General features: G+C 40.9%; 343 protein-coding genes, 7 tRNA genes and 3 pseudogenes (2 of these 353 cut by a window edge). 180 read left to right on the forward strand and 173 right to left on the reverse strand.

Going from position 1 to position 461,373, the window contains the following annotated elements:
• On the forward strand, positions 1-1,478 hold the 3' portion of the coding sequence (locus tag AQ505_RS06920; protein ID WP_062547507.1) for a UbiD family decarboxylase. It extends 349 nt beyond the left edge of the window; the window shows 1,478 of its 1,827 coding nt (coding positions 350-1,827); the start codon falls outside the window, past its left edge; it ends in the stop codon at positions 1,476-1,478.
• Positions 1,479-1,592: 114 nt separating this feature from the next.
• On the opposite strand, the gene AQ505_RS06925 is transcribed toward AQ505_RS06920, so the two are convergent.
• Together AQ505_RS06925 and AQ505_RS06930 are read right to left on the reverse strand one after the other, a co-directional pair.
• Positions 1,593-3,104, reverse strand: coding sequence for an OmpP1/FadL family transporter (locus AQ505_RS06925; protein ID WP_062547508.1), 1,512 nt, complete (start codon positions 3,102-3,104; stop codon positions 1,593-1,595).
• Between the two features lie 33 nt (positions 3,105-3,137).
• On the reverse strand, positions 3,138-4,037 hold the full coding sequence (locus tag AQ505_RS06930; RefSeq protein ID WP_157262235.1) for a hypothetical protein: 900 nt from the start codon (positions 4,035-4,037) through the stop codon (positions 3,138-3,140).
• A 107-nt stretch (positions 4,038-4,144) separates the two neighbouring features.
• Between AQ505_RS06930 and proS the strand changes: the two genes are divergently transcribed.
• From proS to AQ505_RS06955, 5 genes are read left to right on the forward strand one after another with little or no spacing between them, the layout of a single operon-like run.
• Positions 4,145-5,617, forward strand: coding sequence for a proline--tRNA ligase (gene proS, locus AQ505_RS06935; RefSeq protein ID WP_062547510.1), 1,473 nt, complete (start codon positions 4,145-4,147; stop codon positions 5,615-5,617).
• Positions 5,618-5,660: 43 nt separating this feature from the next.
• Complete coding sequence (locus AQ505_RS06940; RefSeq protein ID WP_062547511.1) at positions 5,661-6,356, forward strand: hypothetical protein; 696 nt, start codon at positions 5,661-5,663, stop codon at positions 6,354-6,356.
• Positions 6,353-7,492, forward strand: a complete 1,140-nt coding sequence (locus AQ505_RS06945) for a cystathionine gamma-synthase (protein WP_062547512.1) — start codon at positions 6,353-6,355, stop codon at positions 7,490-7,492. The genes AQ505_RS06940 and AQ505_RS06945 overlap by 4 nt, the downstream gene beginning before the upstream one ends.
• Positions 7,493-7,508: 16 nt before the next feature.
• Positions 7,509-8,381, forward strand: a complete 873-nt coding sequence (locus tag AQ505_RS06950) for a TIGR02757 family protein (RefSeq protein WP_062547513.1) — start codon at positions 7,509-7,511, stop codon at positions 8,379-8,381.
• 53 nt (positions 8,382-8,434) lie between these two features.
• Entirely contained in the window at positions 8,435-8,947 is a 513-nt protein-coding gene (locus AQ505_RS06955; RefSeq protein WP_062547514.1) for a YdeI/OmpD-associated family protein, read from the forward strand.
• Positions 8,948-8,951: 4 nt separating this feature from the next.
• Here the strand turns inward: AQ505_RS06955 and AQ505_RS06960 are convergent, their stop codons facing one another.
• The 7 genes from AQ505_RS06960 to AQ505_RS06990 form a co-directional block, all read right to left on the reverse strand.
• Positions 8,952-9,680 (reverse strand): polyprenol monophosphomannose synthase, encoded by a 729-nt coding sequence (locus AQ505_RS06960; protein WP_062547515.1) that lies wholly within the window; start codon positions 9,678-9,680, stop codon positions 8,952-8,954.
• A 102-nt stretch (positions 9,681-9,782) separates the two neighbouring features.
• Positions 9,783-11,336 (reverse strand): peptide MFS transporter, encoded by a 1,554-nt coding sequence (locus AQ505_RS06965; RefSeq protein WP_062547516.1) that lies wholly within the window; start codon positions 11,334-11,336, stop codon positions 9,783-9,785.
• Between the two features lie 64 nt (positions 11,337-11,400).
• Entirely contained in the window at positions 11,401-13,170 is a 1,770-nt protein-coding gene (locus tag AQ505_RS06970) for a peptide MFS transporter (protein ID WP_062547517.1), read from the reverse strand.
• A gap of 182 nt (positions 13,171-13,352) precedes the next feature.
• Complete coding sequence (locus AQ505_RS06975) at positions 13,353-14,273, reverse strand: hypothetical protein (protein ID WP_062547518.1); 921 nt, start codon at positions 14,271-14,273, stop codon at positions 13,353-13,355.
• On the reverse strand, positions 14,274-15,452 hold the full coding sequence (locus AQ505_RS06980; RefSeq protein ID WP_062547519.1) for an acetyl-CoA C-acyltransferase: 1,179 nt from the start codon (positions 15,450-15,452) through the stop codon (positions 14,274-14,276).
• A gap of 72 nt (positions 15,453-15,524) precedes the next feature.
• Positions 15,525-15,710, reverse strand: coding sequence for a hypothetical protein (locus tag AQ505_RS06985; RefSeq protein WP_062547520.1), 186 nt, complete (start codon positions 15,708-15,710; stop codon positions 15,525-15,527).
• A 12-nt stretch (positions 15,711-15,722) separates the two neighbouring features.
• Complete coding sequence (locus AQ505_RS06990; protein ID WP_062547521.1) at positions 15,723-16,580, reverse strand: SPFH domain-containing protein; 858 nt, start codon at positions 16,578-16,580, stop codon at positions 15,723-15,725.
• Positions 16,581-16,735: 155 nt separating this feature from the next.
• Here AQ505_RS06990 and AQ505_RS06995 point away from each other — a divergent pair, with 155 nt between their 5' ends.
• The 5 genes from AQ505_RS06995 to AQ505_RS07015 all read left to right on the forward strand — a co-directional run bounded on the left by AQ505_RS06995 (position 16,736) and on the right by AQ505_RS07015 (position 19,417).
• Entirely contained in the window at positions 16,736-18,814 is a 2,079-nt protein-coding gene (locus tag AQ505_RS06995; protein ID WP_062547522.1) for an HD family phosphohydrolase, read from the forward strand.
• Positions 18,815-18,905: 91 nt separating this feature from the next.
• Positions 18,906-18,992: transfer RNA gene (locus AQ505_RS07000), tRNA-Ser, on the forward strand.
• Positions 18,993-19,080: 88 nt separating this feature from the next.
• Positions 19,081-19,154 (forward strand) — tRNA-Pro (locus tag AQ505_RS07005).
• 57 nt (positions 19,155-19,211) lie between these two features.
• Positions 19,212-19,285, forward strand: a tRNA-Pro gene (locus AQ505_RS07010).
• 58 nt (positions 19,286-19,343) lie between these two features.
• Positions 19,344-19,417: transfer RNA gene (locus AQ505_RS07015), tRNA-Pro, on the forward strand.
• A gap of 185 nt (positions 19,418-19,602) precedes the next feature.
• Here AQ505_RS07015 and AQ505_RS07020 read toward each other — a convergent pair.
• Positions 19,603-19,875, reverse strand: coding sequence for a hypothetical protein (locus AQ505_RS07020; RefSeq protein ID WP_062547523.1), 273 nt, complete (start codon positions 19,873-19,875; stop codon positions 19,603-19,605).
• Positions 19,876-20,260: 385 nt separating this feature from the next.
• Here AQ505_RS07020 and AQ505_RS07025 point away from each other — a divergent pair, with 385 nt between their 5' ends.
• Positions 20,261-20,851 carry a hypothetical protein gene (locus AQ505_RS07025; protein WP_062547524.1) on the forward strand — a complete coding sequence of 197 codons (591 nt, stop codon included), beginning with the start codon at positions 20,261-20,263 and terminating at the stop codon, positions 20,849-20,851.
• 399 nt (positions 20,852-21,250) lie between these two features.
• Positions 21,251-21,433, forward strand: coding sequence for a hypothetical protein (locus AQ505_RS07030; RefSeq protein ID WP_062547525.1), 183 nt, complete (start codon positions 21,251-21,253; stop codon positions 21,431-21,433).
• Positions 21,434-21,917: 484 nt separating this feature from the next.
• On the opposite strand, the gene AQ505_RS07040 is transcribed toward AQ505_RS07030, so the two are convergent.
• The 4 genes from AQ505_RS07040 to AQ505_RS26610 form a co-directional block, all read right to left on the reverse strand.
• The gene (locus AQ505_RS07040; protein WP_062547527.1) at positions 21,918-24,086 is read right to left on the reverse strand and encodes a hypothetical protein; all 2,169 of its coding nucleotides are present in this window, start codon (positions 24,084-24,086) and stop codon (positions 21,918-21,920) included.
• Between the two features lie 293 nt (positions 24,087-24,379).
• Positions 24,380-24,787 carry a hydroxyisourate hydrolase gene (uraH, locus tag AQ505_RS07045; RefSeq protein ID WP_062547528.1) on the reverse strand — a complete coding sequence of 136 codons (408 nt, stop codon included), beginning with the start codon at positions 24,785-24,787 and terminating at the stop codon, positions 24,380-24,382.
• A gap of 24 nt (positions 24,788-24,811) precedes the next feature.
• Positions 24,812-25,327 carry a heme-binding protein gene (locus AQ505_RS07050; RefSeq protein ID WP_062547529.1) on the reverse strand — a complete coding sequence of 172 codons (516 nt, stop codon included), beginning with the start codon at positions 25,325-25,327 and terminating at the stop codon, positions 24,812-24,814.
• 285 nt (positions 25,328-25,612) lie between these two features.
• Entirely contained in the window at positions 25,613-25,801 is a 189-nt protein-coding gene (locus tag AQ505_RS26610) for a hypothetical protein (protein WP_197286319.1), read from the reverse strand.
• 596 nt (positions 25,802-26,397) lie between these two features.
• Between AQ505_RS26610 and AQ505_RS07060 the strand changes: the two genes are divergently transcribed.
• Positions 26,398-28,287, forward strand: coding sequence for a DUF3472 domain-containing protein (locus AQ505_RS07060; RefSeq protein WP_231635034.1), 1,890 nt, complete (start codon positions 26,398-26,400; stop codon positions 28,285-28,287).
• 42 nt (positions 28,288-28,329) lie between these two features.
• Here AQ505_RS07060 and AQ505_RS07065 read toward each other — a convergent pair whose 3' ends face one another.
• Positions 28,330-28,695: a DUF1801 domain-containing protein gene (locus AQ505_RS07065; RefSeq protein WP_062547530.1), complete on the reverse strand. Its 366-nt coding sequence runs from the start codon at positions 28,693-28,695 to the stop codon at positions 28,330-28,332.
• 227 nt (positions 28,696-28,922) lie between these two features.
• Here AQ505_RS07065 and AQ505_RS07070 point away from each other — a divergent pair, with 227 nt between their 5' ends.
• Positions 28,923-32,126 (forward strand): TonB-dependent receptor, encoded by a 3,204-nt coding sequence (locus AQ505_RS07070; RefSeq protein WP_082461438.1) that lies wholly within the window; start codon positions 28,923-28,925, stop codon positions 32,124-32,126.
• Positions 32,127-32,280: 154 nt separating this feature from the next.
• Here the strand turns inward: AQ505_RS07070 and AQ505_RS07075 are convergent, their stop codons facing one another.
• Entirely contained in the window at positions 32,281-33,060 is a 780-nt protein-coding gene (locus AQ505_RS07075) for a DUF4846 domain-containing protein (protein WP_062547532.1), read from the reverse strand.
• Between the two features lie 180 nt (positions 33,061-33,240).
• Between AQ505_RS07075 and AQ505_RS07080 the strand changes: the two genes are divergently transcribed.
• Positions 33,241-33,714, forward strand: a complete 474-nt coding sequence (locus AQ505_RS07080; protein WP_062547533.1) for a 3'-5' exonuclease — start codon at positions 33,241-33,243, stop codon at positions 33,712-33,714.
• A gap of 13 nt (positions 33,715-33,727) precedes the next feature.
• On the opposite strand, the gene AQ505_RS07085 is transcribed toward AQ505_RS07080, so the two are convergent.
• The 3 genes from AQ505_RS07085 to AQ505_RS07095 all read right to left on the reverse strand — a co-directional run bounded on the left by AQ505_RS07085 (position 33,728) and on the right by AQ505_RS07095 (position 42,022).
• Positions 33,728-35,086: a hypothetical protein gene (locus AQ505_RS07085; protein WP_062547534.1), complete on the reverse strand. Its 1,359-nt coding sequence runs from the start codon at positions 35,084-35,086 to the stop codon at positions 33,728-33,730.
• 147 nt (positions 35,087-35,233) lie between these two features.
• Positions 35,234-39,100, reverse strand: a complete 3,867-nt coding sequence (locus tag AQ505_RS07090) for a TIM-barrel domain-containing protein (protein WP_062547535.1) — start codon at positions 39,098-39,100, stop codon at positions 35,234-35,236.
• Positions 39,101-39,562: 462 nt separating this feature from the next.
• Positions 39,563-42,022, reverse strand: coding sequence for a YfhO family protein (locus tag AQ505_RS07095; RefSeq protein WP_062547536.1), 2,460 nt, complete (start codon positions 42,020-42,022; stop codon positions 39,563-39,565).
• Between the two features lie 139 nt (positions 42,023-42,161).
• Between AQ505_RS07095 and AQ505_RS07100 the strand changes: the two genes are divergently transcribed.
• The 5 genes from AQ505_RS07100 (at position 42,162) to AQ505_RS07120 (ending at position 47,935) form a co-directional block, all read left to right on the forward strand.
• Complete coding sequence (locus tag AQ505_RS07100) at positions 42,162-42,527, forward strand: BlaI/MecI/CopY family transcriptional regulator (RefSeq protein ID WP_062547537.1); 366 nt, start codon at positions 42,162-42,164, stop codon at positions 42,525-42,527.
• A complete protein-coding gene (locus AQ505_RS07105) occupies positions 42,527-43,990 on the forward strand; it encodes an N-acetylmuramoyl-L-alanine amidase (RefSeq protein ID WP_062547538.1) in 1,464 nt (487 codons plus the stop codon). The genes AQ505_RS07100 and AQ505_RS07105 overlap by 1 nt, the downstream gene beginning before the upstream one ends.
• A 7-nt stretch (positions 43,991-43,997) precedes the next feature.
• Positions 43,998-46,376 (forward strand): outer membrane beta-barrel family protein, encoded by a 2,379-nt coding sequence (locus tag AQ505_RS07110; RefSeq protein ID WP_062547539.1) that lies wholly within the window; start codon positions 43,998-44,000, stop codon positions 46,374-46,376.
• Between the two features lie 119 nt (positions 46,377-46,495).
• Entirely contained in the window at positions 46,496-47,050 is a 555-nt protein-coding gene (locus tag AQ505_RS07115) for an NADPH-dependent FMN reductase (protein WP_062547540.1), read from the forward strand.
• A gap of 12 nt (positions 47,051-47,062) precedes the next feature.
• Positions 47,063-47,935, forward strand: a complete 873-nt coding sequence (locus AQ505_RS07120) for a pirin family protein (protein WP_062547541.1) — start codon at positions 47,063-47,065, stop codon at positions 47,933-47,935.
• Here AQ505_RS07120 and AQ505_RS07125 read toward each other — a convergent pair whose 3' ends face one another.
• Positions 47,936-48,661, reverse strand: coding sequence for a DUF92 domain-containing protein (locus tag AQ505_RS07125; protein WP_062547542.1), 726 nt, complete (start codon positions 48,659-48,661; stop codon positions 47,936-47,938).
• Positions 48,662-48,666: 5 nt separating this feature from the next.
• Positions 48,667-49,548, reverse strand: coding sequence for a helix-turn-helix domain-containing protein (locus tag AQ505_RS07130; RefSeq protein ID WP_231635035.1), 882 nt, complete (start codon positions 49,546-49,548; stop codon positions 48,667-48,669).
• A gap of 178 nt (positions 49,549-49,726) precedes the next feature.
• Between AQ505_RS07130 and hxlB the strand changes: the two genes are divergently transcribed.
• From hxlB to AQ505_RS07145, 3 genes are all read left to right on the forward strand, one after another.
• Positions 49,727-50,317: a 6-phospho-3-hexuloisomerase gene (gene hxlB / locus AQ505_RS07135; protein ID WP_062547543.1), complete on the forward strand. Its 591-nt coding sequence runs from the start codon at positions 49,727-49,729 to the stop codon at positions 50,315-50,317.
• 87 nt (positions 50,318-50,404) lie between these two features.
• A complete protein-coding gene (hxlA, locus tag AQ505_RS07140) occupies positions 50,405-51,037 on the forward strand; it encodes a 3-hexulose-6-phosphate synthase (RefSeq protein ID WP_062547544.1) in 633 nt (210 codons plus the stop codon).
• A 158-nt stretch (positions 51,038-51,195) separates the two neighbouring features.
• The gene (locus AQ505_RS07145) at positions 51,196-53,445 is read left to right on the forward strand and encodes a S41 family peptidase (protein ID WP_082461440.1); all 2,250 of its coding nucleotides are present in this window, start codon (positions 51,196-51,198) and stop codon (positions 53,443-53,445) included.
• A 117-nt stretch (positions 53,446-53,562) separates the two neighbouring features.
• Here AQ505_RS07145 and AQ505_RS07150 read toward each other — a convergent pair whose 3' ends face one another.
• The 6 genes from AQ505_RS07150 to AQ505_RS07175 all read right to left on the reverse strand — a co-directional run bounded on the left by AQ505_RS07150 (position 53,563) and on the right by AQ505_RS07175 (position 62,450).
• On the reverse strand, positions 53,563-54,909 hold the full coding sequence (locus tag AQ505_RS07150; protein WP_062547546.1) for an anaerobic C4-dicarboxylate transporter family protein: 1,347 nt from the start codon (positions 54,907-54,909) through the stop codon (positions 53,563-53,565).
• Entirely contained in the window at positions 54,906-56,315 is a 1,410-nt protein-coding gene (aspA, locus tag AQ505_RS07155; RefSeq protein ID WP_062547547.1) for an aspartate ammonia-lyase, read from the reverse strand. The genes AQ505_RS07150 and aspA overlap by 4 nt, the downstream gene beginning before the upstream one ends.
• Positions 56,316-56,431: 116 nt before the next feature.
• Complete coding sequence (locus AQ505_RS07160) at positions 56,432-57,478, reverse strand: type II asparaginase (protein ID WP_062547548.1); 1,047 nt, start codon at positions 57,476-57,478, stop codon at positions 56,432-56,434.
• 35 nt (positions 57,479-57,513) lie between these two features.
• Positions 57,514-58,779: a hypothetical protein gene (locus tag AQ505_RS07165; protein ID WP_062547549.1), complete on the reverse strand. Its 1,266-nt coding sequence runs from the start codon at positions 58,777-58,779 to the stop codon at positions 57,514-57,516.
• 680 nt (positions 58,780-59,459) lie between these two features.
• Complete coding sequence (locus tag AQ505_RS07170) at positions 59,460-61,580, reverse strand: DNA/RNA non-specific endonuclease (RefSeq protein WP_062547550.1); 2,121 nt, start codon at positions 61,578-61,580, stop codon at positions 59,460-59,462.
• 15 nt (positions 61,581-61,595) lie between these two features.
• The gene (locus AQ505_RS07175) at positions 61,596-62,450 is read right to left on the reverse strand and encodes a DUF6266 family protein (protein WP_062547551.1); all 855 of its coding nucleotides are present in this window, start codon (positions 62,448-62,450) and stop codon (positions 61,596-61,598) included.
• 374 nt (positions 62,451-62,824) lie between these two features.
• On the opposite strand from AQ505_RS07175, the gene AQ505_RS07180 reads away from it, so the two are divergent.
• Positions 62,825-63,589: a methyltransferase domain-containing protein gene (locus AQ505_RS07180; RefSeq protein WP_062547552.1), complete on the forward strand. Its 765-nt coding sequence runs from the start codon at positions 62,825-62,827 to the stop codon at positions 63,587-63,589.
• A gap of 1 nt (position 63,590) precedes the next feature.
• Here the strand turns inward: AQ505_RS07180 and AQ505_RS07185 are convergent, their stop codons facing one another.
• The gene (locus AQ505_RS07185) at positions 63,591-63,881 is read right to left on the reverse strand and encodes a putative quinol monooxygenase (RefSeq protein WP_082461442.1); all 291 of its coding nucleotides are present in this window, start codon (positions 63,879-63,881) and stop codon (positions 63,591-63,593) included.
• Positions 63,882-64,231: 350 nt separating this feature from the next.
• On the opposite strand from AQ505_RS07185, the gene AQ505_RS07190 reads away from it, so the two are divergent.
• From AQ505_RS07190 to AQ505_RS07200, 3 genes are all read left to right on the forward strand, one after another.
• A complete protein-coding gene (locus AQ505_RS07190) occupies positions 64,232-65,578 on the forward strand; it encodes a glycosyl hydrolase family 95 catalytic domain-containing protein (protein ID WP_197286320.1) in 1,347 nt (448 codons plus the stop codon).
• A gap of 56 nt (positions 65,579-65,634) precedes the next feature.
• On the forward strand, positions 65,635-66,408 hold the full coding sequence (locus tag AQ505_RS07195) for a glycoside hydrolase family 95-like protein (protein WP_442952122.1): 774 nt from the start codon (positions 65,635-65,637) through the stop codon (positions 66,406-66,408).
• A gap of 179 nt (positions 66,409-66,587) precedes the next feature.
• Positions 66,588-67,838: a hypothetical protein gene (locus tag AQ505_RS07200; RefSeq protein WP_062547555.1), complete on the forward strand. Its 1,251-nt coding sequence runs from the start codon at positions 66,588-66,590 to the stop codon at positions 67,836-67,838.
• Positions 67,839-67,936: 98 nt separating this feature from the next.
• Here AQ505_RS07200 and AQ505_RS07205 read toward each other — a convergent pair.
• Positions 67,937-68,693, reverse strand: a pseudogene (locus AQ505_RS07205) (Rpn family recombination-promoting nuclease/putative transposase).
• Positions 68,694-69,009: 316 nt separating this feature from the next.
• On the opposite strand from AQ505_RS07205, the gene AQ505_RS07215 reads away from it, so the two are divergent.
• The 24 genes from AQ505_RS07215 to AQ505_RS07330 all read left to right on the forward strand — a co-directional run bounded on the left by AQ505_RS07215 (position 69,010) and on the right by AQ505_RS07330 (position 113,546).
• Positions 69,010-71,466 carry a glycosyl hydrolase family 95 catalytic domain-containing protein gene (locus AQ505_RS07215; RefSeq protein WP_082461445.1) on the forward strand — a complete coding sequence of 819 codons (2,457 nt, stop codon included), beginning with the start codon at positions 69,010-69,012 and terminating at the stop codon, positions 71,464-71,466.
• A 228-nt stretch (positions 71,467-71,694) separates the two neighbouring features.
• On the forward strand, positions 71,695-73,128 hold the full coding sequence (locus AQ505_RS07220; RefSeq protein ID WP_062547558.1) for a Gfo/Idh/MocA family protein: 1,434 nt from the start codon (positions 71,695-71,697) through the stop codon (positions 73,126-73,128).
• A gap of 102 nt (positions 73,129-73,230) precedes the next feature.
• The gene (locus AQ505_RS07225; protein ID WP_062547559.1) at positions 73,231-74,847 is read left to right on the forward strand and encodes a histidine kinase; all 1,617 of its coding nucleotides are present in this window, start codon (positions 73,231-73,233) and stop codon (positions 74,845-74,847) included.
• Positions 74,848-75,001: 154 nt separating this feature from the next.
• On the forward strand, positions 75,002-77,602 hold the full coding sequence (locus AQ505_RS07230) for a zinc-dependent metalloprotease (RefSeq protein WP_231635036.1): 2,601 nt from the start codon (positions 75,002-75,004) through the stop codon (positions 77,600-77,602).
• Positions 77,603-77,638: 36 nt separating this feature from the next.
• Positions 77,639-80,998 (forward strand): SusC/RagA family TonB-linked outer membrane protein, encoded by a 3,360-nt coding sequence (locus AQ505_RS07235; RefSeq protein WP_062547560.1) that lies wholly within the window; start codon positions 77,639-77,641, stop codon positions 80,996-80,998.
• Between the two features lie 11 nt (positions 80,999-81,009).
• On the forward strand, positions 81,010-82,335 hold the full coding sequence (locus tag AQ505_RS07240; protein ID WP_062547561.1) for a RagB/SusD family nutrient uptake outer membrane protein: 1,326 nt from the start codon (positions 81,010-81,012) through the stop codon (positions 82,333-82,335).
• A gap of 97 nt (positions 82,336-82,432) precedes the next feature.
• A complete protein-coding gene (locus tag AQ505_RS07245) occupies positions 82,433-83,188 on the forward strand; it encodes a LytR/AlgR family response regulator transcription factor (protein ID WP_062547562.1) in 756 nt (251 codons plus the stop codon).
• 347 nt (positions 83,189-83,535) lie between these two features.
• On the forward strand, positions 83,536-83,793 hold the full coding sequence (locus tag AQ505_RS26615) for a MarR family transcriptional regulator (protein ID WP_082461769.1): 258 nt from the start codon (positions 83,536-83,538) through the stop codon (positions 83,791-83,793).
• Between the two features lie 126 nt (positions 83,794-83,919).
• A complete protein-coding gene (locus AQ505_RS07255) occupies positions 83,920-87,993 on the forward strand; it encodes a hybrid sensor histidine kinase/response regulator (protein WP_062547564.1) in 4,074 nt (1,357 codons plus the stop codon).
• 297 nt (positions 87,994-88,290) lie between these two features.
• Positions 88,291-89,172, forward strand: coding sequence for an AraC family transcriptional regulator (locus AQ505_RS07260; protein ID WP_062547565.1), 882 nt, complete (start codon positions 88,291-88,293; stop codon positions 89,170-89,172).
• A gap of 239 nt (positions 89,173-89,411) precedes the next feature.
• Complete coding sequence (locus tag AQ505_RS07265) at positions 89,412-92,546, forward strand: SusC/RagA family TonB-linked outer membrane protein (RefSeq protein ID WP_062547566.1); 3,135 nt, start codon at positions 89,412-89,414, stop codon at positions 92,544-92,546.
• A 4-nt stretch (positions 92,547-92,550) separates the two neighbouring features.
• Entirely contained in the window at positions 92,551-94,104 is a 1,554-nt protein-coding gene (locus AQ505_RS07270) for a RagB/SusD family nutrient uptake outer membrane protein (RefSeq protein WP_231635037.1), read from the forward strand.
• 10 nt (positions 94,105-94,114) lie between these two features.
• The gene (locus AQ505_RS07275; protein ID WP_157262237.1) at positions 94,115-94,864 is read left to right on the forward strand and encodes a hypothetical protein; all 750 of its coding nucleotides are present in this window, start codon (positions 94,115-94,117) and stop codon (positions 94,862-94,864) included.
• Between the two features lie 5 nt (positions 94,865-94,869).
• Positions 94,870-97,329 (forward strand): glycoside hydrolase family 2 TIM barrel-domain containing protein, encoded by a 2,460-nt coding sequence (locus AQ505_RS07280; RefSeq protein ID WP_062547568.1) that lies wholly within the window; start codon positions 94,870-94,872, stop codon positions 97,327-97,329.
• A 3-nt stretch (positions 97,330-97,332) separates the two neighbouring features.
• Complete coding sequence (locus AQ505_RS07285) at positions 97,333-99,912, forward strand: glycoside hydrolase family 95 protein (RefSeq protein WP_062547569.1); 2,580 nt, start codon at positions 97,333-97,335, stop codon at positions 99,910-99,912.
• Positions 99,913-99,926: 14 nt separating this feature from the next.
• Positions 99,927-102,068 (forward strand): glycoside hydrolase family 31 protein, encoded by a 2,142-nt coding sequence (locus tag AQ505_RS07290; protein WP_062547570.1) that lies wholly within the window; start codon positions 99,927-99,929, stop codon positions 102,066-102,068.
• A 10-nt stretch (positions 102,069-102,078) separates the two neighbouring features.
• Entirely contained in the window at positions 102,079-103,344 is a 1,266-nt protein-coding gene (locus tag AQ505_RS07295) for an alginate lyase family protein (protein ID WP_335337994.1), read from the forward strand.
• Between the two features lie 134 nt (positions 103,345-103,478).
• Positions 103,479-105,359 (forward strand): alpha-L-fucosidase, encoded by a 1,881-nt coding sequence (locus tag AQ505_RS07300; RefSeq protein ID WP_231635038.1) that lies wholly within the window; start codon positions 103,479-103,481, stop codon positions 105,357-105,359.
• 65 nt (positions 105,360-105,424) lie between these two features.
• Positions 105,425-106,609, forward strand: coding sequence for a glycoside hydrolase family 88 protein (locus AQ505_RS07305; RefSeq protein ID WP_062547572.1), 1,185 nt, complete (start codon positions 105,425-105,427; stop codon positions 106,607-106,609).
• Positions 106,610-106,732: 123 nt separating this feature from the next.
• Positions 106,733-107,524 (forward strand): heparin lyase I family protein, encoded by a 792-nt coding sequence (locus tag AQ505_RS07310; protein ID WP_062547573.1) that lies wholly within the window; start codon positions 106,733-106,735, stop codon positions 107,522-107,524.
• A gap of 225 nt (positions 107,525-107,749) precedes the next feature.
• Positions 107,750-109,189 (forward strand): alpha-L-fucosidase, encoded by a 1,440-nt coding sequence (locus tag AQ505_RS07315; protein ID WP_197286322.1) that lies wholly within the window; start codon positions 107,750-107,752, stop codon positions 109,187-109,189.
• Positions 109,190-109,193: 4 nt separating this feature from the next.
• Positions 109,194-110,513 (forward strand): polysaccharide lyase 6 family protein, encoded by a 1,320-nt coding sequence (locus AQ505_RS07320; protein ID WP_062547574.1) that lies wholly within the window; start codon positions 109,194-109,196, stop codon positions 110,511-110,513.
• Positions 110,514-110,581: 68 nt separating this feature from the next.
• Entirely contained in the window at positions 110,582-112,117 is a 1,536-nt protein-coding gene (locus AQ505_RS07325; RefSeq protein ID WP_062547575.1) for a DUF4955 domain-containing protein, read from the forward strand.
• A 4-nt stretch (positions 112,118-112,121) separates the two neighbouring features.
• Entirely contained in the window at positions 112,122-113,546 is a 1,425-nt protein-coding gene (locus AQ505_RS07330) for a GDSL-type esterase/lipase family protein (RefSeq protein ID WP_062547576.1), read from the forward strand.
• Here the strand turns inward: AQ505_RS07330 and AQ505_RS07335 are convergent.
• The 15 genes from AQ505_RS07335 to AQ505_RS07405 form a co-directional block, all read right to left on the reverse strand.
• The gene (locus AQ505_RS07335) at positions 113,533-115,101 is read right to left on the reverse strand and encodes a glycoside hydrolase family 55 protein (RefSeq protein ID WP_231635039.1); all 1,569 of its coding nucleotides are present in this window, start codon (positions 115,099-115,101) and stop codon (positions 113,533-113,535) included. The genes AQ505_RS07330 and AQ505_RS07335 overlap by 14 nt on opposite strands.
• 117 nt (positions 115,102-115,218) lie before the next feature.
• Positions 115,219-117,252, reverse strand: coding sequence for a heavy metal translocating P-type ATPase (locus AQ505_RS07340; protein ID WP_082461448.1), 2,034 nt, complete (start codon positions 117,250-117,252; stop codon positions 115,219-115,221).
• 155 nt (positions 117,253-117,407) lie between these two features.
• Complete coding sequence (locus AQ505_RS07345; protein ID WP_062547577.1) at positions 117,408-117,827, reverse strand: Fur family transcriptional regulator; 420 nt, start codon at positions 117,825-117,827, stop codon at positions 117,408-117,410.
• A 78-nt stretch (positions 117,828-117,905) separates the two neighbouring features.
• Entirely contained in the window at positions 117,906-119,189 is a 1,284-nt protein-coding gene (locus AQ505_RS07350; protein ID WP_062547578.1) for an efflux RND transporter periplasmic adaptor subunit, read from the reverse strand.
• A 4-nt stretch (positions 119,190-119,193) separates the two neighbouring features.
• Complete coding sequence (locus AQ505_RS07355) at positions 119,194-123,579, reverse strand: CusA/CzcA family heavy metal efflux RND transporter (RefSeq protein ID WP_062547579.1); 4,386 nt, start codon at positions 123,577-123,579, stop codon at positions 119,194-119,196.
• Between the two features lie 114 nt (positions 123,580-123,693).
• Positions 123,694-123,978, reverse strand: a complete 285-nt coding sequence (locus tag AQ505_RS07360; RefSeq protein ID WP_062547580.1) for a hypothetical protein — start codon at positions 123,976-123,978, stop codon at positions 123,694-123,696.
• A gap of 436 nt (positions 123,979-124,414) precedes the next feature.
• Positions 124,415-125,485, reverse strand: a complete 1,071-nt coding sequence (arsB, locus tag AQ505_RS07365; RefSeq protein ID WP_062547581.1) for an ACR3 family arsenite efflux transporter — start codon at positions 125,483-125,485, stop codon at positions 124,415-124,417.
• A gap of 6 nt (positions 125,486-125,491) precedes the next feature.
• On the reverse strand, positions 125,492-125,905 hold the full coding sequence (locus AQ505_RS07370; RefSeq protein ID WP_062547582.1) for an arsenate reductase ArsC: 414 nt from the start codon (positions 125,903-125,905) through the stop codon (positions 125,492-125,494).
• Between the two features lie 10 nt (positions 125,906-125,915).
• Positions 125,916-126,503 (reverse strand): DUF6428 family protein, encoded by a 588-nt coding sequence (locus tag AQ505_RS07375; protein WP_062547583.1) that lies wholly within the window; start codon positions 126,501-126,503, stop codon positions 125,916-125,918.
• 35 nt (positions 126,504-126,538) lie between these two features.
• Positions 126,539-126,868 (reverse strand): ArsR/SmtB family transcription factor, encoded by a 330-nt coding sequence (locus AQ505_RS07380; protein WP_062547584.1) that lies wholly within the window; start codon positions 126,866-126,868, stop codon positions 126,539-126,541.
• 119 nt (positions 126,869-126,987) lie between these two features.
• Positions 126,988-128,553: a SulP family inorganic anion transporter gene (locus AQ505_RS07385; RefSeq protein WP_062547585.1), complete on the reverse strand. Its 1,566-nt coding sequence runs from the start codon at positions 128,551-128,553 to the stop codon at positions 126,988-126,990.
• 168 nt (positions 128,554-128,721) lie between these two features.
• On the reverse strand, positions 128,722-129,030 hold the full coding sequence (locus AQ505_RS07390) for an SOS response-associated peptidase (protein ID WP_062547586.1): 309 nt from the start codon (positions 129,028-129,030) through the stop codon (positions 128,722-128,724).
• 70 nt (positions 129,031-129,100) lie between these two features.
• Positions 129,101-129,283 (reverse strand): hypothetical protein, encoded by a 183-nt coding sequence (locus tag AQ505_RS07395; RefSeq protein WP_062547587.1) that lies wholly within the window; start codon positions 129,281-129,283, stop codon positions 129,101-129,103.
• 34 nt (positions 129,284-129,317) lie between these two features.
• On the reverse strand, positions 129,318-129,605 hold the full coding sequence (locus AQ505_RS07400) for a chaperone modulator CbpM (protein WP_062547588.1): 288 nt from the start codon (positions 129,603-129,605) through the stop codon (positions 129,318-129,320).
• Positions 129,606-129,616: 11 nt separating this feature from the next.
• On the reverse strand, positions 129,617-130,522 hold the full coding sequence (locus AQ505_RS07405) for a DnaJ C-terminal domain-containing protein (protein ID WP_062547589.1): 906 nt from the start codon (positions 130,520-130,522) through the stop codon (positions 129,617-129,619).
• A 280-nt stretch (positions 130,523-130,802) separates the two neighbouring features.
• On the opposite strand from AQ505_RS07405, the gene AQ505_RS07410 reads away from it, so the two are divergent.
• The 8 genes from AQ505_RS07410 to AQ505_RS07445 all read left to right on the forward strand — a co-directional run bounded on the left by AQ505_RS07410 (position 130,803) and on the right by AQ505_RS07445 (position 143,083).
• A complete protein-coding gene (locus AQ505_RS07410) occupies positions 130,803-132,074 on the forward strand; it encodes a Gfo/Idh/MocA family oxidoreductase (RefSeq protein ID WP_062547590.1) in 1,272 nt (423 codons plus the stop codon).
• 37 nt (positions 132,075-132,111) lie between these two features.
• The gene (locus tag AQ505_RS07415) at positions 132,112-135,537 is read left to right on the forward strand and encodes a DUF1080 domain-containing protein (RefSeq protein ID WP_062547591.1); all 3,426 of its coding nucleotides are present in this window, start codon (positions 132,112-132,114) and stop codon (positions 135,535-135,537) included.
• A 37-nt stretch (positions 135,538-135,574) separates the two neighbouring features.
• On the forward strand, positions 135,575-137,032 hold the full coding sequence (locus AQ505_RS07420) for a Gfo/Idh/MocA family protein (RefSeq protein ID WP_062547592.1): 1,458 nt from the start codon (positions 135,575-135,577) through the stop codon (positions 137,030-137,032).
• Between the two features lie 13 nt (positions 137,033-137,045).
• Entirely contained in the window at positions 137,046-138,131 is a 1,086-nt protein-coding gene (locus AQ505_RS07425; protein ID WP_062547593.1) for a Gfo/Idh/MocA family protein, read from the forward strand.
• 393 nt (positions 138,132-138,524) lie between these two features.
• Positions 138,525-139,388 (forward strand): sigma-70 family RNA polymerase sigma factor, encoded by an 864-nt coding sequence (locus AQ505_RS07430; protein WP_062547594.1) that lies wholly within the window; start codon positions 138,525-138,527, stop codon positions 139,386-139,388.
• Between the two features lie 213 nt (positions 139,389-139,601).
• Positions 139,602-139,778, forward strand: coding sequence for a hypothetical protein (locus AQ505_RS07435; RefSeq protein WP_062547595.1), 177 nt, complete (start codon positions 139,602-139,604; stop codon positions 139,776-139,778).
• A 97-nt stretch (positions 139,779-139,875) separates the two neighbouring features.
• On the forward strand, positions 139,876-140,973 hold the full coding sequence (gene dinB / locus AQ505_RS07440) for a DNA polymerase IV (RefSeq protein WP_062547596.1): 1,098 nt from the start codon (positions 139,876-139,878) through the stop codon (positions 140,971-140,973).
• Positions 140,974-141,112: 139 nt separating this feature from the next.
• Positions 141,113-143,083 carry a response regulator gene (locus AQ505_RS07445; protein ID WP_062547597.1) on the forward strand — a complete coding sequence of 657 codons (1,971 nt, stop codon included), beginning with the start codon at positions 141,113-141,115 and terminating at the stop codon, positions 143,081-143,083.
• Positions 143,084-143,141: 58 nt separating this feature from the next.
• Here the strand turns inward: AQ505_RS07445 and AQ505_RS07450 are convergent, their stop codons facing one another.
• Together AQ505_RS07450 and AQ505_RS07455 are read right to left on the reverse strand one after the other, a co-directional pair.
• On the reverse strand, positions 143,142-147,119 hold the full coding sequence (locus tag AQ505_RS07450) for a Pls/PosA family non-ribosomal peptide synthetase (protein WP_062547598.1): 3,978 nt from the start codon (positions 147,117-147,119) through the stop codon (positions 143,142-143,144).
• 117 nt (positions 147,120-147,236) lie between these two features.
• Positions 147,237-148,736: an acyl-CoA dehydrogenase family protein gene (locus AQ505_RS07455; protein ID WP_062547599.1), complete on the reverse strand. Its 1,500-nt coding sequence runs from the start codon at positions 148,734-148,736 to the stop codon at positions 147,237-147,239.
• Positions 148,737-149,274: 538 nt separating this feature from the next.
• Here AQ505_RS07455 and AQ505_RS07460 point away from each other — a divergent pair.
• Positions 149,275-149,877, forward strand: coding sequence for a GNAT family N-acetyltransferase (locus AQ505_RS07460; protein ID WP_062547600.1), 603 nt, complete (start codon positions 149,275-149,277; stop codon positions 149,875-149,877).
• 129 nt (positions 149,878-150,006) lie between these two features.
• A complete protein-coding gene (locus tag AQ505_RS07465) occupies positions 150,007-150,312 on the forward strand; it encodes a hypothetical protein (protein ID WP_062547601.1) in 306 nt (101 codons plus the stop codon).
• Between the two features lie 186 nt (positions 150,313-150,498).
• On the opposite strand, the gene AQ505_RS07470 is transcribed toward AQ505_RS07465, so the two are convergent.
• Positions 150,499-150,572: transfer RNA gene (locus AQ505_RS07470), tRNA-Arg, on the reverse strand.
• Positions 150,573-150,746: 174 nt separating this feature from the next.
• Here AQ505_RS07470 and AQ505_RS07475 point away from each other — a divergent pair.
• Complete coding sequence (locus AQ505_RS07475) at positions 150,747-151,217, forward strand: YciI family protein (protein WP_062547602.1); 471 nt, start codon at positions 150,747-150,749, stop codon at positions 151,215-151,217.
• On the opposite strand, the gene AQ505_RS07480 is transcribed toward AQ505_RS07475, so the two are convergent.
• Together AQ505_RS07480 and AQ505_RS07485 are read right to left on the reverse strand one after the other, a co-directional pair.
• Positions 151,214-152,584 (reverse strand): exonuclease domain-containing protein, encoded by a 1,371-nt coding sequence (locus AQ505_RS07480; protein WP_062547603.1) that lies wholly within the window; start codon positions 152,582-152,584, stop codon positions 151,214-151,216. The genes AQ505_RS07475 and AQ505_RS07480 overlap by 4 nt on opposite strands.
• Positions 152,585-152,684: 100 nt before the next feature.
• Positions 152,685-153,089 carry an OsmC family protein gene (locus AQ505_RS07485; protein ID WP_062547604.1) on the reverse strand — a complete coding sequence of 135 codons (405 nt, stop codon included), beginning with the start codon at positions 153,087-153,089 and terminating at the stop codon, positions 152,685-152,687.
• 176 nt (positions 153,090-153,265) lie between these two features.
• On the opposite strand from AQ505_RS07485, the gene AQ505_RS07490 reads away from it, so the two are divergent.
• The 3 genes from AQ505_RS07490 (at position 153,266) to AQ505_RS07500 (ending at position 158,310) form a co-directional block, all read left to right on the forward strand.
• The gene (locus AQ505_RS07490) at positions 153,266-153,502 is read left to right on the forward strand and encodes a hypothetical protein (protein WP_062547605.1); all 237 of its coding nucleotides are present in this window, start codon (positions 153,266-153,268) and stop codon (positions 153,500-153,502) included.
• A gap of 133 nt (positions 153,503-153,635) precedes the next feature.
• Positions 153,636-156,860 (forward strand): SusC/RagA family TonB-linked outer membrane protein, encoded by a 3,225-nt coding sequence (locus tag AQ505_RS07495; protein ID WP_062547606.1) that lies wholly within the window; start codon positions 153,636-153,638, stop codon positions 156,858-156,860.
• A gap of 10 nt (positions 156,861-156,870) precedes the next feature.
• Complete coding sequence (locus AQ505_RS07500) at positions 156,871-158,310, forward strand: SusD/RagB family nutrient-binding outer membrane lipoprotein (protein ID WP_157262239.1); 1,440 nt, start codon at positions 156,871-156,873, stop codon at positions 158,308-158,310.
• Between the two features lie 75 nt (positions 158,311-158,385).
• Here the strand turns inward: AQ505_RS07500 and AQ505_RS07505 are convergent, their stop codons facing one another.
• The 6 genes from AQ505_RS07505 to AQ505_RS07530 form a co-directional block, all read right to left on the reverse strand.
• Entirely contained in the window at positions 158,386-159,657 is a 1,272-nt protein-coding gene (locus AQ505_RS07505; protein ID WP_062547607.1) for a nucleoside recognition domain-containing protein, read from the reverse strand.
• Between the two features lie 195 nt (positions 159,658-159,852).
• Complete coding sequence (locus tag AQ505_RS07510; RefSeq protein WP_231635040.1) at positions 159,853-162,699, reverse strand: S9 family peptidase; 2,847 nt, start codon at positions 162,697-162,699, stop codon at positions 159,853-159,855.
• 151 nt (positions 162,700-162,850) lie between these two features.
• Complete coding sequence (gene yidC, locus AQ505_RS07515) at positions 162,851-164,650, reverse strand: membrane protein insertase YidC (protein WP_062547608.1); 1,800 nt, start codon at positions 164,648-164,650, stop codon at positions 162,851-162,853.
• Between the two features lie 20 nt (positions 164,651-164,670).
• Positions 164,671-166,287, reverse strand: coding sequence for a CTP synthase (locus tag AQ505_RS07520; protein WP_062547609.1), 1,617 nt, complete (start codon positions 166,285-166,287; stop codon positions 164,671-164,673).
• Positions 166,288-166,445: 158 nt separating this feature from the next.
• On the reverse strand, positions 166,446-167,192 hold the full coding sequence (locus AQ505_RS07525) for a GLPGLI family protein (protein WP_231635041.1): 747 nt from the start codon (positions 167,190-167,192) through the stop codon (positions 166,446-166,448).
• A gap of 6 nt (positions 167,193-167,198) precedes the next feature.
• Positions 167,199-169,979, reverse strand: a complete 2,781-nt coding sequence (locus tag AQ505_RS07530; protein ID WP_062547611.1) for an outer membrane beta-barrel protein — start codon at positions 169,977-169,979, stop codon at positions 167,199-167,201.
• A gap of 681 nt (positions 169,980-170,660) precedes the next feature.
• Here AQ505_RS07530 and AQ505_RS07535 point away from each other — a divergent pair.
• Positions 170,661-172,220, forward strand: coding sequence for a hypothetical protein (locus AQ505_RS07535; RefSeq protein WP_062547612.1), 1,560 nt, complete (start codon positions 170,661-170,663; stop codon positions 172,218-172,220).
• A 384-nt stretch (positions 172,221-172,604) separates the two neighbouring features.
• On the opposite strand, the gene AQ505_RS07540 is transcribed toward AQ505_RS07535, so the two are convergent.
• From AQ505_RS07540 to trpS, 4 genes are read right to left on the reverse strand one after another with little or no spacing between them, the layout of a single operon-like run.
• On the reverse strand, positions 172,605-173,153 hold the full coding sequence (locus tag AQ505_RS07540) for a hypothetical protein (RefSeq protein ID WP_062547613.1): 549 nt from the start codon (positions 173,151-173,153) through the stop codon (positions 172,605-172,607).
• A gap of 16 nt (positions 173,154-173,169) precedes the next feature.
• On the reverse strand, positions 173,170-173,901 hold the full coding sequence (kdsB, locus tag AQ505_RS07545) for a 3-deoxy-manno-octulosonate cytidylyltransferase (RefSeq protein WP_062547614.1): 732 nt from the start codon (positions 173,899-173,901) through the stop codon (positions 173,170-173,172).
• Between the two features lies 1 nt (position 173,902).
• The gene (locus tag AQ505_RS07550; protein ID WP_062547615.1) at positions 173,903-174,517 is read right to left on the reverse strand and encodes a deoxynucleoside kinase; all 615 of its coding nucleotides are present in this window, start codon (positions 174,515-174,517) and stop codon (positions 173,903-173,905) included.
• 50 nt (positions 174,518-174,567) lie between these two features.
• Positions 174,568-175,566, reverse strand: coding sequence for a tryptophan--tRNA ligase (gene trpS, locus AQ505_RS07555; RefSeq protein WP_062547616.1), 999 nt, complete (start codon positions 175,564-175,566; stop codon positions 174,568-174,570).
• Between the two features lie 140 nt (positions 175,567-175,706).
• Between trpS and AQ505_RS07560 the strand changes: the two genes are divergently transcribed.
• The 6 genes from AQ505_RS07560 (at position 175,707) to AQ505_RS26300 (ending at position 178,736) form a co-directional block, all read left to right on the forward strand.
• On the forward strand, positions 175,707-176,441 hold the full coding sequence (locus AQ505_RS07560) for a lysophospholipid acyltransferase family protein (RefSeq protein WP_062547617.1): 735 nt from the start codon (positions 175,707-175,709) through the stop codon (positions 176,439-176,441).
• Complete coding sequence (gatC, locus tag AQ505_RS07565) at positions 176,438-176,728, forward strand: Asp-tRNA(Asn)/Glu-tRNA(Gln) amidotransferase subunit GatC (RefSeq protein ID WP_062547618.1); 291 nt, start codon at positions 176,438-176,440, stop codon at positions 176,726-176,728. Before AQ505_RS07560 ends, gatC begins: the two co-directional genes overlap by 4 nt.
• A gap of 65 nt (positions 176,729-176,793) precedes the next feature.
• Entirely contained in the window at positions 176,794-177,552 is a 759-nt protein-coding gene (locus AQ505_RS07570) for an ABC transporter ATP-binding protein (protein ID WP_062547619.1), read from the forward strand.
• Between the two features lie 9 nt (positions 177,553-177,561).
• Entirely contained in the window at positions 177,562-178,110 is a 549-nt protein-coding gene (locus AQ505_RS07575) for a cob(I)yrinic acid a,c-diamide adenosyltransferase (protein ID WP_062547620.1), read from the forward strand.
• An 86-nt stretch (positions 178,111-178,196) separates the two neighbouring features.
• The gene (locus AQ505_RS07580; protein WP_008240955.1) at positions 178,197-178,418 is read left to right on the forward strand and encodes a DUF2795 domain-containing protein; all 222 of its coding nucleotides are present in this window, start codon (positions 178,197-178,199) and stop codon (positions 178,416-178,418) included.
• Positions 178,419-178,574: 156 nt separating this feature from the next.
• Entirely contained in the window at positions 178,575-178,736 is a 162-nt protein-coding gene (locus tag AQ505_RS26300) for a lmo0937 family membrane protein (RefSeq protein WP_157262241.1), read from the forward strand.
• 43 nt (positions 178,737-178,779) lie between these two features.
• Here AQ505_RS26300 and AQ505_RS07585 read toward each other — a convergent pair whose 3' ends face one another.
• Complete coding sequence (locus AQ505_RS07585) at positions 178,780-179,454, reverse strand: 2-C-methyl-D-erythritol 4-phosphate cytidylyltransferase (RefSeq protein WP_062547621.1); 675 nt, start codon at positions 179,452-179,454, stop codon at positions 178,780-178,782.
• Between the two features lie 87 nt (positions 179,455-179,541).
• The gene (gene queA, locus AQ505_RS07590) at positions 179,542-180,591 is read right to left on the reverse strand and encodes a tRNA preQ1(34) S-adenosylmethionine ribosyltransferase-isomerase QueA (RefSeq protein ID WP_062547622.1); all 1,050 of its coding nucleotides are present in this window, start codon (positions 180,589-180,591) and stop codon (positions 179,542-179,544) included.
• A 195-nt stretch (positions 180,592-180,786) separates the two neighbouring features.
• On the opposite strand from queA, the gene AQ505_RS07595 reads away from it, so the two are divergent.
• Positions 180,787-182,028, forward strand: a complete 1,242-nt coding sequence (locus AQ505_RS07595; RefSeq protein ID WP_082461449.1) for an ABC transporter permease — start codon at positions 180,787-180,789, stop codon at positions 182,026-182,028.
• A gap of 448 nt (positions 182,029-182,476) precedes the next feature.
• Here AQ505_RS07595 and AQ505_RS07600 read toward each other — a convergent pair whose 3' ends face one another.
• Positions 182,477-183,670, reverse strand: a complete 1,194-nt coding sequence (locus AQ505_RS07600; protein ID WP_197286323.1) for a pyridoxal phosphate-dependent aminotransferase — start codon at positions 183,668-183,670, stop codon at positions 182,477-182,479.
• Between the two features lie 189 nt (positions 183,671-183,859).
• On the opposite strand from AQ505_RS07600, the gene AQ505_RS07605 reads away from it, so the two are divergent.
• The 3 genes from AQ505_RS07605 to bioA are packed head-to-tail and all read left to right on the forward strand — an operon-like array spanning position 183,860 to position 186,488.
• Positions 183,860-184,783 carry a cation diffusion facilitator family transporter gene (locus AQ505_RS07605; RefSeq protein WP_062550920.1) on the forward strand — a complete coding sequence of 308 codons (924 nt, stop codon included), beginning with the start codon at positions 183,860-183,862 and terminating at the stop codon, positions 184,781-184,783.
• Complete coding sequence (locus AQ505_RS07610; RefSeq protein WP_062547624.1) at positions 184,780-185,217, forward strand: NUDIX domain-containing protein; 438 nt, start codon at positions 184,780-184,782, stop codon at positions 185,215-185,217. Before AQ505_RS07605 ends, AQ505_RS07610 begins: the two co-directional genes overlap by 4 nt.
• 2 nt (positions 185,218-185,219) lie before the next feature.
• Positions 185,220-186,488: an adenosylmethionine--8-amino-7-oxononanoate transaminase gene (gene bioA / locus AQ505_RS07615; protein ID WP_062547625.1), complete on the forward strand. Its 1,269-nt coding sequence runs from the start codon at positions 185,220-185,222 to the stop codon at positions 186,486-186,488.
• 36 nt (positions 186,489-186,524) lie between these two features.
• Here bioA and pdeM read toward each other — a convergent pair whose 3' ends face one another.
• From pdeM to AQ505_RS07635, 4 genes are read right to left on the reverse strand one after another with little or no spacing between them, the layout of a single operon-like run.
• On the reverse strand, positions 186,525-187,160 hold the full coding sequence (gene pdeM / locus AQ505_RS07620) for a ligase-associated DNA damage response endonuclease PdeM (RefSeq protein ID WP_062547626.1): 636 nt from the start codon (positions 187,158-187,160) through the stop codon (positions 186,525-186,527).
• Between the two features lie 2 nt (positions 187,161-187,162).
• The gene (locus AQ505_RS07625; protein WP_062547627.1) at positions 187,163-189,694 is read right to left on the reverse strand and encodes a ligase-associated DNA damage response DEXH box helicase; all 2,532 of its coding nucleotides are present in this window, start codon (positions 189,692-189,694) and stop codon (positions 187,163-187,165) included.
• 5 nt (positions 189,695-189,699) lie between these two features.
• On the reverse strand, positions 189,700-191,295 hold the full coding sequence (locus tag AQ505_RS07630; protein WP_062547628.1) for an ATP-dependent DNA ligase: 1,596 nt from the start codon (positions 191,293-191,295) through the stop codon (positions 189,700-189,702).
• Positions 191,292-192,338: a ligase-associated DNA damage response exonuclease gene (locus AQ505_RS07635; protein WP_231635042.1), complete on the reverse strand. Its 1,047-nt coding sequence runs from the start codon at positions 192,336-192,338 to the stop codon at positions 191,292-191,294. The genes AQ505_RS07630 and AQ505_RS07635 overlap by 4 nt, the downstream gene beginning before the upstream one ends.
• 94 nt (positions 192,339-192,432) lie before the next feature.
• On the opposite strand from AQ505_RS07635, the gene AQ505_RS07640 reads away from it, so the two are divergent.
• From AQ505_RS07640 to AQ505_RS07655, 4 genes are all read left to right on the forward strand, one after another.
• On the forward strand, positions 192,433-194,763 hold the full coding sequence (locus AQ505_RS07640; RefSeq protein ID WP_062547629.1) for a TonB-dependent receptor: 2,331 nt from the start codon (positions 192,433-192,435) through the stop codon (positions 194,761-194,763).
• Between the two features lie 12 nt (positions 194,764-194,775).
• Positions 194,776-195,573 carry a DUF4249 domain-containing protein gene (locus tag AQ505_RS07645; RefSeq protein WP_231635043.1) on the forward strand — a complete coding sequence of 266 codons (798 nt, stop codon included), beginning with the start codon at positions 194,776-194,778 and terminating at the stop codon, positions 195,571-195,573.
• Between the two features lie 134 nt (positions 195,574-195,707).
• Complete coding sequence (locus AQ505_RS07650; protein ID WP_062547630.1) at positions 195,708-196,616, forward strand: NAD(P)/FAD-dependent oxidoreductase; 909 nt, start codon at positions 195,708-195,710, stop codon at positions 196,614-196,616.
• 172 nt (positions 196,617-196,788) lie between these two features.
• Positions 196,789-197,985: a GAF domain-containing sensor histidine kinase gene (locus AQ505_RS07655; RefSeq protein ID WP_062547631.1), complete on the forward strand. Its 1,197-nt coding sequence runs from the start codon at positions 196,789-196,791 to the stop codon at positions 197,983-197,985.
• A 2-nt stretch (positions 197,986-197,987) separates the two neighbouring features.
• On the opposite strand, the gene AQ505_RS07660 is transcribed toward AQ505_RS07655, so the two are convergent.
• Positions 197,988-198,857 (reverse strand): aldose 1-epimerase family protein, encoded by an 870-nt coding sequence (locus AQ505_RS07660; protein WP_082461452.1) that lies wholly within the window; start codon positions 198,855-198,857, stop codon positions 197,988-197,990.
• Between the two features lie 50 nt (positions 198,858-198,907).
• Here AQ505_RS07660 and AQ505_RS07665 point away from each other — a divergent pair, with 50 nt between their 5' ends.
• Positions 198,908-201,265 (forward strand): sensor histidine kinase, encoded by a 2,358-nt coding sequence (locus tag AQ505_RS07665; RefSeq protein WP_062547632.1) that lies wholly within the window; start codon positions 198,908-198,910, stop codon positions 201,263-201,265.
• Positions 201,266-201,357: 92 nt separating this feature from the next.
• Here AQ505_RS07665 and AQ505_RS07670 read toward each other — a convergent pair whose 3' ends face one another.
• From AQ505_RS07670 to AQ505_RS07745, 16 genes are all read right to left on the reverse strand, one after another.
• The gene (locus AQ505_RS07670) at positions 201,358-202,776 is read right to left on the reverse strand and encodes an efflux transporter outer membrane subunit (protein ID WP_062547633.1); all 1,419 of its coding nucleotides are present in this window, start codon (positions 202,774-202,776) and stop codon (positions 201,358-201,360) included.
• A gap of 2 nt (positions 202,777-202,778) precedes the next feature.
• Positions 202,779-205,934 (reverse strand): efflux RND transporter permease subunit, encoded by a 3,156-nt coding sequence (locus AQ505_RS07675; protein WP_062547634.1) that lies wholly within the window; start codon positions 205,932-205,934, stop codon positions 202,779-202,781.
• Positions 205,935-205,959: 25 nt separating this feature from the next.
• Positions 205,960-207,144 (reverse strand): efflux RND transporter periplasmic adaptor subunit, encoded by a 1,185-nt coding sequence (locus tag AQ505_RS07680; protein ID WP_062547635.1) that lies wholly within the window; start codon positions 207,142-207,144, stop codon positions 205,960-205,962.
• A gap of 124 nt (positions 207,145-207,268) precedes the next feature.
• Positions 207,269-208,027 (reverse strand): LytR/AlgR family response regulator transcription factor, encoded by a 759-nt coding sequence (locus AQ505_RS07685; RefSeq protein ID WP_062547636.1) that lies wholly within the window; start codon positions 208,025-208,027, stop codon positions 207,269-207,271.
• 10 nt (positions 208,028-208,037) lie between these two features.
• On the reverse strand, positions 208,038-209,132 hold the full coding sequence (locus AQ505_RS07690) for a sensor histidine kinase (protein ID WP_062547637.1): 1,095 nt from the start codon (positions 209,130-209,132) through the stop codon (positions 208,038-208,040).
• Between the two features lie 246 nt (positions 209,133-209,378).
• Positions 209,379-209,576 (reverse strand): YtxH domain-containing protein, encoded by a 198-nt coding sequence (locus tag AQ505_RS07695; protein ID WP_062547638.1) that lies wholly within the window; start codon positions 209,574-209,576, stop codon positions 209,379-209,381.
• 161 nt (positions 209,577-209,737) lie between these two features.
• Positions 209,738-210,733, reverse strand: a complete 996-nt coding sequence (locus AQ505_RS07700) for an MlaD family protein (RefSeq protein WP_062547639.1) — start codon at positions 210,731-210,733, stop codon at positions 209,738-209,740.
• Positions 210,734-210,737: 4 nt separating this feature from the next.
• Complete coding sequence (locus AQ505_RS07705) at positions 210,738-211,511, reverse strand: ABC transporter ATP-binding protein (RefSeq protein WP_062547640.1); 774 nt, start codon at positions 211,509-211,511, stop codon at positions 210,738-210,740.
• A gap of 11 nt (positions 211,512-211,522) precedes the next feature.
• Positions 211,523-212,332 carry an MlaE family ABC transporter permease gene (locus tag AQ505_RS07710; RefSeq protein ID WP_062547641.1) on the reverse strand — a complete coding sequence of 270 codons (810 nt, stop codon included), beginning with the start codon at positions 212,330-212,332 and terminating at the stop codon, positions 211,523-211,525.
• A 155-nt stretch (positions 212,333-212,487) separates the two neighbouring features.
• On the reverse strand, positions 212,488-214,662 hold the full coding sequence (locus AQ505_RS07715) for a S9 family peptidase (protein ID WP_062547642.1): 2,175 nt from the start codon (positions 214,660-214,662) through the stop codon (positions 212,488-212,490).
• Positions 214,663-214,665: 3 nt separating this feature from the next.
• Complete coding sequence (locus tag AQ505_RS07720) at positions 214,666-216,426, reverse strand: LTA synthase family protein (RefSeq protein ID WP_231635044.1); 1,761 nt, start codon at positions 216,424-216,426, stop codon at positions 214,666-214,668.
• 116 nt (positions 216,427-216,542) lie between these two features.
• Positions 216,543-217,115 carry a DUF4412 domain-containing protein gene (locus AQ505_RS07725; RefSeq protein WP_062547644.1) on the reverse strand — a complete coding sequence of 191 codons (573 nt, stop codon included), beginning with the start codon at positions 217,113-217,115 and terminating at the stop codon, positions 216,543-216,545.
• A 164-nt stretch (positions 217,116-217,279) separates the two neighbouring features.
• On the reverse strand, positions 217,280-218,059 hold the full coding sequence (locus AQ505_RS07730; protein WP_062547645.1) for an enoyl-CoA hydratase/isomerase family protein: 780 nt from the start codon (positions 218,057-218,059) through the stop codon (positions 217,280-217,282).
• A gap of 138 nt (positions 218,060-218,197) precedes the next feature.
• Positions 218,198-220,054 (reverse strand): ComEC/Rec2 family competence protein, encoded by a 1,857-nt coding sequence (locus tag AQ505_RS07735; RefSeq protein WP_062547646.1) that lies wholly within the window; start codon positions 220,052-220,054, stop codon positions 218,198-218,200.
• 3 nt (positions 220,055-220,057) lie between these two features.
• The gene (locus AQ505_RS07740) at positions 220,058-222,097 is read right to left on the reverse strand and encodes a hypothetical protein (protein ID WP_062547647.1); all 2,040 of its coding nucleotides are present in this window, start codon (positions 222,095-222,097) and stop codon (positions 220,058-220,060) included.
• 53 nt (positions 222,098-222,150) lie between these two features.
• A complete protein-coding gene (locus AQ505_RS07745) occupies positions 222,151-222,486 on the reverse strand; it encodes a MerR family transcriptional regulator (protein WP_062547648.1) in 336 nt (111 codons plus the stop codon).
• Between the two features lie 118 nt (positions 222,487-222,604).
• Between AQ505_RS07745 and alaS the strand changes: the two genes are divergently transcribed.
• Positions 222,605-225,307 (forward strand): alanine--tRNA ligase, encoded by a 2,703-nt coding sequence (gene alaS / locus AQ505_RS07750; RefSeq protein WP_062547649.1) that lies wholly within the window; start codon positions 222,605-222,607, stop codon positions 225,305-225,307.
• A 439-nt stretch (positions 225,308-225,746) separates the two neighbouring features.
• Here alaS and AQ505_RS07755 read toward each other — a convergent pair whose 3' ends face one another.
• Together AQ505_RS07755 and AQ505_RS07760 are read right to left on the reverse strand one after the other, a co-directional pair.
• Positions 225,747-225,992: a hypothetical protein gene (locus AQ505_RS07755; protein ID WP_062547650.1), complete on the reverse strand. Its 246-nt coding sequence runs from the start codon at positions 225,990-225,992 to the stop codon at positions 225,747-225,749.
• A 78-nt stretch (positions 225,993-226,070) separates the two neighbouring features.
• Complete coding sequence (locus tag AQ505_RS07760) at positions 226,071-226,502, reverse strand: VOC family protein (protein WP_082461453.1); 432 nt, start codon at positions 226,500-226,502, stop codon at positions 226,071-226,073.
• A 146-nt stretch (positions 226,503-226,648) separates the two neighbouring features.
• Between AQ505_RS07760 and AQ505_RS07765 the strand changes: the two genes are divergently transcribed.
• Positions 226,649-227,305: a VOC family protein gene (locus AQ505_RS07765; RefSeq protein WP_062547652.1), complete on the forward strand. Its 657-nt coding sequence runs from the start codon at positions 226,649-226,651 to the stop codon at positions 227,303-227,305.
• Here AQ505_RS07765 and AQ505_RS07770 read toward each other — a convergent pair whose 3' ends face one another.
• Positions 227,306-228,622: a sensor histidine kinase gene (locus AQ505_RS07770; protein ID WP_062547653.1), complete on the reverse strand. Its 1,317-nt coding sequence runs from the start codon at positions 228,620-228,622 to the stop codon at positions 227,306-227,308.
• A gap of 120 nt (positions 228,623-228,742) precedes the next feature.
• Between AQ505_RS07770 and AQ505_RS07775 the strand changes: the two genes are divergently transcribed.
• Complete coding sequence (locus tag AQ505_RS07775) at positions 228,743-230,260, forward strand: PAS domain-containing sensor histidine kinase (RefSeq protein ID WP_062547654.1); 1,518 nt, start codon at positions 228,743-228,745, stop codon at positions 230,258-230,260.
• Between the two features lie 123 nt (positions 230,261-230,383).
• Here AQ505_RS07775 and AQ505_RS07780 read toward each other — a convergent pair whose 3' ends face one another.
• Entirely contained in the window at positions 230,384-231,772 is a 1,389-nt protein-coding gene (locus tag AQ505_RS07780; RefSeq protein WP_062547655.1) for an MFS transporter, read from the reverse strand.
• A gap of 131 nt (positions 231,773-231,903) precedes the next feature.
• Between AQ505_RS07780 and AQ505_RS07785 the strand changes: the two genes are divergently transcribed.
• Complete coding sequence (locus tag AQ505_RS07785; RefSeq protein WP_062547656.1) at positions 231,904-232,395, forward strand: Lrp/AsnC family transcriptional regulator; 492 nt, start codon at positions 231,904-231,906, stop codon at positions 232,393-232,395.
• Positions 232,396-232,403: 8 nt separating this feature from the next.
• On the opposite strand, the gene AQ505_RS07790 is transcribed toward AQ505_RS07785, so the two are convergent.
• Genes AQ505_RS07790 through AQ505_RS07805 form a run of 4 tightly spaced genes read right to left on the reverse strand, consistent with a single transcriptional unit; the run spans position 232,404 to position 236,975 of the window.
• Complete coding sequence (locus AQ505_RS07790) at positions 232,404-233,621, reverse strand: ABC transporter permease (protein WP_062547657.1); 1,218 nt, start codon at positions 233,619-233,621, stop codon at positions 232,404-232,406.
• Positions 233,622-233,632: 11 nt separating this feature from the next.
• Positions 233,633-234,382, reverse strand: coding sequence for an ABC transporter ATP-binding protein (locus AQ505_RS07795; RefSeq protein ID WP_062547658.1), 750 nt, complete (start codon positions 234,380-234,382; stop codon positions 233,633-233,635).
• Positions 234,379-235,620 carry an efflux RND transporter periplasmic adaptor subunit gene (locus AQ505_RS07800; protein ID WP_062547659.1) on the reverse strand — a complete coding sequence of 414 codons (1,242 nt, stop codon included), beginning with the start codon at positions 235,618-235,620 and terminating at the stop codon, positions 234,379-234,381. The genes AQ505_RS07795 and AQ505_RS07800 overlap by 4 nt, the downstream gene beginning before the upstream one ends.
• Before the next feature lie 2 nt (positions 235,621-235,622).
• A complete protein-coding gene (locus AQ505_RS07805) occupies positions 235,623-236,975 on the reverse strand; it encodes a TolC family protein (protein ID WP_062547660.1) in 1,353 nt (450 codons plus the stop codon).
• A 184-nt stretch (positions 236,976-237,159) separates the two neighbouring features.
• Here AQ505_RS07805 and AQ505_RS07810 point away from each other — a divergent pair, with 184 nt between their 5' ends.
• The 12 genes from AQ505_RS07810 to AQ505_RS07865 all read left to right on the forward strand — a co-directional run bounded on the left by AQ505_RS07810 (position 237,160) and on the right by AQ505_RS07865 (position 253,711).
• Complete coding sequence (locus tag AQ505_RS07810) at positions 237,160-238,251, forward strand: sensor histidine kinase (RefSeq protein ID WP_062547661.1); 1,092 nt, start codon at positions 237,160-237,162, stop codon at positions 238,249-238,251.
• The gene (locus AQ505_RS07815) at positions 238,226-238,954 is read left to right on the forward strand and encodes a LytR/AlgR family response regulator transcription factor (RefSeq protein WP_062547662.1); all 729 of its coding nucleotides are present in this window, start codon (positions 238,226-238,228) and stop codon (positions 238,952-238,954) included. The genes AQ505_RS07810 and AQ505_RS07815 overlap by 26 nt, the downstream gene beginning before the upstream one ends.
• A 154-nt stretch (positions 238,955-239,108) precedes the next feature.
• Positions 239,109-239,546: a MarR family winged helix-turn-helix transcriptional regulator gene (locus tag AQ505_RS07820; protein WP_062547663.1), complete on the forward strand. Its 438-nt coding sequence runs from the start codon at positions 239,109-239,111 to the stop codon at positions 239,544-239,546.
• A 13-nt stretch (positions 239,547-239,559) separates the two neighbouring features.
• Positions 239,560-240,561, forward strand: coding sequence for an NADP-dependent oxidoreductase (locus AQ505_RS07825; RefSeq protein WP_335337995.1), 1,002 nt, complete (start codon positions 239,560-239,562; stop codon positions 240,559-240,561).
• Positions 240,562-240,657: 96 nt separating this feature from the next.
• Positions 240,658-241,818, forward strand: a complete 1,161-nt coding sequence (locus AQ505_RS07830; protein ID WP_062547664.1) for an iron-containing alcohol dehydrogenase — start codon at positions 240,658-240,660, stop codon at positions 241,816-241,818.
• Positions 241,819-241,991: 173 nt separating this feature from the next.
• On the forward strand, positions 241,992-242,675 hold the full coding sequence (locus AQ505_RS07835) for a response regulator transcription factor (RefSeq protein ID WP_062547665.1): 684 nt from the start codon (positions 241,992-241,994) through the stop codon (positions 242,673-242,675).
• A 38-nt stretch (positions 242,676-242,713) separates the two neighbouring features.
• Positions 242,714-244,081 (forward strand): HAMP domain-containing sensor histidine kinase, encoded by a 1,368-nt coding sequence (locus AQ505_RS07840; RefSeq protein WP_062547666.1) that lies wholly within the window; start codon positions 242,714-242,716, stop codon positions 244,079-244,081.
• 276 nt (positions 244,082-244,357) lie between these two features.
• The gene (locus AQ505_RS07845; protein ID WP_062547667.1) at positions 244,358-245,068 is read left to right on the forward strand and encodes an MgtC/SapB family protein; all 711 of its coding nucleotides are present in this window, start codon (positions 244,358-244,360) and stop codon (positions 245,066-245,068) included.
• The gene (mgtA, locus tag AQ505_RS07850; protein WP_082461455.1) at positions 245,065-247,749 is read left to right on the forward strand and encodes a magnesium-translocating P-type ATPase; all 2,685 of its coding nucleotides are present in this window, start codon (positions 245,065-245,067) and stop codon (positions 247,747-247,749) included. The genes AQ505_RS07845 and mgtA overlap by 4 nt, the downstream gene beginning before the upstream one ends.
• Positions 247,750-247,985: 236 nt before the next feature.
• The gene (locus tag AQ505_RS07855) at positions 247,986-248,972 is read left to right on the forward strand and encodes an efflux RND transporter periplasmic adaptor subunit (protein WP_062547668.1); all 987 of its coding nucleotides are present in this window, start codon (positions 247,986-247,988) and stop codon (positions 248,970-248,972) included.
• Positions 248,973-248,997: 25 nt separating this feature from the next.
• Positions 248,998-253,380 (forward strand): CusA/CzcA family heavy metal efflux RND transporter, encoded by a 4,383-nt coding sequence (locus AQ505_RS07860; protein WP_082461457.1) that lies wholly within the window; start codon positions 248,998-249,000, stop codon positions 253,378-253,380.
• 37 nt (positions 253,381-253,417) lie between these two features.
• On the forward strand, positions 253,418-253,711 hold the full coding sequence (locus AQ505_RS07865) for a DUF6122 family protein (protein ID WP_062547669.1): 294 nt from the start codon (positions 253,418-253,420) through the stop codon (positions 253,709-253,711).
• A gap of 63 nt (positions 253,712-253,774) precedes the next feature.
• Here the strand turns inward: AQ505_RS07865 and cls are convergent, their stop codons facing one another.
• Both cls and AQ505_RS07875 read right to left on the reverse strand, forming a co-directional pair.
• The gene (cls, locus tag AQ505_RS07870; RefSeq protein WP_062547670.1) at positions 253,775-255,226 is read right to left on the reverse strand and encodes a cardiolipin synthase; all 1,452 of its coding nucleotides are present in this window, start codon (positions 255,224-255,226) and stop codon (positions 253,775-253,777) included.
• 90 nt (positions 255,227-255,316) lie between these two features.
• Positions 255,317-256,918 (reverse strand): Na+/H+ antiporter, encoded by a 1,602-nt coding sequence (locus tag AQ505_RS07875; protein WP_062547671.1) that lies wholly within the window; start codon positions 256,916-256,918, stop codon positions 255,317-255,319.
• A 271-nt stretch (positions 256,919-257,189) separates the two neighbouring features.
• Between AQ505_RS07875 and AQ505_RS07880 the strand changes: the two genes are divergently transcribed.
• Positions 257,190-257,693, forward strand: a complete 504-nt coding sequence (locus AQ505_RS07880) for a DUF892 family protein (RefSeq protein ID WP_197286325.1) — start codon at positions 257,190-257,192, stop codon at positions 257,691-257,693.
• A gap of 196 nt (positions 257,694-257,889) precedes the next feature.
• Positions 257,890-259,308, forward strand: coding sequence for a L,D-transpeptidase family protein (locus AQ505_RS07885; RefSeq protein ID WP_197286326.1), 1,419 nt, complete (start codon positions 257,890-257,892; stop codon positions 259,306-259,308).
• Positions 259,309-259,381: 73 nt separating this feature from the next.
• Here AQ505_RS07885 and AQ505_RS07890 read toward each other — a convergent pair whose 3' ends face one another.
• A complete protein-coding gene (locus AQ505_RS07890) occupies positions 259,382-259,954 on the reverse strand; it encodes a DUF4142 domain-containing protein (protein ID WP_062547674.1) in 573 nt (190 codons plus the stop codon).
• Positions 259,955-260,114: 160 nt separating this feature from the next.
• Between AQ505_RS07890 and AQ505_RS07895 the strand changes: the two genes are divergently transcribed.
• The 3 genes from AQ505_RS07895 to AQ505_RS07905 all read left to right on the forward strand — a co-directional run bounded on the left by AQ505_RS07895 (position 260,115) and on the right by AQ505_RS07905 (position 263,134).
• Positions 260,115-260,621, forward strand: a complete 507-nt coding sequence (locus AQ505_RS07895; protein WP_062547675.1) for a low affinity iron permease family protein — start codon at positions 260,115-260,117, stop codon at positions 260,619-260,621.
• 137 nt (positions 260,622-260,758) lie between these two features.
• Positions 260,759-262,495: a GMC family oxidoreductase gene (locus AQ505_RS07900; RefSeq protein ID WP_062547676.1), complete on the forward strand. Its 1,737-nt coding sequence runs from the start codon at positions 260,759-260,761 to the stop codon at positions 262,493-262,495.
• 24 nt (positions 262,496-262,519) lie between these two features.
• Complete coding sequence (locus AQ505_RS07905) at positions 262,520-263,134, forward strand: gluconate 2-dehydrogenase subunit 3 family protein (protein WP_062547677.1); 615 nt, start codon at positions 262,520-262,522, stop codon at positions 263,132-263,134.
• 55 nt (positions 263,135-263,189) lie between these two features.
• On the opposite strand, the gene cobC is transcribed toward AQ505_RS07905, so the two are convergent.
• From cobC to cobT, 3 genes are read right to left on the reverse strand one after another with little or no spacing between them, the layout of a single operon-like run.
• The gene (cobC, locus tag AQ505_RS07910) at positions 263,190-263,756 is read right to left on the reverse strand and encodes an alpha-ribazole phosphatase (RefSeq protein ID WP_062547678.1); all 567 of its coding nucleotides are present in this window, start codon (positions 263,754-263,756) and stop codon (positions 263,190-263,192) included.
• Positions 263,741-264,523 carry an adenosylcobinamide-GDP ribazoletransferase gene (locus AQ505_RS07915; RefSeq protein ID WP_062547679.1) on the reverse strand — a complete coding sequence of 261 codons (783 nt, stop codon included), beginning with the start codon at positions 264,521-264,523 and terminating at the stop codon, positions 263,741-263,743. The genes cobC and AQ505_RS07915 overlap by 16 nt, the downstream gene beginning before the upstream one ends.
• Complete coding sequence (gene cobT, locus AQ505_RS07920) at positions 264,524-265,528, reverse strand: nicotinate-nucleotide--dimethylbenzimidazole phosphoribosyltransferase (protein ID WP_062547680.1); 1,005 nt, start codon at positions 265,526-265,528, stop codon at positions 264,524-264,526. It lies immediately after the preceding gene.
• A gap of 242 nt (positions 265,529-265,770) precedes the next feature.
• Here cobT and AQ505_RS07925 point away from each other — a divergent pair, with 242 nt between their 5' ends.
• Positions 265,771-266,865, forward strand: a complete 1,095-nt coding sequence (locus AQ505_RS07925; RefSeq protein WP_062547681.1) for a hypothetical protein — start codon at positions 265,771-265,773, stop codon at positions 266,863-266,865.
• Positions 266,866-266,935: 70 nt separating this feature from the next.
• Here AQ505_RS07925 and AQ505_RS07930 read toward each other — a convergent pair whose 3' ends face one another.
• Positions 266,936-268,333 carry a hypothetical protein gene (locus AQ505_RS07930; RefSeq protein ID WP_197286327.1) on the reverse strand — a complete coding sequence of 466 codons (1,398 nt, stop codon included), beginning with the start codon at positions 268,331-268,333 and terminating at the stop codon, positions 266,936-266,938.
• A gap of 238 nt (positions 268,334-268,571) precedes the next feature.
• On the opposite strand from AQ505_RS07930, the gene AQ505_RS07935 reads away from it, so the two are divergent.
• Positions 268,572-269,867: an OmpA family protein gene (locus AQ505_RS07935; RefSeq protein ID WP_062547682.1), complete on the forward strand. Its 1,296-nt coding sequence runs from the start codon at positions 268,572-268,574 to the stop codon at positions 269,865-269,867.
• A gap of 60 nt (positions 269,868-269,927) precedes the next feature.
• On the opposite strand, the gene AQ505_RS07940 is transcribed toward AQ505_RS07935, so the two are convergent.
• Positions 269,928-271,043: a serine hydrolase domain-containing protein gene (locus AQ505_RS07940; protein ID WP_082461459.1), complete on the reverse strand. Its 1,116-nt coding sequence runs from the start codon at positions 271,041-271,043 to the stop codon at positions 269,928-269,930.
• Between the two features lie 374 nt (positions 271,044-271,417).
• Here AQ505_RS07940 and AQ505_RS07945 point away from each other — a divergent pair, with 374 nt between their 5' ends.
• The 3 genes from AQ505_RS07945 to AQ505_RS07955 are packed head-to-tail and all read left to right on the forward strand — an operon-like array spanning position 271,418 to position 276,808.
• The gene (locus AQ505_RS07945; RefSeq protein WP_062547684.1) at positions 271,418-274,477 is read left to right on the forward strand and encodes a SusC/RagA family TonB-linked outer membrane protein; all 3,060 of its coding nucleotides are present in this window, start codon (positions 271,418-271,420) and stop codon (positions 274,475-274,477) included.
• A gap of 18 nt (positions 274,478-274,495) precedes the next feature.
• On the forward strand, positions 274,496-275,881 hold the full coding sequence (locus AQ505_RS07950) for a RagB/SusD family nutrient uptake outer membrane protein (protein WP_197286328.1): 1,386 nt from the start codon (positions 274,496-274,498) through the stop codon (positions 275,879-275,881).
• A 24-nt stretch (positions 275,882-275,905) separates the two neighbouring features.
• Positions 275,906-276,808, forward strand: a complete 903-nt coding sequence (locus tag AQ505_RS07955; RefSeq protein WP_062547686.1) for a hypothetical protein — start codon at positions 275,906-275,908, stop codon at positions 276,806-276,808.
• A gap of 68 nt (positions 276,809-276,876) precedes the next feature.
• On the opposite strand, the gene AQ505_RS07960 is transcribed toward AQ505_RS07955, so the two are convergent.
• From AQ505_RS07960 to AQ505_RS07980, 5 genes are all read right to left on the reverse strand, one after another.
• Positions 276,877-278,172 carry a serine hydrolase gene (locus AQ505_RS07960; protein ID WP_197286329.1) on the reverse strand — a complete coding sequence of 432 codons (1,296 nt, stop codon included), beginning with the start codon at positions 278,170-278,172 and terminating at the stop codon, positions 276,877-276,879.
• Between the two features lie 92 nt (positions 278,173-278,264).
• Entirely contained in the window at positions 278,265-278,519 is a 255-nt protein-coding gene (locus AQ505_RS07965) for a hypothetical protein (protein ID WP_157262245.1), read from the reverse strand.
• 330 nt (positions 278,520-278,849) lie between these two features.
• Positions 278,850-279,425: a hypothetical protein gene (locus tag AQ505_RS07970; RefSeq protein WP_062547689.1), complete on the reverse strand. Its 576-nt coding sequence runs from the start codon at positions 279,423-279,425 to the stop codon at positions 278,850-278,852.
• Between the two features lie 180 nt (positions 279,426-279,605).
• On the reverse strand, positions 279,606-281,951 hold the full coding sequence (locus tag AQ505_RS07975) for an outer membrane beta-barrel family protein (RefSeq protein WP_062547690.1): 2,346 nt from the start codon (positions 281,949-281,951) through the stop codon (positions 279,606-279,608).
• 29 nt (positions 281,952-281,980) lie between these two features.
• The gene (locus tag AQ505_RS07980) at positions 281,981-282,364 is read right to left on the reverse strand and encodes a hypothetical protein (protein ID WP_062547691.1); all 384 of its coding nucleotides are present in this window, start codon (positions 282,362-282,364) and stop codon (positions 281,981-281,983) included.
• Positions 282,365-282,491: 127 nt separating this feature from the next.
• Between AQ505_RS07980 and AQ505_RS07985 the strand changes: the two genes are divergently transcribed.
• Both AQ505_RS07985 and AQ505_RS07990 read left to right on the forward strand, forming a co-directional pair.
• Entirely contained in the window at positions 282,492-283,868 is a 1,377-nt protein-coding gene (locus AQ505_RS07985) for a sensor histidine kinase (protein ID WP_062547692.1), read from the forward strand.
• Entirely contained in the window at positions 283,861-284,550 is a 690-nt protein-coding gene (locus AQ505_RS07990; protein WP_062547693.1) for a response regulator transcription factor, read from the forward strand. Before AQ505_RS07985 ends, AQ505_RS07990 begins: the two co-directional genes overlap by 8 nt.
• A gap of 14 nt (positions 284,551-284,564) precedes the next feature.
• Here the strand turns inward: AQ505_RS07990 and AQ505_RS26305 are convergent, their stop codons facing one another.
• From AQ505_RS26305 to AQ505_RS08045, 13 genes are all read right to left on the reverse strand, one after another.
• A complete protein-coding gene (locus AQ505_RS26305) occupies positions 284,565-284,729 on the reverse strand; it encodes a hypothetical protein (RefSeq protein ID WP_157262247.1) in 165 nt (54 codons plus the stop codon).
• A complete protein-coding gene (locus AQ505_RS07995) occupies positions 284,730-286,934 on the reverse strand; it encodes a peptidase domain-containing ABC transporter (protein WP_062547694.1) in 2,205 nt (734 codons plus the stop codon).
• On the reverse strand, positions 286,927-288,225 hold the full coding sequence (locus AQ505_RS08000; protein ID WP_062547695.1) for a radical SAM/SPASM domain-containing protein: 1,299 nt from the start codon (positions 288,223-288,225) through the stop codon (positions 286,927-286,929). Before AQ505_RS08000 ends, AQ505_RS07995 begins: the two co-directional genes overlap by 8 nt.
• A gap of 105 nt (positions 288,226-288,330) precedes the next feature.
• The gene (locus tag AQ505_RS08005) at positions 288,331-288,531 is read right to left on the reverse strand and encodes a hypothetical protein (RefSeq protein WP_062547696.1); all 201 of its coding nucleotides are present in this window, start codon (positions 288,529-288,531) and stop codon (positions 288,331-288,333) included.
• Between the two features lie 371 nt (positions 288,532-288,902).
• Positions 288,903-290,456, reverse strand: coding sequence for a serine/threonine protein kinase (locus AQ505_RS08010; RefSeq protein WP_062547697.1), 1,554 nt, complete (start codon positions 290,454-290,456; stop codon positions 288,903-288,905).
• On the reverse strand, positions 290,456-291,259 hold the full coding sequence (locus AQ505_RS08015) for an FHA domain-containing protein (protein ID WP_062547698.1): 804 nt from the start codon (positions 291,257-291,259) through the stop codon (positions 290,456-290,458). Before AQ505_RS08015 ends, AQ505_RS08010 begins: the two co-directional genes overlap by 1 nt.
• Positions 291,260-291,270: 11 nt before the next feature.
• Positions 291,271-295,254, reverse strand: a complete 3,984-nt coding sequence (locus tag AQ505_RS08020; RefSeq protein ID WP_062547699.1) for an FtsW/RodA/SpoVE family cell cycle protein — start codon at positions 295,252-295,254, stop codon at positions 291,271-291,273.
• A gap of 49 nt (positions 295,255-295,303) precedes the next feature.
• Positions 295,304-296,728: a PP2C family protein-serine/threonine phosphatase gene (locus AQ505_RS08025; protein WP_062547700.1), complete on the reverse strand. Its 1,425-nt coding sequence runs from the start codon at positions 296,726-296,728 to the stop codon at positions 295,304-295,306.
• A gap of 101 nt (positions 296,729-296,829) precedes the next feature.
• Complete coding sequence (locus AQ505_RS08030; protein WP_062547701.1) at positions 296,830-297,780, reverse strand: hypothetical protein; 951 nt, start codon at positions 297,778-297,780, stop codon at positions 296,830-296,832.
• A 126-nt stretch (positions 297,781-297,906) separates the two neighbouring features.
• Positions 297,907-300,459, reverse strand: a complete 2,553-nt coding sequence (locus AQ505_RS08035; protein ID WP_062547702.1) for an SEL1-like repeat protein — start codon at positions 300,457-300,459, stop codon at positions 297,907-297,909.
• A gap of 190 nt (positions 300,460-300,649) precedes the next feature.
• A complete protein-coding gene (locus AQ505_RS08040; RefSeq protein WP_062547703.1) occupies positions 300,650-301,057 on the reverse strand; it encodes a hypothetical protein in 408 nt (135 codons plus the stop codon).
• Positions 301,017-301,220: a hypothetical protein gene (locus AQ505_RS26310; RefSeq protein WP_157262251.1), complete on the reverse strand. Its 204-nt coding sequence runs from the start codon at positions 301,218-301,220 to the stop codon at positions 301,017-301,019. The genes AQ505_RS08040 and AQ505_RS26310 overlap by 41 nt, the downstream gene beginning before the upstream one ends.
• A gap of 301 nt (positions 301,221-301,521) precedes the next feature.
• On the reverse strand, positions 301,522-301,710 hold the full coding sequence (locus AQ505_RS08045) for a hypothetical protein (protein ID WP_062547704.1): 189 nt from the start codon (positions 301,708-301,710) through the stop codon (positions 301,522-301,524).
• Between the two features lie 764 nt (positions 301,711-302,474).
• Here AQ505_RS08045 and AQ505_RS08050 point away from each other — a divergent pair.
• The 12 genes from AQ505_RS08050 to istB (AQ505_RS08100) all read left to right on the forward strand — a co-directional run bounded on the left by AQ505_RS08050 (position 302,475) and on the right by istB (AQ505_RS08100) (position 314,556).
• Positions 302,475-303,749, forward strand: a complete 1,275-nt coding sequence (locus tag AQ505_RS08050) for a M20 metallopeptidase family protein (RefSeq protein WP_062547705.1) — start codon at positions 302,475-302,477, stop codon at positions 303,747-303,749.
• Between the two features lie 224 nt (positions 303,750-303,973).
• A complete protein-coding gene (locus tag AQ505_RS27210; RefSeq protein ID WP_335338000.1) occupies positions 303,974-304,156 on the forward strand; it encodes an SDR family NAD(P)-dependent oxidoreductase in 183 nt (60 codons plus the stop codon).
• 45 nt (positions 304,157-304,201) lie between these two features.
• Positions 304,202-304,384 (forward strand): hypothetical protein, encoded by a 183-nt coding sequence (locus tag AQ505_RS27215; RefSeq protein ID WP_335338001.1) that lies wholly within the window; start codon positions 304,202-304,204, stop codon positions 304,382-304,384.
• 154 nt (positions 304,385-304,538) lie between these two features.
• Complete coding sequence (istA, locus tag AQ505_RS08060) at positions 304,539-306,071, forward strand: IS21 family transposase (RefSeq protein ID WP_231635096.1); 1,533 nt, start codon at positions 304,539-304,541, stop codon at positions 306,069-306,071.
• Positions 306,072-306,092: 21 nt separating this feature from the next.
• The gene (gene istB, locus AQ505_RS08065; RefSeq protein WP_062547708.1) at positions 306,093-306,830 is read left to right on the forward strand and encodes an IS21-like element helper ATPase IstB; all 738 of its coding nucleotides are present in this window, start codon (positions 306,093-306,095) and stop codon (positions 306,828-306,830) included.
• A 474-nt stretch (positions 306,831-307,304) separates the two neighbouring features.
• Positions 307,305-307,571 carry an SDR family NAD(P)-dependent oxidoreductase gene (locus tag AQ505_RS08070; protein WP_062547709.1) on the forward strand — a complete coding sequence of 89 codons (267 nt, stop codon included), beginning with the start codon at positions 307,305-307,307 and terminating at the stop codon, positions 307,569-307,571.
• A gap of 166 nt (positions 307,572-307,737) precedes the next feature.
• On the forward strand, positions 307,738-308,388 hold the full coding sequence (locus AQ505_RS27335; protein WP_062547710.1) for a CPBP family intramembrane glutamic endopeptidase: 651 nt from the start codon (positions 307,738-307,740) through the stop codon (positions 308,386-308,388).
• A gap of 543 nt (positions 308,389-308,931) precedes the next feature.
• Positions 308,932-309,267, forward strand: a complete 336-nt coding sequence (locus tag AQ505_RS26620; protein WP_197286330.1) for a hypothetical protein — start codon at positions 308,932-308,934, stop codon at positions 309,265-309,267.
• Positions 309,268-309,307: 40 nt separating this feature from the next.
• Positions 309,308-309,616, forward strand: a complete 309-nt coding sequence (locus AQ505_RS26625) for a helix-turn-helix domain-containing protein (protein ID WP_197286331.1) — start codon at positions 309,308-309,310, stop codon at positions 309,614-309,616.
• A gap of 98 nt (positions 309,617-309,714) precedes the next feature.
• The gene (locus AQ505_RS08085) at positions 309,715-311,226 is read left to right on the forward strand and encodes a PQQ-dependent sugar dehydrogenase (protein WP_062547711.1); all 1,512 of its coding nucleotides are present in this window, start codon (positions 309,715-309,717) and stop codon (positions 311,224-311,226) included.
• A gap of 1,044 nt (positions 311,227-312,270) precedes the next feature.
• Complete coding sequence (gene istA / locus AQ505_RS08095; protein WP_062547713.1) at positions 312,271-313,836, forward strand: IS21 family transposase; 1,566 nt, start codon at positions 312,271-312,273, stop codon at positions 313,834-313,836.
• Between the two features lie 3 nt (positions 313,837-313,839).
• The gene (gene istB, locus AQ505_RS08100) at positions 313,840-314,556 is read left to right on the forward strand and encodes an IS21-like element helper ATPase IstB (protein ID WP_062547714.1); all 717 of its coding nucleotides are present in this window, start codon (positions 313,840-313,842) and stop codon (positions 314,554-314,556) included.
• Between the two features lie 5 nt (positions 314,557-314,561).
• Here the strand turns inward: istB (AQ505_RS08100) and AQ505_RS08105 are convergent, their stop codons facing one another.
• Both AQ505_RS08105 and AQ505_RS08110 read right to left on the reverse strand, forming a co-directional pair.
• Positions 314,562-315,692: a hypothetical protein gene (locus AQ505_RS08105; protein WP_062547715.1), complete on the reverse strand. Its 1,131-nt coding sequence runs from the start codon at positions 315,690-315,692 to the stop codon at positions 314,562-314,564.
• A gap of 62 nt (positions 315,693-315,754) precedes the next feature.
• Positions 315,755-317,479: a hypothetical protein gene (locus AQ505_RS08110; protein ID WP_062547716.1), complete on the reverse strand. Its 1,725-nt coding sequence runs from the start codon at positions 317,477-317,479 to the stop codon at positions 315,755-315,757.
• Between the two features lie 1,075 nt (positions 317,480-318,554).
• Between AQ505_RS08110 and AQ505_RS08120 the strand changes: the two genes are divergently transcribed.
• The 7 genes from AQ505_RS08120 to AQ505_RS08155 all read left to right on the forward strand — a co-directional run bounded on the left by AQ505_RS08120 (position 318,555) and on the right by AQ505_RS08155 (position 324,830).
• Complete coding sequence (locus AQ505_RS08120; protein WP_062547718.1) at positions 318,555-319,793, forward strand: SIR2 family protein; 1,239 nt, start codon at positions 318,555-318,557, stop codon at positions 319,791-319,793.
• On the forward strand, positions 319,780-321,561 hold the full coding sequence (locus AQ505_RS08125) for an ATP-binding protein (protein WP_062547719.1): 1,782 nt from the start codon (positions 319,780-319,782) through the stop codon (positions 321,559-321,561). The genes AQ505_RS08120 and AQ505_RS08125 overlap by 14 nt, the downstream gene beginning before the upstream one ends.
• A complete protein-coding gene (locus AQ505_RS08130) occupies positions 321,558-321,779 on the forward strand; it encodes a KTSC domain-containing protein (RefSeq protein WP_062547720.1) in 222 nt (73 codons plus the stop codon). The genes AQ505_RS08125 and AQ505_RS08130 overlap by 4 nt, the downstream gene beginning before the upstream one ends.
• A 216-nt stretch (positions 321,780-321,995) precedes the next feature.
• A complete protein-coding gene (locus AQ505_RS08135) occupies positions 321,996-322,961 on the forward strand; it encodes a hypothetical protein (RefSeq protein ID WP_062547721.1) in 966 nt (321 codons plus the stop codon).
• Positions 322,962-323,059: 98 nt separating this feature from the next.
• On the forward strand, positions 323,060-324,055 hold the full coding sequence (locus AQ505_RS08140; protein ID WP_062547722.1) for a hypothetical protein: 996 nt from the start codon (positions 323,060-323,062) through the stop codon (positions 324,053-324,055).
• 57 nt (positions 324,056-324,112) lie between these two features.
• Positions 324,113-324,415 carry a hypothetical protein gene (locus AQ505_RS08145; protein ID WP_062547723.1) on the forward strand — a complete coding sequence of 101 codons (303 nt, stop codon included), beginning with the start codon at positions 324,113-324,115 and terminating at the stop codon, positions 324,413-324,415.
• Positions 324,416-324,671: 256 nt separating this feature from the next.
• Positions 324,672-324,830 (forward strand): helix-turn-helix domain-containing protein, encoded by a 159-nt coding sequence (locus AQ505_RS08155; RefSeq protein WP_197286332.1) that lies wholly within the window; start codon positions 324,672-324,674, stop codon positions 324,828-324,830.
• 161 nt (positions 324,831-324,991) lie between these two features.
• Here AQ505_RS08155 and AQ505_RS08160 read toward each other — a convergent pair.
• The 6 genes and pseudogenes from AQ505_RS08160 to istA (AQ505_RS08185) all read right to left on the reverse strand — a co-directional run.
• Positions 324,992-325,309, reverse strand: a pseudogene (locus AQ505_RS08160) (ATP-binding protein); the annotation flags it as partial.
• Positions 325,310-325,370: 61 nt separating this feature from the next.
• Complete coding sequence (gene istB, locus AQ505_RS08165) at positions 325,371-326,144, reverse strand: IS21-like element helper ATPase IstB (protein WP_062547726.1); 774 nt, start codon at positions 326,142-326,144, stop codon at positions 325,371-325,373.
• A 2-nt stretch (positions 326,145-326,146) separates the two neighbouring features.
• Entirely contained in the window at positions 326,147-326,350 is a 204-nt protein-coding gene (locus tag AQ505_RS08170) for a hypothetical protein (RefSeq protein WP_062547727.1), read from the reverse strand.
• Between the two features lie 20 nt (positions 326,351-326,370).
• Positions 326,371-327,672 (reverse strand): IS21 family transposase, encoded by a 1,302-nt coding sequence (gene istA, locus AQ505_RS08175; RefSeq protein WP_062547728.1) that lies wholly within the window; start codon positions 327,670-327,672, stop codon positions 326,371-326,373.
• 76 nt (positions 327,673-327,748) lie between these two features.
• The gene (locus AQ505_RS08180; RefSeq protein WP_231635045.1) at positions 327,749-328,243 is read right to left on the reverse strand and encodes an ATP-binding protein; all 495 of its coding nucleotides are present in this window, start codon (positions 328,241-328,243) and stop codon (positions 327,749-327,751) included.
• Between the two features lie 21 nt (positions 328,244-328,264).
• Complete coding sequence (istA, locus tag AQ505_RS08185) at positions 328,265-329,818, reverse strand: IS21 family transposase (protein WP_062547729.1); 1,554 nt, start codon at positions 329,816-329,818, stop codon at positions 328,265-328,267.
• 203 nt (positions 329,819-330,021) lie between these two features.
• Here istA (AQ505_RS08185) and istA (AQ505_RS08190) point away from each other — a divergent pair, with 203 nt between their 5' ends.
• The gene (gene istA / locus AQ505_RS08190; RefSeq protein ID WP_335338002.1) at positions 330,022-331,194 is read left to right on the forward strand and encodes an IS21 family transposase; all 1,173 of its coding nucleotides are present in this window, start codon (positions 330,022-330,024) and stop codon (positions 331,192-331,194) included.
• Positions 331,195-331,217: 23 nt separating this feature from the next.
• Positions 331,218-331,964, forward strand: coding sequence for an IS21-like element helper ATPase IstB (gene istB / locus AQ505_RS08195; protein ID WP_062547731.1), 747 nt, complete (start codon positions 331,218-331,220; stop codon positions 331,962-331,964).
• A gap of 99 nt (positions 331,965-332,063) precedes the next feature.
• Here istB (AQ505_RS08195) and AQ505_RS08200 read toward each other — a convergent pair whose 3' ends face one another.
• Positions 332,064-332,573, reverse strand: coding sequence for a hypothetical protein (locus tag AQ505_RS08200; RefSeq protein WP_062547732.1), 510 nt, complete (start codon positions 332,571-332,573; stop codon positions 332,064-332,066).
• A 399-nt stretch (positions 332,574-332,972) separates the two neighbouring features.
• On the opposite strand from AQ505_RS08200, the gene AQ505_RS08205 reads away from it, so the two are divergent.
• Together AQ505_RS08205 and AQ505_RS08210 are read left to right on the forward strand one after the other, a co-directional pair.
• On the forward strand, positions 332,973-333,338 hold the full coding sequence (locus AQ505_RS08205; RefSeq protein ID WP_062547733.1) for a hypothetical protein: 366 nt from the start codon (positions 332,973-332,975) through the stop codon (positions 333,336-333,338).
• Positions 333,339-333,355: 17 nt separating this feature from the next.
• Positions 333,356-333,700 (forward strand): hypothetical protein, encoded by a 345-nt coding sequence (locus tag AQ505_RS08210; RefSeq protein ID WP_062547734.1) that lies wholly within the window; start codon positions 333,356-333,358, stop codon positions 333,698-333,700.
• A 243-nt stretch (positions 333,701-333,943) separates the two neighbouring features.
• On the opposite strand, the gene AQ505_RS08215 is transcribed toward AQ505_RS08210, so the two are convergent.
• Both AQ505_RS08215 and AQ505_RS08220 read right to left on the reverse strand, forming a co-directional pair.
• A complete protein-coding gene (locus AQ505_RS08215) occupies positions 333,944-335,161 on the reverse strand; it encodes a site-specific integrase (protein ID WP_062547735.1) in 1,218 nt (405 codons plus the stop codon).
• A 251-nt stretch (positions 335,162-335,412) separates the two neighbouring features.
• A tRNA-Ser gene (locus AQ505_RS08220) sits at positions 335,413-335,499 on the reverse strand.
• A 455-nt stretch (positions 335,500-335,954) separates the two neighbouring features.
• On the opposite strand from AQ505_RS08220, the gene AQ505_RS08225 reads away from it, so the two are divergent.
• Together AQ505_RS08225 and AQ505_RS08230 are read left to right on the forward strand one after the other, a co-directional pair.
• Positions 335,955-336,350 (forward strand): VOC family protein, encoded by a 396-nt coding sequence (locus AQ505_RS08225; protein ID WP_231635046.1) that lies wholly within the window; start codon positions 335,955-335,957, stop codon positions 336,348-336,350.
• Positions 336,351-336,445: 95 nt separating this feature from the next.
• Positions 336,446-336,823, forward strand: coding sequence for a DoxX family protein (locus AQ505_RS08230; RefSeq protein ID WP_062547736.1), 378 nt, complete (start codon positions 336,446-336,448; stop codon positions 336,821-336,823).
• 102 nt (positions 336,824-336,925) lie between these two features.
• Here the strand turns inward: AQ505_RS08230 and AQ505_RS08235 are convergent, their stop codons facing one another.
• From AQ505_RS08235 to AQ505_RS08250, 4 genes are all read right to left on the reverse strand, one after another.
• The gene (locus AQ505_RS08235; RefSeq protein WP_062547737.1) at positions 336,926-337,171 is read right to left on the reverse strand and encodes a hypothetical protein; all 246 of its coding nucleotides are present in this window, start codon (positions 337,169-337,171) and stop codon (positions 336,926-336,928) included.
• Positions 337,172-337,360: 189 nt separating this feature from the next.
• The gene (locus AQ505_RS08240) at positions 337,361-338,194 is read right to left on the reverse strand and encodes a DUF6266 family protein (protein WP_062547738.1); all 834 of its coding nucleotides are present in this window, start codon (positions 338,192-338,194) and stop codon (positions 337,361-337,363) included.
• Positions 338,195-338,657: 463 nt separating this feature from the next.
• Positions 338,658-338,840, reverse strand: coding sequence for a hypothetical protein (locus AQ505_RS08245; protein WP_062547739.1), 183 nt, complete (start codon positions 338,838-338,840; stop codon positions 338,658-338,660).
• 107 nt (positions 338,841-338,947) lie between these two features.
• Positions 338,948-339,319 (reverse strand): DUF1622 domain-containing protein, encoded by a 372-nt coding sequence (locus AQ505_RS08250; protein WP_062547740.1) that lies wholly within the window; start codon positions 339,317-339,319, stop codon positions 338,948-338,950.
• 388 nt (positions 339,320-339,707) lie between these two features.
• On the opposite strand from AQ505_RS08250, the gene AQ505_RS08255 reads away from it, so the two are divergent.
• The 5 genes from AQ505_RS08255 to AQ505_RS08275 all read left to right on the forward strand — a co-directional run bounded on the left by AQ505_RS08255 (position 339,708) and on the right by AQ505_RS08275 (position 347,195).
• Positions 339,708-341,801: a glycoside hydrolase family 2 protein gene (locus tag AQ505_RS08255; RefSeq protein ID WP_062547741.1), complete on the forward strand. Its 2,094-nt coding sequence runs from the start codon at positions 339,708-339,710 to the stop codon at positions 341,799-341,801.
• An 11-nt stretch (positions 341,802-341,812) separates the two neighbouring features.
• Positions 341,813-342,289 carry a hypothetical protein gene (locus tag AQ505_RS08260; RefSeq protein ID WP_062547742.1) on the forward strand — a complete coding sequence of 159 codons (477 nt, stop codon included), beginning with the start codon at positions 341,813-341,815 and terminating at the stop codon, positions 342,287-342,289.
• Complete coding sequence (locus tag AQ505_RS08265; protein ID WP_062547743.1) at positions 342,255-342,707, forward strand: hypothetical protein; 453 nt, start codon at positions 342,255-342,257, stop codon at positions 342,705-342,707. Before AQ505_RS08260 ends, AQ505_RS08265 begins: the two co-directional genes overlap by 35 nt.
• Positions 342,708-342,884: 177 nt before the next feature.
• Positions 342,885-346,190 (forward strand): glycoside hydrolase family 2, encoded by a 3,306-nt coding sequence (locus AQ505_RS08270; RefSeq protein WP_062547744.1) that lies wholly within the window; start codon positions 342,885-342,887, stop codon positions 346,188-346,190.
• A 162-nt stretch (positions 346,191-346,352) separates the two neighbouring features.
• On the forward strand, positions 346,353-347,195 hold the full coding sequence (locus tag AQ505_RS08275; RefSeq protein ID WP_157262255.1) for an OmpA/MotB family protein: 843 nt from the start codon (positions 346,353-346,355) through the stop codon (positions 347,193-347,195).
• A gap of 76 nt (positions 347,196-347,271) precedes the next feature.
• On the opposite strand, the gene AQ505_RS08280 is transcribed toward AQ505_RS08275, so the two are convergent.
• The 10 genes from AQ505_RS08280 to AQ505_RS08325 form a co-directional block, all read right to left on the reverse strand.
• Entirely contained in the window at positions 347,272-348,114 is an 843-nt protein-coding gene (locus AQ505_RS08280; RefSeq protein WP_062547746.1) for a VOC family protein, read from the reverse strand.
• 209 nt (positions 348,115-348,323) lie between these two features.
• Positions 348,324-349,616, reverse strand: coding sequence for a C4-dicarboxylate transporter DctA (gene dctA / locus AQ505_RS08285; protein ID WP_197286333.1), 1,293 nt, complete (start codon positions 349,614-349,616; stop codon positions 348,324-348,326).
• Positions 349,617-349,703: 87 nt separating this feature from the next.
• Positions 349,704-352,196, reverse strand: coding sequence for a PIG-L family deacetylase (locus AQ505_RS08290; RefSeq protein ID WP_062547747.1), 2,493 nt, complete (start codon positions 352,194-352,196; stop codon positions 349,704-349,706).
• Positions 352,197-352,263: 67 nt separating this feature from the next.
• Complete coding sequence (locus tag AQ505_RS08295) at positions 352,264-353,637, reverse strand: RagB/SusD family nutrient uptake outer membrane protein (protein WP_062547748.1); 1,374 nt, start codon at positions 353,635-353,637, stop codon at positions 352,264-352,266.
• A 27-nt stretch (positions 353,638-353,664) separates the two neighbouring features.
• A complete protein-coding gene (locus AQ505_RS08300) occupies positions 353,665-357,261 on the reverse strand; it encodes a SusC/RagA family TonB-linked outer membrane protein (protein ID WP_062547749.1) in 3,597 nt (1,198 codons plus the stop codon).
• Positions 357,262-357,299: 38 nt separating this feature from the next.
• Positions 357,300-358,151 (reverse strand): FecR family protein, encoded by an 852-nt coding sequence (locus tag AQ505_RS08305; protein WP_062547750.1) that lies wholly within the window; start codon positions 358,149-358,151, stop codon positions 357,300-357,302.
• 70 nt (positions 358,152-358,221) lie between these two features.
• A complete protein-coding gene (locus AQ505_RS08310; protein WP_197286334.1) occupies positions 358,222-360,867 on the reverse strand; it encodes an exo-rhamnogalacturonan lyase family protein in 2,646 nt (881 codons plus the stop codon).
• A 355-nt stretch (positions 360,868-361,222) separates the two neighbouring features.
• Positions 361,223-362,065, reverse strand: coding sequence for an ROK family protein (locus AQ505_RS08315; protein WP_062547751.1), 843 nt, complete (start codon positions 362,063-362,065; stop codon positions 361,223-361,225).
• Complete coding sequence (locus tag AQ505_RS08320) at positions 362,055-363,323, reverse strand: MFS transporter (RefSeq protein ID WP_062547752.1); 1,269 nt, start codon at positions 363,321-363,323, stop codon at positions 362,055-362,057. Before AQ505_RS08320 ends, AQ505_RS08315 begins: the two co-directional genes overlap by 11 nt.
• Positions 363,324-363,402: 79 nt before the next feature.
• Entirely contained in the window at positions 363,403-363,957 is a 555-nt protein-coding gene (locus AQ505_RS08325; protein ID WP_062547753.1) for an RNA polymerase sigma factor, read from the reverse strand.
• A gap of 398 nt (positions 363,958-364,355) precedes the next feature.
• Between AQ505_RS08325 and AQ505_RS08330 the strand changes: the two genes are divergently transcribed.
• The 8 genes from AQ505_RS08330 to AQ505_RS08365 all read left to right on the forward strand — a co-directional run bounded on the left by AQ505_RS08330 (position 364,356) and on the right by AQ505_RS08365 (position 382,960).
• A complete protein-coding gene (locus AQ505_RS08330; RefSeq protein ID WP_062547754.1) occupies positions 364,356-368,540 on the forward strand; it encodes a hybrid sensor histidine kinase/response regulator transcription factor in 4,185 nt (1,394 codons plus the stop codon).
• 116 nt (positions 368,541-368,656) lie between these two features.
• Entirely contained in the window at positions 368,657-371,710 is a 3,054-nt protein-coding gene (locus AQ505_RS08335) for a chondroitinase family polysaccharide lyase (protein WP_062550928.1), read from the forward strand.
• A gap of 13 nt (positions 371,711-371,723) precedes the next feature.
• Positions 371,724-373,124, forward strand: coding sequence for a sulfatase-like hydrolase/transferase (locus AQ505_RS08340; RefSeq protein WP_062547755.1), 1,401 nt, complete (start codon positions 371,724-371,726; stop codon positions 373,122-373,124).
• Positions 373,125-373,155: 31 nt separating this feature from the next.
• The gene (gene cslA, locus AQ505_RS08345) at positions 373,156-375,264 is read left to right on the forward strand and encodes a chondroitinase-AC (RefSeq protein WP_062547756.1); all 2,109 of its coding nucleotides are present in this window, start codon (positions 373,156-373,158) and stop codon (positions 375,262-375,264) included.
• Between the two features lie 126 nt (positions 375,265-375,390).
• Positions 375,391-378,543 carry a SusC/RagA family TonB-linked outer membrane protein gene (locus AQ505_RS08350; RefSeq protein WP_062547757.1) on the forward strand — a complete coding sequence of 1,051 codons (3,153 nt, stop codon included), beginning with the start codon at positions 375,391-375,393 and terminating at the stop codon, positions 378,541-378,543.
• An 18-nt stretch (positions 378,544-378,561) separates the two neighbouring features.
• On the forward strand, positions 378,562-380,565 hold the full coding sequence (locus AQ505_RS08355; protein ID WP_062547758.1) for a RagB/SusD family nutrient uptake outer membrane protein: 2,004 nt from the start codon (positions 378,562-378,564) through the stop codon (positions 380,563-380,565).
• A 19-nt stretch (positions 380,566-380,584) separates the two neighbouring features.
• A complete protein-coding gene (locus AQ505_RS08360; RefSeq protein WP_062547759.1) occupies positions 380,585-381,613 on the forward strand; it encodes a DUF5017 domain-containing protein in 1,029 nt (342 codons plus the stop codon).
• 75 nt (positions 381,614-381,688) lie between these two features.
• Complete coding sequence (locus AQ505_RS08365; RefSeq protein WP_062547760.1) at positions 381,689-382,960, forward strand: glycoside hydrolase family 88 protein; 1,272 nt, start codon at positions 381,689-381,691, stop codon at positions 382,958-382,960.
• A 60-nt stretch (positions 382,961-383,020) separates the two neighbouring features.
• On the opposite strand, the gene AQ505_RS08370 is transcribed toward AQ505_RS08365, so the two are convergent.
• The 4 genes and pseudogenes from AQ505_RS08370 to AQ505_RS08385 all read right to left on the reverse strand — a co-directional run bounded on the left by AQ505_RS08370 (position 383,021) and on the right by AQ505_RS08385 (position 390,914).
• A complete protein-coding gene (locus AQ505_RS08370; RefSeq protein WP_062547761.1) occupies positions 383,021-385,465 on the reverse strand; it encodes a phosphocholine-specific phospholipase C in 2,445 nt (814 codons plus the stop codon).
• Positions 385,466-385,543: 78 nt separating this feature from the next.
• Complete coding sequence (locus AQ505_RS08375) at positions 385,544-387,031, reverse strand: SusD/RagB family nutrient-binding outer membrane lipoprotein (protein ID WP_062547762.1); 1,488 nt, start codon at positions 387,029-387,031, stop codon at positions 385,544-385,546.
• 26 nt (positions 387,032-387,057) lie between these two features.
• Positions 387,058-390,201, reverse strand: coding sequence for a SusC/RagA family TonB-linked outer membrane protein (locus AQ505_RS08380; RefSeq protein WP_062547763.1), 3,144 nt, complete (start codon positions 390,199-390,201; stop codon positions 387,058-387,060).
• 339 nt (positions 390,202-390,540) lie between these two features.
• Positions 390,541-390,914, reverse strand: a pseudogene (locus tag AQ505_RS08385) (winged helix-turn-helix transcriptional regulator).
• Positions 390,915-391,012: 98 nt separating this feature from the next.
• Between AQ505_RS08385 and AQ505_RS08390 the strand changes: the two are divergent.
• Together AQ505_RS08390 and AQ505_RS08395 are read left to right on the forward strand one after the other, a co-directional pair.
• Complete coding sequence (locus AQ505_RS08390) at positions 391,013-392,440, forward strand: MFS transporter (protein WP_082461463.1); 1,428 nt, start codon at positions 391,013-391,015, stop codon at positions 392,438-392,440.
• Between the two features lie 62 nt (positions 392,441-392,502).
• On the forward strand, positions 392,503-392,889 hold the full coding sequence (locus tag AQ505_RS08395; RefSeq protein WP_062547764.1) for a hypothetical protein: 387 nt from the start codon (positions 392,503-392,505) through the stop codon (positions 392,887-392,889).
• A 138-nt stretch (positions 392,890-393,027) separates the two neighbouring features.
• Here the strand turns inward: AQ505_RS08395 and AQ505_RS08400 are convergent, their stop codons facing one another.
• The gene (locus AQ505_RS08400) at positions 393,028-393,960 is read right to left on the reverse strand and encodes a hypothetical protein (protein ID WP_062547765.1); all 933 of its coding nucleotides are present in this window, start codon (positions 393,958-393,960) and stop codon (positions 393,028-393,030) included.
• Positions 393,961-394,320: 360 nt separating this feature from the next.
• On the opposite strand from AQ505_RS08400, the gene AQ505_RS26315 reads away from it, so the two are divergent.
• The 14 genes from AQ505_RS26315 (at position 394,321) to AQ505_RS08465 (ending at position 409,967) form a co-directional block, all read left to right on the forward strand.
• Positions 394,321-394,488: a hypothetical protein gene (locus AQ505_RS26315; protein ID WP_157262257.1), complete on the forward strand. Its 168-nt coding sequence runs from the start codon at positions 394,321-394,323 to the stop codon at positions 394,486-394,488.
• Positions 394,489-394,537: 49 nt separating this feature from the next.
• Entirely contained in the window at positions 394,538-396,205 is a 1,668-nt protein-coding gene (locus AQ505_RS08405) for a tetratricopeptide repeat-containing sensor histidine kinase (RefSeq protein WP_157262259.1), read from the forward strand.
• Between the two features lie 8 nt (positions 396,206-396,213).
• A complete protein-coding gene (locus AQ505_RS08410; protein ID WP_335337996.1) occupies positions 396,214-396,882 on the forward strand; it encodes a response regulator in 669 nt (222 codons plus the stop codon).
• A gap of 421 nt (positions 396,883-397,303) precedes the next feature.
• Positions 397,304-397,537, forward strand: coding sequence for a hypothetical protein (locus AQ505_RS08415; protein ID WP_062547767.1), 234 nt, complete (start codon positions 397,304-397,306; stop codon positions 397,535-397,537).
• A gap of 2 nt (positions 397,538-397,539) precedes the next feature.
• A complete protein-coding gene (gene yidD, locus AQ505_RS27340) occupies positions 397,540-397,842 on the forward strand; it encodes a membrane protein insertion efficiency factor YidD (RefSeq protein WP_082461464.1) in 303 nt (100 codons plus the stop codon).
• Positions 397,843-398,112: 270 nt separating this feature from the next.
• A complete protein-coding gene (locus AQ505_RS08425) occupies positions 398,113-399,195 on the forward strand; it encodes a type I restriction endonuclease (protein ID WP_062547769.1) in 1,083 nt (360 codons plus the stop codon).
• A 36-nt stretch (positions 399,196-399,231) separates the two neighbouring features.
• On the forward strand, positions 399,232-400,761 hold the full coding sequence (locus tag AQ505_RS08430; RefSeq protein WP_062547770.1) for a hypothetical protein: 1,530 nt from the start codon (positions 399,232-399,234) through the stop codon (positions 400,759-400,761).
• A gap of 21 nt (positions 400,762-400,782) precedes the next feature.
• Positions 400,783-401,121 carry a hypothetical protein gene (locus AQ505_RS08435; protein ID WP_062547771.1) on the forward strand — a complete coding sequence of 113 codons (339 nt, stop codon included), beginning with the start codon at positions 400,783-400,785 and terminating at the stop codon, positions 401,119-401,121.
• 18 nt (positions 401,122-401,139) lie between these two features.
• Positions 401,140-402,783, forward strand: a complete 1,644-nt coding sequence (locus AQ505_RS08440; protein WP_062547772.1) for a hypothetical protein — start codon at positions 401,140-401,142, stop codon at positions 402,781-402,783.
• A gap of 6 nt (positions 402,784-402,789) precedes the next feature.
• Positions 402,790-406,701, forward strand: coding sequence for a hypothetical protein (locus AQ505_RS08445; RefSeq protein ID WP_062547773.1), 3,912 nt, complete (start codon positions 402,790-402,792; stop codon positions 406,699-406,701).
• 16 nt (positions 406,702-406,717) lie between these two features.
• Positions 406,718-408,001, forward strand: coding sequence for a hypothetical protein (locus AQ505_RS08450; RefSeq protein WP_157262261.1), 1,284 nt, complete (start codon positions 406,718-406,720; stop codon positions 407,999-408,001).
• Positions 408,002-408,028: 27 nt separating this feature from the next.
• Positions 408,029-408,595, forward strand: coding sequence for a TerD family protein (locus AQ505_RS08455; protein WP_062547775.1), 567 nt, complete (start codon positions 408,029-408,031; stop codon positions 408,593-408,595).
• A 13-nt stretch (positions 408,596-408,608) separates the two neighbouring features.
• Positions 408,609-409,262: a TerD family protein gene (locus AQ505_RS08460; RefSeq protein WP_062547776.1), complete on the forward strand. Its 654-nt coding sequence runs from the start codon at positions 408,609-408,611 to the stop codon at positions 409,260-409,262.
• 12 nt (positions 409,263-409,274) lie between these two features.
• Complete coding sequence (locus tag AQ505_RS08465; RefSeq protein ID WP_062547777.1) at positions 409,275-409,967, forward strand: OmpA family protein; 693 nt, start codon at positions 409,275-409,277, stop codon at positions 409,965-409,967.
• Between the two features lie 520 nt (positions 409,968-410,487).
• On the opposite strand, the gene AQ505_RS08470 is transcribed toward AQ505_RS08465, so the two are convergent.
• The 7 genes from AQ505_RS08470 to AQ505_RS08500 all read right to left on the reverse strand — a co-directional run bounded on the left by AQ505_RS08470 (position 410,488) and on the right by AQ505_RS08500 (position 417,805).
• A complete protein-coding gene (locus tag AQ505_RS08470; protein ID WP_062550931.1) occupies positions 410,488-410,898 on the reverse strand; it encodes a RidA family protein in 411 nt (136 codons plus the stop codon).
• A gap of 112 nt (positions 410,899-411,010) precedes the next feature.
• Positions 411,011-411,808, reverse strand: coding sequence for an alpha/beta hydrolase (locus tag AQ505_RS08475; RefSeq protein ID WP_062547778.1), 798 nt, complete (start codon positions 411,806-411,808; stop codon positions 411,011-411,013).
• A 143-nt stretch (positions 411,809-411,951) separates the two neighbouring features.
• Positions 411,952-414,531, reverse strand: coding sequence for a TonB-dependent receptor (locus tag AQ505_RS08480; protein ID WP_062550932.1), 2,580 nt, complete (start codon positions 414,529-414,531; stop codon positions 411,952-411,954).
• Between the two features lie 566 nt (positions 414,532-415,097).
• On the reverse strand, positions 415,098-416,081 hold the full coding sequence (locus AQ505_RS08485) for an ISAon1 family transposase (RefSeq protein ID WP_062546817.1): 984 nt from the start codon (positions 416,079-416,081) through the stop codon (positions 415,098-415,100).
• Complete coding sequence (locus tag AQ505_RS08490) at positions 416,062-416,427, reverse strand: ISAon1 family transposase N-terminal region protein (RefSeq protein ID WP_062546818.1); 366 nt, start codon at positions 416,425-416,427, stop codon at positions 416,062-416,064. Before AQ505_RS08490 ends, AQ505_RS08485 begins: the two co-directional genes overlap by 20 nt.
• 462 nt (positions 416,428-416,889) lie before the next feature.
• Positions 416,890-416,979 (reverse strand) — tRNA-Ser (locus AQ505_RS08495).
• A gap of 112 nt (positions 416,980-417,091) precedes the next feature.
• Positions 417,092-417,805: an SOS response-associated peptidase gene (locus AQ505_RS08500; protein WP_062547779.1), complete on the reverse strand. Its 714-nt coding sequence runs from the start codon at positions 417,803-417,805 to the stop codon at positions 417,092-417,094.
• Between the two features lie 243 nt (positions 417,806-418,048).
• Here AQ505_RS08500 and AQ505_RS08505 point away from each other — a divergent pair, with 243 nt between their 5' ends.
• Positions 418,049-420,385, forward strand: a complete 2,337-nt coding sequence (locus AQ505_RS08505) for a hypothetical protein (RefSeq protein WP_062547780.1) — start codon at positions 418,049-418,051, stop codon at positions 420,383-420,385.
• 15 nt (positions 420,386-420,400) lie between these two features.
• On the opposite strand, the gene AQ505_RS08510 is transcribed toward AQ505_RS08505, so the two are convergent.
• From AQ505_RS08510 to AQ505_RS08530, 5 genes are all read right to left on the reverse strand, one after another.
• Positions 420,401-421,492 carry a glycoside hydrolase family 130 protein gene (locus AQ505_RS08510; RefSeq protein ID WP_231635049.1) on the reverse strand — a complete coding sequence of 364 codons (1,092 nt, stop codon included), beginning with the start codon at positions 421,490-421,492 and terminating at the stop codon, positions 420,401-420,403.
• Positions 421,479-422,255, reverse strand: a complete 777-nt coding sequence (locus tag AQ505_RS08515) for an HAD-IIB family hydrolase (protein WP_062547781.1) — start codon at positions 422,253-422,255, stop codon at positions 421,479-421,481. The genes AQ505_RS08510 and AQ505_RS08515 overlap by 14 nt, the downstream gene beginning before the upstream one ends.
• Complete coding sequence (locus tag AQ505_RS08520; protein WP_062547782.1) at positions 422,252-423,280, reverse strand: class I fructose-bisphosphate aldolase; 1,029 nt, start codon at positions 423,278-423,280, stop codon at positions 422,252-422,254. The genes AQ505_RS08515 and AQ505_RS08520 overlap by 4 nt, the downstream gene beginning before the upstream one ends.
• A 5-nt stretch (positions 423,281-423,285) precedes the next feature.
• Entirely contained in the window at positions 423,286-423,909 is a 624-nt protein-coding gene (locus AQ505_RS08525; protein WP_062547783.1) for an HAD family hydrolase, read from the reverse strand.
• Between the two features lie 72 nt (positions 423,910-423,981).
• A complete protein-coding gene (locus AQ505_RS08530; protein ID WP_062547784.1) occupies positions 423,982-424,347 on the reverse strand; it encodes a hypothetical protein in 366 nt (121 codons plus the stop codon).
• A 212-nt stretch (positions 424,348-424,559) separates the two neighbouring features.
• Here AQ505_RS08530 and AQ505_RS08535 point away from each other — a divergent pair, with 212 nt between their 5' ends.
• Positions 424,560-426,665 carry a penicillin acylase family protein gene (locus AQ505_RS08535; RefSeq protein WP_062547785.1) on the forward strand — a complete coding sequence of 702 codons (2,106 nt, stop codon included), beginning with the start codon at positions 424,560-424,562 and terminating at the stop codon, positions 426,663-426,665.
• Positions 426,666-426,756: 91 nt separating this feature from the next.
• Here AQ505_RS08535 and AQ505_RS08540 read toward each other — a convergent pair whose 3' ends face one another.
• Both AQ505_RS08540 and AQ505_RS08545 read right to left on the reverse strand, forming a co-directional pair.
• On the reverse strand, positions 426,757-427,695 hold the full coding sequence (locus AQ505_RS08540; RefSeq protein ID WP_062547786.1) for an NADP-dependent oxidoreductase: 939 nt from the start codon (positions 427,693-427,695) through the stop codon (positions 426,757-426,759).
• Between the two features lie 118 nt (positions 427,696-427,813).
• Positions 427,814-429,895 (reverse strand): M48 family metalloprotease, encoded by a 2,082-nt coding sequence (locus tag AQ505_RS08545; RefSeq protein ID WP_082461467.1) that lies wholly within the window; start codon positions 429,893-429,895, stop codon positions 427,814-427,816.
• Between the two features lie 230 nt (positions 429,896-430,125).
• Here AQ505_RS08545 and AQ505_RS08550 point away from each other — a divergent pair, with 230 nt between their 5' ends.
• The 5 genes from AQ505_RS08550 to AQ505_RS08570 all read left to right on the forward strand — a co-directional run bounded on the left by AQ505_RS08550 (position 430,126) and on the right by AQ505_RS08570 (position 435,240).
• On the forward strand, positions 430,126-430,998 hold the full coding sequence (locus tag AQ505_RS08550; protein WP_062547788.1) for a hypothetical protein: 873 nt from the start codon (positions 430,126-430,128) through the stop codon (positions 430,996-430,998).
• Between the two features lie 105 nt (positions 430,999-431,103).
• Positions 431,104-431,874 carry a hypothetical protein gene (locus tag AQ505_RS08555; protein WP_062547789.1) on the forward strand — a complete coding sequence of 257 codons (771 nt, stop codon included), beginning with the start codon at positions 431,104-431,106 and terminating at the stop codon, positions 431,872-431,874.
• The gene (locus AQ505_RS08560; protein ID WP_062547790.1) at positions 431,858-432,703 is read left to right on the forward strand and encodes an SUMF1/EgtB/PvdO family nonheme iron enzyme; all 846 of its coding nucleotides are present in this window, start codon (positions 431,858-431,860) and stop codon (positions 432,701-432,703) included. Before AQ505_RS08555 ends, AQ505_RS08560 begins: the two co-directional genes overlap by 17 nt.
• Positions 432,704-432,782: 79 nt before the next feature.
• Positions 432,783-433,652, forward strand: coding sequence for an ABC transporter ATP-binding protein (locus AQ505_RS08565; RefSeq protein ID WP_062547791.1), 870 nt, complete (start codon positions 432,783-432,785; stop codon positions 433,650-433,652).
• Positions 433,653-433,656: 4 nt separating this feature from the next.
• Positions 433,657-435,240 (forward strand): hypothetical protein, encoded by a 1,584-nt coding sequence (locus AQ505_RS08570; protein WP_157262263.1) that lies wholly within the window; start codon positions 433,657-433,659, stop codon positions 435,238-435,240.
• Positions 435,241-435,282: 42 nt separating this feature from the next.
• Here AQ505_RS08570 and AQ505_RS08575 read toward each other — a convergent pair whose 3' ends face one another.
• Positions 435,283-435,972: a DUF4142 domain-containing protein gene (locus AQ505_RS08575; protein WP_062547793.1), complete on the reverse strand. Its 690-nt coding sequence runs from the start codon at positions 435,970-435,972 to the stop codon at positions 435,283-435,285.
• 209 nt (positions 435,973-436,181) lie between these two features.
• Between AQ505_RS08575 and AQ505_RS08580 the strand changes: the two genes are divergently transcribed.
• The 4 genes from AQ505_RS08580 (at position 436,182) to AQ505_RS08595 (ending at position 438,903) form a co-directional block, all read left to right on the forward strand.
• Positions 436,182-436,730 carry an RNA polymerase sigma factor gene (locus AQ505_RS08580; protein WP_062547794.1) on the forward strand — a complete coding sequence of 183 codons (549 nt, stop codon included), beginning with the start codon at positions 436,182-436,184 and terminating at the stop codon, positions 436,728-436,730.
• The gene (locus tag AQ505_RS08585) at positions 436,711-436,980 is read left to right on the forward strand and encodes a hypothetical protein (RefSeq protein ID WP_062547795.1); all 270 of its coding nucleotides are present in this window, start codon (positions 436,711-436,713) and stop codon (positions 436,978-436,980) included. Before AQ505_RS08580 ends, AQ505_RS08585 begins: the two co-directional genes overlap by 20 nt.
• A gap of 88 nt (positions 436,981-437,068) precedes the next feature.
• Entirely contained in the window at positions 437,069-437,746 is a 678-nt protein-coding gene (locus AQ505_RS08590; RefSeq protein WP_062547796.1) for an ATP-dependent Clp protease proteolytic subunit, read from the forward strand.
• Positions 437,747-437,841: 95 nt separating this feature from the next.
• The gene (locus tag AQ505_RS08595; RefSeq protein ID WP_062547797.1) at positions 437,842-438,903 is read left to right on the forward strand and encodes an NAD(P)H-dependent flavin oxidoreductase; all 1,062 of its coding nucleotides are present in this window, start codon (positions 437,842-437,844) and stop codon (positions 438,901-438,903) included.
• Between the two features lie 30 nt (positions 438,904-438,933).
• Here AQ505_RS08595 and AQ505_RS08600 read toward each other — a convergent pair whose 3' ends face one another.
• The gene (locus tag AQ505_RS08600) at positions 438,934-441,324 is read right to left on the reverse strand and encodes an ABC transporter permease (RefSeq protein WP_062547798.1); all 2,391 of its coding nucleotides are present in this window, start codon (positions 441,322-441,324) and stop codon (positions 438,934-438,936) included.
• Positions 441,325-441,591: 267 nt separating this feature from the next.
• Here AQ505_RS08600 and AQ505_RS08605 point away from each other — a divergent pair, with 267 nt between their 5' ends.
• Positions 441,592-442,392, forward strand: coding sequence for a GNAT family N-acetyltransferase (locus tag AQ505_RS08605; protein WP_062547799.1), 801 nt, complete (start codon positions 441,592-441,594; stop codon positions 442,390-442,392).
• A 16-nt stretch (positions 442,393-442,408) separates the two neighbouring features.
• Here the strand turns inward: AQ505_RS08605 and AQ505_RS08610 are convergent, their stop codons facing one another.
• From AQ505_RS08610 to AQ505_RS08625, 5 genes are all read right to left on the reverse strand, one after another.
• Complete coding sequence (locus tag AQ505_RS08610; protein ID WP_062547800.1) at positions 442,409-444,799, reverse strand: ABC transporter permease; 2,391 nt, start codon at positions 444,797-444,799, stop codon at positions 442,409-442,411.
• A 147-nt stretch (positions 444,800-444,946) separates the two neighbouring features.
• On the reverse strand, positions 444,947-445,075 hold the full coding sequence (locus tag AQ505_RS27345; protein ID WP_082461468.1) for a helix-turn-helix domain-containing protein: 129 nt from the start codon (positions 445,073-445,075) through the stop codon (positions 444,947-444,949).
• 439 nt (positions 445,076-445,514) lie between these two features.
• Positions 445,515-445,913 carry a hypothetical protein gene (locus AQ505_RS08615; RefSeq protein WP_062547801.1) on the reverse strand — a complete coding sequence of 133 codons (399 nt, stop codon included), beginning with the start codon at positions 445,911-445,913 and terminating at the stop codon, positions 445,515-445,517.
• 121 nt (positions 445,914-446,034) lie between these two features.
• Positions 446,035-446,373, reverse strand: coding sequence for a cupin domain-containing protein (locus AQ505_RS08620; protein WP_062547802.1), 339 nt, complete (start codon positions 446,371-446,373; stop codon positions 446,035-446,037).
• Between the two features lie 148 nt (positions 446,374-446,521).
• The gene (locus AQ505_RS08625; protein WP_062547803.1) at positions 446,522-447,235 is read right to left on the reverse strand and encodes a CPBP family intramembrane glutamic endopeptidase; all 714 of its coding nucleotides are present in this window, start codon (positions 447,233-447,235) and stop codon (positions 446,522-446,524) included.
• 86 nt (positions 447,236-447,321) lie between these two features.
• Between AQ505_RS08625 and AQ505_RS08630 the strand changes: the two genes are divergently transcribed.
• The 4 genes from AQ505_RS08630 (at position 447,322) to AQ505_RS08645 (ending at position 450,021) form a co-directional block, all read left to right on the forward strand.
• Positions 447,322-447,768: a helix-turn-helix domain-containing protein gene (locus tag AQ505_RS08630; RefSeq protein ID WP_062547804.1), complete on the forward strand. Its 447-nt coding sequence runs from the start codon at positions 447,322-447,324 to the stop codon at positions 447,766-447,768.
• A 108-nt stretch (positions 447,769-447,876) separates the two neighbouring features.
• Positions 447,877-448,266, forward strand: a complete 390-nt coding sequence (locus AQ505_RS08635; protein WP_231635050.1) for a putative quinol monooxygenase — start codon at positions 447,877-447,879, stop codon at positions 448,264-448,266.
• A gap of 42 nt (positions 448,267-448,308) precedes the next feature.
• Complete coding sequence (locus tag AQ505_RS08640) at positions 448,309-449,328, forward strand: LLM class flavin-dependent oxidoreductase (protein ID WP_062547805.1); 1,020 nt, start codon at positions 448,309-448,311, stop codon at positions 449,326-449,328.
• Positions 449,329-449,412: 84 nt separating this feature from the next.
• Positions 449,413-450,021, forward strand: a complete 609-nt coding sequence (locus AQ505_RS08645) for a hypothetical protein (protein WP_062547806.1) — start codon at positions 449,413-449,415, stop codon at positions 450,019-450,021.
• An 82-nt stretch (positions 450,022-450,103) separates the two neighbouring features.
• On the opposite strand, the gene AQ505_RS08650 is transcribed toward AQ505_RS08645, so the two are convergent.
• The 5 genes in view from AQ505_RS08650 to AQ505_RS08670 are tightly spaced (at most 20 nt apart) and all read right to left on the reverse strand, a layout consistent with a single transcriptional unit that may run on beyond the window.
• A complete protein-coding gene (locus AQ505_RS08650; protein ID WP_062547807.1) occupies positions 450,104-452,647 on the reverse strand; it encodes a YncE family protein in 2,544 nt (847 codons plus the stop codon).
• Between the two features lie 10 nt (positions 452,648-452,657).
• Positions 452,658-457,652: a hypothetical protein gene (locus tag AQ505_RS26630; protein WP_062547808.1), complete on the reverse strand. Its 4,995-nt coding sequence runs from the start codon at positions 457,650-457,652 to the stop codon at positions 452,658-452,660.
• 5 nt (positions 457,653-457,657) lie between these two features.
• Positions 457,658-458,632 carry a hypothetical protein gene (locus tag AQ505_RS08660; protein ID WP_062547809.1) on the reverse strand — a complete coding sequence of 325 codons (975 nt, stop codon included), beginning with the start codon at positions 458,630-458,632 and terminating at the stop codon, positions 457,658-457,660.
• A gap of 3 nt (positions 458,633-458,635) precedes the next feature.
• Positions 458,636-460,315 carry a hypothetical protein gene (locus AQ505_RS08665; protein WP_062547810.1) on the reverse strand — a complete coding sequence of 560 codons (1,680 nt, stop codon included), beginning with the start codon at positions 460,313-460,315 and terminating at the stop codon, positions 458,636-458,638.
• A gap of 20 nt (positions 460,316-460,335) precedes the next feature.
• Positions 460,336-461,373: the 3' end of a DUF6603 domain-containing protein gene (locus tag AQ505_RS08670; RefSeq protein ID WP_062547811.1), read on the reverse strand. 3,615 nt of this gene lie beyond the right edge of the window; only the last 1,038 of its 4,653 coding nucleotides appear in the window; its start codon lies off the right edge, out of view — the gene reads right to left on this strand; it ends in the stop codon at positions 460,336-460,338.

Here is a 461,373-nt window from a genome sequence, read left to right on the forward strand (position 1 = left end):
CTTTTAAATCTACATTCAGTAAGACCACCATTAGTGCTTTGCCGCAGATTGTGAACTGGCCAATGGATGGCGGCCCTTTTGTGACTATGCCACAGGTTTATACAGAAGACATAGATAAGCCAGGTATTATGAATGCCAATCTGGGTATGTACCGGATTCAGCTTGCCGGTAATGATTATATTCAGGATAAAGAAATAGGTTTACATTACCAGATACATCGGGGAATTGGTGTACACCAGTCGAAAGCCAATGCAAAAGGCCAGCCTTTAAAGGTGAGTATCTTTGTAGGCGGTCCGCCGGCACATGCATTGGCAGCCGTAATGCCTTTGCCTGAGGGTCTTTCGGAGATGACTTTTGCAGGTGCCCTGGGCAACCGAAGGTTCAGGTATTTTTATGATGAAGAAGGATTCTGCATTTCTGCAGATGCTGATTTTGTGATCACTGGTACTGTGTATCCGCAGGAAAACAAGCCTGAAGGTCCTTTTGGTGATCATTTAGGTTATTATAGCTTAACCCATCCATTTCCTTTAATGAAAGTGCACAATGTGTACCACCGTAAAGACGCAATCTGGTCTTTCACTGTAGTGGGCAGACCACCACAGGAGGATACCAGTTTTGGCGCCTTGATTCATGAGATAGCCGGATCGGCCCTGCCTAAAGAAATCCATGGTTTAAAAGAATTGAATGCAGTAGATGCGGCAGGGGTTCACCCATTATTGTTCGCGATAGGAAGTGAACGTTATACGCCATTTCTTAACGAACGCAGGCCTCAGGAAATACTGACTATTGCCAATCATATTTTAGGTAAGAATCAGCTGAGTCTGGCTAAATACCTGTTTATTGCGGCCAGAGAAGATGATGAGACTTTAGATACGCATGATCTTTCCCATTTTATGCAGCATGTATTGTCCAGAATGGATTTTAGAACAGATTTACATTTCCATACCAATACCACGATTGATACCCTGGACTACAGTGGAGATGGCTTAAATAGCGGTTCCAAAGTAGTATTTGCAGCTGCGGGTTCCGTACGCAGAAGATTGTCGAAAGTGCTTCCTACAGGCTTTACTTTGCCGGAAGGGTTCCATACTGCTCAACTGGCGATTCCAGGAGTACTTGCAGTTCAGGCTGCTTCTTATGGGAGTCATGCTGCTGCAATAGAAGAGATCGCTGTTTTGAATGCAGCGTTGAAAGATCAGGATCTGGAAGAAATTGCCTTAATGGTTTTATGCGATGACAGCGTCTTCACTGCCGAAAATATCAACAATCTGGTATGGATTACCTTTACAAGAAGTAATCCTGCGGTAGATATTCATGGAATCGGAGCTTTTACGACGAATAAACATTGGGGCTGTACAGGTCCTGTGATTATTGATGCGCGTAAGAAGCCTCATCATGCACCGGAATTGATTAAGGATGCTCAGGTGGAAAAGAACATTGAAAGATTTGCAGGCCTTTTTAAGGAAGGTGGGTTTTAATCACATGTAAGACAGGTAGATTTTATGGAATTCTAAATTGAGATATAAAAAAAGGGAAGCTGAACAGCTTCCCTTTTTTTATATCTCTTATATGAGAGATCGTTTGTGTGGAGATTAGAACCTCACACCGAACGTTAAAAATACATTGTCTCTGCTTGTTTTGATGTTAGCAACAGGCTCTTGGAAATTGTTTAAGATGTAGCTGTCTAAGTCTACATTACCTTCAATACGTTGGTAAGCAAGGTCTAAAGAGTAGTTACCTACACGGTACCCAAGGCCACCTGAGTATACATTAGTCGCAAAATATGACTTCGTGTCATTTTTTGAGTAGCTGCCGTTATTGGCATAACCAGCCCTTAAGCTAATGGCATTGTCTACTTTATATTCTGCACCAAATCTATAATTTACTGTGCTCTGGTAATTGTCTTTGATACTTTGGTTTGCTGACATGATTGCGCCCTGGTTGTTATCCTGGTCAAGTGAATACTTGATTGTAGTGTAGTCGATATAATCGATGTCTGCAGAAATCAAAGCTCTTCCAGCAATCACATAACTCGCACCCAGCGATCCTTTTAATGGAGTACGCAATTGGTAGGTCAAGCCTGAAACACCTGGCGTATTGCTGAAAATACCTGGCTTTCCGCCAGCAGCATAATTAGTAGTTAAAGTATGCGCCTGAACATCATCGAAATACATCCATGTTGGTGTTTGGAAAGTTGCACCTACACGTAGGTTTGCATCTGGTCTAACGATAATACCTAAACGTGCATTGAAACCTGAACCTTTAACATCAGAGTTAAGCTGATAATTTGAAGTGTAGTTACTGTTGATTTCAGGGTTGTTATTGTATCCGGATTCCGTAAATAAGCGTTCGCTTACATATCTCGTGCTCACAAAATTCAAACTACCACCAATATATACCTTGTTAGAAATGTTCAGTGCACCAGCTACGTTCATTTCTGAGGTAGATCCGGTTCTGATTTCCGATTGGCTCTGACGGTATGGACCAGTAGTGGTCGGTGTATAATAATCACTTTGTGTACCAGATGCAGGTACATAACTAATTAAATAATTGTCATAAGCCATTTTCTCAATGCTGTAGTTATCCAAAGTTGTTGGATCTCCAGGAGCATAACGGTTGGCTTCTTCTGCAAAATAATTGTTAATGGAACTCTGGTTATTGGTACCATTAAATTTGAAGTTTGCGGTAAAGTCATTGTTACGGCTATAGCCTACTCCAAATACAGTACTCACTACGCCTTTACTTGGATCTGTTCCTTTAGGTTTGAACGTTGGGTTAAAAAACACAGCACCCACATTGTTCAGGTTTAGTCTGTTTTTAGAAGAGTTGGTTTGTTCTCCAAGAAATTCTGCTTTTCCCTTCATCATATTGAATTCAGGAGTAAAGCTAAATTCTGATTTGGTGAATAAACCAAGACCTGCAGGGTTGCCACCTAATGAACTCATGTCGCCACCTACACCAATCTGTGCACCACCCATACTTTTAAACCTGGCGGTACTGCCATAATTGGTTTGAGAGAATCTCAGGGCATCAGGGGCGTATTGAGCATATAAAGAACCTGTAGTGGTTACTATAACCACTAAGGAGGATAGAATTTTTTTCATGTTTGTTTTCTGAATGATAATTATTGTAACTGATTAGCCTCTTCCACCTCTAGAAGATCTACCGCCACCACCGCCGACACTGCCGCCGCCAGAAGATCTGCCACCTGCATCTCCACCACGTGATGGGGTATAAGTAGGCACATTTTGCTGTGGTCTATAGCTTTCTCTTGCAGGTCTGACCTGTTGATCAATTGACTGTACACGTCCTGGTCTGATAGAACCTGGTGCCTGTCCAACGCCCTGTGTTCTGTTAGGAATGTAAGAATCGGCTCTGCTTCCTCGTGAAATTACGTTTCCGTTTCTGTCGCTTCTCATATTTCCAGAACCTCTTGAAGAACTGCCATTGGCATAATTTCTATCATTGAAAGTTCTTGATGGTCTTGGTGCGTTCTTATACCTGTTGCCGCCACCAATGATGATGCCGCCACCCCAGCCTGGATAGAAACCGCCTCCCCATCCTGGATAGAAGCCACCGCCCCATCCTGGATAAAAACCGCCGCCCCATCCTGGGTACCATGGGTTGTAACCGAAGCCACCGCCCCATCCGTAATATGGATTGCCCCATGCAGAGCCAAAGCTAAGACCTAAAGAAAGTCCGCCGCCATAACCATATCCGCCGTAACCGAAGCCACCATCAAAATAAGGATCGTAGTAAGATCTCCATGGACTTGCGTAAGAAAATCTATTGATACGGGAAGAGTAATCCATGTCATAATAAGGATCACTTGTACCGTAATACTCATCATTTGAATCGTAATACTCTTGTTGTTGTGCCACTACTCTTGGTTGTGGGGTATAAATCTGTGCTTTAACATTAGAGTTGTACACATCATCCGCTTGGGCACCTTGCTGCGCGTACCTTGGCGCAGAGCAGGAAGCGACAACTATCGTTGTCACAGCCAGCATACTGGTGAATAAATGTCTAGGTTTCATAACTATATGTGTTGTTTGTGTGTCACACGCTTTTTTGTCGGCTATAAATTTATAAATTTGTAGTCTACATTTCAAGCAAAGTTACACAAAAAACATTCCAAATAGTTATGAGCAAAGGTATTACAAGTAAAAATGAAGATTATTCGCAGTGGTATAACGACATTGTTATGAAAGCCGATCTGGCAGAGCACTCCTCTGTTAAAGGATGTATGGTGATAAAACCCTACGGATACTCCATTTGGGAGAAAATACAGGCGGTTTTAGACAAAAAGTTTAAAGATACAGGACATAGTAACGCTTATTTTCCTTTATTCATTCCTAAGTCATATTTTTCTAAGGAAGCGTCACATGTGGAAGGTTTTGCTACTGAATGTGCCGTAGTGACACATTATCGTCTTAAGAATGACGGAAACGGAAACATTATCGTTGATGAAACGGCGAAACTGGAAGAGGAATTAATTGTAAGACCAACTTCAGAAACCATCATCTGGAATACTTACAGAGGCTGGATTCAGTCCTACCGTGATCTTCCTTTGCTGATCAACCAATGGGCAAATGTGGTGCGCTGGGAAATGCGTACGCGTCTGTTCCTGCGTACTACTGAATTTTTATGGCAGGAAGGGCATACTGCACATGCGACTGCACAGGAAGCGGTAGAAGAAACAGAGAAAATGCTGGATGTATATGCTGATTTTGCAGAAACCTGGATGGCGATGCCAGTGGTTAAAGGGATGAAAACGCCAAATGAGCGTTTTGCAGGTGCATTAGAAACTTATTGTATTGAGGCATTAATGCAGGATGGTAAAGCTTTACAAGCAGGTACTTCCCATTTCCTCGGACAAAATTTCGCAAAAGCATTTGATGTGAAATTCACGAACAAAGAAGGTAAAATCGAGCATGTATGGGCGAGCTCATGGGGGGTTTCTACCCGTTTAATGGGCGCTTTGATCATGGCACATAGTGACGATGCCGGTTTGGTATTGCCACCAAAATTAGCACCAATTCAAGTGGTGATCATTCCGATTCACAAAAATGAAGAAGACCTGAAAAACATCACCAGCTTCGTAGATGAATTATCTGCTAAATTGAAAAGTCTAGGTGTTTCGGTGAAATATGACGATCGTGAAGCACAGCGTCCAGGATTCAAATTCGCAGAATATGAATTGAAAGGCGTACCAATCCGCTTAGCAATTGGTGGACGTGATTTAGAAAATGGTACCGTTGAACTTGCACGTAGAGACACTAGAGAGAAACAAACGGTAGCTCAGGAAGGTCTTGATATTTTCATCGTTCAGTTATTGGATGAAATTCAGGCAAATATCTATAACAAAGCATTCCAGTACCGTGAAGAGCATACTACTGAAGCGAATTCTTATGATGAGCTGAAAGAACTGTTAGATGGTAAAGCAGGATTCGTATCTGCGCATTGGGATGGTACTCCAGAAACAGAACAGAAAATTAAGGAGGAGACAAAAGCAACCATCAGGTGTATTCCTTTAAACAATAAGCAGGAAGATGGTGTTTGTATCTATTCAGGTAAACCATCTAAACAAAGGGTATTATTTGCCCGCGCCTACTAATTAAGTTCATCATTTGCGCTTTAGAGGAAACAAAATTTAAACAATGGATACAGAAAACTACGCGAAAATACTGACTGAATTTAAAAATAAGGCCTCTTTAAAACAGGCCATTTACAGAAATACAACGGAAGTCTTTGAGCTGCTCAAGAAGCAGCTCATTAAGACGGCCAGCAAATTGAAAAGCGATTATCAAGCTAAAGATCCTTCGGTAGAGATCGATTATAAAGAAAACAATAAGTTTGAAGTACAGCTGAAGTTTTCCGGTGATATGATGGTGGTGTCAATGCACAGCAATGTGTTTAACTTTGGTACTGGTCATTCTGTTTTTCAAACGAATTATGTGAAGGAAGATCCTTCAAGAAGTTATTGCGGTATTATTTATATCCATAACTTCCTGGCTGATTCTATTAAGTATAATCGTTTGGCAGACGAAGGTTCCCTCATTGCCAGGCTGCTCATCAATAAAGAAAAACACTTTTTAGTAGAAGGAGAAGGAGCATTGGATTTCCTGTATCAGGACTTTTCCGCTAACCTGGTGACAGAAGAAGCACTTACAGATATCATTGAAAGGTCAATTTTGTTCTGTCTGGCTTCGGATTTGATAATTCCGCCTTATGCGCAAATAAAAGAAGTAACTTTAAATCAGAAACAATCCATGTTGGCCGCAAGCGGTTACCCGACAGGAAAACACCTGGGGTATCAGTTTAAGGCTGAAACAGAACAAAATAATAACCTATGAAGTTCGCAACAAAAGCTATACATGCAGGTCAGGAACCTGACCCATCTACAGGAGCCGTAATGACTCCAATTTATCAAACTTCTACCTACTGGCAAAAATCTCCTGGTGATCACCAGGGTTTTGAATATTCAAGAGGTACCAACCCTACCCGTAAGGCATTAGAAGATTGTCTTGCTGCTTTGGAAAATGCTAAATATGGTTTGGCTTTTTCAAGTGGAATGGGTGCAACAGATACGGTTTTAAGACTGTTACAGCCAGGTGATGAAGTGATCACCGGAAACGACCTTTATGGTGGTTCTTACCGTATCTTCACTAAAGTATATGCGAAATATGGTATTAAATTCCATTTCCTGGACTTGTCTAAGCCAGAAAATATGCTGCCATATATCAATGACAAAACGAAATTGGTATGGATTGAAACTCCTACAAACCCAACGATGCAGATCATCGACATTGAGGGTGTTGCCAAAATCACTAAAGAGAAAAACCTGATTTTAACGGTAGACAATACTTTTGCTTCTCCTTATCTTCAGAATCCTATTGATCTGGGCGCAGATATCGTGATGCATTCGGTAACCAAATATATCGGTGGTCACTCTGATGTAGTCATGGGAGCGCTACTAGTGAACGATGAGCAATTGTATAAAGACCTTTGGTTTATTTACAATGCCTGTGGTGCTACACCAGGACCTCAGGATGCGTTTTTAGTATTGAGAGGAATTAAGACCCTTCATTTACGTATGAAAGCACACTGTGAGAACGGTGAAAAAGTAGCACGTTTCCTTAAAACCCATCCTAAAGTAGATAAAATCTACTGGCCAGGTTTTGAAGATCATCCTAACCATGACATCGCGAAAAAACAAATGCGTGGTTTTGGTGGTATGGTGTCGATCACTTTAAAAGGTGCTGACCTTCAGGAGACTTTCAGAATCGCTTCTTCTTTCAAAGTTTTTACCCTTGCAGAATCACTAGGTGGTGTAGAATCCTTGATCAACCACCCGGTAAGTATGACGCATGGTTCTATTCCGAAAGAAGAACGTGAAAAAGTAGGTGTAACTGATAACCTTTTGCGCCTAAGTGTAGGAGTAGAAGATATCGACGATTTAATCGCCGATTTAGAACAAGCATTGAGTTAATTTAACACAAGAAATATTGGAATTCCTGGAACTGAAAGACTTTTTGGACTATAAAGTGGAGCAATACAACAAGCCGAACTTTATCACCAATGATCCGATTTGCATTCCTCACCGTTTTTCTAAAAAACAAGACGTTGAAATTGCCGCATTTTTTGCGGCAATTTTAGCTTGGGGGCAACGCAAAACCATCATCAATAAATGTACAGAGTTGTTTGAACGCATGGACAATGCGCCTTACGACTTCATGCTGCAGCATAGTGATAATGACCTTAAAGGTTTGCTGGGCTTTAAGCACCGTACCTTTAACGATACCGATCTGCTGTATTTCGTATCCTTCTTTAAGTTCCATTATGAACAATCCGATAGCTTGGAAACGGCGTTTCTGGCGCCTTTGAAACCTACATTGAGGCAAGAATACCTGGAAGAAATTCCGGTTGCTGCTGCTGGCAAAACTTCCAAAAAATATGCTTCTTCGGCCTGTATGCTGGAGGATTTAAATCGTACACCGCAGACGGAACAAGCTTTAAATTATTTCAGGTCTTACTTTTTTAGTCTGCCGGATTTCCCAAGAAGAACGATTAAACATGTTTCTTCACCCCTTCAGAAGTCTACCTGTAAACGCCTCAATATGTTTTTACGATGGATGGTGAGAAAGGACAATAAAGGCGTTGATTTTGGACTTTGGAATACCGTACAGCCAGCAGGTTTAATCTGTCCATGTGATGTTCATGTGGATCGGGTGGCGCGTAAATTAGGAATGATCAGCAGAAAACAAACGGATTGGCAGACTGCAGTAGAATTGACTAAAAAGCTTGCTGAATTTGATCCTGCAGATCCTGTGAAATACGATTTTGCCTTATTTGGACTGGGGGTTGAAGAAAAGTTTTAAAGGATTTACACTCCAGGTTTTTGTAAGTAGAAAGGCTTTCTTAATTTTAAGGTATGGTGACTTTTAAAGCAGAAATCGAACGTTTTGCCGAAATGGCTGAAAAAACAGGTTGGACCTACGTTTTCATCCCTTCTGCTATTGCCAATGAAATCAAAGCAGATTGCCGGAAAAGTTACCGCGTAAAAGGAATGCTGGATCAGGTGGCTGTTGCCGGGATAGCACTCGTACCTATGGGCGAAGGTGATTTCATCATCGCACTGAATGCGCCATTGCGCAAAAAGCTTAAAAAAGATAAAGGAGCAGTACTGGAAATCCATCTGGAAGAAGATCTTGACTTTAAAATCCTGATGCCGGACGACCTGGAAGTTTGCCTTTCTGATGAGCCGCAATGGCTGGAAAGCTTTTTAAAGCTTCCAAAATCCCACCAAAACTATTACATCAACTGGTTGAATTCCGCAAAAACGGAAGCCACAAGAACGAAAAGACTGGTCAAAATCGTTACTGCAATGGATAGAAACTGGGATTTCGGAACAATGATGCGGGATGGAAAACCCCGCGAAGCATAAGGAATTATCGGTTGTAAGTTCTGAACCAGCTCCAAACCTTCATTTGAATTACCCCAAGAAAAGCTTCCCTGAAAATACGGGTGCTCATTTTGGAAGTCCCCTCTGTACGGTCAGTAAAGATGATCGGAACCTCCACTACTTTAAAGCCATATTTGATCGCTGTGAACTTCATCTCAATCTGGAAGGCATAACCTACAAATTTGATCTTATCCATAGGGATGGTCTCTAAAACGCGTCTGGTGTAACATTTAAATCCTGCAGTTGCATCCTGAATGTTAATCCTGGTAATTATGCGTACATACATGGAAGCAAAGTACGACATCAATACCCTGTTCATTGGCCAGTTCACTACATTTACCCCATTTACATAACGGGAGCCGATGGCGAGGTCCGCACCATTTATACAGGCTTCACGAAGCCTGATCAAATCATCTGGATTGTGAGAGAAATCTGCATCCATTTCAAATATATACTGGTATTGCGGACGGGCTAGTGCCCAGCGGAAACCATGAATATAGGCCGTACCTAAGCCCAGTTTTCCTGTTCTTTCTTCGATATGAAGGCCAGGGAATTCTTGCTGTAACCCTTTCACAATGCCGGCCGTTCCATCAGGAGAACCATCATCAATAATTAGGACTTCAAAAGAATAAGGCAAGGAGAAAACCTTTCTAATGATTTTCTCAATATTTTCTTTCTCGTTGTAGGTAGGGATTATAATTAGACTGTCTGACACGTAATATAAATTTAGGAGCGAAATTATGGATTCTTAACGAAAAAACCCTCAGGATATTCTATATACTGAGGGTTAATGATGTTAAATCACAAATAAATGAGATTATTTGACGTCTCCCATTAGTTTTTTCACCAATGGTGATAGGATAATCAATAATATTCCAGCAATTAAGGCGTAAATAGCCAGCTGTTTGTAGCCCTCTGTGAAGGTCATTAATTTTTGAGCTGTGGTGTCATTGTCTCCACCCTGTGCCATGTGTGCACCTAAAATACCGGCTACATACTGACCATAAGCACTGGCCAGGAACCACATGCCCATCATTACACCCTGTAATTTAACCGGGGATAATTTGGTCATAATAGATAAACCGATGGGAGAGAGGCAAAGTTCACCGAAGGTAATCACCAGGTACGACAATGTAAAGGCGTCTAAAGAAGCAATACCTTGTGCATTGGCAAAGAAACGGGTGCTGTACAGGATAAAGAAACCACCTGCCAGGAATAAAAAGCCCAATCCGAATTTCACTACAGTATTTGGTTCGATTTTTTTCTTCGCCAATCCAATCCATACCAGACTGAAGACAAAGGCAAAAATGATCACAAAGAAAGAGTTCGCAGAGTTGTTGACGCCGTTTGGATCGAGGGTGATGACGCCTAGGAGTTTATCATCCAGGTTTCTGGCTGCGAATAGCGCCATAGAGCCACCGCTTTGTTCGTAAATCCCCCAGAATACAATAGAGAACAAGATGAAAATGATCGCTGCAATTAGTTTTTTACGCTCTTCCCATCCATATTTACTCATTTCATAAATGATATAAACTAAGGTAGCAGGGCCTATGATGTACATAAACCAGTCGGTATATTGTGTTTTGGCTACCATGGTCATGATCACAGGAATGATCGCCAATGATCCCGCATATACGGCATAATCGTACCATTTTCTGTTGATCGCTTTGGTTTTGATCACCGCTGGTTCAGCAGGCAATTTTCCATCCAGGCTTTCTGGTAAGATCACCGTTACTTCTTCGTCTTTAAAAGGAGATAATCCAATCGGACCCAGGGTCTTTTTTGTGAAGATGAAAGTCAGTAAACTGATGGTCATTACGATTCCGGCAAGGCCGAATGCCAAGTGCCAGGAATAGGTTTTTCCGAGGTAAATACAGGCGTAGCCACCCAATAGTCCACCAATGTTAATCCCAGCATAAAACAAAGAGAAACCGGCATCACGACGTGGGTCATTCCCTTTATAAAGGGAGCCTACCATCGTTGAAATGTTGGGTTTAAAGAAACCCGTACCGACTACGGTGAAACTGATCCCGAGGAAGAAGAACTGATGCGGGTCATAAGAGAGGATTGCACTACCGATAATCATCAGGATACCGCCCCAGAAAAGGGATTTCCGGAAGCCCAAGATTTTATCTGCAAAGAGCCCTCCAATAAAGGTGAAGGCATAAACGAAAGCCTGAGTGGCGCCGTATTGAAGATTGGCATCGCCGTCTTTCATCATCAACTGCGTAACCATGAAATAGGTCAGCATTCCCCGCATTCCGTAGAAACAGAAACGTTCCCACATTTCTGAGAAGAACAGGTACCAAAGTTGTTTTGGATACTTGCCCTTAAAATTCTGAATTTGTTCTAAAGTAAGATTTTCAGCCATATCTTAATCGTAATTGTTCTGTTAGTAAAAAAAGCCTTTGGAGAGTTCCAAAGGCTTGATTTTTTTATTTTACACCGTGCATCAGGCGTTTCATTAATGGAGTCAGCATCATGATGATTAAACCTAGTCCAATAGGGATAAAGGTGAAGATCAGGAAGAAGGTCGTCATGGAATATTTTGAAGTGATCTCATCGATCATACCACCCATAGTACCCGCAACTTTGTTACCGATAGCAATGGCTAAATACCAGATACCAAACATAATAGCGATCATTCTTCCAGGAACAAGCTTACTTACATAAGATAAACCTACCGGAGAGATGAACAATTCGCCCATGGTATGGAAGAAGTAAGCCAATACCAGCCAGATCATACTTACTGAAGCTACAGCAGCACCCTGAGGGATGGTACTTGCACCGTAAGCAAGAACGGCGAAACCGATTCCTAGAAGAATCATGCCGAATCCGTTTTTAAACGTAGCTGAAGGATTGTATTTACTTTCCCATAGTTTAGATACGATTGGTGCACAGCTGATGATGAACAGCGAGTTCAGGATACCAAACCAGGTGGCTGGAACTTCTGATTTTACTTCGCTGTATTGGTTTTTAAGCATATAGATTACAATCACCCAGATGATGATGAATCCTGAAGCTAAAACAAGGTTACCGATAGAATATTTACCGAAAGTTTTAGAGAACAGCTTTAGCAATACATAAGAGATGATGACTAGAGGAATCACTGTAATCATGGTATTGACTACATTGAAAATCACCTTAGAATCACCGGTTAGAATACGTTGGGTGTAATCCTTTGCAAAGATGGTCATTGAACCACCTGCTTGTTCAAAAGAAGCCCAGAAGAAAATAGTAATGAAGGCCAGAACAATTACAGCGATCATTTTATCGCGCAATACTGGTGTATATTGACTGATCCTTTTCACTAAAATAAAGATGAAAAGTACCAATGCAGTGATGATCATGAAATTACTGCCATCCATGCTGCCCACATTAAACGCGAACAAGTTCATGCTGGTGATTTTGGAAACCGGATCGTTGATGATCCATGATAAGCCAATTACAGCAATCACACCGATCAGCAATAAGTCGAATTTAGAGAATGGGTTTCTTGTGCTTTCTTCAAGATTATCAGAAACTTCTTCTACTTCGTTTTTAAGCGGTTTTAAACCGATATTGCCGAAAATTCCTTGAGTGAAATAGAACTGAACCATACCGATAAACATAAAGATACCGGCTAATCCGAATCCATAAGCCCATCCCCAGTCTTTGCTTTCTCCGATATATCCGCACAATAACATCCCTAAAAATGCACCAGCGTTTACGCCCATATAGAAAATGGTATAGGCACCATCTTTTTTCTCCGGGTGTTTTTTGTACATCTGTGCAATGATAGAAGTCATGTTTGGTTTGAAGAAACCATTACCTACTACCAATAGACATAAGCCCAGGTACATGAAGAAATGGTCGATTTCAATGGCCATAGACAAATGGCCTAAAGTCATTAATAAGGCACCTACAATTACTGCCCAGCGGTAGCCAATGATCCTGTCGGCAATATACCCCCCTAAGATTGGGGTTAAGTAAGCTAAACCTGTATAGGAACCATAAATTGCTAGTGCATGAGCTCTTGGCCATCCCCATCCTGGATTGTCTCCGATAATGGAAGAAGTCAGAAAAAGCACAAGCAATGCGCGCATCCCATAGTAGGAGAATCTTTCCCACATCTCCGTAAAGAATAGAACAAACAGACCTGCTGGATGTCCTAGTACCTTACTCTCAAAAAAGTTATTTGGAGTGTCCAAATTTTGTGCATTCATGTGTTGGTTTTTTTGTGTAATAATTTATTGAAAGGTTCAGTTAGTTCTTATAAATAAATAATGGAGAGGGCTCTGTTTTGGTAAGGTTTTTGTTTGATATTAAAATAAACCATCGCGCAAGATAGGCACCCAGAGTCAAACTCACAAATTTTTAAAGTAGTTTAAGACAGTGCAATCATCCTTTAGAGCTTCTTGATGGGTTGAATCTTTTTGTCTTTAGGGTCGATGTAGAGCTCGTCCATTTCATTTGGATCATTCTTTAGTTCCACATTCTCAACGAGTTTAAGTTTGCCGCCGGTCACTTTATACGCATCAAAACTAAGGTCGGAAGCATAATATTCAAAATTTCCTATCATTTCTTCGCTAAATGGAGCAAGGTGATCAAAAACGATCATGTTTACGCTTTTGTCCATAGTTAGGGTCATCGAGTTGAGTTTGTTGTACTCAAAGATGACGCGGTTGATACCTGGGTTTTTCGGCTGTACGAAGATGGCTTTTCCGAAGCTCGGTTCGCCATTTTCAAAGGACAATATTTCGATTACTTTTTTGGAGGTTTTACTGTTGTTTCCTTTCCAGCCCAGTAAAGCATAGACAGGCGATTTGCCTGCTCCACTGACCGGAACCATCTGATAGTAGTAAGCACCATACCAGCTTTTATTGCCGGTGATGGCATTTGGGTTTTTCAGCTGTTCTGTATTGTCGATTAAGGGGAATAATTTTAGTTTCCCATCTTTACTGGCTACTTGTATGGCGCCGAAATAACGGTAAGTACCATCATCTACCGGGAGGTACCAGCTGAAAATGCGGAAGGATTTATCCGGGGCACTCAGCGTAGAGATCGTTTTTAGGGAATCAAAGGGATAGTTAAAGGATCCTGGAGTTTTCAATGACTCTACCAGTGTTTTTATAAAATGCGCATTCGCTTCGAAACGAGACTGGTTGTTCTGGGCATCCTTTACCCGAGTGCTAATACGGATTAAAGAGTCCTGGAACCGGACCATTGCCGGGTTATTCGTGAGCGGAAAGCTATGCTGCGCATGAACCATCGTCATTGCGCAGCATAATATCATCACCAAGAGGATCGATTTTAAAGCTTTAAACATTTAGCTTAACTTTTCAATAACAATTGCGCTGGCACCACCACCACCATTACAAATTCCGGCTACGCCGATTTTTCCGTTGTTTTGGGCCAATACTGTGAGTAAGGTCACTACGATTCTGGCACCAGAGGCACCCAGTGGATGTCCAATGGCTACGGCGCCACCATTTACGTTTACTTTTTCTGCATTTAATTCCAACAATTTGTTGTTTGCTAAAGAAACTACAGAGAAGGCTTCGTTGATTTCAAAATAATCTACGTCGCTGATATTTTTACCTGCTTTTTTTAAGGCAAGAGGAATTGCTTTTGCTGGCGCAGTAGTAAACCATTCCGGTGCCTGCTGTGCATCTGCATAGGCCAGGATTTTTGCCAATGGATTTAATCCAAGTTCCTTTGCTTTATCAGCACTCATCAGTACCAATGCAGCCGCACCATCATTTAAGGTGGAAGCGTTTGCTGCGGTTACCGTTCCATCTTTCTTGAATACTGGTTTTAAGCCAGGGATTTTATCGAATTTAACAGCGAATGGCTCTTCGTCTTTCGAAATCAGGGTCACTTCGCCTTTGCGGTCTTTTACAGGTACAGGAAAAATTTCTGCATCGAATTTGCCTTCATTTTGCGCTGCCTGGGCTTTTTGATAAGAACTGATGGCAAAAGCATCCTGGTCTTCGCGGCTAATTTCGCATTCTGCAGCACAGAGCTCTGCGGCAGAACCCATGTGGTAATCATTATATACATCCCAGAGGCCGTCCTTTACTAAGCCGTCGGTCAGCTGACCATGGCCTAAACGGTATCCGTTTCTTGCTTTATCTAAATAATAAGGAACATTGCTCATGCTTTCCATGCCGCCGGCAACGATAATGTCGTTTTGGCCAAGGGCGATGCTTTGTGCGGCCAGCATGATGGCTTTGGTTCCTGAAGCACATACTTTATTGATGGTGGTAGCAGGAAGATCCGGTAAACCGGCAAATTTTGCAGCTTGCGTAGCTGGAGCCTGGCCAATATTTGCAGACAATACATTGCCCATATATACTTCCTGAACGTCAGCAAGGCTGATGCCTGCTTTTTCTACAGCAGCCTTAATGGCTATGCCGCCCAGTTGAGGAGCTGAAAAACTTGATAATGAACCACCAAAACTTCCTATCGGGGTTCTAACTGCAGATACTATAACTACTTCTCTCATTGGTGCTTTTTAATTTTGGTTGAAAGCAAAGTTAAGTAATTAGTAGTATCTGCTGGTTAAACTCCATCGTTTTTAACGAGGCTCATCTGTATCATTTTTGTTTATCCGTCGTTTTCTTTTCGATTTCACCGCTTCATTCAACAGGTACTCTATTTGCCCGTTGATGCTCCTGAATTCATCAGTGGCCCAGCTTTCAATCTCTTTGAGCAGGGCAGGATTGATCCTCAGTGCAAAAGCTTTTTTATCTTTCTCAGACATGTTTTATAAGTATTAATTGTATAGCGTACCGGTATTCAGGATAGGCTGTACATTCCTTTCGCCGCAAAGGACCACCAATAGGTTACTCACCATGGAGGCTTTACGTTCTTCATCAAGCTCTACGATGTTTTTTTCTGAAAGTCTGTCCAATGCCATTTCTACCATACTCACTGCGCCTTCTACGATTAATTTCCGGGCAGCGATTACTGCCGTAGCCTGTTGGCGCTGCAGCATCGCACTGGCAATTTCCTGTGCATAGGCTAAGTGTGAAATTCGGGCTTCAATGACTTCAATTCCTGCTCTCGACAAGCGTTCGCTCAACTCTGCTTCTAAAAGGGAGCTTACTTTTTCTGCGCCATCTTTTAGCGTGATGGTGGCTTCTTCATCTTCAAAGTTGTCGTAAGGGAAGATATTGGCTAAATGTCTGACTGCCGCTTCACTTTGAATCGCTACATATTGCAGGTAATCTTCCACTGCAAACATCGCCTTTGCCGTTTCCTGAATTTGCCAGACTACTACAGCTGCAATTTCAATCGGGTTTCCTAGTTTGTCATTTACCTTGATCTGGTGACCATTCAGGTTTCTCGCTTTTAAAGAAACACTCTTTTTAATCGTTAATGGGTTTACCCAGAAAAACCCGTCTGTTTTTACGGTGCCTACATACTTTCCAAAAAGGGTAAGTACTTTTGATTCATTTGGATTGTTGATGATCAGCCCTGGTAAAACCAGAATGAAGTTGATGGCAAGGGCGATCGCGCCAACCGCATATTGTTTACTGGCTAATGCATAGATTCCGCCGCCTAAGAGCGCCAGAAAGAGGACAAATGTAAGGTAGCCCGATGGGGGAGTAATGATTTTTTCCTGATACATAATGATATTGATTTGATATCATAAATTGACGAATTTTTTTTCATAAAAGCAAGGATTTTCATTGTAAATCAGATCCCTTCGCAGGATTACCTGTCTCAAAAGCCGATATGAGGAAAAATTGTATTATTTTTGAATGAAATCAATTTTATATCATTTTGGCAAAAATCAAAAAGAATTCCCACAGGGTGCTTTATCGTAAGTATTCATCAAACATCAAATATGTGATGATGGTACTGTCTGTATTGATCATAACGGTGTTTTTACCTAAACAACCCAGGTTCAGATATGAATTTGAAAAGGGGGAGATCTGGAAAAATAAAGACCTGGTTTCTCCATTCAGCTTTGCGATCTTGAAAACAATCCCTCAGGTGACGACGGATAAAAAGGATGCTTTGAACAATGTGCTGCCTATCTATAAGATGAATACGGAGCTGATTCACAATGTGGAGGAAGCTTATTCCAATGAATTTGATGTAAAATGGAAGACCAATGCTTTTCCTGAAGAAGATAAGGCTGCTTATAAAGCTTCTTCTTTGAAACTGCTGGAATCGATTTACAACAGAGGCATCATTGCGATGAATGTAAAACATCAGAAAGGGAATAAATACTATGATTTTGCGCTGTTAAACAATAATATCAGTAAAAACCTGAGTACCCAGGATGTTTTTACTGTACAATCTGCGTTAGAATACTTTGAGAAAAATTATACTTCAGTGAACCTGAAAGTTAAAGAGATGATTGTCGGGTTGGTAGAAGATCATTTGCAGCCCAATATTATTTTCGATGAAAAGCTGACTAATATTGTCCAGGAAAATACGATCAACAGTCTTTCTACTACCCGTGGGATGGTACAGAAAGGGGAGCTGATCATTGCGAAAGACAATGTGGTGGATGACGAAATCTATCAAAAGTTACTCTCTTTTAAAGAGGCTTATGAAGCACAAACGAAAACTATTGGCGACAGTAAACTCGTTTACCTCGGACAAATTTTACTGGTAGGCTTTATTGTAAGTCTGCTGATGTTCTTTTTAAAGCTGTTCAGGAAGGATATTTTTGCGGACAACCGTCAGCTGTCTTTATTACTATTGGTGATCACCACGATGCTGCTGTGCTTGACCTGGGCGATTAAACTGAACCTGCCTAGCATCTATTACATTCCCTTCTGTATTGTACCAATCATCATTCGGATTTTGTTTGATACGCGTTTAGCATTATACCTGCATTTGCTGGTGATCCTGATTGCCGGTTTCTTTGTGCCGAACAGTTTTGAGTTCGTCTTTTACCAGATTACTTCAGGGATGGTGGCGATTTATAGTATCAGAAACCTGATAAAAAGAGAGCAATTGCTGCTTTCTGCCTTATTCATACTTTCGGCTTATTTTGTTTCCTTCCTAGGGATTGGATTATTGAGAGAAGGATCATTCTCTGAGATTGAGTGGCTTAACTTTGTGCCTTTCATTATCAGTGTACTATTGTCGCTCCTGGCTTATCCATTAATTTATGCTTTTGAAAGGCTGTTCGGCATCACTTCAGATGTGGCCTTGATTGAATTGACGAATACGAATAATAAATTATTGAGAGAGCTGGCGTTTAAAGCGCCTGGTACCTTCCAGCATTCTTTACAGGTAGCGAATCTCGCAGAAGCTGCAATATTTAAAATAGGAGGGAACTCGCTATTGGTAAGAGCTGGTGCATTGTATCACGATATCGGTAAAATTGAGAATCCTCAATACTTTATAGAGAATCAGAATACAGCGCTCAGTCCGCATGATAAGCTGCCTTATGAGCAAAGTGCACAGATCATCATTAAACATGTTCATAAAGGCATAGAAATTACTCGCAGACATCAATTACCGGAAAGTGTGATCGATTTTATCAGAACGCACCATGGAAATACCAGGGTAGATTATTTCTATCAGTCGTTTTTGAAGAACTCTCCGGAGAAATTTGTGGACGAAAACATCTTCCGTTACCCTGGTCCGATCCCTTTTTCTAAGGAAACTGGGGTATTAATGCTGGCAGATTCAGTGGAAGCAGCCTCAAGAAGTCTTAAAAATCCGGACGCGCAAAGTATAAATGACCTGGTCGAAAGGATCATTAACTATAAATTAGAACAAAATCAGTTAGATAATTGCGATATTACTTTAAAAGATTTAGAAACTATAAAGTTGATATTCAAGACTATGCTGATGAGCATCTATCATGTGCGTATAGATTACCTACAAAATGTTTAAATTTTTTTTGGAACTACCAATCATCTTCCTATATTTGCAATCCCGAAAAACAGCAACGGTTTTTGTTTAAAGCGGGAAAGTTAATTGAAAAGGAGAGGTGCCTGAGTGGCCGAAAGGAACAGTTTGCTAAACTGTCGTACTGGCAACGGTACCGCGGGTTCGAATCCCGCCCTCTCCGCATAATGAAAGACAACGATAATTAGGTCTTACCAAAATAATCAGTGTTTTTACAGCCCTCCGAAAGAGGGAGAAAGATGATACCAGTTCGGGGTGTAGCGTAGCCCGGTATCGCGCCTGCTTTGGGAGCAGGAGGTCGTAGGTTCGAATCCTGCCACCCCGACACAAATTACTTGGAAGAGTAATTAATAATGACCAGTAAAAAAGATTGATACCAGTTCGGGGTGTAGCGTAGCCCGGTATCGCGCCTGCTTTGGGAGCAGGAGGTCGTAGGTTCGAATCCTGCCACCCCGACACAAATTACTTGGAAGAGTAATTTTATAATGACCAGTAAAAAAGATTGATACCAGTTCGGGGTGTAGCGTAGCCCGGTATCGCGCCTGCTTTGGGAGCAGGAGGTCGTAGGTTCGAATCCTGCCACCCCGACACAACATAGAAATCAAATTCTATTAAAACCCCTCTAACCTTTACAGTTTAGAGGGTTTTTTCGTTTCTATCAAATCAACAGACAGCAGGTTATATTGGATCAATCTTGTGATTTCAGAACGAGACAATGGATTTAATTACACAGCTACATAACAGCAATGCGATCAGGTCTAAACAATGATAAGCTATTTAGTTTGCCTCCATTTTTTATCCATAAAATTGCCTAAAATAATTGTAGCAATAAGTACTACAAAATCTGCAAATAAGTATAGAGGTCGAAAACTAGGTGCGGGCATTACAGTAGGATCGGAAAGTTTACCGCCGTTAAATACATAAAAAATAAAGGGGAAGCCAAATTGTGTACGCCCATCAGCCGCTGAGTTGTCCTCAGAGGTAAATGCTATGAGCAAAGCAAAAATCACCAAAATGATGATTGTTGGGACGAATTTTATTTTCATATTAATTTAGATTTAGGTTAGCTTTTTAGCACACTTCACAAGATCTGAATTTTACCTCATTTACAAAAGTTGGATCAATCGGATACTGAATTTAGTTACAGATCGAATAATAAATAACTCCTGAACATTACTGAACCTATGATATTGGCTATAATTCCGTTTAATTTTATTATCTCCATTGCTGTTTGTTGTATGTTTTCGTATTGTTTTTATAAACAGAGTATAGTAAGAATTAATCTAAAATTGGACGAAACCCCTTCCTTTCGGAAGTGTTTGAAAAATTACACCAATTTTATTTAAAGTTTATTTTGGAGGATGACATCCTACCAATCCGACACAACATAGAAATCAAATTCTATTTTACTATAGTTATCTTAGTAAGATTATGACTAATATTCATTTAAAAAACAAGCTTATACTTTGTATATCGTTGACCATATTTTCTTCATGTAAGCATGAAAAAGTATATCAAGCTGCACTTTTTGATGTAAAAGTTAATTTAAATGAACTCCCCAATAATAAAAAACCAATATTTTCACAGCGGCATCTAAAAAGTAAGCAACAAAAATGGGTAGGGGGCCTATTCGGATCTAACCAATTCGAGGAGTGGAATGAAGTACTTTACAACAATACCGTCATCAGGATAGATCCGCAGGTGGCTTCCCCTTATAATTCCGAATCCTCAGCTTACCCTTCTGGGGAGCGTTCACAATACGACTTTTATGACGTTACCTATATTAATCCTGCTAAAACAAGTTTTATTGCGCGCATTTCCGGTCCATATAGTGTAGGAAATAGATTTTATTTAATCACTGCACAAAAATCAGGGTTAAAAGTGTACAGTATAGATAGACCTACAGTTATTGAGGGCGACGGACAATGGCAAAACCGAGATATGCTAAAGATTGGACCTAATTTGTTAATGGTGGATAATGACTATGTTTTTAACCAGGGGACTGGTAAGCTTATGAAATAACCCGGTCAGGAAAAGGCAGAATCCGGGGAGAATTTTCAGCATTGTCACCAGATCAGCAAACCATAACCTTTATAACGGATCAGCATTTATACCAGTGCCACTATCCAAGTGGTAAAGTCCATGTCGAACCAATAGACGAACTGCAACTGTCTAAAATGGTTAATCATAAAACAAAAGAATGGCCATACAATTATTTCAGCTGGATAACTTTGGATGGTAAAATGTTTCTGCATCCAATTCTTTAATAGCATAATTTTCTTTGATGCCTGCCAAAATAAGGGCTTAACAGGATGATGTCCTTATTTTGCGTATTTAAAAAGTTGATTATGCTTATTTGCAAGGCCTGAACAAGCTTTATCATCTGCATACCTATCTTTGAAAGTAATAGAAACTGAAATTATGAACAACCTGAATCACTTACCATCTGCTGCAGCTAATGCCAATCCGAAAGAGGAAAATGTTAATGAACAACCGGATGGTCATATGGGGATGTCGCCTTTAATTGAAAATTTCTCCCTCTCCAACTATGAAGATGATGATGACGATTCTGGTTTCTCCTGTCCTTGCTGCTTACCGCGGTAATATCTCAACTTATTAAAGAAATCTCTTGTGAAGGACTCCTCACGCTTAAGAGAGAAAAATAATAGCTGAGGGTTGGATGCTTGAATTTAATGACGGTTATCACTATGAAAAGGACCATGCGAACGGAAACTTTAAACTGAATAGGAAATAAATTTTACTCAAATTAATCTACATTTGAAGAAAAGCGATGCGCTGATTAAAATTTAAATGCCAAATTCTATTCTTAGGAGAACATTTATATCTCTTATCGTATTATTCATCACGACCAGTTTGATCACAGTCAGAGCCCAAACTGTTCAGCCTTATTTGGCTATCATTAAAACCAATAATAATGTTACTGGAGAAGGGGAACGTATTTCATACTCATCGGAAAATTATGATGATCATAGTGGTTTTGTAGGGGCTCACTTAGATTTGTGGTTATAGTAGGATATGAAAAGAGGCCAGGAATTTTCCTGGCCTCTTTTTTATGAATTCTATTTTCTTATTTATCCATCAAAATATACTCGGGATAGGATTCGTGATCAGGCAACTCAAATTCTTCGTCGAAAGGTTGCGTTCCAAGGCCATTGTTGTATAAGGCCACACGTTTCACACCTGTTGCGGTGCTGCCACCAATACCATTGATCACCTCTAAGATATTACCTGTACCTGCAAAACGAGTGGTACACATTTTCTCTAGTTTCACATTCGGACTATTCGGAATTTCAAAACCATTTTTCTTATTCACATGGCCGTCAGTTCCTGTTAAAACTGCGTAAGAACCCATTCCAATGCTATAGTGTTCTTTCACTGTATTCGCTACTTTGAATGCGGCATAACCATCCACTCTGCCTCCCTGGCTGCTCCAGCTGGTCTGATTTGGGGCATCGTAAGGTGGCTCATTTTGGAAGAAATAAGTTCTGCCTCGTTCTCCCAGCCATAGTACTTCATATTCCTGATAGTGCTCTGCAAACAAGGCGTAAAGGGTTACATCATCACCAGTCACGATCAATCCGTTTTTACACCTGTCTCTTATCCAGCGTTCATTTCCACCGCGCTGAGATCCATGATCAGCACGCCACAGCCAGAAGTGGTCGCCTACCACATTATTACTGTTGATTTCCATAGCAGTATGGATCTGAATATTTTTTGATTGAACGCCACCTACTCTGCAAGTGATATCTGTCAGCAGGATAGGATTTACAGCATGGTCCGCATTTGCGCCTTCTGCACCAATTCTAACTTGATAAGTAGTACTGTTGAAGGAATCCATCAGTAATCCTGCGATGATAACTCCATCTTTATCGTCCGCATAGATACATCCCCAGGTGTTTTTCTCAGTAGGCTCTAGTGTAACAGAAGCGATACCTGCACCCAGTAATATCGCATCTTTTCTATTCACTTGAATTGGGGCATTTAAGGCGTAATGTCCTGGTGTGAAAAATATGTTTTTACCAGCCTTTAGCGCGGCATTGATCTCCAGATCAGTGTCGCCTTCTTTGGCAACATACCAGTCGCTGACCAGATCCTGAAACTTACCTTTACCCATATCTGTAGAAGACCAGGAAACGCCAACTCTATCCTTTTGCCATGCTGGAACGAATACTTTGTATTCTCCATCATTGTCTATAAAAAGGAAAGGTTTTTCTCTGATAATAGGGGTAGTAGGAATGGGAGCGTTAGTATCGTCCGCTTTTGGAGGATTGATGCATCCTTGCCAAACCATATTATAAGAACCACCCATGGCTCCTGAACCTGCAGGGAAAGTTGCATTTCTAGTGTACCATTGTTGCTGTCCGCCCCAGTTTGGTCTGGATGAGGTGTAATGTGTGTCAGCAATAAAACCGCCACTGCCCCAAAAGTTGTTTTCTCCAACATCTGAAATATATTTCGAACTGCTTTCAATCAACATTCTTCTTGCACTAGTGGATTGAGATACGGTCCAGGCAAAATCTCTCATGACTGCTACATTTTCCACAGAACGCCAAAATGTACAGGTTGCATTTGCGCCACCAGATAGGTGAGGTCTGGTAAATATAGACCCCAATTTAACATCACCTGGTACTTTACCCAGGCCTCCAATGTGCGAATAGAATCCTAACTCTATCGATTTGGCTTCAGCCAATGAGGCAGAACCGGAGCCACCGGGATCGTAAGTTTGCCCCTCAACATTAGCTTTAAAATAATAGGCCTGACGTTTGGTAGTCCATTCGCCATTTGCTCCGCCCAGACCAATAGTCCCAAACTGCGAATTAATTTCGTTTCTTGCAGATTCTGCTTTTTCATATTTTCTATCGTAGAAATACATATTGCTGCCAAAAATCTGGGCTTCTAATGAAACAATTATAGTGATGGCGTTACGGGTAATTTTATAATAGTTTTCGTACTTATCAGCATTTGGTTTAAGATCTGTAAATGTCAGTTTAGAGGTCGAACCCTTTGATACAAACTTTGATGCCAATCGACTGCCACCTCTTGTGATCACATAATTTCCAGAAGTGCCAAATGCCGGCCATGATAACGTAATGCTGTGTTTCTGCTTGTTGTAAGCAATCTTTCCCTCTATTTTACGCTCCTGTTTTTTTTCTTCTGATGAATACGAGGTAACAAAGCTGCCTAATACCAAGATAAACGTCAATGCTGTAAATACGGGGATTATTTTTTTAGTCATAAGCATAGTTTTTTTATGATTTCTATTGCTGGCATAAAATACCAGTGGGCAATCTAATAAAAATGTTATAAAGTTCTTTACAGGGATGAAAGTGTCAGATTACCTAAAAAAAATAGCCGAGTGATCAGGATTACACTGTAACGATTGTTTAGTCAGCTGGATTTTCGTGTGGATTTTAAAGATTATTGTAATTTGTAGCCAATTCAGATTTTAAGACCTTCTTTAAAAACAAAAACCGGCAATTTTTAACATTGCCGGTTTTTGTTTTATAAATGCTAGGTGGAGCACTGCTTTTAATTACCTCTATAAGTGCTGTAACCATAGGGCGACAAGGTGATTGGCACATGGTAGTGTTTGCTGTCTTTTATTTGAAATACCACTTGAATAAAGGGATAAAAGCTATCAGTATTTTTATGTTTAAAATAATCAGCTGTTAGAAATGTTAGTTTGTATATTCCTTTTTGAGAATGCTTTTCTTCCAGAAAGTTTTTAATTCTTCCATTTTCATCCGTGCTCTTTTGATCGATTAAAGTCCACAATTTCGTCTGTTCATTTAATTGCTCCAGTTTTACAGGAACACCAGGTGCCGGAAGTCCTGTAGATATATCGAGGATGTGACTGGACAATAGATAGGATGGATCTTGTGCATGAGTTGTGCGGCTTAATAAAATAAGCAGGACACCTAAAATTAATTTTTTCATATTTTCGTTTTTAAAGGTTAAATACTATTGAGCAATAATATCAGCGGCTATGATTCTAGCTGATTTCCCTATCAGATCGTCATTATTTGGACTGCCGCCTCCAGCTATACCGATTGCCCCAATTACTTTCCCATTGTGGTAAATAGGAACTCCTCCACCTAGCAGTAAAAGTTCTGGTAAACTGGCTAAATTTTCTGTATCTGGATTTGATCGCGCATTTCTTGATAGTGTGAGTGTAGTTGTTTTTGTAGACACTGCTGTAAATGCTTTGCGCCTGGCGGCTTCTGTATTGTGAAAACCTACTCCGTCACCTCTGCTGATCATGATGATCTGTCCTCCCGAATCCAATATCGCAATAGCCACCTCTTTTTTTAAAGCAGCTGCTTTCGTCCTTGCTAAATCAGTAAGGTGAAGCGCAGTCTGAAGTGTCAGTTGATCCGATTTTATAAGAAGTCCTGCTGCAAGTTGGCTATTGTTAGTTTGCCCATATGCAGTGATGGGTAAAAAAAAGGATAAAATTATAGATCTACCTAATCGCATGTTTTTTTACAAACCTAAATGGAACTTTTATTAAAAACGTTGATATAGGTCAACGTTTTTAAAGTTTAATCTTGATTCTGCTTAGCGTAGAAGGAGAAATTCCAAGGTAGGAAGCTGTCATTTTATTAGAAATTCTTAGTAAAATACCAGTATAATAACTATTTATCCACTTCACTTTTTCCATTGCGTTCAATCCTTGAAAACGATATATACTTTTTTGTGCGGTGATGAATTCCAATTCCAGAATATTACGATAGATCTTTGCAAATTGTGGTAAATGATCCACTAAATCATAGAAATCAGCTCTTGTAATGCATAATAATTCTGATCAATCGTTTGTAAATATTCAAGTGCAGGTTGCTGGTCGATCAGACTGGGTAATGCAGTTCCAAACCCACCTTCTAAAGCAAAAAATCTTGTACTCTCCAAACCTGCAGAATTTACCGTATAAAGTCTGATACAGCCTTTACTCACAAAATAATGATGTTTACAAACGTCATTGTAATCAAGGTGTATCTGATTTCTTTTTGTCTTAATAAGTTTGAACTTGCCAAAGATCAGCCTTAGATTTTCATCATCGAATTCGGCATGTTGTATGAGGTGTTCTCTAATAATTTAAACATTATGCTTGTTGTTGATGATTTCCAAAATAAACATTTAATAATTAGCTACACCCAAATCATACACCAAGCTCGCTATAGGAATTCAGGATGGATAAGATCATGACATCCGCTTAGCCCCCTGAAAGATAAGGCAAAATTACTGTGTCACTATAAATACGAAGAGTCTGGTTGTTTTGCTACCAAATTTATAATTTAAAAATCCGCTAAAGCTGATAGGATAAAATTTACCTGTAAGTATTTCAGCACTAGTGATTAGTGTTTATTTTTGGTTGTGTGAATCTATATTTCTCAAAATAGCCCTTTATTTGTTGGTGGTAATCCTAGATTTGGCTGTTAGTCAATCGTTTGCGCAGTGTTATTTTCAATATGGCGCAACTTTGTCGATAAATTAGGTTAAGAGGATGAAAGTCCTAATTCATCATTTAATCAAACCTAAAAAACCAACCAATGAACAAAAAAAAATGCGCCTCTAACTTCATCATCGCCTTAGCGATTGTGGCCTTTGGATTTTCATTATCATCCTGTACGAAAGCAACCCTGCCTCCAGATGAAAAATCTAAACTTTCCGTTAACAAATCTGCGGTCAGCACCGTGCCGGCAGATGCAATGACCTTCGTGATCCCTGCAAACAAAGCCTACGCGGAACCATTTGAACAAAATGATAATGCGGTAGGAGTTTCTGTTCCGGTAGGCTATCCCGAAAATTTTGGGGTAGTATCAAACTGGACCAATCAATCCCGTAGTGTCGTATATTACCTTTATCAAATTGCCGGGGAGTATAATTTTTCTATTGAGAACACCGTTACTAACGGAGTAAGTTTAAATTATGAAGTAAAGATCTCACCATGTTATGCTGGACTGGCCATAACACCAAGCTCAGCATCTATTACTTTAAATGGTACAGGAGCCGTTAACCTGAGCACCGCTTTCAAAGTGGTGGCATCAACAACTGGTTATTATCGTTATGAGTTGAAGCCTTTGTCTGCTCCTAATAATTCCGTTACCATTCATAACCTAATATTTAAAGCGTTACAGACCAACTCAAAAGTAAATCAAACCGATTATCAAAGTTCTCCATCGGTACATCTCAGCTTTAGCTCTACCGCAAGCACCGTTAAATCTTACAACTGGCTTTATCAGGATGTAATGGTCCCGGCAGGTAAAGATCCTCTATATACTTTCTATATGTCCATAGGTTTCTATAGGGGATACCTGGGAATCCAGACCAATTCGCCAACAGAGCGCAGGGTATTGTTTTCGGTGTGGGACAGTGCAGATGCGCAAAACGATCCGAATCATACTGCCGCAGATAATGTGAGTCTTGTAGCCAAAGGTTCGAATGTGACCAGTAATGGATTTGGAGGAGAAGGCACCGGTGGGCAGACGTATATTAATGCAAACTGGCAGACCAATCAAGTGGTTTCTTTCCTCATGAATGTGAGACCAGAAAGCAACAATTCTGTCTTGCTATCGGCCTGGTTTAAGCTGGAAGGACAAACTACCTGGAATTATATCGCCACCTGGCGTGCCCCAAAAGATCAGCGGTATTTTGATGGGTTCTATTCTTTTCTGGAGAACTTCGGACATAGAAACGGACAGGTCCGCAGAGAAGCAGAATATTTTAATTCCTGGGCTAAAGAAAGTGCTTCCGGCAATTGGGTAAACCTGAATAAGGTTTCTTATAGTAATACCGATGGTGCTGTGGGACAAAGAGTTGATTTTGAACAAGGGATCTCTCCATTAAATTCGGTCAGATTCTATATGTCCAGCGGTGGTTACACCCCAACCATCAAGACGGTTTCGAATGCCCTGCCACTTTTATCTATACCTCCTACAGTTATATTATCTACTTTGTCTGACCGGGTGGATCAGGCACTAGCCGATTATTTTGAACTTACCAATGGTGGGATTTATAAAATAGTTTCCGCAGTAAATAATACCAGTGTTATAGATGTGAATAGCTATGCTCCGGTAAATGAAACACCGGTTACTTTATGGTCAAATAATAACCCAACTTCTAACAATCAAAAGTTCATGGCTAGAAAAGTGGGCAGCGCTTATGTATTCAAATCTGTAGCAGACACGACAAAGGTATTGGATGTATATACGGGTTCAAGTGCGGACGGAACTAAGGTGCAGGTGTATACTTTCAATAATGGGAATTCTCAGAAATGGACTATTGAAAGTGCAGGCGGAGGTTATTTGAATATAAAATCACTAGTCGGTACCAATAAGTCTCTGGATGTGAACGGAGGATCAACCGCAAACGGAACAAAAATACAGATCAACACTTCCAACACTTCGAATGCTCAGAAATTTAAGCTAATAGCGCAATAACTTCAAAATTCTTTAATATTTAGCTGGCAGCCTGGAGATACTTCAGGCTGTTATAGTTCCATTTCGATACAAATCCAAAGCATTTTGTAAAATGCTTTGGATTGTTTTGATAGGTAGATCTTTGATTGGATTAACCCGGAAAATCTTCATCCGGGAACGCTCACCTTTTTCCAGTTTAGGGTGGTTCAGGTGTTTCCCTTCTACCATCAGAATATAGGGTTCTTCCGTTTTTTTATCCGTCCACAAATAGCAAAACATCTTCTTTTTATAGCAGAAGCAAGGCATTCCATATTTGCGTGTTTCAGTAATTTCATTATCCTGTTCAAGAATAATGCTTCGTAAAGCCAGCAGACAACTTTTGTTAGGCTCTTTTTTATCCAGGTAGTAGTTTTGAAGTTCATGTACCATAAGCGTATGGAATTAAAGGGTTTATTATGAGGTAATTTACGACAATAAGAGCAGGCAATCAGGAATTTTTTATCATCGTATTTTTATTTACGGTTTAATTCCGGAGTAGTTCTTATTTTAACATTGGCTTATAAAATCCACATTTCATAATCATTTATTGATTTAGAATCAAAGTTCAATTAATACGCTAGCAACATCTTCGTACCATAAAAAATCTCAAATTAATTATGGTAAGAAAACTACTATTTTCAGTATTGCTGCTATGTTTTTGTGCTCAATATTCCCTTTTTGCACAAACAACCCAAGCCTCTATTTTTGGTACTGTTACGGATCAATTGAAGAAGCCAATTCCAGGTGCTTCGGTTCAGGTGAAGAATACCTCCACAGGTTTCAGCAGCCGAACTTCTACTAATGCTAAAGGAGAATATACTTTCCAGGAGCTTCCTTTAGGTGGCCCATATTCAATTACATCGACTTTTATGGGGTTTGCAGAGCAAACCAGAACACTTGCCTCACTAAACTTTGGTGATGCAGCAAGAGTGTCTATAGAAATGCATGAAGCCTCACAGGATTTGAAGGGTGTAGAAGTAGTGGCTTCAGGTCTAAAAAATAAGGTTCAGAACTTTGGAGCATCGACGGAAATATCTGCTAAAACGATGAACCAATTGCCTGTAAACGGTCGTAACTTCTCCAACTTAATGGACTTATCTCCTTTAAGTCGTGGTAACGGGATTGCTGGACAGTTGGCTTCTTCTACCAATTTTACAATTGACGGGATGACTGCTAAAAATCCAACCTCATCAGGAAGTACCACCAGTCGTAGTGGCGCACCTTACTCCATCTCTATTGAAGCAGTTCGTGAATTTAAGGTAGTGACTAATCAGTATGATGTCACTTTAGGCAGAGCTGGTGGTGGTACCGTTACAGCGGTAACCAAATCAGGTACCAATACCGTTTCCGGCAGCGCATTCATGTATGGAAGAGCAGACTGGCTATCTAGTCCTTATGACATTAGAGGGGTGAAACGTAACAACGACTTCTCTACTTATCAGTATGGCTTTACTTTAGGTGGACCAATTATTAAAGATAAACTGCACTATTTTGTAGGATTGGATCATCAGAAAGATTCCCGTCCATTAATTATTGCTGACATTAATGGCCCTGCTGATGAAGCGAGATTTAGAATTACCGATGCTACTCTGGAGAATTTCTTGAGCATCGCGCGTTCAAAATATGGCGTAGCGAATACACCACAGTATGGTACATTCGACAGAACACGTGGTTCTGATGCTGCATTTGCCCGTATCGATTGGCAGATCAATGATAAAAACCTATTAACTGTTCGTGATAACTATACCAACGACAGAAATCCATTAGGTTTAGGTGACAATACCGCGATTAACTTTTATGAAAGTTATGGTAATGATAAAAATGTAGACAATAGCTTATTGGCTACTTTACGTTCTACCATCAGCAGCAAGCTGACCAACGAGTTGAAAGTACAGCATTTGTATACTTACCAGGCAAGTACACAAAACGATGAACTTGGCTTTGCTATTCCAAGGGCAGTGGTGGGTAATATCCCTTCTAAATTGTCTGATGGGACAAGTGCAAGTACAGCTATACAAATTGGTGGTCACCGTTTTGGACAAGAGGGCTTTACCAATAATGTTTTCCAATTGGTAGATAACTTGTACTACAATACGGAAAAAGTTAAATATACATTTGGCGTTGACATCATGTACACCCATGCAAAATCGCTTTATGGAAGTGAAGTGAATGGAAGATTTGAATATACCAATAATGACGCTGGTACCTCACTTGAAAATTTTGCGAACCTGCTTCCAAACAGATATTATCGTGAAGTACCATTAGTGGCAGACCCAACAGTGAAAGCCGGAATCTGGAATACCGCAGTATATGGACAGATGCAAACAAAATTAGCCCGAGGTCTCGATTTTGTTGGTGGTTTACGTTTAGATTACAGTGCTTATCCAACATCACCATTGAACCAAACTTTATTGAATGAAGTAGGGGTAAGGACTGATCATAAACTGAAACAATTCTTAATTCAGCCTAGAGTTCAATTTAACTGGGATATCAATGAAAATAGAACTGATTTTCTTCGTTTTGGGGCAGGGATCTTCGGGTCTGATGTCAATAATTATGTTACCATTAATAACTTGACCTTTGATGGAACGCATTTAGCAACAGTAGATGTCATCAATAACAATGTTCCACAGCCTAATTTTATTGGTTACAGAAATGGTACCGCTACTGCACCAACATTAGAATCATTGCAGCTGCCAACTATTAATACCTATGGACCAGATGCTAAAATACCTGTGGTCTATAAAGCCAATTTGTCCTATAGTAAATTGATCAGCGACAGGTTAAAAGTTGGAATTACTGGTTATGCAAGTTTAGGGCGCAACAACTATATGTATGTAGATAGAAACATGGTTGCAAAACCATTCTTTACTTTGCCGAATGAAGATAATCGTGGTGTGTTTGTACCTGAAATGCCGAGCAATGGTTCACCAGATTGGAAACAAGGTCGTATCAGCAATAAATTTGGCCGCGTTCTGGAGTTAAATAGTGAAGGTAAAGTAAACCAGTTTGCAGTAGTGCTTGATGCAACCTGGAGATACTTTAAAGATGGTGAAATCTCTGCTAGTTTTACATGGAATGATGCAAAAGACAATACTTCTTACAATGGTAATGTGGCAAACTCTGCGACCCTATCATTGCCTGTGAAAGATGATCCAAGAGATTTAAGCCACATGACTTATTCCGATGGTCAGTTTAGAAATAAAGTAGTGATCTACGGTACACTTCCAACTTTTTATGGAGTAACTGTTGGTGTTCGCTATTCTGGAATCGGTGGTACTCGTTACAGCTTGCTATCAGGTGTGAACAACAATGGCGATTTTGTAGCTAGTAATGATTTGGCTTATGTTTTCGACAGAAATAACCAAGCTGTTCCTCAGAATGTTCGCACAGGTCTGCAAGCAATATTAGACAACCCACTTGCCAGCCAAAGTTTGAAAGATTATATCATGGAATACTCAGGTAAAATTGCTCAGCGTAATGGTGGTGTCAATGAATTCTTTGGTGTGGTAGATGTTAGAGTAAGCAAGAAGTTTAAAGTCTATAAGTCACATGCGATAGATGTTTCCTGCGATATCTTCAACTTTGCCAACTTATTGAAGAAAAAATGGGGTGTAAATGAGTCGATGGGTAATCAGTCATTGTATGCTTTAAATGGAAAGGCAGAGGTAAAAGCTACACCTACTACTCCAGCAATTCCTGCAATTCCAAATTACGATTCGGCAACAAGATCATTCAATTATAAAGTGAATAATTCGGGTATTGTGAATCCTTCAGGTAATCCATACCAATTTCAAATCGGTTTGAGATACGGATTTTAATCAGGGATTGGCTATGCCAAAATTGAAAAAGAAATAGGTGGAATCATTAAAAATCCCCTTAAATATAAAAAGGGTCCAGAATTAATTCTGGACCCTTTTTATATTTAAAAAAATTATCTGGTATTGGATCAAATGAATACTGGTTAATGAAGTTTTAAGGCCAGCGATATAGCGTACCAGCCTGAAAAACCCATTCTGGTGTCACCAGCTCCGTCCGGAATTTATTGCTATACCAAGGGGCAATGGATCTCGGATTTTTGAGGATGTGAATATTTTGTGCAGGCATATAACTTTGCGCTAGTAGAAAACGCCGTTCACCGGCAGTATTTATTGCTAAATCCATTACAATGACCGCATGACCAGGCGATCCTCCTTGCAGAAATACATCCCCTGGAAGAATATCATCTGGAGAAGCTACCCGCTTTAGTTGTTTGCTTAAGGATAAGGTACCTGCGTAGGTAAATACGGTTTGCAGGTAGTCCTCAAAATCAGTTCGCTGCTCAGAAATACCCCTGGATTTTACCTTCTTCAATTTTTCCCCTTGCAGTGTAAATCGATAACCCTTTCGCCAGGAAGCATAGTCCATAGGCGTTCCATCAGTAGCCAGGAACATGATTTTTGAGTATTGTTTTTTTGAATATTGCCATTCTGCGTAAAGGCGGATCACCGCATCGGCACATTGCTGTAAATCCTTTGTCCCAATACTGATGTCTATTACCGCATACTGTGCCTGCTGATTCCGTTTTTTCTGACCATTGTAAAGATATACAGTAGGGTCTTTCTTAAGCTTTTGGTGTTGCAGCCAGTAGGAAAATGATCCAGATTCAGATTTCAAGCGCTTGAAATTTGCCGGACCGGCGATATTTCGTACTTGCTGAGCAAAGACGGGTATCAATAGAAAAGTTAAGATCGTACAAAGCGCTGGTATCTTCATTCTTTTATAAAATCGCTGATGAGTTGATAAAGATCGAAAACCCAATTTGAAATACAGGAAGTTAAGTTTTTTTGTTGAAAACGATAAGACCCTGGGAAAATGGCTAAATATTGAACCTATATTTGGGGAGAAATCTTTTAAGATCAGCAATACTTGATCTGATCACTAAGACCGCAAATTATGGAACACAATTTTACAGCAATTGATTTTGAAACTGCTCATGGTAAACGCTGGAGTATTTGTCAGGTAGGTCTGGTACGCGTTGAAAATGGAATCGTTAAAGAAACGATTAATAGGTTAGTTTGTCCGCCAGATAACATCTATTTCTACAGGAATATTGAAGTACATGGGATCACTCCTGAACGTACACGCAGATCTCCGAATTTTTCAGCAGTATGGAGGGAGATTTCTTCATTTATTGACGGACAAACGGTGGTGGCGCATAATGGTGCTTTTGATTTCAGCTGCCTGGCGCAGACCCTGGATTATTACCAGATCGCACAGCCGGTATATGATAAACAGTGCACCTATAAAATTTACAAACAAAAGTTAGCGGCTTTGTGTCAGGAATATCGGATTCCATTGAACCATCATGATGCGTTGAGCGATGCATTGGCCTGTGCCGAATTGTATAAAATGCATTTAAACAAATAAGCTCCTGAGGTTTTTATACTCCAGAAGATAATTCCATCAGCATGAGGTATTCTAGAAAGAATGCGGATAGGAAAGCGAATAACAAAACATACCAAAGTATATCGATTTTCATTCTTAATTTAATCCAGAAAATGATCAGTAGAAAAAGCGGAAGCGTATACAGGTAAATGAGGATGAAGTTAATGACAAAGCTAAGCGGTATCGAATAATGATTGGTAATGAAAACTGAAATCCCCATCTGTACCAGCCAAACTGAAATGGGAAGTGTAAAGCATAAAACCCATTTCCAAACCAGTTTCATCTGCAGTGTTTCCGGATAAGTTTTACGGTAATTCTTTACAACCAGTACGATCATCAAAACGATCATCAACACCAATATCACCAGCTGAACATATTTTATGGTGATCACATCTCCACGCGTATCAGGCTTCCTGGTATCGATCAGCTTACCAGCTTTGAACTGCTGAATTTGGGTAGTTTCTCCCTTAACAAAAGTCTTTTTAGTGAGGAGCTTTTTCTTAGCATCCTGATAAGTCCAAACAGAATCTTCAATTCCACTCTTATAATAGCCTTCAATTAATACCTGCTGGCCATTTAGCCTGATAAATTTACCATCCAATCGCCCACCTTTAAACCTTAAGAAGTCTATATAATGTGATGTTTTAATACGGAGGTAGCTGATCCTTCCGGGGGGCATCAGGCCTTCAATACCCTGTATGCTATTGCGAACGGTCTCTTCCAACTGGTTTATAACGATGTTCTTATGGTGATCGTCTGCTACTATCGGTCTTCTGGTCGTCAGTAATTCTTTCACCTCCACCACCAATAAGGAGTCGAAATGGTAAACTGCAAAATCCCCATCATAATACATGGAATCCGGTAATTTACTGGATTTAAAAAGCACATACTGTGGCTGATTGAAACTTTGATGATATCTGGGCACGCTGCTCGCACAAAATGCAAAAAATGCCAGCAATGATATAAAGGAAGGGCTAAGCTTAAAGCTCCATTTAGATCGGTTTAAACTGTACCAAGCCAGTGGCAGCACGATCAAAGCGATAATGTCAGTATGATCAACGACGCGCTGAATGGGAAAGCAATAAGCACTGAAAAATTCGATGAAGGAAGTCGAATATTCGCTTTTCCAAACCATAAATAATAGTCCGGTCAGTAGAAATATAGCGAGTTTACGTTTAGGAAAAAAGACCGACCAGAAAATTGGGAAGATAAACAAGCCACAGAAATCAGATAACTTACCTGTCAGCGTATTATGAAAAGCTCCTTTTAGGTAAAAATCATTAATTAAAAGCAGCAACAGGCAAAAGAGAAAGGGTAAGGTGGTGAGTGGCTTAAATTGATCGGAGCGCAGCATAATGATGGTCTTTTCAATTTATACGGAATTACAGATTAGGTAACCCATATTATAAAATTCTTGATACATAAAAAAGGCCCCAGAACTTTGATGAGTAGTCAAAATTCTAGGGCCTGATTCATAAAGGTTGCTTATGAATTTATAAGCTTAAAAAGTAACGCTGTTCAAGTTTTTATCAACCAAAATACCATCAATGGCTTTAATGTCAAATTTCACTTTACGTTTGGCTTTCAGCTTGATGATAAACAGCTCTGTCGTGCCATTTAAAGCATCTTTCTGACCTAAGTTTACAAAGGTCGGATAAAGGGCTTTTTTACCGTTTGTATGCAGCCTGTCGTAAGTCATGTTTTCCATTTGCTTCACATTTGTTGGTTGAATACTTACAAACTCATAATCAGCTGCATCGTATGGCAAGGCAAAACTTAAAGCATTTACAGATTTAAGGTTCGTACCTTTCACTTTGACCTCAATGATTTCATCTTTATTATAGCTTGGTTTAGCAGTGCTGATGCTCAGCTTACCAGCAAGCTTATCAATTTTACTGTCATTCACCCCACCGTCAATTCTGGTCGCTACCAATGAGATGTCATAAGAGTCGATCAAGCCATTTTTGTTGATGTCACCATTGCTGATATAACCTTCGAAATCACCATCACCTTGTCTCAAACCAGTGTAGTTCATATACGAAGTCAAATCATTTCTATCCACCAAACGGTCGTTGTTGATGTCTCCAGGTAAGTAACTCTCTGTTCCAGCAACTTTGAATACATACAATTCTCTACCAGAACCAAAACCACCAACACCTTCTGTCACCGCCATTTTGAGGTAACGTGCAGATGGATGCGTAGGGAAGTTAAAGACCTTCACTTCATCTGTGTTCGCCCATGTAAAATCACCTGCCGGAGTCCAGTTTTCTTTGTCATTGCTGAAGAACACCTGGCCTTTCAGGATGATGCCATTTCCTCTTCCTGAACGAGGTAAGTAATGGAATTTATCCAGTTGATTGATGGTTTTTAAGTCCATCACCATTTCAAATGGCAACGCATTTACGCCCCATTTCGTATGCCAGGTATTACCTTCATCAAAATCGAATAACTGCTCGATTTCAGATCCTTCCTGATCTGCGGCTGTTGATTTAGCAACAATACCTTGGATTGCAAATTCCAGTGGGTTAGATTTGGTAGTGGCGCTAAATTCTGTCCAGGCAGATTGCCCATCTTTATTTACCGCACGCAATTTAAAAGCATAAGGAGTTTCAGCAGTTAAACCATCAAATAACAATGAAGTGTCTTTGATCGTCGTGTAATGCATGTCATTGAAATCAATTTCATAGTAATCTGCATGATTCACTTTCGACCAGGTTGGCTTCAAGGTATAAGCTTCCTTATTTTTATCGGTCACTACAGCATTTACCGGAGCAGTTAAAGCACCTGTAGAGATGCGCAATTGATCTGCCGGCTCATATTTGAAGCCTTCAACCGTTGCCACAACCAGATTTTCCGTAATGTCTGTAGCACTTACTTTAATCAGTACCTGTGGGTTTTTTGTGATCGCTACCTGTTCAAAATCAGTTCCTTTAGTCGCAAATTTATTCAAGTTTGGAGCTGCATCGTAGAAATATACATTCTCTTTACTTAAGAATTCAGCCATCGAATTTACTTCAGTTAACTTGATTTTATTCTGGCCAACTTTTACCAATACCTTTTTAGGTTTTTGAGAAACGTTGATTCTAAGTTCTGTCGTTTTCGTTTTTACAAAACCATCGAAATCACCTTTTGTGGGGTGGATCGTTACGGTTGCACGGTTCTTTTTATCTACTTCCGACTCGATTAAGCTGGATGCACCTTTACCCAGTTTATATTGTTCGGTAGTTCCGTCATCGTCATATTCTGTGAATGCACTTTTTCCAGCAGGATAGAGCTCATAAATTCGATTTCCTTTGTTGATCTCTGTGACATTGTTGTTTGGATTGGTCAATGGAATAATGGCCCCATTTTTAATGAATACCGGCAATTTCCAAATCGGAGCCTCAAAGCTGTTGATGATACTATTTCCTGCATATTTTTCTCCAGAAAAATAATCAATCCAGGAACCTTCAGGTAGGTAAATGCCATTACGAATGTCATTGCCTTTCTCATCAGATTTTGTAGCCTGATAAATAGGGGCGATTAAGAAATTCGGACCATATAAAAACTGGTATTGCGTGGCCTTACCTTGAGTATAAGCATTCGGATATTCCAGGAACATCGCTCTGATCATCGGTAAGCCTGAAACTGCTGCTCTGGCAATGCTGTAAGCATAAGGCATCAATTCCGATTTCAGCTTTAAATAGTTGCGGTTAATCGAAGTAGCTGGTTCACCTAAGGCATGCGGATATTTTTCATTTGATCCCCATCCATCCATGTTCAATTGCATTGGCGTAAACGTTTTCCATTGGAAGTCCCTGATATTAACGGCCATGTTTTTACCGCCAAAAATACCATCCACATCGGAAGTAATGTTTGGCTGTCCTGACAATCCAGAACCTAAATAAGTAGGGATATGGAAACGAATGTATTCCCAAACTCCACCAGTCTGATCACCAGACCAAATGCCCGCATAACGCTGCGTACCTGCCCAGCCATCTAAAGAGATGATGAACGGTCTGGCATCATTGCCGTATTTGCTCATGATCTGAGCAACATCAGCCACACCATTTAGTCCGAAGGAATAACCGGCACCTACCCAAGCTACGTCTGTTTTCAGTACGCGAACACCCGCTTCTTTTACTTCCTTTAAAATATCTCTTTGTAGTAAAGCGCTCACTTCTGGTTTAGGATGAAGGTCTGATTGTGTCCATAAACCGATCTCTACACCATTTTTGCGGGCGTAGTCGCCTAAGCTTTTCAGGTTTTGAATGTTCCCGTCTAAAGTTTCTGTCTGGCCATATCCAGCACCATAACCATCATTTGGAAGCAGCCAGCCAAAAGGCATGTCGTTCTTTTTGTAACGATCGATCACGGCACGTGCAGAAAACTGGTAGTTGTTTTTCTCCCCGTTCAAGGATTCCTTGATACCGCCATTGTCTTTCTGACTCTCTTTATAGTGTTTGCCATCTTCAAACAGCATCCCTCTTTCATCTGCTTTCCAGAAATCGCGGTTATAGGCATTTAAATGCCCCTGGTAAAAACCGAATTTCGGTAACAATACTGGATTTCCAGTCAGCTGATAGAAGTCGTTTAAAAGCGGAACTGCGCCATCGCCTGCCATCAAAAACACATCCAGGTAATCGGTATCATGTGATAACTTTATTGTACCTTTTTCTTTGGCACCGAAGTCATATTTGCCTTTTTTGAAGGTATGCCATAAAAGGCCATAACCGTTCGAAGACCAGTAATAAGGTGTAGGAGAGGCTACTCCGCCATCCGTCCAGCTGTTCTGGTTTTCTATAGCAATCGCTTTTCCTTTATGAGAAAAACGACCGTTCTGTACCCCACCACCGTAGAAATACTCTTTTGGGGCTTCCTTAAAGGTCAGCACCACTTCATTCTTATCAAAACGAACAGGGGCTGCTTCTTCCAGAACCACCGCATTGGTACTCAGGTTGACAATTTTTAACAGGGTCGTGTTTTTATCTATCTGCACCGAAATTTTGTCGGTAGCAATCGTAATCAGGTTGTTTTCATCTTTTAGGTCTAGTTTTGCAACTGGCCTTCTTGGATTTTCTACCAGAATTTTTGCCTCAGGCTTGGCTACCGGATCTCTCATCACGCCACCAGCATTGTCCTGGAAAAGCCTGAAAATCTGATCCCCGTAGAAATCTAAAGTCAAACGCTGGTTGTCAGAAAATAAGACCTCAATCATTGTCGGACTAACCTTCCGTGCGCTGATGATTTTATGTTCTTTCTGTACAACCTGTTGAAAGGTATTGGTTTGTGGTACTGCCCCGGCATGAAGTTGGGAAATCAGTAATGGGAAAGCTAAGGCGAGCAAAGCTGTGTTTTGAGGTTTAGAACTCCAAAATGTTTTCTTCATAATGTGTGTTATAAATCTTCCCGGACAGGTGCTAAGAACAAAACCTAAATTGTTCAGTCAGGCATTCTCCCGGAAGTTTTAGTTGAAGCCGCCAATATAGAAATTATCTATTGGTTTTTGCTTTTGAAAAATTGTATTATTTATAAGTGTAAATTAGGAAATTGGCAATGGGAAGGCGGTTTTTCGAATAGAAAGGCGAGGGATGTTACGCAATTTTAGCGAAATGATTTATAGTAAAACGTTTTTTTGGCGCTGCTGAATAGCAGAATGGGAATAGGTTGACCTGGAATGAAATTTAACAAGAAATGTGCAATCACAGAAGGGAAGCTTTGAATATAAATGAAATATCAAAGCGTAATTCGATTAGTGTGCCTGGAAATTAAGGCACACTAATCGAAAAGAAGGTCTAGTTTTCAAATGAAGGTATAACTGTCGAAAAGAAGTACACCCATAGAAAAGTAATTAAATGGCGTTGCGGTCTTTATAACCAAAATATCCTGCAAACAGCAGGCCCGCGATTAATAGGATCGAAGCGATCAGTGAAATCAGCTCCCCGGTGTAATAAGAGTTCGGGTGAAATACAAAGGCAATCTGATGTTTTCCTGCCGGAATATGTGCAGCCCTTAACAGGTAATTCGCACGGAAATATGGTTGCTCCACCTCATCAATGAACATTTTCCAGCCTTTGTTATAATAGATTTCTGAAAATACAGCGAGGTTAGCTTGCGTGGAATTACTTTTATACACCATGCGGTCTGGAAAATAACTAGTCAGTTTTATCGTCCCTGATGCTGCGGAATTACCCAGCTGCTGCGCTTTAACCAGTGCTTTGTATTGATCATCGATCACCACAGTTTCTTTAGGTGCAAAAGTACCGATCACTTCCATTTCCTGATCTGCATTACGTACATACTGGATCTTATTGACAAACCAGGCATGACCACAGGCATTCGGATTCAATTCCGCAATTAGCTTTGGAGAATTCGGATCGGTATGGATCAGGTATTTTGTATTCATCATTCCCAGGATATTCAGGTTGATGTTATTCTTGAAATGACTTTCAATCACTTCATCAAATCGCTTCAAACGAACTGCCGAATAACCACCAATTGACTTGTGGAAATAGGGGGTAGTGGCATCATTCATAATGCTCTGCGTCAAATCCAATACTTTGAAATTAGGATCTTTATCCTGGTCAATAAACCGGTCTACTTCCCTAAGCTGAGGTTTTTCTGTATCCTGTTTTGCCATAAAGCTCTCGGTATTTAGGTACCTTTTGTCAACACCCCATAGATCAAATAACACTAAAAATAGGAAAGCAATAGAGAGTAAATTGGCGTTTAGCTTGTCTTTTAAATAAGCCCAGATTCCTACAAATGCAGTCAAAATCAACAAACAAGACCTCATGGCGTCCGACTGTGCCGCCGCTTTTCTGTCCGCTACAATCGCATTACCAATGGAATTTGCAGTGGCCTGATCTAATTTAAGCGCTGCAGTAAACTGTGCAACCACCACTTCATGGTCACTGCTTTTGAAGGAAAGTAATAAATCAGGGAGCACCGCTATTACTAACGAAAGTCCGAAACTGAGGTAAAAGGCCAGCTTTAATTGCTTAATAAGCTCCGGCTTGTCTGTGCGGACAAATAATTCGTTTACCGCCAGTACCCCCAGTATCGGGAAGCACAATCCCGCTACTGCAAGGATGGATTCAACCGCTCTAAATTTGTTGTAGAAGGGTACATAGTAAAAGAACAGATCGGAAATTAAAGGCAGGTTTTTTCCAAAGGACAGAAACATGGTCAGGATCACTACGCCTAATAACCACCACTTGATCCTGTGTTTGACAATCAGTAAACCCAGTATAAATAGAAAACAAATGACCGCACCAAAATAAAAGGAACCTTCCGTAAAAGGCTTTTCTCCCCAATAAAAAGGCATTAATGATTTGGAAAGGTAATCTGCCTCCTCAGGATTAGCTCCAATGTCCGTTAACGCTTTTAGCACATGGGTATGCTGTACGGCATTCCCTCTGGAACTGCCGCCAAAAGCATTTGGGACTAGAAAAGTAATACATTCTTCTACACCCTGACTCCATTGGTAGGCATATTCTCTGGATAATCCTGTACTGGTTTTCGCCGTTTTCTGAGTCAGGTTGGCATGTCCTCTGATGGTTTCCGCACTGTATTCATAAGTACTCCATAATGAGGAAGTATTGACAGCAATTGCCAGTAGTCCCGCAATAAGCGCAAAGCCTGAGGCCTTAAAAAAGTCTTTGGTCTGTTTTGTTTTTATAGCATGATATGCTTCTACACCAACAAAAATCAGGATGGCCAGAAACAGGTAATAAGTCATCTGGAGGTGATTGGCACGGATTTCTAAAGCCAGAAATAATGCGGTTATCGCAGCACCATAAATATATTTACCCCTGAAAACGAGTATGATTCCCGCAAGAACAGGCGCAAAGAAAGAGATGGCAGCAACCTGATTCGCATGTCCGGCACCAAATAAAATGATGTTATAAGAAGAAAAAGTGAAAGCAACAGCACCCGCTGCGGCAAGCCAGGGATTCAGTTTAAGGACGCAAAAGAGAAAGTAACTGCCTAGCAATAAAACCATAACGGTACCTGCTGGCTGTGGAAGGGAATAGTTCACTACTTTTATCAGCCAGGTGGTGATGTTGTTGGGGTAGGGTGCCCAGATCTGGAAAGTAGGCATCCCTCCATGAATCTGATTGGTCCATAAAATCGTTTCCCCCTTTTCACGGTAATGGTTGATTTCTGTAGTCGTAGATTGTGCCCTGGTCACATCATTTTGTCCAAGCGTTTTTCCAAAGAATACGGGATTAAAATATAAAAAGGTGATTCCAAAGAAAAGTACAATGACCATCAGATGCTGGCCATTTCGCTTAAACCAATTATTCATAGCTGTTAAAAATTTCCCTAAATATATAAAAACTAGGCGCGATGAAGGCTAAGGCTTTGAATTGACAGCTGTAAACTATCTTTTAGTTATATAACTAAAAGATAGTTGTATAACTGAATTATAAGTTGTAGCTTTGGTTATGGAAGAATTAACCAAAAGCGAAGAAAAGGTAATGCAAGTGCTTTGGAAATTGCAAAGTGCATTTGTGAAGGATATTATTGAGCAACTGGACGACGATCCTAAACCTCCATACAATACCATTTCCTCCACGGTTAGGCTGCTGGAGAAAAAAGGGTATGTATCCTACAAAGCTTATGGGAAAACCTATGAATACTACCCTGCGATCAGCAAAAAACAATATACCAAAACCACCTTTTCAAAGATGTTTGCGGGATATTTCGACAATTCACCAGCCTCACTGTTATCTTTTATGGTGAAAGAAGAAAAACTAACAGAGGAGGATATCAATGAGCTCAAAGCCCTCATCAAGAAAAAATCTTCTTAATGGAATGGCTATACTATCTGCTGAAAGTTAGCAGTTGTCTGCTGCTCTTTCTGGGAAGTTATGCACTGTTCCTAAAAAAACTAAGTTTTTTTAAAGCCAATCGGATCTACCTGATGGGGACCTTGTTTCTCAGTTTTATCATTCCATTGCTGAAATTTGAATGGAGCCAGCAGCTGGAAACGACCAGGTTCTTTGGCGGATATGATCCTGTAGAACAGATCAGCAGCAAATCGCTGGCACCAATACTCCTAAACCAGGAGCTCAATTCCTTTAATATTGCCGACTGGCTTTTTTACAGTTACCTCCTGATCATGGCAATAGTTCTAGGAAGAGGCTTTTTTAAAGTATATCAGTTAATCAGGCATACGCGTGCTGAGTTCAGCCGAATTAATGATTTAAAGGTGATTGACAAGAAAACAGGTTTCGCCAATTGCTCCTTTTTTAATTATGTTTTTATCGATTCCAGTAATCTGACCACTGAGGAAACGCAGATTTTGTTAAAACACGAGCAGGTTCATGCCAGACAATTCCACAGCCTTGATAAATTGATTTTATTGTTATTTAAAGCTGTGCTCTGGTTCAATCCGCTCATATATTGGTATGAAAAAGCAGTAGAAGAAGTACATGAGTTTGAAGCCGACGCGCTGACTGCAAATGAATTTTCGGCTGATTTATATGCGAATCTTCTCCTGAAAATGGCTACTAAAACCCAGTTAAACCCTATCCTGCATAGTTTTAGTCAGCATCCTTTGAAAGATAGAATAGGGATGCTTTTTACCAGTTCCTCTAAAACTGGAAGAAAGTGGAGTTATTTAATCATGATCCCATTGCTGATCTGCCTGAGCTGGTTATTCGCTTTCAAAGTACCAGAGCTCTCCACAGAAAGAAGCGCTGGCGACCGCAATTTTGTGTTGATCCTGGATGCCGGACATGGAGGTAAGGACCATGGGACAGAAGATCAGGGACTTTTTGAAAAAGACCTGACCTTGTTAATGCAGCAAAAGCTGAGCAGGATGGCGAAAGACAGAAACCTTAAAGTGATCACCACAAGGGATATGGATCAATACTTATCTCTAAAGGACAGGGTCGAGCCCAAAGGTGACCTGCTGATTTCCCTTCATGTGAATCAAAATCAGGATGCTGCAATAAATGGCATTGAGCTCTTGAGAGGAAATGCAAGTGCCGATACAGGCAAGGCCGAAAAATTAAATCAACTGAGTTATCAGCTGTATAAAAACCTCAGCAAATTAAAAGGGATTGCCATAAATAATACTCCGAAAGAAGTTAAAGGACTATATATTTTAGACAAAAGCATCTCTCCATCGATGATCCTTGAACTGGGCTATTTAACGCATCAGCAGGATCGGGATTATTTAACAAACCCCGATAAACAAGAAGAATTAGTCCATGCAATCCTCAATTCGATTTTAGATTACCAAGAAACCTTACACAAGGATAAATAGTATTAACATGTTTAAAATCGCAAACTTTCTTTTGTTTGCCAGTCTATTTTTACTGGTGAACGGTTCCTTCGCGCAATATAAAATACAAGGAAATATCGCTGTGGAAACACCTTTGTCCATTTCGGTAAGAATTAAGGATAGCCTAAACTTTTCGCAAGTCACACAAACAGATCAACAGGGTAAATTCAACTTTAGCAACCTAAAGAAAGGAAAGTATCTGCTGATTCTTTCTGGCCTCAATTTTAAAACAATACAATCTTCAATTATATTAAACGCAGATACGATCATCAGCTTCAACTCAGCAAAAAATACCATTGATTTGAAGGATGTTGAAATCAACCTTAAGAAGAATTTAATAGAGAAAAAACTGGATCGTACCGTATTTAATGTGGCAGGAAGTGTTGTGGCAATGGGTACAGATGCACTCGAACTGATGGCTAAAGTTCCCGGAATTCGTGTGGTCAATGATAGAGTTTCTTTAGTGGGAAAAGGAGGGGTCAGCATCATGATCAATGATAAACTGACACCGCTGAGCGAAGAGGACCTGGCCAACTATTTACGGTCCATTTCTTCCGATCAAATCGCTAAAATTGAGGTCATCACCAACCCTTCTGCTAAATATGATGCCCAGGGGAATAATGGACTGATCAATATTGTGCTAAAAAAGGATATCGCGGAGGGATTTAAAGGAACGGCGAATCTAGGTTTTACACAAGCCATTTATCCTACAGCATCTGCAGGAGGGAATCTGAGTTTCAGAAAAAATAAGATGACGTTGTTCAGTAATTTTAATATTCGGAAAGGTTCCAGTGTTCCTTTCGAACAGAGCAAAGTTTTTTATCCGACGCAAACCTGGAATGTGGTCAATAAAGACCGAAACTTCCGCACAGTGCCGAGCGGGCAATTGGGAATCGATTATCAGGCCTCTAAAAACATTGTAATGGGGCTGTCTTTTAATGGCGGTCTGACTAATTTCCACTCCGAGGAAAACATAAAAACCAGGGTATTGAACAAAACACAAAACCTGGATTCCCTTTTGAATTCTGATGCCAATGCCAAGTTCAAGTCACATTATAATTCCGCAAATTTTTACCTGAAGCAGATCCTCGATACACTAGGGAAACAATTCATGATTAACGCAGATTGGTTTAAATATGATGATGATAAACAACGTTTTTTTGACAATACAAGTTATGATCCTCATGGGCAAATCATCCCCAATTCCTTTGCTCAATATCTATCTGCAAGTCAGCAGAAAATTGATTTATATACTATAAAAGCTGATGTAGACTTGCCATACGCTATTTTTAACCTTTCCATCGGTACAAAACTGAGTTTTATCCGAAACCAAAGCGATGTCGCTTTTTATAAAATGAAGGACAGCTTTTATGAAATTGACCAGGGCCAAAGTAATCAGTTTAGCTATACGGAAAACACACAGGCACTATACCTGAATCTAAATAAAACAACAAAGAAATGGGATTTTCAGGCGGGACTAAGAGCAGAATATACGCAAACCGCAGGTATCTCCATCAACTCCAGCACCGGAAAAGATTACCTAAAACTCTTTCCTACCCTTTTTATCGTTTATCGATCAAATGAAAAAAGCCAGTTTTCTTTAAATTATGGACGAAGGATCAATAGGCCAGGTTATAAGAAACTCAACCCTTTCCGTTGGTATAGCAACCAATATTCATACACGGAAGGTAATCCGTTTTTGCAGCCTTCCTATAACAACAACATGGAATTGTCTCATACTTATGCCAGGGTTTTAACCAGTACATTGTCTTTTAGTAATACCAATAATGGCTATAATGAGGTCAATTTTACGGATGTAAATACCAATACCCAAATTTTAAGGCCAGTTAATTTAATTACCGCTTATCATTATCAGTTGAGTAATTCCATCACTTTTAATCCGTTTGATTGGTTCGGAAGTACCAACCAATTGGATGTCTTTTATACCCGTTCCAATTCTTCTATTGCAGCAACCATCCCAGACTTAAATGGTTTTGGTGCTTACTTTTCTACTTTAAACCAATTGGTTTTGAATAAATCGAAAACAATAATGGGCGATTTGAATTTCTGGTACCAGTTTCGGGGAACTAGTGATTTAAACAAAATGAAAAGTCAGTATAGCCTGGATATCGGCTTAAAAAAACTGATGCTGGACAAAAAATTACAGTTAGCATTGAATGCAACGGATGTTTTAAAAAGCAGCAGGCAGCGTTACAGCAGTGTAGTCAATCACATCAGACAGGAATATAACAATTATTACGATTCGCAATACCTGCGATTCACCATCAGGTATAATTTCGGAAATGAAAAGCTGAAACAGCAGGACAGAAAGCCCGGTAACGAAGAGGAAAGGCGGCGCAGTAATTAATGATAACCTGATCAATTCAGTATCAGGAAATTTTCCTGAACCTGGCTCTTTTCTTATCTTATGGTATTTTTTTCGATCCAATTAGCCGGTAAGTTTGTTGTAGAGTAAAAGAGAAAATTATGTATCAGCTTAAAGTGATTGTAGCCAGCACCAGGCCGGGAAGAAAAGGGCCAGCTATTGCCAAATGGTTTATGGATTTACTCCAGGAACAGTCCGATTTTGAAGTCGAACTGATCGATCTTAAAGAGGTAAATCTGCCTTTTATGGATGAACCGGAACATCCCAGACTACAGAAATACCAACATGAACATACTAAAGCATGGAGCAAGAAGATTGCAGCAGCCGATGCTTTTGTTTTCGTGACGCCGGAATACAATTTCGGATACCCTGCAACGCTAAAAAACGCACTGGATTTTCTATATCAGGAATGGACCTATAAACCGGTCGGTTTTGTAAGTTATGGCGGTATTGCTGGTGGTACCAGGTCTGTTCAAATGCTGAAACAAGTCGTCACAGCGTTAAAAATGGTTCCAATCGTAGAAGCTGTCCATGTTCCTTTTTTTACGAAATTCATTGATGATCAAGAGCAGTTTGTTGGCAATGAAGGACACCTGCGTATGGTACAGGGACTATTGAAGGAACTGGTATGGTGGACAAATAAGCTGAAAAGCTAAATCACATAAGTTATGATGAAAAAAATAGCAGGTGTTTACAGTAGCACCTATAAACATGCAGTGGGCGATGGGTTTAAAGTGATCAATATCTTTCCAAATGGAAACAACCTTGGAGATAAAATGAGCCCATTTTATATGATAGATTATCAGCCGGAAACTTATTATGAACCTAGTGATAAAAAACGAGGCGTAAATGTACACCCGCATCGCGGAATAGAGCCGGTTACCCTGGTTTATCAAGGCGCCGTAGCACATGCCGATAGCGCTGGTCATCAGGGAATCGTTGGACCTGGCGACGTACAATGGATGACCGCCGGAAAAGGAATTCTACATAAAGAATATTTCGAAGAAGAGTTTTCCCGTAAAGGAGGAAATCTGCAAATGATGCAGGTCTGGACCATATTACCAAAAGCAAATAAATATGTGGAACCAAGCTATCAAACCCTGCTCAAAGAGGATATTAAAAAAGTAACACTGGAAGATGGAGAAGTTAGGGTAATCGCAGGAAGCTACCAGGACGTAGCAAGTCCGGTAAGAACGTATAGCCCGATGAACTTATTAGATGTGACTTTGAATAAAGGGGGAGGTATGAAAATCGACTGCCCGGCAGATTATAATATGGGTATTTTCATTCTCGATGGTGCACTTCAACTAAATGGAACAGCAGCCGGTAAAGAGCAGTTTGTTTTATTTGAAAATGAAGGAGAAGTGGTAGAGATTTTAGCCGCTTCGCAGGCTAAGTTTGTAATTTTGAACGGGAAGCCATTGAATGAACCGGCAGTACATAAAGGGCCATTTGTAATGAATACTCAGGAAGAAATAGAACAAGCTTATGCAGATGCAGCCGCCGGTAAATTTGGGTTCCTGGAAAATGAAACCGTATAATTAATGAAAGACTAAATACAGCAACAACCCGGTAACTGCCGCAAATAGGGTATTAAGAAAATTAACACCATTGTTGCCGATTAAGTTTTTGCGTTCCAGCATAGCACCCAGCAGGGAGTCTGTAAAGTTGCCTATCATCCCTGCAATCGCTACAATGATTGCCGCCTGCCCAAATCCCGCATAGATCAAAGCGATAATTCCAGCGCCAAGAGCGCCGATTAAGGTACCCTCAAAACTGATCACACCATCCAGGCCTTTTGCTTCTTTTTTCAAACTGAGGATATTGAAAAACCGGCTGCCATAAACTGTTCCAAGTTCAGAAGACAGGGTGTCGGCAAGGGCAGAAGCCAGACTTGCGGCCATCATTAACAGGTAATAATTACTGTTTTCAGGATTCAGCAGACATAGTACAGCAGTAATGCCGGCAACACCACCATTCGCAAGTACCTGCCAGGTATCTCTGCCTGTTTTTTCTCCTTCAGCAGGCTGGATCTTGAGCTTTTCCGCCTTTTTATGTGAAGTAGCCAGAACGCTTAGAACAAAAAATGCCGTTAGCATTAATATTCCCTTTAAGCCTGAGGCTAAGGCCACTAGAAAACCTAATATAGTAGCAGCTACAGCAGCAAATAAGGTCAATTTTCTGATTTTTACGCAAACTACCATAAGTACCGTTAATAGGAGCAGTACGATTTGCAGTAAAGGATCATTAAGGAGAGGCGTCATCATCTGTGTTATACCAGCGTGTTGAATTTAACTTTAATGTGTTCTTTTGCTTGTTTCTGAAACTCTTCTGGCGTCTGCCCGGTTTGTTTCTTAAAGAAACGACTGAAGTATGGCCTATCTGAAAAGCCCAGTTCGTACGCGATCTCTTTGATCGTAATTTCGCTGTGAATGATACTTCTTTTAGCTTCCAGAATGATCCGGTCATGGATCAGCTGCATTCCTGTTTTATCCAGTTTCTCTTTTAAAATCTGGTTTAAGCGCTTGGAACTGATGCCCAGTTTACCCGCATAAAAGTCAGTATTCCTCACTTGCTGAAAATTGCTTTCCAGCAGCATCAAAAACTCGTACACCCGCTTTTGATGAATATCCTGACTGGTGAAATCATGTTCTTTTACCTGAATCAATTTCAATAGAAAAACCTTAAGCAAGGCTTTTACCATGGTCATGCTTTGGTTTGCATATTCCTTTTCCAGCAAACTAAAGATCCCGGAAAGCTCAGCAGCAGCAGCTTCATTTAACCGCAGACAAGAGAATTCGCCCTGCACATTGAAAATTTTAAAGAGATCTAAAAGAAACTCTTTGTCCTCTTCTTCCAGCATATCCCTCTTAAAAGAGATCAATTCCCCGTTCTTTCCAGCTTTATTTAATTGATGCACACGGTATGGAGGAATCAGGTAAATCCAATCTCCTTTAGCATCCAGATCCGTATCCTTCAAGGCATGTAAAGCATCTTCATTCTTTAACCATACAATCTCAAAAAAGTCTTTCCGTCCAGGATCATTTAGATAACTAGGTGGACAATTGCCCAGATTACGAATATAAATCAATGATTTCTCCAAGCCCGCCGGTAATGCAACATTCATCATGGTATAAAGATAAGGACTCTTCATTCAGGAGATTGGACGATTTGGAAATTATGGTGGACTATTCGGAAATAACTTAATTTTTGTGGCTTAGCGATGACTTTTTAAGTCCAATGTTTCCTGATTGTCCCATATAATGCGCTGATAGTGTAACCGGAAGCGAAAAAACCAGACCTACCTTTACAGCAGATTAAAAACAGGAGCAATGGAATTCGGTACAACAACAGATAAACAACTGGCAAAAGAGGTTCGCAATAACCTGGAAATGATACTCATGGAAAATACCTGGTTGTTAAAACAGATAGATTTTAATGAAGTAGCAGTTTTAGCGAATGCTATTAAAACCGCAAACAGTGTCTTTATTATTGCTGCCGGACGTTCTGGTTTTGCCATGAGATCTGCAGCAATGCGCTTAATGCACCTGGGACTAAATGCCTATTTTGTTGGAGAAACCACTACTCCGGCCATCAAACAAGGTGATTTATTGATCGCAGCATCTGGATCTGGTACCACCAGCTCGATTGTAAAAGCTGCTGAAAAAGCAAAATCTGTAGGATCAAGGGTGGTGGCACTTTCTACGCAATCACAATCTTTACTGGCCAATATCGCTGATCAATTGATCCTGATTCCAGCTGCGGAAAAAGAAGACCATGAAGGCAGTCGCTCCAGACAATATGCAGGAAGCTTATTTGAGCAGTTCCTGTTACTACTAACAGATGCAATTTTCCAGTCTTTATGGAAGCTGGATGATACACCAAATGCAGAATTATGGACCAGACATGCAAACCTGGAATAACCAGCAGAAATTGCTGAACAACCCAATAACCCTGATCAATACTTCGGGGAATCACACGAATTAAATCATTTTTTATATCACATCATTATGGCAAAATTACAAGTAGCAATCGATTTATTAACGACAGAAGAAGCATTAGCATTGGCAGCAAAAGTTGCCCCTTATGTAGATATTATTGAACTGGGAACTCCACTGATTAAAAACATGGGCGCAGCAGTAATCACTGCAATGAAAAACGCACATCCAGATAAATTGGTTTTCGCAGATATGAAAACAGCAGATGCTGGTGAATTAGAAGCAGAAATTGCATTTAAAGCAGGTGCCGATTTAGTTACTGTAATGGGTGCTGTTGGTGATGCCACGATTATCGGTGCAGTGAAAGCAGCAAAAGCACATGGAAAAGGGATCGTAGTAGATACTATTGGTTGCCCTGACCGAGTTAGACGTGCACAGGAAGTCACTAAATTAGGTGTGGAATTCGTAGAACTTCATGCAGGATTAGATGAGCAATGGACGTCAGGATATTCTATCCAGGTATTGATCGACGAAACTGCAAGAGTAGGCGTACCAGTTTCTGTAGCAGGTGGTGTGAATCTTGACAATGTTGCGGCAGTAGTGAAAGCTGGTGCAGCAGTAATCGTTGCAGGTGCAGCAATCTATGGTGCAGAAGATCCAGCTGCAGCAGCAAAAGCAATGCGTACAGCAATTGACGCAGCTTAATATCTTTTAGTAGTATTTGACTTACGATGGCCTTGGGAAACTAAGGCCATTTTTGTACCTTCTGTAATTACACTCTATTTTTTACAAAGCTGAAAGAAATAGAACAGTATGTAACTTTTAATGATATTGTCTATCTGAATTAGTCAATGTGATTAATTATGAAGTCTTTGTTAACGCTCTTCTTGTTCTGTTCTATAGGGATTTTTTCTTGTAATCGGCAGGGAGTTTATAATATCGATGCAGAAGTCATCGATTTGAAAACTAATATGCCCAAGGATTGGATCATGTCAATAGATTCACAGCAAATCCTGGCTTATGCGGTGAAATTAGACACTTCAGTCAAACAAACAGGTCATCATTCCTTATCAATTGAAAAAACTGGGGATCAAGCTCGATATGGGCTGATTTCTTATGCTATACCCAATACTTTTCAGGGGGAAACCATTGAGCTAAGGGGCGATATCAAAATGAAGCAGGTAAACTCCGGTTATGCGGCGTTATTCCTTCGTGTACTTGGAAAAAATGAAATCCCTATTGAGTTTGACAACATGGAGAAGGAGCAGCTAAAGGGCACAGCAGAATGGAAATCTTATAAAATTACACTGCCTTATAATACTGAAGCCGCAAAGAGCATTGTTTTTGGGGTGCTATTAGTTGGAAATGGTAAAGCATGGTTTGATAACCTTCAACTTTTCATTGATGGAAAAGCTATTGAAAAGGTACCATTAAAAGAAGGGATCATTGTAAAGGCCGAACTCGACACCGCATTTAGCAAATCTTCTGGAATTTCCGCTTTTAAGCCCAATGCAAGAATCATAAATAACCTGGTTATAGCCGGACAGTATTGGGGATTCTTAAAATACCATCACCCGGCCATCGGTAAAGGAGAGTACAATTGGGATGCAGAATTATTCCGTTTCTTGCCACAGGTGATTGCAGCAAAAGACAACCAGGACCTGAGTCGGGTGTTAGAGGGTAGTTTGGATAAGCTGGGGGTTCCTGTACCAAATAAAAATAAAGTAGATGCTATTGCTGCTGGAAACATAGTTCTAAAACCAGACTATGGGCAATTGTTTAACGGAAATGTATTGTCAGCATCATTGCGGGATAAACTCATTAGTGTCAAGGAAAGTAAAAGAAGTCATTCCAGTTATTATATCTCCCCCGCACCGGTTGGTAATCCTGTATTTGAAAATGAAAAACTATATACTGAAATGTACTATCCAGATACCGGGTACAGGATTCTTAGCCTGTATAGATATTGGACGATGGTCAATTATTTCTTTCCCTACAGAAATTTAATTCCTTCAGATTGGAACGAGAATCTTGCCCTAGCATTACCTGATTTTATTAATGCAAAAGATACGCAGGCTTATCTGGTAGCTACCCTAAAAATCATTGCTAAAGTAATGGATACCCACGCTAATATTCAGAGCTACCATCTAGCATTGGATATATTCAGAGGAAAGTATAAACTTCCGTTCAAAGCGGAATTTATAGAAAATAAACTGGTAGTCACTGGTTATCATAAGGATACTTTAGGGCTAAAACAGAAGTTTCTGATTGGGGATGTACTAACGCACATTAACGGCAAACCTGTAGATCAGCTGATCAGGGAGTTTTTACCTTATACGCCAGCTTCTAATTATGATACGCAGCTGAGAGAACTTCCAAATTCATTCTTACTTCGAGGGAATACGGCAATCTTTAATGTTGAATTACAAAGAGGTGGAAAGACCATCAGCCAGCAAACGGAAGGGCTTGACGTTTGGTATGTTTCAAAGTCGGCAAGTACTGAACCGAAAGAAGGATTCAAATTGCTCAGTAAAGACATAGGGTACGTTTTTCCAGGAAAGTATAAGGACAGTCAGCTTCCAGAAATAAAAACGCTTTTTAAAAATACGAAAGGAATGATTATAGATTTACGCTGCTATCCGTCAGAATTTATGCCCTATACTTTTGGTAATTATATTAAACCAATATTGACTCCTTTTGTAAAAATAACCAGAATGGATTTGTCTCATCCTGGAACAGTTTTTAATATGGGCTTTGGACACAATGGAGTTTTAACTGGCGAGACGTATACAGGGAAAATAGTGGTCATCGTAAATTCAATTACACAAAGTCAGGCAGAATTTACAACCATGGCCTTTCAAAGTTCTCCAAATGTTAAAGTGTTGGGTAGTACTACAGCAGGGGCAGATGGAGACTTTTCCACTATCCGTTTACCTGGTGGGATATCCACAGGGATTTCAGGTGCAGGTATATATTATCCGGACGGAACACCTACACAGCAGGTTGGAGTTAAAATTGACTATCGGATAAAACCTACCATCAAAGGTACGATTGCAGGAAAAGATGAGCTACTGGATAAAGCCAAGGAAATATTAGCAGGAATGATCAAATAATGGAACAGAATTAATCTATAAATTTAAATTGCTGATGTAATAAAAAGTCTCGTATTTTTTGAATACGAGACTTTTTATTTGCTGATCTTACGACCCGCTGTATCTAACACAGCTTTTTTAAAATAAAATCCCCGTCAGCACAAAGCCGACTATAATAGCTGTAGATAAGGCTACAAGTCCTGGTACCATAAAACTATGGTTCAGTACATATTTTCCAATCTTCGTACTTCCCGTTCGGTCAAAATCTATGGCCGCAACAAGGGTAGGGTAACCTGGAAGTAAGAAATCGCCATTAACGGCAGGAAACATCGCAATCAAATGCGGGTTCACAATTCCTAAGGCAAGCCCCATCGGCATAATCGTTCTGGTGGTTGCCGCCTGACTAAAGGTCAAAGCACCCATAATGAACAAGGCAAAAGCGAAAGTCCATGGGTAAACAGAAACAATGTCTTTGAAAGTATGCTCTATAATGGCCTCATTTGCCGCCATAAAAGTAGCGCTCATCCACACCACACCCAATACAGAAACCACTGCAGTAGCCATGGAAGTAAACAAACTCATTTTTACCACTTTTGCTGCTGAGGTTTTAGTAATCAGCATGATCATTGCAGAAGCAGTTAAAGTGATCATAATGATCAAACTGGTCAGGCTGATCGAACCATCCGCATTGACGCTGAAACTCTTTGCACCGCCAACATGGGGAACCAAAGCAGGGAAAGCACCAAATAAAATGATCAGCAGAATCGCCAGTCCAAATATTCCAACAGCAATTTTAGCACCTGGAGCAGCTGTGTAGTGGTTTTCTCCGCCACTGGTATCTGTAGGATCCATGGAATGTGCAAATTCAGGGTCTTTCATTTTCTCGAGGAAAATCGGATCCTGATCTAATTCCAAACCCTTTTTACGCACTACTAAAATGCTCACAAGTATTCCAATAATAGAAGCAGGAATACAAATTTTCATGATGTCTATCGATGCCGAAGAATAGGCAAGTATAGCTACTAATGATGCAGTTGCTGCACTCATAGGGCTCCCAGTAATCGCCAGGTGAGAGGCTATTACAGAAACCGATAATGGTCTTTCCGGTCTGATTCTTTGCTTGGCAGCCACCTCAGCAATGATCGGTAAAAGAGAGTACACGATATGTGCAGTTCCCGCAAACAGACAAAGGAAATAGGTGGTGAATGGCGCAATAAAAGTAATCTGACTAGGGTTTTTCCTAATGATTTTCTCGGCAATACTGACCAGATAGTCTAAACCACCAGCCGCCTGTAGTGTGGCAGCGGTGGTTACAATGGCAAGAATAATCAGTAACACGGCAACAGGAGGTTCGGCCGGTGTCATTTTAAACACCAGTACGAAAATCATTAAACCTGCCATTCCCATCACCCCGAGCCCAATACCTTTCATTTGTGACCCGATCAGGATCATGGCTAGTAATATGCCGAGCTGTACGAATATCATTGTGAGATGAATTTAGGATTGATCAGGTTATCAATGGAATAAACCTCATCCCATTTTGCCTGGGTAATCAGTTTTCTCTCGGTCACCACAATCTCGTAAATAGATTTACCGGTTTTAAGCGCCTCTTTAGCAATAGAAGCACATTCTTCATAGCCTAGAATTGGATTCAGCTGAGTGACAATACCAATACTCTGCATCACCATATTTTTACAGTGTTCTTCATTCGCAGTAATGCCCAGCACACATTTATTTTTTAACGTCAGACAAGCCTTTGTCAGGTATTGCAATGAAGTGAATAATGCCATTCCAATTACTGGTTCCATTACATTTAATTGCAGCTGACCTGCTTCAGCAGCCATAGTAACCGTCAAATCGGCACCAATTACATAGAAACAAGTCTGGTTCATCAACTCAGGAATCACCGGATTTACTTTTCCTGGCATAATAGACGAACCTGGTTGCATTGGAGGAAGGTTGATCTCATTCAAACCACATCTTGGTCCGCTGCTCAATAACCTTAAATCATTACAAATCTTGCTCAATTTGATGGCATTACGTTTTAACGTACCGCTCAATTGTACTAAAGCGCCAGTATCATAAGTTGCCTCAATTAAATCTGCGGCAAGCACCACCGGAACTTTACTGATTTCCGCTAAGTATTTTACGCATAAAGCAGAGTAACCTTCTGGTGCATTTACACCGGTACCAATAGCCGTAGCGCCCATATTTACTTCGGTAATCAGCAATGCCGCTTCTTTAATACGCAGTACATCTTCTCCTAAAGTAGTAGCAAAGGCATTGAACTCCTGTCCTAAGGTCATCGGAACTGCATCCTGCAACTGGGTTCTTCCCATTTTGAGGACATCCTTGAACTCTTTCCCCTTGAAGAAAAATGCTTCCTGTAATTCTTCTAAAGCCAATGCGAAAGAGTTGATCTTTAGATAAACTGCGATTCTAAAAGCCGTTGGATAGGCATCATTGGTGCTTTGAGAAAGATTCACATCATTATTTGGATGTAAATGAAGGTACTCTCCTTTTTTATGTCCTAAATACTCCAGACCAAGGTTTGCAATCACCTCATTCGCATTCATATTGGTAGAGGTCCCCGCACCGCCCTGAATCAAATCACTGATAAATTGATCGGTAAACTCACCGGCAATTAAACGGTCGCAGGCATAAACAATGGCTTCTGCTTTTTTAGGATCTAAAATTCCAAGATCTCTATTGGCCAATGCAGCCGCTTTTTTAACGTGACCAAAAGCCTGGATAAAAAGAGGTTCACTGCCAATAGGAATTCCAGTGATGTCGAAATTCTCTTTTGCGCGCATCGTTTGAACGCCATAATAACAGTCGTTGCTGATTTCTTTTTCCCCTAAAAAGTCGTGTTCAATTCGAAAAGTTGCCATAATAGTATAAAATTAAATAGTATGTTTTGAATGTTAAATCGTTGTTTATTTTTTCATTGCTGCTGTTCTTATGAAATGTAAATCATATCCACCTGGATGAACAGCCATATCCCAAATTAGTACTGCAAAAAGTATTTTTGAAGCTCGGCAGTTTTATGGGTTTTTGTTAAGCCAAGCATCAATAATATCCTTGCTTTTTGAGGGTTTAGATCGTCAGAAACAATGGTTCCCAATTCCTTGTCGTCCACTTCTCCATCTTCTACCACGCGACCAGAGACGCATCTGCTCCCCCGACAAACGGCAATACCATCGCCCACTGCTTTTTTGACCGCTGCAGTGAAGGCTTTAGAGAAATTTCCGTTACCCACACCGGCAATTACAATTCCCGCTACTTTATCTTTGATCATCACATCAAGGATGGCAGGAGAGGCATCAGTGTACATATAAGCGATCTCCACTTTAGGGAAAACCGTGTTTTTATCAATAGAAAAAGGGGCAATATGTGGTGTACGGCGATCTGAAGTTTTATAGAACTCTACTTTTCCATCAAATACCTGTCCGATTGGCCCGCTGTTCGGAGAACCAAAAGCATTCACTTTAGTGGTACTCAATTTGGTCACATCTCTGGAGCTAAAAACTGACTCGTTGAAGGAAACCAATACCCCACGGTTCCTGCTCTTTGGGCTTGCAGCAAGGGTAATGGCATCAAAAAGATTCTTAGGGCCGTCTGCACTGATCGCTGTTGAAGCACGCATGGCACCGGTTAATACCACCGGATTGTCAGAGGAAATGACTAAATCAAGGAAATAAGCCGTCTCTTCCTGCGTATCTGTACCATGGGTAATCACTACACCTTCCGCCTCTTTTTTACTGAAGATCTCATTGATTCTGATCGCTAATTTTTTCCAGATCTCCAGACTCATATCCTGACTTCCTACCGAAGAAATTTGTTCACCACTCACATCAGCAACTTCTTTGATGGAAGGAATAGAGCCAATTAATGCCGAGACGGGGATTTTACCAGCAGTATATCCTGCACGATCTGCGGAAGCGCCCTCTCCGGCAATGGTTCCTCCGGTAGCCAGTATGATGATTCTTGGTTTTTGGCCATAAGCTATTTGCAGCAATAGGACCATTACTAAAAGGGAGAGTAGTTTTTTCATAATTGTAGATTTATAAGTAGTGTAGATTTATGCTTTTAAAAATTGTATAACATACCAAAGTTGATACGGACTGCATCCTTTCCTTTTTTCATACCCTGGTCAAGATGAAGTTCTTTATAGCCGATTTGGGGCTCAAAACCTACCATTAAATTGTCAAGTATGTTGTAGGAAAGGTTGAGTGTGAAGTGGTAATTGGTCATTTCATTCCATGGACTTGCAGTAGCCTCAGCTCCAGAAAAATGGTTGTAAGAAGCAATCACCATTGTATGGAATTTTGGTGTCCAGAAACGTTGATAAGAGATGAAACCAGAGTGCACATTCAAAAGATCTAATTCTCCCAATTTGTTCTCATTGGCAAAACCATCTAATCCAGAACCTCCAACTGCCAGGAAATAATCTGAAATGCCTTTTCCAACATTAAATTGTGCCTGTAAGTTGTTCACCAAGCCAGATTTCTTATTGAAAAAGATACTGGCCATCGCAGTTACTCCATAGCCATTTGCCGATTTGAATCTGTAATCCTTAGTGTCGTCCAAACCATCGACCACGTTTTTTGAATCGTATCCGATGTTTCTATAGATTCCGGCAACTTTTAAAAAGCCTCCATTGTCGTAATCGTATCTTAGGGCACCAATCGCGTCCGGCATCCTTCTTGGCGCATAATCCACACCGAGGTTTTCGCTGGTTGTATAGTCGAACAAACGGCGGGGTTCCATCTGTTCTACGGCAACTTCATAACCAGCTCTGCCTTTTTCACTGAATTTGTTTCTATAGTTCAGCTGGATTCTTCTGCTCAATACCATTCCGGTAGGGCCATCCCAATCCAATAAACTTGCCGGCCATAAATCAGGATCGCCAAAAGTCGACCAATTCTGTCCTAAGGTGAAATTGTTGTATTTAATCCAGGCATGACGCAAGCGGAATAAGGAAGTACGGTTTGGTCCGCCTTCAAAATCACCTTCCAGCATGGAACTGATTTCTTTTCCGTTTTTCAATTGAGTAGTAGTCTTGAAACGAAGCTGACTTTGCCGCATATCCACCCAGAATGCAGGTTTATTTTTACCATAAACATCATTTTCATGGATCAGAAAAGAGCTGTTTCCATGGAGATTGCCGGTGATGTCGTAAATGCCATTTAGCTTTAACCTGCCGATCAGCGCAGAGCTGACTCTGGGTTTACCATTCAGTGAGTCTTTACTTTCATATTTAATTAGCTGCGCATGCGCTTGATTCGTGAAAAAGGAACAGCCAGCAAGCAGCAACCCAACAGTAATTTTGACTTTTGTAGAGGTTGTATTCATAGGAATGATTTAGCAGGAAAATGGATAACATGAGTTTCCCTCAAGAAAAAAAGTCCTTTTAAATCGCTAGGAATAGCAATTACAAGCGTACGGAGTAATTTTTTCATAAAGAGGTAGCAGAATGAAGGAAATACTTTTGTTTCTTGAACAACCCTTTTAGTCGATAAATGTTTGAAATATATTGTAATAGTTTAATGATTGTTTTTACTAATTGATTTTCATGCAGTTAGCTTTTTTGGTTAACTTCTTTGTGGTTTTTAGCCTAATATTTGAAAATCTTAACACCTTATGAGCAGTTTTTTTTTATGGAAATTATGCTGATTCAATAATCAACGATTAACCTTTGCTTAATTGCAGTAAAATATTCGTAATCCGATAGAGTAAATTAACAGGAGCACCGTTGCATTTTTTGAGATGGACACGGTTTTTTATCCTAATTTCTTTTGATGTTGGATCTAAATGGTCCATATTTAAGTACTGTTTTAAGGGGATGATTGCGTTTTATATAAATACGGTTAAACGACTACATGAAGTTGCTGACTTTAAGTAGAAGTAAATTAAGTGAATTTAATAACTTAAAAGAAATTATGTGTCGATAAAGGGAGGTGTATCTAGAAGAGTTCAATGTGAGCAAGGAAGTCCGGGCCAAAGGCCCAAACCTCTCTCGCTTAGTACAAATATTATCTGCTCATCGCATTAATCTCATTTGATAACTCAGATTCCTTATCATCAATTTCTACCGGATTTGTATTCCCTGAACTAAATGTATCAAAAGAGAAAAATCCGGAAAAATCTAATCCTGTTTCTTCCTGTAGTGATTTCAACCCGATCCTGTATTTTTTGAATACCAGATTCTCATCAATATTCAACTGCTCAAAATCAATGTCTTCTACTAAATTTTCTTGCGATAGCTTAAAACCTGTAGCCTTTAAAATCCCTGCATCCGTCAACCAGAAAATCACCTTGTAAAATGATAAAGGAACTTGTACTCCACGAAACACAGGATCCGATTCTTTAAATATCGGGCCGTTAAAGACCGTGATTTTGTTCGTATGAGTACCTTCCTTTGTAGCGCCATTTTCCAGGACCACCTTTTCCAGTTCTCCCCAAAGCCCTTTTTTCTTGCTTTGGTTTAATGCCGCTACCTGCGGACAAGCATTCGTATACATACAAGTCCGGTCGGCATTTCTTTTCGCAATTTCTGGAGTATCTCCCCAGTTCGCATCTTCCCGCCGACTCATGTGCCCCCGGTCAAAATTGCTGTTTTTGTAGTACTGGTCATTTAACTGAATGCTGTAGTCTATCCGGTTGTCTCGCAGCCAATTGTCCTTTCTTTCAGATTTATCCTGTCTCTTTTGCAAATCCCCATCTACATTAACCGCACTAATCACTGGCATCCCTCTTACCGAATGAAATACCACACTGTAATGGTCGTACTTTAACTCAGTATCCTTCTTATTGCTGTTCAATACCGCGATGAATTTTTGTAAAGATTTTAAAGGCTGTGGCAATGGAATCCGCTGACCAAGAAAATCATCCACATATCCTCTGCAACCCGAAAAATCCATCTGATCTTCCAACTTTTTCAACTCATTGAAATCATTTAAGTCGGTTAAAGTTTTCATTTCCGGCAGGGCAGGGGCTGCTTTACTTCCTTTGCTGATTTTAACACTGATTTCTTCATTTGATTCCAGTAAACTGGAAGGAAAAGATACATTTATCATATTCGTATTTTCCATTTGATTAGAGTTTGCAGGAGTCATTGAAATTGTTTCTTCTTTTCGATCAGGTTCAGTCCCAATAACCTGAGATTGATCTTTTATTTTTAGTCCGTTTACCAAAGCATGATCTGGATAAATCTCGAAAATATCATTTAAAATAACACTAACCCGTATTCCCTCATTGGCAATCCAGTCAATCTTCCGTTCATCAATTTTTCCATTGATTTTCGGGATGATCTGGCCATCTTTATCCAGGTAATCACCAGCCTCATTTTTATTTCCGATCCCCATGTGGTGTAGAGCAACTACTTGCCATTGGTCATTAAAAACCGGGCTTCCACTGCTTCCAGGCGCCGTATCCGTTTCATACCAGATTGATGTGGGCGTAATCTTAACAAATAGATTCTGACGGATCGATAACTGCTTGTAGTCTCCATCTGGATGATGAATAATGTTAAGCCTTTCTTCCTGTTCCGCCCCTAGTTTTCCTTGTTTGGGTTCAAGAAATAAGCTGCCAATAGATTTGAGCATCACTTTACCTGTTAAATCAATAGCTTTAACGGCAACCAGGCAATAATCCAGCGCCTGATTCGCATAGAAAAAATCTGCGACGCTGAAAGAAAAAGAAACAGGTTCAATTTCTTTTCCGTTGATGTCATATTCGTAGAAAAACTGGACCTCCGCATCTGCGACACTGTCTATTTGCTGAAATACATGCCAATTGGTTAATAACAACTGCTCAGAAACCATAAATCCAGTAGCATAGCCTAAAATTCTACTTCCATTTCTACAAACAATTCTGCCTACTTTCCTTTTGCTGGAGAGAATGAGCTCAATGAAATTACTGTACACAGAATCATTGTTCCCAATTGCCCTTTCGAATGCAAAATTCAAAGGTTCTTTTGTCTCAGTCGCCAGCATTGCTACCCGCTGTTTCAGGTCTGTGGGGCTTGCATCTGTTGCTTGTACTTCAACAATTCCCCTGTCGATAGGCATAGGAGTAGCCTTCGCTGAATCTTGCTGGGCGATTTTTGAGAACCTGTGTTCAGATTCTTCTAATTGTGATAGCGAGAGTAACATAAAAAAAATGATAAATTAAGAAAATGATAGGGGCAGCTTAGCTAGGCTTTCCTGGCAAGTGTTCGAGTTTGTCTTTGAGTACCTTATATTTTTTTTCAGGTATTTAAAGGCCTTTGTGTTCAATGGCATGCCGTAGTTTTCATTCGATTGATTCAAATAACTGCTGGCCACCCGATCAAACCTTATTTTTACCTGCTGATATCGCTGCATTGTTTTCTTTTCTTCTAGATTTTCACCAACACCATTCAAATTGCCCAGGTAAACGCTGTCGGAGAGCATTGCTCCATCCGCTGAAATAAAGAAAATGTAAGGCTCTATTTGCTGGGTTAATTCTTTGTCAGCTAGTGGAATAAAGCATTTTCCTTCAGATCTCCGTGCGATATTCAGATACTGACGGCCTCTTTCGGTTTCCGGAAAGCAAATCATCAGCATGAAACTGTCGTTACTGGCTAATTCCTCTTCCTGTTGTGTATTCCAGCTGATTTCCAAACCGTTTTCCACTTTAATGATTTTTAAACCTTTAGTTTCCGGCATGTTGCCCTGACTCGGCATTACCTTACTGTAATCTATTTGGAGATCAGGGTATTCACCCTTTAAAGCATGTTTTTTATGGTAGGAGGTAGCTTGGTTATGGGCATTATGAACGGTACCTCTGGCCTGTAAACCAATACCGAGCTTAATAAAATTACCCATGGTTCTGAGCAGCTTGGTAGTCACCGCCATTGCCTGATAATTGGCCAGTTGGAGCGTGCTAGGTTTTCCTTTTTTGCCGATTAGACGTACTACCGGCTGCCCATTGAGCATATAAAAAACAAGGTTGGCGACTTTTCCATTTAAATGGCCCTGAGGGCCGTTTGGAGCGATTGCCATATTAGAGAGGTTAATGGTTTGGTAATGAGAGAACTATTGCATGGTTTACTTAAGTTGAAGATACGTATAATGTTCGGGTTATTGCCGTATTGAAGCTTTATTTCTTTAGACCTCAAACCTGATTTATGAGCATATTACTTGGAGGTTAATAGGGCTACAGGTGTTATTAGGCCCTATTAACCTCCAAGTAATATGCTCATAAAATCCTGACAAATAAAGCTTCAATATAGACGAAGTATTAGCCTGCAATAGTTATAGGAGAATGCTTAATCCTATTTCGTTCAAATGAACCCTTTTTTATGGCAAACCATCTGCCCATTTTTGCTGTTAAATAAAGAGGTGTTTATATAAAAATCCGCTTAAAATACAATACAATGGCATGGAATCCAGGTACCTATAATAAATTTAAAGAGGAGCGCTACGCGCCGTTTTACGATTTGCTGAAACTGATCAACAAAAGAGAAAATCTGAAAGTCATAGATCTTGGCTGTGGAACAGGGGAGCTGAGCCTTAAACTCCAGCAGGAGTTACCAGGGTCGAAGGTCTTGGGGATCGATGCCTCCAAGGAAATGTTACAGGAAGCCGCAACTTATGAAAATGAAAATCTGCATTTTGAACAGCTGGACATTAAATCGAAAATCGAATCTGGAGAACAGTACGACCTGATCTTTTCTAATGCAGCATTGCAATGGCTGGATCAGCACGAGCAGCTTTGGCCAGAAATAATCAAAACCCTAAAACCCGGCGGACAATTACTGGTACAGATTCCCTCAAACCATGATCATTTTACCCATCAAACACTGAAAGCAATCGCCAGGGAAAATCCTTTTAAACCAGCATTAAAAAGATGGGAGAGAAGTACAGCAGTGTTGGATATTGGTGCTTATGCGCAACTCTTATTTAAAAATGGCGCCAAAGAAATGACAATTTACGAGAAGGTCTATCCCCATATCCTGGCGGATGCAAATGCCATCTTTGAATGGACTTCTGGTACAGCAATGATCCCTTATTTGGAGCATCTTCCCGAAGACCTTAAACCCCAGTTTGCAAATGAATATAAAAACAGGCTCCAGCAGCAATACCCGGAAAAACCTGTTTTTTATCCATTTAAAAGGATCCTGATGTCAGGTCTATTTTAAATTAAGCAACTTTCTCCGTTTTATGTATAGCTGCCGGACCGTCGATAATACTTGCTGAATCGGTAACAAAACGTGCAATATGAGGTTGTGAATTGTGTAAATCTAGTCCTGCCTGACTTTCCCAGATCTCATGAAATATAAATACGTTTTTATTTTCCTGATCCTGATGCAAATCGTATTGAATACATGCCGCTTCTTTTCTGGAATCAGCAAGTAATTGTAGCAACAAGACTTTCATCGCCTCTGAATTTCCTTCTGTACTTTTTATAATCGCTGTTAAATTGATATTCATCTTTTTGTGGTTTTGATAAAGAACAAAAGTAATCAGCTTTAAGTTATTATGAAAATAACAGAAATCATAAGGAGCTATTATAATTCTGAGGACTTGAATAGGTAAGCTAAATATGGCTTTAATTAATTTAAGGATTTCGTTATAGTATTCAGTGATTTTGGCAAATAACGGAGATTTAAATTAAATCTGACTAGGTTTAGTTAACACACTCTTCTGTAGGTAGCTGAGTGGCTGAAATTTTCACACACATGAAATCTCGTTTTTCTTTTTTCCTCATTTTGTTAGCTGCGTTTACGACGAGCGTGTTTGCACAGCTAAAAAAGTCCGATGAAATCAATTGGACAGAATTTATGAAGCGACAAACCTTGCGCTGGGATACGATCGGTACCAGCTATTATGGCGGTATCCTATTAGGGAATGGACTGCTAGGTACCAATATTTACAAAGAAGATGAGCAAACCATCCGGTTTGATATTGGGCGGACAGATGTAACTGATCAGCGTCCGCATCAGGGCAGCGGTCTTTCAGAACCATTGATTTCCAGACCTAGGTTACCTATTGGCCGCATGACCATCAAAACCTTAGGAAAGATTACTGGAGCTAAAATGAGCCTTGATATTTACAATGCAACCGCAGAAGGAACGATTTATACCAGCAAGGGAACACTGAAATTCAGCTCATTTGTGCCTGCAAATACCAATGTGATCTATATCTCGGCAAAAGGAACACAGTCAGAAAAAAATATCAATTGGGAGTTCATTGCCGAAAAAAGCAAAAGTCCACGGATGAATCAGCAGAATGCTGGAAATCCAGCTGTATATCCAGAAAATCCAATACCTCAGCTTTCAAAAATTGGAGAATTTGAGTATTGCAGACAAACTTTATTAAATGATGGAGGTTATGCTACCGTATGGACGAAAAAGAAAACAGCTGATGAAAGTACAATGCTGATTTCCGTTGGGTATGATCCCAATGGGAAAGCAGATGAGGTAAAAGAAGCCACACAAGCTATTCAGGATTTTAGAAAAGTAAAATTGCCAGCGGCTCTGGCAGCACACCAAAAATGGTGGCACCAATTTTATCAGCAAAGTTTTATTTCTATTCCGGATCAGCGGATGGAAAGTTTTTACTGGATCCAGTTGTATAAACTCGCATCAGCTACCAGAGCAAATCTCCCTATGATTGATCTTATGGGGCCATGGTTCAATAGTAAAACGCCTTGGCCAGGAGTATGGTGGAACCTCAATACCCAACTTACCTACTCGCCAATATTTACAGCCAACCATTTGGAATTAGGTAAATCATTGTTTAATACAATAAACAGCAATCTTCAAAACCTGATCAATAATGTGCCGGAACCCTGGAGGAAAGACGCTGCAGCCATCGGCAGGATTTCTGGTTATGATTTAGTTGCGCCATTAGTAGAAAGCAATAAGGAAAACGGGCAGTTTGAACTCGGGAATTTAACCTGGGCCATGTTCTATTATTATCAATATTATGCTTATTCAAAAGATAAGGGGGAATTAAAGCAGCATATTTATCCACTCTTGAAACGATCAGTGAACCATCTTTTGTATCATCTGAAAAAGGATGAACAGGGAATCCTGCATCTGCCTTCCTCTTTTTCGCCGGAATATAAGTATGCGGAAGATGCAATTATGCGCTTTCTAGCCTGCGCTGGGGCTTATTCACCTTAATCGACCTCAATAAAAAAGAAGGGTTTCAAGATGCTGATATAAATAAATGGGAAGAGGTGATGAAAAATCTGGTGCCTTACCCTGTCAATGAAACTGGATTGATGATCGGTAAGGATGTCAGTTTAACGAGCTCTCATCGACATTATTCTCATTTAATGATGATCTACCCTTATCATTTGATGACGCCTGTTAATGTCAGCAATCAGGCTTTAATTGAAAAGTCTTTGAACCACTGGCTTTCATTGAAAGGCGCTTTGCAAGGCTATACTTTTACCGGTGCTGCATCTATCAATGCAATGATGGGAAAAGGTGACCGAGCTTACGATTTGCTGAACCAGCTTTTTGATCATTACATACAGCCAAATACGCTGTACCAGGAGTCCGGCCCCGTAATTGAAACCCCATTGTCTGCTGCAACTTCTATTCAGGAATTGCTTATTCAGAGCTGGGGAAATAAAATCAGAATATTTCCAGCAATCCCTGAAATTTGGAGCAATGTTTCTTTTGATCAGCTGCGTACTGAAGGTGGCTTCCTGATTTCTGCCAGTAGAGTAAACGGAAAAACTCAGTTCATTAAGGTTTATAGCACAAAAGGGGATACCTGCAGAGTGGAAACCGATATGAAAGTAAGTCTCGTAAACTCTGATAAAAGAAAAGAACTTGCTTTCTCCGTTGTCCAAAATGATGGAAAAATGAATATCAGTTTCTCAACGTTACCAGGTGAGACCATTTTTCTTTCTGAAGGTAATGATCAGCATCAATTTAAGGTACTTCCCGTTAGGGCAAACATTAAAGAAAACTGGAGCTGGGGCTTGAAAACAAAACCTTAACCTTTTTAAGCAAATAGGCCTTAATCATAAATTTGAAATAACCATTTAAAGTGTAATTTGTTGTGAAGTAATTAATTTTAATTATTGAATGCTTTGGTAAAAGTGACAATTGAGGGTAAACTAAAAGTTTGTATACTTGTCTTGGTGCTGGTTAACTGCCAATACCAAATAAAGCTAAGATGGACAGAAAGAAAAAGAAGCAGGCGGCAATTAAGTCGGCAGCTAATGTTGAACAGCAGCGTAAAGCATTAAAAGCGCGCTTTTTGGAGCGCTCAAAGGAGATCATTACATTAATGGGAGCTAGTGTACTCCTGGAAAAGTTCAATAGTCTTTTTTTAGATAAACTTTATGAACTCCGTTATCCGGTGTTAAAAGCCAAAGCTGCTCCGGGATCTGAAATCAATAAGACCAAGGTGGTACAATTCAATAAACTGCTGCAGCAGTTTATGCTGGATGTAGAAATTCCGCTGGCCAATGACATTAAAATTCCAATTGCATGGTATTTATCAGAAGGGATGACTTTAAGAGACAGCATCGGAGAACTGGATACACAGGGGAATCCTGATCTAGAGAAGGTTAAAGTACTTTTTTCCTACTATTCACATGAGGGGGAATTTCATCGTCACCTGCAAGAGCTGTTGATTACTTTGGTCACCGATGTCTGTACGACGCTGAGCGATTTTGATGAGTATATTTATAGAACTGATCTTTCGATGACCCCATATTTTGCGGAGTATAATCCAGATAATGACATCATGATCCATGCTTTTAAACCAAAGAAAGAAAAGGTAGAGACCAAGAAAGGGATGCGAAATGCAATCCGTTTAGGCTGGCCATCTGATGAATTTAAATGGCTGCATAAAAATGTCAAACCCTCATTGCTGGGCTTCAACAGCAATGGCTTAGATGTCCCATTAGCGCTTTATATCAGTACACATACTTTGGATAGGTTGAGGGAAAGACTCAATATTACCCCTGGTATCATGCACCAGATTCTGTTGCTCAGCTTCCTGGAACCAAAGATAAATCACCGCTGGAATGGAGATAAAAGCCATGTTGAATTTAGATTGGCGGGAGAGAAAGTGGGCTACCTTGTAGTAGAGCTGCATGGCAGTATTTTAATGATTCATACCTTTTTGTTTCTCACCAATAATGGTACTTACGAAGGTGAAAAACTTGGACGTCTATTAAGTGTCGTTAAAGAAGATAAGAAGTATCTGGAAATTGATACGCTTCCTGCTTTTAATGCTTACCATATAGACCAAAATGAGAAATTAAGTAAATTGTTTATAGCGGCAGGCTGCGGCTCTTTATTGAAACTTGGGAACCTTAAAGAATTTACCATGAATCAAGTGGCAGATAAAGATTCGGAATCTATTTTGCATTATTTGGCCAATGCCGCCTATTTCAGAAAGCAGGAAAATAACTGAGTCAATAGGACAACTGAATAAATTGTCAGTTAGGATACGCTGATCCTTTAGCGCAGTTTATACAGTTGAAACCATTATTGTAGCAATGAAATTGAATCCTACTCATGTAGTTTTTCAATTTCTGGAATTGGCAATCCAGTTACTTTTGAAATAATCTCCATCGAGACTCGCTCTTTCTTTAGTTTTTTTGCAGTAATTATGCCGTTTTTCCTTCTTTCTTCTGTCTTTCCCTCAACTTTGCCTTTTGCGATTCCTACCGGTACTTGTGTTAATTTGCCCATGTTTTTAAGAATATATAACCATTTATCTAAATCTGTTTCCAATTCTGCTTCTGTTTTATTGAAACAGGGTAATTCAATGAATTTAAAACCAAGCTTATTATAAAATAGCTTGGCAGTGTCTTTGTTCATTAAGGCGATGTCCTGCAGATAAGATCCCGCTTCGCTGTCTGCGAGTTTGAAATCCATCAATGCAATCACATATACACCCTCTAAAGGTTCCTTCCAACGTCCTCCGGCAGCAATTTGTTTCTGGATCGATCTTGATAAGTAAAAAATACATCGATCCCTGAAATGCTGTTGTTTCTCCCGCTGCATTTTAATAATGAGATGCTCACCATTATCTGTTGTACAGGCAATGTCAAAGTATACTTTTTTAAAGGTCTCTTCATCTCCTGTAAGCGCTGTTGGCCGATAAGTAACATCCACAATCTTCCTTTCTCACTTTAAAAAGCGCATTTAGAAAAGAAATCAATAAGTCTTTATTCGCATCCGTACCAAACAGGTGCTTAAAGCCGAAATCGGTTAAAGGATTAAGGAAGGGATATACAACAGGAACAGCATCAACAGTAATCATATACAAAAGTTTCTAGATTAACATCTGTATTTAAAACCAGAACAACCACTTAAAGTATAATTATTTATTAATAAATTAATTTGCTTACCAGATAGCAGCGATTCCTATAAATAATAGGTGCTGGAATCCTATAAATCTGGAACTGGAAAGAGCTTAGGCAGACATGAGGTAAATTAAATTCAGCTGAACTGATAAAATATAGCCTGGTCATGGGAGAGGAGGAAGCCAAAATTCCTTAATCATTTGACAGAAAAACTCAGCTTATTTTCAGCAAATCTGACGTCCTTTGGATAACACACTTGAAACCATAATAATAATGAAGCTTTACCGGAACATTTTCCTGCTTACCCTGAGCAACTCTTTTCTCCTTGCGTTCAGCAGCGGAGCTTTCGCTCAATCTTCTGATGTGACTGTTTTCTTTAAAAAGCCAGCACTCTCATTTCAGGAAGCTTTACCCTTAGGGAATGGCCGGATTGGTGCTTTGATTGCTGGAAATCCAAACAAAGATAAAATTACCCTGAATGAGATCACTTTATGGTCTGGTGGAGTACAGGATGCGGATAGAGAAAATGCCCATCAATATTTGAAGCCTATTCAGGATTACCTGTTAAAAGGACAGAATAAAGAGGCTCAGGAACTACTTCAACAGCAATTTGTCGCAAAAGGAGCGGGATCTGGAAACGGAAATGGTAAAAATGCACCTTATGGTGCTTACCAGACCATGGGAAATCTGTTGATCAGTTGGAAAGACACAACAGCCGCTTATACTGATTACAGCAGGGTACTGAATTTAGAAAAAGCGATGGCGACGACCAAATGGAAGCGCAATGGTGTTAATTATAGTCAGCAAGCCCTGGTGAGTATTCCTGGAAATGTGATGATGATCAAAATCAGCGCTTCCGAAAAAGGAAAGATCAGTTTCAGCACCAGCATCAATAGGAAAGAAAATACGACTGTCAAAGTGGAGGGGCAGACCTTGATGATGAACGGTCAGCTGCCAAATGGAAAAGTTGCCGGACTGCGGTTCGCTGCAGGCTTACAAGTGCAGACAAGAGGTGGACAAAAGGTAATTAAAGGGAATGAAATTACAGTCAATAATGCAGATGAGGTGATTTTAATCTGGACTGCTGCAACGGATTATAACGTTGCAGATTATAACAAACGCGGAGCAGATCCAACAGCAACAGTAAAAAATAACCTGATGGCTGCGGGAAAATTAACTCCGCTGCAAATAGAAAAAGCACATTTAACTGCATTTGGCGGATTTTTTAATAGAAATAGGTTTTCTTTAAAAGGAGCAAGCCCGGAGGTTTCTCCATTGAGTACACCGGAACGTATGGAGCGCTATGCCAAACAATTACCAGATCCCCAGTTTCCGGTATTGTACTATAATTTCGGCCGTTACCTGTTAATTTCTTCTTCCCAGCCAGGGAGCTTACCTGCCAATTTACAAGGGCTTTGGGCAGAAGAATACCAAACGCCATGGAACGGAGATTATCATTTGAACATTAATATTCAGATGAATTACTGGCTGGCTGAACCTACCGGATTAGGTGATCTTGCCACTCCTTTACATCAATTTATCGCCGGTCTGGTGAAGCCAGGATCAAAAACGGCAAAAGCATATTATAATGCCCCAGGATGGGTAGCACACGTTATCGCGAATCCATGGGGATACACTTCTCCTGGAGAAGGCGCGGATTGGGGCTCTACTTTAACCGGTGGTGCCTGGTTGTGCGAACACCTTTGGGAGCATTATAAATTCACAAACGATAAAGCATTCTTAGCAAAATATTACCCCGTATTTAAAGAAGCAGCTACCTTTTTATCGGCCATTCTAATCGAAGAACCGGAACATAAATGGCTAGTGACCGCTCCTTCTAACTCGCCTGAAAACACTTATATCATGCCAAATGGTTTCAAAGGGCAAACGGCAATGGGCCCAACGATGGACATGCAGATTTGTAGGGAGATTTTTGGCTACAGTATTGAAGCCGCAAAGATTTTGGGTAAAGATCAGGAATGGGCCACGGAATTAGCGGGTATCAGGAAACGTTTGGCGCCCAATCAGATCGGTGCGGCAGGTGATGTTAATGAATGGCTGAGCGATTGGAAAGATGCTGAACCTACTCACCGTCACGTATCCCAGCTTTATGGCTTACATCCTTATGAAGAAATTACTCCATGGGATAGTCCGGAATTGGCGAAAGCTGCACGCGAAAGTCTGATTCAAAGAGGAGATGGTGGTACGGGATGGTCTAAAGCATGGAAAATCAACCATTGGGCAAGATTAGGCGATGGAGACCATGCGCTGAAATTGTTCAGACAGCTGGTCACCTTAGTAGATCCTGCAAGAAAACTAAATATGCATTCTGGTGGAACTTATCCAAATTTATTCTGTGCACATCCTCCCTTCCAGATTGACGGTAATTTTGGTGGTACTTCCGGGATTGCAGAAATGCTGATGCAAAGTCACGGAAGCGACAATGTAATCCGTTTGCTGCCTGCCTTGCCTTCCGATAAGGATTGGAAAGATGGAACTGTGAAAGGAATGCGCGCAAGAAATGCTTTTGTAGTGGATTTCGACTGGGAAAATGGTGTCTTAAAGAAAGGAAATATCCTGGCTTTAAACGGCGGTACGTGTAATGTTGAACTGCCTGATAATATGCTGGTTAAAGATAGACAAGGAAAAGTTATTGCCAAAACAGACAAACAAGGCATTCTTAGCTTTAAAGCCCTTAAAGGTGCAAATTACACCTTCGAAAAGGCATAGTACTCCCTCAATATCGTATTTAGTTACTCCGGAATAATCCCCCTCCCCCCACCGGAGTAACAAAAATACGTCCTGAATTTGTTGTTACGCAAGCGTTTGCGCAAGATTCGCTGGACTAAGTCAGCAACACAATCATTATATTCGTTTAGTAAGGTAGGAGGTCATTTCTGCCCGGAATCAACCTAAACCAAATAACCAAACCAAACCACATCACCAAAACCAACACAAATGAAACCTAATCGTAGAAAGTTTTTACAACAACTGGCTATTGGCTCCAGCGCGGTAGCGATGGGCCTTCCTGCTTTTTCAAAATCTCCTGCATCAGCTGAAACTTTATCAAATGAAGCGCCTTTACTTTATCCAAATACCAGTGGCGCAAGATTTAATATGTCAGGTTATGCTGCACCGAAAATCGATAAAGTAAAGATCGGTTTTATTGGTCTGGGGATGCGTGGACCAGGAGCTGTAAGCAGGATGTCTTTTATTGAAGGTGTCGAAATTAAAGCACTTTGCGATAAACTTCCGGAAAGAGCTACAGCAGCACAGAAATACCTGGAGAAAAAAGGTCTGCCTAAAGCAAAAGAATATTCCGGCGAAAACGGCTGGAAGGACATGATCAATAACGAAGATCTTGACCTGATTTATATCTGTACCCCATGGCATTTACATACGCCAATGGCTGTTTATGCAATGGAACATGGTAAACATGCTGCCACAGAGGTTCCTGCAGCTTTAACCTTAGAGGAATGCTGGCAATTGGTAGAAACATCAGAGCGTAACCGTAAGCATTGCATGATGCTGGAAAATTGCTGTTATGATTTCTTCGAAATGCTGACCCTTAACATGGTGCGTCAAGGTTTATTTGGTGAATTGATCCATGCAGAAGGTGCTTATATCCATGATCTTTTAGGATTGAACTTTGATAAGAAGGGTTATGAAAACATGTGGAGATTAAAAGAAAATATTGACTTCAATGGAAATATTTACCCGACACATGGTTTGGGCCCGATTGCACAATGTATGAATATCAACAGAGGTGATAAAATGGACTATTTAGTGTCTATGTCTTCCAATGATTTCATGATGGCTGCAGAGGCGAAGAAAAAAGCGGAAAAAGACGCTTTCTTCAACCAGTTTGTAGGAAAGAACTTTAGAGGCAACATGAATACCACCACCATCAGAACCAATAAAGGGAAAACGATGATGCTGCAGCATGATGTAACTTCTCCACGTCCATACTCCAGAATTCATTTGTTGAGCGGTACGAAAGGTTTTGCCAGTAAATGGCCGGAACCAGAACGTATTGCTTTTGGAGAAGAATGGATAAAAGAAGCGGAAATGAAAAAATTATATGATGATTATACTCCTCCATTGATCAAACATGTAGGAGAGATCGCCAAGAAAGTAGGGGGACATGGTGGAATGGACTTCATGATGGACTGGAGATTAATCGATTGCCTGCGCAACGGTTTACCATTGGATCAGAATGTATATGACGCTGCATCATGGAGCTGTATTGTTCCTTTGAGTAAGAAATCAGTAGCGAAAAGATCAACCAGTATTGATATTCCTGATTTTACCAGAGGGAACTGGACTACCAATAAACCAGTTGATCTTACCTTAGACGGTGGTGGCAATACCAAAGTTAGAGCAACCAAGTAAACCCATCCCTAATCGTCATTACGATATCATAATGAATAGGCTGGGTTAGCGCAAACGTTTGTGTTAACCCAGTTTCATTTCTCTTTTCCTATCTTTGCAGCAATGAAGCTTGCGTTGCAAACCCCAAAATATCTGATAGTTATCGGTCTGGCAGTCTTTCTGTGCATTACCGGCGTTACCTTTTTTACCGGACGTTTTCTGGAATATCGAATTAAAAGCATCGCTGATTTTGCGGGACGTAACGTGTACCGTCAGAAGGTATTGGTTTATCAATATGAATTTGGCAATATTTTAAAGGGCACAGAAGTGGCCGCCACGCTGTTTCCAGAACTTAGGAGTGATATCAGCGAGGAGAGCTTAATGCAGACCCTTGGTACGGTGTTAATGGCTGATGGTAAGGTGAATAAGGCCTACTATGCGCTCATCAAAGGAAAAGATACTTCTTTTGTCTACCTGATTCGAAACGCTGCTTCCTTTCAGAAAGTATCCATGCCTAAGTATGTAAAGGCCTGGGCAAAGCAGCAATTTTTGGCCAATGATACTAGTAATGCAAGAGGGCAGCAGACTAAATTGACCCCTGCTGTGCATTTGCTTACGGCCAGCAGTACTGTAGAATCGGCTGGAGGTCGCTTGCTCACCGGCTTAGATATTGACCTGGCCGAATTACAGCGTGCTTTCGTTTCTGTAGATACTAAAGGGCAATCCTATGCGATTGTGGTAGATGAAAATGGTTTCTGCATCACCAGTCCGGATGAAAAACAAGTAGGACAGCAGCTATTTAATCCTAAGCAGGATACTTTATTTAATTCGGTGCATCCTTTTGGAAAAGTTCATCAGGAAATAGTTGAATCAGATTATCTAGGTGTCCCAGTTACCCGTTATTATCTTCCAAATCAAATCAATGGTCTGAACTGGACCATTATTGTCGATATTCCAAATCTCGTGTTGGATGAGGATGTGGCGCAGATTAGAAAATACTCCATTGACATGGGATTGATAGCGGTCGCCATTATTGTTGGACTGATCTGGTTCTATCAGCGGAAATGGCAAAAGGAATTCTTGCTGCGTAGGGAAGTTGAAATCAACCGTCAGGAATTACTGATGGAAAAACAGGCCTTGAAGCTCCTTGCGGAAACACATGAAAAAGAGAATGCCATGCTGCAGTTGAGTAAATTAAAAGAAAAGGTAAATCCCCATTTTCTTTTCAACTCCCTCAGCTCCTTAAATGCGCTGATTGCAGAGGATACGGAGCTTGCTAAGTCATTTGTAGTGAAACTATCGAGAGTATACCGGTATGTGCTGGAATCTTACCCCAGCGGGCTGGCTCCAGTAGCCGAAGAGCTGCGCTTTATGAAGGAGTATTTCTTCCTGCTAAAGATCCGTTTTGGCGATGCACTGGCACCTTTGGACCTCCAGATTGAAGAAAGATTATTTGAAGGTGAAATCCCTTTTATGAGCCTGCAGACACTGATCGAAAATGCGGTTAAACATAACATTCTTTCCAAAGAAAAACCACTAAAAATCACTATTTCCAGTGAGAAAAACACCATAATCGTGAGCAATAACCTCCAATTGCGCACAGATGTCAAAGATTCCGGGAAGCAGGGGCTGAACTACCTGCAAAGTATCTATTCTTATTTTGGAAATCAAGGCTTTAACTACGGTGTCGAATACGAATACTTCAAATGTTATTTACCTGTTTTACATTTAACTGAATAGTAATCAGGACACAATATTAAGTTAACAATAAAAATTTCACTCCTTAAAACTGCGCTTTCACTAAGTATATTGTACGAGTTCACTCCCGAAAATTTCATTATGTGCCAATTATCCCCCACTTTGGAACATGATTTTGAATAAGACTTCATTTTTTTTGGCTGTTTTAGCAGGCTTGTTTACTACACAAGTAAACGCACAAACTACTAAAAAATTTCCAACTAAAACCACTAAGAAAGTAGTAGCGGATACGCTAAAAAAGAAAAATGCTGCTGACACCACCAAAGGTAAGGAGCTGAAAAGTTATGCCGAATTGCTAAAGAAAGCAACTACGGTAAATGGACTGTTTAAAGTCCACCAGGTAGAAACTGATTATTACTTTGAGATCCCCCTGAAGTATATGGGTAAGGACTTTTTAGTAGTCAACAAAATATCATCCGTACCATTAGCACTCAATGAATCCGGATTAAACAAAGGGATGAACTTTGACAACAAAGTGATTCGCTTTTCACAAAATAAACTGGCAAAAACCATCTGGGTAAAAACCATTGTTCCTCAGGTAGAATCACCAGAGGGAGATGCCATCACCCGTTCCGTAAAAGACAACTTTATCGGTTCTGTAATTGAATCTTTTAAGATTGAAGCCTATAGCCCGGATTCATCCGCAGTAGTGGTTAAAATGAACAGGGTTTTTGACGGTACCGATAAAAGCTTTAATGATGTTTTTACCGATATTGGTTTAGGTACAGCGCCGAAAAGTTCATTGTCAGCTATTGAGCAGATTAAAAGCTTTCCTCAAAATGTAGTGGTACGCGCACTATTGAGTACCAGAGTATCAGAGGGGCAAAGCAGTATTCCAATCAGTGTAGCGGTAACGACTAACGTGCTTTTATTACCTGAAAAACCGATGAAACCACGTTATGCAGACGATAGAGTAGGGTTTTTTACCACACCAAGATGGTACTTCTCTGATACGCAGCATAAAATGGAAAAAAGGGAACTGTTAACCAGATGGAGAATGGAACCTAAAGCGGAAGACCGTGCCCGTTACCTTGCAGGAGAACTGGTAGAACCGGAAAAACCAATCATCTTTTATATCGACCCATCTACGCCTCCACAATGGAGACAGCAGATCATTGCTGGTGTGGTAGACTGGCAGAAAGCTTTTGAAGCTGCAGGTTTCAAAAACGCGATTCAGGCAAGAGAAGTAAAAGACATTGCTGATTATGATGGTGATGACATTCGTTATTCGGAGATCACTTATGCAGCTTCACCGAAATCTAATGCAATGGGCCCGGCAGTAATCGATCCGCGTTCAGGAGAAATCCTGGAATCAGATGTGATCTGGTGGCACAATGTAATGACTTCACTGCAGTCCTGGATGAGGGTTCAAACAGGAGTGATTGATGAAGGTGCAAGAGGAAATAAGTTTACAGATGCACGTATGGCACATGCCATCCGATTTGTATCTTCTCATGAAGTGGGCCATACTTTAGGTTTGAAACACAACATGGGCGCTTCCTTCTCTTTCCCGGTAGATTCTTTACGCTCGCCTTCCTTTACGGATCGCATGGGCGGAACAGCTTCTTCGATCATGGATTATGCACGTTTTAACTACGTAGCACAACCAGAAGATAAAGTAACGAGCATTACGCCAAAAATTGGTGTATATGATAAATATGCAATCGCATGGGGATACCGTTGGTTAGATACCAAAGATCCACATGAGGAAATTCCAGTATTAGCGAAATGGATCAAAGACCATGAAAATGATCCTTTGTATTTCTATGGTGAGCAGCAAAGTTTAGTAGTAGATCCAAGATCTCAATCTGAAGATTTAGGTGATGATGCCGTTAAAGCAAGTCGTTATGGTTTGTTAAACTTAAAGCGTCTGATTCCTCAGATCACGACCTGGGCAGCAAATCCTGGAGAAGATTATTATCAGGCAGGAAAGCTATACATGGCTGCCATTTTCCAATGGCTGACTTATGCAGAACATGTGACTGCAAATATCGGTGGTTACTATTTAGAGAAACCAGTAGCAGGCGATAAAAAGAATGCTTACACACCGGTTCCAAAAGCAATGCAGATCAAAGCACTTGATTATTTGAAACAAGAGGTGATGGAAGTACCGGATTGGTTGTTCAATAAAGAATTATTGATGAAAACATTTCCGATCAAGGATTCTCCGGTAGGACCTTATGAGTATGGACCATATAATGTAAGACGTGAATTCCAATACGGCATTTTATACAGCCTGGTGAGTCAGGAGCGTCTGTTGAGAATGATGGAGATGGAAGTATTGCTAGGCAAAGACAGCGTATACACCGCTAATGAATTGCTAAAAGAAGTAAGAGAAACTGTCTTCGCAAAAACTCAGCGTGGTAAAACACTTTCCATTACCGACCGCATGTTACAGCAAAACTACGTAGATGTATTATTGGTGAGCACCGACAAAATGTTGGAGAAAATCACTAAAACAGCTTTACAAGACAATAAATTAAAAATGCAGCATCAATTGCAAGTGTGTGATTTCAGTAATGATGGTAAATCAGTTGTAGGGGCTGAGGAGACGTCATTGAGAAATATTCAGGTGAGTTCTATGAGCAGAACCTCTGATGTGGCAGCTGCGAAACGCAGTGAGTTACTTCAGATTCTTACGATCCTTGAAAAAAACAAAGGCAGGGGAGATGATGCAACCAAAGGTCATTATATGGACTTAATCCTTCGGATTCGTCAAAGTCTTAGAATGAACTAATCACAACCAACAACTATCATATTTAAAAAGGGGACAATGAACAAACAATTAATGCTAATACTAATCTTGCTGGGCTTTGGCTTTGCAGGTTTTAGTCAGACAACCACCACCATCACCGGACAGGTGCTGGATGAAAAAGATGGTTTGCCGATACCTGGAGCTTCGGTATTTGTAGACAAGGCCATGATTGGCGAACAAACAGGTGTTCCTGGAGTGATTCAGAATTCGGTAGTGGGAACCGTAACTGATGGCGATGGTAAATTCACATTGAAAGTACCAGAAGGAACAAAAGCTTTAAGAGTTACTTACCTTGGATACGAGTCTGCTCAAATCAATATCATCAACAAAACACACGTCAATGTGACTTTAAAGAACGCTGACAATACCTTGGGGGAGGTAGTGGTGAATGGTTATACTGATATTGCAAAACGTAAAAATACAACGGCGACGGTAAAGCTGGACTATGACAAAGTGCGTCAGACTGGTGTTGCCGGTATCGACCAGATGTTAGAAGGACAGGTTGCTGGTGTTTCTGTTGGAAACATTACAGGTGGTCCTGGTGCTGCTCCGCAGATCAGAATCCGTGGTACGGTTTCTTTAAACGGTTCACAAGATCCACTATGGGTATTGGACGGTTTACCTTTAGATGGTACCAATTTGCCTAATACCATTGGAAAAGATGATATCGATCAATTGCGTAACCTCCCAATTGCAGGATTAAACCCTGATGATATCGCCGACATTACGATCCTTAAAGATGCTGCCGCTACCGCTATTTATGGTGCAAGAGCAGCAAACGGAGTCATCGTGATCACGACTAAAAAAGGTAAAGTAGGCCCAATGGCGATCAACTTCTCTGCGAATTCATTCGTTTCACAGCGTCCGGATCTGGGCAGACTGGATCTGATGAATGCAACAGAGAAAGTAGATTTTGAATTGGGCATGGCTTCCAGATCAGATTTAACTTATAGAGATACACAAGGTGGCGTAGCCAGAATTTTAAACAAAAACGGTGAATTGAATAAATTCAGAACTGGTGGTTTTTCTGCTTTATCTGCAAGCACTCAGGATGCGATCAATGGCTTAAGGGTACAAGGTACAGATTGGGGTAAAGAATTATACCAAAATGCCTTAAATCAGCAGTACACTTTAGGTTTGTCTGGTGGTTCTGAGCAAGCCACGTATTACTTCTCCGGAGGTTATTACAATGAGCAGGGTGCAACGAAGCAAACCGGATTAGAGCGTTACAACATGACCTTGAAAACCGATTATAAGATCTCACAAAAACTGAAAGCAGGCGTGGCGTTTTTTGGTTCCAAATCAAAACGTACCAATTACTTTGCAGATAAAGATGCTTTTACCAATGTTAGTACGTATACCAGAAATGTAAATCCTTACCAAACGGTTAGAGATGCTGCAGGTAATTTCAATTATGATCCTGATATTTTTGGAAATGTTGGCGGTGATGTATATGTTCCATTTAACATCATTGAAGAACGCGAGAATACCCGCTATACATTAAACAATAAAAGTGTGAAGACGATTATGGACCTGAGCTATCAGATCAATAAGAATCTGAACATCCGTACAGAATTAGGGCTACAGTTTGAAGATACAGGAGTAGAAAAGTATGCTGGTCAGCAGTCTTATAACTTACGTAAGGTGAGAGAAAGCACTAGCTTTTATAACTCTACCACCAAGAAAACAGATTATTATCTGCCAGTAGGCGGGATGATCTCTAATCAGAATAATTCTAGCTTCCAATACAATTGGAAGTCAATTTTGGAATACAAAAAGGTATTTGCTGAAAAGCATGAAATTGAAGCATTGGCTGGTTCAGAGTTGAGAAGAACACTCAACGAAGGGATATTGACCAGAGGTTTTGGGTATGACGACCGTACTTTAACCAGTCAGGCGATTTTATTTAGAAATTCGGGTGATGCACAAAGAAAGGATTTAAGTTCTTACCAAAAATCACAGGTAGAAAATAAATATGCCTCTTTCTATGGCACTTTGTCTTATACTTACGATAGAAAATATACCCTATACGGGAGTATTCGTTATGATGGATCTGATTTATTTGGGGTAGATCCTAAATACAGATTCTTGCCGATCTATTCCCTTTCAGGCGCGTGGAATGCAAGCGAAGAGAAATTTATCAAAGATATTTCATGGATCTCTAACCTTCGTGTCCGTACTTCTTATGGTTTACAAGGTAATATTGATAAGAATACGACTCCTTATGTGGTAGGTGCCTACGAACAAGCTGGTATTCTTCCAGGAGGAAATCAATCTACAATTGTAGTAACCAGTCCACCAAACAATAAATTGAGATGGGAAAAAACTTCTACTTTTAACGCGGGTCTAGACTTTGGAATTTTGAACAATGCAGTTCAGGTGACTTTTGATTATTACAATCGTTTCAGTAAAGACTTAATTGGAACAGAAGAGCTGCAACAAGAGAATGGTTTTAATTATACCAGTTCAAATTTCTCACAAATTAGAAACAAAGGATTGGAGCTGACGATTTCTACAAGAAATATGAGCACCAATAATTTCCAATGGTATACTGATTTCAATATTGCACACAACAAGAGCAAAGTAGTCAGAGAAAAAGTGCGTGCCAATCAGCTGAAACCATCTAAAGAAGGTTATCCTGTAAACGGATTGTTCGTCATTAAAACTGCTGGATTAGATAAAGATGGCATTCCTCAGTTCAAAAATAAAGAAGGAAACATCGTTTCTTTGGAAGAGTTTTACAAATTGTATGACCCTTATGCAGATGTAGAATGGTTAGCAGGTTATTATACCAATAGTGCTTTGAGCGGTAAAGATTTCCAGGATTTATATACTTATGCTGGTAATGGAGATGCAGAATATACTGGTGGTATCACTAACCGTTTCCGCTATGGAAACTTTGATTTATCGGTGTCTGCACTTTTCAATATCAATAAATTGGTAAGAGAGCAGGCACTTTATAATCCTGCGCAGGTAGACCGTGGTAGAAACTACCCAAGAGCGATTCTTGATGCCTGGAGCCCAACAAATACGGGCAGTACTTTACCAGGAATCTATGGTTCATCTACCAACCCAGACCGTTGGATGGCTTATACCTGGCAGAGTGGAAATGACCCGGCTGATACTTACAGAGACCTTGATATTTACGTAAGAAACATGAGCTATGTACGTATCAATAGTATCCGCTTAGGTTATACTGTACCTTCAAAAATTGCAGGAAAAGTAAAAGCAAATAGTTTAAGAGTGAGTGTGGAAGCAAGAAATCCTTTCGTGATCAGTACGAATTACAAAGGTTACTTCGATCCGGAAACTTATGGTAACATTTATTCACAACCGATCACTAGGAGTCTTTCTATTGGTCTTAATGCTAGTTTTTAATTCATAAGAAGATGAATAAGATCATAAAATTAAGCGCAGTTTTGTTGTTGATGGTATCGGCAAGCAGCTGTAAAAAATACCTGGATGTACAACCGGTGGGAAAGGTGATCCCTACTACTGTTGAAGACTTCAGAGCCCTGTTGAACTCTGGTTACACTCAGTTTCCAACCCATAAATCAATGTTGGCTTTTCGTACAGATGAGTTATTGGTGAATGAGCAGGAACCGAGTTCGTCAATTTTTCGCGACCAGTACAAATGGAACGATCAGAACCCGGATCCAAATTCAAGGGAAATGCCTTATGGAGGGTTTTATACTTCTATTTTCTATGCCAATTCTGTAATTGGGGAAATAGAAGCTAAAGCAGGTAAATCCGCAGCAACCGATCAGATTAAAGGAGAAGCTTACTTGCTTCGCGCTTATAACTATTTTGAGTTGCTGAATGTATATGCGAAATCTTTTAATCCAGCTACGGCAGGAACAGATCGTGGTGTGCCGATTTCCTTGGCCATTGATCTTGAAGCAAATTACAAGCCTTCAACCATAGAAGTAGTCTATAACCAGATTTTTTCTGACATCGCTGCCGGACAGGCTTTAATGAATACAGATAACTTTGCAGCAGGATTGAACTACCGTTTCACTAAACGTGCAGCCTTGGCTTTAACAGCAAGAGTTCATGAATTCAGAGGAGAGTGGGCTAGCGCGCTTAAAGCGAGTCAGGATGCTTTGGCGATGAACAGCCAGTTGGAAGATTTGAATATCGCAGGAGCGGTATCACCAAACAACTACCTGTCTAAAGAAAACATCATGTCGATGGAAGAGGCTTTCAATCCAGATGTGACCAGAAGTGCGATCATGTCTCCACATTTGATTGGGATTTATGATCAGGCTAACGACAAAAGGTTTGCTTTGTATTTTGGTAAATCTGATGGAGAATACGTTTCCGTCAAAGGAAACAGCAATGCCTTCAAAACCTCTTTCCATAACTCGGAGCTATATCTGATTCAGGCAGAGGCAGCCTTGCAATTGAAGAATATTTCTTTAGCACAGGAAAGTTTGCTGGCACTCAAAGCGAAACGTTATACGCCAGTTTATTTCGCCACAGAAAAAACACGCGTGATGGCATTGAACAATGATGATTTGATGTTGGATATCTTAAAAGAAAGAGAAAAAGAATTCGCATTGGAAGGTCAGCGCTGGTATGATTTGAAACGTTACGGTCAGCCGGAATTGAAACATACCTTAAACGGTGAAGTATTCACCTTGTTGAAAAATGATCCAAGGTATACCATTCGCTTCCCTCAGTCGGCAGTGAGAGCAAATCCGAACCTTCAATAGCATTAATAATATAAAGAACGATATGTGCGGGTGATTAACTCCGGTCTGTTTTACAGACCGGAGTTTTTTTTTACTTTTGCATCCAAGCAAGAAGAGGATGAAAGTAGCAATTATTGAGGATGAGGAGTTGGCAGCAGTTACCTTACGGAAGATACTGGTCCAGTTAAATCCGGAGATTGAAGTAATGGCGACTTTAGCTACCGTCGAAGCTGCGGTAGAATGGCTCAGTAACCATACTCCAGATCTCTTGTTTATGGACATCCACTTGGGTGATGGCGAAAGCTTCCAGATCTTTGAACAGGTAGAAGTAGACTGCCCGGTGATCTTCACCACGGCCTATGATCAATATACCCTGAAAGCTTTTAAAAATCAAGGCATCGATTACCTGCTCAAACCTTTTGATGAAGAAGACGTAGCCGCAGGCCTGGCTAAACTCAAAGGGATTCGCAAGATTTCCGAAGTCGGCCTTCCACAAATCAGTTACCAGACCTTAGGTCCAGCACCGAAAATCCGCAACCGATTCATGGTCAAATTAGGAAAGCTGATCAAGACGGTTCAATCTGAGGATGTGGCTTATTTTATGGCAGAAGGAAAATACCTGTTTCTGGTGACCAACGACAAGCAGAATTACATCATCGAAGAAACCATTGGCAGTCTGGAACCCCAACTGGACAGCTCCGACTTTTTCCGCATTAACCGCAAATTTATCATCAACATCAAAGCAGTAAGGGAGATGTACAAGTTATCCAGGAATCGGGTAAGAATTGTATTGGAGCCTGCACCGGTAGAAGGACTGGAAGTGGTGGTAAGTGAAGAAAGAGCAGAAGCCTTTAAAAACTGGCTGAATCAATAAGGTTTATTCTTATCATTCTAGTGTTTTCAAGAATCGTAGGTTAGCTATCTGATCTTTATTTTTATTTTTTGAATATATCTATCTTTATAGTTGTTTAATTTAGCTTTTTTTGTTATTTTATGTGGTATTTTTGCTTATTAATTTATTCATGAGCTTATATTGTTTTTTTTGGCTTGTTAGTTTCTTTTAAGTGTATTTTAGTCATAATCTCTCTGTACCTAGAAATAAAGAAATCATGCGTATATATAAAGACTTAGATCTAGTAGCACAGTTAGGTTCAGGTATCCTACGTATTTTGGAAAGTTATGCAAAGGAGTGTTTCCAATTTTTCCGATAATTTTTTGCTAATGTCTTTTCCTATAAATAGCAAAGTAATTAAAGTTGGTGTAATGAGTGAAATAGGTGGTCCAATATCTAATTTAAGCCTAAGACAAAATGAAATACTTCTTTTGTTTAAGGATAATAATAAAATAACGAAGCGTGATTTAGTTAAACTGTTGGGCATTAATATTTCAGCAGCTCAAATGCATATAGATCGTCTTAAAGAGAAGGGATATATCACTCATATTGGTGGTACGAGAGGTCATTGGCAAGTTTTAATGTGAAAACTGGCTGAATCAATAAAAACGGAACATTTTAGGTCGGTAAGGTATTTTTTATATACTTTTACCCCCGACCAAATACTACAATATCTTGCTGTAAGCAGCAGTATATTGTGAGATAACCATAAAATGAACCACTTTAAACTCCTGCTTCTGGGCTTGCTGTTTTCCTGCATCGGGGTTACTGCGCAACAAAAAAGCATTAGCTTTAATCACCTGACAGTGGAAAATGGATTGTCGCAAAGCAGTGTGTTATCTATTACTCAGGATAGTCTTGGCTTTATGTGGTTTGGCACTAAAGACGGACTAAATAAGTTCAATACTCAGAATTTCGAGATTTATAAATACCATAAAAACGACAGTAGTTCTTTAACGAGCAGCATGAACATCAATGCGCTGCTCACAGATAGCAAAGGAAATGTCTGGGTAGGAACGCAAAAAGGACTCAATCTGTATCTGCCAAAAACTAATTCTTTTAAGCGCTTTCAGCACCATAACAAACAAAAAAACAGCATTAGTCATAACATCATCAGGAGCATTTACGAAGACCGACAAGGTTTTATTTGGGTAGCTACGGATAGTGGTTTGAATAAACTAGTCGCTCCGGATAAGTTTGAGCGCTTCATGACTTCCAGTGATCCGCAAAAAGGTCCGGTGCACCATCTGGTTAAATCTGTTTATCAGGATCACAACAATGTGATGTGGGTGGGCACACTTCAGGGGCTGATTAGTATGGTTTTAAAAAACGGTAAATATGTTTGCCGTGCCTATGTACACGATAGGACCAAACCGGAAAGTTTGAGTGATAACGACATCAGTTCTATTCTGGAAGACCATCGGCACAACTTATGGATTGGGACGCATAGCGGCGGGCTGGAGTTAATGGATCGCAGCACTGGTACTTTTAAGCATTTCCGTTTTAAGAACGGGCAGCCCAATAGCATCAGCAGTAATGTGATCCGTAAAATGATGCTGGCAAAAGACGGAAAATTATGGGTATCTACCTTAAATGGCATCAATATCATCGACGTAGATAATTATGCGATTAAGGTTTTGAACCACCTTCCAGATGACCCTTCCAGTTTAAATCAGAATTCCATTTACGACCTGATGCAGGATGCCGCCGGTTCCATCTGGGTGGGAACTTATTACGGCGGTGTTAATGTGTACCATGTCAATTCTACCCCTTTCCGCGAATATAAATCTAAGATTGGAGAGAATGGGCTCAGCAGTAATGTAGTCAGTTCGATAGTAGAAGACTCGAAGCATAATCTTTGGATTGGAACAGAAGCGGAGGGCCTCAATTATTACGATCGGGCTTCGGGCAAGTTTACGAGTTTCAGACATGACCCTGAAAATCCTTCTTCGCTCAGCTCTACACTGGTCAAAGCTGTTTCTATCGACCATAAGGGAAAAGTCTGGGTGGGTACTTACGAAGGAGGGCTAGAACTGTACTTGCCGGAAACGAAAAATTTCCGCCATTATGAGCCAAATCCTACAGACCCAACCGCTTTAAATTCCAATCGGATTGTAGCCTTATTACACGATCGTCAGCAGCGTTTCTGGATCGGAACCCGTGCCAATGGACTCTTTCTCTACAATGAAAAAACAGATAACTTTTCTCCCTTTTCGGGGATCAATGACAAACATGATTTAAAAGTAGTACGGTACTTATTTCAGGATTCAAAAAATAATGTCTGGATCTGCTGTAATTCTGGAACCTATATTCTGGAGCCAAATTCCACTAAGGTGAGGAAGTTTAAAAATAGTGAGGAACGGATGCTGTTCAACGATATTAACTTTGTACAAGAGGATTCCCGTGGTTATATCTGGCTGGGAGGTTATGAGTCCGGCCTGATTCGTTACCTGCCTAAAAATAAAACGATCCGTTCGTTTAAAAAGGAAGATGGTTTGCCGAGTAATGTAGTGCTGGGGATGCTGGAAGATGATAAAGGGAATCTTTGGATCAGTACTGACAATGGCTTGTCGAAATTTGACCGCAAGACTTTTAAAACTTATACCGTAAGGGATGGCCTTCCAGGGAATGTATTCAATTATAATTCTTTCTTTAAAGACAGTAAAGGAGAGTTTTTCTTCGGTGGATTTAATGGCATGGTCAGCTTTTTCCCGGATCAGATTAAAGACAATAACCGCGTGCCGAAAGTGGTGTTTACACGTCTGAAACTTTTCAATAAGCCCATCACGATCAATGATGAGACGCAGTTGCTGAAAGAAAATATCAGCCTCACCAAAGAGCTTACCTTTTCTTACCATCAAAATATTTTCACGGTAGACTTTGCCGTGCTCAATTATATCAAGTCGGAGAAGAACAGATATGCTTATAAACTGGAAGGTTTTGAAAAGGACTGGAATTATGTGAGCAGTCCTTCCGCCACCTTTACCAATTTACCTTCGGGCACTTACACTTTATTGATCCGTGGCTCTAATAATGATGGGGTCTGGAATCCGGTGCCTACTAAACTGCTCATTCATGTGAATCCGCCATTCTGGAAAACCTGGTGGGCCTACCTGATTTATATGTCCGCTTTCCTGGGGATGCTATTTTTGTTCTCCAGGTTCCTTTGGATCAGGGCGCTCCTGAAAAGAGAACAAGATGTGTATCAAATGAAACTAGATTTCTTTACCAATGTTTCCCATGAAATCAGGACACCACTGACCTTGATTGAAGGGCCTTTAGAAACGCTGATCCATGAAACTCAGGAATCACCGGTATTAAATAGAAAATTATTGACGGTAAGGAGAAATGCTGGACGCCTCACCAGGCTGGTGAATGAACTGCTGGATTTTAGAAAGGCAGAATCCGGAAAGTTGAGCCTTAACATTTCGCCGGGGAATATTGTCAGTTTTGCCAAGGAAATCTATCTTTCTTTTACGGATCTGGCGATTAAACAACATATCGATTATCAGTTTTTATCCGATGAAGCCGAAATTGAGGTTTATTTTGACAATGAACAGCTGGAGAAAGTGCTGTACAACCTCTTATCAAATGCCTTTAAATGTACGCCAGAAGGAGGGATGATCCGATTATCCGTTTTAAAAACACCAGATGGTTTTGTAGAAATTCGTACCTGTGACAATGGGAAAGGGATTCCAGAAGAAAGCAGGGATAAGCTGTTTACCAATTTCTATCAGGTAAAAGATCCGCTTTCCAGAAACAGCGGTACGGGAATAGGCCTTGCCCTTTCTAAAAAGATAGCAGAACTGCACCATGGCAGCCTATTTTTAGCGGAACAAAAAGACATTCCGGAAGCGGGTATCCGTACTTGTTTCTGCTTGAAACTGAAATTAGGACAGGCACATTTTTCAAAAGAAGAATTAGTACAGGACTTCCTGAATAGCGAAAACCCGGCACATTATCTGGCAGCCGACACATCAGCACTAGAGCAAAGCCCCTACCTGCCAGCAGCGGAAAATGGAGATCCAGAAGAGCAGGTGACGATTTTGATTGTAGAAGACAACCATGAGGTGAGAGACTTTATCGTACAATTCTTACGACCGTTTTATATCGTTTTAGAAGCAGAGCAGGGTGCAATAGGACTGCAAATCGCGATTGATAAAATCCCTGACCTGATCGTCAGTGATGTGATGATGCCGGTGATGGACGGATTGGAACTATGCCGGACGCTGAAAACCGATGTCAGAACCAGCCATATTCCAGTTATCCTGTTAACTGCAAGAACTGGAAATATCCATGAAGTGAATGGCTTGAAAACCGGGGCAGAGGCTTACCTCACCAAACCTTTCAGCATCAGCAGCCTGCAGCTGACCATCTCGAACCTGCTCATGCTGCAGGCCAATATGAGGCGAAAGTTTAGTCAGCAGATTACCCTGCAGCCTGCCAATATTTTAATTGAGTCCTCAGATGAAGAATTCCTGAATAAAGTAATGACACTGATTGAAAATAACTTTACGATATCGGAGTTTAGCGTCAACACCCTGGCCTCAGATTTAGGGATGAGTACACCCATCCTTTATAAAAAGATTAAAGTGCTGACCGGCCTCACCGTTAATAATTTCATTAAATCTGTCCGGCTGAAAAGAGCAGCCCAACTGCTCCGTCAAAAGGTATACACCGTTTATGAAGTGGCCTACCTCGTAGGTTTTAGTGACCCCAAATATTTCAGTAAAGAGTTTGTGAAACAGTTTGGCAGAACCCCTTCTGATTATGCATTAGAGGAATAATCACTGCTTATTTAAGAATTTCCCCCTTTATAATTAAGAATTTCCCCCCTCAGAGATGCGCAGGAGCGCTACATTAGCAAAACCAAGTATAATTTATCTGTAAGACCAATTGATCTGATGAACGAGTATTCTATGATTTCTTGTCCTGTATTTTCCGCTTTTGGAAACATTTACCAGGATTCCTCATCGCTGTTATGTACTTGCATTTGCAAGGTTCATGAGGCGATTGTATTCCCCCGTATTTCAAATAAATGTGCTGGTAGCGCCTCTAGGATTCTAACTAAATAACTATTGATTATGAAAGCACAATTACTAAAAGTATCGATGGCTCCTGCTCAATCATTTAGTGTCAGACAGGATGTCGAACCATTTGTCAACAATAAATGGCATTACCACCAGGAGCTGGAATTGATTTATTTTAATGAAGGTAAGGGAATGCAGTTTATCGGGGATAACATTCAATCTTTTGATTCGGGAGACATCATTCTGGTAGGTGCGCATTTGCCGCATTACTGGAGATTTGAAGATGCCTATTTTGAAGGTGGCGAAAAGAGCGGTACTGCAGATGTAAAGGTCGCTCATTTTAGCGAAGACCTTTGGGGAGATTTCTTCTTGAACCTGCCGGAAAATAAAGCCTTAAAAGATGTGATGGAGAAATCCAAAAGAGGCGTGAAGGTGACCGGCAAAAATAAAGAAATAGTAGCGGCATTACTTACGCGCATGCTGGAAGCTGAAGGAACGGAAAGAATCATCATGCTGATGCAGGCTTTACTGGAAATCGCTAAATGCAGTGAGTTGGAAACGCTGGCTTCCGTTGGTTTTCAGTACGACCTGGAACAGGTAGAGAAAGATCGCATCAGTGACATCTATGAATATACTTATGCCAATTTCAGGAATAAGATCTGTCTGGAGGAAATTGCCGATGTAGCCAAGATCAGCCCTAATTCTTTCTGCCGTTATTTTAAATCGCGCACGCGAAAAACATATTCTCAATTTCTAACAGAGATCAAAGTAGGGCAGGCCTGCAAGCTTTTGATTGAAGCTCACCTCAACCTTAAACAAATCTGCTACAACAGTGGCTTTAATAATTTTGCCAGTTTCCATAAGTGTTTTAAAAAGGTAACCGGGAAAAGCCCCCTCTGTTACCAACGGGAATTTGTAACTGAATATATCAACTAAAACAGCAAGCCAATTCTGTTGACAACTACGCCAAACCAACCGACTGATTCCTAAAAAATAATCCGTCCCTTAGATTAACCAAAATAAACTTAAACGAATAATAATGAAAATGACCACCACTACTACAAAGCGCCATAGGAGATATATGGCTTTGCGCTCCTGACCAGCACGATGACCGGATTCCCGGAATAATTAGCTGAAGATCAATTAAAGTATTTACTCATTTTTAAAACTGAAGTATGAAGGAAATTTATACTATGAACCTCTATTTGTCTAACAAATGGAAAGTGTGCACGATCAGGAAGGTTGGCGTCATCATTTTACTAGCCATCGGGATGTTATTTTCCCCCTCCGCGTATGCACAAACAATTAAAGTAAAAGGCGTAGTGAAGGATGATAAAGGGGTGCCGCTTCCAGGGGTGGGCGTCAAAATTAAAGGGACATCAACGGGTACTTCTACCAATGGCGATGGCCTCTACAGCATTACCGTACCTAGTACATCAGCGGTATTGGTATTTAGCTATATCGGCTTTATGCCTCAGGAAGCCACAGTAGGCACTAAAACTACGTTAAACATCAGCCTGAAAGAAGATTTCTCTGATCTGGAAGAGATTGTCGTAACCGGTTATGGCGGGGTAGCCAGAAAGAAAGACCTTACCGGTGCCAGTTCCTCTGTGAATGAAAAGGCAATTAAAGAACGTCAGCCAATTAACCTTTTTGATGCTTTGCAAGGCCAGGCAGCAGGGGTTTTAATTGTGAATGATGGTGGTGGTGCTCCAGGTGCTACAGGTTCTATCCAGATTCGCGGTACTTCTACTTTGAATGGTGGAAATGGACCTTTATATGTAGTAGATGGGGTGATCGACGAGAACGGTGCGAATATCAATCCTGCCGATATGGCCAATATAGAAGTATTGAAAGATGCGGCATCAGCTTCCATCTATGGTTCACGTGCGGCTAACGGTGTAATTTTAATTACCACCAAAAGAGGACAGGAAGGAAAACCTTCCATCGACGTGACCTATAACCATGTATTTGGTCGTTTGGCACATAGCATTCCCATCAGTAATTCTGCGGAAGTACGTGCATTCAGAGCGATTCAAGGCAGAACGAATGCCACAGACTCCCTGAATCCAAGTTTCAATGCAGATAATGATTTGCAGGATATCTTATTAGGTAACCTGGCTCAAAAGAAAGAAGTTAAACTGGGAATTAGTGGTGCCCAAAAAGGATTGAACTATTATACCAGTTTAAATTACCTGGATGATCAATCTATCATTAAGAACAGCTGGGCAAAACGTCTGCAGTCGAGGATAAACATCGGCTATCAGATCTCCCCAAAATTAAAGTATTCGAATAATGTATCCTTCGGCTGGTCGAAAGGAAATGCAATTCCAGTGGGAAATACAATAAAGGTTGTCGTAGACCGACCTGCTTATTCCTTACTTTACTATCCTGACGGAACTTTAACCAGTTATATTGCTTCAAAAAGGAATCCAATTGCCCAGGCTTTATATGAGCGGGATGAAGAAGAAGTGTATTCTGCACAATTGAACAATCAGCTGGATTATTCCTTCACGAAAGATCTGAAATTTACGACTTTATTTAACGCAAAACTCGATAATGCGCAGAGTATGTATTTCTCCCCAAGGATCATCTCCGCAAATAAAGATCAGAACTCTGGTAAAAATGAGATGAATAAAACGTTCAGATATGAATATCAGGCTTTTGTGAATTACAACAGAACCGTGGCGACTGACCATGCTTTTTCTGCTTTGCTGGGTTTTAGTGCCGACAGAAGGAAGTTTGACCGCATCCATACAGAGTATCAAAACAGTGTAAATGAAGCAGTTTTTGTAACGCTTCCTGATTACCTGACGGCTTCTAAAAGTTATACAGACGGAACGGCAAATTCTACGGCTTCTATTTTTAGTAGATTAGGCTACAACTATAAAGGGCGCTATATTTTACAGGGAACCTATCGTAGAGATGGATCTTCCAGATTCGGATCAGAAAATCGCTGGGGTGATTTCTTTTCTGCCTCTGCAGCATGGCGTTTCTCTGATGAGAAATTCATGAACTTCGCAAAACCTTACTTGGAAGACGCAAAGCTTCGTTACAGTTTTGGTCAGCTAGGAAATGATAAAATCGGAGATTACGAGTCTTATACCAAATTCGGATTTGCAGGAAACTATAACGGTATTGGTGCTGCGGTACCGGTTTCAAACTTCGGTAATCCTTATATCAAATGGGAAACCACTACACAGAACAATATTGGAATGGACCTGAGTTTCTTCAAGGGAAGGTTAGGCATCACCGCTGATTATTACGTGAAGGAAACCAGTAACCTATTGTACCCAAGAGAACTTTCTAAAGAAACAGGATACAGTACGGTGCTGGTAAATGTTGGCACCATACAGTCAAAAGGTTTTGAGTTTGTGGCCACCGGAACACCAGTAGTTACAAAGAATTTTGAATGGAGCATCATGGGTAACATCACCTTTGAGCGCGGAACAATAAAGAAACTCGCAGGTGGTATTCCATTCTTTGTGGGTAATAAATGGTATGTAGAAGAGGGTGGTAAAATTGGTAACTTCTATGGTTGGAAAAACCTGGGTGTATACCAATGGAATGAATCGAATGCTTATGATGAAAACTGGAAAAAACTAACCTTAGTGTTAGAGAATGGACAGCCTAAAATTGAGAATGGTAAACCCGTTTATACTTCAAACGGACAGCCATATACTGGAAATGTGTTGAGTAAAAGGGCACCGGATGGTAAGCTTAAAGGTGGTGATGCAGAGTGGGAAGAGGTAAAAGCGGATGGGGTAATTGACGATGAAGATCGTCAGATTCTGGGCAATGCTACTCCTGATTTTTATCTGGGTGTGACGAACAATTTCCGTTATAAAAATATATCATTGTCCTTTACTTTCAATGGTTCATTTGGTGGCGAGGTATACAATACCCTTTTACAAACACAGAATAACCCTTCCAATACTGGTGCCGGATCTCCGGATATGGTTTACAATTCCTGGAGAAAACCTGGTGATATTGCCAAATACCCTTATTACATCGAGAAGAATAACCGTGGAAATCTGAAAACTAATCAGAACAGTTTGTATGTAGAAGATGCTTCTTTCTTTAGGTTATCGAGCGCACGCTTGTCGTACCAGCTCAATGAAAAATGGTCAAAAACCGTTGGCATGAGAAGGATCAGTACCTATGTATATGGTACCAATTTATTAACCTGGACCAATTACCGCGGTTATGATCCTGAGTTTAGCACCAACAACCCTTTAACCCCGGGTGATGACGTTGGTAAATATCCAAGAAGAAGAGAGTTTGGTTTAGGTATCAATGTTAATTTCTAATAAGATGATGATGAAAAAGATAATCGCGATGTCTGCTTTAGGCGCAGCGTTGTTACTGGGTGGCTGTAAAAAGTTTTTAGATGAAAGACCTTTCAATCAGGTACCCTTAGCGGATTTTTATAAAAACAGATATGATGTGGAAGCTGCAGTTGCAGGGATGTATTCTGGCTTTCAGCAGGAAATGGTGGGCAAGGACCAGTACACAGAAAAATATATGTATTGGGGAGAATACCGTTCTGACAATTTCGACAGGTTTCTGATCTATACTAAAGATTTTGTGGATGAGGTGGTGCTGAATAGTTTAACGCCTACCAATCAATTTTCGGATTGGACCGGGCTATATTCAGTCATCGGCAGAGCCAATAATAATATTAAATATATTCCGCTGACCGCAAATCTGGACCCACTGCTTACGCCAGCGATGGTGAACAGCTACCTTTCCCAAACTTATGCCATGCGTGCCATGAGTTATTTTTACCTGGTTAGGGTTTGGGGCGATGCAGTGATCAGACTGGAACCTTTTGAAAGTCTGGATGCTGTTTCCGAAGAACCCCGGGTTGCTAAAGATAGGGTGATCAATGAAGTGATCATTCCTGATCTCCAGAAAGCCTATGACCTGGTCAAAAAAGGCGACAAACCTGTAGTGTTCAATATTGGTGAAGCAGCGATCTGCGCTACTATGGCTGATGTGTACATGTGGAAGAAAGATTATCCAAATGCCATCAAATGGATCAAACTTTTATTTGCAGCTAAAGGGCCTACCGGAGCAGTATATACTGGCGCCAGTGAGTTGAATTTACAGCCTTCTGCGACATGGAAAAATATATTTACCGCACCTGCAAGCAGCATGGAATCCATCTGGAGCATCCACTGGGATTACCAGAAAAACGGCTGTGCCTGTATGCAGACCTCCTGGACTTCTAATAACAAACAGATTTCTATTGATGAGGGCATTTATGCCACCTGGTTTCAGCCACAAGTATCAGCCACAACCAGAACTACAGATATCAGACCAAGACAGACAGCAGATGTATTTTTTGGAGGGACGAAACCAAACAGGGATCGTTTTGTGAAATGGTACCCAACGGCTGCCAATCCTATTGCTGCAGATCCATGGCCAGCCAGCAACCAATTGCTGCCAGTTTATCTGACCATGTATCGCCTGAGTGATATTTATCTATTGTATGCGGAAGCACTGAATGCAACTGGTGATTTACCAAATGCGTTAAAATACTTAAATTATGTTCGTAAGCGTGCAGTGGTTCCGGAGTACCTGTCTACAGATCCTTTAGTATCCAATCAGGTGGCAATGGAGAATGCCATCCTGAACGAAAGACAGCTTGAGTTATTTGGCGAAGGTAAAAGATGGTTCGACCTGGTTCGTACCAATCATGTCAAAACAGTGATGGATCCGATTCTTAAGCGAAGACAAACGGCTGCCGGAAATATAGATGCCCCAGGGTTTTTGAATCCTGAAAATAAAGTCTACTGGCCATTGCATAGAAATGTGCTGAACTCTAATTCTAAATTAAACCAAAATCCTGGTTACACCGATTAATCAACAGACAATGAATAAGATCAATAGATTACTGAAAAGGTACGCCTTCTTATTGCTGCTTCCATTAACAGGATGCACGTTGTTCGATATGGAACTACAAAAGAAATATGATTATAATCCTCAAACACTGGATCCGAACATTCATATCTCGGCTAGGAAGTTCTTAGAAGACCGTTCTTATGAAAGTCCGACTAACCTGAACGATACGGTTTTTAAATGGATGAGAAAGGGTTTGGAATATGCAGAGATCGACCTTGCCGCTTATGAAAAACAGGGCATGACTTTCATGTTTCTTCACAATGATGCCATCCGTGTTTGGGATGCCAAAACGAATAAGGTGACTGGAGGAATGTGGTTTAATTTTCCTATTATCACTTTGGTTCCAGGTACAGAGTCGATTGCAACAAGTCGGCCAGCCACAAAATGGTCAGATTATCCTAAGGCTGATGTGAAGAATTATTTTCTATACCTGATGCTGCAAGGGACTTATAATTTCAATAACCTTCGTTTAACACCTGTGGATGCACAAACCATGCTGCCTCCGGGAACATTGGCTACCAAATCTTCTTTGCTGGGTCTTGTGAACGGAGCAAAAGGATTTGATCAGGAGGGTAAGATGAGTTTATCCATTCTGAACAACGATGACCTTGCGCCATTGGTGATCAATAAATTAACGAGAAACAGATCCGGTGGTTATGTGACCACAAATGCCATTGTTCATGTATATGGCGCCACAGTTTTCCCTTACCGACCAGAATAAAATTTATGAGAAGCCTAACTTTAGTCCTTTTTTGCACGATCCTGTTTAATAATGTATTCGCACAGCAAAGTCAGCGTTTAACCCAAAACTGGGAATTTCTGAAAGGAGATCTTGGTGGTATTTATGAAGCCATCAGGCCGGTGAAAGCCGGAAATCCTGAAAGTGTCCCGGTATGGGAGCCAGTCCTTCTTCCGCATTGTTTCAATGCGAAGGATGCCGTTACTCCCGATCTAAACTATTACCAGGGGCCGGGTTGGTACCGGACGCAGCTGACGATCAGCAATCCTTATAAAAATGGGCGCACACTCCTTCATTTTGAAGGGGCGGGGCAGAAGACTAAAGTTTATATCTATGATGTTTTAGTAGCCGAGCATGTTGGCGGTTACGATGAATGGACGGCCGATATCACCGATGCGGTAGCGGCTTTCCGTAAAAACCCTTTATTTGAAAAACAGTTTAAAGGAAAGATCCCGGTAGAAATCCGCTCGGACAACTCCCGGGATCTTGAAATGATCCCTTCGGATCTTTCAGATTTTAATGTATATGGCGGTTTGTACCGTTACCTGAACCTTGTTTATGTTCCTCAGGTATCCGCAGAAAAGGTTTTTGCTGAGGCAAGTGTGGATGCAAAAGGTAGTTTGGGCCAACTGAAGATCAGTTCCCGATTGCTAAATCCTGATGGAATAGATACGATATTAGTGAAATTCCAGGTTAAAGATCCTCAGGGGAAATTAGTGGTTTCTTTTAATAAACGATGGAAGGCATTTTATGGTAAAAAAGAGCTTTGGGAAACTTCGCTGAAGAAACCACAATTATGGTCTACGGAGCATCCAAATCTGTATACTGTAGAAATGAGCATTACTGCGAATGGACTGACCTCAGTTCATTCCGAAAAAATAGGATTCAGAAACTTTGAGTTTGTTAAAAAAGGGCCTTTTATGCTGAATGGCAAAAGGCTTTTATTAAGAGGTACGCACCGTCATGAAGACCATGCGGGTGTTGCCGCGGCCATGACAGAAGATCAGATCCGTGAGGAAATGGTGCTGATGAAAAGCATGGGCGTTAATTTTATCCGCCTCGGTCATTACCAGCAATCCAGAATTGTACTGGATTTATGTGACAGTTTAGGGATTCTAGTATGGGAAGAGATTCCTTGGTGTCGTGGCGGTTTAGGTGGCGAAAGCTATAAAAAACAGGCACGTACCATGCTCCGCAATATGGTGGAGCAGCATTATAACCACCCTTCGATTATCATCTGGGGAATGGGGAATGAAAATGACTGGCCGGGAGATTTCTCGGAGTTTGATCAGCATAAGATCAGGGAGTTCATGAAAGAACTGAACGACCTTTCACACGTACTGGATCCTTCCAGAAAAACAGCGATCAGAAGATGTGATTTCTGTAAAGACATTGTAGATGTTTACTCGCCTTCGATCTGGGCAGGTTGGTATCGTGGGATTTACACAGAATATAAAGAAGTATCTAATCAGGAATTTGATAAAGTAGATAACTTCCTTCATGTGGAATGGGGAGGGGATAGCCATGCAGGTCGACATTCGGAAAGTCCGGATAATGCTTTGAGTTTGGTGACTAAAGGTAAGGGTGCCGATGAGCGTGCAGGTGATGCCTCGTTATTTGGCGGCAGTGCCCGTGTTTCTAAAGATGGCGACTGGAGCGAAAGTTATATTGTAAACCTGATCGACTGGCATTTGAAAGAGCAGGAAACCATGCCTTGGCTGACTGGTACTGCCTACTGGCCATTTAAAGATTTTTCTACGCCTGTTCGTCCGGATAATCCCGTTCCTTATATGAACCAAAAGGGGGTAGTTGAGCGTGATTTCACTAAAAAAGAATCGTTTTATGTGTTCCAGTCGTACTGGACAACAGCGCCGATGATTCATATTTATGGCCATTCCTGGCCAGTAAGATGGGGTGATGCTGCAGAAGAGAAAATGGTGAAAGTATATGCAAACCTGGATGAGGTGGAACTCTTCCTGAACGGTAAAAGCATAGGCAAGAGAAAAAGAAATAGCCAGGACTTTCCTGCTGCTGGGTTGAGGTGGATGGTCACCTTTAAGGAAGGCCAGAATACGATAAAGGCGGTTGGTAAGAAAGATGGAAAGGTGTTTACAGATGAAATCACACAAGAATATCAAACGGCAAAATGGGATAAGCCCGTAAAAATGATACTGGAAAAGGTCTCTGAAAAGGATGGGGTAGCGACGATTCGGGTTAAAGTGTTAGACAAGAACAATATCTTGTGTTTGGATGCGCAAAACTATGTCAGCTTTGGCATCACCGGCGACGGTACTTTGATCGATGATTTGGGGACTGCCCGCGGCTCCAGAAAAGTACAGCTTGGAAACGGCCGTGCAGCGATCAGCATCAAAATGAATAAAGGAAAGAGTGTAGCGAGCGTAAAGGCTGATGGATTGCCTTCCGCATTTGTGGAAATAAACGAATAGAACATGAAGAAACTGTATGTATGCTTAGGAGCCCTGTCCATTTCGATAAATGCCATTGCACAGCAGCCTTTAAAATTATGGTATGACCACCCAGCTAAAGTTTGGGAGGAAGCCCTGCCACTCGGAAACGGGAAGACAGGTGCTATGGTGTATGGTCGTGTAAATCGGGAAAGAATCCCTTTAAATGATAATACATTGTGGTCTGGCTATCCGGATCCCGGAAATAATCCGGCAGGGCCGAAAGTATTGCCAGAGGTACGTAAAGCAATAGAAGAAGGTAAATATGAGGAAGCCACGCAACTATGGCGCAAAATGCAGGGGCCTTATTCCGCCAGGTATCTTCCTTTAGGAGATTTGTATCTGCAGTTTAATCAAAAAGATAGTATTCCTACTCAATACAACAGAGCGCTGAGTCTGGACAATGCCATTGCTACCGTGAAATATTCATTGAATGGTGTGGACTATAAAAGAGAAGTTTTTACCAGTTTTCCTGGGAAGGTATTAATGATGCGTATTACGGCAAGTAAGCCGGGCTCCATCAGTTTCAATACCGGCTTGATCAGTAAACTGCGTTTTAAGACTGCGGCGACAGGTGATCAGGAGTTGATCTTGAAAGGGAAGGCGCCAAAGTTTGTCGCAAACAGGGATTACGAGCCGAAGCAGGTGGAATACGATGAGAAAGAAGGGATGACTTTTGAGATCCGCATGAGGATCAAAAATGAGGAGGGAACCTTAAAAGCAGCTGGAGATCAATTGGTCGTTCAAAATGCAAATGCGGTGACAATTTATTTAACGGAAGCCACCAGTTTTAACGGTTTTGATCAATCTCCGGGACTTGCTGGTAAAGATCCTGCGATAGCCAGTCTGGCCGCTATGAATGGGGTTTTTGGACAAAGCTATGCCGTATTGAAAGCACAGCATATTAAAGATTATCAGCAGCTTTTTAACCGCGTGAAATTTGAACTGAAAGGCAATGCACTTGCTGAAAAGCTAAGTACAGACGAACGTCTAAAACAATATGCAAGTACTAAAAATGACCAGGGCCTGCAGGCTTTATATTACCAGTTTGGACGTTATCTGATGATTGCCTGTTCCCGTCCAGGATCCCGTCCATCGAACCTTCAGGGGATTTGGAACGACCATGTGCAACCGCCATGGGGGAGTAATTACACCACCAATATCAATACGGAAATGAATTACTGGCTGGCAGAAAATGCCAACCTTTCGGAATGCCACCAGCCATTGTTCGACTTTATGAAGGAATTGGCAGTGAATGGGGCAAAAACCGCGAAAGTAAATTACAATATAGACAAAGGATGGGTAGCCCATCACAATTCTGACCTTTGGGCAAAAACATCTCCTCCGGGAGGTTACGACTGGGATCCTAAAGGGGCACCAAGATGGACGGCATGGCCGATGAGCGGCGCCTGGTTCAGTACACATTTGTTCGAACATTACCAGTTTACCGGCGACAAGGTGTTTTTAAGCAAAACTGCTTATCCTTTGATGAAGGGCGCTGCGGAGTTTATGCTGCAATGGCTGATCAAAGATGATCAGAGTGGTTACCTGGTGACCAGTCCATCTACTTCGCCAGAAAATACAGTTAAAATTCAAGGTAAAGAATACCAGCTTTCGAAAGCTTCAACTATGGATATGTCGATCCTCAGGGAGTTATTTACGGACATCATCCGTACTACTGAGGCCTTAAATATAGATGCGCCTTTCAGAAATGAATTGATCCATGCGCGTGAAAAGTTATATCCTTTCCATATCGGGCAATACGGTCAGGTGCAGGAATGGTTTCAGGATTGGGATGATCCAAAAGATCAGCACCGTCACATTTCTCATCTGTTCAGCCTGTTTCCTGGCAACCAGATTTCTGTTTTTGAAACACCTGACTTGGCCGCTGCAGCAAAACAAAGTCTGGTCTTTAGAGGTGATGTGAGCACAGGATGGTCTATGGCCTGGAAAATCAACTGGTGGGCAAGACTGCAGGATGGCAATCATGCCTACAAAATACTCGAAGATGCTTTTACTTATATCGATCCGACACTTACTAAAGCACAGATGAGTGGAGGAGGAACCTATCCGAACCTTTTTGATGCACATCCTCCTTTCCAGATTGATGGAAATTTTGGGGCAACTGCAGGGATTACTGAAATGCTATTGCAGAGTCAGGATGGGATGATCAGTTTATTGCCGGCATTGCCGGATGCCTGGTCTTCCGGCAGTATTCAGGGGATCAAAGCCAGAGGGAATTTTGTGATTGGGATGAACTGGAAAGATGGAAAGTTAAGCGAGGCAACGATCAGGTCTGAAAATGGAGGAAATTGCCGGTTAAGGACTTTACAGCCGGTGAGAATTGTAGCGGTAGATGCTGCTGGTACTCCTTTAAGTGGTGCTAAGACCTTAAATGTGAGGCCTGCAACCGGAGAAAATACGAACCTATTAACGAAAAAACCTTACGTACCTGCTCATAAGAATGTTTCAAAGGCAGTGTTGAAAAAATTAGCAATCACTGAGGGCTACGTTTTTGATTTTCAGACTGAAAAAAATAAGATTTACAAAGTATACACCCTATAAAACAGTTAAAGATTATGTTTAAAAGCATTTTGATTTGTACTGCATTTTTACTGAGTTGTCTTTGTTTAAATGCACAAACTATCGCCTGGGAATTGGTTGCTCCAGGTGTTTGGAAAGGGACGGTTGGCCGTCCTGAAAGTTATAATTTATTGACGGCTTCTGGCGTCAAACCTTATGCCGCCGGTTTGGCGCAAATGGGCTCAGCAGCATTCCCTATGGTGCAGCAGCAGGTAGTAGCCCAGTTAAAAGATGGTAAAACGTATTTAAGTTTCCCCCTGAAAAAGGAGGAGCAGCTGTTTGGTTTCGGTTTGAACTTTCAAACTGTTCATCAGCGAGGAAAGATTCTTGAGTTGCATGTGGATCATTTTGCTGGGAAAGATAATGGCCGGACGCATTCGCCAACCCCTTTTTATGTGTCTTCAGATGGTTATGGGGTTTTTGTAAATTCTGCCCGTTACCTGAAAGTTTATGCAGGAACCGGGGTTCGGAGAGACAGTGAAAATGCGCCTCCTGCCAAAGACCGGAATACCGATAAAAGCTGGGCTTCCCGCCCGTATTCCGATGCGGTAGAGTTTCTGGTGCCTGCAGAAGGTGTGGAGTTTTATGTATTTGCAGGCCCGACACCATTAAAAGCAGTGAGCCGGTACAATTTATTTAATGGCGGCGGTCCTTTACCTCCGCGCTGGGGATTGGGCTTTACACAGCGTGTGAAAACACTTTTTACCGCTGAAGAGGTAGAAAAGGAAGCCGATACTTTTGCCGAAAAAGGCTTCCCTTTAGATTTTATTGGCTTAGAGCCAGGCTGGCAAAGTAAATCTTATCCTTGTTCATTTGAATGGGATAAGGGCAGATTTCCTAATCCTGCTGGATTTGTGGGCGATATGCTCAAAAAAGGAATCAGATTGAATTTATGGACCAATCCTTACGTTTCACCGGAATCTCCGATTTATAAAGCAATCAAGCCTTTTACTGCAGACCATACCGTTTGGTTAGGTGCAATACCTGACCTGACGATGCCAGAGGCACAGCAACTGTTGTTTGGTCAGTTGAAAAAGGATCAGGTGGCTATTGGTGTCAGCGGTTATAAATTTGATGAAGTGGATGGTTACGACCATTATTTATGGCCGGATGTGACCACATTTCCCTCTGGGAAATCTGCAGAGCAAATGCGCCAGACTTATGGTTTGCTGACTCAGCGTTACAGCACCGACCTTTTCCGTGAGCGCAATCAGCGTACTTATGGCCTGGTTCGTGGTTCCAACGGTGGCGGAACTTCTTTTCCTTATGTGATTTATAATGATTATTACAACCATGAAGACTTTATCACCGCTTTAATCAATAGCAGTTTTGCCGGGGTGTTGTGGACGCCAGAAGTAAGGGCTTCTAAAACTGCTGAAGAATGGCTGCGTAGAATGCAGTCTGTCGTGTTCTCGCCAATGGCGATGATCAATGCCTGGTCTAGCGGTACAAAACCATGGTCTTACCCGGAAGTAGAAAAACAGGTAAAAGACATGGCAATTTTACGCATGCAAATGATGCCTTACTGGTATAGTGAGTTTGCGAAATATCATTTTCAAGGGATTCCCCCTTTCCGTGCAATGAACCTGGAACCTGGTTTTAACTCCAGAATTGATAAAGAAGTGAGAAATACGGATTTGGAAGAAAACCCTTATGTAGATGCGGTAGCTAAAGAAGTAAAAGATCAATACATGGCAGGGGAGTACTTATTGGTGGCTCCAATGTTTGCCGGAAAAACAACACGTACTGTGATCCTTCCGCGTGGAAAGTGGTTTGATTTCTATACTGGGGATTTCGTGGGTGATGGTACGGTCATTACCGTTACACCAGGATTAGACCGCATTCCCGTATATGTGAAAGATGGTGGGATTATTCCAATGGGCCCCGGTTTGATGCATGCCCCGAAACCTATGGATAAGATTAATCTGGAGATCAGGTATTATGGTTCGAAACCAGGTACGTATCAGTTGTACGATGATGATGGGGAGAGTTTTGATTATGAAAAAGGTGCTTATAGCTTCCGTGAGATTAAAATGGAACGTGGAAAAGATGGGAAATTGAAAAGTTCTATCAGCAGCGCTGTGAAAGGGAAACCGAATACACTGAATAAGATCAGTTTTAAAGCAATGACAAAGTAAAACACTGAATATGAATAAAGGAATCCTGAGGGTTTGTATGGGAGTTTTTCTACTGGTTGGCCTGCAAAGGCCAGCCATTGGAAAGGCATTGAATGAGGACGAAGCGAGGCCACAGGCTGATGAAGCGAAGCTGAAAGCTGACAATAGCAGGTTACAGCCTGAGGAAATGATAGTACGTACAGACGAAATCAGGAAGCAGGTAGAACTGACTTTAAAAAAGCAGGTGTTGGCTAAGGCAAAATGGGCGATGCAGCAAAAACCAGTCACTGTAACGGCAGCAAGGTCCACAAGAAGTGCTGGCGGTACACATGATTTCTTTTCCGAAGGAGATTACTGGTGGCCGGATCCTCAAAATCCGGATGGTCCTTATATACAAAGAGATGGGATGACTAATCCTGAAAACTTTGTGGCGCATCGTTTAGCGATGATCCGCTTTAGTGAAATTATCGGCGCATTGGCTTCGGCTTATCGCCTCACAGGAGAAGAAAAATATGCTAAACAGGCGATGCTGCATTTGAAAGCCTGGTTTATCAATGAAGGTACGCTCATGAATCCTCACCTGAAATTCGCGCAGGCGATAAAAGGTCGATTTACTGGTCGTGGGATCGGCATTATCGACACCATTCAGTTGATGGAAGTTGCGCAGGGGGTAATGGTCATGTCTGCTGATTTGGATAAAACGCTACTGCAAGGGGTAAAGGGCTGGTTTTCTGAGTATCTGGAATGGCTGATGACGCATCCTTATGGTAAAGATGAGATGAAAGCAGAGAATAACCATGGTACTTGTTTTACGATGCAGGTGGCTTCTTTTGCTAAACTTACTGGAAATGGGGAGCTGATGAAGTTTTGCAGCGATCGCTATAAAACTGTGCTGCTTCCTAATCAGATGGCTGCAGACGGCAGTTTTCCAAGAGAATTGTCGCGCACAAAACCTTACGGTTATTCGGTTTTTAACCTGGATGCCATGACTACACTTTGCCAGATTCTTTCAACGCCTCAGGATAACCTCTGGACTTTTGAAACCGCAGATGGCAGGTCTATCAAAAAAGGAGTAGCGTATTTCTATCCTTTTGTAAAAGATAAAAGTAAGTGGCCTTTAAAACCGGATGTCATGTATTGGGAATACTGGCCGGTAGCCCAGCCTTTCCTAATATTTGCGGCAGATGCTTTTCAGCAGGAAGAATGGCTGAAAACCTGGCAGCAGCTGGATCATCAACCAAAAGTGGAAGAGGTGATTCGCAATCTGCCAGTTAGAAATCCGCTGATCTGGCTGTAATGTGTATCAGAAATTAACAGGGCCTGCGACTTTATTGCAAGGGAGCAGCAGGAAGTTTTAGCGCTGATTTTAATGACTAAGAGGTGGGTTTAATGATAAAGAGGTGTTTTTACTGATAAATGAAATGATGTTAAATGAGAATGAATTGTAAGTCGGCTTTTTTATTATTGTCCTTATCGTTGAGCGCGGGTTATAGCTATAGCCAGGTGGCCGGTGATGAAGATAAAGACATGTTTAACCAGGCGAAAGCGCGTGATGAGCGGGCAATTGAAGCCGCTAAAAATGGCTGGTGGACGGCTTCAATGAAAAATCATGAGGAGCGGATTCAATGGTGGAGGGATGCGAAGTTTGGCATGTTCATCCATTGGGGGCTCTATTCTATTCCTGAGGGAGAATGGAAAGGGAAAATTGTAGATGGTTATGCAGAACATTTGATGCGTAAAGAAAAGATCAGCAGGGCTGCTTATCTGGATCTTGCTCATCAATTCAATCCTTTGAAATTTAACGCAGAGGAATGGATTATGGATGCGAAAAAGGCCGGCATGAATTATTTCATAGTTACCGCGAAACACCATGATGGTTTTGCCATGTTTGATTCTAAAGTTTCGGATTTTGATGTGATAGATCAGACGCCCTTTAAGCGGGATCCGATGGCAGAATTGGCTGCTGCAGCTAAGAAACATGGCATGAAGTTCGGCTTTTACTACTCTCATGCTTTTGATTGGGAAGATCCTAATGCCCCTGGCAACGATTGGGAGTATAAAAATCCAGGAGGTGATCAATTGATCGGTGGTGCAAACTGGTTTGACAACCATCCGGAATGGTTGCCTAAAGCACAGAAATATGTAAATGAGAAGGCAATTCCTCAGATTAAGGAATTGATCAATACCTATCATCCAGATATTTTATGGTTTGATACGCCACATAAATTACCATTTTCCGAAAACCTGAGGATATTGCAGGCGATTCGGGAAACTGATCCTAATATTGTAGTAAATGGCCGTTTGGCGAGAAGTGCTACTGGAAATTTTGGTGATTATCTAAATACAGGAGATCGTCCGGCAGAATTTCGTACTGTAGCCGGAGATTGGGAGGCGATTCCTACCACAAATGAATCTTACGGTTATTCAAAACATGACCACAGTCATAAGCCGGCTAGTTTTTTTATTCGCCTGCTGGCAAATGCAAGCTCACGCGGCGGTAATTTATTGATGAATATTGGCCCTAAAGGCGATGGAAGTTTCGACCAGAAAGACCAGCGCATTTTAGATAGTATCGGCCCCTGGCTACATAAAAACTCGGTTTCGATTTTTGGAACCCAGCGTTCTGGCTTGCCAATCCCGGCATGGGGGGTAAGCACACAAAAAGACAGGCAGGTTTATTTGCACGTTTTTGAATGGCCAAAAGATGGGAAATTATTGCTGGCAGGATTAAAAACGGATGTTAAACTGGCTTATCTATTGAATGATCCGGCAAAAAAGAAATTAGGAGTAAAGCGTTTAAGTCCGGTAGATCTGAGTATTTCTGTCCCTGAACAAAGTCCGGATGCTGTGGACGCGGTAGTGGTATTGGAACTGAACGCGCCTTTAGCAGTAGACACACTGCGACTGCTGGCAGATAAAGATTTGACGAACAGGCTGCTTTCTTTTGATGCTGCATTGCATGGAAAAGGTTTTGGCTTTGGGGATGGAAAGACCAACCGCTATTTCGTAGATGGCTTAAAAGAGAAAGGACAGTATTTCTCCTGGGATGTTAAAACCCTGGCCCCTGCAAGGTATAAGGTGTTGGTGAAATATCTTGGAGGAGTAGATCCGAAAGGGACTTATCGCATTCAGCTGGGTGCTATGAATCAAGAAATGCCTGCCTTTGTGCAGAAATCAGGTGTAGTAACCCAGGAAATAGGACAGGTATCTCTGAGTAAAGGACAGTGTCAGTTAAAACTTAGTGCAGAAAATGCACACGGGATGGAGCTGATGAAACTCCTGGAAGTCCAGTTAATTCCTATAGCGCTTTAGTGTCCTGTAACTCTTTAATAGTTGGTTTTTTAAAATAAGTAATTACCCATATAATATTTAGAATAATGAAAAGATACCTCTTTACTGTACTAGCCCTTTCTTTGCTGCATACCAGTACTTTTGCCCAGAAACCGAACGTTAAAAAGGCGTTTAAGCTGGCTGCTAAACAAACAGAGTTCATGTTGAAGGAGGTGGAACAGGCAAAGCTGCATTCCAAGAATCCAGCATTAGTTTCGCCAAGGACTATCGAAGATGGAAAGCTGAAATTGGTGGCTTCAAGAGACTGGACGAGTGGCTTTTTTCCTGGTGTGCTTTGGTTTTTATATGAATACAACCATCAGCAGCCCTGGATGAAAGAAGCCAGGAAGTTTTCTGCAGCTATTGAAAAGGAAAAGCTGAATGGCACTACGCATGATATGGGCTTTAAAGTGTATTGCAGTATTGGTACGGGCTATCGCATTACGAAAGATGCCCATTACAAAGAAGTGATTCTGGAGTCGGCAAAAAAACTGGCCACTCGCTTTAACCCTAAAACAGGGGTGATTTTATCCTGGGATCATAGCCGGGATAAATGGGTGAATCCAGTGATTATCGACAATATGATGAACCTGGAGCTGTTGTTTGAAGCGACTAGATTAAGTGGTGATTCTTCTTTTTATAAGATTGCGCTGAGCCATGCCAATGTAACCATGAAAAATCATTTCCGACCGGATTACAGCTCATATCATGTGATTGATTATGATCCTCAAACTGGTGCGGTATTGAAAAAACAAACCCATCAGGGCTATAGCCATGAATCTGCATGGTCCAGGGGACAGGGATGGGCATTATACGGATATGCCATGTGTTATAGATTCACTAAAAATCCTGTTTATTTGAAACAAGCAGAAAATATCGCCGCATATATCCTGAATCATCCAAATATGCCAAAAGACCTGGTTCCTTACTGGGATTTTAATGCGCCAAATATTCCTAATGAACCAAGAGACGTATCCGCCGCTGCGGTGATCGCTTCAGCATTATATGAACTGAGTAATTATAGTCAGCAAAAGACACTTTATATAGAAAAAGCGAATGTGATGATGAACAGTATGGCCAATAAATATACAGCTCCGCTGGGTACTAATAAAGGCTTTATCCTGATCAGCAGCACCGGCTCTAAACCTTCAAACTCTGAGGTGGATGTGCCGCTTTCTTATGCAGACTACTACTATTTGGAAGCTTTATTAAGGGCAGATCAGTTGAAGTAAGCGCTTGTTGGCCTCAGCGGTTTTCGCTTTGGCTATAAGGTCCGCATATGAAATGCCGGATATTTTTATTCCATAACTGGACAATAACAAGAATCAATTAAACATTAACCATATATAAACTTTATGAAAAAGAATCAATTAATGATTGCTGCATTGATGAGTGGGGGTTTGTTATTGTCCAGTTGTGAAAAGGAAGGATCAGCAGAGGCGGTTCTTAGTCCGAATCCAAAAACTAAAGATGTGGTGACGACGACTGATGATCCTGTTGCTGCTTCGGTACTGTTTAACGGTGATGCGAGTAATGGCGCCGATAATCTCTGGAAAGCCATCAATATTGAGGGAACGGGGGCATTATCTACGGTGACAGATGAAACGGGTGTATTGACCTGGAAATTTTTGAAACCACTGGGGAGCCACCGCACCGAGGTACGTGGGGCCAAGAATTTTCAGTCAGCCGAAGGTGATGAGATTTATATTGGATTTACCAGTAAATTGCTCATCCCTTCTAATCTAAAAACGGAGGCAATTTTCCAATGGAAATCTTATCCAACCGATGGCTCCCTGCAAAATCATCCTTTGATGCTGAGAACAAAATCAGGGAAATTGGAATTGCAGCATTTTGACGATAACCATGTGGCTACAGTGCCATGGTCGATTAATTTGCCGGTGAGTACCTGGATGAGTTTTGTGATTCGTATGAAAGTTTCCCGTAATCCAGCTATCGGATTTGTTGAATTCTGGTATAACGGAGTGAAACAAACATTGTCGAATGGCACACAGCGACTGATGTGCAGGACGCTTGATGTGCAGGATTGTGATCCTAAATGGGGCGTATATGGTGGAGATGAAGCGGCGGTAACGCATTATGTGAAAAAGATCAGAATCGGGACTACTTATGCCGATGTCGCGCAATAATTGAGGTTTTTACGGATGTTAGGCCGAAAGCAATGGACGTTTGGTGAATTGGAATAAAGGCTGGGCTGGAATAACGCGAAGGGCTGGAAAAAGGACATCCAATAGAATGATGGCCTATAGCATGGAAGGGGAGCACTCAGGGTAATATTGCTGAAACATCAGCCAATTACAGAGTGTTCCCCTTGCTAAATATGCAGTACATTAGGACACCTAACCAATATAACCATGATGCGTAAAATATCATTATCACTAATCATAACACTATCTTTTTTTATTCAGTTTGCCCATGGCCAGCGCGCGCTTACCAAAGATGAGCGGATGGCCTGGTGGCGTGAAGCCAAGTTTGGCATGTTCATCCATTGGGGTGTTTATGCGCAGTTTGCTGGCGTATATAAAGGACATGAACAGCTTCGCGGTGGCGCAGAATGGATCATGAACCGCTCTAAGATTCCAGTTGCAGAATATCAGGAAATGGCTAAAAGCTTCAATCCGACGAAGTATGATGCTGATGCATGGGTGAAAATGGCCAAGGATGCGGGAATGAAATACCTGATCATTACGGCGAAACACCACGATGGTTTCGCTTTATTCAACTCTAAAGCCAGTAAATGGGACATCACCGATGCCACTCCTTATGGTAAAGATCTGTTGAAACCTTTGGCAGAAGCCTGTAAGAAATATGGACTGAAACTAGGTTTTTATTATTCTCAGGCACAGGATTGGAATAATCCCGGTGGATCAGCTGCACGAAAAGAAATGAGAGAAGGCTGGGCGAACCCGGATTCAACAAAGATTGACGCTTATACGCTGGCCAATAAAGGACATTGGGATCCTGCGCAGCAGACCAAAACTTTCGACCAGTATATCGATGAGGTAGCTGTCCCACAAGTAAAAGAATTGATGACCAATTACGGTGATATCGCCGTGCTTTGGTGGGATACGCCAACAAATATGACGGATGAAGCCGCTTTAAAACTTCAAAATGCGCTAAAAACACAGCCTCAAATCATTACCAATGATCGTTTAAAAAGACCTAATTTCCCTGGGGACACTAAAACTCCAGAGCAAAAAATCCCTAATCAGGCAGAACTGGATGGGATGGACTGGGAAACCTGCATGACCATGAATGGTACCTGGGGATTCCGTACGGCTGATCATAAATGGAAATCAAGTGAAACATTGATCCGTAATTTAGTAGATATCGCTTCTAAAGGTGGAAACTACCTGCTGAATGTGGGTCCGAAACCAGATGGTACTTTTCCAGAAGAAAGTGTACAAAGGCTGAGCGATATTGGAAAATGGATGAAGGTAAATAGTGAAGCGATTTATGGCACAAAAGCCAGCCCTCTAGCCCCATTGGATTGGGGACGCTGCACAAGAAAAGAAACTAAAAAAGGAACTGTCCTTTATTTATCTGTGTTCAACTGGCCTAAAGATGGCGTTCTGGTTGTTCCGGGCTTGAAAAATAAGGTGTTATCGGCATCGCTTTTAGCGAAAAAGAGCAAGCTGAGCACGCAAAGAAAAGGAGATGATCTGTTGATTACAGTACCTCAGAATGCTCCTGATGCAGTGGCATCCGTGATCCGTCTGGAGCTGGAAGGTACTGTTGAGCACCATGTCACTAATCAGCCTAAAAAAGAAATGAAAACTGGTGCATTAGATTAATCAAATGAAAACGATACTTTTTACTGTGGTGCTGCTATGGATTGCTGCTATTGGGCAGGCAAAAGATTACCGAATTCGCTCTGCTAAGGAATTGGAAGCCTTGGTTTTAGTGCCTGGAGATCGGGTGATACTGGAAGCAGGTGAATGGAAAGATCAGAAAATTGTATTTAAAGGCAATGGGAGCAAATCGCGTCCCATTGTTTTATTGGCTGCAAATCCAGGTAAAACGGTTTTGACCGGGAGTTCCTCACTGGAGATCGATGGAACCTGGCTGCTGGTAGATGGATTGTCTTTTAGCAATGGTTTTTTACAGGCTGGGGATGTGATTAATTTTTCTGAAAGCTCCTCTTTTTGCAGGTTAACAAATACCGCGGTGGTCGATTATAACCATCCGGATGAAAAAGTAGATTACAGATGGGTTTCTTTAAGAGGAGCCCATAATCGGGTAGACCATTGTTTTTTTAAAGGGAAACGCCATCAAGGGGTGACGCTGGTAGTCTGGCTTTCAGAGAAACCAAATTACCACCAGATCGATCATAATTATTTTGGGTCACGTCCGGAATTGGGAAGAAATGGCGGCGAAACCATTAGAATAGGAACCAGTACCTGGTCTTTTCATGATTCGTTTACGATAGTAGAAGAAAATATTTTTGAACACTGTAATGGGGAGTTAGAAGCTGTTTCTAATAAATCATGCCGGAATATCATTAGAAATAACCTGTTTTATGAGTGCAAGGCTACGCTGACCTTAAGGCATGGGAACCATTCGGAAGTTTCAGGAAATTTCTTTATTGGCAACGGTAAACCTGGAACCGGTGGGGTTCGCATCATTGGGGAAGATCATTTGGTGCATGACAATTACTTTCAGGATTTAACAGGAACGAGCGTGAGTGCGGCGATTTCTGTGATGGCAGGGCTACCAAATCCGATATTAACAAGCCATTGGCAAGTGAAAAATGCCCTGATCAAGGATAACCTGATTCTCAATTGCAAAGAACCTTTTGCGATAGCTGCGGGCTATAATCCTGGTCGGTATTTACCCGCTTTAAACACAGTTTTTGTAGAGAATATCATTGTGGCAGATCAATCTCCATTAAAATGGTACGATGAAAAGGTGCAGGTTGATTTTAAGGATAACCAGATCTTGAGTCCATCTTATTCAGGAACTCCTGAAAAAGGTTTTACATTGAAAAATGAAGTCCTTAAAAAGATGAATAATGGTTTGTACTTAAAACCAGGGCAGTCGCCATTTGAGCCCTTTTGGGAAAATAGGAAGATCGGACCGGATTGGGCTAAGTTGAATACTTCTTTTCCGGTACTGTAATCCCGATTTCTTATATTTCGAGTCATAAATTGATTCCTATTATTTTTTCTTTAAATATATTTCCTTCAATGAAGCGATCAATTCTTGTTTTTCCTTTACTATGCATGGTTATCGTTGGAAAAGCACAGCAAATATCCCCCTTATGGCTTGATTTTGTAAAGGCTAAACAGCAGGGGACCATAGCTATACTTCCAGATTTTTCTTATGCCGGTTACCATTGGTCGGAAAAAGAGCTTCCTTCATTGGCAGGGAAAAAGGTGTTTAAAGTAGATGATTATGGTGCAGTACCCAATGATGACCTGTTTGATGATGCTGCTATTCAAAAAGCCGTGGATGCCGCGGAGGCCAATCCGGGTGGAGGAATTGTGTTCTTCTCTCCGGGAAAGTACCTGATCGCCCCTGATGGGGATGCTAAAAAGCAGATCCGGATTTCTAAATCTGGGATCATTTTGAAGGGTTCTGGAAGCGGAGCAGGAGGTACTGAGATTTATCAGGCTAACATGCGGATTCATGGGCGTCAGTTTTTGTTTCAGTCTGGAGCAAGTAATGGTAAAAAATTGAGTAGTATCACTGCAGATGCAGGAAGGGAAACTTTTGCAGTACAGGTACAGGATGCCTCGAAATTAAAGTTGGGTCAGGATGTAGTGATCCGACACAAAACGGAAGAATTTACCAGATTGTATTTTGCTCCACTGGATTTAAAACCACAATGGTCGAGATTGTTCGGTGATAAAGGAGGAATGCAAATTTATGAGATCCATACGATCGTAAAAATCAGCGGAAATCAGGTCGTTTTTAAGAACCCAATTCACCTGGATATCAAGCTGGTGAAGAGTGGCAGCTGGGACATAGAAAGTTATCATTCTATTTCGGAATGTGGCATCGAAGACCTGAGATTCTCCAGCAACTGGAAGAATTATCCGGAAGAATTTATCCACCATAAAAATGACATCCATGATTATGCCTATGAAGCTGTCGGGATGGAATATGTGAAGGACAGCTGGATCAGGAATTGTGAGTTCCATGACCTCAATGAAGGTATTTTTATCCGATCAGGTTATCGGATGACCATAGAAAATACCCATTTTAGGGGAAAGAAAGGCCATGCTTCTGTACATGCACGTACGGGATATGGTGTATTGGTAAAGAATTGTACCTTCAACGGAGCGCAGCATCATGGTGCCGGAACCGGTTACAGTGCCGTAGGAACGGTGATTACCAATTGCAGTTTGGGGATTGATCAGAACTTTGATATTCACTCCGGACAACCGTATGCGACGCTCTATGACCATGTAGAGGGCGGTGTATTTTATAATTTAGGCGGTCCTGAACCAGGATATCCGCACCATGGTAAGGAATTGGTGCTTTGGAACTTTAATCATAGATCTGCAAAAGATCAGCATTATGATTTTTGGGACAGCAGCAGAAGAAGGAATTATACGATTGCTTTGCCGATCCTGGTTGGCTTTACTTCCGATAAAGCAGTTACTTTTGCCCATACCGGGATCAATGAATCACAAGGTAAACCCGTACTCCCGGTTTCTTTATTTGAGGCGCAGCTTCAGTGGAGACTAAAAGTGATTGACTTGTCTAAAGCTAAATAGAAAAATGAGAAGAATATTTAAAGTGCTGTTGATATTGTTGGTTTTTATCACTGCTGAGGAAGGGTATGCACAGTCAAAAACACGGATTGTTTGTGTGGGCAATAGCATCACTTTTGGTTCTGGATTAAAAGACAGGGCCAGGGAATCTTATCCTGCACAGCTGCAAACGTTGCTTGGCCCTGATTTTGAAGTTATGAACCTTGGTGTCAGCGGGGCTACGATGCTAAAAAAGGGAAACAAACCTTATTGGAAAACGAAGGAATATCAGCAGGTATTGTCGAGCGCTCCGAACCTGGTTTTTATCAAATTGGGAACGAATGATAGTAAACAAATCAACCGTGCGGAGATGGTTTCTTTTGTCGCGGATTATAAAGATATGGTACATAGTTTTCAGGGATTGGCATCTAAACCGAAGGTGGTTTTACTATTGCCCTTAAAAGCTTTTTCTGAAACGCAGTTTGGCATTTCGAGTGCTTATTTAAAGGATAGTCTGATTCCTATGGTACAAAAAGTGGCTTATGAAGAACGCCTGGAATTACTGGATCTTTATTCTTTATTTGGAGATAAAGAGTCTTTACTGGCAGATAAAGTCCATCCGAATGCTGTAGGCGATGGCTTTATTGCGGAACGCTTAAAGGCTTATGTACTGCAAAAAAATAAACCAGGAAAAGACCTTTCCACTAAGATCAAAGTGCCTTTGAAAAGAAGGTCTTTTTACGGTTATGAGGAACTGGACTTTTCATTTAAAGGGCGTGATGCCCGGATCGTGAGTCCGAAGCAAGTGGCGAAAGGCATGCCATGGGTATGGAGAGCGCGGTTCTTTGGGCATGAGCCGCAAGCAGATATCGCTTTGCTGGAACGTGGTTTCCATATCGTGTATTGCGATGTGGCAGAGTTGTTCGGGAATCAGGAGGCTATTGGCATCTGGAATGACTTTTACCGTTCGCTTCAAAAGATGGGCTTTGCAAAGAAGGCGGTGATGGAAGGGATGAGTAGAGGTGGCGTGTATGTCTATAACTGGGCAGCGGTCAATCCGGATAAAGTGGCTTGTGTGTATGCGGATAACCCGGTGCTGGATTTAAAAAGCTGGCCGGGTGGCAAAGGCACAGGACCAGGCAGTAAGGACAGTTGGGCGATTTTTTTAAAGGATTACGGCTATGCAAATGATGCGGAAGCCGAGGCTTTTAAAGGTAGTCCAATAGATAAAATAGGTGCGATTGTAAAAGGAAAGTATCCGATGTTACATGTTTGCGGGGATATGGATGAGGTGGTGCCGATGACCGAGAACAGCCTTCCCTTTGCGGAGAAGATTAAAGCTGCGGGTGGTGAGATTCAGCTGATCCATAAGCCTGAAGGCAAACATCATCCGCATAGTCTGCCCAATCCGCAACCTATTGTTGATTTTATTCTGAAAGCTACCGGATATTGATTCCGGCTGCTTTAGCTTGTGCGAGGAATAAAGATGCTGGCTGCAGGTTTTTTTGATTCTGACCTTCCCATTCTCCATCAGGTTTTCCTGGTAAACGTCCGGCTACCTTTTTTCCTTTAATACCTATCGCATAGTTTTTACCGGATGCCCATGGATTTTGGACGGCTGCGGATGCTACGGTACAGTTCCAAATCACCTGTGTCACACCCGCCCAGCCATGACCACTGCCCCAGTTTCCACGGTCTTGTACATTAATTTGTCCATCCGTATCGATATTGTCGTATAGCGTTCCGCTTGCCCATCGGTGGTGCGGTCCAATATCGGCATGGGTATTTCTGGATTTACAGTTGTAGAACACGTTAGGACCTGCTGTTTTGGCTCCGGTTACGTAATCATGGCGACCTTCTGTAGTTTCCAGGTTCATGAAGAGATTTTGCTGTCCGTTGTTGTTGAAAGAATATCTTCTGCCACCAGTAATCACTGATTTTGCATCCAGACATTTGGAGTCTTTAACCGTGATGTTTTTTGCACCAGTATTCAGACTAACAGCAGCATAAATGAAAAAACGGGCGGTGATGCCACTTACCCAGCCATTTTCGATATGGTCAAAGTTAATGGCAATGTTCCCATGATCTTCATCAATATCACTCGCATATTCAGATTCAAAAAGTATGTCTTCTACACCAACTTCCTGTAAGCGGCCTTGGTAGCTGTATTTGTAAATTGCTCCGGTGCTGTATTTCTGGTCGATCGCCATCACCACTGGATTGTCAATAAAGACCGTATTCCCAACAATTTTTGTGATTTCTCTTTCATAACTCAGGTTATAATCTTCGGCAGTCCATTGTTTGGTGCCATCTCTGGCTACTATTTGATCCATTTGTATATCCTTGATCCAATTGCTGCTTCCTGGCCTGAAAAGAATGATCTTATCTCCGGTTTTGAAGGCTTTAGCATCCGTTACGTTGAAAGATTTTGCTCCGGTAGGGACATAAGCATTGGTTATATTTACTCTGCTGCCAGGAATTTCTGTGGTTTTTCCGGTACCACTGATTTCCAGTAGGGAGCGGGAACCTTTTCCGGTTGCAATGAGTTTAGTCCCATTGGCTGTATTTCCTGCTCCTTTCAGCACAATGCCGTCGGCTTTGAGGTGTATGGTGCCCGAAATAGGATAAGTTCCTTTAGTTAAGAGAATGGTTCCTCTATGGCCATTTTTATCTGCAGGTTGTTTTGAAAGTTCATCGATTGCTTGCTGAATCATGTTTCCCGCATCGCCTGTGCCGGGATGGAGAGTTTTAACTATTTTAAGTTTAGGGATGGGTTTTAGGCCATGGTGGTAACCGACCAGGCTAAAATCCGGAATTGTATTTCCTTGTTCGTCGGGATGGTAAGTGATGGCTCCGTTTTTACTAATGTTGAGGTACTTCGATTCCCAGGGATTTTTTTTGGTATGGTGGCTATGTCCTGTGATGGCAGGGTCATGCTCCTTGATAAAGGAAAAAAGAAAGGTGCTGGTCAGAACGGCCAGCACACTCCATGTAAATTTGTGTTTCATTTTATGGTCGGTATTGGTTTATGACCATGCAATAGCGTTATAATATTCTAAATTTTAATCGCCCATTTTGGCAGGTTAGTCAAGATATTTGGCAATTCCTCCATAATTTTGACGATTTTAAACTTTCATTCTTTGAATGCGGACGGCGTTTAGAATGGCAAGCAGGGCCACACCTACATCTGCAATTACCGCTTCCCAAAGGTTGGCGACGCCACCTGCACCAAGAATCAATACAATTACTTTTACGCCCATGGCAAGGATAATGTTCTGCCAAACGATATTTCTGGTGAGCTTACCAATCTTAATGGCCGCGACTATTTTGGAAGGCTGATCGTTTTGGATCACAATATCGGCGGTTTCAATGGTCGCATCACTGCCCAGTCCACCCATTGCAATTCCTGCATCTGCCAATGCCACTACTGGTGCATCATTTACGCCGTCTCCAACAAATGCCAGCGTTCTTCCTGTTGATTTAAGGTTTTCTACCTGTGTCACTTTGTTTTCAGGAAGCAGGTCGCCAAAGGCCTGATCGATGCCTAAAAATGCAGCTACTTTATCCACTACACTTTGTTTATCGCCACTGAGCATTACTGTTTTTATATTCAAAGCGTGCAGGTCTGCAATGGCTTGTTTTGCATCTGCTTTGACTTCGTCCGCAATGGTTACATAACCTGCAAATTTCTGGTCAATTGCCACTACCACCACTGAGTCTACGATCGCATCTATATCTTCAGGATAAGCAATGCTGAACTTTTTAAGGAGCTTAGCATTCCCAGCAAGGACTTCTTTGCCATCGATCAGGCCCTTTAAACCGTGTCCGGCGATTTCTTCTACATGGCCGATCTGGTCCTGATTCGGAGCAGCTCCTGCATATTCAGCAATTGCAGCTGCAATTGGGTGTGTAGATTTACTTTCGATCGCCGCGAGCAGCTGAATGAATCCTTTTTCTTCAATACCGGCTACTGTGCTCACTTTCTGCACCTGGAAAACACCTTTAGTCAGCGTGCCGGTTTTGTCCATCACCACGGTATCAATTTTAGTCATGATGTCCAGGAAGTTTGATCCTTTAAACAGGATTCCATTTCTCGAGGCCAGCCCGATTCCTCCAAAATAACCAAGTGGAATAGAGACCACTAAGGCACATGGGCAGCTGATCACTAAAAACACCAATCCACGATAAAACCATTCCTGGAACACGTAATTCGCTACAAAGAAATAGGGAAGGGTGATGAGTAGAACCGCCAGCAGGAATACAATTGGCGTATATACTTTAGCAAATCTGGAGATGAAAAGCTGGGTCTGTGATTTTCTGGCTGTGGCATCCTGCACCATTTCCAGAATTTTGCTGAGCTTACTGTCTTTGAACAGAGATTTCACCTGCACTTGTGCCAGCTGATTCAGATTGATCATTCCTGCCAGCACCTGATCTCCTTTATTCTTGGAGTCTGGTTTGCTTTCTCCGGTCAGGGCTGCAGTATTGAAGGTTGCTTTTTCGGAATATAATACGCCATCCAGGGCTACTTTTTCTCCAGGTTTTACTTGAATAATCTCTTCTATGGCTACTTCTGCCGGGGCAATCGTAGTCACTTTCCCGTCCCGGATCACATCTACAGTATCGGGTCTGATGTCTAAAAGGGCTTTAATGCTTCTTTTTGCTTTATTTACGGCACTATCCTGGAACCATTCGCCGATAGAATAGAAGACCATAACGGCCACACCTTCACTGTAAGAACCGATGGCAAATGCACCAATGGTCGCTACACTCATCAGAAAAAACTCATTGAAGAAATCTAATCTCATGGCTTTTCTGAAGGCGAGATCCAATACATTGTAGCCCGCCAAAAGATAAGCAGGAACAAAAATGATCAGTTGAGTAAGCTGGTTAAAGGTAATGTTAAACCCGTATTCCAGGGTTAGCATCACGATGACAACAGTCAGGGCGGTCAGCAGGGGCCAGTGACTGGTCCATGATTCGGGTTCTCCGGATCCATGGTTGTGTCCGTCATCTTCATCGTGGCTTTCTCCAGCATGCTGGTGTCCGTCATCGTGCTGATGCCCAGGTTTTGAATGGTCATGAAGGCCATTTTGGGAGTTTTTTTCCTGGTTTTTTATAGTTGTAGTTGCGGTTTCTGTATTGCAGCAATCTTTCATAATTATTTGCCTCGTCTTTAAAATTAATATACAAATTTACCAGCAATAATGATGCAATGCTATTGCAATGTTCATTGCAGCAAGAGGAAGATGGTACATCAGAAGGAAGATTTAAGGAGTATTCAGGTTCCTGAAAATACAGCATTTAGTGCTGGTTAATCCGGGTTGCAAAGGTCGCACACTCCTTTAATTACTAGATTCATTTCTTCAGCGCGGAATTTCTCAGGAAGTGTGATTTCCGGATTTTTAGTGTTTGGCAGACAGAAAGTCTCTTTACAGTTATTGCAGTAAAAATGTACATGGAGGTCATGATGGTGGTCGCCATCACATTCCTCCATGCACAAAGCATATTTTGTAGTTCCTGTTCCATCATCAATATGATGAACCAGTCCTTTTTCTTCAAAAGTTTTCAGGGTACGGTATAGGGTAATCCTGTCGGATGGCCCCATGCCTTTCTCCAGATCATTCAGACTAATGGCGGTATTTTGCTGCATCAAAAAGTCCAATACCAGCAATCGCATGGCAGTAGGGTTGATGTTTTTATTTTTAAGCCTTTGTTCGATGTCTTTTGTCATTTCCTGATCTTTATATTTTCACTGACTTGATTTTCTAAGGTTGGTACATTCGCATCCAGGATACAAAAATACCGTTTTTTAATGGGAGTGAGCAGTTGGTGCTGTAGATTTAGATTGAAGGTAGAATGCGCCTTTTACCACTAATTTCGTGTCTTTAGGGAGTTTTTGCAGTGGAGCAATACTGATGTATCCCAGTTCTGAAACTCCGGTTACTACTTCTATTTTCTTAAAATGAGTACCATGTTCATGTTCCGCTTCTTCTTCTTTAGTGTTTTCTTTTTTAGAAGTTTCAGGAGATTTAGCTGCCGCTGTTTTTTCATGTTCATCCGTTTTTACTTCTTCTTCCAGGATGAAAATATATTCTTTCCCTTCTGCCTTTACGACTGCATCAATGGGTACTGCTGTTGATTTTTCGGTGCCTACACTGATCAATCCAGTTACATACATTCCAGGAATCAGATTTGGCAGCGGTTTGGTGATCACAGCATGAACAATTACGCCTTTGGTATCGTCTTCAAATGATTTGTTGATCCCGATTAATACTCCTTCAATTTGTTGGTTGTCCTGATTGGTGAGTCTGAAACTCACTTTTTGTCCAACCTGTACTTTGAAAAGGTCTTTCTCATATACGAGTAAGTCGGCATGGATTTTTGAATTATCTACGATGTCCATTAGAGAAGTTCCTGGCTGTACGAAAGCACCGGTAGTCACCTGAATAGTTCCTATAGTTCCAGAAATAGGCGCTGTGACCGTGGTCTGTGCAGTGATATTTCCTGCAGAAACGCTTCTTGGAGAAATGCCCAGCTGCTGTAGCTGACGTTCCAGTGCTTTGATTTTTGAAAGTTCCGTATGGTAATTTGCTTCTGCCAGCTGGAAAGATTTCCCCGTTCCGGCATCTGCTGCTTTCAATTGCTGCTGACGTTTATATTCGGCATCTACGAAGGCAAATCCATTTTTCGACGACAGGTAATCCTGCTGCAGTTTAATCATTTCCTGATTTTCTACTACTGCCAGGGCTTGCCCTTTCTTTACCTGCTGTCCTTCGAGGACATTGATTTTACGAATGATCCCACCAGAAAGCAGGTTTACTTTAGCTTCATTTTGAGGTGGTACAGCCAGTTGGCCGCTTGCTTTTACTACAGCGGTCAGGTTTTTCTCCTGGATTGTGCCGATCTCTATGCCTACTGCTTTCATTTGCTGATCGCTCAGCTCAATTTCATCACTAACTGCGGCTTCTTCTTGTACTTCCGTCGCTTCTTTTTCTGTGTTTTTTTGGTTGGTACCGTTACAAGAGAGGAGCGTGCTGCTCAGCAGTAATGCGATCATTAGGGCAAACGGTAAGTTGTTTTTATATAAGTTCATCTGATTATTCTCCTTTGATAAATGCCAATTGAATGGTGGTTTGATTGAGCTGATTTAGTGTTTCCAGGTAGGTGATATTGCTTTGAATGGCCAGGGAAATGTTCTGTACATATTCCATGTAGCCGATTTCTCCCAGATCAAATGATACTTGTGCGATGCGCAGCTGCTCTTTTGACTGCTTTAAGCCCACTGAAGTGTAGTAATCCAGGATCTGTTTATTTTTCAGATACTCCTGAAATATTTGTTCATACTGAATTTCAAACTCACGAGCTGTATTCTGGTAATCAGTTTCGGCCATTTGAACGGCAATTTTCTCCGCTTTCACTTTTGCGCGGCCGGCACCATTAAATAGGGGAACGGCAATGCCAACCTGCATTCCTGCAATGCGGGTTCCTGGGGTATAACTCCGATCGATGTTTGCCGGATTGAAAGATTTGATCACCATTTGCTGACTATAACCAAGGCTGAAATCTGGCATCGCTTTAGACTTCTGCAATGCGATTTTCGCGTTGGCAATCGCTACCTGCTGCTCCTGATAACTGAGCATCGGATTTAAGATTTTTCCTGCTGAATCCAGTTTAAGGGCAGTTAGCAATGGTAAGTCGGTAGAAGCCAAAACAATCGGGGACCTGGTATTCAGCAATTGCTGGAGGTTAAGTTCCTGAATTTTCAACTCCGCTGCTGCGGCATTTTTTAAGGCCTGTACCTCCTGATACTTATTTCTGGCGGTCATCAGTTCCAGGTTAGAAGTTTCCCCAGATTTATGTCTGATTTCGGCCTTTTTGATGAAGTTCTGATAGATACTATCCTGGAAGTTCAACACTTTTAGTGTCTGGAGGTAGTACAGGTAGTTGTAATAAGCACTCTTTGTATCCTTTACAATCTCTGCACGGGAATAATTGAAAGCTTTTTCTGTGAGTGCAGTTTCCATCTTGAGCACTTTGTGCTGGTTTTTATACAATCCTGGCCAGGAGAAAGTCTGCGTAACATTAATGGAATTGTCGTTACCACCACCACTTGTAGGGTCTTGTGCTAAGGCGAATTCTGTTTTTGCAGGGTCGAAACCTGATTTTTGCAAGGCTTTTGACTGTGCTATGCCCAGTTTGGCAGATTTCAACTTTAAGTTGTTATTTACGGCCATTGCGATAATGCTGTCTAAACTGAGTGGTTTACTTTGAGCTGCAGCGGTATTGATGCTGCTAAAGCTGGTTAAACCAATTAGTCCAATAATGAACAAGCTTTTAACCATTGGATAGGAATTTGATTTTTCATTTTCTTCTCTTTTTCGGGAGAACAATAAATATAAACAAGGGAGTACAAAGAGGGTGAGCAGGGTAGCGGAAAGCAATCCGCCGATCACTACTGTGGCTAAAGGTTTTTGTACTTCTGCTCCTGCGCTGCCAGAAAGTGCCATTGGCAGAAAGCCTAATGAAGCTACAGCAGCAGTCATGATCACTGGTCGTAACCTTACTTTTGTCCCTTCAATTACACGTTGATAAATATCGGTCATGCCTTCTTCTTTCAATTGATTGAAATAGCCAATCAACACGATTCCATTCAGCACGGCCACACCAAAAAGTGCAATAAAACCTACACCGGCAGAAATACTGAAAGGCATATCTCTCAGGATTAAGGCGAAAACACCTCCAATAGCGGAAAGTGGGATGGCTGTAAAGATGAGTATAGTCTGACTAAAGGATTTGAAAGTCATGTATAGTAAGCCCATGATCAAAATCAGTGCGATTGGAACAGCGATAGATAACCTGTTTTTCGCTTTCGTCAGGTTTTCAAACTGCCCGCCATAAGTCAGGTAATATCCGGAAGGAAGCTTTAACTTTTCATTTAAGATGCTTTGAATTTCCGATACGGTACGTTCTACATCTCGGCCTTTTACATTAAAACCGACATATATTCTTCGTTTTCCATCTTCTCTGGATATTTGTGCCGGTGCGTTTTTTAAGGTAATACTGGCTACCTGATTCAGCGGTACTTTATTTCCTGAAGGCAGTGGAATGTATAGGTTTTCAATGCTTGAAATGTTTTCACGTAAGTCTCTTTGTAAGCGGACTACCATTTCAAACCTTTTTTCTCCTTCGAAGATGACACCTGCCGTATTCCCGGCAAAAGCGGTTTTCAGCAAAGTATTGACTTCAGCAATGCTAAGACCATATTGAGCAATTTTATCACGGTCGTACTCCACTACGATTTGTGGAAGTCCGGTCACCTGTTCTACAAAGGGCTCGTTAACGCCAGGAACGGGGGTAATGAGTTTGGCAATCTTATTGGCCTGCTGTGTGAGTACATCCAGGTCTTCTCCATAGATTTTTATGGCCACATCCTGTCTGACACCAGTCATCAGCTCATTGAAACGCATTTGCATCGGCTGTGTGATTTCTATGTTGACACCGGGCAGGATGGACAATGCGGCTTCCATTTTCTCCGACATTTCTTCTTTTGTTTTTGCGGAAGTCCATTGTTCTTTAGGTTTCATCGCCACCATCATATCACCTCGTTCTACTGGCATGGGATCTGTAGGGATTTCGGCGCTTCCGATACGGGTCACCACCTGTTTAACCTCTGGAAATTGCTCTTTCAGGATTTTCTCCGCTTTACCAAAAGTTTCTACGACTTGCGTTAAAGAGGTTCCCTGCGACATAGAGATTTCTACTGCGAGGTCACCTTCTTCTAATTGGGGAAGAAATTCTCCTCCCATATTATTGAATACCCATAGGGTGATCGCGAACATTAAAATTGCTGCGGCTACGGTGAGTTTCTTGAATTTCAATACTGCTTTTAATGCTGGTTGATAAATGCGCAGCATCGCATCCATGATTTTATCGGAGATGTTGCGTTTATGCTGGGTGTTCTTACTCAGGAAAAGCGCGGCCATCATGGGTACGTAGGTCATGGATAAAATGAAAGCACCTACAATAGCGAAGACGACGGTCTGCGCCATTGGTTTAAACATTTTACCTTCAATTCCAACCAATGTCAGCAAGGGCAGGTAAACGATTAGGATGATGATTTCGCCGAAAGCAGCACTATTTCTAATTTTTGAGGAGGCAGTATATACCTCTTCATCCATTTGCTGATTGGTTAATGGAATGCTGTCTGTACCTTGATTTCTGGTGCTAAGTCTGAAGATGATGGCTTCTACAATAATCACTGCGCCATCTACAATCAGCCCGAAATCTATTGCCCCAAGGCTCATTAAGTTCCCGGATACCCCAAAAAGACGCATCATGGAGAAAGCAAATAACATGGATAGTGGAATGACTGAGGCGACGATCAGGCCTGCTCTCCAGTTACCCAACAACAGTAGCAATACAAATATGACGATCAGTGCACCTTCAATCAGGTTTTTCTGTACGGTACTGATCGATCTGCCGACCAATTCAGTACGGTCAATGAAAGGTTCAATGACTACTCCTTCAGGCAATGATTTTTGGATCTGTTCAATGCGTCCTTTCACATTTTTGATCACCTCATTGAAGTTTTCACCTTTGAGCATGAGTGTGATTCCGGCTACTACTTCACCTTCGCCATCGCGGGTGACAGCACCATATCTGGTGGCAGATCCAAATTGTACGGTAGCCACATCACGGATGAGAATGGGTACACCACCCATATTTTTTACGACAATCTTTTCAATGTCTGCCAGGCTTTTTACCTGACCTACACCGCGGATGGTATAGGAATTACTTTGCTGTTCAATATAGGAACCACCAGTATTTTCGTTGTTGTTCTCTAATGCTTTATAAATATCTGCAATGGTAATATTGAGGGAATTAAGCTTATCATTGTCGAGGGCTATTTCATATTGTTTCACATAGCCACCCCAGCCACTCACCTCAGCAACGCCTTTAGTCCCTGCAAGCTGTGTTCTAACTACCCAGTCCTGTAAAGTTCTAAGATCTGTAGCATTGTATTTATTTTCATAGCCTTTTTTGGTATGCAATACATATTGATAAATCTCTCCTAATCCAGTGGTAATCGGGGCTAGAGTAGGTTCTGCCAAGCCTTTTGGAATATTTGATTCTGCCTCTTTCAGCTGGGCACTCACTTGTTGCCTTGCCCAGTAAATATCAGTATCGTCTTCAAAAACGATGGTAATCACTGAAATTCCTGACCTGGAGATGGAACGTTTTTCCAGTACTTCCGGGATATTGGCCATGGCCAGTTCGATGGGTGCTGTGATGAACTGTTCAACTTCCTGAGCACCTAAACTTGGTGCTTGGGTTATAATTTGTACCTGGTTGTTGGTGATGTCGGGTACCGCATCTATGGGCAATCTGGTTAATGAATAAATGCCCCAGATCACCAGGGAAAGCGTCATTAAACCAATGGCCAGTTTATTCTTTATGGAGAATAAAATAATCTTATCAAACATAAGGATTTGTATTATAGCTAAAAATAATCAATACGAGGATTCATCAAAAACTGATGAATGTTTCATCGCTGCCAAACAATTATTCATTGTTTTTAAGGAAGAAATGGTGTTGAATTATCCTAACTGAGGCGGTTGCCAGATGTCACCGGCGAATATGACCAGTGGAGCGGCAGGAAGTTCAGGGTAGCTGACTTCTTTTTTAGAAAACACGGTAGTGTTGATCAATTGGCTTGGGCTAGGAATAGCAAAAGCCTGGCAAGTGCTGCAATGGAAGAAAGGGGAGCAGGTATGTGGACCTGAGTCCTGATCACAAGGGATCTCCTGTACTTCGCTGATGTGCGTTTGCTGTGTACTGATTTTAGCTTCATCATCACAGCATGGCCATACTGATAGGGCCATGATGACAATTGTAAATATATAAGCTAAGTACCTCACGCCGCAAACTTATATATTTTTTTAAACTACTGGTGATCTTTTTGACTTTTTTTTACTTTGGGGAGATGTTTGTTTCTAAAAACAGGGTGATTTTAAGGGGTTCTTATTTTTCCGATAGAAATGGATTGGTTTGGCCTGTTTTTTCTGCGTTCTGGATGGGGGTAAAATGCGCTATGGTTGTGGTCGGGAAGAGACTTGTTTTTCTAGGGGGTTCGGAAGGGGTTGCGATAGGGTTGCTATAGTAAACAATGCAGTCACCCTATGGCAACCCCTTCCGAACCCCTTCCAGCTCCTACAATAAGGGCGATCTCTTCCCGAACACTACCCGACCACTATCGCGTTTTTTCTTGCAGAAAAGCAAATTAGTTTTCAAAGGCAAATCTCTCCATTTTTTGTTAGATCAGGCATTCCGAAGGAAGTACTTTTTTCTAAACCAAAAGGAAAGATTGACGAGGGCAATGAGGGCTGGTACTTCTACCAATGGACCGATTACTCCTGCGAAGGCTTGTGCGGAGTTGATTCCAAATACACCAATTGCCACCGCAATAGCCAGTTCAAAATTGTTTCCGGTTGCGGTGAAGGCGATCGCAGTGCTTTTACTGTAATCTGCACCGAAATACTTGCCAGCAAAGAAGCTCAAAAAGAACATCAATGCAAAATAAATGGCTAATGGAATGGCGATACGGACCACATCGAATGGAATATGAACGATGAGTTCCCCTTTCAAACTGAACATGACAACAATGGTAAATAATAGTGCTATCAAGGTAATTGGTGAGATGAGGGGTACAAACTTTTCCTGAAACCAGAGCTCACCTTTTAATTTAATCAGGCTGTACCTGCTGATGATGCCCATGGCAAAAGGAATGCCCAGATAGATGGCTACACTTTCCGCAATCTGACCGATGCTGATGGAAACTTCCAGCCCTTTTAATCCGAATAATGGCGGGAGCACAGTAATGAAAACATAGGCATAAATGCTGTACAATAAGACCTGAAAGATGCTGTTGAGGGCAATTAGTCCAGCAGCATATTCCCGGTTTCCCTCTGCCAGTTCATTCCAAACCACTACCATCGCGATACATCGGGCTAAACCGATCAGGATCAATCCGATCATATATTCCGGGTAATCCCTTAAAAATGTAATGGCCAATAGGAACATTAACACCGGACCAATGATCCAGTTGAGTACCAATGAGGTGCTCAGGACTTTGGTGTCTTTAAAAACTTCTCCCATGTTTTCATATTTCACTTTGGCCAGAGGAGGGTACATCATCAGGATCAGACCAATAGCCAGTGGAATGTTTGTGGTTCCACTGGAAAATGAATTGATGATTCCAGCAGCAGCAGGGACAAAATATCCTATGCTTACTCCAATAGCCATGGCTAAAAAGATCCATAAAGTTAGATAGCGGTCTAAAAAGCTTAATTTTTTTCGCGCAACTACTGGGGTACAATGATTTGCAGACATTCTAAATTACAGGTTTTTGTGAACAAAATTTTGGCAGTATTCCTTGATTATATCCCTGACTTGGGCAAATTGCGCCTGGATTTCTGCTTCAGTTCCTCTGGCCTTTGCGGGGTCTGGGAAGTTGTAATGAAACTTGATGGCTTGAGTTGGGAAAAATGGGCAGCTTTCTTTCGCGTTGTCACATACGGTGATCAGGAAATCAAAATCAAGGGCCATATATTCTTCGATATGGTTAGAGGAATGAGCTGAAATATCTATACCATCTTGCTTCATCGTTTCAATGGCCCTTGGATTTACCCCATGGGTCTCTATTCCTGCGCTGTAGATCAGCGCCTTATTGCCTGCAAAATGTCTTAAATAACCTTCTGCAATCTGACTGCGACAGCTATTACCTGTGCAGAGTATGAGTATTTTTTTCATCGATTAAAATTTAGCAGCAGCCAGATCCAGGAGTACAGCTTTCAGCGTCCGGAGCGAAATTGATCAATTGTATTTTTGGTTTTTCTGTGGATACAGCTGCCGTTGCTGCTGTTGTTGGGCTGCAGCATTCTTCGCCTGCGTCATTGGTGCCACAGTTGCCTCCGCGATTGATCGCTTTACATTGTGTGGCATCAGGAATGAGGTTTACAATTAAGTTTTCTCCATCGATGGTTATTGCTTTAGGATACATCTGTCGGGTATCAAACTGAGAATTTCCAAACTCAATTTTCACGATTCCTACAGGATTCAGTGCTAATGATTTTTCTACCAATTCCACAATAGATAAGGCTTTCTTCACTTGCATAGCCCTTTCACTGTCTTTTTCTGAAGGTTCCCAAAGTTGTAGGATGATCTCCGTCCAGGAATTCATCACACCACCACAATCCACGGATACGATAGGCGCCTGTTTGATTTCGGTGATGTGGTAGGAGGCATCTACCCATTGATTTGCTGCATATTGAAATTGCAGTGTTTGCTCAGGATGAGCTTGTAACTTCGATTTGAAGCTTTCCCAGTTCATTAATGTTGTAGTATTCATATATTGCAATTTTACGATTGATATAGATAATTTTTTTAACAGCAGGGGATTTCACCTTTATAAGAACCCAGGAATGCACCCAATTTACTTTCCATCATTTTCCATGTTTTTGGATCGATGTAATAGCATACACTAACACCTTCAATGGTTCCTTGAATGAGACCTGCATTTTTTAGCTCTTTTAAATGTTGTGAAATGGTGGCTTGTGCCAAACCCAATTCTTCCACAAGATCACCACAAATACAGGTGTTGGAAGCCAGGATTCGCTGCAAAATGGCAATTCTTGCCGGATGCGCCATTGCCTTTAATAATTGAGACAATTGGTTTTGCTCGTCGGTAAATATTTCTGATTTGGTCAGTCCCATGTCTTGTTCAATTAATACATTGCAATAATACGATTGATAGTTGTGTCTTCCAAATAAGCGGGGTCCAAAATACCAAAATATGACATTTGACTGAGCCCGAATAGTGGTGGATAAATGCTTTAGGAAACAGCAGGATCTTTTTCGGTGGCCACCCTATAGGTAGGATCTTCCTGGATATTAACAACAATAATGGCTGCTGCATCTTTTAATAGTTTCCTGCAATCTTCACTCAAATGAGTTAGATGAAGCGTTTTTCCTATTTTTCGATAACGTTCGGTTAATTTATTGATGGCGTCTATACCAGACATATCTGCAATCCTACTGTCTTTAAAATTAATAAAAACGACCTCCGGATCCTCGGCAGGTTCAAACTTTTCCAGGAAATTATGGGTAGAACCAAAAAATAACGGGCCATAGATCTCGTAGTGTTTGGCTCCATTTTCATCGATGTATTTCTTTGCACGGATTCTTTTGGCACTTTCCCAGGCGAACATTAATGCGGAAAGGATCACACCAATCAATACAGCGAGTGCCAGATTGTGGAGCCATACGGTAATCCCTGCGACTAGCATCCCTACGAAAATATCTTTACCAGGCATTTTATTGATCACTTTGAAGCTCATCCATTCAAATGTCCCAATCGCGACCATGATCATTACACCTGTCAAGGCAGCCATTGGCACTTTTTCAATCAGTGGGGCACCAAAAAGAATGATCACTAATATCGTAATCGCGGCAATGATCCCAGACAGCCTGGCTCTGGCACCTGCCGAAAGGTTAACCAGTGTTTGTGCAATCATTGGGCAGCCTCCCATACCGAAGAAAAAGCCATTTAGTATATTTGCAGACCCTTGGGCAATACATTCCCGGTTGCTATCACCTTTGCTTTCTGTGATTTCATCGACCAGATTTAAGGTGAGTAATCCTTCAGTTAAACCCACAGCGCCCATGATCAACGCATAAGGCAGGATGATTTGTAAGGTTTCCAGGGTAAAGGGTACCTGAGGAATATGGAAAGGAGGAAATCCACCACTCACTGCTGCGATATCTCCAACATTTTTTGTATCAATATGAAAGCCTAAAACAATCAGGAACACCACAATAATAGCGACCAATGAAGCGGGGATGGCTTTCGTGAATTTTGGTAAGACCAGTACAATAGCGATGGTTAAGGCAACGAGGCCGGCCATCAGGTACAGTGCAGTACCGCTGAGCCAGACCATTTCTCCGTTAATTACGGTTTTAAACTGTTCTAGCTGCGCCATAAAGATGATAATGGCCAATCCGTTGACGAAGCCAAACATCACTGGCTGAGGTACCAGGCGTACAAATTTGCCCAGTTTAAATAAGCCAACACTGATTTGAAAAACACCGGCAAGTATGACGGCTGCAAACACATAATCCAGGCCATGCGATCTCATTAAGGCAATCAATACAATTACGGTTGCACCTGCTCCACCAGAGATTAAGCCTGGTCTGCCTCCAAATACTGCCGTTACTAATCCCATAATGAAGGCGGCATACAGCCCTGTTAGTGGTGGGAAGCCTGCCAGTATAGCAAAGGATAAAGATTCCGGCATCATCGTCATGGCTACGGTTAGCCCTGCAAGGATTTCAGTTTTATAATTGATCTTTTTTGAAAAGTCGAAAAGCTGGATAAAAGGTTTCTGGAGGTAAGGCTTCATTTGCCTGTAAAGTTACGTTGGATTTATCAGGCTTTAATCTACGGAAGCTGAAAAATTTAGATGGGCAGAGATAATTGTTGGTCGGTTTAATCAGACTCGAGTCGTTGGGACTGCGATCTGCGATGTCTTTGGTGACTTGAAACCTGGTCATCAATTCCGGGGGATAGCTCATACAGAGTGCAAGGAGGCTTCTTCTTCAATGGTTTTACTGAGCCAGACTTTCTCCGTTTCCGGCGGTAAAATGACTGGCATAGATTTGCTGATGCCACTAATGAGCTCATTACCGGGAATGGTGATGATGCAAAAGGATTCATATCTTTCTTTTGTGATGGGGTCAATCCAGGCAGACCAGATTCCGGCCATCGAGAATACCTTCCTGTCTTTTAATGTGAAGCGAAAGGGATATTTTTCTGCTCCAAACCTTTTCCAGAGATAAAAGCCATCAGCCAGCAGCAGACAGCGTTTATGGGTTACCATAAGCTTTCTAAACAGTTGCTTAGAAAGAATTTGGGAATGCCCAACGGTACACCTGATCGATTTCCGCTCTTTAAAAAAAAGGGAACCATGAGTAGTACATTTTTTTCATTAAATGAGGTTCATCAGCCCTGATCACCATACCCGGCATGTAGATGCCGATGTTATAGGTAGGCGTATAGGCTGCTTCTAATTCATACGGATAGTATTGCTGTATCACTGGAAGCGCTTCTGTAAGAGAAAACGATAAACTCATAGTGTGGAAATTAGTTTTTTCCGTTAATGTAATATTACTTATGGATTTGGAGTTCGTGCTGTAATTCCTTAATCTCTTCCTGCATATCATGTAGGCGCTGCAGTAAATGCCTGATGGCATCGATCCCTTCTATATTGATTTGAAGGTCATAGTGCAAATGAACATATTTATCCAATTCTGCGAGCTGATCTGTATGGATACATTTTTCTTTTTCAACAACCGGGAAGCGGACAATTTCTGATTCTTCCAGTGAGACCATAAAAGAAGGGTCTATGTGATAATTGATACAATATTCAGTGATGGTGATGAATTCTGTTTCCATAGCTGTAGGGATTAACTCAGGTTTTGTAGTTCTCTAAACAGTTCTTGTTGTTTTTCAGTCAGGTTTTCAGGAAGTTTAACATTATAAGTAATAAAAAGGTTCCCAAATTCTCCATCTTTTTTGTAAAGCGGGAAGCCTTTATTTTTCAATCTGACTTTAGTGCCATTTTGTGTTCCTGCTGGGATTTTAAGTTTTACTTTTCCATCCAGGGTTTCCACCATAACTTCGCCACCCAAAACAGCCGTGTATAGATCAATATCCTGTGTCAGGTATAGGTCATTGTGCAGTCTTTTGAAGATGGGATCTTCTTCCACATTAATGGTCAGGTATAAATCACCTGCCGGGCCACCGTTTACTCCGGGAGCACCCATACCCTTTAATTTAATGACCTGATCGTCGGCAATACCTGCAGGAATGGTGATCCTGATTTTTTTATCATTGATGGTCAGTGTTTGTTTATGCGTGGTATAAGCATCTCTAAGAGAAATGCTAAAGCTTGCATTGTAATCCTGTCCTTTGAATTTGGCGCTGCTTCTTCCGGATGATCTTCCGCCGCCGCCAAACATAGATTCAAAAAAGTCTGAGAAATCGCCGCCGCCAAAATCGCTAGCACCTTGTCCGCCTCTACCACCACCAAAAGGATTTCCTCCACTATGCCTGGATTGTGATCGGGCCTGCTCAAACTGGTCTGAATTTTTCCAGTGTTCTCCGTACTCATCATATTTTTTTCGCTTTTCCGGATCACTCAGTGCCTCATTTGCTTCATTGATTTCCTGGAATCTCTTGTTCGCTTCTTTATCGTTGGGATTTAAATCCGGATGATATTTCCTCGCCAGTTTCCTGTATGCTTTTTTTATATCCTCCTGTGAAGCTTTTTTGTCAACGCCCAGAATCTTATAATAGTCGATAAATGCCATATCAATAATTGGTCTATCCTCAAATTTAAGCTATTATTTTTATCATTCCTTAATTTTTAGCCATTAGTATTAAGTAAGTGTTACAATTACACCGATTTTCTCAATAATAATAATAAATTTGAGAATCAATGGCTTGTGGCTGACCACCTAAGCTATAAACCAAATGTAAACTGTTCCAGTAGGAGTCCATCTTTCATCAAGATGAGTACCTCCATGTGTCGTTTCGGATCGGTTTATATGACGTTTGATTTTGCTCGAATACATTAATGCACAAACGAATATGAAACCAAATCAACCAAACTCAAGAAGAGATTTTATTAAAAAGACAGCGGTAGGTGTTGCTGCTTTCAGCATTGTCCCCAGGTATGTACTTGGCGGAACCGGATTTATTGCACCCAGTGATCGGCTAACTAAAGCTGTAATCGGAGTTGGCAGTATGGGAAGAGGTCATTTTGGATACGATGGAACACAGGTCGTAGCCATTTGTGATGTAGATACCAGACATTTGGATCTTGCAAAACCGATGCTCGATAAAGGTGTCAAAACATTTAGTGATTACCGGGAATTGATCAAATTACCGGAAGTAGATATTGTGCACATTGCCACACCGCCGCATTGGCATGGGATTATGGCAGTTGATGCCGCAAATGCAGGAAAAGACATTTGGTGTGAGAAGCCAATGACGCATACCATCGGAGAAGGTAAGCGTGTGATGGAAGCCGTTCAAAAACATGGCAGGATGTTCCGTTTAAATACCTGGTTCCGTTTCAAAGATAATTTCTATGGGATGGGTACTACAGTGAAACCAATCAAAAAACTAGTAGACAGCGGCTTATTAGGCTGGCCATTAAAGGTAACGGTGAGTAAACATACTGGTTTCGACTGGAAGTTTTACTGGGTAGGAAAAGATAATTTACCTGTTGAGCCTGTTCCGAAGGAACTGGACTATGATGCCTGGTTAGGTCCGGCACCATTTAAACCTTATAGCACGCATCGGGTTCACCAAACTTTCAGAGGATACTGGGATTATGATGGCGGGGGCTTAAGTGATATGGGGCAGCATTATCTGGATCCTATTCAATATTTCCTGGGGAAAGATGATACGAGTCCTGTTTCTGTAGAAGTTGATGCTCCACAGCAGCATACTGATGCAGTGGGCATCTGGCGTAGAATTACTTATACGTATGCGGATGGTTGCCAGATCATTCTGGATGGTGAGGGAAAAGATGAGAAAGCGGCTTATATTGAAGGCCCTAAAGGCAAGCTTTATGCCGGATTTAAATCTGATATTCCTGATTTGGAGCGTAAGCTAGCGGCATTCCCCGATCCGGCACCGCAAATGACGGATTTTATCACCTCTGTGAAAACCAGAAGTCAGTTTGCTTTAAATGAAGAAAATGGACATCGTTCCTGCAATATCATCAACATCGGATTGGCGGCATTACGTTTAGGACGTTCGCTGAAGTTTGATCCGGTAAAACAGGAGTTTATTGACGATGAAGGTGCAAACAGGCTGATTAACCCGGTAATGCGCGCTCCTTACACCATTTAAAATCAATTCATTCGAACCCATTCTCAAAATATTTATAATGATGAAAAAGATATTCTTTATCCTTTTGGCTACCCTTGCATTCCAGGGGCTGGCTATTGCACAGGATAAAAAAGACCAGCGCACGCAGACTACGCGTATTGCTGATTTGCTGGCGCAGATGCCGGCAAAAGATGCGGCCCAGGCGGCCATCAATGCAAATGATATTGCCGGACTTGGTGAAGCAGGTTACCTGGAACTCATCAGGATGCTTGCTCCAGTAGGAAAAGGCAATAATACTTTAATTGAGTATGCAATTGGTGGATTTACCGCAGCTTCCACAAAGACAGGAAAAGAAAACTGGAGAAAAATGTGTGTGGCAGCTTATAGCAAAGCCTTACAGAAACTAAGCGATCCACAAAATAAAGCCTTCATCATGAGTCAGCTGGATGGCGTAGCGCAGGACGATGCCATTCCCGCGCTCCTTCCTTTTTTGAAGGATGCGCAGCTTTCAGACCCTGCAGTAAGGGCATTGGTGAAAATCAATACTCCAGCATCGAAAGTAGCTTTGTTGAATGCTTTGGCCTCAACCGATGGAAAGAGCCGTCTATCTGTTATCGAAGGACTAGGTGATAGCCGCGTTAAAACAGCTGCAGGCCCAATTGCTGCATTTGCAAATGATACTGATCAGAATCTAACAAAAATGAGCCTATATGCTTTAGCAAAAATTGCTGATCCTTCTTCTGAGGAACTGATGGCTGCTTCGGCAGCAAAAAGTAATTTTAAATATGAAAATACAAATGCTGTAGCCGCTTATCTGGACTATGCAGCGCGCCTTTTAGCAGATGGTAATGCTGTTTTAGCACATAAAATTGCACTTCAGCTATTGGACAAAGCAGCTGCTCCGGATTTGGTATCCGTTCGTACCGGCGCTTTAAAAATCCTTTCTGATGAAACTAAAGGTCAGGATATCTCTGTGCTGTTAGCGGCAGTAAAAGATCCTGCTATTGCTTATAGAGCAGCAGCTTTGAAATTTGCTTTGCCTTATTTAAATCCAGCAACCACAGCTTTATGGATTAAGGAATTAAACAAAGTAAAGCCTGAGGTACAGGCTGAAATGGTCACTATGCTTGGCGATGGACAGGCGTCGACTGCGCTTCCGGCAGTATTGAAATTGATCAATCATAAAAATCAGGATTTGAAGTTTGCCGCAATTGAGGCAGCAGCAAAAATTGGCGGGATAGAGGCATTTCATGACTTGCTGAAAACCATGGACAAAGGTGATGACGCGACCGTGCAAAAGGTGGCAGATGTGATGTTGAGGATGAAAGGTCCTGGTTTGACAGAAAATATCGCAAAGACATTGCCTGTGATGAAACCGAATGTACAGGTGGCTTTAATTCAAGTGCTTGCAGCGCGTTCCGCTCATGAGCAGATCAATAGTGTATATGTTTTGCAGAAGAGTAAAAATCCAGCGGTAAGAAAAGCGGCATTTGCAGCTTTAGCAAATTTAGTGACTAAGGCCGATCTTCCAGAGCTATTTGCATTATTGAATCAAAAAGAGACAACTGAGGAGGAATCTTTGATGGTACAATCTGCACTGATATCGGCATTAAAAGTGGGAGCAACACCGAGCTATACTGAAATTGTTTTGCAGCAAATGGCTGATGCCCATCCTGATAAGAAAAAGTTCTTTTACAAGGTGCTGGCTAGTCTTGGCGATGATAAAGCCTTAACAGCAGTAAATAATGCCTTTAAAACCGGGGATGAGCAAACACAAAAACTAGCATTGGAAGCCCTTTCTTCCTGGGCAAATCCGAGTTCGATGGAGAGTTTACTGAACATAGCAAGGACGGCCAGTAATTCAACCTTCCAGGAGCAGGCATTGCAAGGATATTTGCGATTGGTTCGTTTATCGACAGCTCCCGCTCCACAAAAGTTACTGATGCTGCGTGAAGCAATGAATGTAGCTAAAACGACTGGGCAAAAGCAACAGATTTTAACAGACCTGGAGCAGGCTAAAACTTTTAATGCAGTGGTGTTTGCCGGGAAGTATATAGATGATCCTGCTTTGCAGCAAGCTGCAGCAAGAGCAGTGATGACCATTGTGCTTTCCGATAAATCTTATGAAGGTGCAGCGGTCAAAAGCCTGTTAAATAAAACCATTCAAGTGCTCAGCGGAGGTGATAGTGAATATGAGAAACAGGCCATTCGGAAATACCTGGCGGAAATGACCGGTGGTCCCGGCTTCATTCCAATGTTCAATGGCAAAGACCTGACAGGTTGGAAAGGCCTGGTTGCTGATCCGCTGAAAAGAGCGAAGATGGACGAGAAAACTTTAGCCGCTGCACAGGAAAAAGCAAATGCGGAAGCTTTAAAAAGCTGGGTAATAGAGAACGGTGATTTATTGTTTACCGGAAAAGGAGATAACCTGGCTTCTTTAAAAAAATACGGGGATTTTGAAATGCTGGTAGATTGGAAAATCTATGATGATGGCAATAAAAAAGGCGATGCAGGTATTTATTTACGTGGCAGTCCACAGGTGCAGATCTGGGATACTTCCAGAGTAGATGATGGTGCTCAGGTGGGTTCTGGTGGTTTGTATAACAATCAGGTAAATGAAAACAAGCCTTTAAAAGTGGCGGATAATAAATTGGGAGAATGGAATAATTTCCACATCATCATGAAGGGGGATCGCGTCACCGTGTACCTGAATGGTGTGTTGGTTACTGAAGATGTGATCCTTGAAAATTATTGGGACCGTAAGCTTCCGATTTTTGCAGAAGAGCAGATTGAACTACAAGCGCATGGATCCAGAGTTGCTTATCGGGATATTTATGTGAAAGAACTGGAGCGTCCGGTTCCTTTTGAGCTGAGTGCTGCAGAGAAAAAAGAAGGCTATAAAGTACTGTTTGATGGTACAAATATGCACGAGTGGACAGGAAATACCAGCGCGTATACTATTGCAAATGGAAATATGGAAATCAATCCAAAACCAGGAAAAGGTTCCGGTGGAAATTTGTTCAGTAAAGATGATTACAGTGATTTTGTGTTTCGTTTTGAATTTCAGCTGACTCCAGGCGCAAATAATGGCTTGGGAATTCGTGCTCCTTTAACTGGTGATGCCGCTTATGAAGGAATGGAATTGCAAATCCTGGACAATGATGCCGACATTTATAAAGACCTGCATGTGTATCAATACCATGGTTCTATTTATGGTGTTCAGGCAGCGAAAAGAGGTTTTTTAAAGCCACTCGGAGAATGGAATTACCAGGAAGTTACGGTAAAAGGTCCTAAGATTAAAGTGGTGTTAAATGGAAATGTGATTCTGGATGGTGATATCACAGAAGCCCGTAAGAAGGGAACAGTTGATGGTCAAAGCCATCCAGGTTTACAGCGCGATAAAGGTCGTGTTGGTTTCCTTGGTCACGGATCGGTAGTTCGTTTTAAAAATATCAGAATTAAAGACCTAAGCGTCTCAAAATAGAATGGGTTAGGTAGTATTGAATTAAATAGAATAAAATATGACTGAAGATAATAAGCATTCAGCAGGAGATAGTTCAAGAAGAAGTTTTCTGAAGACGACAGCGCTTGCTGCTGCAGGATTTATGATTGTGCCCAGACATGTATTGGGTGGTAAAGGATTTTTAGCACCCAGCGACCGTTTGATCGTTGCCGGTGTGGGGGTAGGCGGAAAAGGCCAGAGTAATTTAAGTAACATCTATAAAGGAGGAAAAGCAGATATTGCTTTCCTATGTGACGTGGACGACCGTAGGGCCGCCAATTCTGTAAAAAACTTCCCATCTGCCAAATACTATAAGGACTACAGGGAGATGCTGGATAAAGAAGGGAAGCATATCGATGGTGTGGTCGTTTCTACACCAGATCATAACCATGCCATGATCGCCATGGCTGCGATGCAGCTCGGCAAACATGTTTACGTGGAGAAACCCCTTTCCCATGATATTTTTGAAGCCAGAAAATTGACTGAAGCTGCCAACAAATATCAGGTAGTTACCCAAATGGGGAACCAGGGGTCATCAGGAGATGGTGTAAGGCAGCTGCAGGATTGGGTAGATGCCGGTGTGATTGGAAAAGTAGAACGGGTATATTGCTGGACAGACAGGCCTTCCTGGCCACAGGGGATTACCTGGCCAGCTGTAAACGGCTCAATTCCTAAAGAGCTCGATTGGGATCTTTGGTTAGGTAGCGCGCCTTATAAACCTTTTGTCGATAAATTAGTTCCCTTTAACTGGCGTGGTTGGTGGGATTATGGAACCGGTGCAATAGGGGATATGGGCTGCCATCTGGTAGAACCACCTTTCCGGATTCTTGGTTTGGATACGCCGATAGATGTGCAGTGCAGTGTGGGCAGTATTTATGTGGATGAATTTAAACGGGGATATTTCCCGGATAGCTGTCCACCTTCAAGCCATGTCATTATGACCTTTAAGAAGACTAAAAAGACAAAAGATGACCTTCAGATCCATTGGATGGATGGTGGGATTAAACCCGGCAGGCCGATAGAACTAGGTGCGAATGAGCCTTTCGGTGCGAATGGCGTTTTGTTTGAAGGCACCAAAGGAAAGATGATGTGTGATGTTTATGGTGCGAATCCGAGGTTATTGCCTTTGTCGCGCAATCAGGAAGTGCATGTGAAACCAGGTGTGGAACGCGTGATTGGTGGAGTGGATGGACATTACTGGGATTGGGCGGAAGCTTGTATCGCCGGTTACGGAAAGAAAAAACTGAGTTCTCCGTTTGAAATTGCCGGTCCGCTGACAGAGACTTTGCTCATTGCAAATCTGGCCATCAGAGGTACAGATATCCAAAAGCCGAGACAAAATGGCAACGGATTTGACTACCCAGGCCGCGATATCAAGCTGATTTGGGATAAGGAAAACCTTAGGGTGACTAACTTTGATGAGGTGAATCAGTTTGTGCGTAGAGAATACCGTCAGGGCTGGAGTTTAGGAGGATAATTTTTTGATAAGAATGAGTTTAGAAACGAATAATATTAGAGTTTTAGTAGTAGGCTGTGGTAATATGGGAACTTCCCATGCCATGGCCTATCATCAGTTAACAGGTTTTAAAATCTGTGGAATTGTATCCAGAGGAGATAGTAAGGTGATTTTGAATGAAAAATTAGGTGGTGGTTATCCTTTATTCCATGATTTTGAAACTGCCTTGAGCGAGACTAGGCCTGATGCAGTTTGTATTTCAACCTATCCCGATACCCATGAATCTTTTGCGGTAAAGGCGATGGAGCAGGGTTGTCATGTGTTTATAGAAAAGCCTTTGGCAGATTCTTTGGAAGCGGCACAGCGCGTGGCAGATGCGGCGAAAAGGTATGGAAAGAAGCTGTTGGTCGGTTATATTCTAAGGTATCATCCATCCTGGACACGTTTTATCGAACTGTCTCAGGAAATGGGTAAACCACTGGTGATGCGCATGAACCTCAATCAGCAAAGTCAGGGGGCAAAATGGAATGTTCATCAGAATTTAATGAAAAGCCTGAGTCCGATTGTGGATTGTGGCGTGCATTATATTGATGTGATGTGTCAGATGACACGCTCCAGACCTGTTCAGGTCAGCGCAATTGGTGCAAGGCTGACCAATGATATTCCAGAAGACAATTATAATTACGGGCAGTTACAGATCCGTTTTGAGGATGGATCTGTGGGCTGGTATGAGTCGGGATGGGGCCCAATGATGAGTGAGACCGCATTTTTTATAAAGGATGTAGTTGGACCAAAAGGGGCAGTGTCTATTCTGGCAAAGGAAGCTTCGGCTGCGGGTAAATCCGATGTGATTGATGCGCATACGAAGACGGAATCTATTAAAGTGCATTATGCCGATCTGGATCAGGATGGAAAATTTTCCCGGTCGGATGAATGGATTGACCTGCATGATGAACCAGATCATTTAGAGTTGTGTAAAAGAGAACAGCGACATTTTCTTAGGGCAATTCTGGAAGATTTGGACCTTACAGCGCCTACTCAGGATGCATTAAATAGTTTAAAAGTAGCATTTGCTAGTGATGAATCGGTTCGGACAGGGAACGTCGTTAAATTGATCTAATAATTTTATAAAAATGAATTTTTAAGGGTCTGCTATCAGCAGGCCTTTTTTGTTTTACAAATAATTTTAAGTTTTATCATTGTTTTTACTTAGTGTATTATTATTTGTGTAAATACAAATCTTAATTGGTGTTAAATATTTGTTTTTTCGGCTTTTATCGGCAAAAAATATTTTTATATTTTACACTTAGTGTATATTATTTTGATATTTTTGTTGCGGGAGTTTAGTTGTTGTCGCAGTAAGGCAATGCTCCTGAACTTTATTTACGGGGTTAATTTAAGATGGATTACGCGCTTAAAATGTAAGCTGTCTAATTGATTGGTGAAGCGGGATTTTTCAGTTTGAATCGCAGGTCAGTTTAAATCTATTATCAGTTCAAATTTGTCCATTTTTATGAGAGCTTTAAAGATATCACAGAGTATTACCAATAGAAAGAGCGATTCCCTTGAGAAGTATTTGAATGAACTTGGGAAATATGAATTACTAAAAATAGAAGATGAGATCCAGTTGGCCATGCGCATTGCAGAAGGAGATGAGGTGGCATTGGAGAAATTAGTGAATGCAAACCTTCGATTTGTGATTTCTGTTTCCAAGAAATACCAGGACAAAGGGGTTCGGCTTTCTGATTTGATTAGTGAGGGGAATATTGGCTTGATTAAAGCGGCCAAGAGGTATGACCATACTAAGGGCTTTAAATTTATATCTTTCGCGGTGTGGTGGATTCGTCAGGCAATTTTAACGGCCATTTCTGATCAGCAAAGGATTGTCCGCCTGCCGGGAAATCAGGTAGTGGGAAATAGCATGATTAATAAAGCCACTTTAAAACTGGAGCAGCAACTAGAGCGTCGCCCTACTGCTGATGAAATTGCGGAAGAAATAGGTTTCAAAGTAGATAAGGTGATAGACCATCAGCTCAGTTCTGCGATTTCTATTTCGCTGGATACCCCAGTGAATGTAGAGAACGATTTTTGTTTAATGGATATGATCCCTTCCAAAAGTGTGGAGCCTGTAGATGACCTGCTCATGAGACAATCCTTGACTGAGGACTTGAAAAGATGTCTGGTAATATTACCTGAGCGGGAGCAAAGGATTTTAATACTTTATTATGGTTTGTATGGTTATGAAGAGACGACACTGGACGACATGGTTTATATTTTTGGCCTGAGTAAGGAACGGATCCGGCAGCTAAAGGATAAGGCTTTGAAAACTTTGCGCAATAGCCCAAAATCACAATTGATCAAGGAATACCTCGATTAATAGGCGTTTTTTTGAACTGCCTTCCGCTCAATTTGTTTAAATAGGAGCCTGTTTATTTAAACGAAATAGCCATTTAGAAGGTTTTTTTTAAGAAAAGTGCCCTAATATTCAAAAAAAGAGTGCTATCCTTAAATATTCATTTGGTGGAAATCCAATAATTATTAACTTTAAAGCGTTATATCATATATTTAAAATCTTAAACGAAAGAAAAACATGGAAAAATTCTCGAAACTTAAAGAACTTATTGCAAGCGTTGAAGCTGATGCAGACAAATTTTATAATTCAGGTAACGGTGCAGCTGGTACAAGAGTACGTAAAGCAATGCAAGATTTAAAAGGCCTTGCTCAGGACATCCGTACTGAAGTGACTGAAAAGAAAAACACGAAGTAATCTACTTTGAATGTCATGAGAAAGGCCCGCTTAATGCGGGCCTTTCTCATTTATAGCTATTGAGGTTTTTATTTTTTAATTTTAGGGCCTTAGCCTTATGAATCCCTCAGAACAGCCATCCACACGTAAGATTATTCATATTGATATGGATTCCTTTTATGCTTCAGTAGAGCAAAGGGATGACCCTACACTGGAAGGTAAGGCTGTGGCTGTTGGTGGATCCCCTGATGGGCGGGGGGGAGTAGTGGCGACTGCTAATTATGAAGCAAGGCGCTTTGGTGTACATTCCGCCATGTCTTCCAAGAAAGCACAGCGCTTATGTCCGCATCTGATCTTTCTGTATCCCAGATTTGCAATCTATAAAGAGATTTCCCAGCAAATTCGGGAAATATTTAGCCGATATACAGATTTGATTGAACCCTTATCCCTTGATGAAGCTTATTTAGATGTAACTGAAGATAAATTAGGAATTGGATCGGCCATTGATATTGCCAAAGAAATTAAGGCAGCTATAAAAACGGAGCTGAATTTAACCGCTTCTGCAGGCGTTTCTGTCAATAAGTTTGTGGCAAAAGTTGCTTCCAATATGAATAAACCAGATGGCCTGACCTTCATCGGTCCATCAAAAGTTGAGCGTTTTATTGCGGCATTACCTGTGGAGAAGTTTCATGGTGTAGGAAAGGTGACGGCTGAAAAGATGAAAATCAGAGGTTTACATAAAGGAGCCGACTTAAAAAAACTGACCGAAGCGGAGCTAGTCTATCTGTTTGGGAAGAGCGGACATTTTTTTTATAAAATAGTTCGTGGAATTGACCACCGTAAGGTAGAACCCAATCAGGAAACAAAGTCTATCGGTGCTGAGGATACTTTTTCTTATGACCTGGTTGAAATGGAAGAAATGAATTCGGAATTGGCCCGTATTTCCGGAATTGTATTTAAGAGGATGAGCCTTTACCAATTGTTTGGCCGGACGTTAACAATCAAAATTAAGTTCAGTGATTTTAGGCAGATTACCAGAAGCAGGTCATTCCCGGCAGCGTTTACAGAATTGGCAATGATCATAGATGTTGCTCAGTCTTTGCTGGATGCTGCGGAATTAGAGGGCGAGAAAGTAAGGTTGCTAGGGGTATCTATCTCGAATTTTAAAAGTAGTAAAGATCAGGGAGAATGGTATCAACCCAGACTCTTCCCTTAATTCCAAATAGGGGCTGGTGTGTGATTAGGTAAATAATATTTCCTATGGGTTAGGGGATGTCAAATATACAGCGGAACAAGAGTTGATTTTGGGTTATTTATGTAAATTGATCCAGCATCCTAATGTAAAAAATAGCCCTATGGAATCCTTGTCAAATTTTTTTGATCCTGATTTACATCAACCTGACCTGATTTTTCTGAATAAATTATTTGAATTCCAACAAGCTTATTATTCGGGTGATGCAAAGATTCAAGTATTGGAAGCATTGCTTCATGAATTATGTATTGCTACACAAAGTTTGGCTGCAGGACTAATTGATTTGGATGGAGCAGCGGATGTTGAGGTAAACCTTTCTTCCAATTATGATATAAAGCAGGCCAAAGGATATGAACGTTTATTTTGTCCGATTGGCAATGGTTCTGGAAAAGAAAGCAAACTATACCTGATTAGAACTGCGCATGCCTATACGCAGGCAGATGATCATTTGATCAGGCCAGCCCTCTCTATCCTGAATGGGATGGTTGTCCACTTAACTGCAATGGCCGAAATTACCAGGAAAGAGCGTCAAGGGGGACACCTGCAATCACTCATTACCTCATTGGACGATATTATAATTGAGTTGGATGAATACCTGGTGATCAAAAAAGTCTGGGTAAAAGACCCGGAAAAATTGTTCATGCCCAGGGAGTTCTTTGTTGACAAAACAATCGTAGAGGTGATGGGGGCTTTTGCCAATATTTTCATAGAAAGTATCAATAAGCTACTGAAAAGCGGGGAGCGGCAGGAGTGCGTCTACCCAGATTTTAATCCGGATAAAAAGGCCTGGTATAGTGCTAAGTTTCAGAAAATCGACCCGGTTTATGCTGGGGACAAAATTCGATTGATCTGTGTTATAGAGGATATTACCTCTAAAAAACAGATGAGTGATCAGCTGCAGCACCAAACTTTAGAACTGATTGCGGCGAAAAACCTTGCAGAGCAGGTGGCCAGGAAAAGAACAGAGATTCTTTCCATTATGAGTCATGAAATTCGTACTCCCTTAAATGGAATCATAGGGATTTGTAATCTCCTGGATCAGGATATTGATCAGGACGCTTTTATTAGGGAATATGTTGATCACCTGAATTTTTCTTCTAACCATCTTTTGAATTTAGTAAATGATATTCTGGATCTGGAGAAGATTGAAAATAAGAAAATGGAACTGGTGGAAACGGAAGTTAGACTGGTGACTTTCGTTGGAAATATTCAAAAGCAATTTCAATCTTTGGCGAAGAGCAAAGGCTTAGCGCTCAGGTTCTATCATGATGAACAGATTCCGGAATTAGTGAGTGTAGATGACCTGCGGTTAGGTAGAATTCTAAATAATCTGATTGGAAATGCCATTAAATTCACCAATACAGGCCATGTTTCTATTTATTTAATATTGGTAAAACGGTCTGCAGAAGAGGTCAGAATTTGTTTTAAAATTGAAGATACAGGGATCGGTATCCCTGAGCATCTCCATAGTTTGATTTTTGATAAATTTCATCAGGTTCAGCAAGCTAGTCACCGCCAGCAACAGGGAACCGGACTTGGTTTGAGCATCACTAAAGGACTGGTGGATTTATTTAAGAGTGAAATCATTATAAAAAGTAAGGCTGATGGAGGGACAATTTTTGAGTTTGAGATCGATTTTAAGATCAGTATTCCATCAGACAATAAGGTAAGTGCAGCTCATGAAGTTGCATTATCGCTTGTTTTACCTGAATTGAGTTTATTGATCGTAGATGATAATCCAGTGAATTTATTGGTTGCTAAACGTCAACTGAGCATATTCGGACTCCATGCGGAGCAGGCAGATAATGGGCATAGTGCATTGGAAATTTTAAAAGAAAAAACCTTTGATATCATTTTAATAGACCTTCACATGCCCGAGATGGATGGTTATCAACTGGCAAAAAAAGTGCAGGAGCTGTATGCTGAGTTGAAGGTGATCATATTTACCGCAGATATTTTAGAGGAAGTAAGAACGAGATTATGGGAGATGGGAATTAAGTATGTTTTGTCAAAACCTTTCAATCCAGAGGAGATGCATCAGTTGTTGTTAGAGGTGGTGAGTGTTAATGATTAATTCCTGAACACCTGATAATTCCGATAGCAGCTACCCTGCAGTAGCTGCTATCGTGATTTTAGCTTAATCGGATTGGACTTCCCGTCCATGCTGTTCCATTGGCTAGTTTTTCACCTTTCATCACCAATGAAAGCGGTTCTAGTTTCACATCATCTCCAATCTCACTATCGTATAGAATGATTGATCTGGAGCCGATAGTACATCTTGCACCTATTTTTACGGAGCCAACCTTCATGACTCTGTCTTCAAAAAGGTGGGTTTGAGGCCCGCAGTCTTCGTTTAAGGCGGTATCGTCGCCGATGCTCACCATATCATGTTCCGTGATGTCGGTGGTGTTTAGCCAGACTCTTTTTCCGAATTTCACACCAAAAAGACTGAGCACCATAGGTAAAAACGGAGTACCCTTCATGAATTCCAGTAGAAAAGGAACGGCTAAGGCCTCATAAGTGGTGGTATTCGCTTCACTGCGCCATACTTTATGCGTCCACATTGGGTGCTGTTCTGCTTTAAATTTACCGATAGTGGTCCATTTGAGCAGCAGTGTCACCAATAATGCGGGGGCTCCCATATAGAAGAGGTAGTAAAAAGGAACTTTCGGTGCTTCTTTTAAGATTTGCCAAAGTGTTCTGTCTTTCACTAAATCATGGCAATAGGCAATGAATAAAACGCTGCAGCAGATAATTACAGTTTCTGGCAGGATAATTCTTATTCCTTCAATAATATGACGGGCCGTTTTTCTTCCCCAGGTAGGATTAGTGGTTAATTCAGCGGGGAAATTTCCACTGTCCTGTCTTTTCGGTAGGGCAATTGCAGGCGATCCAAACCAATCTTTTGAATCTGATTGCTGCAGCTGTTCTATAGTTGGGGGCGTAGAAAGTACGCCAATCAGCATGTCATCTGCGAGTTCATAGCCCTGAGGGATCAAGGCACTGTTTCCTACAAAACTTCTATTGCCAACACGTGTTTTATCGAGGATCAGCTGTTGGCCGCGGATGTCTTCTTCGCCTAAAGTAACGGCATCAGCGATAAAGGATTCATCACCAATTTCCAATAAGGTATGGGTGACATTACTGGCCGTAGATATCTCTGTGTTTTTTCCGATTTTAGCACCTAGCATCCTAAAAAAAGAAGATATATATACGGTAGCATACATTGGATGTAATACAATAAGCGAAGTAGAAATCAGTTGATCTGACAGCCATTTTCGAACATAAATCCATCCATAAACCGGATAGGTGCCAGGTTTCATTTTATACAGGAGTAACCTGGATAGTAATACGGTTTCAAATGCATATAAAACCAGATATAAGACCGTAAGCATCGGAATATGTATGAAATAATTGAAGTTATAATCAGGTGCCTGACTGTCCAGGTAACTTAATATTTCGATAATTGGTAATAAAGGCAGTATGATGACAATAGGAAATAGGATGAGTAAGATCGTATAAAGAAGGCCGAAGCATTTTCTTTTAAAGCCAGAAACGATTAAGGGCTGAGGAAGTTCTTCCGGCAGTTTTTTGTCGATCGGCTCAGCAGGACTACCTTTCCAGACTTCTCCTGCCAGGATATGTTTGCCGGGCTGCAGGTGGCTAAGGTCTTGTAATTCTCCCCATTCCTCTATGGTGGTATCTCCAGAAATCACTGCTCCACTACCAATGTAGGCATGATCGGCAATTTTGATCTTTCTTAATTTCAGTAGTCCATTTTCTACAATTACATTGTTGAGTACCACTCCAGAGCTGATACTAACATCGCTGCCTATTTCCAATAAGTCTTCCATGCCTACGGTAATGGAACTGATCTGGGAATCTGGTGCCATTTTCATCCCCATCATCCTTAAATAAAAGGGATAAAGCGGAGTGCCGTTCATAAACTGAAGCGGTACCAGGCGCTGCATAGATTTAATCAGCCAGTATCGGAAATAGTAGGCACCCCAAAGCGGATAATCCCCTTCTTTTGTTTTACCAAGGAGCAGCCATTTCATCACAATACTCAATAGGGAGAACAGTGGGGCAATGAAGCAAAATAAGACTAGTGCTGTAATAATGGCCCAAAAAGTATCTCCTTTATCAGTTTCACTTTTCGCCAGCTGATAGTAATAACCCAGATAGGGCACAAAAATCTGCGCAGCAAAAAGACCGTAAATGATCAGCAATGAAAAGCCTTGAGCGATCCCGCAGATCCAATACCGTAGAGAAGAGATCTTATGGAAAGGCTCCTGTTCTTTAGGGGTATTTAACTTTTCTTTTTCAGCAGCGATGGTCCAGGTTTGGATCAGTTTACTAATGGGACGGTTGGTGTAAATGTCTTTTAGAGAAGCTTGGGGGATATTTGCTTCTTTTCTCAACCAGGAAGAAAAAGAGGCGGCCAGCAAAGAATGACCTCCTAAATCCATGAAGAAATCATTTTCAGCACTGATGGTTCTTCCAGGGAAAAGATGCTTTAGTCCTGCTATAACCCTTGTTTCTACATCATCATCAGGATGAAGGAGGCTTTCTTCTTCCGGCTTAACCTCCAGTAAAACCTGAGGTACGGGTAATTCTTTCCTATTGATTTTACCACTTGGAAGGCGTGGCATTTTATCCATTACAACGAGCACCAGAGGTACCATATATGGCGGTAAAACTTTTGCGAGTTCCATTCTGGCCTGATGGTCATTAAATGCAACATTTGCCTTGAGCGTTACATATCCAATCAGCTGATCCTGTTGGTTTGCGTCTTTTTTAAGCGCTACCGCAGCTGCGGAAACTGCTTCCAGTTCATTCAGTTTGACCTCAATCTCGCCAAGTTCTATGCGGTATCCGCGCAATTTTACCTGATCGTCCAGGCGGCCTCGAAAATCTACACTGCCATCAGCTTGCATGATCACGGCATCGCCGCTCAGGTAAATCCGGTCTCCGGGAAGCTCTTGCAGGGAATCAGGTTTGCTTAGGAATTTTTCGGCAGTCAGGTCCGGACGGTTTACATAGCCATCACAGACTCCTGGGCCAGAAATGATCAGTTGTCCCTGCTCACCGAAAGGTAAAAACTCAAACTGCTCATTGACTACGGCAAGGTTATAATTGGGTAATGGGTTGCCAATGGTAATCGGATCACCGGGTCTTAGAGGGATCATGGTAGCCGTAACCGTGGTTTCCGTTGGCCCATAACTGTTGTAAAATATATTGTAACCAGGCTTGCTCCAGCGGTTTAACACCTGACTGGTGCAGGCTTCTCCACCTGCATTGATGAGGCGAAGCGAAGGGATGGCATCATCTATTACGGCAAGTAGGCTAGGTACAGCATGAAGAATCGTGATCTTTTGGGCCCTGAAAATATCGCTGAGTTCATCGATAGACTTAGCTGTTGTAGCATCAGCGACCCATATAGTTGCTCCTGCAGCTAAACTGATCCATGTTTCTTCGCACCACATGTCGAATGAGACAGAGAAGCCTTGATACACACGGTCTTCTGGAAGAATCTGAAGCACACTTTGTTCAGAGCGGATCAGATGGCAAATCTGACGGTGACTGATAGGAATTCCTTTGGGCTTCCCCGTACTTCCGGAGGTATATAATACGTAGGCACGGTCGTCTGGAAGGGCGGTTATTTGGTAGCTGCTACTATCGGCGTTGAAATCCGGACAAGCTGGAATGCGGAATACAGGACATGATCCTTCATCCAGCGCATCGCTGAAACAGGCTGATGCGCCGACTTCCTGCATGACAGTATGGACACGATCGGCAGGCATTTCTCTGTCTAGTGGCACATAGGCGGCGCCGGACTTGGCTATTCCTAAAATGGCAACTGGTAATTCCATGCTTCTTGGCCACCATAGGCCAACACTATGGCCTCTGCCAATTCCTTGTTCGGTTAAAAAAGCTGCGATGGCATCACTCCAAAGATCTAGTTGCTGATAGCTTAAAGTTTGCTGATTAAAAATGAAGGCTGTTTTATGTTGATGAACTGCGACGGCAGTTCTAATGATATCCCCGATAGTCTCGTCTCTAGTGAATTCGGGACGTATATTGCCGATAACAATGCTTTTTGAATTCATGAGCACGCTGAAATTTATTTAATCGAAATAACCGAAATTTTTTGATAAAACCATTAAAAACAAAAAAGACATTCATTTTTTAATGAATGTCTTTTTTATATAGGAGGATTAATTTGCCTAAGCGAAATCTAACCATGAGCTGCCGTTCGAATAATCATCGATTGCAGTTACATTGTTTTCGTATTGAAGAGAGGCAATGAGTGCTGAAACTTCCTGTTTAACCATCGTGATACAGTTTTGTACCAGGTCTTTTCTATATCCTTTTTCTTCTAATTTCAGGACATAGCCTACGCAGATTACTCTGGCTAATATTTTGCCAAGGTCAACCATTTTACGCTGAGAAAGATTTTCCGATAGTTGGAAAGACAATTCCTTTTTAAAATAAGCAACTGGTTGAGAAGTGATCTTAAATTCAGCAAGGAAATCAAAAAGGTTGGATTGTTTTTGTTTCTTCATGGAACGCGTAATCATTTCTGCAGTCTGATTGTACAGCATTTCATTTGATCCTTCAAAAATCTGGAAAGGTCTGCTGTCCATAATACCACGACCACCGATATGGCTAGTTCTGTAACCTTTTGCACCTGAAAGCTGAACCAATAACTGTGCAGACTCCTGCATTAAATCTGTGACTACGGCTTTCATGGTATTAGCTTCCAGACCTTCCATTGCAAGATTGTGCTCAATACCACTAATTTCACTACTGTGTGCACACATCGCAGAACAGATCGTATAAGCAGATTGAATTCTGGAAAGTTGGAATTGAACATTATCAATAGCCATTAGATTGCCAGCGCCCACGATTCGGGTGCGACAATGCTGCATAGCTTCATCCAACATTCTCTTAATGAATCCCATACCCATTCCAGGAAACTGCATTCTGCTTCTGTGAAGAATATCCAACATCATTTTGATGCCGGTAGTTTCCGGTTTTAATCTGAAATTTTGAGGAACTACAAGGTCCAGTTGATTTAATCCGTAAGGAATCATGTACAAACCAGGATTATCGTAAAGTTCTTCTACTACGATTTGCTGTTTCGGTTTAGTAATATCACAAAGGAAGAAATCGATATCTCTGCCTAAATCGCCATTTTCATTTGCATTTCTTGCGGCGATGATCCAGTAATCGGCCATGCCGGTAAGACCTTGCCAATGTTTGGTTCCTTTAATCTGGTAGCCTTCTGGCACTACTTTACTCGTCGTTTTCATGTTTAGGGCATCACTGCCATAATCCGGCTCAGTGATCATCAGACCACCCATGTTTCCTTTTTCCAGGAAGTTGTCGAAGATGTCTTTTTTAACAGATTCATCTGCGTATTTTGAAACAGGCTCTAGGAAAAGCGCAATATTGATTCCAAAAGTTAAGGATAGGGGCAGTGATTCATAAGAAGCCGCGGCTAAAAGGCCAAGGCATTCTTTAACGATACTTCCACGTCCACCGTATTCAGTAGGAATTGCTACGGAAAGTGGTTTTTGGTCCATAATTCCTTTAAGGATTTCAGGAGGTAAGCCTCTTTCCAGGCTCAGTTGATCAATGTCGGCCTGCACATGAAATAAGTGTTTCAATGTTTGCTCGAAGTCTCTGATGTAATCAGAAAACTTGATGTCGGTTAATGTCATATATAGAATACAAGTATTTTAAAAAGATCGTTAAGCAAATAAGTGAATATTTATCTAGAATCTTTATAAATAATAAACAATTTTTGCTGAACATCGAATTCAAAATAATGACAATCCCGCGAACTATAAAATGATCGTGGTCACATCAATTGGATTTATCATAGATGCGAAGGTTTCTATTCCCTCTTACACAGCTGTTTAATCTAATCTTAGCAGGAATAAAAACGAAGTTTCGTTCCATTGTGCTCAGGATAGTACCGAAATATACGGTTTATGCCTATTTAATAGGTTAAAAATAAAAAAAAATCCCTTAGCTGGCGAATCCGCTAAAGAAGGTCGTCGGTTTTAAATGAAAAATATTTAGGTATAATGTAATTTTTTTATATTTTATTAGTGGTAAAATAGATGAAAAATGAGTAAGGTGTTAATTTAAAATTATCCTGCAATTGGTTTTTTTTCTTTAGAAAGCCGGGTAATCCGGATGTTTAACTAAGCACATACCTGAGTTTTCCGTAGCTTTATAGAACATTTATTGACTATGCTATATATTTTTGACCCCGAAACAGATTATATCCTGGAAGACGAGCATGCATTGCTGCGTCCATTACTGCTGTCGGATACTGAACATTTGAATACTTTCGCTAATAATGAACCTGATTTATGGACTTATTCTTTGCAGAATGCTGGCTCTGAAAGTGCAATGAAGCAGTATATTGAAAAGGCATTGTTGGCGAGAGAACAGGGAAAGGGCTATCCATATATCGTTTTTGATAAGGTCAAACAGCAGTATGCAGGAACAACACGGTTGTACGATATTGATCTTTCTAACAAGTGTTTGTCCTTAGGTTATACCTGGTATGGTAAGGACTTTCAAGGCACTGGATTGAACAAACACTGCAAATATTTATTATTTGAATTTGTATTTGAGCAAATGGGTTTTGAGCGGATTGAGTTTCGTTTAGACGGTTTGAATGCCCGAAGCATGAATGCTATTAAAGGGCTGGGCTGTACTTTAGAAGGAGTATTGAGAAGTAATAGTTATCGCCCGGATGGCAGCAGAAGAGATTCGGCAGTGCTGAGCATATTAAAAGAAGAATGGTTTGATGGAAAAAAAGAACTGCTGAAAAGCAAATTGACTTAGCTGCCAATGTGTTTTTGTCAGGTTAACGTAAGATGAGAACTGATCGAGATTCGTATTTTCTTTTAGAGAGCCTTGCTATGGAATAGAATCTGTAAATTGGCGGTAATAGATCATACTTATCCATCAGTAATGCAAAATATAGAACAGACCGGACTGCAGTTAGAAGTCGATCCAAATAAACTGGATTCTAAGATTAAAAGTTTTGAATACAATGGCAACCATTACCTTTATGTATGCCATATTGATAAGTATTCTGATAAAGCGGGTGGTCACCCTGATGATCATCCAGATCTGGTAAAATTGCTGGTGAAAAGCTTTTACGGCAAGTATCTGAATTTGGATGTGCCCTTGAAAGAGCTGAATACTCCGGCTTTTAATGATCAATTGATCAAGTCTATCAATCAAAATTTGCTTTCTACAGAGCCGAGTTACTAAAGGATCGTTGTCTAGGAAAACCTGCGGCCGGCTTCGGATCAAGGTAGGGGTTGATGAGTAGATTTATAGGCAGTGTCAGGCTCGATTCGCTCTGATCAGCTTCGCCGAGGAGCTGGCAAAAAACTTTTTAAATAAAAAAAGACGACGTCTGGAGCAACGTCGCCTTTAATTAAGAAATAAATCTTGTACACCCAATAGGATTCGAACCTATGACCTACGGTTTAGAAAACCGTTGCTCTATCCAGCTGAGCTATGGATGCATTTACCTTGTTGGTGCGACAAATGTAGGAGTAAAAATGAACAACTACAAATCTATTTTTCATTTTTAGCCGCTCTAAAGCGCATTTGCCTGCTTTTAAGCACGATACAATTGAGAAAAAATGTAAATTAGTAAAACGTAAATACAGCGGATATAACTGCTGGTTTCGGTTAATATGAAAATCAAAATGTTTGCAGGCGTCTTAATTTGCTGCACTACAGGTTTTTATGCCAATGTTGCAGCGCAGGAAATCAATAAAAACTATGATGAGAAGCTAGCTAAAGAACTGCATGCGGATGCGTATGGGATGAAGACTTATGTACTCGCTATCTTAAAAACAGGAACTGAAAAAGGATTCTCTAAAGCAAAACAAGATAGTGTGTTTTCTGGTCACATGCTAAATATTGGCAAATTGGTCAAAGATGGCAAGCTGGTGGTTGCTGGTCCAATGAGTAAAAACACTAATAATTATCGTGGGATTTTTATTCTTGATGTGCCAACGATTTCAGAAGCCGAGGAATTGGTACGGACTGACCCTGCCATACAAGCCAAATTACTGGATGTTGAGCTGTATATATGGTATGGTTCAGCGGCCTTAAAAGAAACCTTGAAAATCCATAGTAAGATAGAAAAACAAAGCCATTAGATTGGAATTCGTTTCTGCGGATACAGTTCAGTATGGTTCAGGATCAAGTGCATAATGTAGTCATTGGAAGGGAAAGGCTGCAAAGCTGATTTTAGCATTCCGGGTTCATTTACATCGGTATATGGCGAAATATAGCCCATTCCGTATAACTTTCCTTGTTCCACGAGAATACAGCTTTGTTCTTCTTCTGTTCTTCCAGTATCTAAAATAGCAAAGCTCGGCAGCATGGTTTTCAGTTGTTCTATTGCATATTTTACGCGAACATTATAAGCTGGTGCTGATTCTTTTCCCAGGCAGGCACCACTGCAATTTCCTTCTTCATGACCTGTACAAGCTAATCTTTTACTTTGAATATAACACAGTTTCTCACATAGAAAATGGTCTTTGATGAGAATTCTCAGTACATGATGTCCTTCCAGAATGGTGTTGAAGCTATACAAAACCGGCATGTTTTTCTTGAAAGTATCCAGCCCTAACCTCAGGTATCCTTTTTGATCTTCAAAAGCATAGAGTGCATATTTCTGCTCATAGCGTTTCATAGCACGATTGTTTTCCGGCCATAGTCTTTTGATCTCCGTTGCTTCCAGGATAAAGGCCATCAGTTCTGTGCCGCAAACCTCAAAATCTACCGTATATATGTCTTTTAGAAAGTTCTGACGTTGCTTTGCTGTGCTGTTTCCCGTGAAATGGGAACAGACTCTTTTCTTCAGACTTTTAGCTTTTCCGATATAGATGACTTTTCCTTTTTGATCTTTAAAGTAATAGACACCAGGACATAAAGGAAGTCGATCTATCTGGGATTTAGGGAGGTTAGGAGGGAGTGCCTGTTCTTTAGAACCGATTTTTAAGGAGGCTGGGATGACTCCTTCCGAGTCATTGGCCAGTAAAAGGCTTAATAATTCTGCAGTAGCTGCAGCATCGCCTCCTGCTCTGTGGCGGTTATTCAGCGAAATTTTTAATGCAGCACACAATTTTCCAAGGCTATAAGAGGCATGTCCAGGGATGATTTTACGGCTCAATCTTACCGTACATAACTTTTTACATTGCAGGTCATATCCGGCAACAGAGAGGTTATGCCTGATAAAAGAAAAGTCAAAATTCACATTGTGGGCCACAAATATTTTATTCTGAAGCAGGTTGTAAATCTGCTCAGCTACTTCATGAAACATCGGAGAATTTTCAACCATATCGTTACTAATGCCGGTTAAGGCTTCAATATGAGCTGGGATAAATTGTCCAGGATTGATCAGTGTTTCATACGAATCTACCACAGAAACGCCGTCATGCACCAGGATTGAAATTTCTGTAATTCCATTTCCTGAAGCATGACCACCAGTGGTTTCTATATCTACAACAGCGTACAGCATAGTTTCTTTAAAAGAGTAATTTTAATCCGTAAATATGCTAATAATTTTAGTATATTATCAAATAATTCAAATAAATGACTCGATCAGAAGAAATTGCCGTTTAAAAGCTGGTTTCGATTTTGATCGGATTACTAAGAATCTTATGAATCGGACATTTATCTGCAATTTGCATCAGCCTTTCATGCTCTTGAGCAGATAAAGTCCCGCTGAAAGTTATTTTTCTACTGATCGTAGTTTCCTTACTCATTTCCTCTTCATTGCAAATTGCCAATTCCACTTTGATACTTTCTAAATTCATCTTTTTGCGGTCGGCATACATCCGGATCGTAATGGCGGTACAACTGCCTAAACTTGCTAGTAATAAAGCACCAGGTGCCATCCCTTCATTTGTTCCTCCTACTTCTTCCGGCTCATCTGCATAGATGAAATGTCCATCGGAATATATTTTTGTTTTGTAATGTGACTGGTCTAATTCTGTAATTGCAGTGATTTTGTTTGCTGACATATTGGATGGATAAAGTATAAATATAGGATATATGTATATTGCAACAACTCAATGTTTAAAACGTTTGTGATGCTGCCATAAATAGTGCGTAGTTTTTACAATATCATATCAATTACTTAAGATTAGCTAAACATTTCAAAGTTAGATTTGTTATAAGTCACCTAACCACTATAAATATGCTAAGCAATTATCTCAACTTTCAGTTTGATGTTCAGGGCAAGTCTGTGAATGGTTTTTGCATGCAGATACAAGACGATTTTCATGAAACTTATGCAGTCGTACTGGATGGATATCATTCCTTTTGCGTATGGTTAGATTCTACCAGCACCTGGAGATCTTCCAGACATACCAGCGTTGAACCAAGAATTCTGGAGCAAATTATTAACCGGTTAACCATCAGTAAGCTAGGTTAAATTTCTATAAATATTTTTTCTTTTCCTTTATTCTTAACAACAAGGCATTAAATATGATAATGCCTTGTCAAGATATTGAGTTTCTTGTCGTTTTTTTAGTATTTTCCTGTACCAAACCTAAAATACTAACCTCATGAACAAAAGATTAACCCTCATTTGTTCCTGTTTCCTTTTATTCGCTTTCAGTGGTTTTGCCCAGCAAATTGTTCGGGGAAAAATCAGCGATGCCAGTAATGGAACAGGAATTCCAGGAGCAAGCATCCTTGTTAAAGGCAGCAGCTCAGGAACCTCCTCACAGCCAGATGGCAGTTACAGCCTCAGTTTACCCGCGAATGCAACGACACTCGTTGTAAAATACCTTGGATATCTGACGCAGGAAGTCCCCATTAACAATCGAAGCAGCATAGATGTCGCTTTGGTACAGGACGCGCAGTCGCTGGGAGAAGTGGTGGTGACCGCCCTTGGCATTAAGCGTAATGAAAAATCTATCGGCTATGCCACCCAAACCTTAAAAGGAGATAAATTAACGCTGACCAAAGAACAAAATGTGTTGGGTTCTCTTGCCGGAAAAATTGCGGGTGTACAAGTGGTGGGCTCTTCCGGCGCCAGTATGGGGGGCACTCAGAAGATCAAAATCAGGGGAGTGAATTCCCTGAATGGAGATGGAGCACCGCTGATTGTCGTGGATGGAACACCGATCTCTGATGCTAATTTCAGCACTGCTTCAGGAAACGGGGTGGATCTCGGTAACATTTCCCAGGACATTAATCCGGAAGATATTGAATCTATAAATGTGTTAAAAGGACCTACTGCTTCCGCATTATATGGTATCCGCGGACAGAATGGCGTCATCATGATTACCACAAAAAAAGGGAAGAAAGGGCCGAAATCTGTCGAAGTCAGGTTCAATTCTGGTCTCTCCCTGGAAAAGGTGAGCAATTTTATTCCCTTGCAAAATACCTACGGAGTAGGGAACAATCAAACTTTCCTCACTTTAGCCAATGGCGAGAAGTACGTAAATGGAAATGATGAAAGCTGGGGCCCTAGAATGGATGGAACGCCAGTAAGGATGTTTTATAGCTTTTACCCCCAAGATCCTGATTTTGGGAAAGCATCCCCATTCGTACCGCAGCCGGATAATATTAAAGACTTTTATGAGACAGGAATAAATATCAATAACAGCTTGTCCATCAGTGGAGGAAATGAAAATTCTTCCTTCCGTTTAAGTTATAACAATGCGTATATCAATGGAACTATCCCAAATACATGGTTAAAACGCAATAATTTGAGTTTAAGTTCAGACTTAAAGTTAACGGATAAATTAACGGTGGGTGTGAATGGAAATTATGCAAATAATAGTGGTCAGCGGCCAGTGCAGGGCTATCAAGGTTCTTTTACGGGAGGTTCGCAATGGTTCCAAAGAAATATTGATCTGAGCAGACTGCGAAATTACAGTTATCCAGATGGAACGATCCTGAACTGGAATGTGAATCCAAATACGACTACTGGAATCATCAATAGCGACAATAATAAGCCAAGCGATTGGAACAACCCATTTTTTGATGCTTATAAAAGCTTAAATAATGACAATCGCGACCGTCTTTTTGGGGATGTGAATTTGAACTATCAGGTATTGCCGGAATTGAAATTAAGCGCTTTCGTCCGTACCGATCGTTACATTCAGAACATTAGCCATAAAGAAGCGCTTGGAGGGCGTTTAGACGATGGTTATTCTGTAGGGAAGTACCAGGGGATCGATAATAATTACGAATTCCTGGCACAATACAATAAACAGTTTGGCGAGTTCTCGATCAACGGAAACTTTGGTGCAAACCTTTATACGGAGAAATTTACAAGTACTTTTCAGGCTACAGTAGGTGGGTTGTCCAGTCCGGATTATTACAGTATTGCAGGCTCCATAGACCGGCCAGACAGTAGGTCTTATGAACGAAGGAAAGAGATCAGAAGTGCTTATGCTATGGCTTCATTGGGTTATAAAGACACCTATTTTCTGGATATTTCGATTAGAAATGACAATTCATCGGCCTTGCCAAAAAGCAACAATTCCTATTGGTATCCATCGGTTTCAGGAAGCTTTGTATTTAGTCAGCTGACCAACTGGGAGGCGCTTTCTTTTGGTAAATTAAGAGCAAGTTATGCGGTTGCAGGTTCAGACCTGAAGCCTTATCAAACCGCCTATACCTATTCGCCAGGCAGTGTTTATAAGAATACCACCACGAATATCAATACGCTGTATGTGCCTGATAAATTGAATAACCCATTTGCAAAACCAGCTTTTGCCCATTCCTTTGAAATTGGTACGGACCTGAAGTTTCTAAAGAATAGAATAGGATTCGACTTCAGTTATTACAATCAAAAGAATAAAAATCAGATCATAGATTTATCTGTTTCCGGGGCTAGTGGTTACACCTCAAATGTGGTAAATGCAGGGATGATTCAAAATCATGGAATTGAATTCTCTTTAACAGGAACACCGGTTCAGTCGAAGTTTTTTAGCTGGGATGCCACCCTGAATTTCAACAGGAATAAAAGTGTAATTAAAGCGCTTTATCAAGATTTGACCGTTTATCAGTTGGATGTAAACACTTATTCCAGCGTGAATATTTACCTGAATGCTACACTGAATAAAGGCTTTGGAAGTTTAGTCGGACAAGCATACCAGCGGGATCCGCAGACAGGTAAAATCCTGTTGGGCGCGGATAATATGCCGCTTGTAGAAACCAATCATGATTTCGGCAGCGTATTGCCAAAGTTTACAGGAGGTTTTATGAATACTTTCCAGATCGGGAAATTTGATCTTTCAGCGATGATTGACTTTCAAAGCGGCGGCCAATTCTTTAGCTGGTCAAAAATGCTGGCCGTTAAATCCGGTCAAGCCGCAGAAACAGCGGTATTAAATGATAAAGGCTCGAATGTTCGTGACCCATTGGCCAGTGGTGGCGGGGTAAAATTGAATGGGATTTATGCGCCAGGAACCATGATTGCCGGTCAGAATGTAGGCGGACAAGAATTTAATGGTTACGTAGATGCCAGGACCTATTTCAGAAATAACATCGGAACTAAAATCTATGAGGAATGGCTGTATGATGCCTCTTATATCAAATTAAGAGAAGTTAGTCTGGGCTATAACTTTTCAGGAGACTTATTGAAAAAGACGCCCTTTAAATCGGCAAAGGTGGCTATTGTGGCCAGAAATCCAGTGATGATCTGGCAAAAAGCGCCGAAAGGGTTAGACCCTTCTGAGCTGTCTACCGGAAGTGCTTCTATCAGCTGGCTGGAAAAAGGAGAGCTGCAAACGGTAAGATCTTACGGCATTAACCTGAACCTCACATTTTAACCTTACGGAAATGAAACAAATAAACAAATCTATATACCTGATCTTCTTGCTCGCCGCACTGACCAGCAGCTGCAATAAATTTGATGATGCGATCAATACCGATCCGAACAATCCGGTAAAGGCTGCAGCCACACAACTAATTGCCAATGCTCAATTAAGTCTGGCAGATATTGGGACTACTTTCGATAAGACGGCCTCTATTTATGGGGAGCATTACCCTCAATACCTTTCCAACACTTCTTTTACAGAGAATAGCCGTTACAATACGGTTAACTTTAACTTTTATCCGATTTATGCCGGTCCATTAATGAATCTGGAAAAGGCAATAGAGATTGCAAATAATCCTAATGAAGGCCCAATTGTGAATCAGATAGCTGTCGCCAAAATCTTGAAAGCCTATTTCTTATGGCACATTACAGATCGTTGGGGGGCAATTCCTTTTCAGCAAGCCTTAAAAGGCTCAGGTAATTTTACACCTGTCTACGATTCGCAGCAGGTGGTGTATGATGGGCTTTTCAAACTGCTCGATGAAGCGAATGCGGCATTTGTACCTGGTAATATTAAAAATGACATCATTTATGGTGGTGATGTTGTCAGGTGGAAAAAACTAGGCAATACGATCCATCTGCTGATGGCTTTAAGGCTTTCTAAAGTAGATCCTGGTAAAGGAAAAGCAGAATTCCAGAAGGCATTGGCAAATGGGGTCATGGATAAAAACGAGGATAACCTGACTTATGTTCACCTGGCGGATAAGGTCAATGAAAATTATTGGTACACCTCTTTTACTCGTTTGAAAAGAAACTGGTTTGCTGTGAGTAAGCCTATCGTGGATTATATGCTGCCTTTAAATGACCCAAGGTTGCCTGTTTTTGCGGATAAGAATGTAGCAGGAAATTATGTAGGTCTGGATTATGGACTGCCGGGTGCGGTTTCCGTAGTGATCAATAATTTTTCATTATTAGGTAGCGCATTGCGTCAGCAGAATTCTCCAGTTTACCTGGTCACCTATGCACAAGCTTTATTTGCGAAAGCTGAAGCAGCAAAAATAGACTGGATTCCAGGCAGTGATGGCGTAGCAAAGACCAATTATGATTTGGCTATTCAGCAATCTATTTTGCAATGGAATAATAATAACGCGGCAGGATTGTCTGCATTTATGGCACAAGTGCCAGTAGCTTATAATCCAGCCACTGCTTTACGTCAGATTGGAGAACAGCGATGGGTACATCTTTTTCTTCATGGATATGAAGGATGGGCAGAATGGAGAAGAACTGGCTTCCCCCTGTTAAGTCCAGCACCTAACAACAACAATGTGCCAATTCCGAGAAGAGAAGGGTATCCGACACAGGAAATCACAAACAATGGCGCTAATTATAGTGCTGCTGTGGGTTCATTCCCTTATGGTGGGGCGGATAATCTGAATTCCAGAGTGTGGTGGGATAAACCTTGATGATAAAAGAAGCCATTATAATCTAATTATGGTGGCTTCTTTTATAGGTAAACAATAATATTTTAGGTGCTGATCTTATCCAAAGAACATATAGCATAAGCCGATCGCAGTACATACGCCTACTAAATCTGCCAGTAACATTGCCCCGATTGCATACCGCGTATTGGTTACGCTAACCGATCCAAAATAAACGGCGATTACGTAAAATGTAGTGTCTGAAGAACCTTGCAGAATACTGGATAATCTACCCGCAAAAGAGTCTGGTCCATGAGCAGTCATGGTATCTATCATCATCCCTCTGGCACCACTTCCACTCAGCGGTCTGATGAGTGCTGTAGGAATGCCGTCAATAAAACGGGAATCCATGCCTAAAGCTGTGCAAACGTGTTTTAATCCGTTGATGACCATGTCAAATGTACCGCTGGTACGTAATAAACTGATGGCCACCAACATCCCCACTAAATAAGGAATAATCCGGATCGCAGTGTCAAAACCGCCTTTAGCACCTTCTACAAAGGCATCATAAATGTTGATATTTTTATACAAACCACCCAATACGATCAATAAAAAGATCAATAATAATAATCCATTGCTCAGGATTCCTGAAAACTCCTGTAATCCGGCAGTAGTTAAACTGGTTAAGTAAAGCACTAATAACCCGATAATGGAAGACAGTCCCAGTACCCAGGCCATGATCACCGGCTGAAAAATATTGATCTTTTGCTTAAACGAAACGATAAACATGGCCGCCATGGTCGCTACAAAAGTGGCAATCATGCAGGGGATAAATATGTCTGTTGGATTTGCCGAGTTTAAAGAAGCACGTACCGCGATAATGCTGACCGGGATTAAGGTTAATCCGGAAGCATGTAAACAAAGAAACATGATCTGTGCGTTGGAAGCCGTGTCTTTATTGGGATTCAGTTCCTGCAGACTTTCCATTGTTTTCAGTCCGAAAGGGGTAGCTGCATTGTCTAGCCCCAATAAGTTTGCGGAAAAGTTCATCACCATGTGGCCTGTTGCCGGGTGACCTTTAGGAACATCCGGGAAAAGTTTCGAGAAGAAAGGACTGATGATTCTTGACAATAAACGGATGCCTCCGGCTTTTTCTGCAATGCTCATAAAGCCCATAAATAAGGCCATAATTCCAATCAGCTTTAAGCAGATATTGACTGCAGTCCAGCAGGTCTCGATGATGCCATCTACCTTCAATACATTACCCGCATCACTGGCTTTTCCAATGATCATGAGGTTGAAAATTTCTGTTTCTCCAAGAAAGAAACACTTAAAACTGGCTACTGCAATCGCGATGATAATGAATGCAGACCAGATCCTACTTAGGGCCATTAAAATAAAATTAGTTGAAGCGTTAAATTTATAGTTTTGATTCTAATAATCCGTGTTAAGGAACAATAATTATCAAGTAGGAAGGATAAAAATGTTGAGGATGAAATCTGCGGGTAAAATAAACCAAAACGGCCGCATCCACAATGAAGGGATACGGCCGTTTCGGTACTAAAATTAATTGATGATCCTCAATTGTTAAGGCTTATCATCTGTGAGCTCAAAGCCCCATGTTTTTCCTTTTTCTGTAGCTGGGATTCCTGAGGTCATCCATGCTGGTGCTTTAGCGCCTTTCAGATAATAATCGAAAAACTGCTGTTCTCTGATCTGAATGTCTTTTCTGTTCTGACGCTGCACCAGGTTGTGTGCTTCACCATTGTAGTTTAGCATCCATACTGGCTTTCCAAGGCGTCTCAAGCCACTAAATAGCTCAATTCCCTGGTACCATGGTACGGCACCATCGGCATCATTTGCCATGATCACTAAAGGTGTATTCACCTTTGGTAAGAAAAATAAAGGAGAGTTCTCGATATACAAATCTGGTTTCTCCCAAAGGGTAGCACCGATTCTACTTTGTGTTTTTTCATATTGGAACTGTCTGTTCATGCCGCTTTCCCAGCGCATACCCCCGTAAGCAGAAGTCATGTTGGCAACCGGAGCGCCAGCCCATGCAGCTGCATACATATTGGTACGTGTAATCAGGTGTGCCACCTGATAACCGCCCCAGCTTTGTCCCTGGATACCGATTTTACTGCCATCTACCCATGCGTTTTTCTTCAGGGCTTCTACACCGGAATTGATATATTCTTCTGCAGATTTTCCAGGATAACCAGTTTCATAAGAGATGTCTGGTGCAAATACCAGGTAGCCATTACTCACGAAGAAAGGAATGTTTAACCTAGATGGGGTAGGAGCAGGCGGCTGATAAGCATAAAGTCCATCAGAAAGTTTCTCATAGAAATACACGATCATTGGATACTTTTTAGTCGGATCAAAGTTTTCCGGTTTATATAAAATACCTTCTGATTTAAAGCCTTTAGGGGTATCCCATTTTACCAATTCAGCAGTTCCCCAGTTGTAGTTTTGCTGCTGAGGATTGGTGTTACTCAGTTTTATCTCTGTTTTCAGGTCTTTTGAAACATAGACATTCGGAGAAACGATATAGCTTCCTTTGTCGTAGATGTACATTTCTGCGTCCTTAGCTTTTGCTAAATCAGAGTACTTGTATTTGTCCATCACGATCAGTTCCGGATTTTTCTGATCGCCTACATTCGTTTTATAGAAACCATTTTCTTTGGTGGTATTGTTGAAAGCATCCATTAAAATGTGTTGCTTTTTTCCAAGGAAACGACTTTCCGGATCTAGCTTCTGGTAACGGAAAGTCAGCTTATTCTGTCTTCCAAAACCATTCGTTAAATTTCTTGCAGGGGTTTTTCCTTCAGGAGAGAACTCCCAGATGTCATATCTGTCGTAGATTAAAACGGTCTTGTCATCTTCCGTCCAGGCGGCTACACCATAAGCAGAAGGGTTGTCGGGAACATCATTTTCCTCATCTACCAGTTTAACGGCCAAACCATTGTTCAATGGAGTTACTTTTCCCGTAGCCACTTGATAAGTACAATAAATGCCGGTTTTCTTATCAAAGAAAAGCACATATTTCCCTCCTGGAGAAACCATTGCAGAACCAGAAAGTGCTTCCATAATCTTTTTTCTGGCGCCGGTTTTTACGTCTACCAGGTAATAATCTTTAATGGTACTTGCCGTCCATTGCTGCTGTACTCTATTGCCATAGTCGGTAGAGGCCAATGCGAATGGCGCATTTCCTTCATCCATGACTACTGCATCTGGTAACTTAACATCCGTTAATGGAACAATTTTCGGGTCGCTGTTGAAGATTTCAATGGCAGAGAGGTAAGCTCTTTTAGATTCTTTATCTGCATTTTTCAGCTGCATTGGCTGCAGATAATCGTCTTTATAACCCCAGATATCTAATTTTGCATTTTCAAAATCTACCAGTGTCGTATCTTTTGCTGTTTTCACAGGAGCGATGCCGAAGAACAATTTTGTACCATCCTTACTAAAGTTAACGCGGGAATCACCGCTTACTGACCATTTTTTAGGCATACCAGGAATGGCATTGTCTACCAGAATCTGCGCAGTATCTAAAGAAAGCGAGTTGTAGTATACATTGAACTCTTTAATTTCCATTTTCTCCGGACTTTGCTCTCCTAAGAAAGCTAAATAGGCGCCATCTTCATCAAAAGCAAAGTTTTTAAAAGTACCTTTTCCTTTTACTAATGTTTTCAAAGTTCCTTTTTCTGTATTCAAAACAAATACACCTACCGGAGCCGTCTTGTCTTTTTTAGCACCTGTACAGGCAAAGATAAACTGCTTTCCATTTTTGCTGAAGGCGTACTCGCTCACATATTTAAAGGTACGTTCTACACCCGTATTGAGGTTTTTAAAAACCAAGTCTGTGCCTTCATTTTTACCAGCCGCCGCGGCATCGTCTTCGGCAAAAAAGTCTTCGTTGTCTTTTTTCTTGTCCGTAGCAGCAGGAGCAGGTGTTTTCTTGGCGGTATCAATAGGTTTTTCCAGTTGATAAGCTAAAAAGCCAGCCGCTTTCTCTGGCATTTTAAATGACTTCACACGGGCAACTTTTATGATGGCCATACTGGTTAGATTGGCGATCCCTAAACTGTCTTTAGGCTGGTCATCTGCTTTTTTCTTTTTAATTTTTGCCTGACGGATGTCCTTTTGAAAAGGCTTGATGGCAAATACTGCATATTTTGAATCTGCACTAAACTGTGCATTGGTACCACGATTGACTTTTAATTTGGCCAAGTTGACCAGGTTATTCAGATATAGATTGGCATCACCCTCTTGTTGGTTGATCCCATACATGGCCCAAGCGCCATTGTTACTGAGTTGTTTCGATCCCACAGATTCCCAGGTATCATAAACACTATGATCCAATGGTTTTTTCTGCGCGTATGCTGCGCTGGCCATTAACAAGAACATTAGTGTAAGTTTTTTATGCATCATAAAGACTGTTTTTACTTGTTTATTTCTTCAGCTTTAAATTTCTGCTTTTTTCGTCCTATATCCGCAATTTGCACCAAATTATTACAAAAAAAACCGCCTTAAATGCAAAAAGCACCCCGAAAGGTGCTTTTTAAATGTCTTTAAAAAAAGACTATTTTTTCTTTGCCTGTGCTGCCGCTTGTTGTTGCGAACGCATATAGTCATCTAATCTCGTTTGGAATTTAGATTTCTTTTTATTTTCTACAGGTTTTGTTTTGTTCTCTTGTAAAGTACGGTGAATCTTCTCATCATCAACCATAGATTTGATCATGAACTGCTGTGCAAATGTCAGCATATTCGCTAGGAAGTAGTAATAGTTTAATCCTGATGGATAGCTATTCAAGACGCCTAAGAAAATGATTGGCATGATGTAACCAATATACTTCATCTGACCTGTTGCACCAGAAATCTGGTTATTGAAATAAGTATAGATCAAGGTTGAAATCGTCATCAACACACACATTAAACTCAAGTGATCTCCGATAAATGGAATAGTGAAACCAAATTTGATGAAATCATCATAAGTGGAAAGATCTTTCATCCATAAGAAGCTTTCTCCTCTTAACTCAAATAAGTTAGGGAAGAAGAAGAAGAAGGCCATTACAAAAGGCAATTGCAGTAACATTGGTAAACAGCCACCCAGTGGATTTACGCCTACCTGCTTATACAATTTTAAGTATTCTTGTTGTAAAAGTGTTGGGTTATCTTCGCCTACTTTAGCTTTAATCACATCCATTTCTGGTTTAAGAATTCTCATCTTAGCCATAGAGATGTATGATTTATACGTCAGCGGAGACATGGCAACTTTAAGAAGGATGGTCAGGATCAGGATGATCAAGCCATAGTTCCATCCAAAAGCTTCCAGGAATTTAAATACTGGAAGTACCACAAACCTGTTGATATATTTTAAAGGCCAGTAACCCATATCTACTAATTTCTCAATTTCGTGCCCTTGTGCTTTTAGCGTAGAGAACTTATTGGTACCGAAGTAGAAATCCATCGCATAGTTTTGTGAGGCTGACTGACTGAAATGTAATTTCATGTCTGCATCATAACGTTTGATTTCACCTGGTTTGGTAGAATCTGTGATGGCAAGTTTACCGCTTTCAAAACCGTCTTTAGAGATCAGGACTGCTGAGAAAAACTGTTGTTTGAAGGAGAACCATTCGATTTTTCCTTTTTTCAACTCTTCAGTCTGGTCTTTAGCAACGCTCAAATGATCTGGGCTTGCATTCGTATATTTGTAGAAAGGAGCAGAGTGTTCTTTTTCTTTCTTCGCAGATTTCTCCTGCTCTAATAACGTTGCAGACCAGTTCAAAGAGATAGAATCCGTTTGGATCACCTGATTTAAACCATTAAGATTAATGTTAAAAGCAACATTGTTCGACTTAGGTTTTAAGTCGTAAGTATATTCAATGTATTGATCACCTTGATAAGTGGCACGCATGCTCACTTTATTGTCTGTTACTGTTGGTGTAAAATAAAGATCATCAGTATTTAATACTTTACCGTTGATGTTCATTTTTAAGCCGAACTTATTCTGGTCGCCGTCAAATAAAATAACCGGTTTTCCATTGTAAGTTTTCTGATCTTTCACCTGTACAGATAAGATCTTACCACCTTTATTGGTTAACGTTAATTTTAAGTTCTCATTCTCTAAAACAGTAGTCTGAGGAGTACCTGCGATGCTGCCACCAAATGGTCCTGATAATGTTGCTGAATCTACAGCTGGTGTTGCCGCTGCAATTGCAGGAGCAGTAGTTTTTGTGGCTGCATTAGCTTTTTTCAAAGAATCTGCGGCAATTCTTTCCTTTTCTTTGGTGATTTCAGTCTGACTTGGACCAAAAAAGTAAAAAGAACCGGCCAAAACGATCATGATCAGGAACAGGCCTGTAAACGTATTTCTATCCATTATTGTTATTTAAACTCGTATTATTTGATTTTCTTCTTCGCAAATTCCATCGCGGCGGCGACAAATTTAACAAAAAGTGGGTGAGGATTAGCAACTGTTGATTTTAATTCTGGATGAAATTGTCCACCAACGAAGAAAGGATGGTTTTTGAGCTCCACAATTTCTACTAAATGACTGTCAGGATTTAAGCCTGAAGCAATCATTCCTGCTGCTTCATACTGCTCCAGGTACGCATTGTTGAACTCATAACGATGTCTGTGACGCTCAGTGATGTGTACTTTTCCATAAGCTGCATAAGCTTTTGTTCCCTTTTTAAGGTCACATGGATAAGAACCTAAACGCATCGTTCCTCCTTTATTGGTGATCGTTTTTTGGTCTTCCATCATGTTAATGACAGGATTTTCCGTGTTCTCGTCGATTTCAACAGTATTTGCATTGGTTAATCCCAATACATTTCTACCGAATTCAATCACTGCACACTGCATACCTAAACAGATACCGAAGAAAGGAACATCATTTTCACGAACATATTTAATCGCATCGATTTTTCCTTCAATACCACGGCTTCCGAAACCAGGAGCAACCAATACACCGTCTAAGTGTGCTAATTTTTCTTTGGCATTGTCTGCATAGACACCTTCAGAATGGATATATTCTACTTTTACTTTACACTCATTTTTAGCACCTGCATGTACAAAAGATTCAATAATCGATTTGTAAGCATCAGGAAGCTCTACATATTTACCAATTAGTCCGATTTTAACTTCTGAAGTCGGGTTTTTCAAACGACCAAGGAAATCTTTCCAGCTTTCCATATCCGGTTCATTTTTCTGCGCCAGCTTCAATTTGCTCAATACCGTTTTGTCCAATTGCTCTTTCATCATCAGCAAAGGCACATCATAAATCGTTGAAGCATCAATAGATTCCACAACTGCATTGATGTTTACATTACAGAACAACGCGATTTTCTTACGAATATCCATATTGATATGGTGTTCCGTACGACATACCAAAATGTCTGGCTGGATACCATATTCCAATAATGCTTTTACTGAGTGCTGTGTTGGTTTTGTTTTCAATTCTCCTGCAGCAGCAAGGAAAGGAATCAAAGTCAGGTGAATTACAATCGCATTGTTTGCACCTTCTTCCCATTTAAACTGACGTACCGCTTCAATGAAAGGTAAAGATTCAATATCACCAACAGTACCACCAAGTTCTGTGATCACGATGTCATACTTACCAGTATCACCCAAGATGCGCATGTTGCGTTTGATCTCATCAGTGATGTGTGGAACTACCTGAACCGTTTTTCCAAGATACTCACCTTGTCTTTCTTTGTTGATTACATTTTGATAAATCCTTCCAGTCGTGATGTTGTTCGCCTGTGAGGTTGGAATGTTTAAGAAACGCTCATAATGACCAAGGTCAAGATCTGTTTCCGCACCATCTTCCGTTACAAAGCATTCGCCATGTTCATAAGGATTTAACGTTCCCGGATCAATGTTGATATACGGATCAAATTTTTGAATGGCTACACTGTAACCTCTTGCTTGTAATAATTTGGCTAATGAAGCGGAGATGATGCCCTTACCTAATGAGGAAGTAACACCGCCCGTAACAAAAATATACTTAGTCATGTTTGTGATTTTCTGAAAATAAAGGCAGCTTTAAGGGCTACTTTTATTGTTTTTGTACGGGATACAAAGTTAGCAAATAAAACGGAAGCTAAAGGGCTAAATGTGGAAATATTGTTGATCTTACAAATTCAGGACCTAAGCGCTTATGGCTGATAATGTTAAAGGGTGAAACCGTAGAACCGCTTTTTTACCAGTTCCGGTTTTTGTTTTAGCAGCTCATCATGTCTGGAATATATCTCGATTAATTTGTTTAAATCTTTCTCAGTTTCTATCTTTTTACCTTTTCCAGGTGGCGTAATGGCTAAAGATTGCTCAGCATAGGGTGTTACTTTTGTCGCAAACCAGGTACTGAAATAACGGGGGATGGCCAGTCCGAGAATCATTCCCGGCAATCCGCTAAAACCTTCCGGTCCACCTTTCAATAGAATGTCATCTGTGTAAAAGGCAACCACATACACGGAGTCATTCATCACTCCAATGGCTTTTCTGCAATTATACCCGGCAATATTCCGCATTTCGTGCATGATTTTCCATTCCAATTTAGGAATAGTATCGGTTAAGAGATAGTCCTCTCCAAGAATCCTCTTTTTAATTACGCGTTTGTCCTGATGATAGTTGGTATAAAGCTCATTTTCTGAACTCTCATTCAATCCAAAAAGAGAAAACTCCTGCTCATCATCCTGTTTTTTTACCGGATGAAAGCGTGACTTTGAATTGTCGAATGATAGTTCCCATAAGCTGGTTTTGTATTTTTTCATCCGTTCGGAAATTGCCGAATTCTCCATCAGGCGCTGTAAATTTACCTTTTTTTCAAATATAATGCTGCCATTTGGTACAAAAAGCTGCTGCGCCTTTACCAGCGTAAAAGAAATAGATAAAAGTAACAGACAAGCCAATTGTTTCATGATCATTTATGGATTAGCCGCGGCTTTAGTAAAGTTACCACTTAAATTCCAGTTTATGCCAATCAGTACATAACGTGGAATATAGCTGAATGTATTTTCAGAGATCAGGTTTCCACCTACAAACCGATTGTAACCAATTTTTTGATTGAGGATGTCTGTGGCAGTCAGTTTCAGCTCAAAGGCTTCACTTTTTCCTAATTTCGTAGCCAGATAGCTGTTCAGAATAACTACGTTCAGGTCTGTTTCAAAAGAAGAATTGGCCGGACGTAAGGAGATGGAAAGTGTAGTGTTGAATTCTGAACGGTAAGGCAATTGTACGGTTCCAGAAAATTCATGATTATGGGTGATGCTCTTTCCATCATTGAAGCCCCCAATGGAGGAGGTACCATACATGATTGAAGCGGAAGGAGAATAGGAGAGGTCTACTTTGGAAGTGTAATAATTGAAAGAACCTTTCGCATTGTACTGCGTATTAATGGTAGTATTGCGTACACCATTGATTTTCGCCACATTTCCAGAGCGGTAAAAGCTCAGATCCAGGCCCATACGGAAATGAAGTTTTGAAAAGCCTTTTGAGTAATACATATTTCCACTCCAGGAATTGTTGCCGTTTAAATTGATAAAGCTGGTCACACGTTTTGCAAATTCATCTATGATTTCTGAATTTACAATGGCATTATTGGTAAATCCATAATTTAAGGAACCAGAAATAAACTGGTCAGTGTTCATCATGAAGCTACTGTAGGAAACGGAAAAATTATTGGTAAATGAAGGTCTTAAACCTGAATTTCCAATCACCTGGAACAAAGGGTTGTTAATTTGTGTCACAGGCTGGATCTGTTCAATACTAGGCTGCTGTGTGAAACCATTATAATTTAGCGCCATACTCGTATTATTGCTGATCCTATAATAGATATTGGTTCGCGGAGAGAGGTTCAGGTAGCTTCTCTTGAAATTACTGGCTTTATCTAAATCTTTCAGTTCAAAATTGGTTTGGGTAGCTTCCAGACCACTCGAAACAGATAGATCCTTCACTTTATACTGAAAAATCAACTTCCCTATATTGGAGAAATTAATGAATTTAAAGTTGTTACTCAGGGAGTCGATTTTTTTATTTTCACCGGTTACAGCATCAAAAACTAAACGGTCACTGCTGGAAGCAATGGTTTTAAAGGTATATCCAGCTTCCATAGACCAGCGTTTTGTCAATAATTCCGCATAGCTGATTCGGGTTCCAATGGAATTTTGTTTGCCGGAATTGTCTTTAATCAGGTTGATGTCTTCACTATTTTTCCAGTTTCCCAGGGCATCGTAATACTCGGTATGGTTTAAGCTGGTTTCCAGTCCTGAACTGTTTTGGCTCTCCGGTTGAATATCTATGGACAATACCCTACCTTTTTTCTTGAATTTTGTGGACCAGTTGATGTTTCCGTTGAAAAGGTCGGCCGCCCCATTTCCAATGTTAGATTGTGAATTCTGACTGATCGGTAATCCCTGATCATTGTTACTCCCATTAAAACTTTTGGATTCATTATAGCTTCTGTTCTTTTTTAGGCCGAATGATACCTTTAGGATGGATAAAGAATCGGTATGATAGGTATAAGTCCCGCGGATATTTTCACCGGTTACATTAGAATGGTCATCTGTAGTACCTGTACTGACTAGTTTTTGCCCAGAGGGAAGCAATTCCTGGGAGTTGGAAGTTTTATGGTTGGTATTCTGGTTATTGAATACTTTGAAATTCATCTTTAAACCCATCTTATTTTTGTAGAATTTATCAGAATAATGGGCGCCAAGGTTGATGTTGCTGGGCAGACCTCCGGTAGAAGAATAGTAATCATCGTCGTCATCCCCACCAGAAGAATACATAATGGAACTGCCATCGTCTCCGATCTCAATCTGATCATAATCTTCTCCTTTGAGCTTACGCATAGAATTGTTGATCTTAGAGTCATTGTCGAGGGTAGAATAGGTGCCAAAAATGGCCATTTTCAATTTACTCTTAAATGCACCAATCATCCCTCCATAATCCTGAAAAGCATCACTCCCCATATTGGCATCCAAGGTGGTCAGATAACCATTCTTAGCGTTGTCTTTCAGCTTGATATTGATCGTCTTCTGCTTAATCCCGTCGTCAATTCCAGTAAGTTCTGCCGTCTTGCTTTTCCGGTCATACACCTGAACTTCATCTACGGCATTCGCTTTTAAATACTTGGTGGCCAGTAGGGGATCATCGCCAAAAAATTCATCGCCATCTACAAGTACGGTTTTGACTTCTTTTCCCTGTGATTTTATCGCACCATTTTTATCTACTTCAATTCCCGGCAGCCTTTTGAGTAATTCCTGAACATTGGCATTGTTGCGTACTGCAAAACTATCCGCCTGAAAAACCAAGGTGTCTCCACGCATTCTGATGGCTTTTTTGGTGGCTGCAATGACTACTTCATCCAATAATTTGGATTTTAACTCCATATTCACCTGTCCAAGGTTTAAAATACTATCTGGACCAATGCTGATGTTACGGAGGTAATCCGCCATTTTTGGATAGCTGATCAGGAGGAGATAATTGCCAGCTTTAATATTTCCCCATTCGAAATGACCATTTATATCCGTACGTGCTGTTTTTACCAATATAGAATCCGTAGCCCTGATCAACAGGACTGCAGTATTCTCAAGTACCTTTTTTTCTAAAGTATCAGCAACTAAACCTTTAATCACAGATTTTTGTGCAAAAGCGGTAAATGAAAATAAAGTGAAAAGTATATAAGTGAAAAGTTTTTTCAGCATAATTTACCAGCGATCTCCTCATGGTGATTTCCTAAATCTAACAACATTTTTTTTGTCTCTATTAAAATTTAATCATATTCTTTTAAGTATTTTGAATCTCTAAGCTTTAAGAATTAATCTTTTAAAAGATGAGCTGCTGCTAAACGCATCAGTGTTTGATATTTAGAAGTACACTTTCTCCTAATCCTTTCCTCTTTACGATTTTGCTGTTCCTGACATCGTCTTCAGCAGATATAACCTTATTTTTTTATCCTTGAAACAGTGTTGATAGGTCCTTTCTAAGTCTAATGGACCTATCAACACTGTTTCAAGGATGTAATAACTATGTGTAAAACCTGAGCACATACCGATACCTTCTTACTATTTTAAGCCCTTCATTCGACCTCCTCACCGTTTCGCTTACTGTGTAGTTTATTGACAAGTAGTTGTTTGTGGTATTTTTTGCAATTGGTGGTTATATAAAAGTTCCAGGTTTTGCTACTTAAAGAAATAATCATCCCAAAAACAAACATCAATTACTTTCAGTATTTAATTATTCAGTAATGTCATATCATTTTAAGGCATTAAATGGTTTTTTTTTACATTTAAATGACTTTATTTAATTATTGTGTTATTTAATTTTCAATTAAGTCCATATATTGTGTTTAATTAACTAAACCTCAAATACTTATTTTAATATCTATGAAGCGATTTCCATTTATTTTTCTTTTTTTAGTATTATCTTTAATTGTTTCTAGTTGTAAAAAAAATACCACAGAAGTTGGTAAGGATGATCCCAAGCTCCTGAGCAACCGAGTAACAAAGGTGTCTAACATCACAGACCCTAATGACCCCAATCTAGATATGAATTGGCAATGGTGGAATTACAATACTCATAAATTGTATTTTTCTCCAACAGGTTCAATCACAAATATTCAGGTTGTTGATGCATTCCTGCCTTTCTATACTCAAGGTAATATTCTAAATACGGGCCCAGAATTAGATATGTATCCCGAAGATGGATGGGTATTGGCTTTTAGAGATTTTGGGACACCAGCAAGACCAATAGATTTTCCATTTTTCGCACTCTATAATAAGTATAGAGGCACATTCAGAGTAATGCTCTATAATGCTCAACAAACCCAGTCCTCTTATCTTAAAGGAGAGTTGAGTTTTGTAAATCCGAGCTATGCGGGGGGACTGATGACATTCAATGCTGAAGGAACTCAAGCCTTTTTGGATTCCTATGATCATTCTGTTAAAGATCATCAGATCACGACTTCAAACCAATTTTCAGATTGGGTAGTGTTTGATTTTAATCTATCGGGCTATGATCCTAATTATTCTCCAAATGCAGCACTAAAACTGCAAATACATCGTATTAATGAAACAAATATCACCTTGAACTCAACGGCATTCACTTTAGAAGAAGCTGTAAAAAAGTCTACTCCAGGAGGACAGGGTTCTGATTTCGCAAACGCTATCAATACAGGGTATACGATCGCAGACCAGGCGACCCAGCTTAAGAAGGTACTACTTGAGAGCCCCGGAGGAAAAGCCACTGGTGGGATTCTTAATAAGATTTTAACTTCCAGTTATGCTGAAGCTGTGCCTATCATCGGACAAGCGTTAGGTGTTATTCGAGCATTTATTGGTGGCACAACGAAGCCAGCCCCACGACAACCATTGAAGTTTCAGGGAACGCTTAATTTTAACGGCCTTGCTACATCAGGAACCACACTTTACAGTAGAACGTTTTCATTGAGTAGCAGTAGTACTGTTCTTTCAGATTATAAGCCAGTGCAGCCAATCACTTGGGGGATATTTAATTTGGGAACAATTCCAAAAATGAATATTTCAGTTGTTGAGGGGTATGGTTCTGATTGTAATTGGTACGTTGATGCTACAATTGATCTATCTAGCCCTACTGAGCTGCTCTCGAACCATGTAGCCAATGGGATGATACTTAAGAAAATAAAGATGGGGATTATAACGGATCCGAATGATGCAAGTAAGCCTATAGGTTTTTTAGAAAATGGTCCTATCCGCACAACGAGACGTTTAAAATATGGTGAGACTGTTCAGAATCTTTTCTATGGTAAAGAACTGGCACTTGCTCTTACTTATGAAATCATTAGTCCTACAAGATACCTGGATAAACAAATTACAATTTATAAAGCGTATTCGTTTCAATTTGAAGATCTGGGGAAAGTCAGAATAGATGATTGTCCCACTGCCGGTCCTGGTGGTATTGAATGGTAAGTTTAATTACCACAAACAAGGGGAAATAAACAATCATAGCCGGGAGAAATTCCGGCCATTTTTTTATATTTTGAAAAAGAACATTCAGGCTAAAAAGGGTTGGAAGATTTATCTTCCAACTTTAACTGGGATGGCGGCTGGCTGAAATTTTAGGCATAAAAAAGGCCCGAATAAAATCCGGGCACTTTTGTTAAAGTATATTTGGTTAGAATATGCGGTTTTGGGTTGTTATTTCTTTATTAGGTATGCTTTGATTATTTAAATATAATGCAAATTATAATTTAATCACAATATAATTTTCAACTTTTTTCATAAAGCAAATGAAAATATCTGATTTTCTTGCTTTGTGGCCTTTTTAAGGAGGATATGAGCGCTGGTTTAATTTTACTTGCAGCAGCTATAATAAGGTGAAACTTGCTTTTTCTGCGTCGACCAGGCGATATAAACTTCCGTTTCATTAGATAAACGGTACTTAAATCCATTCAGTCCGCTGCGTTTTAGTTCATTATAGAAGTCTTTATCGGGCGTATTCGCATCCGCATTCTCATTTTCGGTCACTGCAGGTTCCAGAAAATTCTCTTCATCGAGAAATAATTTCAGCTCCTGCTGCATAAATTCCAGCTGTTTCGTTTGTTTTTTAAGGTCGAGCGTAGAAGCATAATTCTTTAACAGTTCCGTCGCTTTAAAATCCTTCTGGTAAATCTTTGCCCCATCATGAGCTGTGATGCTAAAATTCATGATCATATCGGCAGGTTTCTGCCCTTTTAAGACCACTTTGAAGGTATCCAGTAATAAGGTGTCACTGAAAGCTTTTAAGACCGTATGGCCCTTCAGGTTCTTTTTTAAATCGTCCTCAGAAACTTTTGTCTTATTGCCTTTACAGGCAGCGAAGACGGCAAGAATTAACAATAGGTAGGTAAAATGTTTCTTCATAAGGGGGAATTAATGGTTAAGCGCCCAATATCTTTTTCAGGTCATCAGGAGTATCAATGGCAATCGTTTCAATGTCGGTTACCCGGGTTTGAATCGCATAGCCATTTTCTATCCAACGCAGCTGCTCCAAACTTTCTGCAATTTCCAGGGAAGAAGGAGGGAGTGCGGTAATCTCCTGTAATACACTGGCAGTATAGCCATAAATGCCAATGTGTTTATAGAACAAATGTGCCTGCAACCAGTTTTCTTTTTCTGCATTTCGCAGGTAAGGAATGGTTTGTCGACTAAAATACACCGCTTCTTTGCGGGCATTCAGCACCACCTTTGGCAAGTTATGGTTAAACAGTTCTGTTTCAGTATGAATTTCCTTGATGAGGGTAGCCAGCTGTACGTTCGGGTCTGCAAAGCAGGAAACCAATAAGTCTATCTGTGCCGGATCTATAAAAGGCTCATCACCCTGTATGTTGAGGAGTACCTCAAAACCTGGCAATTGCCTGGCCACTTCAGCACAGCGGTCCGTGCCGCTTTGGTGCTGAGTGCCGGTCATGATGTACTCGCCACCAAAACTTTTCAGTTCTTCGGCGATGCGTTCATCATCTGTGGCCACAACCACGTGGTCGAGCCCCTTTGCTTTAAGTGCCTGCTCATATACCCTACGGATCATGCTTTTCCCTTGAATGTCCACTAAAGGCTTTCCGGGGAAACGTGTAGAAGCAAAGCGGGCTGGAATTACTCCAAGTACCTTCATCTTAAAATAAACCGTTTATTTCTGCATCAATAGACCGGATAATACTGCCAAGATCTTCTGGATTATTCGTGAAATCAAGCTTGTTTTTATCAAGTATCAGTAATTTCCCCATATTGTAATCTTTAATCCAGGTTTCATATTTTTCATTCAGCTTCGATAAATAGTCAATACGAATACTGGCTTCATACTCACGGCCACGACGCTGGATGTTATTCACCAGCGTTGGGACAGATGCACGCAGGTAAACCAGTAAGTCTGGTGGTTTAATAAATGAGGTAATGTTCTCAAATATCGCCCGGTAATTGTGGTGATCTCTGGTGGTCATTAAGCCCATTTCATGAAGATTTTCAGCAAAAATATGCGCATCCTCATAAATGGTTCTATCTTGAATCACATTGCGTTTGTTGTTCTCAATGTCTACAATCTGCTGGAAACGATTGTTTAAAAAGTAAATCTGTAAATTAAAGCTCCATCTTTTCATGTCGCTGTAAAAATCTTCCAGGTATGGATTGTCGTCTACTTCTTCGTATAAAGCTTCCCAGCCATAATGTTTGGCAAGTAATCCTGTTAAGGTGGTTTTACCGGCACCAATATTTCCAACTATAGCTATATGCATATTCTAATAATTTATCTAGCTTCCGTAGCTATATGATCTAATTGTATCGACTAAAAGGATTTGAATCCGATGAGTTCTCTTGCTTCTTTAATGGTTTTTTGTGCGCTTTCTCTGGCTTTTAAAGCACCATGTTTCGCTACCTGACGTAAATAAGATGTGTCTTTAGAAAGTTCTTCAATTTTTTCACGAATCGGTGTATTGAATACGATCATGTCTTCTGCCAGCTGCTTTTTGAAATCACCGTAACGAATCTCACATTTGTTATATAAACCATCGAAATGCGCCATAGTATCTGCCGGAGAAACGATTTTCATCAGGTCAAATAAGTTTTGGATCGCTTCAGGTTTTGGCTGGTTGTCTTCCGTTGGTCCGCCATCTGTTACCGCACGTGAAACCTTTTTACGGATCACCTCCGGACTGTCAGATAGGTAAATACAACTTCCGTCACCAGATGATTTACTCATCTTTCCTTTTCCATCTAATCCTGGAACTTTTACTAAGTTCTCTGAATAGTTGAAAGCAAAAGATTCAGGGAAAAGGTCTGTTTTGTACATTCTATTGAAGCGATTTCCGAAGGTACGGGTCATTTCCAGGTGTTGTTCCTGATCTTTTCCTACTGGAACTTTAGTCGCTTTGTGGATCAGAATATCGGCAGCCATCAAGGTTGGGTAGGTCAATAAACCTGCGTTCACATTGTCAGACTGTGATCTGATTTTATCTTTAAAAGAAGCACTGCGCTCCAATTCGCCCATGTAGGCATTCATATTCAAGTATAAATACAACTCTGCAACTTCAGGAACGTCAGACTGGATATAGATGGTAGTTTCTTCCGGATCAATTCCGCAAGCAAGATATTCTACTAATACATGTTTTACATAACCATGAAGATCGTCAGGAGTTGGATGTGTGGTTAAAGAATGAAGATCGGCAATGAAAAAGTAGCAATTGTAATCATATTGCATCTTCACAAAGTTTTTAACCGCACCAAAATAATTTCCCAGGTGTAATTTTCCTGTAGGACGTATCCCGCTAACTACCGTTTCTTTCATGCAACGAAATTAAGAAAAAACAGGTATTGGGGAGGCGTATAATTTCATTTTTATCTTTTATAAATCGGATGACCGATGAATTTACATTGCAATGAGCATATTAGCGGTCTGCTCTTTAAAAAAATAGTAGTTTTGAATCCATGATCCGCCTCTTAAAACATAGCCATCGCCTCTATTCCATATTTGTTATTTTGTCGCTTTCGGTGGTGTTCTATCCTTTTTATTTCGCTGCGGCACAGTCTCCGAAAGGTTATCTGACACTGAACAAGCTGAGAAAAGTCAATAGTTTCCTCAGCAGCTGGCTCACTGGCATCTTTTTTCGCTTTACTTTTGAACAGCCTTTAGACAAAAATCAGACTTACATTTATTGCGCCAACCATACTTCCAACCTGGATATTATGATTTTTTGTATCCTCGCTCAAGGGAAATTTCATTTTATGGGAAAGGATGCCTTGCTGAAAAATCCAGTATTGAAAATCTTTTTTAAGACGATTGATATCCCGGTAAACCGCGACAGTAAGATTTCTGCTTTCAGAGCTTTTAAAAAAGCGGGAGAGCGATTAGAAGCGGGTTGGAGCCTGATTATCTTTCCAGAAGGTGGGATTGATGGCTTGCATTATCCGCCTGTTCTGCAATCCTTTAAAAACGGACCATTCCGCTTAGCTATAGAGAAAAACCTGGCCATTGTGCCCGTAAGTTTATCCGATGTATGGAAAAAAATGTGGGATGATGGATCAAAATATGGTAGTACGCCGGGAATTTGTGATATTTACATCCACCAGCCGGTAACGACTCATAATTTAACCCTAACAGATGCCGATCAGTTGAAAGAACGCATCTTTAATTTAATAAATAGTAAACTGCTTAACGCATGACCATAGATAAAGAAACTATATATAAAGTAGCCGATCTGGCCAGAATCGCCATAGAAGAGAAAGAAGTAGATAGCCTGATGGGGGATATGAATAAGATCCTTACCTTTATGGAACAGCTCAATGAGTTGGATACCAAAGGTGTAGCGCCATTGGTGTATATGAATGAAGAAGAAAATGTTTGGCGGGAAGATGTAGTGAAACAAGAGATTTCTGTGGTCGATGGATTGAAAAATGCAGCGAAACACAATGAAAACTTCTTTATGGTGCCTAAAATCCTAGAAAAATAAAGCCGGATGTAACATTCCGAGGTACTTTGCCGTCTAAAACAAAAACCCGAATAATTTAGCTACCAATGGAAAAAGCGTTAATCAACATCAAAGATATAGGCCGTAAATACGTGATCGGATCAGAAGTGATCCATGCTTTAAAATCAGTTTCATTGGATATCCAAAAAGGTGAATTTGTAGCATTAATGGGGCCTTCTGGTTCCGGGAAATCTACGCTCATGAATATTTTAGGCTGTTTGGATACCCCAAGCAAAGGTACTTATGTATTGAATGGGATTAACGTCAGTCAGATGACCGAGAATGAACTTGCAGAGGTCCGCAACAAGGAAATCGGCTTTGTATTCCAGACTTTTAACCTGTTGCCTCGCTCTACTTCCCTGGATAATGTGGCTTTGCCATTGATTTATTCAGGTGCAAATAAGAAGGAACGTGATGCAAGAGCACATAAAGCATTGGAAAATGTAGGCCTGGGAAACCGGGTAACGCATAAACCAAATGAGCTTTCCGGTGGTCAGCGACAAAGGGTGGCTGTTGCCAGAGCTTTGATCAATAATCCTTCGATTATTCTTGCCGATGAGCCTACAGGTAATTTAGATACCAAAACATCAGTTGAAATTATGGGCCTGCTGGAAGAGATTCACAGTAAGGGAAATACCATTATTCTCGTTACCCATGAGGAAGATATCGCACAGCATGCCCACCGTATTGTGAGGATGCGCGATGGTTTAATTGAAAATGACTACCTGAATACCGATATCAAAACGGTTTCTCCACGACTAGTGAAATTAGAGGAAAGTGGTGATGACTTCGAAAAAATTGGTTAATTTTCCAATATGAAGATATATACCAAAACCGGTGATAAGGGCTTGACTTCCTTAATTGGTGGAACCCGCGTGCCTAAGTTCCATTTACGCATCGAATGCTATGGAACGGTAGATGAGCTGAACTCTTATATCGGACTCATCATGTGCCAGGATATTGACCCTCATCACCAAAAAGTGCTGAAGGAAATCCAGGATAGATTATTCACAGTAGGCGCGGCACTAGCTGCTGATCCTGAAAAATCGAGGATGAAAATCCCGGATCTCCACGATACCGACATTACTTTACTGGAAGAGGAAATGGACAATATGCACAAAGTATTGCCAGAATTGAAACATTTTGTGCTGCCTGGCGGAACAACTGTAGTTTCCTATTGCCACTTAGCGCGTTGTGTATGCAGACGTGCTGAACGTTTGACTGTACATTTAGCTTCAGAAAGCTTTGTTGACGAAAAAATGACGATATATTTAAACCGTTTAAGCGATTATTTATTTGTTTTGGCACGAAAACTGAATTTAGATGCAAAAGCAACGGAAAACATCTGGATTCCAAGGCTCTAAAAATGGTTGAAAAAAAGTTTGTTTTGCTCAGGTTTTTTAATATACTTTTGCGAAACGAATAGAATAACTTAATTAGGATAGGAAATATGTATTGGACACTAGAACTCGCATCGCATTTGGAAGACGCTCCATGGCCTGCAACAAAAGACGAATTAATTGATTACGGGATAAGATCAGGCGCACCAGTAGAGGTGATTGAAAATTTACAAGCCTTGGAAGATGATGGGGAACCATACGAAACCATCGAAGAAATTTGGCCAGATTATCCTACTAAAGATGACTTCTTCTTCAACGAAGACGAATACTAGTCTTTAACGTTTTTTTACTGTAAAGGTCCTGTAAACTCGGGGCCTTTTTTTGTGCCAGAACCTTTTTGGAATGATGATTGTTTATGTAATGTCATGGATGCGTAAATCATCCGCATTAATTTCATCTAAAAAACACACATCTTAAAATTAAAAGTTATGGGAAATTTACTTTATTTAGTAGCAGTAGTATTAGTGATATTATGGATAATTGGGTTCTTTTTTCAAGGATTTGGTCCGAATGTAGGTGGTTTAATCCACGTTCTTTTAGTGATTGCAGTGATCGCTATCATTTTGAAAATCATTAACAGAGCCGCATAATCCTTCTTATTTCTTTTATATAATTTAGAGGCCTCTGAGATGATCAGAGGCCTTTCTTTATAAAAATAGCCGCGATCTCCAGGTCTTCAGGATAGGTGATCTTGATGTTTTCACGATTGCCTTCAATGACATGGATAGGGTACCCGGAATGTTCTACTACCGAAGCATCATCTGTAAATTCATTTCTGAAAGGCTGCTGGTACGCTTTCCTTAAGAGCTCTACTACAAAGGTTTGCGGGGTTTGGATCATCAGCAGGTTTTCCCTGTTCAATGCCTCCGTCTTTCCTTCGATATTGATGCTGCGCACAGAGTCTGTAGCTTTAACAGCTGCCACTGCATTGCCATTCACTTCTGCAGCATGAAAAGAACGTAAAATAAGGTCGGCAGAGACTAAAGGGCGTACTGCATCATGGATGGCTACGATTCCTTTGCCTTTAATGGCCTTTAAACCGTTTTTAACGGAGTGAAAGCGCTGATCCCCACCCTTGATTACCGAATGCTTAACGGTGAAGCTGTGGCGTCTGCAGAGTTCTTCCCAGTACTGATGCTGGTGGATGTTTAAAACAAGTAATAATTCTGGCTGCAATTCAGTGTTCGCAAAAGCCTCCAGGGTATGCATCAGGATCGGTTTGCCATTCAGCAGCAAAAACTGCTTCGCGATATCGCTCTGCATTCTCGATCCGGAACCTCCTGCGACTATAATTGCGTAATATTTCATGTGTTTGGAAAATTTGCTGCTAAACAAAAATAGGAGATCCAAACCGTAATGGTTCAAAATCTCCTATTTTAATCACTGTATTTTTTATTAGATGATCAACATCGCATCTCCATAACTGTAGAAACGATATTTTTCTTTTAAAGCTACTTCATAAGCATTTCTTACGTAATCGTAACCACCAAAGGCACTTACCATCATCAATAGGGTAGATTCAGGGGTGTGGAAGTTGGTGATCATTGAATTTGCAATGCTGAAATCATAAGGAGGGAAGATGAATTTACTCGTCCAGTCGTTTGCTGGTTTTAACATTCTTCCTGAAGAAACAGCAGATTCAATCGCACGCATAGAAGTAGTTCCTACCGCACAGATTCTTCTTTTTTCTTCAATCGCCTTGTTCACGATGTCCGCATCCTTCTGCTCAATGATGAATTGCTCAGAATCCATTTTGTGTTTCGTTAAGTCTTCCACTTCTACCGATCTGAAAGTACCTAAACCTACGTGTAAAGTTACTTCCGCAAAGTTGATGCCTTTCAATTCCAGACGTTTCATCAACTCTCTGCTGAAGTGTAATCCCGCTGTTGGAGCTGCAACCGCACCTTCATGCTTAGCGAAGATCGTTTGGTAACGCTCTTTATCCTGAGCAGTAGCTTTACGCTTGATGTATTTTGGAAGTGGAGTTTCTCCTAGAATTTCAATGTTTTTTCTGAACTCTTCGTCAGTACCGTCAAATAAGAAACGAATAGTACGTCCGCGGGAAGTGGTATTGTCTACTACTTCAGCAACTAATAAGTCGTCATCACCGAAATATAACTTGTTTCCAACACGAATTTTACGTGCAGGATCTACTAAAACGTCCCATAAACGCAATTCTTTATTCAGTTCGCGTAGTAAAAACACTTCAATCGTTGCACCAGTCTTTTCTTTATTGCCATATAAACGCGCAGGAAAAACTTTAGTGTTATTTAAAATCATGACATCCTGATCGTCAAAATAACTTAAAACATCCTTGAATATTTTATGTTCAATTTTGCCACTATCTTTATGCAAAACCATTAAACGGGCTTCGTCCCTATGCTCTGAAGGATTATTGGCAACTAATGATTCAGGTAGATTAAACTTAAATTGAGATAACTTCATATTTTTTCGATGTGATAATTAAGGGCGCAAATTTACGAAATATAATTTTCTTTTCCACAAATAATCATCATAGTATGTTCTTGAATTGTTAAATCTACCACCAGAGGGAATGTTTTTAAGGGAAGCTGTGTATTTTTTATATTATATAGGATTTCCCTGTAACCTTTTTGGGTACTTTTGGTCTAAACCCTAATTATGATTATTCTCAGACTAATAGGCGAAAGTTTTCGGTTTGCACTAGATGCGCTACGCCAAAATAAAACGCGTACCATGCTTTCCTTATTGGGGATTACCATCGGTATCTTCACCATTATCTTCGTCTTCTCCGCAGTAGATACCCTTAGAGGTAAGTTACAAGCCAGTATCGATAAATTAGGATCCAGTACGGTATTCGTACAAAAATGGCCATGGGGTGGATTCGGCGATTATCCATGGTGGAAATATGTGAACAGACCAGAACCCTCATTGAGAGATTATGAAGGATTGAGAGATCGTCTGGAGTATGTAGAAGGAGTCTCCTATGAGATTTCTGCCAATGCCAGAACGATAAAATATAGAAGTAACTCCGTAGAAGGTGGTTCCATCAGAGCCGCATCGCAGGATTTTAATAAAACATGGAATCTCGATTTTCAAGAGGGAAGGTACTTTACCGAAAATGAAGGTAAATCTGGTGCGCCAGTCGTAATTATTGGTGCCGATATTGCCGATGGACTCTTCAATGGAGATCAGGCCGTAGGGAAAGCAATTTCTGTCATGGGAAGAAGGCTAACCGTAGTTGGCGTATTTAAGAAAGAAGGAGAGGATATGATGGGCATGTCGCAGGATAAAAATGTACTGATGCCCCTCAATTTTGCCAAAGGGATTATGGATGTCGAAAGTGATAGGTATGATCCAACCATTACCGTAAGAGGGAAATCTTATGTGGCACTGGACGAAGTGGAAAGTGAAATCAGAGGTGCCTTAAGAGCAATCCGTAGGACGAAACCAGGTGCAGAAGATGATTTTGCACTGAACAAAAGTACCATAGCATCTAATCAGTTAGATCAGATGTTCGGTGTAGTCGATATCGCTGGCTGGGTAATCGGTGGCTTCTCGATTCTAGTAGGAGGCTTCGGTATCGCTAACATTATGTTCGTCTCCGTTAAAGAAAGAACCAATATTATCGGTATTCAGAAGTCGCTGGGCGCAAAGAATTACTTTATTCTGCTGCAGTTCCTGTTTGAAGCGATCGCATTGTGTTTGCTGGGAGGAGCGTTTGGACTGTTGCTGGTCTATTTGCTGACCGTAGGATTGACCGCAGGCGGTTTTGAAATGACGTTGTTTATGAAGAATATCGTGTTAGGATTTACGATTTCGGTGGTGATTGGGGTGATTTCTGGATTTTGGCCGGCGTATTCGGCGTCGAGATTGGACCCTGTTGAAGCAATTCGCTCCTAAATAGGACTTGTGCGCGCTGCAGTTCAGAAGGACACTCCTCAAAGGCTGAAACCTTTTCCGCTGAAGGGCGGAAAACTTTCTAGGCCTTCTCCGAGGTCACTCCAGAACTGCAGCCATGTTACTTCGAAATATTTACTCGCTCCACTAAATAGCATGATGTATAGGAGACAGCATGAGGCAAGGAGATAGCATGACAGATGAGATGCGATAAGGGTGAGATTCGGGACAGATAGCATCATGTAAACCTGAAAATAGGATACGCTTTGAGGATAGCACTAGATTTAGATCGTGGTTAGCTCTGAAGGCATTCGAAGGTTTGCTCTTCAGCAAAGATTCTGGGATAAAAAGCGGATGGGTATTTTCTGACTTACTTAATTACTCTTTTTATAAATCATAAAAAAAGCCGGTTTCCTACGCAGAAACCGGCTTTTTTATTCAAATGAGTATCTTAGCTTAATTTTTCTAAAGCAGTTTTAATTCTCGATACAGCATCTCTCAATTTATCTTCTGCAGCAGCATAAGAAATTCTGATACAATCTTCGTTACCGAAAGCTTCACCCGTTACTGTGGATACATGAGCTTCATTTAATAGGTAAAGACAAAGGTCTTCTGCATTCGTGATTTTGTAATCGCCAGTGCTGGTACCGAAATAAGCTTTAACTTCTGGGAAGAAGTAAAATGCACCATCAGGAAGGTTTACTTTGAGGTTTGGAATTTCTTTCAATAGCGCATAAACAATGTCTCTACGGCTTCTGAATTCATCAACCATCGCACTTACAGATTCTAAACCACCTTGGTAAGCATGTAAAGCGGCACGTTGTGCGATAGAAGAAGTTCCTGAAGTCACTTGACCTTGCATTTTATCACAGGCATTAGCAATCTCTTTGTTCGCAGCCATATAGCCTACGCGCCATCCAGTCATGGCATAAGATTTTGAGAAACCATTGATTAGGATTACTCTGTCTTTGATCGAGTCAAACTCAGCAATCGAAGCATGTTTTCCTACAAAGTTGATGTGCTCATAGATCTCATCAGAGATGATATAGATATTTGGGTGTTTCTCAAATACAGCAACCAGGTCGGCCAGTTCTTCTTTCGAGTAAACAGATCCTGTTGGATTACATGGAGAAGAGAACATGAACAATTTAGTTTTTGGCGTGATGGCCGCTTCCAATTGTGCACCAGTAATTTTGAAGTTGTTTTCTACGGTAGCATTGATAAATACGGTTTCGCCTTCCGCAAGTTTGATCATTTCTGAGTAAGATACCCAGTAAGGAGTAGGTACAATTACCTCTTCTCCAGGGTTCACCAGACACATGACAGCATTGGCCAAAGATTGTTTTGCGCCAGTAGATACTACGATCTGATCAAAACCGTAGTTTAGTCCATTTTCTCTCAATAACTTATCAGCAATCGCCTTACGTAATTCAGGATAACCTGATACAGGAGTGTAGTAAGAGTAGTTTTCGTCCACAGCGATCTTCGCTGCATCCTTCACAAACTCTGGAGTAAAGAAGTCGGGCTCACCGAAGCTCAGGTTGATTACATCTATTCCTTTTGAGGATAGTTCTCTACCTAACTTTGCCATTTTAATGGTCTGAGACTCTGAAAGGTTATTGATTCTGTTGGATAAAAATGTCATAATATTTTGTGCGCAAGCAAATATAATTTTGTGAGAAGGCAAATATATAAACCTAACGGAATTTTAAACTAAAAAAAATACTTTTTAATGTAATTCGCAGGTTAAAATGTACTTTTGACGGCTAAACTCTGCCAATTGTTACCTCAGAAAAAAGCAATACTCGTTTCTTTATGTATCAGCATCCTGCTGATGCTGGCTAAGTTTGTGGCCTACTTTATTACACATTCGAATGCCATCCTTACGGATGCAGCAGAAAGTATTGTCAATGTGCTGGCGAGTTCTTTTGCTTTTTACAGTATTTATCTCGCCACTTTACCGAAAGATGAAAACCACCCCTATGGGCACGGGAAAGTAGAATTCTTCTCTGCTTTTGTAGAGGGAATCCTAATCGCTATTGCCGGTGTCATCATCGTTTTTAAATCTAGTTATGATTTGGTTTTTCCTAAGGAAATCACTCAGCTATATGAAGGTGCAGCTATTATAGGCCTGACCGGAGTGCTGAATCTGCTGGTAGGGCTTTACCTGATCAACACGGGTAAAAAACACCGTTCTATTACTTTGGAGGCCGACGGTAAGCACCTGATGACCGACGCGATTACCAGTGCGGGGCTGGTGATTGGAATTATTCTGATACAGATTACCCAGATATTTTGGCTGGATAGCGCGATCTCTATTGCACTGGGCTGCTATATTGTTTATAATGGCTATAAGCTCACTAGAAGGTCGGTAGGAGGCTTGATGGATGAGAGTAATGTAGAATTGGTGAAAGATATTGTCGCCATTTTACAGAATAATAGAGAAGAAACCTGGATTGATGTCCATAATTTAAGGGCGCAGCAATATGGTGCCGATCTGCACATCGATTGTCACATTACTTTACCATACTATTTTGACCTGAACCAGGTACATCATGAAATATCTGCCATTGATCAGTTGATCAATGTGAAAGCAGAACATACTACAGAACTTTTTATTCATGCAGACCCTTGTCTACCGGCATGTTGCAATTATTGCAAGATGAGTAATTGTAACGTCAGGAAGGAAGCTTTTCAAAAGGAGATTCCATGGACGGTGGAAAATGCAACAAAAAACCAAAAACATTTCGATCAATGAGTTATTTTAACGTAAGGGTATACGGCCTGCTTATCAATGCCGACAATCAAGTTTTGATTAGTGATGAGCAGTCTGGAGGGAAGATTTTTACTAAATTTCCTGGTGGTGGACTGGAGCTGGGTGAAGGCCTGATCGACGCCCTCAAAAGAGAGTTCATGGAAGAGTGTAACGCGGAGGTGGAAGTACTCGATCATATTTATACCACCGATTTCTATGAGAAATCATCTTTTAACGACAGCCAGATTTTAAGTATTTATTATATGGTAAAAGAGGTACATCCCCTGGAACTAAATTTTAAAACTATCCCATTTGATTTTGATGGAGATAGTCTGCAATCGTTCAGATGGATGGATTTAAAAGACCTTAAAGTAACGGATGTGACTTTCAAAACAGATCAAAAAGTAGTCGAACTACTCCTACATAAAAATATTTAAACATGACTTTAGCAGAGAGAGATCAGAAGGTCATCTGGCACCCTTATACCCAGATGAAGAACGCCTTGCCGCATATACCTATTGTAAGTGGATCAGGTGCGTATCTTTTCGATGAGGATGGAAAGAAATATATTGATGCAGTTTCCAGCTGGTGGGTGAACATTCACGGACATTCACATCCCCATATTGCCAAAAAAGTATCCGAGCAATTGAGTGTATTAGAGCATGCGATTTTCGCAGGATTTACCCATGAACCGGCCGTACTATTGGCGGAAAGGCTTTTGGAAATCCTCCCTGCAGGTCAGGAAAAGGTGTTTTATACCGATAATGGCTCTACGGCTGTAGAAGTGGCCCTTAAAATGTGTCTGCAGTTCTGGTCTAATACTGGAAGTACGGCACGTACTAAGATCATCGCTTTTAAAGATGCCTATCATGGGGATACTTTTGGAGCAATGTCTGTAAGTGGTAGAAGTATTTTTACCGGACCTTTCAGCTCCATGCTCTTTGATGTGGAATTTATTGAGCTTCCTAATGCGGAGAATATCGCGCAGATCAAGTCGAAAATCAATTATCTGAGTAATGAAGTGGCTTGTTTCATCTTTGAACCGATGGTGCTTGGCGCCGGAGGGATGCTGATGTATGAAGCAGAATACCTGGATCAGCTGATAGAAACATGTCAGAAACATGGTATTTTAACAATTGCAGATGAAGTGATGACCGGATTCGGTCGTACAGGTACTTTGTTTGCCTGTGAGTCATTAACGACCACTCCGGATATTTTCTGCCTTTCGAAAGGCCTTACCGGTGGTACCATGCCTTTAGGCGTAACGACTTGTAATGAAAAGGTGTTTGAAGCTTTTATGAGTGAAGATAAACTGAAAACCCTGTACCATGGACATTCCTTTACCGCGAATCCAGTGGCTTGTGCAGCTTCTTTAGCCAGTATGGACATCCTGATGAGTCCGGAGACTTTGCCAAACATTCAAAGAGTACAAGCCAAACATGAAGCTTTTGCCGCGCAGATAAAAGACCATCCTAAGCTTAAAGACGTACGCCAAAAGGGCACTATTCTGGTCATGGAATGGGAAACAGGAACCGATACCTCTTATTTAAGCGGATTGAGAAATCAATTGTATTCCTATTTTCTGGAAAGAGGGATTATTTTAAGACCATTAGGAAATATCATTTACATTTTGCCTCCATATATCATCAGCGATGAGGACCTGGACTATATTTATAAAACCATTACTCAGGCTTTAAACGATATTTAAAAACCTGATTTTTATTGTGATCGTCATCAAATCGGCTTAAACTTCCACAATATGACTGGGTGTGATCGCATAAAAGCGGTCACCTTCCTCTGGTTTTATCCTACTTAAACCGGTAAAAGCGCTAAAAGCAGGTAAAACTGCGTACGATGTTCCAAAATAAAAGCAAGGCAGACTTAACCTTTGTCTTGCTTTTCCATATATGGTGACTCCTGGATGGATGTGTCCGGAAATTGTGTAATATTCATCCTCAGCTTTCGGACGATCATGGATAAATCGGAATGGCCAGCAGGTCAATTCTTTTTCATAAACTTCAATCCCTAAATCCTTGTAATCTTTAGTCAGCAGTCTATCGTGATTTCCTTTGATCAGCAGAAATTTCAGGTCTGTAAATTCAGCTCTCCATTGAGAAAATACGGTGATGTCACTATTGAGCTGGTGGTGAAATAAATCTCCGGTGATCAGTAATGTCTTTGGATGATACTGTTCGGTGAGCCCTTTAAGGCGTGTCAGATCCTGGTCGCCGATGGTAGAAGGAACTTGAATGCCATGTTTTCTAAAATGCGCCGGCTTGCCAATATGGAGGTCACTGATGATCAGCATTTCCTGTGCGGGCCAATAAATAGCCCTTTCTTTGTTTAATATTAATATTTCTCCCCGACAGGTAATTTGCATGGTTAAGCTCTATTTTTTTTGTTCTTTTTGTCCGCCTCCAGGGTCATTCTTTCAATCCTTTGTCCCAGTTCTTCTGTGCTCATGTTTTCCCTTAGACTGTCTACTTTGATTGGGAAACAGAGTGGCGTATAACTTTCTGGCCGTTTCAGGATAATGGTGCTTTGCTGGATGCGCTGTAAGGCTGCCAGTAACCTGGGTTCTTCAATTTGCTGGTAAAAAGCTTCTTCATAAGCCTGACGCAATAATAAGTTCCTCGGGTCGTAATCCGTAAAAACATTGAAAAATAAAGAAGCCGAAGATTGTAAATGTTTATTGGCGGTATATTTTCCAGGGAATCCCTGGAAAACCAGTCCGGAGATACAGGCGATATCTCTAAATTTCCTTCTGGCCATTTCCGTAGCATTGATACTGCTCACGATGTCTTCTCCTAGTTGTGCAGGACTGAATAAAGTCCGGATTTCTGCTTCATCCAAAGGAATTGGATGTTCGGACAGCAATTCAAATCCATAGTCATTCATGGCGATCGAAAAACTGATCGGGGTATGGCGACTCAGGCGGTAGGCGATTAATGCGGCTAAAGCCTCATGTACCATACGGCCTTCAAATGGGTAAGCAAAAATATGGTAGCCGTCTTTCGTATGAATCAATTCTACCAGAAACTCGTCGCTTTTTGGAACATGGGATACGGCGGCCTGTCTTTCAAAAAGAGGAAAGACGATGTCCAGCTCTTCATCTTCATGTGTTTTATCCAGCGTTTCATTGTATTTTTTCCTTAAGATGCTGCCCAGATTGGCACTTAATGAGATCCGACCACCCATCCAGCTCGGACTAATCGCCTTTTTCGCCTTGCTGCGCCTCACTAAGGCTGTCATTTCTTTGACCATAATAAATTCTAACACCCTTCCTGCAAGCGTAAAGCTATTTCCTGCTTTTAATTTAGAGAGGAAAGATTCTTCCACCATCCCTATATATCCACCACCAAGATATTTTACTTTGATCATGGCATCGCTGACGATCGTACCGATATGAAGGCGGTGGCGCATAGCGATTTGCCTGCTTTCCACTTTCCATAGCCCATCCTCGCTTTTAACCACTTTTTTAAATTCATTATAGGCCGTCAGACTGTCGCCGCCAGTGGTGATAAACTGCATCATCCATCCCCATTCTGAAGGCAGCAATTCCTGGAAAGCATGGGTTTCTTTTACTTCCTGATGGATTTGATCTTCCTTGAAACCATCGCCTACTGCAAGTGTAACCAGATATTGGATGAGTGTGTCAAAAGCCATCACTACTGGCTCCCGACTTTCTATCTGCTGTGTTTTTGCAGCTTCCTTAATGGCTGCGGCTTCTACGAGTTCCAGGGCATGGGTAGGAAGGAAGTAGATCTTTGAAGTCTCATTTGGAGAATGTCCACTTCTTCCGGCGCGCTGTAAAAACCGGGCAACTCCTTTCGGGGAGCCAATTTGAACCACCGTGTCTACCGGCTTAAAATCGACACCCAGATCAAGGGAAGAAGTACTGATGACTGCTTTTAATACCCCTGAATGCAATGCATCTTCAATCCAATTGCGCAATTCATAATCTATAGAACCATGATGAATGGCCAATACGCCTGCCAGGCTTTCATCTAGCGCCAGCAGGTTTTGGTACCATAATTCTGCCTGTCCTCTGGTATTCGTGAAAATCAGGGTAGTCTTGCTCTTATGGATAATGGGTAACAGTTTATGCGCCAGTTTATGACCTAAATGCCCTGCCCATGGCAGCATATCGATATGGTCAGGCAGGATAGACTTGATCAGGATCTTCTTTTTTACCTCAGCCCTGACAATTATTTTCAGCAGATCAGGGTAGGGAACCAGCACTTCCATCGCCTGTTCCAGGTTTCCTATAGTGGCCGAAATTCCCCATATTCTAAGCAGCCGCTCCGGATGTTTTTCTTTTAAAATACCTTTAATCCTGGAAATTGCCAGCTCTGCCATCACGCCCCTTTTACTTCCGATCAATTCATGCCATTCATCGGCAACAATACATCGCAGCGGATAAAAATGGGCAGAATTATTCTTCTGAGCCAGCAATAAATGCATGCTTTCAGGTGTAATGATCAATACCTCTGGCATTTGTTTCTTTTGTTTCAGCTTTTCTGAGGCGGTCGTATCTCCATTTCTAACGGAAACTTGCCAGTCCAACTCTAGTTCTGCACAAACTTCCCGCATGGCGCGGGCAAGGTCCTTTGCTAAGGAACGTAGGGGCGTAATCCAGATCAACTTTAAACCCTTGCTCGCTTTTACAGGTTTCTTCAATCCCTTTTTTCGAGGCAATTTCGAATTGTTCTCAGCTTGTTCATTCAGTTCTTCAATGACCACGGCCAGAAAAAGAGAGAATGTTTTTCCAAAACCTGTGGGCGCATTGATCAATCCACTGTATCCTTCCGCGTAATATTGCCAGGCATCACTTTGAAATTGGAAAGGTTTTCTTTTCCCAGATTTCAGCCATTTTATGACCTGCCGATAGCCACTGCTCTTTTCTATGCCCATATTTACTATGCTAATGTAGAATTTAACAATTGCCTTAAATCGGCTAAAGTATTGATCTCTTCCGCTTTTTTATCCTTTCTCCACCTGGCGATCCTGGGGAAGCGCAGGGCGAGACCGGCTTTGTGTCTTTTACTTTCGGCAATACCTTCAAAAGCAATTTCAAATACCAATTCTGGTTTAACGGTACGTACGGGGCCAAATTTCTCTATGGAATTTTTCTTTACAAAAGCATCAACCTGTTTGATTTCTGCATCTGTTAATCCGGAATAAGCCTTGGCAATGGTAATCAGCTGTTCGCCATCGCGAACAGCAAAAGTATAATCTGTGAAAAAGCCGGCTCTTCTGCCGCTTCCTTTTTGTGCATAAATCATGACCGCATCAACGGTATAAGGGTTGATTTTCCATTTCCACCAATCGCCTCTTTTTCGGCCGCTATGGTATAGAGAATCTAGTTTTTTGAGCATCAATCCCTCACTGTTCATCGCCCTGGAGTCCATTCTTATTTCCGCAAGTTCAGCCCAGGATTTCGCTTCCACCACTGGAGAAAGTAAGAGGTTTTCCTGTGCTGGAATTTTAGAAATGAGTAGTTCCAGTTTTTTCCTTCTGTTTTTTAGGGGCTCCCCACGCTGATCTGCTCCCTGGTATTCGAGCAGGTCGTAACAGTAAAAACCTATAGGTGCGTTTTCCAATTGGTTTTTAGCAATGGTTTTCCGGTTTAATCGCTGCTGCAATATGGCAAATGGCAATACTTTACCCGATTTGACTGCAAGAATCTCTCCATCCAGAACAGTTCCATCCGGTAATTCCGCAGCTAAGAAATGAAGCTCCGGAAATTGATCTGTGACCAGTTCTTCTCCTCTTGACCAGATGAAAAGTTCTCCGCCACGCTTTACAATTTGTCCGCGGATGCCATCCCATTTCCATTCTGCCTGCCATTCTTGTATTGCTCCCAAAGCTTCCGGTGCTTGCTCCAGCGCGTAGGCCAGGCAAAATGGATAAGGCCAGGAATGGTCTGTATTCACATGCGCACCCGCAATCAACTCAGGGTAAGTAATTTCTTCCGGCTTCCATTTGCCCATGATGCTGTGCATGATCTGATTGGCAGGAATATTACTTTGTTTGGCTAAAGCGTTGACCAGCATTTTTCCAGAGACCCCAATCCTGAAGTTTCCTGAAATCAGTTTATTGAAAATAAAGCGTTCAGGAGTGTTCAGACGGTCCCAGGAATCAGTGATGAAACTTTTTTTAGCCGCATCATCCTTTCCATTGAGGGCTGCCAAAGCCTTGATCCACTCGCTCAGCTTCAGATCACTGGCTTGCGATGGAGGAGGTAAAATCAGGGCAATTGTTTCGCTCAGGTCTCCTACGTTATGGTAGCTTTCGGCAAAAAGCCAGGCGGGAATCCCACTCTTTTCAATGGCCCATTCCTTAAGCAGTGCGGTGCTGACCGGACGCTTTGGTTTTTTGCCCGTAAACATGGCGATCACGTAAGGCTTGTCCTGCTCTTCTGCCTCATTAAAATAGGACACCAATGCGGCCATCTTATCATTGGTTTTATTGCTGCTTTCCAGCTGGGCGATCAATTCTGTGAAGCGTTTCAATGGATTACCTCCTCCTCATCTTCTACACCGTATTGTGTTTTCACCTCTTCAGAATCAATGCCGATTTCATTTAAATACTTAGAGAAGGTGGCGGTATAGCCATGTGTTACATATACTTTTTCTGCGGATGTGGCTTTAATGGCGGATAGCAAGCCTGGCCAATCGGCATGGTCGCTGAGGGCAAATCCTGCATCCGAACTTCTCCACCTGCGCCCGGCGCGTACCTGCATCCAGCCGGAACAAACCCCAGTTGCCGGATGGACTAAGGTTTTAATCCAGCGACCATCAGCTACTGCGGGTGGAACAATCACAATCCCTTCCTGAAGTTCGGATTTGCTGATTTCAGGACTGATTCTGATCGTTTCCGGAAGTTCAACTCCAGCTTTGATAAAGGCTTCATTCAAGTTTGCTATAGCGGAGTGGACATATATTTTTTGCTGGAGAGTACTCAGGCCTTTGACCAGTCTTTGAGCCTTACCGAGGCTATAAGCGGTTAATACGCTGGTTTTTTGCTGCTGCTGATTGTTACTGTGCCAATGGCTGATCTGGTCGAAAATCTCTTGCTGAGGCAACCAATTGTAGATTGGCAGCCCAAAAGTACTTTCTGAAACAAAAGTATGGCATTTTACAGGTTCAAAGGCGGTACTGATGCCATCATACTCCACCTTATAATCACCGGAAACCACACAAACTTCCCCTTTATACTCCAGTCTTATTTGGGCAGAGCCAATCACATGACCTGCGGGAAATAAGCTCAGCTGGACACCATTGATCAGCAGGCTTTCCCCATAAGCAAGGGTTTGTATCTTTAAATCAGCCCCCAAACGATGGAGGAGGATAGGTTTGGTCAGCTCATGACATAAATAAGCATCATTGCCTGATTTTACATGGTCGGCATGGCCATGGGTAGTTACCGCAAGCCGTACAGGTTTCCAGGGATCAATGTAAAAATCACCTTTGGGGCAGTATATGCCTTTGTTTGTAAATTTGATTAAAGCCATCTCATTCAGAACAATTGCAAAGAAGATAAAGTTTGCTGGCATTATTTCCGTGGAAAATACTTAGCATTCAGTATATTTAGCCATTCGTGTTTGTATTTAAAGCATGATTTAAGGAATATTATACCCTATTTTTTATATGCCTAATACCTTTAGACTAGTACTGATACTTTTATTGAGTATAACATTCCAGTATTCCATAGCCCAAACTAAAAGAACCATTAGTGGGAATGTGACTGACGCAAAAACAGGGGAAACGCTGATTGGCGCCAGTATTAAAGTCAGTGGTGAGCATAATGCTTCCAGCCTGACAAATGCTTACGGCTTTTATTCCCTCATTATCCCTGTAGGGAAATATGAAGTAGCAGTTAGTTTTATTGGTTATAAAACCACGGTCAGACAAGTGGAAGTATCCTCAAAAGATCTGCGCCTCAATGTGGCTTTAGAGGAAGACAATCAATTGAATGAAGTCGTCATTTCAGCAACTAAAAAGAACGAAAACGTAAGCAGTCCACAAATGGGATTACAGAAGCTGAGTGTTCGGGAAATCAATGATGTCCCGGTGCTGCTTGGCGAACGCGATGTACTGAAAACCTTGCAGCTCCTGCCGGGAATTAAATCCGCAGGAGAAGGAAATAGCGGCTTTTATGTTAGGGGAGGGGCTACAGATCAGAATTTGATCCTCCTAGATGAAGCACCAGTCTATAATGCTTCCCATTTATTGGGTTTTTTCTCCACCTTCAATTCCGACGCCATTAAAGATGTGAGTGTCTATAAAGGAGGGATGCCTGCACAATATGGCGGACGATTGGCCTCGGTGCTTGACCTTAAAATGAACGACGGAAACCGCAAAGAATTTACTGCGGAAGGGGGCATCGGCCTGATCTCTTCCAGACTTAAAGTAGAGGGACCGATCGTAAAAGACAAAGGTTCTTTTATGGTCAGTGCAAGAAGAACCTATATGGATCTTTTCTTTAAGCTTTCACCGGATAGCTCAATCAACAACAATACCTTATATTTTTATGATTTAAATGCCAAGGCAAATTACCAGCTGGACGATAAAAATACCTTGTATATATCCGGTTATTTTGGCCGCGATAAGCTCGGCCTTGCCGACACATTTGGCTTCAATTGGGGCAATGCCACAGTTACCTTGCGTTGGAACCACTTGTACAGCAGTAAATTGTTCTCCAATACTTCCCTGATCTACAGCAATTACAATTATGTGATTCAGAATATGATGGAAGACAATAACTTTAAAGTGAATTCTTCTATTAAAGATTTTAACCTGAAGCAGGATTTTGATTATCGCTTGAGCAACAACCATAGTCTGAAGTTTGGGCTCAATGTGATCCACCACACGATCGCGCCGGGTAAGCTTAGTGCTGACGAGAGTTCCAGCGTAAACCCAACCACTTATGAGAACAGAAAAGGCCTCGAATCTGCCATGTATGTGTCTGACGAATGGGCCGTTAATGAGCGTTTTAATCTGGTATATGGATTGAGACTGAGTAATTTTTCTTTACTGGGGCCGGGAAATTTCAAGACCTATGATGAAGAAGGAAATACACTTTCTAGTACCTACTATAGCTCCGGAGCACTGGTTAAAACTTATTTCAATCTGGAACCGAGAGTGTCTGCCAGTTACCAGCTGAACCCTTCCAGCGCTATAAAAGCTGCTTATACCAGGAATGTTCAAAACATTCACCTGATGTCTAATTCTACCTCAACTTCGCCGACAGACCTGTACATTATGAATAGCAATAATGTGAAACCGGAAATTGCGGATCAGGTAGCAACCGGTTATTTCAGGAACTTTAACGATGATAAATACGAGTTCTCAGCAGAGATTTACTACAAATGGATGCAAAACCAAATCGAGTACCGAAGTGGGACAGATTTGAGAGGAAACAGCAATGTGGAAGCCGATTTATTATATGGTGATGGCCGTGCTTATGGAATAGAATTGTTCTTAAAGAAAAGGTTTGGCAAGTTCAATGGCTGGATTGGCTATACTTATTCCAGAACTGAACGCCAGTTTGATGCGATCAATGAAGGAAAATGGTTTTATGCGAAACAAGACAGAACGCATGACATTTCGTTGGTAGGGATTTATAAAGCGAGTACACGCTGGACCTTCTCTTCTGTTTTTGTTTACAATACCGGAAATGCAGTGACTTATCCAAGTGGTAAATATGAAATCAATGGTAAAACTGCTTTTTATTATAAAGAGAAGAATGCTTATCGGACACCGGCCTATCACCGTTTAGATGTGGCGGCTACATTGGAAGGAAAACCAGGTAAGAAATTACAGTCCAGCTGGTCTTTTGGAATTTACAATGTATACAACCGACAAAATGCTTTTGCAATTGATTTTAAGGATAATGAGAATGACCCTAGTCGGACAGAAGTGGTCAGAACGACCTTGTTTGGCATTATTCCTTCGGTTACCTGGAACTTCAAATTTTAACCTAAAAGCGTCATGAAGAAAATGAAATTATATAGAGGATGGAGTTTAGGATTGCTGATCATTTGTCTTTTCTCCGCCTGTGAAAAGGTGATAGAACTCAAACTAGACGATGCTCCGGCAGTAGTCGTGATAGATGGCGGTGTGAGCGATCAGAACGAGGTGCAGCGCATTAAGATTTCCAAAACTTACAGCTTTACCGAGCCGAACAAATTTAATGGACTGAGTGGTGCAAAAGTAGTACTCGCAGTGGATGGTACCGGTGCTATCGCTTTTAATGAAGTGTCTCCAGGGGTATACCAGAGCATAAAGTTTAAGGGGAAATCGGGTTCCAAATACGATATTTCAGTAACGGTGGAGGGGCAGACCTATAAAGCCAGTTCCACCATGCCGGCTCGTGTGCCTATGGATTCGCTTACCTTTAAGAGCTTTACGTTTTTTGGAGAAACGAAGAATTACGTGGCTGTGAACTTTAGAGATCCTGCAGGAGTAGCCAATCAGTACCGCTATATCCTGAAGTTTAAAGGGGTGGTAGAAAAAGATGTGGTTTCCGAAGACCGCTTTGATGATGGCAGTAAAGTAACCAATGTGATCTTTTATGAGTTGAATGACCTGATTAAAGGAGATAGTGTTCAGGTAGAAATTCAATGTATTGATCGAAATGTGTACCGGTATTTCTACAGCCTGGGTCAGAATACAGGAGGAAGCGGGCCACCGGTTTCCCCGGCTAATCCACCCTCTAACTTTAGTAATGGTGCTTTAGGGGTGTTCAGTGCGCATACTTCCAGTATTAGAACGGCATTGATTAAGTAAAGCAACGTTGTGTCATCTTTCTGTTTTATTGTTGCAATTATGTTGCATTACTTCTGCGGGTTTCTAACTTTGTTTTCAACTGGTAGTCAGTGTGGGAATTCCTTTGTACTGTCTTGCCCTAAATTTTAAACCAAATGGAAAAAGAAACGATACAAGAAGTGATCATTATTGGAGGAAGTTATGCAGGTCTTTCTGCGGCAATGACCTTAGGCAGGGCAGGACGAAAAGTGCTGGTAGTAGATAGCGGGAAGCCCTGTAATGCGCAGACGCCACATGCTCATAACTTCCTGACACAGGATGGCGAAACACCGGCCGCAATTGCCGAAAAAGGATGGGCAGATGCTTTAAAATATCCTACCGTAACACATTTAAATGATTTCGTGACTGCTGCCGTAAAAGTCAATGGCTATTTTGAGCTGAAGACGGCAACCGGTAAATCTTTGAAAGCGAAAAAGCTATTGTTTGCCACAGGTGTTAAAGACCTGATGCCAGAGATCAAGGGCTTTGCCGAATGCTGGGGGATTTCTGTAATCCATTGTCCGTATTGTCATGGTTATGAAGTAGCGGGTCAAAAAACAGCATTACTAGCCAATGGAGAAATTGCATTTCATTTTATTCAGGTGCTGAGCCAGTGGAGCAAAGATTTGGTTTTATATACCAATGGTCCGGTACATCTGAGCGAAGAGCAGCTTTTACAGCTCAAAAATCATGACATACCAGTCAATGAAGTCCCTCTAAAAGAACTTTCGCAGGAAAATGGACAGCTAAAAAGCTTGCTGCTGGAAGATGGACAGGAGCATTTCTTCAAAGTGATGTATGGGAAATTTGGTTTTGAACAGCATTCTTCAGTTCCTGAAAGCCTGGGCTGTGAAATTAATGAGCAGGGTTATCTGGTGATTGACGACAAAAAGGAAACCAGCATTTCCGGGGTGTATGCGGCCGGTGATAATACAACTATGGCCAGGTCCGTTTCCATGGCTGTGGCATCAGGCACATTATCAGGGGTTTCGATTAATTCTGCATTGATTTCTGAAAGCTGGTGAAACTAAATTTTTTCTCCACAAGGAAATATTTTTAGGCAAAACAGATCTTTTTTAGAATAGCTATTTAAAGGCGTAAAACTTTATCTTGTGTCCTATTGTTTATATATAAATGATCGTAATTTGTTTTCTGCTAGAAACATTGCTAACTTTATAATTCTTAATGGTAATCTCAATGGCGACTCAAATAGATCTGGATACTGCAACATTAGAAGAAGAAAGAATAAAAGCTTTAAAAAGGTACAGTATTCTTGATACACCACCAGATGGTTCATTTGACAAGCTGACCAAGCTTGCCGCCAGCCTTTTAAAAGTACCGATTGCGATTGTGAGTCTCGTGGATACCGATCGCATCTGGTTTAAATCGAAATACGGAATTGATTCCCAGCAAATTGACAGAGATGAAGGCCTTTGTGCTTCTGTGATTTTTTCTGAGGACCTGTATCTTGTAGAAGACGCAGCCATAGATCCCAGAACGCTGTCAAATCCATTGGTAGCAGGTAGTTTTGGATTGAGGTTTTATGCTGCTGTACCACTTCGTACCCGTGATGGCTTCAATCTGGGGACTTTTTGTGTGATCGATAAGGCGCCAAGATCATTAAACGAAGAAGAGGAGCAGATCCTTAAAGATTTAAGAGACATTGTGATGGATCAGATCGAACTGCGTCTGGCCTCCAGAGTGAGTATGGCTCAGCACAACCAGATCTTAAATACAACGGCCCATGACCTTAAGAATCCATTGACCACAATTCCTGTGCGTGCGGATCTGATCAAGATGAAGAAAAACAATCCTGAAATGGTGGATACTCTTTGTGATCAGATAAAAATCGCCAGTCTCAATATGGTGCGCATCATTGATGAACTCCTACAGGTTGGGAGTATGGAGGCAGGAAAGATCCATTTGATGTTAATCAAAGTAAATGTCTCCTTTTTGGTGAGTAATGTGGTCTCTATGAACCAGCCATTGGCAGAAAGGAAAAACCAGACCCTGCATTTTAGCTATGAAAAAGACCTGTATGTCAATGCCGATGAAGGGAAGCTGACGGAAATTATAGACAACCTGATCAATAATGCGATTAAATATTCCCCGGTAGATAAACAGATCTTTATTCGTGTAAAGGAACGATCAGGAATGGTAATGATTGAAGTAGAAGACCAGGGATTAGGGCTTACCCTGGAAGATAAAAGTAAATTATACCAGCGGTTTACGCGCTTAAGTGCGCAGCCAACCGCTGGAGAAAACTCAACCGGCCTGGGGCTGTCCATTGTAAAAGTATTGGTAGAAGCACATCATGGAGCCATTCGCGCCGAAAGCGAGGGCAAAGATAAAGGCTGTAAATTTATTGTGGAGTTGCCGGGCAGGAATGGCTAGCTTTAAAAACAGGTAACTTCCCAATATCTGGACCAATCTTTTCCAGGCGCCAGCTGAACAATCCCTTCTTTCTTGCTGAACTCCTGATCATGATCAACGCCATCAGCGATGCCGCACCAAGGCTCCAGACAGACAAAGTCAGCATCTTTAGCTGCCCAGATGCCGAAAAATGGGAAACCATGGAAATGGAAATCCAGTCCATGTTTGTCTTTTATGCTTTTTAAACTGATCTTATTACTTTTCAGGTCTTTCAATACCAGGGCATCCTGATAGAACAAATGATGTGTTAAAGGCAGTTTTCCTCCCTCTAAATGAATAGGCTGAGTTTCTTCTTCAATCAGGTTATCCGTTACCTGATGTACATTTAATTGCGTATCCTCATTAAATTCCAGGTAATAATCGTCATAATTTAAGCCAGATTGAAGTGGCAAACGGAAGGCTGGGTGACCGCCAATAGAAAACCACAAATCTTTATTTCCGCTGTTGAACACCTCGTAACTACAGCTCAGTGTATTTCCAGTCAATCGGTAACGCAGGCCCAGCTGATATTTAAAAGGATATACTTTTAAGCTTTCCTGATCTTCTTTTAGCAGGAATAACACTTCCTCGGAGCTAATTTGATGGGCCTCAAATTCCCGGTCTCTGGCAAAACCATGCCTGGGCAGCTGATAGGATGCTCCCTCAAAAAAGTAAGTGTCTTCTTTTAATCCCCCAACAATGGGAAATAAAATCGGGCTAAACTTCCCCCAGAAATTGGCATCTCCAGTCCATAAATATTCCAAGGCAGTTTCCTTGTTTTCTAAACGTTGTAATTCTCCACCTTTAGTGGAGAAAGTAGCAGAAATTTGTGCGTTTTCCAGAGAAATGATCATAGATAAAAGTAAAAATTAAATATTACATTTAGGCTCCGCTTGGCAACAAAATGAACTTAGAGAAAAAACTATCTTCCAGTACCAATATTTTATTTAAAAAACCCAAAATTACCGGCGCGGTAATTTCCTTATTACTCATCTCTCTGATCCTTTATGTCTCTAATCAGCGCTATCGGATGGTTAAAGACGACCAGCGGATGGAAATGAACCGCGTTCTGGAAGTGGTGCGGTACAATGTGGACCAGTCGCTCAAAAACAGCTATACTGCAACTTTGACGCTGGGTTTAACGATCAATACAGATGGAGTACCTAAAAATTTCGATGCTGTTGCTGCACAGCTGATGAGTTCTAATCCCAATTTACAGGCAGTAGAGATGGTGCCGGACGGGGTAATTAAATATATCTATCCTTTAAAAGGGAATGAAGCAGCGTTAAATCTGAATATTTTTAAACTCTCTAAAGAAATCAGTGAAGAAGCCAAGAAATCTGTGACAGATCGAAAGATGTATTTTGCTGGCCCTTTAAAGCTCAAACAGGGAGGATTAGGGATTGTTGGACGGATGCCTTTGTTTTTTAACAACAAATTTTGGGGCTTTTCAGCTGTTGTGATTAAGCTGGATACCTTTTTAAAGGAGGCAGGAGTAAAAGGAGCAGCTGATAATCGCTATGCCTTTCAGCTGTCGAAGGTTAATCCTGCAACTGGTAAGGAAGAGTTTTTTCTGCCGAAAATTAAAACTACAGCTGATGCAGTGGAGGAAAGTGTCACTTTTTCTGATGGCAATTGGAAATTGTATATGATGAGCATTCCAAGCTACAAACCTTACCTGAAAATTATATTCCCTACGATATTCGCTATTTTTCTTGCTGGACTAAGTGGTTTTCTGGTCTCCATGGTATTTAAAAGGCCTGCTGAATTGGAGCAACTGGTGCATGATCAGGCTGATAAGTTATTGGAAAATGAGCTTAAATTCAAAACGATATTCGATCAGGCAGCGATTGGGATCATGGAGGTGGATTCTAATACCGGAGCCTTACTTCATGTCAATTCAAGGCTCTGTAAAATCCTTGGGTATTCAGCTGAAGAATTATTCATGAAGCATTTTCATACACTGAGCCATCCTGATGATCTGGATAGCGGCCTCAACTATTTTGAGCGAATGGAGAGCGGTGAAATTTCTGAGTTCGAACTCCTGAAAAGGTATTTACATAAAGATGGAACAGTGGTTTGGGCAAACCTGATGATCACGCCATTGTGGTTGCCCGGAACAAAACCAACCAGTCATATCGCTATTGTAGAGGATGTGACGGCAAGAATGGAGGCAGAGCGCATTGCCGTTGAGTACAGTCAACGCATCGAGTCGCTGATCAATACCATTGATGGAATTGTTTGGGAAGCCAACCCTTTCACCTTTGAATTTGCTTTTATCAGTGGAAAATCGAAAGATATTCTGGGCTATACGAGTGAAGAATGGCTGGCTTCGCCCACATTCTGGGTAGACCATATCCATCCAGACGACAGGCAATACCGTCTCCATTATTGTTATTCCTTTGCGGATAAGCTGGAACAGCATGATTTTGAATACCGTATGATCTCCAAAGATGGCAGTGTGGTCTGGTTGAGAGACATTGTGAACGTGGTGGTGGTCGATGGAAAGGTGGTGATGCTGAGAGGAATTATGATTGATATCACCAAGAATAAACAGGCGGAGAGAGATTTAAACCACTCTTTTGACCTGGTCAATGAGCAAAATAAAAGGTTGCTGAATTTCTCTTATATTGTGTCTCATAACCTCCGTTCTCATACCAGCAACATTCAATCTATTTCTGCCTTGATTGAATCAGCTACTTCTAATGAAGAGAGAAATGAAATGGTAGCCCTATTGAAAACAGTGTCGAATTCTTTGAATGAAACATTACTGAATTTAAATAAGGTGGTCAATATCCAAACAAACATCAATGTAATTGTAGAACCGTTAGTGCTTTATGAATATATCAATAGGACGCTGAGTGTACTGCATGACCAGATTGTGCTGAAAAAAGCCTGTATCCTGAATAAAGTGCCGCAAACGGTATTGGTGAATTATAACCCTGCTTATCTGGAAAGTATTTTGCTCAATTTCATCTTTAATGCCATTCGATATAGTCACCCGGAACGACCACCGCTAATCGAACTGACTTGTCAGCAGGAAGGACAAGTGGTACTGAAAATCAAGGATAATGGCATTGGAATGGACCTGGAGAAGCACGGTGCAGAGTTGTTTGGGATGTATAAAACCTTTAATGGAAATGCAGATTCAAGAGGAGTGGGGTTGTTTATCTCTAAAAACCAGATCGATGCCATGGGAGGAAAGGTGACGGTAAGCAGTGAATTTGGTACGGGAACGACCTTTGAAATTTACTTCAAATAGGATTTTTGATAGCCATAAAAAACTGCGACGCTTTAAGGGCATCGCAGTCAGGTTATTCAATTTTTGTTTGGTAAACGATGGCTAGGGTTAACCTAGGGGTTGATTCCACCACCTAATGCGGTGTAAAGTTCCACATCCGCAGCCAGTCGCTGGCGTTTCAGATCGCTCAGTTCCAATTCGCTTTGCAGCAGGCTTCCCTGGGCAAGAATCACTTCCAAATAAGTAGCCATACCGCTTTTATACAGCATGTCCGCATTTTTGATGGCCGAACGTAAGGTGTTTACGCGACGCTCTGCCAATATCAGCTGTTCTTTTAATCGGGTCGATTTGGTTAAAGCATCAGACACTTCAGTCACTGCTAAAAGCAGGGTTTGTCTGAACTGTAATACCGATTTCTCTCTTTCTACTTTAGCAATTTCGAACCTGGTTTTTAACAGTCGGCGCTGAAACAAGGGTTGGGTAACTGATCCGGCAAGTGTGCCAAACAGCGAACCCGGAATGTTAAACCAGTTGCTGGATTTAAAGGAATTCACGCCACCCTGTGCGGTAATATTTAATGCCGGATACATGCTGGCTTGTGCAATGCCAACTGATTCATTGGCGGCACGCAGGGCATATTCGCTGGCTTTTACATCTGCACGATTGTTCAGTAATGCCACTGGATAACCAGCAGGGATTTGGACTGCCGGGCTAATTTCATTCAGTTTTTTTACGCGGTAAACTGATGCTGGAAGTGTCCCTGTCAGCTGACTTAACGCGTTTTCCTGAATACTGATTCCTTGCTGCAAGGTAGGTACCAGTTGCTCTGAACTGAGTTTTTGTGCTTCTGCCTGCTGAACAGCGAGGATGGTGGTTAAACCAGCATCCCATTGCAGTTTTGTCATTTGTAAGGTGCTGTCATTTAAAGCAACCGTACGGTTGGCAATGCGCAGTTGTTCATCTAACATCAGCAGGTTATAATAACCTGTAGCCACACTAGCAACCAGTTTGCTGCGGATCAGTTTGGAGGCTTCCTGAGTTTGAAGGTATTCAGCGAGTGCTTTGCCTTTCATGCGGTTCAGTTTTCCCCATAAGCCAATTTCCCAGGACAGATTTAAAGCTGCATTGTAATCCTGAATGGTGCTGGAACTAAAAAACTGCCCCATACTCAAGCCATTCAAACTGTTTTTAGAGGGTCTGTTGGTGTTGGCCTGGATGTTTAAACCCAGTTCCGGTAAGAAATTGACTTTTGCTTCCCGCAAACTTTGGTTGGCACTCTCGATGTTTTTCATCGCGATCAGCAGGTCATAATTCTTAGTGTTGGCACTGTCAATCAGCTGCTGTAGCGCATCGTCGTTAAAGAAGGCTTTTGTACTCAATGTGGCTACGCTACTGGAGTCCGCAGATTGCTGTACCGCAGAATATTCTGTCGGTAATCCGGTAGCCGGGCGCACATATTCTTTGCCCACCTTGCATCCTGTAATCAGGATGGCAAGGGCGGCGCAGGTATATAATTTATGAGGGTAATTCATGATTAATGAGATTTGACCTGTGGGTCGGTTTCTATTCCCGGTTTCCCGGTTATTTTTTCCTGTAGAGATTGGAATACCACAAAGAGTACTGGAATGATAAACAGTCCCAGGACTACCCCTGCAAGCATCCCACCAGCAGCACCAGTACTGATAGAGCGGTTCCCCATTGCTGATCCACCAGTAGCAATCATCAATGGGATCATACCCGCAATGAAGGCCAGGGAAGTCATCAGGATCGGTCTCAAACGTAGTCTTGATCCTTCTAATGCAGCAGGGATCAGGTCCATACCTTCTTTTCGGCGCTGTAAAGCAAACTCAATGATCAGAATCGCATTTTTAGCCAATAAACCTATCAGCATAATCAATCCGATCTGTACATAAATGTTGTTGTCGATACCGGCAATCTTAATGGCAATAAATACACCCAGTAGACCAGTAGGGATGGATAACATCACTGCTAATGGTAGGATATAACTCTCATATTGAGCTGCCAGCAAGAAGTATACAAACAATAAGCTCAAGGCAAGGATAAATACGGTTTGCGATCCAGAAGATTTCTCTTCTCTGGAAAGTCCGTTCCACTCATAGCTATAGCCGTTTGGTAGTTTTTCTGCTAGTAATTTCTCTACTTCATCCATGATCTTTCCATTGCTCACTCCAGGTTTGGCGATCGCATTGATGGTGATGGAATTGAACAGGTTGTAACGGTCTACAGATTCCGGACCGTATACTTTTCTCACGGATACCAGCTCACTTGCAGGCACCATATCACCTTTGGCATTCTTTACAAACACCATATTCAGTGATTCTTTATCCGTTCTGTAAATGCCGTCTGCTTTCACATTGACACGGTAGTATTTACCGAAACGGTTGAAATCTGAAGCTTGAGAGCCACCATAATATACTTGTATCGTGCTCAGTAAACCTCTTACGCTCACGCCCAGCTGCTTGGCTTTTTGGTCGTTTACTTCCAGTTCAAATTGCGGGTAATCCGCTTTAAAGGTGGTAAATGCGACAGCAACGCCATCCACACCAAATAATTCGCCGACAATCTTGTTGGCTACCTGGCTGAATTTCTGCAGATCGCCGCCTGTACGGTCCTGCAATACGAATTCTACACCACCAATGGCACCGTATCCGGCAACTGGAGGCATGCGGAACACACTCACTGTTCCTTCTTTCAGGGTGGCCATTTTTGCATTAACCATCCCTAATACCGCGTCCATATTCTGTACTTCACCTCTTTCTTTTGGTGCTTTCAGTTTCACAAAACCCAGTCCATAAGCAGGACTTGCAGAGTTGCTCATGATGTTAAATCCAGATACACTGGTGGTAGTTTTTACCGATTCAAAGCTTTTGAAGGTAGAGTCTACCTTTTTAATGAACTTGGTGGTACGGTCTAAACCAGTACCGGAAGGCATTGTTAAGGAGTAAATCATGAAACTATCGTCCTCCATGGGTACAAATCCTTTAGGCGTTGTATTCAGCATCCAAAGGGTAATTCCGGTTACTACTGCCAAACCGCCTAAACTTACCCATTTGAACCTGATCAGCCATTTTAGGCTGCCAATGTACTTTGCCGTCATTCGGTCAAATGAAGTGTTGAAAGCCTGGAAAAAACGTTGAGAAAAACCTGTTTTCTTACCTTCTTTTTCCGCATGCGGATTCTTTAAGAACAGTGCACACAATGCCGGACTTAAAGTCAGGGCGTTTACCGCAGAAATCAGAATCGCAATGGCCAGTGTAAAGGCAAATTGTTTATAGAAAATCCCTGAAGAACCTTCCATGAAGCCAATTGGCAGGAATACTGCCGCCATGACCAGGGTAATCGATACAATCGCTCCCGTAATTTCACTCATAGCGGAATAGGTTGCTTCGCGGGCAGTTAAATCGGAGCCTTCCATTTTCGCATGAACGGCCTCCACCACTACAATCGCATCATCGACTACAATACCGATGGCCAGTACCAATGCAAATAAGGTCAGTACGTTCACAGTAAAACCGATCAGCTGCAAAAAGAAAAATGTACCAATAATCGCTACCGGAACGGCAATCGCCGGGATCAGGGTAGACCTGAAATCCTGCAGGAAAATGAATACCACAATAAACACCAGGATAAAGGCCTCAATCAAGGTCGTTTTTACCTGGCTGATGGATTCGTCTAATCTTTCTTTTGTACTTTGAATGATTTCATACTTGATACCTTTAGGGAAATCTTTCGCTGCTTTAATCAAAGACTTACGAACTGCAATTTCAATTTCATTGGCATTGGAACCACTGGCTTGTAAAATCCCTAATGTGACGGCATCCATGCCATCCATTTTGGTGTCACTGGAATAACTGGCGGCACCAAATTCGATCCTCGCAACGTCTTTTAAGCGGAGTACACCACCATCGGCAGTAGATTTGATGATCAGATCCTCATATTGCTCCGGTAAGTTTAACTTTCCTTTGTATTTTACGACATATTCAATTGCTTCTTTGGATTCTTCTCCGAATTTTCCCGGAGCAGTCTCTAAACTCTGATCTGAAATCGCTTCCGTAACTTCTCTCGGCGTTAAATTGTTGGCCGCCATTTTCTGCGGATTTAACCAAACGCGCATCGAGTAATCTTTGGAGCCGAACATCTGTACCTGACCTACACCCTGAATCCTTTTTAGCTCAGGAACAAGGTTGATCTTGATGTAATTTTGCAGGAATTTCTCATCATATTTTGCGCGGTCTTCACTATAAACGTTGAAGTACATCACATTACTGTTTTGCTGTTTGGAGGTACTGATCCCTGCCTGCAGTACTTCTGGTGGCATCTGACTGTTGATCTGGGCTACGCGGTTTTGTACGTTTACTGCCGCCTGATCTGGGTCTGTACCTTGCTTAAACACAATGGATACTGAAAAGGAACCGTCATTACTGGCGGAAGATTTCATGTAGTCCATGTTTTCTACCCCATTGATGGATTCTTCCAGCGGGGTGATGACAGAACGGATGACCGCCTCAGAGTTTCCTCCAGGGTATACACCGGATACGAAAATGGTAGGCGGGGCAATGTCGGGAAACTGGGTAATCGGCAAACGGGTAAGGCCTACTATCCCCAGGAGTACCAGGAGGACAGAGATCACCGTTGCCAATACCGGCCTTCTTATAATAGATTGTAACATGTGGTTTTTATATTAATATGGTAAATTATTGAGCGCGGTAAACGCTATCGGCATTTAATGGTTTTGGCTTAATTTCAGCCTCTTCCGTTAAACCATCCAGGCCTGAATACACAATGGTTTCTCCTTTTTTAAGGCCATCTTTAACCAGGTAATTGTTGCCGCTTTTGCCAGAAATAAGGATTGCTCTACGTTCTAACTTATTTCCTTTTCCGACCAGGTAGACGAAAATCTTATCCTGAACATCCATTGTAGCAGCTTTAGGGACCATCACTACTTGTTCATGCTGCTCTTCCAAACGGATTTTTCCGGTGTTTCCAGAACGTAGTAATCCCTGAGGATTCGGGAACATTGCCCTAAGACTGATCGATCCGGTGTTTTTGTCGAACTGACCATCTACCAGTTGAATTCTTCCTTTTTGAGGATAAGTAGTTCCATCGGCAAGCAGCAGGGTTACCGGAGGAAGTTTTTTCAGCTTCTCCGTCATGTTTGCACCTTTAATTTGTGCATTGAACTGAAGAAAAGCAGGTTCACTCATGGAGAAATAAGCATACACATCTTTCGTGTCGGAAAGGGTAGTCATGGGTTCCTGATCGCCTTTGCTGATCAGGTTGCCCACTCTTTTTGGAATTTTACCAATAAAGCCAGAGATCGGGGCTTTAATCAATGTGAAACCGATATTGATCTTTGCCGAGGCAATGGTTGATTTTGCTTGTGATACCGCAGCCTGTGCCTGATTGTAATTTGCTTCTGCGGTACTCAACTGTACCTCCGAAACCACTTTGTTTTGCACTAAAGGTTTGATTTTATTCACTTCAATCTGAGCAGTACGCAAGGTCGCTTTTGCGGCTTCCATAGCTGCGTTGGCAGTATTCAGCTGTTCCTGATACACACGATCGTTGATTTTGAACAAAGGCTGACCAGCTTTTACGTAGGCACCTTCATCCACAAAGATTTTGTCCAGGTAACCATCTACCTGCGGGCGAATGTCTACATTTACCCTGCCTTCAATGGCAGCACTATATTCATTAAAGGTAACCGCAGCTTGTTCCAGCACAGCGATCACCGGGATTTCCGGTGCTGGAGGCGGAGTTCCGCCGGCTTGTTCCTGTCCGGCTTTCGATCCGCAGCTGCTTAAAAACAATGCAGGGAAAAGCAGGGACAATAGCAAGAAATATCGGGTATTGTTTCTAAGATTTTGGGGGAAAAACATCTCTTTTATAATTTATGTTTATTTAAAATGTCTGCAAACATAAAATGTATCCCGCGCGAAAATGCCATTACTTGACCGAAATGGATATATTAGTCGCTGAAACGTAGAAAATCAATAACCGAAATTATCGGTCGAGCCAGGCCTTAAACTGCCCGGACTTTTCTTTGCTGATGATGATTTCACCGGAAAGCGGGTTTTTCAGAATGACTTTCAGTTTGCCATTGAAATAGTTATGGATGGAGTAGATGCTGTTGATGTGAATCATGTGCTGACGGTTGGCGCGGAAAAAGCAAACGGGGTCTAACTGATCTTCCAGTTCATCCATCGTGAAGGGGACAATCAGATCTGTCTGGTCGTCCAATACCAGGTGTGTGATTTTGTGTTCAGAATAAATGTAATCAATGGAAGAAACGAGAATGGTTTTGTAGCCATCTTTATAAGGTAAAAGAAACCTGGAGCGGTATATTACTGATTTTGATTTGATGTAATCTACCAATTGATCCAAAGCTTTATTGGGATTTGTTTCCTGTATAATATGATCGTACATACTCAAAGCTTCCTTTAATTCGGCCTTTTCTACGGGCTTAAGCAAGTAGGCAAGGCTGTAAATTTTAAAGGCACGAAGTGCATATTCGTCATAGGCTGTGGTGAAAATTACCGGGCAGTGGAGCTCTACTTTCGGGAAGATTTCGAAGCATAAACCATCTCCCAATCTGATGTCCATCAGAATTAAATCTGGATGCGGATGCTGGGTCAGGAAGTTCACGCTTTCTTCTACACTGCCCAATACGCCCATAATATGCACGTCTTCTCTCAATTCCGCCAGTAATTTAATCAGTCTGTTGGCATTGGGCTTTTCGTCTTCGATGATTAGAATATTCATATTTCAGGGACTACAATGGAAGTAAAGGTAAATAAACGGCAAAAGACTCTTCATTTTCTAGAATGTAAGGCAGGTCTTCCGACAATAAGGCATACCTGCTTCGTATATTTTGTAAGCCGATACGGGCAGAAGGAATGGAAAGTTTAATTCTCTGCAGGTTATTACTCACCACAATATGGGAATCGGTATTGTAAATTTCTATGAGTAAAGGGTTGCTTTTAGTGGCTGCATTGTGTTTGATCGCATTTTCAATCAGCAGCTGTAAGGTGATGGGCGGGATACCGCGGTCGTCATCATTGTTAATGTCTACGGAGACAATCACATTTTCTCCATAGCGGATCCTGATGAGGTATAAATAGGCATCTACAAATTTGAGTTCTTCTTCCAGGGAAACGATGTCTTTTTTAAGATTGGCAATCATGTATCGATACACCCTTGATAAGTTTCTCAGGAAAACCTCTGCTTTTAACTGATCTTCAGAAATCAGTTCCGAAAGTGTACTGAAGTTATTGAACATGAAATGTGGATCGAGCTGCAGCTTTAGGGATTGAAGCTCTGCCTGCATGGCAATTTCTTTGAATTCTGCCGTTTTTAATTTCAATTCTGTAGCTTCCATCATGGTGGCGGTCCACTTTTGTAAAAGGAAGTTTCCAGTAGTTACAGCACTGATCAGGATTCCCATAATCACACATACGTAGACGAATTGAATGCTGTTCAGCTCCTCTTCGAAGGTAGGTTTTTCTTTATACGTATACACCAATGATCCGATATAATATAACAGGACCATCAAAATGATGACAAATACAATTTGGGTGAGCAGCTGGATGCTGAAACGCATAAACGGACGCTCTGTCCAGGGAATTACTTTATCTAGCATGGAAGAATTAAACACACTCAGCTCAAAAATCAGCACGCAGAAAAGCAGCGTTAAACTTGCGTCTGTAATGATTTCCAGGGCAGGTCTTTCAAAATAGAGTTGGTAATAAGGGCTGTAGGGATTGAGGAAATAAGACAATAAGTTCAGCACCACAAAGATCAAAGGAATCGTAATGAAACGAAGGTGTCTGTTTAGGGGTTTAGAAAGAATTGTACGGGGTTTCAGCATATTTCACATTGGTGATTTTAATCGGCAAACTTACATAAAATGCGCTTTATAATAGAGGAGGGGCTCGGTTGCTTGCTTGGTTTTGGAACAAAAATAATAAATACACTGGGAGGTATATGCTGAATTTTACCCAAGCTGACCAAATAGGCAACTCAAGCGGAGAAATGAATTCCCCAACTGCCGGAAAAAGCAAAATCCACTAGTGTTAAAGTAGTGGATTCCGTTGATTTTTAGAGTTAAGGCTGTTTATTCCTGATAAGGATCTGTAGTTTGACGGTATTGCTGTTTCAGGTCATTTCCAAATTCTTTCGCCTTATCCAGCCATTCCGGAGCCTGTTCTGTCAATTCGTCGACAAGAGATTTTCCGTTGGTACCTTTTTTTGTGGCATATTTTACAGCGCCATAAACTGCTGCACCGATAAGTAGAGATTTGAGTAGGCCCATAATGGTATGTAATTTAGGATTAATTGCTTCCCTATAAAAACAATACAATCGTCCAATAGTTTTGGCTTTTACAAAACAATAGATTTATCGATTACAGAAAAGGCCTGTTCTAGCTGTTTGAAAACAACAGAAACAGGCCTTTTTATTTTTAGGAACCTGATTTAAGGTTGTACTGGCGTTTTTGCGGCCTCAGCTTCTGCTTTCGCTTTTTTCTTGAAGAAACCTCTCAACAAAAAGTTATGCTGTAAAGCTTCCATGTTTTGATCCAGTTTCTTGCTGCTTCCTTCCAGATTTTGCATGATCACTCTGATTTGATCTGCTGCTTTCTGGTCGTTTAATAACAGGCCAGCGGCATTGTCACTCTGGTTTAATTTCGAGCTGGCTTTATTCAGGTTATCTGTTAAAGCTGCGGCAGAACTTGCTGTTTTCTTCAACTCATTAACTGAAGCCTGTAACTGTGAGAAAACCATAGTATCGGTCAGCATCTTATCTGCTAATCCGCCTTTAGTATTCATCTTTCTGGTGAAAGTGTTCAGGTCTAAGGCCATTTTATTGGCTGCTTCTGTCGTCACTTTTAAATTCTGTACAATCGCTTTAAAGTTATCAGCAATCTGCTGATCTGCTAGTAAAGCACCTGCAGCACCTTTTCCTTCTACCAGATTTTTAGCAAGAATTTTAAAGTCTGAAGTTACATCTACCAGGTTTTTATTGTTCACCTGGAAAGTTTTCATAATGTCATCCGTAGAAAGTGCATTGCTGGCTTTTAAGCGGTCTCCTTCTTCCACGAATGGAAATTTTGGCGTACCACCGGTCACAACAATGATTTTATTACCAATCAAACCGTCAGAACTGATGGTTGCGGTGGCATCTTTATGGATGTATTTATGTGCTTCTTCTTCAATACTTAAAAATACCTGTACCTGTGAAGTGCCAAAGAACTGGATCTTTTTGATGGTTCCGACTTTTACGCCTGAAAACCAAACATTGTTTCCTGCCTTTAATCCCTGGATATCATTAAAAACAACATCAACAGTAAAGCTTTTTACAAATGTCTTTTTCTGGCCTCCCAACGTAAAAACTCCTAATACAAAAATGAGTAGTCCAAGGAATACGAATACTCCTACTGTTACTTTGCGACGCGTGTCTGTTACCTGCATATTGTTATTGTATAAAATTATAATCGTAAAATGGTTTTACCCGTTCATCATTGGTATTGAATACCTCATCAAAAGTTCCCTGACGTTCAAATTTGCCATCAAGTAACATGGCCACCCGGTTTCCTACTGCTTTTGCGCAGGTAAGGTCGTGGGTGATAACGATAGAACTGGTATGGAATCTTTCCTGTACTTCATTGATCAGGTTATTGATCTCTAAACAGGTAATTGGGTCTAGTCCTGCGGTAGGTTCATCATATAACATCACTTCCGGTTGAAGAATCAATGTTCTGGCAATGCCCACCCTTTTTCTTTGTCCACCGGAAAGTTCTGATGGCATTTGATTGATGGTTTGAAGCAAACCTACGGCATCAAGCACACGCTCAACCGCAATATTCACTTCTCCTTTGGTCAGGTTTCGCTGGTTCCTCACTAAAGGGAATTCCAGGTTTTGCCTCACGGTCATACTGTCGTACAGCGCGCTGTTTTGAAAAGAGAAACCAACTTTCAGCCTTAAGGCCAACAGTTCTTTGTAACTAATTTCATCCACCATCTGGCCGAGCACCTTTACTGCACCCTGATCTGGTGTCAGCAGGCCGACAATAATCTTAATCAATACTGATTTTCCTGTTCCTGATTTCCCAAGAACGACTAAGTTTTCTCCTCTGTACAAATCCAGGTCGACGCCTTTAAGGACGTCATAGGTGCCAAAAGACTTGTATAGTCCTTTGATCTCTATTACCTTTTCCAGATCCATATTTGTGGGTTTCTTTTGTTCCATTATTTATAAGATCAAGACCTGAATAAACCAAAAAATTGTACCGAAATTACCTCTTCAATAAAGATGAGGAACATCCCGATCACTACTGCGGAGTTGGCCGCTTTACCTACGCCCTCTGTTCCTTTGGAAGAATTATAGCCCTGGTAACAGCCGACAATTCCAATAGTAAAACCAAAAAGAATGGCTTTAACGGTGGATGCGGTAATGTCTAAAAAGGTAATCTGTTCTAAAGAAGCCTGGAAAAATGCTCTTGCACTGGTATCCTCGAATAAGGAAACGTTGAGCAGGGCACCTAACATACCTACCATTGCGGTATAAAAAGTAAGAATAGGAATGGTAATTGTAGAGGCGAGGACTCTGGTTGTGACTAAAAATTTAAAAGGGTTGGTGGCCGATACTTCCATGGCGTCTATTTGTTCCGTAACACGCATAGATCCCAGCTCTGCACCAATACTGGAGCCTACTTTTCCCGCTGCAATGAGCGAGGTCAGGAGGGGAGCAAGGGTTCTGAGTAAGGCAATTCCGACTAAGGAAGGCAGCCATGAAGTGGCACCAAATTCTGCCAGTGAGGGTCTCGACTGCTTTGTAAATACAATTCCTGTGATAAATCCGGTTAGGGAGATTAAAGCCAGGGAACGATATCCGATGTCGTAACATTGGCGCATCAGTTCTTTTCCTTCATAAGGAGGAAGAAATCCTTCTCTGAAAAACCGCGTGACGAACTGACATACGTCATAAAGTGTCAGGAACATCCTGGTGATCTTTCCAGGTGGCTTGGCTTGTTTTTGTAAAATGGCTGGATTTTCAGCTTTGTTATCCATTAATGTGTATCGATGTGTTCAGATAATAGGTGTTATAACAGAGATGTGCAACGCTTATCAAAATTTGCGCCATATTAACGATATTATCCCGATTATGGTGTTTTAGTAAAAAAAAATGGCCTGTAAATTACAGACCATCCTTTAGATTATATGAATTATTTTCCTCCTGGAGGACAGTTTTTCTTTAGAAAGTCGGTGTAAGTCAGTGATAAATGCTGGAAAGTTCCATCTCCTTCACTAATGCTGTGCGTACGGTTAGGGTAAGACATCATTTGAAAAATTTTACCATATCTGATCAGCTCATTGACTAGCATTTCGGCATTCTGGTAATGCACATTGTCATCTCCTGTACCATGAATGTACAATAAGTTGCCTTTGAGATTTTTTGCATAGCTGATCGGTGAACCTTTTACGTAGGCTTCTGTAGTTTTCAAAGGAGAACCCATATAACGCTCCTGGTATACATTGTCATAAGTCAGCTGATTGGCTACTGCTGCAATGGCAATTCCTGTTTTGTAAATCTCAGGATATTGGAAAAGCAGGTTTAAGGTGGATGATCCACCACCACTCCATCCCCAAACGGCAACCCTGTCTTTGTCGACAAAATTCCATTCCAGGATTTTCTTAGCTGCCATAGCCTGATCACGGATGTTTAATGTACCAATAGATTTATAAATGCTTTTACGCCATTCTCTGCCTTTTGGAGCAGGTGCACCACGGTTTTCTACAGAAATATAGATATAACCGTCTTTTGCCATATCTCCATTGTACAAGAAATTGCGTCCTGCACCATAAGTGTCTGTTACGGTTTGTGAAGCAGGTTCGCCATAAACATAAAATACTACCGGGTATTTTTTTGTACGGTCGAAGTTGTCTGGTTTTTTCATCCAGCCATCCATCGTCACGCCATCTTCAGTCGTTACTTTAAAGAATTCTACTGGATTTTTCTGCGCCCTGATTCTACCCAGCTGGTTGGTGATGCTGCCTTCCATTGTGAAAGGATTTAAAGTAGTCAGTTTCATCCATTCCGTAATGGTAGGTACGGTTGCACTTCCATAACTGTGGCGTGCAAACATTCCATTCGGAGAGATTTCATAATTGTGTGTTCCTGGAAGGATAGATGGAGTTACCATTTCTGCCTTGCCGCCACCACTTAATTTGGTTTTATATAAATACTTCTGAGTGGCATTATCCGGAGAAGCCATGTAATAATACCAATTGTTTTTCTCATCCACCACAGCAGTTTCGATCACATCAAAATTGCCTTTTGTGATCAGCGTTTCTTTTTTACCATCTTTACTGATGCGGTATTGATGTCTCCAGCCGTCTTTTTCACTCGACCACAGGAATTCCTTTCCATCATTTACCCAATTCCATCCCTGACCAACGTCGATCCAGGCTTTATCAGTTTCGGTATAAATGTTTTTTACTGCTCCAGATTGTGCATTGGCAACAAATAGTTTACTTTCATTTTGTTCTCTATTCAGTTGCTGAAGAATCACCTCATTGGTATTAGGAATCCAGTCCATTCTAGGGATGTAATTTTGAACCTCAGAACCTGGAATGCTCAGCCATTTGGTAGCTGCGGTATTAATATCTACGATACCAACTTTACAAGCTGATGGATTTTGTCCTACTTTAGGGTATTCTATTGGTACATTGAACGAATAAATGGAATCTGTATTATTGATCATCAAAAAGTTCCTGATGTCGCGGGCATCTAACTGCCAATACGCAATTGTAGTACCGTCAGGGCTCCATCTGAATCCATCTCTGCAGTCAAACTCTTCTTCATACACCCAGTCGAATGTACCATTAATGATGCGGGCTGTACCATCAGTAGTCAGTGCTTTTGTGCTGCGGGTAGCCAAATCATCTACGTAGATGTTGTGCTTGCTGACATAAGCCACTTTATTTCCATCTGGTGAGAATTTCGCAAACATCAGAGAAGATGCAGGCTGGTCCTTACCGATTTTAATCATTTCTTTTGTTTTCAGATCAGCTACGAAATAATCACCGCGGGTTTCATATCTCCATACTTTTTTGCTATTCGTATACAATAGGATTTTAGTCCCATCGGCAGAAATCTCAAAATCTTTAATGGCGCCTAAACCTTTATTGGCATTGGCATATAAGAAACTCGGATCCAGGATGAGTTTTTCCTCATTTTTAGGAAGGGTAATGGCTACAATACCCGATTCCTTGATCTGGTAATAGGAATTGCCATCTTTGGCCCATCTAATGTCCGATAGTTTTTGTGCATAGCTTTGTCCGAAACTTCCCAGAACAAGGAGGACTGCCAGTTTAAAAAAGAGGTTTTTTAGGTTCATTTTTTATAGTGCTATAAATTGCTGATATACTTTTTGAAGGTAAGCTTTCGCCAGGTCTAACCGTTTCTCGGTACCTTCCTTGTCCTTGTCGTTACTGTTGAATAAGGTCATCTTTCCTACATTATCAAAGGTAACACATTGTTCATTGTCAATAAAGCCCATGCCATTGTCCCAGCTAAAATAAGCGAAAGGTTTGGCATAAGGGTTCAATAGGTTTTTACTCCAGTTGAATTCTTTAGCGGGAATGTTTAATTGTGCGAGTAAAGTGGCGGCAATATCTACCTGTGAGCCAACGTTACTGTATTTCTTTCCCTGGAATTCTTTTTTGATGACCTCCCCAAAAAACAAGAGTGGAATGTGGTAACGGCCAGGTGTAGAAATATCATGACTTTGCTTAGGCAATAAATGGCCATGATCCGCCACAAATACAAATAAGGTATTGCTATACCAAGGCTGTTTTTTAGCATTGTTTATAAAGGCATTGATACAGGAATCTGTGTAATAAGCGGTACTTTTAAACTGCTCCACATTATTGGCACTGCCAAATTTTGATTTCCCGGGTAAAGTATAAGGTTCGTGATTGGTCAGCGTCAGCATGGTAGAATAGAAAGGTTGTTTTTCTTTATTCAGATCTTGCAGTTGCCTGTCAAAAACGGCTTCATCATATTGTCCCCAGAAGGATTTAGGGGCATTCCCTGTAAAATTATTTTTATCGATGAGCTTTTGATAATCATGACTGAGGATAAAAGCTTTGTAATTGTCGAATTCGGACTCCCCTCCATAATAGAAAGAAGTATGGTAACCATTTTTGGCAAGCGAGCTGGAAATAGCAGGGAGTTTCTGCAATTTCTCCGGCCATTTTACAATGCTGCCTGCAGCAAGGGTAGGGAAACCCGCCAGACTGGCAATAAGGCCTTTATCGGTGCGGCTTCCAGAAGCAAATAAATTGTCAAATAATACCCCTTTATTTATTAAAGAATCGAAATGAGGGGTAATGCCGGGTTCATTGCCGAGTGTTTGTGTAAGATCAGCAGTGAAACTTTCAATAATCACCATGACTACATTGGGCCTTTTGGTGGTTAAAATAGCCGTAGTACTGTCTTTTTCTACCGTATACAGGTTTTGAATCAGCTCATCTGCTTTTTTAGGATCCAGGTATAAATAAGGGTTATGACTGGCCATTTTTTCAGAAAGTGCACTTCTAAGCAAGTTCCATTCTGTATTTACAGCAGCATGGTTGAGCAGTTGCTCTTTTGAAAAGTACGCCATACTCTGTGTAATCGGTGAGCCTCTAAAGCCCCCTCGAATAAACATAAAAGTAAGTGTAAGAATCAATACTGAAATTAGGCTGCGCAGCCAGATCGGGGATTTCTGAAAAGAAAGTTGTCTGGGAATCAATTGCTTTTGTAAGAAATATCCGCCTCCGATGAGCAGTATCAATATAAATAATGATAAGGCAATAGGGGAGGAAGCGCCAGAAGCCATAGCCTCTCCGGGCGAAGAAAAAGCAAAACCAACAGCTTTGGCATTCACTTTAGTTCCCCATTCGCGATAAATGTTAAAATTGACAATAGAAAGGATGCTGAATATCACCAGCAATACTAAATTATAAACAGAAATCCATTTGATGTTTACGGATTTCCAACCACTAAACAGCAATACGATATAGCCTAAAAGCGGAATGACAGCCAGGTATGCCGTCATCGATAGGTCTAATAGTAGGGCGTGGTAGAAAGTAGCCATGGTTTCCGATAAAGGAACCATGGCTAGCTTTTTATGATAAATTAGAAGAAATATCAACCGGTCTGTAAAGAAAAATAACAACCAGAAAATATAAAATCTGAGAAAAAAAATAAGGCTTCTAAACATTTTTGCGAATGCTATTGACCCCCACCTTGCATTTGCAGGATTTCTTCCATAGTTTTCACTTCATATCCTTTAGGAACATCTAAGCTGAAAGGACCTGTTTTTTCTTCTACCAGACTTTTTAAAGTAGCGGTAGATTTTACGCCTCTATTGAAGCTGGTAAATTTAACTGGAGTACCTTTAACACCGACGAAATCACGACCTACTAAACCTGCAGGAAGTTCAATGTCGTTGGTTGACCATAATTCATAGGTATTACCTTTGTCATCTTTGTAAGTATATTTCTCGGTATTGTAGTTTAAGATCATTTTCTTCTCACCAGTAGCTTTGAAGTCACTGAACTTAGGGTTGTTTTCTTTCTCTTTTTCGTAATCTGCTTTAGTGCCCTTTACAGCAAATTGCATTTGTGCAACCGGAACATCAATCAGTACCAGAGAATTTAGGTCTACAACATTGGCTAATACTGTAATAGTAGCTGGACCTTGCTGCATTTCCATTCTGGATATGTTGCCACTGAACTTGATTTTAGATTCCGTAGGAAGCATGGCCGCCATAGGCTCCTGTTCTGGAGTAAGTGCATACTCCATTCCGAAAGTAACAGTTCCTTCGGTGATTTTCTTTGAGCGTTTGCGAAGATAGCTGAACTTACAAGAATTGCAGCTAAAACTCCGGTTTTGATAGATTTTAACATATAATAGTTTTTAGTGTTTGTACTGATTTGATACGTGTTCTGATGAATTGAATGATTTGATTACCATTGTATTTTCTCTTTGCTGATAAAGGCAGCAATACCTTTTTTGAAATCTTCACTGTCTCTCACCCTGGCATTGATCTGAACCGCCAGCGACAGACAGCTCTCTAATTGAGGATTAGTGGTCTGACCAATCAGTTGCTTCGTTACCATTAACGAATTGGCGGAAGTTTCCGTACACAAACTTAGTGCAAATTCTTTTACCTTCTGATGAATGTTCTCTTTGTTTGTTACAAAAGTGATCAATCCATAGTCCAGTGCCTGTTGTGCACTGAACAATTCTCCTGTTAACAGGATTCTTTTGGCAATTGTTTCAGAAGTTTTTCTAAGTAAAAAACAGGAGACAATTGCAGGTACAAATCCAAGTTTTACTTCCGTATAACCGAAATTGGCTTCCGGTACTGCGAAAGTAATGTCGCATACGGTAGCCAGCCCGCATCCACCGGCAATGGCATGTCCCTCTACCTGGGCAATCACTACCTTGGGCAAGTAATAGATGGTAGTGAATAAGCGCTTTAAATTTTCAGAGTCGGCCAGGTTTTCTTCATAACTGTTTTGCTGGAGCTGCTGTAGATAAGTGAGATCGGCCCCTGCACTAAAGGTATTCCCGTTTGCTTTTAAAATGATGACTTTTACCTCATCGTCTTCTGAAGCCTCGATTAAGGTTTCCCTAAGCAGCGTTACCAATTCCGGATTTAAAGCATTTCGCTTTTCCGGGCGATTAATCGAAATGGTAGCAATGCGTTGCTCAACAGAATATAAAACTAATGGCGCTGTCATAGGTCTAGGGGTAAGTTTCTTTTGCTTTTCTAATCAAAAGTAAATAAAAAGCAAATCATTGTGGTTAAAACGGGTGGAAATGAATGAAGAACTAAGGTGGAAGTGGAATGAAGAAGCAAGGAGAGAGCGAATGAAAGACTAAGGTGGGAGCGGAATGATTTTTAAAAACCGGATTTGATGGTACGCCAATACAGGCTGAATGAAATACTGAAAAGCATCATCTTCTTGTTTTAAATGTGTGTAAACGGTAGCTTGCTGCGCAAAAATATAAGCGATGGCTTTCTGTTTTGGAATCTCAAAACGGATGATTTCCTGCTGATGATATCGTATGACTGCCGTCCTGCTCAACGAAAACTGCAGGGCTAAGAGAAAGGAAAAAGCGGTCATCAATAATCTCCAGCTGCTATTTACAATGGCCATAGTACCTAAAGTTAAAAAAATAGATAACAGCAGTAACTCTACTTTATTGATCCAAATCCCTGACAAAACCGAATAAGGAATTGCCGCAATAAATTTCAATCCAGTATTGTTGACCTGAATTACCCAGCTGAGCACAGGAGCCAGAAAATCCAGACCTGGAATCAGCAGTAAAATCCCAAAGTACATGATCAAAGTGACGGGAATCAAAATAAACAGGTTGCCCAGCAGGAATAAAAAGGGAAATTGATGGAAGTAATAAATAGACAGCGGGAAGGTGAACAGCTGTGCAGCTAATGACATAGAAATGATTCCCCATAATTTTCGGGCCCATTTATTTTGTATAGGCCAGCAGTTCTGGAGCTTGGGCTGCAAATATAAGAGACCAAAAACAGCTAGAAAGGAAAGCTGAAATCCGACATCCCAGATTAAAAAAGGATCATACAGGAGCATAGCAAAAGCAGCAAAGGATAAGATGTTATATTTATTTGCAGGCCTGGAGTATGTTTTTCCAACTAAGAATATAGAGATCATGATGACTGAGCGTAATACGGAAGGACTGCAACCTGTTAATAAGGCATAAAACCACAATAAGCCAAGAATGAGGAATAGCTTTATATATTGCGAATTCCTTTTTTGGTTAAGGAATGCCAGGGCGTAGTTTAAAATGAAATAAATCAAACCTACATGCATTCCAGAAACTGATAAAGCATGTATGGTTCCCGTTTTGGAATAAATGGCCAGTGTCTCCTTATTAAGATCTGCCCGATAACCAAGGATTAGTGTAGAGGCCATGGCCACAGCATCATTGTCCTGTAGCAAGGTTTGGTAACGCTCCACTTGTTTGGTTCTGAGGGCAATTGCAAATTTAAATAATTCATTTCCAGATTGCAGACCGAGTTTTAATACCTGATTTTGACGTAAGAAACTTTGGTGTCTAATATTTTGTGCGGCCAGCCAGGCCTGATAATCAAATTCTGCAGGATGAAAAGAGGACTTGATTGGGGTGTAACTGGCTGGAATCAGCAGCTCTTCCCCATAGTTGATGGCTAAAGGTTGCCTGGGATCTAGTTTAACAGCGACGATTATTTTTCCAGATGCCGTTTTGGCCCGTAGCTTTTGAGAAGGGGAAACTTTACCTATGTGCTTTCCTCGCTGTTCTTGTTGTCGTTGCTTTTCTTGCTGTTCGGTAAAATAAACCGACTGGATCTGTCCTTTGAATCTAAGTATCCCTGCTCTTTGGTAGGGTTCGTTCATCACCTGGATCCTTAAATAAAGGTTTGATGATTTAGAGAAATCATCTGATTTTAAATCATTTTGATGGTGGTAGCACAATAAGCCACCGAAAAAGAAGAAAAACAATTGAAAAAGCAAGCCGGTTCCCGATTTGAAGCGATAGACTTTAATAATGATATAATAATTGTTCAGGAGCAGCAGCAGGCTGAGTAAGCTTAGATTGATTCCGATCAATAAAGGTAGGAAGCCGGGATATTTAAAATGATAGAAAACTACAATTCCTAAGGTGTAGGGTAGGAGAATTCTGGGGAATACCTGTTCCGGCTGCGCTGAAATATCCATGTCTTAAAATTGATGACGGATTAATAATTTAACCGCAGATTTCATGTTTCCATTAATTTCATCCAGCCCGGAACCGATAAATGCCTGATGCGGGTAATAATAGAGGTCATAACGGCTCCAGAGGTCTAATTTTCTCCATAAACGGTACCTGAGGTTTAAAAAAGTGCGGATACCCTGGCCATAATATCCTCCGGAGCCAGAGCCATATAAAACATCAGCTTCGTAGGCATAAATTCTGGACTGATAAGAAGTGGTATTGAAATAGGCCAGACGGATGTTCCCTGATATTTTTGAATGCATGGGCGTATAATAAATGTCCTGATAAATCAGGTATCCGAATTCTTTAAGCAGCTTTCCTTTTTGATATTGAATCAGTTCTATCCTTTGTGCTGTGCTGAATTTTTTATGGAATTTCCAGTTACAGTCTAGTCTGAAACTAGTATTTAGGAGGTTTTCTAAGGAGCGAACTGTATGTCCTGCTGCTGGATTTTGCTGTTTCCTTTCAGTTTTAAAGCGGGCCGTTAGTTTAAACTGTTTAATCGGGCTATAAACCAATTGTGCCAGCGTTTCATAGCCTCCGGAAGCCGTATCTACCCGGTACTTCTTTTCTGGGAATTTAAAATAATCCAGATAGAGGGCGAATTTCCAATGAGGATGCGGCTGGTAATTGATACCGAGGTAAAGCCCTTTTTCATTGCTGCTTGTGGTGTTTTCTCCAATTGCCTGGCTAAAGAAATTTACATAATCTTTGTCGTATTTTCGATAAAGCAGCACCATGGAAATCGATCTGGAAAGGTTGGTCATTGCCCCTTGTAATACTGCCCATCCACCGGGAAAGCTTTTCGCCAGTTCTCCATAAAAGTAAATATTTTGAAAAGCTACATTATAGTGGAGGCCGAAGTTGCCTAGCTTTCTTCCTTCAAAGCCATATTTTTGGTAACTGCTGCTGTCTCTGCTGAAAGTCTGATCAAAGCGGGTGTGATTAGCAGAAATGCCTATGTTTAAGAAATTACTGAGGTATTGCAAAGTAGCTCCATATACCTCCTGAGCAAGGCGCTTCCTGTTTCTGATCTCAGCAGTATTACGGTGCAATCCGCTTTCTGAAATACTGCTTAAGGTATACTGGCCGTCCTGATCGGTTTTTAAACTTGCATCGCGTTTTCTGAAAGAATAGAAAGGGCTAAAGTAAAGGTGTTTGGGTAATCTAAAGGTACTGGCAATGCCCCGAAAAAAGGTGCTTTCATTAGAGGAGGTATAAGGTTTTAAGCCCAGGTCTTTACTGGCCAGGCTAGTTACATCAGGACCTTTTCCTAATGAAAATCCAGACCAAAGCGTCAGTCCTTGTCCGAATTGTAAGGTGTAATCTCCTATGACCAGCTTTTCAATACTTCGATAATTAAACAGGGCGAAATTTCCGGAAACAAAATCAATGGGTACCGGCTTTGTCCCGATGGTTTCACCGGCATCTTTTTTCATTAACAGCGAAAATGCACCAATTTTAGGATACTGGTATTTATAACTCAGCAGCAGTTTATCGGCGGAGCCCAGGTACCTGCTGCCCGGTAAATCCCGGAAGCCTTTTTGCCGTTCAAGCGTTCTTCCATATCGAAATAGCAGTTGCTGTTCCGCTTGCTGGTAAAGGTCTTTAAATTTCAAAGAAGCAAAGCGATTTACTGGGATAAGGGTAACAAATGGAAGCATCTTTTCAATTGTGATCAGATCGAAACCAGTAATTGCTTGTAGTTCCAGCAGATCCAATAATTTCCCATTGAGCAGTAGGTGCTCAAAAAAATTGCTGACCTGCAAAGGAGATAGCCAGAATAGTTTTTTCAACTCTTCTGCATTCGTATGATTTAAGTCTATCGGATGTTTCCTGAAAAAATCAAGCTGTTCTTGAAAGGCAGAAAGATCTTCCTCTTCCTTTCCGTTTTCAGCCAGGTTTTCCCTAAGCTCCATCACTTGTTCTTCTTCCTGTGCCTGGACAGGTAGCCATGGATAGCTGAGTAAGAGGAGTAAATAGAAGAATAGTGAGTAGGACATCATGATGCCTAATCACTATATTATTTATTTAATAAAAGAATTAGTTAATACTTAAATTATATTTCTTCGTTTAACTTTAACAAGAAGTCCTTTAACTTCTCCAGAGATGCAATGATCTTTTGGTTTTCTTTTACTTCAGAAGTGTTGTTTTTTAAGTGCTCTTTAGCGCCTTTAAGGGTGAATCCTTTATCATCTACCAGGTGGAAAATGATCTTTAGATTTTCAATGTCTTCAGGAGTGAATAAACGATTCCCTTTTTTGTTTTTCTTAGGCTGCAGTACATCAAATTCTTTCTCATAAAAGCGGATCTGAGATGCATTTACGTTAAACATTTCGGTCACTTCGCCCATCGTATAATACATTTTATTAATTTCCCGTTCTTTGTAAGGCATAGTTTGATCTTGATTATTAGTGGTTTACGGCATTTATATAAAGTGTTCAAATGTAAAGGGATTTTAGTAGAATACCGCAATAAAATTTTAATTTTGTTCACCACTAATAAGGAGAAGGATGACAGCTAAGGAAATCAGACAGGCATACTTAAATTTTTTTGAATCAAAACAACATCATATTGTTCCATCTGCACCAATTGTAGTAAAGAACGATCCTACTTTGATGTTCACCAATGCGGGAATGAACCAGTTTAAGGATTTGTTTCTGGGTGAAGCACCGATTAAATATCCACGTGTAACAGATACACAACGTTGTTTACGTGTTTCTGGTAAACATAACGACCTGGAAGAAGTAGGTATTGATACCTATCACCATACCATGTTTGAGATGTTAGGGAACTGGAGCTTTGGAGATTACTTTAAGAAAGAAGCCATTTCCTGGAGCTGGGAGCTTTTAACCGAAGTATACAAAATCCCTAAGGATAAGTTATATGTATCCATCTTTGAAGGAGACGAAAAAGAAGGACTGCCAAGAGATACTGAAGCTTACGAGCTTTGGAAACAATTTGTTCCGGAAGACCGCATCATATTAGGAAATAAAAAAGACAACTTCTGGGAAATGGGAGATATGGGACCTTGCGGTCCATGTTCAGAGATTCATGTGGATTGTCGTTCAGCAGAAGAACGTGAGGCAGTAAGCGGAAAAGATCTTGTAAATGCCGATCACCCTCAGGTGATTGAAATCTGGAACAATGTATTTATGCAGTTTAATCGTCTTAAAGATGGTTCATTGCAGCCTTTACCGGCGCAGCACGTAGATACAGGAATGGGCTTTGAGCGTTTGGTTCGTGTATTACAGGAGAAATCTTCTAACTATGATACCGATGTTTTCCAGCCAATGATTCAGGTGATCGCTAGACATTCTGGTGTGGTATATGGTACAGAAGAGAAAACCGACATCGCCATGCGCGTAATGGCAGATCATATCCGTGCGATATCTTTTGTAATTGCGGATGGTCAGCTGCCTTCAAATAATAAGGCTGGTTATGTGATTCGCCGAATTCTTCGTCGTGCAGTTCGATATGCTTATACTTTCTTAAACCTGAAAGAACCATTTCTAAACCAATTGGTACCAGTTCTGGCCGAGCAGTTTAAAGGTGTATTTGATGAGCTTTATTTGCAGCAGGATTTTGTGCAGAAAGTAGTATTGGAGGAAGAAGTTTCCTTCCTGAGAACTTTAGCCACAGGAATTCAGCGCTTTGAAAACTTTACGAAAAAACAAGGAGAGCTGTTGATGTCTGAAAATGCCATTGAATCTGAGAAATCATTCGATGACAATTGGGTATACAGCATCTTAAAAGACCAGATGGTCATTCCTGGAGAATTTGCTTTCGAACTGAATGATACTTATGGCTTCCCAATCGACTTAACCGAATTGATGGCCAGAGAGAAACGTTGGTTGGTGGATATGGAAGGGTATAATAAGGCCTTAACCTTACAGAAAGAAAGATCAAGAGCGGCAACTGCAGTAGATACCGGCGACTGGATCATGGTGAATTCCGATCTGGAAACGGATTTTGTAGGTTATGACGATTTCGAAGTAGAAACGAAAATTATAAAATACCGTAAAGTGAATGCGAAAGGAAAAGATCAATACCAGATTGTATTGAGCAAAACACCTTTCTATGCAGAAAGCGGCGGACAAGTTGGTGATACCGGCAGATTAGAAGACCATAGCAGATTGTTCTTTGTTGAAGTAACTGATACTAAGAAAGAGAATGGCGTGATCGTTCATTATACCGATACTTTACCAGAAGATTTAGACGGTTTATTCTGGGCAGTGATAGACGAAGACAAGCGTTTATTATCTCAGGACAATCATACGGCAACTCACTTACTGCATGCAGCTTTGAAAAAAGTGCTGGGCAGTCATGTGAATCAAAAAGGTTCCCTGGTTAATCCTGATTACTTACGCTTTGACTTTTCTCATTTCGCGAAGATCAGCGAAGAAGATCTGGCGCAGATAGAACATCTGGTAAATCAAAAGATCAGAGAGAATATTCCTTTGAAAGAACAAAGAGATGTGCCTTATGAACAAGCCATTTCAAGTGGGGTAACCGCTTTGTTTGGAGAGAAATATGGCGATTTCGTTCGTGTAATTACTTTTGATGACCATTATTCTAAAGAACTTTGCGGTGGTACACACGTAAAGGCTACCGGGCAGATTGGTTATTTCAAGATCATTTCTGAGAGTGCTGTAGCAGCTGGTGTGAGACGTATCGAAGCCATTACAGCGGATAAAGCCGAAGCCTTTATTTTAGAACAAAATAGAGAGCTGAACGAACTTAGGGCCTTGTTAAAAGGGAATAAAGACCTTAAAGCTGCGGTATCTTCTTTATTGGAAGAGAATGCCAAGCTGAAAAAAGAAGCGGAAAAAGCAGTAGGAGAGCAAAGTGCTAATTTGAAACATGAAATTGTTCATCACCTAAAAACCATTAATGGTGTAAATGTGATTGCGACTCATGTAGATCTTCCGAATGCAGATGCAGTGAAAAATCTGGCTTTCTCTGTGAAAGATCTGGTAGATGATTTGTTATTGGTGTTCACCACTTTAATTGATGATAAACCTGGTATTACAGTGATGCTTTCGGAGAACCTGATTAAGAGCAAAGGTTTAAATGCCTCTAACATCGTGAGAGAACTGGCTAAAGATATCCAGGGTGGCGGCGGTGGCCAGCCATTTTATGCAACTGCAGGCGGTAAGAACAAGGATGGCTTAGCTACAGTGTTAACTAAGGTAGAAGCGCTGATTCCAGCATAAATTATTTTTGCCGCAAGGCGAAAAATATACTAAAGGAGGAGCTGTCTGAAAAGATAGCTCCTTTTTTATTTTAGAAAGAAATGATGCTATATAAAAAAGTTTATTGCTGTGTTGATTTTGATTGATGATGAGGAATGGTCATTAAATATGCTGACCTAAACTGAAAAAAACATTTGATTAGGCCTCTTTCTCCAATGCTTTAACTTGTGTTGAGTGGCCTATCTGTTTTGCTATTGTTTTGCTGTTTTTTTGCTATTGTTTTGCTCAGCGCTTGCTCCAGCAAAAGAAAAGAAATAGCGTAGTAAAATGATGACAAACGTATTTTTGAAGAAAATAAAGTCTGAGTCAGACCTTATTAATAGTTAAGGAGCTCAGCCTTTACATAAAAAAACTCCTTGTACAGTAAGGACTGTACAAGGAGTAGTATGGATTGATGCTTTTACTTAGGATCTTTTTTTGGGGCAATCCCCTTATCTACATCCAGTGTAAAAGATGCTTCTGAAGCATCAAATGCTTGTTTGAGTAAATCAATTGGCGGTTGTTCAATCTCCTGCTCTGTGGGTTGATCAAAATTTTCATCAAAACCATTGGAGTGAATGTCTTTCTGACTTTGTTGATCATCTACTTCCGAATTTAGCGCATCATCTAGAGGAACATTGTCTTCTGGGTTTTCTGGGATAGCCATAGTTTAATATTTAAGTATATAGGCATAACAGTATATCTTTCTGCTTGTTTCACCAATTGAGGCAAAATTTAAGAAAGATTAGGCTTCCGGCCAGTGAAATACCAGGGGGAATCCATCAGGATCTCTGACATATAATGCCTTATAACCATAAGAAGTACTGGATGGTACGGTTACATCTACACCATTAGACTGGAGATATTGGTAAACATGCTCTAATTCTGAACAGCCAAAATGGATAGACATGTCATGACGCTCCAGCCAATCATGAGCTGTGGCAGGTTTAGGACAGGTTTTTTCTCCACGGGGTTCTAGCAGCAGTTCGGTTCCATTTAAGCCCAATCGTGCCCATTTGAAATTATCTGGCTTTTCGGGAGCTTCAGAAGTTTCTATGAGGTCAAAACCGAGTAAATCCCGGTAAAAACGTACGGATGCAGGCATATTGAAAACCGAAAGCAGAGGTGTAAATCCCTGGATTTTTATCGGTTTTACTGAAGTCGTATCATTTGACATAAAATTCTCCTTTTTTGCTGGTTAACAGATCATTCCATTAAGATAATAGAATATTTGGAATCGAACAATGATATATGAATTATTTATTGTGCTATATTTCCTAACCATTAAGCCTTAGCTTTGTTTTGTACAAAAAGCTACGTGTTATGGAGATTAGAGAATTACAGCTCATTACAAATCAGTTAGAAGAAACGGAAACGTTTTACAATCAAATATTAAACATCCCTACTCAAGATAAAAACGAAAATGAGCGGTCTTTTCTCATTGGAAAAACCAAATTGTCATTTGTATTGGGATCGGAAGATCATCCGGTTTATCACCTTGCCTTTGATATTCCTAAAAATCAGCTGATGGAAGCTTATCAATGGTTAAAACAAAGGACCTCAATCATTCCGGTAACGCCGGAAACAGACTTTTCTAATTTCGAATTGTGGAATTCAAAATCCTTTTATTTCCATGATAACAATGAGAACCTTTTGGAACTGATTTGCCGTTACGATCTTGATAATGAAGCAACGAAACCATTTGATGGTGCTGCTATATTATCTGTTTCTGAAATCGGATTGGTATCTGAGGATGTTCCATTTTTGGCGGAGACTTTAATGAGCAAATACAGCCTGGATATCTATGAAAAACAACCTGCACAAGATAATTTTACTGTACTGGGCGATGAGCAGGGCTTATTGATCCTGGTCAATGAAGATAGAAACTGGTATCCTACCGAGCAAAAAGCAAAACCTTTTCCGCTAAAAGTGATTTTAAACAATGGGACTGGAGAGGATCTGGAGCTGAGCTTTTCTTAATTAAGTACCGATATAAAGGGGGAGGGATACATAAAAAACAGTTCCCTCGCCTTTTTGGCTTTCGAACCATATCTTTCCTCCCTGTGCATGTGTATATTCTTTACAAAGAAATAGCCCCAGACCAATGCCTTTTTCATTGTCTGTACCATAAGTAGACTGGGCTTTCAGCGAAAATATTTCCGGCTTGTTTTCATCAGGAATGCCGTTTCCAGTGTCACGAACCGCAATCAGGCAATCTTGTCCATACCGGCTGGCATTCAGTTCTATCAATCCCTCAGAAGGCGTGAACTTGATGGCATTGCCAATAATGTTCCTGACAATCAATTGCAGCATGTGTACGTTTGAAAATAATTCCAGAGAAGTATCTATGTCTGCAGTAAAAGTGATTTTTTTTTCTTTAGAGGCGGCTTTTTGAGTGATAATTACCGAATCCAGGGCTTCATGTAATTTGTTGATTTCCATCGCCGTTTTTCCATTGTTGAGTTCTGCACGAGACCAGGAAAGCATATTGTCCAACATTTCCTGAGTTCCACTCAAGGCATTGGTCAGCTTTTTATCCATCATTTCTTTCTCTTCAGTACTGAGAATATCCATGCGGAAAAGATCCATATAACTTTGTATTGAGGCTAGTGGAGCGCGAAGATCATGGGCGATAATGGAAAAGAATTTCGTTTTCTCGTGGTTCATCCGTTCTAAGACGGCAGTTTTCGCAGCAGCATCTTGTTTTTCTTTAAAATAAGCAGTTTTAAGGTAAAATAACCCAAGGAAAGTCACCAGAATGGTGATGATATAGGTGGAAGCAATGTCTGCGAAAACAGCTGCTCTGTCCTGATAAGCATCCTTAATGTATCCTGGGTTTTTGTATTCAAAAAAGAGCAAACCTAATCCTGTAGTCAAACAAAGTATGGACCATAGCCAGTACTGACCTCTTGGCGATATGATCATGATCATAAAGAAAGCAATAGATAGAGAGAGCAGGGAAGGGCCTTTTATGCCATTATTGAAGAAATAAATACTCCCTAATGCTAATAATACCATTAGGGAAGAGAGAATGATGCTGTATTTAAACTGTTTTTTGAATCTGGAAAGATAGTATGTAAAACACAATACAACTAATAAGAAGGCAAACAGAACGGAAATGGTTTGCATGCCGTTGTAGTAATTAAAAGGGACATCATACCCTATAATGAGGATAGCAATGAGGCTAATGCCATTAAAAACCTGATTTTCAAGGTTAAAATGGGCACTTGGTCCAACCAATTTGTAGACCAGTTTTTTTAGGCCGTCAACGACGTGGGAGATCCTTTCTGGTATCATTACCTAAAAATAAGCAAAGTATTTGATGATGTGGAAAATATTAGCGCAATTGGGAATGATTTTGAAATATAGGCTAGCTGCTATTCGTGGTATGAGTCTTGTACGGATTAATATTAGATTATGGAACAATTAGTTGAACTGCCTGCTGCCCTTTTAAAAACTTATGAAAGCCTGCCTGGTCTTTATTTAGTACTGTCTCCAGAATTGGTGGTACTTACTGCCAGTGATGATTATTTAGCAGCACAGGCGCTGACAAGGGAGGATCTGAAGGGTAAAGATGTATTTGAACCTGGTCTTTTGCCGGTACTTCATCATATTATAGAGACATCTAAGTCCTATCAATTGCCCATTTTGAGAACAGAGCTGCCGGATCCTAATCTTAAAGACCATATCGTTTCAAGATATTGGGATACTACATATACGCCATTTTTCGATGAAAATGGCATCATGCAGTACATTATTCAGTACAGTTATGATGTGACCAATTTTGTTTCTGCAGGGAAAAAGGTAGAACAGCATGAAAAAGAGATTGGTGCCAGTGAAAAACACCTGGAATATTTGCTGAATTCTATGCCCCAACAGGTCTGGACTGCTACTGCAACGGGAATCATCAGTTATGTGAATGAGATTTGCTGCCGGGATTTTGGAAAAACAAAAGAAGAATTGAGAGGAGAAGGATGGCAATCATTTGTACACCCAGACGATCTTCCGATTTGTATCAGAGCCTGGAGTTATGCCTTGAGTCAAAATTCTGAATACAGTGTGCAATTTCGGCTTAGAATGGCCGATGGGCAATATAAATGGCATTTGGGAAAAGCCATTCCATTGATAGAAAGTGGTGAATTGAAAATGTGGATGGGAACCAATACAAATATTGACATTCAGAAATCAAATGAGCAGCGTAAGGATGAGTTTCTGGCAATTGCCAGTCATGAGTTAAAAACTCCATTAACTTCTATAAAGGCCTTTAATCAGTTGATGAAAAGGTCTAAGGACCCTGAAAAACTACAGGGATTTGTAGAGAAGTCAGCCAGTCAGATCATTCGTTTGGAGCAGTTGATTACTGATTTATTAGATGTAACGAAGATCAATTCTGGAAACATGGTCTTTGAGAAAGACGCGTTCCAGTTTAGTGAAATTATAGCAACAGCAGTTCAAACTGTTCAGGCAATGTCGCCAGATCATGAATTGCTATTGGAAAACAGCATAGATGTTTCCTATCATGGAGATCGGTTGAGGATTGAACAGGTTTTAATGAACTTTTTAACCAATGCGGTGAAGTACTCGCCAAATGGAGGAAAAGTGATCATTAGTGTTGAAATTCAGTCAGACAATATTGTCGTTTCCGTGCAGGATTTTGGGATAGGTATTGCCGAATTCGAAATGCAGCGGTTATTTGAACGGTACTACCGTGTGGATAATGAGGATTTACGTTATGAAGGACTGGGCTTAGGTCTTTTCATTTGTTCAGAAATCTTGAAAGCCCATCATGGTAGCTTTTGGTTGGAAAGTAAGCTAGAGGTCGGTTCTACTTTTTATTTCAGGCTTCCTCTAAAACAGCATGCAGCAGTACCACATGGTGATGATGGCTATGTTAAAAGCCAATGGATGTACGATGATCTTAAACAACAACCTTGAGGTATTGGGCACCTGGTCCGATGCTTTAGAATGGGTAGGTAAAAGATATGGCAATTGGAGATGTAGTGCTGCAGTTTTTTTCAGAGATCCAGTCTGCGGAAGACTGGATCAAGAATCAATAATTTATTGTCCGGCTAAGGAAGGCCTAGGCACTGAAACGTGTCTTTTTGTATAAGAGGCCAGCCAAACCAGTGCAGCAATCGCATAAGCACACAGTACCAGGATCGAGATGGTGCTCACTGAATTTCCACTTTGATGACTGCTGATGAATAAGGAAAGGATGGATAGTCCGATTCCACCACCCAGAAAATAGGAGGTTGAAGCCAGGCTGGATGCCAATCCATAATGCTGTGGCGGTATGCCCTGCACAGAAATCACCGATAAACTGGTATAGCAGATGGTCATGCCCAATCCAGATACACAGCATGCAGAACATAATAATAAGATCAGGTTATGGTCCATCAATACAGAAGCCAGTAAAAATCCTGCACCCCCTACCATTAAAGACATCCCAAAAACACCGGTTTGCCATACATTCAGTCTTCTCATTAATGGAGGAAGTACAAATTTCGCAAATAAGGCAGAGATGATACTGAATGGAACCAGGGTAACCCCGGCTTTGGCTGCACTGAAATTCATGTCTTTTTGAATCAGTAAAGACAGCAGGAACATATATCCGGTAAAATAAGCGCCTAGTAAAAAGAATACGCCAATACCGGTAGTGGTGGCTTTAGAACGGAATAAGGACATGTCTATTAAAGGCTCTTTCTGAACTTTCAAACGGTGCTGAATGAGTTTAAAACCAGCAATTACAGCGATAGTGAGGCCGATTAACATCAGGTAATGTTCGCGGATTCTGCCCAGTTCATGTACGCCATAGCTCAACATTAACAGCACCAATACCAATAATACACCAGATAATAAATCCGGTCTGGATTTCGATTTCGTCAATTCATCAGGAGCAAGGTAATACCAGGCAAGGCCAATAATGACAAATAAAACAGGTACATTAACGAAGAAAATCCAGTGCCATCCCCAATAAGTGGTAATAATCCCACCTAAGGCCAGGCCGCTGCCAGAGCCGATGGCTGCAAATGAACTGAAAATACCGATGGCTTTTGCACGTTCCCGGGTTTCTGTAAAAGTATGAGTTACAATAGAAAAAGCGGAAGGCATAATTAAGGCGGCACCAATTCCCTGTGCGGCACGGAAAAAGGCCAGCATCTCAAAAGAGCTGGAAAGACCTGCGCCCAGAGAGGTCAGCAGAAAAATTGCAGAACCGGCCATGAAAATATTTTTCTTTCCTACAAGGTCTGATAATTTACCCCCGATGATCAAAAATCCCCCGTATAACAACACATAGAGTGTTTGCAACCATTGTACTTTGTCGCTGCTTAGCCCGTAATCAGATTGAATAGATGGGATGGCAAGGTTGACAATGGCTATGTCCAATGCTTCTATAAAAATACCAATAGAAGCAATGGCGAGGATCAGGTTTTTTCTTTGAGTCATAAATGTATTTGGGGAAATTTTCCTTACAAAGGTAGCTTTAGTAACACAGACTAAAAATAAGTTCTGCTTATTTAGAACAAATGATTAATATTTACTAATTTGACAGAACAAATGCATTATTGATCTTAAATATGCCTACTCAAACAGAACAAGTCCGTCAGAACCCTTTGGTTTTAGATGATAAAGATTATGAAATCATGAGATTATTGCAGGAAAATGCAAAGCTCACGATCCGGGAAATCGCGTCTCAAGTACACCTGAGCCCAACTCCAACCCACGAAAGGATCAAAAGAATGGAAAGGGAGGGCGTAATCAGGAAATATGTGGCTTTGCTGGATAACCGGAAAATCAATAAGGGCATCATCGTGATTGTACAGATCTCGTTAAAAGTTCACAATAAGAAAGCAGCACAGGAATTTATAGATGCAGTATTGAACTTCAAAGAAGTGACTGAATGTTACAATATATCTGGTGATTTTGACTTTATGCTCAAGATAGTGACGGAAAGTATGGAAAGTTTTCATTCTTTCTCCATGAACAAGCTTAGTGAAATTCCGGGGATTGCACAAACGAAGAGTATTTTTGTGATGGATACCATTAAAGATACCCATCACTTGTTGTAAAAATACTTTTATTCGTAGTGCAGGGCTTCAATCGGATCTAACCTGGAGGCTTTTAGTGCTGGATAATAACCGAAAAATATGCCGGTTAAAGCGCAGACCAGGAAGGAAATGACGATAGAAGATTGCGAAATGACGGTTGGCCAATTGAGCATAGAAGGGATCACAATGGCTGCGGTAACGCCGAGTAATACGCCAATGATGCCACCGGTGATACTGATCATAACGGCTTCTATTAAAAATTGAAGCAAAATATCCACGCCTCGTGCACCAATAGACATTCTTAGTCCGATTTCACGGGTGCGTTCTGTTACGGATACATACATGATGTTCATAATGCCAATCCCACCAATTAGTAGGGAAATACTGGCAACAGCAGTCAGTAGGGCGGTAAGCATGCTGCTGGTGGAATTCATCATGGTCATTAACTCTGCCTGGGTACGTACCTGAAAATCATTGTCCTGATTGTCGCGAAGGTGATGCGTTTCCCTTAATATTTGGGTGATTTCATCTACAGCCGCATCTGAAGCATCTTCCCTGATCGCGGATGCGTAAATACTTCCAAAATAAATAGTAGATAATATCCTTTTTTGTACAGTCGTATACGGCGCAATGATAATATCGTCCTGATCTTGTCCAAAATTACTGGTTCCTTTAGGCACCAGTACCCCAATGACCTGAAAAGGGATTTTACCGAATCTGATGATTTTTCCAATCGGATCATCCCCGTTAGGAAATAGGTTGTCGACTACCGTTTTACCTAATAAACATACTTTTGCAGAGGCCCTTACATCCTGTTCGGAAAACAGGATGCCGTCTTTAACCTCCACTTTTCTGATTTCCAGGTAATCCGGACTAACGCCCTGTATGCTGGTTGGCCAGTTGTTTGCACCATTGATTGCTTGTCCACTGGAAGAGGCCAATGGAGAAATTAAAGCAATATCCGGTGCTTTTTTTAAAGCTTCTACATCTTTAATGGTCAGGGTTTTAAGGCTGCTGCCCATCATTCTTGCACCTCCAGGTTCGTTGCTGTAGGGTTGTATAGTGATCATATTTGAGCCCATACTGGCCAATGAAGCGTTGATACTTTGTTTGGAGCCCTCGCCGATAGACATCATGGTGATAACAGAAGCTACGCCTATAATGATACCCAGCATGGTGAGCAGCGCGCGTAATTTATTGCGTTGTAATGCCCTTATGGCTAGTTTGATCAGATTTAAGATTTTCATCGGCTTATCATTTAATAATCATCGGAAACTGGCAATTCGCTTAAAGCTGTTTTTGCAGAACGCGGGTTGGGATTGAGGGTGTCTTTTTGTACCCTGCCATCTTTTAACATCACCGTTCGACTGGTAAATGCAGCGATATCTGGCTCGTGCGTTACAAAAATAATGGTTTTGCCATTCTGATTGAGCTCCTGCATCAGCGACATGATTTCATAGGAAGTCCGGGTATCCAGGTTTCCTGTGGCCTCATCGGCCAAAATCATTACAGGTTCATTCACGAGTGCTCTTGCAATCGCCACCCTTTGCTGCTGTCCACCGGAAAGCTGATTGGGTGTATGGTCAAAACGACCATCTAATTTTACCGCCTGCAAGGCTGCAATCGCCCTTTCTTTACGCTCTTTGGTCGAAATAGTTGGATTATATAATAATGGGAGTTCTACATTTTCCAGGGCAGTTGTTCTCGGCAAGAGGTTATAAGCCTGAAAGACGAAACCAATTTTAGTGTTTCTCATCTTGGCCAGTTCATCTCTGCTCAGTTCCTTAACATTTACACCATCTAATATATAGCTGCCTTCTGTCGGTTTATCCAGGCAGCCCAGCATATTGAGTAAAGTGGTTTTTCCAGATCCACTGCTGCCCATGATAGTCAGAAATTCGCCTTTATTCACGTCAAAAGAAACACCTTTTAAGGCACGAACGATTTGATCACCCATAATAAACTCCCGTTTTACGTTCTGGATTTCCAGGATTTTTTGTCCGGTCATCTTTTACCTCCTCTTTTTGGCATAAATGGACTACTGGCTGCGGCAGTAGGGGTACCCGCTGAAGGGCCTGAGGCGCTGGTTACGACTACTTCGTTTTCTGAGAGTCCCGATAATACCTGTACATGCGTATTGTCATTCAAGCCGGTTTTTATTTTCTTTTGAAGGAGTTTATTCCCTGCTAATACCCATACATAAGCAGTAGGATTGGCTACTACATCTCCATCGATCGGTTTTTTAGCTTGGTTTTTTTGATTTCCTTTTCCCTCATTACCATTTCCTTTTTTATGTCCCGGAGCGGGAACAATTTCATATTTTTTGGAAAGTGAAGAGTCTGGATGGAACTTCAAAGCCTGTGCAGAAACAAGTAAAGCATTATTAACTTCTTTCGTGTAGATGATAATATTAGCGGTCATTCCCGGTTTTAACTTTTTATCATCGTTAGGTGCATCGATTAAAGTGGCATAAGTGACCACATTGGCAGAAATGGAAGGCTGCAAGCGGATTTCCTTAACGGTACCATTAAAGGTATCATCAATAAAAGCATCTACAGTAAAGGTGGATCTTTGTCCGGTCCGCACATTCCCTATATCTGCTTCATCTACTTTGGCCTGTACCTGCATTTTCGTGATGTCTTTGGCGATGGTGAAGAGGGTAGGCGTACTAAAACTGGCTGCTACTGTTTGCCCGATGCTCACACTTCTGCTCAATACTACGCCATCAATTGGGGAATAGATCTGTGTGAAGGAAAGGTTTCTTTCGGCTGCCCTTAATTGTGCTTTTACATTATTTACATTGGCTTTTGCTACCTGTAAGGTATTTAAAGCAAGGTCATAATCCGCTTTACTGATAGACCCGGTTTGGAATAATTGCTGCTGCCGGTTGAAATTAGCCTCCTGATAAGTTTGGTTACTCTGTGCCTGTATCAGGTTTGCCTTTGCTTGATCTACAGTAGATTGAATCAATACTTTATCCAGTTCTGCCAGTAGTTCACCCTTTTTAACGGTAGAATTGAAATCAGCATATAATGCGGAAATTGTTCCTGAAACTTGTGTACCTACCGTTACCGTATCCACTGGCTGTACCGTGCCGGTTGCAGTGACACTAGTAGAAATCGGCCCAATAACCGGTTTTTCCGTCGTCAGGTTGATGACTTGCTCTTTAGTCCTTAGAAAGAAATACCAGATACCGAATAACACGATGACAGCGGCAAGGATGAGGAAGATTTTTTTCGGTTTCATGGTTATAGTTTTATAGGTGTTCCAAGGTAGAATTCGTAGATTTTTGCGGCCAGTAAAGCATTGTATTTGGCTTGTATATAAGCTTGCATGGCCTGTACATATAGATTTCTTTGCTGATAAAAGTCGACTATGTTAGCAGCGCCAATCTTTAGTTCCTGATTCGCAATGCGATAAATTTCTGTATTGTACTTTAACTGCTCCGTAGCAGAAAGAAGTTGGTTTTTACTGTTTTGTGCAGAGATGAGTGCTTTTTCCGTCGTTAATGCCAAAGTAGTTCTGGTGTTTTCCAGGCTTAGCCTAGATTGTTCCAGATTGATCCTGGCCTTAGCCACATTGGTTTTATTGAGCCTATTGGTGAAAATGGGTACGGAAAGTGTTAATCCAGCTTGTTGGTTGAAATTGTTATCCAGCTGTTTAAATACATTGTAGTTTGGATCATTGGCGTAATTAGAGCCAATCCCAGCACCTAAGGTCAGAGTAGGTAAGTATCCTGATTTGGCTTTACTCAGATTGAGATCTGAAATTTGGATCCCTAATTCTGCATTTTTTACTTCCGGACGGTTCTTCAGTGCATATTGCTGTACGGTTTCCAAATCAGGGATATTGCTTTCAGCGATCAGCGTATCAGGTTTTACAATATCGAAATCCCTGCTATCCGGAAGTTGAAGCAATTGTTTTAAGGTGATTTTGTCCTGGCGTTCTGCATTTTGTGAGGCGGTCAGGTTGTAATTGTCGGTGGCAAGCTGCGCTTCGAACTGCACCACTTCTTTTTGAGCCGCAGAACCAACTTTAAAGCGATTTCTTGATTGTGCGAGTTGTGCTTCAGAGGTTTTAACCAGGTCTTGATTGTAGACAATACTTTCTTTATCCACCAGAATACTAAGGTAGGCTTGTGTAATTTGTAAAGTAATATCGTTCTCTGTTTCTAAAACGGTTAGTCCGGCAGACTGTACAGAAAGCTCTTTTTGCTTGATGTCTGTCTTTAAATATCCTCCTTTATATAAGGTCCAGGAAGAATTTAACCCATAAGAGCCTGAAGTATTGATCGCATTGCTTCCTGTGGTCTGTGTGACATTATAGTGGTTGAAGGATTGAGAAGCAGTGCTATAAAGATTTGGCAGCAAGGCGGATTTAGCTTGCAGCTGATCTTCTATGGCATTTTTTTTATCAAGGATCAGTCCTCTGATCTGTAGGTTGTTGATTTTTGCGTATTGTAAACAACTGGCGAGGTCCCATACCGGAGGGATCACTTTTAATGCGGAATCCTGGAGGCTGTTTCGATCTTGTCCAAATCCCTTTATACTGGAAATGCCAAGCGCGGAGAAGAGCAGGATTTTTAAAGTAAGTCGTAACATTATGATGCGTTTAAACTGCTAATAACATTCAAATCAACGCTTCTTTATGCGGTTAAAAAAACAGAATAGACGGGGAGGGCAAACACGCCGACGAATGGGTCGAATTCGTCGACGGTAAGATTTGGACTTTCTTTTAGCCTTTAAGTACCTTGGACTATCCAATTTGTACCTAATTCTAAACCAAATGGTTTCTTTAAAAAGCCGTTCCTATATTACCGTGCTATTGCATTTCCTGCTTTGGGGGTTGTTTGCTTTCATTTTGCTTTTTTATCACCCTTTGTCCTGGAATATCCGCCTGCCTTTACAGTTTTGGATTAAACAAGGACTCGTATTGGTGATTCTGATGCTGGTGTTTTACCTAAATAGTGGTGTGCTGGTGCCGCGATTGTTGCTGAAAAATAAGAATATCTTATTCATCGTTATTGTGCTGGCGATTGCTGTGCTTGCCGGCCCTTTGGTGAAAGGCCTTGAAAACATATTAGACCTGCCATTTCTGATGGAAAAGGCTGCTCAAAAGATTGGTATTCCACGTTTGCCAAGAAGAGACGATGGAATAGACCTTTTCTTAGTCATGATGATTTTGCTCATTGTTGGCATCAGCACCAGCCTAACCTTAATTCAGAAATGGCAAACCGATAAGCAATTAAGAGAACTATTAGAAAAGGAAAAGATCAGCTCAGAGCTCTCCTTTTTAAAGGCACAGATCAATCCACATTTCTTTTTCAATACTTTAAACAATATATATGCACTTACCCATGTGGATGTGGAAGCTTCTCGGAAAGCACTCCATAAGTTGTCAAGGATGATGCGCTACCTGCTGTATGAAACACAGCAAGGCAGTACGCCGCTGAGTAAAGAACTTTCCTTTATCAGTGACTATATTGAATTGATGCGCCTTCGTTTGAGTGATAATGTGAAAATATCTTTTGAAAAGTCGGGCCTGCAGGAGGAGCTGATGCTGGCTCCCATGCTCTTTCTTCCTTACATTGAAAACGCATTTAAACATGGGATAAGCATGCTTTCTCCTTCAGAGATTCGCATCACCATGAAAATGAATGGGCCAGTATTAGAGATGATGGTGGAGAACTCCATTTTTAAAGAGCAGCACACCTTGCCGGATGTTTATGGTGGAATTGGATTAACCAACACAAAACGACGTTTGGATTTGTTGTATCCAGGAAAATACACCTTTTCGGCTGCAAAGACTGAATCCGGCAATGCGTTTATCGTTCACTTAACACTAATTCTTGATGGTACTGAAATGTATAGCAGTTGATGATGAACCTCTGGCCCTCGGACTGGTTTGCAGTTTTGTGGAACAAACACCTTTTTTAGAGCTTAAAGGGTGTTTCTCCAGTGGGTTGAAGGCATTGGAAATGGTAAGGGAAGAGGAAATTGACCTCATCTTTCTGGATATTCAGATGCCTGATCTAAATGGAATTCAGGTGGCACGCTTGTTAGATCATCAGCCAGGTGGTTCAGGACCCAGGGTGATTTTTACCACTGCTTTTAATAATTTTGCAATAGATGGCTATAAGGTAGATGCACTCGACTATCTTCTGAAACCTTTTGATTATGAAGAGTTTTTAACCGCAGCAAATAAGGCCAGGAATTATGCGGAAATGAAAACTTCTGTTAAGCACCATGTAGAGCCTGCTGATGCATTTATCTTTCTGAAAGTAGAATACCAGTTGCTGAAGGTCGCAATTAAGGACATTCTCTATATTGAAGGTTTGAAAGATTATGTAAAAATATATCTGGAAAATAATGATAAACCAATACTCAGTTTAACCAGTCTTAAAGATCTGGAGGTTAAGCTTTCTCCTTCCACTTTTATGCGCGTTCACCGTTCCTATATTGTTTCACTGGATAAGATTACTGCGGTCACAAAAAGCACATTATATATCGGAGAACGTATGATCTCACTTTCTGAGCAACATAAGGAAGCCTTCAACTCTTACCTCAAAAAATGGCTTTAAATGTCTATAAAAGTGTTTTCTGGGGCTGTGTTACGTTTGTGTAGTTTTAAAATGACATTCTGAAAGCAATTTACTATTTGTATTCCTTGGAATTATAATCCATGGATGATATTTTTGTGTCTGCCTTTTATGAGGCTGAAATAAATTAAGAAACATGAAGATAGAAGAAGAGTTAAAACATCAATTTCTGACACCCCAGCAGCGGGCTGCCACGAATATCATTTTCACTTCTAACTGGATCCTGAACAAGATTGCAGTTGCGTTAAAACCAACCGGTTTATCGCTGCAACAGTTTAATGTGCTGAGTATTTTACATGGACAGGAGGGACAAACCGCCACTGTCAATCTGATCAAAGATCGTTTGATAGACCGGATGCCCAATGTTTCCAGGTTGCTCAATAAGTTGATGGATAAGGGCTTGATTGTTAAAGAGCGCAACTTGTCGGATCAACGTGTGGTGTATGTGACGCTGAGCCCTGAAGGGCTAAAGCTAAAAATGGCAGCCAGAGCGATTATCGATCAGGGGGTGCTCGACCTCAATAGTGAAGATGCTGATCTGCTGAATGACTTATTGGAAAAATTAAGAAAATAAAATTGTAAAGAAAATGGCTATGAACAAAGTAATTCTTTTGAACGCAAGACCGGTAGGAAAACCAGTCATGAGTGATTTTAAATTTATAGAAGAAGCGATGCCTGTGGCCAGTGATGGGCAGCTGCTGTTGAAAACCAAATATGTTTCTGTAGATCCGTATTTAAGGGGCAGAATGAATGACTCGGAATCTTATGTTCCACCATTTGAGCTAAATAAACCGATATCATCAGGCATAGTTGCAGAAGTAATAGAAAGTAAATTGACAGGTTTTGAAAATGGAGACTTTGTTTCCGGAAACCTGGAATGGAAAGAATATCAAAGCCATACTGGCCAGGGATTGATCAAAGTTGATCCTAAAGCAGCAGATCTAAGTGCTTATTTAGGGGTCCTTGGAATGACTGGTTTGACGGCTTATTGTGGTTTGTTAGAAATAGGAAAACCAAAAGCAGGGGAAACTATCGTTGTTTCGGGCGCTGCCGGTGCTGTTGGAACGGTGGTTGGTCAAATTGGTAAGATTTTAGGCTGTAGGGTAGTAGGAATTGCAGGTACCGATGAAAAGGTTGCCATGCTGAAATCTAAGTTGCATTTTGATGAAGCCATCAATTATAAAACCACTACAGACATGACTGCAGCTGTAAAAGCCGCTTGCCCGAATGGAGTAGATGTATATTTTGATAATGTTGGTGGGGCAATCTCTGACGCAGTATTGGCAAATCTGAACAGGTATGCCCGTATCCCGGTTTGTGGTGCCATATCACTGTATAATAATACGACAAAAGATGTTGGTCCTCGTATCCAAACCACGATGGTGATCAAAAGTGCTTTGATGCAGGGCTTTATCGTATCTGTATTTGCGGATAAATTCCCGGAAGCGATCGCGCAGATGAGTAGCTGGCTGAAAGAAGGTAAATTGACTTACACAGAAACAATAGTGGAAGGCTTTGACCAGATTCCTCAAGCTTTTATGGACCTTTTTGAAGGTAAGAATGAAGGTAAAATGATCGTTAAGATTTAATCTGATGATCTGTTATAATTAAAAGAATACTGTATTAGAGGAGCACTGATTTGAAGGCTCTGGTTAATAGTTTAATGATAAAATAATCAAATTGAGATGTTAAATTTTGAATTCAAAAACCCAACCAAAATCATTTTTGGAAAAGGAGAGATAAAAAAGATAAGTAAAGAAATTCCTACAGGTGCTAAAGTATTGGTGCTTTATGGCGGAGGAAGTATCAAAACCAATGGCGTATACGATCAGGTGATCGATGCACTAAAAGGCTTTGAAGTATTGGAGTTCTCAGGAATTCCAGCAAATCCAGAGTATGAGGTTTTGATGCAGGCACTAAAAGTGATCAAAGATGAAAAGATTACTTATATGCTGGCAGTAGGTGGTGGTTCTGTAATAGATGGTGTAAAATTCCTTTCAGCAGCAGCGTTATACGATGGTGATATGCCATGGGATATCCTGACGCAAAATATCAGAACAGAGAAAGGTTTGCCTTTTGCTTCGGTATTGACTTTACCAGCTACAGGATCAGAAATGAACTCTGGTGCAGTAATTACACGTAAGGAAACTCAGGAAAAACTAGCTATGGGCGGCCCTGGTTTATTTCCGGAATTTTCAATTCTTGATCCTGAAGTGATCAAATCTATTCCTAAACGCCAATTGGTAAATGGAGTAACTGATGCTTTTACGCATGTTTTAGAGCAGTATATGACCTATCCTGCAGGTGCACATCTACAGGATCGCTTTGCAGAAAGTATTTTGCAAACCTTGATTGAAGTAGGTCCAAAGGTGATTGAGAATCCGGAAGACTATGAATCTGCAGCCAACTTTATGTGGAGCTGTACGATGGCCTTAAACGGATTGATTCAAAAAGGTGTGCCCACCGATTGGGCTGTCCATGCAATGGGGCATGAGCTGACTGCCTTATTCGGTATTGATCATGCGAGAACACTGGCGATCATTGCGCCAAGTCATTACCGTTATAATTTCGAAGCTAAGAAAGAAAAACTGGCGCAATATGGTCAGCGTGTTTGGGGAATTACCACTGGTAGTATCGATGATATCGCCAACGCAGCCATAGCCAGAACTGAAGACTTCTTCCATTCCATGGAGATTGAAACGACACTTTCTGAGTATACGGATGATTTCGAAGGAACCGCACAAAAGATTTCGAAACGTTTTACAGAAAGAGGTTGGTTAGGATTGGGTGAACATAAAACCCTTTCTCCATCTGATGTAGAGAAGATCGTAGAAATGAGTTATTAAATCGTAACTCAGTATGATATTGTAGCCCCGGTTCTATCCGGGGCTTTTTTTATGCAAGAAATTTGGCAATTCATCTTTCTAAAAAAGCTTTAAATGCGGGATTCAGAAATAATTCAGGATATTTGCCAGCAGCCTTTTTCTGAAGATTTCCAGGAAAATAAAAAAGCATAAATATGAATCTGTTATTAGTTGAGGATGATCTTCGTGTTTCTGAGCTTGTCAAAAGAGGTTTGGAAGAGCATGGGTATCAGGTAACGCTGGCTTATGATGGCCTGATGGGCAAAAAATTAATGATTGCCAATCATTACGACCTGATCATTACTGATATTGTGCTTCCACAGCTAAATGGTATAGAGCTTTGCAGGGAAATTCGGCTGGTATGGTCAGAACTCCCTATCATCATGTTAACGGCCCTGGGAACTACAGAGGATAAACTGGATGGATTTGATGCCGGTGCAAATGACTACCTGGTGAAGCCTTTTGATTTTCGGGAACTTCATGCCCGTATTAAAGTACTGCTGAGCCGCAATGTTGGCGTTTTGCAGGCCCCAATAATCAAATTACTAAAATATGCAGATCTGGAAATGAACCTGCAAACGAATGTCGTGTGCCGGATGGGAGAGGAAATTAACCTGACACCTAAAGAGTTCAAGCTTTTGGAATATATGCTGCGCAATAAAGAAAGAATTCTGACCCGTACAGAGATCGCCGAAAAGGTTTGGGATACCCATTTTGATACCGGAACCAATTTTATTGATGTCTATATGAACTACCTGAGGAAAAAAATTGATAAGAACTTTGAAAATAAACTGATTCATACCAAAACCGGAATGGGCTTTATTTTTAAAGAAATTTAAATTTTTGGTTTATTAAACTGCTTTAATCAGCTGCTATTGTGAAAATCCGCTATAAACTGACACTTCTTTTTACATTGCTTTTTACACTGCTCATCTGTGCATTTGCTTTTTTTACCTATTATTCTTCGGCAGAAAATAGAGAAGATGAGTATTACAAACGATTAAAACAGCTAGCGATTACCAAAAGTAACCTGTTATTAGATGCTAAAGTAGCACCAGATGTTTTACAGCTGATCTATAAAAATGCGCCAAATAACCTGTTTCAGGAGGAAGTAGCAGTTTATGATACTTCTTTTCACCTATTGTACCATGATGCGGTAAATATTGACAAAATCAAGGAAACCAAAAGCATGATCGCCGAGATCGTGGCTAAAGGAGAGATTCAATTTAACCAGGGACAATTACAGGCGGTTGGCTTTCTTTATCCTTATAAAGGAAGAAATTATGTGGTGACTGCCGCCGCAAAGGACGAATATGGCCTTGCAAAGTTGCGTCAGCTGCGGTTTATACTGCTGATTTCTGTGTTGGGCAGCGTGGTGCTGACTGTTTTTGCAGGGTATCTTTTTGCCAGGCATGCTTTAAAACATGTGGCAGAAATGGTAGATGAAATCGAAGAGATGACCGCAAATAACCTCGATCAGCGTTTAAAAGTGGAAAATGCTAAGGACGAGATTGGTGAACTGGCGATCACCTTTAACCGGATGCTGGATCGTATTGAGCATTCTTTTGATGCACAAAAAGAGTTTGTTTCTCATATTTCTCATGAATTAAGAACACCTCTGGCCACTGTAATTGCTGAATTGGAGATCTCTCAAAATAAAGAGAGAACACCTTTGGAATACCAAAACGCGATAGGGCTGGCTTTAAAAGATGCGAGGAAGCTGGCCCGGCTGTCGACCAGTTTATTAGATCTGGCCAATGCCAATTACGACCAAACGGAGATTAGCTTCAAAGAACTTCGCCTCGATGAAGTGTTATTAGATGCTCGGATAGAGGTATTGCAGCACCAGCCAGAATATAAAGTAAACCTCATTTTTGATCAGGAAGCAGAAGATGACGATTTTATTTCTATCTATGGAAATGAGCATTTATTGAAAATCGCTTTCCTCAATTTGATGGAGAACAACTGTAAGTTCTCTGAAGATAAACAATCCAATGTTGCAATTTCCTATTATCAGGACAAAACGATGCTCCGTTTTTCTGATCAGGGTATTGGCATCTCGGAACAAGACCGTCTGCATTTATTCGACCCGTTTTATCGAGGGGATAACCAGTATTACGCAGAGGGAAATGGCATCGGCCTGGCGCTCACAAAAAAGATCATCACATTGCATAATGGTGAGATTTCTGTTATTTCTGAAAAAGGAGAAGGAACCACTTTTATCGTTACACTGACTCATGTTTAAGGCGTATTTATGCTTTCATTAAGGACCTGCTTGAGGGGGTTCTTAAGGAGGATGCTTCAGCTTTTTTATAGAGGTGACTCTTCCTTTCTAATCACTTTCTAATGATTTTCTAATCATGCCCTAACGGCCCTTTCCAAGGGCTAGAGGTACTTTTGTGTCATCAAAAAAACAAAACGTATGGACAAGCCTCCGTGTTATAAGCCATTAATTATTTACCCTCCCTATTCAGTGTAGTATTTCCGATACTTTCCTGAAAGGGAATGATATCGAAAAGCAATGTTAAGTACACTAGACTTCAGCAGCCGTTTATTATTAGCCCTCAGTTTGGGCGCTGCGATTGGCATAGAACGCCAATGGCATCAACGTATCGCAGGATTACGCACCAATACCCTGGTCTCTTTGGGTGCCGCAATATTCATTACCCTGGCGGTAAAAATCGGGGGCGATGCCAGTGGCAGGGTCGCTTCTTATATCGTGAGTGGTATTGGTTTTCTCGGTGCCGGAGTGATCATGAAGGATGGAATGAATGTAAGGGGACTCAACACTGCAGCCACACTCTGGTGTTCTGCAGCGATTGGCGCACTCTCTGGAATGGGCTTTTACCCTGAAGCAGCAATTGCTACAAGTTTCATCGTACTCGCACACCTTATTTTACGCCCTATAGGTCTTAAACTAGGCAAAAACTCATTTCATCCCAAAAGTGAAACTGCTCAAACTGAGTATTTGATTTCCATCAAATGCAAAGAGCGGGTAGAAAATCACATCCGTGTTTTACTGCTCCAGCACCTTGGGAATCATGAAAAGCTCATGCTCAGGGCACTGACCAGCAGCGATAACGGTGATCCTGCGAATGCAATCATTACTGCGGAGTTAGTTGCTGTAGGAAATCAGGATGAATTAATGGAAAAAATGGTGAGCAGGCTGACGATTGAAGCAGAAGTAATGCGGGTAAGCTGGGAATTAACAGGACAACAATCAGAGTTATGAAAAGACTAAAAATGAAACATCAAAAAACAGCTGCTGGTTTTGAGGAGGCAGGAGCAACAAAGTTGAAAAATGTGGCGAGAATAGCAGCAGATTTCTTCTATCCCATGCTCAATAGCGACAAGGAAGGTTTGACAGCAGCTGCTGTAGCAGAAAAGAGAAAGTTGTTTGGCTGGAATGAAATTGAGCATGAGCGAGCTTTACCTTGGTACGTTCAGCTATTTCAAGCCTTTTTAAACCCTTTTATTGCCGTGTTGTTAATATTGGCTATTGTCTCGTTTATTGTCGATGTGGGACTCGCTGAGGAGGCTGAGCGGGATTATAAAACGGTTATTGTAGTTGGGCTGATGGTAGTGCTGAGTTCTCTGCTTCGTTTTTGGCAGGAATTCGGCAGTAACCGGGCGGCGGAAGCACTAAAAAGTATGGTGAAAACCACTGCTACCGTTTTGCGTAAAGAAAATGGAAAAGAAGAAGTTGAGCTGAAAGCTTTAGTACCTGGTGACCTGGTGTTTTTGAGTGCCGGTGATATGGTGCCTGCAGATCTACGCCTCATCCAGTCTAAAGATCTTTTTGTGAGTCAGGCTATGCTGACAGGTGAATCTCATCCATTGGAAAAAAGTGCCGAAGTGGTTTCCAATGCAGATCATAAATCACCATTGGAACTGGATAACATCTGTTTCATGGGGACTAATGTATTGAGCGGCACAGCTACTGCAGTGGTGGTCAATACGGGGAATCTGACTTATTTCGGTGCTGTAGGTACTGCCATCAGCGGAAAACGTTCAGAAACCAGTTTTGATAAAGGGGTGAATAAGGTGAGCTGGTTACTGATCCGATTTATGCTGGTGATGGTTCCTTTGACTTTTGTGATCAATGGTTTAACTAAAGGAGATTGGTTTGAAGCGTTGCTTTTCGGCATTGCGATGGCAGTGGGCTTAACACCAGAGATGCTGCCCATGATTGTGACTGCCAACCTGGCCAAGGGGGCGAAGAATATGAGTCAGCATAAAGTGATTGTGAAAAGATTAAATGCCATCCAGAATATTGGGGCCATGGATATTCTTTGTACCGATAAAACCGGGACACTCACCATGGATAAGATCATTTTAGAGCGGCATTTGAATGTTTATGGAGAAGACGATGATGAAGTGCTGAAATGGGCTTATTTAAATAGTTTTCATCAAACTGGGCTAAAAAACCTCCTTGATCTGGCAGTGCTGGAACATTTGGAACTTCATGATTACCTGAATGTTGCGGAAGGTTATCATAAAGTAGATGAGATTCCTTTTGATTTTCAGCGACGAAGAATGAGTGTGATTTTGGAGCAGCAGCATGGAAAACAGCTGCTGATCTGTAAAGGCGCAGTGGAAGAAATGCTCGACCTATGTTCTCATGCGTTTGAGCCTGGTGAAAATCACCAGTTGCACCTGGAAAAGGATGCCGTGGTAGTGATGGATGAGTGCATGCGCAATACCGTGCTGCTAACTTCCAGAAAGCTTAATGAAGATGGGCTGAGGGTATTATTGGTGGCTATAAAGGAATATGACCCGCGTCCTTCAAACTATGGGGTCAAGGAGGAGGATAAAATGATTTTAACTGGATTCATTGGCTTTTTAGATCCCGCTAAACCTTCTGCAAGGCCTGCAATTGAAGGGCTGCAGGAACTGGGGATTACAGTTAAAGTACTGACTGGTGATAATGATGTGGTGACCAGAAAGATCTGTAAAGAAGTGGGAATTCCCTTTCAGCAGGTTTTATTGGGACATGAACTGGACCAGATGGGGGAGGAGGAGCTTGCTGCTAAGCTTCAGGATACCAGTATTTTTGCAAAATTAAGCCCTGTTCAAAAGTCCAGGATTGTCAGGTTGTTACAATCGAAAGGGCATACTGTAGGTTTTATGGGAGATGGGATCAATGATGCGGCAGCATTAAGAGTTGCTGACGTAGGCATTTCTGTAGACACTGCGGTAGACATCGCAAAAGAAAGCGCCGACATTATCCTGCTGGAAAAAGACCTGATGGTACTTCGCAAAGGGGTGATCTATGGACGGCGAACTTTTGGGAACATTATTAAATACATCAAAATGACGGCCAGCAGTAATTTTGGCAATATGTTCAGTATGTTAGGTGCAAGTGCTTTTCTGCCTTTCTTACCGATGCTGCCCATCCATCTGCTGATTCAAAACCTGTTGTATGACCTTTCCCAGATTTCTATTCCATGGGACCGTATGGATGAGGAATTTTTGAAGAAACCACAGAACTGGGATGCTGGAGGGATCAGCAAGTTTATGGTCTTTATCGGACCAATTAGTTCAATTTTTGACTATGCCACTTTTGCGGTCATGTTTTATGTGTTTAAGGCGAATAGTCCGGCACACCAAACGCTGTTTCAAACCGGTTGGTTTGTAGAAGGATTATTGTCGCAAACGCTGATTGTTCACATGATCAGAACCCGTAAGATTCCATTTATTCAAAGCTGGGCAACAGCTCCGGTGATTGCGCTGACAACGTTGATTATGCTGGTTGGAATCGCGATTCCTTTTACACCTTTTGCAGGGGTTTTGAAGCTAACGCCCTTGCCAATAGCCTATTTTCCGTGGCTGTTAGGGATCCTTTTGAGCTATTGTCTTTTAACGCAGTATGTAAAAACTTTGTTTATCAAAAAGTTTAACCAATGGCTGTAAGTGTTTGATTATGTATTAACTAAAAAATTCAATATTTTACTGTTTAGTCATTGTAAACAGTAGATTTTCCATTTTATGTGTTGAAAATCTTCCCGAAATAAATATTAAAAAAAGAACATGAAACATTTGATTTTAAGCGGCAGTTTACTGTTGCTCCTGGCTTCCTGTGCCCAAAAAAAGAGGTCGAGCCGATCGAAAATTATCAATTACAGGGAGATACATTAGTCCTTCCCGCAGTGTCAAAACTAAATGGCCTTTTACGTTTGGCCACGGCAGCTGAAGCTCCTTTTCAAATGGAAATTACCAGTGTGGGCAAGGTAAAAGCCATCCCCAATTTCTATGCAGAAACTGCCAGCCCTTTTTCCGGACGTTTGCTTCGGGTTTTCATAAAATTAGGCATGAAAGTGAGCCCTGGAACGCCACTTTTTGAATTGGCATCACCCGATTTTATTGAACTTCAGCAGCGTTTTTTCAGTATAAAAGCGCAGTTGAAAAAGGCAGGTCTGGATTTGAAACGCCAGAAGGATCTTTTTAAAAATGAAGTGTCATCAGTTAAAGATCTGGAAGAGATTAGTCAGGCTTATGATTTGATTTTAAGTGAGTATAAAAATTTGGTAGAAGGATTTAAAGTGTATCATGTTGCTGCGGATCAATTAAAAATCGGACAGCCATTTATACTTCGTTCTCCAATAAAAGGGGAGGTGATTCAGAATGATCTGGTGACAGGGGGTTACCTGAATACGGAAGCTGCAGCACTAGTTAAAATAGCGGAGTTGAGCCGGGTGTATGTCGCCGCCCAGGTGAAAGAAAAGGACATCCGCTTTATCCATAAGGGGGACGAGGTCAGGCTGGAAGTCACTGCTGACCCTGGCAGAAAAATTAAAGGAAAGGTGGGACATATCGCAGAGATCCTGGATGAGGAAAGCAGAAGCATTCAGGTGCTCATCGAATGTGAAAACCCTGATGGCGCCTTAAAACCAGAAATGTATGCAAAGATCAGTTTCAAAGGGAGGCCAGTAAATGCGCTTTTTGTGCCTGAAAAGGCAGTTTTTCAGCAAAATGACAGCAGTTTCGTTTTTCTGCAAACAGGGAAAGGGCGTTTTGTGCGGAGAAAGGTAGAAACAGGAGGCCTGCATCAGGGGAAAGTGATGATCACCAGGGGCTTAAATGTTGGAGATGTACTGGTTGCTGCAGGTGCTTTTTACCTTCTGGAAGCGAAATAAATGAGGGAAACGTGATTAAAAAAATATGATGAAAAATATGCTACTGATTTCTATACAAAAACGCTGGCTGATGCTGGCTCTTTTCATGATGCTGAGCTTGCTTGGCTATTATTCCTGGACAAAACTGGCGCTGGAGGCTTATCCTGATATTGCCGATGTGACTTCTCAGGTAGTGACTCAAGTACCAGGACTTGCTGCAGAAGAAGTGGAACAGCAGGTTACCATTCCCATAGAACGGGCTTTAAATGGGATGCCAGGCATGGAAGTGATGCGCAGCAAAAGCACCTTTGGCCTTTCTATGGTGACCATTGTTTTTAAAGATGGGACGAATGATTATTTCGCGAGAAATCGCATTGAAGAACGTTTAAAAGAACTTTCTTTGCCTTATGGGGCGGCACCCGGCCTGGACCCGCTGACTTCTCCAACCGGAGAAATCTATCGGTATATCATTGAGGGCAAGCCGCAGGACCTTCGGAAACTGACCGATTTGCAGAACTGGGTCATCATTCCTAAGCTAAAACAGGTTGCTGGTGTGGCGGATGTGACCAATTTTGGCGGAATTACTACGCAATACCAGGTAGAACTCGACCCTGCGAAGCTTGATCAGTATCATTTGAGTACCCTGGATGTAGAAGAGGCGATTCAAAAAAACAATGCCAATGCAGGCGGAAGTACTTTAAATGTCGGGGAACAAGGCTATGTAGTTCGTGGGATCGGCCTGATTCAGAACCTGGTAGATATTGGCCGGATTGTGATTAAAACGGAAAAGGGCGTACCTATTCTAGTGAGTGATCTCGGGGAATTGAAATATGGTAATTTAGAGCGGAAAGGGATTTTGGGTTATACCGATCACCACAGAAATTACAGTGAAAGTCTGGAAGGAATTGTGCTGCTTTTAAAAGGAGAAAACCCTTCTGAAGTGCTCAAAGGAGTGCATAAAGCGGTGGATGAGCTCAATAATGGCCTTTTGCCGGAAGGAGTAGTGATTCATCCTTTTTTGGACCGTACAGACTTAGTGAATACCACTTTAAGCACCGTTTCGCATACCTTAATTGAGGGAATGGTTTTAGTGGTGGTGATTTTGATCGCATTCCTTGGCAGCTGGAGGGGCGCTTTATTGGTGGCCATTACTATTCCCATTTCCCTGCTGATTGCTTTTATTCTAATGAAGCTCACTGATATTCCCGCCAATTTATTGTCGCTGGGTGCAATCGATTTTGGGATTCTGGTGGATGGTGCCATTGTGATGATGGAAACAATTTTGAAAAAGAGAGAATCTGATCCGGAAGCGGTACTGGAAGAAAAATCAATCGCTAAAAGAGCAATTGAAGTAGCAAAACCGATCATTTTCTCTACCCTGATTATCATTACGGCTTACCTGCCTTTATTTGCTTTTGAGCGGGTAGAAAAGAAATTGTTTACGCCTATGGCTTTCACCGTGGCCTATGCTTTACTCGCTGCTTTGGCTGTTGCCCTGTTCTTAATTCCTGGCCTGGCCTACCTGACTTATCGCAAGCCACAAAAGCTATATCATAATAAATGGCTGGAAAAATTGACCGGTCAGTATGAACGGACAATCAGCCGGATCATGACAGCTCCTAAGCGCGTTTTCTTGCCTTTAATATTGATTTTATGTGCCGGAATAGCTTTAAGTGTGACTGTAGGCAAGGATTTTCTGCCAGTTTTAGATGAGGGTTCTATCTGGTTACAGGTTCAGCTTCCTCCGGGAATAACGCTGGACAAGGCCAGAGAAATGAGTGATACCCTGAGAAGTCGTACAATGCAGCATCCGGAGCTGAGTTATATGATGGTTCAGGCGGGAAGAAATGACGATGGAACAGATCCTTTTACCGCCTCCCATTTTGAATGTTCTATAGGTTTAAGGCCCTATAACCAATGGCCAGCTGGAAAAACAAAAGAGGACCTGATTTCAGAACTGTCCCAAACCTATGCATCGATGCCAGGCTATACTGTTGGTTTTGCACAGCCCATGATTGATGGTGTCATGGATAAAATTTCCGGTGCACATAGTGAATTGGTTGTTAAAATCTATGGGTCAGATTTTAAAGAAAGCAGACGGATTGCGGAAGATGTGGTGCGGATCTTGAAAAGCGTGAAAGGAGCCGTGGATGTGGCCATAGACCAGGAACCTGCACTGCCGCAGCTGCAGATCATTGCTGATCGGGAAAAGATGGCGCAGTACGGAATAAATACTGCGGAACTGAGCACCCTGATCGCCGTCGCTATCGGTGGAAAAGCGATCTCAGCCGTGTTTATTGGTGATCGTGTATTTGAAGTGGTATGCCGTTATAAGGCCGATAGCCGGGATAGCCGGGAGAAGATTGGAAATCTAATGCTCAGCAATGCGCAGGGCGCTAAAATTCCACTTTCTCAAGTTGCAGATGTTAAATTGAGTACTGGTGAAAGTACGATTACAAGAGAAGAAAATCAGCGGCACCTGACCGTAAAACTAAATGTGAGGGACATGGATTTAGGGACTTTATTGAAGAATGCCCATTCTAAAATTGATAAAGAATTGAAGTATGATGAAAGTAAGTTCAGAATGGAATGGGGCGGACAATTTGAAAACCAGAGCCGTGCTTATTCCAGGCTGGCCATTATTGTGCCGCTGGCATTAACCTTGATGTTTCTGCTGCTGTATGCTGCTTTTGGTAAGTTTCATCAGGCGGCGTTGATTCTGGCAATGGTTCCATTGGCGCTGTTTGGGGGGATGCTGGCCCTGAATGTTCGGGGAATGACGCTTAATGTTTCGTCGGCAGTAGGCTTTATCGCCCTGTTTGGTCTGGCGATACAGAATGGCGTACTCATGATGACACACATCAACCAGCTTCGTGAAAAAGGTGCCGCACTAAAAGTAGCCGTTATGGAAGGGGCAAAACATCGTTTCAGGCCAATCTTAATGACCGCTACAGTGGCCATCCTCGGACTGTTGCCCGCTTCTCTTGCTACAGGGATTGGTTCGGATGTACAGCGTCCTTTGGCAACAGTGATCGTTTACGGCCTGCTTTTTTCTACCGGAATCACGCTTTTCGCACTCCCTGCCCTTTATTATCTACTGGAACGCAGTGGAGAAATCCGGACTCAGCTGATTAAATCCAGCCCTAGAGGTTCCGTCATCCTGCTGTTGGTTTTTGTTTTTGTGGGATTCAGCGGAAAAACAAATGCCCAGGTGGATACTACTTTTAATCAGCATAAAATCGCCTATCCGGCTTTTTTGAAAATGCTGAGCCAACACAATCTAGCCTATGCGGCAGAGCGGTTTAATGTCAGTATTGCCACTGCGGATGCGCTGAGTGCAAAGGTGTTTCCAGATCCGGAATTTAATTTAAGTGCCGGCGACCAACGGGAAGGCGGATTTAGAAAGGGGTACGAACTCATTTCTGGTCTCAGCTATCAGCTGGAACTTGGCGGAAAGCGTAAAGCCAGAATGGAGCTCGCCAATGGAGAACGCAGGCTTTCGGAGCTCTCGCTGAACGATTATTTCAGGCAGCTGAGGATGGAAGCTACGGTAGCGTATCTGAAAGCCATGAAGGAGCAGCGCTTATTGCAGGTGAAAATCAATGGGTATCAAATGATGAAACAGTTGAGCAAGGCAGACAGCCTTCGGTTAAAATCCGGTGCCATTCCAGGTTTGGATGTGCGGCAGTCTCGTCTGGAAGCCAGGTCTCAATTGAACGAAGTTTACCAGCAGGAAGCAGATTGGAAAATGAGCCTTGCCGCACTGGATCAGTTGTTGGGAATGAAAACGGAAGCCCTGATTTTCCAGCCTACAGGAGACTTTTTGAAGTTCGAAAGAGAATTTCAATTGTCTGCGCTGATTGTAAGCGCTCAGCAGCATCGTTCTGATGCGCTGGTGGCGATGCAGGAGCTGAATCAAACTCATAACTCCTTTCGTTTAGCAAAGTCGCTCAGAACGCCTGATTTAGGTTTGTCTTTAAATGTAACGGCCAATACTGTCGCTTCGAATCCGGTAGATCCCGGCCTTCCTTCTGGTACGATCGCCTTTGGAATGAGCCTTCCCTTGAAATTTTCTAACCAGAATAAAGGAGCCTTGCGCAGTGCGGATTATAAAGTACAGCAGGCAGAGTTGAAATATCAGCAGGTAGAATTGCAGATCCAGACCGAGGTCACTCAGGCTTATCATCAATATATGAGCAGTAGGAAACAAGTTTTACAATACAGCTCAGGGATGCTGAATGACGCGCAAAAGGTGCTTGAAGGCCGTGTTTATAGTTACAAAAGAGGAGAAAGCAGTTTCGTAGAGGTATTGGTATCCCAGCGGACTTTCAACGAGGTTCAGCAAAGTTACCTGGAGATCCTTTACGTAAATGCCATCGCATTGCTGGAATTGGAGCAGGCGGCAGGGATTTGGGATATTGATTTTTAAATGTAATTACTGATGGGATAGCGGTATATTTGAAGCCATGTTTCATATATTTCTACACTTTCTGGTACCTGCAATTGTGGCTTTTCTTTTTTACAGGAAAACCCTGATAAAATCCTGGCTGATTATGATGGCTACTATGGCAGTAGATTTGGATCATTTATTGGCAGTGCCGATTTACGATCCAAATCGCTGTAGTATTGGGTATCACCCTTTGCATTCTTACTATGCGATTGGCCTTTACTTTATCCTCCTTTTCTTTCCAAAAACGAGAATCGTAGGTGTAGGTCTGGTGATCCACATGATCCTTGATTACCTGGATTGCTTCATGTAATTAAGGTCTAGTCCAGACTGATCAGCTCAAGCTGATGGGGTATTGTGAAAAGCATTAGCTTCCTTATAAAAGTGGAGAGAGCAAACGCGCTATTTTTTCCGGCAGCTGTACCCAGGCAGATCTGGCAGTCCAGACATTCGCATCAATGAGTTTTGAAACCTGCAGGTCTTCCTCAAAAGCAGCTTTCAGCTGCTTTGCAATTCCATCGTCGTACACCACAGTATTCACTTCGAAATTAAGCTCAAAGCTGCGTTCATCCATATTTGCTGTGCCAATAAAAGAAAGCTGCTCATCGATCACCATAGTTTTCGCATGGATAAAGCCTTTTTGATATTGATAAATTTCTACCCCAACATCCAGTAATTCCTGATAATAAGATCTTGCTGCGGCAGCTACCCAAACAGAATCTGATTGGAAAGGAACGAGCAGTTTGATATTTACCCCACTCAATGCCGCCACATAAAGTGCATCCAGTAAACTGATTCCAGGAATGAAATAAGGGCTGGTGATCAAAATCTCCTGATCTGCCATTCCGATGGCCTGAATCAGGTTCAATAATATTGTGGGATGGTCTGAATCGGGACCACTGGCTGCAATTTGTAAGTCTACCTTTCCGGAAGGATGGTTCTTGAAATCGAAAAACTCTGGCTGTATTTCTAAATCTTCTTCGGCACAAAAGTTCCAGTCCGAGATGAAAAGGTGCTGCAGGTAGTGTACGCCGGTTCCTTTAATTTTTAAATGGGTATCCCTCCAGAATAATTTGTCATTATACTTAGGATCATTGATGTAGCGGTCGCTGATATTGATCCCTCCGGTAAATGCAATGTTTCCGTCGATGATAATGATCTTTCTGTGGTTCCTGTAATTGAGGCGGTTGGCCAGGGCAATAAAGATCACTTTATAAAAGGGAAAGGCTTGTACGCCTGCTTTTTTAAGTTCTGGGACTAGTTTTTTCCGTATGGATCGACTCCCAAAATCATCATAAATAAAGCGAACCTGAACACCAGATAATGCTTTTTCAATTAAGATGTCTTTGATTTCATTGCCAATCTTTTCATCTTCAAAAATGTAGTATTCTAAATGGATGTGGTGTTTTGCCTCCCTTAAAGCCTGTAATACTTCCGGAAACTTCTGCTCACCATTGATCAGCAGTTTCACCTCATTGTTGCCCGTTAAGCCGCTTGTATTGCTATTCAATAGCAGCTGAGCCATCTTTTTAAACTTTTGAAGGGGAGGGCTCATTTCTCCAATGGTTTTTTCGGAGCTCTTCATGATGCTGGAGGTCACCCTTTGCAGCTGGATTTCATCGGAAATGATCTTCTTGTTGTAGATCTTCCTGACCCGGTAATTGATGCCAAAAGAAAAGTAAATGATGACACCTATGAGGGGTAAGAAAACCGCCAGGAGCAGGTAAGCAAGGGTTTTACTAACCGATCTAGTATCATAGATGATGCGAAGACATACTGCAATGATGAAGAGCACATAAGCAATTTCAAAAACAAGAATCCATTTCATAAAAGAGGACAATTTACATTACAGACCCAAAAACGGCCATTTTGTTTGATTGATACTAAAATTTGTTTGTTCTGGATCAGGTAAAAATGACTAAAGGATTTTGGCTTCATCTAAATCCAGCTGGTTTTCCTGTTTCCGAATCTGGTCGTCACTAAATGTTTTCTCCTTTCGCAGCTGGTATAATTCTTTGCGTTGAATGCTGTACAGGTCCATTAATACAGCATTGTACCGGGCAATTTCCTGTATTTCGGTAGTGTCACATTCCAGCGATTCCAATTGCTGATTGGTGATGGAAATATCGCTTTCCAGCTGTTTCTTTAAAAATCCAATCAGTTCATTTTCTTTCATATCAATAGCAAACTTTTCATTTAACCGCTTTAAGGCCACCTGCATGAGCCTTAACCGAATCCCAGCTTCCTGCTCTCCTTCAGGAGGGAAATCCTCAATATCTTTGATTCCGATCCATTTAATGACCAGCGGTAAGGTCAGCCCTTGAAAAACCAGGGTCACCAGGATCACGATAAAAGTAATAAACAGGATAAGACTGCGGTGTGGAAAGGCCTCGCCATTGCTCAATAACAAAGGAATCGAAAGTGCAGAAGCTAAGGATACCACCCCCCTCATGCCCGCCCAGCCTACAATGACAGCGCCTTTCCATAATGGATTGACAGGGTCTGCCCGTTTCGTGTTTCCTAGCCAGGCAGGGATATAAGTAATGAGCAGCGTATATAACAGGCGGATAATGATGATCGTAATGCTGATGATCAGCCCATAATTAATGGCTTGGGTTATGGAATAATTACCCAGATTTTCCATGATCACCGGAAGTTCCAACCCGATGAGGATAAACACCAGTCCATTTAACACAAAGGCCAATGTAGCCCATACGCTGATGGCCTGAATTCTGGAAGCGCTATGGGACAGGATTTCATGCGAGCGGTAAGAGAGGAATAATCCACCGGCAACCACGGCCATGACCCCTGAAAAATGGAAATGTTCTGCAGCCATGTACATAAAATATGGCGTCATTAGCGTTAATGCAGCATCAATACTAGGCGTTGTAGGCAGAAAACGATGTACTACATAGACGATATGGGCAATGACAAGACCTACAATTACGCCCATTCCTGCAGCCAGAAAAAACTGTCCGATGGCTTGTTCCATAGAGAAATACCCGGATAAGATGGCGGCAAGGGCGAAACGGAATACAATTAAACTGGAGGCGTCATTGATTAAACTTTCACCTTCCAGAACGGTGGTCAGCCTTTTTGGAATTTTAATATGCTTTAAAACGGAGTTTGCAGCAAGGGCATCAGGAGGAGAGATGATGCCGCCCAATAGAAAACCCATAGCCAAAGTAAAACCGGGAATCATGGCAGTGGAAACAAAAGCGACAATAATTGAAGTGAAAAATACGAGACCAAATGCCAGCATCGCTATTGGTGTTCGCCATTTCCAGAAATCATTCCAGGAAGTATACCAGGCGGATTCATAAAGCAGCGGCGGCAAAAAAATGAGGAACACCAGCTCGGGCTCGATCTCAATTTTAGGAATTCCTGGAATAAAACTAATACCCAAGCCGGCAATCACCAGGAATATAGGGTAGGAGATTTTTAGCTTTTGAGCAAGCATAGTTAGCATAAACACCGCAAAAAGCAATGCCAATACCAGGAGCAGGGTTTCAGTAAACATAATAGATCGTTATTGTTCAGATGTATAGTCCGAATCTGACCTCAATATAATAAAAATCTAAATCGTAACCTCCTTCATTTCTTGTATGCTCTTTTCCACATTTCGTCGGCTCTTTTTGAAAATTTAGCCATGATCTGAAAATTATTGTGATGACTTATAAAAACAATCCAGCAAATAATCGGTTTTTCTAAGTGTAGGGTTTGTCAGTATTTGGTTTTAATTCAAGGCTTTACTTGTCTTTTATTGAATATTTGACGAAATTTAAATGGTCATGAAAGAGCTAGGGAAAAGAATTGGTCTGGAAGATTTCTTCCTCGACGGACTGGAAGATATTTATGATGCAGAAAGAAAATTTATGAAGTGTTTTGCTGCATTGGGTATTGCAGCAGGACATGATATATTAAAAGAAATATTGGTATTTAATATCAATATTACAGAAAAGCACCTCGGGCATTTAAAAGCCATACTCGCGCGGTTCAATCGGGACGGCAATAATGGGAAATGTGAAATTGTAGGGTGTTTAACGGAAAAAGCTTCCGCAATGATCAGAGATATGGAGACAGGATCGCCATTAAGGGATGTTGCGCTGATTTGCCTGGTCCAGATCATTCAGCATTATAAGATTGCTTCCTATGGGAACCTCATGTCATTGGCGACTGAAATGAACCATCAGAAAGTTAAAATATTGATCGAAGAGTGTCTCCAGGATGAAAAACGAACAGATTTGTACCTCACAGAAGTCGCCAGAAATTTTATAAATCCATCAGCAAAATAACACACTTTTTATTTTTCTACGTTTTTCACTAAAGATTAGAAACAATAGAAATGATCTTGTGTTAAATATTTACATCTATCTCTCTATGTTAAAGTGGGTTGTATTTGTTGTTAAGGAAAAGGTAAGACTTTTTTTGTTTATGCTGGGAATAGCTTTATTGTCTGCATGTGCCATAAAACGTCCTAAGGGATCAACTATGTTAGAAAAATATGGTCAGGATCAAAAGGAAACTCTCGATTCCGATCTTCAGGAAAGGCGGCGGCAGCAGGGAATTTTGAAACGTCAGAACGATTCCGCTCTGGTCTTTAAGCAACAGTTAAAAGCCAATAGCAGCCTAACGGAACATCCCGAATGGTTAGATAGTATATATCAGGATCATCTTTATAAACTGTTCCTGATTGCTCAGGGAGGTAAAACTCCTTTTAAAATAGTGGAGTACCTGCGGAAATCAACGCTTCATGGCCTGGACACCAATTATTTTTACCTGAATGCAATTGGGCCTTTACTGAGGGATATGGAGCAGCACCAGCTGGAATCATCATCTTTGAAATATCGGGAACAACTGAAACTGGAAATGCTGATGGCCTCTGCTTTACTCCGATACAGCGAGGCAATGCAATATGGGCTGATCCGTCCCGATAGCCTGGATAAAAACTATTTCATCAAAACACAGGCCCCAGACCGATCAAAAATAACAGCAGTATTTAGCGCTCCCGATCTATTGGCTTTTCTAGACAGTATACAGCCCTCATCTGCAGCCTATCTTGCCCTGCAAAAAGCTTTAAAGTCAGGAAAAGGTGCCCTCAACAGGAATAAAGAAGATGCTGAACAGACGATTAAATTAAATTTAGAACGGCTGCGATGGAAGAATCAACCTGATGCGCAGAAATATGTATGGGTCAATATTCCTGATTTTACGTTGAAAGTTATAGAAAAAGGAAGCGCTATACTCGAAATGAAAGTCTGCGTGGGAGAGGGGCGAACGGATACAGATCCGGGTACCAAAGAAACCCCTCAGTTAAACAGCATGATTTACAGCGTTCAGGTTAACCCAATATGGAACATTCCTGCCAGTATTGCCCGAAAGGAAATTTCCAGGTATGCGAGTAATGATCCTTATTACCTCAGCAATAATGATATTGATGTCTACAAAGCTGGAAAACGGGTTAATTCTCCGGAAGGGATAGATTGGCTGAGTACCGACATTTCACAATATACCTTCAAACAGCGTCCGGGAGAACAGAATTCTTTAGGGAAAATTAAGTTTATCTTCAATAATAACAGCAGCGTTTACCTTCATGATACGCCTGCCAGGTCTGCTTTTAAGAAAAAGGCAAGAGCCATCAGTCATGGTTGTGTGCGGGTAGAAAAACCGATGGAACTGGCATTTGCGCTATTTGGTCCTGGAAAAACCTATGACCAGATTAAAACCGCTATGGAACGTTCTTATCCAAGAGCCAAGTATATTGGTTTGCCAGCAAAAGTGCCGGTTTACCTGACTTATATCACCGCCTGGGTCGATGAGCAGCGCCTCCTGCAAATTAGAAACGACATTTACGGGTTAGATGACTTGTTGTATAAGGAAATGAAAGCCCGGGAGATGATTGCAGAATAAAAAAATCCTTTCTACAGCCTGTTCCTAGAGAAATAGGGCTACAGAAAGGATTTATAGACGCAGTTTTTATGATCTAATATCCTGCATTTCCATTGATTTCACCTGCACGTTTAAAATGACGTTCCGACATTCTTAAAGCTTTGGTTGCAAAACTCCTGATTTTAGCGTCACCGGTTACGCTGGCCGCTTTATAAAGATCCATTGCCGCAGCGTTGTCCTTGATCATCATGCCTATATAATGTTTTTCAAAGGCAGCTACATCCATGTTTTTTAGTTCTTCTATATGTTTTAAATCTGCTGCTGGCAGTGCAGTGGGCAAGGCAATACTTTTGCTGGCCGCCAGTGCTTTTAAATCTGTTACTGTTTTAGTCTGATCTTTTACAATGACTTCAGCAAATCTTTTGATCAGTTTATTGGTAGATTTCTGTGCTGCCAGTTTCCCTAATTCCATCTGCATCATGCCATCAATTACTGCTTCCTGCATAAAAGCAGAGATATCACCACCTCTATTGACCGTTGCCGTATCCGGAATGGTCTGAGCAATGGTAGAATCCGTAGTGGAGGCGTTGATGTTTTCGGTGTTCCGGCAGGCGGATAAGGAAATCACCCCCAGTGTAAAAATCGCAATTAGATGTTTGTTTTTCATGGGTTTTGATTTATCGTTTAAGGTTAATGTAATTACAAATTTGGAACTGAAATGTTTTGAGTAAATGAGTTTTTTGGCTTGTGCTGCCTCCCCGAGCTGAAACTTTTTAATTCTTCTAATGTTATAGCTACAAAATCACCGATAACTTAATCATACACTGATGAAAAACAATAAAGCGAACTTTTTTGAAAGGGCCTCTACAAAGATTACCAACTGGACGGGGAGCCCGGTGGCTTTTTGCGTCGCTTTTCTCGTAGTGATTATATGGGTGCTTTCTGGGCCTATCTTTAATTATTCAGATACCTGGCAATTGGTGATCAATACAGGAACTACAATTATTACTTTTTTAATGGTATTCCTGATTCAGAAAAGTCAAAATAAAGACTCTAAGGCTATCCAGTTGAAATTAAATGAATTGATTGCGGCAAGCAGGCAGGCAAGTAACCGGATGGTCGATATCGAAGACCTGACAGAATCTGAATTAGATGTATTGCACAAATACTATCAGAAGTTATCAGATATCGCAGAAGCTGATTGCGATATTCATCGCTCCCATTCCATTGATGAGGCCGTGAAAAATCATAAACTGAAAGCAAGTCCTGGACCAGCAAAGCAAACGGTTAAAAAAGTAGCTCACAGGAAACAGGCCAGTGATCCTAATCCATAGGCCTAATCTTGAATTTCCTTGTATTTTTTTGTTTACATTTTGATGATCTAGCTTATTAAGATTCATTCTTGATTCAGCTATTTGCATATTTAGTGATATTTTAATAATATTAGATCATCAACCATTCAACCAAATATATGAGTGAATTTCAAATCAAAAAATCGTCTGAGGTCTACGATGTAGTTATCGTAGGGTCTGGAGCAGGCGGAGGTATGGCCGGATATGTATTGGCCCATGCGGGTCAAAAAGTACTGATGTTAGAAGCTGGTGCTTATTTCGACCCAAGAATCGACGCACAACAGTTAAAATGGCCATGGGAATCCCCAAGACGCGGCGCAGGAACAACAAGACCTTTTGGCGATTTTGACGCCTCTTATGGCGGTTGGGAATTAGATGGCGAACCGTATACACAGAAATCTGGAACCGAATTTGCCTGGTTCAGGTCTAGAATGCTTGGTGGAAGAACCAATCACTGGGGAAGAATTTCCTTAAGAATGGGGCCACTGGATTTTAAATGTAAGGATGGACTGACCGACGACTGGCCTATTACGTATGAAGAGCTAAAACCTTTTTATGACCGAATAGACCGCCTTCTTGGAATCTATGGCTCGGTAGAAGGAATCGAAAATGAACCAGATGGAATCTTCATGGCTCCTCCAAAACCAAGGCTAAATGAACTGTTCATTAAAAAAGCAGGAGAAAAAACCGGGGTAACCGTAATTCCAGGTAGGGGATCTGTTTTAACAGAAGCCTTGCCAGGTAATAAAGATCGTGCACCTTGTTTCTACTGCGGACAATGCGGACGCAGCTGTAAAGTATATGGTGACTTCTCTTCTTCTTCTTGTCTGGTTATCCCAGCTGTAAAGACTGGAAACTTAACCGTGATCACAAATGCAATGGTTAGAGAAGTGCTGACGGATAAAAACGGATTGGCTACCGGTGTTTCTTACGTCAATAAAAAAGACGGTCTGGAATATCAGGTAAATGCTAAAACAGTGATTCTTGGTGCGAGTGCCTGTGAGTCTGCACGTATCCTATTGAACTCTAAATCTGTGGCTCACCCAGGTGGATTGGCCAATGGAAGCGGTGTAGTAGGTAAATACCTGCATGATTCGACTGGTGCCAGCTTAAGTGGTTTCTTACCACAGCTGATGGACCGCAAGCGTTACAATGAAGATGGTGTAGGTAGTGTGCACATTTACTCACCTTGGTGGTTAGACAATAAAAAACTGGATTTCCCTCGTGGTTATCATATTGAATATTGGGGTGGTATGGGCATGCCAGCTTATGGATTTGGTGGCGGTACCGCTACATTAAACGGTATGGTGCCGGGCAGAGACGGTAAAATGAAAGAAGCAGGCGGTTACGGTGCTTCGTTAAAAGATGATTACAGACGCTTTTACGGTGCTTCAGTAGGTATGGCCGGTAGAGGAACTGCTATCGCCAGAGAATCTAACTACTGCGAAATAGATCCTAAAGTGGTTGATAAATATGGTATTCCAGTACTGAGATTCAACTATAAATGGGCAGATGAAGAGGTGAAACAAGCGAAACACATGCAGGAGACCTTCCAGTCGATGATGCATGCCATGGGCGCAATCATTACTTCTGGTATTCCTGGTCCGGAAACCAATTACGGTTTAGAGGCTCCAGGAAAGATCATCCATGAGGTAGGAACGATCAGAATGGGTGATGATCCTAAGAAATCAGCCTTGAATAAATGGTGCCAGGCACATGAATGTAAAAACTTATTCGTGGTAGATGCAGCGCCTTTTGTTCAGCAAGGAGATAAAAATGCAACCTGGACCATTCTTGCACTTTCTATGAGAACTGCGGAATATATCCTGGATCAAAAGAAAAAACAAAATATTTAATCTGTTTAAAGCGAGATAAAAATTATGAACAGACGTGATTCGTTAAAAGTCTTAGGACTAACCGCCATAAGTTCGGCAGTACTGCTGGATGCCTGTAAACCAGGTGAACCTAAAGTAGCCGGAGTTCCTGAAGAAGGTGCTCCCGCAGGAAGAGAAGAATGGGAAGTACTCAGAGATAAAACGCTGATGGAGGAGAAGTTCTTTTCCGCGCATGAGATGGCTACTATCGCAGTGCTTTCTGACATCATCATCCCTAAAGATGATAAGTCTGGAAGCGCTACCGATGCTAAAGTGCCAGACTTTATCGAGTTTATTGTAAAAGATATGCCGGAGCATAAAACACCAATGAGAGGTGGACTGAGGTGGTTGGATCTCCAATGTTTAAACCGTTGGGAGAAACCATTTAAAGACGCTTCTGCCGCGCAGCAAATTGAAATGGTGGATCAGATTGCTTACCCTAAGAAAGCAAAACCAGGAATGGAGCAGGGGGTAGCCTTCTTTAACCTGATGAGAAGTTTAACCGCTTCCGGATTTTATACCACTGAAATGGGCGTGAAAGATATCGGGTATGTAGGAAACGTTCCTAATAAATGGGAAGGTGTGCCTGCAGACGTATTAAAGCAATATGGATTTGCCTAATAGGCAGATCGTTTAGAAAATCCCTTAGCCATCAAGCTAAGGGATTTTTTTATGTTTAGATACGGGTCTTTTTTAGCTGATCAAATGCTGGATCTGTATTCAGGCTAAAGACCAGGCCATCCCCGTAATCTACAGGAATTTTGAATATGTTTTGAAGAGGAATTTCCAATAGGTAAGCCCAGATGCATCTGATCACTCCAGCATGAGTAACAATGGCGACCTTTTTGAAATCCTGTTTTCTGAGCAGGTTCATGAATTCCTGTACTCTTTTGAAAAGTATGGCCAGACTTTCTCCATTTGGTGCTTTGGTATGTACAAAATCAGCCATCCAGATGCCCAAAACCTCTTGATCCATTTCGTTCCAATGCTGCTGTTCCCAATCTCCGAAGTTCATTTCCATTAATGCTTTATCGAATTCCAGTTCTACACCAGTAATCTGGCCGGCCAATTGCTGGCAGCGACTGGAGGGACTACTGTAGATTTTATCAAAATCCTGTGGGAGTTTCATGGTTAAAGTTTGAATGTCCTGTTCCGCAGATGCCGCCAAGGGGACGTCTGCTTGCCCATAACATACCCCTTTAGGTACGCCTACAGCGGTATGTCTGATTACATAAACTTCCATATCACCAAAAATGTTAACAGCGTAATCACTTCTGCAAATTGTTCTACGGCACCTAGGCAATCACCGGTATAACCATCCAGCCATTTGTTAAAGTACCGCTGACTGATCAGATAAAGCAAGATTAGCGGGACCAATACCCCAATGAGCGGCCAATGAATGGTGGTCAGTACGGCTAGCGGAGCGAGTCCGAATACATAAGCACCAATTACCTCTTTATAAGAATAGGATTTAGCGATAGGCTTGGATTTACTGCTTTCATCCTCACGGGAGTATTTTGAAGTAAAAGTTAGCTGAATGGCAGTGAGTCGGGCAAGAGCATGATAAGTGATGAAAATGAGGAGTAGAAGGTAGGGAGACTGTAAATTGCCCGCTACCTTTTGCAGTGCCAGATATTTGATGCCGAACAAAAAGATCAAAGAAACCACGCCATACGTGCCCAGGCGACTGTCTTTCATGATATCCAGAATTTTTGACTTGGTCCAGCCTCCGCCAAATCCATCAAATACATCCGCAAAACCATCTTCATGGAAGGAGCCGGTAATATAGACCCCAGCAGCCAGGGATAAAATGACGGCGATCTCCAAACCAAATAAGAAATTACTCAGCCAGAATACAAGGAAGGAAAGTCCTCCAACAAGCCATCCTATCAAAGGAAAGTATCTGGTGGATTTGTTCATGTACTCCGGATTATGGTCTACCCATTTCGGACAAGGCAATTGCGTATAAAACATCATTGCCGTAAAAAATATGCGAAGTTCTTCTTTCATTTAGGCCTCTTTTGAGGAAACACCGGAACTTTCAAAGCTGGCCATTTCATTTAAAAAAAGTACGGCACTTTGAATCAGGGGATAAGCTACTGCACATCCAGTACCTTCCCCAAGTCTCATATTTAGGCTCAATATTGGATCTGCCTGTAAGTATTTCAGCAGTTGGAGGTGACCGGTTTCGTCGGATAAGTGGCAGAAGATGGCATTATTTTGTAATAATGGATTGATCATCACTGCAGCCAGGTAAGCGGCGGTAGCAATAAATCCATCAACCATGATCAGCATGTTATTTTCATAAGCGGCCAGCATTGCACCGGTGATGTGAGCAATCTCAAAGCCACCATAAGTCTGTAATACAGCTACCGGATCGGCCGAACGGCCATGTCGCAATTCACATTGCTTTAAGATGCTGATTTTATGTGCAAATTGTTCGTCGTTTAATGCCGTCCCTCTTCCTACGCAGCTTTCAATGGGTAGCCCGCAAAGGTTACTCATCATCATGGTCGCAGCAGAAGTGTTGCCAATCCCCATTTCGCCAAATCCGATGATGTTACAGCCAGCGGTATGGAGGTCATTCACGATCTTTTCTGCCTGACTGAGGCAGCTTTCCAATTCCTGAATGTTCATCGCTTTTTCTTCCAGGAAGTTTTTGGTGCCTTTTTCTACTTTTGCCTGGATCAGTTTTTTATGCGGCTCGAATTTGAACTTTACACCCGTGTCTACTACTAAAAGGTCAATCTGATGTTGCTTGCAAAACACATTTATAGCTGCACCTTCGTTTAAGAAATTCAATACCATTTGATAGGTCACTTCTTGAGGATAAGCACTCACACCGGCATTTGCGATGCCATGATCACCGGCGAATACCACAATAGTGGGTTTAGTCAATTCCGGGCTCAGTGTGTTTTGTACAGTTCCTATTTGTTGAGCAAGCTTTTCTAACTTTCCTAATGCCCCCTGCGGTTTAGTCTTTAAATCTATTTTTTGTTGAAGTTCTTCCTTCATATCCTGATCTCAGCTTATTTTGATAATAAATGTAAGCCAGACCTGTAAGGATCTGGCTTATAAAGGCTGAAATTAATCATATTACTTGTTAAAATTGATAAAACAGGTAGGGATAAATCAACAAAACTCATATTGTGCTGGAAGCCTATTAGATAGTATTTAAACAGGGGTTATTGGCAATATGTATGACATAAGACGAAATAATTAACTATAATTGGGCCAAATAATATTTAATCCCTATTATGAAATATCAATTACTAATTTTTTCGCTTGTTATCGTTCTTTTCTCTTGTAAAAAAGCTGAAAAAGAATCCATTGAAACTGTTGTTCCTACCAAAATTGTAAACTTTAAAACCATCACAGGGCTGGAGAATTTGCTGGTTGATACGGAGCCTACCGCCCTGATGGTGACGCGAAGCATCACTTTACGTGATCCGCTTAAAGTTGAACTCAGTGGCACAGCTGAAATAAAGCTGATCAATTTCACTTTGAAAACCATCAAAAATGTACATGTTTTTTTGAAATTGGCGGGCAATGAAGAAAGAGTTGAGCTGTTAAAAATCGACTCAATTACACCATTAGTGGCTTTCAAATTACCTTTGTCGATTGCTGAAAAGGAAGAACAGCTGTATACTGAAAGTGGTAAATTAGTAACCATTGCCAAACAGACTGATCTTTCAAAAGCAGCGTTTACGGTAGTGGTAGATGATCCGTTTTACAAGACATTGAACAGCATTAAAATCCCATGGAAGCTCAGCTTCCGTAAGTCGCAGGAAGATGCAGGAAATTGGTACCGGATGAACCCTTTACATGCCAGAGAAAGTCTGGTGATGTTTACCAATTTAGCTTATTTGTTTTCAAAGCCTTCTACACAAACTGCTTTTATGGCTTATGAAGGCCTGACTGCTAATGATGGATCCTTACTGAGCATAGAAAAGAAAGAGGCGGTATACCGAGACATCTTAACCAGAGCAAATATCGAAACCGGATTGGTCAGAAATGTAAGTGGCTTAGGCGGTGGAAATCTGGTTGCTGGTGCAGAATACGTCTTGATGCGCCATTATAACAAGAATGCAGAAGAAGTGATTGTTCATGAATTGGGGCATGCACTTGGTTTTAGCCATAGCAGTAATATGACGTATGCTTCGAATAGTAAAGCTTTTCATTTGGCAATGAGGCCTTTGATTAATCAGCTGCTGACAGATCGCGAGTATCCTTATTGGGACTATAGAATGTTGAATACTTATAACAAGTATATCGATATGACTGGTGATTACCTTCGTGAAGGAAAGAATCCAGATGGCAGCAGACATAACGCGACCAAGTACGAGTACTAAGCCTGTTACATCAGGTATCATATTTTATAATGAAAGCGCAGGCAATTGCCGGCGCTTTCATTGAATCTATTTACTGTTCTACAATATCTCCTTTACCGCCTTTAGCTTTGAGCGCTGTTCGGTCGGTGACGATTCCTTTTTCAATTAAAACAGCAATTCCCAGCTTTGAAATCGCATGAACTCCATTCAACGACGTTTTTCCATTTTGTGTAACAGATACCGCCACTGAATTTTTTCCTTCCGCAATGACCTCCCCTTTGATAGACAATTCTTTGACTATACCACCTTCTACATTGAAAGTCTGCACCCCATTGCCATGGGTAATGAGGCTTCCAAAGATGTTTAACTGCTTTATTTCTCCTCCGGCTTTCACACTGATTCCATCTGCCGGTAAGGATACGAGTACCCCTTTAACCAGAGTTTGGCCAACAGCTCCATGGGTGATTAGGTCATTTTTTACGGTGATGCTGCCCACCGGTTTACTCACCTGAATGCCAACAGAACCATTGCCATGAGTTTGAATTCCATGAAATACAGCCTGATTTACGGTGCCATCATATTGGTTAAAACCCCTGGAGCCAAGGCCAAAAGTTTCTATTTTATCTTTTGCTTCGAAATAATCGACCACACCGAAGTTGACAAAGCCAATGCCGCTCGGTCCATAAGAGGTAATTGGCTGTTCGGCTACCCAGCGATCTACCTGGCCCCAGGTATCCAGCACCATATCATTTACGCCATAGGTGGTCACACAACCTTTATTGGTTAGTTTTTTAATTTTAGCGCCATTCAGAATAAACACAGCTGCGGTGATCATATTCGGCTGGCCATAAGGAATCATGCCATTGCTATAAATATCGCCGGTACTGATCTGATCTGCAAGTACCCAACCACCATTGTCGCCAAAGCCGCCAACAAATAAGCCTGTGCCAATTACAGGAGCACCCTTTCTTCCTAAAGTAATATTGGTCAGCCTGGCTTGAATTACGCTCTCCGGGTTACTATTGTAGTTGTAAACTGTAAAGGCACCCTGGTAAACGTTCACACCATATTTTTGTGGCTGTTCAGCATATCTGCGGGCATCACAGCTCACAATATCGATGTTTTCCGCAATCAATCGGGCTTTAAGAGAGCCGGAACGGATTAATATTTGAACCTGTCCGGTGATCGTTAAGTTGCTGAGCGTAAAGCTGCCAAGGTCCTCCTGGTGACTTAACAGGTAGATCGCACGATTACCCGGGTTCGTTTGAATGTTGAGGTTGTTAATCTCATTGTTGGCCGTTAAGCCAACCCCATCACTGTTATTGAAACTAATGATGGTTTTTTCCTGATCTACGGAGCTTAGGCTAAATCCAACGGGCAGCACAATTGCAAAAGGACAAAGAATGGAAGTCTGGAGTTCTAAATTTAATGGAGAATCCTGGTCCAAAGCGGCCATGAGTTCTTCAAAAGAGTTGATTTTTGCTTTCATAGAAGATGTTTTTCAAAATAAAAATACGCAAATTTTTAGGTTTGATATAGGGTTCACAAAGAAGGAGTACAATGGAATCTTCTGATTTTTTTACAGTTAAGTGCTTTATTAGATGTTAATTACAAGATATTTCTTATTTTTATATAGTGTAGGCATTGGATTGAATGCCGAATGAAATTATTGCGGGTGTATAGTGTTTGTTTGAATTATAATATTTCTAACCTATAAAACTATAAGCATGAATTTAATTGAAATGTTAAAGAATGAGGTAAGCGGTAACATGATCTCTTCTTTAAGCCAGAAAGCTGGTGTAACTGAGGACCAGGTGAAAGCAGGTTTTTCTGCCGGTATCCCTGCGGTTTTAGCGGGAATCCTCAAAAATGGCGCCGGAGGAGGCTTTCTGGATAGCATCCTACCTGGGGTAACCGGTTCTACGGCTGCCAATTCTACCGATGATTTAGTAAATGGTCCTGAGGATAGCCTATTGGAAAAGGGAAAATCCATGCTGGGCAGTTTATTTGGAAATGATTCCGGAGCAGTAAGTACTGCTGTAGCTACTGCTACAGGACTTCCTGAAGGCAAATCGGCCGGTTTACTGGCGATGATCGTTCCCTTAATAACAGGCTTAATTACCAAGCTAATGGCCTCAAAAGGCTGGGGTGTATCTGATTTATTAGGGAAAATCTTTGAAAGTAAAAATGAAATCGCTGCCGCACTTCCTGCCAGCTTAGGTACTTCTTTAGGCATAGGCAATATCCATCCTCCAAAATTAGATGTTCCTGATCTTCCTAAAGTGGCAGCACAGCGCACAAGTCATGTCACGCCGGTAAATGTGCCGGATAAAAATACAGGTGGTGGTTTTATCAAATGGCTGCTTCCGCTGATCATCGTGATCGTGGCCTTATGGTGGTTATTGGGCAGACAAGGCTGCAACCAAACGGCAGTAACAAGCACTGTGGACTCTGTTTCCGCTAATATCGATACTGCAGGAGCAAAAATGGGCGGTGTGGTAGATGCAACGGTGGTTGCAGTGGAAGGGAAATTGAATGAAGCCGGAGATTTTGTGAAGGTGCTGGGGGTTAAGATGACCAAGAAACTCCCTAATGGAAAAGAGATCAGCATTGCTGAAAACTCGGTAGAGAATAAGCTGATTGGATTCATTGAAGATAAAAATAAACCAGTAGATAAGACCACCTGGTTTACTTTCGACAGGTTGTATTTTGAACCGGGAAAAAGCACACTGAAACCAGAGTCGCAGGAACAGTTAAACAATATTGCCGCGATTTTAGTGGCCTATCCAGTCGTGAACCTGAAATTAGGTGGTTATACCGATAGCACAGGTAATGCAGATGTCAACAAGAAAATCTCTAATGAGCGTGCATATGCAGCCAAAAACGAATTGGTGAAATTAGGTATTGATCAAAAACGATTAGCGGCAGAAGGTTATGGTCCTGAGCATCCGGTTGCGAGCAATGCTACCGCGGAAGGAAGGGCGCAAAATCGACGCATAGATATCCGTGTAACAGAAAAATAAAGATTTAAATCACAAAAACCGTTAGGAGAAATACATCCTAACGGCTTTTTTTATGCGAAGTTATTTGATCAGCTTTGCCCCAATGTTTTTATTGAAATTAACCCCCTGATCACAGTTGGTAAAAAATACATAGCCATTATGATTGGCTTTATTAATCTTGAATCCCGATTGAGCATCACCATTATTGCCCCCATGTTCGTATAGAACACCATAGTCAACAGGTTTTATAGCAATGCCTAATCCCCAGGCCGTATCGCCATTATAAAGGTAATGTGGACTTTTCTTATCCAGCAGCACTTGTTCTTTAAACAGCTCTGCGTTCATTTCTTTTGATAAACCCCGACCATCCATTAAGGCAATCAAAAACCGGGAAAAACTCAAAGCTTCCGTATGTAATCCTCCTGCAGCCTCAAACCAGGTAGAATCCTGTTCAGGAAAAGAGGTTGGCCATGCTTTGTCAAATGGTTTTCCATTGACATGGCCTTTAACTTTATGCAATGTGATGTACTTGTCGCTGCTAAACCAGGCTTTTTGGAGATGAAGAGGCTTGTTGACCTGCTGTTGAAACAAGGGGTCCAAGGTTTGTATCGTTAGATTGTTCAGCTTAGCGATCACCTTTGAAAGGTAAAAGTACCCTTCTCCAGAATAAGAGAATGCTGAGCCCGGATTAAATTTCAAGTATAATTCCCCATATTTATACAACTGCTCATCGCGTTTATCATAATATCTCCAGTTAGGGAAGCCAGTGGTGTGGGAGAGTACCATACGTGCTGTAATGAGTTTGTAACGCTCATCTTTGGCAATATCCGAGTAAGGTAAGTATCGGTACAAGGGGGTATCCAGGTTTAATTTATGCTGATCCACCTGTTTCAATACAAAATAAGCAAACAGTGTTTTCGATAGCGATGCTGCTTCAAAGATGGAGTTCGCATCAACTTTTTCTTTGCTCTCGATATTTGAAATACCTAAAGATCGGTGGTAAACTACTTTCCCATTGTTAATCAAGGCAAATGATAAGCCTGGCAGACCGAGGGAATCCATTTGATGCTTTATGAATTTGTCTAAATCAGCAGCCTTGATTTTAGCCCCGCTTAGGGTTTGTAATTGTGCCCGACTTTGGAAGGCAGAAATAGCGCACAGAAGGTAGGTAAGGAGGGGAAGTACGAATCTTTTCATAAAATGCAGGATGGGCTTTAGTCTGGTCTGTTGTATAGACCCGAAAGAAAGAGAAGTGTTACAAAATAAGGGTGTAGTTGTAAGCCGGTATAAAACAGGGTGGTAGGGCTTTTGTATCCACTGGGTAATGCTGCAAAATAGATAATCTCAGTTTTTTGAATAAAGTATACTAAAAAGGTAGACTATATTTATATATTTGCTTCATCAATTTATATTCAACCTCAAAACCAAACCAACCACTGCCTATGAAATGCTAAGTATACTATAAAAATAAAGGGTGGCCTTTCAGCACACCCTTCAGGATCTATAAATAAACCAGGTTTCAATTTGGACGTTGCACCTGATTTTTTACGTTAAAAACCCATTGTAAAAATATGAAAAATATTGATAGGGCACAACCTGCCCTACATGGCCATGGATTATGGCCAGGCTTAGTCTTTTTCCTGTTCCTGACTTTCTTCTTTTTTCTGAAGACCAGTGCACAGGAAAACAAGCCACTGATCAACTCTACCTTAAAAGGAACCATTTCTGATGCCATTACCGGCGAAAAACTAATCGGTGCCTCCATCCTCATTCAGGGAACTACACATACTGCCTCATCGGATCGGGAGGGTACATTCAATTTTGTAACCGGCCAGAAATTCCCTTATACGCTAGTCATTAAATACATCGGTTACAAAACCAAAACACTGGTCGCAGACGGCAGCCCGGTCAACATAAAACTGGAACCGGAAGCCAATCAACTTCAGGATTTAATCGTAGTGGGTTATGGCGCACAAGACCGTAAAACGCTGACCAGCTCTGTCGCCACCATTTCCGGAAAACAGATAGAAGATATCCCTGTTGCAGGTGTAGATCAAATGCTGCAAGGTCAGGCTTCTGGCGTATTGGTTTCCTCAAATACCTCTGTTCCTGGTTCCGGTATTTTTATCCGGGTAAGGGGTTCTTCCTCCATAAATGCCAGTAATGACCCTTTATATGTGGTAGATGGCGTATTCTTAAACAACAGAACCCTGCAAAGTATATCTACCGGCGGACAGCAGACTTCGCCCATTGCTGATTTAAACCCCGGTGATATTGAATCTATCGAGATCCTTAAAGATGCCAATGCCACCGCAATTTATGGTTCCAGAGGAGCCAACGGTGTGGTCTTGATCAGCACCAAACGCGGAAAATTGAACCGCAAGGCGAAAGTCGACATTGGTTATTACAAAGGAATCTCGCAGGCCATTAAATTCTGGCCAACCATTAGCGGAACAGGAGAAGGAATTCTACAGAATGAAACCTGGCTAAATGACGGTGGTGCTTATGAAAAACGCCTTTTCAGGCCCAAATCGGAAGGTGGACTTGGTTTACCTGAAGAACAACCGACCATTGATCGGGTAGGACTGATCTTTCAAAATGCGCCAACAGACAATGTGGACGTAACGGTAGCCGGCGGCGATGCAAAAACTACTTATTACCTGGGTGGGAATTACTATAACCAGGATGCAATTGTAAAACCTGATCGTTTCAGACGCGCAAGTGCCAGGGTCAACTTAGGTCAGCAGTTTAATGAAAAAACAAAAACCGGGGTTTCTATCAACCTGGTGAGTACTTCCAGAAAGATGACGCCTAACAATAATGTGCCTAACGGAACGGTAAACGGTGCTTTGTATACTCCTGTCTATCTGCCTTTATACAATGAAGATGGCAGTTACGCGCGGCCATCTCTTTTCGAAAATCCAGTGGCTGCGATCAAGGAGACTGTATTTAAAGACGTAGGAACCCGCATCACCGGAAATGTTTTTGGGGAATATAAAATACTCGAAGGACTGAAATTCAGAACCAGCTGGAGCGTAGATTTTAATGAAAGTAAAGCCGATAATTATTTCAACTCTAAGCTGCAATTGGGCCAGGCCCCGATCAATGGTATTGGTACTTCGGCATTAAACAGGAACGTGACACTGATCAATGAACAATTGATCAGCTATGACAAAGTATGGGATAATGTGCACCAGTTTAACCTGACGCTGGGTAATACGCTGCAAAAAGAAACTTTTGAAACGACAAGCGTTACCGGTGTAGGTTACCCTACAGACCAGTTTAGCCTGGTGGCCTCTTCTGCAAGTCAGACTGGTACCTCCCGCCAATCACAAGCCGGATTGGTCTCTTTTTTCGGAAGAGCAAGCTATGGTTACCACCGTAAATATATGATTGATGCCAGTATTCGTGCAGATGCTTCTTCAAGATTTGGAAAAGACAACCGTTGGGGATATTTTCCTGCCGCAGGCTTCGCATGGCGTGCCAGTGAAGAAGATTTTATCAAAGCACTGAACCTGTTTTCGGAATTGAAATTCAATACCAGTTACGGCCTCACCGGAAATCAGAACGGTATCCCTGATTTTGCAGCATTAGGGCTCTGGAATGGTGGAAACAATTACCTGAGTACCTCAGGAATTCTTCCTTTTCAATTGGCAAATCCAAACCTGAAATGGGAAACTACCACACAATTTAATGTCGGACTGAATATGGGCTTCCTGAAAGATCGCCTTAACCTGGAATTTAACTATTATAACAAATACACCACCAACCTATTATTGCAGCAGCCGATCTCCCAGAAACTGGGATTTGCCTCGATCTTCTCCAATTCCGGAGAAATCAGCAATAAAGGATTTGAATTTTCCTTAAATGCACAAGTGATCAGCAGTAAAGTATTCAGCTGGAATACCCGCTTTAACATCTCTACCAATAAGAACAAAATTGAGAAGTTAAATACAGCAATTCTAGACAATAGAACGATTATGCAGCAGGGAAGCCCACTTTATTCTTTCTATGCGCACAAGCAGCTCGGGGTAAACCCTGCGAATGGCGATGTCATTTTTGAAGATGTAAATGGTGATGGACTGCTTTCTGATAGCGATCTGCAAATTGTAGGGAATGCCTGGCCAGATTTCTTCGGCGGTTTTGGAAATGAATTCAACTATGGGAATTTTGACCTGAATGTATTTTTTAACTATTCTATTGGCAACAAAATATGGAACAATACCCGCTATAGAATGGGGCATGGAGGTTCCAGGAATGGTGTTTTTGCACAGTTAGAAGAACAATTACAGCGCTGGCAGCAACCTGGCGACATTACAGAAGTTCCACGCATGACGGCCAAAGGAAACAATGCAAGTATCATTTCAGATCGCTTTCTGGAAGACGGCTCTTATGCAAGGTTAAAGACGCTTGCTATCGGCTATAAATTGCCTAAGGTTTTCCTGGCCAAATACCACATCAGTAACGTACGATTCTACGTGGCTGCAACCAATCTGATCACCATTACCAAGTATAAAGGAGTGGATCCAGAAGTGAATACCATGGGTGACAATCAAAATGTGATGGGCTATGATCAGGCCATTGCTTCACAACCGAGAACCTTTCAGGCCGGTTTTAACCTTTCTTTTTAATGTTAAAATATGTTGATCATGAACTTTAAATATAAATCAAAATATAAGCTGGTACTGCTGATTCCTCTATTGTTTTCAGTGGCTTCCTGCAAGGATTTACTAGACCCAAAACCACTTTTATATGTATCGGAAGAAAATAGTATTGTCAACAAGAAAAGTGCAGATGCAGCCCTAATCGGTACTTATAGTGCCTTAAGTCAGAATAGTTATCAGGGCAATACCTTCCGGTATATCCTGAACCTTTCGGATGATAATTTGCGATGGGTAGGAAACTCACCTTCGAACCGGGAATTTGATGTGCATGATGTTTTTGCCACAAATACCTCGATTAGCGCACTGTGGGGCGCTTTGTATAGCACCATTAACAGCAGCAATAACCTCATTCAATCTGTTCCAAAAGTAAACGACCAAACCTTTTCGCAGACCGATAGGAATACCGCAGTTGGAGAGGCTTACTTTATTCGCGCATTGGCTTATTTCGACTTGGTACGGCTTTGGGGAAATGTGCCCATCATTACAGAAAGTACGCGCAATCCCAATAGTGGAAATGGGATTGGGAACAGTACACCAGCTCAGGTATATAAACAAGTTGGCGAAGACCTGGAAGCGGCACAAAACCTGCTGCCTGGCAGTCCGGCTGTACTGAATCGCAACCGTGCCTCTATCTATGCGGTTTACGCCTTGAAATCAAGGCTGTTTCTTTACCTGGGGCAATGGCAGCAGGCCATCGATTATGCAGATCTGGTGATCAGGGAAACGGCGAAATTCAGTCTGGTACCTAGTTATTCCGCTTTCTTCAATGCTAAAAATACAACGGAATCTATTTTTGAGATCGATTATACCATCAACAATAAAAACTCATGGGCCGGAAACTGGTTCGCCAGTAATATTACCGGTGGTACGCGGGAACTCTTGCCAACGGATGAGTTTATTGCTTTAATAAGGGGCCCTTATGGTGGAGACCGCAAATCTTTATTGCTCGACATCAATACGCCTCCAAAGGGCATCATCACTTACGGAAACATGAATTTTAAACTATCTACCGGCGAAAACCAGGTCTATGCCATACGGATTGCAGAATTATACCTGATTCGTGCGGAAGCCAAAGCAGAATTAAATAAAACAACAGAAGCCGTTTCAGACATCAGAACCATCCGGTTACGTGCCAAAGCAGCAGATGAGGATTTAAACGGGCTAACGGACAAAAGCCTCATCATTGCTAAAGTCCTGCAGGAACGCAGATTGGAATTGGCTTATGAAAGTCACCGCTGGTTTGACCTCATTCGCAGGGGACTTGCGCAGCAAGTGCTGGGCATCGGTGATGCTAATAAGTTGCTGTACCCCATTCCACGTCAGGAGCTTTTGGTAGATAAAGCGCTTAAACAAAATCCAGGTTATAATTAATTATTCAATTCTAAAAATTTTATTATGAAAACCATCACTTTAAATTTAAGAAAAATAGCCTTTGCAACAATGGCTATGACCTTTATTGTACCTTCAAATACTTTTGCCAAAGGACCGGATGAAGGAAAAAAACTGGAAGGTACCATCAATATTACGGGAACAAGATTCCTTTTTCCATTAATTGAAAAATGGGGTGCAGAGTTTTCAAAAGTGCATCCAGGTTTGAAGTTTGTAGTGAAGCAAGGAGTTGCGAATCCAGATATCAATGCCTCGGCAGCGCCATTAAAAGAAAAAGATCCTGCAAAAGGGAACTATACCATTGTCAGCCGCTTTGCCATTGTCCCAATTGTCAATGTGAAAAATCCAGGTTTAGATAAGCTGCAGAAAAGTGGTTTTAAGGCTAAAGATTTTGAATCAGTGTATTTCAGCAATAATACCAGCAAGGATAAATTTGCAGCCTTCGGCGATCAACTGGTTTCTTTTAAGGTATATAGCCGCAGTGCTTGTACTTCCGCTACATTTTCCAGTGTGCTGGGAGAGGAGCTGAAAGATTTGACCAATGCAAGTGGTAAAAAGATTGCCGATGACCATATTTTGCTGCAAACCGTAGTTGATGATCCACTGGGGGTAGCTTATAATGATCTGGGTATTGTGTATGACCTGAAAACAAGAAAACCAAAACCAGGGATTGCGGTGGTACCTACAGATTTAGATGGGGATGGGGTAATCAATAAAGAAGAGAATTTTTACGCAGATTTGGACCAGCTGATTCATTCTTTAGAGTCTATTTCCACCAATTTGCCACCAAAAGGCGATTTCACACTGATCTATAAAGATACCCGTCCGGAAGTGACTGCTTTTGTAAATTGGATACTGACTGATGGACAGCAATATGTACATGAATATGGCTTTTTAAACAAAAAATAAGCCTTATAAAAAACGCCTTCAGATGCTATGATTTTGAAGGCGTTTTTAATGACGGTTAAATACGCGCTTTAATCTCCTGTTTTTAAACATTTGATCACATTTTCTCCGTCTTTAATAGAAACTGAGTTGATGGTTCCATCATTGTTCTTAGTGAAAAATACGGTGGCATCTAAGTCCATAAGGAAAAACTCGTGATCGGTTTGTGGAAGCAAATTTAACAAGGGAATCCCTGCCATTCTTAATACCAATCCGCTGTCTTTTAAAGTAACCGTTATATCCACACCATCCTCTCTTTTATATTTTCCTGCATACGATTTTAAAACATCATCTGTTAGTTTTAGGCTTGATGCTGATTCATTTGGTCTTGTACTTTTATAAGCCTTGTGAATAATCTCTGTACCTTCAGGGAAGGCGGCTCTAACCACATTATTACACATCATTAATCCATTATCTGCATTGGTTAAAACGATGATTCCTCGCTTGGATTTTGGCAGTAATACCATGATTGCCGCAACACCCTGATCGTTTCCGGCATGTTGTAATGCATATTCATGGTTGGGAAGGTCGTTGATGATCCGCCATCCTAAACCTTGCTGAAGATTTGGGCTAATGACAGCCTGTGTTTTTATCATTTCCTGGTGTAGCTTTTTCGAGATCAGCTCTCCCTTTAATACCGCTATTGCAAATTTGGAAAGATCGTCAATGCTGGTCGTTAAACCTGCTGCAGCACTGGCGCTAATTGAATAGTCGGTTCTGGTAATTTCTTTGCCATCTGCATCATACATTCTGCTGTGTTTGTCAAAATTCGTTTTTCCATCCCATTCATGATGAGTGTCCTTTAGCTGTAAAGGCTTGAAAAGAATGGAATCGGAAAGCTGTGCTAAAGAGCGGTTGAATTTCTTCTCGATCGCAGATTTGAGGTATTCCATTCCATCTCCGGAATAATTGAATTTTGTGCCCGGTTCAAAGTTAAAAGTTAGTTTTCCTGTTGAATTCATCCATCGCCAATTGTCAAAACCAGATTGCTGACTGAGTACATGGCGGCTGCTGATCATCTTAGAATAAGCGCTGGAAGCCACTTCCGGATCTACAAAATAATGGGCAAGAGGTTCATCGAGGTCCCATTTCCCATCCTGAACTAGTTTAAGCACCATTGTGGAAAATACTACTTTAGTAAGGGAAGCTACTTCGAAGATCGTGCTTTGAGGAGCTGGAGCTCCATTACTTAGGTTTCCATAGACCTTCGCTTTGACCAGTCTATTGTTTTCTATGATGCCAATGGCCACATTCGGGATGTTTAAATCCTTTTGCCATTGTATAATTTTGCGGTCTAACGTATTCAGGTCAGATGAGCTTTGCTTCATTTGACCTGATTTTAACTGCTGACAATGACTAATATTCGGTTTTAACACAAGAAGACAAAAGCTTAACAAAGCGAAACCGATATTTTTTTTCATTAAACAGACTTCCAGATTTTAAAGGTGTTCTGTTGATTTCCATTGGTTTGGATCACCAGGCAAAGGTGTTCCTCTCTTTGAGGGAAATATTTGTCAATGATCAATTGAGTCTGTTGGATCAATTGTCCAAGGTGCTGTTCAAAATCTATGTTTTTAACGTTTAAGATAACCTGGTTCATTCTTGATGAAATGGTGCATTCGAAGGTGAATTCTCTTTTCAGTGCCTTTACTACTTTTGACCTCAGTTTTTTCATTGAATTCTGATTTAGGGTGTCATTGAATAGGGTTTTTCCCATTTGTTATTTCAGCTTTAAACGCTGGTAGCTTTTATAAATTGCACCGGGAAATGTCATTATTTTTATTTCCTGGAAATAATTGACTACTTTCTAAAAATAGTAAAAACTATAGAAGACAAGGCATTTCAGGGGTCGTTTTATTGTAACAAATTTGGGGTGATCCCCTTCTTCTTCAATGAGTTTATATCCTAAAAAAAGCCCCTGGACTTTATAAAGTCCAGGGGCTTTTTTTTCCGAATTTTGAGGCAACCTATTTAATTTGCCAAATTCATTTGATCAGGAAATATCTTATTTAAACATCGCATTAAGTGCATTTTGTACTTTCCGTGCGTCATCTTCAACTGTTTTTTTGATAGCAGGATTAAATGAAGCAGCAAATTCTGGTGTGATAGAAATTAATTCTGGTTCATTTAAGATCGTAAGGTCAAATACATTACTGCCGAACTTAAACGTGCTTTTAACTTTCGTGATGTCTTTTTCCATGTTTTTTGCAAACTCGTAGCTGTTGCTGATCTGGTCAAATGCATCTTTTGCCGACTGGAATATAATTTGAGTAGCTACATTCAGGTCATTGATGATAATGGTGGCTGCTTGTAATTCTGATTTTAATGCTCCTTTCACACCTTCATCTAAACTATTCAGCTCCGGTAACAAATCTTCACTGAAGATGATGTCCTTTGGATCTTTAATGAAAATAGCCAGTTTTCCGCTCTCGTCTAAATGCTGTTCCAAATATATAGGTGCATTACCGTCTTTCAGGTTTGCAACGTTTGTAGAGGTGTATTCAATTTTGATGTCGCTGATCACATTTTTGATGACGTTTACAACGTGTTCCAATACCGGGTTTGGAGTAATATTGCTCATTCTGTAATAATTTTTTTGCAAAGGTACGGGATGCTAACTTCGTTCATATACCTAAAAGAAAAAAAAGAATTTATTTTAAAATAAGGCACTCATTATGAGTTGCTTGTAGTTGTGGGTTGTTGTGCCAGATTCCGGGCGTTATTTTATGCAGCTTTTCGTAGTTGCTGAGAAAAGCGATTTTTATAGCCGGCCTCTGATTTCCTGGTTAGCCTCAATAGCTTTATTCTTTATTTTTTGCTGCGTGCTAAAGCTGTAAACAAACATAAAAAGGAAAGACCTTGTTCTTCTTTTTTGATAAAAATCTAGGCTAAAATTCTCGTAGGTAGAAAAATTCTTGTCGCGCTGGGTATTGAATACATCATTACAAGCGAACTTCAGCTGTGCTTTTCCTGCAAGAATGCTTTTCTGCAGACTAAAATCAAGCCTGTATTGAGGGGCAGCACTCACTACATAGTTCTGAAATCTGGAATTGAATACGTTTAATAAGTCTGCAGACCAGGTTTTAGACATATTGAACCGCGTATAAATATTACTGTTGAAAGAATATTGGGAAGGCTGTAAATCGCCATTTTTAAACTGGTAATAATAAGCACCTAAAGTCGTATTGGTATACAACCATTTCGTCAGGTTACTGAAGTAGCTATAATCTAGCCCATACCTGGATTGCGAGCCAAAGTTCTGGGGTTTATAATAGGTGATATTTCCTGTATTGGTATACACACCTGCGATTAAATTCTCGGTATGGTTTATATAAAAAGAGAGCGATTGTTTGGGGAACTGGTAGCTGATGTCCAGGCTATTGGTAAACTGTGGCTTAAGGTCAGGATTTCCCTGCAGGTAAGAGTAATCATTTTCTTTGGTGACAAAAGGGTTTAAATCCCTGAATGAAGGGCGCTGGATATTTCGGGCTAAGGAAATTGAAATGGTTTTTTTCGGGGCAATGGTATAGCCGTAATATAAACGCGGAAAGAGGTTTAAATAATGCTTGGAGACCTGGATGGCATTGATTTTATCTTTGCCGGAAAAATCGGTGTATTCTGCCCTTAGCCCCAGGTTAAAATTGCTTTTCTTGGAGGTTTTACCGCTTAATGTGCCATAAACTGCGGTGATATTTTCTTTGTTTGTGAAATTTTCCTTGTTATAACTGCTCAGCAAATAGTCCGGGGCCTGAAAAATACTGGTGTTCAGCTGATGGTCCCTGTTTACAGAACTCATTTTTAATCCAGTCTTTAATTGAAAGCCATTTTTATATTTTTTAGTCAAATCACCCTGAACCACGTAATAATCAGATAGGGGATTCACATTAAATATAGTCAGACTGGAATTGAAATTTCCGAATGTATAATCTGTGTTTGTGGCGTTATCGCTCGGATTTTCATGATGCCCCGCATTCAGAATAAATTTCAGCGTACTGCCCAGGCTATCCAGTTTAAAGGTGTAATTCAGTGCCCAATACCAGACTTTGTTCTTAAAATTCTCTGAGCGTTGATTACTGCTGATGGAAGAAAGTGAGGGCTCATAAACAGTTAAGGATTCAGGGGTGGTGTATAAGCCTTTTCCATTGTTGTAATACAATTCTGCACCAAATTCATTTTTGCTGTCCGGATAGAAAACGACACCACCGAGCAGGTTGACATTTCTTTTATCACCATTGAAAAGGCCATCTGCTTCATTTCTACTTTGATTTGAAAACAGCTTGCTGGTCTGGTAAGTGCCAAAATCCTTGTCTTTTCCATAACTAATTTTGGTATAGAAATTCCATTTATCCGATCCGTAATTGGTGTTGAGGCCTAGATAGTCCGACCAGATGTTTCCTTTTCTATAGGTATAGGAAGCGGTGACATTAGCGCTAAGGCCTTTTACAGGCTTCTTAAGAATAATATTGACCACACCGCCTTGTGCGGAAGCGTCTGCATCTGCGGAAGCCTGGGCTTGAATTTCAATGCTTTGGATCATTTCAGCATTCAGGCTGGAAAGATAACTGGCCAAATCTCGGCCAGTGAGATACAGCTGTCTTCCATTCACATAAATTACCGGTATTTTATTCCGTAACAGTACGGCTCCGTCACCGTTCACCTGGAGCCTTGGTGCCCTGGCAAGCACATCAAGTCCCGAGTATCCTGATTTTAAAGGGCTGTTTTCTACATTAAATATCAGTTTGTCGTTTTCCATCTGTACGATAGGACGCTGACCAACAATATGAACTGTTTTGAGTTCGTTGTTTAGATTGACCTGCAAAACACCGAGGTCTATATTCTGATTCAGCTGTATGGGTTTACGATACAGTAGCTTGCCAAAAATACTCAGTTTAATCAAATACTGACCCGGTTTCGCGATCAGCGTAAAATCACCTTCTTTAGTCGTTAATTCATTTTGATAAAGCAAGGAATCACTGGTCAGGAGTAGGACCGAAGCATAACTGACAGGCTTTGATTCCATATCTACCAGCTTTCCTGTGATTTTTATCTGCGCAGCGCAGGTTAAGGAAAATAGAAGGAAGAGCCCGGTCAGGATTTTTGAATACATATAGAAATAGATTAGCGCTAAAAAAAGGATTAAAGTTCTTGCTCATTGGATACAAGTACCCGGATTCGATCCCCCAGTTTCTTGAATTTTTTTATTGTAGCCTGGCTAGCATTTTTTTTATTGAGGTCAATGATTAGTTTTTCAGCTCGAAGGGTAACGGTATAAGCGTTTTTATTCAGCCATATAAAAAGATCATCTTTGTTTTCTGTAGGTACACCAAGGTCCTTCACCAAAGCTTTTTTGATCTCCGCAGCTGATTCTTCCTGAAAGTTAGCGATGAGTGAATAATCAAGGTCGGTACTCGTAATATTAACGCTGGTATGATTTGTGGAGCTTAAGGATGCCTTTCCGGATTGACAAAATGCAGCCGCATTTATTGTGAGAAAAACTGCCATAATGATTAACTTTTTCATATCTTAATTTTTACTTCATCAAATATGTGGAAGTAATTTTTTAAAATCAGTTAATCTTGTGTTAATGAAGCGTTAATGATGTCAGAATTCTTAAAGATCCATCACCCCTCGTATATATTTGTGAGAGATGAAAGTTGAAAGAAAAATCAAATGGTTAATTGCTTCCTGCGTAGTTATAGTAGGGACACTGTCTTTTATTCAGTATGCGCTGGTCTTAAATACTTATAAGTTAACGAAGGAAAAGTATTATACAGAGATCCGTTCTGAAATAGCAAAACTCATTAACAGGCCATCTGTTGCTGTTCTTGAGGAAAAAACTCAGGAAAATCTGAAGCATTTGGCAAGGCTTTTCGTTTTACAGCAGATCGATAAAACAACTTTATTTGCCAGGCTCAATAAGAGCGATAATACGGAAATGGATAGCTTAAAACAGCAGCTTTTTCAGGACATACAGTCGAATAAAATCTTAAAAGATTTGAAATATAAAGCTCAGTATGATGAAATTCTGATCACTTTTAATGGAAAAACCGATACTTTATTGTCTACCCGGGAGGCGCCTTTTGTTTTTCTTGGCAGCCCTTTCCAAACCCCGAACACTTTATTAATCGGGAATGGCAGCAACACCATTGTAGATAGTTTTGCCAAAGCTGATGGGAGCGGAAGCTCGGCGATGAAATTACAGATTCAACGCGCTCAGTATTTGGAAGTCTCTACCTGGAAAGCGGAGGTATGGAAGCGTATGGCAGGAATCTATCTATTGGCATTTTTAATGATTGTAGCGGTGATTATCCTTTATTATCTGGTATTCAGTGCCATGTTCCGACAAAAAAGGCTGGCCGAAATCAAAACAGATTTCGCAAATAATATCACACATGAGCTAAAAACACCTTTGAGCTCTGTTGGCTTGATCTTAAAGAGTCTGGAAAGGGAGGAGGTACGTTCCAATCCTCAGCTGACAGACGAACTTCTAGCTTCCCTGAACCGGCAGCATTTTAAGATCCAAAAGCTGGTCGATTTTGTGCTGGAAACAGCCCTGACATCCCCTCATGAAGTTAAAAAAATAAGCGTCGATATCACTTCCTACCTACAAGATTACGTGAAGGAGCTGAGAACGGAAAACCATCAGTTTACCAGTTCGATTCCTCCTGAAAAACATAACGTTTTGATAAATCTGGAGATTTTAGATAAAATCTTAAACAACCTGATTGAAAATGCATTAAAGTATAGCCAGGAAGGCACAGTCATTTCCTTAAAAAGTAAAGTGCTGCATCGTAAATATAGGATCGAAATTACTGATGAAGGACCTGGAATTCCTTTAGCCTATCAGCCGTTTATTTTTGATAAGTTTTTTCGTATTCCTACACATAATCAGCATGATGTAAAAGGTCTTGGCCTTGGTTTATACCTGAGCAAACAAGCGGCAAATTTAATAGGAGCAGAGCTGATCATGGAAAGCAGATCAGGGGCTGGAAGCACATTTATTCTGGAAATAAAATATGGATAGCAAGATACTTATTGTAGAAGACGACCTTGACCTGGGAAACCTGCTCAAGCAATACATGGAGATGAATGGATTTCAGGTAAAACGGGTATTCAATGGTCTGGAAGCTTTTGATGAGCTAAAGCTGAACTCCTATGATTTGATGGTCCTCGATGTGATGATGCCTGAGCTGGACGGCTTTAGCCTGGCAAAGAAATTGAATAATTATTATCCCGAGCTGCCCTTCCTATTTGTCACGGCAAAAACCATGAGGGAAGATAGATTGGCAGGCTTAAAGCTTGGCGCTGATGATTATATTGTTAAGCCTTTTGATGCGGATGAATTGATCCTACGCATCAGAAATATCTTAAAGCGGACGAAAAATGAAATCAAAAAGATCAATAAGGTTTTTAATATTGGTCTCTTCTCTTTTGATTATAAGAATCTGCACTTAAAATCTGAGGATTTCGAAAAGATACTCACAGAGAAAGAGGCAGATTTACTGTACTACCTATGTTCAAATCAGGATGAACTGATTAAAAGAGAAGACATTTTAGTCTACTTATGGAAGGAACCAGACTTTTTTAATGGCAGGAGCATGGATGTATTTATGAGCAGATTGAGGAAGTATCTTATCAAAGATCCCGCCATCCATATTGAAAGCGTTAGAGGGGTAGGCTTTAGGTTTTATGTGGATGTAAAATAATACAGTCCTTTAGCTTATTTGAAATAATATTGAATGAGCAAGGTCATAATTGGACTGCCGTTTAATTTTAACAGCCATAACAGGCCTGCGACCAGTAATGTGGTTGCAATGACCAGATAAATTCCATAACTGGTGACACCGGTCTGTAAGTACTCTTTTTGAGTTTTGTGTTGCTCCATTTATGCTCCTAATTCTAATTGGTTTTTGATGAGGTTGTAGTAAAAAGATTTGTTGCTGACCAGATGATTGTGGTGGCCAATTTCTACAACGCGGCCATTGTTCAGAACGATAATCTGATCGGCATTTTTTACGGTAGAAAGACGGTGCGCGATAATCACTACGGTTTTCTTCTTGAAAAACTCTTTGAGGTTATCGTGTATAATTCTTTCATTTTCGGCATCCAGCGCGCTCGTAGCTTCGTCGAAGAAGATGTAATGCGGTTGTTTATAAACCGCTCTTGCAATCAGGATTCTCTGTCTTTGACCGCCTGAAATGCCACTGCCTGCTGCGCCTAATTTTGTCTTAAGGCCTAAGGGTAAAGCGCTGATGAAATCCTTAATGTTGGCTACACTGATGGCATGCTCCAGTCGCTGGTAATCGATTACTACATCTCCGGTAGCAATATTCCGCTCTATGGTATCTGAAAAAATAAAACCATCCTGCAGCACAATTCCACAATTTTCTCTCCAGCTTTTAGCCGAAATGTTAGACAATTCATCCTCGTTGAGGAGAATTTTCCCAGCAGTAGGATCATAGAATTTTAGTAGTAATTTCATTAAGGTGGTTTTACCACTGCCACTTGTCCCTACAATAGCTGTTGTTTTTCCATCTGGAAGGTATAAATTGATGTCCATCAGTACAAAAGGTGACCTTGGACCTTCGTATTGAAAGTTTAGGTCTTTAATGAGCAGTCCGCTCCGTCCCGCGGAAACAGCAAGAGGATTAAAACTAAGCTGGCCTGTTAATTCTTCTTCTTTTTGATCCTGAATTTCACTCAGTCGGTCTAAACTTAACCCTGCGTCCTGAAGGGAACGGAAAAAACCTAAAAGCTGATTAATCGGACCGTTCATCTGGCCAATGATATAAGAGATAGCCAGTACAGCACCCAGCGTAATATTGCCGGCAATGGCCTCTCTTGCTGCAAAGTAGGTCACCAGTATATTCTTTAACTGGTTTACAAAATCAAAGCCTGTAATCTGAAGCTGATTGATTTTTAGTGCTTTATAATTGATATTGAATGCTTTTTTCTGGATAGTTTCCCATTCATTTCTTTTATAATCCTCAAAACTATTCATTTTTATTTCCTGCATCCCGGAGATCATTTCAAAGATCGCTTCCTGATTTTCACTTTTGTTTTGAAAACGGGAATAGTCGAGCAACTTACGTTTGTTCATGAAGATTAAAGTCCAGCCAATTGCAAAGGCCGTTAAAACACTATAGACCGCAACAATCTGGATGTTATAGCAGCCCAGTACAAAAAAGAAAACCAGCAGGTTGACAAATGAAAATACGGTAATCAGACTTTGAGAGGTCAGGAAGTTTTCAATCCGCTCATGGTCCATAATCCGCTGGTTAAAATCGCCCATCATTTTAGTATCGAAAAACTTGATGGGCAATTTCAGTAGTTTCCGCAGAAAATCAGAGATGATGGCAATATTAAGCCTGGTGCCGATAAATAAGGTCATCGTATTTCTTGTAATTTCCACCATCACGGAGCCGAGAAAAACAAAACACTGCGCCAGCAATATCGTAAACACATGGTCTAAATTTTTAGGGGAAATCCCATAATCCACTAAGGCCTGGGTTAAAAAGGGGAAAGAAAGGGTGAAGAGGTTCCCGATTAACAGGCAGCCCAACAGTTTCATTAAATCAATTTTATACGGACTGATAATTTTACTGAGGTAAGCTGTTTTACTTTGTTTAGTTTTAATGGGTTTTGCATTGTAAAATTCGGCGGTCGGATTCAGCATTAATGCGATTCCTTTTCCGTCCTCATTCAGCCATGACCGATTTAGGGTATCTTCCTGGATTGATAAAATACCTTTCGCAGGATCAGCGATTTTATAAGACCATTTTTCCTTTTTAAAAAAGGAGAGCTGCTTTCTGGTCTTTTTCAATACTACAAAATGGTTCTGATTCCAGTGCAGAATGCAGGGAAGAGGAACTTCATTCAAGTGTTGAAGCTCTATTTTTACACATGCGGTTTGAAGACCAATCTTTTCGGCAGCTTCGGTAATTCCCAATAGGGATACGCCCTCTCTGCTGATAAAAGACTGATCTCTCAGGTACTGCATCTCGTAATCCTTGCCATGTGCAGCGGCCACCATGGCCAGACAGGCAGGGCCGCAATCCATCTGGTCCTGTTGTGCGATAAAATCAGGCATTCATCAGGTTATTTGATAAGAACATATTTAAAACAATGTCCTTCTTTTTGTTCTCGTCAAAATTATTTACACAATAGTCTTTACCGCGATATTCCAGTGCCTGCTGAGAACAGCCTCCTCCACAAATCGGCAGAATACTGCAATCCAGACAAGGCTTGTTGTTCAGCTTTGCGCTCATGCGTTCTTCCATTTTTGGATTCCATGAAATCTCATTTTCTAAAAGCACTCCTTCGCGGTTTTCTTTAGTGAAATCTCTTGCATTACACTTGTAAACGTCCCCATTATAGTTGATGACAGATTGGTTTCTCTTATCTGCATAACAGGAGTTTTTTACCCGGTTACCCTCAAAAGCGTCTGGTATGGAAAACCCGAAAATCGTTGCCTTTTCTTTAAAATCGATGACCTGATCGCCCAGATTTTCGTTGTTTTCCTGCCAGACTTTATTCATAGAGAGCGTGATATATTTTCTTTCTGTGGCGCTGAGGTCATTGAAACTATGTAGGATGTCTTCCAGTCCAATCAGGTTCTGTTCGGTATAATTTATCCGGAGGGTAATCCTGATGTGATTTCGCACGAGCAGTTTGATATTCTCGACGATCACATCATAGGAACCCCTGGATTTAGAAACAAATCTGGTTTGGTCATGTAATTCTTTGTTTCCGTCGAAAGAAATCTGCAGCCCGGTAACATTATATTTTAAGAAGTCTGCCACCATTTCCTCGTTAATCAGAAAACCATTGGTGGTGAAACTGATGCCTAAAGCCAGTTTATGGTCATCAGCAGCCTTGTAAGTATACTGCATTAAAGGAAGTACTACATCCTGGTAATATAGTAAAGGCTCTCCACCGAAAAAAGACAATACAAACTGCTTGATTCCTTTTTGATTAGACATGATGTTGTCTATATAATTGGTGATCTTTTCCAGTGTTCCAGGAGAAGTCTTTGATCCCTTAATGTGCGTTTCATAGCAGTACCAGCATTTAAAATTACAATTCATAGTGGGGTTCACCATCAGGTGATATGTTTCCTCCTGATTGTCTATTTTATCCATCAGTACCCTGACACTTTGGATTTCATCAGTTTCTTTTGGCACAATAAATCCGTTCATTAATAAGGATTTGTAAAGTTCTTCGTGTATTTCTTCTATGCTGTTTACACTATCTTCATTTTTTGCTGCGGTAATCAGGTCCATCAATAATGGGTCGAGCAGCAAGAACTTTTCAGTTAAAGAGTTGTGGTAAATGAATTTTCCATTGTAATGAATTGAGGTATTGAATTTACTTATTTTCATTTGGATAGGATTTAGGAAAAGAGCAGTGAATTGAATTGATGTGGTATTGGGAAGGGATTACAGGGCTATTCATAGAATGGGCCCTGTAATTAAGTAAGGGATGGTTTAGACAGTTGTAGATGTAGCCTCGCAGGTACAGCTGCAGCTGCAATTTCCACTCACGGTTACCGTGTTAGTCACTGTGCCATCGGATAATAACTGTGGGGATGCAAATGCAGCAAAACCACCTCTTAATTTTCCTAACTGACCATCTTCCATTACGGCCATTTTCTTTACTAATTCTTCAAAGGATTTTTTCTGTCCCATGTTTGTAGAAATAAAATTGATACCTACTCTTTAAAGGATTTTCGGCGTACTCCTATATGATCTTTTTTTTTCTGATCTATTAAATTAGGGCCTTCGCTTAAGATTGTGTTTTATTGATATTTAATTAAATATCATTATTCGTTAAGTTGGAATAGGTTAATGAGTAGTTAATGGATGGTTAATGAAGCGTTAATGATTGAGGTGGAGAAAAATGTCGTATAGCTGATAAAGCCAAGGGGAAGAGGGCTTTATGTGGTGTAAAGCTATAAAAGTTGTTGACTTGAGTTGCCGGATGCGGCCTTGGGAGCAAATACTGAAGTGGGGATGCTTCAGCTGTTTTAGGGAAGTATAAAAAAAGGAATAAGCTCAGCTTATTCCTTTACTTCTTTAAGGTCGTTTTTATTCAGCCAGCCTTTGGTGACTTGTCCGTCTTTATTGGTATGCGTCACATAAATAAAGCCTTTGTCTTCTTCAATGACGTTAAACTTGGCATTGTTCCATAAACCCAGAACACCATTTTTTTGTGCATTTGCATTTGCCGCTTCATAAAAATAAATAGTTCCTTTAGGCAGCTGATATTTTTTACCCTCACTAACAATGGTAACTGTGCTTTCTTTTGCCTTCGCTTCAGCTTCTGCGCGTTTTGCAGCGGCAGTCATCTGTGCTTCATATTCTTTTTTCAGACTATCAATTTCAGCCTGCTGTGCTGCAGTATCAATGGCTACCGGCTGTACTTGTGCCGTTGTATCAGGGACATATTCTGGTTCATTTCTAGTGGTGTCAGCTGCCGCTATATGAGTCGTATCCAGTATCGCTTTTTGCTTAGCCGAACCATCATCCTTCATGAAAAGGCCATAGACGGAAAGCATGCTCAACATCACGATACAAAGAATCATCAGGCTGAAAACCGATTTCGACAAGAGCATCTGGTCTTTTGCCGGTTCCAGTTTCACTTCTTCTTTCTGATAGAAAGGAGCTGGCTTTGCTGCCGGCACTGCAACTGGTGCTGCTGCTACCGCATCGCCACCTCTGTGTATAATGGCGTCTTGTAAGACTGCACCATTTGCATATCGTTTTTCAGGGCGTTTTTCTAAACAGTTTTTGATGATGAGCAATAACCATTTCGGGACATGTGCCTCCTTTTTTCGTTTCTCCTCATCCCAGCTTTCCGGCAATCGGTTGATACGTAAAGTGACCGGGTCTGGAACTTCCGCTTCCATGTGCGAAATCATGACCTGATTACGCGAACTTTCGTTCTTATTGATCAGTGGAAAAGGTACCGTTCCTGCAAGTAGCTCGTATAGGATGATGCCATAGCTATAGATATCTGTTTGAAAAAACATCTCGCCGTCATGCTGCTCAGGAGCCATAAACTCAACTGCACCAGCATGGCGCAGACTGGTACGGCGCTGCTCATCAGACATGATCGCCAGACCAAAGTCCAGCAGCACATAATTACCGGTTTCCGTATTGAATTTTACGTTGTTACTTTTGATATCACCATGTTTAATCCCTACCCGGTGACAATGGGCAAGTGCATTGGCCAGCTGTTCGGCCAGTTTAATGACTTCCTGGATCGTAAATATTGGGGGATGAGGGGGCATTAACAACTTCTCCAGATCAGGCCCTTCAATATACTCCATCTCAATAAAAGGGAAAGAGCCACTTTCGGTAAGTCCTGATCCCAGTATTTTTACCACATTAGGGTTGGGTACTTCATTTACCTTTTTAAGTTTTTCTACCTCATTTTTAAACCTGATGAAGTTCTTATCATCCTCACTTTCCGTATGGATAGGCGTAGGCATGATCTTCACTGCGGTGATGATGGTGCCAATCCGTTTACCCTTATATACAGAACCCTGGCCGCCTGTACTTAGGGCACCCAGATTTTCTAATCCTTCTGTTATCGTAAAAACTTTACTCATTATACAATATTAATAATTCCTGAATTAATATAACTAAATTCTAAAACTGCAAGTTCACCTAAAATGATTTGATCCCCTTCCTGTAAGGTATGGCCGATCTCGGCAACATTTAGTTTTACCGGAGTATGGTCGCCAACCGACCTCATTCTTACCTTATTGCGCGGTGGAATACCACCTTCATCTGCAAACAATAGAAAGGATCCGGTATTGCTGTCCCATTCTATGTGCGCATGCTGTCTGCTGATAAATTTATTGGCCTCTTCTGTGCTGTCATCATAAAAAGCAATGTGGTTGATTCTGAAAAAACCATCACTCACCTGAACCTTGGCTGCTCTTCCAATATTGATCTTTCCATCGGCAGCAGTAATCTTATATTCCATCTGCTCTGAGGCTCCGTTCAAAGTACGGATATAGGCTGTGCTGGACTTAGTAACGACTACATGTTCCGGTGTCCTGATGTAAAGTGCAGCATTGATATTGGATAGTTTGATGGCATCTGCAGGTAATTCTTCTACGAAATTAACCTGTAAGGTCCAGTCGCTGGGTAAATCTATTGCAAAATCATCAACTATGCGCTGGATTTCATTTTTAAACCGCAGTTCATCCTCCACAAAAACCGCGGATTCGTACATAAACCGTTCTGCAGGCAAACAGGCTAAGAGCAATGCGAGGCCTTTAATGTGCTTGCCTTCCCCACCTTCAAGTTTCTGAAGTTCCTGCTTGATCGCAGTGAGCAATGCCTCTCTAATGGCTTTTACGTCCTGCAGAGGTTCTGGTGTGCGCTTACTAAATAGATTAAACATACAATCTCTTTTTAAGTTTTACTCTGTTCTTTATTTACGTATCCTAATTTTAACAAGGCTGGAATCACATGCTGACCAGCCAGTCTAACGGCTCTGCTGGAGCCGCGGGTAGATTCAATTCTAATACAGACCACAATGTGCCCTTTGCCATTAGCTTTAGGTGCATAAAAGGTATACCAGCCATCATTTATCTTTTCATTTTTCCAGATCCGCTCTGGAGTACCTGTTTTACCAGCTACTTTTAAACCTAGTATAGCGGTTTTATTGGCACTTTGTTTCAGCATATATCCACCAATGGTATTTGCATATTGCGGGTTATTGCTCAGCTGAGTGGCGGGATTCACTGCCGTTAAGGAATCACTAATTTTCAATACATAGCGGTTGGCTACCAGGTTGCCGTTATTGGCTATGCCTGAAATCAATCTGGCTACAGCAGCAGGTGTTGCAATGAGTTCACCTTGTCCCCATGCCATGCCTGAAATGCCCTTAGCCCTGGTCCGGCGAATGCGTGTCGGGTCGTATTTAGGCTTGGTATTGAATTCTGTTCTTCCCCAAAAGGCCATCCATTTGGCTTCCTGTTTCAGGTTTGCGGTGTCTCTGCCATAGTAATAACCACCCACACCATGTAAAAACATTCCTGTTTTTAAATATAGACTGGCCATTTCATCTTGCAGGTGTTCCTCATTGGCAATTTTTATGAAGTAAACGTTATTCGATTTTACCACTGCCTTTTCCATATCAATCCGTCCGGTTTCATCGGGCTCGATGCCTTTGGTTCGAATTCGCTCTGCCATTGTCACATTGTAGGTTTTATTCGCTGCTTCAGGGCCCAGCTTATTAAAAGCAGCCATCGCGGTCAGCACTTTTGCTGTTGATCCCGGTGGGGTAGCAGTAGTAAAGCCCAGATCTGAAGTGGTATACCATCCGGCCATTTTATTTTGTTCGGTGGTACTCGTATTGAGGAGATCCCAGTTTTTAATAGGAGGAAGAGGGTATACTGCGGAACTGAGCACATCGCCAGTCGCATCTTCCATAATCACGACGGATACCCTGCTGTTTCTGATGGCGGTATCCTGTGCCATCGTATTTTGGATGGTCGTTTGTAAGGCGGCATCTATGGTCAGTTTCACATTGCGATTTCGCTTTTTAAAGGCTTCGACTTCGACGCTGTTGATGCCTGAAAGTAAAAGGGGAGCCAATGCGGCATAATCTCTTTTGCTGAGGGTCATTTCTTTCACTCCTCTTGGCAGGAACCTGTTTTCGCGGTATTTATGAGCCTGGGTATTAAAGGAAATCGTTGGTGTTTTAAATCCTCTGAGTTCTGCGCCATGCTCATATTCGGCAAAATAGCCATTGGTACTGCCATTAAAAACATTGGTATTCTGATCGCCAACCCAGAAAAATAACTGTTCCTCAAAAGGATAATATCTGTCTACACGCTTATGCTCTGCAGAATCCAGATTATAAGCAATCCCTGCATTACTAAGTTCCTGATGTTGCTTTTTGATGTGTTCAGGGTTGCCGGTTGCCAATATCAATCCGTTTCTGTCGTATAAATCACCTGCAGCCAGTTTGTTCATTAAGATGGCAATTCTGGGATTATAACTGAACATTCTTGCACCACTTCTATCGGCTACCATGGCAGGCTGTACGACCCATTTTTTATTGTGGGTAATGTATCCGGTTACGGTGAATGAAAGCAATAAGATCGCTATACTTGCTGCCAGCAGGGCAGGAACTAGGTTTTTATCCTGTTGTTTGGTGATGTAGGTCATTTGTACATCGGTGCCTTTGACCAGAGATACAGCCAGTAAAAAACCTGCGGCCAGCATATTGGCCACTAATGAAGAACCACCGTAACTGATGAAAGGAAGTGCGACACCTGATAAAGGCAGCGCGCCTGTCGAACCACCTGCGATGAGTAAAAACTGGATAAATAAACTGATGCCTATTCCTGCAGCCAGGTAGAAGAGAAAAGGCATACCGGTTTGCCGTCCGATCAGGATCGCCCGGTGTAGGAAAATGAGGAATACAATGAATATTCCTATAATGCCGGCCAGGCCAAATTCTTCTCCGATTGCGGGTAAGATCATGTCTGTATGTGCTTCAGGAATAGTTTTCGCAAAACCTTGTCCGATCCCCTGGCCACTGATGCCGCCACTGGATATTGCCCAGATGCCATTGGCTACCTGATCACCGCCATATACTTCATTGTTCCATGGGTCCTGCCAGATCGATTTACGTTCGCTCAGCCTGTTTACGGGGCCTGGAATCAGTTTATCCAGATAGGGAACCTGGTCGATCAGTAAGAATGCGGCCATGACGACTACAATCATGACGGCCGATTCGCTGGTCTTTTTATTGATCACCATAATCAGTGACACCAATGCTGCGGTCACTAAAGTTGCGACCCATACATTCAGCAGCCATGCGCTAATCACGTAGATAATAATTGCGCTGAGCATCATCATAAAATCGCCTCTGGAAAAAGAGAAGAGGATGATAAAAGTGAAACAAACCACCATTGCAGGGCCCAGATCGCCTAGCAGTAAGTATAAAAATATAGCGCCGAGAATGGCAATTAAAGCAAAAGAGAAGAAGAACCAGCGTTTTTTCCAACTGCTGTATTCGGTAATGAAGCGTTCATTTGAAGCAAAAAATCCAGCAAGAAAGAGGATGATGGCATATTTCACAATTTCACTGGGCTGTACACCAAATAGGTTCACTTTTACACCACTGCCTTCCGGACCGGTACCAAACACGATGGTAAAGGCCAATAAGCAAAGTGCCAGGATGGCCCATTGCCAGCCTTTGGCCTTGCTGAAGGCATTTTTGACCAGGAACATTCGGTATAAACGGGAATCGACATTGAATTTGCGCAGGTTTAGGGAGAGGATAATTCCGATACTCAATACGCCTATGCCATAAAAAATAAGGCTGTCACGGGCTAGAAACCGATCCCTTAGGGGATCTTGTAAACTCAATAAAGTTAGAAAAGAAAGCCCGGTCATCAGCATAATGATGGGCAGTATCAATTGATCTGCCTGCGGGTATTTTACTTTTAGCAGGAAATGAAGCAGGAAAAAGCCACTAAAGAAACAGCCGACTATAGTCCAGTACCATTGGTTATAGTTTTCGGGCGTCCGTACAATCAGTGATTTTTCTTTTTTAAGGATTTTGAAATCTCGGGTTGAAAAAAGTTTAATGCTGTGGGGAGATAGCTTGAAATTGAGCGTCACCTCTTTATCCAGTTCCTGCAGGCCCTGCGACTTTCCGAATTGAGCGCCCGGTTTTAGCGGGAGCACGCTATAAGCTTCATGGTCTGGCAAATGCTGGAAATGGTATTCGCCCTTTGCGTTGGTTCTCAAATAAGCAATGAAAACATTTACCACCTCGTCTTCAGTATAGGCTGTGTCCTGGGGAAGGATCATTTGCAAACGAACCAAAACACCAGCAACTGGCCTGTTTGCAGTGTCGGTTATTTTTCCGCTCAGCCCATAGCTGCCTTTGGTAAAATCTCTTACTGATGGCAATGATGGAGGATTTTTTTGTTCCTGCTGATATTTTAGAGAGTCTGTTCCTGTAAAACCCAATAATAGGCGCGATGCCAAAACTCTTTCTTTAAAGTTTTTTCCGCCATTTGAAAAAGCGAGATCTGCAGGAACGAAGAATTTGCGTTTGTTCAGCTCACCAATGTTGTCTATAGCCTGTTGATGCTGCGAAACCTGACTGCTCACTACCTGTTCAATCAGGTTGATGTCTTTTTTATCCTCGAAATAGTATCCTTTGATCAGGAGGTTTTTAATCTTTTTACCGGGCTCTGCATCATTTAAATTCACCATAGTACCTTCCTTCAATCTCGGATGGATTTCCGTAAAGGTTTGCTGCTGGGTAAAATAAAGCGTTACAAATAAGGCCCCCAATACGATCGCACTGAGCAGTAAAAAAATACGCTCAATTTTTCTGTTTTGGGGAGTTGCTGTTTGTTTGCCCATGTGATGGATTTAGTCTGGATAATTGGTTTATATTGTTTTTTGCTGTATGTTATTTTGGCTTTACCGCCGGGATATCCGTTCGTATGAAATTTACATTTTTCAGCAGCACCCCTTTTTTCTGCAAAGCGCTATTGTCTATCACATTTTCTAAAGTAAAGTTCTCCAGTAAAATACTTTTATTGCTTGGGGAGATCAGGAATGCCGGTCCTTTATAACCGGTATCACTCTTGATGACCAGGTTCCGCTGAGCCTTGAGGTATAAACTATCTCTGTTAATCTTTATGGGTTCAGTAATCAGGATTGGCGATTTAAATAAGGTCGTGTCCAGAATCAATATGTTCCCTTTCAGCTTATTCAGGGTGTCCTGGAGTCTAAAGGCCTGAGAGGGGGCTACTACTGTCGAATCAGGAAGAAGGGCGGGCTTAGTTTCCAGATGTTGCTGGTTCCAGAAAAAATAAGCGATTGCGGCAATTACCACAAAACCAAGAATCAGCAATGCCGGATTTAATTTATTGCCTTTCCTTTTATCCGGTACCTGAGTTAAATCTTCGTTGTTTTCCGGAATTGTGCTTTCTGAAACTATTATTTCCAGATTGGTTTGTGCTGGAATTTGCTGTGCTTGATTTGTTTTTTCTGCTGTTGTTTTTTCCGAAGGTAGACCAGCTGTTACGATTTTCTTCTTCCTGGCTTCAGATTTTGGTTTTGTAGCTTCATGAACAAATGTGGCTTTGTCATTTTTAACCAATACTACCGTGATGTTATCGCGACCGCCATTCGCATTTGCGAGGTCGATTAAAGCCTTACCTTTTTGTTCCAGACTAATGTCTTTAAGCAGGATACTGGTGATACTTTCTTTATTCACCATATCCGACAATCCATCGCTGCAAAGCAGGATCACATCACCGGGCAGAAAAGGAGATTGTCCGATTTCGATGTCTTCTTCCTGTCCATTTATACTTCCTGGGAAACCCAGTGCTTTGTTAATTTCATTACGCTTTGGGTGCAGCATGGCCTGTTCCTCTGTTAAACGCCCTGAATCCTCCATGAAGCCAACAAAAGATTGGTCTTTAGAGATTTTGATTAGGGAGTTGTCGCGCAGGAGATATAGTCTGGTATCTCCCACATGTGCGTAGTAGAACAAATTATTGTTCAGGTCTGCGATGGCAATTGTAAGTACGCAGGCCATGTCTTCATGTGTTTTTTCCTGCTGTTTGGCAGATAAGATGCGATCGTTTGCTTCGGTAATTGCGTTTCGCATCAACTGCAGGATGTCGCCTGTTGGCTGGTCCAGCTGAGTTTTTATCGTCTCTTTCGCAATTGCAGCCGCTACTTCGCCGCCGGCATAACCACCAACACCATCAATTACGCAGGCCAGGACCAGTTCGTTCTCTGCTGTTTTTTGTGCAACAAAGGTATCCTCATTATTGCCGCGGACTTTTCCTACATCTGTAATTCCAAAATAGTTGTTATCCATTATTCCTGTTTATTGGTCGAGTTTTTAATCGACATAAAATGTGCGATCAATAAGATGATACATATGAGCAATAACGCTAGGGACAGGATTTGTGACATACGCTAGGCTTTAAATATATTGATGCCGATAATTCCATTCAGGATGATTTTTGAGTTCAGCGGCAATTCCACCCAATTCGGATCTTCCGGATTACTTCGTTCTACCAGGTTTTCATTGAGAATAGTTTTCTCTCCAAATGAGGAAAGAAAGAACTTATCTTCCGTTTTACGATAGCGGATTTGCAAGTGTGGGGAGTTGACCCATTCAGAAGGGATTTTGAAAATATTGGCCTCTTCCCTGATTTCTTCGTTCCCAGAAATGATGAGGTCATTAGACATCATCAGGTACTCCAGTTTTTTTCCTGAGTAGGCTTTATCGGGTAGGGTGGTTTCAAACCTTGCCAGCAATACATTTTCTACGACCGGATCATTTTTAGGTGCAGATTTTATATTGGCCACGTAGGGGATTTCATAATATCCTTCACTGTAAAATATAAAATCCTTTAGGATATCATTACTGATGTCGAATGTTTGGGCCAGCCCGGTTTGACGCGGAATAAAAGTCACCCGTAGGTTTTCTTGTTTCTGACCACCATCAGGCATTAATTTACCGATAAATCCTTTATCTCCAGGTTTATAATCCGGGTGAGAAACAAAGCGAAATACCCATTTATTACTAGATGGTTCCACTCTTTTTCCTGTTTCGGCGTAATCGTTCAATACTTCATAAAACTTCTTTACAGATTCTTGCGCAATTAATCCAAAAAGACCATTTCTATTGTCCATAAATGCACGGTAATCATCGGTGTTTAAGCAAATGATGTACTCATGATAAAAAACTATGCGTTCCGCAAAGGAAAGTTCCGCAATAGATTCTTTGAATTTCTCTATGATATAGGTATAAACGGTATCTGGCGTAAGTGGTTGTGCCTTAGCTACAGGATCAGTGTTGTTATTGCTTAAAAACCAATCTTGTATACCTATTCGCTGCCAAAAAGAAGTTTTTTCTTCCATTAATTAACGTTTAATGATCTGGTAAATTTTTATATAACGGTAAAGCTAGGTAATTCATTGTTAAAATAACTATGATGCGCTATCGTTGCAGCCCTCATCAGTAGGTTTAAGTTATAGATCAAGAGCTCAATTATAAACCGAACCAACCTTTCTTTTTTTCAGGAGTTCTTCCGGAATCTCCAATTCTGCTGCTTTGGCTTCTTTTAGATGCATTTCTACTTTCTTTTCATCCTGGAATCCCTTTTCATTTCTGTAGATCCGGGCAAGTTCGATGTGTGCATGGGGATAGCCCAGTGCTGCGGAAAGTTCAAAGTACTTTATCGCCTGCTTATTGTTTTTAGGGGTTCCCAATCCTTTGCTATTTAGATTGGCGAAGTTGAAGGCAGATACTTCATTTTCTTCCTCAGCACCCAGCTTGTAATACTCCAATGCCTTTTCGTACGCTGCTTTTAAATCGTGCAGGTATCCTAGCCAGGTATATTTGGGTTCACCTTGTTCTTCTGCTAATTGAAAGTGGACTAAAGCTTTATCCAGATCATATAGCGGAAGGCTTTCATCTGAATAGATCTCAGCCAGATTGTTATTTGCTATTGCGATTTCTGCATCCGCAGATTTATTTAACCAGTACATCGCCTTTTCAATATCAGCTGCACATCCAATCCCCCGTTTGTAGCACATGCCCAGGCCATTCATGGCATCTTCATCACCAGTTAAGGCATTTTTCTGGTACCAGAAATAGGCTTTATCATGATCTTCCACCTCCTCAATACTGTAGTAAGTATGTGCCAGATTGTTCATGGAAGGGTTATGGCCTTTTTCTGAGGCGATGGTATAGTAGTAAATGGCCTTTTTATAATCCTCCTCCTCGTAAGCCTGCTCGCCCTGTTCAAATAAAGTGTAGGTATCGCTAAGTTCATCCTCGATCTGCTGATCGGTCATTTTCCGACCTTTACCATAACTGATCAGTCTTTTCCTGCTTTCTTCATCAAAATAGTAAGCATAGTCAGCACTGGCATGTTTCAGGGCAGTCTCTTTATCGGTTGGTGTAATACTGTTTTCGCTTATGGTATACACCTGATCATCTTTGAAAGCATATCCGCAGCCATCCTCTTCCGGTTTCCGGATGACAAGGTCAAATATAAAGTCGCTAAATTCCTGACTTGCCGGACTTGCAATCGCCCAGGTTTTATTTTTCTTCAAAGCGAAAATAGGGCCCTCTAGCCAGATGATCTGCTGATAGTTGTCCAGAGGAATGAGCCAGGACAATTGTTCCGGATTTCCATTGAAAATTCCTTTTTGGTCTCCTTGATGGACCAATGCCTGATCTGTATAATCATAGTAGCCGACCTGGGTAATTCCAATGTCCAATATGGCATCATATTCAAATAGGAGCACAAAATCTTCCGTTTTTCTGCTGATGGCAGCGTGTTTTTTTTCTTTTCTAATCACCAGTAGATCCGGGAAATTGGTTTCCCTACTTAGTTTTTCAAATCCTGCAACCAGCAAGGTTCCATCCTTTTTATAGATCGCATTGGAATTAACGCCTTGATGAGGTTTGATCCATAATAAACCTTCCTCAATGTTTTCTACGGCGGAATCGGGAAATTCACCCAGGTAATTGAAAAGTTCATTGAAAATCTTTTCATTTTTCTGTCCGGGGATTTTAACGTGGTAATAGCCATATCCTTCCTGAATTTCATTTTCATGCTCAAAAGGGATGACTACTTTTCCGGCGGCAGTGATGACACCGAACAGTCCGTTACTTGCTGTATTATAATGGGTTCCATTATTGAGACTTTTCAGGTCGTCATAAATGATTGGTGTGATCTGTTCGCCTTTAGTATTGACCAAGCCCATTTTTCCTTGTAATGCCACCACAGCGACTTCCGAATATTCAAAGTCAAAGGCGTCATCCCAAACTAAGGGAATTACAATTTTTCCGCTGGTATCCAGGTAGCCATATTTGCCATTTTTTGAAACTACCGCGAGGTCATGGTGCCCAAAAATATAAAACTCATCAAACTGAGGACTGAGTATCACCTCGCCTTCTTTATTTTTAAAGCCCCAGAGCTGATTTTCTTCGAATAATTGAAACTCTTCTTCTTCTTTGTACTCCTGATAGATGCAGATCCAGCCATATTCATAGTCTTCATAATTCAAAAGTTTCGAGAAGGTGGTAAAAGCAGGGCTGACCTCTTTAAGGTTTTTGTAGTTGAGCAAACTGATGTCGTCTGCGTCCATTGCGGCTGTAATGATCCGATTATTATAGGCTATATTCGCCAGCCATTCGGCTGCCTGCTCTTCATGAGGGGTATCATCCATATTGAATATGTCCCACATATCGAGGTGGAAAAAGGTACCATCCAGTTGATCGAGGTAATTGAATAGCTTATCCCTGGCTTCTTTAAACTTTTCTAAGTTTTCAATGAGCCCGGGCTGTGCTTCCAGGAAATTATAAAAGCGTTTCAGGTTTTCAATACCTGGTTGAGCATCATAAAATAAACCGGAATTGTTAAAGTCTACGTGATTGTTGTAACTGTTGCCGGCAATAAATCCACCTTCAATTAATAGCGGCTGAAGCATAAGCGGCATTTCATATTTCCATTCCATCATCATGGTGTCGGAATTTTCAGCTGTTGAAGGAGTATCGAGATTGTATAAATAGGCGCGGTGTGACAATTTAGTTGAGGTTAAAGGGTTTCGTTAAGCGTAATAAATTCAGAGCCAATTTTATGCCATTATTGAGCTGCTTATCGTTTTAGGAGCACAAAAAATGCATACCTGGTCGATATTTTAATTTTTTGAACAATTAAAATGGACAGGTGGTAGGTATTTAACGATAAAATTATCTTAATAATTGTTAATCCGGTCAGGATGGTGGGGGATAAGAAGTGTAATTATAGACAGGTGCTGAAGAATTGAACTGAGAACTACTCCATTGGAAGGATTGCTGCGCAGTAATAGGTCTTTGAAAAGTATTTGTCTGCGGAATTGCGGCTTTCTTTCTTTGTGAGATAGGCTTCATTACTTGTTCAGGAGCAGGGATTTGTGGCTGTTTTTGTTCAGGAAGATTTAAGGATCCTGCATAAACACTGTCGGAAATTTCCGTTGCATCTTCATTTATAAAGGTACTATAGGCCTCCATTAGGCTTTCTTTGAGGTTTTTGTCGATGGCAACAATTTCTCTACCTTCCTGTCGTCTGGCTCCGCTCATTACCGTTTTTGAAATACCTGCGTCAGGGGGATGGATCAGCAGCATGGCGCGGTAGAAAGGCATTTACAACAGTCATTTGCTGACAATTGGCTTTTCTTGCCGGTGTTAATGGTTTTGTGCTGTGTCCGATGGTCCTGACCACAAACTTACCGTTCAATAGATAACCGACTAAATTGCCTACCCGACCACTAAATCCTCCGAATAATCCATTGTTTAGGCTGCCCATGCTGTTGGTTTTTAGTTGACTTACAGTAGTTTGTGAGGAGTAAGGTACGAAATGATTTCGAAGTAAACCCGTAATGAGGGTTAATATATTTAATCGTAAATAAAACCTAAATTAAGTATTGATAGGTCATTTTAACCAATGGAGGACCTATTAACCACCTATAAGAGATTAAGCAAGAACTTTTAAAAAGTATCATCAAATAAAGAATATGCGCTTAGCAGGGCTTCTGTATCGTAAGAAAGATCGGTTTACCAGGAATACTGGAATGTAAGTCCTTGTTTAGGAGCAAACAGTTATCTTTTTATTCGCTATCTTTTACATGATGGCCATCTTTATAGCTAGGCGGAACGACCTCTAATTTCTTTTTGATCAGCATCATCAGTAATGCAGCTGCTGCGAATGAAAACATCACCAATGGTGTACTTTGGATCCCGTAACTGGCGATGAAAAGACCAGATACAGCTGTTCCAAAAACTGATGGTCTCTTCATTCATACGGTTTACTTTGCTTAAATAATCCGCGAAATAACTGTAAGTAGTATGAATTTGCTGACGCCTCAACGATAACAATTGGAATGATTATTCCAATTTAGGATTTGATTTTATTGTTGGACTCGACTGTAATTGTGGAAGAAAGCGGACAGGTCTGAAGAGTAGTTTAAAACGGGGAAGGTAATGTGGTTGTGGTGGGGAAGAGAACTATTTTCTTTTAGCTGGAGGAAGGGGTTGCGAAGGGGGCTGGATACCAGACACTATGGCAACCTTAGGTGAACCCTAAACGAACCTCTTCTGGCACCTATTATAAGGCCCTTCTCTTCCCGACCACTTCCCGACCACTACCTGGTTTTTTTAATCCTTGTATCTTATACTAGCTGTTAGCTATAGATCACTACTCGTTTTTTGCATCATTTATTAGTTTAAAGCTACCCCGCTTGAAGATTGAAAATCCTGACCAGTGACTATTCTTTCGTCCCTTTCCACATGCGAGGCGTTACGGGCAGAAACTTAAATATTCTCCATCTTGTTTTTCGTATGAATCAGAGTAACCAATATTTCTGTGGGTACGAATTGGTTTGTTAACCATCAACTTAAGATCCGTTAAGGATAATGACACTAAGAAATGAGTATAGCAGGCAACAAAGCATTTGCAAAAACCGGCTGAGGAAATATAACCTCAACTTTTATTTGCTATTTTGCTTCGGTTTCAGCTGACTGTTAAAAAATTAGCTGATAAAAGAAGCCTGAATATTTGAATATGAAAATACAACTTCCATTATTCTTACTATTACTAGTCCTTATTGGGTGTCAACAAAAGGAAAATGAAGCCTTAACTCAAGAATTGGTTAGCATAGAAACTGACAAAATTTATGATAAGTTAGTGAAAATTAGAAGAGATTTTCATGCAAACCCTGAGTTGGCAGGAAATGAAAAACGCAGTCAAGAAATCATAAAGCAATATTTGCTGGATTTAGGGATTGAAGTTGAAACAGGCATTTACGGGCATAGTGTTGTAGGCATTCTAAAAGGAGAAAAAGAGGGGAAGAAGATCGCTTGGCGAGCCGATATGGATGCTTTACCAAATGGTTTTCCCGACGAGGTTGAGTTCAAGTCTAAAATAAAAGGAGTGCAGCATGGTTGTGGCCATGATGTACATTTGGCAATAGGACTAGGAATAGCGGAAATCCTTGCAAAACACAAGGAATCAATAAATGGAACAGTATATTTTATATTTCAACCAGAAGAAGAAACATTTGTTGGAGCAAAAAGGATGGTTGACCAGGGTTTATTTTCCAAAATCAAGCCTGACGAAATCTATGGTTTACATATAACTGCGTTACCAGTAGGGCAAATTATGGTTAAGCCAAATGAAATGTTTGCCTACCAAAAACGAATAAGAATTAAGCTGAAAAATGAATTATCCAAAGAAGAAGCCAAAGAACTTGCCAAGAAAGTCTACAGTTCCTTATCCCGTTCACAAACCAATAGTAAGCCTTGGGAAATACAACATATAAGTGACCCTCAAATTGGATTAATGAATCCAAATACGATTTTTAAGGACTACCTGATTATGGATGAGAATTTTGACATCCATTCAGAAAAAGATACACTTTTTTTAGAAGCTTATTTATATGAGACAACCCAATCGAATCTCCAAAAAATCATACCTAAAATTCAACAATTAATTGGAGAACACAGCTATAAGGATAAACTACTTTCGGTTTCATTTATACAGGAAAATCCAACAGTAGTTAATGATGAAAAATTGACTAAAAGTGCCATAAAGACGCTAAATAGAATTGATGGGGATTTAGTTTCAGCTGATTATGGACAAATACCTTATTTTAATGATGATTTCGCCTATTTTCAACAAAAAGTACCGGGTGTTTATTTCTTCTTAGGTGGTTCTAATATGGAGAAAGGAATAACCGCAATGAATCATGCACCTAATTTTAAGGTTGATGAAGAGAGTATAAAAATAGGTGTCAGGAGTTTTTCATCCTTAATTATTGAAAGACTAAAAGAAAAATAAAACCTCAGCTAACAATGGCTATAATTCTTCGGGTAATTCCACACTGTAATCATAGCATAGACGATTTATTTATTTCGCCAAATCATTGATTAAATATAAATCAGATAGGAAATGGTTCGAGAAGAATCAAGTTATGTTAACTGCTTAAAAAGCTGTTTTTCTTTCATGAAAAATGGTTTTTTTTTGCTGCTAACATGAAATATATATTCAGGTATTTAATTTTTATGTTGTTTAGTGTTTCAAATTTTCCGTATTATTTTCTGCCATTGGAATTGGATATTGTTAACGATGATCACGTTAAAGATTCAATTGAGAAGGTAATCGCTCATTTTGGTCAAATTGATGTTATTGTTAATAATGCTGGTTATAGCCAGATTGGAACGCAGGAAGAATTATCAGATAAATAAGTCAAACAAAATTTCGAAGTCAATGTCTTTGGCTTATTAAATGTAATCAGGCATTCCACACCTTACCTGCGAAAACTACGATTAGGTCATGTTTTTAATATTTCTTCTATAGGAGGATTTGTTGCAAATTTCCCCGGATTTGGTATTTATTGCGCCACGAAATTTGCCGGTGCCGGGCTGAGCGTGGATATTACGGTTCGAATAGTGCCAGCTATTTCGGTCTGTTAGTGCCAGCGATTACGGTTTAAATGATGCCACTTTAGTGGTTTAGTTTTTATCCATCTATCCGTTTTACGGTTCGAATTGTGCCACTTTAAAAAGATCAAGAAAGAATTACCTTATCGCTTTTAAATACAGCGATATGGCCAACAAACTTGATCCGATGGACTTAAAACAAATACTCACATTACATCTGGAGGGTTACAGTAACCGTAAAATAGGTTCTGTTCTCGGTATTTCCCGTAACACTGTCAATACCTATATGCAACTGTTTGCTGGTAGCGACTATTCATGTCAGGAGCTTCTGGGGTTTGATACAGTTGCTTTATCCGAACTGTTCTCATCACATACGACCCTGGACACCATTCGCCATAATGAGCTCATGCTTTATTTTGAGGGTGTAAACAAGGCCCGGAACCATCCGGGTTTTACCTTTTTGTATCATTATCAGCAATATGTTGAGCTGGCGGCAGAACCTTATAGTTACACACAGTTCCTTGAGCATTTCCGCCGCAAGTACCCTAAAGAAAAAGGGTCAATGAAACTTCAGCACTTTGCTGGCGAAGAAATGTTCATAGACTTTGCCGGTAAAAAGCTGCAGATCATCGATAAGCAGACCGGAGAGATTGTTCCCGTGGAAGTATTTGTAGCCATACTTCCCTGCAGCCAGTACACTTACGTTCAGGCATGTATGAGTCAGAAACGCGAGGACATGCTGTCGTGTTGTGCTGATGCCTTACGTTTCTATGGCGGATCGCCTAAAGCGATTGTATCGGATAACCTAAAGTCCGCAGTTAACAGATCGAGTAAATACGAAGCCGATATCAACCGTAGCTTTAAAGACTTTGCCCGCCATTATAATTGTGTCATCAACCCCACCCGCAGTTACGCTCCCCAGGACAAGGCGCTGGTTGAGAATGCGGTGCATTTGGTCTACCAGCGTATTTATTATCCTTTACGGGAAATGACCTTCTTTTCTCTGGAAGATCTTAACAGGGAAATTGCTGTCTTATTGGAGTGTTACAACAAGCTTTTGTTCAAACGAAAAGAATCTAGCCGTATTGAACTCTTCCAGAGTATTGAACGTCAGTATCTCAAAGAGCTACCGTCCAGTACCTATGAAATGAAAGACTATAAAAGGGCCAAGGTGCAGAAGATGGGCTACGCATATTTTTCTCCCGATAAGTGTTACTATAGTGTTCCATACCGGTATATCGGCAAGGAGACCATGATCCATTATACCAGGAGCCGTGTTGAGATCTATTATAACCATGAAAGGATTGCGCTGCATCAGCGCAACCTGAACAAGGGCAGCTATATCACCATCACAGATCATCTGAGCAGCACACATAAGTTCTACTCGGATTGGAGCCCTGAGTTCTTCAGGAAAAAAGCATTGCCGCATGGTGAATATGTTTTGGCATGCATAGAAAAGGTACTGGCCTCGCAGGATTACCCGGAAATAAGCTATAAGCGCTCTTTGGGCATTATTCATCTGAACCGTTCCTATGGCTCTGAGCGGCTCAATAATGCCTGTAAAAGGGCTCTGGCTACAGATAGTTGCTCTTATCTGCGTGTAAAGAACATCCTGAAAAATAATATGGACAGACTGCCCGCTATTGATGAACAGCCCGAATCCATAAAACCACATATCCCTCTTCACAGCAACATACGCGGTGCTTCCGCTTACCAATAAAGACAATCAAAAATCACAACAATGAATAATCAGACAGTTGAAAAACTACGTAACATGCGCCTTGGGGCGATGGCTCAATTACACCAACAGTATGTAAAGGAAAACAGGTTCGAAGGCATCACATGCGACGAATACCTGGCACTACTGACCGACCATCAGTGGGAAGACCGCGAGAACAACAAAATTGATCGGTTACTGAAACTGGCAAACTTTAGGCAGAACGCCAGTCTTGCCGATATAAACTATTCCAGTGAAAGAAATCTGGACAAGAACATGTTCGCACGACTTGGTACACTGGACTTTACAATGAGAAAGGAAAACATCATTATATGTGGTGCTTCCGGCACAGGCAAAAGCTATCTATCACAGGCTCTTGGGCATCAGGGATGTCTTACTGGAGTAAAAACACTCTATACAGTAACTGCCAGACTGATCAAAAAGCTGAAATTGAGCAAAGTTGACGGAACCTACCTCAAGGAGCTGGAAAAACTAACTAGAATGGATCTGCTAATACTGGATGACTTTGGCTTGCAAGCTTTCGATAATCAGGACAGGGAAACGCTGATGGATATTATAGACGATCGGCACGGTAAAAGATCAACTATAATCTCCTCCCAAATACCGGTATCGGCCTGGTACGAAATCATTGGTGGTGAAGGAACTATTGCAGACGCCATCTTGGATCGGATTGTAAACTCCTCTCACCGCATTGACCTGAAAGGTGAATCCATGAGAAAAGGAATATTGAAAAAGGAATAATCCCAGCTTTTTTATATAATTGTATGATCTTTTAAGTGGCACGGTTTGACCGAAATCACTGGCACCATCACTCCGAAATACCCACTGAGCGAATCTCTCGCCGAAGAATTAAAGTCTTTTCAAATCAATACAACACTTATTTACCCTGGGTATTTTAGAACTGATTTTCTCACAGGAGACTCCATTAAGACACCTGAATTTCCAATTGGAGCATAGGAGAACGCTAGACAGGTTGAACAAGCACATTTAAATGAAATAAATGGAAGTCAGTCTAACGATTCTGAAAAATCAGCAGAGGTCATCATTCAATTAAGTAAAGAAGAAAAACCTCCATTACATTTTTTGATGGGAGAAGATGCGTATGGCCCCGAAAAACAGCAAATAGCATCTTTACAAAAAGATTTGGATACTTTTAAAGAATTAACCTGCTCAACTGGATATAATAGTAAAACTGCTATTTAAACAAATAGAGATATGAATTTATCAGGAAAATTTGCACTTATTACGGGCGCATCAAGTGGAATTGGTAAAGGTATTGCAAAAGCTCTTGCACTGAAAGGAGTAAAATTAGGCCTTGCTGCCAGAAGAACAGACAAATTGCAAGATGTTTTGACTGAAATAGAGGAGCAAGGTGGAGAAGCCTACATTATCAAAATGGATGTTGCAGACAAAGGGAGCGTTACAGAAGGGCTCGCTAAATTAAAAGAGCAGTTCGGATCAATTGATATTTTGGTAATATAACTCGTCATTCTGGATTTAAGTGGTATAATTGTGCTGTTGAAAACAATCCATATCCACTAGGTTTTAACGAAATGAAAAAGGAGATTCAATCTGCGCAAGGCGATTCAACAATAAGCGATGCGGAGTTTGGACATTTTGTATATATCATGATGTCACATTATTTTGAATGGTAAATGAAGTAACTGCTATTATAGTAAATTTAATATTTGATTTTATAGTACTTCTGATTATTTTTAAGGTTATAAAACCTAAAAATTTTCAGAAGTATATTTATCCAATTAAACCTGATTTAACTATACTACTGTCAATAACAATTTACATTTTATCCTTTTCTATATTTTTGTTTAGTCCACATATAAACTATTCCAAGCAGTATGATTGTTCAGAAGCGCTTACTTTTTTTATTAAATCCGTAATCATTGCACCAATCTTCGAAGAAATTCTTTTTAGAAAAGTTATTTTAAATGAAATATTAAAAACGAGCATCGGGAGATTAATTACCATTGTAGTTACATCGGTTCTATTTGCCTCTTTCCACCTTATTTATATATATCCAGTTTTTAAAATATACTCTCTATTGGGTGTTTTTACATTTAGCCTTTTAGTTTCAGATTTATATATTAGAACTAATAATTTGAAATTAGTAATACTCATCCATGCAGCCAGCAATTTTATAGGATATTTTACACCAAAAATACTGTTCCAGAGCCAGGATTTCGACTCTCCAACGAGAGTATGTGTGTTCATTTCAATAATTTTGGTTTTTGGCTTTCTGCACAAATTTGTAGTAGCTAAATATACTTGCAAAAATAATTGAGAAATTACAGGATATTCTCCTCAGCTCAAAAGAAACGGTGGCAATTTTGCCAAAAACTGACTGGGAAGTGCAAGAGGTAAGATCATATATTTACTCCTATTCAAAAGCGGATCTATTGTAGGTGATGAAGTGAAGTTTTGAATTAAAATAATTTTAGAATATTAACATGAGCTTTCGCGAGAAAATATTATTCTTTTTTTAGTTTTTTGGGGCATTTAACGCACTCATATTAGGGGTTTATTTTATCTTCTTTACGGCTAAGAAACATTTGTCTAATTATCTTTTAGGAGCATTATTAGTGGTATTGAGTATCAGGATCGGAAAATCGGTCGTCTATTTTTTTGACAGTAGTTTACCTCGGATTTACCTTCAACTTGGACTCACAGCGTGTCTTTTTATTGGTCCGTTTTTATGTTTTTTCATCAAATCGGGAGCTAGAAAAATTAAAAGATTGCCAAGGGTGTGGTTATGGCAACTTGTAGGCTGGTTGGTACTCATTGTAGTAATCGGCACTATTTATCCTTATGAACATTTTGCTTCTTTATGGTGGAACTACATCATTCCTCTCATTTACTTTCAATGGGCATTTATATTATTTTTTCAGGGTTTTTATTGTTGCCAATAGTAAAAAGGTTATTCCATAAAGAAGAGCTAAAGACTTTTGAAAAGTGGATATTAACTATTTACTGTGGGGTCTTGGTACTTTTTGCCTCCTATGTTTGGGCAATCCTGAATATTACCAAGGGTAGCCATATAGGTGCGGCTGTATTCTTTTCTTTAATTCTTTATTTAGTAGTATTTACATTACTCTACGGAAAGATAACAAACGATCTTTCTGCGTTCTCTGTTCAGAAATATGGTAAAAAAAAAGCCGGATGATGAAGAAGTGAAGCAAATCATCTCCAGGCTAACCTAAGTAATGACTGAGAAGGAGCTTTTTAAAAATCCAAACCTGAAAGTATCAGATCTGGCCAAAGCGATTAACATTTCTAGCCATCAACTTTCGCAAATTCTAAATGAAAGTATTGAGAAGAATTTTACGCTGTTTATTAACGAGTACCGAATAAATGAAGCTTGTAAACTATTATTAAGTAATACAAACCTTACTATTGAAGCGGTAGCAGATGAAGTGGGATTTAATACAAAATCTACTTTCTTTGCGGCGTTCAAAAAAAATAAGGGCGCAACGCCCAGTGTTTATCAGCAGTTAAACACTCCAGATTTATAAATTCGTACTACTAGATTTAAATTACAGGACCCTGATCATAAAAGTACAGTGCAAATTTGAGCAACAAATAAAAATTTCAAAATTATCAAAGCACTTTTATGAAAAATGCAATCCTGACTATCATTGTAGTAGTCGCCTTTTTTTTCTCTGGATTTTCCCAAAATCAGCCGACTGAAAGGCAATTAATAGAAAATACAATACAACGCTATTTCGATGGCTGGGCAACTGGAGATACGACTAAATTGGGCGGAGCAATGCATCCTTCTTGTTATTTAAAGAATTATAACAATGGTAAATTTATCACATTTACCAGGAATCAGTATCTCAGCTTATTCAAACTTCATGAGCGTACTAAGAATTTAAAAACCAGTATAGTTGCTATCGATATTACCAACAATATGGGGAGTGCAAAAGTGGAAATTAGTACGGAAAGCGATCTGTTTACTGATTATTTCAATTTAATGAAAACCAATGAAGGTTGGTTTATTGCCGATAAAGTTTCGACGAGAACACCACATAAAGTCTTTAATGTAAATGCGATCCTTCCGAAAAAAGAAATCAATATAGAAGGTTTAAAACGCCCTTGGAGCATCGCTTTTATATCAGAAGATGAAGCGCTCATCTCTGAGAAAGAAGGCGATCTTGTAAAAATTAACCTTCTGACTAAAGTAAAGACTAGGATACAAGGTTATCCAGCTGACCTAGATGATAGCATTACTGGCTTTGGAGACAATACAGGGAAATTCGAAGTTCTGTTAGACCCAGATTTTAAAACAAATAAATATGTTTACTTATCTTATGTTGCACTAGCGGATCATAATAGAACTACTAAAATTGTAAGAGCAGTTTTAGAAAATGAAACATTACAGCAAATTAAAGTGCTTTTTGTAGCAGAACCTTATACAAAAGAGCGGTATCATTATGGAGGTGGAATGGTTTTTGGCAAAGATGGTAAATTGTATTTTACTATCGGCGAAAGGTTATTTTCTGAGCAAGATGAGCCTGTAATTCCTATCGCCCAGAATATTGAAGATAGAAGAGGAAAAATATATCGAATTAACCCTGACGGAACTATTCCAAAAGACAATCCAGATTTTGGAAGCAAAGCAAGTCCAGGATTATATGCTCTAGGAATCAGGGCAGCACAAGGGATGACACTTGATACAACTACTAATAAAATCTGGTTTACAGAACATGGTACACATCAAGGGGACGAAATTAATGTGCTGAAAGCAAAAGCGAATTATGGTTGGCCTATGAAAACCACGGGGAAGTACCGTTTTGCAGAATTTGCACCAAAACCTATCCCCGATAATAAATATACAGACCCTGCATGGTCTTGGGTACAAACTGTAGCGCCTACCGGATTAGTTTTTTATTCTGGAAATGAGTTTGCAGCGTGGAAACGAAACTTAATTGTTGCAGGATTATCTAAAGGTAGCTTATGGCGCATGGTAATAGAAGGGGAAAACATAAAAAGCGCTGAAGAACTTTTTACAGATGAGAGAGTAAGAATACGAAAAGTGACGCAAAGTCCTATGGGTAAATTATACATCCTTACCGATGAACTGAATGGTAAGTTGATAAGGATAAGAAATGCAGCTCTTTAAGCGGAAGAGAATGAATGATCAAAGAAAACTTACACATAGTGAATTCGATGAGTAGTGTGAGTTTCCAAAACCACTTACGGAATTGCTGGGCTACTGGATGAGAAACGGAGCATGTTTTGGATGCCTGTAAAATGAAAAAGGCTTGAAATCTTACGATTCCAGGCCTTTTTATATGGTTTTGATGACCATTTCAGCGGAGAGTGGGGGATCGGCCTAAACCAATTTTAAACACTCTTTAGCCCGTATTATATATCTTTTTTGTTTTGAGGGCACCTAATTGGGGCACCATCAAAACAACACATATTCGCTATTCCTTGTTTATTCTAAAGTAGTAAAAAAAAAGCACATAATTAAATTTAATATTGCAATAAATATTATTGCAGAAACCAGAATTTGTTGGCCTATAGTATTTAGCTTTTTTTTAATTCACCTAGTTTAGACATAAGTTCATTATCATTTTTTTTAGGGAAAAACACCTCTATCCTGATTAAGGAATCTGTTGTTGTTTGTGGTAATTTAAAAGAACTCTCTGAGTATATTATCATATTTTTATTAAAAGTACAGGCTTTGGAAGAGTATAATTTATCTGAATCTAAAAACCTATGTTCTACGTCTGGAAGGTCATTTATATATTTTAATTTAGTTTCTAAATTACTTACTAAAAATTTATATATAGAGACGGCGTTTTTGCAATTAGGTATATAATAGTTTATTGAATAATTGTTGTTTTGTAGATAATACCAAACATCAAATACAACCTCTACGCCGTAAATTTTGTCTATAGGTATAGATAAATGGATATTCCGGAGCATGTTGACCCCCCAGTATTGTTTTTATAACCGCATGATATCGTAACGCCATTTATTTGGTTTACTGACATTCCGGCACATGCTGACCCCACCTGGCTTGTTAAAGATTTTGTAACGGAGCATGTTGACCCCTGCTGATTACGTTTAAACCGTATTCTGCTTGAGCATGCTGACCCCCTTCTTTAATTTGATTTGGCTTACTTAGGTGAATACACCCCACCTAACCAGAACGCTGATGGCCGGAAAAGCAAAAGCAATGAGTCAGATCAAACAACTTCTTCGCCTGCACGAGCAAGGCAATTCCATCAAGAGCATTGCCCGAAACCTGGGCATCAGCAAGAATACCGTTAAAGCCTACCTAGCCAAACTGTCTGTAGGGAAACTCGCAGTATCAGAGCTCCTGGATATGGATGATCCTATTCTTAAAGGCAATTTCCATGCTGGTAATCCTGCCTATAAGGACCCCAGGTTCGAACACATGAGCAAGAACCTCGAATATTATTCCAATGAACTTAAAGAAGTCGGCGTAAGCCGAACCCTCCTTTATGAAGAATATATTTCCGGCTACAAAGAAGGATACAGCTATTCCCAGTTCTGTTTCCACCTGCGACAGCAACTTATTGCACGCAGGCCCGGAATGAGACTGGAACATCTCGCCGGCGATAAGTTATTTATAGATTTTGCGGGTAAGCCCATGCATTATATAGATCGTGGTACGGGTGAACTTATCCCATGCCAGATCTTTGTAGCGACACTTCCTTTCTCTGATTACTGTTTTGCCATGGCTGTTCGGAGCCAACGCGTGGATGATTTTTTATATGCACTTGAATGTTGCCTCCGTGAGATCGGTGGTGCTCCAGCGGTGTTAGTTCCCGATAATCTGAAATCAGCAGTGGTAAAAACTGATCGTTTTGAACCTGAGATCAACCGGGCGCTAGAAGACTTTGCAAACTATTACAGCATTACCGTAATCCCCGCCAGGCCGAGAAAGCCAAAGGATAAGGCTTTGGTTGAAAACCAGGTCAAACTCGTCTATAACCGGGTTTATGCCCGTTTGCGTAACCGTCAGTTCTTTGATATTGAATCGCTGAACATCGCCATAAGGGAAAAGGTAAAAGCCCATAACCAGACCCGGATGCAGCAAAAGCCTTATTGCAGAGAGGAACGTTTTCTGGCAGCCGAAAAGCATCTGCTGAAATCGCTGCCTTCTGAGGGCTTTGAGGTAAAGTACTATGCTGAGCCCAAGGTGGCTAATAATAACCACATTTACCTTGGAAAGGATAAGCATTATTATAGCGTTCCGTTTGCATTTGTTGGAACAAAAGTCCAGGTAATATATACCAGGAGTATGGTCAGGATCTATGCACGTGGCAAACAAATCGCCTTGCACATTAGAAATATGCACAGGGCTGGGTATTCAACACAGAAGGAGCATTTGAGTTCACACCACAGGCATTACTTGGAAAGAAGCCCGGAGTATTATATAGCAAGAGCAAAGGAAAAGTCACCAGAGCTCTATATGCTTACCCAGCTCATTTTTGGCCAACCGAGCCATCCTGAGCAGCTTTACAGAACCTGTGATGGTCTACTCAGACTACAGAAGACTGCTTTGCCCGATGCATTTGCAGCAGCATGTGAACTGGCAATCGAGTACCGGAACTTTTCCTACAGGTTTGTGGAACGGATACTTAAGAACAATATGACAAACCATCAGGATCTGGTAAAACCAGACCAATCTCTGCCCGAGCATCAGAACATTAGGGGAAGCGAATATTATTCACAATCAACACTTAAATTCTAAAGAATGAACATTGAAACACAGCTTAAACAGCTTCGTCTGCACGGAATGAACCGGAGCTGGCAGGCCTTAACAGAAACAAGAAAGCTCCATGAGCTTACCTTTAGCGAAGGAATGGAAGTTCTTCTGCAGGCCGAAAGCGATGACCGGGACGGCAAACGCTTTGAAAGACTACAGGCTAATGCCAACTTTCGCTACAGGGCATCAATAGAGGAACTGAATATGGAGACCGCAAGGGGGCTAGATAGGTCGCTTATTGCAAATTTTGCGACAGGCGAATACATTCCTAAAGGGGAAGCAATATTGGTATGCGGTTCTACTGGTACTGGAAAAAGTTTCCTGGCGTCAGCGCTGGGACATCAGGCATGTACTCAGGGATACAGAGTGGCTTATTTTAATGTCCAAAAATTATTGCTGAAAACTAAAATGAGCCGTATTGATGGTACTGTATATAAGTTCTTCGAGAAAATATCAAAGGCCGAGTTGCTTATCCTTGATGATTTCGGACTGACCCATCTCGAACAGCAGCAGCGGATGGACATGATGGAGATTATAGAGGATCGCCATGCATCAAGGGCTACCATAATTGCCAGCCAGTTACCAGTGGCGAAGTGGTATGATATCATCGGAGAAAATACAATTGCCGATGCACTTTTAGATCGTATGGTGCATACTTCATACAGAATTGAACTAAAAGGAGAAAGTCTAAGAAAAAAAAGGTAAAATTGTCATGCCATCAGATTCTGATGAGCCAAATCCCAGACGGGGTCAGTATGATGCATTACTGGGGTCAACATCACCATAATATCCATAGATAAATGAATATTATATTTGTTAAAGTAGGTTTTACTATATTCAAGTTTACGATTTTGAGTGTCAAAGGCCCTTTTGAAACTTGTTTTTTTTTCTATTTTTTGCCCGATACATTTTTCATAGATTCTCTCACCATTAGGATCGATAGGGACTGACCTTCCATTCACTTCTATATATGACATTTTTCCATCAGGTATCGGATAACCTAAATGTCTGCCACTCCAAATTATACCGTTGTCACTATTCAATTCATCTGAGGTATCGAGAAATTCATAAAAAATTCTTCCATTAGAAATACTGGTTATCTTTGAGTATGTGGTATACAACAATCGTAATCCAGAATTAACAAATGAAGGTTTTAGTGCAATATTATCTGCATTACCTTTAGCTGCCATTGAAGGATACGTTAATCCTTCAATGCATTCTCCATCCATTAAATGATTAGATATCGCTATACTTATTTTATATAAATAAGTTTTATTTTCTGGTATTTCTCTTGTAAAAGCATCTGCTAAATAATCGTAAATGATTTGGTTAAGCTCTCCATATTTAGCAATTTCTTTTACAAAGGTATGAGCTGTAGGTAGATTTCTTTTTGAAGCAAGCCTTTGCTCTGTCTGCGATGTAAATCCAACATGACTCAATCTCATTTCTTTAGTAGTGATATATGCGCCTTCAACATAATACTGCCCATCCTTGACATGCAACTCATTAGTTGGGACTGAGCTTTCAATACTTCCATAAAATATTGGTTGCCCAATATCGTTGCATCTGCCATAATTTTTAGCAAATTCCGGAGTTGGATGAATAATTTCTTTAAGATGTGTTGGTTTACTTTGACAGATTCTTCCTCTAAAAATAATTGTATTAATTGGTGTTGGCGGCAATGTAATTATTAAATTTTCTATAATGGGCCACAGTGCTTCACTGATTTCTTGAATTGATGAAGATCCAAGATCTAGGGAGTTTACATTTGTTATAGCTAATAAGACATCTTCCTTTGTGGGGAATATTCGAGATTCTGTGGGTTTTGTTTGTGTGAACATGATTTTAGTCCTCAATATAGTTGTTTATAAATGTTTCTGCCGGTCCCATCCAGCCCCAAGTTTTAGAGAGCAGTTTTATAATCACCCATGTATGCACAGTACTTCAGGTTCCGTGCGATCACATCAAGATCATTGTGAATAATATCTGGAAAGTCGATGGTCAATTCACCGATTTGAAAATGCTGGACTTTGACCCTGCTTTCAGCTATTACTACCAGTTCCTCCATATAACCGTTAATATCATTCTTCATATTACTGATTGTCATATCTGAGTTCTGGAGTTTTTTACCCAAAAGCCCAGTCATAATACTATAGTTGAGAATTTGATGATTCCCATTCCATGCTTTCACAGATCCTGCACAATGCCTGACTAATATGATATTGATTGTCTTAATTGTATCGAGCCTAGTTCCAAAGGCCTGGTTAATATGTTGTAGTTTTTTTTCTTCTCCCATTTTTTCATACCGTTCTATCTGCTCGGCTGCCTCCAGAGTTCGTTTTTCTACATTGGTGATAGTACGGTTACTGGACGGAGCCACAGTCGCTTTAATTTGAAAGACCAAGCAGGTCTTTTCAATTTCAGAGAGTACCATCAGATCGATTTCTCCTTCCGCATAGTGGATGTTTTTTTTTACTTTTAGTTCGGAAGAGAATTTGTTAAATAATCGTTCAGTTTGATTAATTAGTGTAGGTTCTAGGTATTTCGAAATATTGTCGTCAAACAATCTCTGGTTCTTTTCTTTCACCGAATAGAGGATGTTTTGAAAAGGGTGCATGTACCTAAGCGCATGAGGACTAAAAATCACTTTTGTCTTTGTGAGCACAAATGGAGGGAAATACCCATCTTTGCAAGCAGAATTGGATTCGTATTGTCTGTGCTCTGGCTGTTGGTGTATTGATATATAATACGAAAGGATTTTATCAAACGTGGTCATGGAAAGGTTGCTGATTAAGCACATCAAATCAAAAATGTAGTAATCTTCACAGCACACTGAGTTTCGAAGATACATATCTTGATATGCTCTTGAATATGCTGTATCTGTTAAGGAAGCGGCCATCCAGAGTTTTCCGAGCTGAATCTGAAAATCTGAAAATGCTGTCAAAGTTGCTTTAAACTGGTCGTACTCTTTGTTGCTGAATCCTAAATGAGCTTCGATGGCCGGATCCGGCAAGACTTCTATACGTTGAGAAAGCCTAATGTGGTGAAGGAACAGCGATCTGATCCAATCAAAATCTGATTCTTCCATTTGATACTGATGCCGTTCAACTTTTTGCTTTAAATATGCTTTAAGCTTATCTGCATCCAAGAATGAGAGAGAAAGCTGCTGTGCTGTCGCACTAAGTATTTTGTCCTTTATCTCTGCATCTGCAAACTTTTCCTCTTTAAATATCAAACTAAAGTTCAATTCGCCATTTTGGATCACATCAAAGATCTTTTTGTGGATCTGAGGCATAATCTGGCAGTAGTGCGCATATGCATATAGCGTGTTGATGTCTTCAGATAAATCTGGGTCACCTTGCAGTTTTTCCATGCTTTCTTCCGTGCTCATTATCGGGACTTGCTTTGAATATTCGTTAATGATAGGGTATACATCGGCGAGGCGTCCTAGGTAGTCCATGGGGTTATCGGCAGTGGGGTTTGCATCAAGATATTCCACTTGATACAAAGCAAATGTTAAAATAGACTGAAAACTGTGTTTCCAGATATTGAGATTAGGGATTATATTATCTATTGTGCTTTCCTCTTTTTTGAAAGCTTCTAGCATTTTTTGTTTTGTCGAGTTCATTGGGGTTGGTTATGTTGGCAAAGATGCTAAGTTTTTTAAAACTAAGGGCATTACCCTTCGGGTCAGGCTTTCTGTTTCGATCTTGTGATATCAAACGGGTTTTCTCTGCAATCCTTAATGTGGCCATTTACTCTGGCTTGCCCTTCATCGGTCGTACAGAAAAAGGCGAGGAAGCGATGTTGATCTTCTAGCCTGCGAACGCATAATCAAGTGTTTAAGGTTTTGATAATCAGTAGTCTGCTGTGACAGGTGCTACTGCAATTATTCCCATGCGGGAAACATTTGAATTGAACGTTCAATTAGTGAATCCAAATCAAGCTGTGTTTGTTTCTCGGTTTTTGAAGTAAAAGGTAAGTGTACCCATTTTGATGAGTTAACCAAGCTCCACAGGATCCGTAGTGAATTTAGTAGAAAAATTGGTACTCTGATTAACCGTGGATTTAAAGTTATGCCAGTCATAATGGGTAGTCTACCGATCGGAAGCGGTCGCGTCAGTGGCTTATTTGATAATAATAACTGAAGGGTACAGGCGGACAATAGTTTAGAATAAGACTTGCACTCATTTTCCTGATTTGGGTTTAATGTTTAAATAGATCTTATTGTAATGCTTTTCACTTACTGGCAATTTTCAGACTCACTACGGTTTACCGTAAACAAAAAAAATAAAAACCCATTACCTTTAAAATCAAAGACCAAAACACCATGCGAATGATATATTTGATGAATAAACCATTATTGTTGATTTTTTCTAATCAGTATTGTTTTTTTAATTAAATATTGGCAACTTTAAATTTAACTAAACTTATTGAGCTAAATAGTATGTAAACTGAAAGCGCTACTCTTCATTGTTTTTAACCTAAAGTTATTAAATTTTATCCAAAAAAAAAGCTAAAGGCAAGCTCTTTTAGCTTTGTGCTACGGTTATAATCTTTGTGGATCGGTTTGAAGTCCGCTTGGCTTATTAAATGTATTTAAGTTTGTTAGGTGTAAAATATTCTGAGTAGAGAATATTATTAAACAAATTAATATCTATTGAAGAATCAAATAACAGAGAGAGTTTAAAATTAAGAAGATAATGGTTACAACAACACATGACCCCTCAGAATACATTAGAGGTATTCAACAAATTCTTACTTCTGATAAGAAAAGGATCGGATTTTTGTTTGGTGCAGGGAGCTCCTTGGCAGTAAAAAATGGAAATAGTTTAACTGTTCCGGCAATAGGAAAGATGACCAATGATATTGTTAAGTTAGTTGGAGAGGCATGCGCTGATTATGAAAAAGCGCTTGTGGAAATAAAGATTGAACTGGGGGAAAAAAACTTTAATATTGAGACCATCTTATCAAATTTAGAACAGAAAGTAACATTCATTGGTGCTGGTAAATTAAATGGGCTTGAGAAAGGCAGCTTTGAAAGTCTTATTACAGAAATTAAGAAGAATGTGCGCAAAATGGTTAGTGTACATAAGACCGCAGATTCAAAAATTGCATCTAACGCTATTGTAAAGGATCTCGTGCATACGGATTTTGCGAATTGGATTGGTCAGGCAGAAAGAAAGCATCCAATAGAAATTTTTACTACGAACTATGATTTTCTCTTTGAACTCGGGCTGGAATGTAAGGAAATACCATATTACGATGGCTTTTGTGGTAGCTTAAGACCATTTTTTAACCCTGAATCTGTAGAAGATCTCTCTTTTTTGGCTAAACAAACTAAGCTATGGAAAATACATGGATCACTTGGCTGGCATTTCGATAAGGATACTGGAAAAATTTTACGGGTTAATCCTGATGATAATGATATACTTATTTATCCGTCCACTCTTAAGTACAAGGATTCAAAGAAGCAACCATACGAAAGTCTTTTAGATAGATTATCTAATTTCCTAAAACAAGATGATTCAATACTGATTACGTGTGGTTATTCTTGGGGTGATGAACACATCAATTCGCGTATTATTTCAGCACTTAAAACCAATACAACCTCACATGTTATCGGATTAATATTTGATAATTACGAAGTGTTAACCGCTGAAAGCAACGTTGTCAAATTGGGGCTTGATAATACTAAAATATCATTCTATGGTTCACGATCGGCAGTAATCGGATGTGCTCATGGAAATTGGCTAATTAAGACAAAACCTCAGGTAAATGACAATGTAGAGCAATTCTTTATTGCAGATCCAGAAATAGAGGACGAGTGGGTGGGAAGTGGGGAATTTATCTTGCCAGATTTCGGTAAGCTAGTAAACTTCCTGAATTCAATGATTAACGACAACGAGATAAGGAGGCTTGGAATAAATGGCAAGAAATAAAATAACAGAAATCGGTGAGATCGATAGTATAAGCGGGAATAGCATATCCGTGAAATTATTTGACAACATAAAATCCAATATGCCTATTATTGACGGTGTTGTTTATCGTATAGGACAGATTGGATCTTTTGTAAGGATCCCCTTGGGATATGCAAACCTTTATGGTATTGTCACTCAGATTGGTGCAGGAGCAATTCCAGAAAGCTTAAAAGAAATATATGTCAAAGATTACAGTGCATTCCAGAATACAAGTTGGATAAACATTGTTCTCGCAGGAGAACAGGTCGGTAGAAAATTTGAGAGAGGTGTGACTCAGTATCCAACTACAGGTGATAAGGTTCATTTGGTGACCATTCAAGATTTGGATATTATATATGGCGGCTACGAGGATGTTAATTCTATTAAAATAGGAAACATTAGTGTATCTGAAAGCTTAGAGGCTAGAATCGACTTAAATAAGCTGATATCGCGGCATTGTGCAATTGTCGGATCGACTGGTAGCGGAAAATCTAATGCTGTTTCGGTTTTACTTGAAGCAATAGCAAAGAGAAATTTTGAGAGTTCTAGAATTTTGGTAATAGATCCACATGGAGAATATAATGATGCCTTGGCTAAATATTCTAAGGTCATTGAGGTAAATCCGGTTGATGAAAAAAATAAACTCTACATACCATTTTGGGCGCTACAATTCAATGAACTAATGAGTATATTTTCGGGTACTCTTTCTGATACCAATCGTGAATACGTTAGAGAGAAGGTGGTAGAGGCAAAGATAAAGAGTGCAGATGAGAACAAAATGGATATTTCAAAGGAGTCTATTACTGCTGATTCTCCCATTCCTTTTAGTCTTAAAAGACTATGGTTTGAATTGGACGACTTTGAAAGAAAAAATTTTGGTCTAGATCGCGTCACAGTTTCAGCAAAAATAGCTGAGGGAGAAATCGAGTCCTTAAAATCAAACCAATATCCTCCTGCGGGCTTGGGGAGCAGTCCTCCTTTCCTAAATCCTAAGGCAAAAGGGTTATTGAACTTTTTGGATGGAATGCGAAACAAGCTCAACGACAGTAGCTACGGATTTTTGTTCGCTCCTGGTAAATTAAATCCGAATGAAAATGGAATGATCGAAAAGGATATCGATACGTTATTTCTAGATTGGCTTGGTAACAAATTACCGATCACGATTTTAGATTTGTCTGGGATACCTAGTGAAATTATGACTTCAATATCAGGTACGTTACTAAAAATCATTTATGACGGGTTATTCTGGGGGGTCAATACCCAAGTCGGAGGTAAAAATCAACCATTAATGATTGTACTTGAGGAAGCTCATAGTTACCTCAAATCAGGTGAACACTCCATTTCTTCTAGAACAGTACAAATGATTGCAAAAGAAGGCAGGAAATATGGCGTAGGCTTATTGCTAGTAACCCAACGCCCTTCTGAATTAGATGAAACTGTATTGAGCCAATGTGGTACTATGATCGCGTTGCGAATGAATAATGCAAAGGATCGTTCACACATTCGATCAGCGGTTCAGGATGAATTACAGAGTATGGTTGACCTCTTGCCAAGCCTTAGAACCGGAGAAGCTCTGATTTCTGGAGAGGCGGTGAAAATTCCCTCAAGGGTCAAATTCTTTAAAATCGCCCATGCACCGAAAAGTTCGGATCCAAAAGCTTCAGAACAATGGCTTACAACAATTGATGACCCTGAGGAAGAATATAAAAAGCTATTAAAGGCTTGGAGAAACAAAAATTATAAGATATGAATTTACCAGAAATGACTTTTATCAATTCCTCGACGATTGAAAGCGTTGGTTATGATGAGCAAAATGAAGATGTATATGTAACCTTTCTAAAGGGCGGCCTATATGTATATAGGGGAGTTAACCAATTTGAGTTTGAAAACCTACGGGACGCTCCCTCAGCGGGTTCTTATTTGCATAGGAACTATAAGAATGTTTATCCTTGTGAAAGAGTGGGCTAAATTTAAACTTCTTTAGCTTTCGTGGAATTAGCCATCAGCAATTAAGTAAAAATAATGATATTAATTGGATTCAGGTTTTCGAGATGTTTCGCAGAGCATCTCGAACTACTAGTTTCCGTGGATTCGTAATGAGGCGAGTTCCATAACGGTTGTTATCTTGATAACCGTATTTCAACATTAGAGTAGTTCAATTATAATACTGGTTAAAATTAATTAATGAAGGAGTATTTTGGTAATAATGTAACCTGTATTTATCTCGATCAGTTTGCTGCAAGCAATTTATTCGATAACCCTCCAAATGATCTGTGGCTTAAAATCAGTCGGCTATTACTTAATAAACACCAGGATGGCAAAGTGATTTGTCCATTACCATTTGAACATTTACTTGAAACGGCAAATAAAATAAAGGAGAATGCTCTTCTAACTGATTCTCAATTTCACCGTCTATCTAATGGGTGGGCATTTTTACCAGAGGCCAATGCTGCGGCGAACTACATTACTTGTACCATACGCAAACTCCCAATTACGAAAACTACATTTTTCGGGCAATTACGTTATAGTAATACATTGGCTCAAAAGGGGGCGTATGATGGTTTCAGAGCTAAACATCAGCTTTTAGCTAGCCAAGTTTCAGAAATTGCTGCTGGGCAAAATGATCTTAGGAAAGTTTTAGCACAAAAGCGTTTTCCAAGGTCTGTTATGGAGCCAATGTTTCAAGCCTGTAAATTGATGCAGGTTCAGCCATTCTTGGACCGATTAGTAGAACTAATTAATAAAGGGCAGATCATTAGTCAAGGAGTTGATTTCGAGGGCAGTTCGGTTATTGTCTGGACTGATTTGTTGTTACAATTGCTTTTATGGGAGCATAAATTAGATTATAGTGAAGGGCATCAGTTACGGGATTTGATTTATCAAAGTGGCTTTGACTTGATTCCACCTCTGGACATTCGTGTAAGCCTTACAGCAAACCTAGCGATCGAACATAAAAAGGAAACCATTAATGACCAGATTGACATCATGCGGTTATCAGCTGGATTACCCGCATCTGATCTTTTATTCACGGACAAACAACGTAAATTCGAATTATTGCAAACTGGTCTAGCGGCTAAATATCAGACTGAGATTTTCAATGGCACAAATTCAAATCTTGAGCTTTTTTACGAACGTCTTCATCAACTGTAATTCCATTTTTAAAACTTCTGATACTCATTTAAAAACTCGTAGTTTATTACAAAAAATAATTATTTTTTGTAAAGACCAATTTTAAAACATTTTTCATTATGGAATTCAAGACCCGTACACTCTACCAACTCGCGACATTGATATGCGGAGATATCAAAGAGAATAAAATATCACATTTTGTCTATCGAAGTAGTTTTTATCTTACTGAGTTTTTCGGGGATGCTGAGACTGATTTTGTACATGATGGCAGTACTAGGCCAAAATGGGTTTCTGAAACACTCACTGAAATATTAAAAGAACCAAGTACGACCAATGATATGCCTTCGGATACATTTTGCAGAGTAATCCAAGTGCTTATGGACAAGGCTGATGCACATAATGAGGACAAAAACAGATTAAATGCTTTGGAGGAACTAAATACAGTACTTTCCAGAGATAATTTTGAAGCTTTTTATGCTGATGACAACATATGTTACCTTAAGCATATTCCTTCACAAAAAGTTTTGAAGCCTTCAGCAAATCCACATCGTCCATTTACAAACTCAGAAATAAAACGGAGAGAAGCGCTTGTTAATTATTTAGGGCAATGTTCAGAGGACGAACTCATTGAAGAGATTTTGTTGCCACTTTTCAGACAACTGGGGTATTATAGAATTTCAATTGCTGGACATAAGGATAAATCACTTGAATATGGCAAGGATATTTGGATGAAATTTATGTTGCCTACTCAGCATTGGTTATATTTTGGCGTACAGGTGAAAAAGGGAAAACTAGATGCTTCTGGAATGACAAAAGGCAGTAATGCAAATGTAGCCGAAATACATAACCAAGCTTTGATGATGTTGGCACACGAAATTTTTGATCCAGAAATAGGGAAGAATGTACTAGTGGATCATGCCTTTATTGTTGCCGGAGGAGAGATTACCAAGGCAGCAAAGAACTGGTTGGCTAATGTTTTGGATAAGTCGAAACGTAGTCAGATTTTATTTATGGAAAGGGACGATATTATAAATCAGTTTATAGTTAACAATTTACCGTTACCGAATTCAGCTTTACCTATCGAAATTAGCATTGATGATGATTTGCCGTTTTAATTTTTCTAACGGTATATAATTAAAATTTGTAATTTCGGAATTATTAAAATTTAAATCATGAAATACGATCTAAACGATTTTATTGTAAAATATCAGGATGTAGATTTCATTACCCTGATAGTGCAAATTTCGAAAGAAGTTCAACAATTGGATGCGAGTTATAAAAGATTGAATCGGAATGATGATGATAATGGATTAACTTACTATAGGGAATATGTTGGTGATTTTTTATTCTATTTGAATACAGGAGTTGTTCCAGCGGGCATTCAGATAAATGGATTGCGGGAATTTCTCCCAATCATTGAAAATCTCGTCCATAAAGGTCAATTCAAACCAGAAGTTCTAAATTTGTTTAAATAGAATTTAGTTATGATTAATGCTTTATGTGGATAAACCACACCAAAATGGCCCCTCTTCGCCACTCAAAAATGATTCCCTCTGCCAGAGCAAACTGATCCCTTTCCGCCAAATGAAAGTGCCCCCCTTTCGCCACAGCAAAGTGACCCCTTGAAAAGAATTTAAAGTATTGTACTGACGGGTTTCCCTGGACGGGGTTTTTGTTTAGCTTTTTGATGAACAAAAACCTGCGATTGCCATGTCCAATAACCCGATCAAAATGAATAAATTACGACAGATTATCCGTCTTTATTGCCAGGGAACCGGCACCAAGACGATCCATGGAATGGTTGGTACTTCCCGTACCACCGTCAAGAAGTATGTGCATGTATGGCACAGACTGGGTATTACCCATGATGAGTTCAATGAAAAGCGATAATGAACTATCCGTTCTTTTTACCACTCCAGCCGCTAAAACTATCAATAGTCCACGCATGCAGGAACTGGAGCTATTACTGGGTATTTCGGAGTGATGGTGCCAGTGATTTCGGTCAAACCGTGCCACTTAAAAGATCATACAATTATATAAAAAAGCTGGGATTATTCCTTTTTCAATATTCCTTTTCTCATGGATTCACCTTTCAGGTCAATGCGGTGAGAGGAGTTTACAATCCGATCCAAGATGGCGTCTGCAATAGTTCCTTCACCACCAATGATTTCGTACCAGGCCGATACCGGTATTTGGGAGGAGATTATAGTTGATCTTTTACCGTGCCGATCGTCTATAATATCCATCAGCGTTTCCCTGTCCTGATTATCGAAAGCTTGCAAGCCAAAGTCATCCAGTATTAGCAGATCCATTCTAGTTAGTTTTTCCAGCTCCTTGAGGTAGGTTCCGTCAACTTTTGTAAATAGCAAATTTACTTTCATCAATTTTTAGCAAAAGTAATCCGCCACTTTTGGACAAAAAATATACGTATTAGACTGATTTGATTTCTTGTGTTTTCTCTGGGAATATAGTTTTTCTATTTTCCATTCTGTAACTGGTTCCCTTTAGTTTTACTACCTCACATCTATATAGCAGCCTGTCTAATAATGCGGTTGCCAATACCTCATCTTCCAGGGTTTCAGCCCACTGTTTTGGAGATTTGTTTGTGGTTATAATAATTGAAGCCTGCTCATGTAAATGATTGATCATATTGAAGAATGCTACGGCCTGTGCTTTATTGATTGGAAAAAGCATAATATCATCTATCGCCAATACATGCGCTTTTAAAAGACGGTTATATGCATTCATCGCTGACACAGTAATATCCTTCAACTTAAGAATGTTCGTTAACTCTTCCATACTCAGGAAGTATGCTCTATATCCGCCGATCAGTGCATCATGGATTAAACCTGCTGCTAGATATGTTTTTCCGGTTCCACTAGGGCCCATCAATATGAGATTATAATTCTGCTCAAGCCACAACAATTCCCTCAACTGAGAAAGCTCTGCTTTTAGTATTCCATTTGAGACATTGAAGTCATAAACATCCAAATCATTGTGTTTGGGAAGTTTAGCTAGGCGGATTCTTCTTTCTAGATCTGCCGATTTACGATAGTTTACCTCGGTAGCCAGTATTCCCATGATAAAGTCCATATAGGAAGGTTTATCAATTTGTGCCTGATGGATGATCTCTTCAGGGGCTTTCTTGAGATTCGTTAGCCGCAGTATTTCTGCATGCGCCTTAATTTGTTTGATTTGTTCCATTGCTATTTAAGTATAGATTCGTAGTAGTTGATGTTACTGGTTTCAGGATTCATGCCCTGTTGCAAATGGTCAGGATCCATTCGAAGTGCCATATGAAGATAACCGGGCTCAAGGGGATCTAGTTTCTTTTGAAGGGTGATCACCTGTACAAACTCATAGGCATTGTAGATCTTATTTTCCAGACAAATATCAAGGGTGGCAACCATGGATTGCGCTGAAGCATTTTTCAGGCTTTTATATATAACTTCAAACTGTCATGATAATAACGGGGTGTGTCCTGCTTTAAAAGAGATAGATAGATGGCCGCATTACTATGATTTAAAAGTGCCATAACCTCTGCTGTGGTCTGTTCCACTTTTATAGCGCATGGTCTTCTGTGACTTTCTAAACGTACAAGGCAGCCTTTCTGCTGTGATATCATATGCTGGGCCAGCACTTGATTGGTATTACTATAAATACACATACTGCTTCCTTTAATTTCCAGAAGGACTTTGGTGCCCTGTCCAGTATAGGTCCCTGATGGAAGGCTATAATAGTTGCCCCTATAAGTGATACAGTTGTCTTTGCGAACAAAATACTCTGGTAGCATGGCCCTGGGCAAAGCTGGAGCAGTAGTATTTTGCTGCAGATATTGTTGTTCCAGGATCCATTCTTTGTGAGGAATTTTACCAGTACTACCATGTACTTTTCCATTACCACGCCGTTTCAACCATTCCAGAGCATCCTTTTGCAAAACCGGAATTGATTTATATAACCTGCCCCGCAAAAAGTTATGCTTCACATATTTGACCACGTTCTCTATTTTTCCCTTAGACTCAGGATCAGCCTTACGACAAAAGACCGGTTCAAAGGGATTGCTATCACAAAAGCTGCGAAATCCATCGGTCAGCAGAATATCGCCAAGATTTTCTTCCACGATAAAAACACGATCCTGATCATACAGGATCTTCTTTGGGATACCGCCAAAATACTCAAAGGCTAATTCATGTGCATAGATTGCAGTTGTGGTAGTAAAAGCATGACTCTGAAAGTAAACAAACTTCTGACGGGAGCGGCTCAGCACTATGGCAAAGAAATGTACTTTCATCTGATAACTCGTCTCGGTACGAAGAAATGCCTGACCAAAGTCTACCTGAGCCTCATCACCATATGGCGTCTCGGGAAGCTTTTCATAATCACGGGCATCCTTATCCTTGTATTTTGCCAATCCATGTTCCTGACGGATATTCTTCACAAAATTATAAATTGTCTTACTATGCACCGCTGGAAGATCTCTATAGCGATCCATAAGACGATCTTCGATCTGTGCAGAAGAAAGGTAGGGCTGTAACTCAAGAGTCTCTTTTACAAAGTGATAATACACCGACAGCTTCTTGGGTAGATTTCTTGGGCGGGAAATCCAGTCATGAAAACCCCTTTCTGACAGTGATCGATACTTACGGACTGTCCCGCGATCCAAACCCGTTTCAACATGAATCTGACTTATATTTAAGCCTGATTCAAATAATTCTTTAACTTTATACCACATAAAAACTCTGTTTTTATTAAGAGGCCGACATTGATTTTGTTTCACACCAAAAGATGCGGCCTTTTTTCATTTTTAGCTAATCCACTGGTGGATTACTTTTGCGAAAAATTGATGGTACAAAGTTGCTACTTACAACTTTGCTCAATTTCAGCTTTTTGATCAGTCTGGCAGTTACTGTATAGAGTGTTTTTACTCCAGTAAGACATCCCTGATGCCCAAGAGCCTGTGATAGATAGCTTTTGCCTGTGCCGGAAGCACCACATATAATGATGTTTTCCTTTCTCATTGTAAAGTCCAGTGTACCAAGTCGTGCGAACATGTTCTTGTCCAGATTTCTTTCACTGGAATAGTTTATATCGGCAAGACTGGCGTTCTGCCTAAAGTTTGCCAGTTTCAGTAACCGATCAATTTTGTTGTTCTCGCGGTCTTCCCACTGATGGTCGGTCAGTAGTGCCAGGTATTCGTCGCATGTGATGCCTTCGAACCTGTTTTCCTTTACATACTGTTGGTGTAATTGAGCCATCGCCCCAAGGCGCATGTTACGTAGTTTTTCAACTGTCTGATTATTCATTGTTGTGATTTTTGATTGTCTTTATTGGTAAGCGGAAGCACCGCGTATGTTGCTGTGAAGAGGGATATGTGGTTTTATGGATTCGGGCTGTTCATCAATAGCGGGCAGTCTGTCCATATTATTTTTCAGGATGTTCTTTACACGCAGATAAGAGCAACTATCTGTAGCCAGAGCCCTTTTACAGGCATTATTGAGCCGCTCAGAGCCATAGGAACGGTTCAGATGAATAATGCCCAAAGAGCGCTTATAGCTTATTTCCGGGTAATCCTGCGAGGCCAGTACCTTTTCTATGCATGCCAAAACATATTCACCATGCGGCAATGCTTTTTTCCTGAAGAACTCAGGGCTCCAATCCGAGTAGATCTTATGTGTGCTGCTCAGATGATCTGTGATGGTGATATAGCTGCCCTTGTTCAGGTTGCGCTGATGCAGCGCAATCCTTTCATGGTTATAATAGATCTCAACACGGCTCCTGGTATAATGGATCATGGTCTCCTTGCCGATATACCGGTATGGAACACTATAGTAACACTTATCGGGAGAAAAATATGCGTAGCCCATCTTCTGCACCTTGGCCCTTTTATAGTCTTTCATTTCATAGGTACTGGACGGTAGCTCTTTGAGATACTGACGTTCAATACTCTGGAAGAGTTCAATACGGCTAGATTCTTTTCGTTTGAACAAAAGCTTGTTGTAACACTCCAATAAGACAGCAATTTCCCTGTTAAGATCTTCCAGAGAAAAGAAGGTCATTTCCCGTAAAGGATAATAAATACGCTGGTAGACCAAATGCACCGCATTCTCAACCAGTGCCTTGTCCTGGGGAGCGTAACTGCGGGTGGGGTTGATGACACAATTATAATGGCGGGCAAAGTCTTTAAAGCTACGGTTGATATCGGCTTCGTATTTACTCGATCTGTTAACTGCGGACTTTAGGTTATCCGATACAATCGCTTTAGGCGATCCGCCATAGAAACGTAAGGCATCAGCACAACACGACAGCATGTCCTCGCGTTTCTGACTCATACATGCCTGAACGTAAGTGTACTGGCTGCAGGGAAGTATGGCTACAAATACTTCCACGGGAACAATCTCTCCGGTCTGCTTATCGATGATCTGCAGCTTTTTACCGGCAAAGTCTATGAACATTTCTTCGCCAGCAAAGTGCTGAAGTTTCATTGACCCTTTTTCTTTAGGGTACTTGCGGCGGAAATGCTCAAGGAACTGTGTGTAACTATAAGGTTCTGCCGCCAGCTCAACATATTGCTGATAATGATACAAAAAGGTAAAACCCGGATGGTTCCGGGCCTTGTTTACACCCTCAAAATAAAGCATGAGCTCATTATGGCGAATGGTGTCCAGGGTCGTATGTGATGAGAACAGTTCGGATAAAGCAACTGTATCAAACCCCAGAAGCTCCTGACATGAATAGTCGCTACCAGCAAACAGTTGCATATAGGTATTGACAGTGTTACGGGAAATACCGAGAACAGAACCTATTTTACGGTTACTGTAACCCTCCAGATGTAATGTGAGTATTTGTTTTAAGTCCATCGGATCAAGTTTGTTGGCCATATCGCTGTATTTAAAAGCGATAAGGTAATTCTTTCTTGATCTTTTTAAAGTGGCACAATTCGAACCGTAAAACGGATAGATGGATAAAAACTAAACCACTAAAGTGGCATCATTTAAACCGTAATCGCTGGCACTAACAGACCGAAATAGCTGGCACTATTCGAACCGTAATATCCAACGCCCGTTCCCGTTTCAATAATGCCATACATACCTACCTTCAGCTTTCCAAGCCGGTAATGCACATTGATCATAAGTCTGGTGACAAGATGTATATCGACTTTGCAGGAAGTAAACTACAGTTTCATCCGGCAGATGGGCACCAATGTGATGCAGAAATCTTTGTAGCCATTTTGGGTTGCAGCCAACTTACGTACGTGGAAGCCGTAGAAAGCCAGCGCAAAGAAGATCTGATCAAGGCCTGTGAGAATGCACTTCATTATTTCGGGGGCGTGCCGGCAGCCATAGTTCCTGACAACCTGCGTTCAGCGGTGACTAAAGGGAGCAAGTATGAGGCTGTGCTTAATGACGAATTTGCTGCCTTTGCTGAACATTATGCGGTTACGGTTATTCCGGCACGTGTTTATAAGCCACGAGATAAGGCTTTAGTTGAAGGAGCGGTTAAGTTGATCTACCGAAGTATCTATCAGCGATTAGAAGGTCGCAGGTTCAATGACCTGGAATCATTGAATGCAGCCATACGCTCTGCACTGGAGATCCATAATAACAAACCTTTTTCAGGGCGTAGTTATTCCCGTTCTGAGCAGTTTGAGGAGATTGAGCGGGAAGCACTGAGGGTACTCAATCCTATCCGTTACGAAGTACACAAGCAAGTAATGGTAACAGTGATGAAGAACGGATATATTCGTCTGGGTGAAGATATTCACTATTACAGTGTGCCATATACCTACATCGGGAAGAAAGTAAAAGTACTCTATACTTCAGCGATAGTCCAGATCTATTATCACTATACTCAAATTGCAACCCATAAACGCGATAGAGCCAGGTATCATTACACAACGAACAAAGATCATCTGGCCTCGCAGCATCGTTTTCTAACCGAATGGACACCAGAAAAGTTTATTCAGGAAGCCGAACAGATCCATGAAGATGTGGCCCGCTACATATCTCAGGTCCTGGAAAATAAATCCTATCCTGAACAAGCTTACAAATCATGTTCAGGTATATTGAGCTTTGCCAGACGCGTTGGACCTGAGCGTTTGGCTAATGCCTGCCGCTGGGCCGACAATCTTAGTCAGTACAATTATCCCGTTATTGAAGAGATACTGAGAAAACAACTGGACCAATTGCAGCCTGAAGGCGAACAAGTAGCTATTCCTTCGCATAAAAACATAAGAGGCAAAGAATATTACCAATAACAACCCCTAAACCATAAAAGACAATGAATAATGAAACATTAGACAAAATGCGTCAGCTCCGTCTGTACGGGATGTATGATGCCTTTAAAACCAATTTGGAGACTTCAGTGAAAGACGCTCTTACTGCGGATCAATTTGTTTCGCTACTGGTGGCCAGTGAATGGGATGACCGGCGAAACCGATCTGTCGAAAGGGCAATCAGGACCGCTATTTTCCGTTATAAAGCTTCGTTAGAGCAGGTGGACTACTCTTTTGACCGTGGCCTGGATAAGAACGAGGTCCACAGGCTAGCAGGGCTCGACTTTACCAAGGAACGCAAAGATCTGTTCATCACCGGTTCCACTGGAACCGGTAAAAGCTATCTGGCAACGGCTCTCGGGTACCACGCCTGCCAGAGTGGTTACAAAGTGATGTATGTCAATACGGCTAAACTTATGGGCCAGTTAAAACTTGCTAAAGCAAAAGGGACCATGCTTGCAGAACTCAAACGGATAGAGCGTTTAGATATGCTAATCCTGGATGACTTTGGCTTACAGCCATTTGACCCTCAGTCCAGGCTCGCTCTTCTTGATATCATTGAAGATCGGCACCAAAAAAGGTCCACAGTGATCACATCGCAGATTCCGGTGAAAGAATGGTATGACATTATCGGCGAAAAAACAATCGCTGATGCAGTTCTTGATCGTATCGTTCATCACTCATTAAGGATCGAATTGTTTGGAGAATCACTAAGGAGAAAAAAATCTAAAACGGAAAATGTATTTTTGTAAAAACAATAGTTGTTAATCAGGACAAAAAACATCCGTCTAGGAAGCTCGTTTGTACAACAACTTTTAGTTCTTTTCATACCTCAACTCTGAGGGGACAGTTTACTGTGGCGAATGGGGGTCAGTTTCATTGGTATATCCATCCGGTTTATAGAAATAAGAATATGGCGCTTTTAGCCCAACGTTCATTCCCCATCTGTCGTTGATGATGTTAAGGTATTTGCTTTTACCAGTTTTGGGATGAAAGAAATCCGGCCAGTAAAACTCTTTAAAATCACATTCTCCGCTATGGTTCATTAAATCCTGTAAGGCGTAATAAGCATAACGGCTGAGATAACTTTCGCTGGTGTCTACACTACAGCCGACCAGTAGTTCAGTTGGTTTGACCTGTAGATACACCATTTCTTCTTTCTCCTCCCCAAGCGTAATCCCAATAGTGAGGATCTCGCTCTGAAAGGAGATTTTCCTTTGTTTGATATACAGAAATGGCTTTCTGGTTCTCCTAAATGCAGAGTGCCTGTTTAAAGTTTCCAGACTGAGTATTACAGTCCCTTTTTCCAGCGGAAGATGAAAAAAGTCGATGCCATGAGGCAGTAATTGTTGCGTTTCCATATGATCTCATTTTAATTGATTTAACTTTTAAAATGAGTCTTGGTTGCTGGAGATTGATACATTTGGGATCTGCCAACCGTGGCAATTAAAGTTTCTGAGGCCTTATGTTAACACGGAATTACAGCAGATCCCAAATCTATCTCGATACACAAATATAGCATATCTACACATAGATTATGGGTTAGTCTGCTGTCTTGCGTTAACGGCCTCAGAATGCTTGCCGCAAGACTCTTTGTAATACAAAATATTTGTTTCTCTTATCTATTTGTTATTCATGTAGATAGTTGTTTAGTTAAATGTAAGAATTATAATTATAACCTCCAAATATTTATGGTTAAACCATTTTATTATGGAGGTTTAAGATGGTTGATTATCCATATCGTTTAAGAAAATTTGTAAATGAATAATTCAATCGGCGAATACCTTAGGTTAAAGTTAAGGAGTAGGAACATTTCAAATAAAGAAGCAGGGGCTTCAATTGGTCTATCTGAGTCAGCCTTTGAAAAAGTTTTAATGCAGGATGATATTTATGCTTCGAGACTAGTTAAGTTATCTGAGCTTCTAAAAGAGAACCTTTTAGAATATTACTATAAAATCGAGCCGATCAAATCACTGATTCTAGTGGAAAAGAATGAGCATAAATCCGCTTTACGCAATCTTAGCGATAAGATTGAATTGCAAAAGCAGGTGATTGATAGCAAGGAAGAGTTATTGATGACGCAACGTAAATATATTCTGGAATTGGAGACTCGTCTTAAAAAATAAAACTTGTTACTGGTAAAATGAAAGAAAAAGAAGAAAACTGTTTACGGGTAGCCGAATTTAAATTGTGGTTGGAATTTGAAGAAGTTGACCCTGGTTCATGGGACATAGAAAATGATTTTGCAAATATTCATGTTGACACTGCCGATGGTAGACATTACGGAATAAATGTTTGGACTTTTAAGTTTTTTGAGACTTCAATAGCCCATGTCATAAATGAAAAAAGTAACTTAAATGGCCGTTATGTTATTCCTCCTGATTTATTTGTTAGAGAGTTGACAAGGGAGTGCATTCATGAGACTATAAGCGACCTGCTTAAGATAGGTGATCTAGATAAAGTTTTAAATCCAAGTGTTTTAAGTTAGAAGGAAAATAGCAGATGAAACAGACTTGGTCGAATTTGATTAAGTTTATGTGGAATCAGCGGGTTGGATTTATCTATGTTAAAAGGTGACAATAATAATTAAGCTTTACTGGGGATTCAGTAGAGGATGTAATAATCCAGAAAATAAGAAAAGCGGAAATGATCCTCCGATCATTCCCGCTTTAAATTAACGCTCTCGTATATAAAGACGCTTATAGCCCATTTATATTGTGTGGTCGCTAAATTAATTCATCAAAACCTTCTTTAATAAGGCCATATCTTTTCCAATTTTTATATCCAGCGTTTTTGCATAATGTTGTGTGGTTTGGATATTCGTATGTCCCAGCATTTTCGAAACGCTTTCAATTGGAACGCCATTAAGTAGAGTTACTGTAGTCGCGAAAGTATGTCTGGCAATGTGAAAAGTTATCGGTTTATTGATGCCACAGAAATCAGCGATCTCTTTCAAATAGCTGTTTGTTTTTTGATTGCTCAAGACTGGAAGGGCTACCCTCATATTTAAACACACTTTATTTTTAGCATAACGATTGAGTATTTCTCCTGCCGTAGGTAGTAAGGGAATGCGGGAAGGAACATTCGTTTTCTGCCTTTTTATGGAGATCCAGTTTTCACCGTCTACCCCAATTACAATATTACTGCTGTTTAACTGCTTTACATCAATGTAGGAGAGTCCGGTGTAACAACAGAATAGAAATACATCTTTGACCTGTTCCAGTCGCTCAGTAGCCATTTTCTTATTGGTAATGGCCAGTAATTCTTCTTCGGTTAAATGCACGCGATCTAACTTTTTAATGGTGTGTTTGTAGTTTAGCAGGGGATTGGCGGTAAGGTGACCATTGGATAACGCAATACGAATGATTTTTCCGAAGTTCTTTAAATACTTTACCGCAGAATTATTTGCGCATTTACGGACTGAGCGCAGATAATAATCATACTCGGCTATAAATTCATGATTCACCATGGCAAGCTCAGCATCATCAATTTTATACTTCCAGTTCAGGAACTCAATGGTGTGCTTTAAAGAGGTACGGTATCTTTCCATTGTTCCTTTACTAAATTCAGTGCCTACCAAAGACTCCATCTTTTTGTTATGCTCCTTGAATACTTCTAACAAAGTAGGGCGGTCTTTATCTTTCCCAAGAAATCTATCACGTAGAATATGAGCAGTGATCTTTTGGTTTTCTTTGGTGAGTTGGGAATGTGCTTCGTGGATCTTGACCTGTAAATCGTCTAGATAGAAGTTGAATGACTTAACCGATTCTTTGTAGCCTTTGGCTCTTCCTAACCTTGGATTCCATTGTAGTGGATCAATGGATCTACCAGTAGTTACCTCAGACCTTGTTCCGTCAATAGTGATTCTTAGATAGATAGGGGAAATCGCGCCAATTTGATAGTTTTTCTGTTTCTTCATGTAGAAGAGTAGGCTGAAATTAGTTTTCATAATGTTGCACATTAAAAAGTTAAACAAATTTAGCTTTGCTACTACTGCTAGTCAAGATGTTGAAATTTTCAACCTGTTCATTATCAATGAAATAAGGTCTATTCGGTGAGTACCTAAAAATACCTTCAACTACTCACCGAATGACTCACCAATTATATGAGAATTGATGCTTTATTTGGCTTTGGTTTTAAATGAAAAAACCTGCAAATCGTATGATTTGCAGGTTTTTTCGAAATCTAGTCACCTAGTTGCGGAGAGTGGGGGATTCGAACCCGCGGACCCTTTGACAAGTCAACAGTTTTCAAGACTGCCGCAATCGACCACTCTGCCAACTCTCCGGCGCAAAAGTACAAATCTTAACTGGTTTTCCAAATTTAGATTGAAATATTTTTAACTTTTTTCAAAAACGTTGATTTAATGTATGTAAAGACCTATTCTAGGTACATTTTTATTTTTTCAACCCAAATTAAGAATAAGATTTCTACCTGTTTTAACAGGCTAACCTTTCTATTTTGATCGTATTTCCTTCAATTCCTACTAAAAAATTCAGCAAACCACCTAGGAAAACGAGGTGATTACCTGTCTTATTTGCCCCCTCATTATGTCGTTTTTGCACTACTACAAATTCTATTTTCCGATATAACTTTGAATTAGTAAATTTAACTTAATCCCTAATGCTATGATAAACAAGCTAATTAATCAAAGGATTACTGCAAACTTATGGTTTGACAGAAACGTGTAAGAAGCGATCAATTTCTACACCTCAATATTTAAGAACTCAAGCATCGAAGGAATGACTCAGTATACAAAAGAAGGGTTTGAAGTACATCAAATGCCGGAAGGTATTGTGATGAACATCGTATTTGAACTTGATGGGCAAGAGTTTCTAGCTTTAAACGGAGGCCCTATGTTCAAATTCAATGAAGCCGTTTCATTTGCGGTCAACTGTTCCGATCAAGATGAAATCGACTATTACTGGGATAAACTTGCGGCAGGTGGAGATCCGAAGGCGCAAGTCTGCGGTTGGTTAAAAGATCAATTTGGACTTTCCTGGCAAATTGTACCAACGATTTTGTCAGAACTGCTCAAAGACACAGATCAAAAGAAAACCAGCAGGGTAATGGCGGCAATGATGCAAATGAAAAAGATCGATCTCAGTTTGCTGGAAAAAGCTTTTGCTCAGCCATAAAAGCTTTCGCCAACTCATGAAAACAATAGAAAATTCATGAAACAATAGAAAAACAGTCAATCTAATTATAAACCAAAAAACACAATTTTAAACCAATGAAAAGGAACAAAATAATCTTCTGGACGGCCACCATTCTTATCTTTTTATTTGAAGGAGTAATGCCAGCATTCACGTCTCAAACTGAAATGGCAAAAGAGGGTATCCGACACCTGGGCTATCCCGAATATTTCGGCATTGCACTCACTGTTTTTAAAGTACTGGGCGCAATTATTTTGATTGTCCCTAAAGCACCAAAGCGGATTAAGGAATGGGCTTATGCAGGTTTTGGTTTTGATTTTATTTTCGCCTCAATCAGTCACTGGGCAGTGGATGGCTTCGGAATGGAAGCGATATTCCCTTGGATCGTTTTTGCGGTTCTGGCGGTATCTTACGTATATTATCATAAACTTTCCGATGCAAATGCGATAAGATAAAATACAGCGGCTAAAAACCTCTTTAATGAACAATGCCCAGCTGATGCTGGGCATTGTCTTATGTTTTAAGAAGTATTGTGCCTTATTAAAAATGCTGCAATATTATTTCTTATTGTTCTCCAAATAAGTCTCCAAAATGCTTTTTAGATAAAGCTCAGGTTTAGGCATGATGATCACTGTACCAGGCTCTTTATCTTGAGAATGCTTGATGTAATTCGCTTTGATCTTTCCCCATTCTTTCGAATAAAGCTGGATAAAAGTATCTACAAATTGTTTATCAGTATAATCTTTTGGAAGCTTACTTAATATAACTTCAATTTTCTCTTCTTTTCTATGTAATACTGCCATGGTAATTTCTTGATATTTTCTCTGGCAAAGCTATGAAACAAATCCGAGTTAAGGCTTATGATTCTTCAGGATAAGTGTGGCATTAATTATTTTTAGGATAAAATGGTTTTATTTAGATATAATATGGCCATATCGGATTAAATTTGAACCCAGATCAATGTCATTGATAAAAAAAGGCGACTTTTAGGGCTAGCCAGGTTTTCCTGGTAGGTGTTCCAGTTTGTTTTTGAGTACCTTATATTCTTTTTCCAGGTATTTAAAGGCCTTCGTATCCTGCGGCATGCCATAGTTTTCTTTCAATTGACTTAAATAACTGCTGGCCACCTGATCAAACCTTGTTTTTACCTGCTGATATTGCTGTTTTGCTTTCTTTTCTTCCGCATTTTCAGAGATACCATTTAAATTACCCAGGTAAACACTGTCGGACACCATTGCTCCATCCGCTGAAATAAATGAAATGTAAGGCTCAATTTGCTGAGTTAATTCTTTGTCAGATAGTGGGATAAAACATTTTCCTTCAGATCTTCTGGCAATGTTCAGATACTGTCGGCCTCTTTCTATTTCCGGAAAGCAAATCATCATCATCACACTGTCGTTACCAGCTAATTCCTCCTCCTGTTGGGGATCCCAGCTGATTTCCAAACCATTTTCCACTTTCATGATTTTTAAATCTTTAGTTTCAGGCATGGCACCCTGACTCGGCATCACTTTACTGTAATCCACTTGAATATTAGGGTATTCACCCTTTAAAGCCTGTTTTTTATGGTAGGACGTAGCTAGATTATGGGCATTATGAACGGTACCTCTAGCCTGTAAACCGTAACCAAGTTTTATGAAACTACCCATGGTGCTGAGCAATTTGGTAGTCAGGGCCATTGCCTGATAGTTGGCCAGTTGAAGGGTGCTTGGTTTTCCTTTTTTACCGATTAGACGTACTACCGGCTGCCCATTGAGCATATAAAAAACAAGGTTGCCGACTTTTCCATTTAAGTGGCCCTGAGGGCCGTTTGAAGCGATTGCCATAGTAGAGAGGGTAAGGGTTTGGTAATGAGAGAACTATTGTGTGGTGTGATTAAGTTGAAGGTAAGTATAATGTTCGGGTATTACCGTAATGAAGTTTTTATTTTAATAAGCCTCAAAACCTATTTGTAAAGTAGTCCTGCCTCCTTTGATAGGGCTATAGGTACTATTAGGCCCTATCAACCTCCAAGTAATATGCTTATAAAATCCTGACAAATAAGGCTTCAATACGGACGAAGTACGGACATGCCGATTCCGTTCCTGAGCGGTAGCTTAGGAAGGATAGGGAAGACGGGCGCAGTTATCCTAAAAATATTATCAGTTTAAGGAAGGGGGAAGCCAATTATAGCAAGAAATGCGAGTTGTAAAAAGAAGATCAGAAAATGTTTCGAAAGAACTGGCCGGAATCTGGAATGGAATACAAATGCTAAAAATGGAAGGTACTTAAATCAATAGCCTAGCTTTACTATTTGTTAGGTTTTGTTCCTGGTTTTTCAGGATGTAAAAACTTATCTGTTTCAGCTCTCAATTCGTCTAACCGATGATTGACAAGCTCGGTCTTTTTTTTAAGCTCAGCAGTATGCGCTGCTAGATTTTTGGTGATTTCTGCACTGCTTTGTGCAGCATCTTTTTTGTTTGATTGATCCATGACGATTGGAATTAATACTTAAATATACTAGAAAAAATAATCCTTGATATTAAAAGCAGATTAAATTTTTCTACTTAAACCAATTAGGAGTGTGGTCGTTTTTCTTCTTACATCTCTCTTTTTTTTAGAGGTAGTTTTTCATGTTTACTGTCCGTCTTTAAGTCGTCGATTTCTTTGTTTAGAAAATAAGATAAACCCGTTCTAATCACTACAGTGCCCGCTAAGATCCCTAAATCCTGAAAGGAGGGATTAACGATGGTGTCTATAATGTCTGAGGCAATTAGAAACTCTAAACCTAACAGCAAATAATAGCCGACCTCAATTTTAATCTGAACTGTTCTTTGTAAGGAGAAGCCTTTACCCAATCGATTTAACTCATTCTTTATAAAATGATAGAGTCCGATTGCTGCACCGTAACAGATAATACCAATACTGATATAACTGATGATATGAGAGGTATAGATCAGTATATCATGCATAGCTGATTACAATGTATTTGAAAACGTAATGAATTAACCCCCTGTTTATTACAGGAAGTTACGAAACTTATATCAATTTTTTAAATCCTTTTTAATTTCTTTCCTGAACTTGTAATCCTGTGGCGATATGCCCATGATTTTGATGAAAATTCTGAAAAAATATTCTGGATCATTATGGCCTCAACCACATTTAACCGCACAGAATAATGATGGATTTTGTCCTTTAATACTTGCTTTCGCATTCTCAACAGAACGCACTGTGATCGTTGTTTTTACACAATATTGAAGCTTTTGACGCATAAAGGTGAACCATAAGATTGTCCATTACCCATAGATTGTTGTTTTTAACACAGACATTCTTTAGCTAACTTGCGTTAAACCACAACAAATGAATACCTTGAATTTTAATCATAAACTTACTGCAGCGTTTGTTTTCCTCCTATGGATACAAGTGGGGCAGGCGCAGGGGCAGTCCCGACAGTCCCCATTTCCCGAAAACATGATCCAAAATACCATTCAAAACAGCACTAAAAATAGCCGTTCAAATGGGTTGAAAAAGGTGGGAATAGGCGGACAGTCTATCATTTCTCTGAACGGAAATTGGGAATTCAAACAAGGGAATAAACGAAGCGACATTGCTGTTCCCGGTGAATGGGCCATGCAGGGATTTGAGGTCAGTGCCGGAGAAATTGTCACCTATATTAAAAAGATAAATATACCTGCAGATTGGCAAGGGAAGCGTGTTAAAATCCGTTTTGATGGCCTGAGTTCGCACGCTGTACTGCGCATCAATCAGCAGAAAATAGCTGAACATGAAGGGAGTTTTGTTCCTTTTGAAGCAGACCTCAGCAACCAGTTAAAGCCAGGTGAAAATATACTGGAAGTTGAAGTTTCAGCTTTGACAATCAGTGATATTTTAGCTTGTACCTCCCAATATGCCGCGCATACTGTTGGCGGTATCCTGCGCAACGTAACCTTGTTAGCCCTTCCCGAAATGAATATTGCTGACCTTAGAATTGAGACAGATTTCGACCCGAAATATAAAAATGCGCTGCTCAAAATCAATGCGAAAGTAGTAAATGAAGCCGCTGCTCCTTTAGATGGAATTTTTTCTCTTCGTTATACTTTAGCTGATCAGAAAGGAAAAACTGTTTTGCAAAAAAAAATCACATTAAATGCCCTGGCTCCAGGAAAAGACCTGATTTCTAAACAAGAGTTTAAGGTGCTGCAGCCCCAGCATTGGAATTCTGATATCCCTTACTTATATCGTTTACATACAGAACTGCTGCAGGATGGAAAAACTATTCAGAAAAATCAGCAGCGTGTTGGTTTTCGGGAAATTGCCATCCGTGGAAATGAACTGCTCGTCAATGGTAAGGCTGTGAAATTGCGGGGCGTAAACCGGCATAGCGTACATCCGCTAACCGGAAGAAGTATCTCTAAAGATTTAGAATATCAGGATGCCAAACTGTTCATGGAAGCCAACTGTAATTTTATCAGAACTTCTCATTATCCACCTTCAGAAGAGTTCCTGGAAGCCTGCGATGAATTAGGTCTTTTTGTTGAAAATGAATCTTCTTTAACTTGGATCAATCACCATGCTTCGCCGATTTGGAAAACCTGGGATTATAAAGATGAAAAGTTTTTGTCAGTGATGATGAATGCGAATCTGGAGAAAATGCAGGCTGCCATCAACCATCCTTCAGTCATTATCTGGTCGCTGGGCAATGAATCCAACTGGAGTCCTTTATGGCAAAAAGTGCAGGATGCAGTAAAAGTATTTGACCCAAGCAGACCTACTGCTTTCCACGACCAATGTTGGGGAGGGTTTAACAATCTAGGAAGCAAGGCTGATATTGCCAACTATCACTACCCCGCGGCGAATGGGCCTGCCGCAACAGATACCATGAGCCGGCCTACTTTGTTTGGCGAGTATGCCCATCTGAGTACTTATAACCGCAGAGAGTTATTGACAGACCCAGGTGTTCGAACGGCTTATCAATTGCCGCTGGTCAGTATGTACGATTCTGTTTATCAGCATAAAGGTAACCTTGGAGCTGCCATTTGGAGTGGAATAGATGATACTTTTCATCTTCCTGATGGAAGGATTGTAGGCTATGGACCATGGGGGGCATTAGATGGCTGGAGAAGACCGAAACCTGAATATTGGGGAATGAGAAAAGCCTATGCACCCATCCAGGTTAAAAATCCAGAATCCCCGAAAATAAAGAACGGTAATTTGATATTATCAATTGAAAATCGCTACGATTTTATCAGCTTAAATCAGGTGGAAATCGAAGCCTTGGTAGATGGGAAACGGGTGCAAGTAAACGGAGACCTAGCACCACGCAGTCAGGGGGAAATTAAAATTCCTGTTCAGAAAAACACTAAAGAGGTTTATATTTCATTTACAGCGCCAAGAGGTTTTGTACTCAACGAAGAGCGGATTTTAATAGAAAAAAACAAGTTCCGAATTCTTTAACAAGTTCAGCGATGACCACTAACCTCAAATCTATGCCAGATTTGAAAATGGAAGAGAATGATGCGGCTTACCGAATTCAGCATGGATCGCTGACTTATCTTTTGAATAAAACGACTGGAATACTCACTTCAGTAGAAAACAATGGAAAAAAAGTGCTTAAACAAGGACCTGTATTCTGTTATGTTGCTATGAATAGTGAGGATGGGGGTAAGCCTAATGTGGCCGGCGAAACTTATCAGAATAATATCTACCCGATAAAAAACTATCCGCTATACACTTTATTTGTTAAAGAGCTATTGATGAAAAGTACGGATAGCGGGCTGGTATTTACGATGAATACGACTTATACCAATGCCAATGGGAGGATTCGTTACCTCTTTAGAAAAGATGGAAAAGTGCAGCTGGACTATGAAATTCAAATGGACAAATCAATGAAGACAGGTCCTTATCAATATGGTATGCTATTTCAGCTACCCCCGCAGTTATGAAACTTTAAAATGGAAACGAAAAGGAGATTTTACGGTTTACAACGATCAGGATGTCAGTAGAAATGAGGGCGTCGCTAGTTTAAATGCGAAGTGGTTTCCTGGACTAGAAGAGTTTGGTAAAGTACCTTCAGGCTCCTGGAAAGATGATGCAAATGAAATGGGGTCCAATGATTTTCGGTCTACAAAGGCTCATATTTTATACGCAGAATTACTGGATAAAGCAGGTAATGGTTTACAGGTCAATTCCAATGCAAAACAATCGTCCAGAGCCTGGCTGCAGGATGGCAGCATTCAGTTTTTAGTGGCTGATTATAGCAATGGCGGATCTGAACCTTTTTATGCTTCCCCTTTTGACCAGGGAAGAATAGATGGAACCAGTGCAAAGCTAAAAGGCAGTTTACAGTTTGAATTAAAGTAGTCAATCATAAAATAGTCCATTAAAATAAAGGTTATATCCATTTAAGATTGCCGGGGCTTCGTTTAAGTTTGTGTCCGCTGAAGATCCAATTTTAAAGTCTGATTTGAATCGGATCTTCAGCCTATAAACCTGGCGCTCCCTGATAGGAATTGCCAGTAGACACGAAAATGAAAAGGAATGAAAATTAGATTTTTAGCATGGTTAGGAATGCTGCTTTTATTTGCCAATAAGAACTTTGCACAAGAACAACTGTGTTTGGCAGGAACATGGAATTTTCAACTGGATGCAGCGAATCTTGGTGAAAAAAACAAATGGTTTGATCAAGAGTTGAAAGAAACAATTGCGCTTCCCGGAACCACAGATGAGGCAAAAAAAGGGACGAAAACACAAGGTGCAGATTATGGAATTCTTTCCAGAGCCTATAAATATATTGGGCCAGCATGGTATAGCAGGACAATTACGATCCCGGCAAACTGGAAAAACAAAGAGATTTCCCTATTCCTGGAAAGGGTGATGTGGGAGTCTAAAGTTTGGATTGATGGTCGGTTAATGACTATACAGGATGGTTTAGGCGTTCCTCACCTGCATACTTTGGGTAAACTCAGCCCTGGAAAACACAGGTTAACCATTCGCATCAATAATGATCTAATTCATAATATCGGGGATAAAGGCCATGCTTATACGGAATACACACAAAGTATCTGGAATGGGGCAGTAGGTAAGATACAGTTACAGGCAACTGCAAGTACGGCAATTGAAGATTTGCAAGTGTACCCTAATGCGGAAAAACAACAATTGAAACTGCTGATAACACTGAAAAATCCGGTTCGCATGAAAGTCAATTACCGCATTGTGGACTTACAGACAAATGAAACAATTTTCAATAAGACGGAGGGTTTGCTGGCAAAGAAATCGCAAAGTCAGGAATCAGAACGCAGGGAGGATAAGGATCAGGTTTTAAACCTGGATTTCCCGATTAAATTGTGGGATGAGTTTACACCGAACCGTTACCGGGTAGTGGTAAAGCTTGAAAATAATGAAGAGACCTCCGCAGATTTTGGTTTTAGAAGCATCGGACATAGCCAGTCAAAAGTACTGATCAACAACGCCCCTGTGTTTATGCGCGGTAACCTGGATTGTGTACATTTTCCATTAACCGGATATCCTTCCTGTGATGTCAAAGAATGGGAGCGGATCTTTAGAATTTACAAATCTTACGGGTTAAACCATGTACGTTTTCATTCCTGGTGTCCACCAGAAGCAGCTTTTGAAGCAGCAGACAAGTTAGGAATCTACATTCAGGCTGAAGCCATCTGGATTGATTGGTGGATGACAGACCCGCCAAAGGACAGACCGGATATGCTGACCAAAGGATTGCCTCCGGGCTTAGGGCAAAATCCTTCCGCAGATCAATACACCCAGCAGGAGCTGGAGCGCATGCTCAAAGCTTATGGAAACCACCCTTCATTTACTATGATGTGCATCGGCAATGAACTTGGAAATTCCGACTTCAACGTGATGGCCAAATGGATTGAAAAATTAAAGCTGAAAGACAATAGAAGGTTATATGCCGTATCTACCGCAAGAAAAATTATGCCGGTCGACGATTATTCTGCCACACATAATATTCCAAATGTAGGCAGTACCTACGGCTTGCAAGGTGGAAGAAGCGATTATGACCTGGAGAAAAACTATTCGAAAAGTAACATCCCCATTTTTGCACATGAAGTAGGACAATTTCCTGTCTATCCTTTATGGTCGGAGATTGATAAATATACCGGTGTTTTAAAAGCTCGAAATCTGGAGGTCTGCAGGGCATCAGCCATTGCTAACGGACTGGAAAATAAAGATGCGGCCTTTCATCAGGCTAGTGGAACGCTTCAAAAGATTTTGTATAAGAGTTTAATTGAAAATTTTTACCGTACTCCTTCCAGCGGAGGATTCCAAATGCTGAGCATGCAGGATTATCAAGGACAGGGGGAAGCTTTAGTGGGATGGCTGGATGCTTTTTATGACGATAAAGGAACCACAGATACCACCTATTTCAAACAGTATAACAATGAAGTGGTGACTTTGGCAAGAATAAAGAAGTTTGTATGGGAAAATACAGAAACTTTTAGCGCAGGATTAGAAATTGCAAATTATGGAAGAGGAGACTTGAATACTGGTTTAGAATGGAAAATGGTTGCTGAAGATCAGCAGGTATTAGGCCAAGGAAAAATTCCTACTTTAGCAGTGAAAAGAGGGGAAGTAAAAAATTTCGGAAATATAGAATTAGGATTGGGGAAAATCAGGGCAGCTACAAAAGCAAAACTAATGATCAGTTTGCCTGGCACTAATTTCCGAAATGAATGGGACCTTTGGATTTACAATGATTCAGTAATTTACAACGATTTATTAAATAGTACTTCAAATACAGTAGGAAGATCAGTTGGAAAATCGGCTGGAATACCAGCTGGAAATGAAAACAATGTTTCGAAAAGTACGAAGGCTTTAAAAAATTACAAGGTACTCGAAACCACTGTGCTGGATCAAAATGCACTAGAAGCACTACAAAAAGGTAAAACGGTATTGCTTTATGCGGCAAACTTAGGAACTGCTGAGGTATCCAGACCTTTGTTCTTCAGTCCTTTATTTTGGTCCAATGTTTTCTTCCCCGGACAGGAGAATACCACGCTTGGTGCTTTGATCAACGATCAACATCCTGCATTAGCAGATTTTCCAACAGGATCATTTACGGATTGGCAATGGGAATCCATCAGTAAAGGAAGGTCTTTCAAAATGAAAGACTGGCCGTCAAACCTGGAACCGATAGTACAGCCAATCAGTGATTTCCATCTGAATGAAAAATTGGCGGCAATCTTTGAATGTAAAGTAGGAAAAGGGAAGCTGCTGGTTTGTGGCTATGATATCGATCCCTCGAAGCAGCAGGGAACCAAACAAAATCCAGTAGCCAAACAGTTAAGGTACAGTTTGCTCAAATACATGGGGACGCCAGCATTTGATCCTCAGGTTGATGTGGATACCAGCCAATTAAAGAAAAGTTTTCCTTTCATTAAGGAGGCCGCATCGGGAGTGCCTGCGGAATTTTCAACAGCTTTACTTTATGTGAAAACTGGGGATAAGGCTCCGGTATTGAAACGAAGTACTAGTTATAAAATGACTGGCGAAGAAGGGATCTGGGAATGGGATGGAAAATATGCCTGGTATGGAAAAAACATGGAAATCACGATTAACCCACCTCAAGGTGTAATTGGGGAACTGTACCTGCATTTTGAAGATTGGAATAATGAATCCAGGTCTGCGAAAATATGGATGGATGGCAGGGAATTTATGACCGGTACACTCGACAAAAAAGGAAAATGGATCAAGCTTTTTGTGATGCGGGAAGATACCAATGACGGGAAATTGCAAGTCAAAATTGAGTCGATGGCTGGTAGTAACGCCATGGTTTCAGAAGTCGTATTTGTTGAACAGAAATAGAATCTGAGCAGAACACAAATAGAACTTGGACACAACAGGATAACCGGATCAGCAAAATAGAGATAATGGGAATAAAAACACCGAAACAAACAGATTGTGGTACAGTAGTTGCTCCTTTAGAATTATACAAATTAAGTTGTACTGTAACGAATATATAAGATTATGAGATTACCTATTGTACCATCCTTGTTGATCGCTGTGGCTTTATTAGGCCAGGGTTGTGTGAGTAATAAAAAATTCGCGGACCTGCAGTCTAGTTATACGCAGTTACAAGAAAAAAACCAGGGTGTGAATCAGCAGCTTGCCAGTTCAAACACTCGAGTGAAAAGTTTGGAAGAACAAATTGCTGCACAGCAGGAAAATGTAAAAGCCCTGCAAATCGCATTGAATAAATGCTTGAATTCCAGCAGCCAGGGAAATACAAATATTTCTAAACTTGTAGATGAGATCAATGTCGCCAATAAATATATTCAGCATTTAGTAAACACTAAAAATACCAGTGATTCCCTGAACCTGGTATTGACCACCAATCTGACCCGTTCATTGAGCAGGGAAGAAATGAGTGATGTCGATATTAAAGTACTAAAAGGGGTAGTTTACATCTCGCTATCGGATCAAATGTTATACAAATCAGGAAGCTATGAAATTTCTGATCAGGCAGGAGTAACCTTAAGTAAAATCGCTAAAATCATTAAAGATTACCAGAGTTATGATGTATTAATTGAAGGAAATACGGACAATGTGCCTATTTCACAAGTCAATATTCGGAACAACTGGGATTTAAGTACGTTGAGAGCTTCTTCTGTCGTTCAATCTTTACAGAACAATTACGGTGTAATTCCTAAAAGATTAACCGCTGCAGGTAGAGGGGAATATAACCCGATTGCCAGCAACGATACCGAAGCAGGAAGAGCAAAAAACAGACGTACAGAAATTATCATCACCCCTAAACTGGATCAGTTTATGGAATTGATTGGAAAAGCCCCGGAACAAGCAAAAGAATAGTTTATTAAAACAACACGTTAAACAAAACGCCCTGCTCATATTCATGTTCAGGGCGTTTTGTTATGATTACAATAGCTTAAGCATTTTCCAGATCAGCGATAATCAGCTTTTTCATGCCCATTACGGCTTGCATTACCCGCTGGCCACGCTCCGGATCACTGATCAGTTTACCGATTATTTTAGGCACGATCTGCCAGCTGATGCCGTATTTATCGGTCAGCCAGCCACACATCACCTCAGATCCTCCATGAGCAGTGAGCTGATTCCAGTAATGGTCGATTTCATCTTGTGTTTCACATTCAACCACCAAAGAGATCGCATCATTAAAACCGAAACCATGTTCAGCGGAACTGTCCATCGCCATGGCTACATAACCATTCAGTTTAAACTGTGCATGTTTCACAAAATCGGTACGGTCGCCTTCTCCTTCTGTGTATTTCAACACCCCTTCAATGTCAGAATTTGGGAATATAGAAGTGTAAAAACGCAATGCAGTTTCTGCCTGACCGGCCTTATCGCCAGTAAACATTAAAGTCGGACAGAATTTTTGAGAGGAATCCTGTTTTGTTCCAGTATACAATTGCCAGGAAATGCCATATTTATCTTGTATCCAGCCATATTTTGGACTCCATGGATAGCTGTCTAAGGCCATCATGACCTTTCCGCCATCTTGTAAATTATTCCAGCATTTTTCGGTTTCTTCTGCGTTTTCACACATCACCATAAATGAAATGGAAGGATTTGGATTAGAGGAGGGCCCTTCATTGAGCAACAAAAACTTTTGTCCGCTCATTTGTATTTCTATTACATAAGGATTGGAGATGCCGGTTTTACTCCCTCCAAACGTCTGGGTATAAAATTCGGCGGCCTCGCTGATCTTTCCCCTGATGGTTAAACAAGGATAAAAGAAGTTTTTCATATCGATTGATTTTTAGGGTTTTATAAAAACTAATTTATGGTTTTATAAGCTCTAAGTTACTGAATCTTCTAGCAGCAAGGGTAGGGGGTAAAAGACATTTAAGGGGGGAGCTTGCGACAAGTACAGAATAGAAAGTTGATGAGCAGGTGGTTACCCTGGGCCGGGTATATTTCCTTCCGATCCCAGGGGTTACTATCTGACTTTACAGTTTAAGTAGTCGCTGGATTGATGGCCAACTGGTATTTTTCTTCATCAAATTCTTTCTCACTTTTAGCGATTACTACTACGGCAATGCCATTGCCGATCAGGTTGGTGATCGATCTGGCTTCCGACATAAACCGATCTACACCCAGTAAGATGGCCACGTTTTCTATGGGCATGATGTTTAAGGAAACCAGTGTAGAGCTGAGTACGATGAAACCACTTCCGGTGACGCCGGCAGCACCTTTGGAAGTCACCATTAAAATTCCCATTGCTGCGATCTGCTCTGCGATGCCCAGCTCTATTTTGAAAGCCTGGGTCAGGAAGATCAATGCAATGGAAAGGTAGATAGAAGTACCATCCAGGTTAAAAGAATAGCCGGTAGGAATCACCAATCCGACGACAGATTTGGAACAGCCAAAACGCTCCATCTTTTGGATCATACTTGGCAATACCGACTCGGAAGAGGAGGTACCCAATACCACCAGGATCTCCTGACGGATGTATTTCAGGTATTGCCACAGACTAAATTTATAGAGGTAACAGATGAAATTGAGCACCACAAAAATAAACAGGATGCAGGTGATGTAAACCACCAGCATCACTTTTCCCATCGGGATCAATGTAGAAAGACCATAGTTGCCAATGGTGAAGGCCATTCCTCCAAAAGCCCCGATGGGTGCCAGTTTCATCACAAATTTCATCATGTTGAAAATGATCTGGGAGAGGTTTTCAAAAGCGATAATCGTATGTCTTCCGGCCTGGCCCATTTTGCTCAGGGCAAAGCCGAATAGTATGGCAAAAAACAGGATTTGCAGGATATCGCCTTTGGCAAAGGATTCAAAAATATTAGGGGTAATGATGTGGCTGAGGAAATCCATCCAACTCACATCGGCTGGGGCAACGGCTGCCGCTGCATTGGCAGCAGCAGGACTACCGGGAGCGATCACTGCGGTAGCGGTACTTGGATGCTTAACTACAGGATTTAGTCCATCGCCAGGTCTCATTAAGTTGGCAGTCACCAGGCCGATAAAAATGGCCACTGTGGTAATCAATTCGAAGTAAAGCAATGCTTTTCCTCCAACGCGACCCACTTTTTTCATGTCGCCCATTTTAGCAATGCCGAGTACAATGGTGAAGAAAATAATAGGGGCGATCAGCATGCTGATCATATTGATGAATGTCTTGCTGATGAGTTTGGCTGTATTCGCAAATGTGGGGAAGAACATCCCTACCAGGATGCCAAAAATGATTGCAATAATCACCTGAAAGGTCAGGTGTCTGGAGATGTTCTTCATCATGTTGTAGCTGGTTTTTATATTTGGTTAAAAAAAGGCGCCGAATCCTCTAATATAGGATACCGGCACCTTAAATGGAGGTAGAATATTTTATTGTCCCAAAGAAATCAGGTTGGTGAACAGGCGATAAGCACCCGGTACACCTGCAGGAAGCTGCCTGAACCAGGAAATTCCGGTATAAACAAAGTTTCCTTTTCCATATTTCGCGACTAAAATACTGCTGTTTTTAGGACTTTCTCCCGGATCATTAATAGAGATCAGTGCTTCATATTCCTTTGCCCATTCGCTAGGGAAGTATAAACCACGTTCCTGAACCCAGCCATCAAAATCAGCATTGGTAATTTTATTAGGCTTTTGGAAAGCGGCATGCTCAGGGAGTAATACGCGTACTTCGGCTCCTTCCACAGTGACCCTATCGGTGGATAATTTCATCGGGTAGGGGCCAGGATTGGCTTTTAATCCAGCATTGGTATTGTATTGAATCAATACATTTCCTCCGTTTTTCACGTAATCCATCAGGCGGTCATGGTAAAAGTTAATGCGGTCTAAGGTATTGTAAGCTCTGATTCCTACAATTACGGCATCAAATTTCTCCAGGTTTTCTGAGTTGATGTCTGCATCTTTCAATAAAGTCACATCGTAACCGATCTGCTGCAGGGATCGAGGTACTTCATCACCTGCTCCAGGCAGGTAGCCAATGCGTTTCCCTTTCACATTCAGGTCTAACTTTACTGCTTTTGCCAAGGCTACCGGGAACAGTACCTGCTCAGGAATGTGCTGGTAATTGATCACACTGATTCCTTTATTATAGGTTTTGTTGTCCAGATTAACGATGGCCTGGATTTCTGCAATATTGGAATTCGCTGGTGGGGTGACCATAAACTTTGCAGTCTGTTCTGCTTTTTCTTTCTCGATATCGAAAGGAACGGATGCCGGGCTCACCTTCCATCCTTCAGGAAGTTTCAATGATACTTCACCTTTGATGTTTGCTTTACCAGCTTTGAGAAACACGTTTACTTGTTTGGCTTCAGGGCCATTGAACATGTATACGTTTTCGGCAATATTGGCGAATACCGGCGGACTCACCGACAGGGGCTGGTATAATTCGCCGTATACCAGGTCGTTGTGTTTATAAACTACAGGAACAGTAAATTTAAAGGGTTGTCCGCCGATAGTAAGGTTGACCGCTACTTCTGCCGCAGGAGTATTTTCCGGTAAGCCAACATCTGATTGTTTTAAGATGTCAAACATACCCAGCGTATCTGCTTTCTGCAGCCAGTAAGGCTGAGAAAAAGCCAGATCTGCCGGAACGATGAGTTGTTTTTTATACTTCTGACCTGCGGAATTGGCCAGTCCGTTATTGATAGTGGAATCATTTTTCTGGTAAGGGAAATGGATGGAAGTGATCTTTACGGCAATTGGAGATCTGTTGATCACTTCTGTTTGTACTTCTAGTTTTCCTCCAGGTACCACTGCAAAATTACCGGCAGTGGCTTCAATGTATAGTCCGGTGGCGCTGCGGATCACTTCTTGAAGCTCTTCTAATTTCTGGGTTTTCCAGAAAGAATCCGGTAATTTCTGTAGTTCCGCTCTCGCAGTTAATAGGAGAGGGACTACTGCAGATGGATTTGCGGCGTTATAAGTGGCAATGGCTTTGGTAATGGCTTCCTGAACTTTTGCACTGTTTGGTACCCTGGTCCAGGTCGTGTTGATGTCTTCGAAAAGGTCTGCTTTTGCAGCTGGCCCCATGGTGTGCTGGAAATAATCGAAGTTGCTGCCGCGGGTGCCTGTGGAACCAAATCCCTGGCTTTTGTGCATGCTGCGGCTTTCCGCAGAGATCTCGCCATAAGATTTCCCGAGTAAAGGGTTGAATACCCCAACATCTACTTTAACGAGAGAAGACGCAATCTTGTCGAATGCAGCAGGATCTTTGAAGGCCCAGGAGCTGATGTTCCATACCAGGCGTTTGGCTTGCCATGGCTGTACATATTTCAGCTGCTCAGGAAAGCGTTTCGGATCGGCAGCTGCCACAAAAGCATCTTCTGCTAAAATAGAAGAGGCGCTGTGCTGACCATGACCTGCGCGGGAATCTTTAGGAAATCTGGTGATGATCACATCTGGTTTGAAATTACGGATCACCCATACCACATCGGCAAGGAGTTTTTCACGGTCCCAGATGCTGAATACTTCTTCCGGGTTTTTCGAGAAGCCGAAGTCGTTGGCCCTGGTGAAAAACTGGTGGCCGCCATCTGTTCTTCTGGCTTGCAGTAATTCCTGAGTACGGATTACGCCCAGGCGTTCCCGGATTTCGGGGCCGATCAGGTTCTGTCCGCCATCCCCGCGGGTTAGGGACAGGTAGCCGGTATGGTACAATTTCTGGTTGGCCAGGTAGGCGATCAGGGTGGTGTTTTCATCATCCGGATGTGCGGCAAGGTATAACACATTACCTAATTTGTTGAGCTTTTTTAAGTCCTGCAGGATTTTTCCAGAGGCAGGTTTTGGTGGCTGCTGCTGTGCATTGGCGTTCATGCCAAGGCATACCGATAGCAAAGAAAGGATAAATACGGAGTTCATCTTTTTCATACGTTGTATTTTTTAACAGGTCGCCATTGTAAAGCGGGCGACCTGTGGTTTGCTGGTTATAAACTCTTTAGATTGGATTCTGGCTGTAGGTGTTGTTGATGTCCAGTTCACGCTGAGGAATCAGGAAAAGCAATCTTGGTGTTTTTCCTTGTGCTTTCATCACTTCAGCAGCCTTACCAAAACGCAGTAAATCCGGCCATCTGTGGTTTTCAAAAGCAAGCTCTACTCGTCTTTCTTTGAGTAATTTCTCGGCGAAAGTACCTGGGGTACTGCTGTCAATTCTATTCAATCCGGCACGGAACCTCACTTCATAGATCAGGTCGTAGGCTTCGGTGCCTTCTCCCAAAGCTTCTGCCAGCATCAGCAAGGCATCTGCATAACGCAGTACCACGAAATTATAATCCGCATCACCTTCATTATAGGCAGTAGTCGTGCCATATTTAAGGATAAAACGTCCTGCATTTAATGGCCCGTTGATCGGGTTCATAGAGATGGCAAAACGTTTGTCGTTCGGCTCATAAGCAGCCTGCATTTCTGCGGTAGGTCTGTTTTTGTAAGCACCGGTGCTTTGGATCATTAAGGGAGAGAAAGCATTGGTAAAGGCATTTCCGGTATTGGTACCACCACCTTTGTACTGCACTTCAAAGATGGATTCTACATTGTTTTTATTGGCAATTCCCCAAAGCTTGTCGTAAGTAGGAACTAGGGTGTAACCGTAAGTTTTAACCCTTCTCAATGGTGCAACAGCCGAAGCTTTATCGCCCATGGTCAGGTAAATTTTACCCATTAATGTGGCTGCGGCTCCTTTAGTTGCTCTGCCCACATTGATGCCGGTATATTTTACATCTAAGAAACCTTCGGCGGTGGCCAGGTCGGCAACTAACTGTTTATATACTTCGCTAGCTGGCAATTGAGGATAGGATTTACCTTCTTCTACGGTAATTTCTTTGAGTACCAATGGGATTCTTCCGAAGTTCAGGGCAAGGTTATAATAAAACAGGGAGCGTAGGAATAAAGCTTCTCCTTTCACTCTGTTTTTTAAGGCTGGATCCATTGGTACTTCTTCAATTCTGCTCAATACGATGTTACATCTGCTGATGCCTACATAAGTATCCAGGTAGGAAGAGGTGACCAATTCGGCTGTTGCCGCATTTTCATTGAAGTTGTCAATGGCATTCAGGTCTGCACCCAATCCGGTATTATCGGCACCGCCATCGGTATTATCGGAACGCATTTCGTTCAGGATCCAGTAACTTTGGTTGTAAGCACCGTTCATCTGCAGCGCTTTATAAGCTGCGTTTACGGCGATCACCATATCGTCACTGGTTTTATAGAAGGCATTTACGTTACGCTGAGAAATCGGGTTCAGGTCGGTAAACTCTTTGCCACAAGAGCTGAGTATTCCGGCAGAGATCAGGATATATATTAATTTCTTTTTCATTTTTTCTGGTTTTTAGGTTTAAGAACACTACTTAAATGAGGCATTAATACCAAAAGTGAAATTTCTTGATAACGGATAGGCGCCATAATCTTCACCCTGTACACCGCTTGAAGTAGATTGATTATTTACCTCAGGGTTGTAGCCGATATAATCGGTTTTGGTGAATAGGTTGGTTCCAGAAGTATATACACGGAATGAAGAGAAATATTTCCCTACCCATTTGGCAGGTAGGGTATAGGCGATGGTTACATTTCTAAGGCGGATGTAAGAGGCATCTTCTACCTGATAAGTGGAAGGTCTGTTGTTAAATCCGTGTAAATCGCCTAGCCGGTCTGCACGTGGTGTTTTACCATCTCCAGGTTGATCTGGGGAAAGCCATCTGTTTTTCAGCACGGAGTAAGAGTTGGTATTGGCTTCACCATTGGCCAGGTGTCTTCTGGTTAAGTTCAAGACTTGTGAACCTTCTACACCCTGGATCAGGAAGCTCAATTCTATGCCTTTATAGCCTAGTCTGTTGGTAATACCATAGGTGTAATCAGGCTGATAGTTGCCGATAACCGTACGGTCGTTGGCATCAATAACGCCGTCACCATTTACATCTTTGAACATGAAATCTCCAGGTGCCGCTTTTGCTGCCAATTTATCTTTAGGGGCGCTGTTGATCTCTGCCTGACTTTGGTAGATCCCTTCTACCACATAACCGTAATAGCTGCCGATTGGGTCGCCGATGCGGGTAATGTGACGGATACCAGCACCACCAGTGCTTAGAATTGGATCGCCGGAAGCGCCCAATTTCAATACTTTGTTTTTGTTGGTAGAGAAGTTCATATCGGTGCTCCAGGTGAAGCTGCCTACTAAATTCTGAGTAGAAAGGGAAGCTTCAAAACCTTTGTTTTCTACCTCACCGATGTTCATTAGCGGGTTAGAGTTCCCGTAACCTACTACTGCAGGCACTTGTACATTCAGGAGCAGGTTAGAAGTTTTCTTATTGTACCAATCTAGGGATGCAAAGATCCTGTTGCTCAGGAAGCTCATGTCCAGACCGATATCTACCTGTGTATTTTTCTCCCAGGTCAGGTTTGGATTGCTTGGGGTAGAAGGGGCGATCCCGTTGGTCACGACATTGCCAAATACATAATTATATGGGCTCAATAGTCCTACAGCGGCATAGTTTGGGATCAGGAAGTTTCCTGTTTTACCCCAGCTTCCGCGCAGTTTAAAGTCGCTGATCCATTTGATATTTTTCATGAATGCTTCATCAGACATTCTCCATCCGGCAGAGAAGGAAGGGAAATAACCGACTTTATTGCCCTCACCAAAACGGGAAGCACGGTCAGAACGGATGGTCGCGGTCAATAGGTAACGGTCCATAAACGCATAGTTTACCCTACCCAGGTAGGATACCAGCGACCATTCTTCTTCGGTTGCGGTACCACCGGTAACTTGTCCGCCGCTCACGGTTTGTACTAAATCGTCAGGGAAGTTTTCTGCTTGTACCTGATTGTTTCTGATCTTGTCTTTCTGTGCGGTATATCCGGCAAGTGCAGAGATGCTGTGTACCCCAAATACCTTGTTGTAAGTTAGGAGGTTTTCTGAAAGCCAGTTGGTTTCCAGTGAAGAGTTAGACTGTCCATAAGGCACACCTACAGTTGCTGCACGGTCGATAAATGCCTTTTCTCTGTAATATTTTCTATTGTAGTTGTTAATGTCTGTACCGATCATGAACTTGTATTTCAGACCATCCAGAAAGGTATATTCTGCATAGGCGCTGGCAAAGCTTCTGAACTGCGAAAGGTCGTCATGGATGTATTTTACTACCGCCAGCGGGTTACTGGAAGCGGTCATATTGGTACCGGTTCCATTTTCTGTGTTCAGGTGACTCTGGTTATTGCTTTGGTTAATCGTACCATTTGGCAGGTAAGGGCTTACTGTTGGCGAATGTACCAGGGCGGTGTAAACTGCTCCTGGAGGATCTGCGAAATAAGGGGCACTGGTAGATCCTTTGGCCTGATCTGTAAATGAAGGATTCACAATGGCACCGATACGCAGGTTTTTAACCGGATCAGATTCGATGTTGATGCGGAAGGTATAACGTTTAAATCCGGTTTTATCGATGATACCACCTTGATTGAAATAGTTACCAGAGATGTAATAGCCTAGTTTTTCTGCTCCACCAGAAAGGGATAGGTTATAGGACTGGATGTTGGAATTTTTGAACAGCACATCCTGCCAGTCGGTGTCTACACCTGTTGGATTGATAAAATCATTAGGCAGGTAATAACTGGTATTGGTACTTCTGGTGTAACGTACTGAATTGGGGTCGTTGATGCTGGCATTCGGGAAATCCTGCAGGTAGGCATTGTTCTTCGCGTTCAGCACATACTCGCTGAGCTCTTTTGAGTTCATCAGGTCTACCTTGTTGGCCAGGGTTTGGATGCCATAATAGGAGTCGAAATTGACTGAAGTAGTACCGTCTCTTTTTCCTTTTTTAGTGGTGATGATGATGACTCCGTTTGAACCTCTGGAACCATAAATGGCGGCAGCGGCAGCGTCTTTTAAGACCTCTACGGATTGAATATCTCCCGGGCTGATGGTTCCCAGCGGGTTTGCCGGAGCGGGGCGGAAGGCTACCGTTCTTTTAGAAACATCGCCCTGAGTGGCAGATTCTACGTTTTTAGAGATGGGGAAACCATCTACTACATATAAGGGTTCGTTACCAGCGGAGATAGAACCGACACCACGCACACGAATGGTGGTTGCGGCACCTGGTTCGCCACTTGGCTCTTGTACCTGTACCCCTGCGATCTGGCCTTGAATGGCATTCTCGAAGCTGGTTACCGGAATATCCTTGATGCTTTTTGCACTGATAGAAGCAATAGAACCAGTTAAGTTTCTTTTTTGCTGTGTACCGTATCCCACACCTACTACTACAATTTCATCTAGTTTCTGCTGGTCAGGCATTAAATCTACATTGATGACTGTAGAAGAACCGATGGCCACTTCCTTCGTGATGTAACTGATATAAGAGAATACAAGGATACCTTTTTCAGGAACTTTAATGGTGTATTTTCCGTTGGAATTGGTGCTGGTGGTAATGTTTTTCCCTTTCAATTTAATGGAAACGCCAGGCAGTATCTCCCCATTGCTGCCATCGGCCACTTTACCAGTGATGGTCAACTCTCTATAGACTTCGCTCAGGTTATTGGCGTTTTCTGCTGGTGTCGGTTCGGTACTGCCTTTTTCCTTTGGGCTGTTCTGACGGTGATCTGCAGAAGTTTTTGAATCTTTGAAATTGATCACATAAAACTGTTCGCTAATCTTTTTATAGTTAATATTTACCGGAGAAAGCATATTGGTCAATGCCGTTTCAATACTTTCATGTTGTGGTTTTTCTTTAGTTTGAACAAGTATATTCTCGGCCAGCTTGCTGTCGAACATAATGGATACTTTGTGTATTTTTTCGAGTCCTTTCAATGCATCTTTGAGGGGCATCAATTGACGCATGGCCTCTGAAGGCGTGGTGGTAGCACTTTCCGGCACAAATGCGAAGGACTGCACACGACTAAATACCATCGATGCGCTACCGATCACGAGGATCAGCAGCAAGTGTAGAATTTTTACCATGGTTTGGTTGGTTTAGTTGATAAAATTAGTTAGTTGACTCAGGGGGTATTCGTAACAATAAGCGTATCTCCTTTTTTAGTGAAATTGATATTAAATGTTTCTGATAATGCATGAATCAGGGAATTGATGTTGGTAGTTGGTGCAGATCCGGACAAGTTCATGTCCAGCATTTTAGGATCTTCCACCAGGATTTCCAGTCCATAGGTGTTGTGCAGGGTGTTGAGTACTTCTTTCAATGGTGTTTTATCGAACACCAGGCGGTCGGTTTTCCAGGACGAATAAATCGCTGGATCTACCATACGTTTGGTATAAGATTTTTCCTTGCTTTGGTACTCTACGAGGTCGCCGGGCTTCATTTGAATGATATTGGTTTTGTGGTCCTGTCCCTCCATACGGAAGTCGATTTTTCCGGAATTCAGCACCACCCGGGTATCGTGGTTTCTGGCGCTGATGTTAAATTCAGTACCCAATACTTCAACTGATAGCTGGTCAGGCATTTTTACAAAAAACTTTTGATGGGAGCGTGTGTGTTTTACCGAGAAGTACGCTTCCCCATCTACCTTTACTTCCCGATCCCCATTGCCGGACCAGTTTTTACGATAGCTCAGCTGACTATTTCCATTCAAGGTCACGACAGAACTGTCGGGAAGAACAACACGTAAGGTTTGTCCATACTTGGTGAGGTGATGGATTTCTGCGTTTTGTTCTTTCAAAAACCATACGCCGATGGTGGTCACCAGGATCAGCATTGCTGCAGCAGCGATGATCTGTTTATTGAACCAGGGCTTTAGTTTTCTTACCGGCGTTTCTTGATCGTCCAGCATGGGAGCTAGCTTTTCCCATGCTGCATCGATTCGTTCCAAGTCGTTTTTGAAGGTTTTTTTAGTCATTTTGTGTGGAGATGATGTGTTATTTTATGCTAAGACGCTGTGCTTTTGGTTTTGTACTGTATAATTGTGATTATTTTTTTATTGACTTCTGCGGTTCTTCATTTCTTAACCAGTAGAGCAGGTATGGAACATTGTAAGCATGTGTCCAGCCGAATACCCGAAGGCCGTTTCTGACATCCCATTCTGCATATTCTTTTTCGGGATCCTGAGGGAAGTGGCTTACTTTTAACAGGGTTTCTGCGAGTTGTTTCTGTGTGGCATTATTGTCGAACTTAACATTGGTCTGGTCTGTTTTTAGTACTGCCGCACGTTCCAGTGCCCTGTTCAGGAAACTTTGATCTCGGGTGAATTCATAACCGATCAGTAAGCTGTGGATAGAAGATAGGTAGGATTCCATAAAGTAGGCGATCGGCTCATTGTCTCTTACCGAACGGGCATGGGTAATGAGTGCCTGTTTTATTTTTTCATCGCGGGTGATCCGGTAATATTTGCTGAGCCCTTGTGAGGCATATACCTGAGAATAACCATAACGGTCTACCACCAGACTGCTATTTTGCTCAGTTCCGTTTTGCAGGTCTAACATGTGTTTGATGCGGTCTTTCAGATCGGTCAGGTAGATTTCATCTTTGGTGGCATCGTATACTTCGGTCATGTTCCATACGGATAGATATAGACGGCGTCCCATCAGGTCATGATCTCCCCAGATGCGTTTCACATAAGTATCTGCAGTTTGACGCGCGATTTCTAAACCTCTGTGGTCTCCGGTCAAGTAGTAATCTGCGAGCCATCCCTGTACCCATACGTGTGCGCTCAGTACTGCCGACCAATGCTGATCGCCATGTCTTTTTCCGATGCCGAGGTAAGGAGTAGTGTTATCTGGTGCTTCTTTGCTTTGCAGGTAATCGAGAACAGGGTTGGTATCTCCATGGTATACTGGTTTTTTAGGCCAGTGAATATTGTCTACATCCATGGTATGTCTGCTCATCGCCTGTGCGGCATTGTAAAGTTTCGGATCTCCGGTTCTCATGAATTGCATCCATAACATATAGTCTTGTGCAGGTTCGTTGTTTGCCCACATTTCCCATTTATTGGCGATGTAGTAGTTTTTAAAGTCGCCATGCTCGAACATGCCATACCATGGTGCCCAGTTTTGGTTGAAAAGCATCCAGTCGAATTTATAGTCCATTCCACGCTCAAACTCAGAAAAGGTCGTGTTGTGAGGGGAGAAGGAACCGAAAACTTTCGATACGGCATAGGCTTGCGGAGCGGCATGTGCTACTGGCGGATCCAGGAAATAATTCAATGATTTTTGAATGGAGGGGGTACTTACGCTGGCTTCATGGAAGTAATAAACCAGTTCGCTGGTTTTAGCCAGTCCTTGTGCGAAATTCCCTAATATACCATCATCAGGAGCGTTAGTATCCCTTGCGAAGCTCATTGGCCCTGCTTGCGGCGACCATAAATAGGCGGTAGTGAGCTGCTGATCAGCGATGATATTCAGTTCTTTTGGGTATTCTTCAAAGAAGTGTTTGATGCCGATGGCAATGCCCCATTTTTTGTCGCTGATGTCCATCCAGCCACTGGCTTTGGCGGTTTTCAGCTGCTCCTTATTGTCGGTGGTTAGACTGGCAGAGAAGCCTTCCATTCTTTTGGTATTTGTGGATTCCGGCACCGGAGCTACTTTATTTGGTTTCGGCCCGGTTTGGAATAGTGAGGTTTTCTGTGTTCCATTTCCGGAGAATTCATATACTTTTTCTGCTGGGTTTTCCCACCATTTACCATCTTTATAACCTACTTTGTAGGAGATGGCACCGTTTAGTTTGTAATGGAGGGAGAAGCCTGTTCCTGCAATCTGGTCGTTTGGTTTAGACCAGCCTTTATCGCTGCTTTCTTCTTCCGAAAGTATGTCTTTACTTTGCGTAGCAATCCTGGCATGCTCTCCTTTTTTAATTTCATGCTGATCCGGGACGCCGGTGTAGACAAAGGTATGGAGTACTTTAACATAGGATTTTCCGGCATATACGTGGACTCTGAGCACGAATGGCGCAGGATTGTTGTCTTTTCTCTCATAGCGGTATTCTCCTTCAAGTCTGATGATGCCATGCAAAGAGCCGGAGCCTTTTTCGATGACGCTTCTGGTGATGATGGCTTTGGACTTGTCTATTCCTGCCTGATCTAAAAGATCGAGGAAGGAACCTCTGTCTTTCGCGCCTTCGGCGATGATGTCTGAGGCACTGAACCCGTTTTTATCGGTATTCAGCTGTACCGTTTCAAAGAAACCTCCATTGTCTTTCTTGATTTTGAAGTTCAATGGGCCGGTGCTGACTTCCGTATAGCTGCCCATGGGCTGCACATTTCTGATCACTACACGATCGCCTTTAAAGGTTTCTCTTTTGACATCGCTGCCATATTCCAGGGTGTAATTGTCGTTGGCATCGGTAAAGAAAAATACCCAGATCCATTTGATGCTGTTGTTAATGGGCATCCAGTTGTTGACTTCCGTGATTTGGGAAGGGATTTCCTTGCCTTGTTTATTGAGCAGTCGGACATGGTCCGGAGAATACAGGGCACCGATGGGAATGGGTATACCCATGGTAATGGGAGCACCTTCCTGGTGCTTTTCAACTTTTAGCGGAATTCGTTCTGCTGCAATTGCAGTGAATTGAACCAGGAGGAGCAAGGATAAGGTAAGGAAGGTTTGGCTTAGCTTTTTCATTGGCATATTGGTTTTTATCGGTTTTAGGCTATCCTAAGTTTATGGCATACGTTTTAAGTAATGGACAAGACTTAGGTTGGTGCTAGCTGTGGATAGGTTTGTTTCCTGATAAGACGGGGCGGTTTTGATTTTGTACTGCTTTTATTTGATTTTTCTTGCAGACCGGGATTTATGCCGGGGATAAGTTCGATGTTATGATCATCTGATTGAGCGGGATAAAATGTTATTATTTATGGTGGTTATTCTATGGGGGGACTTACCTGCAGAGGCTTATTGAAAAGAGTGGAGATGATCAAAGCGGAGGGATTCCTTAAAAAGAACCCTTCGCTTTGGTATTCATAGAATGTTTTATTTTCTAGTTAAAATATAATGCGGCAGCGCCGAGAATGGCAATGTTGTCTATTTCTGAAGGGGTAATCTGGATGTTTTTGATCACTGGCTGATAAGGAAAGTCCTGTAATTCTGTCCATAAGGTAGCGCGGAAAAATGGGAATGCTTTGCTTACTGAACCGCCCATGACGATTATTTCCGGATCTACGGCATAGAGAATGGTTTTTATGAGCAAGCTGAGGTGTTTTCCATATTCCTGGAAAATTTGTAATGCGGCAAGTTCTCCACTGGCTGCTCTTTTATATACTTCCTCACCAGAGCTTTGGTGGAAATGGCTGAAGAAATTGCCGCTGCAGTAGAACTCGTAGTTGTGATCCAGGTAGGGGATCATTCCGAATTCACCGGCACCGCAGTTGCGGCCTTCATAAAGTTTGCCCTCACAGATCAGGCCTGCGGCTACACCAGTACCGAGAATGAGACCGGTCAGGTTGTTTTTTTTCTTGCCCATGCCGTAATGCCATTCTCCGGCAGCGAAGCAATTGGCATCGTTGTTCATCAGGACGGGGATCTGGAAATGATTTTCCAGAATAGATTTCAGGGGCACTGCTTTCCAGGAAGGGATGTTTTGTACATCGTAAACAATGCCTTCTTTGGTATCCAGGATACCCGGAACACCAATTCCAATGGCTTCTACTTTAGGGTTTATGACCTTGCTGATCGAGTCGATCACCTGTTTGATGACGATGGATTCATCGCTTTTGGATTGGATCCGATCGCTGTCGATTTTAGTTATTTCTTGTCCGCTTACCAATCCGGAGCGCACATTGGTGCCTCCAAGATCTACGCCAACCAGCATCTTATTGTTCATCAGTTAAGGTTTTCTTTTTTCTAAGGGTGATTGTTTCATTTTGTACCAGTGGTTTTGCCCAAAAGCCAAGGCTTAATATATAACCGAGCATCAGAAATATAAACACCATTCCGGTTTTTAGTGAGGTCATATCTCCAATCCAGCCGATAATCAATGGGAGGACTGCTCCGCCGCAAATTCCGGTGATGAGGATACCGGACAGGGCACCATGGTGCTTGTCCATAGAGTTGAGTGCCAGTGAAATGATGATTGACCACATGACCGAGGCAAAGAAGCCGATCATCGGGAAAGCCCAGATGGCGATTGCCGCAGAACCAAATAGTGCAAAGGCCAGACTAAGGATTGCTGCTGCAGTAAATAATACCAGGACTTTTTTGCTGTCCATGAATTTCAGGAGCAATAAACCGAGCAAGGTACCGATGGTGAGCATACCCCAAAACCAGGATACGGCGGTTGCACCCCCGGTTTTTGGATCTATTTGATGGTAAGTATTTAGAAATTCCGACATCCAGTTGGCCACACCTTGTTCCAATCCTACGTAACAGAAAATAGCCAGGAAGTAAAGTCCAACTGTTGGATTTTTTAGGAGTGCGATATTGGTTTCCATTCCGCCCACCTTTTCATCTCCTTTCAGTTCTACTTTGGGGATTTTTATAAAAGCGATCACGATCACCATGAGAATAGAAACGATACCGAAGATCCAGTATAGAGAGATCCATGGTAGTGCTGCCGGCACGATCGATTCAAAAAAAGCGATGATGGGACTGGAATCACCTTCGGGCTTTCCAATATTGAGTACGAGATAGGAGTAGACTAAAGGGCTTAAAAAAGAAGCGAGGCCAAAAAAGAATTGGGCTAGGACAGAGTTGAAAGCGAAGTGTTCTTCGCCTCCGGCCACGCGAAGCAATGGGTTGATGGCTACCTGCAGCATGGCCATACCTGCACCGATTAGGAAAAGGGAACACATGTAGCTGAAATAGCCCGGAGTAAACACAAAAAGCATGGCGCCTAAAAAGGAAATAAAGAAGGCCGCTGACATCACTTTTTTCTCTCCGTATTTTTCAACAAGGATTCCTGAAGGAATAGACATGACACCGTAAGCGATAAAAAAAGCAAAGGGGAGTAAGGCTACAGTAGTAAGGCTCAAAGAAAAGCTCCTGATGATATCAGGAACCAATGGTCCGATGATATTGGTTAAAAATGAGATGACAAAGAATGTCAGTAAAATGAGTCCTAGTACAAAGTAGTTTCTTTTCATTGGTTCATCGGTTTATGAAGATAGAGACGGGGCGATGTTGATTTTGTACTAGGTTTTTTTGATAAATACTATTAAAAGGCTATCCAGACCTGGAAGCGATGTTTTTGCGGAGTATTTTTATGCCTTCATGCACGCAGTTGCGAATCGCCTGATATTTTATGGGAAGAATTTCTGCGATTTGTTTATAGGAAAGGCCCTCAAAATAATGGAGCAGCATGACTTGCCGCTGTCTTTTTGTGAGGTGTTTTAATGCCTGATGTAAATGTTGGTTTACTGCTGTCTGATTCTGCTCCTGAATAATGGTTTCTTCAATACTGCTTTCTTCCTGCGGATGGTCTAACTCGGCAAGGTTAATCTCTCTTCTAGATTTTTTTATCGCTTCAAATAATAGTCGGATATAGGCACGATAGAGGTAGCTTTTTACAGAACTGATGTCTCCCAGGTTTTCCCTGTTTTTCCAAAGTTTTAAGAACAGATCCTGGAGACAATCTTCAGCAAGGTCGGTATCGGCAGAGGTTTTTACGCCGTACTTGTAAAGCAGCATGTAGTATTTGTAATAGATCGCTTTGAATGCGTCCTTATCGCCGGATTTGAAGCTGTCCCAAAGCTCCGATTCAGAAATTTTATCATGCATACCCCTATGTTTACAAGAATTGAACTAAACGAAAGAAATGTTAATGTATTAATAATATTTTGTAAGTTCATACAACATTTTGAAAATGAGGACTTAGGTTAGCCTTTGATAGTTAGTTGTTTATGGGGCTTTTTTTATAGGATTATATCGTTTTAATGGTCTAAAACGATTAATTCAAATTATTTTCTATCGCTATATTTCAGTTGAAAAAATAATTAATTGTCATCTCTATTTTACTCGAAATTGGAGTGTTTCCCCTTTGGTTTTTCCCGAAAATTAAGGATGTGGCCAGTAGAGGAGGAAGTGCAGGTTTGTTTTTTTTCTCCCCGTTCTTCATCAGGATCCTAAGCTGATTTAGATTTGTTCAGTAGGTTTATTTTGTATATTTAAAGCGGAAAATGACTAAACTGACTCACCAAAATATACTGGCAAAACGAGTATTACTGACCATCATACTCAATTGCTTTTTCTTACTTTCTTTCGCCCAATTGTCCTTTGATCATTTGTCGGTAACGAATGGATTATCTCAAAGTACAGTATTGTCGATTTGTAAAGACAGCAGGGGATACCTATGGTTTGGTACCCGGGATTGTCTGAACCGTTACGATGGCAGAGGGGTTAAAATTTACCGCAGCAATCCTGATGATCCTGCCAGTATTAGCTCGGAGGATTATATCTATGCCTTATTATCAGATAAAAAGCAAAACCTGTGGATCGGTACTCAAAACGGATTAAACAGGTACATTCCAGAAAAAGATGCCTTTGAGCGCATTCCTTTTGATCCTAAAAATCCGAATAGCATTAGTGATAAAATTATACTTTCCATGCTTGCGGATCGTAAAGGCCGGGTATGGTTTGGTACAAATACCGGTTTGAGTATGCTGGAAGATCCTGCCTCCAGGAAGTTTAAGAAGTTTTACCAGAAAGATGGGCTGGCAGGAAATTCTGTCTATACTGTTTTTGAGGACAGAAAGGGGGATATTTGGATAGGGACTACAGAAGGGCTTAGCAGAATGAGCTGGGAAAAGGGCAGGTATGTGTTTACAAATTTCCGTCATCACCCAGCCTCGCCCCAAAGCATCAGTGGGAATTTTATCAGAACCATTGCTCAGGATCAGCTGGGTAGAATCTGGATAGGAACTGATGCGGATGGCTTGAACTTGTTTGTTCCGGAAACACAGTCTTTTATCCGTTTTAAATACCAGGCAGGCAATCCTTATGGGATCAGCAATAACATCATCCGTAAAATCAGCGTCAACAAAAATGGAGATTTATGGGTAGCAACGATGAACGGGCTCAATATTATAGACCCGCATACGCTACGCTTTACCAATTATAAACATGATGCCGATCAGCGCAAAAGTTTAAGCGACAACTCCATTAAAGAGATTTATGAGGACAATCAGGGTTCTGTATGGATAGGTACCATGTTTGGCGGTGTCAATGTAACGCATAGCAATACCATTCCTTTTGACGTTTATAAATACAATAAGTATCGTAACAGTATCAGCAGTGATATCATTAGTGTGATTGCAGGAGATGAAAAACAGCACCTCTGGATTGGAACGGAGGGCCAGGGACTGAATTATTTCAATACTCAGACCGGTGTATTTAAGAAGTACCAGAATGATCCGGCAGACCCGGGAAGTTTAAGCAACAATACCATAAAGGCGATATTTAAAGATAGTAAGAATCGCATTTGGATAGGGCTTTTTCAAGGTGGATTGGAGCTTTTTAATCCGGCTACAGGTAAGTTTAAACATTATCGCCATGATCCCGCTAATCCTAATTCATTGAGTTATGGTTATGTGAGCAGCATTACGGAAAATCCGGATGGACATTTATTGGTGGGTACCTCCTCAAAAGGATTGAATGTGTTTGATCCCGAGCAGGAAAGATTTACACTGATCAATGAGCTGCCAAGTTCGGGACTTCGACTGAGTAGTGGTTACATTCGTTTTGCCTATACCGACTCTAAGAAAAACCTTTGGGTAGGTACGCCAAGAGGTCTTAACCTGTTAAATTATAAGCATTCAGCTTTTAAGTATTTTTTCAAAAGCAAGGACAAAGACAGCTTAAAATCCAACCAGATCAATTGTGTAAAAGAAGACCAGCAGCATAACATCTGGGTAGGTTCCTTAAGGGGTGGATTGAGCCTTTATCATCCTAAAACCAATACTTTTACCACCTATACCAAGGAGGATGGTTTGGCTAGCGACAATATCATTGATATTTTGGAAGACAATGAGGGGAATTTATGGCTGAGTACCGACCGTGGCCTGACCAAATTTGATAAAGCAAGGAAGTCTTTTAAAAATTATAACATTAGCGATGGACTGCCAGCCAATGAATTCAATGTGAATTCTGCTTATAAGGATGAACATGGAAAACTGTATTTCGGAAGCTATAATGGCCTGGTGGCATTTACTCCCAGAGATATCAAAGAAAATACGACCGTCCCAAAAATCGTGTTTTCCGGCTTAAAGTTATTCAATAAACCCGTTGCTATTGACGGTCCCGATCAATTACTGAAAGCGGACATCAGCTTTACCAGGGAGATTACCTTTTCTGCAGGACAAAATATTTTTACCATAGATTTCCTGGCGCTGAATTATATCCAGCCTCAGCGGAATCAATATGCCTATAAACTGGAAGGATTTGAAAAGGACTGGAACTACGTGAATATACCTTCTGCAACTTACACCAACTTGCCGGCAGGAAAATACAGGTTTTTAGTCAAAGGGAGCAATAATGACGGCCTTTGGAATGAAGTTCCGGCAAGTATGGAAATTCGTATTTTACCGCCATTATGGCAAACCTGGTGGGCTTACCTGGGTTATGCGATTGCAGCAGCAGCCTTGCTTTATTTTGTGCTGCGCTTTACCCGCAGACAGCAAAGGTTAGAATCCGAGTTGTATTATGAGCAGCTGAATAATGAAAGGCAGGAAGAGCTGTACCAGATGAAGCTGGATTTCTTTACCCGTATCTCTCATGAAATCCGTACGCCGCTAACCCTCATTTTTGCGCCGCTTCAAAAACTGCTCAAGCTGACCACAGAAAATCATACCGTTCATCAGCCATTGCTGGGTGTAAAGAAAAATACAGACAGACTGCTTCGGCTGATCAGCGAATTGCTGGACTTTAGAAAGATCGAAACTGGAAATACCAGACTTCAGGTTTCTTCCCATGAACTGGTTGCTTTTTGCCGCAGCATTTATGAAACCTACTCCCATCTGGCTGAGCTTAAAAACATCGACTATAGTTTCAGCAGCAATGTGTCCGAAGTTCAACTTTATTTTGACGCTGGTCAGCTAGAAAAGGTGTTTTATAATATTCTTTCCAATGCCTTTAAATATACTCCTGATGGGGGTGAAATTAGTTTTTCCATCAATCTGGATAAGGATCAGGTAAAGGTGGTTATCGCGGATACGGGAGTTGGGATACCTGCTGAATTGCAGGATAAAATCTTCGGTAATTTTTACCAGGTAAAATCTAAAAATATTGCTGCGGAAGGCTGGGGAATCGGTCTGGCCCTGGTTAAAAATATTGTTGAACTGCATAAAGGCGAAATTTCAGTTTCCAGTACAGCTGCGGTGGAAGGGAAAGATGGAGGAACCGTGCTGACGGTAGGCTTATGGTTAGGGAAATCACATTTCAAGGAAGAAGAAATCAGCGATCTGGAGCCCTTGGCAAAAACGATGTCTGAACCGCAGGAATCAGTAGGAGTGCTAACTGAATCAGCAGCAGCGGGCACTGGATCAGAAGAAGAGCCAACCGGATCAGCGGATCAATTGGCTGCGGAAACAGCGCTTCAAGCTGAGGAAAAGAAGTACAGCATTCTGGTAGTCGAAGACAATGATGAATTGAGGGGATTTATTGTGCAGTCGCTGCAGTCCCTTTATCATATTTTAGAAGCAGTGAATGGAGTGGAAGGATGGGAGATGGCCACTACGCATCTTCCCGATCTGATCATTAGTGATGTGACCATGCCGGAAATGAATGGCCTCGAACTTTGTCAGCGGTTAAAAAAAGAAGAGCGGACGAATCACATTCCGGTGATCATGCTCACAGCTATGGCCTCGGAGCTGCATCTGGTAAATGGTCTTGAGGCAGGAGCAAATGTTTACATGACCAAACCTTTTAGTATACAGGTTCTGGAATTGAGTATCCGAAATATTTTACAGGGACGGGAGGAGTTAAAGCAGAAATACCTGCGTCAGTTAATGCTGACCCCAAAACTACCGGAAACGGAATCTCCTGAAGGAAAGTTTCTAAATAAGCTGATGCAGCTGATGGAAGAAAATATGGAAGATCCTGAATTCAATGTGGGCGGTTTGGTTGAACATATTGGAATGAGCCAGACGGTACTTTATAAAAAGATCAAGGCCATCACGGGTTTATCGATCACTGATTTCATCAAATCCCAGCGGCTAAAAAGAGCCGCCCAATTATTGTCGGAGGGCAAACTGAATGTTTCTGAAGTGGCTTATGCGGTTGGTTTTAATGACCGGAAGTATTTCAGTAAGGAGTTTCGTAAGCAATTTGGACTGGCTCCATCAGACTATGTTCAAAAAACAGATTAGTGCCCCCTTTTGAACTGATTTGTCGCCCTTATTTCCTGGATTAAAAACGAATATTTGAATCCTGTAGGATCAATATTTAAATCCTATTGGAACCAAATATCCCTAAAAGACCAGGTATGAACCGTTTGTTTCTCGTTTTATTATTTATTTGCTCCCAGACCATGGGCAGTTCTGCGCAAACGCAAATTGACGTTTGTGAATGCAGCGTTCCAAAAAATTGGACTGCTGTGAATGGCAGGTTATCGATGAGCAGCAATCATTTTAAATTAGGGAAGCAATCTATAAAATGGGACTGGAATCGGGCTGGAAAAAGCATGCTGACGATTTCTGATGAAGGTCTTAAGGCGGTGGCAGGAAATCCGAGAAGTACTTTCGCGGTCTGGATTTATAATGAAAAACCACTGAATGACCAGCTGGTATTCAAATTCGGAACAAGTGGTAATACGATGAGCAGTTTTAACTTTAAGCTTAATTTCAAAGGCTGGAGAACTGCCTGGGTCATGTATCACAGAGATATGGCTGGGAAACCAGCTGCAGAAATGAATCAGCTGAGCATATCGGCTCCTGCCAGCTTGAATAAGGGCAGCCTTTTTATTGATCAGCTCATCATTGCTGCGAGCATAAATCCACGTTCCCCGATGCGGGATGAGCAAGTACCATTTGTTAATCCAGACGGAGATAAAGCGGCCAATGCCCATTGGACCTCCTTATATACCTTTAATAGCATGCCGCAATATTTGCCATTACCAGGGAAGCTGGGTGCGAGTGTTCAGGTAGAGCTTGACCAGATCCGCAAAAGGTATCAGGAGCAGCTGCTGCTGCCTGCAGGGAAAACTTCGGCAAAAAATACTTTAACTGAATTGGAGAAAGCGTATGCCTATTGGAACATCAGCCGCGCTGGAGGAAGCATTAGTGGCCGCCCGGTATTTTCCACCAATGATGTGGAGCTGGTTTCTTTTTCTCCGGATGAAAAACTTAAGGAGATCAACCGTTTATCTGGCATCAAGCGCTATACCCAATTGATGCTTCAGATTGCTCAGGCTTATCATGCTCCTGGTTTTGTGAATGATCAACAAAGACTGGGACAAATATTTATAGATCTTCTGGATCACCTGGAAGATCAGGGATGGGCCTATGGCAGCGGGATGGGGGCATTGCACCATCTTGGCTATAACCTTGCAAGTTATTATCCAGCTTGTTTACTGATGAAAGACCTGATTAAGCAGCAAAGTAAGCTGGACCGGACTTTTAAAAGTATGGCTTGGTTTAGTGGTTTAGGACGTAGCTTACAGCAACCTGATCAGTTGCCGGCCTCAAATATTGACGTATTTAATACTTTACTGGGCGGGATGTTAGCTTCGATTTTAATCCTGGATGATCGTCCAGAAAAATTGCAGTATCTCCAGAGTTATTCTAAATGGCTTTCCAAAAATATAACACCAGATCACACGATTGAAGGCGCTTTTAAACCTGATGGTGCCGTTTTTCACCATGGCAATATTTACCCGGCTTATGGTATTGGCGGTTATGCCGGAATCGCACCGATCCTTTATGTCCTGAGTGGTACCTCTTTTCGGGTAGAACCCGCTGCCCATGAAAGTTTAAGGCATAGTTTGCTGATGATGCATTATTATACCCATCCGTACCAATGGCCGTTGAGCGTTTCCGGACGCCATCCAACAGGCAGCGGACGCATTGCAGATGTGGCTTATGCCTATATGGCGATGTCAGGTTCGTCTGATGGACAGTTGAAAACAGATACCTTAATGGCATCGATTTACCTGATGCTGAACAAGGGGAAACAGAACAAATGGACGACTGCTTTTAAGAATAGTCAGATTCAGCCGATAGGGTATACCAGCGGTCATTGGAACCTTAATTACGGTTTGTTTGATCTTCATCGCCGCGAGGATTGGCTGCTCAGCTTGCGCGGACATAACAGATATTTTGTAAGTCATGAGTCGTATCCCGGGGCCAATGTATATGGGAGATACCTGGGCTATGGCCATCTGGAGGTCTTATTTCCGGAGACTAAAACAGATGAGGGCAGTAATTTTAGAGATGAGGGCTGGGACTGGAACAACATTCCGGGAGCCACAACCCTTCATCTTCCTCTAGCGCAGCTGAAGGCCAACATCATCAATGCAGATGACGATAGCGGCATAGAAGAAATGCTGATTTCTGACGAGCCTTTCGCTGGTGGTACCAACTTTGAGAAAAATGGATTGTTCGCCATGAAAGTTCATGGCCATGATAAATATGATATGGGCAGCTTCAGGGCTTCGAAATCCTGGTTTATGTTTGATGACCTGGTGATTAGTTTAGGTTCCGGAATTAAAAATACACGGGCTGATTCTCCCACAGAAACTACCTTGTTCCAGAATTACCTGAATGATCCTGCAGCGGTGATCCAGCTGGATGGAAAGGAGATCAGCGCATTTCCTTACACTAGTAAGGGGAATGCCGGGAAAGTTTTAACCCTGATGGACAACCGCAGCATTGGGTATTATATTCCTGATGGAGGAAATGCGGTGTTCAGTAAGTCTTTACAGGTTTCCAGGGATCAGAAAGATAGTCGGGCAACGAGCGGTAATTTTGCAAAGCTGGTTTTGCAGCATGGAAATGCGCCTGCAAATGCAGGATATCAGTATGCCATGCTGATCAAAACAAATCAGCCCGCACTAGACAGTCTGGCTTTAGCGATGAAAAGCGGAAACCCAGTTTACAAGGTCCTGCAGCAGGATACTGCGGCACATATTGTTTGGTATGCGCCAGAGCAGCTTGTTGGATTGGCTATTTTTGGAAGTCAGCAAAAATTATCGGATTGTCTGCTGATGAGCAACAGCAGACCATGTTTGCTAATGTATCAGCAAAAGGGGGAGCAATTGTCAATGTCGGTGACCGATCCAGATCTTGCCTTTTATGAGGGGCCGGATGATAGTCCGGTGATGGCGGATGGTAAAAGGAAGGAAGTGAGCATTTATTCCCGTAAATGGTACCGTTCTCCATCAAAACCATCCCTGGTTAAACTGCTAATTAAAGGAAAATGGGCGGCGAAATCGGCTCAGGATCATGTGGAAGCGATAGTACAGGCGGATGGAAATACACTGATTTCTGTACCTTGTGCGGATGGGATTGCCACCAAAATTGAATGGATTAAAAAGAATTAAAATAGCCTGAAAAATGAAGAATTTAATCATCTATGCTGTGCTGACTTTTGGTATTACCAGCAGTGTGGCCGCACAAAATAAGGCTTCAAAAAAGCCAAATGTAATTGTTATTGTGAGTGATGACGCGGGGTATATCGACTTTGGCTGTTATGGGGGGAAGCAAATTCCAACGCCAAACATTGATGGCATCGCGGCTAAGGGAATCCTGTTTACGGATGCTTATGTATCTGCATCGGTATGTGCACCCTCCAGGGCAGGTATTTTAACCGGTCGCTACCAGCAGCGTTTTGGTTTTGAGCACAATACATCTAACCTGGTTGCTCCGGGATTCCAGTTAACTGACGTAGGTATGGACCCTGCGGAGCGGATAATAGGTGATGAAATGAAGGGCAATGGCTATAAAACCATTGCTATCGGCAAATGGCACCAGGGAGAGGAAGCCAAGCATTTCCCTTTACAAAGGGGATTTGATGAGTTTTACGGTTTTATTGGCGGTCACAGGGATTTTTTTGCCTATAAAACTACGCCAGCCAAAGAGCAGGCATTGTATGAAAATTTGGAAGTGGTTCCGGAAAGTAAGGTCAGCTATCTGACTGATATGTTTACCGATAAGGCGATCAGTTTTATCGGCGAAAATAAAGAAAAGCCCTTCTTTATGTACCTTTCTTATAACGCGGTGCATACGCCAATGAATGCCAAAAAAGACCTGATGGAACGTTATGCTTCGATTGCTGATCCCGGAAGAAGGGCTTATGCAGCCATGATGACCTCCCTTGATGACAATGTAGGTCGGCTTTTGGAGGCGATTAAACAAAATAAGCTGGATGAGCATACCTTGATTATTTTTGTGAACGACAATGGTGGTGCTACAGTGAATTCATCTGATAATGGACCTTTACGGGGGATGAAAGGGTCGAAATGGGAAGGTGGAATCCGCGTTGCAATGCTGATGAAATGGCCGGGACAGCTTGCTGAGCACAAAAGATATACACTTCCTGTTAGTGCATTGGATATTTTGCCAACCGCCATTGCTGCGGGAAATGGCAAGCAAAAAGGAATTAAAAAGCTGGATGGTGTAAACCTATTGCCCTACCTACAGCGTCCGCAGCAAAAAGTTCCTCACCAGGCTCTGTACTGGAGGAGAGGAGTGGCTGCAGCTATGCGGGAAAATCAGTGGAAACTGATTCGCGTAAAAGACAATGTCTTGTTGTTCGATCTGACAAAAGACCTTTCCGAAACGAGTAATATAGCGCAGCAGCATCCGGCTGTTGTAAAAGCGATGCTGGCGAAACTTGTGCTCTGGGAAAAGGGTTTAGACCAGCCCCATTGGACCAGTCCTTATGGCGATCAGAACCAAATTATGAAACATCGCATGGAAACTACCGGCCGTGAGATGGAAAGAATGTATCCTTAACCAAATAAAAAACCAACCAAATTTAAGCTCAATGAAGAAAATCTTGTTAACAGGGGTATTGGCGGTAATGATGCTTAGCCCGCGACTGGCAGCAGCACAGCAGAATGAGGCCGCCGGATTAATTATGCAGCGGATTGTGCTGGACCTCAGAAAGCCGGTGCTTGCCGTAGATAAATCAGCAGAAAAGAATCTGGCTACGATACAAGCGAATGGCAGTTGGAAGGGCATAGATTATGCGGCCAACACCATTACGAATTGGCAGCCTGGAGAGCATCTGTTGAAGGTAGAAAACCTTGCTCAGGCTTATGTGACAAAAGACAGCCGCTTTTTTAGCAATGAAGAGGTGCTGCAGGACATCAGTAAAGCATTAAAATATTGGTACGACCAGGATCCTAAAAGCAGCAACTGGTGGCACAATGAAATTGCGACACCACAGGCATTAGGGGAAATCCTGATCTTGCTGCGCAATGGAGAAAGTAGGATTCCTGCGGATTTGGAGGCTATGCTGATCGAAAGAATGAAGCGTGGAGATCCTGAAAAGCAGACTGGTGCCAATAAAACAGATATCGCGCTGCATTATTTTTACAGGGCATTGCTGACTGCTGATCAGGCTTTACTGGCTACTTCAACTGCTGAGCTGTTTGACCCGATCAAACTGGTACATTATAAAGAGGGTCTGCAATATGATTTCTCTTACTTGCAGCATGGTCCGCAGCTGCAAATCTCCAGTTATGGGCTCGTGTTTATCACCGGAGTATTAAAAATGATCAATTACGTGCAGGGAACACCTTATGCCATTAGTAAGGAAAAGTTGGACCTGTTTTCTAAATACTACCGTGAAACTTATTTGAAAGCCATAAGAGGAAGTTATATGGATTTTAACGTAGAGGGGCGCGGAGTAAGCAGACCGAATATTTTAAGAAAAAACACAGAGAAAAGCAGGTTGTTGATTGCGGCTTTGATAGACCCATCGCATGGAGAGGAATGGAAAGCAGCAATGGCGCGTACGGACAGCAGTGCAGCACCGGATTATAAGATAACGCCTTTGCATAAACAGTTCTGGAACGGGGATTATGTGATCCACAGCAGACCTGGGTATTCTTTTAATGTCAGGATGGTGAGTAACCGTACTAAACGCAGTGAGTCTGGAAATAAAGAAAATTTGTACGGCAGATATTTGTCGGACGGCGCAACCAATATCCAGGTTCGCGGACCGGAGTACTATAATATTATGCCGATTTGGGAATGGGACAAAATTCCTGGAACGACGACCAGAGATTACCAGGAAGATCGCCTGACCTCTAAATTCTGGGGTGAAGATGGCAGCAATGCTTTTGCTGGCGGGGTATCTGATGGAGTTTATGGTGTATCGGCCTATGCCTTGAACTATGATAGTTTATCCGCAAAAAAGGCCTGGTTTTTCTTTGATCAGGAGATCGTTTGTCTGGGGGCAGCTATTCACAGCAATACCGCAGAACCGATTGTGACTACACTTAACCAGAGCTGGTTGAATGGTGATGTGCTGGGGACTGCTTTTAAAGGTAAATTTGGGAAAGGAAAAACGGAAAGCTTCCGCAATGAGCAGGAAAGCTGGATCCTGCATGATGGAATTGGTTATGTTTTTCCTGAGCCTGCGGCCATCACTTTGAGCAGCAGCAGCCAGAAAGGAAACTGGTTCCGCATTAATAACTCCCATCCAAAAGCGGAGCTTTCCGGCAATGTGTTTAAATTATGGATCAATCATGGGGTAAAACCTGAAGGCGGAAAATATGCTTATGTAGTTTTTCCGGGGATTAAAAATACAGCCCCTTTGAGCGATTTCAGCAAGTCTGGGATTAAGATCTTGGTAAATACCGGGGCGCTTCAGGCGGTGAGTCATGAAAAGTTAAATATGATCCAGGCCGTGTTTTATGAGCCAGGAATTTTCAGTACTGCAGACTATAGCGTCCAGTCTGATAAACCTTGCGCGCTGTTAATTAAAATAGACCAAGGGCAGTTCATGATCTCTGCTGCAGATCCACTGCAAAAGGAAAGCAAAGCCCTGATCAGCATTAAAAATCTAAAAGATGGAAAGACTATGGAATATCCAATTAGCTTTCCTCAGCAAGCATTTGCCGGTTCTACGGTAACGCTGAAATAGTTTTAACCGATTATTACCCTCAATTAAATTAAATAGCACCCCCTTATTCAGGGCATTGATGCTCAAATTTGATTGAGGTAATCTTCGGGTTACCACAGCATAAACCAAATTTAAACCAATTGAAGTATGAGAAAAATTTACATGATTTTTATGTGCCTTTTTTTTGCCATGACTGCCAATGCGCAACAGACGCGGCGGCTGGAGGGTAAGGTCACAGAACAAGGCAGCGGGGATCCCCTGATCGGCGTAAGTGTGCTGCTAAAGGGAACAAAGGTTGGGGCCAGCACCAATCAGGATGGAAAGTTTTCTATGCAGGTGCCAAAAGAAGGGGCGGCCACGTTGGTATTCAGCTATATTGGTTATATCAAGAAAGAAATTGTTGTTGGCGACAGGAGCACGGTTAATGTCATCCTCGCTGAGGACAGCAAGAACTTAAACGATGTGGTGGTGATCGGATATGGGACTTCTAAAAAAGCAGACCTGGTCAGTTCAGTGGCACAGGTGGATATGAAAGACCTGGTTAAAGCCCCAGTTCGTTCGATCGATGAGGCCCTTGCAGGCCGTGTTGCCGGTGTACAGGTGAACTCTTCAGATGGACAGCCGGGTTCTTCGGTAAATATCGTGATCAGAGGGGCCAACTCTATCACTCAAAATAACAGCCCTTTATATGTAGTAGATGGTTTTCCGATCGAAGGTTTTAACCTGAACGTATTCGATCCTCAGGAAGTAGAATCTATTGATGTGCTTAAAGATGCTTCTGCAACCTCTATTTATGGGGCAAGGGGGGCGAATGGGGTGATCATGATTACGACTAAAAAAGGAAAAGTAGGAGATCCGGTGATTTCTTTTAACCCTACACTGAGTTTAGATAAAAATATCAAAACGATGAAGTTGATGAACAACTACGAGTTTGCGAAAATGCAATTGGAGTTTGTTCCTAACTCTCCAGGCTCGGCAGCAGATCCAACTCCGATTTATGTCTTACTGACCAGACCGAACAGAACGCTGGAAGATTATAGAAATGTTCCATTTACAGATTGGCAGGAGCCGTTTTTTCAGACAGGTGTAAGACAGGATTATTCTTTGGCTTTAAGGGGTGGTGCCGGCAAAACTGTTTACTCCGTTTCCGGAAATATCAATGATCAGAAAGGAACCATCATCAATACCGCTTACAAAAGGTACCAGGGGCGGGTGACTTTAGATCAGACCATCAATAATAAGTTGAAAGTAGGAATTAATGCCAATTACGCTTATTTACTGCGTTCTGGAAATTCTGCATCGCAGGGAACTGGCGGAAGTGGTACTACTAATATTCTGTACAGTGTTTGGGGATATAATCCGACCAGTGAGCTGACCTTTGATGATGCATTGGATGAGACTACTGCCAGTGGTATTGATTATAAATTCAATCCGATTCTGAACCAGAAAAACCTGGTTAGGAATAATACAACACATAATCTGAATGCCAGCGGTTACCTGGATTATGCCATCCTTCCTGCTTTAAAATTAAGGATCACTGGGGGGATCAATAATTCCAGAGTGATCAGTGAGGTGTTTAACAATTCGAATACCTATCCTGGTAGTCCAAAGACTTCTCCAGGGAAAATCAATGGGGTGAACGGTTCTATCGTTGAAGCCAACAACAACAACTGGTCAAATGAGAATACGCTGACCTATACGAAAACATTTAATAAAAAACACAACCTGAATATGCTGGCTGGTTTTTCTACCCAGGGGAATACTTCCAATGCTTATGGCTTTGGGGCGATTCTTTTGCCTAATGAAAAGTTGGGAATCAGCGGCTTAAATGAAGGGACTATTAGTCCGGTAACTACAGCTACCAGTTCGTTATGGACATTGGCTTCGTTTTTTGGAAGAGCGAAATACAATTACCAGTCTAAATATTATCTGGAAGCTTCCTACCGTGCAGATGGTTCTTCGAAGTTTTCTACGGATAACAAATGGAGCTTTTTCCCTTCTATCGGGGCTTCCTGGCGCTTTATTAAGGAGGATTTCCTGAAAGACAGTAAAATCCTTTCTGATGGTAAATTGAGGGCCAGCTACGGTAAAACAGGAAATAACAGGGTAAGTGACTTTGCTTATTTATCGTCGATAGACATCCTTCCGGGCAATTCCTATCCATGGAACAATAGCTATGTGACAAGTGTGATTCCTACCACCATCGGAAATCCGAAGGTGAAATGGGAAACTACGGATCAGTATGATGCAGGTATAGACCTGGCCTTTTTGAACAACAGGATCTCGCTGACCGCTGATGTGTATAAGAAGAATACAAAAGACTTATTATTGAGGGCAACATTGCCAACTTCATCTGGTTATACTTCGGCATTTAAGAATGTGGGCGCGGTGTCTAACAGAGGTTTGGAGCTGACGATCAGCACTGTCAATATCAATAAGAAAGATTTCCAGTGGAACAGCAGTTTCAACATTTCTTTCAATAGAAATAAAGTTTTAGCCCTGGCTGAAGATCAGGAAACCTTGTTGTCTACGACCAGCTGGGACAATGCTTATTCCAATATTCCATCTTATATCGCGAAAATCGGTGAACCATTGGGCTTGATGTACGGCTTTATCTGGGAGGGAAATTATCAGTACAACGACTTCAACAAAACCTCTACTGGCGAGTACCTGTTAAAGGATAATGTGCCTGGCAATGGTTCCAGCAGACAGAATATCCAGCCTGGAGACATTAAGTACAAAGACCTCAATGGTGACGGTACCATCAATTCTGCGGATAATACGGTGATTGGGAATAGCCTACCGCTACATACCGGTGGTTTTTCTAACAACTTCAGGTATAAGAACTTTGATTTGAACGTATTTTTTCAATGGTCTTATGGCAATGATATTCAGAATACCAACCGTTTGGTGTTTGAAGGAAATGGATTGGGGAAAAGATTTTTGGAGCAATTCGACAGCTATTCCAACCGCTGGTCGCCAGAAAATCAAGGGGCATCAAATTACCGTACCGGAGGTTTTTCTGTGGCAGGTTATTCGTCCAGAACGGTAGAAGATGGATCTTTCCTACGATTGAAGACCGTTTCATTTGGCTATAACGTCCCTAAAACCTTGTTGAAAAAATTGAAGGTGAAATCAATTAGAATGTTCCTTTCCGCGCAGAATCTATATACCTGGACAAAGTATACTGGTCTTGATCCGGAGGTGAGCACCTACAATTCGGTGTTAACCGGAGGCTTCGATTATAGTGGTTATCCTAGGGCAAGAACTATTGCTTTTGGTGCAAACGTTAATTTCTAACCTACAAATCCTATTCAAATGAAAAAGTTAATATTTTCAATTCTTCTGTTGAGTGTAGGGTTAACTTCCTGCAAAAAGTTCCTGGGGACCGTACCTACAGATAATTTACTGCCTAAAGAATATTATGATACGGAAGCAAAGCTGCTGAATGCTTTGGCAGGGGTATATTACCCACTATCTACCGAGCAGTTATATGCGAATTTTTTAAATACAGATTTCAACGTTTCTGATGAGGCATTTTACCAGAGGTCTACACAGGCTGATGGGGTAGCCGTCTATAATTTTGACTATTCCAATGTGAATGTTGCTGGCTTATGGCAGCAGTGTTATATGGGGATTGAGCGTGCAAATTTGCTGATCAGTAATATTAATGTCGCCAGTATGGAGGAGTCGAAACGCAAACCTATTTTGGGCGAAGCACTGTTCCTGCGCGGCTATTATTATTTTCTGCTTGTGAGCAATTATGGTGATGTACCGCTTAAAATTGAACCTACTAAATCGCCATCAGGCGAAGATGTTCAGTTGCAACGGACACCGGTAAGCGCAGTATATGCACAGATTCTAGCGGATATGGAGCAGGCAGAAAGCCTGACGAGCAACATTACTGATTTCGGATTTAGCGGTAGAGTGGCCAAAACTACGGTTCAGGGAATATTGGCCAGGGTTTGTTTAACAATGGCTGGAGCACCTTTAAAAGAGGAGTCAAAATATGCAGCTGCAAAGGCCTGGGCTTTAAAAGTAAAAGAATCCGGATTACACAGTTTAAATCCGAGTTATAAGCAGCTGTTTGTAAACATGCACCAAGATTTGTATGATATCAAAGAAAGCATGTGGGAAGTAGAGTTTAAAGGAAATGGAGCAGATGGCCTGGGCTCTGGAGGCAGGGTAGGCAGCTTAGCAGGAATCCAGCAGCAGGCGACCAATGGTATTGAACTGAAAATTGGGTATTGTTATGGATTTTTGCACACGACTACAAAACTGTTTAATCTATTTCAGCCAGGTGATTTAAGAAGGGACTGGAATATTGCGCCTTTCAATTACATCAGCACTTATACCGACCGTTATTATTATAACTATTATACTCCTGCTCAGATCTTCAACCGTGATGCCGCGAAATTTAGAAGAGAGGCTTATTTGAATGACAATAAAAACAAAAATGTAACTCCTATCAATTATCCTCTTTTAAGGTATGCAGATGTTTTATTGATGCTGGCAGAGGCCGAGAATCATTTGAATGGGGCAACCAGTCTGGCTTATGATGCCATCAATCAGGTGAGGAGAAGGGCTTATGGCATTAATGTGGCAACGGCCAATATGAGCGTTTCCGTGTTAAATAACATCAATTTAGCAACCCCAGGAAATACAGGATATAACATTACTTTGAACAATATCCCGGTGACCATTACTGGCGGCGGCGGTACAGGTGCTACTGCACAGGCCTCCGTTTCTACTGCTAATGGAAAAGTAACGGCCATCTCGGTATTAAATCCAGGTTCGGGCTATACTTCGGTACCAACGGTTACGATTGGAACTTCATGGATCGCAGGCAATGTTTATAGTGTGGGTACACAGGTATTCAATGGAAATAATTTATATACGGTAACTGTCGCTGGTACGGCGACGGCAACAGGGCCTACTCAAACTTCTGGTGCTTCTTCTGCTGCGGTAACTGGAGCTGTGTTTACTTATGCCGGGATCAGAGCGACGGCAACTGCAACTATTGCGACTTCGGTGGTTGACCTGACTGCAGGATTGAGCAAAGATAAATTCCAGGAGGCCATTGAAGACGAACGTGCGATGGAACTTTGCTTTGAGGCTTTGAGAAAACCAGATTTGATTCGCTGGGGTAAATGGCAGAGCACGATGAATGCAGTTGGTGCAGATATCCGGGCAACTGGTGGCACGACCTTTTCTTACGGTGGTTTGGCTGGTTCTAATGTACAGCCGAAACATGTGCTGTTCCCAATTCCGGCAGCAGAGATTACAGTAAATAAAGCGGCAGTTCAGAACCCAGGTTGGTAATCCTTTAAACATAGAAATTATGAAACTTTTAAATATAAGCTTAATGGCCGGCGTATTATTTTTATCGGCCTGCAGCAAATCAATCGACGAAAAGCCTGTTTCATTTGAGGTCATGAGTACGAAAACAAATGGAGAAGCAAGTGCTGCATTTAATACAAAAGATACGATTGTTTATAAAATCAATGGTAATCCTGATGTGCTCACTTTTTATTCGGGTGCTATTGGTCAGCGTTACGAGTTTAAAGACCGGATCACAGCAAATGGGAAGGCGCAGCTTCAATTTACTTCGTTAAGGGCAAATGGTACGCAAGCGAATTCCATTCAGTTATTGGTATCCTCGGATTTCAAAGGAGTAGTGGCGAAGTCGCAGACGATCCTGGGCGTGATTACGAGAGATACAGCGGCCACGAATGCTAATATTGCTGCAGCGACCTGGGTGGATATTAGTAGTCGTGCGGCCTGGTCTACGGGAACGGCGCTTTCATCGGGGCTCATCGATCTTTCCGATTTTACGGAGCAGGGGAAACCCGTATTTATTGCCTTTAAATACATCGCGACTCCAGGAACGATCCAGAATAAATGGACCATCACTGCGCTTTCTCTCCAAAATGTGCTGGAAGATAAGACGGTTTATACGCAGGCAAATTTTGCTGCTTCCAACCAATCCATTACCAATTACGGTGTAAATAGTCCGGGTTTAGGTTGGTTGAGTATCAGCAATCCGAATTTAAATACGCTGAATTACAACTGGGTTTACAGTGCAGGGATTGGTACTGCGGGTTCATTGGTGATTACCGGTGCGAGCACTGCGGCAGCGGCTACCGCTCCGGCGGAGTCCTGGGCTATAATGGGGGCTGTTGATTTGAGAAAAGTGACGCCTGACGCTGGGCTTGCGGTGAAGGACATCAATACCTTATTGAAAACTTACAAGCCATTGGTCGCTTATCCAGCAGGTGCTTACAATGTGACATTTGTAGCCTCAAACAACACTGTGGATGGGATGTCGGCGGTGGTCAGACAATTGCCAATTACCATTACTAATCCCTGATTTTCTTTAAAATCAGCAGGACTTCAGTCAGAAAAATAAAATATATTAGCAAATATAACCTACAAATACACACGAATGAAATTAACTAATCTTAGGAAGAAAGGGCGTAACCTGCTGCTGGCATCAGCGTTGGCGGTGTCGGTAACCACTTCTTCATTCTTATTGTTCTCGCCAAAATCGGCAATGATTAAAAAGGATTTTGCTGTTGCAGAGCAGCAGTACGGGCAAATGCTGAAAACGGCTAAAGACTTAAGTCAGTTTCCACGAACTACCAACAAAGACGGCTCGGTAAAGAGTACTGATGTCTGGGACTGGACGGGTGGATTTTTTCCAGGCGGACTGTGGTATATCTATGAATATACTCAGAAGCCAGAGTGGAAAGCTGCGGCGACAAAATGGACGGAAGCCTTGGAAAAAGGGCAGTTTTTAACGCAGCACCATGATGTTGGCTTTGTGATGTACTGCTCGTATGGCAATGCATTAAGGTTTGAAAAAGATCCGGAAAAAATAGAGAAATACCATAAGATCTTAATCCAGTCGGCAGAGTCTGCATTGACGAGGTTTGATCCTAAAGTAGGCCTGATTAAATCATGGAATGCGAAGAAATCATGGGATAATAAGACGACCTGGCTATATCCGGTGATCATTGATAACATGATGAATTTAGAAATGCTGTGTTACGTTTCAAAGTTAACAGGAAATCCAAAATACAAAGATGTGGCTATTAGTCATGCTTTGAATACGATGAAGAATCATTTCAGACCGGATTTCAGTACTTACCATGTAGTAGATTACGATGCGAATGGAAATGTGGTTCATCAGCAAACCAATCAAGGGTATGCAGACAATTCGACCTGGTCTCGTGGACAAGGCTGGGCCATCTATGGTTTCACGATGATGTACAGAGAGACAAAGGATCAGCGCTTTTTGGAAGCAGCTGAAAAAGCAGCAGATTTTTACATCAACCATCCAAATCTGCCAAAAGATAAGATTCCTTATTGGGACTTTAATGTGAATCAGGCAGGATATCAGCCGGATTGGGCTTATGATGCGAAGAAACTAAATTATATTCCACGTGATGCTTCGGCAGGATCGCTGACGGCATCGGCTTTATTGGAATTGAGTACATTTTCAGCAAATGGTCCGCAGTATTTTAAACAGGCAGAACAGATGTTAACCTCTTTGTCTGGTCCGGATTATTTAGCTAAACCAGGTACTAATTCTGGTTTTATCCTGAAACATTCTGTGGGTAGTTTGCCTCATAATTCTGAGGTTGATGTACCCTTGGTTTACGCAGATTATTACTTTTTAGAGGCTTTACTGAGGTATCAGAAGTTGGTGAAGTAACATTTGAAAGAAATGTAAAACCCCTTAAATCAATAGATTTAAGGGGTTTTTTGTAAGCAGTTATGAAGAATGTAAATTCCCCATTAACGGATCCGTAAAACTCTCTTTCGAATGTTCTACATGCCCTGCAAACTGCTGACTATAGGTTTGATTTTTATCAGTGGTTACGGTAAAGTCATACCAGTTGTGGCTTGCTTTTAATTCAATCGGAATAAAGATTTCCTGCTGACTTTTATTGAGCACTGCATTGATCACCGGTTTTTTATAGCTGTTGTCTTTTATGACTATTTTAATCGGGTTGCCTTTGGCCAGGCGTCTGATGTGTAACATTACATTTCCATTAGGTTTACTACCCTCTTTTTCAGCTTGATACTTTAATGAGATCCCGATTTCAGGATCATTGGCATTACCGATATATCTGCGGTAAAAACCATTCGCACTATAGAATTTCAAGTCGTAGGATTGCTTGCTGAAATCGGCTAATGGCCAATGGTAATCAATGGTGTCACCTGCATCAACTGTGAAATCCCAGTTCTTATCTCCAGAATACACGATAAAACCGGCGCCTTTTGCCTTTTCTCCAAAAAACTTAGTTCCGGCAGTAAAATCGATTTTTACCTGTTTGCCTGCGGGGTCTAAAACAGCATGTGCATATAGTTCATAAGGAATTGCATTTGCAGGTTTAATTCCTGGTTCCTGTTTCGGTAAATTTGGATTGCCTTTCGGGTTTTTCAGGATTTCATCAATCGCTGCTCTATCCAGGTTCTTGAAGTTGTTGGGTAGTTTCGCAAATTGAGCCTTGTGAATCCCCTCTAAGAAAGGCATTCTTTCCACTGTTTTAGGCAATGGGATATTCTCGCCATTGTAAGGTCTGAAAACAGAGGTTAAATCACCACAGAGGCTTCTTCTCCAGGAGCTGATGTTATCTTCATGGATCTTCTGACCGGTTTTTTGGGATAGGAAGTGTTCCAGAAACTGGATAGAGGAGGTGTGGTCAAAGGTTTGAGAATTGACATATCCACCTCTTGACCATGGAGAAATGACGACCATAGGTACGCGGAAACCGAGGCCTACTGTACTTTCTCTTTTACTGTTTTCTCCTTTGTAAATATATTCTGAACTGCTGTCTAAGGATTTTGATATTTTTCCTTTGGTTTCATCTTTAGGGTTTGGCGCTACAAATGGTGGTAAGTGGTCAAAATAGCCGTCATTTTCATCGTAGGTCAGGATAAAGATTGTTTTTTTCCAGACTTCTGGGTTTTTGGTCAGGATGTCCATGGCTTCTGATAAGTACCAGGCACCATACCAAGGCGCTCCTGGATGATCGGAGAAATTACATGGGGCCACTAACCAGGAAACGGTAGGCAGTTTTCCGGCATCCACATCCGCACGGAACTGATGCAAGACATCACCTTTCGGGATTTTTGCAGTACGTTCGGTACCATTGTCATTATAGGTATGGGTTTCCACAGTATGGAAATCCGGATCGTTCCTATTGGTGACAAAGGCTCTGTTATGTAAATCCTGCTGTTCTGTACTTAGTTTCTCCAATGGATTAAGTTCGAGGAATTCGATCTCTTTGCTGACAAAATCAAGGTTCTTCTGAAGTTTTGGGTCTGCCTTTTCTTTCAGTTTAGCTTCCAGTTGGGTTTTCGCTTTACGGAGGTAGACCAGGTGTTCAGGGTGTCTTTTTACATGGTATTGTTTAAAGAATTCCATGTCGTTGTCGGTGAAGTTGGCCAGCCAGCTTTCTTCTTCATCTTCCAGACCTACGCCTACACTAAGTTCATTCTGATAAATTTTCCAATCTACTTCATGTTTTGACAAGCGTTCCGGAAAAGTGCTCCAGGAAACGCGTTCTGAGCCGTCGATATAACCATTGGAATGGTGTGCGGTAGAAGTTGCATTTTGTTCTTCTCTGATTTTTCCGGTCCAGAAGAAACATCTATTCGGACTTGTTCCGGTTAAAATAGAGCAAAAGTTATGGTCGCAAACGGTAAAGGCATCCGCTAATGAATAGTAAAAGGGAATGTCTTCGCGGTTGTAATAGCCCATGGTTAAAGGCATATCTGCATATTCCTTATTGCCGGATCTTTTCGCTTCCAGCCAGCCATCATAACGGCCATTGTTGCGGGCATCCACCTGATTTTCCCAGGAATGGGGCAGGGCACTCATCCAGGTGGCTTTGGTGTCTTTAATATTTAAGCGGAAGGGGGCATAAGTTTCTCCTTTTTTATTGCTTTGCAGCCATACCGGATATTGATTGGGAAGGGTAATTGCCCTTGGGTTGTTAAAACCTCTGACCCCTTTAAGTGTACCGAATGCATGGTCAAATGAACGGTTTTCCTGCATTAGAAAGACCACGTGTTCTGCATCTAAATAACTGCTTCCCAAGCTGGGATTAATGGCCATTGCCTTTTGGATGGAGGCGGGTAACATCCCTGCCATTCCTAAAGCACCGGTTAGCAAGGTGGCTTTTTTAATAAAATCTCTTCTGGTTTCCATTTGGTTTGTGTGTTTTAAAAAAAAGGATTGATCAGTCGAAACTAATCAATCCTTTTAAAAATTATCATTTAGCAACGTTTATTTTACCCACCAAACTTGTTGGTCGATTTTGTCATTTCCTGCACCGAATTGATTTTCGATTGCTTTAGAAACATTGGTTCTATTGTTGTCATATTCCGATAGTGGGTAGATCCAGCGGTAAGGTACATTTACACCTGATGCACGGCGAAAATCAGGATAACCTGTCCTCAGGTAGTCATAGAAGGCGCTCCATCCGGATTGGAAAAATGTTCTCAGGTATTTTTGAGTGATGATCAGCTCTGTTTTTTGTGCGGTCGTGGTACTCAATGAAAAATCATTGATTGGCAGTGCTAAATACTCATTGGCTTTTTGTTCTGTAAAATAGTTTGCAGCTCCTTTAACATAGGTCTGGTAAAATTTAAAGGAAGCTTTAACTCCATTTTTATAATGCTGATTGGCATCACCTGCCACCCAGTTTTTAACGATGGCTTCTGCAATGATGAGTTCTTGCTCTGCAAAGCCCATGAGCACTAAGGGTTCATTTTCAGCTTCTGTTGGAAAACGATCGTGTACTTTTGATACTTTTCCTGCTGCTGCTTTGAGACTAGTTTCTGCGTAAGGAGCGGCAGGATCACCACCTTCATAAGCAGTAAAGTCGTCGATGGCCTTTCCTGCTTCTTTAGCTATTTTTGTTTGCGCACAGTAGAAGAATAAGCGGGGGTCTTTTCTGGCTTGGAGCTGTTCAATAAAGGTCGCGCTCATAAACATTCCTGAACCAAATCCGCTGGAATTAAATTCCGGGTAACGATTTCCATCCTGATCTTTAAATACCAGCTGGCCATCGCCATCAACCTCTAAGATCGGCTCGTTTTGCATGATTTGCGCAAAGGTTTCTTTTAGTTTTAAATCGCCGTCTGCTTCTTTCTTTGATAAGGTCATCAATACTTTTAGCCGGAAAGAGTTGACCAGTTTGCGCCATTTTACAGGAGCGCCCTTATAGATAATATCACCTGCAATGGTCAGGTTTGGATTCATGTCTTTCAGCATTGCATTTGCTTCTTCAAGTTCTTTAAGGATGCCCATGAATACTGTTTTTTGCGTGTCGTAAGCAGGAGCGGCATAGCCTTGTACAGCTTCACCTTTCAGGGCTTGAGTATAAGGAATGTCCCCAAAAGTCAGGGTTAAATTATAGAAATAATAAGCCCGGAAGAATTTGGCTAGTGCGATGTAGGAAGGATCATTTACACGGTTGGCCTCTTCCATCATTTTGGTCACGTTTCTAAGGCTGGAATAGGGGGCGAATTCGCCTCTTCCCCATTTGAAATATTGGCCCTGACTTTCTCCATCAGTCTGCACAAGCATTCTATTTACGTACAAAGGGGAGGTGCCGCTAAAAGCGCGAAAAGTATCCCATTCCACTTTTGTAAGCAATAATTGAGGGTGAGTCTGTAAGGGTTTATTCGGATCTATATTCATGAAATCCTGATCCTTACAAGAGGATAGCAAGAGTGTCGCTGCTAATAAACTATATATTAATTTTTTCATCGTTGTTGTTCTTTGATAGTTTGTATTTAAAGTTTAACGCCCAGTGAGAAGCCAATAAATCTGGTTGAAGGATCCTGAAGGTCATTGTCGTTACCAAAGTCTGGATCCAGGATTGGCATTTTCTTCCACATCAATGGATTATAGCTGTAAACAGATAGTTTTACTGATTTTAAGCTGCCGAATTTGGCTATTTTTGCCAGGTCATATCCAAGGGATACTCTTCTTAATTTAAAGAATGAGCGGTCAAAGACGTTGGCAAATTTCTTGTTTTCTTTTTCGCTCACCCTGGCTTCGTAAGGGTAGGTCTGACTCCAGGTCTGCCAGTTTACAGCGGTTGTATTTTGCTTATAGGTTCTGGTGTCGGACAATACGTTTCCGTTCACATCTCTTTTCAGTTCACCACCGGTAACCACTACACCATTTGGTACATAGATTGATTTTCCCGCTGCATATTCTTCATCTCTGAATTCTACAGAGCTCGGGTGTTTACCACCCCACCACATTTTTTCAATGGTTACGGAGCGCATCACCCCACCCCATGCACCATCAATGTCAATGTTGACATCAAATCCTTTGATCGTGAATTTGTTTTGAAGGCCAAGGCGCCAGCTTGGGTCATTGTGACCAAGGTTTACTTTAAAGTTATCTTTTGTTGGCATTCCTGTATTTGCATCCAGGATCACTTCTCCAGAGGCACTTTTCATCCAGGTGGTTCCATAAAAGCTGTCTGCTCTATCATTAAGGAACAGGTCGCCGAATTTCTCTTTGTTTTCGTAGATCTCCGTTAGTTTCTTAGCAGAAGCACTCCAGTTTGCAGCGATGTTCCAGCTGAAATTTTTGTTTTTGATTGCAGTAAAATTACCCATGATCTCCAATCCCTGAGTTTTGTATTTATTGCCGTTTACTTTACGTGTTTTGAAACCAGAAGCTTCGGAAGTATTTAGGTCAATGATTTGATTTTCATCAAGGACATTGTAATAGGTGAATTCCAAACCTACTCTTTTTAGTATCGAAGTGGATACACCGACCTCATAAGAAGTTGATTTTTCCGGCATAATGTTAGGGTTTACAATGCCTTCAGGATAGGAAACTGAAGGGATAGTGCCGTAAGTGACATCTTTGTTATAGGTAGAATTTACGCTGTACGGAGCAAGATCATTGGATACTTTTGCCCATGAGGTGTATACTTTCAGGTAGTCCATTGCTTTTGGCAATTTGATATAATCTGAAACCATTGTACTTAAAGATGCCGAAGGATAAAAGTATGATCTGTTTTCTTTGGTAAGGGTAGAAGACCAGTCGTTTCTACCAGTTACGTTCAGGTAAACAGCATTAAAAATGTCGAAGTTTGCAGAAGCGTAGACACTTCGGATAGACTTTTGCTCCAGGGAGTTTTTAGCTTGTACAGGTCCTTGTGTATTGTTCAAATTATATACAAAAGGGACAATTAAACCATCACTTGACGCATATTCCTGCTGTACATCCCTGTTGAAGGTAGATGCACCTGCATTTACAGTGAAGTTCAGGTCCTTTGAAATTTCCTTATTGTAGGAAGCCAGGAAATCAAGGTCAATGTTTGTTTGTGAATTGTTCCACATCTTGTAATCTCCGTTTCTTGAATCGCCATAGTTCATATAGGACTTAGGACTCTTCATATCTTCAAAAGACTTCTTTTCACGGCCGGAAGCTCTTGCTTGTAAGCTCAATCCCGGCATGACCTGCCATCTTAATTTTGCTTGTGCATTTAACACGTTTCTATTGGTAGACTGCGTTAATTCTTCCGACGCGAAGTATGGATTGTTGTACCATGCGTAGTTGTAATTTGCTTGTCTGTAGCCTTCTAATCCTGGAACATACATGTGGTCTCTCAGGTCTTTTCCGTTTACATCATCACCCATCCAGATTAAAATAGTGTACATGTGGTTTTTAGGGCCGTAACCATATCTTGGATAATTTGGTGAGGACACCTTGTTATAAGATAATGTGGCATCTAATTCAAGGTCGCTGCTCAGTTTAAAGGAGGAGTTGAAGTTTGCGCCACCAGTTGTTAATGAGGTGTTTGGCACCTGTCCGCGTTGGTATCCATAAGTTCCGGATACAAAAAACTTAGCTTTATCAGATTTGTAGGCGACAGAGAAATCATTATTAGTGACGATTCCTGGTCTAAGGAAATCTTTTAGGTTGTCGTGTCTTACCCAGTCGGTAGGCACTCTTTCATATTTTGATTTATCATCATACATGGTTCCTTTAACATTTCCCCACCATTCAATAGTTTCTCCGGTTTGTTTGTTTCTGATTGGGCTGTTCCATTGTGCAATTTTTACACCTGGCTGAAACTTTGGTCCCCAGATCATATCACCATCTGAAATACCGCCGTCTTCACCATCCCAGAACTCATATTTTCCATTAGAACCGTTTCCATATTCTGTTTGTGTTTTTGGAAAAACGGTATAGCCAGCGGAGATCATATTGTTGGTATTGATATTGATTTCCAGTCCGTCTTTTTCTGCGTTTTTCGTAGTGATGAGGATGGCTCCGTTTTTACCTCTGGAGCCGTATAATGCAGAAGCAGTGGTTCCTTTTAATACGTTGATGTTGGCAATGTTATCACCTGAAACATCGAAAAAGTCTGTTTCTACAGGGATACCGTCAATTACGATCAATGGATTTTTTCCTCTTAAAGAGAATGATGGTGCCTGAAACATACCGGTAGGGTTGTTTACTGTTAATCCAGCAACCTGGCCGGATAAAGCATTTCCAATATTCATGGTTTTTGATTCCGACAAGGCATCCATTTTAACTTCCTGGGTGGCATATCCGAGCTTTTTCTTTTGCTGTTTGATACCAATGGCTGTAACGACTACTTCATTCAGGGTTTTTGAGTCTTCCTGCAGTATGATATCTAGTTTTGTTTTCCCATTCACAGGGACATTTTGAGTCAGGTAGCCGATATAGGTAAAAGAAAGGGTTGGATTGGCAGGAGTGGAGATGCTGTAATTACCTTCAAAGTCGGTGGTTGCAACTTTTGCGGTATTGACTACTGAAATACTCACTCCGGGAATTCCGATCCCTTTGGTGTCTTTGACGACTCCTTTAACGATGTTTTGTGCAAAGGCGAGCTGATTAACCAGCAGGCATAACACGGTAAGTAATAGTAATTTTCTTTTCATATTTGTGTTTGATTTTATAGCTCAAATCTAAATTCATGCTGTAAAAAGAATATGAATGTGGCATTATGGTTATGATTTTGTCAATTTCTTGATTCATCTAAAGGATTGGTTTTTTTTTGCTCATTCAGGTTTGTTGTAAATGGGCTAAAACGGTTTTAATAGTTGTTTTGTGGGCTTTTTTTGATGGAGAAGGCTAGCTCAGGAGAGGAAGCTATTGCATAAATCAATAGCTTTTGGGAGTATGATTTGTTAATCAGATATTAGAATTGTGTTATTGATGTTGTAATCATAAAAATTACAGTCAATAAAAATATTTATGTAATTGATTAAAATCAGGTGCTATCTGTGCAGATTACAATAATTGTCATTCCATTCGGTTAAAACCTGAATCACTGGAAGTAGTGTGATTCCAATTTCAGTCAGTTTATATTCCACTCTCGGGGAGATTCTGCATAGGCTTTTCTGCAGATGATTCCATCGCGTTCCAGCTCTCGAAGTTGTATGGTCAATGTAGTTTGCGCAATATCATCCATTCTTTTTTTCAACTCCCCAAATCTGGATACAGAATCTTCGGCGATGATTTTAATCAGTAACATCTTCCATTTACCGCCCATTATTTTTAAAGCATTTGTCACGGCACAGTTATTTGTTGAATATTCGTCTTTTTCTTGTTTTGTAACTTCCTGGTTATGAATATTGGTATTGTTTTCCATACTAAGTATCGTTTTATTAACTACTTGCAGGTACTTACAAGTAGGCACATCTTTGCGGTCAGAGCAGGGCTTATTGCCTTGTTTAAATGACCTAAAATATGATCAAGCAAATCAATAACAAGCGGATATTGTCCATTCTTTCCGCTGCTGCATTCCTCTCTGTGCTGGATATTTTTATTGTAAATGTAGCACTTCCAACTATTAAAAAAGACCTTCATGCGACAGATGCAGATATACAACTGGTGATTGCCGGATATTTATTAGGCTATGCAGTGTTTTTGATCACGGGAGCCAGGGCAGGAGACTACTATGGGAGGAAGAAAGTTTATGTGATTTCTATGTGCTGCTTTACATTGGCTTCGTTGCTTTGTGGGATTGCACAGACACCACTGCAATTGAATGCTGGCCGTGCGTTACAGGGGGTAAGTGCTGCATTTATGGTTCCTCAAAGTTTAGCTTACATTCAAATGCTTTTTCCAGATCAGAGCGCCAGGGCTAGGGCCTTGGGATTTTATGGGAGTGTTGCTGGAGTTGCGTCGGTTATCGGACAATTTCTTGGTGGTTTCTTACCGGATATACATTTTTCAAATGAACTGTTTAGTCATCTGGATGGTTGGAGATTGATTTTTCTGATCAATGTTCCTCTAGGAATTGTGGCTGTTTATAATGCTTGTCAACATTTAAAAGAACATAAATTGCTGAAAACTGGCAGCTTTGATGTATCTGGAGTTGTATTGGGAAGTATGGCACTTTTAGGTTTGATCTATCCGCTGATCCGGGGGAGAGAATTAGGCTGGCCATTGTGGAGCCTGGTGCTTTTAGGTAGTTCCTTCCTGTTATTGTATCTGTTTGTGAAAAATCAGCAAGTTAAAATGAAAAGAGGTGTACCTGTTTTGATTGATTTTAAGCTGTTTTATTATGCGGATTTTAGGATTGGTCTTTTCATTGCTTTGTTCTATTTTATTGCTCAGGATTCTTACTTTTTAATTACGGGTTTAATGCTGCAGGATGGCTTACATGTCAGTTCTTCAGAAACAGGTTTGCTATTTGTTTTTCAAGGTTTAGGGTATGTATTGGGTGCTGTAGGTTCGCTGGTATTGATCAAAAAGTATGGTAAAAAGGTGATTCAAATGGCGGTATTACTGATGATGGTATCCCTGCTTTTACATGTTTTTCTTTTTAGTGCAGCAAAGGTAGATTGGTATTTATCTTATCCGCTGCTGCTGATGTACGGTGTAGGCTGCGGGGCAGTATTGCCATCGATTATGTCCCTGGCATTGCAACGTATTCCTGCTGATTTAGCGGGATCGGCCTCAGGTTTATATTCTACCATTCAGCAGGCTGCAGTTGCTTTAGGTATTGGCTTAACAGGCGGTGTTTTCTTTTCTTTCCTATCGGAAGGCGCAAGTAAAACTGATTTTGTAAATGCTTATATGGGGGCAACGGCGTTGAATGTTTTGGCTTTAATAGGTGTGTTGTTTTTTCTTTATAGGCTTCCTGAAGGTGGTAAGGGAGAAGATGCATAGGGGAAATAAAATTAATGTGGCAGTAATTAAATTGGAAAAAAATGTATGAATCTTCGCAATAAATGTATCTTAATGGAAAATTCGATGATAAAAAACTGGATTTAGGTTTAACTTCTAAAAGTAATGAGATAGATGCCAACATCATGGAGCTGTTCCATAGAAAATTTGATGAAGCGATCAAGATAACCGGCAAAAGAGCCGATGTGACTCCGAAGATGCAGCTAAAAATTTATATGGAAGTCAATAAGTTACTGGAATCCTATCCAAATGAATATTTTAGTTTATTGGCATTATACTATAACAGTTTTTACGATAGAGCATTGATTATTCGAATCACATATTATCAGTATTACGAACGTTTAATGCTGACCTTCAACAGTCTGCTCAGTGTCGGTAGTGGAGGCTGTTGTGTTTGCCTATGTATCTCCGTCAGTGCAGGCAATCAATAGTGATGCAGGAAGTAGTAGGAGCATAAGATGCCTTGAAATAGGAGTGTTTTTTTTCGTTTGTGGAAGAGCATAATTCGCACCAAGATTATAGCCTTTTGACGAAACAAAAGAAAAAGGAAGTCATTGTCAGGTAGAAAGCTATGGTGATTGTAATACTTCTTTCTTGCTTGATAAATACTTATCTAATATATAATCCGTAAGAGGTTTCAGCCTTTTGTCGGTATATACGGGATGGATACCATCAGCGGTATAAAACTCTAATTCTCCCTCAATTTTAGCGTACCAAATTCTTCCTATCCCATTTTTGGTAATTGTATCTGGAAGGGTGATTTTTTTTAAATGTGCTACCTTTTCGGTGTCTAAAGCAATGATGGGATAATCACTCGCTTTTTGATTACATGATATACGTTCGTAATGATCGCCTGTCCAATGCATACACTCTTCAGTTGGACTCATGAATAGCAATGCAGCACCTAGGGCGATAGCTACAGCTGCAACAGAAAGAGTCGCATTTAAAATTACTTTCTTTGTGGGAGTGGGTGTTTTTCCAATTAGCGTTTGCGATATGGTCTGTCCAATTTCTTTGGGCTCTATCTTTTCTTTTACTATTTCCGGTGAAGTAGACGTTACTTCTTGTTCAATTAGGTTATCTACGTTTTCAATATTAATGACATTATTTGTTGATTCATCTAAGGAAACTGCCGATGATTTTAAGGCATAAGAGTTGCCAAATTTATAAGGTCTAGGTTCGAAGTTTATTAGCCAAGCAAGCAATGCAATATTTTTATCTTCGGTGTCATTCGTTCTTCTATTTAAAAAGTTTATTAAGGGCTTGAATTTGTCATTTTCAAAGTTTCTGATACTTTGAGCATAGTTGGTGGACTGATCTTTTAATCCGAAAAAAAGCCTCAATGTTTGATCGTCCTTTTGTAAATATCTTTCCATGTAAACGATAAGACATTCGGCCTTCAATTTTCCTGGAGTAGGGTGTAATAAATTAATTGAAAGGGTACTCTCAGCTCTCTTTTTTTGATACTCACCAAGAACTTTCTCTTTATAGTCACTAAACATCTTTTAACTTTTTTATATAAAATAAATGGAATTCCTGGAATCTCTCCAGTTTTTTTGGAATTCCATTGGAATCATCGGAATCAATGGAATCGTTTGGTAGTAAGCATTTTGTGCTGCCGTATGTTTGCTTTAGAAATCACATAAACCTTGGTTAGCTATCGAGGTAAATGTACAAAACAGATTTCATAAAGAGAGGAAATAGCGGGAGTTCGTATCCGGTTTGGGAAGCAGTTACTCGTTCCCGCTATTGATTCTCAGACTTCCCAAAAATTTAAGAAGCGCTTCTTAATTGAATTGTAGCAGTCTCCGCGGTAGGATTCGCGGAGGACTACGGAGTATTTCATTTTTAAATTTTTGATCATGTTACAAATATTAATAGCCCTGTTTTTAGGTTTTTCAAGCCCAAAGTCTGATAAGTATAACTCTACTTCTAATAGCCCTAAGGGTAATGTCTCTACAGCGAGTGATACCGAAGGAGAAGGTGGTCATATTCCACCGAAGAAACCAACACCACCTACCAGCAATTAAGAAGGTCTTAATCTTATAATTTTCTATATTTGAGCAAATTGTATCGCTCTTGAAAAAAATTCTTATTTTACTAGTAGTTTTTGTTAGCCTTTATGCTTGTAATAAAGTGCATCAAACCAATATTCCTAATAATGATGTGAATTTTGATATCGCTGAATCATTTGTAAATAAAAACAATGATTCAGCGTATTATCATTTTAATGAAGTGGCCATCAATTCAAAAGATAGTTTATTAGTGGCCATGTCTTATAATTACATGGCAGTGATTCAATCTGCCGCTGGTGATTATTTCGGTGCGCAGGAAAGCTTAATGTTGTCTTTGACCTTTTTGAATGAGAAAAAAAAGGAGGATTTTAGTTGTTTAGCTTCCAATTATAATGAATTGGGCTTGACCAGTCTTAATTTAAAAAAATACGAAGCTGGTGTGAATTTTTGTGATTCAGCAATCAAATATTCTGAGGATAAATCTTTTGATCTAATCATTATGAATAATAAAGCATTGGCTTATCAGAAGGCAAAGAAATATATTCAATCCATTAACATCTATCAGGAGATCCTTCTTAAGGAGAACAACAGCGAGAAGGAATATGCAAGGGTGTTGTCCAATATTTCTAAAACAAAGTGGCTAGAAAATCCAAGTTATCACGCTGCTCCTGATTTATTAAAAGCATTGGCTATTCGTGATAAGTGGGATGATATTCGAGGAAAAAATGCCAGTTATGCTCATCTTTCTGATTATTACACTATAAACCAACCAGATTCGGCTTTGATCTATGCAGATAAAATGTATCAGGTGGCAAAAATCATAAAAAGCCCTGACGATCAAATTGATGCCTTAAAGAAATTGATTCAACTTAGTCCGAGTGAAAAAACTAAGCAATATTTTGGGATCTATGAAAAGCTGGATGACAGCTTACAAACCGCACGTAATGCTGCAAAGAATCAATTTGCAGTAATCCGGTATCAAACCGAAAAAAATAAAACAGATAACTTAAACCTTCAGAAGGACAATACGGAAAAGAAATACCAGATCATCAAGCAAAGAGTGGTGCTGTTTATTGTGGTACTTTTGATTGTAGCAGGATCTATTATAAGTGCAATTTGGTATAAAAAAAGAAAGGAGAGACTTGAACAGGAAGCACAAAATACCATTTATGAAAATCAGCTAAAGACTTCAAAAAAGGTACATGATGTGGTTGCAAATGGATTGTATCGGGTAATGAATGAGATTGAAAATCAAGTGGGTTTAGACCGGGATGGCATCTTAGATAGGTTAGAAGATATGTATGAAAAATCCCGGGATATCTCTTATGAGGTTGTTCAGCCTCCATCCGAGAATTTCCATGAGAAAATAGCAAACTTATTAAAATCTTTTGCCAGCGCGAAGACAAAGGTGGTTTTTATGGGAAATACAATGAAACTATGGGAAAATGTATCAGAACAAACCAGGCACGAGATTGAACATGTACTTCAAGAACTCATGATAAATATGGATAAACATAGTAATTGTAGTAATGTTGCTATTAGGTTTGAGCAGGTCGATGATCATATTAATATATTTTATGCAGATAATGGTATAGGGATTTCGGATGAAACACAGTTTAAAAATGGACTTAGAAATACGGGAAACCGTATGGAAACCATTCATGGCACAATTACCTTTGGTATAAAAGCACAAAAGGGATTTAAAATTCAAATTTCTTTTCCTATTTCTTAAAACAATAGATGATGTTCGAAAAAGTATTAATAGCCGAAGACCACGAAAGTGCCAATATTTCTGTGCAAAAAACATTAGCTGACCTGGGCATAACCAATGCTGAATATGTATATTATTGTGATGACGCTTTAACCTGGATGCGTAAAGCATTTAAAAATGACGACCCTTATGATTTGCTAATTACCGATTTGTCTTTTGAAGAGGACCATTGCAAGCAAAAAATATCTGGTGGCCTGGAGCTCATAAAAGCGATCAGGGTAGAGCAGCCTCATCTCAAAGTACTGGTTTTTTCCGCTGAGAATAAACCAGCAATCATAGATGTTCTCTTTAAGGAGTTGAGCATAAATGGTTATGTGCGTAAAGCACGGAATGATGCTAAAGAGCTAAAGATGGCAATTCATACTTTATATAGAGGCAGTAACTATATATCAACAGGATTAAGACAGACGATAAAAGAGAAAAACTCTTATGAGTTGACGGAGTTCGACATTCTGATTATTTCTCTGCTTTCCAAAGGGATGCTTCAAAAAGATATCCCACTTTATTTAATGCAACACGAAATTAAGCCTTCAGGTTTAAGTAGCGTGGAGAAACGCTTTAATCTCATGAAAGAAGTATTAGGCTTTTCTAAAAACGAACAACTGATTGCCTACTGCAAGGATATTGGAATAATATAAAATCTCCAAACGCTTATCGAGATCTTTCTTCTTTTTGAGCATATTGTAACGCTGTTAACTCTTGCTCAGTTGTCTAAAATTTCCAGGTCCATATTTTGTCTCCAAGAATTCATTGTCCTAAAAGGTTACTAGGGTATAGGAGCATTTATGAGCTATTTTGAGCACTTAAAATATATAAAAGCATTTTTTTAGTAAATACTCATAAACCACTTAATGGTGGACATAACGTTTTAAGGCCTGTTATAGATGTTCTAAAATCCTACCCCAAGAGCATTCAAATTTCGAAAATTCAGTGATCAAAATCATTAATAAAGACAAAGAAAAATAATTATGGGTTACGGTTTCCCGTAAGGAATCCCTTAGCGGACTGCTTAATTTTGAAGAGTTGATAAACAATCATTACTCAAAAATTAAAACCATAATGGAATACAAAGTAGTCCCATTCACCGCAACTTTAGATCAGAAAAAAGAAACGGCACACGTTGTTGCTGATCAATTAGAAAAATTAATCCAAAAACATAACCAGCAGGGTTGGGCGTATGTAAGGTTAGAGAGTGTTTCAACTTTTGTACAACCAGATTCAGGATGTTTTGGCGTAGGTGCTAAGCCTGGTTATATGTCTGCATATCAAATGGTCGTTTTTAGCAGAGTTTAGCCATGAGAATCTTTCTACTTCTCCTGATAAAACTCTACTGGGCTAGCTTTTCCGCAAGCAAAAGGCGCAGATGTATTTTTAGAATGAGTTGCTCCAGGTATGTCTACCAAGTGACTAAAAAGGAAGGTTTATATCAAGGGTTAATCGCCTTAAAATACAGATTCCATAATTGTAGGAATGGATTTAATGTTTTTGAGGATGCTTTAGATGGCAGCATCTTCATGGTTTTGCCAGATGCGAGTATACTCCGGGAGGGCGAAATTTCTAAAAGATTTATTCCGATTCATAAATGCTTTAAAACTTAGATAATTATAAAAAAAATGAAGGTGTTTGTATTGTTGGGTGTTCTTTTCTTAAATCATATTTCCTGCTCTTCGGCTACTACAATTATGGTATATGTCTGCGGTAACAATAGCAAGGTTAAGAAATACCATTATACTTCAAAATGTCGTGGCTTAAGTAATTGCAGTTATAAAATATTGAAGGAAAGTTTGTCTAAAGCCAAGAGTAAAGGAAGGACATTATGCAATTGGGAAGATTAATGAAAATAGTTAATAATTATTAAATAAAGTTAGATGGATTTTAAAGATCAGATTGCACAGTTGGCATCCCGTGTAGAAAAGATGTTGCCTCAAATACAAACGGAAGAAGCTACAAAAAATGCTTTGGTAATGCCATTTATTCAAATCATGGGATATAATGTTTTTAATCCATTTGAGGTAAATCCTGAATTTATTGCTGATTTGGGAATTAAAAAAGGGGAGAAGGTGGATTATGCTATTATGAAAGATGGAGAGCCTACGATATTAATTGAATGTAAGCACCATCTGGAAAATCTGGATCCTCATAATTCCCAGCTGTTTAGGTATTTCCATACTACAAAGGCAAAATTTGGTTTGTTAACGAATGGGCTTGTTTATCGTTTTTATACAGATTTAGTAGAAAAGAATAAAATGGATAGCAGTCCGTTTTTTGAGTTCCGTTTAATTGATGTTAAGGATACGGAGCTTGCGGAGTTAAAGAAGTTCCATAAATCATATTTTGATGTTGAGAACATTAGCAACACAGCAAGTGAATTAAAATACCTAAATGAATTGAAAGGATTGCTCCATCAGGAGATTACGGAACCTTCAGATAGTTTCATCACTTTTTTTACCAAACAAGTATATCCTAAGGTGATTACTGCTAAGGTGAAAGAGCAATTTGCTCCTATTATTAAGCGCTCTTTTACCCAGCTGATTAATGACGCCATTAATGAGCGTCTAAAATCTGCTCTTAATCAGGAAAAGGAAAAAGATGCTGCGGAAGCGGTTAAAATTGAAGAGGTTATTTCTGCTGAACCGAGTTCTGGGATTATTACCACTGAAGAAGAAATTGAAGGCTTCTTTATTGTTAAGTCAATGCTCAGAGAAACGATTGACCCTAAAAGAATTACTTATAGAGACGCACTTTCTTATTTCGCTATCCTTTTAGATGATAATAATCGGAAGACCATTTGCCGTCTGTACCTGAACACTAAAAAGTACCTGGCAATATTGGACGAGAATAAGAAGGAAATCAAATATGAATTACAGTCTCTTGATGACTTATATCTCTATGCCAAGACCTTGAATGAGGCTGTTGTGAAGCTAGAGATTGCTAAGGTTAAATTAACTTAAATATCAATTACTCAGAGTTATAAAATAGTTTACATTATGAAAAAAGGAATTGTTCCAGTGTTTGTCAGGAACGCAGGAGTATTTGGATTATTGTTATTTGTGCTTGCAGGCAGCAGTTGCAATCCGTCCACAGACCCATTTGCAAAGTTTAATGTTTATGATGAAGGACTAGGAAAGCGTATTGAAACTTATCATCATAGAATTAGTTCAAACCCAAACGCCTCAAAAATGGGGAATCCTGCTATCTATATCGACTTTTCATCTGGGATAAATAAGGCATTTGCTGATCCGGTAGTAAAAGGAATGATGACGGATTGTTTTAACACTGTTTTAGCGGAGAAGTTCGATGTTTATAAATTGGGATTGGGTAAAATAACAGCCTTAAATGTTGCGAATACAACTGAACTAGGGCAGAAGGTTAGTGATGCCAGTCAGTATAGTGATATATATGCACCAATTCAATCTGCTGTTGAAAAAATAGTAGATGGTAACCATGACGTACTATTGATTACAGATTTCGAAGAATGGCAAAAAAACAGTGAGGTCACCAATGCAGCATTTTTGAAAATGCCTTTCTCGAAGTGGCTCGGAAAAGGAAATTCAATACATTTCTTTATCGTCGATTATAAGGAAGGGAAAGTTGACAAGCACCTTTATTTTACGGTTTTTAATAGCGGTCGACCAACTCCATCAAGTATGATTTCAAAATTGGAGTCTAAGCTTGCTCCGTTGTCTACAAGATTTGACTTATCCAATGCGGCTTATCAGTTGCAAACTAAGTATTCAGGAGCACAGTCGGGTGGAATATTCTATGATGAGCAAGGAAAATCTGATCAAAAAAATGTCTTGGACTTAAAGGGGAATTACATCAATGGTCTTAAAAATGGGGATAATTTCGAATTTTATCCTTTAGGATTAGATTGGAAAAATATCGATAAGCTTCATACTGCATACGCTGCTCAGGGACAATTTAACGACTTTTTCAGGAAGCTATACATCGACCTCAGTAACAACGATAGCTATACTTTTGGGGATCTTGAGGTGAAGGTTTTAGATGTGACTGCTGATTTTGAAAATCTTTCTAAATCAGAGGAAGTGTTAAAACATAAACCAAAATTAGTTACAGGAAGTAATGGAGAAACTAAGGTTGCTGACCATCAAGATGATGTTATTGCATCGGGCTGCTATACAAATGATGGGAAATTAAAAGAAGAGTGGCTTTATAAGCCATCGGCTGGAAATCTATTAAATGATGTTTTCATTTTGAATAAAACCTTGTTTGCAAATACCAGAAATTCAGATCAAAAAAATACAGAAATAGCTGTTTCTTTTGATCCTAAGTTTAATCTGAAAAACATCCAAAATCCTGATGCTCTAGTTAAGGTTGATATATTGTTAGCTGATGCTCAGCCTAATTTAAAGAATTCAAAGCTTTCAAAATTTCAATGGGTTAATGCCAACCAGGTACCTAATGTTGCATTATATGAGTCTATCAAAAATACGCTAGAAGAGGTTAAACCGGTTAATAAAAATATCTATTCCTATTATATCAAAACAAAACAATAATTAACGTAATCATTAGAAAAAATGGAATCCATCACAGCTTATCTTATCTCCTTCCTCAGCGCTTTGTTATTTTTACTATTAGCTGCTGTAATTGCTAATGTTATAAAATTTGAAGGGGGAAGCAATCCTAAAGACCCACAATCGCGCAAAACCTGGTTCTGGATTTTGGCAATATTAAATCCAGCCTTTGGCTTTTTGCTGGGTTATTTTTTATTCAAACCTAATGGAAACATTATGGTGGTCAATGATTATGTATTTGCTCTAAGTATGGGAACCGTTATTGGGTTTTTCTTATACCTCATTATTGGCTTTACTATGAGTAAAGTGTTTGCAAATGGCAAAATTGGTCATTGGTTTTAATTCCCTAAAATATTTATAATGGATAAATTATTTGTCATCGCCATTGGCGGTACTGGAATGCGTTGCCTGGAATCTTTCACTCATTTATGTGGGATTGGTATGTTTGATAACCAGGAAATAGAAGTATTGACTTTAGATACGGATCAAAACAACGGTAATAAGGGGAGAGTGGAAGAACTGATCAACCTATATAGTAGAATTAAAACCTCTGGTTCAATTGAAGGTGGAACGCCTAATGCAAATACCTTTTTCTCTGCAAAACTAAACTTACATAGGTTCTGGACCAATTATTCCAGTCCAGGGAGAGAGAACTATAAGAACATTACTAAGCTATCCACAGGCACTGCTGAACAGCAAAAGGCTAATAAATTGATCTCTGATCTATTCCTTGACAAGAGTTCTGTTCAGGAGTTTGCCTTAGAGCATGGATATAGGGCACAAACGCATTTAGGTTCTATGCTGATCTATCATGGGATTGTGGAGGCTGCAAGAAACATCATAAAAGGCTCATCTGTGGAATCTCAAGAGCGTGAATTAGATACTTTTATAGGTAAGTTGGAACAAGCAGGTGCCTCCTCCAGGGTGTTTATTTTTGGATCTGTATTTGGTGGAACAGGTGCATCATCTATTCCTGTTATACCTAAAGCACTTCAGGACTTTGTTAAGATTCGTTCCGGTGGAAATGCGAGTCTAGATTTTTCTAAAGCAAAGTTTGGCTCTACCTTGCTTACCGAGTATTTCACATTTAATAAACCTGATGATAAGCAGAAGTCTAGCAAGGCCAATAGTGTGATTGCAGACTCTTCTTTTTTTTCACTAAACAGCCAGGCGGCACTTCAGTTTTATCAGAGCGATCCTACTGTTCAGAAGTGTTATAAGCTACTATATCATATTGGATGGCCAATAGAAAGTAAAAAGATAGATGAAAAAAATACGACTAATCATATCATAACTGGGGGTACTGATCAAAAGAATCCATGCCATGTGACAGAGCTATTGTGCGCTTGCGCTGCATATGATTTTTTTAGTAGAACCGATGGCTTTGATAGTGTAAAAGCAGAATACCTATATAAAGCGGTAGAATTTAAAGACAATTCTTTTAACTTTTCCTTTGATGACTTCGTTGGTAATGCAAATAAAGCAGGGGAGTTATTTGTCAACAGACTAGGAGCTTTCTTTTCTTTGGCACACATCTCCTTAACTAAGAATGGTGCTGCCTTTGATGATACAGGAATTAAAGGGTTTATTACCCAGTGTGAAAACCAAAAGCTGCTCCAGTACAGTACAATTACAGACGCAGAATGTAAGGATATCAATGAATATTTTAAGCTGTTTGCTTATACCTTTAAGGGAACACAGTTGATTCCTGGCTGGTTGTATCAGGTAAGAAATTCAGTAGCTCCAGGTAAATTTTTATTTGATAGCAAAGCATTTCTGGACAGTCAGGCAGAGTTAAAAAAATTGGATGTAGGTACCATCTTTCTGGATGAAAAACACCATTGGTCTAAAGGAGGTTTCTTTGGAGATAGGTACAGCACATTCGTAGAGAAACTCATCAATACCAATCCTAAGGACGAGCAAAAAGTAAATACGACAAAGGAGAAATTCCTTGCTCATATTTTTAATGCACTAACTATTTCACAAAACTTCGATCTAAACTAAAGGGATATGTCAGATAAAAGAATAAAGGCACTGGCGATAAGGGTTCATGCGAATAGTGAGCCAAATGGTGTTGAATTTGCCTGGGATAAAATCCCTCAATTGGAAGCTTTTACAAAGAACATTCTAATACCTGAAATAGGAATTGATAAAGAAGGGAATTCTGCGGTTAATATTGGAACAATTGTTTCGGGGATTCCGTCCGTATTTGCTAGAGCAAATTTGTTTAAAAATGCGTTGCAGAATATACAGGATAAGGATGCAGCAGCTGACGGACTTCTATTGTTTTATAAATCGCTAATTCGCGAATGGAAAGGATTTATTACTTGTATTGCATTAAATTATAAAGATATAGAGGTAAATAGAGTTTATCTATCTTATTCTGATGGACAGCAACTTCATCATACTGCGAATATCTACGAACCAACAGGTGCATTTGGAAATATGTTATTTGAACGCCAACCTTTATGGTGCGATCAATCACTATCCAATAATTCAGATAAAATACCTTTTATAGACGTGATTTCTTTTAAAGGAAATGTAGTAGGTGGCACTTCTCCGGATAGCTTTTTATTTACCTCTGCTGCTTATCAGCTTAAAGATAAACTACCCTTTGTAAACATTCAAAATGGAAAGTTTATCGATCCTTTACAGTCGGAATTGACTCCACAAGAGTTGTTTACCTTGTATGGGTACGCCAAACATGTTTTGAAAAATATTGAAAAATTCAGGACTAATTATATTGAACTGGATGAATTTATCAGACCTGAGTACGGAAATATATATGCTGCACTGGAGGTCTGGATGGATGAAATGGTGGCCTATCAACAAAAGAAAAGCTATCCTATACTCATACATCAAACACCACCGGAAGTGGGTACTCTTTTCAATTATCCTTTCAGTCTGTTGTTTAACTATTCTACCGAATTACACGGCTCTGAAGGCATTATCTACAATGAAGCACAGCAGGAAAGAATAGTTTTTGACCCTAAAGACCTGCTGTTGCCAGATACGACAGAAATTGCTCAAATAGATTTTGGAAAAGAGGGTATGGAAACTAAAAATTATCTGCAATCTAAGCCGATATTATTATTGGCTGCGGAAATTAAGGGGCATTCAAATAATTATGCTTACTTCACTTTACCATTAACCCCATTGGCATTAAATGTCTTTGGAGCAACGCTCGATGCGTTGGTCGGGATATCAGTGGGTTCAAATGTGAAATCCAGGATTACCGCTATTTATGATCCAAATGATAAAGGAGGTGAGCGTTTAACTGTTAATCTCAAATTATTTACAGAAAGTGGGAATGAAATTGTTAAGGAGGTCATTTATAAAGTAACAGCGAGATCTATTGAAGGAAAAGATATTTTAATGTGGCCAAACTTCATTTCTAAGCAGTGGAATAGATATTTTCTTTATTCAGAGATACCGCATAATGATGCTAATTTTCAGGCGACTCCTTTTATTGGAAATGTAGAAGATGACTTTTTTCGAATAGTATTAGATGAAAAAGGGGTTCCATTGTATTTGGCTAATAATGGCAGAGCAGCAGTTATACCGGAGAAATATGGAAATATTAAAGCTCAATTACATATAGCTTCAAATAATGCGATAGCTGACAATAAGTATAAGTATGAAATATATGAAAGTAATCAACCTTTTAAGGGGGTAAAGTTTGCCCATGCAGGTATTGATTGCGGTTTTGGTATCATTCGTTATGATGGTTCCGGGAATGCACAATCTTTACCTGTGAATATGTTAAATTCTCCGAAATCATTATCTCCAGCGTTTTTAGGAGTTGATTTTGGAAGTACCAACTCTTCCATTGCCTATTACTCTGTGTATGAAAGTAAAGTTTGTGATCGCTTAAAGTTGACTAATAAGAGAGTTTCTTTATTATCTACTGATACTAAGAATAATGATATCCGACCGGCTGTAGAAGATGAAATTTTCTTTTTTCAAAATGATGAAATTCTGACTAATTCTATTAAATCAGTTTTAACAATTCATGATTCCAGAAGAGTGGTGAATGAGGGAAGTATTTTGAATGACTCATTAATGGCGCAAGCAGTTAAGGGCGGTTTTCCTTGTTTTGAAAAGAACCTGCCAATTGAAAATGCGGTAGATAATCGATATATACTTAGTTACAATAGAATAGGGAGGGCAGAATTGGTGTATAACATGAAGTGGTCTGCTCAGCCTATTGATAAAAGTTATAAAACTGCTTATTTAAGTTCCTTGCTATTGCATGTTTATGCGCAATTGTTCATTGAAGGACACGAACCACATACATTAAAGTGGTCATATCCATCGTCAATGGGGAAAGAACTTTTAAGTGAGTACAGGGGGATTTGGGATTCACTTAAAGAGATCTCACCGATTGAAGGTCAGGTGAAATTAAAAGTTTATCCCCCTTCAGATCTCTCGGATATTGGCGATACTTTAGGAGAAAGCGCTTGGAGCAAGTCAAGTCCTGACACTGGTTGGGGGAGTTCTTCTATAGAAGCCTCTGCGCCGCTATCCACTTGGGGTTCCGCTCAAACTGGCCTAGGTGGATGGGGAAATGATAACGAAACTGTAGTTGCATTGGCAGACTGGGGCAATGAGTCTGCTAAAAAATCAGCTGCAGTTGTAAATATTGCTACCGAGACAGCACCAGTTAAATTCGATTTCAGAATTTTAAGTGATGAAGAGTCTCTTTCTGAAGCTTGCGCAGTAGCTAATTATCTGGTAAGGCCAAATGGTGGGTATTCTATTAATGCAGGTGAGTTGGTATTGTGCTTTGATATTGGAGGAAGTACCACTGATATTACTGCCTTATGCCAAATGGAAGGTGGAAAGGCAATGATTAAACAGAATTCTATCCGTTTTGCAGCAGAGCGGGTTGCACAGGCCACTAAATTTTCTCCAAACTTCAAGAATGTGCTATTAAGAATGTGTGAGCGAAAGAATATTACCATTCAGGGTTTAAATAAGGGGATGAATAAGTTCACAGAGAATACAGCTCCTTATTATTTCGAGCAGGTTGTTGATAGGCTGGAAGCTTCAGATTTTGAAACCTTTTACCTTTTAATTGCGGCTGAATGTAAAGAAATGATGAGTGTTAATCTTTATGTGACAGGTTTAATCATGTTTTATGCGGGGCAATTAGCCTTTAAATTAAGGACTGAGATTTTGAAATCCGAAGATGCTCCTGCCGTTGTGAAATCGATACCTCCTAAAATTAAAATTGCATTTGCAGGAAAGGGATCTCGGCTTTTTGATTGGTTCGCCGCTGTGAATCCAAAATCTGCGGAGGATTATTATACTCAGATGTTTATTCGCGGAATGGGCGGAGAGGCTATTGCTAAGCAGACCATTACCCCAGTGAATTTGAATCCTTTAAAAATTATTGATCTCAATTCTCAGCGTGGTGCTAATAATGGCGATGTTAAGTATGAAGTGTCAAAAGGTTTGGCTATTCCAACCACCATTACTAAGATTTTGGTGCCGACAAATAAGCAAGCGATTGAGTTACTAGGGGAAGATAACTATTGTGTAGTTACTCCTGGGGGTGAGTTTAAGTATCTCGATTCTACTAACTCCATTACTCCGGAGATGTTAGAACATATCGGTAATCACTTCATTTGTTTACCACCTGAAGGAAAGCCGCATTGTCCGAGGTTTATGGATTTTGCTGATTTATTTTATAAAGTTTCTTCGAGCATGTTCGGCTTAAAAATGAATGCTGCAGATTTCATGGCAGGTTTTCAGGATATGAATATCGAAAACTATATTAAGGGAGAGCCTGATTTTATCAAAGCACAAAATCGAAAACACGAGGACCAGAAGGAATTTGATTATGTTGCTCCAATCATCATTTTGGAAGGAATGAAGTTTTTTGAAAAGCATCTGCTTAAAGGCATTCAAAAACAATAGAAAAATGGAATTCTGTGTGTTAATAAAAATAGCTAAGCGATCTGTTTCCTGTTGGTATCAACTAGATGGCAATGCATATGCACCATTGAGTATGAAGGAATCCCATGAAATTCCTTTATACTTTTATGTAAATGGAAACGATTTTATTTTTGGAAATGTTGCAAGAGATCGATTTAGCAGGCATGATCCGAATGCATATGGGAACTACTTTGAAATTATAAAAGATCCAGGTAAGCATTTTAGTATTTATGGTAATAAAAAACCTATTAAGCAGCTTTTCTATTATGGAATTGAACAATATCTGTCTTATTTTCTAAATTCAGTTTTATATAAAGTAGACTCTATTGAATCGTATCGCCAGCATTTTCCGCTTCGGTTTTTATTTGATACAGATATTGATGACCATGAGAAATCACTGATTGAACTTCTATTTCAAGAAGCTGGCTACTATAATTTGGACCGTGTTCTTTTTAATCAACAGCTATTTGAGGTGCTGGCCCAGAAAGCGATTTTACCTAAAGACAAGGCCATATTATTGTTGAACGGTATTGATGATGTATTGTATTTGAAGCTTTATAAAAATTTGAATGCTGAGGCTATTGGTTTTTTTAAGTTATCAGGACAAGGCGCAGATCCAAGAGTGAAAATTCTTGCAGACATGATTGTTGAATACATTATGGTTCAAAACTCTTATTTAGCGATCGATAAGGATGCTGAAATTACTTTCTTACTTCCTTTTTGTGTGGGCCTATTGGAAAATACAAGTCAAATTATAATGGGCGATGCTGAGCTGTCTGATGGGAATAGCTTCTGGTTTAAAGTAAATGAACGGAATTTGAATGACAGATTACAATATTATTCAAATGATGTGATGGTCTATACTGTGATAGATGACCTTCTGAAGTCGGGGGGATTGTTAGTTGATGATGTAGTGATTCTGTTAGGTACAGAAGAAATCAGTACTTCTTATTTCTTAAATAAACTACAAAAGAGGTATCACCATGTAAAAGAGGTAAATGCTGTGGACATTAAGGATGCGATGAAATCTGTGTTTTCAATGATTGCTGCGTCTGATTATCGTATTCAACCAAAAGTCATAAGTACAGGATCGGCAGGATTCATCAAACCAGTTCAGGCACCGGTACTTCCAACAAGGAAGATGCCACCTGCATTACCTCCTAAAAAGGAGGGTAATATTTCCTCGGTTAAGCTTAAAATACCCAGTTTACCTGAAGTGAGAATTGTAAATAAAGTTAATCCGGTAAAGCTTCCTCCACTTCCTCCAAGAAGAGATTCCTAAAGAAGTTTAAGCCTTAATAAATATAAAATGGCAATACAATTAGAAAAGAGAAAACCGATTTCAATTATTCAGGGACAGCCTGAACTAAATCATATTATTGCAGGTTTAGGTTGGGATTCAGCCGAAGTAAATGGTCATCCTATAGACCTCGATCTGTCATTATTCATGCTAACTGAAAGCGGTAAACTGTTAGCAGATGAATACTTTATTTTTTATAATAATGCAGAAAGCCCGGATGGGTCGACAAATTATCCAGGAGATAGTAGGGCTGGGGAAGGAGATGGTGACGACGAAGTTATCCATATAGAATTGGCTAAAGTAAACTCAAAAATTGAATTTTTATACTTTTCGGTAACCATTGATCAGGGAGAAGAAAGAGGCCATAATTTTGGCCATGTACAGAATTCCTATATCAATATCAGAAATGCAGTTGACAATTCTATTCTATGTCAATATCAGTTGAAAGATGATTTTGGCACTGAAGATTCTATTGTCATTGCGGCTATTTCAAGAAACGGTGGGGATTGGACTGTAGAAGCTCTCGGTCAGGCCTTCTCGGGAGGTTTAAATACACTAGTAGAATTATACCAATAATAACAATATAAGTATGAGCAGTTTTAATTTAACAAAGGGAGATAGATTCTCCCTTTCCAAGGCAGCACCTGGATTAACCATTGTGAAAATTGGCATGGGATGGGATCCTAATGATGAACAGGGCGGACCTGAATTTGACCTTGACGTATCCGCATTTTCCATTGGTAGCGACTTTAAAATTCCTTCTGATTCCTATTTTACTTTTTACGGTCAAATCCGGATGGGTAATAAGGTGGAGGATAAATTGGAGAAAGGATTATTTAGACCTCTTACTGAGGATGGTGCGATAACAGGAGCAATTGATGATCCGGATGGGTCTAGAAGTGATGGTGACGATGATGAAGATATGTTTATTGATTTAACAAAGGTTAGTCATAAGGTAGAGCAAATTATTATTTGCTGCACGATTTGTAAATATCCTCATGACAATAATAAAGACCGTAGAACATTAGACTTAAATTTTGGCCAAGTTAACGATTGTTATATACGAATCGTTGATGAGCGATCTGGGGATGAGGTTATTCGTTATGACTTGAAAGATCAGTATACAAATGAGGATGCTGTTGAATTTGGGCGTTTATTTCGTGCAGGTGATACCTGGGAATTTGAGGCTATGGGTAGAGCCCATACCGGTAGCTTGCAGACATTAGTAGATATGTATACCTAATTATTAGAAACTATGGCATTTGATTTAAATAAAAATGATGGATCTGTAAAAGATTCAGGCCTTAAGAAATCTGGTTCAGCTAAATTTGATTTGACAAAAGGAGAGGGAAGCAATATTGTTATAGAAACTTCAACTTCGAAAAATTGGATCATTGGCTTAGTTGGAATTCTATGTTTCGGAACAGGATTCTGGTATTATTCTTCTGATAGCACAATCGAAAAACAGGAAGACATAACGGCTACAGCACCTGCATCATCTGGCAGCACTCCTACGATTGCAGTTTCTAGTAAGGAAGCTAGTGGAGGTTCTGTTGTTAAAGATACTGCTCAAGTAATGCTACAACCGACTGGTCAGGATAAATATTTGGCCTTATTGAGTCACAAAACAGGGGCGACGTTTGGTCAGGGCTCCTCTTCATTTAATAAGGTTGACCATTCGTTGATCAAAAATTTAATTGCTTACTTAACAGAGAACCCAGGCAGTTCTATTCAGATCAATGGATATGCCAGTAGTGATGGTACACTGGCTGTTAATCAAATGGTATCACAGGCTAGAGCTGATGCATTTAAGAAATACCTGGTAACAAAAGATATTGCTGAAAGCAGGATTGTTGCGGTAGGGAAAGGGATTGAAAATCCAGTTGCGTCCAATCATACCAATGTTGGAAGAAAAAAAAATAGAAGGGTTGAGATTGCCCTTCCATAAATTAATTAAAACCGCTCCCCATTGTGGCTAAGAGAAGAAATAAGAAAAATAGAATAGGTTTTAACCAGGTTTTAATTTTATTAGGAATACTATTTACTGCAATACTTTTTATAATTAAGGTGACTATTGGAGGTATAGGCCGGTTTGAAGTCTTTACTCCAGTGATGATTGCATTTTTTATTGTTTTTCTATTGAATACTTTAAGATCAATACTTCGAAAAGTTTAATTATTCCCCCTAGTTTAATTAAGTGTAGAATAGCCTTTAAATCTATGATTTAAGGGCTTTCTTGTATTTGACAAATAGAGGAAACCATTTAGTACGTACCCCCAATGAAATGAAAAATTGTCAATCCGGGGTAATTCTTAAGAAACTTTGAACTGTATAGCCGCTCAGTTTAGCAAAAGAAAAGGGAAGTAATCCTAAGATTATTTCCCTTTATCTAAATTAACGCTCTCATATATAAAGACGCTTAAACCGAATTTATATTGTGTGCGATTAAAATTAAATCAATTGTTGTGTTATTCCTGCATGAAAGCAATGGCATCAACTTCTACCATCATATCGTTCAATGCTAACCTTGGAACAGGGATTAATGTGCTAGCCGGGAATTGATTATTCTTCCATGTTTTATGCATTTCTTCTGTCCATATTGCGAGTTTCTCTTGATTATGGTCCACAATTAATACCGTAATTTTAAGGACGTCATCAGGTTTCAAATCATATTCTTTAAGCACGGTTTCCAAATTTCGCAATGCGAATTGAACCTGGGTCCTGAAATCTTTGGATAGGCTATGTTTTAAATCTTGTCCACCACTTTGCCCGGATATAAATACATATCTGCCATGATCTGGAGTACTTGTAGCGTGTGCAAAAGCGAATGGAGTAGGGTCAAAAAGTGTTTTCGGGTTTTTATGAATGATGTTGCTCATGGTTTTTGGAGTTTTAATATGTTTATTATCAGTCTGTTTGCAAGCCGAAAATGATATTATAAATGCTGATAAGGTGAAGATACATTTTGTCAGGTATAAATTTCTTTCCGGATTATTCATGATTTGTAAAGAATTGATTGAATTGAAATATTTGAGTAATTGCTGCTTTAGACCAGTAGGCCGCATTGTGCTCTCCAGGTCGTTCTTCATAAATATGAGGAATCTTTAATAGCAGGAGTTGTTCATGTAGTTTTCTGTTTTGTACAATTAATACATCTTCCGTTCCGCAGCTAATCAGAATTTGTTGCTGAGAATTTTTTAGCTTTTCTATTTGAGAGATCGCAGTATAGTCTTTCCAATCTTCTGGATGATCTCCTAGTGTTTTGGTTACACCGTAATCCTTTCCAAAAGGCCTAAAGTCGATCACGCCACATATACTTCCAATAGCGGCAAATGTATTTTGATGCCTGGCACCAATGTATAAGGCACCATGTCCGCCCATGCTCCAGCCCATTATTGCAGTTTTTGAGGGGTCTGATTTATAGTGGTTTTGCACGTACTCCACAAGTTCTTTTGCCACAAATGTTTCATATTTTGAATTTGTCTTTTCGCTGTCTACATACCAGCTGTCGTAATTTCCATCAGGTAAAACAAAGATCATTTTCATTTCTTTGCTTAGCGCTTGCAAAGCAGGGATATCCTGAGTTAATGTTCTTTTTGGATACCCGGTGTAGCCATGTAAAATGTAAACTGTAGGTATTGTTTTTCCTGTGGATGATGTAGGGCGGATCACTAATGTTTTAACCTCTTTTTTCATAGCGGGACTGTAAATGTTTAAGAAGTCCACCTTTTGGGAAAAGGCTTGGAAACTGATGAAAATTACAGAAAGGGTAGTTAATAATATTCTCATTGCATACTTGTTTTAATTCGTTCATGCAAAGGTATAGTCACCCATTTTTCAAAACATATACATATGTTGAGAGTGTCAATATATTATAAAAAAAGCTGCTTCATAAGATTCTGAAGCAGCTTTTGAATAGGAAAAAGATAGTATTATAAAGAATAACGTAGTGTAAGTCCATAAGTTCTTGGATCACCAAGTACACCTGCATACAAACCAGCATTACCTGCTGCGGCTTGCAGCTGCTCGTAATAAGTTTTATTAGCGATATTTCTCGCCCAAACAAATAGGGAGAATTTATCAGATTTAAATCCTAATCTACCATTTAACAATGAATAGGCTTCCACATTTAATACACGGGAAGGTGTTGGGTTAGAAGAATATTCAGAACGGTAACTCGCATCTGCAGCAATAAAAAATCTACCTGCTACGTTTGCTAAGTTGCCTGGATTGCTGAATTCTGCGCCTCCTGAAACATTCCATTTAGAAATACCTGGTAATCGGCCTCCGGAAGCATCTTTAAATGCTACTTGTGTAGCTACACTATTCACCAATTCCGTATGACCGGTTTCTTCTAAGGGCAATGGTGCATTTTGAAATTTCACATACTTACCATCAAGATAAGCTAGGGCCGCATTTAAGGTTAAGAACCTTCCTAATTGATAATTTCCATCAACTTCTAAACCTTTTACATTCACTTTTTCAGCATTAGCAAGGTAACCCCTGTTTACACCCAATTGTGGTGATTGTACGTTCGTTTGATAATCTTTAATATCTGTATTGAAAGCACTAACATTTACAATTGCACCTTTAAATGGCTTGGTTTTAATACCCAATTCATAATGCTGTACATATTCTGGTTTAACTACGGCCAGAGAAAGATCCGCTTCTCCAGTAGGAGTGGTTGGTAAACCGCCAACATTCACACCAACTGGTTTGTAAGCGGTTGAAAACGTTCCATAGGCATTTAATTTAGTGGAAGGACGGTAAGACAAAGTAACGTTACCAGACAAATTGTTGTTGTCTACACTAGTATTGAATTTTTGATTGTTGTAAATAGCCGTTTTAAGTGCAAGTAATGCTGCATCTGTAGTTTGCAAACCACCATAAGTTACCCTGTCGTAGTCCACATCTTTTTTATCATAAGTGTACCTTAAACCTGGTAAAATATGAAAGTGATTCAGGAATTCCCAATCCGCTTGTGCAAACACGGCAGTACTTAATGATTTAATCGTTGAATTGGTTCTGATACCGTAACCATCTAACAAGCCAGGAGTGGAGTATAATGCCTGTGAACCGGTATTACTTGTCTGCACAAATCTCCACTGATCTTTACCTACTTCTTCTGTCTGCTCTAATCCTTTCAAATTCTGACTAAGGGCAAATACACCAATTACACCAGTTACTTTTTCAGCGATAGTACCAGCATATCTCACTTCTTGTGAATATTGATCATGGCGAGAGTTTCCCTGAGATTTAGTTAATGCAGATAATTCAGAGAAATCCCTGTCGTTTGTAGGGTTCCAATTCCAGAATCTCCAGGCAGTAGTGGAAGTCAGCGTTCCATTGCCAATCTTATAGTCTAAGTTTACGGAGATACCACCAATAGACTGGTCATGCTTCCATGGTGTATTGGTGTTGATTTCTCGGGAGGCAGGATCTGCTACAGGCTGCTGATAACCTAAATCAGAAACAATTTTGGCATACTGACGATATGCGCTTCTTTCTGTTGTGGTCACTCCTGCAATTACCAACGGGTAACCAGCTGGGTGCTGGATACTCGCATCACCACTTAACAATACCTGTAATTTCTCTGACGGTGTATAATATAACTGGCCTTTAAAACCAATGTTATTTTGGCCGCTATATCTACGTTGTTCTTTTGTATTGAATATAGTTCCATCTCTTTGAGTTCCGGAGATCGATAATCTTGCTGCAAGGTTTTTTGCTACACCACCGGAAACCGATGTTTTTGCTTGTATAAAATTATAGTTTCCAAAGCTCAGTTCCACTTTTCCGCTTGGGGTTTGAGTTGGTTTTGCGGTGGTGATGTTAAATGCACCTGCTGTTGTATTCTTACCAAACAAGGTTCCTTGCGGGCCACGCAGAATTTCTATTTGCTCAATGTCAAGGAAATCTGTAGAGGTAGCTGCCGGACGAGCCTGGTAAACTCCATCTACATAAAAGCCTACCCCTGGATCAATACCATCGTTGGTTAAGCCAAATGTTGAACCTAGTCCTCGGATATTAAGGGTCGTATTTCTTGCGTTTGAAGCATATAACTGTACGGAAGGTACGAGTTCTTTTAAACGGTTAACGTTAAAAGCGCCTGCATTTTCAGCAGCCTGGCCACCGATCACAGTAATGGCGATAGGCACATCCTGCAGTACTTCTGAGCGTCTTCTTGAGGTCACTACGATCTCATCCAGAAGTTCGCTTTCAATCAGAATCAATTCAAAAGGAGCTTCCTGAAGTTTTAAAATCTGGAAATCCTGAGATTTATAACCTACTGAGCTAATTCTAAGATAGAATGGGAGATCTGTCTGTGCATCAATACTGAACTTACCATCTTTATCGGCAGTTGCAGAAATTTTAGTGCCTCTGATCAGTACTGTTGCGTGTGGTACGGGAACGCCATTACTGCTTTTGATGACGCCTGTTATTGGGTTTTGGGCAAATACAGTATTTGTCGTGAGTATCAATAGAAAGATAAGGAGTAAATGTTTTTTCATCGTGTTTATATTAAATGGTTTGTTGGTTTTTCGTTTTCCAGAGATCTGGTATGATTTATTGTTTTTGCCCGATGCCTGCAAAAAATAAATTGCAAAGCAAGGCCCTATGGATGTTTTTAGCATCAGGTTAGGTTTGGACAATACATGATTTTAAGTGTCTAGGTTTTTCAGTGATTACTGAAAGGAATCATCAACAACAACAGTGACAGCCTAATAGAAAGCGGGTTCCTTTTTGAGCTGTGTTTTTTTTCATTTTCATAAAATGTAAGCCTGTTTTCATTGTGTTCTAGGTTGTTAAGAGTTGGTATTGATAATACGAAGATAGTATTATTTTTTAGTAAACAAATAAAATCTATGGATTTGGTAGTTTTTATTTAACTGCATTAACAAAACTTGATATTTTATAGGTTTAAGCTTGATTTTTAGCCGGTTGCTGAGCTATTTTTGTCACTAAAAAAGAGTTTTTATGGAAATTATTTCCCGAGACTTAGCCTCAGGTTCAGCTCAAAACTTCCGTTTGTAGGATCAATGCCAAAAGTTGTGGAGCAGTGGTTTGAATTTCGCTGTTAAGCATACAATTGTGTAAGTCTGAAAAGGAAGAATTCAATATTTTTGACGCCTCTAAACTGAGCTCTAAAAGCTTTGATTTTGGCGTTGAAAGATTCGGCAGAAGCGTTTGTAGATCTGCGATCAAAGTAGTTTAATATGGTCTGATAATGATTCTGTATCGATCTTGCAATGGTGTTGAAAGCCTTGAAGCCAGTTTGCCTGACTCTTTCGTGCCATTTAGCCAGCTTGGCCAGTGCAAAGACCTTATTCTTTGTGTTTTCAAATAGCTGACTAAGCCCCATACTCAGCCCATATGCTGTTTTAAGATCAGGAAATCTTTCAAATAGAAGCTCAGCACGATCCTTTTGGCTTTGGGTCCAATCGGCAGGCTTTTTATACAATACGTATCTTCCCCTGGCGAGTAATTGCTTGACCGTATCCCCGTTATGGAGTACTTCCGGATGAAAAGGGTGGCCTGTTTTCTTTGATTGCTCAATGGCTTCATTTTCGATATCCATCGCTTCCCATCTATGTTTAATCCGCATTTCCTGTAGCGCTTCGGTAGCCAGTTTCTGCACATGGAAACGGTCAGTGACTCTGATAGCTCCTGGAAAACAACGTTTGCAGATTAGTTCCATATTACCTGCCATATCCAGGGTAATCTCGGTCACCTTTTTTCTCAGCCGTTCAGGAATTTGTTGCAATACAGAAATCACCGTTTCGGCTTTAGTTCCCGCTACAATAGCCACGATAGCCCCTTTTTTACCTTTAGCAGCTTTATTGGTGATAATAGTATAAAGTTCACCATGGGACAGACTGGTTTCATCAATGGAGAGCTGTTCACCAAGATTCTCCGGGTATAATAGCCATTGTTTTGCATGTGCTTTTTGATCCCAGCTTTTAAAGTCGCTGAGGTAATCACGGTACTGACGAAGCAGGTTTTTGACCTTTACACCATAAAATGAACTGATCGTATCAACGCTACTCGGGGCTGTATCGATTGATTTCTTTTAAAAAAGCCGCGAAATCTCCTGTCATTCGCGTTCCTTTCTCAACTAAAGTCCAATCCCGGTAGATCACTTTGCCGCTTTCCAAATTGATCCAGCGCCGGCGTTTGATATGATAGAAGACCTTATGTCCACGAATGGGGAAATCCTGAACCACGATCTGCGGGAAAAAACCTTTTGACTGCACCTTGAGCGAGCCCCATTCTGTAGGCAGTTGATTGAGTTCTTCCAACTGAATATGAAAAGTGTCAGGGTCTTCAATGGCATTGGTAAATTCAAAATTCTCTATGATAAATTCCGGTAAAAACAGACGAAGTAAAGTGGTGCTCGCAGAAGGCATAAATAAAATGGGATATAGATAGACAAAGCTATAATTTTATCTCTTGCTCCACAACTTTTGGCATTGATCCCGTTTGTATAGCCGCTAAGCGCATTACTGTGAATGTTAACTTCTGAACGGTTACCATTCACAGTAATGCGAAGATAAATAGGAACAACGCCTTTTTGATAGTTTTTTGGCTTCTTCATGTAGAAGAGCAAGCTGAAATTGGTTTTCATAATGTTAAACATTATGGTGAACAAATTTAGCTTTGTAGTAATTAGAAATCAAGATGTTTAGTTTTGTAACGTGCTTGCTGTCAGGTTTTTATTGGCTGTTCGGTGAGTCTGTTTTATTTTTTAATTACTCACCGAATCACTCACCTATAGTGATCGGAATTCCTGCGAAAATTGTAACTCTTCAAAATGCAAAAAGCCTGCTATCGTATGATTTGCAGGCTTTTTGTTGGTTTAGATACCATTTTGGCGGAGAGTGGGGGATTCGAACCCGCGGACCCTTTGACAAGTCAACAGTTTTCAAGACTGCCGCAATCGACCACTCTGCCAACTCTCCGGCACAAAAGTACGAACTCCAGTCGGTTCTGCAAATTATGATTCACTTTATTTAATGAAGTCTTTATAAAGAGCTAAAAATGAGTAGTTTTATTTTTCATCATTCCCTGTTTTTAGTCAAAAAGAGTGGGTATGGTCAGTTCGTTATATGGTTTAATGAGGTCAAGACCCTTATTCGGGCTCTTTTTTGTAGAAACTTTATTCACTTTTTTACTCACTTGCGTCCTGCTCATCAAATGATCTGGGTAAGGTTTACACATTTCCAGCAATTGTTCTACGGTTAGCTTTTTGTTTAACCACCTCAGTTCTTCATTTCGATGCAGGATAACTGGCATTCTTTGCTTGTCATGGATTTCGCCTACCGTCTTATTCGCTTCAGTAGTCATGATGCCAAAAGTCCGGTATTTTTCACCGGTTTCGGGATTTACCCACTGACTCCATAATCCTGCGAAGCAGAAAGTTTTTCGCTCATTGGTAAAGCGGTATGGCCGCTTGTCGGTATCAGTAATCTTTTGCCACTCATAAAAGCTATCCGCAATGATTAAACAGGTTTTACGATGTTTCATTAAAGGAGCATAGGTTTTCTTTTCCATGACCTCTTCACTGCGAATGTTCCAGGTGTCAAAGGTTAGTACATTGCTGCTCGCATTGTGGGGAACAATACCGAAAGACATCTGTTGAATTATATCAGGCTCATCAGAAGTGATGACCAAACCACCATCGGTAACGGCAATATTAGCATCTGGCTCGTAAGCACCAACAAGTTGATACGGATTGGTTTTTAGAATCTCTTTTTCTTCGGCTGTTAGGGTATATCTTGCGCACATAATTTAGGACCGCAAAGCTATTTTATTTCTGCTGAATTTAGAAGGAAGCCTGCCCTGTTTTACAAAAGATTAGACCGCTGTGAATAACTTGAAAATAAAGCGATAATATCTTGCTGGAGCTGATCGTTAATTGAAATTAATTTAACATCTTTAATTTCATCTATAAACACTCTCAACTTAGGCGAAATGGCTAGATCTTTTTTGTTCTCAATTACTTTATGGTTTCTGTGTTCAATATTTTCTATGAGCCTATATGCTCAAGGCGTACCTGCCATTTTCTTACATACAGATAAAGGTGCCTATTTTCCAGGTGATACCGTTTGGTTTAAAGGTTATGTGCTAAATGATGGGTTCCTGGATGAGTCGTTAAGGAATTTGTATATCGACTGGGGAAATACTGAAGGCACAATTCTGGAGCATAATGTTTACCTGCTCAGTGATGGTGTTAGCCCATCTCATTTTGTCATTCCCACAAATTATGAAGGTGATATCCTCAACTTAAACGCATATACCACCATTATTGCGAAAAACAAGGAGATGGGGTATTTCAGGTCGATCCCAATTTTACAGCAAAAAGCAAGGAAAAAGGAAAGGGTTAAAAGGGAGTATTTTTTGGCTGTTCAGCCGGAAGGAGGTATGCTTTTAAAAGGCGTAATGAACAAAATCATCTTGAGTGCTTACGACCAAACTGGTCATCTGGCAGCGCTTAAGGGTAAAGTGTTAATGAAATCTGGAGAAGAATTACTCAGCTTTAGCAGTAAGGAGGAAGGTTTTGCTGAAATCGCGATGATTGGGACTGAAGAAGAAAAAACGATCGAGTGGTCTGGTCCGGATGGGAAAATAGGCAGCATAAAGCTTCCGGCAGTACTCAAGGAGGGCGCAAAACTCAGTGTCAGCAGTACAAAAGATACCGTTAGTATTTCTTTGTTGACCGCAATATCGCAGGATGATCCGCAGACAAGTGTCTCCAAAGAATATACCATTGAAGCAAGATTAAACAGGAATTCGCTATTTAGAAATAAATTCAGATTAGCGAATGGCGCAAGGAGTAATTTAAAGCTGCCTAAAAATGACCTTGACGCTGGAGTATTGCAATTGCTGTTATTTGACGAGAAGGGTAAATGTATTGGCCAGCGTTCTTTAATGATTGAAGCCGAAGAATTGGTGATTACCCCTAAATTGGAGGTGAAAGATTTTTCCAAGTATCCAAAAGGAAGGAATACACTTCAGATTGGATTACCTGAAGGAGAATATGCTAACCTATCTATTTCGATTACTGATGCGCAAGCTCCGGTAGACAGTACCCATACGATTGTGGATGCTTTACTGTTTAGCTCCTTAAGTAAGCATCGAATCATTGAGCCATTTAGTTATTTTAAGAATAAGACCATGTTGAACCGTTTCGTTCAAACCAATTCCTGGCAAACTGATTTCTCCAGTTTTGATGCGTTAAAGCCATTAAAGGATAGTTTGCTGTATTTAAAAGGTCGCATTCGGATGAGCGATAAAGACAAGCTGACTTTTGATAAAAGACTCGCCTCTTTAAAGGAAAGAAATTCGAAAAAGGGTAAATCGGTTAAAGGTGTTTCTTTTGGATATCGGGCATTGTCGGATGGTGTGATGAAGTATACCACCATTTCTCTTGATGAGCAGGGTAGGTTTGAACTGAAGAAGTTTAACTTTTTGGATTCCATGGAGCTGCGGTTTGTGCAAATTGAAGAGGCTGTTAATGCGATTAGATTTCATGTCGATTACGAGTTTGCAGCAGTCCCTAAACCTGATCGTTTGTACCTTCCATCTGCTGCGGAAGGCCTGATTGAAAACCAAACCTTCCCGGAGAAAATATGGGAATACAATCCGCGCTATTTTAAAGATAAAAATGGCGTAGTCACACTAAGAGAAGTTCGCATCAAAACAAGGCGAAATTATCGAATAGAAAATATGGATAAATACTACGCCAAAGGTTGGTATAGCAGGGAAGGCCTCGCATCTATTGATATACAGAATTATTCAAACCTGATTGATATCTACGATTATAATGATCTGGTACGCTACCTGCAGCTTAAATACCCTATTATACATAAAATAAGGCCCATTTATGTGTTCGACGGGATTTATCATACCAAAGGAATTCCAAATAGTGGTTTCAGTCCCCGGCGGAGAGATTCAACTGCTGTAGCTGTTGAATATCCAGATGTGAATCAGATTGCTTTTATTAAAATTTTCGAAACCCATCCTAATAATCCTAATGGTGGAGCAATCGTATTTTATACGACAGGGCCGGATGGCGCTAATAAAAGTCTTGGCCGAAGAATAGATCTCCAAACTGTTGGAGGCTATGTAGGGATTATTCCATTCTCTAATCGTCTTTACTCGAATAAAGAGAAAATGAATCTTTTTTATGATGATGACCGGCAAACCTTATACTGGAATCCAATAGTATTGATGGAAGATAAGGGTTACAGGCTTGAATTTGATAACAATAGCAATCCCAGGGGTTACTGGGTAACCATTCAAGGGGTAACAAAATCAGGTAGAATAGTTTATTACCAAAAATTGATAGAAAAAGCAGATCAGTAGAGAGGGAGTTTTCTTTTATAATAGCTCCGGTAAATCTAGTCGGGCAACGCCAATACGGTCATCAGCCATACCATAATAAACATCAAAACGGTTGGGCATCCCCAGATCATCCCGCCTGTCTATACCGGTCGGAAATACTACATTGGCAATAGTGCCAACTTGCTCTTCCGGAAGATCTGGTGCAAGAACAGGTTCGGGCGATCGGTATAAGATTTTGTGGGGCTGTTCTTTATCCAATATCATGATACCAGCGGAGTAACTCAGTTCATGCTGACTACTATTCTGAAGCGCTGTTTCCCTAACTCCGTGATATAAAATCAGCCAGCCTTGTTTTGTAAGTACAGGCGGTGTTCCTGCACCTATTTTTATGTTTTCCCAATCCGCCTTGGGAATTGCCAAAGGTTGGTTAGATACAAATTTAGGTAAGTGCCCGGAGGGATGGTTTTCTTTGTTAATGTGACAATAAGAAATCCAGATACACTCATGATGCTGTCTGATTTCATGGTCGTGTGGACGGGTTCTAAGCTCTTCTGGGCTGGTTCCAGGGAAAAGTGGGCGGTGGAGCATGGCAAAAGAAGGATGGCCATGTGGACTCACAATAGCCGCTGGAAATAGGCAGGCATCCTTATTGTCAATCTGATTAAATTCAATATGCTCATATTGTTCAAAACTGGCCAGGCCAAGTCTTTCCCAATGGATCAGCTCTTTGGAATAGGCAATCGCGATGCGCGGACCATTGGCGGAAAATGCAGTATAAGTCATCACGTAAATATTTAACGATTCGATATGAGTAACCCTTGGATCTTCGCAGCCACCTCCACCATCCGGCCGCTTTTCATATTCAGCTTCAGGCTCCAGTGCTACACCCAGCCGCTCAACACCAATAGGGTCGCCAACTTCGTTAAAGATGACTTTCGCAATCCCGATTCTGGAATAGTTGTTTTTCCCTACTAAGCGTGGAAATAAGTAAAGGTCTCCATCAGGACCTCGTACTGCAGCAGGATTTAGCACACCTTCTATTTCCAGCTCATTTCCTGGCTGAGGCTCCATAATAACGCCCATTCGTTTTAATTTGATCGAATCCATCTGAGACTTATTTGCTTTCATTTGAGGTGTTTTTATCGGAGTTGTTTAGACAGGCAATGATGGTTTCGATTACTTTTTTGGTTTCCTGAGGGTCTTTAACAGAGATACAAACTACCCCCGTTTTTCGGGCAGGATGGTCATTACCTCCTTCAAAAAGCGCATCGCCAATGAATATCATTTCTGCAATGGCAATTTTTAGCGTTTCCTGAAGTTTATGAATGCCGTAAGCTTTGTCGATCCCTGGCTTGGTGATGTCGATAGAAGTGGCACCACCCATCTGAACGGAAAATTCAGACAAGGACTGGTCGAGCTGTGCTTTAATCACCTTTCGTTTGCTAAAATCAGGATCCCAGACTTTCTTAGCTTCAAGGGGGGCTTGCTGACCTAAAGCCGAGTAGGTGATCTGGCTGCCGCGATCTTCAATCTGCTCACCCCAGGTCTGCGCAGGAGTAAAGCCGGAAAGGGATACGGCATGATGCAAGTTGTCTAATATTTTTTGTCGCTCTGCTGCAGTAAAATTTTCTGCATAAAGTTGGTTCCAGTCTTGTTTATATTGATAATACTTGGTGCCGCAGGTTGGTAAAATTGACAAATGGCTAAGATTAGCTTTTGCAGGAAGATGAGAAAGGACTTGCTTTTCAAATTGTGGCCAATTGCCGCCGGAGATGATGGCCACTTTGGCAACTTGCAGCAGGTCGTTTAAAAGTACGGACATTTCCGGGTCTATGGCAGCTTTGCTTTCCGCTAAAGTGCCATCAAGGTCAAATATGATGAGCTTTTTCATGATGCTTCAGAATCATTTTCCATTCCATGATGGTACTCCGCTCTGCGTGCGGCACTGTTGCAGGCTGCACGGTGGGCCAATGCTTTTTGCGCCCTGGTCACGTTTTGATCTTCACCCTTCCAGATTTCCAATGCCGGTTGCTGGATTGCCCTGGAAAAGGAAAAAGTTAAAGGCCATGGCAGGAGTGATCCAGACCTGAGCTGCATCATGTTCAGTCGCTCAGAAGCAAGGAAAGGGGATTGTCCTCCGGATAGAAATGCAATGCCGGCAACAGCCGCAGGGACAACATGGAGAAAAGTAGAAAAGGTTTGCTGAGCAATCTCTTCTGTATCACTTTGCGCGGAACAAGCCAGTCCAGGTAATACCATATTGGGTTTTAAGATCATCCCTTCCAGGAAAACCTTTTGTGCATACAAGGCATTAAATACCGCTTTCAAAACGTCCTGAGTCACTTCCGCACACCTTTCCAGGGTATGGTCTCCATCCATTAAAACTTCGGGCTCCACAATGGGCACTATTCCGGCTTCCTGACAAAGTGCTGCATAACGGGCAAGGGTATAAGCATTGGCTGCAATACAAGCTTTCGTAGGGATATTGGTGTCGATATGGATCACCGCACGCCATTTGGCAAAACGTAAACCCATTTGATAATAATCAGCCAGGCGAATGCTTAAACCGTCCAGTCCTTCAGTAATCGTTTCTCCTGGAAAAAATGGTACCGTTCCCTGATCTACTTTTATTCCCGGAATGATGCCTTTTTGTTTAAGAATGGCCAGAAAAGACTGTCCATCATCAGTGTTTTGATGAAGTGTTTCTTCGAAAAGTATCGCACCGCTGATGCTTTCTTCCAATTGAGGAGTAGTTACGATCAATTGGCGGTATTTGCGGCGGAATTCTTCGGTTTGAGGAATGCCTAGTGCTTTAAATCTTTTGTCGCAGGTACCGGTACTTTCGTCCATGGCCAGCAATCCTTTATCGTCTCTCATGAGCCTTTCGGCTATGTTTTTAAGTTCTTGGTTGTTCATGGCTTTTAAGGTTTTTTGGAAGAATTAATTTCCTGAATGATCTGCTGTGTAGTGGCGAAGTCCTGGTGGTGAATGCTCCGGATACCGAGTTTCTGAGCAGATTTTGTCAGCATCAATCGGTCATCAAAGTAAATACATTCCTCTGGGGAAACCTGTGCGATGCCCATGGCCAGATTAAAAATACCTGGATCAGGTTTGCGCATCCCTACCTCGCAGGAGGAAATAAAAGCATCAAAACAATCGTGTAACCCAAATTTCTGAATGCGGTAATTGTTGAGTTCCCGACCTTCATTATTGATAGAGATGAGCCTATGCCCGCAGGTCTTTTTCCATTCTTTTAACCAGGACAGCAGTCCGGGCAATTCTACCGATTGCGCAAACATGAAGTCCTTAAAATCTTGTTTGCTAAAAGATCTTGGATGATTGAAAACGACGACATCCAGGTAATCGTCAAGGGTGATTTTCCCCATCTCATACACATTGAAGATGAAATCGTGGAGCACATCCATTTCTTCATAATTTAAATCGAAAAGTTTTGCCGCCTCCTGTCTGGATTGGTGCCCCCAGCCATTGTTCAGCAAGACACCGCCGACGTCAAAAAAGAGTACTTTAATTCTGGAATCTTTCATAATCAAATTTAGATGATAACAAAAATTCCAGACGTTAGTTTGCAGTGCTTCGAACTCAGGTCGTTATCTTTTCTATTTTTTGATTTCTTTCGGTCCTAAAAACAAAAGGATAACGGCGGTGATTTTTAAGAAACCAGAAAACAGCTGTAAGGTATAAGGGGAGGTAATGTTGATTTCTGGTGCCGGTGTGGACAGCAAGGGGAAAATGCTGAGTACAGTCACAAATAATGCCACCCATTTTACCCAATGTTTTCCAATGAAAGCAAAGTATCCTAATGTCATAAACATTAATGAGGTTTCCATGCCAACCGACAGTTCAAAGTTTGCATCCTGACGACTTTGGATGACTCCGATAATTACATCAACTAATATGGCCGCAAAAATTATATAGGAGGCAAATTTGAAACTCTTGTGCACCTGGTCTTCCATTTCTATCATAAAATTGCCAAGGTACTATTAAATTCATCTGAGCCCAAACCAAATCAGGACTTGTCGCACAGCTTATGAAGGTTTTTCGATGGAATAATGAAATTAAAATAGCCTGTTCTAGGTGGATAAAGCAATACCATTGATCGTTTTTTTATTAATGAGTATGTGCTAAGTTGTTAGTTGTCTTGATTTTAAATACCTTGTTGGTCAGGTCAATCTCTATGAACAAAACCGCTCTCCCTAAAACGCAGCAACAGCATTATACAAAGATTGTTTTTCTGTTGATTTTTATGATCATCCAGTTGCTCAGCGCTGGATCAATTCTCAACGCTCAAAAGCCTAAGACATCCGAGATCCTATGGGATAAATACGGAGTGCCTCATGTATATGGAAAAACTACGGCCGAAATGTACTATGGGTATGGGTGGGCACAGATGCGTAACCATGCCAATCTAATGCTGAAGTTATATGGACAAGCCAGAGGGCGTGCAGCCGAATTCTGGGGAGAAGAATACTTGCATAGCGATCAGGTAGTTCATTTGTTTGAATTAAAAAAACATGCGGTGCAGGAGTATAAGGCACAGTCGCCATTGTACAAAAGTTACCTCGATGCTTTTGTTGCAGGAGCAAATGCTTATGCTAAAGCACATCCAGAAGCCATTCAGTCGGATAGAAAAGCAGTTTTACCCATCAGCCCTTATGATGTACTTGCCCATACGAAATCTATGATTTACCTGAAGTTTTTAGCCTACAGTGACCTCATTATGCCGGAAAAACTGGTCGCCCAGCCAGGCTCTAATGCGATGGCAATTTCTCCTTCAAAATCAGCAGCTAAACATGCGATGCTCATGGCCAATCCACATTTGATGTGGAGCGATTCTTTTACTTTTTTTGAAGCACAGCTCAATGCTCCGGAGTACAGTACCTATGGAGTAAGCTTGGTTGGCACCTGTACCCAAATTATTGCATTTAATGATCACCTGGGCTGGACGCACACGGTAAACACTATTGATGCTGCTGATCGCTATGAACTCAGCCTGTCTGATGGTGGGTATTTACTTGACGGAGCCACAAAACCATTCCTAAAAAGAACAGATACGATAGGAGTCAGACAAAAAGACGGCAGTCTTAAATTAGAGATACTGGAGTTTAAATATGCGGTACATGGTCCTGTCCTGGAAGAGAAAAATGGCAAAGCTTATGCGCTCAGAATGGCGGGAATGGACAACCACCAACTTTTGCAGCAGTATCATCTCATGGGAAAAGCAAAAAACTGGAAAGAGTTTGAAACTGCGGAAAAGATGCTGCAGATACCAATGTTCAATGTGATTTATGCAGATCAGGCTGGCAATATTCATTACCTCTTTGGAGGGAATGTACCCATTCGTTCTTCCGGAGACTTTACCTTTTGGAATGGGCTTATTGATGGAACTCAATCCAAATATATATGGCAAAAGACACATCCCTATAAAGACTTACCAAAACTCTTTAATCCTTCCACAGGTTTTGTTCAAAATTGTAATGATGCACCTTGGATTAGTACCTATCCGGCACAGCTCAATCCCCTTGATTTTCCGGCTTATATGGCTCCTCAGGAAATGGGTTTAAGGGCACAGCGTGCAGTGAACCTTGTGAAAAACAATCCATCAATCACATTTGTTCAGTTGGTAGCTTATAAGTTAAATACGGGAATGGAAGCTGCTGATCGTTTCCTGCCAGCGCTTTTATCGGCAGTAAAAAATACGCCGGATAGTACAATGGCGAATGCAGCGAAAGTATTAAATTCATGGGATAAACAAACGGAAAATACGAGTAAAGGAGCTGTTTTGTTTGCGGCCTGGTTTGATCAGCTGAAGCCTGAAATGTATGCCAAAGCATGGGATATTAAAAATCCGGTAAGCACACCTTCTGGATTTAAAGATGACCAGCAGATCCTGCTGCTTTTTAAAGCGGCAATAGCAGAAGTCCAGCAAAAATATGGCAGTATCGAGATAGCTTGGGGGGATATTTGTCGCTTCTCAAAGGATGAGATTGATTATGCTGCCAATGGTGGCCCAGGAGAATATGGGATTTTCCGAACGATTTATTATAAGGGGATTACACCTGACAAAGAACAAGCATACTTTGGCGACAGTTATGTTGCTGTGACGGAGTTTGGACCTAAAGTTCGTGCTAAAGTAAGTTTAAGTTATGGTAACGCTTCACAAGCTGGTATTAAGCAGTATGACCAGTTGAAGATGATGTCTGATAAACAACTGCGTGATGCGCTACTGGATAGAAAAGAAGTCCTTCAGCATTTAGAAGAAAGAGAAGTATATCTGCCATAAATGAGATAAAGAAGAAATCATAATGAAATAAAGAAGAAATGCTGCTGTGGATCAATAGCAATGTGCACTTTTTGCACATTGCTATTAGCGGTTAGGCTATCAAAACCACAATTTTCCCTTGTGTTCTTCCAGTCTCTAATGCCCTGTGTGCATCCGCCATTTGATCAAAATCAAAGGTTTGAGAAACATGAGATAGGAGGGATCTATCATCCAGTAGTCCAGCGATTTTCTGCATGTTCTGACCATTAGATTGTACCATGGTAAAATAACCATTGATGCCCATTGCTTTTGCTTTTTCTGTGACTTCTTCTCTAAGCCCGGAGGGAATACTGATGATGGTGCCGCCTTTCCTGATGACCTTTAAGGATTTGTCGATATTTTCTCCACCGATGGCATCGAGTACGAAATCAATATCCTTTGTGAATTCCTCCAAAGGACCAGCGGCATAATCAATATGTTCATCAGCACCAAGGCTCATGATAAAATTTTTCTTTGCTGCAGAGGAAGTGCCAATCACATAGGCCCCCAGGTGTTTGGCAATTTGTACTGCATAATGTCCCACTCCGCCAGCTGCGGCATGGATCAGAACGCGGTCGCCTGCCTTGATTTTAGCATGATCAACGAGAACTTGCAAGGCGGTTAATGCCGCTAAGGTAGCTGCAGCGGCGTCTGCATGACTGATTTGACTTGGTTTTAAGGCCAGTTGATCTGCCGGAGCAGCAACATATTCGGCATAGGCTTTTCCATGGCCAGGAAAGTTGACCATGCCAAACACTTCATCGCCAGCTTTAAACATATCAGATTTAGTTTCCACCACAATTCCTGAGATGTCCCAACCTAGAATGATTGGTTTTTCTTCTTTTATCAGGCCTGAAACACCCTTTCCTTCCCGGGTTTTAATATCTACAGGATTAATACTGATGGCTTTCACCTGTATCAGCACTTCATGCTCTTTGATAACGGGCTTCGGTAGTTCTTGTATAGCTAATTGATCCGCGGACCCAAATTCTTCTAAAATAATTGCTTTCATGGTATATTAATTTAAGCATAAAATTAGGGATGTTTTTACCTGATACGCTGTACATATATTCGTTAAATCAGTAATATTATGCCATGCATCAGTAGCAAGTGATTTAGGATAGTTGCAGTTATAAATCCTGATTTACACTACATCTTATATCAGCCTGAAATTCAAGTAATGACTTTTTTAGCTTGAAATGGGTGTTAAATACAAGCACGGAATAATCGGCCATCACATCATACAGCAGATTGATTTCTGGGTAATTATAATGATCATATTGGAAATAAGACGCATTGCTATTGAGGTAATCATTGAATCTGCTGCGGACTTTAGACTCCATCAGCTCCAGGTAAACAGCGTCTGCTAACAAAAGCTTTATTTGCTCTTTAAAAGGCAGTTCTAAACTTTTCAGCACTGATAAATTTTGCCCGATCTGATCATAAGCAGTTGGGGCCTGAATAAAATAGGAAGATTGCAATAATTGCAGGTAAACTTCGCGTTGAACCAGCATATTAACAGTGCCTTTTTTGTAGTTCAGATAATGTGCTTTAAACTCCGCTAAATTGTCCAGACTCTTTGCCTCATTTAAAAAGAAATGGAATACTTTCCGATCCCTGTTTGCCAATAACTCCTCAAGTCGGGCAATTTCTTCATCCAGGGATTGAATCAATATATCAGCGGTTTCGGAGTTATATTTTGTGCCATCGTAATCAAAAGTTTTAATATCGAGGTAACCATTAGCAATTTCTGTAAGGATATTTTTGTCGGCATTAGCAATATTAAGGCTGTTAATTTCCGCTATAATTTCATCATTAATGATTTGTTCCAGGTCTGCAGCCTCTTGTGAGATCGGGTGGTCAAATACTTCCTCTTCGAAAAGATTGTACGGATCACGCATATTAAAATAACCCTTATACAGTTTAGGGAAAGAATGCTCCTGATCACGTGCTAAGTAAAGTACGGTGAAATCTTCGATTTCCAGATTTTTAGGGACAGTTTCATAGTTCAATCCCTCAAAATACTGGGCAGATAAAAATTGTTGTATTTGCTCCAGATTGCTGAGTAGCTGGACGGAAATGCCTGATGCATCACCTGTTGTCGCTTGATTTAATGCGGCCAATTTTTCTATTCGCTGCAGGGTGCTGGGATGTGAAGACCATTGGTCCTCTAATACCAATTTAGTGCCCTGGAATTTCTTATAATCTTCAAGGGATAAATAGGGAAGTCCATCTATCAGCGGCATTTCAGTGTTTTTTGCCAGGTGTTGGATTAAGAAAAGATGTTGAGGATAAATGTTGTTTGTTTTTTTCGAGCTCGGGATTTTATTGCTGTAAAAATCAAGCAGTGTAGCCAATGCCTGATCGGCAAACTCTATTCTCAATAAAGCGCTGATCAGCGGTACTGAGCCTGTCACACTTGCCGCAACAGCATCCGCATGGAATTCCATTTCTCTGGATAATCCTCTGTAGTTTAGGTTTAATGGCTTATAAGTCTTCATCAGTATGTTTTGTATACCTTGTATGATCACCACAGCCCCTTTTGAAAATAGGAGAAAGAAAGAACTCAGACTGGACCAGCCATTTAGCCAGGAGGCATAACTGTCATTTTCATGTAGCAGGTTATAAATCACTTTGTTTACATTAAATACATAACTTCCTAATTTCATACTGCGCTGAGAAAAATGGCCAAACTCATGTGCTAAAATTGCTTTCAGCTCAAGGGTAGAAACGGAATTCATTAGGCCTATCCCAATCATGAGGTTCTTTTTTACCGGAAAAAACATACTCCAGAAAGTGGCATCATAAAATACCGAAGCATTAATGTCGGCAGTCAGGTAAACCTTCTTTGGGAAATTCGTTTTTACCTCGCCCACGGTTTCATGAATCAGTTTAAATAGTGCGGGTTGCTGTTCTTTGTTGATTTCAAGAAACTGACTGCGGTCTATTTTTATTGCCGGACTAAAGATGAATTTAATGAGGAAAAAGAAGATAAACAAGCCCATTCCCATTAAGCCAAGGCCAAGAAATGCAGTGATAAATCCGCCAACATAAATTCCCAGCGCATAGGCGATCAAGGCGCAAAGCAATACCCAAGCCAGACCGAAAACAATCATAACCAGGTAAGAGCAGACAAAGAATAATATAGACAGCGTCGATTTGATCGCCATCCTTCTAAAGTTGTTAGAGACGTTGAGGACGTTTTTTTGCATTATTGAGCGTATTTAATGCAAATTAGTTAAAAACAGTAATTCTGTAGTAAAGAAAAGGGAAATTATCCGAAGAAATTTCCCTTAATCTAAATTAACGCTCTCGTATATTATACGCTGGCAATGGTTAAATATTGTATTGCTGGTCGTTTTTTAGGAGGATGATCTCTTTTTTGTTCCCGGTTTTGAATAAATGATGGTAATTTTACGGAAAGCCCCGATTAAATTAACTTATGAAAAAAAAGCCGCTCTATATTTTTGTAGGTGTTGTTGCCCTGATCGCTATCATCAGCCTCTGTTATATTTCTTACCATGCGGGGGAAGGCTCCAAAACCGATTTCCCGAAAGACACTGCCGTTCTCAAAGAAGCGGTCGTTCAGCCCCTTAAAAAGGATACCGTGTATGTAAATCCTGAAGTACCCAAATCCGTTTACCATTGGACACCATCGGTGCAGGACTTTACGCTGGCGGATGCAGAACAATTAACCAAGTCAATTTATGATACGGTAACCGTCGAAAAGCAAGGTGATATGGAAGTTGATACTGTTGGAAGAGAGTTTAGTAACATTGTTTTTTTTAGTGCAGATGATGTACTTCATGCGATTGTGGTGGTAGAAAACCGCGGGCCGTTTTATGGTGTTTCTGTCGGATGGTGTGATGTGTTCGCTTTTGTGAAAGGAAAAAGCGGATGGCAGCTCTGTGATTTTATGCTCGGTGCCGGAGGAGGAGGAATGTATGGCAATCCTGGCGAATTTCAGCGGCTGGAATTGATCGGCAATCAAACTGTAGGTATTATTTTGAGTGGTGGACAAGAGCACATGGGTGGGAATTACCATGAGAATGTGATTGGGTTGAACAAAGGCACGCTTCGAAGAATCACCACTATAAATACGCATCATGATTATGGTTCGGGAGCGGGTGATGAGTTTAAAACTACAGTATGTGATGAAAATGAATTTAAGTTCATCCCAAATGGCAGGGAAATGTATGACCTCAAAATCACTCGCTTCAACTGTCTGGAGGATAAGAATAGAAAAGTCAAAGAAATAGTGATTCCTTACCTTAATGGATATAAAATCCCAGATGCTTTTGTATTCGAAGGTTAGTGGCAGCAATTAAAGGGGGAGGTCTGTTTTTATTCTTTAAGCAGATGGAGCATGCAAATTCTAATAAAATAAAGTATTAGCTTTGGTTAACCTATGTTTAAAACTATGACGATCACCCTAAAAAAATACAGTCGATTTTTCTTTCTGGCAGTAGGAATGCTGACTTCAATTCCTGTTTTTGCGCAGGAAGATAACCAGCAATGGATAGCAGCCAGTCCTGCCAGTAAGGCCTATCATGCCAGCCGTTTTAAAAATACAACGCCTCCTTATGGATTGGCCAAAGTGAAGGCGATGATTGCCGGAATAAAATCAACTGGTGGCGATGGAGATACTTACTTTAATGTGCTGAGTCCGAAACTTTACCAAAGCCTTTCGCTTCCCGAAAAGTTCACTTATCACATGATCCACCCTGAAATCTCCAGTCAAAACTGCGATATCCCTACACCGATTTTAGAAGAAGACCTGAAGATTTTCGGCAATTTGCCTGATCCTTTTGAGGAACAAAACTGGAGTGAAAGACAGCTGAATTTTATGATCAGCAACCGGGATACGGTGCTTTCGCTCATTTCAGAATCGATCAATAGAAGTAAAAAAGTAGGCTTAAACTATAAAACGGCGATTGAGCATGTCAATGGTTGGGAAGTGATCCCAGTATTGATCAAGGCTTATAAAACGGACCGTAAAGATCATGATATCCTGACTGTCCTGATCCAGCTCATGAAGAAAAACGACTATCAGCCTTTCATGACTTCCGCTTCCTTTATCAAATTATATGGCAACAACAGTACTTACACGAGTTTCATAAGTTTTAATCAGGCCAATGAAGACCTGGTGATCAATAGGGCTGAAGCCTTCTACAATGGTCGTAAAAAGTAATTTGATTGGGGTATTGCTGTTTTGTGCAATCAGCTTATTTGTTCAACCAGCATCAGCACAGTCAGACACCAGTTTTGTCCATATTCCGAAAGGAGAATATTGGTTAGGTAGTCGAGAACATCAGCTGAATCCGCTTAGGAAAGTCAGCAGCCCTGGTTTTGATATCGCCGCCACAGAGCTGACCAACCGCTTGTTTGATAAGTTTGTGAAGGCTACACATTATAAAACGGATGCTGAGCGTCTCAAAAATGCGATGGTCTTTGCACCCGGCCTTGCAGAATTCCGCTGGCTGAGTGATAGTACTGCTTATTGGAGATTCCCAAATGGCACCAGTCGGGAGGGAATAGCAGATAAAATGAACCACCCGGTAACCACGATCAGCTATGCAGATGCCGAAGCTTATTGCAAATGGGCAAAAGTCAGACTGCCAACACTGGATGAATGGGAAATCGCCTCACGTGCAGGCGCTAAAACTACTTATTTCTGGGGCGAAGATCCTCAGCAAATCAGAGAATATGCCAACATCTGGCATGGACGCGACCACCTCAGCGCAGACTTCACAGATGGCTATATGTATACTGCCCCTGTGGCTAGTTTTAAACCCAACGGCTTTGGCTTGTACGATATCTACGGAAATGTATTTGAATTTTGTGAAGGAACGTTAAAAACAGATCCCAAAAACCGGAAGATTGGTCATGCCAGGGGAGGCTCCTGGTGGTGCAGCAATTATGCCTGTGGTTTTTTCAATTCACTGGATGTCGGAAGGAATAATCCACATGCCTCTTTTAGTAACCAGGGCTTTAGGGTAGTCAGTACGCTATCAAAATAATGCCAATTAAGGGAAATATTTTCTGCCTTTCTGTAACTTAAGAGACTAAGGTTAAGTCAAACAACCATATACCTTATAAATGGCACTTTCGATAACCAACCTCAGTAAACAATATAACGCACAAAAGACCGCAGTTTCCAATCTATCTCTTCAGATAAATAAAGGAGTTTTAGGCTTATTGGGCCCGAATGGTGCTGGTAAATCAACACTGATGAAGATGATTGCTACCATTAGCATCCCTTCCAGTGGAAGTCTCCTTTTAGAGGGGATAGATATTGTGCAAAATCCCAACTCCATCCGCAAAGTGCTAGGCTATTTGCCCCAGGATTTTGGGGTGTATCCCAACCTCAATGCTTATGAGTTTCTAGAATATATAGCAGCCATGAAAGGGCTGGGAGGTAAAGGACTTCGCCAGCGAATTGACCTGCTATTAGAAAGTGTGAACCTGACTGCTGATGCCAAGAGACCTATCGGTACTTATTCCGGAGGGATGAAACAGCGCATCGGCATCGCACAAGCCTTACTCAACGACCCCAAAGTATTGATTTTTGATGAGCCTACAGTGGGTCTGGATCCTGAAGAACGGGTGCGTTTTCGTCAGTTGATTGCCGATCTTGCCCAGGATAGTATTATTATTCTTTCTTCTCATATTGTATCCGATATTGAAAGTATTGCTGATGAGGTGGCGATTATGCAGGAAGGCAAACTGATCACACATGCTTCGCAATACGACATCATTAAACAAGCCGAGGGGAGAATATTTGAAGTATTGTTGGATAATAATGACCTTAACGCTTTTAAACACCATTACAAAGTAATTGATACCGCGCGTCAGGCGGATCAGGTCAGAACACGTTATATCAGTACAGGGCAGGCTGCAGCGCCATTGTCTACCCAGGTAACGGCGACCTTAGAGGATGCTTATCTGATTTTAACCCAAACTAACTAAGCGTATGTCTTATATGTATCCCATCATCAAAGCGGATTACCTGCAGCGTACCCGTAGTTATTCTTTTTTGATCACACTAGCCATCACGCTGTTTATAGCCTATTCATTTATTCCGGATCAGAATGCCAGCTACACGACCTTAAATGCTTCAGGGTATAAGGGGGTGTATAATTCAGCATGGGTGGGTTATGTGTCCGGCATTATGACGACCATCATGTTGGCTTATTTTGGTTTTCTACTGGTCAATAGCGGCATCAAAAAAGATATTGATACCGAAGTTGGCCTCATCATTGCCTCAACGCCTATCAGTAACTTTAAATACCTGATGAGCAAACAGCTGAGCAATTATCTGGTGCTACTGACGATTGCTGGAATTACTTTTTGCGTTAGTATTGTGGTGTTTTTTATTCGCGGAACTGGCTATCCTTTTATTTTAGGCAATTTCGTCTATCCTTACCTGTTTTTTGCAGTACCCGCATTGTTTGTTGTCGCTGCCCTTGCGGTAACCGGGGAGGTGTTTTTAGGCAAGCGCAGTGTCCTGCAGTTTATCGTCTATTTTTCACTATGCGGGATCTGTATGGGCTTTATCAATAGTAAGTCAGGAGCCGAAACTGATGGAGTTTTTGACCCATTCGGTCTCAGCCTTCTGATCAAAAGTGTGACCCAGCATATCAATACTCATTTTAATGAGCACATCACAAAAGTATCCTTTGGTTTTATCTTTAATAGCCAGAAAAGCTATAAACTCTTTACCTGGGAAGGCCTGAATTGGTCAGCCCTGTTTATAGGAAGTCGATTGCTCTGGATTGCTTTTGGCTTTGTATTGATATATTTCTCCTCCCTGTTTTTTCATCGCTTTGATTTTAAACAATCAGTTCACACTAAAAAGAAAACAAAAGAAGTATTCAGCACCGGAGCATCAGCTAAGACCTTGAACAGACCTATTGGACTAAATCGGGCAAACCTGCCAGCAATTAACTTTAATTATGGGATCTATCCTTTTGTGAAAACTGAATTCTTATTACTGATCAGGCAGGGAAAGAAATGGCTATGGCTGTTGAATGCTGGGTTATGGGTCGCATTATGTTTTGCGCCATTGCACATCGCCTATAGCTACCTCCTGCCTATACTTTTGTTTTTACAGGTTACCCGCTGGTCGGAACTGGCAACGAAAGAGAAGAGCAATCGCGTTCATTATTTTGCCTACGCAGCTTACAAACCTTTACAACGCATGCTGCCCGCACAGGTTTTAGCTGGTGTCAGCTTAGCCATCGGATTGTGTTTGCCAGTCATCATTCGCTGTGCTTTAGCCGGTAATAGCTATGGGGTAGTTAATATCATTAATGGAGCAGTATTTATTGTGTTGTGCGCTGTAGCGCTAGGCATATTAACCGGGGGTAAAAAGCTGTTTGAAGTGTTTTTCTTCCTGCTGACCTATGCTGTATTAAATAAGATTCCGGTGACAGATTATCTGGGAAGTCTGCCTCATCAAAATATACCGCTTTTTATGCTGATCATATTGGGTATAAATGTGACTTTAGCCGTAGTTAGTTTGATGACGAGAATGTACCAGTCCAGACATTTGTAAGAATGGCGCTGCTATTTAGGGCAGCGCCATTCTTATGGGTAATTATTTTATTTCCTGACTCAGTTCCAAAGCAACTTCCAGGTGTTTTTTTAATATTGGCAATTGTTTCAGCGTAAATTCCTTCAATTCCGCGTCATCAGCATTACTTCCTCTGTTATAAAGGGAAATGAGGTTGCGGTTGCTTTCCAGCATCATGGTCACAAAACCTAGATCTGTTTTAGGCGTGCCTCCCCATAATACATCCTTTTCCAGTACGATGTTTTTCTGCGAACTTAACTTTTTCAAGTCCTTTTGAATTGCGCTAAGCTCGGCAGATACCATGCCAGCATAGTCCTTAATCTTGTCTTTTGTTAGGGTACGTACCGCTCTATTACTTGCACTGATTTCCATTTGCTGAGCTGCGACTATCCTGCTGATCAACTCTGCGTCGGTCAATGCTTCCAAAGATAGCTGTTTTCCCTTAGCGATCATATTCGCTCTCCCAATTGCATCACTGGCGATGTTGTTCGCCGCAACCTTTGAACCAGCAGCTCTTGTCTGGCTGATTCCAGGCGTTAGCCCATCACCACTGGCATTAATTATAGACCTGGTTGGGTTATTTATCGTCGGGTTAACCGTGGTGATTTTACTGCCTTTTCTTTTCCCTTCAGCAGAGAAATTTCTGGAGGTAGAACAGGAGTAGATCAGACAGGACAACAGTATTGAAATTGCGGTGATGCGAAGTGTATTCATAGGGCCTGGATTAAATGGTTTGGCAAGTCAAAGCTATGGAAATACTACTAAGATAAGCTAAATAAAAATTTGATAACTGCGAAAATGATCCGAAATTAACTGATGCTAACCTGATGCCATAGCCATCGTAAACTCCGCCTAAAAAATAATTGCCGGATTTAGGTGATATTTGGAGTTAATTAAGTACATACCATTAAAACATAGTAGTTATGGTTCCAAAACTTGATAAAGAGAAAATACCAAACGGTCCTGAAGCCCTGCTCATGTCGCTGTATCAAGATGCTTTTCCTCTTGTAGCCAGTCATGTAAGGAAAATGGGAGGCTCATTCGAGGAAGCCAGAGATATTTTTCAGGATGCCCTGATCATTTATTATGAAAAAGTTCAGTATACCCGAAAAACATTGCAGTCGACGGAAAAGGCCTATCTTTTTGGCATTGCAAAATACCTTTGGAATAAACGATACAAAGTAACCAGTAAGCAATTCCCTCTTGACTTCCATCATGAACTGGATCATATTGATGAGGTCTATGAAGAGGTATCTTCGACCAGATTGATCCATTTGCTTCATACAGCCGGGGAGAAATGTATGCTATTGCTCAGTGCTTTTTATTATGAAAAGTTAAACATGGAAACGCTTGCAGATCGATTTGGGTTTTCAGGATCAAGGTCTGCAACTGTTCAGAAGTTTAAATGCCTGGAGAAAATAAAAGAAACTGTAAAAGAAAAATCATTGAGTTATGAAGACATCATGGAATGAGCTCGTCCTGATCGAAGATTATCTTTTATCAGACAGAAAGGGAACAGATCGCACCCTGCATGAAGCCCGCATGATATTACAGCCAGGGTTAAGGGAAAGTGTTTTCTGGCAAGAGAAAACCTATCATCTGGTTCAGCAATACGGAAGACAGCAGCTGAGGAAAGAAATAGAACAGGTGCATGAAAAGCTGTTTACAGCTCCGGAACATCATTCTTTCCGACAAAGGATCATGAAACTATTCGCTAAATAGCCTCACCATAATTTCTTAAAAACAACAATAAGCGCGCTGTAAAGCGGGTAGGACAAGCTATGTCCAAAAAATAATAAACACCTGGAATATGAAAAAGAACGAATTTCGCAATTATGCCGTTAAACACCATCGCATTAATAGTTTGTATGTAGATCGTTATATCAATCGGACATCGTCTAATATTGGTTCGATGGCTATGACACCTTACATCACTGAAGAGCGACAGTTGAATGTGGCACAGATGGATGTGTTTTCCAGATTGATGATGGATAGGATCATCTTTTTAGGGGAGCCTGTGGACGATAGGAATGCTAATGTGATTCAAGCACAATTACTCTTTTTACAGTCGGCAGACCCAAATAGAGACATACAGTTGTATGTTAATTCTCCCGGTGGGGCAGTCTATGCCGGTCTTGGAATTTACGATACCATGCAGTTTATATCGCCGGATGTGGCTACCATCTGTACCGGAGTCGCATTGTCCATGGGTTCAGTATTGCTCTGTGCGGGGGCGAATGGCAAACGTTCCGCATTGCAACACTCCAGAGTGATGATTCATCAGGCTTCTGGCGGCGCACAAGGTACAGCAATGGATATGGACATCAGTATAAAAGAAGTGCTCAAAGTTCAAAATGAACTCTATCATATCATTGCCAAACATAGCGGTCAGCAATATGATAAAATCAATGAAATCGCAGCTCGTGATTACTGGATGACCGCAGCAGAAGCAAAAGAATTCGGGATGATAGACGAAGTATTGGGCTAGCGATACTGTTCTTTTACAGCTTTTTGAATATCCGCTGACAGTTAGCATAAAAAACAGTTTTACCTTCAATTAGAGGTTTATTAGCAGGTATTGATATGAATTGGAAAAACGAAATTACGGATATACTAGACATTACATATCCTATTATTCAAGCGCCAATGTTTGGTGTAGGAACACCAGAAATGGTAGCCGCTGCCGCAAAAATGGGTGGATTGGGATCATTGCCGCTTGCGGACTTAGCAGCCGAGCGTTGTATCGAACTTAGTCAGGAAACAAGAAAGCTGACCAGTAAAGCTTTTGCGGTTAATATTTTTCTCAATGACATTCCGCCGCTTACTGAAGCCCTCAAAAAGCAATATGATAAAGCACGTTTGTATTGTGAAAAACTCGCTTCAGAACATGGTCTGGATGTCGAACTGCCAGCTATAGAAAGTTTTAAACTAACCAGCTACAAAGATCAGGTCGATGCACTGATCTCGGAAAACTGCGAAATTCTCAGCTTTACATTCGGGAACCTCGACGCCGAAAGTATTCAAAAGTTCAAACAAAATAAGACCCTGCTGGTCGGAACCTGTACCTCAGTTCGAGAAGCCTTAATACTGGAACAATCTGGGATTGATGTGATCTGTGTACAAGGGCTTGAAGCAGGTGGTCATAGGGGAAGCTTTGATGCGGAGCATATCCCAAGAATAGGAGGGTTCTCCTTACTGCCGCAAGTTGATCATGCAGTAAAAAAGCCTATTATTTATGCCGGTGGAATTTATAACGGCCAAACCTTATTGGCCTCTAATATGCTGGGCGCAGCTGGTTTTCAAGTTGGAAGCCTGTTGCTCTGCTCCAAAGAAAGTGCCTTGCTTGATTTTGAGAAAAGGAGTTTGAGGAGTGCCAGGGAAGATCAGGTGGTGCTGACAAACAGCTTTTCTGGACGTTATGCAAGAGGATTATCCAATGCCTTTATTAAAGCATTGGATAATTCTGAATATGTTCTTCCCTATCCGTATCAGAATAAACTCACTGCTGAACTCAGGAAACAAGCTAAAAAAGCAAAGAATATTGATTTCGTAAGTGTGTGGACAGGGAACTCTTTACCCTCTTTTTCTCAGGCCTCCACAACTGAAATCCTATTGGACCTGATCGCAGAAACGAATAGCTTATAAGGTTTTTATGGCAAATAGGATGATATTTCCTTATTCATATTTAAGCGCATCAATGGTATTCGCCGTTGCAGCTTTATAAGACCTGATACTTACAGTGATCAAGGTGATGAGCATAGAAATACACATCGCCAACACAAAAGGCCATACGCTCAATTCTATCCGATACGCAAAGGTAGACAGCCATTTGGAAACAAATAAATAAGCCAATGGCCAGGCCACAAGGTTGGCTAGAAAGACCATGACTAAAAATGATCCGTTGAGCATCTTAACCAATTCGAAAGTTGAAGCACCCAATACTTTTCTAATGGCCACCTCTTTTGTTCTTTGAGCAGCCACAAAAGAGATCAAACCGAATAACCCAATGAAAGAAATAAAGATAATTACGGCTGCAAAAACCTTAAATAATATGCCCATGATCGCTTCACTCTCATAATAACTGTTGATCCGCTCATCCACAAAGCCAGCACCATACACACTTTGAGGAAAGGTCTCATTCCATAGGGCTTCAATTTGCTGCATCACAGAAACCATATTTGCGCCATCCAGCTTGATGGCAGCCTGCCAATATTGGTCTTTATCTGAAGAAATAGCAAGACCGGAAATGTTCTCTTTTAATGATTTATCATTATAATCTTTCACCACACCCACAATTGGAGTACTGGCATTTGAGACTTTAATCATTTTGCCAATTGCCGTTTGAGGGTCGGTAATGCCTACTTTTTTAAGAAAAGTTTCATTGACCACATAACCATTTGTCGTATCGCTTTTCGTAAAGATCTTGCCGGCAATAATTTTTAAGTCGAACAGCTTAAAATAATCTGCATCCGCATTACATAATCTAACTTCGAAGTCGTTGTTTTTTAAACCATTAAAGGAGAAGTCACTTGAGCTTACATCCTGAGATAATGGGGGTACCTTGCAATAACTCAGCAGCTGCACACCAGGGATTTTCAGGACCTTATCTTTGAACAGATCATGTCTGCTTTTACTGGTACTATCCCCTGGCATGCCCACCATAGCTATCGCATTTGAGGTAAATCCCAATGGTTTTTGCTGCAAATACTTCATTTGACGAACAATCACTAAAGTGCCGATAATCAGCACTACAGTAATGGCAAACTGTACCACCACCAAAATTTTACGTAAGCTTAAGCCGTTGTTGTTGAGTGAAACTTTATTCTTTATGGCTAAGGCAGGATTGAAACCCGATATAATTAATGCCGGATAAAAACCAGCTAAAATGCTGACAAATGCCACCAGCAAGGCCATGAATACAAAAATAATCGGATGCCCAAACAGGCTGAAGGTGATTTGATTTCTGAAAAGGTTTTCCATTAAAGGAATGGCCAGCTCAGTAAGTATGCAGGCAAATAACAAAGCAATCACTACTAAAGTAAAAGTTTCTGTTAAGAATTGAACGACCAGCTGTTTACGTTTGCCGCCCATTACTTTACGCACACCAACTTCTTTAGACCTGTTCACTGCCTGAGCTGTATTTAAATTGATAAAATTGATGCAGGCGGTGCAGATTAAAAATAGCCCAATGATGGCAAGGCCATAAATCTGTTGCTTGCTAACCGTTGAATTGGCGAAATTATCATATAGTTCAGAAAAATGAATATCCTTTAAAGGTTGCAATCTGTTCGTCTGATTCCCAGCGATCTTTTTATCGCTGTAATGTATCTTGTTAAACTTTGCCAAAGTCTCCCTTAGGTCTGAATTTTTTAGCCCTTCTTTCAGCAATACATAACTGCTGAAACTGGAGGAGGTACAATCCCAGCAAGTGCTATTTCTTTCCGGGAAGCTTTTGTAGCTGACCACTATTTTTAATGGGAAACTGCTGTTTTGGGGCATATCCTGAAATACACCTGTTACCTTTAGTTCTGTTTTAGTACCAATGGTGATGCTTTTACCAATAGCATTTTCAATGCTGCCAAAATATTTTAAAGCGTTCGCTTGGGATAGAGCGACAGTATTAGGCTCCTTTAAGGCCTCTGAAGGTTTACCATACAACCAATCTATCTGAAGAATTTCAAAAAACTCTGGCTCCGCATAGTACAGATCTTCGCGGCTTTTAATCACCTCCTTGCCTTCTTTATCATTAATACGAATTACATTTCCTCCTTTCGCAATTGCACCTATCTTCTCAATCCCCGAAATTTCATTTCTGGCAGCAGCAGTAACAGGGATAGGGACGCCTGAAGAATAATCGTCGAAAGAATTGTATTTCCAATCGGTCACCACACGATAGATGCGGTCCTCATTTTTAAAACCTTCATCAAAACTCAGTTGGAAACGGATAAATATAAAAATCAGGATACAGCTTGCCATTCCAATGGAAAGACCAAGGATATTGATCAAGGTGTAACTCTTGTTTTTCCAGAAGTTGCGCAAAGCGATTTTTAAATTGATCCTAAACATAATACGGTTTTTCTCTTCTCATTGCCAATGATATGCCAAAGCCCAAAATAGGCAATAATCAACCTTTAAATCGCATTTAGGGTTTTAAACTGTTCGGTAACGCACAGTCGATGATCGAAACTGCACAGCTGCTATATTAGAATTCCAGGTATGGTTAGCAAAAAAGTAGATGCTCAAAGATTTAAGCTGGTGTGAATGGTTTAATTATATTTGCTCTAGGCTATTTTACTTTTCACAATGAAGCCTGACCTAAAACCATAAATACCAATGCAAATACTAGCCTTAGCATACGAGGATTTACATTTAATAGCAGCGTTAGAGCCTGAAGGCTGGACGGGTGTGGAAGCGAGTTATGGTTTTTATATAGCTTCTTCCTTTTGTTTTCCAATCAAAGTAGTGATAGATGATAAAATTGTGGGATTAGGTGCCACAATTGTTCACAATGATGTCGCCTGGCTGGGGCATGTGATTGTTCATCCTGACCAGCGAGGTAAGGGAATTGGGAGATTGGTGACACAATCCCTAATTGACATTGCAAGACAGCAAAACTGTGAGACTATTTATTTAATCGCCACTAAACTAGGCGCTCCAGTATATGAAAAGCTGGATTTTATAACGGATACAGAGTACCTGGTTTTTAAAGACATCATCTTTGCTGAAGAACTGCCAGTTTCAGATCATATCATCCCGTACCAACAGGGTTTTAAAGAAGAGATTGCAAGGATTGACAAAATAGCGACAGGAGAGGAGCGTATGATGCATTTGGAAGGCGCTCTTGAAAATGGATTTGTATACCTAAATCATCATAAAATTGAAGGTTTCTATCTGCCTGCCCTGGGTGATGGATTAATTGTTGCAAATCACCCATCTGCCGGCCTTGAACTCTTGAAGCTACATTTAAGGTCAAATGAAAAACTGAATTTCCCTAAAGATAATTTAGTCGCCAGGGATTTTTTGTACAGCAATGGTTTTAAGGAATACGATGTAGTCAAACACATGAGATTAGGCAATAGCCGACCTTTTAAACTAGAAAACATTTACAATAGAGTATCAGGAAGTATCGGCTAAATTCTTTTAAAACAGCTTACTCATATTTAAGCGCATCAATGGTATTGGCAGTTGCCGCCTTATAAGATCTGATGCTTACAGTGATCAAAGTAATGAGCATAGAAATACACATGGCCAACAAAAAAGGCCATACGCTCAATTCTATCCGATAAGCAAAGCTAGACAGCCATTTGGAAACAAAAAGGTAAGCCAGTGGCCAGGCTACAAGATTGGCCAGAAAAACCATGATTAAAAATGAGCCATTGAGCATCTTCACCAGTTCGTAAGTGGAAGCACCCAATACTTTTCTAATGGCTACTTCTTTCGTTCTTTGTGCAGCCACAAAAGAGATCAATCCAAATAAACCAATGAAAGAAATAAAGATGATGACCGCTGCAAAAACCTTGAATAATATGCCCATGATCGCTTCACTCTCATAATAACTGTTGATCCGCTCATCCACAAAATTGGCTTCGTAAACACTTCTGGGGAAGTTCTCGTTCCATAAAGCTTCGATTTGCTGCATCGCAGGAACCATGTGTTTGCCCTCTAGTTTCACCGCAGCGTACCAGTATTGATTTTTATCAGAAGAAATGGCCAGGCCAGAAATACGCTCTTTTAAAGACTTATCATTGAAATCTTTGACCACACCAACAATAGGAATATTGACGTTTGAGGTTTTAATCATTTTACCAATTGCATTTTGAGGATTGGTCATCCCTACCTTTTTAAGAAAAGTTTCATTGACCACATAACCATTCGTTGTATCACTTTTCGTAAAGACTTTGCCGGCAATAACTTTCAGGTCAAATAGTTTAAAGTAGTTTTCATCCGCTTTAGAAACCCTGACTTCGAAATCATGGTTTTTCTGACCATCAAAAACAAAACTACTTGAATTTACATCCTGAGACAGTGGCGCCGACTGACAATAGCTCATCATCTGAACCCCTGGTATTTGCAGGATCTTCTCTTTGAATAGATTGTGTTTGCTTTTACTGGTACTGTCGCCCGGCATGCCAACCATGGCCACAGCACTGGAGCTGAATCCCAATGGTTTTTGTTTCAAATAATCCATCTGACGAACAATCACTAAAGTGCCGATAATTAGGATGATGGTAATTGCAAACTGTAAAACTACCAGTATTTTACGCATGCTCAAGCCATTGTTATTCAATGCGACCTTATTTTTTATAGCCAGTGCTGGATTGAAACCAGAGATCACCATCGCCGGATAAAAACCAGCTAAAAAGCTGACAAATAACACGAGCAGAGCCATAAATACAAAAATAACAGGATGACCAAAAAGGCTGAATGAGATTTGGTTTCTGAAAAGATTCTGCATTAAAGGAATGGAGAGTTCTGCAAGGATACAGGCAAATAGTAAGGCGATGAGCACTAAAGTAAAAGTCTCCGTTAAGAATTGCACCATCAGCTGTTTGCGCTTACCGCCCATTACTTTACGAACGCCTACCTCTTTAGACCTGTTCGCTGCCTGGGCAGTATTTAAATTGATAAAGTTGATGCAGGCAGTGCAGATTAAAAATAGACCAATGATGGCGAGCCCATAAATCTGGTGTTTATTAATCGTTGAATTGGCGAAATTATCATAAAGTTCCGCAAAATGAATCTCTCTTAGCGGCTGCAGTCTGTTGGCCTGATTTCCAGAAGCTTTTTGATCTGTATAGTGTATTTTGTTAAATTTTGCCAGTGGCTCTTTCAGGTCTTCCGCTTTTAAACCATCTTTAAGCAATACATAACTGCTGTAACTTGAATTGATACAATCCCAGCAGGTACCCTCTCTTTCCGAAAAACTTTTGTAGCTAATGACTAATTTTAAAGGTAAACTGCTATTTTGAGGCATATCCTGAAACACTCCCGTTACCTTTAACACTGTTTTAGTACCAAGGGTGATGCTTTTGCCAACCGCATTTTCAATGCTGCCAAAATATTTTAAAGCGTTCGCCTTGGATAAGGCCACTGTATTTGGCTCATTTAGCGCTTCAGATGGTTTACCATATAACCAATTCATCTGAAATATCTCAAAGAACTCAGGTTCCGCGTAGTAAACATCTTCCCGGCTTTTAATCACCTCCTTACCTTGTTTATCTTTAATGTGAACTACATTTCCTCCTTTGGCTATGGCCCCGATTTTCTCTATACCCGCAATTTCATTTCTCGCCGCCGAGGTAAAAGGGAGGGGGACTCCTGAAGAATAATCATCGAAAGAATTGTATTTCCAATCGGTCACCACGCGGTAAATGCGGTCTTCATTTTTAAAACCTTCATCAAAACTCAACTGGAAACGGATAAATATAAAAATCAGAATACAGCTTGCCATGCCAATGGAAAGACCAAGAATATTAATCATGGTGTAGCTCTTGTTTTTCCAGAAGTTGCGCAAGGCGATTTTTAAATTGATCCTAAACATAATGCCGTTTTTCCCTTCCCTTCGCGAAGGATATGCCAAAGCCTAAAATAGGGAATAACTAAGCGTTAAATCGCATTTAGAGATTTTAAACTGTTCGTTAATGCACAGCAGCTGATCGAAACTGCACAATGGGTAATCCAGGTCAGGCTATTTCTGCTTTTTTAAAAGTGTTCCTGGGGAAACTCCGAATTTCTTTTTGAAAGCAGCAGAAAAATGATTGCTGTGCTGGTAGCCAACCCGATAGGCTATTTCTGAAATGTTCCAATAATAAGGCATCAGATATTCACGGAACAGTAGTGTCGAGTGAATATATAAGCCATGTCCACCCAGATATCCTATATGTCATTGATAGGAACCTGATTATGGAGGGTCATAAACTAAACAAATCCGAGATAGAAAACGCATTAGTGCAGACAACAAATGCCTTTAAAAATAAGCGTATCTATTATTTAGATCCTAATATCTGGTATTTATCCGGAGCTGGTACTTACTCTATTCAGCACATGATTACGGATGTTTTGCAGGGCTACAAATAAGCTCTTTTCAGACTGAAATTAATATTTATAAAACGTAGCGTGAGAAGATCTACTTAAGCTGAGGTGATCGTTATGAATATAGATTGACCGAATGAATTTATCGAACAGGTTTCTAATGAGAGCGATTAATTACTAAGAAAAACAGAAAATCCTGGAACCGCTAGATTCCAGGATTTCGTTTACTTTATTTTTACATATTTAAAACCACAACCTTCTATACATGGTGGGTTCAGAATTAATGTATCATTTTTTACCTTATAAAAATACTTCCATACAGAAGCATCTATTTTTGCAAATGATAAAATCCTGCTGTCCGATTTAGTGTAGAATATGAATTCTTTGTAACGACTCCATCGCAGTTTCCCATCCTTTTTGAAAAGAATATTTTCAATAGGGGCATTACTATCAACAGGACGCCATTTTCCACTGCCATTACCTGGATCGGCAAATGTTTCAATAAGTTTCCAATTGCCATTGAGTGCTGGATCAAGACCTGGGTTGTTAACTGATTTATCTTTGCTGCAGGAAATCACAAAAAATAAATAAAGAATAGAGGTTAATTTAAATAAGGTTTTCATAATGGTTTGGTTTTTCTATAGAAACGCGATTTATAAAAAAAACGCTACACTATGGGAAAAGAAAACTGTGAGTTCAATCTATACCTATAGTGCCCTATTGGCTTCTTTATGAAACATAAAATTATAGAACCGTTTTGTCGCCGTGTGATTTTGGTTCGGAAATCACCAGAAATTCCAATACTTCTTCTGATTGGTTTTTTATAAGATGTTTTCTACCTTTTTCTACATGAAGAGACTCCCCAGCTTGAACAGTTAAAATATCCCCTTCAATTTCAAAAACCGCAGTACCTGATAAAATATAAAACAATTGCTGACAATGGGTATGAAAATGTTGCTGCTCCGCGGTTCCGACAGGCATTTTCTCCTGGATCACACTTAAACTATCTGTTTTCAATAAATGCCAGCCGTCGCAATTATTACCCCATTTGTAATGTTCGGAATTTTGAATCGATTTTATCATATTGGTCAAGGATTTGTTTTAAGAAGGTGTTTCCAGAGCTCACAAATTAAGGATAAATTTATAGAATATAGCCTAGCCTTTGCTACTTAACATTGGCTATTAGGCTGATGACAATTTTAAAATGATGCCAGTTTCACAATAGCCACGCTTAAATTCCTAGCTTAGGATCATTAGAACTCGGTTTGATGAACCTGAGATAGATAAAACATAGCACCGGAAATCCAATATAATAAACCATAACGATCATCAATGGCAATATACCTTCCGGTTTAACAGGATCTGTATCGTATGTTTTTACCAGCAACTGTAAACCAATACTCTTTTCCCTAGAGAAGAGAATCATCGAACTGAAGTTATAGCCCAGATGGAGTGCAAATGGGAGTAGTATAGAACTGGATTTTACAAAAGCCAATGCTAGCAAATACCCCATGATACCGGTAGAAATGAATACCGATAGCATTTGAAGCGGCTGGCCAAGAATGTCATAACAGAACCAATGAAAGACGCCGAAAGCTATTGCCGATATAGCCATGGCTTTATGGATGCCGAGTTTCCTGATCAGCAGGTAAAATAATGCGCCGCGAAATAGGAGTTCTTCAAAGATGACACCTTTAAGGACAAAAAAAGAACTTTTGAAAAAATCAACAGCGGTATAATCCGGATTGAATTGGTAAGGGTTTTCTACCAATAAAGAGATGCTGAGGTAAAGGAGAGGAAGATAGAAAAGAGCCAAGGCAAATCCGAATCCAATTAAGCACAGCCTTTTGGGATTCGGATACCAATTGAGTACATTTAAGTTTTTACCTATCGTATATTTCAATAGTAACCAGGAAAGTAGCAATTCAATAATAATAGCGATCATCTGCTTTTTCCTTTAAAAGTAGGCTCATAAAATCGTTTAGGATAGCGACATTTACATACGCCGTAAAATGCCGTATCGTAAACACAATGGATCCTACCGGAAAAGAAAAAATTGCTAAACTGATCAAAGAGGCAAGACTAAGGAAAGGCTATTCGCAGCAGCAGCTTGCCGATCTTGCACAGCTTAATCTGCGTTCAGTACAGCGTATGGAGAAGGCCGAAGTATTGCCCCGAGCCTATAGCCTCAATTTACTGGCCACACACCTTGACCTGGATATTGAAGTTTTTGAAGAGATTAAAAGTAATATTGCGGCAGTACCTGGTGCAAGTCCAACAGGAAATAACCAGCTCGATAAGAAAAGCACAAAGATTATTCTGAGCACTACGCTGGTTTTACTTACCGTATTACTGACCGCGGCTTTTCTTTCTCAATCCAGCGGCTTTCCTGAAACAAGTTTTGAGCTGTTTTTATTTCTGGCCCTAATTGTGGCGATGAATGGATTTTTATTTTGGCGGATATGGAAGGATAATTAATTGGTGAAAAAGAAAACACATACTGGTACCTATAATTGTAGTAATAATAATTCTAGTAAAAGGACAATGATGAAAAACCTGATAAAGTGTTTACTGTGCTGTATTTTTATGTTCAATACAACTCCTGGCAATGCACAAGAGCCAGCCTTTAATAAAACTGTTAAAGATTCAGATATGCTGGTGCGTATTTCAGAGATCGAAATCATTCCTGACTATTTGGAAGCCTACAATGCCATATTGAAGGAGGAAGCCTCGGCTTCTGTCAAAATTGAATCAGGTGTGATCGCTATCTTTCCAATGTCTATTAAAGAACAGCCGAACCAGATCCGGATTGTTGAAATCTATGCCAATAAGCAAGCCTATCTGGCACATCTGGAAACACCGCATTTTAAGCATTACAAAACAGCAACATTAAAAATGGTGAAATCGCTGAAGCTAATGGATATGGATGCCCTGGATCACAAAACTATGAGATCGATATTCAGTAAAATGAAGTAGTATTTTTAAACGATGTGAGGACATCACTATAAGTAAAACATAATGGAAATTGGAATAGATAGCTTCGCTTCTGCGATGTACGGAAGCAACAGCCTGAGCAGCGTGGATGCAATGGAACAGTTATTAGACAGGATCGCTTTTGCTGACGAGGTAGGACTGGATGTTTTTGGCATTGGCGAACATCATAAGAAGGAATATCTGGATTCGGCTACTGCCGTGATCCTGGGAGCAGCAGCTACCCGCACTAAACGGATTCGGTTAACCAGTGCAGTTACAGTGTTGAGTGCAGCTGATCCAGTAAGAACCTATCAGAGTTTTGCAACGCTTGATTTGATCTCAAAAGGCCGCGCAGAATTGGTAGTTGGTCGTGGATCTTCTGTAGAAGCTTACCCCTTATTTGGTTTTAGCCTGAACGATTATGATGCGCTGTTTAGGGAAAAGTTGGATTTACTGCTTAAAATACGTGATGAAGAGTTTGTAAGCTGGTCGGGCAAATTCAGAGCACCCCTCGATCATCAACCGGTTTACCCAAGGTCCTTACAGGAAAAGTTACCAGTCTGGCTTGGTGTAGGTGGTACCCCAGAATCCTTTGTAAGGGCAGGCACTTTAGGCTTACCACTAATGGCTGCGGTAATCGGAGGAGAAACACACCGCTTTAGGCCATTGATAGACCTTTACCGTGAAGCAGGCCGCAAGGCTGGATTTACGCCTGATCAGCTAAAGGTAGGGTTGCATTCACCAGGATATGTAGCATCAACCAATGAACAGGCAGTGGCCGATTATTATCCCGGTTACGCCGAACTCTGGACAAAACTAGGTAGAGAACGAGGCTGGCCACCGGTCACCAAATCGCAGTTCGATACTTTGATCGCTCCAAAAGGCGTGCTTGTCGTTGGCGGACCTGAGCAAGTAGCAGAAAAGCTTTTACGCCATAGCGAAGCATTAGGTAGTGTTGATCGCTTTACTTTTCAGATGGACAATGCCGGACTGACTCATGCGGAATTAATGAGCTCAATTGAATTAATAGGGACTAAAGTGATGCCACTACTCCAAAACTCCTAAAGTTTATTCCACCAAAAATACGTAGGTGTAAAAATTCCCTGGCAGATCATTTTGATGCCAAGCTTAACTTATTAAATTAACTATATGAAATATTTCTTTTTAATCTTGCTGGGCATGACTGTCCTCTCCTGTAAATCACAAACAAAAACAGATCTTTTGGCCTTAAAATTCGATGAAAGTATATCAGGCATTGTCCAGGCAGATCCCCAATTGAAAAAGGATCAGGATCCTAATCTTGGATTGAACGCGTTTAGGACAAATCAACCAGGTAATTATAATATTGGTGACATTAAACTGAGTACCTATTCTTTTCCTACTGGATACCCTGCAGATTATAACCAGCTGTATTTGTTTGTTGAGGATAAGGATAAGGCCAACTATTTAGGTTTTAAATACAACACTGTTCATCAGGAAGAAACAAAGGCCATCATCAGCTATTTAAAGAAAACTTATCCAAAGTACGAAGAGAGAGCTACGCAGGGAAATGGCGAGTCGTTTTTCTGGGATTTACCTACGCTGAATGCATGGGTTTTCATTGATCAGGGAATTTCAAAAGACAAGAATGCAAAGCAATTTCTGAGCACCAATTTTATCTATGTAAAAAGAGGTACACGGATGGAGAATAGCAAGGATAGTAAAGTGATCACCATTAAAGAATATGATAAAATGATGTATCCGGATGTTTTGAAATAATCAACCACATTTGGTGAGTGCCTTTAAGAATCTAAGACGACTCACCGAATGATGTTATATAATTTACCTGATATTACCGATTTTAAATCGGTCTGTTTGAACTGGCTTCAAGATATGGAATAAATGCGCGCACCGCTCCACTCGATACTTCAGATGTGGAAGAATCTAATGTGAGGGCATAAATTCTGGCACCATTGGGTGCCATTTTCATGTTCACCACAAATGTTTTTGAGGTATCGCTCAAAGGAGTTGCAATCGGAGACCAGGAAACTTCCTTAAGGCTTGAAGCATAATATACACTTACGAGTGTTTCGTCATTATTTTCGGCCTCCTTATTAAAGTTCAGTCCAAATATAAAAATATACTTTTCATCACCTGAATAAAGCAGGTTGGTGGTTGGGGTAGGTGCCGAATTTGGATATCCGTTAAAAATCTGAATCCTGCGACTCAGTTTCATGCTAGGTATATCCACCTGACAAAGGATAAATACAGTAGCATAATTGTTAGCCACATCGTAGCCCTGTGCAATCGTGGTCACTGTATTCCCATCCTGGGAAACCAGCAATGGCCCTGCAGTATATTTAACCCCTTTAGGATCAGAACGCAGTGATATTGGGCTGCCTGCAATCGGGGCAAGTGTTTTACTATTTAAAATTCCCAGTCCTCCTGATGTGGTATCCCCATCAATAATAGGGCAGAACAGATTGTTCCCTTTAGATGATAACCCGATTGGTCCTAAGCCTTTTATATTGGCTGGATTTCCAGTAGTTGGCTTGGGTTTTATAGTGCCAGTATCTATCGCCTCAATAAATGTGGGAACAGAAGTATATGGAGCCGATAGGAAAAGGGTGCTGCTGTCCTCACTGATGCACATCTCATAAAGGTTGGGAAGACTGTTCGTATTTGTAATTAATGGCGAACCTGGTATTAGACTTGGTGGATTAGAAGTTGAAAAACCATAAACCTTACCTTCATCACCAGTGAGACTGAGAGCGGCAACCATGATTTTTGTATTGTCGGCAGATACGGCTACATTTTTAGGCTGTTCATCGTTAGGCAGTAAAATTGGATTTGGGCTAGCCACTAGTGTTTGACCGTCAAGAATAGAAATTACGATCGAACCTATGGCATCTCTGACCCTGCCAGCAACATACACTTTGTCTGCCGAAGGAGAAATATCAATAGCGGTAGGCATCTGGAACGACTGTGAAATTGGAAACACCTTAGCATCGTCAGCTTTCCATTTTACATGGATGGTCCGACTGATTTTAGAGACGCCCTGCTTGTCATATGCTGTAATTGTATAAGCGGAGCTTAGCGGGTTGGCATTGTTGATTGCTTTGGTATAGTCCTTTCCGGATGCTTTTGAGCCTTGCTGCGTGGCGTCACCTTTTATAAAACAATGGTCAGCATTCTTGGTCTCCCAGGTTAGTGTCAGCACAGTTCCAGAACTTGGGGTATATTGAATATTGCCACCGAAAGAAAGAATCTGAACCGAGTCTTCTTTGAAAAGAGGTTTCGGCCATACATTGTCATTAAAGCCCGGGAACTGCAGTGACTCAAGAATGATCTGGGTCTCAGGACTGTTGCTCGAAACTGGCAGATTACTGTAGATATGGCTGAAATAGAGATCGAGAAATGGGCCCGGACCGTATGTACCAGTAAACAAATACTTATTTGCTGGTGTCGGTTGTATCAGCCAATAGGGCGATGAGGAACCCAAGGTCGGTGCTGTGATCTTCCACCAGTCGTTTGTGGTCACATTCGGATTTTTGCTATCGAGCGAGAGCAGGATATTCCAGGCTGAGGTATAGGTGTTGTAATTGGGCTCTCCAACTTTGAAATCATTTGTCAGGTCAGCATACGCTGGATCTGGGCTGTTCCCGTTAAAATAAGGGAAACGAAGCTTGAACGTTGGCGGGTGATTCGGATCCCAGGAGGGAACGAGTTGCCCCATATTTCCTTGACTTTCATTGGTTTCAGGGTTCTGAAAGAAAAAATTCAGGTGAATGGTATTCTCCGCAGCATTGTCTGAGGTGACTGGCACATTGGTTGCAGTTGCGACAATAGGATTGGTATCATTGCTATCATTCACCATAATTCTATACCCAAGTGATTGATTTGGGCCGATGAGCGTTTTTTTATTATTCCCGGAAGCCAATATAGACAGCTGATTGGCAGCATCCATGCGGATGTCATCCTCAAAGTCATGATAAAGTTTTAGCGTTGCGGTTCCTGTGGCGATAGGTTTTATCGCTGCAAGTGCAATCGTTAATGTCCCTTTATCAGGAAACGCGACTGTGCTGGCTGCATCAGCTAACTTAAGCCGTAGTACATAGTATTTCTTCTGATCAGCGGGGTTCGGATCATCTTCTGGGGTGTAGATACCATTGGTTGCCCAAGGGGATTTTACCGTAATACCTTTTACACTGCTTTCATCAAGTACCTCTTTAGAAAATTTGACTAGCAGCTCCCTTTCCTGTGCATCAAATTGAAGGTCAAACCCTGAATTATTAGTGATTTCCAGATTGAGTTTGTTACCATCATTAAGCCCTATGTAAATCAGGTCATTAGGGTTTTTGTCAATGTCTGGATTGTGTAACTTGAGCGTAAATTGCTGTGCCATAAGGTGTTTTTTAAGGTTGTTTTTTAAGTTTCAGCCAGCCGTCAATAAGTTGCTGCGGTGTGCCTGGAAATGTTGCACTCGTACTTTGCTGGTCTGTTCTTAATGGACCCTGGTCATTCATCCCAATTTGCTGCCAGTACCATTGAAAGCCAGCTTCAGCAGGAATAGGTATTTGAGGTGGACTGGAGGCCGTTAATATCGGAGCAGCCAGAAAACTTACGTCTAGTTTGCCGGCGGTTTGCGCGAACTGATCGGGAGGAATAGACAAAGCGCCTACAGGTACGATCCCAGTGGTCGCATGGACTGCCGCACGTGGATCCATGATCATAGTCAGTTTTATTGATGCACCATTAGGTGTCAGTGTAACCGGGGCGTCTTTCTTACCAGCCGTAGAAATTACACCATGATCATCAGTCGTATCTACCGGCGTATACATACTGGAGTAATTGTCCGCAATGAAATAGCCCGCCAGTCCATCGTCAAAATAAGGCATTGGCGTACCTGCTACATCGATCTCTGTGGTGCCTATTTTTACAGGGATGGTCATCTTGCTGATGTCTCCCTGGTTCAGATTGTCTAGATTATAGGGAATAAAAGCAGCACTGCTGAGGTTAAATTTCGATCCCGGCTGATTCCATATCGGATAGGTATTGAGGTCCAGGCCAATATAAGGATCGCCTTTTTGTTCAACTGAGATCAGCGTCTGAGTAATCACCAAGGGCCGTCCAACAAGCAGGGCAAGGTCAGCATTTTCCTGCATCTCAGGCGTAATGATGAATTGCTGTGCTTTACTGATGACAGAGAGTACTTTTACCAGCCTGGACAGGGAAGCGGCTGTGTCATCCAAATAAAGGAACTGTGCTATGAAATCAGTAAAAACAACATTTGGTTTCTTTAATTTGAAGTAGGCGAGCATCTGATCCCGGTTGTTTTCGCCAGGAATAGTGGTTTCCCCAGGTACAGGAAACCAATGCAGCAGACTGCCCCGTTTCCCCAGGGATCCAAGAGGAATACCCTCTGCATCATATAATACCAATGTCCCATCCAGCTGGTTGGGAAAGATCCATCCACAAATAGGAGAAGCTGCCGGATGATGATTCAACTCTGTGAAACTGCCGATTCCAGTAGAGGAAGCAGCTGATAACCAGTCGAAATTCAACCTTGAAGGCTGCATCAGCCTCGGTGCAAGATAAATTTCATGATCCTTTGGGGCAGGTTGCTTTGCCTTCATACTCTCTGCAGTAATGATCTTTTCCGGTATTTCGATTGGGATAAAACGCCCAAAAATGTCAACAATTACAATGCTCTTTAACTGCATAAAGCCTGCCCGCATAGGCGAAAAGAATACCTTATCCTGCGCGTTAGAGAAAGCATCAAAATTAATACCTTCAGCATTCCAGTTCATCGACCAGTTTTCCGATTGCTCATGAAGGAAAGTGGAAGGCCATAAACTGCTCATATCAATGCCGCTTCCAGAAATTGAAGTCCAGGACTCGGGAATGGTGATCGGAATTTGTAATTCCTGCGCACGCTGTACCATACTTTCATTAAACCCGCTTAAGCCCTGACTCAATACCATGCGTGTCTTATAATCCATATAAGACTTATAAAATTTCAATGCTTCTTCATACCTGGGCAGCGTTTCTGGCGGTGGTCCCAGTGAAGGATCATAGTTCAGGTAAGTCGTACAGTAAATCTTAATCTGATCACATAGATTTGAAGTCGTGGAGGAAGAAAGCGAAATAAGCCCATGTGTGTTGAAAAAGTTTGGCTGCTGCAGGTTGCGCGCAAAAGATGGCATTGCAGTCTCGGTGGGCTCTAAATCTACACCATATTGCCCTAGTTCAAATAGTGATAGATAATCTTTTGGATAAGTTTCTGATGCGTTTTTATAAGTTTGAGCATACTGATAGTCTGTTTCCCACCAGATGAAGAGTGGTAAAAATGCATCGTTACCATTGCGCCAGTTGTAGCCGATATAGTAAGGAAGCTTACCTGACAAGCCTGTAGGTGCATTATTTAGTACAATATTGTGGATGTTATTGTATTGCGATGATTTATTTTCTGCTGCGGCAGCTGCCAATGCAGTTGCGGGAATAACCGCTGCAAACTCAGGACTAAGCAGTAAGCCTTCAATGGCAAGATTCTGCAAGCTGCTGCTCAGGTTTGGAATTCCAGTTAAAAGATGCGCAGCGAGTCCGCTGATGGCCTGAGGTATTGCAGGAAGCTTGGGGGCAGTGATGACCTCCCCATTTGTCCTGCAGGGCAGCAGAGCAGATTTACCATTTCTATCTACCGGCTTGAGTAAATCGTTTCCAATTTCCTGTTCAGCAAATAATACGACCGGATCGTTAGGGCTGTAGAATGGATCTGTAGGTGCGGTATCCAGCTGACAATCATTATTGATTTCCTGAAATAAGAACTGATTCCATTGTGCAACTTGCTGCGACCAAGGTAAACGCGCTCCAACGGATTGTCTGGCGGTGTCAAGTCCAGTTTGCAGGGCCTGCCATTCCTGAGAACGCAGTGCCAGGCTTAAAGCAGGAATGGAGGTCGCTGTTGGTGATGTATCCAATAAAGCCGACAATTGCAGTAATGCATTTTTGATGCTATCAGCAGTTGGTACGGCAATTAAAGCCTGGATACCAGGTATAATTGGACTTGCCATTTCCGCCAGTTTACGCTTAAAATTATTGAGCTCTACTGAAGAAAGGGCTGCCGCACTTGCCTGTAAACCCCCATCAGCATTTATTGCCGAGCTCGCTGAATTTATCAGTTCCTGCTGAGCCATTTGCAAATAATAAGCACAGACACAAGTGGATACAAGTCCGGATTTTTGGTAGAAGTATGCAGTTCCAAGCTGTACTGCCGCTGCTTCAGTATCAAAGAGCAGCTTAGGTTTTCCATTCTGGCCTGCAAAGATGTCCATTTGCGGTTTTAAACCAGGAAACTGGCCTACAGCTTTGTCCCAGCTTCCAATACATTTGTTGGTAGCAGCATTGATGGTGCCGGTATAGGTTGTACCTGCAGGCACAGGCACACTTTGTGTGGATTTAAAAATGAGTGAAGTCGCAAAAACACCAGTCTTCTGGTCTAAATAGCTATCTAAAGTGGCTTTTGCCTGTTTTACCGCTTGCTGTTTTTGGGGTAAATCGGTTTGTAGATTTGTTATAGACTGGTTGATGGTCATGATGGCGGTCAACAGAGTATTCAATGCCGTAGACGCCTGACTTAGGTAATTATCCGCATCAGCGCCACCTTGCTGATAACGCTTCAATAACGAAATTGCAAGTGCAGCCTGCGTTTGTGCTAAAGGCAGCCCATTGTCCCCGATTTGATCAAGTCCTATACCTAACTTAAGTAGTTGCTGTAAAAAGTTGGCTGCCACCATATTGTTTTCAGTATTGAATGCATAAGTAGGCAAGTTGGCAATAGGCGCAAGTATTTTAAAGGCTTCAGGTATGGGCTGATAAGGTGAAACTGGATGCTGTTCCATGTAAGATCCCGCTTTTAATAACATGGGATATAGGTGCATCATGCCATCCGCCAGAAATGGACCGGAAAGATCGCTGCTCAAATCATCCTTGCCATTGACCACATGGTCATTGATGCTTTTTATATAATAGCTCCAGTCAAAAAATAGCTGTTTCTTTTTAGAGTCGATATTGCTCCAGGTGGCATCAAGGCTTTTTTGAGCCTGGTTCAGTTCACTTAGGATTTTGGCAAGATATAAAGGGAGTGTTCTCTCGTTATCAGCGCCCTCCCTGGGCTTTTGGTTGGGGTCCATCTTTAGTCGGACAGACCATACACGGCCGCCATCATAAGCGGCAAAGCTGGTCCCATGTAAAAATTCCGCCAATTGTCCTACACCAACTTCTCCGGAAGATAGTTTTTGCAATTGATTGAATTGTAGTGCGTTTAATAGCATTTCTGCGTTGGCGCTCACATCGGTTTCAGTGCTGCTGAGTTGATTGGTTTCAATGGCATTGATGTATGCCGAAAGTGCCTCCGCAGTGTTATTTCCCACACTCACATCTATGCCGCCATTAGCGGGAAGGGAGTCTGGATAATATGGATTGCCCGGCGAGTCTATTTTCCAGGTCAGAGCGGCAATTATACCGCTCATTATGGCTTGCGTCTGACCGGTATTTTCCGGTGTGAGTACGCTATAATCCATTAAATTCCATTCCAGGGCATTTTCGATGGCTTCCTGAATGAACGTGCTGAAATCAGGTTTCGGGAGAGGCAGTTTGTCGTATTTTTCCAGCGCAATGTTTAGTACTTTGTTGCATTCATCCAGATTGCTGGAGTTCAGCCAGCCCATGGCCGAATAAGAGGCAGAGAAATCGCAGTTGTTTTCCAGCTGATTGGCATTCGGATAATGATCTTTCAGATCGTCATATAGCCCAAATATATTTCCGCTGTTCCGGTAATAAGCTGTAAATGTTTCCCCATATCCAAAAGGCGCCTGAAAAGAAGTGCCAAGGAAATTAGTTTTACTCGCGGTTGGTTCAGTCCAGGTAGATTTCAGGTCGATTTTATTTCCAACATAATTGAATTGTAATCCCTGGATATCTGTCCGGTCATTCATCCATGGTATGGTATATTTACTGTTGCCTACCAAGGCTTGATCTTTGCTGTGAGCATCACTTTCGAGGACCCAGATCCTAATACTGGTATTGTTTTCCGGAGGCATTTTGTTGTCCTTCAGGTAGCGAATCACCAGCCATCGATTGGGCATGACCGGAAAATTTACCGCACCGCTTTCCTGATTCTGAACGCCATGTGTATAGGCTTTGGGCAAGGACCAATGGAGGTGGATTCCTGGTTCGATATTCATTGCGGTCTGCGCTTCAGCAAACTGATTTGCTGCGATAAGGCCGCCAGCTGCCGATATTGGGCTGGTGCCTAACAAACTGAAATCATACAGTGCTGTTTTTGCCTGTTCATCGGTGGAAGGGGATACCCTCAGACCTTCTATATTTATGGGAACAATGATATTCATACGATTCAGAGCGTTGAAGGCGATTTTTTATTAATGAAGCTAACGAGTCCTACACCTTTGACCATTTCCAGTGCGAAATCGGAAGAAACCAGGTGGTCTTTATAGTTCTCATTCAATGGTTTGGCCTGGTAATATCCTGGTGCAGCATTTTTTCCTTTTGAGGCCAGCATGGCACCAAGCTGTTTGCTGAGCTGGTTCATGTCTAAAACGCGCTCCTCTGCATTGGCAAAAGGATTGCTGATCGACTGATTCTGGTAGGTGTTCGTATCGTATTTTGTATCCGGATCGTCCCAGTTTATTGTGGGAATTCGAAGTGTCTTGGTCAAATTTGGACTGACTTGATCAAAGCCAAAATGGATGGCTTCTGGCGGTTCATGCAGTACAAGTTCGTACAAGGGCCCTTGGAATATACCTAGCAATACTGTTTCTGAGAGGCGTTCCAGACGTAATATTTTCAGACTTTGCACCTTGGCTGGGTCTTTAATGATACCTTGTTCATAGTCAAATGGCGATTTTCCCTGTTCATAACCCATTACGTCCATGTTTTTCCATCCTGAAACTACAGCGGAATGTAATAGAAAACCGCTCAGTACTTCATTGATAGGTACGGCTGTGATGCTGGCGCTGACTTCTATACTCAGCTGTAAACTTCTAACCGTATGGAGTCTGGCGCTCACCGTAGCCTGGAGTAAAGGCTGGAGCTGCTGATCGAGGTGTACTGTAGGCGGTGGATTATCTTCTCCGTTGAAATGCCTGCCTATACTCATCGCGCCATCTGTCAATGAATTGATCCAGTCTTGATCAACATGAAAAAAACGCAATGTTTCCATCGGTAAAAACTGTTCGTCAGGAACCAGGTAATTAAAAGGGATTCCATAAAGTAGTTTCAATTTAGTGAGCCAGTCTACCAGATCTTCCGGTAAAGCTGATGCAGCAACTTCAGTTGCCGCATTCTTCAGGTGTAAACTTGTGAATGCCATGTGCTAATCTTTGTTTGTCAGCAGGTTGAGGATACTTTTGTAAATCGGTTTCCCGATGTCGACACTGTGTTTTTCAGCGGTTATTCTATCTGACCATTCTAAAATGCTGGAATGTCCCTCGCTGAGGAGTTGGTTTTCCAGATTAAGGCGGAACTTTTGTGCATTGCCTTTCTGCCATTTGAAATAGGGTACTGAAAAGGTTTTATTTTGAAGTGCAACCAATTGTCCGAGTTGCCAGGCTGCTGCATAAGAAGTGTCATATAAGCCAATCTTAGGATCAAAGCGAAGGAGCTTATCGGGAGTATAAACGGGTGTTGATGCGATATTGGCTGCTTTTAATGCAAATGGGATGATGGATTGCTGTGGAAAGGGGGCAAATGGACCACGATACCAGGAAACCGTCTGTATATTTGGTAAATCGCCAGTCGCAGGAACTCTGGTCAGGTGGTTCAAAGGACTATAGCCTAAGGCAATCATGTCCTGTACCACCAATTGTTCTTTTGTTGGCGTTTTATACTGCGGAGGATTAGGTAGTCGGAAAAGCGGATTTTTCAGTGGTACCGCGCTGTTATCCGAATCCGGATCACGATCATTCAGGCCTTTTAGCAGCTGTTCAAACTGGAAGCTTTTGCTCGCCCAGGAGGTGAAACTCCACTGACTGAGGACTATCAAACGTACAAAACCGCCGTTAGCAGTAATCACAGGATATTGGTTTTGCGGCGCTTTGTTATTGCGCAGCGCCAGTTCCATACATTCCAATGAAATCAGGAAGGCCACATTATTGCCTTCGGCAGTTGCTGACTGCTCAGCTGGACTGCCTGTATAAGTTTCAGGAAGACGGTTGCCCAGTACAAGGCCATATTGTTCGGTCAGCTTTACCGTTTCATCTTGTTGCAGGGGTTTTGCATCCATCTCCACCGCACGTACATGGGCCATCATTTTAAGGTCATCCATACTTGGTGCCAGCTTATTGAAAAGGCTGGCGGGAACATCAATATAAGTACAGCTATCTTCAGCCGCGTTGCCATATTCCGGACTTACAGGAATCGCTGGGACCGGTGGCTGAAGTAAATAAGAAAAAATAGAATAGGTATTGGACGGTAATGTTCCGGAAACAAGTCCACCATTTTTATCCTTAATTTTAAGTATGGAAGGAACAAGATCGAGTACTGTTCCCCGCTTCATTAATGAGGAGGGGTTGCTGCCATTCAAATCTGCCGGACTTAACGTCAGCACCATCATCCAGGTAGGCTGGTCATCGTCATAATGGATCGTTTTTCCATCCACTTTATATTCATGTTCAGCTGGACTGACTATGTTTTTTGGTAAATATGGAGAGCGTAACCATGGCAGTTTTTCCTGATTCAGTACCACATGTGCAAGGGCATTCGAAAATCCTCCAAGACTTGATGCAGGTGGATAAACGGACTGGATCACATTATTATTCAAGGTATACTTTGGTCCCTTTACTCCAAATTGTCTGGTGATGGAGGAAAGCTGCGCCGGATCAGTACCATTTTCAACAGTGGTGATCAGTTTACCATTTTTGTCCCTCAGTTCTTGCTGCACTTTTATCTGGTAAGCCCCGGCCTGCAAACCAGGAAGGCTATGCTGGATAAATGAAGCCTTTTTGTTGAACATTTCAACATCGCCTGCTGTATCAGTAGAAACTTTAATCATCATTTTGCGTTCATTTAAATGGGTTAATAGCTGGTTTCAGCATTCATGTATATCAGTAGTGGATCGTCCTGGTAGTCCTGGGTACTCAGTTTTTCGGAATTGATCAGTTCAATCTGGTCAAAGCCTGCCAGGGTCAGCAGATCCACAATTGCAGCTCGTGTACCCTGTGTAATTTCAAAACCAGTTCCATTTTGCATCTGCTGATAAATGACTTTTTCCTGTGCTGGACTGAAATCTGGTTTCTTTAAAACCGGGGCAGTATTTTGTTCCAGGAATAGGTTGTTGGAATCAAATACCAGGTAATAATATGGAATGAAGGTAGTCCGTTTTGGAAACCAGATCATCGGTAAAATAGACAACTCTACCAAGGCGTTCGGTATCACAGTTGCTGGTGTAGCCACGGAATTCGCTTTGATAGGCTCATTTCCCCACAAAGAAGGCGGTACACCGGCAGTGTTTAAAACACTGATCAAATCAGTCACCGAATCACCAGGTTTTCCCTGATTGTCGAGGTGTTTGATGCTGACAATGTGGGTAGACTTAATATCAGTAAGGCCCATGCTTGGGATACCAAATTTCAGCTGGTCCCATGGAAGGTCTTTCTCCGGTGTGGCATACGCAAAAAACGGCTGTTTCATTTGCTCATCCAATGCGGTCTGCACAGCAGCTGTCAGCTGTTTTGGGTTGAGGTATTTGTAGTCCTGCGGCAGTTCAGTTCCATTGAAATTCAGATGGGTCACGGGCGCAGTAGATTGTGTACGAATATCAAAGTCATTGGCATCTACGATCCAGTTGAGACCGTCAATCTCATGGCCTGGCTCAAAAGATTGTGCAAGGCCTTTTTTCACCAGAATGTTAACCAGCGTAGTCTCCGGAGCCGCTGCGGCTAAAAGACTTCCGGCTTCCAGCTGCTGATGCGAACTGGAATCGCCTTTCACACTTGGCAGGAATTCCTTGAATCCAGTCCAGTCCAATAATGGAGCAGGTTTTGGATCTGCACCAAAATAAATGGTGAAGGTGATGATGTCCAGGTCTACCTTCGCTCTGCCTCCAAAAGATGG

The organism is Pedobacter sp. PACM 27299, assembly GCF_001412655.1.
Classification (GTDB): domain Bacteria; phylum Bacteroidota; class Bacteroidia; order Sphingobacteriales; family Sphingobacteriaceae; genus Pedobacter.

Excerpts from the sequence above, each read along its gene's own strand:
- AQ505_RS07570 (WP_062547619.1), top strand. The coding sequence starts at position 176,794 with ATGGAAAAAGCGTTAATCAACATCAAAGATATAGGCCGTAAATACGTG.
- AQ505_RS07805 (WP_062547660.1), bottom strand. The coding sequence starts at position 236,975 with ATGTTACGACTTACTTTAAAAATCCTGCTCTTCTCCGCGCTTGGCATT.
- trpS (WP_062547616.1), bottom strand. The coding sequence starts at position 175,566 with ATGAAAGAAACGGTAGTTAGCGGGATACGTCCTACAGGAAAATTACAC.
- istB (WP_062547726.1), bottom strand. The coding sequence starts at position 326,144 with ATGGAACAAATCAAACAAATTAAGGCGCATGCAGAAATACTGCGGCTA.
- AQ505_RS07270 (WP_231635037.1), top strand. The coding sequence starts at position 92,551 with ATGATGATGAAAAAGATAATCGCGATGTCTGCTTTAGGCGCAGCGTTG.
- AQ505_RS08290 (WP_062547747.1), bottom strand. The coding sequence starts at position 352,196 with ATGAAAAAGATGAACTCCGTATTTATCCTTTCTTTGCTATCGGTATGC.
- AQ505_RS07835 (WP_062547665.1), top strand. The coding sequence starts at position 241,992 with ATGAATCTGTTATTAGTTGAGGATGATCTTCGTGTTTCTGAGCTTGTC.
- AQ505_RS07380 (WP_062547584.1), bottom strand. The coding sequence starts at position 126,868 with ATGGGACTGACCAAATCAGAAATATTTACCGACGAGCAAAACCAATTG.
- AQ505_RS07340 (WP_082461448.1), bottom strand. The coding sequence starts at position 117,252 with ATGAAAGATTGCTGCAATACAGAAACCGCAACTACAACTATAAAAAAC.
- yidC (WP_062547608.1), bottom strand. The coding sequence starts at position 164,650 with ATGGATAGAAATACGTTTACAGGCCTGTTCCTGATCATGATCGTTTTG.
- AQ505_RS07290 (WP_062547570.1), top strand. The coding sequence starts at position 99,927 with ATGTTTAAAAGCATTTTGATTTGTACTGCATTTTTACTGAGTTGTCTT.
- AQ505_RS07655 (WP_062547631.1), top strand. The coding sequence starts at position 196,789 with ATGGCGACTCAAATAGATCTGGATACTGCAACATTAGAAGAAGAAAGA.
- AQ505_RS08410 (WP_335337996.1), top strand. The coding sequence starts at position 396,214 with ATGATGTTCGAAAAAGTATTAATAGCCGAAGACCACGAAAGTGCCAAT.
- AQ505_RS08540 (WP_062547786.1), bottom strand. The coding sequence starts at position 427,695 with ATGAAAGCAATTATTTTAGAAGAATTTGGGTCCGCGGATCAATTAGCT.
- AQ505_RS07955 (WP_062547686.1), top strand. The coding sequence starts at position 275,906 with ATGAAAACCATCACTTTAAATTTAAGAAAAATAGCCTTTGCAACAATG.
- dinB (WP_062547596.1), top strand. The coding sequence starts at position 139,876 with ATGAATCCCTCAGAACAGCCATCCACACGTAAGATTATTCATATTGAT.
- AQ505_RS07220 (WP_062547558.1), top strand. The coding sequence starts at position 71,695 with ATGAAACCTAATCGTAGAAAGTTTTTACAACAACTGGCTATTGGCTCC.
- AQ505_RS07130 (WP_231635035.1), bottom strand. The coding sequence starts at position 49,548 with ATGAAGAGTCCTTATCTTTATACCATGATGAATGTTGCATTACCGGCG.
- istA (WP_062547713.1), top strand. The coding sequence starts at position 312,271 with ATGGCCGGAAAAGCAAAAGCAATGAGTCAGATCAAACAACTTCTTCGC.
- AQ505_RS07745 (WP_062547648.1), bottom strand. The coding sequence starts at position 222,486 with ATGCCTTACAAAGAACGGGAAATTAATAAAATGTATTATACGATGGGC.
- AQ505_RS08380 (WP_062547763.1), bottom strand. The coding sequence starts at position 390,201 with ATGAAAAGAAAATTACTATTACTTACCGTGTTATGCCTGCTGGTTAAT.
- AQ505_RS07310 (WP_062547573.1), top strand. The coding sequence starts at position 106,733 with ATGAAAAAGAATCAATTAATGATTGCTGCATTGATGAGTGGGGGTTTG.
- AQ505_RS08005 (WP_062547696.1), bottom strand. The coding sequence starts at position 288,531 with ATGGGACAGAAAAAATCCTTTGAAGAATTAGTAAAGAAAATGGCCGTA.
- AQ505_RS06980 (WP_062547519.1), bottom strand. The coding sequence starts at position 15,452 with ATGAGAGAAGTAGTTATAGTATCTGCAGTTAGAACCCCGATAGGAAGT.
- AQ505_RS07160 (WP_062547548.1), bottom strand. The coding sequence starts at position 57,478 with ATGAAAAAACTACTCTCCCTTTTAGTAATGGTCCTATTGCTGCAAATA.
- AQ505_RS08045 (WP_062547704.1), bottom strand. The coding sequence starts at position 301,710 with ATGAAGAGACCATCAGTTTTTGGAACAGCTGTATCTGGTCTTTTCATC.
- AQ505_RS07415 (WP_062547591.1), top strand. The coding sequence starts at position 132,112 with ATGATGAAAAAGATATTCTTTATCCTTTTGGCTACCCTTGCATTCCAG.
- AQ505_RS07435 (WP_062547595.1), top strand. The coding sequence starts at position 139,602 with ATGGAAAAATTCTCGAAACTTAAAGAACTTATTGCAAGCGTTGAAGCT.
- AQ505_RS07560 (WP_062547617.1), top strand. The coding sequence starts at position 175,707 with ATGATCCGCCTCTTAAAACATAGCCATCGCCTCTATTCCATATTTGTT.
- AQ505_RS07635 (WP_231635042.1), bottom strand. The coding sequence starts at position 192,338 with ATGCCAGCAAACTTTATCTTCTTTGCAATTGTTCTGAATGAGATGGCT.
- AQ505_RS06925 (WP_062547508.1), bottom strand. The coding sequence starts at position 3,104 with ATGAAAAAAATTCTATCCTCCTTAGTGGTTATAGTAACCACTACAGGT.
- AQ505_RS08310 (WP_197286334.1), bottom strand. The coding sequence starts at position 360,867 with ATGAAAAAGCTAAGCCAAACCTTCCTTACCTTATCCTTGCTCCTCCTG.
- AQ505_RS08225 (WP_231635046.1), top strand. The coding sequence starts at position 335,955 with ATGACTCAGTATACAAAAGAAGGGTTTGAAGTACATCAAATGCCGGAA.
- AQ505_RS08130 (WP_062547720.1), top strand. The coding sequence starts at position 321,558 with ATGAATTTACCAGAAATGACTTTTATCAATTCCTCGACGATTGAAAGC.
- AQ505_RS07485 (WP_062547604.1), bottom strand. The coding sequence starts at position 153,089 with ATGTCAGCAAACAAAATCACTGCAATTACAGAATTAGACCAGTCACAT.
- AQ505_RS07505 (WP_062547607.1), bottom strand. The coding sequence starts at position 159,657 with ATGGCCCTAAGTAGGATCTGGTCTGCATTCATTATCATCGCGATTGCA.
- AQ505_RS07970 (WP_062547689.1), bottom strand. The coding sequence starts at position 279,425 with ATGAGCAATATTACTCCAAACCCGGTATTGGAACACGTTGTAAACGTC.
- cslA (WP_062547756.1), top strand. The coding sequence starts at position 373,156 with ATGAAGAAAATCTTGTTAACAGGGGTATTGGCGGTAATGATGCTTAGC.
- AQ505_RS07120 (WP_062547541.1), top strand. The coding sequence starts at position 47,063 with ATGATGAAAAAAATAGCAGGTGTTTACAGTAGCACCTATAAACATGCA.
- AQ505_RS07960 (WP_197286329.1), bottom strand. The coding sequence starts at position 278,172 with ATGAAGCAAAGCTCATCTGACCTGAATACGTTAGACCGCAAAATTATA.
- AQ505_RS07965 (WP_157262245.1), bottom strand. The coding sequence starts at position 278,519 with ATGAAAAAACTGAGGTCAAAAGTAGTAAAGGCACTGAAAAGAGAATTC.
- AQ505_RS07820 (WP_062547663.1), top strand. The coding sequence starts at position 239,109 with ATGAAGATAGAAGAAGAGTTAAAACATCAATTTCTGACACCCCAGCAG.
- AQ505_RS07930 (WP_197286327.1), bottom strand. The coding sequence starts at position 268,333 with ATGAAAGCAAAAATCAACTCTTTTGAAGAACTCATGGCCGCTTTGGAC.
- AQ505_RS07665 (WP_062547632.1), top strand. The coding sequence starts at position 198,908 with ATGAACTTAGAGAAAAAACTATCTTCCAGTACCAATATTTTATTTAAA.
- AQ505_RS07710 (WP_062547641.1), bottom strand. The coding sequence starts at position 212,332 with ATGGATAACAAAGCTGAAAATCCAGCCATTTTACAAAAACAAGCCAAG.
- AQ505_RS08365 (WP_062547760.1), top strand. The coding sequence starts at position 381,689 with ATGAAATTAACTAATCTTAGGAAGAAAGGGCGTAACCTGCTGCTGGCA.
- AQ505_RS07180 (WP_062547552.1), top strand. The coding sequence starts at position 62,825 with ATGGCATGGAATCCAGGTACCTATAATAAATTTAAAGAGGAGCGCTAC.
- AQ505_RS07105 (WP_062547538.1), top strand. The coding sequence starts at position 42,527 with ATGGAATGGCTATACTATCTGCTGAAAGTTAGCAGTTGTCTGCTGCTC.
- AQ505_RS08475 (WP_062547778.1), bottom strand. The coding sequence starts at position 411,808 with ATGAGAATATTATTAACTACCCTTTCTGTAATTTTCATCAGTTTCCAA.
- AQ505_RS07905 (WP_062547677.1), top strand. The coding sequence starts at position 262,520 with ATGAACAGACGTGATTCGTTAAAAGTCTTAGGACTAACCGCCATAAGT.
- AQ505_RS07285 (WP_062547569.1), top strand. The coding sequence starts at position 97,333 with ATGAAGAAACTGTATGTATGCTTAGGAGCCCTGTCCATTTCGATAAAT.
- AQ505_RS08085 (WP_062547711.1), top strand. The coding sequence starts at position 309,715 with ATGAAAAATGCAATCCTGACTATCATTGTAGTAGTCGCCTTTTTTTTC.
- AQ505_RS08550 (WP_062547788.1), top strand. The coding sequence starts at position 430,126 with ATGAAAAAAAAGCCGCTCTATATTTTTGTAGGTGTTGTTGCCCTGATC.
- AQ505_RS07845 (WP_062547667.1), top strand. The coding sequence starts at position 244,358 with ATGTTAAGTACACTAGACTTCAGCAGCCGTTTATTATTAGCCCTCAGT.
- AQ505_RS07610 (WP_062547624.1), top strand. The coding sequence starts at position 184,780 with ATGAGTTATTTTAACGTAAGGGTATACGGCCTGCTTATCAATGCCGAC.
- AQ505_RS07200 (WP_062547555.1), top strand. The coding sequence starts at position 66,588 with ATGGACAGAAAGAAAAAGAAGCAGGCGGCAATTAAGTCGGCAGCTAAT.
- AQ505_RS08010 (WP_062547697.1), bottom strand. The coding sequence starts at position 290,456 with ATGAGTAAAGTTTTTACGATAACAGAAGGATTAGAAAATCTGGGTGCC.
- AQ505_RS08275 (WP_157262255.1), top strand. The coding sequence starts at position 346,353 with ATGAGATTACCTATTGTACCATCCTTGTTGATCGCTGTGGCTTTATTA.
- AQ505_RS07900 (WP_062547676.1), top strand. The coding sequence starts at position 260,759 with ATGAGTGAATTTCAAATCAAAAAATCGTCTGAGGTCTACGATGTAGTT.
- AQ505_RS07300 (WP_231635038.1), top strand. The coding sequence starts at position 103,479 with ATGAGAATGAATTGTAAGTCGGCTTTTTTATTATTGTCCTTATCGTTG.
- AQ505_RS07670 (WP_062547633.1), bottom strand. The coding sequence starts at position 202,776 with ATGAATTACCCTCATAAATTATATACCTGCGCCGCCCTTGCCATCCTG.
- AQ505_RS07235 (WP_062547560.1), top strand. The coding sequence starts at position 77,639 with ATGAACAAACAATTAATGCTAATACTAATCTTGCTGGGCTTTGGCTTT.
- AQ505_RS08025 (WP_062547700.1), bottom strand. The coding sequence starts at position 296,728 with ATGGATAACAACTATTTTGGAATTACAGATGTAGGAAAAGTCCGCGGC.
- AQ505_RS07255 (WP_062547564.1), top strand. The coding sequence starts at position 83,920 with ATGAACCACTTTAAACTCCTGCTTCTGGGCTTGCTGTTTTCCTGCATC.
- AQ505_RS07075 (WP_062547532.1), bottom strand. The coding sequence starts at position 33,060 with ATGAAGATACCAGCGCTTTGTACGATCTTAACTTTTCTATTGATACCC.
- AQ505_RS26310 (WP_157262251.1), bottom strand. The coding sequence starts at position 301,220 with ATGGGCAGCCTAAACAATGGATTATTCGGAGGATTTAGTGGTCGGGTA.
- AQ505_RS06985 (WP_062547520.1), bottom strand. The coding sequence starts at position 15,710 with ATGTCTGAGAAAGATAAAAAAGCTTTTGCACTGAGGATCAATCCTGCC.
- hxlA (WP_062547544.1), top strand. The coding sequence starts at position 50,405 with ATGGCAAAATTACAAGTAGCAATCGATTTATTAACGACAGAAGAAGCA.
- AQ505_RS07445 (WP_062547597.1), top strand. The coding sequence starts at position 141,113 with ATGGAATCCTTGTCAAATTTTTTTGATCCTGATTTACATCAACCTGAC.
- AQ505_RS07890 (WP_062547674.1), bottom strand. The coding sequence starts at position 259,954 with ATGAAAAACAAACATCTAATTGCGATTTTTACACTGGGGGTGATTTCC.
- AQ505_RS06970 (WP_062547517.1), bottom strand. The coding sequence starts at position 13,170 with ATGAATGCACAAAATTTGGACACTCCAAATAACTTTTTTGAGAGTAAG.
- AQ505_RS07455 (WP_062547599.1), bottom strand. The coding sequence starts at position 148,736 with ATGACATTAACCGACATCAAGTTTTCTGATTACATCAGAGACTTCGAG.
- AQ505_RS08480 (WP_062550932.1), bottom strand. The coding sequence starts at position 414,531 with ATGAAAAAACATTTACTCCTTATCTTTCTATTGATACTCACGACAAAT.
- istA (WP_062547729.1), bottom strand. The coding sequence starts at position 329,818 with ATGGCCAACAAACTTGATCCGATGGACTTAAAACAAATACTCACATTA.
- AQ505_RS08555 (WP_062547789.1), top strand. The coding sequence starts at position 431,104 with ATGACGATCACCCTAAAAAAATACAGTCGATTTTTCTTTCTGGCAGTA.
- AQ505_RS08640 (WP_062547805.1), top strand. The coding sequence starts at position 448,309 with ATGGAAATTGGAATAGATAGCTTCGCTTCTGCGATGTACGGAAGCAAC.
- AQ505_RS08215 (WP_062547735.1), bottom strand. The coding sequence starts at position 335,161 with ATGAAAACTAATTTCAGCCTACTCTTCTACATGAAGAAACAGAAAAAC.
- AQ505_RS26620 (WP_197286330.1), top strand. The coding sequence starts at position 308,932 with ATGGTGGAACTACATCATTCCTCTCATTTACTTTCAATGGGCATTTAT.
- AQ505_RS08490 (WP_062546818.1), bottom strand. The coding sequence starts at position 416,427 with ATGCCTTCTGCGAGCACCACTTTACTTCGTCTGTTTTTACCGGAATTT.
- AQ505_RS07735 (WP_062547646.1), bottom strand. The coding sequence starts at position 220,054 with ATGGATATTTCAGCGCAGCCGGAACAGGTATTCCCCAGAATTCTCCTA.
- AQ505_RS08245 (WP_062547739.1), bottom strand. The coding sequence starts at position 338,840 with ATGGATCAATCAAACAAAAAAGATGCTGCACAAAGCAGTGCAGAAATC.
- AQ505_RS07520 (WP_062547609.1), bottom strand. The coding sequence starts at position 166,287 with ATGACTAAGTATATTTTTGTTACGGGCGGTGTTACTTCCTCATTAGGT.
- alaS (WP_062547649.1), top strand. The coding sequence starts at position 222,605 with ATGACAGCTAAGGAAATCAGACAGGCATACTTAAATTTTTTTGAATCA.
- AQ505_RS07360 (WP_062547580.1), bottom strand. The coding sequence starts at position 123,978 with ATGGCCCTATCAGTATGGCCATGCTGTGATGATGAAGCTAAAATCAGT.
- pdeM (WP_062547626.1), bottom strand. The coding sequence starts at position 187,160 with ATGCAAATTACCTGTCGGGGAGAAATATTAATATTAAACAAAGAAAGG.
- AQ505_RS07755 (WP_062547650.1), bottom strand. The coding sequence starts at position 225,992 with ATGGCTATCCCAGAAAACCCAGAAGACAATGTTCCTCTAGATGATGCG.
- AQ505_RS08325 (WP_062547753.1), bottom strand. The coding sequence starts at position 363,957 with ATGCATGATAAAATTTCTGAATCGGAGCTTTGGGACAGCTTCAAATCC.
- AQ505_RS08430 (WP_062547770.1), top strand. The coding sequence starts at position 399,232 with ATGAAAAAAGGAATTGTTCCAGTGTTTGTCAGGAACGCAGGAGTATTT.
- AQ505_RS07260 (WP_062547565.1), top strand. The coding sequence starts at position 88,291 with ATGAAAGCACAATTACTAAAAGTATCGATGGCTCCTGCTCAATCATTT.
- AQ505_RS08435 (WP_062547771.1), top strand. The coding sequence starts at position 400,783 with ATGGAATCCATCACAGCTTATCTTATCTCCTTCCTCAGCGCTTTGTTA.
- AQ505_RS07715 (WP_062547642.1), bottom strand. The coding sequence starts at position 214,662 with ATGAACCTAAAAAACCTCTTTTTTAAACTGGCAGTCCTCCTTGTTCTG.
- AQ505_RS06930 (WP_157262235.1), bottom strand. The coding sequence starts at position 4,037 with ATGAAACCTAGACATTTATTCACCAGTATGCTGGCTGTGACAACGATA.
- AQ505_RS08390 (WP_082461463.1), top strand. The coding sequence starts at position 391,013 with ATGATCAAGCAAATCAATAACAAGCGGATATTGTCCATTCTTTCCGCT.
- mgtA (WP_082461455.1), top strand. The coding sequence starts at position 245,065 with ATGAAAAGACTAAAAATGAAACATCAAAAAACAGCTGCTGGTTTTGAG.
- cls (WP_062547670.1), bottom strand. The coding sequence starts at position 255,226 with ATGAAATGGATTCTTGTTTTTGAAATTGCTTATGTGCTCTTCATCATT.
- AQ505_RS07785 (WP_062547656.1), top strand. The coding sequence starts at position 231,904 with ATGCCTACTCAAACAGAACAAGTCCGTCAGAACCCTTTGGTTTTAGAT.
- AQ505_RS07640 (WP_062547629.1), top strand. The coding sequence starts at position 192,433 with ATGCCTAATACCTTTAGACTAGTACTGATACTTTTATTGAGTATAACA.
- AQ505_RS07385 (WP_062547585.1), bottom strand. The coding sequence starts at position 128,553 with ATGAAGCCTTACCTCCAGAAACCTTTTATCCAGCTTTTCGACTTTTCA.
- AQ505_RS08645 (WP_062547806.1), top strand. The coding sequence starts at position 449,413 with ATGAAATATTTCTTTTTAATCTTGCTGGGCATGACTGTCCTCTCCTGT.
- AQ505_RS07355 (WP_062547579.1), bottom strand. The coding sequence starts at position 123,579 with ATGTTTGATAAGATTATTTTATTCTCCATAAAGAATAAACTGGCCATT.
- AQ505_RS07305 (WP_062547572.1), top strand. The coding sequence starts at position 105,425 with ATGAAAAGATACCTCTTTACTGTACTAGCCCTTTCTTTGCTGCATACC.
- AQ505_RS07190 (WP_197286320.1), top strand. The coding sequence starts at position 64,232 with ATGAAGCGACAAACCTTGCGCTGGGATACGATCGGTACCAGCTATTAT.
- istB (WP_062547708.1), top strand. The coding sequence starts at position 306,093 with ATGAATAATCAGACAGTTGAAAAACTACGTAACATGCGCCTTGGGGCG.
- AQ505_RS07460 (WP_062547600.1), top strand. The coding sequence starts at position 149,275 with ATGCTATATATTTTTGACCCCGAAACAGATTATATCCTGGAAGACGAG.
- AQ505_RS07760 (WP_082461453.1), bottom strand. The coding sequence starts at position 226,502 with ATGTCAAATGATACGACTTCAGTAAAACCGATAAAAATCCAGGGATTT.
- AQ505_RS08440 (WP_062547772.1), top strand. The coding sequence starts at position 401,140 with ATGGATAAATTATTTGTCATCGCCATTGGCGGTACTGGAATGCGTTGC.
- AQ505_RS06975 (WP_062547518.1), bottom strand. The coding sequence starts at position 14,273 with ATGTTTAAAGCTTTAAAATCGATCCTCTTGGTGATGATATTATGCTGC.
- AQ505_RS07895 (WP_062547675.1), top strand. The coding sequence starts at position 260,115 with ATGAAAAACAATAAAGCGAACTTTTTTGAAAGGGCCTCTACAAAGATT.
- AQ505_RS08615 (WP_062547801.1), bottom strand. The coding sequence starts at position 445,913 with ATGAAAACCTTATTTAAATTAACCTCTATTCTTTATTTATTTTTTGTG.
- AQ505_RS07510 (WP_231635040.1), bottom strand. The coding sequence starts at position 162,699 with ATGATGCATAAAAAACTTACACTAATGTTCTTGTTAATGGCCAGCGCA.
- AQ505_RS08500 (WP_062547779.1), bottom strand. The coding sequence starts at position 417,805 with ATGTGCGCAAGATATACCCTAACAGCCGAAGAAAAAGAGATTCTAAAA.
- AQ505_RS07645 (WP_231635043.1), top strand. The coding sequence starts at position 194,776 with ATGAAGAAAATGAAATTATATAGAGGATGGAGTTTAGGATTGCTGATC.
- AQ505_RS07175 (WP_062547551.1), bottom strand. The coding sequence starts at position 62,450 with ATGGCAATCGCTCCAAACGGCCCTCAGGGCCATTTAAATGGAAAAGTC.
- AQ505_RS07500 (WP_157262239.1), top strand. The coding sequence starts at position 156,871 with ATGAAACAAATAAACAAATCTATATACCTGATCTTCTTGCTCGCCGCA.
- AQ505_RS27210 (WP_335338000.1), top strand. The coding sequence starts at position 303,974 with ATGTTGTTTAGTGTTTCAAATTTTCCGTATTATTTTCTGCCATTGGAA.
- AQ505_RS07875 (WP_062547671.1), bottom strand. The coding sequence starts at position 256,918 with ATGTTTACTGAAACCCTGCTCCTGGTATTGGCATTGCTTTTTGCGGTG.
- AQ505_RS07575 (WP_062547620.1), top strand. The coding sequence starts at position 177,562 with ATGAAGATATATACCAAAACCGGTGATAAGGGCTTGACTTCCTTAATT.
- AQ505_RS08140 (WP_062547722.1), top strand. The coding sequence starts at position 323,060 with ATGGAATTCAAGACCCGTACACTCTACCAACTCGCGACATTGATATGC.
- AQ505_RS08260 (WP_062547742.1), top strand. The coding sequence starts at position 341,813 with ATGACCACTAACCTCAAATCTATGCCAGATTTGAAAATGGAAGAGAAT.
- AQ505_RS07320 (WP_062547574.1), top strand. The coding sequence starts at position 109,194 with ATGAAAACGATACTTTTTACTGTGGTGCTGCTATGGATTGCTGCTATT.
- bioA (WP_062547625.1), top strand. The coding sequence starts at position 185,220 with ATGACTTTAGCAGAGAGAGATCAGAAGGTCATCTGGCACCCTTATACC.
- AQ505_RS07720 (WP_231635044.1), bottom strand. The coding sequence starts at position 216,426 with ATGGTTCCTTTATCGGAAACCATGGCTACTTTCTACCACGCCCTACTA.
- AQ505_RS08580 (WP_062547794.1), top strand. The coding sequence starts at position 436,182 with ATGGTTCCAAAACTTGATAAAGAGAAAATACCAAACGGTCCTGAAGCC.
- AQ505_RS07240 (WP_062547561.1), top strand. The coding sequence starts at position 81,010 with ATGAATAAGATCATAAAATTAAGCGCAGTTTTGTTGTTGATGGTATCG.
- AQ505_RS07430 (WP_062547594.1), top strand. The coding sequence starts at position 138,525 with ATGAGAGCTTTAAAGATATCACAGAGTATTACCAATAGAAAGAGCGAT.
- istA (WP_231635096.1), top strand. The coding sequence starts at position 304,539 with ATGGACTTAAAACAAATACTCACATTACATCTGGAGGGTTACAGTAAC.
- AQ505_RS07100 (WP_062547537.1), top strand. The coding sequence starts at position 42,162 with ATGGAAGAATTAACCAAAAGCGAAGAAAAGGTAATGCAAGTGCTTTGG.
- AQ505_RS08040 (WP_062547703.1), bottom strand. The coding sequence starts at position 301,057 with ATGCCTTTCTACCGCGCCATGCTGCTGATCCATCCCCCTGACGCAGGT.
- AQ505_RS07170 (WP_062547550.1), bottom strand. The coding sequence starts at position 61,580 with ATGTTACTCTCGCTATCACAATTAGAAGAATCTGAACACAGGTTCTCA.
- AQ505_RS08505 (WP_062547780.1), top strand. The coding sequence starts at position 418,049 with ATGAGCCTATATGCTCAAGGCGTACCTGCCATTTTCTTACATACAGAT.
- AQ505_RS07770 (WP_062547653.1), bottom strand. The coding sequence starts at position 228,622 with ATGATACCAGAAAGGATCTCCCACGTCGTTGACGGCCTAAAAAAACTG.
- AQ505_RS07030 (WP_062547525.1), top strand. The coding sequence starts at position 21,251 with ATGAACAACCTGAATCACTTACCATCTGCTGCAGCTAATGCCAATCCG.
- AQ505_RS06945 (WP_062547512.1), top strand. The coding sequence starts at position 6,353 with ATGAAGTTCGCAACAAAAGCTATACATGCAGGTCAGGAACCTGACCCA.
- AQ505_RS07335 (WP_231635039.1), bottom strand. The coding sequence starts at position 115,101 with ATGAAACACAAATTTACATGGAGTGTGCTGGCCGTTCTGACCAGCACC.
- AQ505_RS07935 (WP_062547682.1), top strand. The coding sequence starts at position 268,572 with ATGAATTTAATTGAAATGTTAAAGAATGAGGTAAGCGGTAACATGATC.
- AQ505_RS08650 (WP_062547807.1), bottom strand. The coding sequence starts at position 452,647 with ATGGCACAGCAATTTACGCTCAAGTTACACAATCCAGACATTGACAAA.
- AQ505_RS07225 (WP_062547559.1), top strand. The coding sequence starts at position 73,231 with ATGAAGCTTGCGTTGCAAACCCCAAAATATCTGATAGTTATCGGTCTG.
- AQ505_RS07115 (WP_062547540.1), top strand. The coding sequence starts at position 46,496 with ATGTATCAGCTTAAAGTGATTGTAGCCAGCACCAGGCCGGGAAGAAAA.
- AQ505_RS08170 (WP_062547727.1), bottom strand. The coding sequence starts at position 326,350 with ATGGTTGCCACCCTTGATATTTGTCTGGAAAATAAGATCTACAATGCC.
- AQ505_RS08455 (WP_062547775.1), top strand. The coding sequence starts at position 408,029 with ATGGCAATACAATTAGAAAAGAGAAAACCGATTTCAATTATTCAGGGA.
- AQ505_RS08465 (WP_062547777.1), top strand. The coding sequence starts at position 409,275 with ATGGCATTTGATTTAAATAAAAATGATGGATCTGTAAAAGATTCAGGC.
- AQ505_RS26615 (WP_082461769.1), top strand. The coding sequence starts at position 83,536 with ATGTCTTTTCCTATAAATAGCAAAGTAATTAAAGTTGGTGTAATGAGT.
- dctA (WP_197286333.1), bottom strand. The coding sequence starts at position 349,616 with ATGATGAAGAACATCTCCAGACACCTGACCTTTCAGGTGATTATTGCA.
- AQ505_RS08235 (WP_062547737.1), bottom strand. The coding sequence starts at position 337,171 with ATGGCAGTATTACATAGAAAAGAAGAGAAAATTGAAGTTATATTAAGT.
- AQ505_RS08050 (WP_062547705.1), top strand. The coding sequence starts at position 302,475 with ATGAAAATACAACTTCCATTATTCTTACTATTACTAGTCCTTATTGGG.
- AQ505_RS08070 (WP_062547709.1), top strand. The coding sequence starts at position 307,305 with ATGAATTTATCAGGAAAATTTGCACTTATTACGGGCGCATCAAGTGGA.
- AQ505_RS07145 (WP_082461440.1), top strand. The coding sequence starts at position 51,196 with ATGAAGTCTTTGTTAACGCTCTTCTTGTTCTGTTCTATAGGGATTTTT.
- AQ505_RS08520 (WP_062547782.1), bottom strand. The coding sequence starts at position 423,280 with ATGAACAACCAAGAACTTAAAAACATAGCCGAAAGGCTCATGAGAGAC.
- AQ505_RS08320 (WP_062547752.1), bottom strand. The coding sequence starts at position 363,323 with ATGAAAAGAAACTACTTTGTACTAGGACTCATTTTACTGACATTCTTT.
- AQ505_RS07830 (WP_062547664.1), top strand. The coding sequence starts at position 240,658 with ATGTTAAATTTTGAATTCAAAAACCCAACCAAAATCATTTTTGGAAAA.
- AQ505_RS26300 (WP_157262241.1), top strand. The coding sequence starts at position 178,575 with ATGGGAAATTTACTTTATTTAGTAGCAGTAGTATTAGTGATATTATGG.
- AQ505_RS07165 (WP_062547549.1), bottom strand. The coding sequence starts at position 58,779 with ATGAATACAACCTCTACAAAAGTCAAAATTACTGTTGGGTTGCTGCTT.
- AQ505_RS08120 (WP_062547718.1), top strand. The coding sequence starts at position 318,555 with ATGGTTACAACAACACATGACCCCTCAGAATACATTAGAGGTATTCAA.
- AQ505_RS07625 (WP_062547627.1), bottom strand. The coding sequence starts at position 189,694 with ATGGGCATAGAAAAGAGCAGTGGCTATCGGCAGGTCATAAAATGGCTG.
- AQ505_RS07425 (WP_062547593.1), top strand. The coding sequence starts at position 137,046 with ATGAGTTTAGAAACGAATAATATTAGAGTTTTAGTAGTAGGCTGTGGT.
- AQ505_RS07975 (WP_062547690.1), bottom strand. The coding sequence starts at position 281,951 with ATGTATTCAAAAATCCTGACCGGGCTCTTCCTTCTATTTTCCTTAACC.
- AQ505_RS26630 (WP_062547808.1), bottom strand. The coding sequence starts at position 457,652 with ATGAATATCATTGTTCCCATAAATATAGAAGGTCTGAGGGTATCCCCT.
- AQ505_RS07085 (WP_062547534.1), bottom strand. The coding sequence starts at position 35,086 with ATGCTGCGCTCCGATCAATTTAAGCCACTCACCACCTTACCCTTTCTC.
- AQ505_RS08620 (WP_062547802.1), bottom strand. The coding sequence starts at position 446,373 with ATGATAAAATCGATTCAAAATTCCGAACATTACAAATGGGGTAATAAT.
- AQ505_RS08355 (WP_062547758.1), top strand. The coding sequence starts at position 378,562 with ATGAAAAAGTTAATATTTTCAATTCTTCTGTTGAGTGTAGGGTTAACT.
- AQ505_RS08585 (WP_062547795.1), top strand. The coding sequence starts at position 436,711 with ATGAAGACATCATGGAATGAGCTCGTCCTGATCGAAGATTATCTTTTA.
- AQ505_RS07940 (WP_082461459.1), bottom strand. The coding sequence starts at position 271,043 with ATGAAAAGATTCGTACTTCCCCTCCTTACCTACCTTCTGTGCGCTATT.
- AQ505_RS07375 (WP_062547583.1), bottom strand. The coding sequence starts at position 126,503 with ATGAATACTACAACATTAATGAACTGGGAAAGCTTCAAATCGAAGTTA.
- AQ505_RS07600 (WP_197286323.1), bottom strand. The coding sequence starts at position 183,670 with ATGACATTTTTATCCAACAGAATCAATAACCTTTCAGAGTCTCAGACC.
- AQ505_RS08415 (WP_062547767.1), top strand. The coding sequence starts at position 397,304 with ATGGAATACAAAGTAGTCCCATTCACCGCAACTTTAGATCAGAAAAAA.
- AQ505_RS08250 (WP_062547740.1), bottom strand. The coding sequence starts at position 339,319 with ATGCATGATATACTGATCTATACCTCTCATATCATCAGTTATATCAGT.
- AQ505_RS08030 (WP_062547701.1), bottom strand. The coding sequence starts at position 297,780 with ATGGAAGAAAAAACTTCTTTTTGGCAGCGAATAGGTATACAAGATTGG.
- AQ505_RS07530 (WP_062547611.1), bottom strand. The coding sequence starts at position 169,979 with ATGCTGAAAAAACTTTTCACTTATATACTTTTCACTTTATTTTCATTT.
- AQ505_RS07215 (WP_082461445.1), top strand. The coding sequence starts at position 69,010 with ATGAAGCTTTACCGGAACATTTTCCTGCTTACCCTGAGCAACTCTTTT.
- AQ505_RS07700 (WP_062547639.1), bottom strand. The coding sequence starts at position 210,733 with ATGCAGGTAACAGACACGCGTCGCAAAGTAACAGTAGGAGTATTCGTA.
- AQ505_RS07790 (WP_062547657.1), bottom strand. The coding sequence starts at position 233,621 with ATGAAAATCTTAAATCTGATCAAACTAGCCATAAGGGCATTACAACGC.
- AQ505_RS08595 (WP_062547797.1), top strand. The coding sequence starts at position 437,842 with ATGAATTGGAAAAACGAAATTACGGATATACTAGACATTACATATCCT.
- arsB (WP_062547581.1), bottom strand. The coding sequence starts at position 125,485 with ATGTCTGCAAATCATTGTACCCCAGTAGTTGCGCGAAAAAAATTAAGC.
- AQ505_RS08145 (WP_062547723.1), top strand. The coding sequence starts at position 324,113 with ATGAAATACGATCTAAACGATTTTATTGTAAAATATCAGGATGTAGAT.
- uraH (WP_062547528.1), bottom strand. The coding sequence starts at position 24,787 with ATGAAAAAATTAATTTTAGGTGTCCTGCTTATTTTATTAAGCCGCACA.
- AQ505_RS07995 (WP_062547694.1), bottom strand. The coding sequence starts at position 286,934 with ATGCCTGATTTTATCGCACAACAGGACCAGATGGATTGCGGCCCTGCC.
- AQ505_RS07150 (WP_062547546.1), bottom strand. The coding sequence starts at position 54,909 with ATGATATTCGTACAGCTCGGCATATTACTAGCCATGATCCTGATCGGG.
- AQ505_RS08295 (WP_062547748.1), bottom strand. The coding sequence starts at position 353,637 with ATGAAAAAGAAATTAATATATATCCTGATCTCTGCCGGAATACTCAGC.
- AQ505_RS07475 (WP_062547602.1), top strand. The coding sequence starts at position 150,747 with ATGAAAATCAAAATGTTTGCAGGCGTCTTAATTTGCTGCACTACAGGT.
- AQ505_RS08515 (WP_062547781.1), bottom strand. The coding sequence starts at position 422,255 with ATGAAAAAGCTCATCATATTTGACCTTGATGGCACTTTAGCGGAAAGC.
- AQ505_RS07280 (WP_062547568.1), top strand. The coding sequence starts at position 94,870 with ATGAGAAGCCTAACTTTAGTCCTTTTTTGCACGATCCTGTTTAATAAT.
- AQ505_RS08240 (WP_062547738.1), bottom strand. The coding sequence starts at position 338,194 with ATGGCAATCGCTTCAAACGGCCCTCAGGGCCACTTAAATGGAAAAGTC.
- AQ505_RS07410 (WP_062547590.1), top strand. The coding sequence starts at position 130,803 with ATGAAACCAAATCAACCAAACTCAAGAAGAGATTTTATTAAAAAGACA.
- AQ505_RS07525 (WP_231635041.1), bottom strand. The coding sequence starts at position 167,192 with ATGAAACAATTGGCTTGTCTGTTACTTTTATCTATTTCTTTTACGCTG.
- AQ505_RS08545 (WP_082461467.1), bottom strand. The coding sequence starts at position 429,895 with ATGCAAAAAAACGTCCTCAACGTCTCTAACAACTTTAGAAGGATGGCG.
- AQ505_RS08560 (WP_062547790.1), top strand. The coding sequence starts at position 431,858 with ATGGTCGTAAAAAGTAATTTGATTGGGGTATTGCTGTTTTGTGCAATC.
- AQ505_RS08280 (WP_062547746.1), bottom strand. The coding sequence starts at position 348,114 with ATGAAAAACTTCTTTTATCCTTGTTTAACCATCAGGGGAAAGATCAGC.
- AQ505_RS07395 (WP_062547587.1), bottom strand. The coding sequence starts at position 129,283 with ATGAGTTTATCGTTTTCTCTTACAGAAGCGCTTCCAGTGATACAGCAA.
- AQ505_RS08575 (WP_062547793.1), bottom strand. The coding sequence starts at position 435,972 with ATGAATACACTTCGCATCACCGCAATTTCAATACTGTTGTCCTGTCTG.
- AQ505_RS07550 (WP_062547615.1), bottom strand. The coding sequence starts at position 174,517 with ATGCATATAGCTATAGTTGGAAATATTGGTGCCGGTAAAACCACCTTA.
- AQ505_RS08200 (WP_062547732.1), bottom strand. The coding sequence starts at position 332,573 with ATGGAAACGCAACAATTACTGCCTCATGGCATCGACTTTTTTCATCTT.
- AQ505_RS07065 (WP_062547530.1), bottom strand. The coding sequence starts at position 28,695 with ATGGTACATGAACTTCAAAACTACTACCTGGATAAAAAAGAGCCTAAC.
- AQ505_RS08660 (WP_062547809.1), bottom strand. The coding sequence starts at position 458,632 with ATGGCATTCACAAGTTTACACCTGAAGAATGCGGCAACTGAAGTTGCT.
- kdsB (WP_062547614.1), bottom strand. The coding sequence starts at position 173,901 with ATGAAGGTACTTGGAGTAATTCCAGCCCGCTTTGCTTCTACACGTTTC.
- AQ505_RS08605 (WP_062547799.1), top strand. The coding sequence starts at position 441,592 with ATGCAAATACTAGCCTTAGCATACGAGGATTTACATTTAATAGCAGCG.
- AQ505_RS07795 (WP_062547658.1), bottom strand. The coding sequence starts at position 234,382 with ATGACCGGACAAAAAATCCTGGAAATCCAGAACGTAAAACGGGAGTTT.
- AQ505_RS07420 (WP_062547592.1), top strand. The coding sequence starts at position 135,575 with ATGACTGAAGATAATAAGCATTCAGCAGGAGATAGTTCAAGAAGAAGT.
- AQ505_RS07765 (WP_062547652.1), top strand. The coding sequence starts at position 226,649 with ATGGAGATTAGAGAATTACAGCTCATTACAAATCAGTTAGAAGAAACG.
- AQ505_RS08460 (WP_062547776.1), top strand. The coding sequence starts at position 408,609 with ATGAGCAGTTTTAATTTAACAAAGGGAGATAGATTCTCCCTTTCCAAG.
- AQ505_RS07450 (WP_062547598.1), bottom strand. The coding sequence starts at position 147,119 with ATGAATTCAAAAAGCATTGTTATCGGCAATATACGTCCCGAATTCACT.
- AQ505_RS07775 (WP_062547654.1), top strand. The coding sequence starts at position 228,743 with ATGGAACAATTAGTTGAACTGCCTGCTGCCCTTTTAAAAACTTATGAA.
- AQ505_RS08610 (WP_062547800.1), bottom strand. The coding sequence starts at position 444,799 with ATGTTTAGGATCAATTTAAAAATCGCCTTGCGCAACTTCTGGAAAAAC.
- queA (WP_062547622.1), bottom strand. The coding sequence starts at position 180,591 with ATGAAGTTATCTCAATTTAAGTTTAATCTACCTGAATCATTAGTTGCC.
- AQ505_RS07020 (WP_062547523.1), bottom strand. The coding sequence starts at position 19,875 with ATGAAAATAAAATTCGTCCCAACAATCATCATTTTGGTGATTTTTGCT.
- istA (WP_062547728.1), bottom strand. The coding sequence starts at position 327,672 with ATGTGGTATAAAGTTAAAGAATTATTTGAATCAGGCTTAAATATAAGT.
- AQ505_RS08630 (WP_062547804.1), top strand. The coding sequence starts at position 447,322 with ATGGATCCTACCGGAAAAGAAAAAATTGCTAAACTGATCAAAGAGGCA.
- AQ505_RS08125 (WP_062547719.1), top strand. The coding sequence starts at position 319,780 with ATGGCAAGAAATAAAATAACAGAAATCGGTGAGATCGATAGTATAAGC.
- AQ505_RS08395 (WP_062547764.1), top strand. The coding sequence starts at position 392,503 with ATGTATCTTAATGGAAAATTCGATGATAAAAAACTGGATTTAGGTTTA.
- AQ505_RS07350 (WP_062547578.1), bottom strand. The coding sequence starts at position 119,189 with ATGAACTTATATAAAAACAACTTACCGTTTGCCCTAATGATCGCATTA.
- AQ505_RS08210 (WP_062547734.1), top strand. The coding sequence starts at position 333,356 with ATGAAAGAAAAAGAAGAAAACTGTTTACGGGTAGCCGAATTTAAATTG.
- AQ505_RS07495 (WP_062547606.1), top strand. The coding sequence starts at position 153,636 with ATGAACAAAAGATTAACCCTCATTTGTTCCTGTTTCCTTTTATTCGCT.
- AQ505_RS07885 (WP_197286326.1), top strand. The coding sequence starts at position 257,890 with ATGTTAGAAAAATATGGTCAGGATCAAAAGGAAACTCTCGATTCCGAT.
- AQ505_RS07330 (WP_062547576.1), top strand. The coding sequence starts at position 112,122 with ATGAGAAGAATATTTAAAGTGCTGTTGATATTGTTGGTTTTTATCACT.
- AQ505_RS08470 (WP_062550931.1), bottom strand. The coding sequence starts at position 410,898 with ATGAGCAACATCATTCATAAAAACCCGAAAACACTTTTTGACCCTACT.
- AQ505_RS07865 (WP_062547669.1), top strand. The coding sequence starts at position 253,418 with ATGTTTCATATATTTCTACACTTTCTGGTACCTGCAATTGTGGCTTTT.
- aspA (WP_062547547.1), bottom strand. The coding sequence starts at position 56,315 with ATGGCAACTTTTCGAATTGAACACGACTTTTTAGGGGAAAAAGAAATC.
- AQ505_RS06990 (WP_062547521.1), bottom strand. The coding sequence starts at position 16,580 with ATGTATCAGGAAAAAATCATTACTCCCCCATCGGGCTACCTTACATTT.
- AQ505_RS07050 (WP_062547529.1), bottom strand. The coding sequence starts at position 25,327 with ATGCGATTAGGTAGATCTATAATTTTATCCTTTTTTTTACCCATCACT.
- AQ505_RS07580 (WP_008240955.1), top strand. The coding sequence starts at position 178,197 with ATGTATTGGACACTAGAACTCGCATCGCATTTGGAAGACGCTCCATGG.
- cobT (WP_062547680.1), bottom strand. The coding sequence starts at position 265,528 with ATGAAGGAAGAACTTCAACAAAAAATAGATTTAAAGACTAAACCGCAG.
- AQ505_RS07825 (WP_335337995.1), top strand. The coding sequence starts at position 239,560 with ATGGCTATGAACAAAGTAATTCTTTTGAACGCAAGACCGGTAGGAAAA.
- AQ505_RS07465 (WP_062547601.1), top strand. The coding sequence starts at position 150,007 with ATGCAAAATATAGAACAGACCGGACTGCAGTTAGAAGTCGATCCAAAT.
- AQ505_RS07295 (WP_335337994.1), top strand. The coding sequence starts at position 102,079 with ATGAATAAAGGAATCCTGAGGGTTTGTATGGGAGTTTTTCTACTGGTT.
- AQ505_RS07095 (WP_062547536.1), bottom strand. The coding sequence starts at position 42,022 with ATGAATAATTGGTTTAAGCGAAATGGCCAGCATCTGATGGTCATTGTA.
- AQ505_RS07325 (WP_062547575.1), top strand. The coding sequence starts at position 110,582 with ATGAAGCGATCAATTCTTGTTTTTCCTTTACTATGCATGGTTATCGTT.
- AQ505_RS08110 (WP_062547716.1), bottom strand. The coding sequence starts at position 317,479 with ATGAACTCGACAAAACAAAAAATGCTAGAAGCTTTCAAAAAAGAGGAA.
- AQ505_RS07125 (WP_062547542.1), bottom strand. The coding sequence starts at position 48,661 with ATGATGACGCCTCTCCTTAATGATCCTTTACTGCAAATCGTACTGCTC.
- AQ505_RS08155 (WP_197286332.1), top strand. The coding sequence starts at position 324,672 with ATGAATAAATTACGACAGATTATCCGTCTTTATTGCCAGGGAACCGGC.
- AQ505_RS08535 (WP_062547785.1), top strand. The coding sequence starts at position 424,560 with ATGAACAAAACCGCTCTCCCTAAAACGCAGCAACAGCATTATACAAAG.
- AQ505_RS08340 (WP_062547755.1), top strand. The coding sequence starts at position 371,724 with ATGAAGAATTTAATCATCTATGCTGTGCTGACTTTTGGTATTACCAGC.
- AQ505_RS26315 (WP_157262257.1), top strand. The coding sequence starts at position 394,321 with ATGTTACAAATATTAATAGCCCTGTTTTTAGGTTTTTCAAGCCCAAAG.
- AQ505_RS08375 (WP_062547762.1), bottom strand. The coding sequence starts at position 387,031 with ATGAAAAAATTAATATATAGTTTATTAGCAGCGACACTCTTGCTATCC.
- AQ505_RS08205 (WP_062547733.1), top strand. The coding sequence starts at position 332,973 with ATGAATAATTCAATCGGCGAATACCTTAGGTTAAAGTTAAGGAGTAGG.
- istB (WP_062547731.1), top strand. The coding sequence starts at position 331,218 with ATGAATAATGAAACATTAGACAAAATGCGTCAGCTCCGTCTGTACGGG.
- AQ505_RS07490 (WP_062547605.1), top strand. The coding sequence starts at position 153,266 with ATGCTAAGCAATTATCTCAACTTTCAGTTTGATGTTCAGGGCAAGTCT.
- yidD (WP_082461464.1), top strand. The coding sequence starts at position 397,540 with ATGAGAATCTTTCTACTTCTCCTGATAAAACTCTACTGGGCTAGCTTT.
- AQ505_RS07090 (WP_062547535.1), bottom strand. The coding sequence starts at position 39,100 with ATGAAGAAAACATTTTGGAGTTCTAAACCTCAAAACACAGCTTTGCTC.
- AQ505_RS08020 (WP_062547699.1), bottom strand. The coding sequence starts at position 295,254 with ATGGGCAAACAAACAGCAACTCCCCAAAACAGAAAAATTGAGCGTATT.
- AQ505_RS08400 (WP_062547765.1), bottom strand. The coding sequence starts at position 393,960 with ATGTTTAGTGACTATAAAGAGAAAGTTCTTGGTGAGTATCAAAAAAAG.
- AQ505_RS08635 (WP_231635050.1), top strand. The coding sequence starts at position 447,877 with ATGTTCAATACAACTCCTGGCAATGCACAAGAGCCAGCCTTTAATAAA.
- AQ505_RS07400 (WP_062547588.1), bottom strand. The coding sequence starts at position 129,605 with ATGGAAACAGAATTCATCACCATCACTGAATATTGTATCAATTATCAC.
- AQ505_RS07660 (WP_082461452.1), bottom strand. The coding sequence starts at position 198,857 with ATGATCATTTCTCTGGAAAACGCACAAATTTCTGCTACTTTCTCCACT.
- AQ505_RS07985 (WP_062547692.1), top strand. The coding sequence starts at position 282,492 with ATGAAAGTTGAAAGAAAAATCAAATGGTTAATTGCTTCCTGCGTAGTT.
- AQ505_RS07950 (WP_197286328.1), top strand. The coding sequence starts at position 274,496 with ATGAACTTTAAATATAAATCAAAATATAAGCTGGTACTGCTGATTCCT.
- AQ505_RS07740 (WP_062547647.1), bottom strand. The coding sequence starts at position 222,097 with ATGATGTCCTACTCACTATTCTTCTATTTACTCCTCTTACTCAGCTAT.
- AQ505_RS07025 (WP_062547524.1), top strand. The coding sequence starts at position 20,261 with ATGACTAATATTCATTTAAAAAACAAGCTTATACTTTGTATATCGTTG.
- AQ505_RS08525 (WP_062547783.1), bottom strand. The coding sequence starts at position 423,909 with ATGAAAGATTCCAGAATTAAAGTACTCTTTTTTGACGTCGGCGGTGTC.
- AQ505_RS08315 (WP_062547751.1), bottom strand. The coding sequence starts at position 362,065 with ATGAACAATAAGATGCTGGTTGGCGTAGATCTTGGAGGCACCAATGTG.
- AQ505_RS07605 (WP_062550920.1), top strand. The coding sequence starts at position 183,860 with ATGCTGGCTAAGTTTGTGGCCTACTTTATTACACATTCGAATGCCATC.
- AQ505_RS06955 (WP_062547514.1), top strand. The coding sequence starts at position 8,435 with ATGGTGACTTTTAAAGCAGAAATCGAACGTTTTGCCGAAATGGCTGAA.
- AQ505_RS08370 (WP_062547761.1), bottom strand. The coding sequence starts at position 385,465 with ATGGAAACCAGAAGAGATTTTATTAAAAAAGCCACCTTGCTAACCGGT.
- AQ505_RS07345 (WP_062547577.1), bottom strand. The coding sequence starts at position 117,827 with ATGACAAAAGACATCGAACAAAGGCTTAAAAATAAAAACATCAACCCT.
- AQ505_RS07800 (WP_062547659.1), bottom strand. The coding sequence starts at position 235,620 with ATGAAACCGAAAAAAATCTTCCTCATCCTTGCCGCTGTCATCGTGTTA.
- AQ505_RS08015 (WP_062547698.1), bottom strand. The coding sequence starts at position 291,259 with ATGTTTAATCTATTTAGTAAGCGCACACCAGAACCTCTGCAGGACGTA.
- AQ505_RS07730 (WP_062547645.1), bottom strand. The coding sequence starts at position 218,059 with ATGACAGCGCCATTAGTTTTATATTCTGTTGAGCAACGCATTGCTACC.
- AQ505_RS08665 (WP_062547810.1), bottom strand. The coding sequence starts at position 460,315 with ATGATGATTAAAGTTTCTACTGATACAGCAGGCGATGTTGAAATGTTC.
- AQ505_RS07405 (WP_062547589.1), bottom strand. The coding sequence starts at position 130,522 with ATGGCATTTATCGACTATTATAAGATTCTGGGCGTTGACAAAAAAGCT.
- AQ505_RS08350 (WP_062547757.1), top strand. The coding sequence starts at position 375,391 with ATGAGAAAAATTTACATGATTTTTATGTGCCTTTTTTTTGCCATGACT.
- AQ505_RS06965 (WP_062547516.1), bottom strand. The coding sequence starts at position 11,336 with ATGGCTGAAAATCTTACTTTAGAACAAATTCAGAATTTTAAGGGCAAG.
- AQ505_RS07945 (WP_062547684.1), top strand. The coding sequence starts at position 271,418 with ATGAAAAATATTGATAGGGCACAACCTGCCCTACATGGCCATGGATTA.
- AQ505_RS07680 (WP_062547635.1), bottom strand. The coding sequence starts at position 207,144 with ATGTTTTTCCCCCAAAATCTTAGAAACAATACCCGATATTTCTTGCTA.
- AQ505_RS08565 (WP_062547791.1), top strand. The coding sequence starts at position 432,783 with ATGGCACTTTCGATAACCAACCTCAGTAAACAATATAACGCACAAAAG.
- AQ505_RS08270 (WP_062547744.1), top strand. The coding sequence starts at position 342,885 with ATGAAAATTAGATTTTTAGCATGGTTAGGAATGCTGCTTTTATTTGCC.
- AQ505_RS27335 (WP_062547710.1), top strand. The coding sequence starts at position 307,738 with ATGGTAAATGAAGTAACTGCTATTATAGTAAATTTAATATTTGATTTT.
- AQ505_RS08360 (WP_062547759.1), top strand. The coding sequence starts at position 380,585 with ATGAAACTTTTAAATATAAGCTTAATGGCCGGCGTATTATTTTTATCG.
- AQ505_RS08230 (WP_062547736.1), top strand. The coding sequence starts at position 336,446 with ATGAAAAGGAACAAAATAATCTTCTGGACGGCCACCATTCTTATCTTT.
- AQ505_RS07080 (WP_062547533.1), top strand. The coding sequence starts at position 33,241 with ATGGAACACAATTTTACAGCAATTGATTTTGAAACTGCTCATGGTAAA.
- AQ505_RS08135 (WP_062547721.1), top strand. The coding sequence starts at position 321,996 with ATGAAGGAGTATTTTGGTAATAATGTAACCTGTATTTATCTCGATCAG.
- AQ505_RS07980 (WP_062547691.1), bottom strand. The coding sequence starts at position 282,364 with ATGAAAAAGTTAATCATTATGGCAGTTTTTCTCACAATAAATGCGGCT.
- AQ505_RS07585 (WP_062547621.1), bottom strand. The coding sequence starts at position 179,454 with ATGAAATATTACGCAATTATAGTCGCAGGAGGTTCCGGATCGAGAATG.
- AQ505_RS07370 (WP_062547582.1), bottom strand. The coding sequence starts at position 125,905 with ATGAAAAAAATACTCATACTCTGCACAGGTAATAGCTGTCGCAGTCAG.
- AQ505_RS07315 (WP_197286322.1), top strand. The coding sequence starts at position 107,750 with ATGATGCGTAAAATATCATTATCACTAATCATAACACTATCTTTTTTT.
- AQ505_RS07040 (WP_062547527.1), bottom strand. The coding sequence starts at position 24,086 with ATGACTAAAAAAATAATCCCCGTATTTACAGCATTGACGTTTATCTTG.
- AQ505_RS08570 (WP_157262263.1), top strand. The coding sequence starts at position 433,657 with ATGTCTTATATGTATCCCATCATCAAAGCGGATTACCTGCAGCGTACC.
- AQ505_RS07705 (WP_062547640.1), bottom strand. The coding sequence starts at position 211,511 with ATGGAACAAAAGAAACCCACAAATATGGATCTGGAAAAGGTAATAGAG.
- AQ505_RS08255 (WP_062547741.1), top strand. The coding sequence starts at position 339,708 with ATGAATACCTTGAATTTTAATCATAAACTTACTGCAGCGTTTGTTTTC.
- AQ505_RS07915 (WP_062547679.1), bottom strand. The coding sequence starts at position 264,523 with ATGAAAGAAGAACTTCGCATATTTTTTACGGCAATGATGTTTTATACG.
- gatC (WP_062547618.1), top strand. The coding sequence starts at position 176,438 with ATGACCATAGATAAAGAAACTATATATAAAGTAGCCGATCTGGCCAGA.
- AQ505_RS06940 (WP_062547511.1), top strand. The coding sequence starts at position 5,661 with ATGGATACAGAAAACTACGCGAAAATACTGACTGAATTTAAAAATAAG.
- AQ505_RS07535 (WP_062547612.1), top strand. The coding sequence starts at position 170,661 with ATGAAGCGATTTCCATTTATTTTTCTTTTTTTAGTATTATCTTTAATT.
- AQ505_RS07275 (WP_157262237.1), top strand. The coding sequence starts at position 94,115 with ATGAATAAGATCAATAGATTACTGAAAAGGTACGCCTTCTTATTGCTG.
- AQ505_RS08000 (WP_062547695.1), bottom strand. The coding sequence starts at position 288,225 with ATGAAAATAAGTAAATTCAATACCTCAATTCATTACAATGGAAAATTC.
- AQ505_RS07695 (WP_062547638.1), bottom strand. The coding sequence starts at position 209,576 with ATGGGCCTACTCAAATCTCTACTTATCGGTGCAGCAGTTTATGGCGCT.
- AQ505_RS07650 (WP_062547630.1), top strand. The coding sequence starts at position 195,708 with ATGGAAAAAGAAACGATACAAGAAGTGATCATTATTGGAGGAAGTTAT.
- AQ505_RS08625 (WP_062547803.1), bottom strand. The coding sequence starts at position 447,235 with ATGATCGCTATTATTATTGAATTGCTACTTTCCTGGTTACTATTGAAA.
- AQ505_RS07880 (WP_197286325.1), top strand. The coding sequence starts at position 257,190 with ATGAAAGAGCTAGGGAAAAGAATTGGTCTGGAAGATTTCTTCCTCGAC.
- istB (WP_062547714.1), top strand. The coding sequence starts at position 313,840 with ATGAACATTGAAACACAGCTTAAACAGCTTCGTCTGCACGGAATGAAC.
- AQ505_RS07725 (WP_062547644.1), bottom strand. The coding sequence starts at position 217,115 with ATGGAGTATGCACTTACTCCAGAACAGGAGCCTATGGCGGCCATGCTT.
- AQ505_RS07110 (WP_062547539.1), top strand. The coding sequence starts at position 43,998 with ATGTTTAAAATCGCAAACTTTCTTTTGTTTGCCAGTCTATTTTTACTG.
- AQ505_RS07185 (WP_082461442.1), bottom strand. The coding sequence starts at position 63,881 with ATGAATATCAATTTAACAGCGATTATAAAAAGTACAGAAGGAAATTCA.
- AQ505_RS08305 (WP_062547750.1), bottom strand. The coding sequence starts at position 358,151 with ATGACTAAAAAAACCTTCAAAAACGACTTGGAACGAATCGATGCAGCA.
- AQ505_RS26305 (WP_157262247.1), bottom strand. The coding sequence starts at position 284,729 with ATGGAGCAACACAAAACTCAAAAAGAGTACTTACAGACCGGTGTCACC.
- AQ505_RS08180 (WP_231635045.1), bottom strand. The coding sequence starts at position 328,243 with ATGAATAATCAGACAGTTGAAAAACTACGTAACATGCGCCTTGGGGCG.
- AQ505_RS07860 (WP_082461457.1), top strand. The coding sequence starts at position 248,998 with ATGATGAAAAATATGCTACTGATTTCTATACAAAAACGCTGGCTGATG.
- AQ505_RS08510 (WP_231635049.1), bottom strand. The coding sequence starts at position 421,492 with ATGAAAGCAAATAAGTCTCAGATGGATTCGATCAAATTAAAACGAATG.
- hxlB (WP_062547543.1), top strand. The coding sequence starts at position 49,727 with ATGGAATTCGGTACAACAACAGATAAACAACTGGCAAAAGAGGTTCGC.
- AQ505_RS07925 (WP_062547681.1), top strand. The coding sequence starts at position 265,771 with ATGAAATATCAATTACTAATTTTTTCGCTTGTTATCGTTCTTTTCTCT.
- AQ505_RS08445 (WP_062547773.1), top strand. The coding sequence starts at position 402,790 with ATGTCAGATAAAAGAATAAAGGCACTGGCGATAAGGGTTCATGCGAAT.
- AQ505_RS08265 (WP_062547743.1), top strand. The coding sequence starts at position 342,255 with ATGGTATGCTATTTCAGCTACCCCCGCAGTTATGAAACTTTAAAATGG.
- AQ505_RS07675 (WP_062547634.1), bottom strand. The coding sequence starts at position 205,934 with ATGTTACAATCTATTATAAGAAGGCCGGTATTGGCAACGGTGATCTCT.
- AQ505_RS07540 (WP_062547613.1), bottom strand. The coding sequence starts at position 173,153 with ATGAAGAAACATTTTACCTACCTATTGTTAATTCTTGCCGTCTTCGCT.
- AQ505_RS07390 (WP_062547586.1), bottom strand. The coding sequence starts at position 129,030 with ATGGTAACCCATAAACGCTGTCTGCTGCTGGCTGATGGCTTTTATCTC.
- AQ505_RS07595 (WP_082461449.1), top strand. The coding sequence starts at position 180,787 with ATGATTATTCTCAGACTAATAGGCGAAAGTTTTCGGTTTGCACTAGAT.
- AQ505_RS08425 (WP_062547769.1), top strand. The coding sequence starts at position 398,113 with ATGGATTTTAAAGATCAGATTGCACAGTTGGCATCCCGTGTAGAAAAG.
- AQ505_RS07690 (WP_062547637.1), bottom strand. The coding sequence starts at position 209,132 with ATGCTGAAACCCCGTACAATTCTTTCTAAACCCCTAAACAGACACCTT.
- AQ505_RS08105 (WP_062547715.1), bottom strand. The coding sequence starts at position 315,692 with ATGTTCACACAAACAAAACCCACAGAATCTCGAATATTCCCCACAAAG.
- AQ505_RS07990 (WP_062547693.1), top strand. The coding sequence starts at position 283,861 with ATGGATAGCAAGATACTTATTGTAGAAGACGACCTTGACCTGGGAAAC.
- cobC (WP_062547678.1), bottom strand. The coding sequence starts at position 263,756 with ATGGAAGTTTATGTAATCAGACATACCGCTGTAGGCGTACCTAAAGGG.
- AQ505_RS08600 (WP_062547798.1), bottom strand. The coding sequence starts at position 441,324 with ATGTTTAGGATCAATTTAAAAATCGCTTTGCGCAACTTCTGGAAAAAC.
- AQ505_RS26625 (WP_197286331.1), top strand. The coding sequence starts at position 309,308 with ATGACTGAGAAGGAGCTTTTTAAAAATCCAAACCTGAAAGTATCAGAT.
- AQ505_RS07685 (WP_062547636.1), bottom strand. The coding sequence starts at position 208,027 with ATGAATATTCTAATCATCGAAGACGAAAAGCCCAATGCCAACAGACTG.
- AQ505_RS07245 (WP_062547562.1), top strand. The coding sequence starts at position 82,433 with ATGAAAGTAGCAATTATTGAGGATGAGGAGTTGGCAGCAGTTACCTTA.
- AQ505_RS08590 (WP_062547796.1), top strand. The coding sequence starts at position 437,069 with ATGAAAAAGAACGAATTTCGCAATTATGCCGTTAAACACCATCGCATT.
- AQ505_RS08530 (WP_062547784.1), bottom strand. The coding sequence starts at position 424,347 with ATGATAGAAATGGAAGACCAGGTGCACAAGAGTTTCAAATTTGCCTCC.
- AQ505_RS07815 (WP_062547662.1), top strand. The coding sequence starts at position 238,226 with ATGGTACTGAAATGTATAGCAGTTGATGATGAACCTCTGGCCCTCGGA.
- AQ505_RS08330 (WP_062547754.1), top strand. The coding sequence starts at position 364,356 with ATGACTAAACTGACTCACCAAAATATACTGGCAAAACGAGTATTACTG.
- AQ505_RS27345 (WP_082461468.1), bottom strand. The coding sequence starts at position 445,075 with ATGCCTTATTATTGGAACATTTCAGAAATAGCCTATCGGGTTGGCTAC.
- AQ505_RS07070 (WP_082461438.1), top strand. The coding sequence starts at position 28,923 with ATGGTAAGAAAACTACTATTTTCAGTATTGCTGCTATGTTTTTGTGCT.
- AQ505_RS08335 (WP_062550928.1), top strand. The coding sequence starts at position 368,657 with ATGAACCGTTTGTTTCTCGTTTTATTATTTATTTGCTCCCAGACCATG.
- AQ505_RS08300 (WP_062547749.1), bottom strand. The coding sequence starts at position 357,261 with ATGGTAAAAATTCTACACTTGCTGCTGATCCTCGTGATCGGTAGCGCA.
- AQ505_RS07265 (WP_062547566.1), top strand. The coding sequence starts at position 89,412 with ATGAAGGAAATTTATACTATGAACCTCTATTTGTCTAACAAATGGAAA.
- AQ505_RS07060 (WP_231635034.1), top strand. The coding sequence starts at position 26,398 with ATGAACAAAAAAAAATGCGCCTCTAACTTCATCATCGCCTTAGCGATT.
- proS (WP_062547510.1), top strand. The coding sequence starts at position 4,145 with ATGAGCAAAGGTATTACAAGTAAAAATGAAGATTATTCGCAGTGGTAT.
- AQ505_RS07810 (WP_062547661.1), top strand. The coding sequence starts at position 237,160 with ATGGTTTCTTTAAAAAGCCGTTCCTATATTACCGTGCTATTGCATTTC.
- AQ505_RS07480 (WP_062547603.1), bottom strand. The coding sequence starts at position 152,584 with ATGCTGTACGCTGTTGTAGATATAGAAACCACTGGTGGTCATGCTTCA.
- AQ505_RS07780 (WP_062547655.1), bottom strand. The coding sequence starts at position 231,772 with ATGACTCAAAGAAAAAACCTGATCCTCGCCATTGCTTCTATTGGTATT.